The following is a 346,978-nucleotide window of genomic DNA, read 5'->3' on the forward strand; positions in this document are numbered from 1 at the left end:
GCTTCTCCCTGCTGGCCGACTACCGCTCGGGCGTGGTCGAGCGCCTGCGCGTGACGCCGGTGAGCCGCGCGGCGCTGCTGCTCGGGAAAGTGCTGGCCAATGCGTTGCAGGCTGTGGTGCAGTCGGTGCTGATCATCGTGCTGGCGTACCTCGTGTTCGACCTCGACGCGCCGGTCGGCGGGGTGCTGCTGAGCCTGCTGATCGTGTTCCTGCTCGCGCTGACGCTCGCTTCGTGCTCGTACGCGCTGGCCCTCACGCTGAAGAGCGAGGAATCGTTCCCGGCCCTGCTCAACGCGGTGCTCATGCCGCTGCTGTTGCTGTCCGGGATCCTCATCCCGATCACGGCGGGGCTCGCGCCGAAGTGGCTGTACACGATTTCGCAGATCAACCCGTTCCGGCACGTGGTGGACGTGGAGCGCAACAGCTTCCGCGGCGACTTCTCGATGGACGCGCTGTTCACGGGCAGCGTGGTGGTGCTGGTGATGGCCGTGCTGGCGATCTGGTGGGGCACGCGGACGTTCCAGCGGGAAAACGCCTGACACGCCGGGTCTCGTGTTCCCCGTTGTCGCTGGTCGGCGACGTAGGGTGGCCTTTCACTTCACCGGACGTGGGGCTGGCGCAGCGTGACCGAACCGGAAAGCGAGCGTGGGCTCACGCTCACCCATCGCGAGCAGGTGCTCGACTGGGCGGCGGTGCGTGCCGCCGACGTCCGCTTCGCGTCGGTGACCATCAGCGAGAACGTGAACTGGCGTGACCCGGGAGCCGAACGCATGCTCGCGTCCGCTCAGCACGCGGGCCTGCACACCGGCGCCCGGCACTTCGCACGGCCAGGCGCCGTGCACGACCAGGCCGACCACTTCGTGCGGACGGCCAGCAAGCTCGGGGCCTTCGCGCCGGGCTCACTCGCGCCCGCTCTCGAGGTGGACGCTCAGAGTGTCGACGACCGGTTCGTGAAGTCCTGGATCAAGCACGTGCGCCACGCGGCGCGGATCCGGCGTGTGCTCGTGTACGCCGCCCACGACTGCTGGGCCCACCGGCTCCACCCGGACCGCTGGGCCGACCCCGACGTGGTGTTGTGGCTCGTGCGCCACAACGGCATCCCCGGCCGTCCCGGCTGGTTCCACGCGCGGCTGGGGTTGCACCAGCACGCGTTTTCGGCGCTACCCGGAGTGGCGGGACCGGTTGCGCAGGATGCTGTGGTCTATCCATTCACGATGTCAGACGTACTGCTCTGAGTTTTTCGCCCGGGTCGCTTGGCAAGATGTGCCGCATGCGCTTCTCCCGGCAGCGGTTGACGACGGACGTGACGCCTTCACGTGCCGTGGTGTTGCTGTCGGCTTTCGCCGCCGCGCGGGGGTTGCCGCAGCCGGCGGCGTTGAGCGGATCGTGGTTCGGCTCGGCGGCGGTGGTGGCGCCGTTCGTGTCGGTGTCTTCGGGGCCGTTTCCTTCTGGTGGGGCTGTTGCTGCTCCGGCCGGCTGCGTCGGGGGTGGGTGGTTCGGGTACCTGTCGTATGACTCGGCGGATCCATCAGGGCGGTCTTCCGGGGTTCCCGATTCCGCTTGGGGGTGGGCGGATCACGTGCTGAGGTGGGATTCTTCCGGCTCGTGCTGGTTCGAGTCGTTGGCGGACGACCCTGGGCCGATGTTGTCCACTGTGGAGCAAGCGTTGAGCGGGTCTGCTTCGTTGTCTTGGCGTGCTTCTCCTTTGTCGCGGCCTCCTGCGGCTTCGCACGAGCAGGCTGTGAAGTCCTGCGTCGCCGCGATCGAGGCCGGGGAGCTTTTCCAGGCGAATGTGTGCACGCGGTTCACGGGAACTTTTTCGGGTTCTCCGGCGGCTCTGTTTTCGGAGGGTGTTTCCCGGCTTTCCCCTGCCCGCGCGGCTTTTCTCGCCGGGCCCTGGGGTTCGGTGGTTTCGCTGTCGCCGGAGCTGTTCCTGTCCCGGCACGGCCGGCGCGTGCGGTCGACGCCGATCAAGGGCACGTTGCCCCGACGGGATCCTTCTGATGACGGGAACGCTGCGTTGTTGCGGCGGTCCGTGAAGGACGTCGCCGAGAACGTGATGATCACGGACCTGGTGCGCAATGACCTGGGCCGGGTTTGCGCGGTGGGGAGCGTCGAGGCGACTTCGCTGTTGTCCGTCATGCCGGCGCCGGGGGTGTGGCATCTGGCGTCCACTGTGGAGGGCGTGCTTGCTCCGGGCGTGACGGATTCTGCATTGTTGGACGCAACTTTCCCGCCGGGTTCGGTGACGGGCGCCCCGAAGATCCGGGCGCTTGCGGAGATCGCTGCTCTGGAACCGTTCGCGCGCGGGGTTTACACGGGCGCCGTGGGATTGCTGTCACCGGTGGCCGGCCTGGAGCTGAACGTGGCGATTCGGACGTTCGAGATCTCTTCCGGCCGGATCGCCCTGGGCGTCGGCGGCGGCATCACGGCGGATTCGGACAGCGCCGCGGAGTGGCAGGAGTGCCTCCACAAGGCCGCGCCTCTGGAGACACTCCTGGCCACACCTGTTAGCCGCGGGGGTTGAGCAGGAGCTTGCCGACCGTGCCTCGCGAGCGGAGGGCTTCGTGGGCTTTCCGGGCGTCCCCGAGGGCGTACTCGCCGCCGGCGATGGCTTTGAGCTTGCCGCTCTGGATGAGGGTGAACAGGTCGTTCAACGCGGTCCCGAACACGTTGCCAGGCAGGCGAAAGACGTGCGGCAGCCACATCCCGGTGACGGTCGTGCTGTGCGCGAGCAGATTCCTGAGTTCCAGGGCCTTCGGCTGCTTCCGGCCGGCCATCCCGTAGAACGCGAGCCGCCCGAACGGCGCCAGCGCCGCGATGCTCTGATCGGTCGGTGCCACCCACCATGTCGAGGATGACGTCGAGGCGCTTGCCACCGTTGGCCTCGATGAGGGTTTCCGTCATGTCCTCGGCGTTCGAGTCGACTGTCGCGTCGGCGCCCAGTTCTTTCGCGAGGTTCCGCTTTTCTTCGCTGCTGGCGGTCGCGATCACGCGGCCCGCGCCCCACGCCTTGGCCAGCTGCACCGCGATCGTCCCGACACCCCCGGCCGCCGCGTGGACCACCACGGACTCGCCGGCTTCGAGGTGGGCGTTCTTCTTCAGCAGCACCCAGGCGGTCGTCCCCTGCACCAGCATCGAGAGCGCGTGGAGGTCATCGACGCCGTCGGGCACGTCAAACGCCATGTGCTTGTTCGCGACGGCCTTCTCGGCGTACCCACCGCTGTTGATGAGCGCCACCTTGCGCTGGCCTGCGGCAGTTTTCCCCACCACCTCACCCCCGGGCACGAGCGGCAACTCGCTCGGCGCGAGGTACGAATTCTCCGCCTGATGCGTGTCCGCGTAGTTCACCCCGATGCGGTCGACGTCGATCAGGATCTCGTCGGTTCGGGGCGTGGGCTCCGGCAACTCGACGAGGTTGAGCACCTCGGGCCCGCCGAACTCGGTCACCTGCACAGCACGCATCTGGGTTTCGCCACCTCTTCGTTCGCTTGGGTTGTGAGACATCCTGCCGGATGTCTCACTCCTGCGACACTCCGTGGTAACGTCTCACACATCGACACGCCTTTTGCCTCCCGTCCGGACCCCGCAGCCGCCTTCGCCCTGGCGCGCGCGTGGTTCCTCGAGGGCCGCCGCGTGGACATGCGCGAACTCGCCGGCGCGCTGGGCGTCTCCCGTGCCACCCTCCACCGTTGGCTCGGCAGCCGCGATCACCTGCTGGCGGAAATCCTGTGGTCCGAGACTTCCGCGGCCTTCGCCAACGTCACCTTCACCGGCCGCGGCGCTGCAGGGGTGGCGGATGCGATCGGCTCGTTCGTCTCTCTGGTGAACGGGTCTGTGGCCTTCCGGACCTTTCTGCAGCGGGAACCCGAGCGGGCGCTGCGGCTGCTGACGACGAAGGCGAGTGTGGTCCAGTCGCGCACCATCGCCCAGCTGACGGACCTACTGACGACGGAAATCTCCGCGGGCCGGCTGATCGCCCCGCTGCCCGCCCCGGACCTCGCCTACGTCCTCGTCCGCCTGGGCGAATCGTTCATCTACACCGACGTGATCACGGGTGAGGAACCCGACGCCGCGAAGGCTCATGCCGCCGTGTCAGCACTGTTGAGCTGATCGGGCCGGTCCTTCCTCGACTGCCACGATCGCGCTCACTTCCGAGAAGCGACCACAGCGTCATAAAGGTCCTTTTTAGACACCCCCGCCGCCTCCGCCACCTCCGAAGAAACCGCCTTCAACCGCTCCCCCGCAGCCACCCGGGCGGACACCTCCGACACCAAGTCCAAAACCGACACCGCCGCCGGAGCAGCCCCCTCCAGCACCACGGTGATCTCGCCGCGCACCCCCTCCGCCGCCCACGCAGCCAGCGAACCCAAGGTCCCCCGCTTGACCTCTTCGTACGTCTTCGTCAGCTCACGGCACACGGCCGCCCGACGGGAAGCACCGAGGGCCGCAGTGGCATCCGCCAGCAGCGAGCCCAGACGATGGGGCGACTCGAAAAACACCGCCGTCCGGGGCTCCGACGACAACGCAGCAAACCACCGAGAACGCTCCCCCGGCTTACGCGGCGCGAAGCCCTCGAAACAAAACCGATCACACGGCAAACCGGACAAAGCCAGCGCCGTCGTGACGGCCGACGGGCCGGGCAGGCAGGTCACCGGAAGATCTTCCGCAACACACGCCGACACGAGACGGAAGCCCGGATCCGACACCGACGGCATTCCGGCATCCGTGACCAAAACCACCGTTTCGCCCGCGCGCAAGGCTTCCAGCAACCGCGGCAGGCGGGAAACCTCGACGTCCTCGTAAAAGGACACAACGCGCCCAGTCAGCGTGACGCCCAGCGAAGCAGCGAGCGACCGCAGACGGCGGGTGTCCTCGGCGGCGATGACGTCCGCCGAGGCCAGGGCGGCGGTCAGGCGCGGCGAGGCGTCACCCGGGTCGCCGAGGGGGGTGGCTGCGAGCACGAGACGTCCCATGCCCGCCAGCCTAACGACACGCCCATCACACCCGGGGCCGTAGTATCAGGCTCCGTGACCGCGCTGCTGACCCGTCCCGACGACGAGAGCGTGCGGCCGGACCCGGTCGACGCCCTGCGTCCGCCGACCGACCGCGAGGCCACGCTGCTGGGCCGCGGCATGCCGACCGACCGTCTGCGCGGCTGGCTCGTCACGCTGATCCTCACGGTGATCGGCGGCGTCGTCCGCCTGCAGAACCTCGGGGTGCCCACCGACCACGGCACGCCGGTGTTCGACGAAAAGCACTACGTGCCCCAGGCGGCGCAGATGCTGCGCAACGGCGGGTACGAGGACAACGCCGGCTACGAGCTGATCGTGCACCCGCCGCTGGCGAAGGACTTCATCGCGGTCGGCGAGTGGCTCTTCGGCTACAACGGCTGGGGCTGGCGCATCATGCCGGCGCTCGCGGGCACGTTGATCATCCTGCTGACGATCCGCATCGCGCGGCGGCTCACGCGCTCGACGTTGCTCGGCGGCATCGCGGGTGTGCTGGTGATCAGCGACGGCGTGCTGCACCTGCAGTCGCGGATGGGGATGCTGGACATCTTCATCGCTCTCTTCGTCCTCGCCGCGTTCGCGTGTGTGCTGTGCGACCGGGACCAGGTGCGCCGACGGCTCGCGACAGCCGTGCGTGAGGGCTGGGTGAACGAGTCCGTCTGGGGGCCCAAGCTCGGGTTCCGCTGGTGGCGCTTCGCCGCCGGCGTGATGATCGGGCTGACCTTCGGTGTGAAGTGGTCGGCGCTGTACTACATCGCGGCGTTCGGGCTGCTCACGGTGTTCTTCGACGTCGCGGCGCGGCGGGCGGCGGGCGTCGAGCGGCCGTGGGTGGGCACGATCCGACGCGACGTCGCGCCGGCGCTGTGGGCGATCCTGCTGATCCCGCTGCTGATGTACTTGGCGGCGTTCTGGGCGTGGTTCGCGAGCGAGACGGCCACCGACCGCCACTACACCGAGATCAAGGACATCGATCCCGGGCTGTTCGCCTGGGTGCCGCCCGCGTTGCGTTCGCTCGGCGACTACACGCTGAACGTCTTGCACTTCCACGAAACGCTGCTGACACCCAAGGACAACCCGCACCCGTGGGAGTCGAAGCCGTGGACGTGGCCGATGGGCCTGCGCCCGATGCTCTACTACTACGACGGCGCCGTGACCGGCTGCGGCGAGTCGCGCTGCGTCGGCGCGACGATGCTGATCGGCACGCCCGCGATGTGGTGGCTCGCGCTGCCCATGCTCGGCTGGGGCCTGTGGCGCTGGTTCTTCCGCGCGGACTGGCGCTATGCCGCCGTGCTGGTGGGGTACTTCGCCGGGCTGCTGCCGTGGTTCACGAACATCGACCGGCAGATGTACTTCTTCTACGCCACGCCCATGGCCGCGTTCCTGGTGCTCGGCCTCGTGCTGGTGCTGGGCCAGATCCTGGGCAGCGCGCGGCGCGGGTTCGAGCGGCGGGGCACCGGTCTGCTCGTCGTCGCCCTCTACACGGGACTCGTGGTGGCCAACTTCGTGTGGCTGTGGCCGATCCTCAACGGCGTGCCGATCACGACGGCGCAGTGGAACGCCGAGATGTGGCTGCCTTCTTGGCGGTGACCGTGGCGGTGAAGTAGGCCCGCGACGGTCCCGCCCGTGCGACGGCGCCGGGGCACCAAAGCGATGGCCTCGACGCGGTGGACGTCGGCCAGGGCCCATGGGGGCAGCCCCGAGACGCGTGAGAACGAGCGATCCGGGCGAGGCCGAACGAGCACCCCGCGCGCACGACGGCGAGCGGTCTACGCGCCACAGCCCTTTCGAAGAGTCATGCCGCACATCCTGCCGCACCCGGCAAGCGGATATCAGCGGTGCAGCCGCCGAGGCACGATCTGCGTGACCGGGCCGTCCGGGGACTTACCCGCACGCGACAGCCAGCCCTCCACCTCACGGCGCACCGCGTTCAGCGTCGGGCGGCGGCGTGGCTCGGGGTCCAGTGACGCACTCAGGATCCGCGCGTGCGCGGAGCGCGTCGGGAGGCGCGAGACGGGTTCCGCGCGCGCGGCGGCCATCAACGCGGCCATCGGCGTCTCGCGGGTGCCGCGCGGGGGCTGGCCGCTCAGGGCGTAGCTGATCGTGGCGGCCAGCTGCCACGCGTCGGACGCCGGACTGGCCTGGGCGCCCATGGCCTGTTCCGGGGCGACGAAGTCGGGCGTGCCGATCATCATGCCGGTGGCCGTCATCTTCGAGTCGCCCTGACTGCGGGCGATGCCGAAGTCGATGAGGTGCGCCAGGCCGGCCGGGTCGAGCACGATGTTGGACGGCTTGATGTCGCGGTGCAGCACGCCCTTCTCGTGGGCCGCGACGAGCGCGCCCGCCATCGTGGACCACAGGCGGCCGGCGGCGACGTCGTCGAGCGGGCCCTGGCCGTCGACGACCTCGGCGAGCGGGCGGCCTTCGAGGTACTCCATGACGAGCGCGAGGCCGTCGGGTTCCTCCACCAGGTCGTACACCTTCACGCAGTTCGGGTGGTTCACCGCGGCCAGCGCGCGGGCCTCGCGCTGCATGCGTTCCTCGGTGTCACGGTCGGGCGCGTGCGCGATCTTCAGCGCGACAGTGCGATTGAGCTGCGTGTCGACGGCCTCCCACACCGTGCCGAACCCACCGTGGCCCAACCGGCGGACGCGGCGGTACCGACTGCCACCGGCACCGCGCGAACCGGGCGGCGGCGGAACCGGGCCGGGCGCGGCGGCCAGCAACCCGGGCTCCGGCGCCGACGCGAGCGCCGTGGCCGGATACGGCTTGTTCACGGGCGGCGGAGGCGGCGGCGGCAACTTCGGCCGCGGCGCGACCTGCGAAACAGGACGATCGGGCGCCGGCGGCGGCACGTCGCGGCGCGGCTCCGGCCGGTTGATCACCGACCACGGTGGCGGCCCGACCAGGCCCACGGGAATCAGCCCCAGCACGCTGAACGGCAGGAACCCGAGCCAGAAGTGCAGGGCGACGTTGGCCGTCATCCCGATGCTCGCCACCGCCATCACCACGAACGGGATCCAGAAGAACCGCGAAGGCCACTTCGGACCGCGCCGGAACGCCGTGCGCGCCTGCAGCATCACGAACAGCAGCGAACCCGCCGGCAACACCGTGAACGCGAGCAGGTAGATGCCGAACGACACCTTGAGCTTGCCGTTGTAGAAGAGCGCTTCGTAGACGTTCGGGCCACCGCCGAGGTACGTCTTCTGCACGCCGGCGAAGCAGTAGTCGGTGCTCAGCGACGCCCGCGAAGCCGCGGACAGCCCGCCGGTGCCACCCGAGTTGATCGCGCGGAACGTCTCGGAGATGCCGTTGGACAGCAGCCACGGCAGCACCAGCACGGTGACCACGCCGATCAACCCGAACACGGTGAGCGTCGTCGCGTCGTAGCGGTTGCCCGTGCCCTTGCGGACGATGGCCACCACCAGCGCCCCCAGCGCGGGGAACAGCGCGACGAGCGCACCGGCTGTGGTCGTCGCCCAGACCCAGTCACCCGGGCAGAACCCCGGGCCGAACAGGGTGTGGGCGAACGAGAGCAGCGCGCTCGCGAATCCGCTCACCGCCTGGTTCCCCTCACTCTCGGTGGTCAGTTGGTACCGCCACGCGGCCGAACCCCGTGGTCCAGCTTAGGACGCACGCCGCCTTCCCGGGGTTGCCGGGTAGGTGGGTCGTGACCGTCGCGAAACCTGCACGACACCCTTACCGGGGCCATCATGAGGACGGATCGCGAACGTCACTGTCGAGGGAGACACCGTGGGCGCTTACTCCGAGACCTACCGGCGCAGCCTGGACGATCCCGAGGGGTTCTGGCTCGAGGCCGCCCGGGCGATCGACTGGACGAAGCCCCCGACCAAAGCCCTGGACGCCGATCGGGCGCCCTTCTACCGCTGGTTCCCCGACGGCGAGCTGAACACCTCCTACAACGCCCTCGACCGCCACGCCGACGGCGGCCGCGGCGGGCAGCTCGCGTTGATCTGGGACTCGCCGGTCACGGGGCAGAAGCGGCGGTACACCTACGGCGAGCTGCGCGACGAGGTGGCGACGTTCGCGGGGGCGCTCAAGGCGCTCGGCGTGGGATACGGCGACCGCGTGGTCCTGTACCTGCCGATGATCCCCGAGGCCGTGGTGGCCATGCTCGCGTGTGCGCGGATCGGGGCGGTGCATTCGGTGGTGTTCGGCGGGTTCGCGCCGAAGGAGCTCGCGGCGCGCATCGAGGACGCGAAGCCCAAGCTGGTGCTGGCCGCGTCGTGCGGGATCGAGCCGGCGCGGGTGGTGGAGTACAAGCCGATCATCGACGCGGCGCTGGCGCTGACCGCGCACCAGCCCGACCACGTCGTGGTCTTCCAGCGCGACCAGGCGCCGGCGGAGCTGTCGGGCACGGATCTGGACTGGGTGGACCTCGTCGAGACCGCGCGGGCGGCCGACCCGGTGCCGGTGAAGGCGACGGACCCGCTCTACATCCTCTACACGTCCGGCACGACCGGGAAACCGAAGGGCGTGGTGCGCGACGCCGGTGGCCACGCCGTCGCGCTGGCCTGGTCGATGGGCGCGGTCTACGACGTGCACGCGGGTGACACCTGGTGGACGGCGTCCGACGTCGGGTGGGTCGTCGGGCACTCCTACATCGTTTACGCGCCGCTGCTGATCGGGGCGACCACCGTGCTCTACGAGGGCAAACCGGTCGGCACGCCCGACGCCGGCGCGTTCTGGCGCGTGATCGCCGAACACAGCGTGGAGGCGCTGTTCACGGCGCCCACGGCGTTGCGCGCGGTGAAGAAAATCGATCCGGGCGCCGCGGAGCTGAAGAAGTACGACCTGGCGAAGTTCCGCACGTTGTTCATGGCCGGCGAACGCCTCGACCCCGAGACCCACCGCTGGGCCGGCGAGGTGCTCGGCACGCCCGTGATCGACCACTGGTGGCAGACCGAGACCGGCTGGGCCATCGCCGCCAACCCGCGCGGGCTCGAGCCGATGCCGGTGAAACCCGGGTCGGCGACGAAACCCGTGCCGGGCTGGGACGTGCGCGTGCTCGACCAGGCGGGCGACGAGCTGCCCGCGGGCCGCGAGGGCGCGATCGTGGTCAAGCTGCCGCTGCCGCCGGGCTCGCTGCTCACGCTGTGGGGCGACGACGAGCGCTACCGCGAGGCCTACCTGACGCGCTACCCCGGTTACTACCTCACCGGCGACTCCGGTTACTTCGACGAAGACGGCTACCTGTTCGTGATGGGCCGCACCGACGACGTGATCAACGTGGCCGGCCACCGCCTGTCCACCGGGTCGATGGAGGCGGCGCTGGCCTCCCACCCGGCCGTGGCGGAGTGCGCGGTGATCGGGGTCGCCGACGAGCTCAAGGGGCAGGTGCCGCGCGGGTTCGTGGTGCTGAAGGCCGGCGTGGACGTCGACGAGGGACAGCTGCGCGACGAGCTAGTGGCGGTGGTGCGCCACGACGTCGGGCCGGTGGCGGCGTTCCGCGACGTGGCCGTGGTCGAGGCGCTGCCGAAGACGCGTTCGGGCAAGATCCTCCGCAAGACCATGCGGGGCATCGCCAGTGGGCGCGACGAGCCGGTGCCCTCGACCATCGAGGACCCGGGCGTGCTCGACGCGCTGCGGGCAGTGCTGCAACGCTGAACGAGTCAACGCTGACATTTTTCCAAGACGGACGGCGGTACCCGGGCGCATCGTCGTGCGCATGACCGACTACCTGCACGTGGTCCACGACGGCCCGGCCGACGCGCCGCCGCTGCTGCTCACCCACGGCTCCGGAGCCACGGGCGGCTCCTGGAGCGAGCTGGTGCCGACGCTCGCCGAACGTCACCACCTCATCCGCGTCGACCTGCCCGGGTGCGGGCGCTCGACGGCACCACCGTCGTTCGCCGTGCCGCGGCAGGCGGATCGGCTGGCGGCGCTGCTCGACGAGCTGGGGCTCGCGTCCGTCGTGGCGGCGGGGCATTCGAGCGGCGGGTACGTCGCCACCGCGCTCGCCGAGCAGCGGCCCGACCTGGTGGGCTCGATGGCGTTGATCAGCACCGGCCCGCGGCTCGACGCGCTCCTGCCGCAACCGCTGATCCTGCGGCTGCTGCCGGCGCCGCCGTTCGGGCCGCTGCTGTGGCCGCGCCGTTCGGACGCGGTGATCCGCCGTGGGATCGGGGCCACGATGGCTCGTCCGGCCGCCATCCCGGACGAGATGGTCACGGAGCTGCGCGACACCACGTATCGCGCGTTCCGCCAGGTCTTGCGGCACAACGGCGCCTACCTCGCCGCTCGTGACCTGCCGACGCGGCTCGCCGGGCTCGACCCGCCGGTGCTCGTGGTCTTCGGTGACGCCGACCCGCGCTGGGACCCGGCGTCGGCGCGGGACTACGCGGGGGTGGCGCGCGTCGAGTACCTGGCGGGCGTCGGGCACGTGCCGCTCGTGGAGGAGCCGGCGAAAACGGCCGAGCTGCTGCTCGCGTTCACTTACCAATCCGACCAAAGGTAGGCCGACCCCCTCGCGGCACGTAACCGTTGCTACGAAGTCATTCGGCCGTGACTGTGGTCGGATTGGTAACGATCGGCGCAGTAGGCTGGTCAAGTGCCCTTCGATTGGGCGAGCGTCGACGTCGCCGTTCCTTCGCAAAGGCTGCCGGGCATCCGCATGGCGGGGTTCCGGCAGCCAGTGCCCGCGCCCGTCGACATCGCGATGGTGGCGCACCCGGCCGTCACGGTGCTCATTGATCTGAGCGATGGTCTGGCTACTCCGCGTTCGGCGTGCGCGGGCGGGGCAGTGTCGTCGCCGGGCTGTGTCCCGGTGAGCTGCGCGCGACCGGCCGTATCGGCGAATGCCTGCAGATCCGGCTCGAGCCCGCCCTGGCGACCGCGGTCCTCGGGCCTGACCTGGCCGGCGCGTTCCCGCTCGACGCCGTCCTCGGCCGCGACGCCGCCCGTTGGGAGGACCAGCTGCGGGTTGCCCCGTCGTGGGACGCCCGGTTCGCGTCGACGGCTTCGCTGCTTCTCGGGCCTGACGCCAGGAGCTGTGGCGGTGGCTCCTTGGCTGGCGATCGACGACGTCGCCTGGCCCGGCTGATCTTGAACGGCAGTCTTTCGGCTGTTGTCCGTGTCGGAGGCGTGGTCTATACCTCTTAGGGTCCGTCTTCTCCCCGACCGGAGGTGGTTCCGTGAGGAAGAGCTTGTCCAGAGCCGTGCTGGGGGCGACCGTGCTTAGTCTCGCGGCACTGGGGCTGCCGGGAGCGGCGACGGCCGCGCCCGCGGGGCCTGAGCGAAGCGTCACCGACATCGTGCCGGTGCCGGTGCAGGCCAAGGCCGACCCGAAGGCGAACTTCACGCTGTCGCCGCTGACCGTGATCCGCGCGGGCAAGGGCACGAGCCAGGTGGCCGACTACCTGCGGGGACTGCTGCGTCCCGCGACCGGGTACCCGCTGCCCGTCGTGCCGATCAACGCCGGGCTGCCCGCGATCTCACTGGACCTCGGCCACGCCGACCAGCGCGTGGGCACGGAGGGCTACCAGCTGTCCGTGGCGAAGTCAGGCGTGACGTTGAAGGCCAACACCACCGACGGCCTGTTCGAGGGCGTGCAGTCGTTGCGGCAGCTGCTGCCCTCGGCGATCGAGGCGAAGCGCGTGCAGTTGCGCACGTGGACGATCGCCGGTGGGACCGTGCTCGACTACCCGCGCTTCGCCACGCGCAGCGCGATGCTCGACGTCGCCCGGCACTTCTTCACGCCGGCGCAGGTGAAGACGTACATCGACCAGCTGGCGCAGTACAAGATCAACACGCTGCACCTGCACCTGGCCGACGACCAGGGCTGGCGCATCGAGATCAAGAGCTGGCCGCGCCTGGCCACCGAGGGCGGCAAGGGCGCCGCGGACGGCGACCCCGGCGGCTACTACACGCAGGCGCAGTACAAGGACCTCGTCGCCTACGCGGCGTCACGGCACATCACGGTCGTGCCGGAGATCGACATGCCGGGTCACACGAACGCGGCCCAGTCGGTGTACGCGGAGCTCAACTGCGACGGCGTCGCGGTCCCGCCGCGCACCGACACCGAGGTCGGCTACAGCTCGCTGTGCATCGGCTCGCCGACGACGTACGAGTTCGTGGAGGACGTGATCCGCGAGCTCGCCGCCATCACGCCCGGCAAGTACCTCGGCATCGGCGGCGACGAAGCCCACTCGACGTCCGACGCCGACTACAAAACCTTCTACGCCAAGGTGAACCCGATCGTCGCGAAGTACGGCAAGCTCATCACCGGCTGGCACGAGATCGCGAAGACGGACCTGCCCGCCACGGCCGTGCCGGAGTACTGGGACCAGGGTGGCGCGAACGCCGACGTCGCCGCGTTCGCCGCGCGCGGTGGCAAGGTGCTGATGGCGCCGTCGAACCACGCCTACCTCGACATGAAGTACACCGAGGACACGCCGCTGGGCCAGGACTGGGCCGGCCTCGTGGAGGTCAAGGACGCCTACGACTGGGATCCGGCCACGCTCGTGCCGGGCGTCGGCGAGAGCAACGTTTCCGGCATCGAAGCTCCACTGTGGACGGAGACCATCCGCACGAACGACGACATCGAGTACATGGCGTTCCCGCGCCTGCCGGGCATGGCGGAGATCGGCTGGTCGCCGCAGTCGGCGCGCGACTGGGACTCCTACCGCGTCCGGCTGGCGAAGCAGGCGCCGCGCTGGGTGGCGCAGGGGATCGACTTCTACCGCTCCCCGCAGGTCGACTGGAAGTGAGCCGGTTGGCGGGCCCTTCGGGGTCCGTCAGCCCGCTCGGCGGAGCCGCCGGCGTTCGACGGAGGATCGCAGTCCGCGCGCATACGACGGCGACAGCGCCGGCAGCTCCAGAACTTGCTCGACGCGTTGCACGGCCTTGTCGGCGACAGCTGGCTCGAGCTGCGCGAAGTTCGCGTACGCGAGGTTGTGCAGTTCCTCGATCGTCGGCGCGGCCGGATCGGAGCGGACCACCTTCACCGCGCCGGACGTCGGCACGCGACCCGGCCGCAGCACCCGGAGGTACCAGCCGCAGCGCGCGGAATCGACGATCACGGCCACGATGTCCTTGCGCCCCGTGCGCATCGCGATCTTGAAACACGGCGACCGGGGCTGCGAGACCTCCAGCCGCACGTCACCCCACTCCCAGACGTCGCCGATCCGCACCGTCGCCTCATCGGCGCCGCTCACCGCGATGTTCTCCCCGAACGCGCCCGGCCCGATGTCCAGCCCCTCCTCGACCCACGCCGGGTAGTGGTCGGCGGAGGCGACGCAGACCGCTTTGTCGACACCGCCGTGCACGCTCAGGTCGGCCTGCTCGTCGCCGTCGAGGTTCAGCGGCGTGAGCTCCAGCTCGGGCGCGGCCGCCCGGCCCTTCACGATCGCGCTGAGCACGGGCTGGTCACGCCGGTGCCCCAGCACGGCGGGCCGGCCGACGAAAACCCCGGCGAGTTCGAGTGTGGTCACCTTTCCGAAGCTACCGGACCTGGCTACTGCAATCGGGAGAACGAGGTCAACGAGGCAGCGACACGAACCGATTGATCTTGATTCAACCGGCTCTCGGGTGTGGTCTGGAGCACAGTGCACGCAGGCAGGGAGGGTTCCGACGATGAGACTGTGGCCCCGGCGCCGCGACCGCGACGACGTTTCGGCGTTGACGCCTTACGGCCCGTACTCCTCGGTGCGCGTCCGCGACGACGCCTTCGAGCCGGGGGCCGACGAGCGGAACGTCGCGCACTGCTGCTTCACCGACCCCGACGAGGCTGCGCGGTGCCACGCCGCGTGGCAGCAGCACGCGCCCGCTCTGACGAGCGTGCTCGTCCACAACCGCCGCAGCGCCTTCGAGCCGGACGTCGAGGGTTGGTACCTCCACCCGGACGGGACGCGCCACGTCGGGCTGCCGCCCGAGATCACCGCGCTGATGGCCGAGCTGGCCCCGCCGAGTCCCGAGGACCTGGCTGCGCGCCACGCCCGTGAGGCCGAGGAGGCACTGGAAGCCGTGCGGGCGGAGAAGGCCGCGTGGGAAGCCCGGCAGCCGAAGGAGATCGTGCTGGCCGAAGCGGGCGACGACTCCCCGATCGCGCACCACGGCAAGTTCGTCAAGGCCACCGTGATGACAGCCGGTGGGCAGCCCGTCGACCGCGTGAAGTTCCACTTCGCCGACTTCACCGGCGACGAGCCGGAGCCGGCCCGGCCCGAGCGCGGCGACGCCGACGACGAGCGCTGGCGCCTGATCTGCGACGAGTTCGACGTGGCCCGCACGCTCTGGGCGAAGGCGGTCTACCGGCGAGAGGCCACGCCGGTGCTGCTCGCCGCCGCGGCCGCGTGGCCGGAGGTCGCCGAGGCCTTCGCCCGCATCGACCAAGCCTGGTCGGACCTCGACGACCCACCCCACGGCTGGGAAGCCGCGGTCAAGCGCCTGCTCGACGCCCACGACCACGCGAGACCCATCGTGGCGAACTGGGAGGACCGCCACGCACGCGAGCTGGCGACCGTCGGCGCCGAGCTCACGTACAGCAGTGGTGAGCTGAGCGAGCTGCGGAAGGAGCTGAGTGTCGAGCTGGGGATCGACGCCATCGAGGAATGGCACCTCGGCCCCGTCGACGACGACAACCCCGATCCCCTCGCCATCCGGGACAGCGCGAGCGCACGGCTGGAAAACCTCATCCAACCTCAGCGCGACCGGCTCGCCTTGATCGCCGACGTGGTGGGTCGCTTGACGGCGTGAGCACGGTGGGTGGCGGGAATCATGGCGCCCGAGGCAGTGCGCTTGCGGCCGGCTCAGACATACCAACCCGATTGGATACCCGCGAGCTGCCGGCGCCACCAGCGCAGCTTGCACCGGTCGGCGCCGCGGACACCGTCACCACCACCGACAACCAGGTCCGGACACCGACCCGCTTCAGTCGCACTGGACAAGATGAAGTGAACCCCACGTAGACACCGTCTACCCCAGTTTGATAGACAGTGTCTACAAGATGAACCAGGGGTTACGGAGATCGACATGGGGTTCCAGAAGTTCGTCGCCGTCGGTGACAGTTGTGCCGAGGGGCTCGATGATCCGTACCCCGACCGCAGTCAGTACCGGGGGTGGGCCGATTTCGTCGCGGGCCGCCTCGCGCAGGACGAGCCGGGGTTCCGCTACGCGAACCTCGCGGTGCGCGGACGGCGCCTCGACCAGATCATCGTCGAGCAGCTGCCCGCCGCGGAGCGGCACGAGCCCGACCTGATCGCCCTGTTCGGCGGGGGCAACGACGTGATGAGCGGCGGCTGGAACGCCCGCACCGTCGCGCGCCGGGTCGACGCCGCGATCCGCCGGTGCACGCACATCGCGCCGACGGTGGTCACGTTCACCCTCAGCGACGTCGCCCACCGCATGCCCTTCAGCGCCCGCATGCGCCCGCGCGTGACGGCCCTCAACGACGCCATCCGCGAGGCCTCCGTGAGTTACGGCGCCAAGCTCGTGGACCTCTGGCCCGACCACGCCGCCCACGATTCGCGCTACTTCGGCCCCGACCGGCTGCACCTGTCGGAACCGGGTCACCTGCGCGTGGCCGGCCACGTGCTCGACCGCCTCGGCATCGGCCACGACGACGGCTGGCTCCAGCCGCTCGTCGGCGTTCCCGCGCGCCCCAGCCTGCGCGCCGACCTGCAGTGGTTCTGGCAGGAGGTCGTGCCGGTCGCCGTCACGCGGCTGCACAACCGCCTCGTCGGCCGCTCGCCCGGCGACGGCTTCTTCCCCAAGCGCCCCGAACTGTTGCCCGTCGCCTTCTCCGAAGCGCAGCTGTGAGCGCCCGCCAGCGGCTGATCACCACCGCGGAAGCCCTGCTCGCCGACGAAGGCGTGGACGCCGTCACGCTGCGGGGCATCGCGAAGGCCGCCGGCGTCTCCCACGGCGCGCCCCTGCGGCACTTCTCCGGCCGCGCCGAACTGCTGTCGGCCGTCGCGACGCTCGGTTTCGCGCAGCTGCTCGAACGCGGCGCGAAGCTGCCCGAAGGCAACCCGCGCGAGCGCGTGACGGCCGCCTGCCACGCGTACGTCGCCTTCGCCCTGGCCAACCCCGCGATGTTCGAGCTGATGTTCCGCCGCGACCTCATCGATCCGGCCGAACCCGGGCTCGTGGCCGCGAGCAGCGCCGTCTTCGACTACTTCGCCGACCTCGTGCGCCTCGACCGCGAAGCCGCCCACGACGACCGTGTGAAACCCGGCACGGACTCCCGGCTCGTCGCCGCTTCACTGTGGGCCGCGCTGCACGGGCTGGCCCAGCTGTGGTTGTGGGGCGGCCTGGCGGGGGCGAGCTTCGCACCCTCACCGGAATCGGCCCTCGCGGTGACGCTCGACGCGTATCTGGGTTGACGCTCGGCGGCGAGCAGCTGCGGGGCCTCCCCGCCGTGGTCGCGCCACAGGAGACCGGCGCCCTGCGGCCGCGCGCCTGATCACCACCCGGCGGGCAGCGCGAGACCGAACTCCTTGCGCAGCACCGCTTTCGCGGCATGCAACCCGGCCATGCCATGGACACCCGGCCCCGGCGGCGTGGCGCTGGAACAAAGGTAAACCCCGCTCAACGGAGTCGTGTGCGGGTTCCAGCGCACGACCGGCCGCGCAACCAGCTGCCGCAGCGTCACAGCGGCGCCGGAGATGTCACCACCGACGTAGTTGGCGTTGTAGTTCTCGAGTTCCGACGCCGGAATCCCGCGCGCCGCCAGGACCGTGTCGCTGAACCCCGGGGCGAAGCGCTCGATGCGCCGGCGCACGACGTCGGTGGCGTCAAGCGGATCGCCGTTGGGTACGTGGGCGTAAGCCCAGATCGGTTGTTTGTGCGGCAACCCGCGCGAGGGGTCGGCGGCCATGGGCTGGACGAGCAGCACGTACGGTTCCTCGGCACGCCGCCCGCCGGCCACGGTGTTCTCGCCGGCGCGGACCTGCGCGGCTGTCCCTCCGATGTGGACGGTCACGGCCCTCGCCAGCTCCGGCTCACGCCACGGGACCGGCTCCGACACGAGGAAATCGACCTTCGCCGCGCCCGGCCCATAGCGCACCCTTTCGAGCGCGCGCCGGTAACCCGAGGGCGCGAAGGGACCGGCCAGGTCGAGCAGGCCGCGCGGGCTGAGGTCGAGCAGCACTGCGCGGGTTTTCGCGAATTCGCGCAGATCGGTGACGCGGCTGTTCACGTGGACGCGACCGCCGTGCGCGCGGAAGTCGGCGACGAGCGCGTCGGTGAGCACCTGCGTGCCACCGCGGGGAACGGGCCAGCCGCCCGCGTGGGCGAGGTGGCCGAGCAGTACGGCGGTGCCGCCGGCGGCGAGCGACGGCAGCCGGCCCATCGGGTGCGCCGCGACGCCCGCGAGCAACGCCGGGGCCTCGGGTCCGCGGAACAGGACCTCGTCGACGCCGGTGCCGAGCGCGAGGATCCGCGGTGCGAGCAGGGCGGCCAGAGCCGGACGGGGTGGCGTTCGGAGATCCCCGAGCAGCAGGTCGGTGAGTTCCGTGGTGCGCTCGACCAGCGGCGCCATCAGGCTTCGCCAGCGCCCGCCGTCGGCGCCGAGGCGTGCGCAGGTGCGTTCGAGGTCCGCGTACGCGAGGCCGGTGCGGCGCTCGTCCACGGGATGTCCGTACGCGACGTCGGATGCGCTCAGCTCGACGCCGTGCGCGGCCAGGTCGAACCCCCGGAAGAACCGCGACGCGACGGCCATCGGGTGCACGGCCGAGCAGATGTCGTGGACCACGTCGGCGTCGAACAGCCGCGCCGAACGCGCGCCGCCGCCCGGCTCCGGCGCCGCCTCGTGCAGGTCGACCGCGAGACCGGCGCGGGCCAGCAGCACGGCGGCGGCCAGGCCGTTGGGCCCGGAGCCGACAACGACGACGTCTGCGGGCGACTCCACTCACGGATCGTAGCGACACGCGGGCACCCTGCCACGCGTCCGAACACCTGATCGAATATTGTCGTACCCCGCGCCTACCGTGGACCCCACGCCGGCCCGCCCGGGCCCGGCCCACCAGGAGAGGGGGATCATGCCCGCCCACGACACGCAGCTCGAGCGCATCCGCAAGCTGCTCGCCAAGGCCGAAGACCCGGCGGTGACCGCGGAAGAAGCCGAGCTGTACAACACGAAGGCGGCCGAGCTGGTCGCCCGGTACGGCATCGACAACGCGATGCTCGCCGCCACCGGGCGGGGCTCGGACGACATCACCGTGCTGAAGATCCCCATCGAGAACCCGTACAGCCGCGACAAGGCGAGCCTGCTCACGAACATCGCGTACCCGTTGCGCTGTCGCACGTTGCTGCATCGCGTGGGCCAGGGCGTGGAGGCGGTCACGGTGTTCGGCTTCAAGTCCGACCTCGGCCGGGTGGAGCTGCTGTTCACGAGCCTGTTGCTGCAGGCGAGCACCCAGCTCACGCGGGTGCGGCCCGACGAACGCGTGTTCCGCGAATCCCTCGCCGCGTACCGCCGCACGTGGCTGCACGGCTTCGCGCGCGCGGTCCACGACCGCCTGGTGCGCGCCGAAACCACGGCGGCACGCGAGTACGCGGGGGCGGGTGGCCCGTCGGCGGAGCTGGTGGTGCGTGACCGGAACACCCTCGTGCAGAGCGCCTTCGACCGCGAATACGGTGACTTGCGCGCCGCAGCGCCGCGACGGCTGTCGGGGTCGGGGTACCGCGAGGGCCATCAGGCCGGCACGCGCGCCACGCTCGACCCGGCGGCCCTGGCCCGGAAGAGGCAGGCGTTGCCGGTGCGGTGAAGAAGGTCCGGACCGGAACAGAACCGGGACTGTTCCGAGCATCCGGGCGTTACGCTGCGTGTCATGAACATCGCCCACTGCCTTCGCCCTCGTCCGGAGCGCCTTCGGCTTCCGGCGGCAGACGGGCATGCGGTCGTGAGTGACGAGACAGCCGGGAGCGCGGAGCCGGTTGCCGGCAGGCTGGGGCCGGTGAGCCGGTCACACCCCACCGATCGGTGCCACAGCGCGGGCCCGGCATGAGCGACGAGCGCGCTGTCCGTGTCGAGGATCTCGCGACGCGCCCCGACCTCCGGAGGCCCGCGTTGGAACTGGGCGTGGTCGGCGGGGAGTTCCTGGCGCACGACGTCGTCGGCGACCTCGCGGCGTCCGCGCGGCTCGCGGCGCGGTGGCCGGAGTTCTTCCTGGTGTTGCTCGAAGACGACGTGCCGGTGGCACGCGCGGCGGCGATCCCCGTGGCGTACCCCACCGAGGAACGCCCGGAGCTGCCCGACCACGGCTGGGACGGCGCGCTGCTGTGGGCCGCGCAGGACGTGATGGACGGGCGGGAGCCGACAACGCTCGTGGCGCTGGAGGTGCACGTCGCGCAGCGGGCGCGCGGACAGGGAGTCGCGGCGCGGGCGCTCACGGAGCTGAAGAACCGGGCTCGGCAGGCGAAGCTGGAGCGACTGGTGGCGCCGGTGCGGCCGACAGGCAAGGCCAAGCACGCGGCCGAGTCCATTGTGGACTACGTCGCCCGTCGCGACGAGCGGGGACGGCCGGTGGATCCGTGGCTGCGCAACCACGAGCGGCTGGGCGCACGGCTGGTGAAGATCGCACCGTTCGCGATGACCGTGATCGGCACGCTGGACCAGTGGGAGGAGTGGACCGGGGTGCGGCCCGGCGACGGCCTCACCACCGTGCCCGGCGGGATCGCGCCCGTCGTCGGCTCCACGGCGCAGAACCTGGCCGTGTACGTGGAACCGAACGTGTGGCTGGAGCACCCGCTCTGACCTGGATTGTCGTGGCGGCATGTGTTCTGGCCGGCAGGAGCGCGTGACGCCGATCTTCGGTAACCACTCCTACCGGTGTGACTTCTACGGCTGACGCCCGGCGCGTCCCCTTCCGAACTCACAACCGAGAAAAGCGGAACACAGTCATGCCCGAAACCCATCCCGCCACGGCCTGGGCGCTCAGTCACCTGCCGCTGACCGCGCAGGCGGTCGCCGAACTGACCCCGGCGCTCGCCGGGAAACGGCTGGCGATGTGCCTGCACGTCGAGCCGAAGACGGCAGCGCTCGTCACGCTGCTCGTGCGCGCCGGCGTCGACGTGTGGCTCGCCGAGTCGCCCAGAACCACGCACGACGACGTCGCCCACGCGTTGAGCCGGCTCGGCGTCGCCGTGTTCACCCGCCGCGCCGACGGCGAAGCCGATCACGCCCGCAACATCGACAGCGTCCTGGAGGTGGAACCCAACCTCACACTCGACAACGGCGGCGACCTCACCCTGGCCCTGCTCGGCCGCGATGCCCCGGCCGGTTATCTCGGCGGCACGGAAGAAACCACCACCGGCGGAATCCGGCTGCGCGAAACCCATCAACAGCTCGGCAAACCCGTGATCGTGATCAGCGACTCCCGACTGAAGCTCCTGGTGGAGAACGAGTTCGGTGTCGGCCAGAGCGTGGTTCAGGGATTCCTCAACGCCACCAACCTCATGGTGCCCGGCGTGCGCGCCGCGGTGCTGGGCTACGGACCGTGCGGCAAGGGCGTCGCCGACACGTTGAGCCGGCTCGGCGCACGCGTGGGGGTGTGCGACGTCGACCCGATGCGGGCGCTGGGCGCGATCCTCAACGGCCACCGCGTCGGCACCGTCACCGAGGTCGTAGCCGGCGCGCAGCTGGTGTTCACCGCCACCGGCCGCCCGAACGTGCTGGGCGCGGCCGAGCTGGCGGCCCCGCGCGACGGATCCGTGCTCGCCGGCGTCGGGCACTTCGCGTGGGAGATCGACCAAGCGGCGCTCGCCGAGAGGACCGTCCACACGGTCGAATACGGCGCGCCGTCGCGACGCACCGGCCACGTCCTCGACGACGGCCGCGAGATCGTGCTCCTCGACCAGGGCCGGATGCTCAACCTGACGGCCGCCGACGGGAACTCCATCCAGGCCATGGACCTCGGCCTCACGTTGCAGGTCCGCAGCCTGGCCGCCGTCGCCGCCGGCGGGCTGGCCGACGAGGTGCAGCCCGTGCCCGCGGACGTCGAGCACCGCATCGCGACCGACCTGGTGGCCGCGCTGAAGTAGCTGTGCCGAAGGAACTCAGGACGAGAGGCTCGGCGGAAGGAAACCGTGTGCCGACAGGTCGAACCAGTTGCCTTCCGGGTCGATCGCGCGGTATTCGGCGAACGGGCGGTCCCCACCCCGCAGCACCGGGCGGGGCACGCCCGCTTCGGCGAGCCGCTCGGCGACCGGCGCGACCTCGTCGACCTGGAAGCCGAAGTGGTTGAAGCCGGTGGCGACGTCGCCATCGAGCTGCTGCTGGATCAGCGCCAGGTTGAGGTAGCCATCGGTCACGAAGTGGCTGCCGTCGGGGTCGGTGTGGAACAGCTCCATGCCGAACTGTTCGCAGTAGAACGCGGCCATGCGCTTCGCGTCCTGCACGACGAAAGCGAGGTGCCGCAGGCGGGGGCGGGTCATGCGGTGGGTCCTTTCTCCGATCATGTTGTGGAAGGCGGCGATCGTCGGCTCGCCGTCGTGGCGGACCACGGCTTGCGCGTGCGTGACCACGCCGGCGGGCGCGATCCGCGAAATCGCGTGCACGAGCGAGAGCTCCGGCGTCAGGTTGCGGATCAACGTGACCTCGGCGGACAACGTCGTGTCGCGGTAGGCCGTGGCGAACAGCGCCGCATGGCCCGCTTCCACGGCTTCGCGTCCGACAAGCGCTTCGCCACGCACGTTGACGAAGTCGACGTCGGCCGCGAAGACGGAAGCAAACTGGGCCGCGTCGCCGTTCGCCCAACCGTCGGCCATGGTCTGCCAAAGCGCCCGAATGGAGTCGGTCACGCCGTCACCATCCCCACGCGCAGCGGCAGCGGTTCGCATTCGCCGTTCCACGCGGCCAGGGAGTAGTAGAACTCGCCGTGCTGCCGTTCGAGGTAACACACCACGTTGAGCGGCCAGCCGGCGCTGCGGAAGACGTACGCGTCCATCGGCGTCGGGTGTTCGCTCAACGGGCGGCCGCGCTCGCACTCGGGGCCGAGGCGATGCCAGTCCGGGTGCAGGTGCACGGACCCGAGCACCTCGAGGCCGCGCGCGTCGGCTTCACGCGTGATGCGCAGCAGATCGGCTGGGTCGAGCCACCACGCGCGCACCGAATTCTCATACGCGGAGCCGAACTTCGGCACGATCGTGGTCGCGAACTCCTCCCGCGCACTGGGATCGGTGATCCGCGCGTTGCGGCCGAACGCGAGGTCCGAGACGATCAGCGCGTCTTCGGCGAAGGTGCCGAGCAGCACGGCGAAACACGGCCTCGGTTCCTCGGGCGTGATGAACGCGTATTCGATGGCTGCCGCGTCGAGGAACCGCTGCAGCACTTCGTCTGAGAACAGCACCGGAACATTCGTTTTCCCGATGAGCGGAACGGGGACCAGAGTTGTCACGCGAGGCACCGTAACCAGGTGCGATGGCGCGTGGCCATGATCATCACGGGATCGGCCCTATTGCATCCGGCGATAATGTTTTCCCCATGCGCCTGGAAATCCGGCACCTCGAGCTCGTGGTCGCGATCGCCGAGGCCGGCAGCCTGCGCAGAGCCGCGGCCCGCCTCCACCTCACGCAGCCGGCGGTGACCACGCAGCTCAAGCGGATCGAGCAGTTCCTCGGTGGGCCGCTGTTCATCCGCTCGGCCGAGGGTGTGCTGCCGACCCACACCGGCACGGAGCTCGTGCGCGACGCCCAGAAGGTGCTGCACAGCTTCGACGCGTTGCAACGCTCCGCGCGCCTCAACGCGCAGCACGAAGCCGGTGCGCCCGTGCGGGTCGGCGGGATTCCGGCGCAGCAGTTCAGCCTGCTGGTCAACGCGTTGACGACCATGCTCCCCCGCCGCGACGTCACCAGCCGCACGATCCGCGAAACCGCCGCGCTCTCGGCGTTGCTGCGTTCGGGCGAGCTCGACGTCGCCGTGATGCGCGCGTTCCCGGGTTTCCCGCTGATCCCGCCCGACGGCGTCGAGCATCGGCTGCTGCTGCGGGAGCCGTTTTTCATCGGTGTGGCCGACCACCACGAGCTGGCCGACCGCGGCGAGGTCGCGCTGGCCGAGCTGGCGCAGGAGCGCTGGGTGATGCCCGATCCGGACGACAGCGGCATGAACGAGTTCTTCACCCGCACGTGCGCCTCCGCCGGCTTCGACCAGCGCATCACGCACCTGACGAACGAGGCGCACGTCGCGTTCGCCCTCACCGCCGAGGGCCGCGCGATCTGCCTGCTCTACCCGATCGGCACCGACCGCACCGGCATCTCGACGGTGTCGCTGACCGGCAATCCGCTGTACCGCGAGCTGGTCCTCGCGTGGCGCAGCGACTCCCCGATCGCTTCGCTGGTCGACGAGATGTGTGCCAGGATCGAGGCCGGGTACCTCGCGCTGGTCGAGGACTCGCGGTTCTACCGGAAGTGGTGGCACGACGGCGGTTCCGCGTTCGCACTGCCCGCGTCGTGAAGGAGTCGCCATGCCCATCCGAGGTCTGAACCACGCCGTGCTCTGGGTCCGCGACGCCGCCCGCAGCAGCGCGTTCTACGTCGACGTCCTCGGTTTCCGCGCGGTGCACACCTCCGACCGCGCCGTGTTCCTCCAGGCGCCCGACTCCCGCAACGACCACGACCTCGGCGTCTTCACCCTCCCCGACGCGACCGCGGCCCCTTCGGGTTCCGTCGGCCTGTACCACCTCGCCTGGGAAGTCCCCACCCTCGCGGACCTGCGGACGTGCCTCGCCGCTTTGGAGGCCGCCGGCGCCCTCGTCGGCTCCACCGACCACGGCACCACGAAGGCCCTCTACGCCAAGGACCCGGACGGCATCGAGTTCGAGATCTGCTGGCTCGTCCCGCAGTCGTTGATCACCGACGCCGACCGCGCCCACAACGGCCCCCTCGACCTGGCCGCCGACATCACGCGCTTCGGCGCCGACTCGCCCGGCGAATCGGCCCGGATCCCCGCTCAGAGCACGTAGGAGAACCGGCGGATCACCGGCACCCACTTCTGCAGCTGCGCCAGGCTGTCGACTTCGAGCGGCACCTGCGTGAGTCCCTGGTGCAGCCGGAACCAGGCGCGCAGCTCGTCTTCGGCCAGCACTCCGACCACCCCGTTGCGCCAGGTCTCGCTCTCGCGCCGCGGCTCGCAGTCGGCGACGAACTCGGCCCACGTGGTCGTGCTCGCCCGTCGAGCGAGGCCGCCGCCGACCGATCGGCTCGGGTCGGCCGTGGCGTCCAGCGCCTTGCCGAGCAGGTGCGCCGGGGCCGTGAGCAGGCCGAGCAGCGCGACAACCACCTGGTACTCGCCGGGCTCGCCGTCGTCACCGAGGAACCGTGACGCGTCGGACAGGTCCCGGGTCGCGCGCAGCATGCGGTAGAGGTTGAACAGCCGCTTGGCTTCTCGTGGCGTGCCGACCAGCCGGTCCAAGGCGGACAGCAGGTCGATCTCCTGGTCGGTGAGCGCCCGCGGTGGCTTCGCCGCGCGTCCTCGGCTCCGGCTGTCCACTTCGGACCCGGCTTCGATGTCCGGTACGGCTGTCGGCGCGACGGGAGGAGCCAGCACCTCGGCGATCCGCGGGTTTTCGGTGACCGGCATCAGCGACCGCAGCAGCCGGCGCAGGCTGCCCGACGACATGCCGGGCAGCACCAGCGGCAGGTTGATGATCTTTTCCAGGTAGTCCTCGGGCGTCACGTGCCCGGGCGCGTCGGCCAGGATCTCGTCGTAGTGGCTGCTCAGCGACCGCGCGAGCCACCGCGGGTCGACGCCGACGACCACCACGAACAGCTCCAGCGCGAGCAGCAGGTGCACCGCCTCGAGCACCTCCACGACCTGGCGCGAGCTGCACCGGTCGAGGTCGTCGATGTAGAGCACGATCCGGTCGATCGCCTTGCCGCCCGGCTCGGGGTGCGCACGCCAGTCGGCCATCAGCTCGACGAGCTGCTCGAAGTCCTTGCGGATCGTCGAGACAAGGCCCAGGTTTCGCCGGTAGGCGCCGTCGCGTTCGGCCAAGAACGTGTACAGGTTGCGGCCTGGCGTCAGCTCGCTGAGCTGCCGGCCGATTTCGCCGACGCGGGCCACCACCTCACTCAGCTGCGCCTCGGCCACGCGCTGGTCGACCTCGGTCCTGCGGATGGCGGCCAGCAGGCGCGTGACCTCCGGCGAGGCCATGCCCGCCCGCAGATCGTCGCCGAGTTCCCGCAACGCCTGGATCCCCGACCGCGCCCGAGCGAGGAACGCGATGCCCGTGCCCCCCACCGCGACGAACCCGGCGCCCGCCGCCGTCAGCCACTGCCAGGCGTGCGGCGCGACGACGGCGAGAAGGAACCCAACCAGCAGGATCACCGCCGCCGCCGCGAGCGCGACCTTGCCCCAGCGGTCCCTGGGGGAACGCCGCAACGCCTCGGCGTCTGTCAACGCACCGCGCAGCTGCTCGACCAGCAACGCACCCTGCTCGGCTTCCTCCTGCACGCCCAGGCGTCGCCACACCTGCCGCGAACCCGCGAGCGCCCGGATCAGTGCCTTCCCGGTGGTGTCGCGCCTCGAAGTGGCTTTGTCGACGGCGGCTTGCAGCCTCGCGACCGTGGTCTGTGCTTGCTGCTTCGCGTCTTCCAGTTCCTTGGCCTGTTCGAGCCGCGCGCCCAGCTCGTCGCGGAGCTTCACGCGGCGCTCCTGCGCGGTCGGGCCCGGTCCGGCGAGCTGGCGGAGGATCTCGTCGCCGAGGCTGGCCCACAGGTTGGCGTCGGCGTAGTGCCAGGCGTTGAAGCCGATCTGCACGATCTCGTGCGTGTAGGCCGGGTTGCCGGAGTCCCCCAGCCGGCGCACTTCTTCGCGCAACAGGCCCATGAAGTAGCTCTTGCCGGACCCCCACTCACCGAAAACCCCCACCGACAACGGCAACGGGGTGCTCCGGTCGGCGATCACGGTCGCCAGCATCGACACGTACGGCGCGACCCCGAGCCGGTCCCGATCCAGCGGGATCCCGACGTTCGGGTCGACACGGTCGCTCGACACCCCGCCGGCGAGATCGGCCGCGTTCGTCTCGCCGTTCCAGGCCGCGCGGATCGCGGCTTCCGTTCCGGCGTCACGGCAGAGGAAGACCAGCCGTTGCAGGCTTCCGGCGCCGATCGAGAGGAGGGTTTTGACCGCCGCGGTCACCACGATCGACGCCACTCCATCCACGTCGAGCCCGAGGCTGCCGGTGCCCAGCAACGGCAGGCCCAGCGCGACCACACCGAGGTTCGCCGCCTTGTGCACGACGGCTTCGGTGGATTTGGCGATCGCCCGCAACGTCGGGTCCTGGAACGAACCACTGTCGTGCGGAGTCGCGAGCAGGGCGAACCGCAACACGTCGCCGATGGGGAGGGCCTGCGGCAGCTCCGGGGTGATCGAGTCGTACGCGATCGCCTCCCAGTCGGCCTCGGGAAATGCCTGGCTGACCTTCCGGCCGAGGCTGCCGAGCGTGCCGCCCACGGAGATCACGATGGCGTCGATCCCGGTTTCCCACGGACATTCCGTCCTCGCCACGAAACACGAAACCGCGGCCGCCGTGCCGAGTTCGTCGGGGTTTGCGTCCTCGGTCATGGCAGCAGCGTAACCGGGTTGCGGGCCCTTCTCACACTGCTTGGTCAGACGAGGACCGGACTCTCTACAGTGGACAAATTATGCGTCTTCCGCGCCAGGAAGATCATGACCGCCGCCAGGGCTCCAGCGCAGCTTTCCTCGACAGGCTACGACGGGTTCGCAAGTACGCGCCAAGGGGCGGAGACCAGCGCGAACAGAGCGGGAAACCGCTGTTTGACGAGTTTCGTACTGCGCTGCTGGAGGCCGGTTTCCCGTAGTAGCGGTACTTGCAGGACACCGCGTTGCTGGCTCGGTTGCTGGAGCCCTGACGCTGGAACGAGCAGAGGGGCGAGACCAGACGCCCGTCCCGAGCGAACCGTCTACTCGATCACCTCGGCGGGCCCCGAGCTCGCCTACGACCGGCTGCGCGAACTGCTGGCCAGCCTCACTCCGGAGTACCCCACCTACTGCGCCGCCCTCGCGTTCATGTCGCTGCTGACGACCCAGGACGCAGCCGAACGGCTCGAGCACCTTCTGCCGTCAGGCAACGGAAAAGCCGCCCACTCCAAAGTGGACGGCTCTCGACGTGATGCGGACCTTGCGGATACTTACTCGAACAAGGCGACCACCGCCAGGGGTCCAGGGGGCGGAGCCCCTTGGCGGGGGTTTGGAGTCCGACTCCCAGGAGACATTACGAAGAGAGCCCCGTTTGCGTCTTCGGCAAACAGGGCTCTCTTACGAACGGAGTGGAGCTGAGGGGAATCGAACCCCTGACCTTCTCGATGCGAACGAGACGCGCTACCAACTGCGCTACAGCCCCCAAGGAGCGTGAGCCCCTTGTTCAGTGCTCGTAGAGCGTATCAGCCCCCACGGAAGCACCGAACCCGGGGGTCACTCCCCGACCGCTCGCCGATACGGGCTGGTCCCGGGCTCGTCGAGCTCCTCGAAGGCCGGGTCCTCGTCGTCCAGGTCGACGACGACGGCCTGGCGGCGGATGCGCGACATCGGGGACGGTTTGCGTTCCACGATCTCGCGCGGCGCCGCCGAGACGACCTCGACGTGGTCCTCGGCCGAAGCCGAGGCCAAAGCCGAAGCCGGAGTCGACGCCGGCGCAGGAGCGGCAGGGCGTTCCGGGCGACGCGGCGCCGGGAGAGGCTCGCGGGTCTCGCGGCCGCCGTCCCGGCCCGAATACCGCGCCATCCGCCGCTGCCGGATGTCGTTCTCGATGCGGACCTGGCGGCGCAGGTAAGCGAGGTACCCGACCAGCACCAGGTCGACGATGGCGTTGCCCCACCAGGCCACGGACATCACGAAGCCCGCGAAGGCGGCCGACGCGACGGCGAGGATCAGCAGGATCACGACGATCCGCTGGCGGAACGAGTACTTCGCCCGCGCGGCGATCTCCGCGGCTTCGGGGTCGAAGCCGCCGCGGCCCGGGCGGTAGCCGGAGGAGCGGGGGCGCGACGGCTCGTCGCGCACCTCCGCGGCCGGCTGGGGCAGCGGTTCGTCTTCTTCGAGATCTTCATCTTCGAGGTCGGCGTCGAGCTCCGCCTCGAGTTCGGCGAGGTCGTCCTCCACCGAAGGTTTCGCATTTTCGGACACGGCGAACTCCTCCTGTCCTTCGCTGCGAGCTCCCCCGCTACGCACGACGCGTGCGGCGAGCGCGGACGACGGCGTCCGCGCGACCTGCTGGCGCTTGCGAGCCACCATGGGCACGAGAACGACGAGCCATGCCGCGGCGAGCGCGACGATGATCAGCGAGCTGGGCATCCCCCGTCACCTCCCCCGATCCTCTGCTGTAGTCACGCTAGCCACAACAGTCACACACGAGACGCAGACTCGCCGGGTTCGATCACGAAATCGCCTCACCGGATTAGGTGAATCTCACAGTATGTGGTAACGCGTGATCGGAACTGGACCCGTAGTCACCATCAGGCCAGGTCGGCGCGTCCCAGGGCCACGAGACGGGACACGAGGCCGTCGCCGATCTCCTCTTTCGTCACGGCGAAGCAGAGGTGGTCGCGCCACGCGCCGGCGACGTCGAGGTAGCGCTCGAAGAGGCCCTCCTGCCGGTAGCCGGCCTTGGTGAGGACGCGGATGCTCGCGTTGTTCTCCGGCCGCACCGTCGCCTCGAGCCGGTGCAGACCGGCGGCTTCGAAGGCGTGATCCGTCACGAGGGCGACGGCCGCCGTGGCGACCCCGCCGCGCACGATCTCCGACGACACCCAGTACCCGATCCAGGCCGATCGCAGCGACGCGCGGATGACGTTACCCACCGTGATCTGGCCCGCGAACTTTCCGTCGACCGTGATCGTGAACGGCAGGCACTGCCCGCGCCGGGCGAGGCCCCGCAGGGCCGCCCACTGCGAGGGCCACGACCAGAACGCGTTGCGGTCGGGCCAGGGTCCGATCCCGGTTGGCTCCCACTGTTCGAGGTGGTCACGGTCGCGCAGCCGGATGCGGCTCCACTCGCCCGCGTCGCGCAGCCGGACGGGCCGCACGCCGACGACCCCCGCCGGCACCCGCAGCCCGGCGAGCCTCGCGGGCCAGCCCGGGTGGCGGCTTTCGACCGGGTACGCGTACGAGCCCACTACGCCCGCTGCGCGAGGAACGTGACCTTCACCTGCTCCCCCGCGGCCACCTCGGTGAGGTCCTCGTCCACGGTGATCAGGCAGTTCGCCTCCGCCAGCGACGCCAGTAGGTGCGCGCCCGACGTGCCGAGCGGCTGCACGAGGTACTCGCCGTTGGCCTCGTCCCGCAACAGCTGGCCCCGCAGGTACCCTCGGCGGCCCTTCGTCGACGTGATCGGCGACAGCAACCGCGCGCCGACGATGCGCCGGTGCGGGTTGCGCGTGCCGCGGGCCGCGCGGATCAGCGGCCGGACCAGGACCTCGAACACCACCAGGGCGCTCATCGGGTTTCCGGGGATGAGGAACGTCGGCACGGAGTCGGGGCCGAGGCGCCCGAAACCCTGCACGGAACCCGGGTGCATGCCCACGCGCGTCATGTCGATGCGGCCGAGGTCGGACAGCGCGGCGTGCACCTCGTCGCCGGACGCGCCGCCGGCGCCGCCCGCGACCACCACGATCTCCGACATCAGCAGGCGGCCCTCGACGATCTCGCGCAGCCGCTTCGGGTCGCTCGGCACGATGCCGACGCGGCTCACCTCGGCGCCGGCGTCACGCGCGGCCGCGGCCAGCGCGTAGGAGTTGACGTCGTACACCTGGCCGGTCGAAGGCGTGCGGTCTACGTCCACGAGCTCGTCGCCCACGGACACGATCGATACGCGCGGCCGCGGGTAGACCAGCACCTTCGCGCGCCCGACGGCGGCGAGCAGGCCCACCTGCGCGGACCCGATGGTGTCGCCCTTGCGCACGGCGACGTCGCCGATCTGCACGTCTTCACCGGCGCGGCGCACGTAGGCGGCGGAGGGCACCGACTTGTGCACGGTGACCTTGGCCTGGTGCCCGTCGGTGTACCCGGTGGGCACGACGGCGTCCGCGAGCGTCGGCAGCGGCGCGCCGGTGTCCACGCGCACCGCCTGCCCCGGCTGCAGCCGCCGCGGCTGCCGGGAACCGGCCTGGATCTCGCCGACCACCGGCAGCTGCACCGGCTCCTGGCCGGCGGCGCGGACGTCGACGCTGCGGACCGCGTAACCGTCCACGGCGGCCTGGTCGAAGCCGGGCAGGGCGTGTTCGGCGACGACCTCCTCCGCGCACAGCAGGCCCTGCGCCTCGGAGATCGCCACGCGAACCGGCCGGGGCCGCACGGCGGCCTCCAGCGTCAGCGCGATCTGCGCGTCGACGGAGCGCAGCTCCGCCTCGGCAGGTTCCGGGGCCTCTTCGGCCGGGGCAGCGTCGAGGGAGTCCGTCATGGGCGTTCGGTCCCGATCCGTTCGGTCAGCCACGTCCGTAACGATGGCCCGTATTCGGGCGTTTCAAGCGCGAAATCGACGGCGGCGCGCAGGAAACCACCCGGATTACCCAGGTCGTGTCGTCCGCCGCGGTGCACGACCACGTGAACCGGGTGCCCTTCCTTGATCAACAGGGCCACGGCGTCGGTCAGCTGGAGCTCGCCACCGGACCCCGGTTCGATCCGGCGCAGCGCGTCGAAGATCGCCCGGTCGAGCAGGTAACGCCCGGCCGCGGCGTAGGTCGACGGCGCGTCTTCCGGCCGCGGCTTCTCGACCATGCCGTGAACCTGCTTCACGTCCGGGTCGTCGGTGTCGGAGACGTCGAACACGCCGTAGGGCGAGATCTGCTCCTTGGGGATGTCGAACGCGCAGAGCACACTGCCGCCGTGCTGCGCGCGCACCGCCGACATGCGGTCGAGCACACCGGTGGGCAGCACGAGGTCGTCGGGCAGCAGCACGGCGACGGCATCGTCGGAGTCGGTGAGGTTCGGTTCGGCCTGCGCGACTGCGTGGCCCAGTCCCAGGGCCTGCTCCTGGATCGCGACCTCGACCTCGAGCAGCCCCGGCCCGCGGCGGACCTTCTCGAGCAGCTCGGTCTTGCCCTTGGCCTCGAGCGTCTTCTCCAGCTCCGGCTGCGCCTCGAAGTACTTGACCACGGCGTCCTTGCCCGGCGAGGTGACGATCACCAGGCGTTTCGCCCCCGCGGCCGCGGCTTCGGTGGCGACGAGCTCGATGCCCGGCGTGTCGACCACCGGCAGCAGCTCTTTCGGCACCGCTTTCGTGGTCGGCAGGAACCGGGTCCCGAGTCCGGCCGCAGGCACGATGGCTGTTCTGAACGTCTGGGAGGTTGAGGCGCCCGTCATGGGCGCAAAGCCTAACGTGGTCGCATGCGGGCACCGGGCAATGAGCACCTGAGCAAGACGGAGTGGCGTGCACGAGTTCTTCAGGCGCGAGCCGCGTTGACCCCTTCGGAGCACGCCGCGGAGGCCGAGGCCCTGGCTGCGGTGGCCGCGTCGGTGGCTGCCCCGACCGTGTGCGCGTACGTGCCGTTCGACACCGAGCCGGGGGATGTTTCGCTGCTGAACGCCCTGGTCAAGGCTGGTTCACGCGTGCTGCTGCCGGTGATCCCCGACGTCGTCGGGCCACTCGATTGGGCGGTGTACACGGACGAGTCCACGCTCGTGCCCGGCCGGCTGCGCGGCATTCTCGAGCCGTCAGGGCCGCGGTTGGGGGTCGGCGCCGTGTCGGAAGCCGACGTGGTGCTCGTGCCGGCGCTGGCCGTGGACCGTCGCGGGGTGCGGCTCGGACGTGGCGCTGGTCACTACGACCGGTCGCTCGACTCGGGTGGCGCGGACCGGTTCGCGGTCGTGCGAGCCGAGGAGCTGGTGGATTCCCTCCCCGGTGAAGCCCACGACGTCCCGATGACCGGGGCACTGACCCCAGCCGGACTCGTCCGGTTGCCCGCTCCCACAGTGATGTGAGCCGGGGGGAATTGCGCACGGGGAATGCCGTCCAGCACAATTGGGTTGGCACTCTTGTCTCACGAGTGCCAGTTGCATGAAGGAGCTCCAGTGCCCACGTACCAGTACGCCTGCAAGGAATGCGACCACCGCTTCGAGGCGGTGCAGTCCTTTTCCGACCCCAGCCTGACCGTCTGCCCCCAGTGCTCCGGTCCGCTGCGCAAGGTCTACGGCTCGGTCGGCGTGGTCTTCAAGGGCAGCGGGTTCTACCGCACCGACTCGCGCGACTCGTCGAAGTCCAGCACCACGGCCGCCACCCCGGCGAAGACCGAGAGCAAGAGCGAGACGAAGACCGAGACGAAGAGCGAGTCGAAGACGAACTCTTCATCGTCCTCCTCCACCACGACAAAAACCGCGTCGACGGCCTCCTGACCCCCTGAGTTGTCCACAAGGGGGTAGTTGTCCACAGGTCGCGGAAGTTCCTCTTTCCGCTGGTCCAGACCGTCTCTAACGTCGGTTTCGTGCGGCAGGTCGCCGTACCGGAACCGACGAGGGGACGACCGTGGACACCCTGCTCGACCAGCTCCACTTCCTGCGCGGCCGGCGCGCCCGGCTCTTGCGCCGCTTCCTGGCCGCCGGTCTGCTGCTGGCTGGCCTGCTCGTTCTCCTGCACCCCGCGTCTGCCCGGGGTGCGCCTGCCACCGCCACCGTCGTGTCCGCGCGGGATCTGCCCGCGGGCTCGGTGCTGCGTGCGGCCGATCTGCGGCTGACCGATCTGCCCGACGACGTCCGGCCCGCCGGCGCGCTCGGATCTGTCGACGCGGCCGTGGGCCGGTTGCTGTCCGGGGCCGCACGCGCCGGTGAGCCGCTCACGGACGTCCGCCTGCTGGGAACGGCCGTACCCGCCAAGGGGGATTCCGGCTCGGTCACGGTAGCCGTCCGGCTCGCCGACGCGGGCGTCGCCGAGCTGCTGCGGCCGGGTCAGCACGTGGGTGTCGTCGCGGTACCGGATGCCACGCACAGCTCGGCTGAACTGGTGAAGGACGCCACGGTGGTCACCGTGCACCGCCCGGAGGACGGCGACAAGGGCCCGTTGGTCCTGCTCGCCCTCCCGGTGAGCTTGGCCACCGAGGTCGCTGCGACGTCGCTGGAACGACCCGTTACGGTTACTCTCCGCTAACCCGTCCCTGTTCCGATGGGCGGCAACACGCGTCCCCCCGAACCTTTCGAGGAGTAGCAGATGCTCAAGGGCTTCAAAGACTTCCTGATGCGCGGCAACGTCGTGGACCTCGCGGTCGCGGTCGTGATCGGCGCGGCGTTCACCGCGATCGTCACGGCGTTCACGAACGGTCTGATCAAGCCGCTGATCAACGCGATCGGGGGCAGCGACGCCGCGCAGGGTCTGGGCTTCTACATCTTCGAATCGAACAAGGGGTCGTTCCTGGACTTCGGGTCCGTGATCAACGCGGCGATCAACTTCGTGATCGTCGCCGCGATCGTCTACTTCCTGTTCGTGCTGCCGGTGAAGAAGCTGCAGGAGCGGCGCAAGCGCGGTCAGGAGCCGGGTCCGGCGGAGCCCACCGACGTCGAGCTGCTCAAGGAGATCCGCGACCTGCTGCGGGCCCAGACCGTCAAGTCGGACGACTGAGGGGTCAGCGGTCGTGGTGCGGTGGCCGGTTCTCCAGGTACCAGGAGTCCGGGGTGTCCCCGCTCAGGCCTCGCTCGTCCGAGGTGGTCTCGGGCAGCACGTCACCGAAGATCTCGTCGACCCGGCGGCGCTCGGCCGCGGTGTCGGCCGGGGGGCGTTCTTCACGTGGCATGGCCCCATCGTCCCACCCGCTGTTTGACAACTGCAGAGAGACGCACTGACCCGCGGGCGGGGGTTCAGACCTCGTCGAGGCCGGAGAGCTCGTCGATCACGTGCGGCACGAGCGAGGACAGGGTGGCCATGCCGTCGCGCACGGCGGCGCGCGAGCCGGCGAGGTTGACCACCAGCGTGCTGCCGGACACGCCGGCGAGGCCGCGCGAGATGCCGGCGTCGACCGCGCCCGCGGCGAGGCCCGACGCGCGCAGCGCTTCGCCGATACCCGGGATCGGCCGGTCGAGCACGCCGGCCGTGGCGTCGGGAGTGCGGTCGCGCGGCGACACGCCGGTGCCGCCGACCGTGATCACGAGGTCGGCACCACCGATCACCGCGGTGTTGAGCGCGTTGCGGATGCCGGCGGTCTCGGCCTCGACCACGACGACGCCGTCGACGATGAAGCCGGCTTCCTCGAGCAACTCGGTGACGAGCGGTCCGGTGTTGTCCTCGTGCTCGCCGTGGGCGACCCGGTCGTCCACGATCACGACGAGGGCCCGGCCCAGCCGCTGTGCGCTCCGTTCCATGCCGACACCGTATCCGGTGACGGCACCCGCCCGCCGCCGTGGGCGGGTGATTCCTGACGATTCGATGACGTGGTCCGGTTCGGCCGGGCGTGGGCCCGCCCACGCCCCTAGCGTCAGTCACGTGCGAGTACTGATCACCGGCGGTGCCGGGTTCATCGGGTCCCATATCGCCGACCGGCTGGCCGACGCGGGCGACGAGGTCGTGGTGCTGGACACGCTGCTGCCCACCGCCCACGGCACGGCCATGCCACCGGAGTACACGGGCCGCCACCGGTTCGTGCGCGGCGACGTCACGAACCCGGCCGAGGTCGCCGAGCTGCTCGACGGCGTGGACGCGGTGTGCCACCAGGCCGCCGTCGTCGGGCACGGTGTGGACCCCTCCGACGCGCCGTCGTACGCGCTGAACAACGACTACGGCACGGCGGTGCTGCTGGCCGGGATGCACGCCGCGGGTGTCCGCAAGCTCGTGCTGGCGTCGTCGATGGTGGTCTACGGCGAGGGCCGCTACTCGTGTCCGCGCCACGGGCTCGTGCCGCCGTCGCCACGGAGGCAGTCCGATGTGGACGCCGGCCGGTTCGAACCGACGTGCGGCGAATGTGGTGCGGAACTGCACTGGCAACTCGTGCCCGAAGATGCACCGCTGCTGCCCAGAAGTACCTACGCGGCAACGAAGCTGGCGCAGGAGCACCTGGCCGGGGCGTGGGCTCGGCAGACCGGGGGCACGGTGTGGGCGTTGCGCTACCACAACGTCTACGGGCCGCGGATGCCCCAGAACACGCCGTACGCCGGGGTGGCGTCCCTGTTCCGCTCGGCGCTCGAACGCGGCGAGGCCCCGACCGTGCTCGAAGACGGGCACCAGCAGCGGGATTTCGTCCACGTGCACGACGTCGCCCGCGTGAACGCCCTTGCCCTGCACGCGGACGGGCCGAGGGCGGACCTCACACCGCTCAACGTGTGCTCGGGTGAGCCGCACACCGTGGGGGATCTCGCGCGTGAGCTGGCGCGCGCGTACGGCGGGCCGGAGCCGCGGATCGTCGGGGGCGCGCGGCCGGCGGACGTCCGGCACGTGGTCGCCGACCCCGCACTGGCCCGGAAACTGCTGGGGTTCACGGCGGAAACGACGTTCTCCGAAGGCATCGCCTCGTTCGCCACGGCGGAGTTGCGCGCGCCCGTCGATGCCTGAGACGAAGGTCACTTCCCGGAATTATTTCCCCGCACCGTGATCTTGGTCGTGTTCATGCGATCCATCGGGGTGGGGAACATCGAGATCCACGCGTTGGCGGACGGCCGGATCCGGCTGCCGGCGCCCTTCTTCCCGGGACTCGACGCCCAGAGACATCCCGGCGCCTTCGCGGACGACGGCACCGTCCACGTGCCCACGGGCGCGTTCCTGGTCCGCGGCGGCGGCCGCACGATCCTCGTCGACGCGGGCCTCGGGCCGCGGGAGATCGAGTTCCCGGAAGGCCAGCGGCCCGACGACGGCGACATGGGCGCGGGCGGCGGCCTGCCCATCGCGCTCGCCGCGGCCGGGTGCTCACCGGCCGACGTCGACACCATCGTGCTCACGCACCTGCACTCCGACCACGTCGGCTGGCTGGCGCCGCAGGGAAAGCCGTACTTCCCGAACGCCGTGGTGCACTACGGCGCACCGGACTGGGCCGCGCTGGTGGACCCGGTCGGGCGCCACGACTGGACGCGGATGGGGCTGGAAACCGTACGCGCGCAGGGACATCTGGAGGAGCTGCACGGCGACGTGGAGATCGCGCCGGGCATCGTCGCGCGGCACGCACCCGGGCACACGCCGGGTCACTACGTCGTCGACGTCACCGCGGACGACCGCCGCGTGGTGCTGCTCGGCGACGTGCTGCACACGCCGGCGCAGCTGGTCGACTCGAACGTCCGGTTCATCAGCGACACGGATCCGTCGCTCGCGCTGCTGACGCGTCAGCAGTGGCTGCGCCGGGTCGCGGGCACGGACACGATCGTCGCGCCCGCGCACTTCCCGGGGATGCAGTTCTTCCGAGTGAGCGCGGATCGGGTGGCCGAGCCGGTGGACGCGGTCTCGGTCGGCTGATCCGCCCACTGTGGCGGTCGAAAGGTGCTGTCCGGCCCGCTGACCGGGTTCATCGGCGAGCACAGCCGGACGGCCACGACAACGACCAAGGACCGACCTGGACCTCCGACCGCCGGGACCGGCGATCGACTGGTCCACGGGGTCGCGGGCACGGACACGATCGTCGCGCCCGCGCACTTCCCGGGGATGCAGTTCTTCCGAGTGAGCGCGGATCGGGTGGCCGAGCCGGTGGACGCGGTCTCGGTCGGCTGATCCGTCCACTGTGGCCGGTTGGGCGTCAGACTCCCGCGGCGACCTTGGCCAGCGGCAGCCGGACCTCGAACCGGCAGCCTGGGCCGTGGTTGTGCACGCCGATGTGACCGCGGTGGGCTTCGACGAGTCCCTTGGCGATGGCCAGGCCGAGACCACCGCCGGAGGTCGTGCCGCTGCGGTCGGGGGTGCGGGCCTGGGTGCCGCGGAAGGCAACGTCGAAGACGCGGCCGATCTCGTCGTCGGGGATGCCGCCGCAGGAGTCGTCGACGGCGAGCAGGGCCTGGTCGCCGTCGATGCCGAGCTGCACGGCGACCGTGCCGTCGGGCGGGGTGTGGCGGATGGCGTTGGACACGAGGTTGCGCACGATCCGCGCGAGCTCGGGGTCGCTGCCGGACACGACCGGCCAGGCCTCGGCGTTCTCCAGCACGCGCACGCGTTTGCGCTCGGCCACGGGCGACTGCGCGGCGACGGCGTCGCTCACCACGTCGCGCAGCGGCACGGCCGACATGGTGAGTTCCAGCGCCCCCGCGGTGATGCGGGAGAGCTCGAACAGGTCACCCACCATGCCCGAAAGGCGTGTGGTCTCGCCGCTGATGCGCTGGGCGTAGTCGGCCACTTCCTCGCGCTCGGAGACCACGCCGTCGGCCAGGGCCTCGGCCATGGCCTGGATGCCGGCGAGCGGGCTGCGCAGGTCGTGGCTGATCCAGGCGACCAGCTCACGACGCGAGGCCTCGGCAGCGCGTTCGCGGTCACGCGCTTCGCGTTCCCACACGCTGCGGCGCGCGATCACGCGGCCGAGCACGATCGCGGCGGGCACCGTCACCAGGGCGACCAGCAGGCAGACGAGCAGCTCCGTCATCAGGGCCTCGGTGAACATGAACCCGCTGATGCCGAGCACACCGGCGAGCAGGGAGATCACCGGGATGAGCACGAGCACCGTCAGCGTGGTGGCCAGTGAACGCCGGCGTAGCCGGTAGAGCACCACGCCGCCGACCGCGGCGACCGGCAGCACGATCAACAGCGCGAACGGCAGGATGTGCAGGATGTGGGTGAGCATCTCCAGGGCGGAGTCACCGGCGCTGATCATGGCTGCTCCCGGTCGTAGCGGTAGCCGACACCCCAGACGGTGGCGACCCGCGTCGGCTTGGCCGGGTCACGTTCGATCTTCTCCCGCAACCGGCGCACGTGGACGGTCACCGTGGACTGGTCGCCGAAGTCCCAGCCCCACACCTTCTCCAGCAGGTCGGAGCGGGAAAAGGCGACGCCGGGGTGACCGAGGAAAAACGCGAGCAGGTCGAACTCGCGGGTGGTCAGCGGCAGTTCGGCGCCGTCGAGAGTGGCTTGGCGGGCGGTCATCTGCAGCCGCAGGTTGCCGTCGACCAGTTCGGGCGCGGGTGGTGCCGCGCGTGGCATGCGGGCGCGGCGCAGCACGGAAGCCACCCGCAGCGCGAGTTCCTTGGGGCTGAAGGGTTTCGTCACGTAGTCGTCGGCGCCCAGCTGCAGCCCGGCGATGCGGTTCTCCTCCTCGCCGAGGGCGGTGAGCATCACGACGGGCACCTGGCTCACCTGGCGCAGGCGGCGGCAGACCTCGAGGCCGTTGATGCCCGGCATCATCACGTCGAGCACCACGAGGTCGGGGGCGCGTTCGGCGAACAGCGCGAGGCCCGCGGCGCCGTCACCCGCGACGTCGACGGTGAACCCGGCGACCTCGAGGTAGCGGCGGACGACGTCACGCACCGTCTCGTCGTCGTCGACCACGAGCACCCGCCCGGCCTGGTCCTCCATGCCTCACCTCACCAGCTCGTCAGAAGAAGGTGGTTGACCGCGAGTGCGGTCACCGCCTGTCCGGCCAGCCACCAGCGGCGGCCGGGTGCGGGCAGCAGTGCCGTCATCGGCAGCAGCCACGCGCCGAACGGTAGCCAGATCCGTTCGACCTCCGCCTTCGACAGGCCGGACACGTCGGCGAAGACGATCGTGGCCACGGCGGCGATGCCGAGCAGCAGCACCGGGTCCTGCAGCAGGCCACGGCGTTCCCGGAGCCCACCGGTGACACCGCGCCGGGCCGCGGCCACCACGGCCGGGCCGGCGGCGACGGCGACGGCGGCCAGGTCGGCCCACACCCAGTACGAGTATGGCCGAAGCTGCGCGATGCCCTGGTAGTAGCGCTCGACGACGAGGTGGTAACCGTCGAGCCACCAGAACCCGGCCAGTGCGAAGGCGGCCACCACCGCCAGGGCGCCGACCACGGCGAGGGCGGCGGCACGCCACTGGCGGCCGAGCACGGCGACGGCGAGGGCGACGAGGCCGAGCAGGACGAGACCGTAGGAGAGAAAGGCGCCGTAGCCGAGCAGCACGCCGGCGGCCAGCGCGGTGGGCACGGCGTAGCGGCGGCCGTGGCTGAAGCCGACGGCGGCCAGCGCGAGCAGGGCGACGCCGGTGGCCGTGACGCCGGCGAAGAGGCCGTCGGCGGACACGCCCAACCAGACGGCGCCCGGGGAGAGCACGGCGAACGGCAGCACGGCGCGGGCGGCGTCGGCGCGGCCGAGCAGGGCGACCGTGGCCGGGACGGCGACGGCGACCAGGCCGGCCACGAGCACCACGGCCGTCGAGGCCCAGGCGCCGCCGCGCAGGCCGAGGTGGTCGAGCCAGACGAACACGAGCGTGGCGCCCGGCGGATGACCGGAGACGTGGGTGGTCCACGAGTTCGGCTGGAAGTCGAGGATGCGGGACGTGAACTCGCGCAGGAAGCGCGGGATGTCGGTGATGCCCGGGACCTCGTGCAGGTATTCCTGCGGGGTGGTGAGGCGGCCGGTGAAGCCGCGGGACCAGCCGTCGACCATGGCGAGGGAGAAGATCCAGGCGAGCGACGTCGCGTAGCCGGCGGCCAGCGCCCGTCGCCAGGACAGCCGGGCCGCGAGGGTGGGTCCCCACAGGACCACGGCGGCCGCGACCAGCACGGCGAACACCGAGCCCGGGCCCACGTGGGGCAGCCAGTGGGCGAAGATCGGCGGGGCGAACGCGTAGATCACCACGCCGGAGTTCGGGCGGTTGTAGTAGAGCCCGACGGCGGCCGCGGCGGCGACCAGCACGAGAGCGGCGCCGACCACGAGCACGTCTGCCCGCACGCCGGTGCGGGTGGGTTCGGGTGGTGGCGCGGGCGGCTCGGCGAGCCGGGCGGCCGAAGTCGACTCGCTCATCGACCGCACGATAACCCCGGTTCGGCTCGGGCACCGGGGTGAACGCCGCAGCTGTGAGAACTCGGTAAGAACTGCGGTCGCGTCATGATTCGGTAAGCACCACAAGGGTTCTCGTCCGTCCTTTACGGACCTACCGTACGCGGGGTGAGCGATCTTCAGGTAGACGTCGTGCTTCCGTGCCTCGACGAGGCGGGGGCGTTGCCCGGTGTGCTGGCCGCGCTGCCGGCCGGGTTCCGCGCGATCGTGGTGGACAACGGTTCGTCGGACGGCTCGCCCGACGTGGCGGCCGCGCTCGGCGCGAAGGTGGTGGACGAGCCCCGGCGTGGGTACGGCGCGGCCGTGCACACGGGGCTTGAAGCGGCGACGGCGGACGTCGTGTGCTTCGCCGACGCCGACGGCTCCCTCGATCTCGGCGACCTGCCGCGGCTCGTGGCCGCGGTGGAGGGTGGCGCCGACCTCGCGGTGGGGCGGCGGGTGCCGACGGGGCGGGGCGTGTGGCCGTGGCACGCGCGGGCGGGCAACGCCGTGCTTTCGCTGCTGTTGCGCAGCCGGGGGCTGCCCGTGCGTGACATCGCACCGCTGCGGGCGGCTCGACGGGAGGCGTTGCTGGGGCTGGGGGTCACCGATCGCGCGTTCGGGTATCCGCTGGAGCTGCTGATCCGGGCGCAGCGCGCGGGCTGGCGCGTGCGGGAGTTCGACGTGAGCTACGGCGAGCGCGCGAAGGGCACGAAGTCGAAAGTGTCCGGCTCGGTGCGGGGCACGCTGCGCGCGGTCCGCGACTTCGTGCGAGTGCTGGCCCGATGAGCGCCCGGTTCTGCGTGCTGGTGGTGGCGAAGGCGCCCGTGCCCGGCTTCGCGAAGACCCGGCTGTGCCCGCCCGCGACGGCGCGGCAGGCGGCGGAGATCGCGGCTGCGGCGTTGCTGGACACACTCGACGCGGTGTGTGCGACGCCGGGAGTGATGCCCGTGGTCGCGATGACGGGTGACCTGGGCGCGGCCGCGTGTGCGAGCGAGCTCGGCCGGTCGTTGCGGCGGACAACGGTGATCGCCCAGCGCGGCTGGGATTTCGGGGCGCGGCTGGCGAACGCGCACGCCGACGTGGCGTCGGTGCACGCCGGGCTACCGGTGCTGCAGCTCGGCATGGACACGCCGCAGGTGACGCCGGAGCTGCTGGGGGCGTCGATCGAGCCGGTGCAGCGGGGCGTGCACGACGCGGTGCTGGGGCCGGCCGTGGACGGTGGCTGGTGGGCACTCGGGCTGCGGGATCCGCACCACGCGCAGGTGCTCGCCGACGTGCCGATGTCGGAAGTGGACACGGGCGTGCGCACGCGTCGGGCGCTCGCGGCCGGGCTGTCCGTGGGGACACTCGCCGAACTGTCCGATGTGGACACCATGGTTGACGCCGTGCGCGTGGCCGAGGAGGCGCCTCACGGGCGGTTCGCGGCGGCCGTGCGCGCGGTCGAAGGACGGGAAGTCGCGTGAGGAAACTGAGTATCGGCACGGAGTTCGACCGCGGGCTGCTGGGGCAGCACTGCTGGCTCGAGCTCGCCAACGGCGACCGGGTCGACCTGCCGGTCGACCGCTGGACCGACGGCTGCGACCTGGGTGACACGGTGCTGCTCGACGCGTGCGACGGCCCGACGCTCGACATCGGCTGTGGCCCGGGGCGGCTCACGGCGGCGCTGGCCAAGCGGGGCGTGGTGGCGCTGGGCGTGGACAGCTCCCCCACCGCCGTGCGGCTGACGCAGGAGCGGGGCGCGGTGGCGCTGCGGCGGGACGTCTTCCAGCCGTTGCCCGGCGAGGGCCGTTGGCACCACGCGCTGCTGGCCGACGGGAACATCGGCATCGGCGGCGACCCGGTGGCGCTGCTCGGCCGGCTGGGTGAGCTGATCTCGTCGGACGGTGACGTGCTGGTGGAGCTCGAACCGCCGGGCCGTGGCGTACGGCGCTCGGCGGTGCGGCTGCTGCCGGGCGCGGCGGCGCGGTGGTTCGGCTGGGCGTGGGTGGGAGCCGACGCGATCGCGGAAGTGGCGATGCGAGCGGGGTTCCGGGTGGACTGGACGACGAGCCGCGGGCACCGGTGGTTCGCGAAGCTGGAGCGGGCATGAGTGACGAAACAGTGTCCGGTGAAATGCCCGCCGGCGAAGCGCGAGCAGAGGGATCTGTGGTCACCGAAGGTCGGCTCGCGGCGGCGTGGCGAAGGTTCGACACGCGCGTGTCCGGCGCGCAGGCTCGCTTCGGCGAGCGGGCCGCGCAAGCCCGGGCGGGGGTCGCGAACGCGAAAGTCCGTGCCGAGCAAGCGAAAGCGCGGGTGGACGAGCGGATCGAGAAGCTGCCGATCCCCCACGAGGAGCAGTTCAAGGGCGGCGCGCACGGCGAACGGGTGACGGCGCGCATCGGCATGCTGCTGGGCCTGGCGTTCCTGATCTGTTTCGTCACCGGGCTGCTCAGCCACCTGATCCAGCACCCCACGGCGTGGTTCTTCTGGCCGAGCCGGCCGGTGTGGCTGTACCGCCTGACGCAGGGCGCGCACGTGATCTCGGGGATCGCGGCGATTCCGTTGCTCCTGGCGAAGCTGTGGAGTGTGTTCCCCAAGCTGTTCGAGCGACCGTTGGTGAAGTCGCTTCCGCACGCGTTGGAGCGCGTGTCGATCCTGGTGCTGTCGGGGTCGGCGTTCTTCGAGCTGAGTTCGGGGTTGCTGAACGTCGCGCAGAACTACCCGTGGAACTTCTACTTCCCGCAAGTGCACTACGCGGTGGCGTGGGTGGCGATCGGGTCGGTGGTGGTGCACGTCGCGGTGAAGCTGCCGATCGTGCGGCGTGCGTTGACCCGCGAGGCGCAACCGGCCGCGCAACCGACGCGCGGGCTCACGCGACGCGGTTTCCTGCGGACGACGTGGATCGCGACCGGCGTGGCGGTGGTGTCCACGGCGGGGGCGACGGTGCCGTGGCTGAAGGACGTTTCGGGGCTGTCGTGGAAGACCGACAAGGGGTCGCAGAAGCTGCCGGTGAACCGCACGGCAGTCGCGGCGCGCGTGACGCGGACGGCGGTCGACCCGGCGTGGCGGCTGTCGGTGGTGACGCGGGCCGGGACGAGGCAGTTCACGCTGGCCGACTTGCGGGCATTGCCGCAGGTGAGCGCCGATCTGCCGATCGCGTGCGTCGAGGGCTGGAGCCAGATGGCGAGCTGGCGCGGGATCTCGTTCCCGACACTGCTGCGCGCGGTGGGGGCCGAGCCGGGGGCGGAGGTGCGGGTGTCGTCGCTCGACAAAACCGGGCTCTATGGCGCCAGCACGCTGCCGGGCGAGCACACGGCCGACGACCTCACCCTGCTCGCGCTGGAGCTCAACGGCGAGGTGCTCGACGTCGACCACGGCTACCCGTGCCGCGTGATCGCGCCGAGCCGGCCCGGAGTGCTGCAGACGAAGTGGGTCGAGAAGCTGGAGGTGCTGTGAAGGTCGTCAGGATCGTGCTCGCACTGGCCGGGCTGGCCGCGCTGGGGTTCGGGGCGTCGCTGTTCGTCGACTACGCCGCGCCGGCGTGGCCGGACAGCGTGAAAACCGTGCTCTGGATCGGGGGCGGCCCGATCGTCAACGACGCCGTCTTCGCGCCCGTGGCGGGTGTGCTGGGCCTGCTGCTCTCGCGCGTACTGCCGAAGGCGTGGCGAGCGCCCGTGCAAGTGGGGGCGGTGCTCACGGCGGTGCTGGGTTTCATCGCGTTCCCGTTGCTGTGGCGCACTTACGGCGTGATCCCGAAGCCGGGTCTGCACGACGGCAACACGTGGCTGGGGTTGGTGCTGACCCTCGCGGCGGTGTGGGCCGTCGTGCTGCTCACCGGGGTCGCGCGGATGGTGCTCGCGCTGAGGAAACGCCCGGCAGCCGTCGGCGCCCAGTAGGCCGGGTAGCTGCCGAAGACCTCTCCGTACCGCCTCCGACTCGGTACGGCGAGGTCTCCGTGCGGTATGTGGGATACCCACCGGTTGCAGGTTCCAAACATCGCGAACCCACGAATTTTCCTTGCCCGGCAAAGAACCTGGTCACAGCCTCGACGAGCAGCGATCGCAGCGCCACGAGCGGCGCGACTTCTTCCTCATGGGCCAGGCGGAACATCCACCTGAGCACTTCGTCGCTGCTTGGGGTGCTTGCCTCGGTCAGCCTGGAACCTTGCAGCGACCCAGCATCCACGACGCTCGACACCCGCCGAACCGCGCCAGCGCCGGCCCTCCCACAGGCGACTCGTGCCACCGAACCGTCAGGATGCTCGCCTCGCTCCAGCCCGCAACCTCGCAGCGGCCCCGCATCCACGGCGCTCGCCAGCCGCCGAGCCACGCCCGCGCCTGGCCCGAGCGCCGGCGGTTCGAGCCGCCGCCCCTCGTGATACTCGCCCCGGGCTGACCTGCCCTGGAACCTCACCGCAACCCGGAACCCACGATGCCCGAAACCGGCCGAACGATGCCACGCCGGCCCGCGCACAGGCGGCACCAGCCGACGAACCTCGGGACACTCGCCTCGCTCCAGCCCGCAACCTCGCAGCGGCCCGGCATCCACGAGGCTCGACACCCGCCCAACCGCACTCGCGCCAGCCCGGACGCAGGCGACTCGAGCCGCCAACCCTCGGAATACTCGCCTCGGCCAGCCTGGAACCTCGCGGCGACGAGGAGTCCACGACGCTCGCCAGCCACCGAACCGCACCCGCTCCGCCCAGGCGCAGGCGTTCGTGCCGCCGCCCCTCGGGATACTCACGTCAATCAGCCCCGCAACCTCGCGGCGGCCCGGCATCCACAGCGCTCGCCAGCCGCCGGACCACGCTCGCGCCAGCCCGGGCACAGGCTACCGAGCCGCCGCCCCTCAAGATGCTCGGCTCAACCGGCCTCGCCGGGAGCCGAGCCGCGGTGCAGCGCGCGGGACACTTTCGCCGACCTGCCACCTCGCCCCGGCAGGGCACACCTGCCGCTCATTCGGGCGGGCAGACGGCCACGCGCGACCGGCACAAGGAGCTCGGTCGCGCGTGGCCTTCAAGGGTCCGGCCCCTGCTCAGGGGGTCGAGCCGTGGTTGGTCTCGGCTGCGCCCGGCAGCCGAGCGATCAGTTGGCCGGAACCGGCTGGCCGCCGAGGGTCACCTGCACCGTGCGGCCGCCGGAGAGGGTGAAGGTGACCTTCTCGTCGGGGGCGCGGGTGCGGATGGCCGCGATGAGCGTGTCGGCGCTGTCGATGGTGCGGTCGTCGATCTTCGTGACGATGTCGCCCGACTTCAGGCCGGCCTTCTCGGCGGGGCTGCCCGACGTGATGTCACCGAGCTGCGCGCCGCCCTGCGGGGCGTCGGCGACCTTGGCGCCGATGAAGGTCTGCGTGGCGTGGCCGGTCTTGATGATGTCGTCGGCCGTGCGGCGGGCCTGGTCGATCGGGATGGCGAAGCCGATGCCGACGTTGCCGCCCTGGGCCTGGCCGCCCTGGCCACCCTGGCCGTTGTTGGGACTGTAGATGGCTGAGTTGATGCCGATGACCTGGCCGTTCATGTTCGCGAGCGGGCCACCGGAGTTGCCCGGGTTGATCGCGGCGTCGGTCTGGATGGCGTCCATGACCGTGGTCTGGTCGGTCTCGTCGCCGCCGGCCTGCACCGGGCGGTGCAGCGAGCTGACGATGCCGGAGGTGACCGTGCCGCTGAGCTCGAACGGCGAGCCGATGGCGACCACGGGCTGGCCGACGCGCAAGTCGTCGGAGCGGCCGAGCTCGACCGGGGTGAGGCCGCTGACGCCGCTGACCTTCACCACCGCGATGTCGGTCGTCGGGTCGCGGCCGACGACGCTGGCGGCGGCCTTCTTGCCGTCCTGGAACACGGCCTGGATCTGGCCACCGTTGGCGGCGACCTCGACCACGTGGTTGTTGGTCAGGATGTAGCCGTCGGTGCTGAGCACGAACCCCGAGCCCTCGCCGGCGGCTGTGCGGCCGGAGACCTGCAGCTCGACGACGCTCGGCGACAGCTTCTGCGCCACCGACTCGATCGAGCCGGCCGGGGCGTTGCCCGTCTGCTGCGCGGGCCGCGGCTGGTCGAGCGCGTTGACCGACGGGCCGGACGAGCCGCCCGTGAGGTAACCGACGGTGCCGCCCGCGACGCCGCCGATCACGAGCGCGATCGCGGCCACGCCCGCCAGCAGCTTGCCGGGGCCGGCCTTCTTCTTCGGCGGGGCCGGCTGAACGTTGTACGTGCCGGGGGCGGCGTACGGCTGCTGCTGCGTGGTCCCGCCGGTGGGCGGGTACGGGTTGTAGCCCATCGGACCGGTCTGTGCGGACTGGGCTCCCTGCGCGGACCACGGGTTCGGCGCGGGATAGCCCGGCGCCTGGTGCGCCTGCTCGCCATACGTGGGCTGCTCGCCGGAGGCGGGCGTCGCGGGGGTGGGCGTCGCGCCAGGGGCGGTGGACTGGCTCCAGGCCGCCTGCCCCTCGGTGCCCGGCTGGGCACCCGGGTTCTGGCGACCCGCCGCGGAGTCGTGCGCGTGGGGGTCGTTCTCGGTCATGTCCTCACCTAAGCTGCCGGGCCTGAGAGGTTCCTGAGCCGAACCTGTGTTTCGGGGATGAGTATGCCGCGGCGGGTACTCAGCCCGCCGCGCGAAGGCGCTGGGCGATCTGTTCGGGCGTGGCGTCGTTGATCCACACGGCCATGCCGGACTCGGAACCCGCGAGGTACTTGAGCTTGTCCTTGGCGCGCAACACCGAGAACAGCTCGAGGTGCAGCCATGCCAGGTCGCGGTCGCGGCGCACCGGCGCCTGGTGCCAGGCGGCGATGTAGGGCAACGGGCGGTCGTAAAGTGCGTCGCAGCGGCGCAGCACGTCGAGGTACACGCGGGCGAAGTCATCGCGCTCGGCGTCGGACAGCGCGGGGATGTCGGGCACCTGCCGGTGCGGCACGACCTGGATGTGCACGGGCCAGCGCGCGGCGGGCGGCACGAACGCCGTCCAGTGCTCACCTTCGGCGATCACGCGGGCGCCGGACTTCTGTTCGGCGGCCAGCACATCACCCATCACCTCGCGGCCGTGCTCTTCGCGGTACGCGCGCGCGACGTCGAGCATCCGCTCGGTTTTCGGCGTGACGAAGGGGTAACCGTAGATCTGGCCGTGGGGGTGCGAGAGCGTCACGCCGATCTCTTCACCGCGGTTTTCGAACGGGTAGACCTGCTCGACACCCGGCGTCTCGCCCAGCGCGGCCGTGCGGTCGGCCCACGCGTCCACGACCAGGCGCACGCGCTCGGGGCTCAGCCGGGAGAACGAGCCGTTGTGGTCACTGCTGAAGCACACGACCTCGCAGCGCGCGCGGCCCGGCGCCGTCGGGACGAGGCCGAGCTCGTCCACAGTGGACGGATCACCGTGTGCGTTCTGGGAGAACGACGGGAAGCGGTTCTCGAACACGACCACGTCGTAGTCGGGTTCCGGGATCTCGGTGGGCCGGCCGGGCCCCGAAGGGTCAAGGGGGCACAGGTCGGCCGGCGGCTTGTACGTGCGCGTCTGCCGGTGCGCGGCCATGGCGACCCACTCGCGGGTGAGCGGGTCGAGGCGGATCTCCGACGCCGCGGCCACCGGCGGGAGGTCGCGGCTGTCCTCGGCGGTGCGCTCGTGCTCGCCGTCGTGGTCGAAGTAGATGATCTCCCGGCCGTCCGCCAGGTGTCGCAAGGTGCGTTTCACGCGTCTTCTGCCTCGAGGTTCTCCGCCGTTTCGGCGATCATCAGTTCTCCCACCCGCTCGGTGAGGCTCTCCCTCGCCGAGTCGGGAAGTCCGTCGTCGGTCACCACGACGTGGGCTTCTTCGAGATCGGCGATGGTGGAGATGCCGACGGTGCCCCACTTCGTGTGGTCGGCGAGCACCACCAGCCGCCGGCCGGCCTCCACGAGCGCGCGGTCGGTTTCGCTCTCGGTGAGGTTCGGGGTGGTGAAGCCGGCGCCCTCGGCCATGCCGTGCACGCCGAGGAAAACGAGGTCCAGGTGCAGCGAGCGCAGGCTGTGCACGGCGACCGGGCCGACGAGCGCGTCGGACGGCGTGCGCACGCCGCCGGTGAGCACCACCGTGCGCTCCGGTTGTGCGGACGCGCGCAGCACGTCGGCGACCTGGATCGAGTTGGTGACGATGGTCAGCCCTGGGATGGGATCGAGGGCGCGGGCCAGCGTCCACGTGGTCGTGCCGGCGGAGAGGCCGATCGCGGTGCCCGGCTTGACCAGGCCGGCAGCGAGTTCGGCGATGGCCTCCTTCTGCGCGCGCTGGCGCACGGACTTCGCCTCGAAGCCGGGCTCGTCGGTGCTCTTGCCGACCACCGAGGTCGCGCCACCGTAGACCTTCTCGACCAGGCCGCGGCCGGCGAGCACGTCGAGGTCTCGTCGCACGGTCATGTCGGACACGCCGAGCCGCGCGACGAGGTCACTGACCCGGACCGCCCCGATCCGGCGCGCCTCTTCGAGGATCACCGCCTGTCGCTGACGTGCGAGCACCACCACTCCTCAAGCACGAACCATCAACCACACAAAATCCTACATGAACAAACATGCGTGGCGTGGGACGTGCCACCCGAGCGGGCGACAGGTCAGCCGGGTGCGCCGGGCAGCCGGATCGTGAACAGCGCTCCCCCTTCCGGGGCGTGCATCGCGTACACAGCGCCGCCGTGGCGCTCGACCGCCTGCTTCACGATCGACAGCCCGAGGCCGGAACCCGGCAGCGTCCGGGCTTCCGAAGAGCGGTAGAAGCGGTCGAACACCTTGGGCAGGTCCTCGTCGGCGATGCCCGGGCCGGAGTCGGCGACCTCGACCACGACCGTGCCGTCGCCCAGCGGCCGCAGCGTGAGCCGCACGCGGGAGCCGGCGGGCGAGAACTTCACCGCGTTGTCGAGGAGGTTGAGCACGGCGCGTTCGAGCGAGCTGTTGTCGCCCGTGAGCACCCACGGCTGCAGGTCGACGTCGAACTCGATGTCGCCTGCGCGGCGGCGGGCGCGGTAGAGCGCGCGCTCGACGACGTCGACGAGCTCGACGCGTTCGGTCTGCTCGCGTGGCTCGTCCTGGCGGGCGAGCTCGACGAGGTCGCCGATGAGCTGGGTGAGCTCGTCGAGCTGGCCGCTGATGTCGGCCTCGATCTCGGCGCGGTCCTCCGCGGGCAGCGTGCGCGCGCCCGGCCGGCTGGCCGAGAGCAGCAGCTCCAGGTTGGTGCGCAAGGAGGTGAGCGGGGTGCGCAGCTCGTGGCCGGCGTCGGCGACGAGCTGGCGCTGCCGCTCCTGCGAGTCGGCGACCGTGCCGAGCATCGTGTTGAAACTCTGGGTGAGGCGGGCGAGCTCGTCGTCGCCGCTCACGGGGATCGGACGCAGGTCACCGGTGGCGGCGACGCGTTCCGCGGCCGACGTGAGCCGATCGACCGGGCGCAGCCCGGTGCGCGCGACGGCGGTGCCCGCCCCCGCGGCGACCACGATCCCGGCGCCGCCCACGAGGAAGAGGACAACGGCCAGCTCGTTCAGCGTGCGTTTCGTCGGCTCCATCGACTGCGCGAGCACCATGGCCTGGCCGTGCCCGGAGGGCAGCGCGACCACGCGCGTGTCCGTGGCCACGTCGGTGCGCAGCGACTGCGGCGACTGGCCCGTGGCCACGGCCAGCTCCAGCGGCCCGTACGGCGGCGGCGAGCCGGCCTGCGGGTAGACCAGCTTGTTGCTGTACGCGTTGAGCTGACCGATCTGCAGGTCAGCACTCGCCAGGAATGCGCCGGGCACCCGCTCGAGCTGCGTCTGCACCTGCGGCGAGGCCACGGCGGCCTCCGCGCGCGCCAGCAAGTTGTCGTCGAGCTGCTGGTAGAGGTTGCTCGACACGATCATGTACGCGCCCAGCGACACGAGCGCCACCGCACCGGCCACGCAGGCGGCGGCCAGCAGCGTCACGCGACCGCGCAGCGAGAAGCGGCGCGTGCCCCAGCGGTCGCCGCGCGGGTCGGTGACGTCGACGGTGGGGATGGCGTTGTTCCCGAGCGCGGTGTTGCCGAAGGCGGGAGTGTCGGTCACGGCGGGGTTTCGCGCAGGACGTAGCCCACTCCCCGCACCGTGTGGATCAGCCTCGGTTCGTTGCCCGCTTCCGTCTTTCGGCGCAAATAACCGACGTAGACCTCCAGCGCGTTGCCCGACGTCGGGAAGTCGTAACCCCATACTTCCTCCAGAATCCTTCCGCGGGTCAGCACGTGCTTGGGATACGAGAGGAACAACTCGAGCAGCGCGAACTCGGTGCGGGTGAGGCTGATCTCGCGGCCGCCGCGGCGGACCTCGCGGGTGCCGGGGTCCAGCGTGAGGTCGGCGAACGACAGCACCTCGCTCGTCTCGCCCTGCTGGGGGTCCGGCACGGCGCGGCGCAGCAGGGCGCGCAGGCGGGCCAGCAGTTCTTCGAGGGCGAACGGCTTGGGCAGGTAGTCGTCGGCGCCGGCGTCGAGGCCGGAGACCCGGTCGGAGACGGTGTCGCGGGCGGTCAGCACGAGGATGGGCAGGTCGTCGCCGGTGCTGCGCAGGCGGCGGGCCACCTCGAGCCCGTCGAGGCGGGGCATCATCACGTCCAGCACCATCGCGTCCGGTCGGTTCGCGAGGATCGTCTCGAGGGCCTGCGCACCGTCGCTGGCGAGCTCGACGGTGTACCCGTTGAACTCCAGGGACCGCCTGAGCGACTCACGGACGGCTCGATCGTCGTCCACCACAAGGATGCGCATGAAGTCAGTCTTACGCAGAGTGCTGAGACCCGCCTAAGAACACACGCAGAACTCACAAAGACTCTGTATCACCCGGGCGCGCGACGGGCGCGTTCCAGTGCCGCCACAGAGCCACCAGCCGAATCGTGACCACCACGGCGGCCGCCACGACCGTGACCAGGGCCGACGGCAGTGGCAGAGCGTGACCGACCGCGACCAGCACCGCCCCGGCGAGCGCGGCCACGGCGTAGATCTCCCGGCGCAGGACGAGCGGGATCTCCCGCAACAGCAGGTCACGCAGCGCGCCCCCGCCGATGCCGCTGGTCATGCCGATCAAGCACGCGGCGTAGGCGGTGGCGCCGGCGTTGAGGGCCACGGTGGTGCCGGCCGTCGCGAACACGCCCAGGCCCAGCGCGTCGGCGAGCAGCACGGCGCGCCGCAGCCGCGCGACCTGCGGGTGGAACGCGAACACGGCCAGCGCCGTCGCCGCGCAGACGGCGAGGTAGGGCCAGTTCGAGAACGTGGTGGGCGGGTGGATGCCGAGCAGGACGTCGCGGATGATGCCGCCGCCCAGCGCCGTGGTGAGGCCCACCACGATCACGCCGAACACGTCGAGGCGTGCCCGGACCGCGGCCAGCGCGCCGGACGCCGCGAAAGCCACGAGCCCGACGAACTCGAGCGCGGTGAGCACCATCTACTGGTCGAGCAGCCCGCCGCGGTAGGCCAGCAGCGCGGCCTGCACACGGTTGGCGGCGCCGATCTTCGAGAGCACCGCGGACACGTACCCCTTCACCGTCGCCTCCGACAGGTGCAGACGTCCGCCGATCTCCGCGTTCGACAGCCCCTGTCCGATCAACGCGACGACCTCGCGCTCCCGCTCGCTCAGGCTGGCGAGCAGCTTGCGCGCCGGCTGCGCGGCCCGCTGCTCGTCGCGGTGGGACTGCACCATGCGCGCCGCCACCCCCGGATCGAGGACGGCGCCGCCTTTGGCCAGGTCACGGATGGCGCGCAGCAGCGCCGAGGGGTCGATGTCCTTCAACAGGAAGCCGTTGGCGCCCAGGCGCAGCGCCAGGCTCACGTACTCGTCGATGTCGAACGTGGTCAGCATCGCGACCATCGGCGGGTCCGGCAGGGCGAGGATCGCCCTGAGCGCGCGGATCCCGTCGTCGGGGGCCCGCATCTTGATGTCGAGCAACGCCACGTCCGGGTGATACCGGCGCGCCACCTCGACCGCGGATCTGCCGTCGCTCGCCTCGCCCACGATCTCGATGTCCGCGGCCCCGGACATCATGGCGCGCAGACCCGTGCGGACCAGTTCCTCGTCGTCCGCGAACATGAGCTTGATCAACGAAGCCCTCCGGCAGCCGGTGGTCGAAGCGGCTCCCCGCTTCCCGTTAAGGAAGATTACCTACTGTTGTTCAAGGTTTCGAAACCAGACACGACCAGGTGAGGCGACTGGTCCGGCCGGGTCCCCGATCGTGCTGGTCCCCGCTGTTCGGGGTCCCCCACACGGGCGACGCCATCCGTCGGATGTTCGTGTCGGCACCGCGGCAGTAGAGCCGACGGCCTGGGCCGGCCAGGTTCCCCCGGCCGCCGATCCCCCACGCCGCCGACCCCACCGAAACGCTCCAGCCAAGATTCGGCCATTCGGCGCCGGTTCGAGAGGTCTGGACAATATTATCGGGCATCTCGAAAATTGTTCCCTGCTTTCCGATCTGACCATTTTCGTGCGATTCCGGGGAAGCCGGAGGGGCAATAGTACTTCCGGTCCCGCCCTGCCAGGTGTAACGCCGCCTCAACTGTGGCCGAGCTTGATCACGACCGGCAATTCTTGCTGGCGACCGCCGAACCCGTTGAAACCCAACGGGAATCGCGGCCGGATCGAACTCCGGGCCGCGCCGTCCACCGTCGGACGACCCGGGCGGCCTCCCTGCTCAGCCGAATTCCCACCAAGGAACGAACGTGCACTTTTCCCGCTCCCCCCGAACTCTCGGGTTCACCGGCCTGTGCCTGGGGTATTTCGCGATCATCCTCGACGGCAGCGTGCTCAACATCGCGGTGCCCGCCCTGCGGCAGGATCTGAACGCGTCGCTCGGCCGCGTCCAATGGGTGATCAACGCCTACACCCTTTGCCTGGCGGCACTGCTGCTCACCGCCGGCGCCCTCGGCGACCGCCGGGGCCTGCGGCACAGTTTCCTCGTCGGCACCGCCCTGTTCACGGCCGCTTCGGCGGCCTGCTCGCTCGCGCCGTCCGTCGATTTCCTCATCGCCGCGCGGGTGGTCCAGGGCGTGGGCGCGGCGGCGCTGCTGCCCGCCACCCTGGCGTTGATCGGCACCCTGTTCCCCGAACGCGCCCGCGCCACCGCGATCTGGGTCTCGAGCGGCGCCGTCTCCGCCGCGGTCGGTCCGCTGGCCGGCGGCGTGCTGATCGACTCGTTCGGCTGGCGCAGCATCTTCCTGATCAACGTGCCGGTCGGCGTCGGCGCGATCCTGCTGGCGCGCAGCGGGATCGTGGAAACCCCTCGCCGCCACCGCGAGGTCGACCGCCTGGGCCAGCTCACGGCCGTGTCGGCGCTCGGCCTGCTCACCGCCGGCCTGATCGTCGCCGGGAGCCGGGGCTGGACCGCCCCGCTCACCCTCGCCCTGCTCGCCGGCGGCCTCGGCTCCGGCATTGCCTTCTGGTTCGTCGAACGCAACGCCCGCGGGCCGATGCTCCCACTGTCCTTCTTCTCGGCCCGCACGCGCTCGGTTGTGACGGCCAGCGCCGGACTCCTGAGCTTCCTCTACTACGGCACCCTTTTCGTGATGTCCCTGTACTTCCAGCAGCTGCGCGGTTGGCCCGCCGGAGAAGCCGGACTGGCGCTCACCCCACTCACCGTCGGGTCGACCCTCGGCCCCCTGGTGCTCTACCGCCCGCTGTCCCGCCGCTTCGGCAACCCCGCCACGCTGTTCGTCGCCTTCAGCTGCTGCGCCGCCGGGATCGCCATCCTCGTCGCCTTCACGAGCGGCTCGTCGTACCTGCCCCTGGCGACCGGCCTGCTGCTCGTCGGTTGCTCCAGCACCCTCGGCTTCTCCGCGGTGACGGCGCTCCTGGTCCCCAGCGTCCCCGCCGCGCTCGCCGGCACCGCCGCGGGCGTCCAGAACACGAGCCGCCAGGCGGGCGCCCTGATCTCCGTCTCGGTCCTCGGCGCCATCCTCAACTCCACCTCCTTCTCCGGACACCTCCCCATCGCCCCCGTCGTCCTCGCGGCGGTCGTCGCACTGGCCCTGCTCGTGGCGGGGTCAGCCGCCCCCTTCGCCCGCCGGACGACCGCGGCCGAGTGCTAAGGTACGGTCGCCGCCCTCGTAGCTCAGGGGATAGAGCACCGCTCTCCTAAAGCGGGTGTCGCAGGTTCGAATCCTGCCGGGGGCACAACTCCCCTGGCCAGAGGGTGTGGCCAGGGGATTTGTTTGCCGGGGGCCCACGCTTAACCCTGGTGTTTGGGAAGTTCAATCGTCGGGCGAGCCGCCAGCGCTGGGCCGACGTCTTCGCCGACAACCCCGCGCTCCAGGTAGTCCTCCTGGGTCGTGCTGATGCGCTCGTGCCCGAGGTAGTCGGCGATCTCGCGCGCCGTCAACCCGGAACCATCAAGGCGACCCCTCCGGGGCCGCGCCGCTACCCGCCGGCACGCGCGGAGCCCCGCCTCCAACACCCCACGCGGCCGGCCCGGCGGTGGCAACGGGGGCCAACGACAGGAAGATTTGGTCAGCACTCAGTAAGTCCACAACGGACTCCGCTGCTTTGAGTACCTGATTTTCGTACCATTGCTCAATGCCATCGACACTTACCCCGACTCAGACCGAGCGTCCATTTCGGACACCCAGCCTGGCGGAAACGCCCCGCCCGGAGTGAGGATGCCGTACGCCGTGAAAGGCGCTCTCGGGTTGTCCAGCGTCCCGAAAGCGCCTTTCACGGCAGGTGGTCAGCTGCTCATTGCTGCCAGGGATCGACGTAGGCGATGGTGGTCATCTCCACCTCCACGCCGGTCTCGAGGCTGCCCGCCGTGGAGCTCTGGCCGGTCACGTAGAACCGGACGCCGTCCTTCTTCGTGGTCATGGCGATCGCGTGGGCGCCGTCCGGGCCGCCGGCCAGGCCGTCGTACCGGCCGAGCCATGCGGCGAAGAAAGCCTGGATGCCGCCGACCACGACCTCCGGCTCGTGCTTGACCCGGACGCAGTGCACCTGTGCCCGGGTTCTCAGTGCCCCCGTCTGCTGATCGCCGCCGTTTCCTCCGGCGGGTCGGGTGTCAGCAGGGAACCCGGAACCGCCCGGCCGGCGGCGCCGAGCTTGTTCATCTTCTTCGGCACCGTTGCGCCCTGGTACTCGAGCGGAGCCGGGGCGAGCGGCTGGTGGATCTCCACGTAACCGCCCGACGGCGAGCGCGTGATGATGCCCGTCTCGATGCCGTGTTCGAGCACCTCGCGGTCGGCGCGCTGCAGGCCCAGGCAGACGCGGTAGGTGATGAGGTACGCCAGCGGCGGCACGATCAGCACGCCGATGCGGCCGGCCCACGTGGTGGCGTTGAGCGAGATGTCGAACTGGTCGGCGATGATGTCGTTGAAGCCCGACAGCTCGATCACCGCGAAGAAGCCCAGCGCCATCATGCCCAGTGACGTGCGCACGGGCGCGTCGCGCGGACGGTTCAGGATGTTGTGGTGCGCGGTGTCCTTCGAGAGTTTCCGCTCCAGGAACGGGTACGACAGCAGCAGCGCAAACAGCACCGGCATGCCCACGGCACCGGGGAAGAACACGGCCGGGATCGTGTAGTTCCCCAGGTAGACCTCCCACGCGGGCCAGATGCGCAGCAGGCCGTCGGCCCACGCGAGGTACCAGTCGGGTTGTGAGCCGGCCGAGACCATCGACGGGTTGTAGGGGCCGATGTTCCAGATGGCGTTGATCTGGAACAGGCCCGCGAGCAGCGAGAGCACGCCGGTCACGATCGTCATGAACGCCAGGGCCTTGAGTGCGAACGCCGGGAAGATGCGGATGCCCACGACGTTCGTTTCCTTGCGCTGCACGCCGGGGAACTGCGTGTGCTTCTGGTACCAGACGATCGCGAGGTGCGCGGCGACCAACACCAGCATGATGCCCGGGATGATCAGGATGTGGACGGTGTAGAGGCGCGGGATGATCTGGTCGCCCGGGAACTCGCTACCGAACACGGCCCAGTGGATCCACGTGCCGATCACGGGGACCGACAGGATGATGCCTGAGAGCGTCGCGCGGATGCCGGTGCCCGAGAGCAGGTCGTCGGGCAGCGAGTAGCCGAAGAAGCCCTCGAACATGCCGAGGATGAGCAGCGTCGCGCCGATCACCCAGGTCGCTTCGCGCGGCCGGCGGAACGCGCCGGTGAAGAACACCCGGCACATGTGCACCATCATCGCGGCGATGAAGATCAGCGCGGCCCAGTGGTGCAGCTGCCGCACGAACAGGCCGCCGCGGACCTCCATCGAGAGGTCGAGCGTGCTCTGGAACGCCCGGGACAGCTGCACGCCCTGCATGTTGGTGAAGGCGCCGTGGTAGGTGACCTCCTGCATGGAGGGGTCGAAGAACAGGGTGAGGTACACGCCGCTGAGCAGGATGACGATGAAGCTGTACAGCGCCACCTCCCCCAGCAGGAACGACCAGTGCGTGGGGAACACCTTGTTCATCTGGTGCCGAAGGCCCTTCGACACGTGGTAGCGGTCGTCGACCCACTTCGCGCCCGCGCCCGCCGCCTCGAGCGCCGGCGGGTCGGTCTTGGTCGGTCTCGTCAGTGAGCTCATGCGATCCTCACTCGCCTCCGCAGGACGGCCACCGCGAACACGGTGCCCATCAACTGGACGACAGCGAGCACCCCATTTGTGACATCCGGCGCCACGATCCACCCGCCGAGCACGAGCGAGACCACCATCGAGACGCTCGGCCGACCGCGCCCGACCGGCCCCGCCTGCGCAGATGCCACCAGACACCGACCCCGGACAGGGCCGGCACCAGCAGCGCCTGGCTCCGGCTCATCCCAGTCCTCCTCCGCCTAGTCAGCCTGTTTATCTGGATTTTTCCTATCCAGATTTACGAGACGGAGATGCCAACATCCTGGTTGGAGACGGGCGCGCGAGGAGGCTCACGCGCCCGTCTCCACAAACTCAGCCGGTCAGCGCCGACGGGTGCTGCGACAACGGCGTCACCGTGATCCGCATGTGCTTGAACAGCGGCAGGTTCCACAGCAGTTCGTGCAGCTCACCGTTGTCCGAGACGTCGAACACACTCAGGTTCGAGTACTCGCCCACGACCCGCCACAGGTGCACCCACTTCCCCTTCCGCTGCAGCTCCTGGCTGTACGCCTTCTCCGTGGCCAGGAGCTCGTCACGAAACGTCGGTTCCAGGTCCAGGGGCAGGCTGACGTCCATCCGCACCGCGAACAACATGCCGGCCTCAGGCGGGGTCGAGCACGAAGTCGTAGCGGACCTCTTCACCGTCGCCGGTGGTGGTCGGCGACAGGATCAGCGCGTCCTTCACGGCGGTGGCGATGTCGTCGCCGACGTGCTCGCCGCCGTCGAAGTACAGCTGGGTGGTGATCAGCTGGTGGCCCGGGGCCGAGACCTTGATGTGCAGGTGCGCGGGCCGCCAGGCGTGCCAGCCGGCCGCGGCGATGAGCGCGCCCGTCGCGCCGTCGGTCGGGATCTGGTACGGCGCCGGGTGGATGGTGTGGATGGAGTAGTTGCCCTCGGCGTCGGTGGTGAAGCGGCCGCGCAGGTTCCACTCCGGGATACCGGGGGCGAACTGCGAGTACAGCCCGTTGTCGTCGGCCTGCCAGAAGTCCACGACCGCGCCCGCGAGCGGCTCGCCCGAGACCGAACGCGTCTGGCCGAAGAACCGCAGCGGCACACCAGCCTCGCCGTCGCGCATCGGCAGCGTGGCGTCGGCTCCGAACTCCGGCGCGCCCTCCACGTAGTACGGGCCTTCGATGCTGCCGGCCGTGCCCGCACGGCTGGCGTTGGCGACCTTTTCGACCTCGTGCTCCAGGAACACGTCGAGGAACAGCGGCCACTCGCCGTCTTCACCGACGCGGATGAGCCACGCCTTGAACGCGTTGTACTCGTCGTAGGTCAGCTGGTGCTTGCGCACGACCTCGTGCAGTGCGGCCAGCGCATCGGTCGCGATGGCGTCCACGCGCGCGGCGTCGGACGCGGCGGAGCCCTTGGCCCGTTCCTGGAACCGTTCGGTCGCCGACGCGCCCGAGGCCGCGGCGGTGGGGGAAACGACTTCGGTCATGGTGCTACCTCTCTTCGTGGTGGGAATCAGTCCTGGCGATAGCGGGCGAGCTTGTCCTCGTCGAGCCGGATGCCGAGGCCGTGGCCCTGCGGCACGCGCAGCTCGCCGTACTCGATCCGCAACGGTTCGGCGAGCAGGTCGTCGGTCATGTCGAGGAAGTTGGACAACTCCCCGGCGCGGCGGGAGGTGCGCTCGAACGCGGCCCCGAACGTCGCCGCGCACAGCGAGCCGAGCTGCCCGTCGATCTGGTTGCCGATCACGACCTCGACCCCCAGCCCGGCGCACTGGCTGAGCACGCGCTGGGAGTAGGTGAAGCCGGTGCGGGCGGTTTTGATGCTCACGCCGTGGGCCGCGCCGGCCAGCAGCTCGCGCGTGACCTCTCCGGGCCGGGTGGCACTTTCGTCGGCGTAGAGCGGGATCCGGCTCTGCGTGGCGAGCCACCGGCGGCCCAGCACGTCGTCGGCCGGGCACAGCTCCTCGGCGAAGAGCAGGCCGACGTCATCGAGCGCCCGCAGCGCGGTGGCCGACTCCGAGGCCGTCCAGCCGCGGTTGCCGTCGATGTAGAGCTCGATGTCGTCACCCAGCCCGGCGCGCAGCGCGCGGCAGACGTCCACGTCGAGGCGCACCGGCCGGCGGCCCACCTTCACCTTGAACGTCGTGATGCCGTAGAGATCACGCACGCGCTCGGCCTCGTCGACCATCTCGCCGGGCTGCGCGAACCCGACCATGTGGCACACGCGCATGCGGTCGGTGTAACCGCCGAGCAGCTCGGTCACGGACACGCCGAGGCTCTGTCCGATGAGGTCCCACAGCGCCATGTCGATCGCGCTCTTCGCGGCCGGGTTCCCCACCGTGCGGTCGAGTTTGGCGTGCACGGCCTCGCGCGCCAGCGGGGACATCCCCAGCAGCTGCGGCGCGAAGATCGAGTCGATCACGGACTTGATCGAGCCCTGGGTCTCGCCGTAGGTGAACGGCCGCGGCGGGGCTTCGGCGACACCCACCAGGCCTTCGTCGGTGTGCACCCGCACGAGGACGTGCGCGGCCGTGTCCACCTCTCCACTCGCGAACCGCAAGGGTTTGCGGTACGGAATGGCGAAGGGAATCGCCTCGATTTCGGTGACTTTCACTTATGCCTCGCGATCCCGTCTTCAGTTGCCTGGTCAACGCCGGATCAGCGGACTGCGCACCACGTGGGTGCCCGCGGCGCGGTCGGCGGAGTCGAAAAAGTCCTCGCGGTAGATGTCCCGCGGGAACAGCCGCGCTTTCATCAGTGCCTTCATCGTGTCCGAGACCATGTCGGGGCTGCCGCAGATGTAGGCGACGTGCCCGCCCGCCCTCGGGTAGTCCTCGGCCAGCAACGCCGGAACGCGCCCGGACCGGCCGTTCCAGTCGTCCCGGGACAGCGCCGGCCGGTAGGTGAACCAGTCGGCTCGGGCTTCGAGCTCCTCGAAGTACTCCCGGTCGTACAGATCGTCCTTTGTGGCCACGCCGTGGTAGAGCGTGACTTCGTGCTCGCCGCCGGATTCGTCGATGTGGCGGATCATCGCCTTGAGCGGCGCCAGGCCCGTGCCCGAGCCGAGCAGCAGGATCGGCTGCGTCCGAAGTGGGCGGAACGAGAACCTGCCGTACGGACCGGAAAGCGTGACCTCGGCACCGGCGGTCAGGTCCTTGAACACCCAGCCGTCGGTGGCGACGCCGTTCTCCGAGCGTTTGAGGTGCAGCTCGATCACGGACCCGTCGGCCGGCGTGCTCGCGATCGAGTACGGCCGCTGGTGCCCGCCCGGCACGTCCAGCAGCACGTACTGCCCGGGGTTGAACTTCATCGGTTCCTCGAGCGCCAGCACGAGCCGGCGCACGTCGGGCGCGATGTCTTCGAGGCTCGCCACCCGGGCACGGAAGTCGCGCACCGGGTGGACCCCGACACCCTCGTCCATGTCGACTTCACCCTCGAGCACCACGTCGCCGCGCGGCTGGGCCACGCAGATCAACGCGGCACCCTCGTCGCGTTCGCTCTCCAGCAGCGCGTACGGCGACGCGTCACCCAGGTCGACCTCGCCGTCGAGAATCTGGGCCTTGCAGGTGCCGCACGTGCCGTGGGTGCAGGCGTGCGGCAGCCAGATGCCCTCGCGCAGGCACGCGTCGAGCACGGTCTGGTCCTCCCGGCACTGGATCTCGGCGCCGATCGGTTCCACGCGAATGGTGTGGGTCGCCACTTCTGATGTCTCCGTTCAGGCCGTGAACTGCAGCAGTGCCTTGTGGCCGATGCCGAGTTCGGTGAGCGCTGTGTCGCCGGTCTCGCCGAGCGGCCGGCCGTTCACCCGCCAGCCCCGCACCGCGGCCGGGTCGAAGTCGGGATCGGAGCCGGCCCACGGGCCGACGACCGTCTCCACGAACTCACCGAACCCCAGCGCCTTCGGCACGCGGAAGCAGGCGGCCGAGCAGAACATCGGGTTGCCTTCCCAGTGCACGTACACGAGCTGGTCGTCGCCGAACAGCTCGGCGCGGTCGGCCGAGGGGAAGTCGTAGTCGTAAAGCGCTTTCACCGGCATGGTCAGACTCCTTGTTCCACGTCGCCGCTGTGCCAGCCGATCCACGACTTGTGGTCGGGCGACCCCTTGTACTCGCCGTTGTCGCCTTCCTGGATCCCGTACCACTCCAGGACTTCCGGCACCGACGGGCCACCGCAGTTGCCCTGGTAGATCTGGTGCACCGGCAGCCACGCCTGCACGAACTTCTCCGGCTCGCGCTCGAAGATCCACTGGCAGCCGTCGCTGCAGGTGTGGAACTGCTCGCCGCGGAACTCGCTGGAGCGGAAGGACGTCTTCGCCGGGTCGTCCTTTTCCGTGAACACCATGGGGATCTGGCAGACCTGGCACAGCTGCGGCAAGCCCTGGAAGAACATCCGGCCGCCGCCGGCCTCGATGCGGTGGTGCTTCTCCCACACCGGGCGGTAGTGCTGGTCGAACGTCTGCGGGTACTGCTCGGCCAGCCACTTCATGTGCTGTTCGTTCGGCGCCTGCGTGGTGAACGAAGCGGCGAACGAGAAGTTGTGCAGCACCTTGTAGACCTCGTGCGACAGCTTGTCCTTCTCGGCGATCGCGTCCTGCACGTGGCGCGGCGGGCGGATGCCGTAGAACTCGAGGTCCGGGAAGAGTCCGCCGAGCATCTGGTCCTCGAAGTAGAGCTCGAACGCCTCCTTCCAGCTCATCACCGGCTTCGGCAGCATGTAGTCCATCATCCCGGCGACCAGCGCGGACATCCGGTACGCGCGCCAGAACCACTTGTCGATCCAGTCCTGGATGATCGGCACGTTGCCCTCGTCCTGCTCCAGCAGGAACTTGATGGCCTCCAGCCCGAGCGTCATGTGCCGGCTCTCGTCCGACTGGGCCGAGAACCCGAACGACATCGTGGGCATGTCACCGTTGAAGCTCGCGCCGCTCATGAACGGCACGAACAGCAGGTTGGTGAGCAGGTACTCGAAGCTGAACGAGATCGAGATCAGGAACTCGAACGGCCCGGCCGTCATGGCGTCGTCGAACAGCGACTTCGGCACCGACAGGTACCACACGCGGTCGTGCATCTTCGACCAGCTGTGGAAGCCGCCGTAGTACTTGTTGTAGTTGCTGATCGTGTGGATCTGCGTCTGGCAGTGGCGCAGCTCGTCCACGCTCTGGCACAGCGCGGCGAACCGGGGCGCCGGGCCTTCGAGATACCTTGCCAGGTAAGCGAAGTGGCGGTGCGCGGCGTACTCCAGCGGGGTGACGCCCTGGATGAACAGCTTGATGGCGTTGAGGTAGCTGGCGTCCGCGAGCCCGAGGTGGCCCTGACTCTGCGCGAACCCGTCGAGCACGGCGTAGAGGCGCTTGTCCTTTTCGGCCTGGTACTTGTAGTACGCGTCCACGGTGAGGCGGAACGGGTCTTCCCAGCCGTCCCAGTCGTGGATCTTGATTCCTTCGTAGCTGGTGTACGGGAAGAGCTGTTCCTTGGTGACGTAACTCGGGTCCCAGTCCAGGTCACGGGTGAGCAGCGCGTAGCGCTCCTTGAGCGGCAGCTTGCGGCGCGGGGTGGTCTGAGTCATGTCCTTAGTGCTCCCACTTCACGATGATCCGGTCGTCGTCCCATTCGGAGAGGTTCCCGGCGAACGAGACGATGGCCAGCTGGAACTCGCCGGTCTCCCACTCGCGGCCGATCTCGCGCTCCACCGTTTCCCGGTTGATCACGATCTGGCCCGCGGCCTGGATCTTCACCAGCCCCGGCAGGTGCCGAACGGTGAGCTCGGGGTTGTCGGCGCGGATGGCGGCGACGAGGCCGCGGTTCTCTTCGGACTCCTGGATGTCGATGCCGACCTGGCGCAGGGTGTCGCTCACGCCGCACCCCCGGTGACCTGCGCCCAGCGCTGCTCGCCGGTGGCAGTGGTCCGCGCGAGCGCGGCGACCGTGCCGGCGTCGGGCAGCTGCGCGTCGACCACGCGCGCGATCTCGGTGGCGGCCTCGTGCGCGAGCGGGTTCCACGTCGCGACGATGCGCGAGAGGTGCTCGCGGTTCTCGGCGCCGTGGTTCTCGTCGCCGGCCCACGCCTTGATCAGCGCGTCGAGCCACTTGCGCTGGTCCTTGAACCAGGTGTGCAGGTACTGCGTGAACAGGCTGTACGCACCGGCGCCGCTGGTGAGCGCGACCTCGTCGAGCTCGCGGTAGAGCACCGGGTAGACCAGGGAGTCGACGAGGTCGACCGCGACCAGGCCTTCCGCCCAGTCCTGCGTGACCATGGCTTCCTCGGTGAAGCGGCGCAGCGGCTGCAAGTGTTCACTGTCGAGCCACTCGCGTTTGGCCACCTGCAGCAGGTCGCCGGTGCCGGCGCCCAACGCGATGCCCACGCGCGAAAGCATCTGCGCGTTGCCGATGCGGTCGAACGCCGCGTAGGTGCAGCACTGTTCCAGCGACGTGCCGTAGGCGAACCGCGCGCCGCCGACGCTCACCATCTGCGCGCCGGATTCGTAGTGGCGCAAGGGAAGGATGGCCGACGTGAGCACCGTGCGCCACGCCGTGGGCAGCTTCGCCAGCAGCTCCCGCTCTTCGAGGTAGGCCATCTGCTTGGTGAACTCGTCGTGCAGGTTCGCGCGGTTGGTCACGTACGGCGTGTAGTAGAACTGGCGTGGATCCGTGTAGCTGTAAGGGTCCGTGAGCTTCAGTGCCGAGTAGTCGGCGTCGTAGAGCTCGCGGTGCTGGTCCCACGTGGGCCGGTAGTGGAAGTTCTCGCGCGGTTCGACGTCGAGCGTCGCCTCGAGGTAGCGGCTGGCCGGCTGGTCGCCGAACCGGTCGATCACGTTCTGGTAGGTCTGCCTCTTCGGCTCGATGACCTGATACCGCAGTTCGTATTGCATCAGTCCTCTTCCAGGTCAGGGTGCGGGAACGGGGGCGCGGTCAGCAGGTTCAGCAACAGCGAACGCAGCTCGTCCTCGCCGGCCAGGCGCCGCGGCGCGTCGTCGGGTTCGCCCGCGATCACGAGCTGGACGGTGGCTTCGCGCCCGGACATCGCGGTGCGGATGCGGGCGCTGCGGTCGGAAAAGCCCACGGTGAAGGCGAGTTCGCCGTCGGCGCTGTCGTCGACGAGGTTGAAGACCGGCCCGTGCTCGCGCAGGATCGCGTTGGCTTCGCACACGAGCTGCTCGGCGAGGGAACGGATGATCACCTGCTCGTCGGTGGCCACGGCGACCGATCTCGGGGCAGCCGGCTCGGTGGCCGGCACGGGGGCTTCCTCCCCGTCCAGCAGCGACTGGACAGCCAGCATGAACGGGGTCACGGCTCCTCCTCGAGTCCGGAATACCTTGTGGTTCCCGATTGTTTCCGACGGATTCGGAAATGAGAAATACCTGGAACTTCCGGATCGATAGCCGTGGCTTATCAATCGGAAGGGGTCAGCGCGGCCCGCCGAGCAGCGAGTGCGCGCGCGAAAGCACCTTGGCGACGTGCGGGGACAGGTCGTCGGCCCGTGTCGCGGCGGCCAGCTGAACCTCGCGAGTGGTGCCCGCCAACGGCCGGTACTGCGAGCCGGTGATCTGCAGGTGCCGCACCGACGCGGGCACGAGCGCCACGCCGAGCCCACCCGCCACGAACGAGACCAAAGTGGACGTCTCGCCGACTTCCTGCACCACGGACGGCACGAAACCCGCCTGCTGGCACGCGTCGAACACGGCGTCGTAGACCACCGAACGGTGGCGGGAGGGGTAGCCGATGAACGGCTCGTCGCGCAGGTCGGCGAGGCGCACGGTGTCGCGTTCGGTGAGCGGGTGGCTGGCGGGCAGGACCGCGATCAGCGGCTCACGGCGCAGCACCTGCACCACCAGCCCCGGCTCACGCACGGGCGGGCGCAGGAAACCGATGTCGAGGGTTTCCTCCACCAGCGCCGTCACCTGGTCGGGCGTGAGCATCTCGCCCTTGAGGTCGAGCTCGATGCCCGGGAAATCGCGCCGCAGCACGCGCGCGAGGGAGGGCAGCAGCTCGTAGGTGGCCGAGCCGGTGAAGCCGATGGCCACCCGGCCCACGTCGCCCTGGGCGACGCGGCCGGCTTCGAGGCCGGCCGCGTCGACCGAGGTCAGCACCGCGCGGGCCCGTTCGAGGTACCGCTGCCCGGCCGGGGTCAGCTGCACCTTGCGGGTGGTGCGGGTGAGCAGCTCGACGCCCAGCTCGGCCTCGAGCTGCTTGATCTGGTGCGACAACGCGGGCTGGGCGATGTGCAGCCGGTCGGCGGCGCGCCCGAAGTGGCACTCCTCGGCGACGGCGACGAAGTACCGCAGGTGCCGCAGCTCCATCGCGCCTCACCGTCCTCGCCCATCGTGCGCGGCTCACGCCGCGATCGGCTCGTATTCGGGCCAAGCCGACTGCGGACCCGCTTGGTTCAGCAATTCTGCCGGATCGTCGACCGGAGGGTAGATCCACTGCTGGTTGATGGTGTGTCTGAGGTCCTTCGCGAGGTGCTCCGTCAGCTGCACCTCACGGTCCCAGCCCGACGTCACCACCGCACCCGCCGGCCCCAGCGAGAGGCAGGTGACGTACGGCGCCGGCTCGAACCGGACCAGGGCCTCGTCCAGCAGGTCGGCGGCGACATTGTGCCCCGCGACCTTGCCCTGGGGAAGGGCGTGCTGGCAGCTTTGCCTGACCACGCAGCCCTCGGTGGGCGAGAGCGCGGCGGCCGTGTCGCCGGCCGCGTACACCCGGGCACACCACGAACCCGCAGGTACTCGTCGACTTCCAGGCGGCCGAGGTGGTCCTTTTCCGCCGCGATGAACGACGTGAGGGGGCTCGCCGTCATGCCGGCCGCCCACACGACCGTGGCGGTGGGGATGACCGTGCCGTCGGACAGGTGCGCCTCGTCGGGCGCCACCGCCTGGAGGCTGACTCCGAGCCGCACCTCGACGCCGAGGTCGGCGAGCGCCTTCTCGATCGCCGGGCGCGGGCCTTCACCCAGCTCGGGACCGACGGCGTCGAGGCGCTCCACGAGCACCACCCGGCCGGTTTCGTTCAACCGCCCGACGAGCTCGGTCGCGATCTCCAACCCGGTGAACCCGGCGCCGACGACCACGGCCGTGAACCGGCCGGGCGCGGCTTCGCGGTCGGGCAGCCGGCGCAGGTGCGCGTCGTGCCTGGCCGCGCCGGTGAGGGTGTCGATGTCGAAGAGGTACTCGGCGCCGGGCAGGCCGGGCCGCACGACCTGGCTGCCCGAGGCGAGCACCAGGCGGTCGTAGGGAAGGGTTTCGGTGGTGCCGTCGCGGCGGACCGCGGAGACCGTGCGCGCGCCGGTGTCGATACCGACCACCGTGCCGGCCACGCGGCGCACGCCGATCGGGCCGAGCACCCGGTCGAGCGGCACACGCATGCGGTCGGGATCCTTGACATCCGGGTTCTCCTCCCAGGGCCACACCGACCACTGCTGGTCAGCGGTCGGTGCCGTCGAACGATACAAATCTGGATATCTGATGCCAAGGTTCTGGGTGACCGACAGCTGCCGACGGTCGATCGATGCCCAAAATGTGACCGGGAAAGGACAGCTTCGGTCGATCACCCCGATGGAGAATCCTCAACCGGGCACCCTGCCGGTACCGTGAGCACCGACTTCCCGGGGCGACTGGATCGCCGAAGGCCTGCTGCTCCACCTGCCCGCGGCCGTCGAGACCACGCTCATCTCCGCACTGGACCGCCTTTCGGCGCCCGGCAGCCACGTCGGCCTCGAAACGTTGCCCGGCCAGGACTCCCTGCGCGACCACGCCCTCTTCGACACCACCCCGGAACAAACCGGCTCCCACCTGGGCACCCTGTTCGACGCCGACCCCCGCCCGGACACCCCGGCAGCCCTGCGCGCCGCCGGCTGGACCCTCACGACGTCCCCGGTGGACACCTTCACCCAGCGCTACGGCCGCGGCCCGGACCCGACGATCCCGGGGCCGATCTTGTTCTCGCGGTTCACGTTCGGCTCGAAATCGGCCTGACGCCGCCACGAAGGTGGGAGAGGGCCGTCACAACCGAAAAGCTCAGGCGCCGTACTTGCTGGTGCACGTGGCGACCGTCGGCGACGTGAAGCCGTCGCGGAAGGCTTCCACGCGGGCGAAGCCCGAGGGGACCGTGGTGCCCGACGGGTCGGACGCGATGACGCTCTTCGGGGACAGCAGTTCGGCGATCGCTTCGTCCAGGTCACCCGGCGAGAGGGACAGGGCGGCCTGCTTGTCGGGCAGCAGGGTGCCCGCCCAGAGGCCCGTGAGGCACGACGTGAGCTGGCCCGTGGCGGGGGTGTCGAGCGGCAGGTCGTAGGCCTTTTCGACCGCCAGCGCGTAGCGCGAGGCCACTTCGGCGAACGCAGCGAAGTCTCCGATGCCGCCGGTGGAGCCCTTGGCCGGCGGGGTGCCGATGCGGCGCAGGGCGGTCAGGTCGACCGACACCGTGTCGGTGGACGGGCAGTACGCGGCCGGTGAGGTGACGCGAGCGTCCGAACAGGACGTCACGTCCGTGGTGAGCTGGGGGGCGCCCTTCGGGAAGGCCTTGCGCAGGCTGGTTTCCAGATCCTGGAGGTTCTGCTGGTCGTCGACGTCGAGGTTGCCCTTGCCGTCGCCCGTGTCGAGGTCCTTGGAGGAGAAGGGAAGCTGGCTGGTGCGGCTCACGACCTCGGCGTTGTCGATGGCGGCGCAGCGCTTCGGGCCGTCGGTGAAGCCGAACTGGAAGGCGGACACGCGGTCGAACGCGCTGCCGTGGGCGCCGGCCGTGTCGAAGCTCGAGCCGGCGGAGTCGCGGATGAAGAAGAGGGTGGCCATGATCTGGTTGAGGCCCGTGCCGGTGGAGACCTGGAAGTGCGGAGCGTTCCCCTCGGCGACCCAGCGGAAGAACGTGCCGGCGTAGCAGTCGGCCTGCTGCTCCTTCACGATCGACGGCGTGTTGGGCGAGAGGCCCAGGCGCGTCTGCACGGCGTGGCCCAGCTCGTGCGCCAGCACGGCAACCACGGACATCGGGCCGAACGAGTCGTTCAGCATCGGCAGCAGCTCGCCGCGGTCCCACGCGACGAGGTCACCGGAAGGGCAGTAGAACGCGTTCACGAGGCCGGCCGTGCTCGAGCCGCACAGGTTCAGGGCCTGGCCGCGGGAGTCATAGGAGATCAGCTGGCCCACCGGCTGGTAGTCCTTGCCGAAGTTCTCCGGCAGCTGCTCGGTCCAGTACTGCTGCACGTCGGCGACGGCGTTGGCGGCGAGCTTGTCGATCGCGCCCCCGTCGGTGTTGGCGACGGGGAGGTCGGTGTCCGCGACGCCCGCCTTGGGGCCGCTCGGACCGTCGGTGATGGCGAGGCCGGCGACCTTGGTCGGATCGGTCCGGTCGATGACCGCACTGCCCAGGACGGCCGTGGTGCACCCGGCCAGCAGCACGGCGCCCGCGACCAGCGTCGCCACCCAAGTGAACCGCGAAGTCATAGCTCCTCCAAGGAAAAGAGCCGGTGCGGCCACCCTGGCCGCACCGGCTCGAAGTAAATCAGGCGCTGAACTTGACCGACTCGATGGCGTTGTCGAACGCGGTCCCGGTGAAGTTGGTGTCACCGTTGACGACCATCGACTGGCCGGTGCAGCCCGGACCGGTCCACACCTTCAGCGAACCCTCGACCACGATGGACGAGGCCGAGTCCTTCTGGCTGAGGTCCTGGCAGGCCTTGTCCTTGGCCGGGTCGAACGAGACACCCTCGGCGGACGAGGACTGCTGGTCGTCGCCCGCACCGTCGAACAGAATCGCGCTGGTGGCGGCCTTGGAGTTGCCGGCCGAACCCGAACCGGTGTCGGTGCCGGTTCCCGTGCCGGTCCCGGTGCCCGTGCCCGACGTGTCGCCGGTCGAGCCGTTGTTCTGCGAACCGGTCTGCGTGCCGGTGTTGTTCGGGTCGCCGAGAACCTTGCCGCCCTTCGGGTTCAGGGCGTGCCACGTGCCGCCGACGTTCTGGCCGTTGATGTCGCCCTTCTTCTTGTCACCGGAGAACCGGTACATCGGCCAGCCGCCGAGGGTCAGCTGCAGCGAGCCGTCCTCGCGCTTCACCACACCGATGTCGGATCCGTCGATGCTCCCGGGCAGGATGACCTTGGTGCCCTTCACGACGAGCAGCGGCGGCCACTTGGTCGAGCAGCCGTCGCCCGCGTTGCAGTTGGACTTCGAGGGGTTCGGGGTGTCCTTGTCGAAGCGGTAGAGCGTCCGCCCGGCACCGTCCCGCACCACGTTCTTGAGACCGCCGACGGTGGCGACCGAAAGCTTGATCCACTGGGTCTTGGTCGACGTCGGGGCGCTCGCCGGGGCGTAGTCGCCGGTGCCGGCGGCGGGCTTGGGAGCGGCAGCTGCGGCAGCGCCCGACAGCAGCTGGATGCCGCCGAGGTCGCTTCCGCCACCGGCGGCGCTCGCCGTGCCGGAGGTCTCGCCCCCGCTGCAGGCCGACAGCAGGGTGGCGCCGGCCGCGACGAAGGCCGCGAGGAACATGGCTTGCTTGCGGAACATGGTTCTGGCTCCTAAGAATTCGGGCCCGGCCCCAGGGCGTTTTTCCGAGCCGGTGATGCCCATGACACGGGGCTCGCGGCCTGTCCGGTTCACGCGAGTTCGGAAATTTTTCGAGCTCCTCGTTTGCCCAGTTCAGGGTGAGTGTCGACTTCGGACAGTCCGAAAGGGCTGGAAAATCGGGCAACCGCCAAGGGGACGATCGGGAAACGGCACCCGCTCGACGCTGCGGTGCCGGCGGGACAGGCATGCGGTCATGACCCAGTTCGGACCTGTCGAGGCGCACCTCGCGGGCGAGTAGGTCGGCCTCAGTGCGCGCGGCGGCGCTGGGTGCTCGCGGCGGCAACCGGCCCGCGTCCACCGAGCGGGTCGTCGAACGGGTGTGGCCTGACCGGACGCTGCGCGCACCGGCTCCTCGCCGGTTACCTGTCCCGGCGGCCGAGGGCGTCGAGATCAACCACGCTCCCAGCGGCGACGTGATCACCGTGCCGACAGTGTCGACGTGTCGCGGTGCCGTGCACTCGCCACGCGGGACGCGAGCGGAGCTGTTCAGCGGACGGCCGTGCCCGAGCCGCCGGCCATCGCGGCGTCAGCTCGGACCGCTTGGCGTCGCGCCCCACGAACCGCCGCGGCGGCGCGGGGAGGCTGACGCGGCACGCGCGGCTCGCGGGAGGCGCCGAGCGCGGGGGCGGCGGCGAGCATGCCGCTGGTGCAGCACGGCCGAGGTCGGTGCCGTACTCCGGCGGCGGGTCCGGTCGTGGTGCTCGACCGCGCCCGCCCCCGGCGAGGGAGCGGGCGAGCATCATCCGCTCGTCGAGCGGGAAGGCCGCGGGGCGCGCGTGTCGTGCAGCGTGTTCGGCCCAGGGGTGACGAGGCCGGCGTCGGCCGAGGTGCAGGAGACAGCCCCTACCCGCAAGACCCTCACGCGGTGGACAACCGGGCACCGCGCACCCGTGATCCGCGTCTCGTCCGCTACGGGTTGCGGGCCGCCACGCGGCGGGTGCGGCGGTGCTGCGGAGGGCGCCGCACGACGCACGTCGGGTGCAGCACGCGGGGCGCCGGGCGGGTGGCCGCGCGGTGTGCGCGGTTCAGCCAGAGGACGTCGCGGCCGAAGGACCACACGAGTGCCACCAGGGCGACGACGGCGACGGCCGAGCCGGCGACGTGCGGCAGCAGGCCCGAGCCCGCGGCCACCAGCAGCACGCCCTGCAGCGCGGCGACGACCTTGCGCGCCCGGCTGGGCGGCAGCGCGCCGTTGAGCCACGGCAGTGCCCACGAAGCCGCGACGAAGGCGTAACGCATCAAACCGATCGCGAGTACCCAGTAGCCGAACGTCGACGCGGCCAGCACGCTGAGCACCAGGATGAGGAACGCGTCGGACTCCATGTCGAACCGCGCGCCGAGCGCCGAGGACGTGCCGGTGCGGCGCGCGACCTGCCCGTCGACCGCGTCCAGCGCGAGCGCGACCGAGGCGAGCGGCACCAGCACGGCGAGGGGGGCTCCCGCGTTCAGGTGGTCCGCGACCAGCGCCGTGACGCCACCGATGAGGATGGCGCGCGTGAGCGTGACGTGGTCGGCGGGGCCGAGCGAGCGGGCGCCCGCCTTGCGTGCGGCGCCCGCGAGCAGGGCCCACAGGCCGACGGTGAACACCAGACCCGCGATCCAGCCGGCGGCACCGAGGCCGACGGTCAGAGCGAGCACGCCCAGCAACACCACCTGGGCTCCGGCCCCCGCGGCCTGTTGCCGAACGAGTGAACCCATGGTGGAAGTTGATCGTGTAGTGGTGGTGACAGCCATATCGCCTCGATCTCGCGGCAGAGGAGGACATCCATGACACGTACGGCACAGGCCTTCTGGTTCAAATCCGCTGGAACCGGCGAGATCCGGACGGCGGAGGTGCCGGCGCCCGGAGCGGACGAAGTGCTGGTCAGGACCCTGTTTTCCGGCATGAGCCGCGGCACGGAAAGTTTGGTGCTGCGGGGCGGTGTGCCCGAGAGCCAGCGCGAGGTGATGCGCGCGCCGTTCCAGGAGGGTGACTTCCCGTTCCCGGTGAAGTACGGCTACCTGAACGTCGGGCGGGTCGAGGCCGGGCCGGGTGAGCTGCTCGGGCGCACGGTGTTCAGCCTGTTCCCGCACCAGACCGAGTTCGTGGTGCCGGCTTCGGCGGTCACCGTGGTGCCCGACGACGTGCCGGCCGCGCGGGCCGTCCTCGCGGGCACGGTCGAGACGGCCGTGAACGCGCTCTGGGACGCCGCGCCGCTGGTCGGCGACCGGATCGCGGTGGTGGGGGCCGGGATGGTCGGCAGCAGCGTCGCGGGGCTGCTGTCCCGCTTCCCGGGCGTCGACGTCCAGCTCGTGGACACCGACCCGGCGCGCGCGAAGGTGGCCGAGGCGTTCGGCATCCGGTACGTCCACCCCGACGACGCCGAGGGCGACCTCGACCTCGTCGTGCACGCCAGCGCGACCGACGCGGGGCTCGCGCGGTCGCTTGAGCTGCTGGGCCGCGAGGCGACGGTGGTCGACCTCAGCTGGTACGGCGACCGCCGCGTGAGCGTGCCCCTGGGCGAGAACTTCCACTCGCGGCGTCTGACCATCCGCAGCAGCCAGGTGGGCACGGTCTCGCCGACCCGCTCGGCGCGCCGCACCTACGGCGACCGCATGGCCACCGCCCTGCGGCTGCTGGCCGACCCGGCGTTCGACGTGCTCGTGACCGGCGAGACCGCGTTCGAAGACCTGCCGGACCTCATCTCCCGCCTCGCCGGCGGGGACCTGCCGGGGCTCGCGCACCGGATCGTGTACCCCTGAATACGTAAGGAGAAACGCATTGTTCAGCGTCACCGTCCGCGACCATATCATGGTCGCCCACAGCTTCCGCGGCGAGGTGTTCGGCCCGGCGCAGAAGCTGCACGGCGCCACGTTCGTCGTCGACGCCACCTTCCGCCGCACCGACCTCGACGCCGACAACATCGTCGTCGACATCGGCCTCGCCACCCAGCAGCTGGGCGCCGTGCTGGCCGACCTCAACTACCGCAACCTCGACGACGTCCCGGAGTTCGAGGGCATCAACACCTCCACCGAGTTCCTCGCGAAGGTGATCGCCGACCGCCTCGCCGACCTCGTGCACGCGGGCGAGCTCGGCGAGGGCGCCCACGGCCTGTCGGCGATTTCGGTGACGCTGAACGAGTCCCACGTCGCTTCGGCCGGGTACGAGCGTTCACTTTGACCACAGTGGATCCGTCCGGTTACGCACCGGAGTGGTTGCGGCTGCGCGAAGGCGCGGACGCTCGCGCACGCTCGGCGTCCCTTGTGGACTCGCTCGCGGTGTCCGCGCCCGTCGTGGTGCGCGATCTGGGCTGCGGCACCGGTTCCATGAGCCGCTGGCTCACGGGCCGCCTGCCGCACCCCCAGCGCTGGATCCTGCACGACCAGGACCCGGCGCTCGTGCGGCTGGCCGTCGCGAGCGTGCCGTCGGCGACCGGCTCGGTCCTCGACGTCACGCGGCTGACCGCCGACGACCTCGCGGACACGTCGCTGGTCACGGCGTCGGCCCTGCTGGACCTGTTCACGGCCGACGAGATCCGCCGTCTGGCCGACGCGTGCGCCGGCGCTCGGGTGCCGGCGCTGCTGACGCTGTCGGTGGTCGGGCGCGTCGCGCTCACCCCGACGGACCCGCGTGACGAGGTGGTGAGGGCGGCGTTCAACGCGCACCAGCGCCGCGCCGACCGGCTGGGCCCGGATGCCGTCGCGTTCGCCGCCGCGGAGTTCGAGGCGCGCGGCTTCACGGTGCACCGCGCGGCCACGCCGTGGCGACTGGGCGCCGATGAGGCGGCGTTGATCGAGACGTGGTTCGAGGGTTGGGTTTCGGCGGCCGAGGAGGAGAACCCGTCGTTGGATTTGTTGACTTATCGCCGGGCGCTCGACGCGGTGGTGGTCGAGCACGAGGACTTGCTGGCGTTGCCGTAGCTGGATTTGCCGGGCTCGGCTTACTCGCCGCTTTCGCGCCGTGCCTTCGCCCGCCGTTTCCCCTCGTGCATCGCAGCGACGCGCGCGATCGGGATCGTGTGCCCCTCGGCCACCAGGTCCTCCGGAAGCACCTGCGGCTCAGGCATTTCCGCCGCCCACGGATCCGCGTCCCCGAGCAGGTCGAGTGCCGTGTGGACGGTGAAGTCCTGAGGCACCACGTCGTCGGCGTCGGACCACGGGATCGGGAACGACACGGTGAGCCCGGGCCGCACGCGGGGACTGTAGGCCGCGACCACGGTCGCCCCGCCGGCACGGGTCGAGTCGAGGAACACCTTGCCGTGGCGGTCTTCGCGGATGAAGGCCGTGGTCGCCAGGGCCGGGTCGAGGCGTTCGGCGCGGGCAGCGACCGCGCGGGTCGCGGCGGCGACGTCGTCGTGCGCCTGGCCGGGAGCCAGCGGCACGAACACGTGGACACCCTTGGAACCACTCGTTTTCAACGCGCCCGCGAGCCCCGCGTCGGCCAGGGCCTGACGGACCAGGCGCGCCGCGGCGACGGCGATCGCGAACGGCGCGCCCTCCGGCGGGTCGAGGTCCATGATCAAGTGGGTCGGCCCCTCGGAGTGTTCGACAAGCGTCAGCGTGGGGTGGTATTCGATCGCCCGTTGGTTGCCGAACCACAGCAGCGTGGGGCGATCGTTGCACAGGGCGTAGGAGACTTCCCGCTTGGAGCTCTCCGCCCACAGCTTCACGCGCGGCACCCACTCCGGCGTGTACTTCGGCAGGTTCTTCTGCATGAACGCGTCCTGCCCCCGCAGCACCCGCACCACGGACAGCGGCCGGTCGTGCAGCACCGGCAGCAGCCGGGAAGAAACCCCGTCGAGGTAGTCGACCAGGTCACGTTTGGTCGCCTGCGCGTCGGCGAACAGCGGCTGGTCGAGATTGGTCAGTGAGACACCCTCGCGTACGTCGTCGCTGCTCATCGGCCTACCTTCGCCCACCCCGCGGGCGCCGGTCAACCACCTCACACGAGCGGACGACCCGCCCGGCGGCGCTTGCGGAGGTCGCGTAGGTACGCGTTGTACGGAAACCGCTGCACCCCGCGAGGCAGCCGCCGCACCACGCGTCCGACCACGCGCGTGAGCTGGTCGAACCTGCGCTGATCCTGTTCGGTCCACGACAGGTTCATGTGCTCCCGGAAACAGATGGGCAGGAACCCCGTCGTGACGAACCGGTGAAACTTTCCGAACACGAACGGCACGGGCTGGGGCAGGAACCGCAGTTCGACGATGTCCGTGAGGTAGGCCCGCAGGCGATCGTCGATGTGCACGCGCGCCAGCCCCTCCGCCCAGTACTTCGCGAACGCCTCACGATCGTCCGGCCACATCCCCGGCCGCACCTGCAACGTCGTCCCGAGCACCACAGCCTCGTCGTACAGCCCCGCCGGCGCCGGCCCCCCGAAAAACGCGGTGTGCACGTCCTCCAGTCCCTTGTAGAGACACGCCGCCACCCACAGCTGCAGCTCGGGGTCGAACGCGTTGTACCGCACCGGACTATCCACTGTGGACCGCACCTGTGCGTGGGAGCCGTTGACCGCCCTGCGGTACGCCTTGCGCTCCTCATCGGTCCCGAACGCCGCCACCGCAAGGTAGGTCCCCGTGGTGCGTGCGCGCTTGAGCGGGTGCTTGAACACGTTGCCGCTCTCGACCCGGCTCTCCAGCACGCCGTAGCCGACCTGCGGCCACCCGAGCTGCATGATCACGTTGGCGCCCCCGGCCATCAGGCCGACCCCGACCATCGCCCGCTCGAGCACGTCACCCATCGCGCACCTCCGCTCGCGATCAAGGAAACGCGACTGTTTACCACACGTCAAGAGCCCACCACGGCAGTGATCTCCGCCGCACAACCGAGGGGACACCCCCGTGCCACGGTTCACGCTGATCTAACGTGGTCGCGGAGTCGCCAGCGGGGGCGGCCCGCTCCACGAACGGGCCGTGCGAACACCACTGCCGTTCGCCGGGCGGAAAACCGCCCCGGGCGTGACCGGGCCGAGTGAAGTCAGGTCGTGTTCCGTGCAGAAGGTGTTGTCCCGGCCCTCGTGGCTGTCGCCGAAGGTCGCGCGCGTCGAGATCCTCGGTGGTCTGGTCGTGGCGCTGGCCCTGATCCCCGAAGCGATCTCGTTCTCGATCATCGCCGGCGTCGACCCGCGCGTCGGACTCTGCGCCTCCTTCACGATGGCCGTGGTCATCTCCATCGTCGGCGGCCGCCCCGCGATGATCTCGGCCGCGACCGGCGCGATCGCCCTGGTCGTGGCCCCGCTCGCGCGCGAGCACGGCCTCGGCTACCTCGTCGCGACCGTGATCCTCGGCGGTCTGGTCCAGATCGTCCTCGGCGCGCTCGGCGTGGCGAAGCTGATGCGGTTCGTGCCGCGCAGCGTGATGGTCGGCTTCGTCAACGCCCTGGCCATCCTGATCTTCCTGGCTCAGCTCCCCTCGCTGATCGACGTGCCGTGGGCCGTCTACCCGCTCTTCGCGGGCGGGCTGCTGCTCATGATCTTCGTACCCAAGCTCACGAAGGTCGTCCCCGCGCCGCTGATCTCGATCGTCGTGCTCACCGCGCTCACGATCGCCGCCGGCATCGCGGTGCCGACCGTGGGCGACAAGGGTGCACTGCCGTCTTCGCTGCCGGTGCCCGGCGTGCCCGACGTGCCGTTCACGATGAGCACGCTCACCCTGCTCGCGCCCTACGCCATCGCGTTCGCGCTGGTCGGGCTGATGGAGTCGATGATGACCGCGCAGCTCGTGGACGACATCACCGACACCCGCTCGAACAAGACCCGCGAGGCGATCGGCCAGGGCATCGCCAACGTCGTGACCGGCATCTTCGGCGGCATGGGCGGCTGCGCGATGATCGGCCAGACCATGATCAACGTCAAGACCGCCGGCGCCCGCACCCGCTTGTCGACGTTCCTGGCCGGCACGTTCCTGATCATCCTGTGCATCGTGTTCGGCCCGCTCGTGTCCCGCATCCCGATGGCCGCGCTGGTGGCGGTGATGGTGCTGGTCGCGTTCGGCACGTTCGACTGGCACAGCATCGCGCCCGCCACGCTGAAGCGGATGCCCGCCGGCGAGATCGCGGTCATGGTCCTCACCGTCGCCGTGGTGGTGGCGACCAGCAACCTCGCGATCGGCGTGGTGGTCGGCACGATCACCGCGATGGTGATCTTCGCCCGCCGCGTGGCGCGCCTGGTCGACGTGACCGCGGCCGTGGACCCCGACGGCGGCCAGGTCGTGTACGCGATCACCGGCGAGCTGTTCTTCGCCTCCAGCAACGACCTCGTCACGCGCTTCGACTACGCCGGCGACCCCGACCACGTCGTGCTCGACCTCACCGACGCCCACATCTGGGACGCCTCCACCGTCGCCGCGCTCGACGCGATCACCACGAAATACGAGGCCCGCGGCAAAACCGTCGAGATCGTCGGGCTCAACACCCCGAGCGCCCGCATGCACGGCCGGCTTTCGGGCGAGCTCACCACGCACTAGAGGACCGAGCGGGCGAACTCGATCAACGCACGCGCGGCGGGACCGCTCGGCCCGTCGGCCCGCCACGCCAGCGCCAGCTGCCCGCGCAGCCGCGGCCGCAGCTGCAGTGCGTGCAGCTCCGTGGAGTAGTACCGCGCCAACGACTCGGGCACGATCGCCACGCCCAGACCACGCATCGCCAGCTGCGCCAGCACGTTCGGGTCGCTCGCCTCGATCGTCACGCGCGGGTGGATCCCCGCCGTCGCGAAGGCGCGGTCGAGCACCCCGCGCACGCCGGTGCCCTTCGGCAGGCAGATCAACCCGGGGCCGGACAGGTCGGCCAACGTGACCTCCGTGCGTGATGCCAGCGGATCGTTCGCCGCCGTGACCGCGACGACGGCCTCGTCGAGCACGACCTGAGTGGCCAGCCCCGCCGGCACTCCGTCGGCGAGGCCGATCACGGCGACGTCGAGCCGGCCTTCGCGCAGGGCTTCGACCATGACGTCGGAGTTGGCCTCACCCAGGGTGATCTCCACGCCGGGGTGGCGCTCGGCGAAACCGGCGAGGAAATCGGGCAGCGCGACCGGTCCCGCCGACGTCACCATCCCCATCGCGACCTGCCCGCGGACCAGACCTTCGTGCTCGGCCACCGTCTCGCGCACGGCGGCCACCGCGGCGAGCGCCGCCCGCGCGTGGGGCAGGGCCGCGGCGCCGACGTCGGTAAGCCGCACCGCACGAGCGGACCGGTCGAACAACGGCTGCCCCAGCTCGCGTTCCAGCCGCCGGATCTGCGCGCTGACCCCAGGCTGCGCGACGTGCAAGCGAGCCGCCGCGCGCGTGAAGCCGGCTTCTTCGGCGACGGCCACGAAGTACTCGAGCTGGTGCAATTCCATAAGCATTGATTCTAGCTCGTGGAAGTACTATCTCTTGGACTTCTCGAAGGCCGCGCAGCACGCTGGAGGCATGCAAACCTTCACCCCAGGCCAGCGTGGCTACCGCCAGGAAATCGCCGGATTCCAGACCGGCATCGAGTCCACGCCGAAGCTCGTCGTCGCCGCCACTTCGGCCGACGACATCGCCGAGGCCGTACGCCACGCCGCGGCCCACCACCTGCCCGTGGCCGTGCAGGCGACCGGACACGGGCTGCGTGCCCCAGCCGAGGGGGTGCTGATCTCGACACGGCGGATGACCGGCATCGAGATCGAACCGGCCCGCGCCACCGCCCGGGTCGAGGCGGGCGTGACGTGGGGCGCGGTGATCACCGCCGCCGCGGAGCACGGGCTCGCGCCCCTCAGCGGCTCGGCGCCCGGCGTCGGCGTGGTCGGCTACACGCTCGGCGGCGGCTTCAGCCTGCTCGGCCGCCGCTACGGCCTTGCCGCCGACCACGTGGTCTCCGCCGACGTCGTGACCGCCGACGGCACGATCGACCGCACGACAGGCCTCGGCGAAGGCGTGGTCACAGCACTCGAGTTCGGGCTCGTGCCCGTGACCGTGTTGTACGGCGGCGGCCTGTACTTCGACACCCCGAAGCTGCCTGAGGTCCTGCGCGCCTGGCGCGACTGGACCGCCGACGCCCCCGAAACGCTCGCCACGTCGCTCGCCCTGATCCCGTACCCGGACCTGCCAATGGTGCCGGAACCGTTGCGCGGCAAGCACATCGCCCACGTCCGCGTGGCCTACCTCGGCGCCGACGGCCCGCGGCTGGTCGCGCCCCTGCGCGCGCTGGGACCGCTCGTGGACACGCTCGAACCCCTGCCGTTCACCGAATCCGGCTCGATCGCCGCCGAGCCGCCGCACCCCCACGCGTACCTGGGCGACAACCGCGTGGTGGCGCAGCTTCCCGACACCACGCTCGACGCGATCCTCGAGCACGCCGGCCCCGGCGCGCCCGTGGCGACCGTGCTGATCGTCGACCTGCTCGGCGGCGCGTACGCGCGCTCGGGCGCCCCGGACTTCACCGCTGACTCGAACTACACGATCCGCGCACTGTCCGTTACCGACAATGCCGGTCCGGACGTGATCCGGGCCGCGCACGACAAGCTCTTCACCCCGCTCGCAGCCACCGGCCGGCTGCGCAGTTTCGTGTACGGGCAGCTACTCGAGCGACGTTGACCACAGGCGGCACCAGGCGTTACCTGACGATTCGGGCACGGCCGCGGGCTCGGGGGCCGGCTGCGCACAACCGTCGGGTTCCAGCCAGAACTCGATCGGCAGCTGTTCACGCTCTGTTGGTGTCCACTCGATTGGATCAACGGCCGACACCATCCCGCGTGAGGAGTTCCACCTTGTCCGCCGACTCCATCATCCCCACCCCCGAGCCCGACTCCGGCCCCACCCGCCGCCGGTTCCTGCAGGGCGCGGGCGTCGCCGCGGGCGCGCTGATGCTCGGCGGGATCGCCGACGCCGGCGCCGCGAACGCCGCCCCTCTCGGCAGCAACGGTCTGCCCAGAGGTTTCAGAGGCGACATGTCCGACCTCAAGCACGTCGTGATCCTGATGCAGGAGAACCGGTCGCTCGACCACTACTTCGGCACGTTCCCCGGCGTGCGCGGCTTCGACGACAAGCAGGCCCTGAAGTTCCAGGACGGCACCACCGTCTTCCAGCAGAAGGACAAGACCGGCGCCATCGTGACGCCGAAGGTCGACGACGGCATGTGGGGCAACGACCACGGTGCCTGGGGTGACGTCGCGCACCGCAGCTGGGACCAGTGGGTGGTGCACAACGGTGCCAGCGCCATGAACTACCACAGCGACGCGTACATGAGCTTCTACCACTCGGTCGCTTCGCAGTACACGATCGCCGACCAGTACTTCTGCTCCGAGTTCGGCCCCACCGACCCGAACCGCAAGTACCTGTGGAGCGGGATGGCGAACACCGAAACCGGCAACACCGACGAGTCGAACTACAGCCGTCCGTGGATCACCGTGCCCGAGCAGCTGCAACAGGCGGGCATCGACTGGCGCCTGTTCTCCGACAACAGCGGCAACGGCCGCCAGGGCTACCTCAGCTCGTGGATCGGCGACTACGGCGACAACGAACTGAAGTACTTCAAGGGGTTCGAGCCCAACGGCCTGAGCCCGCTGGACCCGAAGCTGCAGCCCGGCACCGGCCTGATCTGGCGCGGCAACGCGACCTACTACGCCGGCAAGACCACGCCGAACGACGACTCCGACGCCAACCTCCAGGCCGTGCTCAAGGACTTCCGCGAAGCGTGCCAGCCGGGTGCCGAGCACCCGCTGCCGGCCGTGTCGTGGCTCGTGGCGCCGTACGGCTGGTCCGAGCACCCGGACGCCGACACCCTGCACGGCGAGCGCTACACCAAGGCCGTGCTCGACATCCTGCAGAGCAACCCGGACATCTGGAACCACACGCTGTTCATCCTCAACTACGACGAGAACGACGGGAAGTTCGACCACGTGCTCCCGCCGTGGCCCGAGGCCGGCACCGCGGGCGAGTACAACGGCACGTACCCGCTCGGCTTCGGCCCGCGCGTGCCGATGCTGCTCGTCTCGCCGTGGACGCGCGGCGGGTACGTCGCGTCGGAGGTCTTCGACCACACGTCGACGATCAAGTTCCTCGAGAAGTGGGCCGCGCACCTCGGCAAGCCGTTCACCTGCCCGAACATCAGCGCCTGGCGCCGTTCGATCGCCGGTGACCTCACGAGCGCCATCGACTTCGCCCACCCGCAGACCGGGCCGGCGACGTTCGCGGACCCGGCGGCCGAGAAGCCGGTGAAGGTCCCGGCCGGGCACATGAAGCCGCGCGCGCTCGACTTCCACCCGCACGCGACGGTCTCCCAGGACCGCAAGGGCAAGGTCACGGCGAAGATGACGCTGGCCGGCGGCGACAAGGGCAAGGCCGTCAGCTTCCAGGTCTTCCCGGACAAGCACAAGCCGTTCACGAGCACGCCGTTCACGGTGACCGAGCACAAGCCGGCCGAGTACACCTGGGACACCACCGCCACCGGCGGCGAGTACGCGTTCTCGATCTACTCGAACGACGGCTTCGTGCGCTCCTTCGCGGGCAAGGCCACCACGACCGGGCACGACCCGCGCGTGGACGTGCAGCTCCTGCAGCCGACGCTGCTGGTGCGCGAGCAGCACGTGCTGTTCACGCTGCACAACGACAACCTGCTCAAGCCGGTGCACTACAAGCTGACCGCCAACGACTTCGCCGGCGGCACGAAGACGTTCATCGTCCTCGGCCTGCTCCCGGCGCTCGTCACGTGGCCGACCGTGAACGGCTACTACGACGTGGTCATCACGGTCGACTCCGACCCCACGTGGAAGCAGCGCTACGCGGGCCGGATCGGCACGGACTGCTAGTTCTCCCTGTTCTGGCGGCCGGCGGATCCGTTTCGGGTCCGCCGGCCGTTCAGCGCTTGTGGCGGCGGCGGCGGTCGTGCCAGGACAGGTCGCTGCTCTGGTAGCGCGCGAGCCCGGCGGCGTGGAAATCGCGGCGCGTCTCCCGCAGCGCCGCCCAGCCGTCTTCGGCGGCCCGGCGCTTGCGACGGCGCGCGCGGACGTCGAGCAACGCCGCCGTCGCCACCACGGCCAGTACCGCCGCAACCAAGACCACCAGCAACGCCATGTCGCTCACCACCTAGAGTAATCGCTGGTCAGGGGGTTCGAACCCGGTTTCGGTCCGCACGTGATGATCTGCCTATACTCCCACCGCGGACGGGCAAAAGGGGCGATTTCTTGCGAACGATGAGCCATGACGAGTACCTCGGCATGCGCAGGTTCCCCGGCCTCGACGGGCTGCGCGCCATCGCCGCGACGATCGTCGTGTTCTTCCACTACGCCGGGTCGAAGTTCGTGTGGCCGTCGGGCTGGGTGGGCGTGTACATCTTCTTCGTGCTCTCGGGTTTCCTGATCACGACGCTGCTGCTGCGCGAGCAGGACCGCACCGGGCGCATCTCGCTGAGCGGTTTCTACGTGCGGCGCGTGTTCCGGATCCTGCCGCCGTACCTGGTGATCCTGGGCGGGATCATCGCGTTCGTGCTGCTGCGCGGCGAGTTCCTCGCGCGCGACTTCCCCCACGCGCTGAAGTACTACCTGACGTTCCTCAACGAGTTCTTCCCCGGCTCACACGGCAACGGCACCGACAACTTCTTCTCCGGCTCGTGGACGCTGGGCATCGAGGAGAAGTTCTACCTGGTGTGGCCGTTCCTGCTGGTCGCGATCGGCATCGGCGCCGCGCGGCGCAAGCTCGCGCTGGTGCTCGCCGCGATGGCCGTGCTAGTGGCCCTGGTGCCGCTGACCACGGGCGGCTGGCTGCTGGACTTCTCCCCGTCGGCGATCTACCGCTCGAGCATCCACTACGCCATCCTGCTCGGCGGCTGCCTGCTCGCGATCCTGCTGCACTACCGGCGCAGCTTCGCCGTGCTGCGGCCGTTCACGCACCCCCTGGCCGCGATCCCGATCGTCGTGGGTTTCCTGGCGCTGCACGCCGATCTCGACCCGCTGTGGCGCGAGACGCGCCAGAACCTGTTGGTGCTGCTCGGATACGCGGTGCTCACGATGCTGCTGCTGATCGTGCTGCTCTCGCCGGGCCCCGCCCGCTGGCTCCTGTCGACGGCGCCGATGCGGTTCGTCGGCGAGCGGTCGTACTCGCTGTACCTGCTGCAGGGCCCGGTGCACTTCGTGGTCATCCAGGCCGTGCCGCCGCTGGAGCACAACCGGCTCCTCACGGCCGTCACGGTGTTCCTGGTCGACCTCGCGATCGCCGACCTGATCCACCGCTGGGTCGAACAGCCGATGATCACCACCGGCAAACGCCTGCTCGCGCGCCGGCAGGCCCGCCGCGTGCGCGCCGCGGTGCCCACCGACGCGTCGCCGGTGCCGGTGAGTGTCTAGCCCTCAGCGCTCCAGCACGAACACCGGGATCAAGCGCTCGGTCTTCTTCTCGTAGTCGGCGAACCCCGGCATGTGCGCGACCATTCCGGCGTACAGGCGGTCCCGCTCGGCGCGGTCCTCGACCAGCTTGGCCGTGGCATCGAACTTCTCGGTGCCGATCTCCAGCGTGACCTTCGGGTTGGCCACGAGGTTGTGGTACCAGTCCGGGTTGGTGTCCGCGCCGCCCTTGGACGCGGCGATGACGTACCGGTCACCGTCGGTGGTGTAGACCAGCGGGGCCACACGCTGCTTGCCGCTCTTCGCGCCGGTGTGGGTGAGCAGGACCATCGAGGCGCCTTCGAACATGCCGCCGACCTTGCCCTCGTTGGCGCGGAACTCGTCGATGATCTGCTGGTTCCAGTCAGACATGCACCCTCCAGTTCGGTTTGTCATCAAACTTACTGCGATGGCACACCGTCAGCGCGCCATCCGCCCACGGCGCCCTCCGCGAGCGCTCTGGCGTGGGCTTCGCCGGGGCAGGCACGAGGGCCGGCCCCGAACGGGTAGTCGGTGAGGTCGACGATCACTTCCCTGCCGTCCACCCACCGCCGGGTCGCCGGGACGGGCGGGTTCGGGTTTCCGGCTCGGGTGTGTTCGATCAGGGCTTTGGTGGCGTCTTCGGCCTGGACCAGAATGCTGACTTTGGCGGCTGTGCGTTCGTCCGGTCCGCCGAGGGCTCGGACGAGCCTCGCGCAGGCTTCGTCGGCTTCAGCGGTTTGGGGAAAGTGAGGCTGGTAGGCCTTGGCGACCTCCGCGACGTCCACCGGGTCGATGTCGTAGCCGAGGGCCTGGGCGAGGATGGCGGCGGGGGTTCGGTGGGGTTGGGCGGCTGCGGCTTGGCTGAGGGCTTGCGGGGGTAGTTTGGCGAGCTCTTCGAGCACCAACGCCCTCCGTCTCGCGTGGTCCTCCCCGCTGCTGAACCGGGCGACCACCGCCCGCAACCACGCCACGGTGATTCGGGGCGGCGAGACGGGAGCCGAGGTGAGAAGGATGTGGGGGTCCATGGGGGGACGGTAGGGGTGAGAAGCATCGGTGAGCGCCGAAGCCCCGACCTCAGATCAACCGGAGAGCCACTGCGCCTGCGGTCCACCGCACCGATGTGGCCGCGGCGCGTCGTGCTGGTACCACCAGGCCTCGCTCACCCGTCCGTTCGGCAGCGTGTACCGCGGTGGCCCCGCCGCCCGGCGCATTCCGGCGGCCTCCAGAGACCGGCCGCTGGCGACGTTGCCCACCTCCGCGCCGGCCCGAACGCTCGGCAACCCCAGGTGTGCATGCGCCAACACCAGCCCCGCCGCGAACAAGTCCCGGCCCAGCCCCCGGCCGCGGTACGCGGGCGCCAGGTAGCCGCCCGTCTCCGGTCCGCCGTTCTCACCGCTGTGCACGCTCACCAGCCCCGCGCACCGGTTGTCCACGAGGTCGATCGCGACGACGTCCACCGACTGCGGGTCCGGGTACGTCCACGCCGGGCCCGTGCCGGGGGTCACCTGGAGGGCTTCGGCGCGCAGGGGCTCGGCGATCACCGAGTCCGCCAGCCAGCCGAGCCAGCGCTGGGCCGCGGGGTCGCTGCCGGAGGCGACGGCGGCGGCGTACTCCCAGGCCGTGGGGGTGCGAAAGAGGAAACGACCGACCACGAACGCGTGTCCCCTGCGGTCGCAGGTGCGTTTCGCCATGAGCCGGCCCCGGCGGGTCAACCGGCCGAACAGTGGTGCTTCACCCAGGTTCACCATCGCGGGCCAAATGGTACCCGCAGTCACAGCCCGGGGTTGTTATGGTGACCGGGTGACGGCCGTACCGGAGTCAACCGAGCTCGACGCCGGGCGTGCCGCCCAGCCTCGGCAGCTGATCGTGTCCGTATACGGCTTCTACCACCGCATCGAGGGTGGCTGGCTGTCCGTGGCGTCGCTCATCGACCTGCTCGGGGCGCTCGGCGTCGACGAGCCGGCGGTGCGCTCGTCGATCTCGCGGCTGAAGCGCCGAAGCATCCTGGACGCCGTGCGGCGCGACGGGACCGCGGGCTACGAGCTCTCCGAAACCGCCCTGGCGATCCTGCGCGAAGGCGACGAGCGCATCTTCCGCCGCGACCGCGCGACGCTGGCCGACGGCTGGCTGCTCGCCGTGTTCTCCGTGCCCGAGACCGAGCGCCACAAGCGCCACGTCCTGCGCACGCAGCTGGCCAGCCTGGGCTTCGGCACGGCTTCGTCCGGCGTCTGGATCGCGCCCGCGCACCTGCACCGCGTCACGGCCGAGGCGCTGACCCGGCTGGGGCTGGCGAGTTACGCCGACCTGTTCCACGCCGAACACCTGGCGTTCGGAAACGCACAGGACAAGGTGCGCGAGTGGTGGGACCTCGATCAGCTCGACGAGCTGTACACGGTGTTCCTCGATGAACACGCCCCGGTGCTCGACCGCTGGAAGCGCCGCCGCAGCGTGCCCGGCGACGAGGCGTTCGCCGACTACGTGCGCGTGCTCACCGGGTGGCGGCGCATGCCCTACCTCGACCCCGGCCTGCCCGCCGAGCTGCTGCCCGCCGGCTGGTCGGGCATCCGCGCGGCCGAGGTGTTCTTCTCACTCCACGAGCGCCTCGAAGCCCCGGCCCGCGAGTACCTGCTGCAGGTGCTCAGCGGCTGAGCACCGCGTAGCCCTGCACCTCCACCAGCGCCTCGACGTCCCACAGGCGACTCACCCCGATGCCCGCCATCGCCGGGTACTCGCTGCCGGCCAGGCGCTTCCACACCTTGCCGATCTCGCGCGCGTGGGCCTTGTAGTCGTCCATGTCGACGATGTACACCGTCAGGCTGCACAGGTCGGCGGGCTCACCGCCGGCCGCGCGCAGGGCGGTGAGGAGATTGCCAAAAGCCTGTTCGAACTGTTCCACCACGCCTTCGCCCACGATCTTGCCTTCGGCGTCCAACGCGGTCTGTCCGGCGAGGAACACGAATTGTCCGGTTGCGGACACGGCGTGGGAGAAACCGGACGGGCGGCCCAGCTCGGGCGGGTTGATGCGCTCCATGGGCCGGAAGCCTAGCTCATCTCTCGTATTCTTGACGGTCGTATGTCGGACGACATACCCTGGCTCTCGTGCGGATATCGGTTCTCGGCGGCGGCCCGGCGGGCCTGTACTTCGCCGCCCTCACGAAGCAGCTCGGGCCCGACCACGAGATCACGGTCTGGGAACGCAACGCGCCGGACGACACGTTCGGCTTCGGCGTGGTGTTCTCCGACGAGACCCTCGGCGGCATCGAGCACGCCGACCCGGCGGTGCACGAGGCGATGAGCCGCGAGTTCGCGCGCTGGGACGACATCGACGTGCACTACCGCGGCGAGGTCCACACGTCCGGCGGCCACGGCTTCGCCGCGATGAGCCGCAAGCGCCTGCTCGCGATCCTGCAGGACCGCTGCCGCGAGCTGGGCGTGGACTTGCGCTTCCGCACGGAGGCGCCGGACCCGGAGCAGCTCTCGCGCGACTACGACCTCGTGATCGCCTCCGACGGCGTGAACTCGGGCGTGCGCCGGCGGTTCGCCGACTCCTTCCGCCCGACCGTCGAGACGCGCCGCTGCCGCTACATCTGGCTCGGCACCGACCTCGTCTTCGACGCCTTCAAGTTCCACGTGCTCGACACGCCCTACGGGATCATGCAGATCCACGGCTACCCCTACGGCCGCGACGGCAGCACGTTCATCCTCGAGCTCCACGAGGACGTGTGGCAGCAGGCGTTCGCGCCGATCGCCGCCACGGACCTCGCCCCGGGTGAGAGCGACGAGAAGTCCATCGAGCTCATCCGCGAGCTGTGTGCGGACGTGCTGGGCGAGCACCACGTGCTGGCCAACAACTCGAAGTGGAACACCTTCGGCACCGTGCGCTGCGAGAGCTGGGTGCACGACAACGTGGTGCTGCTCGGCGACGCCGCCCACACCGCCCACTTCTCCATCGGCTCCGGCACGAAGCTGGCGATGGAGGACGCGCTGGCGCTGGCCGCGTGCCTGCGGGAGCAGGACAGCGTGCCCGCGGCGCTGGCGGCGTACGAGGCCGAGCGCAAGCCCGTGGTCGAGTCCACGCAGCGAGCGGCGCAGGCGAGCCTGGAGTGGTTCGAGAACCTGGCGCAGTACACGCACCAGGAGCCGGAGCAGTTCGCGTTCAACCTGCTCACCCGCAGCCGCCGCGTCACCTACGACAACCTGCGGCTGCGCGACCCGGAGTTCGCGACCGAGCTGGACGAGTGGTTCGCGCGTTCGCTGGGCACGCCCGTGGCGCCGCCGATGTTCCAGCCCGTCCGCATCGGTCAGCTCGAACTGCCCAACCGCGTGATCGTGTCGCCGATGGACATGTACATGGCCGTCGACGGTGTGCCCGGCGAGTTCCACCTCGTGCACCTGGGCAGCAAGGCGCTCGGTGGCGCGGGGCTGGTGATGACGGAGATGATCTGCGTCTCGCCCGAGGCGCGGATCACGCCGGGCTGCCCCGGGCTGTACAACGACGAGCAGGAGCAGGCCTGGAGGCGCATCGTCGATTTCGTCCACAGTGCAACGCCCGCGAAGATCGGCTTGCAGCTGGGCCATTCCGGGCGCAAGGGCTCGACGAAGCTGATGTGGGAGGGCATGGACGACCCGCTGCCCGAGGGCAACTGGGAGGTCTGCGGGCCCTCGCCCCTGCCGTACCGGCCGGACAGCCAGACGCCGCGTGAGCTGAGCGTCGAGGAGCTGGCGGAGATCCGGGAGCAGTTCGTGGCTTCGGCTCAGGCCGCGGCGCGGGCCGGGTTCGACCTGCTGGAGCTGCACTGCGCGCACGGGTACCTGCTGTCGTCGTTCATCTCGCCGCTCACGAACCACCGCACCGACCAGTACGGCGGGTCCTTGCAGAACCGGCTGCGGTACCCGCTCGAGGTGTTCGACGCCGTGCGCGAGGTGTGGCCGGCCGAGCGACCGATGACGGTGCGGATCTCGGCCAGCGACTGGTTCGAGGGCGGCATCGAGGCCGACGACGCCGTGGAGATCGCGCGGGCCTTCGCCTCCCACGGCGCGGCGGCGGTCGACGTGTCGACCGGCCAGGTCGTGAGCGAGGAGAAGCCGAAGTTCGGGCGCAGCTACCAGACGCCGTACGCCGACCGCATCCGCAACGAGGTGGGCCTGAAGTACGGCACGGCCGTGATCGCGGTCGGCGCGATCTCCTCGTACGACGACATGAACGCGCTGATCCTCGCCGGCCGCGCCGACCTGTGCGCGCTGGGCCGCACGCACCTCTATGATCCACAGTGGACGCTGCACGCGGCGGCGGAGCAGGATTACGCGGTACCGTGGCCGAGCCCGTGGGCGGCCGGGAAACGGCGGCCGGTCACCGGCCGCACCGATGGGCCGGAGCCGCGGCTGGAACTCGTACGCACCGGTGGGCACCAGACCGCGCACGCCCGCTGGCGACCGGAGAGGGATCGATGAACGCCTTCGCACTGACGCCCGAACAGCAGGCTTTCACGGCTTCCGTGAAGGAGATCGCGGCCGAGCAGCTGCGGCCGCTGGCCGACGCCGGGGCCGAGGGCGCGGTCAACCGGCCGCTGCTCAAGGCCATGGGCTCACACGGCCTGCTGGCGCGGCTGTTCCCCGGCGTCTCCGCGGGCAACCCGACACGCCAGGCCGCTGCGTTCGACCTGTGCTTGCTGCGGGAAGCACTGGCCACGGTGAACACCGAGGCTGAGACGGCTCTCGCGTTGCAGGGCCTGGGAAGTTACCCGGTGCTTCAGTCCGGAAAGGACGAACAGGTCACGCGCTGGCTCCCCGCCGTCGCGGCCGGCGACGCCGTGGCCGCGTTCGCCCTGACCGAACCCGACGCCGGCTCCGACGCCGCCGCGCTGAGCCTCGCCGCCGAACCCGACGGCGACGGCTGGCGGCTCACGGGTCAGAAGATGTGGATCTCCAACGCCCCCGAAGCCGACTTCTACACGGTCTTCGCCCGCACGGTGCCCGACGCCGGCGCGCGGGGCGTGAGCGCGTTCGTGGTGCCGGGCGACCGCGCGGGCCTCTCCGGCGAACACCTCGACCTCGTCAGCCCCCACCCCATCGGCACCCTGACCTTCGACAGCGTCCAGGTCCACCGCGACGAGCTGCTCGGCGAGGAAAACCGCGGTTTCGCCGTCGCCATGCGCACGCTGGACCTGTTCCGGCCGAGCGTCGGAGCGTTTGCGGTGGGTATGGCCCAGTCCGCTTTGGACGCCGCGGTTTCGTACACGGGCACGCGGATCGCGTTCGGTGGTCCGCTGGCTCAGCAGCAGACGGTGGCCCACACGCTCGCGGAAATGGCCACGCGCACCGAGGCTTCGCGCCTGCTGGTCTACGCCGCCGCCGCCGCGTACGACGCCGGCGAGACCGGCCTGGCGGGCCGCGCGGCCATGGCGAAGCTGTTCGCGACGGAGTCGGCGCAGTACGTGGTGGACGCGGCGGTGCAGCTGCACGGCGCCCGCGCGTTGCGGCGAGGGCACTTGCTGGAGCATCTGTACCGGGAGGTTCGCGCGCCGCGGATTTACGAGGGCGCGTCGGAGATCCAGAGGACGATCATCGCGCGTTCGTTGCGGTCTTGAGGGGTTTCGCTTCTTCCGTGGCGTGAAGTGGCTATGGCGACTTCTTGCGGATGACGGCGGCAGGACGTGCCGCCGGTCGGTTTCTCGCGGGTCAGGGCGCGAACAACGGCCCAGCATCCGCAGCCACGGGCGCCAACCCCAGCAGCCGAGCCGCCGACCAGAGGGTGACCTGGGTGGCCGTGAAGACGGGGCAGCCGGCGGCCCGGTCGAGGGCCGCGGTGAGGCCGGTGGTGTGCAGGGCGGTTTCCGGCAGCAGGACGGCCTGCGCGGCGGGGTGGGCGGCGCGGGCCACCAGGTCGACGATCTGCGAGGGCGGCCACGCGGCCAGCTCACGATCGGATCCGGCGGAGGCGTCGACGCGGTGGACGACGGCGGCGCCGGATTCCTGGACGCGGCGGACGAAGTGGTCCGACAGGCTCGGGTGGTAGACCGAGGCCAGCGAGACCGCGTCGAGGCCCAGGAAGCGGATTGCGTCCCGGAAGGCGGCCGTGGTGCTGGTGGCGGGCGCACCCGTGACGCGGCGCAGGGTCGCCAGCTGGTGGTCTGGGTCGGTCAGGAAGCTGGAGCTGGTGACGGCGAAGGCGACCGCGTCGAAGGGCTCCGTGTCGCGCAGGGCTGTTTCCAGGTGGGCGTCCGAGCCCAGCCGCCGGACGGCGTCGAGGACTTTTGCGACCTCGAGCGTCGTCAGGTCGCCGATGTCCGACGGCCACGGGAAGTAGTGGACGGCCAAGTCGAGCGAGGGACGGAGGCGGCCGGCGAGGGCGAGGAAGTCGTCCTCGCCGGCGTTGCGGGTCGGGTAGAGCAGGCCGATGCGCATGGCCCCGAGGTTAGGCGGTGACGCGCCGGGGCTTGCGGTCCAGCCACAGCTGCGCCCCGATCAGCGCCACGGTCCAGCTCACCCACGCGGCGATCGCGGCCACCGACTGCATGAACGCGATCTCGCTGCCCCCGAAGGTCGTCGCCAGCTGGGGCTCCAGGAAGACGATGGCCAAGGGCGAGATGACGCGGTTGAGGATGATCGACATCGTCAGTGCGAAGCTGCGGATCATCCAGCGCCGGTGGTCGCCGAAGCGGCGGTCGCGGGCGGCGCGGTAGCCGGCCCAGGTGCAGCCGATCCAGAGGACGGCCAAGAGAACGTCGCTGGCGCGCGTGGCGGGGCCGAAGGGGCTGGCGGCGCCGATGGTCAGCGCCATGAGACCCGACGGCAGCACGCCGCCGAAGACGTAGGTGCGGCCGGCGTAGCGGTGCAGGGCCGGGAAGCGGCGGCGGATCCACGGCCAGATCTGCAGGACGGCGCAGATCATCGCGATCGAGCCGAACACCACGTGGCCCACGAGGAACCAGTAGTGCGCGCCGAAGGTCGCGGGGACGCGGGACTGCGCCGGATCGAGCGCGAGGTAAGGCGGCAGCGAGAAGGCCAGGAAGGCCACCACGACCAGCCCCAGCACCCCGATCCACGGGCGGCGCTTCTTCGTCGGTGCCGTCGCCGGCGTTGTCGGTGGCCGCAGATCCGTCCCCGCGTTCATGGCCGCTCTCCCTCGGTCGTCACTGGTGTCTTCGAACCTAGGTGCGACGGGAGGGCGCGGCGATGGTGTGCGCTGGCGTCCGTGGGGTGGGGAAAGCCTTACCCTCGGCCGGACGTGTGCAGAAAGCCGAGGGGCGCCCACACGAAACGTGCGGACGCCCCTTGGGGGTGAGTCAGGAACCGCGGACCCGGCGAACCGTGTCGCGGTAGAACAGGCCGCTCTGCTTGATCGTGCGGGCCTGCGTCTCGTAGTCGACGCGGACGAGACCGAAGCGCTTGGCGTAGCCGTAGGCCCATTCGAAGTTGTCCAAAAGGGACCACGCGAAGTAGCCGCGGATGTCCACGCCCTCCAAGCGCGCGGCGGCGACCGCGGCGAGGTGGGAGGCGAGGTACGCCGTGCGGCCCTCGTCGCGCACGAAGCCGGACGCGTCGGGGGTGTCGTCGAAGGCCGAGCCGTTTTCGGTGATGTAGATCGGCAGGCCCGGGTAGTCGCGGCCGAGGCGGGTGAGCAGCTCGGTGAACTTGCCTGGCAAGATCTCCCAGCCCATGGCGGTGGTCGGCTCGCCGAACGGCACCGCGCGCTGCACCGGGAAGCCGTCCTCGCCGGTGGTGCGGCCCTGCTCGTCGACACCGGAGTACTGCTGCCCGAAGTAGTAGTTCACGCCCAGGAAGTCCAGCGGTGTCGAGATGATCTCCAGGTCACCGTCCTCAATGGGCAGTGCGGCGCGCCGAACACCCAGATCCGCCACCACGTCCGCCGGGTAGGAACCGCGCACCAGCGGGTCGAGGTAGATGCGCACGCCCATGCCGTCGGCGTTGCGCGCAGCCTCGCGGTCGAGGTCGTTGTCCGACGCCGCATCGGACGTGCCCATGTTCAGCGTGATGCCGAACTGCGTGCCCTCGGGTGCGGCCTCACGCATGCGCTGCGTGGCCAGGCCGTGGCCCAGCAGCAGGTGGTGGATGGCCTTCACGCCGGCGCCGAAGTCACGCCGGCCCGGAGCCATCACGCCGTGCACGTAGCCGTGCATGGCCGAGCACCACGGCTCGTTCAACGTGGTCCAGTGCCGAACCCGATCCTTGAGCCGGTCGAACACCAGCATCGAGTAGTCGGCGAAGCGGTACGCCGTGTCTCGAGCCGGCCAGCCGCCCGCGTCCTCGAGCTCCTGCGGCAGGTCCCAGTGGTAGAGCGTGAGCCACGGCGCGAGGTCCTTGGCCAGCAGCTCGTCCACGAGCCGGTCGTAGAAGCCGATGCCGGCCTCGTTGATCGGGCCTTTGCCGTGCGGTTGCACGCGAGGCCACGCCACCGAGAACCGGTACGTGTCGGCGCCCAGTTCTTTCACCAGCGCGACGTCTTCGGGCATGCGGTGGTAGTGGTCGCACGCCACGTCGCCGTTGTCGTTGTTGTCGATCGCCCACGGGACCTGGCAGAAGGTGTCCCAGATGGACGGTGTGCGCCCGTCTTCGGCCACCGCGCCCTCGATCTGGTACGCGGCCGTCGCCACGCCCCACCGGAAGTCCGGCGGCAGCGAGTCGATCAGCGCCTGCTGCTCGCGGGTCGCAGCGTCGGTGGTCTCGGTCAAGGGGTCTCCTTCTCTACGACGTGACGGCGGCGGCTGAGTCGGCGGCCGGGTGCAGCCAGCACGCGACGGTGCGCGTGGGATCGTCACGATCAGTGGGCACGCCGAGGATCGGCACCTCGGTGAGGCAGCGGTCGAAGGCGTGCGGGCACCGCGGCGCGAACGCGCACCCGAGCGGCAGCGCCCGCGGATCCGGCGGCGAACCGGGAATCCCGGTGAGCTCACGGCGCGGCCCGCGCAGCGCGGGGAACGAGTGCAGCAATCCGTCGCTGTAGGGGTGCAGCGAATCCCGGTACAGGTCCACGCCCCGGGCCTGCTCCACGATCCGGCCGCCGTACATGATGGCGATGCGGTCGGAGAACTCGACCAGCAGCGAGAGGTCGTGGGTGATGAACAGCACCGAGAAGCCCAGCCGCTCACGCAGTTCCACGAGCTGTGCCAGGATCTGGCGCTGCATCACCACGTCGAGTGCCGTGGTCGGCTCGTCCATGATCACCACGCGCGGCTCCAGCGCCAGCGCCATCGCGATCATCACACGCTGGCGCATGCCACCGGAGAGCTGGTGCGGGTACGCGTCGAGCCGGTCGGCCGCGATGCCCACGAGGTGCAACAGCTCGCGCGCCCGGGCGAGCCGGGACACCTTGGTGCTGCGGGGATCGTGGGCCTTGATCACGTCCATCAGCTGCGTCGAGACCTTGTGCACCGGGTTCAGCGAGTTCATCGCGCCCTGGAACACGATGGACGTCTCGGCCCACCGGAAGTCACGCAGTTGCTTCGGCGTCAGCTGCAGCACGTCGTACGGCTCGCCGTCGCCGGGGTGGTAGACCACGCTGCCGCCCCGGATCACGCCGGGTGGTGGCAGCAGCCGGGTCAGGCCGTAGGCCAAAGTGGACTTGCCGCTGCCGCTCTCGCCGGCCAGGCCGAGCACCTCACCGCGGTGCAGCGTGAGGTGCACATCCTGCACCGCGTGCACGGCGTCGGCGCCCAGGCCGTAGTCGACGTCGAGGCCCTTGATCTCGAGTACGGGTTCGTTCATCGTTTCTCCCGACCGAGCACCGGCGTGAAGCCGACGCGCAGACGCACCGTCTGGCCCTGGGCGTTCTTGGCCTTGTTCTTGCCGCTCGACCGCAGCCGCGGGCTCACGAACTCGTCGATGCCGAAGTTGAGCAGCGACAACGCGGTGCCGAGGACCGCGATCGCGAGCCCCGCCGGCACGAACCACCACCACGCGCCCTGCGCGAGTGCCTGCTGGCTCTGCGCCCAGAACAGGATCGTGCCCCAGTTCCACTCCGAAAAGCTGGAGACGCCCACGAACGCCAGCGTGATCTCCGACATCACCGCGAACACCACCGTGCCCACGAAGCTCGACGCGATCACCGCGGTGAGGTTCGGCATGATCTCGAAGAAGATGATCCGCCACGTCGACTCACCACTGGCACGCGACGCCTCGACGTATTCCCGCCGGCGCAACGAAAGCGTCTGGGCCCGCATGATCCGCGCACCCCACGCCCACGACGTGAACCCGATGATCACGGCCACCAGGTAGTCGCCGCCACTGGGCAGCGCCGTGCCGATGATGATGATCAGCGGCAGCGCCGGGATCACGAGGAACACATTGGACAGTGCCGAAAGGCCTTCGCCCGGTGTCCCGCCGAGATAACCCGACGTGACACCGACGATCACCGCGAGGATCGTCGCCACGATGCCGGCGGTGAGCCCCACGAGCATCACGCTGCGCGTGCCCACGACCACCTGGCTGAAGATGTCCTGCCCGAGGTGCGTGGTGCCGAACCAGTGCTTGCCCGAGGGCGCTTCGAGCAGGTCGTTGCTGCGCGCGGACGGGTCGAACGGGGCGATCCAGGGCCCGATGACCGCGATGACGACGAAGAACGCCAGCACCACGAGCCCGGTGATCGTCTTGCCGCCGGTGAGGAACCGGAAGCGCCGGCGTTTCGCCACGGGCCCGGCGACGGCTTCGGCGGGCAGGGGCACGGCGGCCTTGAGGTCGGCTGCGGGCAGTGCCACGGCTCAGCCCTCCTTCCGGGTGCGCGGGTCGAGCACGAGGTAGGCCACGTCGGCGAGCAGGTTCGCCACCAGCACCGAGAGGGTGATGATGAGGAAGATGCCCTGCATCAGCGGGTAGTCCTGCGAGCCGACGGCCTGGAACAGCTCGTAGCCCACGCCGGGGTAGGAGAACACGATCTCCACCAGCAGTGTGCCGCCCACGATGAAGCCCAGCGCCAGCGCGAACCCGGAGACGCTCGGCAGCAGCGCGTTTCGAGCCGCGTAGCTCACCATCACCCGGCGTTCCTTGAGGCCCTTGGCGTGCGCGACGGTGATGTAGTCCTCCGAGGCGACGGTGACCATCATGTTGCGCATGCCGAGGATCCAGCTGCCCATCGAGCTGATCAGGATCGTGATCGCCGGCAGCAGGCTGTGCTGGATCGCGCTGCCGATGAAGTCGCCACCCCAGCCGGGCACCAGCCCCGGGTCGTAACCGCCGGACGCCGGGAAGAAGCTGCCCGGGCCGGCCAGCAGCGTGATCGCGATCAGGCCGAGCCAGAAGTACGGGATCGACGAGAGGAACGTGGTGACCGGCAGCAGACCGTCCACCCAGGACCCGCGCCGCCACCCGGCGACGACGCCGAGGCCGGTGCCGATCAGGAAGCCGACCACCGTGGTGAACCCGACGAGGATGATCGTCCACGGCAGACTGTCGCCGATCACCTCGCTCACCGGCGAGGGGAAGAACGTGAACGACAGGCCGAGATCACCGCGGAACAGCTGGGCCCAGTAGTGGAAGTACTGGGTGATCAGGCTTTCGTTCTTGTCCAGCCCGAACAGGACGTACAGCGACTGGATCGCGTCGGCGCTCAGGTTGCCCTGGTTCTTCGTGATGAGCGACTGCACCGGGTCACCGGGGATCAGCCGCGGGATGAAGAAGTTGATCGTGACCGCGGCCCACGCGGTGAAGAGGTAGAAGCCGAGCCGCTGGAGCAGGTACCTCACGAGCGCACCGCCGAGTCGTAGAGCCAGCACGCGGCCCAGTGGCCGGGGGCGTCGTCCACTTCGAAGCGCGGCGGCAAGTCGGTCTTGCAGCGTTCCATCGCCACGGGACACCGCGGGTGGAACCGGCAGCCCGACGGCGGCGCGATCAGGCTCGGCGGCTCACCCGAACCCTTTTCCTTCGGCGCTTCACCGGGTTCGGCGTCCGTGCCCGGGTCGAGCCGGTCGGGGTCCGGCGCGGACTCGATCAGCAGCCGCGTGTACGGGTGGGCCGGTTGCTGCGTCACGGTCTCGGAGTCGCCGCCCTCGACCATGCGACCGGCGTACATCACCAGCGTCTCGTCGGCGAAGTAGCGCGCCGACGCGATGTCGTGGGTGATGTAGAGGATCGCGAGGTGCAGGCGTTCCTTGAGGTCCCGCAACAGGTTCAGCACGCCGAGCCGGATGGAGACGTCCAACATGGACACGGGCTCGTCGGCCAGCAGCGCCTCGGGGTCGGCACCGAGCGCGCGGGCGATCGCGACCCGCTGGCGCTGGCCGCCGGACAGCTCGTGCGGGAACTTGTCGACGTAACGCTCGGGCGGGGTCAGCTGCACCCGCGTGAGCAGTTCGTGCAACGCCTTCTCGAGGTCGTCACCCGCGCGGTCGTGGATCTTCAACGCCCGCGTGAGGTGGTAGCGCACGGTGTGCACGGGGTTCAGCGACGCGAACGGGTCCTGGAAGATCATCTGGACCTTGCGGCAGTAGGCGCGGAACGCCCTGCCGCCCTTCACGGTCACCGACTCGCCGTGCAGGCGGATGTCCCCGCCGGTGCGCGGGTAGAGCTGGGCCAGCAGCCGCGCGACGGTCGACTTGCCGGAGCCGGACTCGCCGACGAGCGCGGTCACCCGGCCCCGCCGCAACACCAGGTCGACGTCGTCGACGGCCTGCACGCTGCGGCGGCCCTTCGTGAGCACCTCGCGCCCGCGCTTGCGCACGGGGAAGTGCTTGGTCAGCCCGGAGGCCTCGAGCACGATCGTGTCCGAGGCCCCGGTTTCGATCTCGCCGGCCGGGGAGGCCACCCCCGCCTCGAGCGAGGCGGAGGTGGCTTCCCGGGTGGCCACTGCGTTGTCCTCGGCCATGAATCAGGCCGCGGGCTTCAGGTGCATGACGATGTCCAGCGCGTTGCGCAGGGTCGGCTGCGCGGGGCCGTAGGGGTTGGCTTCGTCGGGCCAGCCCGTCCAGTTCTTCGTGCTGTACTCGCCGCCGGAGTTCGCCGCCATGAGCGGGACCATCGGCTGCTGATCGATCATGATCTGCTGCAGCGTGTTCATCGCGGTGGCGCGGCTGGCGTCGTCGGCGGCGTTGGCGTAGGTCTCCAGCGCCTGCGTCGCCTGGTCGTTCTTGAAGCGACCGTAGTTGCCGTTGATGCCGCCCTGGCCGGTCGGCTTGTAGCGGTTGCCGTCCATCACGTCGCGGTACATGTCGTACGGCGTGGCGCCGTCGTTGGTCCAGTGCAGGAGGCCTTCGAAGTCACCGGTGTCGACGGACTTCGTCCACGCGTCCTGGTTCATCTTCTCGACCGTGGCGGTGATGCCGATCTGCGACAGGTTGTCCTTGATGATCTCGAGGTCGGTGATGTAGTCCGACCAGCCCGAGGGCACGGTCAGCTTCAGGGTCACCGGCTTGCCGCTCGGGTCCGCGAGCTGGTTGCCGTTGTACTTGAAGCCCGCGCCGGTGAGCAGCGCCTTGGCGCCCGGCACGTCGACCTTCACGCTCTGGCCCTTGTACTGCGGCGCGATGAACGAGTCGCCGGCCGGCGTCGGGATGCCGGTGACCTGGTCGTTCTTCGGGTAGAAGTAGCCGGCCTCACCCTGGTTGAAGATGTCGTCGCGGTTGATGACCTTGTTGATCGCCTGGCGCAGCTTCGGGTTGTTCCACGGCGCCTTCTCGGTGTTGAACCACAGGCCGTGCACGGCGAGCTGGGCCGGGAACCACAGCTTGTAGTGCTGCGGGTCCTTGTTCACGTAGACGGTCTTGTAGTTCGGGATGAAGACGAAGCTCCACTCGGCCGCACCACTGGTGAGGGCGGCGACCTGCGCGTTGTTGTCGTTGTAGGAGGTGTAGCGGATCTCCTTGACCGCCGGCGCCTGCTGCCAGTAGCCGGTGCGCTGGCTCACCGTGATGGTCTGCGGGGTGAACGACTTCAGCGTGAACGGACCGGTGCCGATCGGGTTCTTCACCGTGTCGGTGGACGGGTCCTTGATCTGCGACCAGATCTTCTTCGGCACCACGATCGTCTGCAGGATCTTGACCTGGTTCACGAACTGCGAGTTGTCGAAGCCCAGGGTGACCTGGTTGCCCGACGCGGTGATGTCCTTGTAGGGCACCGAATCGATGTTCAGCGCCTTGTTGTCGCGCAGCAGCTGGAACGTGTAGGCCACGTCGTCGGCGGTCATCGGCGAGCCGTCGGAGAAGGTGACGCCGTCCCGAATGGTCAGGACCACCTTCTTGAAGTTGTCGGACCAGTCCCACTTGGTGGCCAGCCACGGCTTTCCGGGCTCCGACGGCTTCACTCGGTTGAGCATCACGAGGGGCTCGTAGATCACGTAGCGGTACCCGAGCGACGCCGCCGCCGAGGTCTCCAGGAACGGGTTGTTGTTCTCGGCCTGCGGGCCGTTCGGCATGCCGACGTTCAGCACGGCCGCGGCGTTCCCGCCGCCCCCCGCACTGCTCGAGCCGCCGCCACACGCGGCGAGCACCGCGGCTGCCACCACGGCGACGAGCGCTGCGACGACGGAGCGCTTCACTCGCATTCGTCCTCCTAGGTCCTGGTTGCGACGGATCCGGCCACGCTCGGAGAGCTCGGTCCGGCCGCGCGACAGGAGGAGTCAACCCGGGTGACTCGGGTCACGTCAATAACACGGCGGTAACGTTTTGTGCCTAAGTTTAAGTACTGAAAGAAAGGGGTGGCCTGGGCACACCTCGGTCGATCTCCTTGCCGGGCAAGGAGATTCAGCCCGCTGATCGCCCGCCGGAGGCAAGCAGCGCCGCGATGGGCAGCGTCGCCGCGCCCAGCGCCACGGCTTCGGGCCCGAGCTGCCCCAGCTCGACCACGGTGGCCTCGGCGAGGTACCCGAGCGCGTGCCGGGCCGCGGCGTCCCGCACGTGCGCGAGGATCACCGGACCCATGATCGCTCCCGCCGAGCCTGCCAGGACAACCCGGTCGGGCGCCAGGAGGTTGATCAAATTGGCGATGCCGATGCCCAGGTATTCGCCGGTCGACGCGAGCGTCTCCGCAGCTGGACCAGACCTTTCGGCCAGCTCGACGAGCTCGGTCAAGCGTGATTCGCTGTCTTCGCCCGGCAGCTGCCCGGCCCCCGGCGAGTCGGCGTACCGGCGCACCACCGCCTCGGTCCCGACGTACGCCTCCAGGCACCCCCGTGACCCGCACCGGCAGGCCGCACCCCCGGCCTCGACCACGGTGTGGCCCCACTCGCTCGTCGTGATGCCCGGAAAAGACCCACCACCCGTCACGAACGCAGCCCCGACCCCCACCCCGAGCAGGGCGATCACGGCGCGGTCGGACCCGCGGCCCGCACCGAGCCACATTTCGGCCTGGCCGAGGGTGCGGGCGCGGTTGTCGAGGTGCAGGGGCGTGTCCGCGAGCAGCGGGATGGCGGCACGCAGGAGGTCGGCGAAGGCGACGCCGGCCCAGTCGAGCGTGGGGGCGTGCACGATGCCGCCGGAACGGACCGCGCCGGGCACGCCGACCCCGACGCCGAGCACGTGGGAAGCCCCCGAAAGCACTTCCGCGACACCCGCGCGGGCGAGCTCGACGACCTGCTCCGGGTCGGGGCCGGCAAGCGGGTGCTGCACCGTCGCGACCGTGCCGAGGGTGCAGTCGAACAGGCCGGCACGCACGTGGGTCTCGCCGACGTCGACGCCCACCACCTGGCCGTACTCGGGCCGGACGCGCAGCAGCGTGCGCGGCCTGCCACCATCGGACTCGACGGAACCGGCCTCGGCCACCACGCCGTCTCCGATGAGCTCCGCGACCACGTTCGTCACGGTCGCGGGACTGAGCCCGGACTCGGCCACGAGTTCGAGCCGGCTGACCGGCCCACGCAGGTAGAGCGACGACAGGAGCGCCGCTCGGTTGTGCCGCCTCAGGTCGCGGGTCGTTTGCCGGAGCACCCTCGTCACCTGGGGGATTCTGCCAGACGCCCATATGTTCGGGACTTAGTTCACTAGTTAATACATGGCCACAACTTACGGTGATCAGGCATCCTGGTGCCGGGAGAGTTCGAGGCCGGATGGGTGTCACATGGCGACCAAGCGCACAACAGTCCGCGATCTACGGCGGCACAACCGTTCCCTGCTGCTGTCGAAACTGTACTTCGACGGCCCGCTGTCGCGGCACGAACTGAGCCAGCTCACCGGTCTTTCGGCCGCGACGGTCAGCAACGTGACCGCCGAGCTCGGCGAGGAGCGGCTCATCACCGAGGCCGGCCTCGTCGAATCCGACGGCGGGCGGCCGCGCGTGCTGCTGCGCGTGGATCCGGCTTACGGCTACGTGGCCGGCGTCGACATCGGCGAGACGGGTGTGCGCGTGGAGCTGTTCGACCTCGCGATGCGGCGGCTGGCCACGGTCGAGCACGAGCTGTCACCGGCGCGCACGGAACCGGCCACGGTCGTCGAGGCCGTCGTGTCGGGCCTGCGCGAGGTGATCGCGTCGGCGGGCGCCGACGAGTCGGCCGTGCTCGGGGTGGGTGTCGGCGTGCCCGGCACCGTCGAGCAGGGCGAGCGGGTGCTGGTGCACGCGCCCACCATCGGCTGGGACTCGGTCGCGCTCGCCGACGACCTGCGCGCGGCCGGGATCGAGCTGCCCGTGTTCGTGGACAACGGCGCCAAAACCCAGGGCCAGGCCGAAATGTGGTTCGGCGCGGGCCGCGGGGCGCGGCACGCGGTGATCGTGCTCATCGGCTCGGGCGTCGGCGCCGCGGTGATCGCCGACGGCGCCACTTACCGCGGATCCACCAGCAGCGCGGGCGAATGGGGCCACACCACCATCGTCTACGGCGGGCAGGCCTGCCGCTGCGGGTCGCGCGGCTGCCTGGAGGCCTACATCGGCGCCGAGGCCGTGCTCGCGCGCTACCGCCGGTTGCGTGGCAAGCCCGTGCCCGGCGAGACCGAGCAGGACCAGTTCGCCGCGCTGCTGGCCGCGGCCGAGAAGTCCAAGTCGGCGCAGAAGGTGCTCGAGGAGACGGCCGGGTACCTCGGCGCGGGCATCGCCAACCTGATCAACCTGTTCAACCCCGAGCGCATCGTCGTCGGCGGCTGGGCCGGGCTCGCACTCGGTGAACGCCTCCTGCCACTCATCCGGTCCACGGCGTCGGCCCACGCGTTGAGCCACCCGTTCGGCCAGACCACGATCCAGCTCGGCTACCTCGGTCTCGACGCCGTCGCCACCGGTGCCGCGACCTTGCCCGTCGCCGATCTGCTGGAGCAGGGCGCCGACCCGCGGCTGCTGGCCAAGTCGGCGCCCACCATCCGCTCGGGTGCCGGCGCGGCCTGACCACCGTCACTCAGTGAGCACCCCCGAGAACCGCAGGTGACCGCCCAGATCACCTCGGTGGTGACCGGCAACCCTTAATTCGGGTTGAAAAAATTCTCACCTTTACCGTTGCCGCAGTGGTACGGACCATGCATACTGCTTTTACTTTGTTGCCAGGCACAACAAAGTAGCCCGATTAGTCCGACCCTGCCGCCCGCCTGCGGTCCACCTCCGGATGTGGACACGAAGCGCTCGGCTGAGAACCGCACGGTGCCCCCCGCCGTGCTCGCCTTGGCCCCGCCGCGTTTTCGTGCTGCGCGCGTGAATGCGCGGTCCCCTCCGCCAGAAGAGGTGACAATGATGTCCATCTCCCGATCTCTGAGACGTTCCCGCTGGGCAGGGCTCTTCGCGGCCGCGGCGCTGCTGACCGTCGGGCTGCAGGCGACGCCCGCCGTGCTCGCGCCCCCGGAAGCGGCCGCGGCGGCCAGTTTCACCGACGACTTCAACGGTCCCGCCGGCAGCCCCGCCGACGGCTCGAAGTGGAACTACGAGACCGGCGACAACGTCAACAACCACGAGCGGCAGTACTACACGTCCGGCACGAACAACGCCGCGCTCGACGGCCAGGGACACCTCGTGATCACGGCGAAGCGCGAGAACCCGGGCAACTACAACTGCTGGTACGGCCGCTGCGAGTACACGTCCGCGCGGCTGAACACGTCCGGCAAGTTCAGCCAGGCGTACGGCCACTTCGAGACCCGCATGAAGCTCCCGCGCGGTCAGGGCATGTGGCCCGCGTTCTGGATGCTCGGCGGCGGCAACTGGCCCACGGACGGCGAAATCGACGTGATGGAGAACGTCGGCTTCGAGCCCAACACCGTGCACGGCACGATCCACGGCCCCGGCTACTCGGGCTCCGGCGGCATCGGCGCGGGCTACAGCGGCCCCAACTTCTCCGACGACTTCCACACCTACGCCGTGGACTGGTCGCCGAACAAGATCGTGTGGACGGTCGACGGGAACGTCTACCAGACCCGCACCCCCGCGGACCTGGGCGGCAACCGCTGGGTCTACGACCACAACTTCTTCATCATCATGAACCTCGCCGTCGGTGGCTACTGGCCCGGCGACCCCAACGGCAGCACGCAGTTCCCGCAGCAGCTGGTCGTCGACTACGTGCACGTGACCACCAGCACCGGCGGCGGGACCACCACACCGCCGAGCGGGCGCACCGGCCGCATCACCGGCATCGGCGGCAAGTGCGTGGACGTCGCGGGCGCCAACAGCGCCAACGGCACGCCCATCCAAATCACCGACTGCAACGGCAACGCGGCGCAGAACTGGACGGTCAGCAGCGACGGCACCCTGCTCGCCCTGGGCAAGTGCATGGACGTCGCCTCCGCCGCGACCAACGACGGCGCTCCGGTGCAGCTCTACGTCTGCAACGGCACAGGCGCCCAGCAATGGGTCGTCACCGCCGCGCACGACATCGTGAACCCGGCCGCGAACAAGTGCCTGGACGCCACGGGCAACAGCTCGGCCAACGGCACGCGGCTGCAGATCTGGACCTGCACCGGCGCGGCCAACCAGAAGTGGACCGCCCCCTGATCCGCTGACCCGGCACCGGTTTGCGGGTGCGGCACACGCCCGCCCGGTGCACCTGAAGCCACCGCGCGGGGCTGCTCGCCTCCTCTCCCTCCTCCGGCAGTCCCGCGCGGTGTTCCACTCCGGTCCCCGCCGGTAGTTCACCCGGGTGGCGTGATCCCGACCGGACCACGCCACCCGGATCCCCGGATCCCCACCGGCCCGCCTGTACCCGAGGCACCGCCGGGGTTTTCGCGAACGCACTCGATCCGCCCGTTCCCCACCGGGCTCTCCCCTCCCCATCGGCTCGGTCTCCACCGGGCTTTTGTTTCCCCTCCCCAAACCGCCCACCGGACAGCCCCCGCCCTCCCAAGGGGGGCGTCCCCATCCCATTCTACCGGCGAGGTCTGACAAAAAGTGGCCAAGCGGACACGGAGGGTCAAGTCATCCACAACTCGCCTCGCCTGTGGACAACTCCGCCATTTCCAGAGATCTCCCCGTCCCCCAAGGAGAACCCCATCATGCGGCGCTTCTTCGTCGCGTTGGCAGGCTGTGTCCTGCTGGCGCTTTCCTTCCTCCCCGCAACCGCAGCGACAGCTGCACCCGCGGCACCGACGGCCCCAGCAACAACCGCAACAACCGCAGCACCCGCAGCCGGGCCCACCGCTTCCCAGCTCCTCGGCAAAACCAACTCCTGCCAACAGATCTCCAACGGCAAGTACAGCTACGACGAAGGCGGCGCGGCCACCGTCCCCGTCTGCCAGTCGAGCGGGGCCGTGTTCTTCAAGGCTGACATGGACATCGACTGCGACGGCGTGCGCACCAGCCAGTGCAACGAGAACACCGACTGCTGCTTCTACCCCGACACCGCGTTCCACACCTCCACCGACCAACCGTTGAACGCCGCCCAGCTGCCCTACGTCGTGCTGCCACAACCGACGTCCACTTGGGACTACCGGCAGTACGGGATCGACGGTGGCTCGGTCGTCGCGGTGATCTACAACAACAAAGTGACCTACGCTGTGGTCGGTGACACCGGCCCGACGAGCATCATCGGCGAAGCTTCCTACGCCACGGCCGTGAGCCTCGGCATCGACCCCGACCCGAGCAGCGGCGGCACCGAGGGCCCGGTCACCTACGTCGTGTTCCCGAACACGCACGTGAACCCCATCGAGAACCACAACACCGCCGTCAGCGTGGGCGAGTCGTCGGCGAGCAACTGGGTCGGCGGCGGCCAGACCGACCCGCCGACGGGCGGCGCGGGCCAGATCACCGGGCTCGGCGGCAAGTGCGTGGACGTGGCCGCTGCCAACAACACCAACGGCACCGCCGTGCAGCTCTACGACTGCAACGGCACCAACGCCCAGCAGTGGACCGTCGGCTCCGACGGCACGATCCGCGCGCTCGGCAAGTGCCTCGACGCGGCCGGCACGGCCAACGGCAGCAAGTCACAGATCTGGGACTGCACCGGCGGTGCCGTGCAGCGGTGGACCCGCAACTCCAACGGCACCCTGGTGAACGCCGCTTCCGGCCGGTGCCTCGACGCCACCGACAACAGCTCCGCCAACGGCAACCGCCTGCAGATCTGGGATTGCACCGGTGGCGCGAACCAGAAGTGGACGGTGTCCTAGGCATGCGCAAGCGCCACCTGCTCCCCCTCCTCGGCGCGGCGGCCCTGGCATTGTCCACAATGGCCGTCCCGGCCGCACAGGCGGCCAACGAGCCCGTGAACATCTGGCTCACCACCACCAACGACGCCAAGGGCGTGAACGTGACCCAGGGCCTGCAGCAGCAGACGCCGATCGCGTTCTCGGCCGGCACCGGCAGCGGTCCGCAGACGATCAACGTCAACGAGAACACCACCTACCAGCAGTTCGAAGGCGGGGGCGCGTCGTTCACCGACAGCGCGGCCTACCTGATGAACTCCAGCAACCTGTTGCCGGCCAGTACCCGCAACCAGGTCATGCAGAAGCTGTTCGACCCGAACAACGGCATCGGCATCGGCTTCCTGCGCAACCCCATGGGCGCCTCGGACCTGGCGCGCTACAGCTACACCTACGACGACGTGCCCGCGGGCCAGACCGACCCGAGCCTGTCGCGCTTCTCCATCGCCCACGACCAGGTGGACGTGCTGCCGCTCACCAAGCAGGCCAAGCAGCTCAACCCGCAGCTGAAGGTGATGGCGTCCCCGTGGACCGCGCCGCCGTGGATGAAGGACAACGACTCCTACAACCAGGGCTGGCTCGAGTCGCAGTACTACAACACCTACGCCCAGTACTTCGTGAAGTACGTGCAGGCCTACCAGAGCGCCGGCGTGCCGATCGACTACCTGTCCGTGCAGAACGAACCGACCTGCTGCCCCGGCTACCCGTCGATGCAGTGGAACGGCTCGGGGCTGGCGTTCTTCACCAAGAACAGCCTCTTGCCGGCGTTGCACTCCGCCGGGCTGTCCAGCAAGGTGCTGGCCCTGGACTGGAACCCGGACAAGTACGACGAGATGGCGGCGCCGACCGTGGACGACGCCACCGTGCGCAACGACCCGAACTTCGGCGGCGTCGCCTGGCACGGCTACGAGGGCAACGTCTCGGAACAGTCCACAGTGCACGCCAAGTACCCGAACGTCAACGCCTACTCGACCGAGCACTCCGGCGGCACCTGGATCGGCAACCAGCAGGCCGAGGACATGAACAACATCGTGGACTACACGCGGAACTGGAGCCGCTCGGTCGTGAAGTGGAGCCTCGCGGTGGACCAGGCCCACAACCCGCACAACGGCGGCTGCGACACCTGCACCGGGCTCATCACCGTCCACAACGGAGACGGGCGCAACGGTCAGGTCGACTACACCATCGAGTACTACACGATGGGCCACCTCACCAAGTTCGTGAAGCCGGGCGCGGTGCGGATCGACTCGAACGACACCTCGGCCGTGCGCAACGTCGCCTGGAAGAACCCCGACGGGTCCAAGGCGCTCATCGCGTACAACTCCACCGGCGGCAACCAGAGCGTGCGCGTGAACTGGGGCGGGCAGTCGTTCACCTACTCGCTGCCGGGCCACACCTCGGCCACGTTCACGTGGAACGGCACGCAGTCGGGCGGTGGCACCACCACGCCGCCGACCGGGCGCACCGGCCAGATCACCGGCCTGGGCGGCAAGTGCCTCGACGTCGCCGGCGCCAACACCACCAACGGCACCGCGGTCGACCTGTACGACTGCAACGGCACCGGCGCGCAGCAGTGGACGGTCGGCAGCGACGGCACGATCCGGGCACTGGGCAAGTGCCTCGACGTCGCTTCAGCGGCCACCAACGACGGCGCCAAAGTCCAGCTGTACGACTGCAACGGCACCGGCGCACAACAGTGGTCCGCCAACGCCGGCCACGACATCGTGAACACCGCCGCCAACAAGTGCCTCGACGCCACCGGCAACTCCTCGGCCAACGGCACCCGCGCGCAGATCTGGACCTGCACCGGCGCGGCCAACCAGAAGTGGACCGCACCGTGACCCCCCGTCAGGAGTCCCCGATGAGAAAACGAACCCTCGCGGCGATCGGCGGCCTGCTCGCCGCCTCCGCCCTCACCCTGATGCCCGCCGACGCACTGGCGGCGACCGGGCAGATCACCGGCATCGGCGGCAAGTGCGTCGACGTCGCCGGCGCGAACAGCACCAACGGCACCGCCGTGCAGCTCTACGGGTGCAACGGCAGCACCGCGCAGCAGTGGAACGTCGGCAGCGACGGCACGATCCGGGCGCTGGGCAAGTGCCTCGATGTCGCAAGCGCGGCCACCAACGACGGCGCCAAGGTTCAGCTGTACGACTGCAACGGCACCGGCGCACAACAGTGGTCCGTGAGCGCGAGTCACGACGTCGTGAACACCGCCGCCAACAAGTGCCTCGACGCCACCGGCCAGAGCTCGGCCGACGGCACACGGCTGCAGATCTGGACGTGCACCGGCGCCGCCAACCAGAAGTGGACGGCGCCCTCCGGTGGTGGCGACACGACTCCGCCGCCGTCCGCCGCCGCGATGGCCGTGGCGCCGTACCTCTACAACGGCTGGGGCGCCCCGCCGAACCCGACCACGATCATGAACGCGACGGGCGTCAAGTGGTTCACGTTGGCGTTCGTGCTGTCCAACGGCTACTGCAACCCGCAGTGGGACGGTTCGCGCGCGCTCACCGGCGGCGTGGACCAGGGCACGATCAACACCGTGCGCGGCGCGGGTGGCGACGTGATCCCGTCGTTCGGCGGCTACAGCGGCAACAAGCTCGAATCGTCGTGCGGCAGTGCCGGTGAGCTCGCCTCGGCGTACCAGAAGGTGATCAACGCCTACGGCCTCAAGGCGATCGACATCGACATCGAGGCCGGCGCCTACGGCGACCCGGTGGTGCAGCAGCGCACCGTCGACGCGCTGAAGACGGTGCGCGCCAACAACGCGGGCATCAAGATCTACGTCACGTTCGGCACCGACACCAGCGGTCCGGACGCGAGCCTCGTCAACCGCGCGGCGCAGTCCGGGTTCACGGCCGACGGCTGGGTCATCATGCCGTTCGACTTCGGCGGCGCCGGCCAGAACATGGGCACGCTTACCACGCGCGCGGCCGAGGGCCTGAAGAACGTCGTCAAGAACGCCTACGGCTACACCGACGACAACGCCTACCGGCACATGGGCATCTCGTCCATGAACGGGATCACGGACCAGAACGAGGTGGTGACGGTCGCCGACTTCACCACGATCCTGGGCTACGCCAACCAGCACCACCTGGCGCGGCTCACGTTCTGGTCGGCCAACCGGGACCGGCCGTGCACGGGCGGTCCAGACGACAGCTGCTCGAAGGTTTCGCAGCAGCCGTGGGACTACACCAAGGTGTTCGCCCGGTACGCGGGCTGAGCGTCCGAAATGGATTGATCAGGGAGTTACGCAACGGCGGACCGTGATCTCCCCCCGGGGACCACGGTTCGCCGTTGCACCACCATCTCCACCATCTCCTGGCCACGTGTCCCGGATCGGGCCTGGGGGCGACCATCCCGATCCGGTTCCCACGAGAGCGACGGACCCCGCCTGGGGGTTCCGGGGCCTGCACTGCTTTCGCTTCACGTGACCTGAGGAAGACGTTATCCAGGCGCACACGATCTTGACACTCCCCAGACTGCGGACGACCCGAACGACCACCGCTGGCTGCCCGTCCGCGCGCGAGCACACTATGTAAGCAAGTGCTTCGTCCCTTTTCCCACTGAAGTAGGATCGTTTCGCAGCGCCGATACACGTCTCACGGCAAACGTTTTCCGTGGCGCAGCACACACTTTCCATTCCCAGGGCAACGATTTCCCGGCTGTGCCACGAATCCCGCGCCCTTGTCACCGTCAGTCCGGTGTGGACGAAACCGCACGGCGCGCGAAGCCGTCAGTTCGGCTGACCGGCGAGATCCGCCGAACGCTCCGAGTACGCCTCGACCAGCTGCGCTTCCGCGTCACCGAGGTAGGCCGCGAGCAGTTCTTCCGTCCGCCGGCCGTCGCCTTCGCCGAGGGGCCCGAGCAGCTCGCGGTTGCGCGGCAGGTACCGCTCGTGGAAGCGCCGCGGGTCGGCCATCACGTGGAAGACCAGCCGCAGCTCGGCCGTGAGGCCCTGCATCAGCTCGACCACGCGCTCGCTGCCGGTGAGGGCCACGAGCTCGCTGTGGAACCGGATGTTCGCCGTGCCGAGGTCCTGCCAGCGGCCGCCTTCGGCCGCCCGGTCACCCTCGGCGACCGTGGCCGCGATCTTGTCGTAGGACGCCGGCCGCTCGGTGATCCCGCGAACCGCGGCGCACTCGACGAGCTTGCGCACGCGGTAGATGTCACGCACGTCGTCGACCGTCGGCACGCGCACGAACACCCCGCGGTTGAGCTCGTGGACGAGCAGCCGCTCGTGCGTGAGCAGGCGGAACGACTCGCGCAGCGTGTTGCGCGAGACGCCGAGCGCGCTGCCGATGTCCTGCTCCGACAGCCGCACACCAGGCAGGAAGAAGCCTTCGGAGATGCGCGTGCGCAGCACTCCGGCGACGCGTTCCGCCGTGCTCGTGCGGCTCAGCAGACCGCGATCGGCTTCCAGGCCCAGCGGGCTCTCGTCGGTGACCACGTCGCCCAGCGTAGCCGGATGGTTGAGGACGATAAAATAAGAGACTTGTGGAATCGTTCAACGATCCATACGGTGACTGGCATGTGACTCAGCCCACTCTGTGACCACTCCCCACGGAGGTACTCACCCATGAACACGAACGTGACAGCAGGCACCACAAGTGCCGCCCGGCCGTTCGAGTGGTTCCGCTCCCTCGGGCCCAAGGGCAAACGAGCTTTCTTCGGCGCCTTCGGCGGCTACGGGCTCGATTCGTTCGACTACCAGACCCTGCCCTTCGGGCTGGCCGCCATCACGGCGTACTTCGGCATCTCGTCCGGCGAAGCGGGCCTGCTCGGCACGACGACGCTGGTCGTGTCCGCGATCGGCGGTGTCGGCGCCGGTGTGCTGGCCGACCGCATCGGCCGAGTACGCACGCTGCAGCTGACTATCGCGATGTACACGATCTTCACCGTGCTCTGCGGGTTCGCCCCGAACTTCGAGACGTTGCTGGTGTTCCGCGGCCTGCAAGGGCTCGGGTTCGGCGGTGAGTGGGCCGTCGGCGCCGCGCTCGTGGCCGAGTACTGCTCGGCTCGCTACCGCGGCCGCACGGTCGCGTTCGTGCAGAGCGCGTGGGCCGTGGGCTGGGGCCTGCTGGTGATCGTCTACACGGTGCTGTTCAGCGTGCTCGACGACGCGATCGCGTGGCGCGTGCTGTTCTGGGTCGGCGTGCTGCCGGCGCTGCTCGTGCTCTGGGTGCGGCGCAGTGTGTCCGACGCCGAGCACGTGACCGAACGCCGCACCAGGGCGAAGGTGAAGCCGCACGCGGCCCTGGCCGGCATCTTCCGCGGAGGCCTGCTGCGCACCACGGTGTTCGCGGCGCTGCTCGCGACCGGGGTGCAGGGCGGGTACTACACGCTGTTCACGTGGCTGCCGAACTACCTCAAGACCAGCCGCGGCCTCGACGTGGTGGGCACCGGCGGGTACTTCGCGCTGCTGATCCCCGGCGCGTTCATCGGTTACGTATGCGGCGGTTACCTCGCGGACCTGCTGGGGCGCAAGCGAACCTTCCTGCTGTTCTCCGTGCTCTCGGCGGCGCTGATCGTGCTGTTCGTGCAGCTGCCCTACGGCGCCAACGGCCTCATGCTGCTGATCAGCTTCCCCCTCGGCTTCTCGACGTCGGCGATCTTCAGCGGCTTCGGCGCCTACCTCGCGGAGCTGTACCCGACCGAGGTGCGCGCCACGGGCCAGGGCTTCACGTACAACTTCGGCCGCGCGGTGGGTGCCGCTTTCCCCGCGGTGGTCGGGTTCATGGGTGCGGGCGGCGCGATCGCGCTCGGCGCCGTCAGTTACGGCATCGCCGCGCTGGCGCTGCTCGGCCTGCCCGAGACCCGCGGCCGGGAGCTGACCGGGATCCCGTCGTGACCAGGCTCCGCGACCCCGCGGCCCTGAAACCCGCCGAGGCCCGCGCGCTCTTCCGCGCGGGCACCGAGCGCCCCACCGAGGGCTGGGCCCGCGGCTACGCGCAGGCCAACCTCGTTGCCGTGCCGCAGGATTGGGCCGAGGACATGCTGGTGTTCTGCGCACGCAACCCCAAGGCGTGCCCGGTGCTCGACGTCAGCCGGCCCGGCGACCCGGCTTCGCGGCTCGCGCCGGGCGCCGACCTGCGCACCGATCTGCCTCGCTACCGCGTGTGGCACAACGGTGTGCTGACCGGCGAGGTCACCGACGCGACGGGCCTGTGGCGCAGCGACATGGTGGCGTTCTCGATCGGCTGCACCTACACGTTCGAGGAGCCGCTGCTCGCGGCCGGCGTGCCGCTGCGCAACGTGGCGCAGGGGCGCGGGGTGGCGATGTACGTGACCGACCGGCCGTGTGAGCCGGCCGGTCGGCTGCACGGGCCGCTGGTGGTGACCATGCGGCCCATCCCGGCCGAACGGCTCGCCGACGCCGTGCGGATCACCTCGGCCACGCCGTCGATGCACGGCACGCCTGTGCACGTCGGCAATCCGGCCGGGCTGGGCATCGCGGACCTCGCGCGGCCCGACTTCGGTGACGCCGTGGATCTCGAACCCGGGGACGTGCCGGTGTTCTGGGCCTGCGGCGTCACCCCGCAGGCCGCGGTGATGGCTTCGCGGCCACCGTTCGCCATCACGCACGCGCCGGGGTACATGTTCTTGACGGACCAACTCGAGACGGGAGCAGCGCATGGATCTCAACAGTGACCTGGGCGAGGGCTTCGGCGCGTGGCGGATGGGCGACGACGAGGCCATGCTCGACATCGTGACCAGCGCCAACATCGCGTGCGGCTTCCACGCGGGCGACCCGGGCGTGATGCGGCGGGTGTGCGAGCGCGCGGCCGAACGCGGTGTGACGATCGGCGCGCACGTGGCCTACCGCGACCTCGCCGGCTTCGGCCGGCGGGCGCTGGACATCTCTGCCGAGGACCTCACGAACGACGTGCTGTACCAAATCGGCGCACTGGACGCGTTCGCGCGCGCCGCCGGCTCCTCGGTCAAATACGTGAAGGCGCACGGGGCGCTGTACAACACCGCTGCCGTGGACTCGGAGCAGGCGGCGGCACTCGTCGAGGGCGTGCGGCGGTTCGGCACCGGGCTGGCGCTGTTGTGCCCGCCGGATTCGGAGATGCTGCGCGCCGCGTCGGCGGCCGGGGTGACCGGGTATGCCGAGGCGTTCGCCGATCGTGCGTACACGCCGGAGGGCCGGCTGGTGTCGCGCAAGCTGCCGGGCGCCGTGCTGCACGACGCCGACGAGGTCGCGGCCCGCGCCACGGCCATGGCCACCAGCGGTTCGGTGATCGACGTCGAGGGCGGGAAACTCGACCTGCGCGCGGTGTCGTTGTGCGTGCACGGCGACACCCCCGGTGCGGTGGACATCGCGCGCCGCATCCGCGAGTCGCTGACGGAAGCCGGGGTCACCGTGGAGTCGTTCGTGTGATGGCCGTGTTGCCCTACGGCGGTTCCGCGGTCCTCGTGGAGACCGAGCACGTGCTCGGGTTGCAGGCTGCGCTGGAGCGCACTGCGCTCGCCGGGGTCGTGGAACTGGTTCCGGCCGCGCGGACGTTGCTGGTGCGCTTCGATCCCGCGGTGACCGACGTCGGTTCCCTTTCTCGTGCGCTGACTTCGGTGTCCACTGTGGATGTTTCTCCTGACTCTTCGACCGAGGTCACCGTGGCGGTGCGCTACGACGGCGCGGACCTCGCAGACGTCGCCGAAGCCTCGGGTTTGTCGGTGCGCGAGGTCGTGGCGCGGCACAGCGCGGCGTCGTACGTGGTGTCGTTCTGCGGGTTCGCGCCGGGCTTCGCCTACCTCGCGGGCCTGGACCCCGGCCTGCACCTGCCGCGCCGCTCGACCCCGCGCACGCGGGTGCCGGCCGGTTCGGTCGCCATCGCCGGTGAGTACTCCGCCGTCTACCCGCGCGTCTCGCCGGGTGGCTGGCACCTGGTGGGTACGACTTCGGCCCCGGTTTGGGACGTCGAGCGCACGCCGCCGCACCTGCTCACCCCCGGCACCCGCGTCCGCTTCGAGGCGGCGTGATGACCGGCAAGGCCGAGGTGCTCGCGACCGGTCCGTTCGCGACCGTGCAGGACCTCGGACGGCCCGGCCTCGCCGCCATCGGGGTCGGCCGCTCCGGGGCTGCCGACCGCGGATCGCTGCGGCTGGCCAACCGGCTGGTCGGCAACCCCGAGACACACGCGGCGCTCGAAGTGACGCTCGGCGGACTTCGGCTGCGCGTGTCGGAGGCCACGACCGTTGCCGTGACCGGTGCCGAGGTCGCCGTGCGGGCGGGGCGGCGGGCCGCGGCGCCGAACGGCCCCGCCGCGCTGCGCGCCGGCGAGGAGCTCACGCTCGGCACGGCCACCCGCGGCCTGCGGTGTTACGTCGCGATCCGCGGAGGCTTCGACGTGCTGCCGGTGCTCGGCGCGCGCGCCACCGACACCATGGGCGGGCTCGGCCCGCCGCCCCTCGTGCCCGGGATGACGCTGCCGATCGGCGCCGTCGTGGCCGGCTACCCGGTCGTCGACCTGGCGCCGCGACGCGGGCTCGCCGAAGAACCGGTGCTGCGCATCGCGCCCGGGCCGCGCCTGGACTGGTTCACCGCGACCGCACTGTCCACTTTGGTCACGTCGGACTACACCGTGACGGCCGACCTCGACCGCATCGGTGTCCGGTTCACCGGCCCGGCGCTCACCCGCGCGCGGACCGGCGAACTGCCGCCGGAAGCGGCCGTGCCGGGCGCGTTGCAGGTGCCCCCTTCGGGCGTGCCGATCCTCTTCCTCGCCGACCACCCCGTGACCGGCGGTTACCCCGTGCCGGCCGTGGTCTGCGAACCCGACCTCGACGTTGCCGCGCAGCTGCGGCCCGGACAGCGCGTGCGCTTCGCACTGCACCGCGAAGGCCGAGAGCAGGCAGAACGCCGCCAGCGGTAACTCGACCAACGCCATCGCCCATGACTGCCCGACATCCTGGCCCGCCGTTGTCACGTCGAACCAGGCGTCGACCAGCAGCAACGCCGCCGTGGCCGCGGCCGCGAGTGCGGCCCGGCGGTCGTGGCGCAGCAACCACCAGCCGCTGAGCAGCAGGCCCGCCAGCTCCAGGACATCGAGCCCGAGCCACGCCAGCTGCCAGTGTTGCGCCGCGTACGTATCGGGCAGCGTCGCGGCCAGAACCCCCAGCCACGGCAGCAAGCCCGCGCCGGCCACCGCCGGCACCCAACCCCTCCGCATGACTTCCCCCTCCGTCCGGACCAGGCTAGCTCATTGCAGAGATATTTTGCAAACTTTCTTTGCAGTCGTTCTCTGCACTACCCTCGGCGCCATGGCGGAACCACCGGAACAACGCGTCCTCACCGGCCCGGACCTCAAGGCCCTGCAGAAGGCGCTGGTCAACCCGGTGCGCCGCGACATCCTCACCTACCTGGGCAAACACGGGGAGGCGAACTCCACGACCGTGGCGAAGGCCCTCGGCGAGAGCACCGGCACCACGAGCTACCACCTGCGCAAGCTGGCGGAACAGAAGCTGATCGCCGAGGTCGAGGAGCGGTCCACCGGACGCGAACGCTGGTGGCGTTCGATGATGACGAACATCTACACCCCGCCGGGCCTCGAACTGACCGAGGACGAGCGCACGGCCGCTGACCAGATCGGCGCGCTGAAGATGAGCCACGACCTCGACATCGTGGTCCGCGCGTACGCCGGCTACGACGAAGCCGAGGGCTGGCACCAGATCTACCGCGCCGGGCTCACCCTCACCAAGGACCAGGTGGAGGCCTTCGTCGCCGATTACCGGGCGCTGCTGTGGAAGTACACGAACGAAGGCGAACCGGAACCGGGCGCGCGACAGATAGCCGTACGGCTGCTGGTGCTACCGGAAGAGAACCTCACAGACCCGACACGCGCAACGTCAGGTTCAGCCGTCCGGTGAGCCCCAGCGCCGGGTCCGCAGTGCCCGGCAGGGTCCGCGGCACGCCGTGGTAGGCCAGGCGCGACGGGCCGCCGAACACGAACAGGTCGCCGGAACGCAGTTCGAGGTCGGTGTAGGGGCGGTTGCGGTTTTCGGTGTTGCCGAAGCGGAACACGCACGTGTCGCCGAGGCTCAGGGACACCACGGGCTCGAGGGAACGCTCGTCCTTGTCCTGGTGCTGGCCCATTTTCGCGGTGGCGTCGTAGTAGTTCACGAGGGCGACGTCGGGATCGTAGGTGGTTTGGCCGTACGCATCGGCCACCGCGCGCCGGCCGAGGTCGCCCAGCCAGCTCGGGAACGGTTCCACCGGCGAGCCGTCTTCGCGCCTGCGTGAGTAGTGGTAGGGCAGCCAGTGCCAGCCGAGGCAGACCATGCGCACGGACATCACGCCGCCGCTGGGCAGTCGCGTCTGACGGTAGCCGCGCCAGCCGCGGCACGCTGCCACGAGCTCACGCTGCTGGTCGAGGTCGAGCCAGTCGGGCACGTGGACCGCGCCGGGCGCGAGCTCGGACCGGGGGCGGGGCAACAGTTCCATCGCACTTCATTGTCGCGCGGAATCGTGAGGCTGACCGCAGGAGGCGCCCGAAGGGTCCGGCCGGGCGCTCCTGCGGCGGATCCCCTCGCCAGAACCGCCATCTTGACACTCCCACATGCGAGTGTCACAGGCCAGCCTTCGATCAGCTACAAGATGGACACGTGACGCGACGATCGAGCGTCATCACGCTGTGTAAACCCTGTCAGTCGAACTCGACGACGGTCACACCGGCCCGCGCCGGGACGGGGTCGTTCATCGCGGCCAGCGCGGCCGGCACGTCGTCGAGGCCGATGCGCGTGCCGATGAGACCGGCGAGGTCGATGCCCGACTGTTCGACCACGCTCAGCAACTCCGGGTACTCGTGGGCCTGCAAGCCGTGGATGCCCACGATCTCCAGCTCACCACCGATCACGCGGTGCATCGGGATCGGCGCGACGCCCTGCGCGGGCGGCATCAGCCCCGCCTGCACGTGCCGGCCGCGTTTGCGCAGGCTGCCGACGGATGCGGCGCACGTGACCGGCGAGCCGAGGCAGTCGAGCGACACGTGTGTGCCGCCGCCGGTGAGCTCCCGAACGTGCGCCGCGACCGCTTCCGGCCCGTCGAACGCGGCGGCGTCCACACTCACCACCGCGCCCGACCGCTCGGCGAGCGCCCGCGCGGCCGGCGAAACGTCCACCGCCACGACCTTCGCGCCCGCCGCCGCGGCCAGCAGCACGGCCGAGATCCCGACGCCACCACAGCCGTAGACGGACACCCACTGGCCCGCCCGCACCCCGCCCTGCCGCAGCACCGCACGGAACGCCGTGCCGAACCGGCACCCGAGCGCGGCCGCCTCCGCCGCCGACATCCCGTCCGGCAGCGCCACGAGGTTCGCCTGCGCGTGCTCGATGGCGACGAGCTGCGCGAACGAACCCCAATGAGTGGCGCCGGGCTGGAACTCGTCGTCGCAGATCTGCTGGTCGCCGCGGGCGCACTGCGCGCAGGTCCCGCACGCGCACACGAACGGCACCGTCACCCGCGCACCGACGTCCCAGCCCCGCACCCCTTCGCCGACCGCCGCGATCCGCCCGGCCAACTCGTGCCCGGCGACGTGTGGCAGCTTCACGCCGCCGTCGTGGCCCTGCCAGGTGTGCCAATCACTGCGGCACACGCCGGTGGCATCGACCTCGATCACGACTCCACCTGGTGGCACGGACGGATCCGGCACTTCGACGACCTGGGGCAGCACCCCGAACTGCTCGATCACAACCGCACGCATGCGATCGATGCTCCCACGGCTTCGCCGAGGTGCGAGATCGCTGTGCCCTTGGCCTCGGCTCCGCCGAGGCGTGCGAGATCGCCTTTGAGCCGGCTTCTGGACCGAGCGATCGGATCGGCCTGGCGGCCGATCGCACCGCCCGATCCAGAAACCGGCGCGATCTCGCGCACGGTCAAGTTGGGGTGATGCGATCAGGAGGGCCCGCGATTTACCGGTGATAGTTGGCCCGGTTACGCGGCGGCCCCAGAAGCCTACGCAGGGAATTCGGCGGAACTCCCACGATGTCTTCAAGATTCCTTAGGGCCTGCAACGATTCCGGCCGCTCCGGGCGGCAGCGGCCCGATTGCCAGTGGCTCAATGTCGCCAGGCTCAGTGAAGTTCCCCTGGCCCGCAACCGATATCTGATTCTGTCCAGTCCCAGCCCCCTCGCCCTGATTGCCGCTCGCAGGGCATCGGCGAACGGACCGGCCTCGAGCAACCGCCCGAGATCCCGTTCCGCCGTTTCCGCCCTGTCCATCGTCGACGTTCGCTGACCGGTCATCGCACACGCTCCGAACCATGTCGCTTCCCGAAACATCGGAGCCTAGGCCGGAGTCCGCATGATCGGAAGGGTCATCACCCGCCTGCGGTGAGAGAACGAGCGATCTCCGCCAAGGGTTCCGCGTAGCCGGAATTGACCGTGACGTAGGAAATCCCCCACCGTTCCCGCCAGCGGCGAAGAGTTTCCTTTGCTGCGGACGGGTTTTCGGGCAGAACCGTGATCGCGCCGCTCGCCGCCAGCTCGGGAACATCCACTCCGGTGTACTTCGCGATGTGGGGGGCAGGCGCATTTCCGACGGCAATCAAGTTCACCGAAAGTTCGATGTCGGCGAATCGCGTGCCCGCCATTTCGCGGAAGCGCTCCACAATGGCGTCGGCTTCGGATTCCGTGGTCCGCGGCTCCCAGGAGAGCGTGACGACATCGGCCTCGCGCGCGGCGAGCGCGAGCATCTTCGGCCCGCCGCCCGACAGCAGCAGGCGCGGGCGTTCGGGCGTTTCCTTGAGGAAAGCGATCGTGTCGGCCAGGCGCGCGATGCGCTCGCCCGGCTTGGCGAAGTCGCGGCCGAGCCGCTGCGCGAAGCCGGCGGCGCCGGGCCGCCCGACGCCGAGGCCGAGCTCGAAGCGCCCGCCCGTGACGCGGTGCAGCGTGCTCACCTGCCAGCCGAGCTGGCGGGCGTCGCGGAACGGGTCGGCGAGCACGAACGTGCCCACCGTCAGCCGGCTCGTGACGGCCGCGGCGGCCGGCACGAGTGTGAGCGGGTCGGCCTCGCCGACGGGGTCGGTGGCGAGCAGGGTGTCGAGACCGAGCTCCTCGACCCGCCGGGCCTGGGCGGTCCAGGCCTTGAGGTCAGGGGCGTACCCGGCGACGATCCCGAAGCGGAACGGTTTGGTGGTCATGCCGGCCATCGTCGGCGCCAGTGGGGGTAGCGCACATCCGTTGGGGAGCGACATCGGTGCGTACGCCCGGTGGCGCAGGTCTGGGTGGCGCAGGCGCGGCTTGGCGGCTCGGCGCCAGATTCGCTCAACGCGGAACCGAAGATCACTGTTGCCTGTAGACAACTCCCGTGAGCACCGGGTTTTGTCGGTGTGCGCCGGTAGAATGGATCAAGGGCGGCCCCCTGGGAGGGTGGGCCCTGCCCCGGCCTGTCCGCGCGACCCCGCCGTACACAACCCCGCCGTACACAACCCTGCCGTACACAACCCTGCCGTGCCTCGCCCTCAGCGCGCAGCACTGTCGGCGATCGAACGGCGGAAGCCGCAGGCGCCGAAGCGCAGCCTCAGCGCCCGACGACTCGACGCTCGACAACTCAGCGTCGACACCTCAGCGAACGGCGACTCAGCGCCGACAACTCAGTACCCGACAACTCACCCGACAACTCACCCGACAACTCAGTACCCGACGACCCGGAGCCCAACGGCTCGGTCCCGACGCCCCCGTACCCCGACGACCCGGCGCCAACGACTCAGCGCCCAACAACTCAGCGCCCGACAACTCAGCGAACCGCGACCGACAACGCCTGCGCGATCTCCTTGCCGATGGCGTGCGTCGCCACGTCTGGTGGTTGGCCCACCTTCACCACCATGGGGCCGCCGAAGGGCTGGCGTTCGACGACTTCGATGCGTTCGCCGAGGGCGATGGCGTGTTCGGTGAGGTAGCGCAGCAGTTCCGGGTCCGTGTCCCACACGCGCACGATCTCCCCGACGGCGCCGGGCTGCAGGTCGTCGAGGATGTGGGTCGGGACTTCCTCCACGCTGCCGTCGGGGGCCGGGATGGGGTCGCCGTGGGGGTCGCGCAAGGGGTTGCCGAGCTTGGCGGCGATGCGTTCCACCAGGCGGTCGGACACGGCGTGCTCGAGGGCGTCGGCCTCGGCGTGGACCTCGTCCCAGGTGTAGCCGAGCTCGGAGACCAGGTAGGTCTCGATCAGCCGGTGCCGGCGCAGCACCGAGCGCGCCAGGAGCCGCCCCTCGGCGGTCAGCTCGATGCCCCGGTAGGGCACGTGGGCCACGAGCCCGAGCTGCGAGAGCTTCGTGACCATGCCCGACGCCGACGAAGGACTCACCTCGAGCCGTCCCGCCAGCGTCGCGTTGGTCACGGCCTCACCGCGCTCGACGAGCCCGTAGATCACTCGAACGTAGTCCTCGACCGACGACGACCTCCGGACGGAACCATCTTCCATACCGCATACGATACGGGCTCACCCCTCACCGCCCGGACCCCGCTCACCGGCCCGAACGTGGTTCGACTCTGAACGACTTGGTCCGGACCAGTGCACCCTCACGGCCGCCAGCGGTACCGGATCCAGCCCGGCACCGGCTCGGCACCCAGCTGCGCGTAGAACGCCTCGGCCTTCTCGTTGCCCGCCTGCATGTCCCACTCGACGCGGCCGGTGGTCCGCGCGCGCAGCTCGTCGAGCAGCTCGCGGCCCAAGCCGTGGCGGCGGTACTCCGGGCGGATGAACAGGTCGTCGAGCCAGATCCCCGGGCGCGCTTGCCACGTCGAGAAGTTCCAGCTGCAGAACGCGAAACCCGCGACCACGTCGGGCCGGCCGGGCGGCGTCGCGATGAGCACCCACGCCTTGGGCTCGGGCCCGAACAGGTGACCGCTCATCTCGGCGCGGTCGAGCTTGAGGTCGTGCTTGTCCTCGTACTCGGCGTGCTCTTCGATGAGCGCGCAGATCTCTTCGGCGTCTTCGAAGACGGCGTCGCGGACGGGCATGCGAGCAGCCCCTTTCTGTCGGTGCCGGCGGCTACGGTGCGGTCATGAGTCCGGAAGAACGGTTCGAGGACCTGATCGACGAGTTGCTGGGCGAACCCGGCGTCGAGCCACCGCGGCCCGGCCGCGGTTTCGGGTCCAGCGCGCTGCGCGTCGGCAACCGGATCTTCGCCATGCTCGTCCGCGGTTGCCTGGTGGTGAAGCTACCGAAATCCCGCGTCGACGAGCTGGTGGCCGAGGGCCACGGCGTGCGGTTCGACGCGAACAAGGGCACGCCGATGAAGGAGTGGTTCGCGCTCGCCCAGGAAGCGCCGCTCGACTGGCCCGCGCTGGCGCGCGAAGCGTGCGCGTTCGTCGGCAAAAGATCCGGGTAGCTCACGACGCCTCGTACCGCAGCTCGCCGCCCACGGCCGTGGCGAGCACGCGCAGGTTCCCACCCCCGTCCACAGCACTGTCCAAAGCGGACAGTGGATCACCCGAAAGGACCACGAAGTCGGCCAGCTTGCCGAGCTCCAGCGTGCCCAGATCGTGTTCGGCGAAGGTCGCGTACGCCGAGCCGTAGGTGTACGCGCGCAGGGCCTCCGCCGGGGTGAGCGCTTCCTCGGGCGAGAACGGCGCGCCCGACGACGTGCGGCGGTGGACCATGTCCGCGAGGCCGAGCAGCGGGGCGCCGTCCACCACAGGACGGTCGGAGCTGGCGGGCAGCACGCAGCCGGCGTCGAGCACGCTGCGCAGGCGGTAGCACCAGGGCACACGCTGCTCACCGAGGGCCGCGCGCATGCCGTCACCCAGCTCGTTCACGAAGCGGCCCTGCGGCGAAGCGATGAGCCCCAGCGAAGCCAGCCGCGCCAGCTCCGCGGGCTGCAGCACCGCGCAGTGCTCGATGCGGTGCCGGTGGTCTTCGCGCGGCGAAGCGGCCAGCGCGGCTTCGTACGCGTCGAGCACCACGGTGATCGCGCGGTCGCCGATGGCGTGCGTCGCGATCTGCCAGCCGGCGTCGTGGGCGAGGCGGATCGTGCGGGCCAGCTCGTCCTCGGGCACCTGGAAGTAGCCGCGGTTGCCCGGCTCGCCGTCGAACGGCGAATGCATCGCGCAGGTGCGCCCGACCAGCGAACCGTCGGCGAAGAGCTTCATCGGCCCCACGCGCAGCCATTCGTCGCCGAAGCCCGTGCGCAGGCCCAGGTCGAGGCCGAAACCGGCGCCGTCGGGCAGGTCGTGCAGCACGCTCGCGGCCACCATCACCGTGCTCCGCACGCGCAGCACCCCGCGTTCGCGCGCCAGCTGGTACGCGGCCAGCTCTGCGGGCGTCTCCCCGACGAGCCCGCCGCCGATCCCGGCCTCCTGCACGCTCGTGATGCCCTCGGCCAGGAACCGCACGCTCGCGCGGTCGAGGCCGCGGACCACGGCGTCGATCGGCGTCGGGTAGGTCAACGGCCGCAGCAGCAGCTGGGCCTGCTCGCGCAGCAGGCCGGTCGGCGAGCCGGCCGCGTCCAGCACCACGTCGCCGCCCACCGGCACGTGCGCCAGGTCGAGCTGGTGCAGCACCGAGGAGTTGACCACGGTCATGTGCCCCGACGTGTGCTTGAGCCGCACCAGCATCCCGGGCGCCGCGCGGTCGAGGCCGTGCCGGTCGGGGTGCGCGCCGCCGGCCAGCTTGTTCTGGTCGTAACCGCTTCCGACGACCCAGCTGCCGGCCGGCAGCTCGGCCGCCCGGCGCGCCACGGCGTCGTACACCTCCTCGACGCTGCGGCAGCCGCTCAGCGCGACGTCGTCGAGGCCCATTCCGAACCACGCCATGTGGTTGTGGGCATCGTGGAACCCGGGCACCACGTGGGCACCGCCGAGGTCCACGCGAGTACGTGCCGAAAGCCCTTCGGCGTCCTCGCCCAGCGCCACGATCCGCCCGTGCAGCACCGCCAGCGCGCTCTCCCCGGTGAGCAGCCGGGCGTTCTCGTACACCGCGTCGACCCGCATGAACCTGACCCTATCGATCGATCGATCGAACGTCTAGGCTCACGCTCATGAGCACCGTGGACCTCGCCGTCGAGGGCGGCATCGCGCACGTCCGGCTGAACCGTCCCGAGCGGCTGAACGCCGTGGCACCCGTGCTGGTGGACGACTTCCTGACCGCACTGGACGGCGTCGCGCGCAGCGACGCCCGGGTGGTTCTGCTGTCCGGCAACGGTCGCGCGTTCTGCGCCGGCCACGACCTCAAGGAACCGACCCCCGAAGGCGACTCGCGGGCCCGGCTCGACCGGCTGCAGGACGTGACCCGCAAGCTGCGTGCGCTGCCGCAGCCGGTGATCGCCGCCGTGCACGGCTACGCGATCGGCGCCGGGGCGGAGTTCGCGCTGGGCTGCGACCTGGTGCTGGCCGCCGACGACGCCGTGTTCGCGTTCCCGGAGGTCTCGCTCGGGCTGAGCGTCACGGGCGCGGCCTCGCGGCTGCTACCGCTGCTGGTCGGGCCGATGAGGGCCAAGGAGCTGCTCCTGCTCGGCGAGCGCCTCGACGGCCGGCGCGCCCACGACCTGGGCCTGGTCAACGCCGCCGTGCCCGCGGCCGAGCTCATGAACCTCGCGCTGGGCTGGGCCGAGAAGATCGCGCACCACCCGGCCGAGGCCGCCACCATGGCCAAGCGCGCGCTCGACGCCGGCATCGACCACGCCCTGGAGTCGGCGCTGGAGCTGGAAGTGAGCCACGCGCTGATCACCGAGCACTCGGCCGCGGTGCGCGAATCCACCGAGGCGTTCCGGAGCCGCGCGTGAAGCCGCAGGCAGACACCCTCGTGGCGCTGCTCGACCGCGCCGCGCGGCGCTGGCCCGAGCGCACGGCGTGGGTGTTCGACGCGACCGGCGAGCGCTTCACGTTCGCCGACGTCGACGAGCGCAGCGGCCGGTTCGCCGCCGCGCTGCACGAGGTGGGGGTGCGGCCCGGCGACCGCGTCGCGGTGATGCTGCGCAACCAGCCGGAGTTCCCGCTGCTGTGGCTCGCGCTGGCGAAGCTCGGCGCGGTGCTGGTGCCGGTGAACACCAACTACCGTGAGCTAGACGGCGCCCACGTGCTGCGTCACTCCGGCGCGCGCTTCGTGGTGGCGGCCGAGGAGTTCGTGACGCTGCTGGAGAAGATCGCGCCGGACACCGCCGTCGAACGCGTGCTGACGCCGGCCGAGCTGCCCGCCACCGATCCGCGCGCGGCCACGAACGTGGTCGCCGAGCAGCCGATGAACATCCAGTACACCTCGGGCACCACCGGCGCCCCCAAGGGCTGCGTGCTGCCGCACCGGTACTGGACCACGCTGGCGATCAGCCTGGCCACCGACTTCCCGGCCGTGGGCGAGGACGACGTGCTGCTCACCGCGCAGCCGTTCCACTACATCGATCCACAGTGGAATGTGGCGTTGGGACTCGCGGGCGGCGCCACCCTCGTGGTGCTCGACCGCTTCCACCCGAGCTCGTTCTGGACCAAGGTGCGCGAACACGGCGTCACCTGGTTCTACTGCCTCGGCCTGATGCCGACGCTGCTGCTGCGCCAACCCCCGCACGAGGACGACCGCAACCACCGCGTGCGTGCGATCTGCGCGTCGGCCATCCCGCGTGAGCTGCACGCCGAGCTGGAACGGCGGTGGGGCACGCCGTGGTACGAGGCGTTCGGCATGACCGAGACCGGCGGCGACATCCGCGTGCCGGAAGAAGACCACGACGTCGCGGTGGGCACCGGCTGCATCGGCCGGCCCAGCCGCGACCGCGAGGTGATGATCGCCGACGAGCACGGGAAACCCCTGCCGCGCGGGGAAACCGGCGAGCTGCTCATCCGCGGCATCGGCCTGATGCACGGCTACCACGACGACCCGGACGCGACCGCGCGCGCGTTCGCCGGCGGCTGGTTCCACACCGGCGACCTCGCGAGCATGGACGACCAGGGCCGGGTGTTCTTCGTGGGCCGCACCAAGGACATGATCCGGCGCAGCGGCGAGAACATCTCGGCCGACGAAGTGGAGCGCGCGCTGCTGCTGCACCCCGCCGTGCGCCTCGCGGCCGTGCTCGCGGTGCCCGACGAGCTGCGCGGCGAAGAGGTCAAGGCCTACGTCGTGTGCGAAACCGAGGTGGCACCCGAGGAGCTCGCCGAGTTCTGCGCCGAGAAGCTGGCCTACTTCAAGGTGCCGCGCTTCTGGGCCTTCGCCGACGAGCTCCCGCTCACCCCTTCGGAACGCGTCGCGAAGGGCGAGCTGCGCAAGACGACGAACCTGCGCGCGGGCGCATGGGACCGGACCACCGGGACGTGGCTGTGAGCAGCGGTGAACGCGTGCGCGCGGCAGCCGTCAAACTGTTCGCCGCCAAGGGTTTCCACGGCACCGGCATCCGTGATCTCGCGAGTGAGGCCGAGCTGTCGTCGGCGAGTCTGTACCACTACATGGGCACCAAGGAGGACCTGCTCGTCGAGATCATGACCACGGCGCTGCGGCGCCTGCTCGACGCCGCGGACCAGGCCACCGCCGGGATGGCCGATCCGGTGGCCCGGCTGCGTTCGCTGGTGGCGCTGCACGTGCTCGCGCACGCCGCCCGGCCGGCCGAAACCCGCGTGGTGGACAACGAAGTCGGCGCGCTCTCGGATGCCGCGCGTACGCGGGTGGTCGCTCTGCGGGACGAATACGAGGCCCGGTGGGCGAGCGCGATCGCCGACGGCGTCGCGGCGGGCGTGTTCCACACCGCACACCCGGCCGTGACCCGCCTGGCGCTGCTGGACATGTGCAGCGGGGTGGCCCGCTGGTACTCACCACTCGGGCCGGCGCCGCTCGAAGGCCTGGCCACGCACTACGCGGAGCTGGTGCTCGGCGCGCTCGGACACCCGGTCGCCGTAGCCGTTCCGGATCTGCGACAGTGCCTGAAAGTCGTCGCCCAGGTGTGGGACATGCCTGTTCAGCCGGGGTTTTAGGCCCCTACGCCTTGCTGATTGGGCGAACGTGGGGGACGCTCGAAGGGTGACTGAGCAAACGATCCACCTGGAATTGGACGACTCGGGTCTCGCACCTAGCCTGCCCGCTCCAGCAAATCCCCGCGACCAGGTACAGGATGTGCCTTACCGCCCGGTCGAGTTCCGTGACGACGATCTGCCGACCGCACTCGAACGCTGTGCCGGGTGGCTTCGTCAAGCTCAGGAGTGGCTCGGTGAACCGCTCGACATCCTGGCGATTCACCTGGACTACGACGATCGGCAGGGCTCGCCCTATTACGACGTGAAGGTGCTCTGCAACGAAGAGGACCTCGCCGGCGTCCCCATCGCACTCCGCAACAGCAACAAGTGACTTTCTGAGAACACCGTTCACCGAATGAAGGCCTCGTGGCCGAACACAGCGTCCGGCCACGAGGCCTTCACGGTTTCCTCCCGTCGCAGCGGCTCAGCGCTTCAGTGACTCAGCGCTTCAGTGACTCAGCGGTTCAGTGACTCAGCGGTTCAGTGACTCAGCGGTTCAGTGACTCAGCGGTTCAGTGACTCAGCGGTTCAGTGGCCCAGTGGTTCATTGACCCCGTGGCTCAGCCGAGCGCGCCGCCGACCTTCACGTGGCCCTTGAGGAGATTGCGCGCGATGGTGCGGCGCTGGATCTCGTCGGTGCCCTCGTAGATGCGCAGCAGGCGCAGCTCGCGGTACCAGCGCTCCACCGGCAGCTCGCGGGTGTAACCCATGCCACCGTGGATCTGCAGCACGCGGTCGACGATCTCGTTGGCCTTCTGGCCGCCGTAGAGCTTCGCCATCGACTGCGCGTGGCGTGAGTCCATCTTCTGGTCCACCTGCCACGCGGCGTGCAGCACGAGCCAGCGCAGCGCTTCGAGCTCCACCCCGGAGTCGGCGATCATCCACTGGATCGCCTGACGCTCGGCGATCTTCTGCCCGAACGTCTCGCGCGTGTTGGCGTGCTCGATGGCCATGGAGATCAGCCGCTCGCACGAACCGATCGCGCGGGCCGGCAGCAGGTAGCGGCCCTGGCCGATCCACTGCATCGCCAACTCGAACCCGCGGCCCGCCTCGCCGAGGATCTGCGAAGAGGGCACCCGCACGTCCTGGAACACCAGCGCCGCCGGGCCCCACTCGCCCATCGTGTCGATGTACTCGGACTTCCAGCCCATCTCACGGTCGACGAGGAAACAGGTGACGCCCCCGTTGGCACCCTTCTCGGGGTCGGTGATGGCGAAGACCATCACGAAGTCGGCTTCGTTGCCGCCGGTGATGAAGGTCTTCTCGCCGTTGATGACCCAGTCGGAGCCGTCCTTGCGCGCGGTGGTGCGGATGGCCTTCGCGTCGGACCCGGCGCCCGGCTCGGTGATCGCGAAGCACGACTTGCGCTCGCCGGAGATCGTCGGCAGCAGGTAGGTCTGCTTCTGCTCCTCGTTGGCGTGGAACAGGATGTTGTCCGCGGCGCCGCCGAAGCGGAACGGCACGAAGGTGCGGCCCAGCTCGGCCTCCAGCAGCGCGGCCATCACGGCCGAGAGCCCCATGCCGCCGTACTCCTCGGGCGTGAGCACACCCCAGAAGCCGGATTCCTTGGCCTTGAGCTGCAGTTCCTTCAGCTCCTCGGCCGTGACCCCCGGCTGACCGGCGCGCTCGCGGCGGAGCACCTCCTGCTCCCGCGGCACGAGCTCACGCTGGACGAACGTGCGCACCCAGTCGCGCACTTCGCGTTCTTCGGTGCTCAGGGTGAAATCCATCGAGACTCCCGTCCTCCTCGCTAAGCGCTTGCTTAGTCGCCAGGGTACCGCTACTTCCCGGAGTCCCCCTAGTCCCTGGGTGGTCGGCGTGACAACCCGTCCCGGCGCCGGGAAGATCGGAGGGGACGAGGAGGGTGCCAGGTGACGCAGATCGTGGTCCGGTGGTCGGAACCGCTCGAGGCGGAGGATCGGTTCCTCCGCCTGCTCGACGAGCTCGAGCGCGGCCGTTACGACGCCTACCGGCTGGAGCTGGACAAGCGCCGCTTCCTGACCGGCCGCGTGCTCGCCAAGACACTCACGGCTTCGCGACTCGGCGTGCCGGTTGAGTCCGTGACCTTCGACGCCACCTGCGAGGACTGCGGCAAGCCCCACGGCCGCCCGCGCGTGCCCGGTTCGGACCTCACGCTGTCCATCTCGCACTCGGGCTCGCTGATCGGCCTCGCCGCGACCGACGGCGTGGCGGTGGGCCTGGACGTCGAAACGTCGTCGCGCAAAGCCGACAAGTCGCTGGTCGAGTACGCCTTGAGCCCCGCGGAGCAGGAGGCGGTGGCCGGTCTTTCCGACGCCGAGCGCTCCGCGGCGTTCTTCGTCTACTGGACCCGCAAGGAGGCCGTGATGAAGGCCACCGGCAAGGGCCTGAAGATCCCGCTGCAGAGCATCACGTTCTCCCGCTTCGACGCCCCCGCCGAGCTCGTCTCCTCGGGTGACCCGGCCCTGGACCCCGCCCGCACGCGCCTGGCGGACCTCAAAGCGGCCGAGGGCCACCGCGCGGCCGTCGCGGCGCTGACCACCGAACCGCTCGAGGTCACCGAGGAGCACTGGCTCCCCTGACGAGTCAGTCGAGGCCCATGGCACCCAGGAGGGTGCGGAACTTCGCGATCGTCTCGTCGAACTCGGCCTGCGGGTCCGAGGCCGGGACGATGCCGCCGCCGGCGTAGAGGCGCATGGAGGTGTCCGCGATCTCCGCGCAGCGGATGGCGACGGCCCACTCGCCGTCGCCGTGGGCGTCGACCCAGCCGACGGTGCCTGCGTAGTAGCCGCGGTCGAAGGGTTCGAGTTCCTGGACCAGCGAACGGGCCGGAGCGGTCGGCGTGCCGCAGATGGCGGGCGTCGGGTGCAGCGCCGCGGCGAGGTCCAGGGCGGTGACCTCGCGGTCGACGAGCTCACCGGTGATGGCGGTGCGCAGGTGCCAGATGGCGGGCGTCGACACGAGCTCGGGGGCGGCGGGCACGTCGAGCTTGCGGCAGAACGGCCGCAAGGCCTCCACGACGTAGTCGATCACCACGGCGTGCTCTTCCTGGTCCTTCGCGGACGCCAGGAGGGCCTCGCCGTTGGCGCGGTCGACCTCGGGGTCGGCCGAGCGCGGCATGGACCCCGCGTGCGGGGTCGTGAACACGGAGTCGCCGGCGCGGGAGAGCAGCAGCTCGGGCGTGGCGCCCACGAGGGTGCGCCCGCCGGGCAGCTCGGCGGCGTAGGTGAAGTGGCGCGGGTTGCCGCGGGCCAGGTTGCGCACGATCTTCGCGACCGGCACCGCTGAAGCGAACTCGAGCTCCAGCGCCCGCGCGAGCACGGCTTTGCGCAGGCCGCGGTCGCGCAGGGCCGCGACGGCGGCCCGCACGTTGGCCTTGTGGCCCTCCTCCGACGGCACCTCACGGGTGGCCGTCGGCGCGGGCAGGTCCTCCGGACCGGACACCGCGGCCGGCTCGCCCTCGGCCTGCGCCCGGTGCACGGTGCGCGGCAGGACGAGATGACCCGGTGTGGTCGTGTCCGGGCCGGTGTCGAAGGGCAGCGCCCCGACCGCGAGCGGCACGCCCGAGCTGGTCAGCTCGTCGGCCACGGTCCTGGCCAGCCGCCGTGGGTCGGTATCGGTCACGGCGGCGACCGAACCCTGGGCGAGGAGTGCTCGCCGGGCCGTCGCGAACAGGAAGTCGCCACGCTGGTAGCGGACGGTTGTCTCGACCGGGGTCGCCGGTGCGGTACTGGTCGTCACCGGACCAGCGTCCCAGGATCCGGGAGCTCCGCGGGGAAAGTGTTGTCAGAAGAACACCTTCGGAGCACTTTCCCCGCGGCCGTCCCGGGGTGCTACTTCAGCGCGTCGATGAGGGCTTCGCGCTGGCGCTCGCCGAGGCCCGCGGCCCGGCGGTCGGGGTCGATCCCCGCCTGCTCCAGCAGCGCGGCGACCTTGACCGCGCCCAGGCCGGGAACGGCCTTGAGCAGCTGGGTGACCTTCGTCTTCCCGATGGTCTTGTTCTCCTTGGCCTGCTTGAGCACCTTCTCGATGCTCGTGGTGCCGGACTTGATCGACGCGAGCAGCTCCGAACGCGCCTTACGCGCCTCTGCCGCCTTGGCGAGGGCGTCGGCGCGCTGCTCCGGAGTCAACGTGGGCAGAGCCAACGTAGTGTCCTTTCCTCTCAGGTCTCCGCTTTCGCGGCCGACGGCTTTTTCCCGATGCTTGCAAGTGCAAGCGCTGGCCAGCCGTCTCTTACCACGGCCCCAGTAAACGCCACACCTTCCAAGAGCGCGCAACCGACACGCACTTATCACCCTCCGACCACCCGGTGGACAAGTCACAAGAGGACCCCTCGCAGCCTGCGGAAACGTCAGACCTCCCTCGTTTTCGGCACCATTACTCACCCGAATGAGGCTCTATTTCAGGACGGTTACGACGCTCTTTTTTGTTGCGCTGCAACGAAAAGTGCCGAACTGGCGCGATCGCGGCCACGAGGGGCCGCCACCCGTTACGGGGACGGCCGTGATCGAACGTTGCCCCCGCCGATCATGCCCCGGCGGCCCGTCCGCCATTAGAGTCGGCGGCACCCCAGTTCACCGGCGAACGAGCACCACGGGAGTCACCCATGTTGAGCACGATGCAGGACGGGCAGCTGTCGCTGGCCAAGCTCCTGCGGCACGGCACGAAGGTCCACGCGAAGAGCGAAGTCATCACCTGGACCGGTTCAGAAGCCCGCCGGGAGACCTACGCCGAGCTCGGGCAGCACGCGGCCCGGCTCGCCAACGCGCTGCGCGGTCTCGGTGTGACGGGCGACCAGCGCGTCGGCACGTTCATGTGGAACAACGCGGAGCACCTGGCCGCCTACCTCGCGGTGCCGGCCATGGGCGCGGTGCTGCACACCCTCAACATCCGCCTCTTCCCCGAGCAGCTCACCTTCGTGGCGAACCACGCCGAGGACCACGTGGTCATCGTCGACGGCACGCTCGTGCCGCTGCTGGCCAAGCAGCTGCCGAGCTTCACCACGGTCAAGCACGTGATCGTGGCCAACGGCGACGCCAAGGCGCTGGAAGCCCCCGAGGGCATCACCGTGCACTCCTACGACGAGCTCCTCGCGGCCCAGCCGAGCGAGTTCGAGTGGCCCGAGATCGACGAGCGCTCGGCCGCCGCGATGTGCTACACGTCCGGCACCACGGGTGACCCGAAGGGTGTCGTCTACTCCCACCGCTCGATCTGGCTGCACTCGATGCAGGTCTGCATGACCGACAGCATGCGCCTGGCCCAGGAGGACAAGGCCCTGGCCATCGTGCCGATGTTCCACGCGATGTCGTGGGGCCTGCCGTACGCCGCGATGATGGTCGGCGCCTCGCTGCTGATGCCCGACCGCTTCCTGCAGCCGGCCCCGATCGCGGCGATGCTGGCGGCCGAGAAGCCGACGTTCGCCGCGGCCGTGCCCACGATCTGGCAGGGCCTGCTCGCCCACCTCGACGCGAACCCGCAGGACATCTCCCACGTGCGGGAGGTCGTCGTCGGCGGGTCGGCCGCGCCGCCTTCGCTGATGCACGCGTTCGAAGAGCGCTACGACGTGCCGATCCTGCACGCCTGGGGCATGACCGAGACGTCGCCGCTGGGCAGCGTCGCGCGTCCGCCGGGCAGCGCGACCGGCGAGGAGCGCTGGGCCTACCGCTACACGCAAGGCCGCTTCCCGGCGTCGGTGGCCGCGCGGCTCATCGGCGACAACGGCGAAGAGCTGCCGTGGGACAACGACGCCGTAGGCGAGCTCGAGGTGCAGGGCCCGTGGATCGCCGGCGCGTACTACGGCGGCGACGCCATCGACCCGGAGAAGTTCCACGACGGCTGGCTGCGCACGGGTGACGTCGGCAAGATCAGCGCCGACGGCTACCTCACGCTCACCGACCGCGCCAAGGACGTGATCAAGTCCGGTGGCGAGTGGATCTCGTCGGTCGACCTGGAGAACCAGGTCATGGGCCACCCGGCGGTCGCCGAGGCGGCCGTGGTCGGCATCCCCGACGAGAAGTGGGACGAGCGCCCGCTCGTGGCCGTCGTCGTGAAGGAAGGCCAGAGCGTGACGGCCGAACAGCTGCGCGATTACCTGTCCGGCAAGGTCGCGAAGTGGCAGCTGCCGGAGAACTGGACCTTCGTGGACGAAGTGCCCAAGACCAGCGTCGGCAAGTTCGACAAGAAGCGGATCCGCGCGTCCTACTCGGAGGGAAAGCTCGACATCTCACAGCTCTAACGGGTAATTCTCCGGCGAGTCGTCGGTCCTCCGGCGCCTGTCTTGAGGGAGTCTGACGCTCCCAAGGCAGGCGTCGGAGGATTTTCGGGATGCAGACACGCAGCAGGAGGTCGTTCCTGACCCTCGCGGGAACGGCGGCGGTGGGCGCGGTCGCGGCCGCGTGCGGTTCGGACACCGGGCGCCCCGGCGACCCGCCCCCGTCCACGGCGATGTCGGCCGGGCCGCCGCCGTCGAAAGCGCCGACGAAGGTCACGTTGCAGCAGTGGTACCACGCGTACGGCGAAGACGGTGTGCAGGACGCCGTGCGCGGCTACGCGGCTTCGTACCCGGGCGCGACCGTGAAGGTGCAGTGGAACCCGGGCGACTACGACTCGAAGATCGTGACCGCGCTGCAGAACAGCGCCGAGCCCGACGTGTTCGAGGCCCAGGTGAAGATCGATTGGGTGCGCCAGAACCAGGTCGTGGCCCTCGACGACGTGATCGGCCCGGTGAAAGGCGACTTCAGCCCGGCCGTGCTCGCCGCGCAGACCGTGGAGGGCAAGGTCTACGGCATCCCGCAGGCCACCGACACGCAGGTGCTCTTCTACCGCCCCAGCCTGCTGCAGGCCGCGGGGGTGCAGCCGCCGCAGACCGTGGACGAGCTGGTGGACGCGGCCGGCAAGCTCTCGCGCGACGGCGTGAAGGGCCTGTTCGCGGGCAACGACGGCGGTGTCGGCACGCTCACCGGCCCGCTGCTGTGGTCGGCCGGGCTCGACTACCTCAAGCCCGGCGGCCGCGAGGTCGGCTTCGACGACCCGCGCGCGGCCACGGCGCTGGGCAAGCTGCGCACGCTGAACTCCAACAGTTCGCTGCTGCTCGGCGCGCCCACCGACTGGTCCGACCCGGGTGCGTTCATCGACGGCCTGTGTGCGATGCAGTGGACCGGGCTGTGGAACATGCCGAAGATCCGCGACGCGTTCAACGACGACTTCGCCGTGCTCCCCTTCCCCAAGCTGGACAACAGTGGCGCGCCTTCGGTGCCGGTGGGCGCGTACGGCGCGATGGTCAACGCGAAGAGCAAGCACGTGGCCGAGGCCAAGGCGTTCGTGAAGTGGCTGTGGGTCGACCAGACGGCCGACCAGCTCGAGTTCGCCACGCGCTACGGCTTCCACGTGCCCGCGCGCCAGAGCCTCATCGACAAGGCCGACACGCTGCGCTCGGGCCCGGCCGCCGACGTCGCGCGGTTCGTGAAGGAGAACAGCCACCTCGTCGGCGGTCCGGTGTGGACCCAGCAGGCGAACACCGCGTTGTCCGACGCCGTCGCGAAGATCGCCAAGGAGGGCGCCGACCCGGTGACTCAGACGAAGGCGGCGGTCACGGTCGCGCAGGCCGAGCTGAAGCGCCTGTTCGGATGAGGCTGCGTTGACGGCACTGTCCCGGAAAGCCCGGGACACGCTGGCGTTCTGGGGGTTCGTCGGCCCGTTCCTGATCGGGCTGGCCGTGTTCGCGTACCTGCCGATCGGCTGGAGCGTGTACCTGTCGTTCTTCGACGCGCGCAACACGGTCACGCCAAGCGTCTTCGTGGGGCTGGCCAACTACGGCCACATGCTCACCGACGGACCGTTCCTGGCGAGCCTCGGCACGTTCAGCGTGTTCGCGGTCGTGATCGTGCCGCTCACGTTCGTGCTGTCGCTGGTGCTGGCGCTCGCGGTGCACCAGCTGAAGTTCGCCCGCGCGTTCTTCCGGTCGGTGTTCTTCCTGCCGTTCGCGTGTTCGTACGTGGTGGCTTCGCTGGTCTGGAAGACGTCGCTGTTCTCCGGGGTGCGCTACGGGCTCGCCAACACGGTGCTGGGCCTGTTCGGCGCCGACCCGGTGGCGTGGACGGGCACGGTCGACCCGCCGCTGTACTGGGTCGTGCTGGTGACCGCGCGGCTGTGGTTGCAGCTCGGGTTTTACCTGATCCTGTTCCTGGCGGCGCTGCAACGGATTCCGGACCAGCTCTACGAAGCCGCGTGGCTCGACGGCGCGAAGCCGGGCTGGCAGGTGTTCCGCCACATCACGCTGCCGCAGCTGCGCGCGACCTCGGTGGCCGTGCTGTTGCTGAACCTGATCAACGCGTACCAGGCGTTCGACGAATTCTACAACATCATGGGCGACTCGCGCGGGTATCCGCCGTTCGCGCGGCCGCCGTTGGTGTACCTCTACTACACGTCGCTGGGTTCCGGCGGGCAGGATCTGGGCCGCGGCAGCGCCGGGGCGGTGCTGTTGGCGTTGCTGATCGCGCTCGTGACGTTGTTGCAGGGCAAGCTTTTCCGCTTCGACCGCGGTGCAGTCTCGTGAAGGCCTTGTCGTGAAAGCCGCGCTGCGCTGGACGGCGTTGATCGTGGCCGCGGTGTTGTTCCTGCTGCCGTTCTACCTGCTGCTGCGCAACGGGCTCGCCTCACGCGCGGAAATCGCGGCCCCGAGCTGGACGTTGTGGCCGCGTGAAGTGCACTGGGAGAACTTCACGCGCCTGTTCTCCCTGGAAGACGTGCCGTTCGCGCGCAGCCTGCTCAATTCGGCGATCGTGGCCACCCTGCAAACGCTGGGGTTGCTGGTGATCTGCTCACTCGCCGGCTACGGGTTCGCGCGCGTCCCCTACCGCCACTCGAAAGCCGTGTTCTACGCGGTGCTCGCCACGCTGATGATCCCGACGTCGGTCACGTTCGTGCCGAGTTTCGTGGTCGTCTCCAGCCTGGGCTGGCTTTCGGACCTGCGCGGCCTGGTGATCCCGGGGTTGTTCAGCGCGTTCAGCGTGTTCCTGTTCCGCCAGTACTTCCTCGACTTCCCGCGTGAGCTGGAGGAAGCGGGCCGCGTCGACGGCCTCACGCGCTGGGGTGTGTTCCGACGCGTCGTGGTGCCCAATTCGCGGGGCTTCTTCGCGGCGATCGCCGTGATTTCGGTGATCGGCAGCTGGAACGCGTTCCTGTGGCCGCTGATCATCGCGCAGTCGCCCGATTCGTGGACGGTGCAGGTGGCGTTGTCGGGGTTGCTGACGTCGCAGAACCCGCAGCTGAACCTGCTGTTCCTCGCCGCGGCCCTGTCGATCCTGCCGATCGTGCTGCTGTTCGCGTTCCTGCAGCGCTACCTCGTGCGCGGGGTCACGGAGTCGGGGCTGAAGGGCTGAGCGCGGCACACCGGACTGCGCCAGCGCGCCTCCCGATCGGGCAAGGTGGCGCCCCACCGGGCGTGGAGACAACCCGATCGCGGTGGTCAATCCGCCGATTCCGCCCCCAAACGCGCTCGCTTCCCCCATAAACTCCTCGTACTCGACGTCCGGAAACTGGAGCACCCGATGACTGACCCTTACCAGCAGCAGCCCAACCAGCAGGGCCAGTACTACGGCGCCGACGGGTACCCCACGCCGCAACAGCCTCAGCAGCCCCCTTCGGCGCCGCTGCCCGTGCCGTATTCCGCGCCGTATTCCGCGCCTTACTCCGGCGGGTACCCGGTGCAGCCGTATTCGCAGCCGATGGCGTACGCGCCGTACCCCCCGGGCTACGTGCCGGTGAAGCAGAGCGGCCTGGCGATCGCGGGCATGATCATCGGCATCCTGGCGCTGATCACGTTCTGGGTGCCGTTCTGGGACGTCATCGCGGCCATCACGGCGATCGCCCTTTCGTGGGCGGGCATGGTGCAGGCCGGGAAGCCGGGTTACGGCGGCAACGGCATGGCCATCGCCGGGCTCGTGTGCGGCATCATCGCCGCCATTCCCGCCGTGATCTTCCTGATCATCTTCCTGACGCTCGCGGGCGCTGCGACGAGCACGTGCGCGTTCTACTGCTGAACCCGCCCTTCGTCGGGTAGCTCCCGGCCGCCGGTTGTGACAAAGTCAGCCCCGTTGTCACGGTGAATGTGAGCACGTTTCATGTTGCGTTCACCGGAGGTCCACCGCCGTCCGGCAGCGTGCTGGGCAGCCGACACCGGGGAGCGAAGATGGCGCAGCTCAGCAGGCGGACGTTCACCACGGCAGGCGCCGCCGGCGTGGGGCTGCTGCTGTGCACGCCGACCGCCAACGCACTCGACCGCGCGTTGAAGCGCACCGCCGCGCGCACCGTCAGCACGGCGGGAACGACGCTCGAACAGGTCGCCACCGCCGTCACACCCGGCACCGCCACGTACTCCCGGCTCACGGGCGGGCCCGGCTGGCCGCTCGTGGTCCGCGCGGAGCTGGCCGCGCCGAAGGACGGCCGCGACGACCGGCGCACGGCGCTGGGCGCGTTCGTGCAGTTCACCGACCTGCACATCACCGACACGGAGTCGCCGGCGCGGTTCGAGTACCTGCACCCGTACGTCAGCTCGGCGCACCGGCCGCAGGAGGCGCTCGGCACGGCCGCCACGAGTGCGCTGGTGCAGCGGGTGAACAGCGTCGCGAAGGGCCCGTTCACCGGCCGTCCGTTCGACTTCCTGGTGACCACCGGCGACAACACCGACAACCACGAGCTGCTCGAGCTCGACTGGTTCCTCACCAGCCTCAACGGCGGCGCCATCACCCCGAACTCCGGCGACCCGTCGCGGTACGAGGGCGTGCAGGTCTCGGGCAACGACGCGTTCTGGAACCCGTCGACCCCGCTCGACGACGCGTACTCGAAGAAGGGCTTCCCGCAGCTGCCGGGCCTGCTCGAAGCCGGGATCGCGCCGTTCACCGCGCCCGGGCTCGACGTGCCGTGGTTCTGCACGTTCGGCAACCACGACGACAGCGTCGTCGGCACGCTGCCGGAGGGCATCCCGGGCATCGAGGCGTGGTACACGAGCCGGTACAAGGTGATCGGCAAGAACGAGAGCACCGCCGCGAAGCTGGGCTCGGCCATCAACAAGGGCCAGAGCGTGCCGCTGACCGAGCTGTTCGGCGGCTCCGGCACCATTCGCGAGGTGACGCCCGACGCGCGGCGCCGGCCGTTCACCACCGCGGAATTCGTGACCGCGCACCTGGAGTCCGGCAACACCGGTCCTGGTCCGGTCGGCCACGGCTTCACCTCTGAGAACGCCGACGGCCGCAACGTCTACTACACGTTCCGCATCGCCCCGGGCGTCACCGGCATCAGCCTCGACACCACCACCCTGGGCGGCTTCGCCGACGGCTCGATCGGCCTCGGCCAGTTCACCTGGGTCGAATCGACGCTGAAGCGCAATTCGTCCACGTACTACGACTTCTTCGGCCGCAAGGTCACCCACTCGGTGACGGATGAGCTGTTCGTGCTCTTCAGCCACCACACCAGCGACACCATGGGCAACCTCCTGCCGGACTCGCGCCACCTGCTGGAGCCGCGGCTGGACGGCAAGGCGTTCGTCGGGCTGCTCAACCGCTTCCCCAACGTGGTGGGGTGGATCAACGGCCACACGCACCTGAACAAGATCACCCCGCACGTCGGCAAGACGCCCGCCCAAAGCTTCTGGGAGATCAACACGGCCTCCCACGTCGACTTCCCGCAGCACGCGCGCATCCTGGAACTCGCCGACAACGGCGACGGCACGCTGTCGATCTTCACGACGCTGATCGAGGCCGCCGCGCCCTACGCCGTGGACTACTCCGCGCGGACGCCCGCCGCGCTGGCTTCGCTCTACCGCGAGCTTTCGTACAACGACATCCACGTGGACCTGGGTCGGGTCGGGTCGGACGGGGACCACAACACGGAGCTGCTGCTCACGAACCCGCTCAGCTGATTACCTGATCGGTAATCGACGCCGTGCTCCCGGCTGCGGTTGACTTGCCGGCATGACTTCGTCGCTGTTCCAGACCATGCCGTTCGCCGAGCGGCTGGGCATCGAGGGGCTCTCGCACGCCCCGGACCTCGTCCGCAGCCGCCTCGCGTGGGACGCCACCCTGTGCACCGTCGGCGGCGTCCTGCACGGCGGGGTGCTCATGTCGCTGGCGGACGCGACAGGAGCGGTGTGCGCGTTCCTCAACCTGCCTCCCGGCGCTGCGGGGACCACGACGCTGGAGTCGAAGACCAATTTCTTGCGTGGGGTGCGTTCGGGGTACGCCGTGGCGTCGTCCCGACCGCTGCACGCGGGGCGCCGGGTGGTCGTGGTGGAGACGGAGATCCACGACGACGAGGGGAAGCTGGTCGCGAAGGTGACGCAGACGCAGGCGGTGCTCGAAGTGTCCCAGGGGAGCCGGACGGCTTCGCGTTCAAGTACGTGACCTCGACCTGAGCACTTGGTTGTTCACACGGACAGCCATGTGCAGAGCACCGTCTCCGACGACCGCCCGCCAGCGAATTCGGGGCTCTGCTCTGGTCGGCCCTTTACGAACCCGCCCTGGCAGGAGAAAATCTCTGGCTGACGCTGGGGTCTCGGGGACGGAGCTTGTATGAGGGTGCGGAGCTTGATCACGCTATTGTCCATCGCCATGGTGTCCGCAGGGGCGACACAGGTCGCAGACGCAGCGCCGGCGCACGCGGCGCACGACGAGGCGATCAATTACCACGAGTGGTCCGGCGGCTCGTTCTCTTCGGGCCACCTCGACGGGCTTTCGCTCGGCCGCGACGGGCTGCGCATCACGCGCCCGGCGGGCACCGTGGAGCACAGCGAGCCGGGGCTGGGCACCACCCGGACCTACGAGTACGGCTCGTGGACGTCGCCGCAGTACCGGCAGGGCTTCGACGCCACGCAGCTGATCGCGTCGTGGAACGCGTTGACGCCGGCGAAGACGTGGCTGGAGGTGGAGGCCAAGGGCCGCACCTCGGCCGGGGTCGAGACGACCTGGTATGTGATGGGGCGCTGGGCCAGCGGCGACGCGGACATCCAGCGCACGAGCGTCGACGGGCAGAGCGACGACAACGCCTCCGTCGACGTCGACACGCTGGCGACCAAGACCGGGGTCACGCTGCGTTCGTACCAACTTCGCGTGAGCCTCTACCGCGAGGCCGGCACGCGCGTCACGCCGACGGTGTCCACGCTCGGCGCCGTGGCCTCGAACGTGCCCGACCGCTTCGACGTGACACCCACGAAGCCCGGCCGCGCCAGGGGCATCGAGCTGAAGGTGCCGGCGTACGCCCAGAACATCCACAAAGGACAGTTCCCGCAGTACGGCGGTGGCGGTGAGGCCTGGTGCAGCCCGACGTCCACCGAGATGGTCGCCGAGTACTGGGGCAAGAAGCCGTCCGCCGCGGACATGAGCTGGATCCCGTCGGACTACCTCGACCCGTCCGTGGTCTACGCGGCCCGCAACACCTACGACTACGCCTACGACGGCACCGGCAACTGGCCCTTCAACACGGCCTACGCGGCGTCGCTCGGCCTGCGCGGCCACATCACGCGCCTGCACGACCTCAACGAGCTCGAGGGCTACATCGCGCGCGGCATCCCCGTGATCACCTCGCAGTCGTTCCTCTCCAGCGAGCTCGACGGCGCGGGGTACGGCACGGCGGGCCACATCATGGTGGTCGTCGGCTTCACGCAGGCCGGGGACGTGATCGTGAACGACCCCGCGTCGAGCACCGACGCCCGCGTGCGCAACGTGTACAAGCGCGCGCAGTTCGAGAAGATCTGGCAGCGCACGAAGCGCTACACGGCGGACGGCAGTGTGGCCGGCGGTCCGGGCGGTGTGGTGTACGTCGTCACGCCCGCGTGACTCAGCTGAAGATCTGCTCCGGTTCCACCACCGCGCAGTCCAAGCCGTGACCGGACGCCGGCGTGCCCAGCAACAGAGCCGCTTCGGCCTGGGGCACGTCGGCGACCCGTACGGGCCGCCCGTCGACGAGCAGCGGGTAGCGGACGGCGGAAGCGCCGACGTACGCGTGGACGCCCTCGACGACGGTGCCGTCCAGCTCGACCACTCCGGAGTCCAGGCGCGCCAAGTGGTAGCGCGTACCCCGGCCCTCGCAGACGTCCAGCACCGCGCGCTGCTCAGGCGTCACGAACCACAGGAAGTGGTATTCGGCTCCAGCCGCCGCGGTCAACGTCGCCGGGCGTTGGTCGTCGACCTTGCGCAGCCCCGAAGCCCACACCGCCGCGAGACCGACGCACCGCACGCGGGCCGCGACGACGGGGCCGGTGAGGCCCAAGGCCGACCGCAACCAGGTGATCTTCGAGGGGCACGCGTTCGACCCGTACGCGAGCACCGGCAGCCGGTCACGCCAGCCCGCGGGTGCTTCCGACAGCGGGTACCCGGCGCCGTCGAGGTGGACGAACGACGTGCCCGGCCGCGCGCCGGGATAGGGCGCGGCCGGGTGATCGGCGTCGGTGAAGAGCCTCAGAACTCGACCACGCTGCGCAGCACGTCGCCGTGGTGCATGCGCTCGAAGGCCTGCTCCACGTCGCCCACGCCGATGCGCTCGGTGACGAACTTGTCGAGCGGCAGGCGGCCCTGCAAGTACAGGTCCACGAGCATCGGGAAGTCGCGTGAGGGCAGGCAGTCGCCGTACCAGGAGGACTTCAGCGAGCCGCCGCGGCCGAAGAAGTCGATGAGGGGCAGGTCGTTGAGCTTCATGTCCGGCGTCGGCACGCCGACCAGCACGACGGTGCCGGCGAGGTCGCGGCCGTAGAAGGCCTGCTTCCACGTCTCGGGCCGGCCGACGGCGTCGATCACGACATCGGGACCGAAGGAGTGCGTGGCGTCCTGCATCGCGGCCACCACGGCGTCCTCGCTGAGGCCCTTGCTGTTCACGGTGTGCGTGGCGCCGAACCCCTTGGCCCACTCGAGCTTCCGGTCGTCGGTGTCGATGGCGATGATCGTGGTCGCGCCGGCGAGGTGCGCGCCCGCGATGGCCGCGTCGCCGACGCCGCCGCAGCCGATCACGGCCACGGAGTCACCGCGCGTGACGCCGCCGGTGTTGATGGCCGCGCCGAGGCCCGCCATCACACCGCAGCCGAGCAGCCCGGCGACGGCGGGTTCGGCCCGCTCGTCGACCTTCGTGCACTGTCCACTGTGGACAAGTGTCTTCTCGAGGAACGCGCCGATGCCCAGCGCCGGCGACAGCTTGGTGCCGTCGGTGAGCGTCATGGGCTGCGCGGCGTTGAACGTGGAGAAGCAGTACCACGGCTTGCCGCGCTTGCACGCCCGGCACGTGCCGCAGACCGCGCGCCAGTTGAGGATCACGTAGTCACCGGGCGCGATGTCCGTGACGCCCTCGCCGACCTTGTCGACCCGACCGGCGGCCTCGTGGCCGAGCAGGAAGGGGAACTCGTCGTTGATCCCGCCCTGGCGGTAGTGCAGGTCGGTGTGGCAGACGCCGCAGGCCTGCACCGACACGACCGCCTCGCCCGGACCCGGGTCGGGCACCACCACGGTCTCGAGCGCCACCGGCTCGCCCTTCACGCGGGACACGACTCCCTGGACCTCGTACGGCATGCGTTCACCCTTTCCTGCACCCACGGCTTGCGGGGGCAGCTAATCACGGAACATGCGCACGTGGCCATACCACGATGCGTGGACCCACGCGGTTCAGCGAGACCACGCGCGGGCTGGGTCCAAAGCCGGCGGTGCGCTGCGCGGCTGGTCGAGACAGCTCAGGCCAGCAGCTTTCCGGGGTTCAGAATCCCCGTCGGATCCACCGCCGACTTCGCCGCCCGCAGCACCGAAACCCCCACCGCGCCGATCTCCGCCTCCAGGAATCCGGCGTGGTCCACGCCCACCGCGTGGTGGTGCGTGATCGTCCCCAGCCCGACGACGGCCTCCGACGCCGCGTGCTTCGCGCGCTGCCACTGGCCCACCGGGTCGTCCTCCCAGCGCGAGGCCAGCACGGTGAAATACAGGGACGCACCCGTCTCGTACACGTGCGAAACGTGGCACATCACGATCGCGCGGCCCAGCGATGCGACCAGCGCCGCCCGTACGGCGTCGTGCAGGTCGTCGAGGTGGGACCAGTACGCGGCGGTCTCCAGGGTTTCCACACAGACGCCCAGGTCCATCAGCGCATCACGCTGGCGCGGGCCCGAGAACCGCCCGTGCCGCCACGACTCACCGAGGGCCGCGCCGATCCGCAGCGCACCCGAGCGCCGCAGGAACCGGGTGGTGCGGCGCTGCCGAGAGCGCACGTCTCGCTCCCAGCCGACGATCAGCAGGCACGGCTGTTTCACCCCGCGCGCGGACAGGTACGCGCGCAACGCCGAAGTTTTCAAGCCCGCGTTCAGCGCGAACGACACCGCCGTCTCGTCCACATCGGACAGTCGCGTGACGTCGGCCGTCGCGTGGTTCTGGGCGAGGGCGCGCATGGCGGCGGCGCCCGCGGCCCAGCCGTCGACGATCCAGCCTTCGTAGCGTCGGTCGACGGGCACCGGCCGCACCCGCAGGGCGACCTCCGTGATCACCCCCAGCGCACCCTCGCTGCCCACCGCCAGCTGCCGCAGGTCCGGCCCGGCCGCCGAAGCGGGCGCGACGCCCAGGCGCCACTCCCCGGCCGGGGTGGCCAGCCGCACGCCGGCCACCATGTCCTCGAAGCGGCCGTAACCGGACGACGCCTGGCCGGCCGAGCGCGTGGCCGCGAAGCCGCCGATGGTGGCGCGCTCGAACGACTGCGGCACGTGGCCGAGCGTGAACCCGTGTTCACCGAGCAGCCGCTCGACCTCGGGCCCGCGCACGCCGGCCTGCAGCACCGCGATGTGCGACCGCTCGTCCACCGATACCAGCGAGTCGAGGCGCACCAGGTCGAGCGCGATCACGGTCGATTTGTCGCCACGCAGGGCCGCGACGCCGCCGACCACCGACGTGCCGCCGCCGAACGGGACGACACCCACGTCGTGGCGCACGCAGACGTCGAGCACGGCCTGCACCTGCTCGGGTGTCGCCGGCAGCACCACCGCGTCGGGCGCCGGCACGTCGTCACCCAGCCGGCGGTGCAGCAGGTCCAGATAGGACAGACCGCCCGCGCGCGCAAGCCGTTCACCGGCGTCGACCAGCACGTTCTCGGCGCCGACGACGGCCGCGAGGTCGTCGCGAGCCTGATCGTCAAGAGCCGAACCGGTCAGGTTCGGGACGGAATCCCGAGAACGCCCTCGATCAGCACCCACCGGGCCGATACGCTGGCCGAGCCACCGGACCGCCCGATCGGGCAGCGAGGCGGCACCAGCACCGTCGCCGGTCCACGACTGCCGGATGCGGTGGTTTATGAGATCACTCACGACTACAGTGTGACATATGGACGTCAAACGTCACTCCCCACCGGGAGAGACTCCCTCAGCCCTCGCAGGTGCCCGCAGCCGTCAGACCTCGGCGCGCGTTGCCGACGACGTGCTGCTCGACGCCGCGCGCGAGTGCGTGCTCGCGGTCGGTGTCCGGCGCACGACGCTGGCCGAGATCGCGCGCACCGCGCGGGTCAGCCGCATGACCGTGTACCGCCGGTTCCCCGACGTACGCAGTGTGCTCGCCGCGCTGATGACCCGCGAGTTCAGCGGCTTGCTCCAGCAGGCCAGCCACGCGGGCGACGACGCGGAGAACACCCGCGAGCGCCTCGTGCTCATCGCCGCGGCCGGCGTGCGCGCGCTGGCCGCCGATCCGCTGTTCCGCACGCTGCTCGACGTCGATCCCGAGCTGGTGCTGCCCTACATCGTCGAGCGGCTCGGGGCTACTCAGATCTTCGCGGAGCAGGTGCTGCGCCAGCTGCTCGAGGCCGGACACCGCGACGGTTCCGTGCGCCAGGCCGAGGTCACCGCACAGGCGCGCTCGATCCTGCTGGTCGTGCAGTCGTTCGCGTTCTCGCTGCGCCCGGCCACGGCCGACGTCGACGAGCAGGCGTTGCTGGAGGAGTTCCGCTACCTCGTCGACGCCGCGTTGAAGCCATGAGCACCGGTTCCCTCAACGCACGCCGCCGTGAGCGTGAGCTGGACCGGCTGACCGGCGGCGAGCGGGTGGACGTGGTGGTGGTCGGCGGTGGTGTCACCGGCGCGGGCATCGCACTCGACGCCGCGGCGCGCGGGCTGTCGGTCGCGCTGGTGGAGGCGCACGACCTGGCGTTCGGCACGTCCCGCTGGTCGAGCAAGCTCGTGCACGGCGGCCTGCGCTACCTCGCGAAGGGCGATTTCGGCCTCGCCCACGAGAGCGCGGTCGAGCGCGGCATCCTGATGACCCGCACGGCCCCGCACCTCACGCGCGCGATGCCGCAGCTGTTTCCCTTGTACCCCAGCACTTCTCGGGCGCAGCAGGCCGTGATCGCCACCGGCCTGCGCGCGGGTGACGCGCTGCGCCGGGCCGCGCGCACGCCGTCGTCGGTGCTGCCCCGGCCCCGGCAGATCCCGGTCGCCGAGGCGGTGGCGCTCGCCCCCGGCCTGGCCCCGGCCGGCCTTCGCGGCGCCCTGCTCGCCTACGACGGCGCGCTCGTCGACGACGCCCGCCTGGTCGTGAACCTCGCCCGCACCGCCGCGATACTCGGCGCCCGCATCCTCACCCGTCTCGAAGCCGTGTCCTTGTCGGGCACCGGCGTGCGGGTGCGCGAAGGCGCCACGGAGTACGACCTGCACGCGCGCCAGGTCATCAACGCGGCCGGCGTGTGGGCGGGCACGCTCACCGACGCCGTGCGGCTGCGGCCTTCCCGCGGTTCGCACCTGGTCCTCGCGCCCGGCGCCGCCGCGGTGGGCGCGACCTCGGTCAACGTCGCCGTACCCGGCGAAAGCAACCGGTTCGTCTTCCTGCTTCCGCAGCTCGACGGCCGCGTCTACCTGGGTCTCACCGACGAGCCGATCGAGGGTGAACTCCCCGCTGTCCCTTCGGTTCCCGAGTCCGATGTGGACTTCCTGCTGTCCGTCGCTTCGTCGGTGCTGGCCCGGCCGCTCACGCGCGCCGACGTGATCGGCTCCTACGCCGGCCTGCGCCCGCTCATCGCGGGAGACGGTGGCCGCAGCGCCGATCTCTCGCGCAAGCACGCCGTGGTGACGGGCGCCGACGGTGTGCTCACCGTGGTCGGCGGCAAGCTCACCACCTACCGCCGCATGGCCGAGGACGCGATCGACGCCGCCTTGGTGCACGCGGGGCTGCACGCCGGCCCGTCCCGCACGACCCGGCTGCCGTTGCTGGGCGCCGCGCCGCGAGCCCGGCTGTCCCTTGTGGACGCTCCCGCGCGGCTCGTCGCCAAATACGGCACGGAAGCCCCGCGGGTCGCCGCGCTCGGTGAGGTCGACCGGGCCTTCGCCGCGCCGCTGTTCGACGGCACGCAGATCACCGCCGCCGAGGTCGTGTGGGCCGTGCGCCACGAGGGCGCGCTGAACGTCGAGGACGTCCTCGAACGCCGCACCCGCCTGTCGTTGGTGCCCGTGGAGGCCGAGGCCGCGCGCGCCCGCGTGGCCGAGCTCGTGGAGAAGGCGCTGGCCGGGCTGTCCTGAACGCCGGGAGAGAACGCGCGCCGTTCGCTAGAGTTGGCCACGGCACCGTCCACACGGGTGTTCGGAGAGGAGGGCGGCTGTGACCGGCGGAGCACTCGAGATCGACGCGATCTCCAAGCGCTACGGCCGCAAGCTCGCCCTCGACGGCGTGACGTTCGACGTGCGGCCGGGTGAGCTGTTCGGGTTCGTGGGCAGCAACGGCGCCGGCAAGACCACCACCATGCGCATCGCGCTCGGCGTGCTCGCCGCCGATTCCGGCGAGGTGCGCTTCGCGGGCGAGCCGGTCACGCACGAAACCCGCACGCGTATTGGTTACATGCCCGAGGAACGCGGCCTGTACCCGAAGATGAAGGTGCTCGACCAGCTCGTCTACCTCGCCGAGCTCCACGGCCTGAGCACCAACGACGCACACCGCGCCGCCGAGCTGTGGCTCGCGCGCCTCGGGCTCGGCGAGCGGCGCAAGCACGAGGTGCAGAAGCTCAGCCTCGGCAACCAGCAGCGGGTGCAGCTCGCCGCCGCGCTCGTGCACGACCCCGAAGTGCTGGTGCTCGACGAACCGTTCTCCGGCCTCGACCCGATCGCCGTCGACGTGATGAGCGAGGTGCTGCGCCGGAAAGCGGCCGCCGGCGTGCCCGTCGTGTTCTCCAGCCACCAGCTCGACCTCGTCGAGCGCCTGTGCGACCGCGTCGGCATCATCCGCGACGGGCGCATGGTCGCCGTCGGCACGGTCGAGGACCTCACGCGCGGCGCGAGCAGCCGCCTCGTGGTCACCGCGCCCGCCGCGCAGCCCGGTTGGGCCGCAACCGTGCTCGGCGCGCACGTGGTCGAGGCTTCCGGGGCCACGACGGTGTTCGAACTCGCCGCGGGCGCCGACGACCAGGCCGTGCTCGCCGCCGCCCTGGCCACCGGCCCGGTCACGGAGTTCAGCCGGCAGCGGCGAACGCTGGCCGAGCTCTTCCGCGACGCCGTCGCCCAGGGCGGGCCGCCGTGAGCCGCATCAGCGCCGCGCGCGCCGTCCGGCTCGTGGCCAAGCGCGAGGTGAACGCCCGGTTGCGCACCCGGGCGTTCGTGGTCAGCACAGCTGTGTTGTTGCTGCTGCTCATCGGGTACGTGGCGCTGCAGGCGTTCCTGCTGAGCTCGGTCACCACGACGAAGGTCGCGCTCACCGGCCAGGCCCAGGGCATCGCGCAGCAGCTGCAGCTCGCCGGAAAGGCCGGTGGGGAGACGATCGAGGTGGTCACCGCGCCGTCCGAGCAGGACGGGCTCGCGCGGGTGCGCAGCGGTGACGTCGACGCCCTCGTGTCCGGCAGCGCCTCCCGTCTGCGGGTCACGGTGAAGTCCACTGTGGACCCGAAATTGCAGGAAGCCCTCGACGGCATCGTGCAGAAGCAGGTGCTCGACGCGCAGCTCTCGGCCGTGCACCTCGACCCGGCCGACGTGCACCAGGCCGTGTCCGCCGCCCACGTCGAGGTGCTGCCACTGGAGAAGCGCGACCCGCGGGCGGGGCAGAAGCTGGTGGTCGGCGTGGCCGTGGCGGTGGTGCTGTACCTGAGCATCATCACCTACGGGATGGTCGTCGCGCAGGGCGTGGTGGAGGAGAAGTCGAGCCGGGTCGTGGAGATCCTGCTGGCGGCCGTGCGGCCGTGGCACCTGTTGCTGGGCAAGGTGATCGGGCTCGGGCTGGTGGGGCTGGCACAGCTCGCGATCCTCGCCGTCGTCGGGCTGCTCGCGGCGCTGGGCACGGGGGTGCTGGGGTCGATCTCGGGCATCGCTTTCGGCGCGGTGGTGTCGGGCGTGGTCTGGTACCTGCTCGGCTTCCTGCTCTACGCCATGATCTACGGCGCAGCTGGGTCTTTGGTGTCACGCCAGGAAGACACGCAGACCGTGGTGGCGCCGGTGAACGTCGCGCTGGTCATCGGCTTCGTCGCGGGCATCAACCTGCTCACCCAGTCCCCCGACGGCGCGGCGACGAAGGTTCTTTCGCTCATCCCACTGCTGTCGCCGGTGCTGATGCCGGCCCGGATTGCCACGGGGTCGGCCGGGCCGTGGGAAATCGCGGTGTCGCTGGTGTTGACGATTGGGTTGATCGCTCTGGTCACGTGGGTCGGCGCGCGGATCTACCGCAACGGCGTGCTGTTGGTCGGCAGCCGCGTGAAGCTCCGAGACGCCCTGCGCCTCTGACCCGCTGCTGTCGCCGACGCACATCGCCCAGCCTCAACGACACCCCGCACCACTGACCCCTAGGTAGCAGGCCGAGGGATTCTCCCCGATGGCAGGTCGTCCTCCAGTCGAAAGACTCACTGCCATGAAAAGAAACCCGCTGATCCGCATCGCCGCGGCCGCGAGCGCCGCACTGCTGTTGACCGCTGTCGTCACCCCGGCCGCGCTCGCAGCGCCGGCCGCAGCCGTGCGTTCGACATTGCCGCCCATGAACCCGGCGTCGCTGGCGGGCGCCATCGCCGGGCTGCCCAACGACCAGGCCACCGGGGCGCTCGTGCAGGTCCGCGGCTCGGCCGGTGCGTGGAGCGGCGTCTCCGGGACAGCCGACCTGGCCACCGGGGCGCCCGTCCCGGCGGACGCGCACTTCCGCATCGGCAGCATCACCAAGACGTTCACCGCCGTGGTCGTGCTGCAGCTCGCCGCCGAGCATCGCGTGGACCTGGACGCGCCGGTGCAGCGGTACCTGCCCGGTCTGCTGCCCGCGAAATACCCGCGGATCACCGTGGCGCAGTTGCTCGACCACACCAGCGGTCTGCCCGGCGTGGACCTGCCCGAGGATCCACAGTGGATCGTCGATCATCGGTACACGTCCTTCACGCCGCAGCAGGTGCTGGCCACGGCGTTCCGGCACGACCTGGTGTTCGACCCCGGCAAGAGCCAGCAGTACACGAACACCAACTACCTCGTGGCCGGCCTGCTGATCGAGAAGCTCACCCACCACTCGTACGGCAGCGAGGTGCGCGACCGGATCCTGCGCCCGCTCGGCCTGCGCGACACGTCGGTGCCCGGCAACGACCCGAACCTGCCCGCGCCCTACGCCCACGGCTACCAGCTCGTGAACGGCCGGCTCGTGGACCTGACCCGCATGAACCAGTCGATCCCGTGGGCCGCGGGCGAGATGATCTCGACCACCGCCGACCTCGACAAGTTCCTGGTCGCCCTCTTCCAGGGGCGACTGGTGCCGAAATCGGTGCTGGGCCGCATGTTCACCGTGCCGCAGGTGAAGATCTTCGGCTCCGACGACCCCGCGATCTACAGCCAGGGCCTGATGACGTCGACCGTCAACGGCGTCACCGTGTGGGGCAAGACCGGCAGCCGATACGGCTACACCAACGGCATCTGGGCCACTCGCGACCTGCAGCGCCGCGCCGTGTACTCGATCAACACCACCGACAAGAGCTTCACCGGCCAGCCGGAAATCGTGCAGAAGCTGGCGCTCGCCATCGGCGGGCTCTGAGGGAAACGGCCCGGGCTGGGGGTCCGGGCCGTCCACTCAGGACCCTTTGATCGCCCCGAACCGCTCCAGCGCCACCTGCCGCTCTTCGGCGTGGTCGATCAGGGGTGCGGCGTAGCCGGCGGGCCGGTCCTTGAGCTTGTGCACCGCCTTCCCCGCCACCCCACGCAGCTCCGGCACGTAGCGCCGCACGTAGTCGCCGTTCGGGTCGAACTTCTCGCCCTGGGTGGTCGGGTTGAAGATGCGGAAGTACGGCGCCGCGTCCGTGCCGCTGCCGGCGACCCACTGCCAGTTGAGCTGGTTGGACGCGAGATCGCCGTCGACGAGGTGGCGCATGAAGTGCCGGGCGCCCCACCACCAGGGCAGGTGCAGGTCCTTCACGAGGAAGCTCGCCACCACCATGCGAATCCGATTGTGCATCCAGCCTTCGGCGAGCAGCTGGCGCATCCCGGCGTCCACGATCGGGTAGCCGGTGCGGCCGGCGCACCAGGCGTCGAACGCGTCGGAGTCCTGGTCGTGCTTCATCTTGTCGAAGCGGCGGTCGTAGTTCTTGCGCGCGGCTTCCGGGCGGTGCCACAGCACGTCGGCGTGGAACTCGCGCCAGCACAGTTCCGAGCGCAGGGCCTTCACGCCGTCGCCGGAGCGACCGGCCAGGTCCGCGAGCATCGTGCGCGGGTGGATGGCGCCCCAGTGCAAGTACACCGACATCCGCGTGGTGCCGGGGCGGTCGGGTCGGTCGCGGTCGGTGGCGTAGCGGGACAAGCCCGACTCGAGGAAGTCGTGCCACCGCTCCAGCGCGGCGGCCTCACCGACATTGGGCAACACGGTTTCGCCCAGGGCAGGCGATTTCGGGATCTTCGCGGACTTCCCCGGCTTCACCCAGTCCACAACGGACGCCCCGGTGTCGGCCGGACGCCGCCAGCCGTGTTCCGCCCACGCGCGCCGGAACGGCGTGAACACCCGGTACGGCTCACCGTCCGGTTTGGTCACCCGGCCGGGCTGCACCGCGTACGGAGATCCGGTGGCCACGAAGTCGATGTCGTGGCGCGCCAAGGATTTCGCGACCTCGTCGTCACGCTGGCGGCCGTACGGCCCGGTGTCGGCACTCACGTGCACGGCCGTCGCCTCGACGGACCGGGCCACCCGCAGGACTTCCCGCACGGGGTCGCCGTGCACCACCATCAACCGGCCACCCAGCGCTTCGTCCAGCGCACGAAGGCTGTCGAACAAGAACGCCCGCCGAGGCGCCCCCGAGGGTGCGAGCAGCTTGTCGTCGAGCACGTACAAAGCCAGCACCGGGCCCCCGGCCTCGGCGGCGGCCAGCAGGGCCGCGTGGTCGCCGAGCCGCAGGTCCCGCCGGAACCACAACACGCTCGTCATACCCCCGAACGCTAAACGCCCCGCCGTGCGGCTGCACGACGGGGCGTTCGAACGGGGGAGTTCGGAACGGGGACTCAGCGCTCCGAAATACCCTTGTAGTCACGCGACGCGTGGCCGGTGTAGATCTGGCGCGGGCGCCCGATCTTCGTCTGCGGGTCGTTGATCATCTCGCGCCAGTGGGCGATCCAGCCGGGGAGCCGGCCGAGCGCGAACAGCACCGTGAAGAACTTCGTCGGGAACCCGAGCGCCCGGTAGATGAGACCGGTGTAGAAGTCCACGTTCGGGTACAGCTTGCGCTCGACGAAGTAGTCGTCGGAAAGCGCGGTCTCCTCGAGCTTCTTGGCGATGTCGAGCAGCTGGTCGCCACCCGCGATCTTGCCGAGGATCTCGTCGGCGGTGTTCTTGATGATCTTCGCGCGCGGGTCGTAGTTCTTGTAGACCCGGTGCCCGAAGCCCATGAGCTTGACACCCTGCTCCTTGTTCTTCACGCGGTTCACGAACGAAGCGACGTCGCCGCCCTCGTCGCGAATGCCCTCGAGCATGTCGAGAACGGCCGCGTTGGCACCACCGTGGAGAGGGCCGAACAGCGCGTTGATGCCCGCCGAGATGCTGGCGAACAGGTTCGCCTCCGACGAGCCGACCAGGCGCACGGTCGACGTGGAGCAGTTCTGCTCGTGGTCGGCGTGCAGGATGAACAGCAGGTCGAGCGCCTTCGCGACGGCCGGGTCGACCTCATACGGTTCCGCCGGGAAACCGAAGGTCATGCGCAGGAAGTTCTCCACCAGGCCCAGCGAGTTGTCCGGGTAGAGCAGCGGCTGGCCCACGGACTTCTTGTACGCGTAGGCGGCCAGGGTCGGCACCTTCGCGAGCAGGCGGATGGTGGACAGCTCCACGTTGGGCTCGTCGAACGGGTTCAGCGAGTCCTGGTAGAAGGTCGACAGCGCCGAGACCGCGCTCGAGAGCACGGGCATCGGGTGCGCGTCACGCGGGAAGCCCGAGAAGAAGGCCTTCAGGTCTTCGTGCAGCAGGGTGTGCCGCTGGATCTTCTCGGTGAAGTCGGCGAGCTGGGCCTCGGTGGGCAGCTCTCCGTAGATGAGGAGGTAGGAAACCTCGATGAAGTTGGACTTCTCGGCAAGCTGCTCGATCGGGTAGCCGCGGTAGCGCAGGATGCCCGCATCGCCGTCGATGTAGGTGATGGCCGACGACGCGGCACCGGTGTTCACGAAACCGGGGTCGTACGTGATGTACCCCGTCTGCGCGAGCAGCTTCCCCAGCTCGATCCCGGGTGCACCCTCGACCGGGTGGACAACCTTGAATTCGTGCTCGCCACTCGGCAGGCGCAGCGTCGCGGTTTCGCCGCCGGACTGCCCCGCATTCGTCGCGTCGGACATGCAGGTCCCTCTCACGTTGGCACGGGCCGGCGGCGCCTGTACGTTTCACAGGTAGCCACGTGTTCACGCGAGGAAACACGCGCCTCGCTGCACACCGCCCCGCTGGGGTATGAATTCCCCCCTACGCTAGTCGAAATAAGGGTGTGCGCGCAGCCGCTGCGTTGCCCTCAAGGGCCCCTTTGGGACCAGGTTCACACGGTGGAAGCCATTTCCCGCGCCGTCGGCGGCTCCGCACCGCTGCGGGAAACAGTGATCGAGGCCGCTTTCGCGGCGTAGCCCAGCGCCTCTCGCCACGCCCCGGCGTCCAGTGCGGCCAGGTCACGGACCTCGCGGGTGTGCAACCACGCCAGCAGCGCACCCTGGACGGTGTCGCCCGCTCCGATCGTGTCGACCACCGGCACGCGCCGCGAAGGCACGTGGGCCAGCTCACCTGCGGCGGTGATCACGGAGAGCCCCTCGGCGCCGCGAGTCAGGACAACCGCGTCCACACCGGACTCGACCCACGTCTTCGCGGCTGCCACCGGGTCCGCGCCTTCGGTGAGCCACGCGGCGTCGTCGTCGGAGATCTTCAGCAACCGGACATCCGGCAGCCACGACGCGAACCGCGCGCGGTACCCGGCCGGGTCGGCGATGAGCGCCTCGCGGATGTTCGGGTCGAGTGCCGTGAGCGTGCCGCGCGCGGCCTCGCGGCGCAGCATCGCTTCGTACGCGCTGGCGCCGGGCTCGAGCACCAGGCCGAGCGTGCCGAGGGAGAGCGCGGTGACGTCGTCGGGCAGCGTGCCGGGGTCGGTCACGAGCCGGTCGGCGGTGCCCTCGACGTAGAAGGTGTAGCGGGCGGCACCCGTTTGGTCCAGTGCCACCACGGCGAGGGTGGTCGGCTCGTCGCCGCGCTGCAGCAGCGAGGTGTCGACGCCGGATTCCACGAGCCGGTCGACGAGCGCGACACCGAAGCGGTCGGTGGACACGCGCGACAGGAACGACGCGGGCACGCCGAGCCGCGCGGCGGCCAGCGCGACGTTGTACGGCCCGCCACCGAGCCGGGGCAGCAGGGCGCGGAGCCCACTGTCTACAGTGGAGTCCAACGGTTCACCCGGAACGAGGTCGACCAGCGCCTCTCCACCCACGACGATCACGAGCGCGAGTGTAGAGGAGGGTCCGGTGACAAATCCTGTCCTCAGTCCTTGTTCAGCCCGCCGAGCAGGAGCTCGCCGAGCGCGGTGAACGCCTCGGCGTCGGACACGTCCGTGCGCCGGCCGAGCACACCGGTCTGGATACCCTCCACGATCAGGCCCGTCATCTCGGCGACGAGGCGGGCGTGCACGTCGCGGAACACGCCGTCGGCCACGCCCTTGTCGATGAACGCGCGGATGCGGCGGGCGGCGGCGCGGCTGTTGAGCTGGTAGGTGTCGCGGGCCGGCTCGAACTGCGCGATGTCGGTCATGAACGCGGGCGACGCGCGGTTCAGGTGCTCCGAGACGCCGGCGAGGTACTCGCCGATGAGCTTGCGCGCGTCGTCGATGCCCTCGATCCGCGTCTCGATGCGCCGGGCGGCGCCGCGGAAGAAGTGGGCGACGACCTTCACCGCGAGCTGCTCCTTGCTGGGCGCGAGCGCGTACAGGGTCGACTTGGAGCAGCGCAGGCGGGCGGCCAGGTCGTCGAGCGTGAAACCGGCGAACCCTTCGGCGAGGAACAGCGTCTCGAGCTCGGCGAGCAACGCCTGCTGCCGGGCCGTCGGGCGACGGCGGGGTTCGGGATCGGTCTGTGCACTCATCGGGGGGGGCCACCAGCTTTCCTGATCACGTCACTATCCCCTACGAACCGGGGACAGCCCCGCCCTCCGTACGGTACTCTCAAACGGCCCCCAGTACTGTTTTCAGTACTACTGCCACTGGAGGAGCTCATGCCGGCGGACCGTTTGCTGCCCACCACCGAGGCCGAGGACCTGCTCGGGCTGGTGCGCGAGATCGCGCGCGACGAGTTGAAGCCGCGCGCCTGCGCGGCCGAGGAAGCCGAGGAGTTCCCGCGCGACGCGTTCACGCTGCTCGGCAAGTCGGGCCTGCTGGGCCTGCCGTACGCCGAGCGCTGGGGCGGCGCCGACCTGCCGTACGAGGTGTACCTGCAGGCGCTGGAGGAAATCGCGGCCGCGTGGATGACGGTGGGCGTGGGGCTGTCGGTGCACACGATGTCCTGCTACGCCCTGGCCCACCACGGCACGGACGAGCAGCGGGAGAAGTGGCTGCCGGACATGCTGGGCGGCTCGCTGCTGGGCGCGTACGCGCTGTCGGAGACGCAGGCGGGCTCCGACGCGGCCGCTTTGTCGACCCGCGCCCGCCGCGATGGCGACGACTACGTGATCAACGGCACCAAGGCCTGGATCACCCACGCCGGCGTCGCCGACTTCTACACCACCATGGTCCGCACGAGCGACGACGGCGGCCACGGGATCTCGTGCCTGCTGGTCGACTCGTCGACGCCCGGTCTTTCGGCCGCTCCTCGCGAACGCAAGATGGGCCTCACGGGCTCGCCGACGGCCCAGATGATCTTCGACAACGCTGCCGTGCCCGCCGACCGGCTGATCGGCAACGAGGGTGCCGGCCTGAAAATCGCTCTGTCGTCCCTGAGCTCCGGCCGCCTGGGCATCGCTGCGTGCGCGGTCGGCCTGGCGCAGGCGGCGCTCGACGAGGCCGTGGCCTACGCGAAGGGCCGCACCCAGTTCGGCAAGCCCATCATCGAGTTCCAAGGCCTGGAGTTCCTGCTCGCCGACATGGCCGCCGCGGTGGAGTCCGCGCGCGCGACCTACCTCGACGCCGCCCGCCGCCGCGACCGCGGCCTCGACTTCCAGCGCCAGTCGTCCATCGCGAAACTCGTCGCCACCGACGGCGCGATGCAGGTGACCACCGACGCCGTCCAGGTCCTCGGCGGCGCGGGCTACACGCGCGACTTCCCGGTGGAGCGGTACATGCGCGAGGCGAAGGTGCCCCAGATCTTCGAGGGGACGAACCAGATCCAGCGGATGGTGATCGCTCGGGCGTTGAAGGCTTCCTGACAATCACACAGGGCAACCTTCTGCGCCGATATGGTCACCGAAAGTCAGTTCGTAACCGTGCGATCGGTGACGTGAGGAGACGCTGTGACAGCCCTTCCCGGACCGACGCAGGGTCGGACCTGTTGATCACCTACCGCGACGCCAACAGCAGGGTCGACGCTGAGAAAGCAATGTTCCGCGCGAACGAGGTGCTCGTCGTCGTCGAGATCGTGTCGCCCGGCTCGAAGCGCACTGACTACGTGACCAAGCACGACGAGTATGCGGACGCAGGCATCCCGTTCTCCTGGATCGTCGACCTCGGCGACCCGGTTTCGCTCGTCGCCTGCCACCAAGCCGGCGAGCTCGGTTATCAGGACGCGCCGGCCGTCACCGGTGTTTTCGCCACCACCGAACCGTTCCCGGCGAAGATCGAGCTCACCGCGCTCACCGCTTGAGGCACCGAAGGCGCCCCAAGCGGTGGTGCGTCAGCGAGCTTCGCGGTACCGGCGGTCCGCCGCAACGCCCTCGCCGGTCGACTCGTCGTAGTGGTAGACCTCGCGGCCCCGCACGAACACCCGCAGCGCGCGGTTCATCACGTCCAGCGGGTCGCCCGACCAGAGCACCACGTCGGCGTCGCGGCCGGCGGACAGGGTGCCGATGCGGTCGTCGAGGCCGAGCATCTCGGCGGGGTGCACGGTGAGGGCGCGCAGGGCCGTTTCGGGGTCCAGGCCGTCCTTCACGGCGAGAGCCGCCTGGTAGACGAGGAAGTTGATCGGCACCACGGGGTGGTCGGTGGTGATCGCGATCTTCACGCCGGCGCGGGCGAGGATGCCGGCGGAGCGCAGGGACCGGTTGCGCAGCTCGACCTTGGACTTCGTGGTGAACAGCGGGCCCAGGATCACGGGCACGCCGCGCTCGGCGAGCAGGTCGGCGATGAGGTGGCCCTCGGTGCCGTGGTTGATCACGAGCTTGTAGCCGAACTCGTCGGCCAGGCGCAGGGCCGTGACGATGTCGTCGGCGCGGTGCACGTGCTGGTCCCAGTACAGCTCGCCGTCGAGGACCTTCGCCAGCGTCTCGTTGGTCAGCTCGACCTCGAACGGCTTGCCTTCGGAAGCCGCGTGCTCCCGCTTGGCCTGGTAGTTGCGGGCCTTCGTGAAGGCCTCGCGCAGGATCGCGGCCACGCCCAGGCGCGTCGACGGCGTCTGCTTCTTGTCGCCGTACACGCGCTTCGGGTTCTCGCCCAGCGCGCTCTTCACGCTCACCTGCTCGGCGAACACCATGTCCAGGATGCTGCGGCCCCACGTCTTCACGCCGATGGTCTGGCCGCCGATCGGGTTGCCCGACCCCGGCTTGATCACCACGCTCGTGACACCGCCCGACAGCGCGTCGTCGAAGCCCGGCTCGTACGGGTCGATGCCGTCGACCGCGCGGAAGCGCGCGCCGTTGGGGTCGGTCATCTCGTTGGTGTCGTTGCCGGCCCAGCCTTCGCCGTCTTCGTGAACGCCGAGGTGCGCGTGCGCGTCGATGAAGCCGGGCAGCACCCAGCTGCCGGACGCGTCGACGAGCTCGGCGTCCTCCGGCACCTCCACGTCGGCGGCCGCGCCGACCTGGACGATCTTGCCGTCTTCGATGAGCACGGTGCCGTCCTCGATGGGAGCCGCACCGACGGGGACGACGTAGCCCCCCACAATCGCCTTAGATGCCATAGTTTGACACGCTAACGAATTGCCGCGGGCGCGCGACCGCGGGGCTTTTCGAGGTGAATGAGCAGGTAGTCCCCTTCCGGGCTGCCGGTCAGCGGCTCCGGCGTCACAGCACGCGGATGCCCCAGCTGCCCGACCACGACGTGGCGGGCTCCAGCTCGATCAGGTCGGTGCCGGTGTTCAGCGCGCCGGCCGGGCAGGTCATGGGCTCGAGCGCGACGGCGCGGCCGCGGCCGGTGAGGTCGTCCGGGGTGAAGACCTGCACCCAGCGGAAGTCGGGACCGGTCCAGACCACGAGGTGCTGGTCCTCGTGCGAGAGGACGTGGTGGTGCGTGCCGTCGTCGGCGAGGCTCAGCGAGCCGAACGCGGTGTCGAGGTCGACGCCGGCGAGCACGCGGCCGCCGCGGAAGTCGTACTCGGTGCCCTCGACGTCCTGCTCCTCGGCGTAGGGCATCTGCTGGTCGCCCAGGTACGGGCGCACGCGCGAGGCCGGCAGGGTCAGCGTGAGGTCGTCGGTGGCGACGTCACCGATGCGGAAGTACGGGTGGGTGCCCACGCCGACGCCGATGGCCCGGTCACCCTCGTTGCGGATCTCGTGGGTGATGGTGAGCTCGCGGGGCTGCAGGTCGTAGGTGATGGTGGCGCGCAGCGGCACCGGCCAGCCCGGCTGCACCTCGACGTCGACCGCGAGGGTGATCGACGATTCGGCGTGCTCCAGCAGCTCCCACTCCTTGTGGCGGGTGAGGCCGTGGATCGCGTTGCCGCGCGCGGCTTCGGTGATCTCGAGCTGCTGCTTCTCGCCCTGGAACTCCCACTGGCCGCCCTTGGTGCGGTTCGGCCACGGGAGCAGCACCTGGCCGAGGCCCTTCGGCGGCTTCTCGTCGGCCGCGAACTCCTCGACGTAGGGCACTCCGCCGACCTCGAACGCACGCAGGCCGGCACCGATCTCGGTGACGATGGCGCGCGCGTTGCCGCGGGTGATCTCGAACTGCTCTCCGGTGGGGTTGGCCATGCCGCAGACATTACCGGCGGTCGGTGCCTGTCACGGACGGGCGGCGGGCTCACGCCGGTCGAGGCCGCGCTTCACCAGCCAGTTCACGAACCACAACACCACCCCGACGCCGAGCAGGATCGCCGCCACCCGGTAGTCACTCGCGGGCCGGCCGGACAGCGGGCTCACCAGGTACAGGCAGAAGATCGCCGCCAGCACCGGGATCACCGTGGGCGCGCGGAAGTGCCGGTGCGCCACCTTGTCCTTGCGCAGCACCAGCAGCGCGATGTTGACGATGGCGAACACCACCAGCAGCAGCAACGCCGTCGTCCCACCGAGAGCCGAGATGTCCACAAAGGACACCAACCCGATCGCGATCAGGCTGGTGAAGATGATCGACACCCACGGCGTGCGGCGGGTCGGGTGCACCCGCCCGAACACGGACGGCAGCACGCGTTCGTTGGCCAGCCCGTAAAGCAGCCGGCTGGCCATCAGCATGTTGATGAGCGCCGAGTTGATCACGGCGAACAGCCCGATCGCCGAGAAGATCTCGCGCGGGAAGCCGGGGGCGCCGATGTCGAGGACCGTGAGCAGGGCGTCGCTCTTGGCGGCGGCGAGGTCGCCGGCCGGGACGAGCAGGGAGGACGTGATGGAGACCAGCACGTAGATCGTCGCGGCGACGACCATGCCCCAGAGCATGGCCTTCGGGAAGATGCGCACCGGGTCGTGGCACTCCTCGGCCATGTTCACCGAGTCCTCGAAGCCCACCATCGCGAAGAACGCCAGCGAGGTCGCCGACGTGATGGCCACCAGCCACGTCTTGTCGGCCGTGTTGATCTCGACCAGGCGCGACGGTTCGCCGTCGCCGTTGAGCACGGCCCACACGCCGACACCGATGATGATCAGCAGACCGGACAGTTCGATGCAGGTGAGGACCACGTTGGCCTTCACCGATTCGCCGACGCCGCGGAAGTTGATCAGCGCCAGCACGATCACGAACGCGATGCCCACGAGCACCATCGGCAGCTTCACGAACGCCGCCAGGTACGTCGCCCCGAACGCCACCGCGGCCGACGACGCCGAGGTGATCCCGGAGCACATCACCGCGAACGCGACCATGAACGTCAGGAACGGCACCCCGAACGCCTTGTTCGTGTACAGCGCCGCACCCGCGGCCCGCGGGTACTTGCCGACCAGTTCCAGGTAGCTGAACGCGGTCATGAACGCGACCACGAACGCCAGCAGGAACGGCAGCCACAACGCCCCGCCCACGCGCCCGGCGACCTGGCCGGTCAACGCGTAGACACCAGTCCCGATGATGTCGCCGATCACGAAGAACAACAGCAGCTTCGGCCCCATCACCCGCCGAAGACCGGTCCCCGGCGCGCCCGCCCTCACGTCCGTCATGGGCGATTAGTGTGCCTTGTCCGGCTCGCCGGCGAAAGTCAGACGGCGGTGATCGCCGTTTTGACCAGCGGGATCATCATCTGCTGCGTCATCTTCACCGGACCGGTGTAGTTCACCAGTACGGGCACGCCCTTGACGATCTTGGCCGCGGCGAGCGTCGCGGTTTTCTGCTCGCCGACGTAGTACACGGCGCCCGAGGGGAAGCCCGGCACGTCGACGGCGCCCGGCTCGGCCTTCTTGATGGCCGCGACCATCGCGGCCGGGTCGGCCTGGCGGCCTTCGTAGCGGGTCACGGCGAGCGCGCCGGCCGGCTTGTCGCCGACGAGGTACTCGCAGCTCGTGGCCTTGCCGCCACTGCCGGCGCTCTCCTGGCTCGGCCCGGCTTTCGACGTGACGCCGGGAATCTTGATCGCGTTGCCGACCTCGCTCGCCGACAGCAGCGAGCACGTCGAGCCCGGAGGCGGCGGCTTCTGCGGCGACGACGGTTTCGGCGGTGCGGCTTGCTGCTCCCCCGAGGAGCAGGCGGTGAGCGCGGCGGCGGTGAGCAGCAGGGCGGCAACCGGGTTAACACGCATGCCCGGCATCGTAGGCCGTTTGGCCTAATCCTCCGCGACCGGTGCGGCGCCCTTCACCACGACCTGCGCGTCTTCCCGCTCCGGCTCGGCTTTGCCCACCGGCGCGCGGTAGCGCCAGAACGCCGGCAGCAGCGCCATCGACGCCAGCACCAGCACGATCACGAGCACCCCACCGCCCGTCGACGCGGCCTCGGTGCCCCACAGGGCGCCGGCCCAGCCGTGCGTGAGGTCGGCCAGCCGCGGCCCACCCGCGACGACCACCGTGAACACGCCTTGCAGGCGGCCGCGCATCTCGTCGGTGGTGGCGGTCTGCAGGATGGCCTGCCGGTAGACGGAGCTCACCATGTCGGCGCCACCGGCCAGCGCCATGAAGATCACCGCGAGCCACAGCGAGTGCGCCAGCCCGAACGCCGCGATCGCCGCCCCCCACAGGCAGATCGACACGACCACGGCCACACCCTGGCGCGACACGCGGTGCAGCCAGCCGGAGAACAGCCCGATCACCATCGCGCCCGCAGGGAGCGCCGCGTACAGCAGCCCCAGCGCCGGCCCGCCACCCGGCGGGTCGCCGAACGTCCGCTCGGCCATCTCCGGGATCAACGCGCGCGGCATGCCCGCCACCATCGCGATGATGTCCACGACGAACGACGCCAGCAGCACCTTCTGCGTCGCCAGGTACCGGAACCCGTCGGCCACAGCCCCCACCCCGGCCCGCCGCGCCGCCCCGCCCAACGGCGGAATCGACGGCAACCGCCACACGGCGATGAGCGTGATCATCAGCGCACACACGTCGACGAGGTACAGCGTCGACAGCCCGATCACCGGGATCAGCGCCCCACCGAACAACGGCCCGAACACCGCCCCGAACGTCGACATCGTCGTGTTCAGCGCATTCGCCGACGGCAGCAGCTCCGGTGGCACCAGCCGCGCGACCACGGCCCCGCGCGTCGGCATGTTGATCGCGAAGAACGCCTGGTTGGCCGCCAGCAGCACCAGCACGAGGGTCACGGAGTGGAAGTCCGCGAAGGCCTGCAACCACAACAGCGCGGACGAGACCGCCACCCCGACGTTCGTGACCAGCAGCAACTTCCGCCGGTCCACGGCGTCGGCAATCGCCCCGCCCCACAACCCGAACACGAGCAGCGGCACCAGCGCGACCGCCCCGGTCAACCCCACGTACCCGGACGACCCGGTCAGGTCGAACACCTGCTTCGGCACCGCCACAGCCGTCAACTGCGACCCGACCGCCGTCACAGCGGTCGACATCCACAGCCGCCGAAACGCCGGAATCTTCAACGGCCGCGTATCCACCACGATGCGCCCAAGAACCTTGCGCACCCCCGCACGCGGCGGCACCGTCCCCGGATCAGAAGTCACGACACGTCATCTTAGCTGCGCTAACTAACTCAACGTGAGTGATTTTGATCGCCGCTGCCACCCTCCGCCCGCGTTCTTCACCGAGGTGCCCGCTTTTGGTTGTGGACTGGGCCGCGAGGGTGAGGGAGGTCGCCGGCTGGGCCACGGGTGGTCAGGGGCTTGGTTGACCGCTGCCGAGCGGTGCGGGAAGTCGCCGGCGGTGCTGGGCGGCGGGAGCGATCGGGACCCGGCCGCGGGCGGTGGCCGCAGAGTGCCGGGCTGGGCGTGGCGGCGCGAAGCCGACTCCCTCACCACCCAACCCACCGCCACCCAACCCACCGCCACCCGCCGGCCAACCCCCACCACGACCCACCGGCCAACCCCGACCAAACCCCACCACGAACCGCCAGCCGACAACCCACCCCGAGTTACACCCAGCCCCTCCCCCGCACCTCGATCCCCGCCTCCTTCACGATTTTGGCCCTGTGTCAAGGCGTCTTTCCAGCCTTGACACAGGGCCAAAATCGTAGAAACGATCAAAAATCGGGGTGCTCACTCACCTCAACTTCGGGGTGCTCACTCCCCCTCAAAACCCACCACCCACCGCACACGCCCCCACAAACAACTCACGAACACCCACAGCCAAAGCCGCGAACAGACGAGCCAACAAACCCTCAGGGCGCCAACCTCTCCACCTTCCACCCATCATCCGTCCGCCGAAACCTCAACCGATCATGCATCCGATCCTCCCGCCCCTGCCAAAACTCGACAAAGTCAGGCCGAATCCTCCACCCACCCCAATGCGGCGGCGCCGGAATACTCTCCACATCCCCGAACCGCCGCTCAATCCCCCTCAACGCGTTGTCCAGCGCCCTCCGACCATCGACAATCCGAGACTGCGGCGAAGCCCAAGCCCCCAACTGCGACCCCCGCGGCCGCGACTCCCAATAAGCAGCCGTCTCCGCCGGCGCCACCTTCTCCACCTCACCCCGCACCGTCACCTGGCGCTGCAGCGAGTACCACGGAAAAGTCGCCGACGCGTACCGCGTGGCCGTGAGGTCATGGCTCTTCGCCGACGTGTAGTTGGTGTAGAACACCACCCCGCGCTCGTCCAGCCCCTTGCACAACACCGTCCGCGAAGACGGATGCCCCTGCGGATCAGCGGTGGCGAGCACCATCGCATTGGCCTCGGGCACACCTTCGGAGATCGCCTGGCTCAGCCAGTTCTGCAGCTGCTCGGTCCACGTGGGCGCGAGCGCCGCCTCGTCGAACGGGGCTCCGTCGTACGCCACCCGCATCCCGGGCAGCCGGACTACCGCTTCGGCGGCCACCTCGTCGGTCTCCGGCATCATGGGCCCCAACCTCCGTACCCCTGGTGAGGGTGTCGACTCATCGGTATCCGCCGACGGTATTGGGTCCCCAGCTGCGGCGAAACCCACCGAACGGTGACTCCTGACACCCTCGCCGGCCCAGGGGGTGTAACCCGTGGTTCACCCGGCGGACCCGGATCGATCAAGCAGCCGTCAGGGGCGGGTGATGGCCGCCAGCATCAGCGCGCGCAGCTCGGCGCCCACGTCGGCCACGGGCAACGGCGGCTCGTGCGCCTGCCACTCGCGCAGCAGGCCCGTGGCGGCGCCGACGAGCGCGATCGCGGTGAGGCGGTAGTCGCGGTCGGGGGCGGCGCCGGCCTCGGCCGCGCGGCGGGCCTCCGTCTCGATGAACGTGGCCCAGCGGTCCACCCACACCTGGTGCTGCTCCTCGAGCTCCGGGCTCACGCCCACGGCCTCGACGTAGTTCAGCCGCGGCATCCGCGGGTCGATGGTCACGGTCGCGACGAAGACGTCGAGCAGCTTCGCGATGCGGGTCATCGCGTCGGCGTCCTTGACCTGCTCGAGCGCCGCCGACACGTGCGTGAGCGCGAGCGAGTTGATGCGGTCGTGCAAGGTCCGCAGCACTTCTTCCTTGCTGCCGAACTCCTCGTAGAAGTTCCGGGTCGACACCCCGGCACGAGTACACAACTGGGTGATCTTCGCCTGCCGGAAGCCCGTCGTGGTGAACAGCTCGAGCGCGGCCGTCAGCAGCCGCTCCCTGCGTTCGGCGCGTCTCTGCTCCGGCGGGACGCCACCGTAGGTACGGGCCACCGGCCCTCCTTCCCGCCGCGCGCCACCCGGAGGCGGCACCGGCGTCCATCTTGTGAAAATCACAATTACCGATCGAACGGACGCGGGATCCTTCGAAAATTGATTCCGGTAATCGCGGTGGCCACTGTCGTCACGTTCCCGCAGGCCTGTTCACTCAAGCCATCTCGAAACCCGGCCCACGCGTGCGGTCCGGCGGCGTGGTCCACTCCGTCGAACTGCGGCGATCACGGTATCGACCAGCGGAACAGCGGTTCACGCAGGGCCCACCACAAGCGATCACCGACTGCTAAGTCGTTGCCACGCCTGGGAATCGTCCCTGCACCTCGCGCTTGAACACCGTTCTGCCGGGCCGCTCACGGCGGTACACGCCGCCGCATTGTCCGGCGTACGCGAAACAGCGCGGACCTCGCCGCGTGCTCGGTACCGCCATGGGCTGGCAGGGCTTCCCCTCGCTGGAACACCGCGCTGGCGCTCCCGGTCGACGTGCACTGGCTGGGCACGAAGTTCTAGCAGCCCCAGCGGTTCAAGGCAAGATCCGCCGGCACCGCCACGGCGTCGTCCGCGCGGCCCGGTACCAGGACTCCACGAGTGTGGAAACGGGAATTTTCCCGAGCGTGCCGCGCGGCCGGCGGGACCACCGGCAGACCACTTCGATGTCCACAGTAGACCGACCGCCGCCCCGTCATCGCGACCGCCGATGGCGAGTCGAACAATTCCGCGTGACGCTCGATGTGCGGCATTTTCAGAATTCGCGGGCCGATTCGGCACACAATCCCTCGTCCGCCGGTTTGCTCGCGGCGGATCCCCGCTCGGCGCCCGGCCGGAACTGCCGGCGGGTCCGGCCGGGCGCCGCCCGCGCGGCAGACGGGCCCGCCGCGCCGCCCGGTTCGGCCACGCGGGGTTCACCCGCCAGCCACCCGGCGTCTTCGAGCGCGGTCACTGCGCGTCGCCGAAGAACTTGCCGTCAGACGCCCCCTTCAACTGAATCGTTCTCGGAATCGTGACCGAAACCACCACATCTTTCATTGCTCAGGGCGCCCGCGAGGAGCAAGGTTTGTCCAACCGTGCGATGAGGCGCGCCGAGGTTGCGTGTATCCCGTCAGCGCGAGTGGTCGGACAAAGCCGGGGAAATGCGCATCGAAAGGTTCGCGAAGTGACTACCTCCACCATCAACCACACGAACTCAGACCAGGCCGACGACGGCTTCAAGCCGGGCCTCGAAGGCGTGGTGGCGTTCCGCACCGAAATCGCCGAGCCCGACCGCGACGGCGGTGCGCTGCGCTACCGCGGCGTCGACATCGAGGACCTCGCCGGCAAGGTGAGCTTCGGGGACGTGTGGGGCCTGCTCGTCGACGGTCGCTTCGGCACCGGACTCCCGCCCGCCGAGCCGTTCCCGCTTCCGGTGCACACGGGCGACGTGCGCGTCGACGTCCAGGCGGCCCTCGCGATGCTGGCCCCGATCTGGGGTTTCCAGCCGCTGCTCGACATCACCGACGAGCAGGCCCGCGACCAGCTCGCGCGCGCTTCGGTGATGGCGCTGTCGTACGTCGCCCAGTCGGCTCGCGGCATCTCGCAGCCGGCTGTGCCGGAGTCGAGGGTCGACGAGGCCACCTCCATCACCGAGCGCTTCATGATCCGCTGGCGCGGCGAGCCGGACCCGGCCCACGTGAAGGCGCTCGACGCCTACTGGGTCTCCGCCGCCGAGCACGGCCTCAACGCGTCGACCTTCACCGCGCGCGTGATCGCGTCGACGGGTGCCGACGTGGCCGCGGCGCTCTCGGGCGCGGTCGGCGCGATGTCGGGCCCGCTGCACGGTGGCGCACCGGCGCGCGTGCTGCCGATGATCGAAGAGGTCGAGCGAACCGGTGACGCCACCGGCCTGGTCAAGGGCATCCTCGACCGCAAGGAACGCCTGATGGGCTTCGGCCACCGCGTGTACCGCGCGGAGGACCCGCGCGCCCGCGTGCTGCGCCGCACCTGCCAGGAGCTCGGCGCCGAGCGCTACGAGGTCGCGGCGGCGCTGGAGCAGGCCGCGCTGTCCGAGCTGCGCGAGCGCCGCCCGGATCACCCGATCGAGACCAACGTGGAGTTCTGGGCCGCCGTGATCCTGGACTTCGCGAAGGTGCCGCCGGCCATGATGCCGTCGATGTTCTCCTCCGCCCGCACCGCGGGCTGGGCGGCGCACATCGTCGAGCAGAAGAAGACCGGCCGGCTCGTGCGGCCGTCGGCGAAGTACGTGGGCCCGGGACCGCGCAAGCCGGAGGACATCGAGGGCTGGGAAACCGTCACCAAGCACTGACCGCCGTGTGCCGAGGGTCGCTTCTGGACGGCCCTCGGCACGTCAGGCCGGGTCGTGCGTGGCGGTCGTGGCGAGCATGGCCGTGAGCTGGTCGACGAGCCAGCCGTCGAGGATTTCGCGGGGCACATCGCGCTCCTGCAGCCACGACAGCAGCGCGCCCTCGACGACGGCCGTCCAGCAGCGCAGCGTGAGCAGCACCAGCGGCGACGGTTCGGCGAGCCCGAGCGCGTCGAGGATCAGCTCGACGGAGCGGTTGCGGACCTCGTCGATGGCCGCGTCGGTCTCCGACGTCGCGATCACGGAACCGCTGCGCAGCAAGGCGACGTAGCCCGCGCGGTAGTGATCGGCCACGTCGATGAGCCCGCGCACGGCCGCGCGCAGCCGGTCTTCCGGCGGGCCCTTTTCCAGGCGCGTGAGCCCGTCGACGAGCCCGTCGGTCACCGTGCGCAGCGCCTGCACCTGAAGCTCGCGCAAGCTGGCGAAGTAGCGGTAGAACAGCGGCCGCGACACTTCGGCGCGGGCGACGATGTCGTCCACCGTCACCAGCTCCGGCGCGCGGCTGCCGAACAGGTCCAGCGCCGCGGCGATCAGGTCGTCGCGCCGGGCCTGCGGGGTCATCCGGCGCGGGCGGCTCACGGCGTGACGTCCAGCTTCGCCGCCGCACGCAGCAGGCCGGGCGTCCACCGGGACAACGCCAGCGCGACCTTCGCTTCCGGAGTGGACGGCTGGATCGCGCGGTCGCGCTCGACGGCCCGCAGGATGTCGCGCGCCACCTTCTCCGGGCCGAAACCACGCCGGGCGTAGAGCTTCGTCGACGCCTTCTGCCGCCGCGCTTGTTCGTCCGGCGCCACACCGACGAACCGCGTGGTGCTGGTGATGTTCGTGTTCACCAGGCCCGGGCAGATCGCCGTGACGCCGATGCCGTCGCCCGCCAGCTCCGCGCGCAGGCCCACGCTCAGCGCGAGCACGGCGGCCTTCGTCGTGCCGTACGCCGTGAGCACCTTCGACGGCAGGTACGCGGCGGCCGACGCGAGGTTCACGATCTGGCCGCCCTCAGCGCGCTCGACCATCATCGGCGCGAACGCGCGGCACCCGTGGATCACACCCCACAGGTTCACGTCCACGACCTTCTCCCAGTCGGCCAGCGACGTGTCCAGGAACGGCCCGGACATCCCGATCCCGGCGTTGTTCACCACGATGTCGGGCACACCGAACTCCGATCGCACCCACTCGGCGAACCGCGCCACCGCGTCGCCGTCGGCAGCGTCCACTGTGTACTCACCGGCTGCGACACCCTTGTCCCGCACCAGCTTCGCCGTCTCCCGCGCCGCGACCTCGGCCAGGTCGGTCACCACCACGTCGGCGCCCTCGTCGGCGAACGCCAGCGCGGTCGCGCGCCCGATGCCGCTGCCGGCCCCGGTCACGACCACGAGCCGGTTCGGGAACCGGCCGCGCACGTTGCCGACCCGGGCGCGCTTGAGCGCCCGGCTCTCCTCGCCGCCTTCGACGTGGTCGATCAGCTCGGCGGTCGCTGCGGCGATGACGTCCGGCTTGCCGCGGGCGATCCAGTGCGAGCCGGTGAGCCGCCGCACGCGCAGATCGGGCACCCAGCGCGAGATCTCCGTCTGCAGGGGTGTGGTCACGAACGCGTCTCCGGTCGGCGCAAGCACCTGCACCGGCACGTCGGCCGAGCGCGGCGCGGGCCGCGAAAGGCGGGTGAACATGTTGGCGCGGTAGAGCTTCAGGCCGTGCACGGCGTCGGAGATCGAGACGTCACCCTCGTCCGGCTCCAGCCGGCGGATCATCGCCGGCACGATTCCGGAGCGCCAGCCCAGCTCGGGCACGAGCGGCAGCTGGAACAGCAGGATGTAGTACGAGTGCAGGAACTGCCGCAGCGCGCGGGGCAAGCCGGCCGGGCGGCGCAGCTGCGCCCGGAACCACGCGCCGGCGTGGTCGAGGCTCGGGCCGGAGATCGACGTGTACGACGCGATCCGGCCGCGCAGCTCGTCGCCGGTGACCGCGTGCCAGGTCTGGATCGAGCCCCAGTCGTGGGCGAGCAGGTGGACCTTGCCGGTCGGCTGCACGGCGTCGATCACGGCCGCGAGGTCGGCGGCCAGCTGGTCGAGGCGGTACGCGCTGCGTTTGCGCGGCTTGTCCGACTCACCCGCGCCGCGCACGTCGTAGACCACGACGCGGTGGCGGCGGCCGAGCTCGGCGGCCACGCCGTCCCACATCGAGCCGTTGTCCGGGTAGCCGTGCACGAGCACGACGGTGGGGCCGTCTTCGGCGCCGCTGACACGGACCGAGAGGCGGACACCGTCACTGGCGGTCACCTGCTTGTGAGACATTCTGTCATGTTAGACAACTTGTCAACAGTGGCCGGACTACGCGGTTCACCTCGGCGGCGGTTGCCCGCTGCCGGGCGTTCGTGCTGGAGGCGTTTTTCGGGCCCCGGAACGGTGTTTTCGCTGGTTCCACGGGAAACACCGGCCCGGTGTCCACCGTTCGATGGACACCGGGATTCCACTGGCCGGACGTCCCGCGACGACGGTGCGTGGCCGCACGATTGAGCCATGACCACAGCAGTGAGGGCGCGCGGATTGCGCAAGGAGTACCCGGGCCACGTCGCCGTGGCCGGACTCGACCTCGACATCCACCACGGCGAGGTGTTCGCGCTTCTGGGGCCCAACGGCGCGGGCAAGACCACCACCGTCGAGATCCTCGAAGGACACCGGCAGCGCACGACCGGCGAAGCCGCCGTGCTCGGCGAAGACCCCGGCAAGGCCGGCCGTGCGTGGCGCGCCCGGCTCGGCATCGTGCTGCAGACGGCGACCGACGCGGCCGAGCTCACCGTCGCGGAGACCGTGCGCCATTTCGCGAAGCACTACCCCAACCCGCGAGACACCGACGAAGTGATCGACCTCGTCGGGCTCACCGAGAAGGCCGGCGCCCGCGTGAAGTCGCTTTCCGGCGGGCAACGCCGCCGCGTCGACGTGGCGCTCGGCATCATCGGCCGACCTGAGCTGCTCTTCCTCGACGAGCCCACCACGGGCTTCGACCCCGAGGCGCGGCGGCAGTTCTGGGGCCTGATCGAAGGCCTCGCCGGGGACGGCACCACGATCCTGCTCACCTCGCACTACCTCGACGAGATCGAGGCGCTGGCCGACCGGCTCGTGGTGATCGCGAACGGCACGGTGGTCGCGGAAGGGACTCCGGAGACGCTCGGGGGCCGCGGCCAGGCCGAGGCGATCGTGCGCTGGAGCGACGAAACCGGGGAGCACGAGGAACGCACCGCGTACCCGACGAAACTCGTCACGCAGGTGTCCGGCGGGACGAGGGAACTCGCCGGCCTCACCGTGACGCGCCCCAGCCTGGAGGACATCTACCTTGAACTGATCGGGGAGAAATCGTGACCACCGCCGTCCACACACCCGCCCTCCCGGGCACCTTCGCCCTCGGCGCCGCGCGAGGAAGCTTCGAGCTGCGGCAGTTCTTCCGCAACAAGGAGCAGGTGGTCTTCACCTTCTCCTTGCCCGCGGTGCTGATGATCCTGCTCGGGTCCATTCTGGACGGTCCGACCGGGCAGGTCGGTGTCTCGTCCGGGCAGCTGCTCGCCGCGAGCATGATCGGCGCCGGCATCGTGTCGACGTCGTTCAACAGCGTCGGCATCGGGATCGCCGCCGACCGCGAGGTGGGTGCGCTCAAGCGCCTGCGGGGTACGCCGATGCCGGCCGCGTCGTACTTCATCGGCAAGATGATCATGGTGCTCGTGACGAGCGTCGCGCAGACGGTGATCATGTCCGCGGTCGCGATGCTGCTGTTCGGGCTGAAGCTGCCGGCTGACGGCGAGAAGTGGGCCACGCTGGTGTGGGCGATGCTGCTCGGCGTGATCTCCTCCACACTGCTCGGCATCTCGATCAGCTCGCTCACCCGCACGGCCAACGGCACGGTCGCCGTGGTGCAGCTCGTTTACCTGGTGCTGCAGTTCATCTCGGGTGTGTTCGTCACCCCGATCACGCACCTGCCGAAGATCATGGTCGACATCGCGTCCTTCTTCCCGCTGAAATGGATCTGCCAGGGTTTCCGGTCGGTCTTCCTGCCGGAGGCGGCCGCGAGTCAGGAGATGGCGGGGTCATGGGAACTTCCGATGGTGGCACTGGTGCTCGGCGCCTGGTGCGTGGCTGGGCTCGTGCTCGCGCGGCTCACGTTCCGGTGGACGAACGAAGCGAAGTGACCGCCCCGGACGACGCGTGGGAGCGCTCGTTCTGGGTCTGGGAGGTGCTGTTCGCGGTCGTCTACCTGGCGACCGCTCTCCTGGTGCTGTTCGACGACGTCTCGACGGCGGAAAAGGTGGTCGCGCAGACGGCGCTCGCCGCGCTGCTGCTCGGCTACTTCGCGGCCGGGCGCCGGATCGTGCGCACCGACGACAACCCCGGTCCCCGCAACGCCGCGACGAGCGTGCTCGTGGTGCTCGTGGCGACGGCGATCTTCGCCGACACCACGGCCTCGTTCATCCTGTTCATGGCCTGCCCCATGCTGTTCATGCTGCAGGAGATCCGGCCGGGCATCGTGCTCACGACGGTGCTGATCGTGCTGGACCCGGTGGCCGCCGTCGTGCGCGGCGGGTGGGAGAACCCGAGCCTGCCGATCCTGCTGCCGATGACCGCCATCCTCGTGGTGTTCAGCGTGCTGGCGGGCAAGTTCACCACCGACGTCATCAAGCAGAGCGCCGCGCGCGCCGAGCTCATCCGGCAACTGGAGGACAGCCAGGCCGAGGTCTCGCGTCTCTCGCGCGAGGCCGGCACGGCGGCCGAGCGCGAGCGCCTGGCCCGCGAGATCCACGACACGCTCGCGCAGGGGTTCACCAGCATCGTCACGCTCACGCAGGCCATCGAGTCCGAACTGGACACCGACCCGGCCGCCGCGCGGCGCCACCTCGCCCTGGCCTCGACCACCGCGCGCGAGAACCTGGCCGAGGCCAGGGCGATGGTCGCGGCGCTCGCGCCCTCGGACCTCGCGGCGGGCACGCTCACCGATGCCGTGCGCCGCGCGGCCGAGCGCCTCGCCGACGAGGCCGGCCTGCGCGTGGAGTACGAAGTGGACGATCAGCTGCCACCGCTGGCCACGGCCACCGAGGTCGTGCTGCTGCGGGGTGCACAGGAAGCGCTGGCCAACGTCCGCAAGCACGCCGGCGCGGAGTCGGTATTGGTGCGGCTGTCCGCTGTGGACGGAACGGTACGGTTGCGCGTGCACGACGACGGCTGCGGCTTCTCCCCCGACGCGCCCACCGAGGGCTTCGGCCTGCGCGGGATGCGGTCACGCGTGGAGCAGGTGGGCGGCCGGCTGAGCCTGCGCGGCGGCGCGGCCGGCGGTACGGAACTCGAGCTGGAGGTGCCCGCGTGATCACGATCATGCTGGTCGACGACCACCCCGTGGTGCGCGAGGGCCTGCGCGGCATGCTCGAGGCCGAGGCCGACCTGACCGTGGTCGGCGAAGCGGGTTCGGGCCACGAGGCCATCGCGCTCGACCGCGTGAAGCAGCCCGACGTGGTGCTGATGGACCTGCGCATGCCGGGCCTCGACGGCGTCGGCGCGATCCGCGGCATCCTCAAGGAGACACCGGCGCGGCGGATCGTCGTGCTCACCACGTACGAGACCGACGCCGACATCCTGCGGGCCGTGGAAGCGGGGGCGGCCGGGTACTTGCTCAAGGACGCGTCCCGCGCGGAGCTGGCGGGTGCGATCCGGGCGGCGGCGCGCGGCGAGACCGTGCTGGCGCCTTCGGTGGCGGGCAAGCTCGTGAACCGCGTGCGCAACCCCGAACCGGTGTCGCCGCTGTCGGCACGCGAGGTCGAGGTGCTGCGGCTGGTCGCGAAGGGACTGACGAACGCCGAAATCGGGCGCTCGCTGCACATCGGCGAGGCGACGGTGAAAACGCACCTGCTGCGGGTGTTCGGGAAGCTCGGCGTGTCGGACCGCACGGCGGCCGTGACCACGGCGCTGGACCGGCAGCTGCTCGGCTGAGCCGCGCGGGGCAGAATGGCGCGCATGCTCGCTTCGACCGAACTCGCCCTGTACCGCCGGCTCGCGCGGGAGCAGGCGTCCTCCCGCACGCCGTCCCTCGTCGCCGCCGTGGTGCGCGACGGGGACCTCGTGTGGTCCGGCGCGCGCGGCCGCGTCGGCGCCACGCGCCCTGACGACGACACGCAGTACCGCCTCGGCTCGATCACCAAGACGATGATCGCCACGGCCGTGCTGCGCCTGCGCGACGAAGGCCGGCTCGAGCTCACCGACCCGATCGAGAAGCACCTGCCCGGCACCGCGTTCGCCACGGCGACGGTGGCGCAGCTGCTCTCGCACACCTCCGGCCTCACGTCGGAGTCGCCGGGTCAGTGGTGGGAGCGCACGCCGGGCGCCGACTGGGCCGCGCTCGTGGCGAGCCTCGACAAGGACGCGACGAAACTGCGGCCGGGCTTCAAGTTCCACTACTCCAACGTCGGCTTCGGCGTGCTGGGCGAGCTCGTGGCGCGCCTGCGCGGGAAGCCGTGGTTCGACGTCGTGCGCGAGGAGATCCTCACGCCGCTGGGCATGACCCGCACGACGCCGCACCCCGAGGGGGCGCACGCCGAGGGCTTCGCCGTGCACCCGTTCGCCGACGTCCTGCTGCCCGAACCCTCGCCCGATGCCGGCGCCATGGCCCCGGCCGGACAGCTGTGGTCCACGGTCAAGGACCTGGGCCGCTGGACCTCGTTCCTCGGCGGCCACACCGGCGGTGTGCTGAGCGAGGACACGGTGGCCGAGATGCGCACCATGAACACCGTCGACGACACCGAGGTCTGGACCACGGGCTTCGGCCTCGGTCTCATGGTGGTGCGCTACGAGGGCCGCCACCTCGCCGGCCACACCGGCTCCATGCCCGGCTTCCTCGCCGCGTCCCTCGTGGACCCCGTCACCGGTACCGGCGCGCTGTGCCTCACCAACGCCACCGCGGGCGTCGGCATCACGCAGCTGGCCCTCGACCTGCTCACCACGACCGACAACCTCGAGCCCACCCTGCCCGACGAGTGGGAACCGTCCACTGTGGATCCCGCCCTGCTCGCCCTCACCGGGCTCTGGCACTGGGGCCCCACGCCGTACCACCTGCGCGTGCTGGGCTCCGAAATGCTGTCCCTCGACCCGGTCAGCGGCGCCGGCCGCGCGTCGCGCTTCCGCCCGACCGGCCCGGACACCTACGTCGGCCTCGACGGCTACTACACCGGCGAGACCCTCACGATCGGCCGGGACGCGTCGGGTACCGCCACCCACCTGGACCTGGCGACGTTCATCTTCACCCGCACCCCCTACGACCCGGCCGCGCCGGTGCCGGGCGGGGTCGACGAAGGCGGCTGGCGCTGAAACCGGGTCCGCGTGTCCCGTTCGCCCGGTAGGGGCCAGGAGTGTCGGGTCCCACATACCGGACTCCTCCCCACCGCATTGAGCAGGCCCATCCCGACCTGAGAGACTGCCCACATGACCGACGCAGCGCAGTTGAGCATCCCCGAAGACCTCAAGCCTGCCGATGGGCGCTTCGGTTGCGGACCGTCCAAGGTCCGTGACGAGCAGCTCGCGAAGCTGGCGGAGTCCGGCCGCACCTACCTCGGCACGTCGCACCGCCAGAAGCCGGTGAAGTCGCTGGTCGGGCGAGTGCGCGCGGGGCTGTCCGAACTGTTCTCCCTGCCGGAGGGCTACGAGGTCATCCTCGGCAACGGTGGCACCACGGCGTTCTGGGACGCCGCCGCGTTCGGGCTCGTGCGGGAGCGCGCGCAGCACTTCACCTACGGCGAGTTCTCCTCGAAGTTCGCGAGCGTCACGAACAAGGCGCCGTTCCTGGCCGACTCCATCATCGTGAAGGCCGAGCCGGGCAGCGCGCCCGACATCGCCTACGAAACCGGTGCCGACCTCGTCGGCTGGGCGCACAACGAGACCTCCACCGGGGTCGCCGTGCCGGTCCGCCGCCCCGAGGGCAGCGGCGACGCGCTGGTGGCGATCGACGCGACGTCCGGTGCCGGCGGCCTGCCCGTCAAGGCCGAGGACTTCGACGTCTACTACTTCGCGCCGCAGAAGTCCTTCGCGTCCGACGGTGGCCTGTGGATCGCGCTCGCCTCGCCCAAGGCGGTCGAGCGCATCGACGAGCTCGGCGGCGGCGACCGCTGGATCCCCGAGTTCCTGTCGCTCACCACGGCGCTGGACAACTCGCGCAAGGACCAGACGTACAACACCCCGGCCGTGGCCACGCTCTTCCTGCTGGCCGACCAGATCGAGTGGATGAACGGCCAGGGTGGGCTCGCCTGGACGACCGCGCGCACCAAGGACTCGTCGACCCGCCTGTACGAGTGGGCCGAGAAGACCTCGTACACCACGCCGTTCGTGAAGGACGCGGATCTGCGTTCGCAGGTCGTCGGCACCATCGACTTCTCCGACGAGGTCGACGCCGCCGCCGTGGCCAAGATCCTGCGCGCCAACGGCATCGTCGACACCGAGCCGTACCGCAAGCTGGGCCGCAACCAGCTGCGGGTCGGCCTGTTCCCGGCCATCGACCCCGACGACATCACGAAGCTCACGCAGAGCATCGAGTACGTCGTCGAGCGGCTCGGCTGACGAAAGCGGCTGACGAAAAGCGGCTGACGAACGCGGTCGACCGACAGCGGCCGAGCAAGCCACCCGCGAAGGGCCCTTCCGCATCAGGAGGGGCCCTTCGCTGCTTGGGAGAGCGGGCGCGGAACACCACTCATTCGTGACGGAAAGTGTTCGGCGTGTCACGCGATCTGCCGGTCGGTTGGACCGAGAGGATGGCGGAGACCGTCGAGCAATCGGGTGACGGATCGGTGTTGCCTCGGCGCGCCTCGCGCGTCAAGCCGACGCGCCGTTCTAACGTGAGCACCCACAAAGGTGAAGATCGGGGAGGCGAGAAATGCGGGCGCTACGGGTGGTCGGGCTGCACGAGGACGGGAAGTCCATCGTGCTCGAGGACCCGGCGAGCCGTACCCGCTTCCTGCTCCCGGCCGATGAAACACTGCGAGCGGCCGCGAGGGGGGACATCGCCCGGCTGGGCCAGATCCAGATCGAGTTGGAGAGCCAGATGCGGCCACGCGAGATCCAGGCGCGAATCCGTGCCGGCGAGTCCGTCGAACAGGTCGCGAGCAGCGCCGGGGTCTCGGCGCAGCGCGTGGAGAGATTCGCCTACCCGGTGCTGCTGGAGCGCTCGCGCACGGCCGAGCTCGCCCAGAGCGCCCATCCCGTCCGCGAAGACGGCCCCGACGTGCAGACGCTCGGTGAAGTGATCGCGTATGCGTTCGGCGTGCGCGGCCACGACTACGCCCAGGCCCGCTGGGACTCCTGGCGCGGCGACGACGGCAAGTGGGTCGTCGTGCTGCAGTGGAAGGCCGGCCGCTCCGACAACCGCGCCCACTGGTCGTTCTCGCCCGGCGCCCACGGCGGCACGGTGCACGCCCTCGACGAGAACGCCGAGGTGCTGCTCAACCCCAACGCCTACCGGCCGCCGCGCACGGTCCGCGCCCTCGACCCGGCTCGCGAATCCGTCGTGCAGCCCACGCTCGACTCGGCCGAGGACGAGCGGCTCGCCATCGAGGCCCCGGCCGACCCGCACGAAGAGGACGACGACACCCGCGAGATCCCGCGTGTCCCGTCCGACGACGAGGCCGCCGACGATGACGACCAGCCCCGCGCGAAGCCGAAGAAAAACCACCCCATCGTGCCTTCGTGGGAAGACGTGCTGCTCGGCGTGCGCTCCCAGCGCGGCTAGTCGACGAGCACCGCCAGCGACTTCGGCGCCACCAGCCGGTAGGCGTCCCGCACGATGTGCTCGACCTCGGTCCAGTCGACGTCCACGTCGAGCCGCACACCGAGCCAGCCGCGGTGCCCGACGTAGGGCGGGCGGAAGAAGCGGTCCGGCTCGGTGCGCACGAGGTCCTCCTGCGCACCCGGCGGGGCCGGGCACCAGAACGCCAGGCGGCCGTCGTCGTGGTGGTGGTCGGCGAACGTCACGAACGTCTTCTTGCCGCGCACGAACCACGTCGGCTCGCCGTGGCTGAGCCGTTCGGTGGCCTCGGGCAGCGCCAGGCACACCCGCCGAAGCCGCCCGAGTGCGTCCATCGACCGAGTATCGGCCGGTCAGAGCACGATCGCCAGCACTCCCAGCCACGCGGCGACGATCCCGACGGCCGCGCCGTACACCGCCCAGCGCACGATCGGTAGCCGACGCCCGAGCCACAGCGAAGGCCCGATCCCGGCGGTCACCACCACCGACGCCAGCAGCGCGATCCACCCGCTCGTCTCGCGCGCGAGGGTGCCGGCCAGCGCCAGCATCGCCACGGTCACGAGCACCGCGGCGAACCCCGACACCGTCAGCCCGGTCAGCCAGGGAGTGGGCTCGTTGCCCGGGCCCGGCATTCCGCGCCGCCTCGCCACCACTCGCGCGGGCGGCTCGATCACCGTCTCGACGCCCGACACCGGATCCACGAACCGCACCGTCGTCCCCATCACCGTCGCGAGCCGCCCGGCCAATTGGCGGCCCCGCTGCGACACGACCGACGAGGCGACCTCGGCTTCGCCCCCCGCCCGCGACACCGCGGACGCCACGCGAGCCCACTCGTGCAACGCCTGCGCCAGATCGGCTCCGATCGCCAGCCGCCGCGGGTCGACCTCGCGCGCGTGCTCGCCACCCGGGCCGGCGAGCACCGCGCGCTCGCCCCGGATCCGCAGCTCCACTGATGTCCTCTCGCCGGGCATCCCACCTGCAGGTGCCCACCGCCGGGCGCGGTCACACCTGCCGGCAGCAGCGTAAGCCCGGCGAGGTCCCCGCAGGGCACGCACCCGGCGGGGAAAGCGATCACGATCCGAAAACCGGTTACAGCGCCAGGTCGAGCAGTGCCTCGACCGGCACCGGGGTGGCGTTCACCTCGGCCATCTTCTGCTCGTGCTCCGCGTCGATCGGGTGCGTCGACTCGGCGAACACGGCCTTGGCGGCCTCGTCGTCGGCGCAATCCACGGCATGGATCAACGACGGCCCGTCGGAAGTGTCGACGAGCACCGCCCGCTCGTGCCGCACGCCCGCGTCCACGAAGGTCGCCTTGATCTCGTCCGCTCACTCGTCGGCCACGGCCGGCCACGAGCGAGCAGGTCCACCTTCTCCGGCTCCACCCGGCTCGCGTCGATGTTGATCATGCGCCGAAAGTAGCCGCCTCACCCCGGCCGGACCAGATCTGCCGCCCCGCGAGGGCCGGACGGGCGGACATCGTGGCCCGATCGGCGCCGGGGGCTGTGATTGACCGCGCGGAATGGGTACCCAAGAAAGGTGAGCACCTCAGCGCGTGGCGGCGACCTCGTGGAAAGCGACCGCGGCCGCGGTGGCGACGTTCAGCGAGTCGACACCCGGCACCATCTCGATGCGCACGGCCAGATCCGCGGCCGTGATCGCTTCGTCGGTGAGCCCCGGGCCCTCGGCGCCCAGCATCAGCGCGACCCGGTCGCCGACCTTGTCACGCAGTCCGCGGAGCGGAACGGAATTCGGCCGAGGTGTGAGCGCCGCCACGGTGAAACCGCTCTCCCGCAAGAGATCCAGGCCGCCGGGCCAGAAACCCAGCGTCGCGAACGGCACGCGCAGCACGTGGCCCATCGACACGCGCACGCTGCGCCGGTAAAGCGGGTCCGAGCACCCCGGCCCGAGCAGCACACCGTCCACACCGAGGGCAGACGCATTGCGGAAGATCGACCCGAGGTTCTCGTGGTCGCCCACCCCTTCGAGCACGGCGAGCACCCGCGCGTCGGCCACGATCCGGGAAAACCCGGGCGGCGCGGGGCGATTGGCCACGGCCAGCACACCGCGGTTGAGGTGGAACCCCACGACTTTCGCCATCGTGTCGGCCGAACTCACGTACGCGGGCGCGTCGATTCCGGACAGGTCGAGGTCACGCACCCGCCGCTCCACGCCCAGCAACGCGCGCACGGGATAACGCGAAGCGAGCATCCGCTCGACCACCACGGTGCCTTCCGCGATCACGAGCCCCCGCCCGCCCGGGCGGTCCGGCCGCCGGTCCGCAGTGGACAAGTCGCGGAAATCGTCGAGCCGGGGATCTTCCGGATCCTCGGTGAAGATCAGTTCAGCCACACCGCACAGTGTGACATCCGCATGCTGGAACCCGACCCCGGACAAAGCTGGTCCGAACGTCCCGGTGGCTCTGGTACGAATGGGTCATTTTCGCGCACGGTCAACCCCCCGTGACGGAGAGCACCAGTTTGGCCGCTAGCCCGGATGCGCTGCACTGTGCGACGGTGGGCGGCCTGGCAGTCCCCGCCCGGACACCTGCGGACCGCAAGCCTTGGAGCGCGTCAGACATGGGTACCGATCTTTCGGCGAAATCGTTCGACCAGCTGGACCGAGGACGGTACCGCCGCAAGGTCCAGCGCTGCCTCGACACCCTCGCCCGGATGCTCACGGACGGCAGTTTTTCCTTTCCCCGCAAGAACATCGGGCTCGAGGTGGAGCTGAACCTCGTCGATGAGCAACTGCGCCCGTCGATGACCAACACGGCGGTGCTGGAAGCACTCGACGACCCGTCGTTCACCACCGAACTCGGCCAGCACAACCTCGAGCTGAACGTGCCCCCGCGCCCGCTCGCGGGTGATTCCGCATTGCAGCTGGAAGATGATCTGCGCGCATACCTCGGCAAGGCCGCGGACAAGGCGACCGACGCCGGTTCGGCGCTCGCGATGATCGGGATCCTGCCCACGCTGCGGCAAGAACACTTCGACCAGAAATGGCTCACCAACAACGCGCGGTATTCATCGTTGAACGACCAGATCTTCGCCGCGCGTGGCGAGCGAATCGCGCTTTCCATGGACGGCGCCGCACTTGCCGGTGAACAGCCGGAAAGGTTGCGCAGTTTCTCGGAATCCATCCTCCCCGAGGCCGCGTGCACGTCGGTCCAGCTGCACTTGCAGGTCGCGCCGGAGGAGTTCGCGGCGCACTGGAACGCCGCGCAGTGCCTCGCCGGCGTGCAGACGGCGCTGGCCGCGAACTCGCCCTTCCTGCTGGGCAAGGCGTTGTGGCACGAGACGCGCATCCCGCTGTTCCAGCAGGCCACCGACACCCGGCCGGAAGAGCTGAAAAACCAAGGCGTTCGGCCGAGAGTGTGGTTCGGCGAGAGGTGGATCACGTCGATCTTCGACTTGTTCGAGGAGAACGTGCGCTATTTCCCGGGGCTCCTGCCGCAGACCGACTCCGAGGACCCGCTGGAGACGCTGGAGTCGGGCCAGGCGCCGAAGCTCACCGAGCTGCGCATGCACAACGGCACGATCTGGCGGTGGAACCGGCCGGTGTACGACGTCGTCGACGGCCTGCCGCACCTGCGCGTGGAGAACCGCGTGCTGCCGGCTGGGCCGACGGTGGTCGACATCGTCGCCAACGCCGCGTTCTTCTACGGCGCCCAGCGCGCGCTCGCCGAGCAGGAACGGCCAGTGTGGACACAGATGTCGTTCCAGGCCGCGGAGGAGAACCTGTACGCGGGCGCGCGCAAGGGTTTCGAAGCGCAACTGTACTGGCCGGGCATCGGTTGGATCCCACCCGACGAGCTGGCGTTGCGCGTGCTGCTGCCCCTGGCCCACGAGGGCCTGCGCCGCTCCGGCGTGTCCGACGAGGCCCGCGTGAAGTACCTCGGCGTGATCGAACGCCGGTGCCTGGCGCGCCGCAGCGGCGCCACCTGGCAGCGCGACTACGTGCTGCGCGCGCAGGACCACGGCGCCGACCGCGAAACGGCGCTCAACCACATGCTGGGCCGCTACCTCGAGCTGTCGGCCACCGGTGAACCCGTGCACACCTGGCCGCTCACCGACTGAGTGGAACCGCTCGCGCGCTCTAAGGTTGCCCTGGGATGGTTGCGTGAGCAGCACTCGGGAGGCAGGGGGCAGCGGTGCCGAAGGTACTCGGCGGTTCGCTCGAAGCGCACCGGCGCGAAGTCCGCGCCCGAGTGTTCGAGGTCCTGCGTGCGCAGCTCTACGAGCGCGGCTTCGACGCGATCACGCTCGCCGGCGTCGCCGCGGAAGCGGGGCTGGGCCGCACCGCGCTGTACAACCACTTCCCGGACAAGGAAAGCCTGCTCGTGGCGTTCGTCGAGGACGAGGCCGCGCGGTACGTCGAGCGGCTGCGCGCCGCCGTGGAAGCCGAGACGGACCCGATCGCGCAGCTGGCCACGTTCGTCCGGCTGCAGCTGCGCGTGCTCGCCGAGCATCACCTGCCACCCGGCGGCGCGCTGGAGTCTGCGCTCGCCCCGGCGGCCTACCGGCGCATCAGCGCCCACGCCGACCCGATCACCGGGCAGCTGCGCGCGGTGCTGCTCGCCGGCGTCGACGCGGGCAGCTGGCCTGCTCAGGACGTGGACGTGGTGGTCGCCATGATCACCGCGGCACTCGGCACGCGGCAGGTGATCGACGTACCCGCCGAGCGCCTCGGCGCGGTGATCGAGGCGGCCGTGCGGTTCGTGCTGCAAGCCGTCGGTTCGAGTGAACTTCCGGATCCACGTCCGATTTAGGGTAGCCTAAGTCCCGATCCTGACCTACCCTCTTTCTGACAGCCTGTCAGATCGAGGGAGGCCTCCATGTCGGTGACCACTGAGCTCGAAGCCCGCCCGTTCTCCGGACAGCTGCGGGAGTCGACCAGGGGCGTGCACGACCGGGCCAACCACTCCGCGTACATGAACGCCCTGCTCGGCGGCGAGCTCTCGCTGGCCGGTTACACGCAGCTCGCGATCCAGTACTACTTCGTCTACCAGGCCATCGAGCACGTCAGCGACGAGATGACCGGCGACGCCGTGGGCCGCGAGTTCGTGTTCGACGAGCTGCGCCGGCTGCCGTCGCTCGAGCGCGATCTCGCGCACCTCGTCGGCCCGGGCTGGCGCACCGAGATCCAGCCCCTCGCCAGCACGCGGGCGTACGTCGCGCGCATCGCCGAGGCGTCGAACTGGGCCGGCGGCTACGTGGCCCACCACTACACGCGCTACCTGGGCGACATCGCGGGCGGCCAGATCATCCGGCGGCTGCTGGAAAAGAACTTCGACCTCGCCGAGGCCGGCTCGCTGTTCTACCACTTCGACGCGATCGGCAGCGCGCCCGCGTTCCGGGACCGCTATCGCGCGAAGCTCGACGCCGCGCCGTGGGACGACGAAGCCCGTACCCGGGTGATCAACGAGACACTCGTGGCTTTCGAACACAACGTCGCCGTGTTCGACGAGCTGGCACTCGACCTGGACCGCTACCGGACCACCTGACGCCCGCGCGATGAGGCTGATCACACGGAGTTGACCTCCAGTTTGGTCGAGGTAGCAGGCTCTGTTTCACACGGTGCCCGGCCGGGTACGCCGTGGCCGGACGAGGTATCCACCCCGTGGACGCCAGAGCGCCCCCGGTCGCCTGGGACCCGGGTGTGCTACTAGGTTCGGTAGTAGGAACTTGTGTCGAAGACAGAAGGAGGGCCAATGGCCCGGTACAACCTGCCCGATCTCGACTACGACTACGGCGCCCTCGCGCCCCACATCTCGGGTCAGATCAACGAGCTGCACCACAGCAAGCACCACGCGACCTACGTCAAGGGCGCGAACGACACGCTCGACAAGCTCGCCGAAGCTCGTGAAGCCGGCGACTTCGGCAACATCGTCGGTCTCGAGACCACGCTGGCCTTCAACCTGGCCGGCCACGCCAACCACGTCGTCTGGTGGAAGATCCTTTCGCCGGAAGGCGGCGACAAGCCGACCGGCGAGCTGGCCGCGGCGATCGACGAGGCGTTCGGCTCCTTCGACAAGTTCAAGGCGCAGTTCACCGCCGTCTCCACCACGATCCAGGGCAACGGCTGGGGCGCGCTGTCCTGGGACCCGATCGGCAAGACGCTGATCACCCAGCAGCTGCGCGACCACCACAACAACCTGATCCTGCCGACCACGCCGATCCTGCTGGTCGACGTGTGGGAGCACGCGTTCTACCTGGACTACAAGAACGTGAAGCCGGACTACGTCAAGGCCCTGTGGAACATCTTCAACTGGGCCGAGATCAGCAAGCGCTTCGACAACGCCGTCGCCGGTGGCAACGGCCTGCTCGGCTGAGCTCGCTGCACCGATTGGTCTGAAAGCGGGGTTCTCCTTCACGGAGGACCCCGTTTTTCGTATTCGGGTTGACCTCGAGTGCACTTCAGGTGTGAGGCTGGGGGCATGGACGTCGACGCCTACCTCGCCCGCCTCGACCTCGCCCTGCCCGCGAAGGCCGACCTCGCGGCGCTGCGGCAGCTGCAGGAGCGCCACCTCGAGCGCGTGCCGTTCGAGAACCTGAGCGTGCACCTCGGTGAGCCCATCGAGCTGACCGTGGACGCGTTGTTCGACAAGATCGTGCGCCGCCGGCGCGGCGGGTTCTGCTACGAGCTCAACGGCCTCTTCGCGGCCTTCCTGCGTGAGCTCGGCTTCGACGCCGAGCTGCGCGGTGCCCAGGTCTTCGGCGATGACGGCGTGCCCGGACCGCCGCTGGACCACGCGGCCGTGGTCGTGGCACTCGAGGGCGAGAAGTGGCTCGTGGACGTCGGCTTCGGCCGCTTCAGCCGGGGTCCGCTGCGGCTGTCGGCCGTCGAGGTGCAGCGCGACCCGGACGGCGAGTTCCTGGTCCTGGACGCCCCGTTCGGCGACGTGGACGTGCTGATGGACGGCAAGCGCGAGTACCGCCTGGAGCAGCGCACGCGGCCGCTCTCGGACTTCGTGCCGATGGCGTGGTGGCAGTCGACGTCGCCCCGCTCGGGGTTCACCGGACGGCTCACGTGCTCGCGGCCGACGTCCCAGGGCCGCGTGACGCTGTCGGGCCACCGCTTGATCGAGACGGTCGACGGCGTGCGCCACGAGGTGCTGCTGACCAGCGATGACGCCGTGCGCACGGCGTACCGCGTGTACTTCGGCATGGAGCTCTCACGGCTGCCGACCCCACCAGGTGAGCACCCCTTGACGGAGGCGGCGGCCGACCCGACCATGAACCCGTCATGAGGGACGCTTTGCCCGCGCGATGAACCCGCTGAATGAACGGAGCCCCGCACCCGGGGTTCCAGGTGCGGGGCTCCGTCCGTTCCCGAACTGACTGCCGCTCCCACCACGAAGCGGACGTGTGTGAGGTTAGCCTAACCTCATACATCCCGGCAAGTCCTCTCTCGTGGAGACCCAGCTCTCACTCGTCCGGGTGGGGGCTTGAAAAACGCGAAGGGCACCTCGGCGAACCGAGATGCCCTTCGAAAACCGCAGGTCAGACGCGTTCGCGCTTGAGCACGCGCAGCCCGTTGCCGAATCGGCGCACCGGCAGGCTCACGCCGCCGCGCCGGATGAGCACCAGCGCGCAGGCCACGGCCGCGATGAGCGAGATCGCGCCGCCGATGTAGAACGGCGAGCGGCCGCCGAACGCGTCGGCCATCCAGCCCGTCATGGGACCGCCGATGGGGTTGCCACCGATGAGCACGAGCACGTAGATCCCCATCACGCGGCCGCGCATCTCGGGCGTGACCGACGTCTGCACCAGGGCGTTGGCGGTGTTGAGGAACGTGATCGTGGCGAAGCCGAGCGGGATGAGGCCGATGCCGAAGGCCAGGTACGTCGGCAGGAACGCCGTGATGAGCTCGAACAGCCCCAGCCCGGCGGCGGCGATCAGCATCGTCCGCACCCGCGGCCGGCTCTTGATCCCGCGGCGGGCCGACATCAGCGCCCCCACGAACGTGCCCACCGCGACGAGCGTGGACAGCAGACCGTAACCGTCGGCCTGGGTGTGGAAGACGTTCGCGGCGACGATCGGCAGCGAGGTGAAGTAGGTGATGCCGAACGTGCTCACGAACAGCACCAGCACCATGACCGTGACCAGGTCGGAGCGACGGAGCACGTACCGCAGGCCTTCGACGAGCTGCCCCTTCGCGCGCGGGATCGCGGGGCCGCGGAAGAGCTTGGCCGGGTTCATCAACGCGAGCCCGGTGACGACCGCGACGGTGCTCACCGCGTTGGCGAGGAACAGCCAGCCGGTGCCGACCCAGGTGATCGCGAACCCGGCGATGGCCGGGCCGACGATGCGGGCCAGGTTGAAGATCGAGGAGTTGAGCGCCACGGCGTTGGCGATCTGGTCGCGACCCACCATCTCGGCGACGAACGACTGGCGCGTCGGCACCTCGATGGCCGAGGTGATGCCGAGCATCATGCACAGCAGGTACACGTGCCAGATCTGCACGACGCCGGTCAGGTCGAGCACGCCCAGCAGCGTCGCCTGCAAGCAGTTGACGCTCTGGATGAGGATCAGCAGCCGCCGCTTGTCGACGCGGTCGGCGAGCACCCCGGCCCACAGCGACAGCAGCAGCGTGGGCGTGAACTGGAACGCCACCGCGATGCCGAGCGCCACCGGGTTGTTGCCGGAGAGCTGGAAGACCAGCCAGTCCTGGGCGATGCGCTGCATCCAGGTGCCGACGTTCGAGATGACCTGGCCGGTGAAGAAGAGCCGGTAGTTGCGCACGCGCAGTGACGAGAACATGCCCTTGCCGCGCTTGGGCTCCGCGGGTCTGTCGGGTTCGTCCGGCACGCGATCGGCGCCGTCGGGCAGGCTCATGGTCCGGGGGGACTTGGTCGCCGGCTTCGTCGCGGCGGTCGATCCGTGGGTCGTTCCGGACGTCGTGCCCGGCTTCGTCCCTGGTGGACCGGACGTGGGCGGGGCGGCCGGCGGTGGCGCCGTGTCCCGGGTAGCAATGGTTTCGGTCGTACGCTCTGCTTCGCTACCCGTGGTCGCCACCGGTGTTAGTTCCCCGCCATCCTGTCGATGATCTCAGCGGCGCGGGAGAGCACTTCGAGCTCTTCCTCGCCGAGTTCGGCCAGTTGCCGATCCAGCCACGCCTCCCGCACCGAAATGGCCTTCTGCACGTAGACCAAACCGCTGTCGGACAGCTCCACGATGGCTTGGCGCCCATCGGTCGGGTGCGGCCGACGCTCGACCAGCCCCATCTCCTCGAGCGCGGCGATCACCCTCGTCATCGAGGGCGGCTGGACGCCTTCCCTGGCGGCCAGCTGACCGGGCGTCAACGGGCCGCACTTGTGCAAGGTGGACAGCGCCGCGGTCTGCGTCAACGTCACGTCGTCGCCCACGCGCTGCGCCCGGAGCCGGCGGTTGAGCCGGACCACCGCGAGACGCAAGCGGCTCGAAAGGGAGCGCTCGTGCGTATCGCCGGACATATAGTTAGCTTACCTCACGAAAATCTCGCCAGAGGGTGAACCCGGACACCCTCCGCGATCACGCTGAGCACCTGCACAACGCAGAACGGCACCACTCGCGTGGTGCCGTTCCCGGTCGATCTTGTGCCCGCGTCAGCTCAGCGCGGCCTGCAGCGGCCCCACGGCGAAGTAGGCCACGAACGCCACCGCGATCACCCACATCAACGGGTGCACCTGGCGGGCCTTGCCCGTCGCGGCGCGGATCACGACGTAGCTCACGAAGCCGGCGCCGATGCCGTTCGCGATGGAGTAGGTGAAGGGCATGACGACGATCGTCAGGAAGGCCGGCAGGGCGATCGAGAAGTCGGTGAAGTCGATCTCCCGGACCTGGCCCATCATCAGCGCGCCCACGACCACGAGCGCAGGCGCCGCCGCCTCGACGGGCACCACCTGGTAGAGCGGCGTGAGGAACATGGCGGCGAGGAACAGCACGCCGGTGACGACGTTGGCGAGGCCGGTGCGCGCACCCTCCGCGATGCCGGAGGCGGACTCCACGAAAACGGTGTTCGAGCTGGCCGAGCCGAAGCCGCCGGCCGCACCCGCGAGGCCCTCGACGAACAGGGCGCGCCCGACGTTCGGCAGCTGCCCGTCCTTGCCGATCACGCCGGCTTCCTTGCCGAGGCCGGTCATGGTGCCCATGGCGTCGAAGAAGTCGGCGAGCACGAGCGTGAACACGAGCAGCACGACGGTGATGATCGGCAGGCGCGTCCAGGCGCCGAAGGACACGTCGCCGACCAGCGAGAGGTCGGGCGCGCCGAGGATGTTCGACGGCAGCGCCGGGTAGCCGAGGTCCCAGCCCTTGGGATTGGTGCCATTGGAGGGCCCCGCCTTCACGATCGCCTCGACGACGATCGCCAGCACGGTCGAGCCCAGCACCCCGATCAGGATCGCGCCCTTGACCTTCTTGGCCACGAGGATCGCGGTGAGCAGCAGGCCGACCACGAACACGGCCGTCGGCCAGGAGGCGACGGAGCCGTTGATGCCGAGGCCGACCGGCACGGTGGTGTGCGCGTCGTCGGGCAGGCGGCGCACGAAGCCGGCGTCGACGAGGCCGATGAGGCAGATGAACAACCCGATGCCGACCGCAATCGCCGACTTGAGTGCCGGCGGCACCGCGCGGAACACGGCCGTGCGGAAACCGGTGAGGACCAGCAGCACGATCACCACACCCTCGATCACCACCAGGCCCATCGCCTCGGGCCAGGTCATCTGCGGCGCGAGCGTGACGGCGAGCAGGCTGTTGAGGCCCAGCCCGGTGGCGATGGCGAACGGGTAGTTGGCGACGAGCCCCATGAGGATCGTCATCACGCCGGCGACCAGTGCCGTGACCGCGGCCACGGCCGGCACGGGCAGGATGTGGCCGAGCACGTCGGCGTGCGCCGAGGGTGTGCCCGCGGCGAAGCTGCCGATGATGAGCGGGTTGAGCACCACGATGTAGGCCATGGTCACGAACGTGACGACACCGCCGCGGATCTCGCGCCCGGTCGTCGAGCCCCGTTCGCTGATCTTGAAGAAACGGTCCAGAGTGGACACGCTCTCCTTCTCGCGCTGGTCGGTCATGGTCTACCCCTGTCCTGCCTGCTGCCGTGGTGCGTTGATGCCGTGGTCAGTCTTCTCATGGCCGGTGCCGTCGTGCCAGGTCCTGCGTCTCGATGTGTCCGAACGACCGGGGTAGCCTTCACCACGTGGATGAACCGATCAATCCCCCGGACGTAACGGGCTCGTTGCGGCACACGCCGGACCTGCCCAAGCGCCTGACCGACCTGACCCCGGTGGTGATCGTAGGTACCTCGCTGTGGGCGGTCGCGCTGGTGGTGCTGTTTTTCGTCACCGACGGCGTGTGGGTGTGGACGGCGTTCGCCGGCATCGTCCTGGGGTTCATCGGCTTCGGCATCATCTTCTGGCAGCGCGCGGCGGCCCGGCGGGGCTCGAAGTCGGCGCAGCGGTTGTAGTTCGCGTCAGTTCAGCAGCGTGTGCGGTGCCGGGTCGTCGAGCAGCGCCGTGATGCGGTAGCGCTCGGCCCAGCGGTCCGTGGCCCAGGCGAAGGCGCGGGCCAGGCCTTCCGAGGTGTCGGCGGCGTGGAGCCGGTTGTCCTCGTCCGACCACCACGGGACGTCGGCGGTGGTGCCGTCGACGGTCACGGTCAGCACGTCGTGCAGGAGCGGGCCGCCTGTCGGCACGGGGAAGCCGAGCTGGTCGGCGACGAGGCGGATCGCGGGCAGGTCGGCCCAGGTGACGTACTCGCCGGTGCTGGTGACCTCGTTCGGGAGCGTGCTCGCGCGCGGCAGGTCGAGCAGGTCGGCGAGGCGTTCGGGGTCTTCGGGCGCGGCGACGATCCGGCCCGCTTCGAGCGCGGACGCCGGCCACGGCACGTCCAGGACCACGGCCTTGTCGGCGTCCTGGGTGCGCGCGTCGGCCGTGCGGACGCGGGCCGGGGCGTCGAGGTCCTCGACGTCCACGGTCGAGCGCACGAGCGCGCGGTGGGCGCGCGCGGCGAGGCCGGGCGTGAGCGTGCGTCCGGGGTCGCCGAGGCGGTCGAGCAGGTCGGTCACGTCTTCGGCCGTCGTGAGGTCGAGCGTGGTCCGGACGCCGGCCGCCTGCAGCAGCTCGGTCGTGAGGCCGAGGTCGGGCACCTCGTCGTAGAGGCCCGCGAGGTCGGCGGCTTCCGGCAGCCGCCAGGAGCCGGGGGCTTCGCCGGCCAGCAGCGCGTAGCGGGCGAGCCACCACCCGGCGTGCCCCTCGGGCACGTGCAGTGCCTGCCAGGTCTCGGGGCTCTTCGCCAGCAGCCGCAGCGCGGCGGGCCACGCGTCGTCGGCGACGAGGTCGAGGTCGCGGATGGCGAGGACGGTCGTCGGTTCTGCCGAGTCCCACCACGCTTCTTCGTCCGGCAGCCCGTGGTCGGGCTCGTGCGGCTCCTCGTCGCGCACCACGGCGAAAGAGTCGAGCACGCCCACCGCTTCGAGCGTCGACTGGGGCCAGTCCTCGGCGAACTCGTCGTCGAGCACCGCGAGAGCACCGTCCTCTTCGAACACTTCCGGGTCGAAGACCTCCAGCAGCGGCGAGGCCGGCAGCACGAGCTCGTCGGCGCGGCGCCACCCGTCGTCGTCCGTGGGCAGGGCGAGCGCGCCGGCCCACTCGGGTGCGTCGTCGCCGCACTCCGCGATCAGCCGCAGGACCGCGCCCGCGAGGTTCATACCGTCCAAACCGGACCGGACGTCTTCCAGACTGCGCTCGACGGCGTAGCGCACCTGCTCGGCTTCGAGCAGCTGGCGGGCGTCGGCATGCTTGGCGCCCAGGCGTTCCAGCAACGGGTGCGCCGCGGCGGGATGCACGAGCCGCAGACCGGGAACGTCCACATCGGACAGTAGTTCGAGCAGCTCGGTGGATCCGTCGAGCAGCAGCGTGCCGCGTGCGCCGGGCAGCGTGCGCCCGTCGGACAGCGGCACGGGCAGCCCGTCGAGCTGCGTGGGCGACACGTCGTGCGCGTCCACCGCGATCGCGAGCGCCGCGTACAGCCGGTGCCACCACCCGGGTTCCCGATCGATCCCGGTGAGCACCTCCAGCACGTCCTCGACCCCGATCGCCTGCGCCGAAACGGGTTTCAGCGTGCGCGCGGCCCCCGCCGGCGCCTGGACGAGCCCGGGCACCAGGTCCGTCAGGAGCGGCGGCAGGCCAGGCACGTCGACGTCCAGCACCTTGACCTGCCGGCCCGACACTTCCTGCTTGTCCAGTGTGGACAACCAAGGTTGTGTTGCCAGCTCCAGGAAAATCTGATCCCGCAGCTGTGCGTCCACTGTGGACCTCGGGAACCCGGCCTGCGGCACCACCACGAACCGGTGCTCCTGCGGCAGCGCCTTCACCAGGCCGACGTATTTCCTCGCCGCGGCGGCCAGCGCTTCGTCCAGCGCCGCGCCCGGCAGAGCCCGTCGCCGCGACGGCTCCAACGGCACGGGTGCGATCAACCTCGCCGGCAACGACAACGCCTCATCCGTCGGCGTCGGCGCGTGCAACACGTCCTCGTCAAGTGGCTGCGGTACACCGTTCCCGTCGATCGGCACGGCCCAACCCTCGTGCGTCAACCACCGCCGGCTCTCCTGCGGTCCGGCGATCTCGACCTGGTCGGTGCCCGTTCGAGTCCACACGCGACCGTCCACATCGACCTCGGCCAGCCACGGCAAGGCCAGCAGCAGGTCGGACACTTCTTCCTTCAGCGCGTCGAGCAGCGCCTTTCCGCTCTCCGGCTCCCGCAACGGCAGCCGCACCTCGGTGTCGAACCCCTCCGGCGGTTTTTCGGGCGACGGCCACGGCAGCCGCAGCACCGGCACGTCCCCGTCCCGCCCGGCCGCCTCCCGCGTCCGCCGGGCGGAGAACTCCACACCGCCGTCTCTCGAAACCACCCGCGGCTCGTCGGACACGGTCAACACCGCGGCAAACCCGACCCCGAACCGCCCCACCGTGCCCAGCTCCTTCGCCGACGCCCGCAACGACGCCAGCGACTCCACCCCGCGCACGTCCAGGGGCGCACCGGTGTTGGCGAACCTCAGCTCACCGTCCACAACGGACACCTTCACCCGGCCACGCTCGCCGGCCGCCAACGCCGCGTCCGCCGCGTTCTGCGCCAGCTCCACGAAGAGCCGGTCCCGGTACGCCCCGACCCTCAGGTCCCGCTCGGCGTTGGTGTCCTCGGTGAACCGCGTGGGCGAGTCCCGCCACGCGCGCAGCATGGCCTCCCGCAGGCGCTCCGTGCCGAACGGATCCGCCTGCAACCCCGAGCCCTCAGTCACTGGGGGTTGTCACCGGTTTCGGTCCTGGTGGCGGTGACGTTGGTGTGGGTTTCGGTGGTGCCGGCTTCGGTGGCGGGCTCGGTCGCTTCGGCGGAATCGCCGGCGGCGTCCTCGAAGGCCTCCGCAGCCGACTCCTCGACGGTCGTCGCCTCGGAGACCGCCGCCTCCGCGACTGCTTCGCCCGCGGAAACGGACTCGGCGGCACGTTCGGCAGGCGCAGTGGCGTCGGCACCCGGCTCGGCGGGTGCGATGGACTCGGGAGCCGAGGTCGCGGCCGCCGAGCCATCGATGGCGTCCTGCGCCGGGGCAGCTTCGGTCTCGGCGGCGTGCTCCGCGATCTCGACGGCGGCCACGGACCCAGCGGCAGCTTCTTCCGCAGGCGCCACAGCGGTCTCGGCGACCGCCTCACCGGCCGCGGCCGGCTCAGCAGAGGCGGGCGCTTCGGGAGCCGAGGTCTCCGCGACCGACTCACCAACCGCAGGCACCTCGGGAGCCGAGGCCTGCGCGACCGAGCCGGCAGCCCCAGGCGCCTCATCAGCCGAAGCCACGGCGGTCCCGACGGCCTCGGCGGCAGCCTCCGTCGACAACGTCTCAGCGGCCGGCGCCTCGCTCACCGAAAGGGCCGCCGGAGAAGCGACCTCAGCCGCAGCGACCTCAGCGGCGGTTTCGGGCTCCGTGGTGCCAGCGGTGGCGACTTCCTCCGCCGCAGCGGTCGAAGCAGCGTCCGAAGCGGCGGAATCCGAGGCAACCTCACCCTCAGCCGCGGAATCAGCACCAGCCGAAACGAACTCGATCAGCGAATCGTCGTAAACCAGTTCCGCCACCGGGATCGAGGACGTGACTTCGACCTCCACCTCGGAGTGCGCGCCGCACCCGTACTCGACGTCAACCGCGTGGCCGTCGGCCGGGGCGATGTCGTTGGTGCAGACCCCGAAGGCCCCGCGCAGCGAACCCGCGAGCGGCACGAAGAACCCACACGTCCCACAGGTGGCCGGGGCGCTGCGGGCCATGTCCGAGCGCGGGCCGAACTCTCCGCCGTGCCAGCGGGTGGCGGCGTCCTGGCGGCCGTAGCGGGACAGGACGTGGACGCGGCCCAGCCCGACTTCGTGGGCGACCTCTTCGACGGCCGGGTCGTCGGACTGCAGGTACGCGGGCGCGAGGCGCGGGTCGTTCTTGTCGGTGGGGAAGATGTCGCCCACGCCGAGGTCGCCGGCGCGCACGCGCTGTTCCCAGGGGACCCAGGTGGGCGCCACGAGGGAGTCCGGGCCGGGCAGGAGCTCCAGCTCGCTCACGGTCACGGGCTCGTCGACCCCGGCGACGGCGAGTGTCACGGCCCAGCGCCAGCCTCGGTAGCCGGGCACCGACGCTTCGAACAGGTGAGTCGCCGAGACGGCGTCCTCGGAGTTCACGCCGACGTGCTCGCCGACCTGCTCGGCCGGGGCGTCCGCCACCAGGGCATCTCGCGCGACGTCCGAGGCGTCCGCGAGCTTACGCTGGATAGAGCCGTCGTCCAGGGTCAACAGCAACGTCATACCCGTGATTGTGCCCCATGGGCCCTCACCTCCCGTGCCAGGATCTTCTTCATGCACCTCGCCAAGAAACTCTGGGTCTGGTCGCTCGCAGCGGGCGCGCTGCTTGGCTGTACGCCAGGTACCCAGGCGGCGCCTCCTCGGACCGAAGACCTATCAGTGCAAGTTCTCGGTACGTTGCCGCACGACACGTCGGCCTTCACCGAGGGTCTCGAGTTCGCGGGCCCCACGCTCTACGAGAGCCGCGGCATTGAAGGCGAATCAGCGCTCACCGCGGGTCCCGCCGGTAAGGCGCCGACCGCACGGGTGGCATTGCCCTCGCCGCTGTTCGCCGAGGGCGTGACAGTCCTGGGCCCGAAACTGTGGCAGCTCACCTGGCAGAACGGCATCGCGATCGAACGCGACAGCAAAACCCTCGCCGAGTTGCGCCGCGTGCGGTTCGAAGGTGAGGGGTGGGGCCTGTGCCACCAGCCCAGCGGACGCCTGGTCATGAGCAACGGCACCGCCACTCTCACGTTCCGTGACCCGCGGACGTTCGCGGTCACGGGCAGTCTCGACGTCGGTGTGGACCAGCTCAACGAGCTCGAGTGCGTCGGTGACACAGTGTATGCGAACGTGTGGCAAACCGGCACCATCCTGCGGATCAACGCCCGAAACGGGGCCGTCACCGGCCGCATCGACGCCTCCCACCTGCGCACCCCCACCGGCCCCGACGACGTGCTCAACGGCATCGCCGCCATTCCAGGCACGGACGAATTCCTCCTCACCGGCAAGCTCTGGCCGTCGATGTTCCGGGTGAAGTTCGTCCCCACGGAGAAGCCAGGGACACAAACCGGCACGTGAGCGGGCACGGCGGCACCCGGATGGGGCAGGATGAACACGTGGCACTCTTCGGTTCGCAGTCCGAACCCGACGGCACCTTCTCAGGCCGGTCGGGCAAGGGTCGCGGCCGGAAGTCCAAGCGCAAGTGGACGCCGGAGCCCAGCGCCGCCCAGGCCCGTTCGTGGCGCGACTCGCCGCCGCGCGCCACCCGCGTCGACCCCGCCGCGCACCCGGCCGAGCCCCCGACCAGGCACGTCGCGCCGGAACCGGCCACCCGGCGCGAACCGCCGCAGCCACCGCGCGCGCGGCCCGAGCGATACGAACCCCGGCCGGAACCCGCCGCCAACCACGGCCGAAGCCCGTTCTACGACACCCCGACGCCCGACGAGGCTCCCACCGGCGCTGTACCGCTGGGCCACCGGGCGCCCCCGCCGCGTGGTGCCCGGCCGTACCCGGCGCAGGAGCACCGCACCGAACCCGTGCGCCCGAGGCAAGACCCACGACACGACCCGAGGCACGATTCCCGGCACGACCCGCGCCACGACCGCCCCGGCAGCGACGAGTACGAGCACTACGACACCGGCGGCTACGCGGGCGAGCCCCGCGTCGGTCCCGAGCGCGACGAAGAACTGCGCACCACGGCCGTACCCGGCGCCGGCTCGATCCCGAAGCTGCCGAAGAAGATCACCGTCACGCGCGTCGCCGCGTTGCGCAGCCGGCAGCTGAGCGGCCAGGCCATCGGCATGTTCCAGCGCGCCACCAAGGCCGACGGTGCGGACAAGTCCGGCCTCACGTCGCTGATGTACGCGGTGATGCTCAACTACGCCAGCGACGCCGCCATGGCCATCGCGCTGGCCAACACGCTCTTCTTCGCCGCAACCAGCGGCGAAAGCAAGGGCAAAGTGGCGCTGTACCTGCTGATCACCATCGCGCCGTTCGCACTGGTCGCGCCCGTGATCGGCCCGGCGCTGGACAAGATCCAGCGCGGCCGCCGGCTCGCGATGTGCGTGGCTTCGATCGGCCAGGGCCTGATGGCCGTGGTGATGGCGCTGCACTTCGACGACTGGCTGCTCTACCCCGCCGCGCTCGGGATGATGGTGCTGTCGAAGTCGTTCACCGTGCTCAAGGCCGCCATCACGCCGCGGGTGGTGCCCCCGGAGATCACCCTGTCGAAGACCAACGCGCGGCTCACGATCTTCGGTCTCATCGCCGCCGGCGTGTTCGGCGGCCTGGCCAGCGGCGTCAACGCGATCAGCGGCTCGGCCGGCGCGCTGTGGTTCACGGCGTTGATCTGCGTGGCCGCGGCCGTGCAGTCGATGCGGATCCCGTCGTGGGTCGAGGTGACCGAGGGCGAGGTGCCCACGTCGCTGTCGGCGCGGCCCGAACCGAAGCGGAAGAAGCAGCGCCAGCCGATGGGCCGCCACATCGTGGTCGCCTTGTGGGGCAACGGATCCGTGCGCGTGCTCACCGGCTTCCTCATGATGTTCGCCGCGTTCGCGGTGAAGGCGCAGACCGAGGGCCAGGGCCACAGCCCGTTCATGCAGCTGCTGCTGCTCGGCGTCATCGGCGCCGCGGCCGGAGCCGGTGGGTTCGTCGGCAACGCGTTGGGCTCACGCCTGCAGTTCGGCTCGCCGGACCAGGTGATCCTGGCGTGCGTGGCCGCGTGCACCGGTGTGACGTTGATCGCCACGCTGCTGCCCGGCCTCGCGACGGCCGCGGTCGTCGGCCTCGTCGGCGCCACCGCGAGCGCGCTCGCGAAGATCAGCCTCGACGCCGTGATCCAGGAGGACCTGCCCGAGCAGTCGCGCGCGTCGGCGTTCGGGCGGTCGGAAACGGTGCTGCAGCTCGCCTGGTGCATCGGTGGTGCCGTGGGCCTGCTGCTGCCGCCGACGTACTGGATCGGCTTCCTCGTGGTCACGGCGCTGCTCGGCATCGGGCTCGCGCAGACCTACCTCGTGCGCCGCGGCGGCTCGCTCGTGCCGGGGCTGGGTGGAAACCGGCCACTGAGGCCCGAACCGACCGGCAGCTTCCCCGCGCAGGGCCTGCCCCGGGAGCGCCGGTAACCTGGCGCCCATGCGACGTTCCCTGGTGGTGGCCGCGCTGGCGGCCGGTGGTCTCGTTGTGGCCGGCTGTGCGGCGCCCGGACCGGCCGAGGTGACGTTCTACGGCGACGGGCACACGGTCAACGTGGAGCCCATCGGCAACTGCAATCTGAGCAACGGCGTCTGCTCCGCCAACCCGGGTGCTGCGGGCACGCTGAAGATGCGCCCTGGCCGTTCGGTGCAGATCTCCGTGCCGAAGGAGATCGCGGAGGGGCCGTGGAAGGTCACGGCTCAGTTCGTCAACGGCAAGGGCGAGCCCCAGCCGTTGAAGGAAGACATCATCACCAGCGGCGACCAGTACGCCTACACCGTCACGCCGCCCACCAAGGACGACCAGGTCGTGGTGGTGGAGATCGCGCAGGCCACGGTGATCAGCCGCACCGGCAACCCCGACGACGCCGAGCCGATCACGTCGGCGCTGTGGTCGCTTCAGGTCAAGCCGGCCTGACGCGGTGAAGGGCCTCTCGCGAAAGCCCTTCACCCGTCCAGGAGATCAGGGATCGATGTCCCGGGCGACCGCGCGCATGATCTCCGCGATCTGCTTGGTGTTCTTGCGGTCCGGGTAGCGGTTGCGGCGCAAGTCGGGCTGCACCTTCAGCTCGAGGAGCTTGATCATGTCCTCGATCAGGCCGTGCAGCTCCTCGGCGGGACGCCGGCGCGCCTCGGCGACGGACGGCGGCGGGTCCAGCAGCCGGACGGAGAGCGCCTGCGGCCCGCGACGGCCGTCGGCGACGCCGAACTCCAGCCGCTGCCCCGCCTTGAGCCCCTCGACGCCCTGCGGCAGCGCGGCCTTGCGGATGTAGACGTCGGCTCCGCCGTCCTGCGTGACGAACCCGAACCCCTTCTCCGCGTCGTACCACTTGACCTTGCCGGTCGGCACTTCCCTCACCAGTCCTTCTGCTGTGCTGCTCACGACGAACGCGCCCGGGGCGTACCCAGGGCGCGCGTCTGCTTAGCCTATCTCGCCACATGCCCTGGGGAGAAGCGGATACGGCCGATACGCTCAGCGTCATGGAGAACGCAGCGAAGCAGACCGGCGTGAGCACGACCGGCAAGCCGATCCTGATGCGGCTCGGGATCGGGCTGTTCGCCATCGGCCTGCTCGCCGTGCTGGCCGTGTTCATCATGTTCGCCGCCGGGCTGGAGAACCTGCCCGTGTGGCTCAGCGCGGTCGCCGGTGTGGTGACGCCGCTGGGCTTGCTGCTCGGCCTGATCGCACTGGTCCGCGAGGCGCGCGCCGGCAAGCACGGCTGAGGGTTCAGAACCGTTTTCAGAACCGTTCAGAACGCTTTCGCGAACCACTCCGGGAACTGCGTCAGCGAGCCGAACACCACGTCGGCACCCTCGGCGAGCAGTTCTTCCCGCGTGCACGGGCCCGTGCTGACCCCGACCGCGAGTGCGCCGGCCGCGCGGGCTCCCCGCACGTCGCCGAGGTGATCTCCGACATACGCCCGGGCGTCGTGCTCTTTCAGCGCCACTGCTTTCCGCGTGGACCACAGCTCGCCCACGAGGTCGTCGACCTCCAAGCCGAGCGCCTCGACGTGCAGGCGCGCGTTGGGCCCGTACTTGCCGGTGACCACGAGCGTGCGCCCGCCCGCCGCGCGCACGGCCTTCAGCGCCTCCGCCGCGCCGGGCAGTGCGACCGTGATCGGCACGACCACGTCGGGGTAGAGCGCGCGGAACCTCTCCACGAGGCCGGGGATGCGTTCCTCGGGTGCCTCGAAGCCGCGCAGGATGTCGTCGAGCGGCGGGCCGAGGTTGGCCGCGAAGTGCTCGCCGTCGAGCGGCAGGCCGGATTCCACGGCCAGCGCGTTCATCGCCGCGACCATGCCCGGCCGCGGGTCGATCAGCGTCATGTCCAGGTCGAAGCCCACGGTGATGCCCACGCCGGTCACCGTAGCGGCTGTACAGCCGATCGTGTTCGGTAAATCTTCTTGACACAGCTTCCAGCTGTGTCAAGCTGACGGTGTGACGAGCTTCACCGAGCGCACCAAGGCTTCGCTGCGCGAAGCGCTGCTCGACGCGGCTGCGGACCTGCTCCCCGACCGCGGTCACCGGGCGCTGCGCATGGCCGACGTCGCAGCGCGCGCCGGCGTGAGCAGGCAAACCGTCTACAACGAGTTCGGCAACAAGGCGGCGCTCACGCAGGCCGTCGCGCTGCGCACGGCGGCGGAGTTCCTCGACGGCATCCGCCGCCGCTTCGAAAACGCCGAGGGGCTGATCGCCGGCATCCACGGCGCCGTCGTCTACACCATCGACCACGCCCGCGAGAACCGGCTCGTCGCCGCCGCGCTCGGCACGGAGGCGGGCGAGGACCTGCTCCCCCTGCTCACGACCAGGGGCGAGCCCATCCTCACGGCCGCCGCCGACGTGGCGGCGCAGGAGTACCGCTCGCTGGAGCCCCGGCTGTCGCAGGAGTCCGCCGCACTGCTGGCGGAAACGGTCGTGCGGCTGTCACTGAGCCACCTGGTGCTGCCCACGCACTCGGCGACGGTGGCGGCTGACGCCGTGGTGACCGTGCTGGCACCGGCGATCGACACGTTCGTCCACATCGGAGTGACACGAAAGGGCCGGCCATGACCGAAACGCTCCCGGAACTGCGCAGCGGGTTTTCCTCACTGCGCAAGGGCGGGCTCAACTGGGACTCGTTCCCGCTGCGCCTGTTCGTGAAGGGCAACAAGAAGTTCTGGAACCCCGCCGACCTCGATTTTTCGGCCGAACGCGAGGGCTGGGAAAGCCTCACCCCCGAGCAGCAGCGCTCCACGACGTACCTCGTGGCGCAGTTCATCGCCGGCGAAGAGGCCGTGACCGAGGACATCCAGCCCTTCATGCGCGCGATGTCCGCCACCGGCCGTTTCGGCGACGAGATGTACCTGACACAGTTCTGCTTCGAGGAGGCCAAGCATGTCGAGGTCTTCCGCCGCTGGATGGACGCCGTCGGCCTCGATGACGACCTGCACCCGTACGTCGCCGAGAATCCCTACTACCGCAAGCTTTTCTACGAGGAGCTGCCGCAGTCGCTGCGCGCGCTCTCGGATGACCCCAGCCCGCTCAACCAGATCCGCGCGAGTGTCACGTACAACCACGTGATCGAGGGCAGCCTGGCGCTGACGGGCTACTACTCGTGGCAGCTGATCTGCACCCAGAACCAGATCCTGCCCGGCATGCAGGACCTCGTCCGCCACATCGGCGACGACGAACGCCGCCACATGGCGTGGGGCACCTTCACCTGCCGCCGCCACGTCGCCGCCGACGACTCCCTGTGGGACGCGGTGCAGCAGCGCATGGGCGAGCTGCTGCCCCACGCGCTCGGCATGATCCAGTGGGTGCAGGACCAGTTCGAGGAAGTCCCGTTCGACAACGATCCGGAAGAACTGCTGCAGTACGCGGCCGACCGCGCCCAGCGCCGCCTCGGCGCCATCGAGTCGGCCCGCGGGACGCCCGTGGAGCAGATCGACCTGGACTACTCGCCGGAGCAGCTGGAGGACACCTTCGGCGAAGAGGACGAGAAGGCACTGGCGGAAGCCGCGGCGGCGGCTTCCTGACAGGGCTGCGCTGTTTTCGGCTGGTGCGCCAGTTCGTGCTTCGGGACTTCGTGGCTTCTGAACTCCGTGGCTTCGGGACTCCGTGGCTTCGGGACTTCGTGGCGCACCAGCCGACTCCGGCCAGGTGGCAAGTTCCAGCACAGCGGCAAGACGCGCGCCGGGTTCGGCCAGGAACCCCAAACGCCGGCAACTCGACCCGTTGTCTGGCAACAGGACACACCGACCGGCAAGCGCCGACCACTGGCAAGTCACTATCGGCCACGTCCGGCGGAACTGCCCGGCGTCCCGGCGAACGGGCCGTCCCCGACCCCCTCGGGGACGGCCCACCACGTCACTTCCAGATCACCCCACGCCAGATGTCCCCATAGGACATCCCCACAGCAACACCCCGCGAGTTGACCAGCAGGGCGTCCGCGGAAGTGTGCCCCGGCAACGGTTCCAGGCGCGTCCGGGTGCCGTCCGGGGCCCACTTCGCGCCGACGGACTCGGCCTGCCCCACGATGGTGCCGGAGCGGTTGATGGCGTGGGCCGTCGCGTTGCGGGTGTTGCTCGGGAGGTACGTCGGGCGGCCCGCGCGATCCCACCGCGTCGCGTAGCTGCCGCCGAAGTCGGGGTCGACGAGCCCCACGACGGTGCCGTTGTCTGCGATCCCCATCGCTTCCCCGAAGCTGGGCGCCTCGGTCCCGCCCAGCGTCACCACGCGACCCGAGGGGTCCCATCGCTTGGCCGTGGAGTTGTGGTTGACCGGTTCCGTCGTCGAGCCGATGATCGCGCCGGTGGCGGAGATCCCGGTGACCCGGCCGTATTCGTCGTCCGGTGTGAGGTCGGTGATCCGGCCGCGCTCGTCCCAGCGCACGATGTGCGTGTGGCCGGCCGCGTCCTGGGCGGTGCCGGCGACGACGCGACCGTCGGGCGTGATCTTGTTCGCGACCGAGGAGCCGCCACCGGGCAGGCCGGGCAGCTCGCGGACGCGCCCATCGCGTTCCCACAGCACGGGGTGCGACGCGGTGCCGTCGTAGTAGGAACCGGCGATGCGGCCGGTGTCGCTGATCGCTCTCGCCGCGCTGTCCGTGCCCGGTGCGGTCAACGCCGTGACGCTGCCGTCGGCGGCCCAGCGCACGGCGCGCTGTGCGCCTAGCGCGTCGTCGGCGACGCCCACGGCCACGTCGGCCCGGTTCACGGCGGCGGCTTGCCCCAGCGCACCCCCGAGTGTCGGCAGCGCGACGGCCTCGCCCGAGGCGGACCACTTCATGGGGTGGTACAGGATCCGCACGTCACGCGGGTAGGACTCACCCACTACGGTGCCGCGGTCGTTCACCGCCTCGACCCCGGTGTAGGTGTCGCCGGCACGGGGCGCAAGCTCGATCGGCCCGGCCGCGGCCATCGCCGCCGGCGCGAGCACGAGCATCGACACGGCCGCGACCCCGGCGGCGAACGCTCTTCGGCTGACCTTCACGATGTTCCCCCTTCGTCGGTCTCCGAGGGGGAACACGCGCGACCCGCTGGCCCGGTTGCCCGCCCTAGGCGTGTTTCGCCGAGGCGGCGGCTTCGAGGCCCAGCAGCGTCACGGACTGCTCGCGCATCTCGACCTTGCGCACCTTGCCCGTGACGGTCATCGGGAACCCGTCGACGATGTGCACGTACCGCGGGATCTTGTAGTGCGCCAGCTTGCCCTGCGCGAACTCGCGCACGGCTTCCGCGGTGAGCGGCTGCGCGCCTTCGCGCATCTGGATCCAGGCCATGAGCTCTTCGCCGTACTTGACGTCGGGCACGCCGATGACCTGCGCGTCGAGCACGTCCGGGTGCGTGTAGAGGAACTCCTCGATCTCGCGCGGGTACACGTTCTCGCCGCCGCGGATCACCATGTCCTTGATGCGGCCGGTGATGTTGAGGTAGCCGTCGTCGTCCATCACGGCGAGGTCGCCGGTGTGCATCCAGCGCGCGGCGTCGATCGCCTCGGCCGTCTTGTCGGGCTGTTCCCAGTAGCCGAGCATCACGGAGTAGCCGCGTGTGCAGAGCTCACCGGGCACCCCGCGCGGCACGGTGAGACCGGTCTCGGGATCGACCACTTTGGACTCGAGGTGCGGGCCCACGCGCCCGACCGTGGACACGCGGCGCTCCACCGAGTCGTCCGCACGCGTCTGCGTGGAGACCGGCGAGGTTTCCGTCATGCCGTAGCAGATCGACACCTCCGTCATGCCCATCCGGTCTATCACCTGCTTCATCACCTCCACCGGACACGGCGACCCCGCCATGATGCCGGTCCGCAGCGACGACAGGCCGAACTCACCGAAGTCCGGGTGGTTGAGCTCCGCGATGAACATCGTGGGCACGCCGTACAACGAGGTGCACCGCTCCGCTTCGACGGCTTCCAGCGTCGCCCGCGGGTCGAACGCCGGCGCCGGGATGACCATGCACGCGCCGTGGCTGGTGCACGCGAGGTTGCCCATCACCATGCCGAAGCAGTGGTAGAAGGGCACCGGGATGCACACGCGGTCTTCTTCGCTGTAATTGCAGAGCTCGCCGACGAAGTAGCCGTTGTTGAGGATGTTGTGGTGGCTCAGCGTGGCGCCCTTGGGGAAGCCGGTGGTGCCGGAGGTGTACTGGATGTTGATGGGGTCGTCGGCGGACAGGTTCTTCTGGAGCCGGGCCAGGTTTTCCGGATCGCCACCCGCACCCCTGGCCATGAGGTCCGTCCACGCCTCGGTGCCGAGCAGCACCACGAACTCGAGCGCCTCGCAGTTCGGCCGGACCTGCTCCACCATCGCCGCGTAGTCCGACGTCTTGAACTTGTCCGCCGCGACGAGCATCCGCACGCCCGCCTGGTTCAGCACGTACTCGAGCTCGTGCGACCGGTACGCGGGGTTGATGTTGACCAGGATCGCCCCGATCTTGGCCGTCGCGTACTGCAGGAGCGTCCACTCCGCACGGTTCGGCGACCAGATCCCCACCCGGTCACCCTTGCCGATGCCGGTGGCCACGAGCCCGTGCGCGAGCTGGTCGACGTCGCGCTTGAGCTCGGCGTACGACCACCTCGTGCCCGCCGCGCGGTCGACCATCGCATCCCGTTGCGGGAAGGCCGCCACCGTGCGGTCCAGGTTGTCCCCGATGGTGTCACCCAGCAGGGGGACCTCGGACGTCCCGGAGGCATAGCTGGGCAAAGCGGGCGCGTCAGGCATGGTTTGCCTCCCGTGGGTCTTCGTCGACACCCGCGAGTCTAGGAACCCCGCGGGCCGACGACCACCCAGCCTTTTCGCTACGCTCGGTGCGGGTTCTTTTCACGAGGGGTTGGGGTTGCGCCGTGCCGGAGGAGTTCTCCCTGAACTTGACCGAAGTCGACGTCGCTGTCCGCCGCAGCGGCCTGCCGGCCTCGTGGCACCCCTTCGAAATCCGCAGCCCGGGTCTGACGCTCTCCGAGAACCGCCGCTTGTCGGACGAGGCCTGGGCCGCGCTGCGCTCCCGGGGCTTGGCCGCCGGCGACAAGCTGGACCACGACGTGCTGGCCACCTTGCAGGCCTGGACGCGGCCCGAGGTGCTGATCATCGTGCGCGCGGCGGAGCTCCCGTCGGCGACGGTGCTCTATCGGGCTTGCATCGGGGAGGGGCTGGGGGTGTTCTCGTCTTCTGAGGCTTCCGGGATCCGCTTCCAGCAGACCCGGCCGGATCGGCTGGTGGAGACGGTGTTGAGCATGTTCCCGGCTTATCCGCCGCTGCCGGTGGCGCCGGTGTCCCTCACGCAGGCGCCGGCTCGGCATTCTTCCGCCGCGTCGGATGATTCGGACTTTTCGGACCAGGACTTCACCTCGGCTCCTTCTCGGCGGGATCGGGATGCACTGGGGGCTTACTCTCAGTGGCCGTTGCATCGACACGGGACAGTGGAGCTGTCGTTGCGTCCTCGGCACGGCGTGCTGCGTCCGGTGTCGACGGCCACGTTCGTGGACACGGATGGGGGGCGGTATGTCACGTTCTCGGAGCCGCTGCGGGATGGCGGGTTTCGGTTGCGGTTCGTGCCGTCGGACGGGTCTCACCTGCGGAGGTGGCTGTTCGAGGCGATTGAGGAAGGGCTTCGCTGAGTCGCTGGTGTCCACCAATCCCGGCATCTTCTCGCGGGCGCCACACGTCTACCCGTAGTGTTCACGGCGTGACTGGACCGACTCGTGGCCTCTTCTCACTCGCCTGTCTCGCTGCTCTCACCCTCACCTTGACCGCTCGCGATGGCTAGGTAGGTGGTAGTGCCGCCCCCGCATGCACGTCCTGGGCTGCACCGACCAGCTCGTCCGCCGTTCAACCGGACACCCCACTGGCGGGCCTGAGCGCTTGCAAACTGCTTGACCAGGCACTTGCCGGGCAGGGCTACCCACCCGCGAGTCAATCGGTCGCTGACACGGAGCACGCGTGCGCGAAGGCCCAAACAGGCAACGTCCGCGACCGACGAACGATCCTCGAGCTGGAGCCGACAGATCAAACTGGCATCTGCGCGTGTCGGCCTCGGTGGCGCCCGGAACCACGGACGCGGCGCGCACCAGGGCCGAGGAGGTTGCCGAGGCGATCGAACTCCTGCTCCCCGAGAACACCTGACGATCCAGGCCTCCAGATCAATCGGGCAACCCTTGTTGACGCGATCCGCTCGACCACAGCAGATTCGCATCCGACGATCACCACCCATAGTGTTTGCGAGGTGAAAGGACTGATCCGTCGCTTCATGACCGTCGTGGGCCTCGCCGCACTAGCCTGCGCTCTGACTGCCTGTGACGCCTCGGTGGAAGGCGCGCCCGCGCCGGTGAGCCGGTCAGGCTCTGCGTCGAGCAACGCACCGAGTAGGCAATCGGAGACCCCACTGGCGGGGATGAGCCCGTGCAAGACGCTGGACCAGGCACTCGCCGGCCAGGGGTTCCCGCTTTCGACGCCGTCTACCGCCGATCTGGAGCACGCCTGCGATACCCAAAAAGCAGGCGTCGGCGTTTTCAGCCTGGGCCTGCAGGACGGGCAGGCCTACGACACAAGCGTCGCCGATCCCGCGAAGGCCAGTCCCGGCAGCGTCCGCGACCGACGAGCGATCCTCGAACGAGAGCCCACCCAGCAAACCGGCGTCTGCGCGGTCTCCATCGAGGTCAAGCCGAAATCACGAGCAACGATCGCCGTATCGTCCTCCCGGGGGACCACCGACGAAGCATGTACCAAGGCCAGGGCTCTCGCCTCAGCAGTCGAACTGCTCCTGCCCAAGGCCACATGATGCTCCGAACCTCCACTTGGACCGATCCGACGACCTTGATGTCCCGACTGCGCTCGTCCACAACAGGGTTCCGAGGCAGGCTGGCGCCCGACGATCACCCACCCATAGTGTTCGCGGGTGCCCGGACCGATCCGTGGATCGACAGCCAGGTTTTCCCGCTTCGACACCGTCGGTTGCCGATCTGGAGCACGCGTGCGACACCAAGAAAGCCGCCTACGGAGACATCAGGCTCAACCCGCAAGACGAACACATTTACGACTCCGACCTGATCAATCCGGTTTCGACGCAGACCGGCACTGTCGGCTACCGAGGCGCCATCCTTGAGCTGCAGACCAACCGGCAGGCCGGCGCATGCGCCGTAAGCATCGAGGTCAAGCCCAAATCTCGAGCGATCGTGCTCGCCGTTCTCTCCTCCGCCGGATCTGACGGAGGCCTGCACTGAGGCACGCAAGGTCGCAGAAGCCGTGGAGCTCCTGCTCCCGAGAGCCGGCTGAACGGCACCGAATCTTCGAGCAGCCCCATCTCGACCACGACGTTCCTTGGCCACAGGCTCGCGTCCGACGATCACCTACCCGTAGTGTTCACGAGGTGACCGGACCGATCCGCGGCTTCGCGACCTTCGTCGGCCTCGCCGCAATCGCTTGCACCCTGACAGCATGCGACGGCTCAGTAAGCGGCAAGCCGAGCCCGAAGACCTCGCAACCTTCGTCGCCGACCACCTCCGCAGGCCAGACCGACACTCCCCTCGAAGGGGTCAGTGCCTGCACAACCCTCGACAAGGCACTGACGGGGAAAGGGTTCCCACCTGGGCAGCCATCCGCCGCCGACCCGCAGCACGGATGTTTGTCGACGAAGCCCCAGTTCGGCAGCGCGGGCCTGGACCTGCAAGACGGCCGAAACTATAAGGACGCGGTGTACGACGCGAGCAAGACCAGCACTGGCCACGTCGGCAACCGTGATGCCGTGCTCGAACGCGACCTCCAGGGCGCCGAGGGATGCGCGGTGTACATGGAGGTCAAGCCGAATTCGCGGGCAACCCTCACGATGGCGATGTACCGATCCACCACAGACGAGGCCTGCAAGCAGGTCAGTGCTCTCGCCGAAGCCGTCGACCCGTTGCTTCCCCCGAACGGCTGATCAAGAGGCAAGATTCGTAGGCGCCTGACACAGATCTTCGATCGCTCTAGGATTGGGGAGCAGGTACGCGGGACGAGGGGGAGAGTGGCGGACGTGGCGAGCGGCTCACACTTCGACGGGCCTCCGGTCGACGGGCCCACCGGAGGGTCAGGACTGCCGAGCCCTGGCAGCCTCCTCAGCAACCCCCTGGACACTGCAGGTGTGCAACGCCTCAACGAGGGTGCGCAGGAGTTCAAGAAGCTGGCGCAAAGCGGCGGGTTCTCCATCAGCGACGAGGGCTTTCAGGCCTACGAAAAGGTGTGCAATCAAGTCCTGAACGGCTACAGCGAGATGCTGGGTGAGGCCAAGCAACTTGCGCAGCAAGCCAAGATGGGCGGCAGTGATTACGCCATGAAGGTCGCCGCGTTCAACGCTCAAGTCGCCGATGGCACACCCGACGCCCTGATCCCCAACTTGACCCTGCTCCAGCAAGGTTTCGAGCAAATCCTCGATGCTTTGTCCATCGCGCGCGACAACTACTACAAAACCGAGGACGAGCACCGCCAGACGTTCTCCAAGGGTTTGGAGGCAGGGTCGTGACCGGAGAGCACGTCGCACACCGCCAGTACGAAGCCGACTACTACAGCCAGACTCACGCAGATCTATCGAAGAAGGCTGCGCCCGCCCGTTTCGGCGCCGAAGACCAGCAGAACATCCGCGACTCGGTTGATCAGCGAACCGGGCAAGCGGCGTCGAAATATTCGGTTACGCAGGGCGAGCAACTACTGCAAGGCCAGACGACACGCGGGGACGCTCCTGCTCCCGATGCCAACTACGCCGCGCACGACCACCAAGAGCTGTACGACATGGTTCACACCAACATGGACAGCACGGAGATCGATGCCAAAGGGCGAGTGGCCAACAAACTGGGCAACTGGCTGGCGGATGTCACCGATTCGCTGAACGCCGCGACCACCAACAGCAGCGCCGTTTGGCAAGGCGCCGGAGCGAGCAAGGCGCACGACTTCTTTCAAAAGACCGCGGCGTACACAGCCCAAACCGCCAACGCGGCGCAACTCAGCTCGAATCGTTATTCGCAGCAGGCGGCCGCCGCTGATCACGCCCAAAGAAACATGCCGGAGCCGGTCAAGTTCGACCAGCAGGCCGAGATGCAGAAGGCGACGCAGCAGTTGAGCGTCGCGGACCCCGCGGCCGCCGTGCAGACGATGAACGCGATCGCGGCCAAGCAGCAGCAGGCGGACGCGGCGCACCAGCAGGCCGTGCAGGTCATGCAGGGGCTCGACAGCACGTACCACGAGACGGCCTCGACGCAGCCGGCCTACTCCCCGCCTCCGCAGCTTGGGGGTGGCGACGACAGCACCCACACCAGCAGCGCGCAGTCCGGCACCGGACTCGGGAACTCGGCGGCGCTCAACACCGGCGGGGGCAGCTTCGGCGCACCCGGTGGCGGCGCGCCCGGGGGTGGCCCCGGTGGCGGTCCCGGTGGTGGGGCGGCAGGTTTCAACGGCAACGCGTTCACTCCGGGCGCAGGCTCCAGCACCGGCGCCGGATCCTTCGGCGGGCCTGGCGGCGCCGGTGGCGCCGGCTTCCGACCGCCCGCGGGTGGCGGGGGCTTCGGGCGGCTGTCCCCGGACGCGTTGGCGTTCGGTGGGGGCGGGCCGGGCAGCGTCGGCGGCGCGGGTGAGGACACGGTGCGCGGCGGCGGACGCCCCGGGGCCGGTGGCGGACGCGCCGGTGGCGGGTTCGCCGGCAGCCGTGTGTCCGGTGGTGGCGCGGCCGGCAAGGGCGCCGTGGGTGAAGGCGCCGAGTCGGGCAAGGGTGCGGGCGAGCGGCTGGAGCGCGGAGCGACCGCGGCGGCCAACGCGGGCAAGGCCGGGAAGGCCGGAGCGGCCGGAGCGGCCGGCGCGGCCGGGGGCGGCAAGAAGAAGGAAGAGGACAAGGAGCACAAGAACAAGCTCCCGAACCAGGAAGACCCCGACGAAGTGTTCGAGGTTCGACCCGAACGTGGGCCCGACGGGGAGAAGATCACGCCGCCGGTCATCGGTGGGTGAGGGGAAGTCCTGAGGCGCGGCGCCATCCGAGTGGGTGGCGCCGCGTCGTGTCTCAGCTGGTCTGGGTTGTTGCGGGGACCGGATGTCTCGCGGCGCCACATCGTCCGGGGGGTACCGCGCTGTGGCTCAGCCGGTCCGAGTACTGCAGGAGCCGCGTGTCCCCGGCACGATCCAGTGGAAGGCACCGCGTTGGGTTCAGGAAGGCCTGGGGCCGCAGGTTGCGTGAGGCCGCCGCCGCTGGGTGCGGGCCGCGCCGCCGGCTAGAAGAAAGTGAGCAACGCTCGCATTGCACCTCGTGAGGCCGAGCAAGAGAACCGCTCATCACCGGAGCCTTGCCCGACCCGGCGGCACGACCACCGGCGCCTCGAGCCGGCTACCCCGCGCCCCCGAGAGCCCCGCAGCAGACGGTGAATGGCGGTTCGTGCCGGGAAGGGCCGCGGTGACCAGGCGAAGGCGAGGCCACGACAACACCAGCCGAGCAGCAACAAGTGCCCAGGTCGACAAAGCGACACCCCACAAAATCCAGGGTAAACCCTGACACCCCCACCCACCCCGCGCCGGTACCGTCAAACCATGCGGTTCTACGTGGTCGATGCGTTCACCGGAGAGGCGTTCGCCGGGAATCCGGCCGGGGTGGTGGTGCTGGAGGGGGACGTGGACGCCGCCTGGATGCAACAGGTTGCGCGGGAGATGAAGCACTCCGAGACGGCCTTCGTCAAGAAGACCGAAACCACCACGAGCCTGCGGTGGTTCACACCGACCACCGAGGTCGACCTGTGCGGCCACGCCACTATCGCGGCGACGCAGGTGCTCGGGGGGACGCAGAAGTACGACACCCGCAGCGGGATTCTCACCTGCACAAAACGCGAAGACGGCTGGATCGAGATGGATTTCCCCGTCGACGAGCCGCGGGAGACGCGAGAGGACGTCAGCCACATCGTCGCGAACGAGGCACGATTCGTGGGGCGCAGCAGGGAGAACCTGTTCGTCGAGCTCGGCAGCCAAGAAGAGGTCGCGAGGGTGGAGCCGGATCTCGACGAGTTGAAGCGCACCTGGACCGGGCGGCTGATCGTCACCGCGAGAAGCGGGCAACACGACTTCGTCAGCCGGTTCTTCGGGCCCGGCGTGGGGGTGGACGAGGACCCCGTCACCGGGTCGGCGCACTGCGCGCTGGCGCCCTACTGGGCGAGGAAGCTGGGCAGAAAAGACCTGACCGGCAAGCAGATCTCGCGACGGGGCGGCATCGTCCGCACCGAGTTGGACAACGACCGCGTGCTCATCAGCGGACAGGCGGTCACCGTGGTGAGTGGGGAGTTGCACGTCTGATGCGCCTGCTGCTGAACATCATCTGGCTCGTCCTCTGCGGCCTCTGGATGGCCTTGGGCTACGTCCTCGCGGGCATCGTCTGCTGCATCCTCATCATCACCATCCCGTTCGGCCTGGCGTCGTTCCGGATCGCAAACTACGCGCTGTGGCCGTTCGGCCGGACGGTGGTCGACCGGCGCGACGCGGGGGTCGGGTCGGTGCTGGGGAACATCATCTGGTTCATCTTCGCCGGGTTGTGGCTGGCGATCGGGCACGTGGTCACCGGCGTGGCCCTGTGCATCACGATCATCGGGATCCCGTTGGGGCTGGCGAACTTCAAGCTCATCCCGGTGTCGCTCATGCCGCTGGGCAAGGAGATCGTCGACGTGCCCTAGGACTCCGGGACGAACGGCAGCTCCACCACCAGGCACGGCCCGCCCACGAAGAGGCCGCCGTCGATGCCCAGGGCCTTGCCGCCGGCGTAGAGGTACGGGCCCTCGATCTGGGCCGGGTGGATGCCCAGCTGGTCCGCGATCACGCTGTGGCCGTGGACGATCCGCGAGCCGCCGAGTTTCTCCATGAGCGCCGACGCGTTGTCCTCGCCCTCGGGGCCGCGGAAGGCGTAGCGCGTGGTCATGCGGCGCCACACGTCCCACCACGCCTCGATGTCGCTGCCGAGCAGGATTTCGCCGACCGACGCGTTGATGGAAGCGATGTCGGAACCCCAGTCGAGGTACTCGAGCGTGTCGGAGTGCATCAGCAGGTGGTCGTCGACCAGCGCGACCAGCGGGCGGGCCGAAAGCCACTCGATGTGTTCGGGCGTGAGGCGGTCCTGGTCGGACAGCAGGCCGCCATTGATCTCCCAGCTGCGGGCGAAGCTGCGCGGCCCGAAGTCCGACGGCACCTGACGGTCGCCGAAGTGGTACATCCCCAGCAGCAGGATCTCGTGGTTGCCCAGCAGCATCTGCACGGACCCGCCGTCCTCGGCGGCCTGGTCCTGCAGCGAGCGCACGAAGTCGATCACGCCGACGCCGTCGGGACCGCGGTCGACGAAGTCGCCGAGGAACCACAGCGAGTCGTCGGCGCCGGTCCACTTGCCGTCGCCGTCGACGAGCCCCTCGGCGCGCAGTGCGTCGGCCAGGGCGTCGCGGTGCCCGTGGACGTCGCCCACCACATACACGCTCATCGTTCGACGATAGGCCCTGCTCCGGCGCGCACGCCGGTCAGCCTTCGCCGAACGGGTCCAGGGTTCGCCCGATCAGGTCCGCGACCGAGTCGATCACCATCGTCGGCCGGTACGGATAGCGTTCGGCCGACTCCGGAGTGGAAATCCCCGTCTGCACGAGGATCGTCTGCAAGCCCGCCTCGATGCCCGCGTGGATGTCGGTGTCCATGCGGTCGCCGATCATCAGCGTCGACTCCGAATGCGCACCCAGCCGGCGCAGCGCCGACCGCATCATCAGCGGATTCGGCTTGCCCACGAAGTACGGCGACCGCCCGGTCGCGCGCTCGATCAGCGCCGCCACGGACCCGGTGGCCGGCAGCGAACCCTCCACGCTGGGCCCGGTCGCGTCGGGATTGGTGGCGATGAACTTCGCACCGCGCTCGATCAGCCGGATCGCGTTGGTGATGGAGCTGAAGCTGTACGTGCGCGTCTCGCCCAGCACCACGTAGTCCGGGTCGCGCTCGGTCAGCACGTAGCCGACCTCGTGCAACGCCGTGGTCAGTCCGGCCTCCCCGATCACGAACGCCGTGCCGCCCGGCCGCTGCGAGTCGAGGAACTGCGCGGTCGCCAGCGCCGAGGTCCAGATCGACTCCTCCGGGATGTCGAGCCCGGTGCGCAGCAGCCGGGCCCGCAGGTCGCGCGGGGTGTAGATCGAGTTGTTGGTGAGCACCAGGAAACCGATGCCGTTGTCGCGCAGCTCGGCGAGGAACTCGTCCGCGCGCGGCACCAGGTGCTCCTCGCGAACCAGAACGCCGTCCATGTCGCTCAGGTACGTCCAGCGTCCTTCTGCCACCCTCGCCATCCTCTCTTGATCGAGACGCCAAGGTATCACGCACCGCCGACAAAACAGCCCTGATCAGGAGATTTCCCTTGGACCCCAACGACTCAGGCGTGCGCCGGATGCACCGCCACCGTGGCCGCCTTCACCGACAGCGTCACCGCCGAACCCGGCTCCAGCTCCAGGTCCGCGACCGCCGCCGGCGTGAGGTCCGCCGTCAGGCCTTCGGCCCAGGCACCGCCCGTCACTCGCAGCCGGATCACGGGCCCGTGCGGTTCCAGCGCCGCCACCGTCGCATCGACGGTGTTGCGCGGGCTGCCCCGGTGCCCACCGTCGTGCGGGTACACGGCCACGGCGCTCGGCTCGAACACCGCCACAGCCGCCTCCCCCACCACGGTGTCGGACGACAGCAACCCGGCCACGAGGTCACCCGACTTCGTGCGCAACCCGTCGGCCTCGGCGACCCCAGCCACCAGGTTCAGCCCGGCGATCCGCGCGGTGAACGCCGTGCGCGGCGCCGCCAGCACGTCACGCGTCGGCCCGCGTTCGACGATGCGCCCGCCCGACATCACGGCCACGTGGTCGGCCAGCGCGAGCGCGTCAAGCGGGTCGTGCGTGACCAGCACGGTGGTCGGGCCGCCGCGCAGCACCCGGCGCAGCAGGCCGCGGATCGCGGGCGCCGCGTCCACGTCGAGCGCGGCGAACGGTTCGTCGAGCAGCAACAGCGAAGGCGACGAAGCCAGCGCCCGCGCGATAGCCACGCGCTGCTGCTGGCCACCCGAGAGCTGGCCGGGCTTCCGGCTCGCGAACGCCGAAGCGTCCACCTCCACCAGCCACTTGCGCGCCACCTCACGCGAAGCGGCCTTCCCCATCCCGGCCGACCGTGGGGCGAACGCGACGTTGTCCAAAGCGGACAGATGCGGGAACAGCAACGCGTCCTGCGACAGCAACCCGATGCCACGCGCGTGCGGCGCCAAGTCCACCTCGGCCCCGGCCAGCACCCGGTCCGCCAGCGTGATGTCGGCCGACGACACGGGCACCAGTCCGGCCAGCCCACCAAGCACAGTGGACTTGCCCGAGCCGTTCGGCCCGAGCAGCGCCAGCACCGTCCCCTCGGGCACGGTGAACTCGACGTCGAGGGAGAACGTGCCGCGCGAGAGCGCGATCCGAGCCGAGAGCGTCACCGCAGCCCACCTTCGAACGACCGCGGCCGCGCCACCGCGATGACCAGGATCGCGACCACGATCAGCACCAGCGACAGCGCCACCGCGCTGTCGACGTCCACTTCGGCCTGCGTGTAGACCTCCAGCGGCAACGTCCGGGTGACGCCTTCGAGCGAGCCGGCGAACGTGATGGTCGCGCCGAACTCCCCCAGCGCACGCGCGAAGCTGAGCACCACCCCCGAGCCGAGGGCGGGCAGCAGCAGCGGCAGCGTCACGCGGCGGAACACCGTCCACGGCCGTGCGCCGAGCGTCGAGGCCACCTGTTCGTAGCGGTCGCCGGAGCCGCGCAGCGCGCCTTCGAGGCTCACGACCAGGAACGGCATGGCCACGAACGTCTGCGCGATCACCACGGCCGCGGTCGTGAACGGCACCTGCTGGCCGGTGAGCGCGTTGATCAGGATGCCGAGGAAACCCTTGCGCCCCAGCAGGTACAGCAGCGCGAGCCCACCGACCACGGGCGGCAGCACCAGCGGCAGCAGCACGATCGAGCGCAACAACCGCGTGCCGGGCACCTGCGAACGGGCCAGCACCACGGCCAGCGGCACGCCGAAGATCACGCACGCGACAGTGGACAGCAACGCCGTGATCAGCGACAGCTTGAGCGCCGCCAAAGACGATTCGGAGACGAGCAGAGACGGGAACCGGGTGACGTCCGAGCGCACGAGCAGCCCGATGACGGGCAGCACCACGAGCGCCAGCGCCACCACGGCGGGGACCCAGAGGAGAAGGGGAACCCGCGAGTGCGGTGGCCGCTGGTCGGCCACCGCACCGCGCCGCCCCTTACTGAGCCGGACCAAACCCGATCTTGGTCAGCTCGGCCTTGCCCTGCGGGCCGAGGACGAAGTCGGTGAACTCCTTCGCCAGCGCGAGCTGCGGAGCGTCCTTCACGACGGCGATCGGGTAGTTGTTGATCGCACCCGCAGCCTCCGGGAAGTCGACCTTGTCGACCTTGTCCGCGGCCGACGTGGCGTCGGTCACGTAGACCAGGCCCGCGTCGGCGTCACCCGACTGCACCTTCGCCAGCACCTGCTTGACGTCGGTTTCCTCGCTCTTCGGCTTGAGCGTGACGCCGGTGGCCGTCTCGACCTTCTTCGTCGCGGAACCACACGGCACCTGCGGCGCGCAGACGACCACGGACAAGTCGCTCTTGGTCAGGTCCGAGAAGGACTTGATGCCCTTCGGGTTGCCCTTGGCCACGGCGATCGCCAGCTTGTTGGTGGCGAACACCGTCGGCTGGCCGTCGATCACCCCGCCCTGCGTGGCCTTGTCCATGTTGGCCTGGTCGGCCGAGGCGAACACGTCGGCCTTGGCGCCGTTGTTCAGCTTCGTCACCAGCGCCGAGGAACCCTCGTAGTCGAACTTCACGGTGACGCCCGGGTGCGCGGCCTCGAACTCCTTGCCGATCTCGTTGAACGACTCGGTGAGCGACGCGGCCGCGAACACCGTCAGCGTGCCCGTGGCACTCGAGCCGGCGGGCGAGGGCACCGCGGGGCCGCCGGAGCCGGGGCTGGTGCTGGCCTCGTCGTTGGCGCTGCAAGCGCCGGTCAACAACGCGACCGCCGCGACGGCGATGGCGAGCTTCTTCATCTGGTTCCTTCCGGGGTCTCCACCACGACGGTGGTCGCCTTGACAACGGCCACCGCGAGCACACCCGGGCGCAGCCCGAGCTCGCGGACGGCTTCCGAACTCATCAGTGACACCACTCGGTGCGCCCCGCACTGCATCTCGACCTGGGCCATCACCTTGTCGGCGGTGACCTCGGTGACGAGACCCACGAAGCGGTTGCGGGCGGAGCGGCCGATTGCCGACGGGTCGTCGGGACCGGCGGCCTGCGCGCGGGCGAACCCCGCGAGCTGGGCGCCGTCGACGACCTTGCGACCGGCTGCGTCGTCGGTCGCGGTCAGCTGACCGCCCCGGACCCAGCGCCGGACGGTGTCGTCACTGACGCCGAGGAGTCGGGCGGCCTCGGACAACCGAAATTGCGGCATGCGCGGAAGATTATCGCCGCAGTTGAGGAAAAGCCATGCGAAACGTGAATTGTCGAGCAGTTCGTTGTGTGATGCATGGAGTATTGCGTTCTGATAACGCTCGGGTCCGGCCCGAGCACCCCGACGGGCCTGCCGGCCGACGCCCGTCGAGCCCGCCGATGACCCACGTCACAACCCGCGCGGGCAACCGGTTCCAGGCGCTCTACCAGCGGTTTCACCCTCCGGGTTGCGAGCCTGATGGCACCGCGGCGGCGGCCGGACGATCGGGGTGCGGCGGACGCGTGCGCGAGCGGTCACGGGGAGATCGCCGACGGCCAGCGGGACGCCGATCCCCGGGCCGTCCACGGTCAAGGAGGAGTCGGCTTTTCGGACCGCCAGGAGTTAAGCTGTGAGTAATGACGGCAGTACATCTCGGGTTTCCTCGCGTCCCCGGTACACGAGGTTCTTCCGGCGCGCCCACAGCTCCCCGGCCCGACCACCCCGGTTTGCTCGACCAGTTCGGCCGCGTGGCCACGGATCTGCGGGTTTCGCTCACGGACCGCTGCAACCTGCGCTGCACGTACTGCATGCCCGCCGAAGGCCTCGACTGGATGCCCGGCGAGCAGGTGCTCAGCGACGACGAGCTGGTGCGGCTCATGCGCATCGCCGTCGAGATGCTGGGCGTCACCGACATCCGCCTGACCGGCGGCGAGCCGCTGCTGCGCCGGGGCCTGGAAGGCATCGTGGCGCGCATCACGGCGCTCGAGCCGCGGCCGCGGGTTTCCATGACCACCAACGGGATCGGGCTCGCGAAGCGCGCGAAGGGCCTCGTCGACGCCGGCCTCGACCGGATCAACGTGTCGCTCGACACCGTGGACCGCGAGCTGTTCGAGCGGATCACCCGCCGCGACCGGCTCTCCCACGTGCTGGCGGGCCTCGCCGCCGCGCGCGACGCCGGCCTGTCACCGGTGAAGGTCAACTCCGTGCTGATGCGCGGGCTCAACGACCACGAGGCCGTGCCGCTGCTGCGGTTCTGCCTCGAAGAGGGCTACCACCTGCGGTTCATCGAGCAGATGCCCCTCGACGCGCAGCACGGCTGGAACCGCGGCGAGATGATCACCGCGGAGCAGATCCTGGCCGAGCTGGGCGAGCACTTCACGCTCTCGCCGTTCCCGGCCGCCCGCGGCGGCGCGCCGGCCGAGCGGTGGCTGGTCGACGGCGGTCCCGGCGACGTGGGCGTGATCGCCTCGGTGACCAGGCCGTTCTGCGCCGCGTGCGAGCGCACGCGGCTCACGGCCGACGGTGCCGTGCGCTCCTGCCTCTTCTCCAACGACGAGACAGACCTGCGCGCCCTCGTGCGCGCGGGCGCGCGCGATGAAGAGGTGGCGGACGCGTGGCGGGCCACGATGTGGGGCAAGCTCGCGGGCCACGAGATCAACGAAGCCGGGTTCGCGCAGCCGATCCGGCCCATGAGTGCGATCGGTGGATGACATGTCACCCCAGTCCCTGGAACCGATGATCGTGCTGGTCCGCTACTTCGCCTCCGCCCGCGCTGCGGCGGGTGTCGAAGAGGAGAAGCTGAAGCTTCCCGAGGGCTCGACCGTCGCGGACGCGGTCCGCTTGGTGCGCGAACTGCATCCGGAGCGGCTGCCGCGCATCCTCGACGCGGCGAGCTTCCTGTTGAACGAGGTTGCCGTCCGTGATCAGAATCGAGCTCTCGGTGACGGAGCGCAACTCGACGTGCTCCCGCCCTTCGCCGGCGGCTGACCGCCGGAACACCCCGCCAGACCCCGCTCAGGGGCTCACTGGGCCACCTAACCCGCCCGTCCGGCCGGTTGGTCCAAACCACGCCACCCGGCGCTCAAGGCGCCGTGAGTGGCCTTTTTCGTCAATACCTACTCTCCGGAGTAGTTCGCTCACGGCGTATTCCGCGCCACTCGCAGAACCACTCGGCGTGCGCTGGCGAACTTCGCACTGAGTGGTTTAAGGTGCCCGACTCAATGGCTGCACGAATGGACCGTTGGCGCCATATCGACGTGATCCAAGCCTCACGATCCGTGAAATATCTCGGGCAGAAAACGGGCAGATAACGGCCCTCTGACCTGCGTAAACATGCCGATCGTGAGAGGTTGCCTGCTGTTACTGTGACGTAGGTCACATGCCGAATAATTTCCGATCACGGCTCTCATTACGTACCGTCGCTTTTCGGTTGGCCCCGAACCGACCGAGCAAGACCGGGAATCCGTAGCGCCTAGCCCTGTCCAGCGGATCCCCGGACCCATACCCCGAGCGAAAGCATTTCCGGACAGGGACGAGGGGACGAAGACCGCGCGTTGTGCGCTGTCCGCGTCTGCCGCCCGGCAACGGGCGGACGGGCTCCCAACCCGGCCCTCAGCCGTCAGGCTCGTAGGCGCAGGAAAACCGAGAAGTATTCCCATGTCTTACCGAGGCAAGCACCGCAAGATGTCCGCCGCCACCCGCACCATCGCTCGCGTCGCTGTCGCGGGCATCGCGGTCGGCGCCCCCATCGCGATCGCCGCGACCCCCGCGTCGGCGACCAACTGGGACGCTGTCGCGCAGTGCGAGAGCAGCGGCAACTGGAACACCAACACCGGAAACGGCTACTACGGCGGCCTGCAGTTCACGCAGAGCACCTGGAAGGCCTACGGCGGTTCCGGCAGCGCGGCGAACGCTTCCCGCGAGCAGCAGATCGCCGTCGCCGAGCGCGTTCTCGCCGGCCAGGGCGGCGGCGCGTGGCCGAACTGCTACAGCAAGGGTGCCGGCGGCTCGACCGCGTCGCACAAGTCGACCAAGTCGACCTCGAAGTCGACCGCCAAGAAGTCGACCCCGAAGAAGAGCACCAGCACCGCGCCGAAGAAGGTCGCCGCCACCCCGGTGACCGGCGTGCCGAGCTCGAACCCGAACGGTGACTACACCGTCGTGTCCGGCGACACGCTGTCGAAGATCGCGAAGCAGCTCAACGTTCAGGGTGGCTTCCAGAAGCTGCAGGACCTGAACAAGGCCTACATCCCGAACGCCGACCTGATCCTGGTCGGTCAGAAGATCGCCACCAAGTGACTCCTGGGATCTTCGAGGAGCTCTGCTTCCTCGTGAGGTCCTGAAGTCCCAGGGCGCAGCGTTCGGTTGGCTGTGATCCCACGAAAAGGGCCCCACCGCGAATTCCCCCGGCGGTGGGGCCCTTCGTGGGCTCTCGCGATCAGGGTGAGTTGACCCATTCGTCGGACCCGTCGGTGAAGTGCTGGTGCTTCCAGATCGGCAGCCGGGCCTTCACCTCGTCCACGAGCTGCGAGCAGGCCGTGAAGGCCTGACCGCGGTGTTCGGCGGCGACGGCGCACGCCAGCGCCACGTCGCCGATCGCGAGCGGGCCCACGCGGTGGCTCACGGCCACGGCGCGCACGCCCGGCCAGCCCGTGACGAGTTCGGCGACGACCTGCTCGAGCACCTCGCCCGCGGAGGGGTGGCCTTCGTAGACGAGGTCGAGCACGCCCTTGCCGCCGTCGTGGTCGCGCACGACCCCGCCGAAGGTCACGACGGCGCCGGCCGCGTCGTCCTCCACCAGGCGGGCGTGTTCGTCGACGGACAGCGGCTGGTCGCTGACCTCGGCCCGCAGGACACGCACGGCGGAGGCGGCCGGTGTGACCGGTGTCGCCACTGTGGCCGGTGTGCTCGCGGTTTCGGCCGGACGCGGGTGGTCACCGCCGGCGAGCTGGTCCACGGCGTGGTCCAGGATTCCCTCCAGCACGCCCAACCCGTCTTTCACGCCACCGCGCGAGCCGGGCAGGTTCACGACCAGCGTGCGGCCCGCGACACCCGCGAGGCCGCGTGACAACACGGCCGTGGGCACGTGCGGCAGGCCGGCGGAGCGGATGGCGTCCGCGACGCCGGGCAGCTCGTAGTCGAGGACTTCGCGCGTGACGTCCGGTGTGCGGTCCGTCGGCGAAATGCCGGTGCCGCCCGTGGTCAGGATCACCGCGGCCCCCTCGGAAACCGCCGCGCGCAATGCGATTCCCACCGGCTCGCCGTCTTCGACGACCACCGGGGCGGGCACGGAGTACCCACGCCCGGCAAGCCATTCCACGAGCACCGGACCGGTTTTGTCCTCGTACACACCCTTCGCGGCGCGGTTCGACGCCACGATCACCCGTGCCTCGGTCATGACTGCCGCTCCCACGTGCCGGTCTTGCCGCCGTCCTTGCGGATCAGGCGGACGTTGTCGAGCGTCGCCGCCGGATCCACGGCCTTGATCATGTCGTGCACCGTGAGCCCCGCCACCGCGACGGCCGTGAGGGCTTCCATCTCCACGCCCGTGACGTCGGTGGTCTTCGCGGTCGCGCTGATGTGGACGGCGTCTCCGTCCAGTTCGAACTCCACCTTCACGCCGGACAACGCGATCTGGTGGCACAACGGGATCAGCTCCGGCACGCGCTTGGCACCCATGATGCCCGCGATCCGCGCCGTGGCCAGTGCGTCGCCCTTCGGCAACCCGTTGGCGGACAACAGGTTCACCACCTCGGTGGTGGTGTGCACCGTGCCGCCCGCGAGCGCCGTGCGCGCGGTCGCCGTCTTTCCGGAGACGTCGACCATCCGCGCGGCGCCGGTTTCGTCGACATGGCTGAGTTCACTCACCCCAGGAGGCTATGCCAGGTCCGGCACGCACGACAAAAGGCCCCGCCGCCGCGGGAAGCGACGACGGGGCCTCAGCGGGAAACTCGGTGAAGCGGGGAAACTCAGCCGGCCGAGACCTCCGCGCGCACGGCCGCCTTCACGGCCTCCGCGACAGCCGGGGCCACCGCGTTGTCGAACACGCTCGGCACGATGAACGACGCGTTGAGCCGGCCGTGGTCCACCACGTCGGCGATGGCGTCGGCGGCGGCGAGCAGCATCGAGTCGTCGATGTCGGTCGCGGCGGCGTCGAGCAGGCCGCGGAAGACGCCGGGGAACGCCAGCACGTTGTTGATCTGGTTCGGGAAGTCGCTGCGACCGGTGGCGACCACGGCGGCGTGCTTCTGTGCCTCCAGCGGGTCGATCTCCGGGTCGGGGTTCGCCAGCGCGAACACGACCGCGTCGGAGTTCATCGTCTCGACCTGCTCGGCGCCGAAGAGGTTCGGGGCGGAGACACCGATGAACACGTCGGCACCCACGAGCGCCTCGTGCAGCGTGCCGGCCTGCTTCTCGCGGTTGGTGTGGTTCGCGATCCAGGCGAGGTTGTCGTCGAGGTTGCCGCGGTCGGGGTGCACGATGCCGTCGATGTCGGCGGCCACGATGTCACCCGGGTTCTTGCGCAGCAGCAGCCGGATGATGGCCGAGCCGGCCGCGCCGACGCCGCTGACCACGATCTTGCAGTCCTCGATCTTCTTGCCGACCACGCGCAGCGCGTTGCGCAGGGCCGCGACGACCACGATCGCCGTGCCGTGCTGGTCGTCGTGGAACACCGGGATGTCGAGCTGCTCACGCAGGCGCGCCTCGATCTCGAAGCAGCGCGGCGCGGCGATGTCCTCGAGGTTGATGCCCGCGTAGACCGGCGCGATCGCCTTGACGATCTTGATGATCTCCTCGGTGTCCTGCGTGTCCAGGCACACCGGCCACGCGTCGACGCCGGCGAACTTCTTGAACAGCGCGGCCTTGCCCTCCATCACGGGCAGCGCGGCGGCCGGGCCGATGTTGCCGAGGCCGAGCACGGCCGAGCCGTCGGTGACCACGGCCACGGTGTTGCGCTTGATGGTCAGGCGGCGCGCGTCCTCGGGGTTCGCGGCGATCGCCTGGCAGACGCGGGCGACACCCGGCGTGTACGCGCGGGAGAGGTCGTCACGGTTGCGGAGCGCGACCTTGGGGCTGACCTCGATCTTGCCGCCGAGGTGGATCAGGAACGTCCGGTCGGAGACCTTGCGGACCTTCACGCCCGGCAGCGAGTCGAGTGCCTGGGTGATGTCCTGCGCGTGGTTCTCCGACAGCGCGTTGGCGCTGATGTCGACCACGATCGTCTCGGCGTGCGACTCGACGACGTCGAACGCCGTGAGCACGCCACCGACGCGGCCGACCGCGGTGGTGAGGTCACCTGCGGCCGTGGAGGAAGCCGGGGCCTCGACCCGGACGGTGATCGAATACCCGGGACCGGGAACCGGCATGGCACTAACTCCCCGCTGGGAAACCTGTGGTTGGGACCCTTCGAAGACTAGCCCCGTGACCGTCGCCACCTGACCCCAACCGGGTGACTGACCAGTAACCCCGGTTGTTTCCCCGGAGGTGGGGACTCAGCGGTTGATTTCCGTCTCCGGGTGCACGTAGGGCACCGTGTCGAGCGGGAAGGTCAGGTCGCCGAACGGCGACAGCGCGCCCTGGCGGTCGGACGCGAGCTCCGACACGGGGTGCTCACCGTCTTCCGCCGGCCAGGTGGGGTCGATGCCCTTTTTCCTGCCGTTCTCGCCCTTCGCCACAACGCCCTCCATAACCTGGTGCCGGGGTGTTCGCCCACAGTCTGCCCGAACACCCCCGGCGCCCGCTCACCCGCCCGGTATCCTGAACGCCTATGCCCGCGACCTCTCTGGCGGACTGGCTGCGTGCGGTGTCCGACGACGCACTCGCCGACCTGCTGCGCACCCGTCGCGACCTGTCGACCCCGCCACCCTCGGACACCACCGTGCTGGCCACGCGCGCCGGCACGCCGGGTTCCGTCGCGCGTGCGTGCGAGGACCTGGACACGTTCACGCTGGCCGTGCTCGACGCGTTGCTGGTGGCCGGGGCGGATACGACGCCGGTGACGCTGGACGCGGTCTCGAAGCTCGTCGGAACAGACATCTCGGGCCCGCTGGCCCGGTTGCGGGCCCGCGTGCTGGTGTGGGGCGACGACGACGAGCTGCGCGTGCCGCCGGCGGCGCGGGACGTGCTGGGACCGTTTCCGGCCGGGCTGGGCGCGCCGGTGCCCGCGCTGGCGGCCGCGGACCTGCCCGCGCGGCTCGCGGAGGTCGGCGACGACGAGCGGAAGGTGCTCACGGCGCTGGCCGCGGGTCCGCCGATCGGGCGCACGCGCGACGCGAGCTTCGACGTCGCGCTGTCCGACGCGGCCACACCCGTGCAGAAGCTGCTGGCCCGCGAGCTGCTGCTGCGCCGCGACGACCAGACGGTGGAGCTGCCGCGCGAGCTGGGGCTGCTGCTGCGTGGCGGGACCGCGTTCGAGGCCGCGACGCTGGCCGAGCCCTCACTGCCCGTCAATCCACATCAGACGGACACTGTGGACACCGCGGCGGCCGGTGAGGCCATGGAACTGTTGCGGCAGATGGAAACCCTGCTGCGCTCGTGGTCGGCTGCCCCGGCGCCCGTGCTGAAGTCGGGTGGCCTGGGTGTGCGCGAGCTGCGGAAGCTGGCGAAGGACCTGGAGGCCGACGAATCGCGGGCGTCGTTCGTCGCCGAGCTGGCCGTGGGTGCCGGGCTGGTGGCCGACAGCGAGGCGACCACGCCGGAGTGGGTGCCGACCACGCTCACGGACTCGTGGCTGGCGTCGCCGACCGTGCAGCGGTGGATGACGCTCGCGCAGGCGTGGCTGGAGCTGCCGCGGCTGCCCGGGCTCGCGGGCGGGCGCGACGCGAAGGACAAGCCGATCGCGCCGCTGTCGGAGGACCTGCGCCGCCCGCTCGCGCCGGTCGCGCGGCGGCGGGTGCTGGTCGCCCTGGCGGATCTGCCGCCCGGAGCCGGTGTGAAGAGCGTGGACGAGCTGGTGGCCGTGCTCGCGTGGCGCGCGCCACGGCGGGGCGGGCGGCTGCGGGACGAGACCGTGCGCTGGACCGTGGCCGAGGCGTCGGCGCTCGGGCTCGTCGGCCTGGGCGCGCTGACCACCGCCACGCGCCTGCTGCTCGAGGACGACCGCCCCGGCGCCGTCGAGTCGATGCACGACGCGCTGCCCGCGCCGGTCGACCACGTGCTGGTGCAGGCCGACCTCACGGTCGTCGCGCCGGGACCGCTCGAACCCGAGCTGGCCACCGCCATGGCCGCCGTCGCCGACATCGAGTCGGCCGGGCACGCGACGGTGTACCGCGTCACCGAGACGACTGTGCGCCGCGCACTGGACACCGGCCGCACGGCCGACGAACTGCACGCGCTCTTCCGCGCCAAGTCGGCGACCCCCGTGCCGCAGGCGCTGACGTACCTGATCGACGACGTCGCCCGCCGCCACGGCCGCCTCCGCGGCGGCGCCGCCGGGTCCTTCCTGAGGTGCGACGACGAAGCCCTGCTGGCCGAGGTCCTCGCCCACCCCGTCGCGGCGGAGTACGACCTGCGCCTGATCGCCCCCACGGTGCTCATCAGCCCGGTGTCCTTGGGCGAGGTCCTGGACGCCTTGCGCGGCGCGGGTTTCGCCCCCGCGGCCGAAGGCCCGGACGGCCGCGTCGTGGACATCCGCCCCTCCGGCCGCCGGCTCCCCGCGCGGGCCCGCGCACCCCGCTCCCGCCCGGGCGAACAAGCGGTGCTGACCGACGACCAGGCCGCGCGCATCGTCACCAACCTCCGCGCCGGCGACGCGGCCACCGCCCGCCGCCGCGGCTCCGCCGTCCGCGCCCCCTCCGGCGGCGGCGCCGACACCACCGCAACGCTCGAACTGCTCTCCCGCGCCACCCTCGAACGCCGCGAGGTCTGGATCGGCTTCGTCGACTCGCGCGGCACCGCGAGCCAGCGGGTGGTGCGGCCGATTCGCGTGGGTGGTGGGGTGTTGGAGGGGACGGATCACGAGAGGTATCCGTTGCACCGGATCACTTCGGTGGCGTTGGTGGAGGAATAGGTCATTCGGCTCGGCTCGGTGAGCCGCTTGGTATTCGCTTGTCGGCGCCAGCCCGACGGACGAGAAACCCCGCCCTCCGAGAAATCCCCGCCCTCCCTCGGGGCGCGCCCATGTCCGGCCTATCGGCCACCCCCGACAGTTCCGGAGAAAACGGGCCTACAGGCCCGAAGTAGTCCACTACTCACGGTGACTGCGGACACCTGAAGGCCGTTCACCCGGCGGTCATGAACTCGACCCACCGTGCAGTCAGAGGTTGCGCAAGCCCTGCAGCACACGCTCCATGAAGTCGCGGGAAGAGCGGTCGCCCAGTACGAGGTCGGTCTGGTGGATGCGGACGAGGCCGAGGTCGGACATGTCGCCCACCAGGATCTTCACGACGCCGAGCGGCAGGTGCAGGTGCGCGGCGATCTCGGCGACCGAGCGCGTGTCGAGGCACAGGTCGCAGATGCGCCGGTGCTCGATCGAGCGCACCCCGCGGTAGCGGCGGCCGTCGTCGCTGGTGGAGACGAGGGCTTCCAGGGCGAGGTTGTGGTCGGACCGCGTGCGGCCGCGGGTGCGGGCGTACGGGCGCACGCGGGATTTCGCCGGTTTCGACGCCGGGGCTGGGTTTTCGCGTGACGGTGGTTCGGTCCACGCCGTCTCGGGCTCGGGCGGGTACGGGTATTCTTCTTGTGCTGCAACGGGTTCCGGTGCGCTCTGCGTGGCGGCGGGTTCCGGTGCGCGCCGACGACCGCCGGTGGTTCGTTCGGGCGGTTCGGCGAGACGGTGCTGGGAGTCGGGCACCGGCAGGTAGCCGGTGCCGGCCGAGGCCGGGCGGTGGCGCGACTCGCGGTCGGCGGTGTCGACGGCGGCACGGCGGCGGCCACCGCGCTCGGCGGACCGGCTCGGGGTCTCCACGACGGAGTGGCGGCCCGTCGATTCCCCTGCGGGCGCTTCGAAGTAGTCCGAGGAGTATTCGGTCGGCTCGGCGTAGCCGGACGGATAGGACTCCCCGGCCACACGCCGATAATCCGCGCCGTCATCGGGAAGCTGGCGGTAGCCGGAGTGACCCGGCACAACCTCGCCCGAGTAGCCCGGGGAAAACTCCGCCGACTCCTCGGAACCAGACGGAGAAAACTCCTCAGCCACACGCCGATAGTCCGCACCATCACTGGGAAGCTGACGGTAGCCAGAGTGCTCCGGCGCAACCTCGCGCGGATACCCCGCATCGGACCCAGGCACACGGTGGTAGCCGGTGGGCTCCTCCGCGCGCTGGTAGCCCGAGGCATACGCGGCATAGGAAACCTGGTGGTACCCGGAGGTGCCGACCACCTGGTGACCCGAATCGTGCGCGGTGTTCGAATACTGCTGGTACCCCGAGGCGTACTCGTCCGGTGCCGCATGGCCCGAGCCCCGCGGCACGTCCGGCATCCGCTGGTACCCCGACACAGCCGGTGGCTCACCGTAACCATCGGCCGCCGGCAGCCTGTAGCCCGGCTCCTGCTCGAACGGCGCGGGATCGTCCACCGCGGACAGGTGCCGGCGCTCCGGGGCCTGGTAGTACGCCGACTCCTCGGGCACCTGCCGGTCGACGTGGGTCAGGTACGACTCGGCGTCGTACTCCTCGGCGCCGTAGTAGTCCGACGAGGTGCCGGTCTCCTGCCAGTAACCCGATTCGCCGTCCTCGACCCACTCGTACCCGTCGTCGTAGTACTCCGACGACGACGATGGCGAAGACGATGACGACGCCGGCGGAGCAGGCGCAGCGGCGACCACAGGAGCGGGCGGAGGCGGCGGAGTGGCCGGCCGCCGGTGCGGCAGCATCGTCTTCAGCGTGCTCAGCTCGTAGTGGCTGGGCGAGTCGACGCCTTCGCGTTCGGTGCCCTTGTGCAGCGCGTCCCAAGCGCCCGTGTCCTGCTCGCCGAAGCCGGAGATCCTCATCTACTAACCACGCACCCCACCCTGGAGCTGGGCGCGCAGCTCAGGCGTGATCTGCTGGCCGACGCGCTCCACGAGCAGCGTCATCTCGTACGCCACCGTGCCGATGTCACACGTCGGCGCGGCCAGCACGGCCAGCGACGAGCCGTCGGACACCGACATCAGGAACAGGTACCCGAGTTCCATCTCCACCACGGTCTGGTTCACACCACCGGCCTCGAAGCAGCGGGCGGCGCCCTGCGTGAGGCTCACGAGGCCCGACGCGACGGCCGAGAGCTGCTCGGCGCGCTCCTGCGGCAGACCTTCCGAGGGCGCGAGCAGGAGACCGTCGGCCGACACCAGCACGGCGTGGGCGGCACCGGGCACGCGGCGCACGAAGTCCGTGATCAGCCAGCCGAACTGGCCTTCCTGGCCGGAAACGGTCACTGTCCCTCCAAACCGGTCGAACACCGCCGAGCACCGCCATGATCGCCGGGCGGGCGTGAAGACGCCGTTCCAGCGTATTCACCCGCCCGACACTGTCGAGCCCGCGTCGGCGAGCACCCGAGCACGGTGCGTGCGCAAGCGGACGCACATCGCGCGAACGCCTCCGGAACCACGCCTACGTGGGTCACTCGGTGGTGTTGCCGGCAACGGTGCGCAGCGGGGTGTCTGCGCAGGTCACCGGCGGTGCAGCTGCCCGTTCGGGCTTTGCCGGCCCCGACCGTACCGAAGAGCGGGCGAGGGGCCCTACTCCGGTCGGAGGCACCACTCCCCGAAGCGGGTGAAGCACGTGGAGTTCACTCCAACGGCCGCACCCGGCTCCGGGTACTCGGGTTCTAGCCTGCCCTCAGTGCCGTGTCGTGAGCGATGGCGTGCTGCACGACCGAGATCAGCACCTGCTTGGCGGAGTCACGCTCGCGCGCGTCGCAGGCCATGATCGGCACCGACGGGGAGATCGTCAGCGCGTGCCGCACGTCCTCGATCTGGTGGTGCAGCAAGCGGTCGAAGCAGTTGATCGCGACCACGTACGGCAGTTTCCGGTTCTCGAAGAAGTCGATGGACGGGAACGCGTCGGCGAGGCGGCGCGTGTCCACCAGCACCACGGCGCCGATCGCGCCGACGGCGAGGTCGTCCCACATGAACCAGAACCGGTGCTGACCCGGCGTGCCGAACACGTACAGCACGAGGTCCGAGTCGAGCGAGATCCGGCCGAAGTCCATGGCGACCGTGGTGGTCGTCTTGTTCGGCGTGGCCGAAGTGTCGTCGTGGCCGACACTCGCCTCGGTCATCATGGCCTCGGTGGTCAGCGGGTCGATCTCCGAAATCGCCCCGACCAGTGTCGTCTTGCCCGAACCGAACCCACCCGCGACCACGATCTTGGCCGACGAGGTCGGACCTGTCACCTGCGGTGTGTTCGCGTCGGAGTCAAATTCTCCGAAGCCCACTGAGCACCCTTTCCATGAACTCGATACTGGGGCGGTCGCCCGAGCTCGTGCTGCTGGTCGTGTGGACCAGCACCAGTCCGAGACCCGCCACGTCACCAATGAGCACCCGCACGACACCGAGCGGCAGGCGCAGCAGCGCCGCCACCTCGGCCACCGACCGGGTGTCGATGCACAGATCGCAGATGGACCGGTGCTCGGGCACGCGCACGCGGTCCAGCACGCGCCCCTGCTCGCTCGTCGAGACGAGCGCCTCGATCGCGAGGTCGTAGGTCGGCCTCGTCCGGCCGCGCGTGCGGAAGTACGGGCGCACGAGCCCGGAGGTCTCGACCTCGGCCACCGGTGGTTCGTCCGCGTACTCGCGCGCGGCCTGCATCGGCAGCGCTTCGGCGAGCTCGTTGGACGACGGCCCGGGCGACTCGTCACGCTGCGCGCTGAACGCAGCGAACTCGGCCGAGTCGTACAGCGGCCCGCTCGCGCCGCCGAACAGCTCGGCACCCGGGCCGCCGAGGAGGCGGTCGCGGTACTCGCTGGTGATCGGCGTCTGGCCGGCGTTCGAGTCCGTCAGCCAGTTCGGCGGCTCCCGGACCGGATCCGCGTCGGAGCCGGTGGCACGCCGCTCTCTCCACTCGCGGTCGACCCGGTCCCGGAAGGACTTCCAGTCCTCCCGGCCATCACCGGCCTCGGCCCAACCGCCGGTGAAATCGTCACCGAGCCGGCCATCGCCCCTCAAGCGCCCGTCGTCCACGGTCTGCTCCTGAAGTTCCCGATCCGCCTAGCGGCGGATCGCAGCGCCCTGCAGTTGCGCGCGCATTTCCGGCGTGAGCTGCTGGCCGACTCGTTCGACCAGCAACGTCATCTCGTACACGACGAGCCCGATGTCACTGTCCGGCGCGCCCAGCACCGCGAGGCACGAGCCGTCGGACACCGACATGAGGAAGAGGAAGCCGTTGGCCATCTCGACCACGGTCTGCGCGACCGGGCCGCCCTCGAACACCTTCGCCGCGCCGCGCGCCAGGCTGGTCAGCCCGGAGGCGACCGCCGCCAGCTGGTCGGCCCGGTCCTTCGGCAGCCCGCGTGAAGCCGCGAGCAGGAGCCCGTCGGCCGAAACGACCACCGCGTGGGCCGCGCCCGGCACCCGGTGGACGAAGTCCGTGATCAGCCACGCGAAGCTGCCCGCCACGCCGCCGCCGGCCCTGCCGTTCGGCTGCGCCGAGCCGCCCCCCGGCTGCACTGCACCCGCCCGTGTCACTGTCGCTCCTCACTGCTGTCGCTCACATACCCGGACCCGGTGACCCGTACGCCTTCGTCGTCGAGCCGGGCCTCGGCCGGTCGTTCCTTCAACGAGTGCCGACCGGAGGTGTACCCACGCTGGAAGCTTGCCATCCTGTTGCGGGCCGCGGCGGCCGAGCGGGTGATAGCACCCGTTCCGGGCAGACCGGCCGTCGCGTCGGTGAACGAATTGTGCTCGGACTGGCCCGAGTCGCCGATGGAACCCGGCACGAGGTACGCGTTGGGCACCCGCTTGGGCAGGCCCGCCGACGTGGTCTCCTCGGCCTTCTTCTCCAGCAGCGACTGCGCGGCCTGCCAGCCCTCGTCGGCCGACGCGCTGCTCCAGCCGGCGTCGGAACCGGGGTAGAGGGGTGTCGATTCGATCGGTTCCTCCTCACGGCTGTCGTGGACGCTGTCGGTCCCGGCCGGCACGTCGGCGGCCGAGGGGGCGGGCGAGGCGCCGTCGGCCGAGGCCGCCGCGGGCTCCGGCGCCGACTCGGCCGAGAGCTGGTCGACCGGAGCGGCGAGCTCGTCGCCCTGGTCGCCGTCCTCACTGCCTTCGCTGAACCACCGCGAAAGCACCGACTGGTAGATCGGCAGGCGCCGCGTGGGCACGTCGTCCTCGAGGGCCGACGCACCGTCGTCCACAGCGGGTTCCTGCCGCTTCGGCTCCTCCGGCGCGACGTACTTCGGTTCGCGCTTCGGGAGCACCAGCGGCGGGAACTGGGTCTCCGCCAGGCTCGCACCATCGCCGTTGGACTGCCGGGTGAGCGGAGCCAGGTCCTCGGCCGTCGGCCACGCCGGGGCGTCCGGCAGCGCCGCCTCCGGGCTCAGGAACGGGCCGGCGGCCTTGTTCCCGGCCACGAGGTCGTCGAGGCTGATCGGCTGGTCGAGCGGGACCAGACCACCGTTGGACTGCGCGGGCACCACCGGTGCGGGCGGGGCCGCAGGCGGCGGCGGGGCCTGGTCGAACTGCTCGTACTGCTCGATCGGCTCGAACTGCCGGTTGCCCGGCGGCAGGCTCGGGTGCGAGACCTCGTTGCGGTTCAACGGCGGCGGCGTGTGGCGCGGCATGGGGTTGGCCGCGCGCAGCTGGGTGAGCAGCTCGGCCGGCACCACCACGCGGGCGATCACGCCGCCCTCGATGTCCTCGTTCTCGCGCAGCCGCACTTCGATGCCGTGGCGCTGGGCCAGGCGCGCGACCACGTACAGACCCATTCGCCGCGTCACCGACACATCCAGGTCCGGCGGATCGGCCAGGCGCTGGTTGACCTCGATGAGCCGGTCGTCGGTCATGCCCACGCCGTGGTCGGTGATCTGGATGGCCAGCGCCTTCTTGCGCGTGACGACCGCCCGCACTGTGACCTTGGTCTCCGGCTCGGAGAAGTAGGTCGCGTTGTCGAGCAGTTCGGCGAGCACGTGCACGAGGTCGTGGATCGCGAGGCCCTGCACGGCGACCTCGGGCACGATGCCGACCTCGATGCGGGCGTACTGCTCGATCTCCGACACCGCGGCGCCGATCACGTCGGCCGCCGGCACCGGCTTGGGCACGGACTTCGCGAGGCCGGCGCCCGAGAGCACCAGCAGCGACTCACCGTTGCGCCGCAACCGGGTGGCGAGGTGGTCGAGCTCGAACAGGCTCGCCAAGTGGTCCGGGTCCTGCTCGTCGGCCTCGAGCCGGTCGATCACGCCGAGCTGGCGTTCCACCAGCCGCTGCGAGCGCCGCGAGAGGTTCACGAAGATGCCGTTGACGTTCTCGCGCAGCAGAGCCTGTTCGGCGGCCATCTTCACGGCCTGGCCGTGGACCACGTCGAACGAGCGCGCCACTTCACCGATCTCGTCACGTGAGGTGACCGGCACCGGGTCCACGGCCTTCTTCGAGGCGTTGACGGGATCCGGATCGTCCAGAATGGACTGAACCGTCTCCGGCAGCCTCGTGTACGCCACGTCGAGCGCCGTGGTCCGCAGCACGCGCAGCGGCCGCAGCATCAGGCGGGCGATCACGAGCATCAGGATCAGGGCCGCGATCAGTGCCGCGAGCACGATCACACCGCCGACCCACGCCGAGCGCACGGCCGAGCCGGCCAGGTCGTCGGCCTGGGTGCGCAGCTGGGTCAGCAAGTTCGTCTCGACCGCGCGCATCTTGTCCGAAGCGACGGTGCTGTCCTGCCCGAGCCGCGTCGGGTCGAGGTTGAGGTTTTCGCCCTGCTGGGCGAAGGAGAACGCCTGCGTCTGGATGCGGCGCCGGTCGTCGACCTCCGGGCCCGAGACGGTGTCGTTGTACAGCTGCACCTGGTCGTCGGTGGCGCTCGCGAGGAACGCCTGGATCGACGCGTCGCCGCTGGCTTCGGCCGCGCGGGTCTGGTCGAGCAGGTCGCCGGGGAAGCCGTTGCGGAAGGCCGCGATCTCCAGCGCCGTGTCGCCGCGGAGGGTGAACTCCTTGGCCTCGCTGATGGCCTGCGTGCTGTTGCCCAGCCGCAGCAGGTCGCGGTCGGTGACCGCGGTGGTCACCTCGCGGCCCAGCTGGATGAGCGCGTTGAGGATGGAGGAGTAGGTGTCGAGCACCGCGACGTCGGAGTAGGCCGACGAGGCGACGGCCGCGCGCAACGGGCGCAGCGCGTCGAGGCGCTGGATTCCCCGGGCGTAACGATCACTGGTCGCCTGGTCATCGGGATTCAGCGTGACGAGCGAGTCGCGGAGGTCCTCGACGTCGTGGTCGACCTTCGCGATCTGCGCGTCGAGCCCGGTCTGGCGCAGGGCATCGCCGGAGGACAGGCGCGCGACGGCGAGACTGCGCTCGCCCTGCAGGTCGTGGATGACCGTGGTCACCTTGCCCGCGAACGCGACCTGGTCCGCGGTGTGCCCGAACTGCACGGCCTCGCGGGAGTCGTCGACCACGCGCAGCGCACCGAGCACCAGCGCGGTGAGCGTCGGGATGATCAGGATGAGGGCGAGCTTCGACCGAAGCCGCCAGTTGTTCAGCGCGAAGACGGAACCCCGTCGCGTGGGATTCGCCCCGCTTTCGCGCGCAGGGGCCCCTCCCACCCCCGCGGTGTCTTCGTTCGGCACCGCCGCACCACCATCGTCGTCCGGGTCCGAGGGACCCTGTGAATTGAAGCCTGCCGTGCCCGCGACCACTAGCCGCACACTCCCGGCAGCCCGCTCGGCACCACGTCGGCCCGAGCGACCCGGCCCATTACACCCTTTCGGGTGAAAAGATCCACTTCCAGGTGCGGTTTCGCGCCGCCCTGGACGCGGAATCGGTTCAGTACTTGCATGGCGTTCGGTCCCCGCACTGGTCGATCACTGGTCCATTAGGCCTAAGCCACCAGTTCGCCGACGAGTGCCGGCCCGCGCAGAGTGCCTCTCAGCGAGGCTCACTCTCACTACATCGGTGGTCCACACCTCACACTGCCGGAGCAGAGGGTAGCGAACGAGTCGGTGATTTGTAACCCTCTTGACAGCCGACCCGGAACACCCAGGTAGCGGATCAAGCGTCCTCGGGCTTAGCCTCCACGTGCCGGATGATCTTCGGCCAAATGCTCTAGATCCCCTAAAAGAGTGATTCAAGACACTCTCGGACCGCGCATGACCACCCATTGTGATCGGTGCGTCGCTTCTCTACAGTGGCCGCGTGACTCCGGACAATGAGCCACACCCACCAATCCCCCCGCGGTCAAGACCCCTGTGACCTCATTTCTCCAAGGAGTGGCCTTGTTTGAAACAGCCGGGAGCAGCCAGGCCAGATTCGGCCGCCGTGGCTTCCTCTCCCTCGCCATGGCGAGCGGCGTCGCACTGACCGCGAGCGGCTGCGGCCTGCTCGGCGGATCGGACGACTCGGGCAGCACGAGCGGTGGTCAGGGCCTCGAGAAGACGAAGATCAAGGTCTCGATCATGCCCACGATCGACGTCGCACCGTTCCACCTCGCCGTGCAGAACGGCTACTTCAAGGCCGAGGGGCTCGACGTCGAGTCCGTCGACGCCGCCAGTGGTGACGCGTCGGTGACCAAGCTCCTGTCCGGAGAGGTCGACATCGCCTACGCGAGCTACACGCCGTTCTTCATCGCGAAGAGCAAGGGCAGCGCCGACATCAAGTTCGTGTCCGACGCTTCCTCGGCCGGCCCGAAGAGCACCGAGGTCGTGGCCATTCCCAACGGCTCGGTGAAGAGCGTGCGCGACCTGGCGGGCAAGAAGATCGCGATCACCGCGCAGAACACCATCTGCGACACGCTGACCAAGTCCGTGATGCGCGACAACGGCGTGGACTTCTCCAAGGTGCAGTGGGTTTCCCTGCCGTTCCCGAGCATCGGCGCGGCCGTGAAGCGCGGCGACGTGGACGCGGGCTTCCTGACCGAACCGTTCATCACCGGTTCGGCGAAGTCCAACGGCACGGTGCCGATCATCGACACCGCGACGGGTGCCACGCAGGACTTCCCGACCGCGGGTTACGGCTCGCTGGGCAAGTTCACCTCCTCGAGCCCGAAGACCGTGGCGGCGTTCCAGCGGGCGATGCTGCGCGCCACCAAGGAATCCGCGGACCGCTCGAAGATCGAGCCGCTGATGGTGCAGTTCTCGAAGGTCGACGAGGCCACCGCCTCGCTGACCGCGCTGCTCACCTTCCAGTCCACTCTGGACGCCCGGCGGCTGCAGCGCGTGCCGGACCTGCTGCAGCAGTTCGGGTCGATCCCCGCCAAGATCGACGTCGCGCAGATGATCGTGGCGCAGCCGAGCGCATCCTGACGTGCGACTCGTTCGGAACCTGGTCGGGCTGCTCGGCTTCCTCCTGATCTGGGAGGTCGTCGTGCGGGCCGGGCTGATCGACCAGAACGACGTGCCGCCGCCGACGGTCGTGTTCGCCCGCATCGGCGAACTGCTCGGCGACACGGAGTTCATGCGTGACGTGATCGCGTCCGTGCTGGCGTGGCTGATCGCGATGGCCGTCTCCATCGCGGTCGCCGTGCCGGCCGGGTTGCTGCTCGGCAGCGTGCGCTGGCTGCGGGACGCAACCAAGGCCATCGTCGAGTTCCTGCGCCCCATTCCTTCCGTGGCTTGGATCCCGCTGATCCTGATCGTGGTCGGCGGCGGGCCCGAGTCGAAGATCCTGCTCGCGGTCTACGCGGCCGTGTGGCCGATCCTGTTCAACACCATCTATGCGATGGCCGAGATCGACCCGCTGCTGATCGAGACCGCGCGCTCGTACGGCACGCCCAAGTCGCGGCTGCTGACGTCGGTGGCGCTGCCGCACGCGGCGCCGTTCGTGTTCACCGGCATCCGCATGTCGGCCGCGATCTCGCTGATCCTGGTGATCAGCACGGAGTTCCTGGCGGGCGCGAAACTGGGCATCGGGCAGTTCGTGCTCGAGGCGTCGTCCGGCTCGGGCCGGATGGACCTGGTGCTCGCGGGCACCGTCGTGGCGGGGGTGCTGGGATTCCTCGCCAACGAAGGGCTCGAGCGGCTGGGCAAGCGCCTGTTCCGCTGGAGCAGCAACGACGAAGGGGACATCGCGTGACCGTCGTCGGCAAACCGGTGACCGCCGCGCGCGGTCGCGTGAGCCGCGGGCTGAGCGGGTTCGCGCGCAAGTGGCTGCTGTTCGTGGTGCTCGTGGTGATCTGGCAGGTCATCACGCAGTTCACGGAAAGCGTGTTCTTCCCGCCGCCCACCAAGATCGTGGCGGCGGCGGTGAAGCTGTGGTTCTCCGGCCCGGCTTCGCACGTGTTCCTCGGCGACGCCGTGTTCGACCACATCCTGCCGAGCCTCGCGCGAGTGCTGGGCGGCTGGCTGCTGTCGGTGGTGCTGGGTGTCGCGCTGGGCACGGCGCTCGGGCGCTCGAAGACCGGCATGGACTACGTGGGGCCGCTGTTCGCGTTCTTCCGCGCGATCCCGCCGCCCGCGCTGGTTCCGGTGTTCATCGTGCTGTTCCACATCGGACCGGGCATGCAGATCGCCACGATCATCTTCGGCTCCGTGTGGCCGATCGTGCTGAACACAGTGGACGGTGTGCGTTCGGTCGACAAGGTGAAGGCCGAGACCGCGCGAGCGTTCCGCACGCCGCGGTTCTACTGGATCACCGCGGTGGTGCTGCCGGCGGCGATGCCGAAGATCTTCGCGGGGCTGCGGCTCTCGCTGTCGATCTCGCTGATCCTCATGGCGATCTCGGAGCTCGTCGGCTCGCTCAACGGCATCGGCTACGCGCTGATCGCCGCCCAGCGCGCGTACGACTTCGACCAGATGTGGGCGTGGATCGTGCTGCTGGGCATCCTGGGTTACGGGTTCAACGCGGCCCTGCTCGCCGTCGAGCGGCGGGTGCTGAAGTGGCAGCCCGGCCGTCACTAGAACTTTCCGGAAGGTAGTCAGAATGTCGACCATGCTCGAGGTCTCCGGCCTCAGCCACCGCTACGGCACGGGCGAGGGCGCGCACGTGGCCGTGAACGACCTGTCGTTCACCGTCGAGGCGGGCCAGCTGGCGTGCATCGTCGGTCCTTCGGGGTGCGGCAAGTCGACGCTGCTGCGGGCGATCGCGGGCCTGGTGCCGCCGACGTCGGGCACGGTGAGCCTGCACGGCGACCTGGTGACCGGCGTGCCGGACGACCTCGCCGTGGTGTTCCAGGACTACAGCCGCTCGCTGTTCCCGTGGCTGACGGTGGCCAAGAACGTCGAATTCCCCTTGCGCTGGACCAAACTCGACAAGGCTGCGCGGCGTGAACGGGCCGATGCGGCGCTGGCGGCCGTGGGCCTGTCCGGGATCGGGGCGAAGTTCCCGTGGCAGCTTTCGGGTGGCATGCAGCAGCGCGTGTCGATCGCGCGGGCGCTGGCTTCGCGGCCGGCATTGCTGATCATGGACGAGCCGTTCGCCTCCGTCGACGCGCAGACGCGCTTCGAGCTGGAGGATCTGCTGCGGCGTGTGCAGCGCGAGCAGGGCACCACGGTGGTGCTGGTGACGCACGACATCGACGAGAGCGTGTACCTGGGCGACCGGGTGCTGGTGCTGTCGAAGTCACCGGCGTCGATCGTTGCCGACCTGCCCGTGGGGCTGCCCGCCGAGCGCGACCAGATCACCACGCGGGAGTCGGCGGAGTTCGTGACGTTGCGCGGTGAGGTGGCCCGGCTGTTGCACGGGCCGGCTTCGCAGGCGGTGGCGGATGAAGCCGAGGCCGCTGCGGTCGCGGAGGCAGCGGAGGCTTCGCAGGCTTCGAAGGAAGAGGCGAAGGCGCAGAGCTGAGCACTACGGGAAACGGGGCACCGAGCGGGTGCCCCGTTTCCCGCGTCTCAGGCCTTGGCGCGGGAGTCCGGGCCCGTCTCGTCGGGGCCGATCTCGGGCAGCGTCCGCACGCCGAGCACGTTGGCGCCCACCAGCTTGCGCGTGGCGAGGTTGCCCATGGGCATGAACGTGCTGGCCTGCACGTCGCGCCACATGCGTTCGAACGGCAGCTTCTTGGTGTAGGACATGCCGCCCAGCACGTCGACGAGTCGCTGCATCACCTGCACGGCGTTGTTGGCCGACACGTACTTTACGATGGAGCAGCGGGCCACACCGTCCTGCACGTCGCCGGTGAAGAGACGGCGTGACATCACGTCCTCGGCGTGGCTGCGGATCAGGGCGCGCGAGCTGTCGAGCAGGATCTGGCACTCGCCGATCACGTCCTGCAGCACCGGGTCGCCCGTCTTGCCACGTTTCTGCAAAGAGCGCACGGTCCAGTCCAGCGCACCCGCCGCGACTCCTGTGTAGACGGACGCGAACGCCGGCATCGCCCACGCCCACACGGTTTCCAGCACCCGCGCGTCGAGGTGCTTCACCGGCAGCGAGTGCACGACGGCGCTGTCCTCGACGAACACCTTCGTCAGCTCGACGTCGTTGCTCTGCGTGCCGCGCATGCCCATGGTGTCCCAGGTCTGGTGGATCTCCACCCCGGGCTGGTCGAGCGCGATCTGGCACAGCAGCAGCCGTGGGCCGCCCTCGGCGTCCTCGTAGCGCGCGGTGGTGGAGCAGTGCGTGGCGACGGCGGTGTTGGTGGCGAAGCTCTTGCGGCCCGTGAGCTCGAACCCGCCCTCGACCCGCGTGGCGACCGTGTTCGAGTCCGTCATGTCGTTGCGCAGGCCGGTTTCGCTGGTCACCGACGCCCAGATCAGGTTGCCCTCGGACGCTTTCGTGAGCAGCTCGGCCAGCCGCGGCGACTGAGTGCGCCGCCAGACGCTCGACCACTGGCCCATCGGCGAGAGGTGCATCGTGAACGCGAGCGCGGTGGCGCCGTCGCCCATCGCCAGGCGTTCCAACACGGGCAGGATCTCCGGCAGGCCGGCGCCGAAGCCGCCCAGCTCCTCCGGCACCGACAGGCGCAGGAAACCCGCCTCCCGGAGGTCATCGTAGTTCTCGTGGGGGAAGGTGTTCTCACGGTCGTGCAGGGCGGCACGCTCGGCGAAGACGTCGGCGAGCTTGCCGGCCTTGTCCACGAGTTCCTGCTGTCCCGGAGTCAGTAGAGGCTGCACCTGGCCATCAAAACAGCGTCACCCGGTCGGGTCAATCGCGAAGATCAATACAGTTTCTGCGGGTTCGGGTCGACCTTCACGTGCACCAGCGCGGGGCCGTTTTCGGCCAGCGCCCCGGCCAGGGCCGCGCGCAGGTCGGCGCCCTCTTCGACGGTCCGCGCGGGCACACCCATGCTCTGCGCGAGCTGCGCGAAGTCGATGCCGCCGAGTTCGGTGCCCGGCACCTTCTTGCCCCCGGCCGACTCGCCGAGGATGCGGACGGCGGCGTACTGCGCGTTGTCCAGCACCACGAAGGTGACCGGCACGTTCTCGCGCGCGGCCGTCCACAGTGCCTGCACGCAGTACATGCTCGAACCGTCACCGAGGACGGCGACCACCTTGCGGTCGGGCCGGCCCAGCGCCGCGCCGACGGCCGCCGGGAGGCCGTAACCGAGCGTGCCGCTCGCGACGGTGAGGAACCCCGTGTCGGTCGAGGTGATCGGCAGGTGGTCGTGGAGGCAGTTGCGGTGGCTCGGCGTCTCCTCCACCACGATCGCGTTGTCCGGCAACAGCTCCGCGACGGTCGCGTACGCGAAGTCCGGCGAGATCGGCGTGGTTTCGGCGGGCTTCGCGGGCTTTTCGGCCCTGGGCTTGGCCTCGCGGCTCTTCGCGTGGACGCTTTCCGAGAGGGCCTGGATCGCGAGCTTCGGCGTGGACCGGATGCCGGTGCCGTTGCCGGCGCGCGCGAGCACCTGCTCGTCGTCGCTGACCAGGAACAACGGCGGCAACGGGGTTGCCGGCTCGCCGCGGTACACGTGGTAGGTGAACGCCGGCGCACCCAGCACCACCACGACGTCGTGGTCCTTGAGCGCGTTGGTCAGCGCGATGCGCTCGGGCTGCAGGAACCCAAGGAACAACTCGTGGTCCTCGGGGAACGAACACCGCGACGACATCGGCGCGGCCCACACGCCGGCATCGAGTTTTTCGGCCAGCGCCACCACGTCCGGCACCGCGCCGTCCCCATCGACGGCGGCACCGACGACGATCCCGGGGTTCTTCGCTTCGTCCAGCGCCTCGGCGAGTTCGCCCAGGGCCGCGGGGTCCGGCGCGAAGTGCTGCGTTCGGGTTCCGGTCGGCAACGGCATCGTCGCCTCGGCGTCCCAGTCGTCCACGGGCACCGACACGAACACCGGCCCCTGCGGCGCCTGCGTCGCAACGTAATACGCGTGCGCGATCGCCGCCGGCACGTCCTCCGCCCGCGCCGGCTCGATGCTCCACTTCACGTACGGCTTCGGGAAGCTCGCCGCCTCCACCGCCCCCAGGAACGGCTCGTCCGGGAGGAGGGAACGAGTCTGCTGCCCCGCCAGCACGATCAACGGCGCCCGGTCCCGGTACGCGGTGAACACGTGCCCCAGCGAATGGCCCACACCGCCCGCCGAGTGCAGGTTGACCAGCACGGGCTTGCGCGTCGCCTGCGCGTACCCGTCCGCCATCGCCACCACGGCGGACTCCTGCAACCCGAGGACGTAGGTGAAGTCGTCGGGCCACTCGGTGAGGAACGCGATCTCCGTGGTGCCGGGGTTGCCGAACACCGTGGTGAGGCCGAGGTTGCGGAGGAGTTCCCGGGTGGCGTCGCGAATGGTGCGCATGGCCCGGAGGCTATCCCGGGTGGTGGGCGGTTGTCTCACCTACCCGAGTGAAGGTTTGGGGTGGTGTTTCCGGCTGTGGACAGCCCGCCCGATGCAGGTGCCGAAGACCACGATGGGCCGCACCCGAGGCGAAGTCGTGGTTGGATCCGTTGCCGGAAGCCGGAGGAACGCAGTGGACAACAGACCGCCGATGCCGGAGCGGAAGCTCGGGCCATTCCCGTTGACCGAGGACGGGGCCGCGGCCTTACTGGATCGCTACGCGTTTCACGACTCCCTCCTGCGCCGCGTCGTCGTCGATCAGGAATGGGGCCTGAAGCCAACACGTGTCGCCACGCTCGTGATCGAGGCCGGAGTGTTGAGCGAGGATCTCCGCGGGGAGCTGGTGTCCCTGGAGCTGCTCGGCGTTCAGCGGTTCCGCATCGACGAGACCATCGGGGGCGCCTGGGTGCTCTACGATCCCCCGCAGTTCACCCGGTTCGACGGGCTGTTGCAGGTCGACTTGTGCGCCGAACGATTCGGCAGCCTGCCCCCGGAGAACGCCGAGGAAGCCTTTGCAGGCTCAGAGTTGGTCTTCGCGGCGGCGGGTGGCACCTGGAGCGCCCTGCATCCCTGGGGTCGGTGAGACCGCCCCTGATCGCCTGCGGTGCAGGGTGTTTTCCACTGTAAACACCGAAGCGGGGCCCCTTCCCGAAGAAAAGAGCCCCACCTCAACAGAAAACACTCAGCCGATCAGCCCCGAAAGCCCGGTGCCCTTGAACGAGCCCCAGCCGGTGACCTGGTCGTAGCCCGTGCCGGCGGAGAAGCCGGTGGTGCCGTTGAAGGTGTTGTTGCCCGTGGTCACGTCGTGGAAGCCCGTGGAGTACGACGAGCCGTTGCCGATGCCGTAGAAGGTCGGGTTGAGGTTGCCGAGGGAGCCGCCGTGGACCTGGTTCTGCAGGGCGGTGAAAGCGGCCCACAGGGGAGCCGCGCCGGAGGTGCCCCAGACGTTGCCGGTGGTGCCGCCGCTGACGATGGTGTAAGCGGAGCCCGAAGCGGCGTCGCCGGCGACGTCGGGGACCTTGCGCTTCGTGGTGCTCTGGTGGGACTGCCAGGAGGGTACGGTGAAGATCGTCGAGATGCCACCGCCGCCGGCGCCGCCCGAGGCGCCGTCGTTCCAGGCCTTTTCGCTGCTGTAGGTGTTGGACGAGGTCACGGTGAGCTGGGTGCCGCCGACGCCCGAGACGTTCGGGCTCGACGCCGGGAAGTCGACGGCCTGCGAGCGGCTGCCGGTCTGGCGGGCGCAGTCGGTGGTGCCGTCGTCACCCGCGGCGGCGAAGTAGCTGATGCCCTCCGCGGTGCCGGTGGCGATCGCGTTGTTCACGCTGTTGGCGGCCGACGAACCCTCCGCCGCCTCGCACGAGCCCCACGAGATGGAGACCACGCTGACGCGCCTGTCCGACGCGATCTTCTGGTACATCGCCAGCTCGCCCGCGTTGGAGTTCGGGGCCTCGTACACGTAGCTGCTCACCTGCGACGCGAGCGCGTGCACGACCTCGATGTCCAGGTCGACCTCGACCTCGCCGTCGCCGGGGTTCGAGTCGTAGTTGGCCCCGTTCACCGGCACGGTGGTGACGCTGCCGCCGGTGAGGCCGTACTTCGTGTCGTAGCTCGTGATGTCGGACTTGCGGTAGCCGTCGAACTCGACGAAACCGACGTTCACGCCCGTGCCCGTGGCCGAGAGGCCGCTGGTCGAGTACGCGGACTTCAGGATGCTCGGCGTCACGGCCTTCACCACCTTCGGCGCGGCGGTGGTGGCCGAGTGCTCCTTCACGGCGTGGTTGTCGAGACCGACCACGGCCTGCACCACCGAGGAAACGGAAGCGGGCAGCGCGGGAGCGGAGTCGTTCGCGAAGAACTTGCGACCGGTGGCCGTGTCGGTGTAATTGCCGAGGCGGGTGTGGAATGTGGATTCGAGCTGCGCGGCCGAACCGGTGAACGTGATGGCCTGGCGGTTACCGGAAACCTCGATTCCGCGGGCACCGTTTTGTTTCAGGAATGAAACGGCCTTCGCGACATCGGCCTGCGTTGGGCCGAATGCCGCATTGAACTGCTCCGGGGTGAGGAAGCGGTGGTACTGCGGCGAGGCCGGGTTCTGGACGTCGGAGAGGAACTGCTGGAGAGCCTGCTGGTTGTGCAGCTTGAGCGACAGAGCGGCGTCGATCTGCTGATCAGCGTCGACATCGCCACTGCGGGCACTCGACGCCAGCGGCGCGGAGTTGGCGCTCATGGTGATCAAGGGATCGGCGTGGGCCACGCCGGCCAGGGAAAGGCACAGCAACGCCGGCAGCGGGACCGCTGCGGCGACGAGCTTGTGCAAGCGCATGGCAATTCCTCTCAAACGGTGGGGGACCTGGCCGAAACACTTCGTGCGTCGGCTTGAGAAGGAGCATAAGCCGCCGAGGAACCTACTTTTGGCTGAGCTTTTCACAGTCGGTTTATGTTTCACGAGAGCAATTACGCGACGTTTAGGGGTAACTCCCGTTATGCGGGTTTGGTCTTGATAGCACCATTTGCCGGTTCCCCGAAGATCGCAGTCGCGCCAGGCGCCGGACCTCACCGCGCCCGGAGCGGCCGAGCGGATCGTCGAGACCGCGCTGAGCCGCGTGAAGCAGCTTGACGTGCTCGTGAACAACGCCGCCGCCGAGACCCCAGGGAGCCGTGTTTTCGCGGCCTGCGCGAAAACACGTAACTTGCCGACGTCGTTTTGCATTGGACAATCAACGCCGTGCGGAGCAGGCTTTCGTTCGGCCCGCGAAACGTCCCGAGTCCCCGGCTGTCGAGCGTGCTCACCGCCGTGGCACCACCGGTCCGGCGGTCCGTCCGACCCTGGGAACGATGCGGATGGCGACCGACGAACGCGCGCCTTCGCCGCGCCCGGACAGCCGGCTCGTCGCCGCTGCCGTGGCCGGCGACGCCGCCGCCGTGGCCGATCTCGTGAAGTTCCTGAGCCCGGTCGTGCTGCGCTACTGCCGGGGCCGGCTCGGCGCGCACGGCGCCGAGGACTGCGCGCAGGACGTGCTGATGGCCGTGCTCGTCGAGCTGCCGCGCTACCGCTACGAGACCGACAGCTTCCTGCCGTTCGTGTTCGGCATCGCGAAGAACAAGGTCGCCGACGAGTTCCGTCGCCGCGCCCGCAACCGCGCCGACCCGTACGCCGACGCGGGCGACGAAGACGCACCGGGCCCCGACGAGTACGCCCAGACCGATTCGCGCCTGCAGATCGAGGACCTGCTGCACCACCTGACGCCGGACCAGCGCGACCTGCTCACCCTGCGCGTGGTGCTCGGCTATTCGGCGGAGGAAACGGCCTCGGCCCTGGGCCTGCCCAGCGCGGTCGCGGTGCGCGTGAGCCAGCACCGCGCGCTGACGAAACTGCGCAAGCTCCTGCGCGGCGGCCCGCTGCCCAAGCAGGACAGCTAACCGCGGAGCCTGGCCGACAGGCGCGAAAGCACTATCCGCGTCGCCACAACGGAGCGGATCGCGGCCGAGGAAACCCCTCGCCATCCCCTCGAACGCGTTCCGAACTGAATCCGCACGCCCATGACGCCCTCCCGCGCCCGCCGGCCGGAATCGATTTCCGCCGGGGACTGGGACGGACCATTCGACCCTAGCCGCGTCGAATGCGGCGGGACTCCGCTGACCGGAGGAAAGCGCGGGCGTTAGTGAGAAGGCGGATTTTCGAATAACTCCCGCACCGCCGCCGAGCGCGTCACGACCTCCGCGGCCACCTCGCTCAGCTTCCGGCCCCGGGAACGCGCGAACCGGCGCAGCACCGCGAATGCCTCGTCCGTCTCGAGGCTGAGGCGCTCGGCGAGGAAACCTTTCGCCTGTTCGATGACCACGCGGCTGGTCAACGCGGTCTGCAGCTGCTCGACAAGGATCTCGTGCCGCTGAATCGCCCGTGCCTGCAGCAGGCCGATCGTGGCGACGTCGACCATTCCGCGCGCCACGCGAAGGTCTTCCGGCGCCAGCTCTCCCGGGTGGACCGAGAAGAGGTTCAGCGCACCAACCACCTCCGCGCGCAGCCGCATGGGAATGGCGTGCACCGCGTGAAAACCACGCTGCACGGCGAGCTCCGCGAACCCGGACCAGCCCGCGGCGTCGCGGGCCAGGTCCGGCGCGATCACGGTCGTGCGCAGCTTGAAGGCCTCCAGGCAGGGGCCTTCGGCCCGCTGCAGCTGGAAGAGTTCGAGCACCCGCGCCCGCTCGTCCGAGCTCGCGACCAGCTGCAGGTCGCCGTTCGCGTCCGCGAGCAGCAGCCCGGCCGCATCGACCGGAAGGAGCTCGACACTCCGCGTCGTGAGCAGATGAAGGAATTCGATCACGTCGAAGTCGTCAGTGAGCGTGTCGGCGAGTTCGACGAACGTGTCTACCAGCCGTCCGTCAACCAACCCAGCCATCTCCTTCATTTGTGTCGGCTCCGCAGATCACGGCTTTCATGGGGTTCCCCCTCCGTGGGTGAAACGAAACCGCCGAGCCAAAACATCGGCGGCGATTTCGGAAAGGGGCCGTTGCTCGGCGAACGCCCTCGCCCGAAGCGCGGCGAAAGCGTCGTCGAGGCTGACATCGAGCTGCGCCGCGGCCATGCCCGTCGCCTGGTGCACCTGGGACGAGCGCAGCGACAGACTTATGTCGGCATCGGCGTCGGAGCTCCCGGCCTGTTCGTTCAGCAGCAGGAGCAACATCAGTTCACCGTAGGCCAGCGCGTCCGCGAACAACGCGGGCTCCAGCGGTTCGGGCTCCGTGCGGTGGCACGAGAAAATGCCGACGTCGATGACGCCGACCCGCAGCGGCAGTACGAACTGAGAGTGCACGCCGGCCTGCACCGCGAGCGGCGCGTACAGCGGCCAGCGCCGCGAGTGCTCGTGGCTGTCGAAGTCACCGACCAGCACCGGGGATCCCAGCTCACGCGCGGTGCGCACCGGCCCCTCCCCCACGGTGACCTCCAGTTCGGTGAGCACGGCCGCCAGGTCGCAAGTGGCCGCCCGCACTTCCTGCGTGCCCGGCCCGGTGCTCACCAGCACGCTGGCCCCGGCCACACCGAGCCACGCGGCCGCCGACCGGCACAGGATCGGCACCGTGACATCACTGCGCAGCCGTCGGGCCTGGTCACGGGCTCGCGTCCAGGCACGCATGAGCGGCGTGCTGTCACGTCTGTCCTGCTCGCTCGCCGCCAACTCCCGGGGCCTTCAGCTCGGTGAAATCGGACAAGTCTCCCGAACGGGAGACCCTCGAAAACCTTAGCTCAGTCTTTGACGAGCGAGGCCCACTCGCGCACCGCGGCGGCGTCAACAGGCGAAGTCCACCCACCTGGACGCACCGCGCTGCCCACGTGGAACCCGCGTACGCCGCCGGCGCGCAGCAGGTGCACCTGCTGCGCCCGCAGACCGCCGCCGACGAGCAGCGAAGGGCCCACGGTCCGCCGCGCAAGCTGCTGCAACACGGAAAGCCCGCTGCCGACGCCGTGCGGGCTCCCGGCCGCGAGCACCGTGTCGGCGCCCAGCTCGGTCAGCACGTCGAACGCGGCGAGCGGGTCGCGGGCCCGGTCGATGGCGCGGTGAAAGGTCCACGGCGCACCTCCGATCTCCTTGAGCAGCGCGCGGCAGGCGTCGACGTCGATCTCGTTGTCCTCGGTGAGGAAACCGAACACGAACTCGCGCGCGCCGGCGGCCAGGAGCTTCGCGGTGTCGGCGCGCAGGGCGTCGAGGTCACCGGCGGCGAACCCGTCGGCCGCGCGCAGCATCACCCGCACCGGCAGGTCGGTGGCGGCGAGCACCTCGCGCACGGTTTGTTCGGAGGGCGTGAGCCCGTCACGCGCCATGTCCGCGACCAGTTCGAGCCGGTCCGCCCCGCCTTCCTGAGCGCGCTGCGCGTCTTCCGGACCCAGCGCGATCACTTCCAGCAGGGCGGTCTTCGAGCTCATGGGTCATCCGTTCGATCAGGTCGTGGGGTTCTCGTCCCCCCGGGCGTGGCGCCCCCGCCGGAACCCGCCTTGAAGGCTCGTCATCCGCTCGCGCACCGCTTCGGGGGAAAGCGAGAGTATCGGCCGCTGCTCGGGCACCTGCCCGGGGCTCGCCCCCAGCCCGTCACGGCCGGCTTCCTCGACATCGGAGACCCGCAGGAACGGCCACGTGTCCTCGGCGCCGTCCTCCTGTTCGAGCTCGTCCGACGTCGGCCATTGCAGGTCCGGGTCAGTGGTGGGGAACTGTTCGGCCGGGAACCCGGGTTCTGCGTCGTCGGGGTCGTCGTGTTCCTCGTGGTCGTGTTCCTCGTGGTCGGGCTCCGCGTGGTCGGGCTCCGATTCGAGGGCGGTCCGGGCGTGCCGCGCCGGTGGTTCGGGCTGGTCGGGAGCCGGGGCTTCCGGTTCGGGTTGACGGGCCACGACCGGCTCGGGCTGACACTCCGCCGCGGGTTCCGGCTCCCACTGCGGCAGTGGTTCCGAAGCGGGTACCGGCGCGGCTTCGGCCACCGGCAACGGTTCCGGCGGCACCGTCGCCCGGCCCTCGGGCGGGGGCGCGGCCGCGTCGAACCACCGCGACAGCACGTCGCGGTAGGCGGGCATGCGTTCGGTGGGCGCGTCGAGGTCGAGGTGTGAGCGCTCCTCCGACGACGGCCACGAAGGCGTGCTCTCGACGACCGGCGCGCGCCGCGGCGGGCCGGGCTCGAGCACGGGAACCATCGGCACGTCCGCTGCCGGCTCGGGGTCCCCGTCCTCGGGCGGGGCCACCGCGGGCACGGCGGCGAGCGGCGCCAACGGCGGCAACAGCTCCGGTGCCGGCTCGGGCTCCGCGACGGGACCGCTGCCGGGGGCGGGCGGCTCGGGCAGCGGCGGCGCGTCGACGATCAGCGCGGCCGGCACGAGCACGGTCGCGGTGAGGCCGGTGCCCTCGGCGGGGCGTAGGGAAACGTCGATGTGGTGGCGCTGGGCGAGCGTCGCGACCACGTAGAGGCCCATCCGGCGAGAGACCTCGACGTCGACGTCCGGTGGGTTGGCCAGGCGCGCGTTGGTGCGGTCGATCTCGGCCTGCGGCATGCCGGCGCCGCGGTCGGTGATCTCGATCCGCCAGTCGCCCTCGGGTGTTTCCGCGCTCTCCACTGTGACGCTCGCGCGTTCCGCCGAATACCGCGTGGCGTTCTCGAGCAGCTCGGACACCACGTGCACCAGGTCGTTCACGGCCTCGCCGCGCACCGCGAGCACCGGCGCGGACCCCAGCTCGATTCGCTGGTAATCCTCCACTTCGGACAGTGCCGCGCCCACGATCTCGTCGGCCACCACCGGTCCGCTGTCCTCGCGCACGAGGTCGGTGCCCGAGAGCACCAGCAGGTTCTCGCTGTTGCGGCGCATGCGCGTGGCGAGGTGGTCGAGCTCGAACAGGCCCGCGAGCGTGTCCGGGTCCTGCTCGCCGGCCTCCATGCGGTCGAGCACGGACAGCTGCCGTTCGACGAGGTCCTGGCTTCGCTGCGAGAGGTTGACGAACATCGAGTTCACGTTCTCGCGCAGCATCGCCTGTTCGGCCGCGAGCCGCACGGCCTCACCGTGCACCGCGTCGAACGCGCGCGCGACCTGGCCCACCTCTTCGCGCGTGAACACCGGCACGGGCGCGACGGCCGCGCGGTGGCGCAGGTTCTCCGGCGCGGGGTCGGGGTCGGTCAGCAGTCGTTGCACGGCCTCGGGCAGCCGGTGGTCGGCCACGTCCAGCGCCGTGCGCCGCAGCACGCGCAGGGGCCGCAGCAGCGAGCGCGCGATGACCACGGACAGGATGCCCGCCACGAGCAGCACGGCGAGCACGATGCCGCCGTCCCAGATCGTCGAGGTGCGGGCGCGCGCGGCGAGCGCATCGGTCTGCTGCTGCAACTGCACCAGTAGCGCTTCCTGCACCTGGTGTGCGAGGTTCACGGTGTAGGTGGCCGCGGTGTCCCACTGGTTGGGGTCCAGACCTTGCAGCGACTGGCCGTTCTCGGCTCGGGTCAGGGCCGACTCGACCATGTCGTTGCCGATGTCGACGACGAGGCCGATCACCGTGTCGTCGTACATCCGCTGCTGGTCGGGTGTCGCGAAGGTGCGGTAGTCGTTGCGCGCGGCGTTGAGCTCGGCCTCGGCGCCGAGCAGCGCGCGCGTGCGGTCGCGGTTGAGGCTGCCCTCGGCGAGCGCCTCGGACATGATCGCGCGCTTGACCGACATCTGGTCCTTGATCCGCGCGAGCGCGTTGCCGGCGAGGCGCAGCCGGGCGAGATCCGGATCGGAGACGTCGGCGGCGGCCATGTCGCTGATGTCGAGAAGGCCGGAGATCAGCTCGCTGTAGGAGCGGAGCACGGCGTCGGCCGGGAAGGCCGAGTGCTCGGCGGAGTAACGCAGGCCGCTGAGCACGCGCAGGCGGTCGTCGCTCTGCTGCAGGCTGCTGGCGGCCACGGCGTCGAGGCGCGGTTTGCTGTCGGCGAGCGTTTTCTCGAACGCGCCGATGGCCTGGTCCACGCGCGTGCGCTGGCCTTTGAGGTCGGTGGTGGCGCCCTGGCGGTTGCCGGCGACGAAGCGCACGGTCACGTCGCGCTCGCGCTGCAGCTGGTGCAGCACCTCGGCCACGGTGCTGTCCACCCGGCCGCGCGCGGCGAACTCGGCGAGCGCCTGCGCGTCCCGCAGGTCGGTGCTCACGCGCAGCCCCACGAGCCCGATCACGGCGAGCGCGGGGATCAGCAGGACGGCGAAGAGCTTGGTGCGCAGGTGCCAGTTGCGCAGGCGCCAAGCCCCGACCTGTCTGGCGGCAGCGGGATCCGTCGCGTCGCCCGTTCGGGGACGCTGGTCGCGACGGCTCACCTAAGCTTCCTTTTCACCGCGGCACCTCATCCGCGGACGACATCGGGGTTGTCCGAATCGAGCCTACTCGACAGTAGGTTGGCTCGATCGGATCGGGAAACCGCACTGGCGCGGTCACGGCCCTGTCGGGGATCGTATGGGCAGCGGCCCATACGATCCAGCGTGATGCGGAGATTCTCCCGGTGGGTGAGAGCGGATGAACGTGCGCAGACTGGTGTTGCCGCTGGTGGCGGCCTTGCTGGCCACCGGCGGCTGTTCGCTGTTCACTTCCGGTGACACCGCGGTTCCGGCACCGGTGGAACGGACCACTCTGCGCGTGGGTGTGGGCGGGCCGATCGACACCGCGCCCCTGCGCATCGCCGTGGCCGCCGGGAAGTTCCGCGAGGCCGGGCTCAACATCACGCTCGTGGACCTCGGGACCGAGGACGGGCTGGCGAAACTCACCGGCGGACAGCTGGATGTGACGTTCGCCAGCGACGTGTCGCTGTTCAGTGCGGCCAACGCCGGCACGGCCCTGCAGCTGCAAGGCGAGGCGTACACGTCGGGCAACAACACGATCGCCTTGGTGACGCTGCCCAACTCCGACTACACCGAGCCGACGGCCAAGAAGTCGCCGAAGATCGCGGTGGACGACCTCGACGACATCGGCGCGCTCACCGCCCGGTCCGTGCTCGCGACCGCGGGCGTCGACCCGGCGAAGATCCACTTGGTGACCAAGCCGTTCGACCGGATGCCCGAAGCGCTGCAGGCGGGCGAGGCCGACGCCGCACTGATGGTCGAGCCGTACATCACGCGGGCGGAGAAGGAACTCGGCGCGCAGATCCTCGCCGACGGGTCCAGCGGCGCCACGCTCGACTTCCCGGCCTCGGGTTACGCCACGACGGGCGCGTTCGCGCGCGACAACCCGCGCACGCTCGCGGTGTTCCGGCGCGTGCTCACGCAGGCGCAGCAGACGGCCGCGGACCCGGCGATCGTCCGCGACGCGCTGCCGACGTTCTCCGACATCGACCCGACCACGGCCGCCCTGATCTCGCTGGGCACCTACCCGACCACGCTCTCGGCGATCCGGCTGCAGCGCGTGGCCGACCTCATGCACACGTCCGGCCTGATCTCGAGCCGGCTCGACGTGCAGGCGATGCTTCCCGACGAAGACCAGCCCTAGATGTTCTCGCCGGCGGGCTGCAGGCACACCGTGCGCTCGGGCGGGCCCGTGTACACGCGGACCTTGTCGTCGGTGCCACAAGTGTCCTCGTCGCCCTCGCCCGGGTGCACGACCGCGCGGGCCTCGGCGTCGGGGTCGCTGCAGGTGACCTTGCTGATCTCGGCGTCGTCGTCGACGTCGCGCAGGCAATCGCCGGAGGAGACGTTGAGCGCCAGGCACAGCGTCTCGCGCGGGGAGGCGGTGCGGCTCGAGCTGGTGCCGCGGAAGAGCTGGAAGCGCACGTAGTCGCCGCCGTGGCACCCCGAGGAGCCGGTTTCCACCACGTCCACGCGGTAGGTCGCACGCTGCTCGGAGCAGCTCACGCCGTGGTAGTTCTGCGCGCCGCCGGTCTCGTCGGACAGGTAGAGGCAGCTGCCGGCCACCGGCGTGCCCGCCGAGCGGGCGATCGCGGCGACGCCGAACGCCGCGAGCACGCCCACACCGAGCGCCACCACGATTCCTGCCGCGACCAGCACCTTCGTGGTGCTCGAGAGCGGCCGGGGGCTTCCCGGCCGGGGCGGCACGGCACCAGGCGGCTGGAACGGGTTGGCGGCCGGCGGCGCGCCGAACGGTGGTGTGGTCAAAGGTCCCCCTCCGGCTTTTTCCTGCGGATCATCTTGGCACCCGGGCGGCCGCGGCGGGAGGGACACCTCGGGGAGAACGTATAAAGGACGGGTGACTGATGGCCCCCTGATCGTCCAGTCCGACAAGACCGTGCTGCTCGAGGTCGACAACCCCCAGGCCGACGACGCGCGGATCGCGATCGCGCCCTTCGCGGAGCTGGAGCGTGCGCCCGAGCACGTGCACACGTACCGGATCACGCCGCTGGCGTTGTGGAACGCGCGCGCCGCCGGACACGACGCGGAGCAGGTCGTGGACGCGCTGACGACGTACTCGCGCTTCCCCGTGCCGCAGCCGCTGCTGATCGACGTGGTCGACGTGATGGGCCGGTTCGGACGGCTGCAGATCGCCAACCACCCGGCCCACGGCCTGGTGATGTCGACCACCGACCGCGCGGTGCTTGAAGAGGTGTCGCGGCACAAGAAGATCAGCCCGATGCTCGGCGCGCGCATCGACGAGGACACGGTGATCGTGCACCCGTCCGAACGCGGGCGGCTCAAGCAGGCACTGCTGAAGGTCGGCTGGCCCGCGGAGGACCTCGCGGGCTACGTCGACGGCGAGGCGCACCCGATCGCGCTGGAAGAAGTCGACTGGATGCTGCGCGACTACCAGCGCCAGGCCGCGGAGGCCTTCTGGGCCGGCGGCTCCGGCGTCGTGGTGCTGCCGTGCGGCGCCGGCAAGACCCTGGTGGGCGCGGCCGCGATGGCCCACGCCCAAGCCACCACGCTGATCCTGGTGACCAACACCGTCGCCGGCCGCCAGTGGAAGCGCGAGCTCGTGGCCCGCACGTCCCTGACCGAGGACGAGATCGGCGAGTACTCGGGCGAGAAGAAGGAAATTCGTCCCGTCACGATCGCCACCTACCAGGTCGTCACCCGCAAGACCAAGGGCGAATACCGGCACCTGGAACTCTTCGACTCCCGCGACTGGGGCCTCGTCGTGTACGACGAGGTGCACCTCCTGCCCGCCCCGGTCTTCCGCATGACAGCCGACCTGCAGTCCCGCCGCCGCCTGGGCCTGACTGCGACGCTGGTCCGCGAAGACGGCCGCGAGGGTGACGTGTTCTCCCTGATCGGCCCCAAGCGCTACGACGTCCCGTGGCGTGACATCGAGGCCCAGGGCTGGATCGCGCCCGCCGAGTGCACCGAGGTCCGCGTGACCCTCACGGACGCCGAGCGCCTCGCGTACGCGACTGCGGAGCCCGACGAGCGCTACAAGCTCGCCGCCACGGCCGAGACGAAGACACCCGTGATCAAGTCCATTGTGGAGCGTCACGCCGGCGAGCCCACCCTGGTGATCGGCGCGTACCTCGACCAGCTCGAGATGCTGGGCGCCGAGCTCGACGCCCCCGTGATCCAGGGCTCGACGCGCAACAAGGAGCGCGAGGAGCTGTTCGACCGCTTCCGCCGGGGCGAGCTGCGGACCCTGGTGGTGTCCAAGGTCGCGAACTTCTCGATCGACCTGCCGGAGGCCTCGGTGGCGATCCAGATCTCGGGCACGTTCGGCTCTCGCCAGGAGGAAGCCCAACGGTTAGGCCGACTGCTCCGTCCCAAGGGGGACGGGCGGCAGGCGCACTTCTATTCGATCGTGTCCCGGGACACGGTGGACACGGAGTACGCGGCGCATCGGCAGAGGTTCTTGGCTGAGCAGGGGTATGCGTATCGGATCGTGGATGCGGAGGATTTGCGCCGGCCGTTGTGATGGTTGGGCTGGTCGCGCCTGCTCTGGCGGGCGCTTCAGCGCAACCGGTCGAGCCCGGACCCGGCCCGCACCTCAGCGCCGCCTACGAACCCTTCACCCGATCGCCGCAGCAGAAACTTTCACCTCACTCGCACCACCAGTCCCGCAAACCCTCCCCCGACCAGCGTTTTCCTCGATTCACTCGAACGGATGAGCGACCAAAACCCTGGAAATTGTCGACCCTTCGAACTACTGTTCGACATGCACGACCGAACACCAGTTCGAGGGGAAGCGCATGACGATCGCACCGTTCCGACCCGCCGCAGGGGTCCCGCCGGTTCAAACGCTGCCGCCCGGGCGGTGGCATGGGCGCATCTGGGTGTCCGAGGAACCGCTCGCGCGGCCGCGCCGGTACCTGGAGTGCGTAGCGGAGTTCGAGCGCTCCGGCCTCTGGCCCGTGCTGATCCCGCACGACCAGCGCTTCGCCGCGCGCGGTGAGGACTGGCTCGACGACCGCGGGCGCCTCGCGCCGGCCGGGCATCGGGTGGACGTGGTGGACCCGGCGGAAACGCTGGCGCGCTGGTGGGACACCTCGTGTTGCGACGGCGCGTGCCTGCGGCCCTTCGGCGCCCGCTTCCCCGGGCTCGCACGCCGGTCGCACCGGCGCGCCGACCCCCTCGCCGAGGCCGGCAACACCGGTTCCATCCTCGCCACGCGTGGCGCACACCGGCTCGGCCTCGTCCAGACCGATCGTCCGGCCGACATCCCCGCGCTGCTCGGCTGGACGGGCATGATCAAGTCCACCGACCGCGTCGCGGAGGTGTCCGCCGTGCTGCGCAGCTGGGAAGACCGCTTCGGCGCCACGCTGGTCTCGATGGGCTTCGACTCGCTCACGCTGTCCGTCTCGGCCCCGCCGCGCACGCAGGCCCGCGCCCTCACCGTGGCGGCCGAGCACCGCGCGTTCAGCCTGCCCACGTACCTCTCCCAGCCCGGAACGCTCCGCGAGTACGCCGCCAGTCTCGTGCAAACGCGCCGGTGGAACTTCTCGTGGGCCTGAGTCCGGGGGCGTGAGACGCATGTCCCCTCGTTTGGGTCAGGTGTCCCGAAATGTGGTGCGCGCGTCCGGACGAAGGCCGCGCGAGCGCGTTTACCGCAACGGGCCCAGGGGAATCACGTCGCGGAAGAAGGGGGTGAGGGAGGTCGCCGCGATTCGGATCGGGACGTCGGGCTGGCGGTATCCGCCGTGGCGCCGCGAGTTCTACCCCGAGGGGCTCGCGCAGCGCCGCGAGCTGGAGTACATCTCGCAGCGGTTGAACTCCGTCGAGCTCAACGGCGCCTTCTACTCCCTGCAGACCCCCGACCGCTACCGCTCCTGGGCCGAGCAGACCCCGGCCGGGTTCGTGTTCGCGGTGAAGGGCGGGCGGTTCATCACGCATCTGAAGCAGCTGCGGGACGTCGAGTCCGCCGTGGCCAACTTCTTCGCGTCCGGTCTGCTGGCACTCGGCGAAAAACTGGGCCCGGTGCTCTGGCAGCTGCCCGCGCGGCTCGAGTTCGACCCGGACCGCGTCGAGACGTTCCTCAGCCTGCTGCCGCGCACCACCACCGAAGCCGCCGCGCTCGGCGCCAAACACGACGACAAGCTGAAGACCCCGCCCTACCTCGAAGCCGGCCGGAACCGCCCCATCCGGCACGCGCTGGAAGTCCGCCACCCGAGCTTCGTCGCCCCGGAAGCCCTGGGCTTGCTGCGCCGGCACGACGTCGCCCTGGTCGTCGCCGACACCGCCGGCCGCTGGCCCTACCGCGAGGATCAGACCACGGACTTCACCTACATCCGCCTCCACGGCGACGTCGAGCTCTACACCAGCGGCTACACCGATTCCGCCCTTCGCGCCTGGGCCGCCAAGATCACCGCCTGGCACGCCTCCGGCCACCGTGACGTCCACGTCTACTTCGACAACGACGTCAAAGTCGAAGCCCCCCGCAACGCCATCACCCTCACCGGCCTGCTGAACCCCGACCCACCCCCGGGGCAGTGAGCGAACAGTGAGCGCCGTCCGCTTGAGTTGGGCATACGGGTGCGGGTGGTCCGCCTGCCGCCTCTGGGGGTCGGCACGCAGACCACCGCACCACGTGCCTTGGCAACTTGCCACGCCCTGAGGCAATCGCCGCCACGAGCTGGCAACTCGCCGCTCGCTGGGCAAGCGATACGCCGGCCCGGCAACTCGCGGCGCACCCTGGCAACCTGCACCACGCGAAGACAACGTGCGGCGGAATCGGCCCGTCTTGCCGCCGGGGTGGCGACCCGCGAAGGCACTTCCCCATCACCAGGCGAGTCGGCAAGCGATGCACCGGCTTGGCAACTCGCCGCGCCAGCTGGCAAGCCGCCGCGCAGCCAGCAACTCACTGGACTAACTGGCAACTGCTACGCACGTCGGCAAGGCGCCTCACCGCCGAGCAACTCGCTGCGCCAGCCGGCAAGCACCACGGACCTCGGCCGGGTGCCACGCCGCCCGGCGGCGGGCGGCACCAGCCGGCAACCGCCACGGACGTCAGCAAGGTGCCTCGCAACCCCGGCAATCGGTCACGCCGGCCGGCAACTGGCCACAAAGCCAGCAAGGCCCACGCAGCCCGGCAACTCGCCGCACCAGCCGACAACCGCCACACACGTCAGCAAAGCGCTACGCAGCTCGCAGCGCGCGACACCAGCCGGCAACCGCCACGGACGTCAGCAAGGTGCCTCGCAACCCCGGCAATCGGTCACGCCGGCCGGCAACTGGCCACAAAGCCAGCAAGGCCCACACAGCCCAGCAACACGCCGCACGAACTGGCAACTGCCGCTCACGCCGGCAGGGTGCTACGCAGCCCGGTAACTCGCGGCACGAGGTGGCAAGAGTCGATGTGTTCGGCGAGATGCCAGGCCAAACGGCAAATCCGACAGTGTGAAAACGCCGGGCAGATTGCCAGGCCGCTTGGCCAGGCGCCAAGGCTTGCGGCAGGAATCCCCGCCGACCGGCGGCTGCCCCACAACGCGGCAGCATGCCGCCGGCAATGGCAAGACCGACCCCGATGGCAAGGGCACCGCGAGTCAAGCCGGGACGAGGTCAGCCCGAGACCATCGCGGCGAGTTTGGCGCGGACTGTGGCCGCGTCGGGATGGGCGAGGGCGGTGAGGAGGCGGGCGGAGCGGAGCCAGCAGTCGCGGGCGGCGGCGGGGTGGCCGAGGCGCTGGTGGGCCGTGCCGAGTTGGGCGAGGAGGTCGGCGGCTTCGTAGTGTTCGTCGAGGGAGAAGAACATGTCGACGGCGTCGGACATGCACTCGATGCCCTCCGCCGGGCGGCCCAGCCCCAGCAGGGCCTTGGCGCGGGTGGCCAGCGAAAACCGGCCGTCGCGTGGAGTGGGGGCCAGGGTGAGGGCCTCGTCGGCCAGGGAGAGGGCGCGGGGAAAGTCGCCGAAGCGGCAGCAGAGGTCGCCGAGGGCGCGCAGGACGTTGGCCTCGAAGCCGGTCAGGCGCAGGTCGCGCACGATGCGCAGGGCCTCGGTGCCGTGGGCGAGGGCGATGGGGAAATCAGCGGCGGAGTCTGCCGCCATGGCCAGGTTGTAGAGGGCCCGCGCCTCGCCTTCGCGGGAGCGGAGTTCGCGCTGCAGGGCCAGGGCCTGCTCCAGATGCCGACGCGCTGACGCGTAGTCGCGGACAACGCCGTCGATCACGCCGAGGCTGTTGAGGATCCCGGCCTCACCCGCCCGGTCACCGGACAGCCGCGTGCCGCGCAGGGCGAGTTCGTTGAGGGCGCGCCAATCATCGACGCGGGTGCGGCCGGCGAAGTACGTGAACATCAGCCACGTGAGTTTCCAGCAATGTGAGTATTCGCGCAGCCGGAACGCCAGCTGCACCGCGGCGACGAGATTTCCGTACTCCTCGGCGAACCACGCCAGGCCCGCGTGGTAATCGGCGAACGCGAGACCACCCTCCACGCACAACTCCAGCGAACCGTAGATCCGCTCGGGGCGCATGGCACGGGATGCGTTCAGCGCCGAGGAAAGGTAGAAATCCAACATCCGCACCCGGGCGGCCGTGGTGTCCGCTGGACTGTCCACTTGGTACGCGAGCTCGGCGGCGTACGCCCGGATCAGGTCGTGGAACTGGTAGCGACCCGGCTGTGGCTGCGTGAGCAGATGCGCCGACACCAGAGCATCCAGAGCGGACCCCGGCGGCGAGCCCAGCAGCACCTCGGCGACAGCGGGTGTCACGTCCGGACCCGAAGGCAAACCGAGCAACCGCAACAGCCGCGCGGCCTCGGGCGGCAACGCCCGGTACGAGTACGAGAACACGGACCGGATGTTCGTCTCCTCGCCGTCACCGAGGTCGAACGACCCGAGCCGGTCGGACTCGGCCGCCAGTGCGTCCACAAGCGAACCCAGGGGAAAGTCCGGGAACTGCGCCGCCCGCACGGCCAGGATCCGGATCGCCAGCGGCAGCCCGCCGCAGTACTCGACGAACCGTGAGGTGGCGACGAGATCGGCGTTCACCCGCTCGACGCCGATCGCCGACGCCAGCAGCTCGACCGCGCCCGTCTCGTCCAGCTCTTCGAGGGCGATCCGGCGCGCGCCGTGAGTCGCGACGAGGCCACGCAGCTGCCAGCGGCTCGTGACCACCACCAGGCACCCGGGTCCGGGCAGCAGCGGCCGGACCTGTTCGGTGCTGTTCGCGTTGTCCAGCAGCACGAGCAGCCGGCGGCCCGCCGTGTGCGTGCGCCAGAGCGCGGCGCGACTGTCCACATCGGCCGGCAGCTGATCACCTGGGACACCGAGAGCGGACAGCAGGGTTGCCAGTGCCGCGAGCGGTTCCACCGGTTCGCCGGGACCGTGGCCGCGCAGGTTCAGGAACACCTGTCCACCGGGGAACCGCTCGGCGACCTCGTGTGCGAAGTGGACGGACAGGGTCGTTTTCCCCATCCCGCCCATCCCTTCGACCGACGCGATGGGGGTCGACGTGCTGTCGTCGGCCGGCAGCAACGCCCGCAGCGCCTTGAGATCCGCCTCACGGCCGGCGAAAGCCACGAGGTCAGCCGGCAATTGGTGCGGCACCTGCGGCTCGACGGCCGGCTGGGACGGCGCCCCGCCCAGCACGAGCCGGTGCACGCGCTGCAGCCCGGCGCCGGGGTCGAGGCCCAGTTCGTCGGCCAGCACGGTGCTGATCCGCCGGTACACCTCGAGCGCCTCGGCCTGCCGTCCGGAATGGAACAGCGCGAGCACGAGCTGCTCGTGCAGCCGTTCCCGCAACGGGTGTTTCCGGGCCAGCCGCGTGAGCTCCGGGACGACGGTGCCGAACTCACCGACGGCGAGCAACGCATCGGCCCACAGCTCGCGCACCCGCGTGCGCTCCTCGGCGAGCTGAGTGGCCTCGTCGAGGTGCAGGGCGTCGGATTCGACGTTCTGCAGCGCGGGGCCGCGCCACTGGGCGAGTGCGTCGGCGAACAACGCCGCCGCTCGACGGTGTTCGCCTTGTTCGGAAGCTGTCCTGCCGCGGGCCGCAAATGCGCGAAACCGACCGAGATCCGTGGCCAACGGATCAAGTTCCAGCAGATAACCACCACGTTCTGTGCGAATGACAACACCTTCGCCCAGCGCCCGCCGCAGCCTCAGCACGTACGTCTGGAGGGCGCCTTTCGAGCGGCGCCGGTCGTCGTCCCACAGCCAGCGGCCGAGTTCGCCGACGGACACCACGTGGTTGACCCGCAACAGCAGCCCGGCGAGCACGATCAGCGGCCGGCTGCCGCCGAGCGGCACGGCGCGGCCCTCGGCCACGACCTCAGCCGGGCCGAGCACCCGGAAGTCGAGGCCGTCCACCCGTCTCATTCTGGCCGGTCGCCGCCCGATCGGCACGTGCGTGGCGAGTGGCATGATCTGTGGTGATGAAGGTCTACGCGCTGCCCCTGCACAACCGGTTCCGGGACATCACCGTCCGTGAAGGCGTCCTGCTCGAAGGACCCGCCGGCTGGGGTGAATTCTGCCCGTTCGCGGACTATTCGGACGCCGAAAGCCTCCCGTGGCTCGCGAGCGCGCTCGAAGCGAGCGAGCAGGGCTGGCCCGCACCGGTGCGCGACCGGGTCGAGGTCAACACGACCGTCCCCGTCGTGCCGGCGGAGCAGGCCCACGCGCTGGTCCGGGCGTCGGGGTGCCGCACGGCGAAGGTGAAGGTCGCCGACAAGCGCTCGACGCTCGCCGACGACTGCGCCCGCCTCGAAGCCGTCCGCGACGCCCTCGGCCCGAGCGGCGCGATCCGCGTGGACGCGAACATGGCGTGGGACGTCGACACCGCCGTCACCGCGCTCGCTGACCTCGACAAGGCGGCCGGCGGCCTCGAGTACGCGGAGCAGCCGTGCCGCACCATCGACGAGCTGGCCGCCGTCCGCCGCCGGGTGTCCGTGCGGATCGCCGCCGACGAGTCGATCCGCCGCGCCGAGGACCCGTTGAAGGTCGCGGTGGCCGGGGCCGCCGACATCGCCGTGCTGAAGGTCGCGCCGCTCGGCGGGGTGCGGCGCGCGCTGGAGGTGGCCGAGGCGTGCGGGCTGCCGTGTGTGGTGTCGTCCGCGGTCGAGACCAGCGTGGGCCTCGCTGCCGGCCTCGCGCTCGCGGGCGCGCTCCCGCGGCTCGACTTCGCCTGCGGGCTCGGCACGATGTCCTTGCTGGCCGGCGATGTCTCGACCCGGACACTGTCCCCTGTGGACGGTTATCTCCCTGTCCTCGGGCAGGCTCCCGCTCCGGACCGGTTCGAGGACTTCGCCGCTTCGCCGGACGTGACGCAGGCGTGGCGCGCCCGGTTCGAGCGCGTCCACGCCCTGCGCTGACTCACGCCCAGTACGCCAGGTGGGCGCGGACGAGGAAGTCGTCGGCCCAGGCCTCGTCGGGCCCCTCGGGCAACGGTGACCCGTCCCCGACGAGCGCGGCCAGCTCGCGTTCGAGCTCCTCGGCCGCGGCCAGCGCTTCGGCCTGCGTGTGCCGGCCGCGGCGCAGGTCCAGCAGCCACGTGCGCCAGGGGTCGGCCATCGGCAGTGTGAGACGACCCGTCGTGAGCAGCTCGACGCCCTGTACACCGACGCGCACCATGTGCATCGCGTACTTGGTGTCGAAGCCATGCGCCTCGACCAGCTCGGGCCGCGCGGCCTTCGCCTCGACCAGCCGGCGCCGCTGACTCTTGAAGTAACCCGCGAACTTCGCCCCGGCGCGACGCGAGACGATGCGGTCGGCGTTGGCGCGCAACTCGTGGCCGGCCCCGGTGATCCGCACGATCTCCTGCTCCGGCACGAAAAGCGGCAGCAGCACGGTCGGGTTGCCGTTCTGCGCGAGGCGCATCCACTTGCGCAGCGAGTAGCCGACGAGGTCGAGGTCATCCGGCCCGGAGCGCACGCCCTGGGGCTGCGTGCGGAACACGTACTGCTCGAAGCGCCGCAGCCCGGCGACGTACTCCGGCGGCTCGACGCACAGGCCCATTTCGTCGCGGTCGCCTTGGCCGTCAAGGGATGTGCCGTGCACCGCGGAGCCCACCTGGCACCGCAGGATCGTGCCGCGTTCGGCGAGGTCGACGTGTTCCGCTGCGAGGCTGACGTGTGCCACGTGCGAAGTTGTACCCGGCGGTTCGGTCCGCGGGCGTCCGAATTTCCCCTGAGGTGGCCTCCGGGTCGGAGTCCAGGGTCGGTCTCCGGGCCGTTCCCCGATGTGCCAGGGCGCGCGGCGGCGGAGTATTCATGGCATGACGAACAGCGTGTACACCCCGGAAACCAAGAAGCTCTTCCGCAGCCGCACCGACCGGATGTTCACCGGGGTGTGCGGGGGCTGGGCCGACTACCTCGGCGCCGACCCGACGATGGTCCGCATCGCCGTGGTGGCCGCCACGGTGCTCTCGGCCGGAATCGCTCTCCCCATCTACCTCGCGGCGGCCGTGCTGACGCCGGAGGCCGCCGCCTGAACCCCGCCGCGGCCGGGGGGCCGCGAGCTACGGGGTGGCACGACCAAGGGGGAGAACGGAGAAGCCCGGGCGTGGGGAGCGCCTGGGCTTTTTCGTGTGTCCACGAGCAATGCCGGCGCCGCAGGAGGGACCGCCGAGCACGTGTCCACAACAGACTCCACCCGGGAAACGGGAAAAGCCCGGCCCGCCGAAGCGGACCGGGCTTTTCCGGATCTAGCGTTGTACTGCGTTCGAACTCAGAAAATCGCCGAACTCAGAAGTCCATGCCACCCATGCCGCCGGACGGGTCGGCCGGAGCGGCAGCAGCCTTCTCCGGCTTGTCCGCGACGACAGCCTCGGTGGTCAGGAACAGCGCCGCGATGGAGGCGGCGTTCTGGAGGGCCGAGCGGGTGACCTTCGTGGGGTCCGGCACGCCGGCGGCGAGCAGGTCCTCGTAGACACCGGTGGCGGCGTTGAGGCCGTGGCCCTGCGGGAGGGACTTGACCTTCTCCGCCACGACGCCGCCCTCGAGGCCGGCGTTGATGGCGATCTGCTTGAGCGGCGCCTCGACGGCGACCTTGACGATGTTGGCACCAGTGGCCTCGTCGCCCTCGAGCTTCAGGCCCGCGAAGGCAGCCTCGGCGGCCTGGATCAGAGCCACGCCACCACCGGCGACGATGCCCTCTTCCACGGCGGCCTTGGCGTTGCGCACCGCGTCCTCGATGCGGTGCTTGCGCTCCTTGAGCTCGACCTCCGTCGCGGCACCGGCCTTGATGACGGCCACGCCGCCGGCCAGCTTCGCGAGGCGCTCCTGCAGCTTCTCACGGTCGTAGTCGGAGTCCGAGTTCTCGATCTCCGCGCGGATCTGGTTGACGCGACCCTGGATCTGGTCGGCGTCGCCCGCACCCTCGACGATCGTGGTCTCGTCGCGCGTGATCACGGCCTTGCGGGCGCGGCCCAGCAGCGACAGGTCCGCGTTCTCCAGCTTGAGGCCGACGTCCTCCGAGATCACCTGGCCACCGGTCAGGATCGCGATGTCCTGCAGGATGGCCTTGCGGCGGTCACCGAAGCCCGGGGCCTTGACGGCGACGGACTTGAAGGTGCCGCGGATCTTGTTGACGACCAGGGTGGCCAGGGCTTCGCCCTCGACGTCCTCGGCGATGATCAGCAGCGGCTTGCCGGACTGGATGACCTTCTCCAGCAGCGGCAGAACGTCCTTGACGTTCGAGATCTTGGAACCGAACAGCAGGATGTAGGGGTCCTCCAGCTCGGCTTCCTGGCGCTCCGGGTCGGTCACGAAGTAACCGGACACGTAGCCCTTGTCGAAGCGCATGCCCTCGGTGAGCTCGAGCTCGAGGCCGAAGGTGTTGCTCTCCTCGACGGTGACGACGCCTTCCTTGCCGACCTTGTCCAGCGCCTCGGCGATCAGCTCGCCGATGGTGCGGTCAGCGGCCGAGATCGAGGCGGTAGCAGCGATCTGCTCCTTGGTCTCGATCTGGACGGCGGCCTTGTGCAGCTGCTCGGTGATGGCCTCGACGGCCGCCTCGATGCCGCGCTTCAGGCTGATCGGGTCGGCACCCGCGGCGACGTTGCGCAGGCCCTCGCGCACGAGCGCCTGGGCGAGCACGGTGGCGGTGGTGGTGCCGTCACCCGCGACGTCGTCGGTCTTCTTGGCAACTTCCTTGACGAGCTCGGCCCCGATCTTCTCCCACGGGTCCTCGAGCTCGATCTCCTTGGCGATGGAGACACCGTCGTTGGTGATCGTCGGCGCGCCCCACTTCTTTTCGAGCACGACGTTGCGGCCACGCGGGCCGAGGGTCACCTTGACGGCTTCGGCGAGGGTGTTGAGGCCGCGCTCGAGACCGCGGCGGGCGTCCTCGTCGAACGCGATCAGTTTGGCCATTGCGGTGTGGTCCTCCGGTATTGGGCGCCACCGCCGCGCTGTGCGGTCTCGGAGAGACTCCTCAGCGGCGGCAGCAGGACACGTCCTCGGCCAGGCTCGGTGCCCGCGACGGACGACTGACCTTGGGCCAGCCTCACCGTCCCGACCTTCAAGCGCGCGGTCGGTGACCGCACACTTGGCACTCAACGGCGTCGAGTGCCAATGCCGTGTTTAGCACTCCCGGGGTGAGAGTGCAAGAACCGCAGGTCAGTGATCCACGTTTGTCACGGCGTGACGATCGCGAAGCCCGGGTCGTCGGCGTCGAGGAGGGCGAGCAGCCGGCCGAGGACGGCGGGGTCGCCGGCGTGGTCGACCCCCGTCAGCGCACCGCCGGAGAGCAGCCCGAGCAGCTGCTCCTTGGTCAGCGTGAGGGTCAGGTCCACGGAAGCCGCCGACGTCGGGTTCGCGGTCTGGATGAGTGCGCCGTTGGACAACGTCGTGCGGATCGTGGTCGCGAGGTCGGTGAAGTGCCACTCGATGGTGAGCGCTTCGGCGGCGGCGCGGGGACCGTCGACGCGGATGGCGAGGGAGTCGAAGAGCTGCTCGACGGTGAGCGCGGCCGTCATGCCGCTGCCGACGTCCAGCGGCGGCGGGGCGATGCCCTTGCGCAGCTCCAGCGCGCCGGTGAGGTAGAAGTTGCGCCAGGTCGGGTTCTCGGCGCCGTAGCCGAGGCGCTGGTAGACGTCGGCGAGCGCGGTCTTGGCGTCGGTGCTGCCGGGGTCGGCGAACACGGCGTGCTTCAGCAGCTCGGCGGCGAACCGCAGGTCGCCGGCGTCCGCGTACTCCTGCGCCTTCGCGAGCACCGCGGGGACACCACCGAGGACGTCGACATAACGCGTGGCCAGCGCCCGCGGCGGGTGCTGCCACAGCGACGTGGGGTGGCCGTCGAACCAGCCGAGGTAACGCTGGTAGATCGCCTTGACGTTGTGGCTGACCGAGCCGTAGTAGCCCCGCGCGTGCCACGCGTTCTCCAGCTCCGGCGGCAGCGTGAAGTCCTCGGCGATCTCCACGCCGGTGGCGCCCTGGTTGAGCCGGCGCAGGGTCTGGTCGTGGAGGTAGGCGTAGAGATCTCGTTGCTGTGAAAGGAACTTCACCACCCGCGCGGTGTCCCACGTGGGCCAGTGGTGGGAGGCGAACGCCACGTCTGTGCTCGCGCCGAAGAGCTCGATCGCCTCGTCGAGGTAGTGCGCCCACACGCGCGGGTCACGGACCAGCGCGCCCCGGAGCGTGAGGAGGTTGTGCAGGTTGTGCGTGGCGTTCTCGGCCAGGCACAGGGCGCGGCGGCCGGGGAAGTGGAAGTTCATCTCGGCCGGCGCCTCGGTGCCGGGCGTGAGCTGGAAGACCACGCGCACGCCGTCGAGCACCTCTTCCTGCCCGGTCGCGGTGATGTCGACGGTGGGTGCGAGCAGCCCGATCCGGCCCGTCGAGGTGGCTATGCCGAGCCCGCTGCCGACCTGGCCGGTGGCACTCACGTCGAGGGTGACGCCGTACATGTAGGTGGCCCGGCGGCTCATCGCGGTGCCCGCGTACACGTTCTCCGCGACGGCGTTCTCGAGGAACCCCGCCGGGGCGAGGATCGGGACGTCGCCCGCGCCGTCGGGCAGCACGCCCTCCACGCCGCCGAAGTGGTCGGCGTGCGAGTGGGTGTAGATCACGGCGGTCACCGGCCGGACGCCGCGGTGGGCGCGGTAGAGAGCGATCGCGGCCGCCGCGCACTCGGCGGAGATCAGCGGGTCGATCACGATCACGCCGGAGTCGCCCTCGACGAACGTGATGTTGGAGATGTCGAACCCGCGCACCTGGTAGATGCCCTCGGTGACCTCGTACAACCCGCTGGTGCGGCACAGCTGCGCCTGCCGCCACAGGCTCGGGTTCACGGTGTCCGGGCAGTCACCGTCGAGGTAGGCGTAGGGTCGCAGGTCGAACACCATGCGGCCGTCGGCGCCGATGATCGTGACGGGGTCGAGCGTGCCGCGGAAGCCGCGGGCGGCGTCGTCGAAATCCTGCCGGTCGCCGAAATCCATGACGGTCCCCTCACCTTGCGTTACGGTGCAGGGAGTCGACCACAACCGGGGCGGCGAACGGTCACCTCCGGCGGATGAGGTTCAGCGGCTCGGCTGGATGGGGATCGACGCGGGCGGCGGGTTGAGCGTCGGCGAGCCGGACTGCGACCCACCCGTGCCCGGACCGACGGGGATGTTCGGCGCCGTCGTGGGCGTGGTCGTGCTCCCGCTGCTGTCGTCGCCGCCGAAGAGGAAGATCGCGCCGACGATCAGGCCCGCGAGCACGACAACCCCGAGGCCGATCCACAGCCACTTCGCGCGGCCACTGCCGCGTGGCTGCTGGAACGCGCCGGCCCCACCCGCGGGCGACGGCGGCCGCAGCCGCATCGGGTCGCCGGGCGGGCCGTAGCCCGGGTGCATGCCGGGGTAACCCTGCTGCTGGTGGGGGTAGGCGCCGTAACCGGGCGGCGGACCCTGCTGCGGGCCCGGCCGGCCCTGCGGCACGCCGGGGTAGCCGTAGCCGGGCGGCGGGGCTTGCGGGGGGACGCCGTGGGGCTGGGCGGGGTTCTGCTGGGCACCGGCCCAGCCGCCGGCCCGCGCGGTGCCGTCGGCGGGACCGCCGGGAGCACCGTGACCACCGGGGGCACCGGGGGCACCGGGGGCACCGGGGGCACCGGGGGCACCGGGACCACCCTGGCCCGGCCCTCCGGGTCCCGACCACTGCTGCGCGGCCGGATCGTTGCCCGGACCCTGCGGCCCGCCTTGTCCGTATCCCTGTCCACCGAAGGGCTGCATGCCGGCTGCCTCCCCCTGAGCACCGTGCGCGCTCTGACCAGCCGGCGCCCCTTGGCCGTTCTGCACCCCGCCCGATCCGGGCGGGCCCGGCGGCGTGTCCGACGTCGCCATCGGCCCCAGCGCCACGCGGGCCGCGGCGATCATCGCCACGCAGCTCGGGTAGCGGTCGGCCGGGTTCTTCGCCATGCCCTTGCGGATCACGTCGTCGATCGCGCCCGGCAACCCGACCACGTGCGACACCGAGGGCGGTTCGCCGTTGAGGTGTCCCTTGATCACCGTCGGCACGTCGCCCTTGAACGGCGGGCTGCCGGTGAGGCACGCGAAGAGCACGCACGTGAGCGCGTACTGGTCGGTGCGCCCGTCGAGCGGCTCGCCGCGCAGGTGCTCGGGCGCCGCGTACGTCGGCGAGCCCAGGAAGTCACCGCCGCGCGTGCGGTGGCCGGTGGCGCCGCGGCGGGTCAGGCCGAAGTCGGCGACGTAGACGTGCTCGCGCGAGGTCTCCTTGCTGGTGACCAGCACGTTGGCCGGCTTCACGTCGAGGTGCACGAGGCCGCGGTTGTGCAGCGTGTCGAGGGCGTCGGCGACCTGGTCGAGCAGCGCCAGGGCGCGCGCGGGCGCGATCGGGCCCGCGGAGATCAGCCCCGCGAGATCGCCGCCGTCGACCATGCGCATGGCGATGTAGAGCATGCCTTCGAGCTCGCCGAAGTCGTACAACGGCACGACGTTGGCGTGGTCGATCGCGGACGTGTTGCGGGCTTCGTCCACGAACCGCTCGCGGAACTCGGCGTCGGTGCCCAGGTGGTCGCCGATGACCTTCAGCGCCACCTTCCGGCCGAGCCGCACGTCGGTGGCCTGGTAGGTCACGCTCATGCCGCCCTTGCCGAGCACCGAGTCGATGCGGTAGTTGCCCAGCCGGCGACCGGTGAGGTCCCCCGACACATCGCCTGTCACGCTGCGCAGCTTAACGCCCTGCATTCCGCAGCGATGGCCGGTTCGCCCAACCGGTCAGGCTCCGGTTGTCAGGACACCTTCCGGACGTCCGCGGCTTGGCTGCGCCCGTCGCGGCCGGACTGGACCTCGAACTCCACGCGGTCGCCTTCGTCGAGCGTCCGGAACCCTTCGGCCTGGATCGCCGAATAGTGGACGAACACGTCCGGCCCTTCGGCGGATTCGATGAACCCGTAACCCTTTTCCGAGTTGAACCATTTGACGGTGCCGACAGCCACGGCGCCCTCCCTCAGGACAAGATCCGCTGTCCGTAGCGGCTGGAAAGTGCAGTTCACGCTACCGGAATTACGCCCTTCGGCAATGGTTGATTCGCAGATTCGTCAGCCGCGGGAAACCCGCCTGTTGCGCGCTTGCACGAGAACGGTGCCAGGTCCGGCGAAATCGAGGACCAGACCTTCGCCCGTGCGCAGCGACTGGGGGCCGCTCGGGTCCACCGCGCGCAGCCGGCACTGCAGCGTGTCCGGGTAGGCCAGCACGTAGTCGGGCCGCACCGTGACCAGTTCTCCGGCCGAGAGCTCGAACGAGTCGACGGGCCCCGGCGCCGTGAGCACGAGCGGACCGGTGCCGCTGTAGTGGTCCAGGAACCCGGCGTCGGCGCCGAAGAGCTGCTGCAACGGCGCCCACGCCTGGTCGCGGCGCACGGAAGCCGGCCGTGCGAGCACGGCTTCGCGGTGCACCGACCAGCCGGTGTTGCCCGTGAGCTCCAGCGGGTAGACGTCACCGGGACCCAGCGGCGCGAGGTCGACCCAGCCGCCCTCGGCGGGTGCGGTGAACACGGAAACGCCCGGCTTGCGCGCACCCGGCACGCCGCTTTCGCGCACGCCGAAGCTCGTGGCCAGCATCGTGTCCGAAGCCGACTGCACGGCTTCGCCCGGCGCGAGGTGCACTCGCGCGACGCCGAAGTTCGGCGTGTGCCTCGTGTGGACGCGCATGTCAGCGGGAGGGGACGTGGGAGAGGATCCAGCTGATCAGCGCAGACGGGTTGCGGGTCTGTGTGAGCACCTGCCCGGGCCCGGCGAAGTCGAACACGAAACCCTCTCCGCTCTTCATCGACTGGATCACGCCCTGCGAGACCTTGCGCATCTGGTACTGCACGGTGTCGTGGTAAGCGACGACGTGCCCGGTGTCGATGGTGACGGCCTCGCCCGCCTGCAGCGTGACGACGTCGAGCGCGCCGTAACAGGACACCAGCACCTGGCCCTGGCCCTGGGCGTGCGAGAGGAAGCCGCCCTCGCCGCCGACCAGGTTCTTGAAGCCGCCCCACTTCGTCTCGGTCTGCACGCCGTGCGACGAGGCGAGCCAGCTGCCGCGCGTGATGCACCACCCGGCGCGGCCGTCGAGGGTCAGCGTCTGGATGTCGCCGGGGAGGTTGGCCGCGATGTCGACCCAGCCGCCGTTCTGGGGTGCGGTGAAGGTGGAGACGAAGAAGGACTCGCCGCCGAGGAACGACCGGCTCAGCCCCTTCATGATGCCGCCCTGCGACTGCGACTGGACGGTGACGCCGTAGCTCGTGGCCATCATCGCGCCCGACTCGACCTGCACGGGTTCCCCCGGCGCGAGCTCGAGCCGCGCCACGGCGAACGACGGCTGGTGACGGACCTGCACCTGCATGCGCACTCCCCTGATCCCGACTCTTGCCGCGGGAGAGTGTTGCACGCCCGCGTCCGAGGGGGAGGATGGTCCGCGTGATCTCCGTCGACGCCTACCGCGAAGCCGTGACCGAGCTGCTCGGCCGGACGCCCGTGACCACCCTGCCCCTCGCTGACGCCGCCGGCCTCGTCGTGGCCGCCGACGTGCACGCGGGGGTGTCGCTGCCCCCGTTCGACAACTCCGCGATGGACGGGTACGCCGTGCGCGCGGCCGATGTTGCCGGCGCGGGCCCGGACTCCCCCGTGACGCTGCCCGTGGCCGACGACATCCCCGCCGGGCGGGTCGACGTCGCGCCGCTCGAGCCGGGCACAGCGCACCGGATCATGACCGGTGCGCCGATGCCGCCAGGCGCCGACGCGATCGTGATGGTGGAGGACACCGACGCCGGCACCGAGTCCGTGCGGATCACCAAGGTCCCCTCCTCGGGCGACCACGTGCGCCGCACCGGCGAGGACGTCGAGCGTGGTGTGGTGGCCCTGCACGCGGGCACCGTGCTCGGCCACTCGCAGCTGGGCCTCGCGGCGGCCGTCGGCCTGGCCGAGGTGGCCGTGCACCGGCCGCTGTCGGTGCTCGTGGTGTCGACCGGCACGGAGCTCGTCGAGGCGCCGAACCCGTTGCGGCACGGCCAGATCTACGAGTCCAACAGCGTGATGCTCGCCGCCGCGCTGCGCGGGCTGGGCTGCCGCGTCGCCGTGGTGCGCAGCGTGGTCGACGACGTGGAGGAGTTCCGCAAGATCATCGAGCCGAAGCTCGCGGACGCCGACCTGCTGGTGACCTCGGGTGGCGTCAGCGCGGGTGCGTACGAGGTGGTCAAGGACGCGCTGACCGGCCAGGGCGTGCAGTTCCAGAAGATCGCGATCCAGCCCGGCGGGCCGCAGGGCAACGGGCACTGGAACGGCGTGCCCGTGGTGACGCTGCCGGGCAACCCGGTGAGCGTGCTCGTGTCGTTCGAGGCGTTCCTGCGCCCGGCGATCCTTTCGGCCATGGGCCACACCGACGTCGACCGCCGCCGCGTGCGAGCGCGGCTCACGGAGGCGATGTCGTCGCCCAGCTCCCGGCGCCAGTTCCGCCGCGGTTTCTACACGCCCACCGAGGGTGAGGTGACCGGCCTCGTCGGCCCGCGCGGTGGACCCGGCTCGCACCTGCTGGCGGCGTTCACGCAGGCCAACTGCCTGATCGTGCTGCCGGAGGGCGTCAGCGAGGTGGCGGAAGGGACGGAAGTGGACGTGCTGCTGCTGTAGGGAAGTCGCGGTCGTGGCGCAGCGGGCTCTTGAGGAGGATGGCGAGAGCGGCGAGCTGCAGAGCACCCATGAGGACCATGGTCTCCTTGACGCCCAGTGCCTCGCCGAGGACGCCGCCGAGCACCCCGCCCAGCGGGATCGTGCCGTAGTTGACCACGGCCGGGCTCGCCGTGATGCGCCCGAACAGCTCGGGTGGGCAGTAGCGCTGGCGGAACGTGCCGGTGAGCACATTGGACCCGACCACCCCCGCGGTCACGGCGGCGCCCGCCGCGACGAACACGGGCAGGCCGCCCAGCGGGCCGACCAGCATCACGGGCGCGGCGAGGACTTCGCAGAGCAGGAACGCGCGTGCCGTGCCGGCTCTCGTCGCCAGCTTCCCGACGAGCAGCGCGCCGACGACCCCGCCGACCTCCACCAGCGCCAGAACCAGGCCGATGGTGCCGACGCCGGCGCCTTCGTCGCGGGCCAGGAAGACGACCTGGATGGAGGCGTAGCCGTCGAGCGCGAGGTTGGAGGTGGCGCCGAAGAGGACGAGGACTTTCAGGTAGGGGTCGCCGGCCACGAACCTCAGTCCGTCGGCTACTTGGGTGCTGAGCTTCGCGTGGTGTTGCGCTGCGGGCTTCTCTTCTCTTCGGCGGATTCCCCTGAGGCACAGGGCGGAGATCCCGAAGCTGACCGCGTCGACGAGCACCCCGCTGACCGGACCGAACGCGGCCGCCAGCACTCCGGCCAGCCCGGGCCCGCTGACCTGGGCGACGGATTCGCTGCCGAGGAGGCGGGTGTTGGCCTTCAGGAGGCTCTCGTCGTCCACAATGGCCGGTAGATAACTGCGATTGGCGACGCTGAAGAAGACTTTCGCCGTGCCGCCGACGAGTGCGGCACCGAGGAGGTAGTTCACGTTCAGCACGTTCAGTGCCTGCGCGATCGGAACACTCGCGAACACGACCAGCGAGACGACGTTGGCGGCCACCATGACCGGCCTCTTGCGCACCCGGTCCACCCAGGCGCCCGCCGGCAACCCGACCACCAGCCACGGCAACCACGCCACGGCGGTCAGCAGCGCGACCTGGAAAGTCGAGGCGTTCAGCCCCACCACGGCGACCAGCGGCAGGGCGGTTCCGGCGACGGCGCTGCCGACCATGCTGATGGTTTCGCCGGTCCAGAAGAGGTGGAAATCCCGACTGAGCCGACTGTGCCGGCTGAGCCGACTGTGCCGGCCGAGCCGCTCGGGCTGGTCGAGCCGCTCGGGCTGGTCGAGCCGCTTGTGCCGGCCGCGCCGACTGAGCCGCTTTAGCCCGCCGAGCCGCCTTAGCCCGCCAAGCCGTTCGTGCCCGCCAAGCCGCTCACGCCGACCGAGCCGCTCACGCCGCTTGTGCCCCTCGTGACTCACCTTGGACAAGCCCCCACCCATCCACGGGGGAGCGGCCCTTGCCCAGTATATCGCCCCCCACCGACAAAATGATCTCCGAAGCCGAGTTGTCCACAGCCGAGCCGGGTTGTGGACAACGGGCAAAACCCTTGCCGCGCAACAGGTATCACGGCTGCGCGGGAAAGCCGCGGGCGAAAAGGAAAACCGGTCGTCGTTCGGCGCCGTCATCGGGTATCGCGCGGTCGGTGTACTCGTCGAACAGCGCCATGACCCGGGAACTCAGTTCCACCACTTCGGCCGGGGTGAGGCGCGCCCAGGTCTCGTTCGTGAACCACGCGTCGCGCCAAACCGGGGGCGCCGTTTCCAGCTCCGAGAGCCACGAGCGGGACAGCGAAGCCTGCCGGTCGAGCGATACCACCTCCGCGGCGTCGCCGACGGGGTCGCCGACGAAGTCCGAAGTGGACCAGGACAACCCGCGCGACGGGCGGCGCCACCAGCGTTCGCGGCGGTCGCGCGCGAGTTCGGGGGCTTCCTCCACCAGGCCGGCGGTGGCGAGGACCTTCAGGTGGTGGCTGATGTTGCCGACGGCGGACGCCGTGCCCTCGGCGAGCGTCGACGCGGTGGCGGGGCCGTCGAGCTTCAGCAGGTCGAGAATGCGGCGGCGCAGCGGGTGGGACATCGCGGCGAGGACGTGGGTGTCGCGGATCTGCCGGACGTCATCGGGATCGGTCACAGTCCACAAGAGTAGTTGTACAACATCTCTTGCACAATAGCCGTTGCAGAACCATCACCGGTATCCTCACCGCCATGGGCTTCTTCACCTGGATCGTCTTCGGCGCGCTGGTCGGCTGGCTCGCGAACCTCGTGGTCGGCGGGCCGGACCGGCGCCGGCAGGGGTGCCTGGTCAGCGTGCTCGTCGGGGTGCTCGGGGCGGCACTCGGCGGCTTCATCTACCGGCTGGCGACGGGTGAGCAGCAGCGCTTCGAGTTCGACTTCCCGAGCTTCGGCGTCGCCATCCTGGGCGCGATCGTGCTGCTGGCGGTGCTCCGGCTGCTCAGCTCGATCGGCCGCCGCGGGAGGTACGACAACGGAAGGCACGAAAGTCACCGGTACGACGACTACCGGCGCGACGACTACCGCCCCCGGTAACCCCAACCCGGTGACCGTTTGTAACGGTTTCCGCACGAACCGTCAGTAACCTTCGAGCCAACCCCGCGAACCCGCCTAAACTGACCAGTTCCGCGTCCGGGTGCATGCGTCGTCGGGGGACGCATGCACCCGGCCCGCCCGGATCGCCTCCCGGACCACGCGCACCGCGCTCGCCGTGTCCACGAGCACGGGCATCGGTGCGGCGGAGATCTCCCGTCGCCAGGCACAGAGCAGCTCGATGAGCGGATCGGGCACGGACATCGCTTCCTCGGCGGTCGAGCCCGGGGCGACGCTCCCGAGCGGCGGGTACTACCCAGAGTTGTCGAGGAATTCGACCGGTCGTTACCGGTTTGTGGGCACCCCCACCCGCGCCGGGGAAACCCTTGCGGGGGAGCCCTGGACGTGTCCGTCCGCCGACGGGCGGTAGCGTGGTGATTCCCGAATCGGACGTGAAACCCGTCCTTTCCCTCCGAACGCAACGAACAGCGGGGAACCGATCCATGAGCGGCAAGCCCACCGGCAATCCCCTCACGCACGCAGTGCAGCTCGCGCGGGAGACCATCCCGCCGATGCACCCCGCCGGACGCCCGTTCGTCTTCGGCGGCCTGGCGGCGACGCTGGTGCTGCGCCGGTTCTCCAAGCGCCTCGGCGTGCTCGGCGCGCTCACCACGGCCGCGATGGCCGCGTTCTTCCGCGAGCCCGCCCGCGTGGCGCCACGCCGCGACAACATCGCCGTGGCTTCGGCCGACGGGCTCGTGTCCCTCATCGAGGAGGCCGTGCCGCCGCCCGAGCTGGGGCTGCCGGCCGAGCCGCGGATGCGCGTGAGCGTGTTCCTGTCGGTGTTCGACGTGCACGTCCAGCGGATCCCGGCGCCGGGCGTGATCGAGAAGGTGGCCTACCGGCCGGGCAAGTTCCTCTCCGCGGACCTGGACAAGGCGAGCGAGGACAACGAGCGCAACTCCGTGCTCATGCGCACCGACGACGGCCACGAGCTCGTCGTCGTGCAGATCGCCGGCCTCGTCGCACGCCGCATCCTGTGCGAGATCCACGAGGGCGACAAGGTGGCCGCGGGAGCCACCTACGGCATCATCCGGTTCGGCTCCCGTGTCGACCTCTACCTGCCGCCCGGCAGCCGCGTGCTCGTCGAAAAGGGCCAGCGCACGGTCGGCGGCGAGACGGTGATCGCCGAACTCCCGGCTCTGGGAGAAGGCTGATCACATGGTCCGCGTGACCACCCCGAGCATCCGGCTCCTGCCGAATGCCATCACCGTGCTCGCGCTGTGCGCCGGCCTCTCGGCCGTGCAGTTCGCGCTCACGAACAACTACGCGATGGCCATCGCGTCGATCGGCATCGCGGCCGTGCTCGACAGCCTCGACGGCCGCATCGCCCGCCTGCTCGACGCGACGTCGAAGATGGGCGCCGAGCTCGACTCCCTGTCCGACGGCATCTCCTTCGGCGTCGCGCCGGCGCTGGTGCTGTACGTGTGGCAGTCGCAGGGCGATCGCATCGGCTGGGTTGCGTCGCTGATCTTCGCGGTGTGCATGATCCTTCGCCTCGCGCGCTTCAACACCCTGCTCGACGACACCGACCAGCCGCCGTACGCCGCCGAGTTCTTCGTCGGTGTGCCCGCCCCGGCCGGCGGGCTCGTCGCCTTGCTGCCGCTCATCGCGACCCTGCAGTGGGGCGAGGGCTGGTGGTCCGAGCAGTACGTGGTGATCGCCTGGACGATCGCCGTGGCCGCGCTACTGATCAGCCGCATCCCGACGCTGTCGCTCAAGACCGTGAAGGCCCCCGCCAAGGCCATCGCGCCCCTGCTGGTCGGCGTCGGCCTGCTCGCCGCGGCGATCATCCAGTTCCCGCTGGTGGCGCTGGTCATCGCACTGGTGCTGTACCTGCTGCACATCCCGTACGCCGTGTACCGGCACCGTTGGCTGGCCACTCACCCCGAGGCCTGGACGGTCCCGCCGCGCGAACGCCGCGCCATCCGCCGCGCGCGCTCGCAGCGTCGGCTGGGGTTGCGCCCGGCGTCGCGCCGGGTGGCCGGCGCGGCGATGCGTGCGGTGCGCCTGCCGCGCAACGGCTCTGACTTCGTCCGCGCCACGCGGGCGCTGCGGGAGCGGGATCGCGGCACGACCGGGAGCACCGGCGTGGGCGGCGGAGCGACCGGCAACGGGATGCAGGGTCCGGGCCAGCGCCGCCGCAGCTGGCGGCGGATCGGGATCCGGCGCCGCTGACTTCAGCGAGCGGTGGTGCGCAAGCCGCCGAGCAGCAGATCGAGCTGGGCGTGGAAGTCCTGCACGCAGTCGAGCGCCGCGAGCGCGGGCAACACGCGGTGCAGGTTCGGCAGCTCCTGCGGCGTCACCATCCGGCTGAACCAGTCGGGTTCCTCGGGCCGCGCGCCCGAGACCGCGCCTGAGACGGAGTCGGCCAGTGCCGCGCCGAACGTGAGCCCCATCAGCGAACGGTAGCCTCGCGCTGCCGCGGCTTCGTCGAGCCCACCGTCGAGCAGCGCGCCCAGCAGGGCGTCGATCACGCGCAACGCGCCGGGCGAACGCGGGTTCGCCTCCTCGGACGCGAGCGCACGCACCACGGCCGGATGCCGCGTGAACTCCGCGTAGAGGCCTTCGACCAGCCGACGAACGCGGGTTTCCCAGCTCAGTGCCGACGCCGGCAGCGGCACGGACTCGAAGAGGCGCGCGGTGAGCCCGTCGAGCAGATCACCTTTGTTCTTCACGTGGTTGTAGAGCGACATCGCCTCCACGCCCAGCCGCGCCGCGAGCTTGCGCATCGACAGCGCGCCCATGCCGTCGGCGTCCACCAGGGCCAGCGCCTCGTCGAGGACCTTCTCCCGGGTCAGGGTTTCGCGCGCCATGGCACCGAGCCTAACTTACGGCGTACGCTTACGTTGTAAGTATCTCCTGGGAGGGACACCATGGACGCCGAAACGCTGCTCACCACCACCCGTTCCGTCCGCCGCAAGCTCGACCTCGACCGGCCCGTCGACAAAGCGGTCATCGAGGACTGCCTGCGCATCGCCCAGCAGGCGCCGGCCGCCGGCGGGCTCCTGAAGGCGCAGCGCTGGGTCGCCGTGCTCGACCCGCGGCTGCGCGCCGAGGTCGCGGCGATCACCGCGAAGGCCGCGCACGAGGTGTGGCAGCACTACGCGCACCTGGCCGACTCGAGCATGTTCGCCTCCGCCCGCCACCTCGTGGACAACCTCGACCGCGTGCCGGCGCTGGTGGTGCCGTGCATGCCGGGCCGGCCACCGGCGTCGGCCGCCGAGCAGTCGTCGTTCTACGGCTCGATCTACCCCGCGATCTGGAGCTTCCAGCTCGCGCTGCGCACGCGGGGCCTCGCGAGCTCGCTGTGCAGCTACCACCTCGCCGGCCACGAGCCGGAAGTCGCGCGCCTGCTGGGGATTCCCGAGGACGTCACGCAGATCGGCCTGGTCGCGGTGGCGCACTCGACGCAGCGTGAGTTCTCCACCGCCGCGCGGCCACCGGTGGGCGAGATCCTGTCGTTCGACACCTGGGCGGGGTCCGCGTCGCTAGGGTGAACGGCGTGAGCGACCCGCAGATCACGCTGACCGTCAGGCACACACCCTCCGCGCTGGATTCGCGGCGCGGGGTGGTGCGCCTGCATCCCGAGGTGCTCGACGCGCTGGGCCTGCGGGCCTGGGACGCCGTGCACCTCACCGGCGCCCGGCGCAGCGCCGCGCTCGCCGCGCCCGCGGAAGAAGGCTTGCCGGGGGTGGTGCTGACCGACGACGTGACGATGTCGAACCTCGGGGTGTCCGAGGGCGCCGAGATCGTGGTGACGCCGGCCGAGGTGGCGGCCGCCAAGACCGTGACGGTGTCCGGTTCCCGGCTGGCCAGCGTGTCCGTGCCGCCGCAGACGCTGCGGCTCGCGTTGACCGGCAAGGTACTCACGCGGGGCGACGCGGTGTCGCTGCTTCCGCAGGACCTGGCGCCGGCGCCGGGTTCGGACGTCGCGGCCGTGCGCGGGCAGCTGTCGCGGGCCATCGGCACGACGTGGACCAACGAGCTGCTCACGGTGACCGCCACGGAACCCGCCGGGGTGGTCGTGGTGGGACCGTCCACTGTGGTCAGCTGGCGGGGCGGCGCGCGCACGGGTGAGACGCCCACCGACACCGTGCCCACGCGCAGCGCGACCGCCCTCGTGCGCGCGACGGCCGTGACGGCGGCCGAGGACTACCTCGACGCGGAGGTCGTCGAGGAGACCAAGCCCCAGGAGATCGAGGAGCCGATTCCGTCCGTCGCCGACCTGGTGGGGGCGGACGGGGCCGCGCGCAAGCTCGCCGAGTGGTTCGATCTGGCGTTCCGGCGGCCGGAGCTGTTGGCGCGGCTCGGCACGTCGGCACACCTGGGCGTGCTGCTGAGCGGACCGGAGGGCGTCGGCAAGGCAACGCTCGTGCGCTCGGTGGCCCACGCCGAGAAGGTGCGGGTGGTGTCGCTGGTCGCGCCCAACATCGCCGTGCTGGAGCCGAACGCGGCCCACGCGCGCCTGCGCGAAGCCCTGACGCGTGCCGCCGAGGGCGACGGGCCCGGTGTGCTGCTGATCAACGACGTCGACGCCCTACTGCCCGCCACGCAGCCGCCGCCGGTGGCGACCATCGTGCTCGAAGAGCTGCGCGCGGCACTGCGCCGCGAGGGGGTGGCCGTGGTGGCGACGACGCAGCGCGCCGAGTCCGTGGACCCGCGGCTGCGCACCGCCGACCTGCTCGACCGCGAGCTCGGCCTGCCGCTGCCCGACGCCAAGACCCGCGTGGAGCTGTTGCGGATCCTGCTGCGTGACGTGCCCGTGGAAACCGGGGCCGACCTGGGCGTGCTCGCCGAGAAGACACCCGGGTTCGTGGCCGCCGACCTCATCGCCCTGCGCCGCGACGCCGCCCTGCGCGCCGCGCTGCGCCAGCGCGACGCCGCCGAGCCGCGGATCTCGCAGCACGACCTGCTCGACGCGCTCGCCACCGTGCGGCCGATCTCGCTGTCCACTTCGGACAACCTGGCCACAGGCGGGCTGACGCTCGACGACGTGGGCAACATGATCGACGTCAAGCAGGCTCTCACCGAGACCGTGCTGTGGCCGCTGCGGTACCCGGATTCCTTCGCCCGCCTGGGCATCGACCCGCCACGTGGCGTGCTGCTCTACGGCCCGCCCGGTGGTGGCAAGACGTTCCTCGTGCGCGCGCTGGCCGGCACGGGTGCGCTCAACGTGTTCGCGATCAAGGGCGCCGAGCTGCTGGACAAGTGGGTCGGCGAGTCGGAGCGGGCCGTGCGCGACCTGTTCCGGCGGGCGGCCGACGCGGCGCCGTCGCTGATCTTCCTCGACGAGATCGACGCGCTGGCGCCGCGGCGCGGGCAGTCGTCCGACTCGGGGGTGGCCGACCGCGTGGTCGCGGCCCTGCTCACCGAGCTCGACGGCGTGGAACCCATGCGTGAGGTCGTGGTGCTGGGCGCCACGAACCGGCCGGAGCTCGTGGACCCGGCGCTGCTGCGACCCGGCCGGCTGGAGCGGCGCATCTACGTGCCGCCGCCCGACGCCGAGTCGCGTGCCGCGATCCTCAAGGCGACGTCGAAGAACACGCCGTTGGCGTCCGATGTGGATCTGACGGCCATCGCGTCCACCCTGGACGGTTACTCCGCCGCCGACTGCGCCGCGCTCATCCGCGAGGCCGCGCTCACGGCGATGCGCGAGTCACTCGAAGCACACGTGGTCACCGCCGCGCACCTGGAGAAGGCCCGCACGGTCGTGCGGCCGTCGCTGGACCCGGCGCAGCTGGCGACGCTCGAGGCGTACGCGCAGGCGCAGCAGGAACGCTGACTCGAAGAAAGGGACCCACCTCGTCTCGCGAGGTGGGTCCCTTTTCGGTCAGCTGCCCTTGTGGCCGCTCTGGTAGTCCTTCGTGATGATCACGATCACGCCGGGGCTGGAGTTCTGGATGCCGTCGAACCGCGGCTGGGCCTGGAAACCGAACTCGGCGGCCAGCTGCTTCGCGGCGGCTTCCTCGTCGGTGCCCGGCCGGAAGTAGGCCGTGGTGTGCTGGATGATGCCCTGCGGGTAGTTGCCGACCTCGGGGACGTTCCAGCCGGAGGCGCGGAAGTCGTTGGCCGCCTGCTCGGCGAGGTGCGGGATCGTGGAGTTGTTGTAGACCCGCACGGTCACCCACTTGTTGGACGCCTGCTGGCCACCGGGCTGTCCCGGCTGACCCTGCTGTCCCCCGGGCTGGCCGGGCTGCCCAGGCTGACCCGGTTGGCCGGGCTGCCCGGATGAGCTGGCCGACGGTGACGCGGGAGCCGTCGAGGAAGCGGACGACGACGAGGTCGGCGCCGTGGAGGACGACGACCCGGCCGTGGACTGCTGCGACGACGGCGATCCGCTTGTACTGGTGGGCCCGGCGTTGTTGTCATTCGATCCGCCACCAGACAACGCGGTCACGCCGCCCACGATCGCGGCGATCACAGCGACGCCGATGAGCGCGACGCCCGCGGCCCGCATGGGCCGGGACAGCCCCGAGAAGAAGCTCATGACAGTTCGATCCCCAGCCGCCTGGCGCCGCGCTTGCGCTGCCGGGCGGCGCGCGTCTTGCGCAGCCGCTTCACCAGCATCGGGTCGGCCGCCATGGCCTCAGGCTTTTCCAGCAGTGTGTTCAGCAGCTGGTAGTAGCGGGTAGAGGACAGCGAGAACCGTTCCCGGATGGCGTTCTCCTTGGCGCCGGCGTGCCGCCACCACTGACGCTCGAACGCGAGGATCTCCACCTCACGCTCGGTCAGGCCACCCACAGTCTCCAGCGGGTGTTCCGGCGGCGACGGCTGGTCGGCAGCCATCGACTCCGCGGCGTCCATGCGGTCCTCGCAATCGGTGTCGGCTGTCCTTCCGCGGGCGCCATTCAACCACGGAACCCACGCACGACATGGGCATCCGACACGGCGCGTCACGGTCCGATCCAGGTGTATCAGACGGGTCCGACTAAACTCGCTGCTCGTGACCGTCCACCCCATCCGCATCGCCGGCGATCCCGTGCTGCACCAGCCGACCCGTGAGGTCACGGAGTTCGACGAGCAGCTGCGCACGCTGACCGAGGACATGTTCGAGACGATGTACGCCGCCGAAGGCGTAGGCCTCGCGGCCAACCAGATCGGCCTCGACCTGCGCCTGTTCGTGTACGACTGCCCCGACGACGAGGGCGTCGAGCACCGCGGCCTGGTGGTGAACCCACGCCTGGAGACCTCGGAGATCCCCGAAACCATGCCCGACCCGGACGACGACTGGGAAGGCTGCCTCTCCGTGCCCGGCGAGTCCTACCCCACCGGGCGCGCCTCGTGGGCCCGCGTGACCGGCTTCGACGTGACGGGTGCCCCCGTCTCAGTCGAGGGCACCGGCTACTTCGCCCGCTGCCTCCAGCACGAAACCGACCACCTCGACGGCCACCTGTACCTGGACCGCTTGGTGGGCCGCCACGCGCGCGCGGCGAAGAAGATGCTGAAGAAGAACAAGTGGGGTGTACCGGGGCTGAGCTGGTTGCCGCCGAAGGACGAGCCGGCTGAGGCCTGAGGTCTGGCTGTTCGGCACGTTGTCGCCAAGTCTCCCGGTCCCGGGTCAGGACCGGGAGACTTCGCGTTTCAGCGTCCGAGGAAGTGTTCCCGCACCACCGCCGGCTGCTCCACCGGATGACCCGCGGCCACCGACCACGCCAGCCGGATGTACTGCGCGTGCGTCCAAGCCAGTGGTGTCGCTGAAGCGGTCGGGGTGCCCGGGGCGTGGCCGGGTGTGCCCGAGGGCGGGTTTTCGTCCCAGACCTGCTCCGGCATGGTGTCGGAGGAGCCTGCGGCGTGCGACAGGTCGGTGAGGCGGCGCAACGCGGACAGGCGGTTGCCCGAAGCCAGGTCGTATTCGCCGCGTTCGCCGGAGAGCAGGGGCCAGAGGCGACCGTAGGTGGCGCGGCTTTCGGAGGGGAACGTGTAGTCCCACGGTGAGCCGTCGGGTTGTTCGCCGTAGCCGTCGGCCGTGTAGCGGTGCCAGAACTGGCCCGCGGGGGTGGTGAAGGAGATGTCGGCGTCGGTGACGTTGATGCTGTTGCGGATCACCGGGTCGTCGGCCGGGTAGATGCCCAGGCGGACGAGCTCGAGGAAGCCGGCGTCTGTGACGGAGCGCTGGTCGACGGTCAGGGACGAGTTGCCGAGGTTGTAGCTCACGGTCGAGTCGGCGTCGCCGTTCTTGGTGAGGCGGACGAAGTACGGCTTCGGGGAGAGCGGGCCGTTCGTGGTCACGGTCTGGTGCGCCAGGTCGGCCTTGAAGCGGTCGGCGGTCGCGAGGTAGCGCGCCGCGTCGGAGAGGGCGCCGGCGTGGCGGGCCAGGTCGGCGGCGCAGACGAGGCCCGCGATCACCGCGGCGATGGTGGAGGGCGAGTAGCCGTCCTGCTCTTCCCAGCGTTCTTGCTGCGTGTACGGCGAGGCCTTGCCGTCGGCCGAGCGGTAGGACAACAGGAACTCGGCGGCGCGCCGGACGTTCGGCCACAGGTCGGTGCGGCCGAGCTGCTGCGCGAGCACGATCGGCAGCGCGGTCTCGTCGAGCTGGATCGAGGTCCAGTACGGCGTGCCGTCGACGTTGCTGTTCTGGGGCAGGTGACCGTCGGGCAGCTGCTGCGTGCCGAAGAGGTAGTCGACGGACCGGTCGGCCGCGGCGCGGTCGCCTGCGGCGAGCATTCCCGTGGCGATCTGGTAGAGGTCGCGCGGCCAGACCAGGTGGTAGGTGCCGGACGGCGAGTACGCCGGATCGTTGTTGCCGAACCGCCACGGCATGCTCGGCGAAGCGATGAACGCGCCCGGGTGGTGTTTGTCCTCGCTCGCCGCCAGTGTCAGCACGGAGGCGCGGTACAAATCGCGCGACGCCGACGTGACGAGTGAGGCCGGCGCCGAATGCACGTCGTTCAGGTAATTGCGCCAGCCTCGGGAATAGTCGGCCGAAATCGCGCGGAAACCGCGGCGGGCGGAAGCCTGGGAAGTCGACATGGCCGCAGCCGGAGACAAGCCCATTCCCAGTGACAACGTGATGTGCTTCGAGCGAACACCATCCGCCGTCGTCTGCCCGGTGAGCACGACGTTTCCGTTCGCCGCACGGGAATACGCGACCAGTTTCCGCGACGACAACAGCTGCGTCGCGCCGTCCGATACCCCCGCATATCCGACGGAGGTCCGGGAAAACGCCGGAGCAGCCGTCAGGGCGGCCGCCGTGGAACTGTCGGAAGCCGCCACGACCCGGCCGGAAGCGGTCGCCGAATCGTCGCTGCCGTCGTTCGTCAGGTCCGGGTCCGCCACCGCGTAGAGCGAATACGGCCGCCCGGTCAGCGACGTGAACTCCACGTCCACGAGCACGCTCGCCCGCGCGGGATCCGTCACGTACGTGCGGCGCAACCGCCACCGGTGCTGGTCGTCGACGCTGGTCTGCTCGTAGGTGAGGTCGTCGACCCGCCGCACCTGCTGCGAGCGGGCGGCCGACGCGAGCGTCGCGAAGGTCCGCCCGTCGCTCACCACGAGGTCGAGCGAGCGCACGCTCGGCGTCGACAGATCGGGGTAGTAGACCTCCGACATGCGCCCGCCCTGCAGCGTGAACCACACGTCGCTCGCGCGGTCACGGGCCGTGCCGAAGCCCGTCTTGTCCGCCGGCAGCCAGCTCGGATGGACACCCGGCCCACCTGGCGCTTCGCCTCGAGCCGCCGAGGCGGCCGAGGCAGCCGGGACCGCTGTCATCGCCAACGCCGCCACCAGCGCGGTGAGCAGGACTTTCCGCACGAGACACCCCCGAAGTCGTCGGAAGTGATTGTCACGTGAACTCCTGCCGTCCGCATGCTCCGATCCGGTGAAGAACACACGGGTCGACAAGTCTCCTTGTGCTCCCGTGATCTCCCGTGGCATGGTCGGGGGACAACCTCATACCAACGCGGGAGCTCGCGCCTTGGCGGGCTGAGAGGGCGGCTGGTGTCCATCTGCGGACACCCGGTGCCGCCGACCGCATGAACCTGACCGGGTAATGCCGGCGTAGGGAGTGAACGTCGTTGACGACGCTGGAGAACGACCCCACCATCACGCCTTCCGTGACCACGGGACCGATCACCGGATCGCACAAGGTCTACCACCGCACCGAGTCGGGCCTGCGGGTTCCGGCGCGGCGCATCGACCTGTCGAACGGTGAGCACTTCGACGTGTACGACACGTCCGGGCCGTACACCGACCCGGAAGCACAGATCGACGTCCACAATGGACTTCACCCGCTGCGCGCGGGCTGGGCCGACGGCCGCGCGCACAACACCCAGCTCGGCTGGGCCAAAGCCGGCGTGATCACGCGCGAGATGGAGTTCATCGCCGCGCGCGAGCGGTGCTCACCCGAGTTCGTGCGCGACGAGGTGGCGCGCGGGCGGGCGGTGATCCCCGCGAACCGCAAGCACCCGGAGAGCGAGCCGATGATCATCGGCAAGAAGTTCCTGGTGAAGATCAACGCCAACATGGGCAACTCGGCCGTCTGGTCCTCAGTGGAGGAAGAGGTCGACAAGATGGTGTGGGCCACCCGCTGGGGCGCCGACACGATCATGGACCTGTCCACCGGCAAGCGCATCCACGAGACGCGCGAGTGGATCGTGCGCAACTCCCCCGTGCCAGTGGGCACCGTGCCGATCTACCAGGCACTGGAGAAGGTCAACGGGGAGCCGGAAAAGCTGTCGTGGGAGGTCTACCGCGACACGATCGTCGAGCAGTGCGAGCAGGGCGTGGACTACGTCACCGTGCACGCGGGCGTGCTGCTGCGTTACATCCCGCTCACCGCGCGCCGCGTGACCGGCATCGTGAGCCGCGGTGGTTCGATCATGGCGGCGTGGTGCCTCGCGCACCACAAGGAATCCTTCCTGTACACGAACTTCGAGGAACTCTGCGAGATCCTGCGCAAGTACGACGTCACGTTCTCCCTCGGCGACGGCCTGCGCCCCGGCTCGATCGCCGACGCCAACGACCGCGCGCAGTTCGCCGAGCTCGAAACCCTCGGTGAGCTCACGCACATCGCCCGCGAGCACGACGTGCAGGTGATGATCGAGGGCCCCGGCCACGTGCCGATGCACAAGATCAAGGAGAACGTGGAGCTCGAGGAGCAGCTCACCGGCGAGGCGCCGTTCTACACCCTCGGTCCACTCGCGACGGACATCGCACCGGCCTACGACCACATCACCTCCGCGATCGGTGCGGCGCAGATCGGCTGGTACGGCACGGCGATGCTCTGCTACGTCACGCCGAAGGAGCACCTCGGCCTGCCCAACCGCGACGACGTGAAGACCGGTGTGATCACGTACAAGATCGCCGCGCACTCCGCCGACCTCGCCAAGGGTCACCCGCACGCGCACGAGTGGGACGACGAGCTGTCCAAGGCCCGCTTCGAGTTCCGCTGGAACGACCAGTTCAACCTGGCACTGGACCCCGACACCGCGCGTTCGTACCACGACGAGACGCTGCCCGCGGAGCCGGCGAAGACCGCGCACTTCTGCTCGATGTGCGGGCCGAAGTTCTGCTCGATGCGGATCACCCACGACGTGCGCAAGTACGCCGAGGAGCACGGTCTGTCCACTGTCGAGGCCATCGAGGCCGGCATGGCGGAGAAGTCGGCCGAGTTCGGCGAGCAGGGCAACAAGGTCTACCTCCCGGTCGTCGGGCAGTAGCTCCACCAGCAATCAGAGGCAACAGTCATGACTGACACACCCCGCACCGCCCTCACCATCGCCGGATCCGACTCCGGCGGCGGTGCGGGCGTGCAGGCCGACCTGCGCACGTTCTTCGCCCACGGCGTGCACGGGCTCGTCGCGCTCACCGCCGTCACGGTCCAGAACTCGTTGGGCGTGCAGGGTTTCACGGAGATCCCGGTCGACGTCGTCACGGCGCAGATCAAGGCCGTGGCCGGCGACATGGGCGTGAACGCGGCCAAGACCGGGATGCTCGCCACGGCCGGCATCATCCAGGCCGTGGCGAAAACCCTCGACGAGGTCCGCATCGGACGGAACACGGACACGCCGTTCGTGGTCGACCCGGTGGCCGCGTCGATGACCGGCCACGCGCTGCTGCGCGAGGAGGCGCTCGAGGCCATCCGCACCGAACTCTTCCCGCGCGCCACGCTGGTCACGCCGAACCTCGACGAGGTGCGGCTGCTCACCGGCATCACGGTCACCGGCGCGGAGACCCAGCGCACCGCGGCCGACGCGTTGCTGGAGTTCGGTTCCGAGTGGGTGCTCGTGAAGGGCGGGCACCTGTACGAGGCCGAGGACTGCGTCGACCTGCTCACGAACGGCACCGACGTCGTCGAGCTCAGCGGCCCGCGCATCGCCACGGACAACACCCACGGCGGCGGCGACACGATGGCCTCGGCGATCACGTCGTCGCTGGCCCGCGGCGCCGACGTGCCGACCGCCGTCTCCGAGGCGAAGCGCTTCATCGAACGCTGCGTGGCTGAGGCGTACCCGCTCGGCGCGGGCGTGGGGCCGGTCTCGCCCTTCTGGCGCCTCGCCGACTGACGGGCCACACTCGGGTTCGTGAGCGACGAAGCAGCCCGCGCCCTGTGGGCCCAGATGCCGTTGGACCTGCAGTTCGAAGTCGACCGCCTGGTGTCGAACCACCAGCCGGCGGCGGCGCTGAAGGTGATCCGGAAGTGGGGGCTGAATCCCAAACCGGGCATCGCGGAGAGCCGGGCGGTGACGGATTACCGGGCGAGTGTGCTGAAGCCACCGCCGCGGTTCAGCTGAGGTCCGAAGCCACCCCATACGGCGTTCGGCGCGTTGAGCGCAACCAACGTCGCGTGGGGGCTCGGTCAGTTCACGGGATGGAGCGAGCGCGTGTTGTCCGTGGTGCGCCACCGCACCGAGCATGGACGCGGGCAGCCGGAACCGATCAGAAGGAGAGATCCGACATGCGTGTGGTGACCCAGCAGGAGTTCGGCGGCCCCGAGGTGCTGGAGGTCGTCGAGGTGCCGCGGCCGGTGCCCGGGCCGACCGAGGTGTTGGTGCGGGTGCGCGCGGCCGGGGTGAATCCCGTGGACTGGAAGTCGCGGGCACACGAGGTGTTCCTGGGGCGGCCACCGTACACGCTGGGCTGGGATGTGTCGGGCGTGGTCGAGGAGGTGGGGTTCGGGGCGACCGGCGTCCAGGTCGGTGACGAGGTGCTGGGGATGCCGTGGTTCCCGCGCGAGGCCGGTGCCTACGCGGAGTACGTGACGGCGCCGTCGCGGCAGTTCGTGCGCAAGCCGGCCGGGATGTCGAACGCGGAGGCGGCGGGGTTGCCGCTGGCTGGGCTCACGGCGTGGCAAGCGCTGGTGGACGTGGCTGGTGTCCGAGGTGGACAGCGGGTGCTCGTCGACGCGGCCGCGGGTGGCGTGGGGCACCTCGCGGTGCAGATCGCCAAGGCGCGGGGAGCGTATGTGCTCGGCACGGCGAGTGCGGCCAAGCACGGCTTCCTGCGTTCGATCGGCGTGGACGAACCCCTCGACTACCGCGACAAAACCGTGACGGCGACCGACGTGGACGTCTACTTGGGACTCGTCGGCGAGACAGCTGATCTGCGGTGGTTGCCCGCGGTGAAGCAAGGCGGGCTGGTGATCAGCGTGCCCGGCGGCGTGGCCCCCGCGGTGCGGGACGCGGCAGACAAACGGGGCGTACGGACGGCGCCGGTGCTCGTGGAGCCGGATCGGGTCGGGTTGCTCGGGCTCGTGGACCTGGTCAAGGCGGGACAGCTGAAGGTCCACGTGGAGCAGACGTTCCCGCTCGACGAAGCCGCCCGAGCGCACGAGCTGGGTGAGGCCGGCCGAGTGACGGGGAAGATCGTGCTCACCCCATGAGAAACGGCCCCCGGGCGAAGAACCCGGGGGCCGTCCACTGTGGAGACTCAGCCGCGGCCGATCACCTGCGGCAGGACGGTGGTGAGGCTCGTCCAGTCGGACGTGACCATCGACGCGCCCTGCTTGGCCAGCGAAGCCACACGCTCGTTGGCCTGGTCGACGGTCGGGTTGTGGGCGTCGATGGCGGGTGAGACGTTCTGGCCGTCGGTCATGACCAGGAAGTAGTGCTCGGCGTCGAACCACCACGGGCCGGTCTGGGTGACCCAGGCGTTGGCGTCGCCGTCGAAGACCACGAACCAGGGCTTGAGGTTGGCGGCGTACTTGTCGCGCGCGTCGCCCGGGGCGGCACCGTGCACGGTCGGGAAGATCTGGACGTCGCCGATGCGGCCGGCGTTCTTCTGGCCCAGCAGGTAGTTTGCGTACTCGACGTCGGTGTGCAGGGTGTCGGTCGGGTTCTGTTCCTCGACCGTGCCGGGGATGATCTCGGTCATCACCTTGCCGTGCAACGAGTCCACGGTGGGCCAGTTGTCCGCTTCGGCCGCGTCGTCGAGGGTCGCGTAGCCGCCGAGGAGGTCGGCCGGCTTGAAGACCGCGCTGCCGAGGTGGGCGCGGAACGCGGCGTCGAGCTCGTCCGGGCCGAGGCCGTGGTTGTCGGAGAAGCCCGTCTTCATCTCGAGCTTCAGCATGATCGGCGCGTGGTCCGGGTGCGCCCCGAGCCAGATGCGGATGTCGTCGAGGCAGGACTCGAGGTCCTTGTTCGTGCCGCCCTGGTAGAGGTCGGCCGGCGCCGACGCCGCGACGCAGTTGTTGCTGTTGCCCAACGGGTTCGAGTGGCTCACCTTCCACTCGTGCGTGATGATGTCCGGCCACACGTCGAGCTCGATCAGCGACGACCCGTTGTCCAGCGCCTGCGCGAGGTGCGGGTACGCCGCCGGGTCATAGGTGTTGTGCACGCCGACCATGGTCACGTGCGAGAGCTTCGGACTGTCCGCGTTCGCCACGGCCGTCCCGGACAACGAGGCGGCGACGAGCAAGCCGACCGCCACGACCACTGAAGAGAGTTTCATCCTGGCCCCTTCGCCCACACAGGTAGTGCGATGGCTCTCACACTGTGCCACCGTGATGGACTGTGGATGAAGGACAGCTGACCAAATGGACTAGACCAGAAGTCGGAAAGTGCCCATGACCGAAAACCCCAGCCCGCCCTCGGCGTTGACCATCGCCGGTTCCGACTCCGGCGGCGCCGCCGGCCTGCAGGCCGATCTGCGGACCTTCCTCACCTGCGGGGTCCACGGGCTCGTCGCCGTGACGGCCGTGACGGTGCAGAACACCTTGGGAGTGCACGACCGCGCGGACATCCCGCCCCACGTCGTCGCCGGCCAGATCGAGGCCGTCGCGTCGGACATGGGTGTGGGGGCGGCGAAAACGGGCATGCTCGCGTCGGCGCAGATCATCCACGCCGTGGCGGCGGCTTGTGACAACGCGGGCATCGGGCGCGACCGAGACGTGCCCTTCGTCGTCGACCCGGTGGCCGCGTCGATGACCGGCCACCCGCTCTTCGACTCCGACGGGCTCGCCGCGCTGCGCGAGGAACTGCTGCCGCGCGCCACGGTGCTCACGCCGAACCTCGACGAGGTGCGCCTGCTGACCGGGCTGACCGTGACCGACCGCGAGGGCATGCACACCGCGGCCGTCGTGCTGCACCGGCTCGGCCCGAAGTACGTGCTCGTGAAGAGCGGCCACCTCGTCGAAGACCCGGAGTGCGTAGACCTCCTCTTCGACGGCTCGACGTTCGTCGAGCTGCCGGGGCCGCGGTTGGGCACCCCGCACACGCACGGTGCGGGCGACACGATGGCGTCGGCGCTCACGGCCGGGCTGGCGAAGGGGATGTCGGTCGTGGAGGCCACGCGGTACGGGAAGTGGTTCGTCTCGCACGCCGTCGAGCACTCGTACCCGATGGGCGCGAAGGTGGGCCCGGTGTCGGCCTTCTGGCGGCTCGCGCCTGAAGACAGGTGACAAAACACCCGGGCGAGGGAGAACCCCTCGTCCGGGTGATCCGTTGCTACTCGATCAGCGGTTCTGCACGCTGTCGTTGAACTGCTGCTGGCACTGCTGCTGCGCCTCGGTCGTGGTGGCCGACTTGAGGCAGTCCTGCAGGTCGCTGAGCTGGCTGCCGACGCTGGCGAAGATCGAGCCGATCGCGATCAGGATCACGGCGCCGACGACCAGGCCGATGATGCCGGTCACGAGGCCGGCGATGGAGGCACCCTTGTTGGTGGCCTCACCGCGGTTGGCCCGCTTCATGCCGAGGACACCGAAGATGATGGCCAGAACGCCGAGGACGATGCCGGCCCAGACCGTCCAGCACAGGACGAGGGCGATGATGCCCAGCACGAGCGCGGTGACGCCGAACCCGTTGCGCGGGGAGGACACCGGCTGGCCGTAACCCCCGCCGGGCTGCGGAGCCGCGAACGCACCACTCGGGTCGGACGGGTACTGCTGGTACTGCGGCTGCTGGGGGTTGTCGGGCGTGCTCACGGGGTGTCGCCTTTCCACGATGAAAGCCGAGGCCACTCGGCCCGGCGCACCCTATAATCGGATGGATCGCCCGATCGTTACGCCTTCCGTGTTTCGACGCAAGCGGGATTACCCTCGCCGGGCCGGATCACCCCTCGTCGGAGATCAACGCCTCCAGCGCCGGCAGCGCGAGGGTGAGCGCCTCGCGGTTCTCCGGGCTCAGCTTGTCCAGACGACGGTTCAGTTCCTGTACCCGAGTGGAGCGCACGCCGGACACCAGCCGTTCACCTTCTTCCGTCGCGCGGGCGAGCCACGCACGGCGGTCGACGGGATCGGACTCCCGCGTGACGTACCCGGCCTCCACGAGGGTGGCGATGATCCGCGACATCGTGGCCGCGGCGACGCCCTCCTTCGCGGCGAGGTCGCCGAGGCGCAACTGACCGAAGTGGACGAGCGTGGCAAGGGCCGAGATCGCGCCGTGGCCGGGCCCGGGGACACCTGCCTGCCGCAACGAGCGCGACAGCCGCCCCACGGCCAGGTACAACCTGCCCGAGACGTCCTGGACCGAGGAAAGGGTCACGGCTGGCTCCTCCTGCCGCTGATGCCCGCCGCCTTTGCGCCGGAAATGTGCCGTCCACCATACGGCCTGCCGGTGCTCGTTCCGCGTTAAGCGCGGCCGAAATCACCGACCGGTGCCACGAATGCGGCCCGCTTGCACCACGTGGCTTACCCGGGGTTACCCCGTCGGCACCCCGGAAGCCACCAGAACCTCAGCGGGGCGGGCTCGACGCGTGGGCCCAGAACCGCTGCGGCACCCGTCCGGCGTCGTGCGCCAGCCGGCCCGCCTCGACACCCGCGCGCATGGCCGCGGCCATCCGTTCGGGGTCCTTCGCGCGCGTGACCGCGGTGGACAGCAGCACGGCGTCGCAGCCGAGCTCCATGGCCAGGCAGGCGTCGGAAGCGGTGCCGATGCCCGCGTCGAGCACCACGGGGACCATCGCGCGCGAAACGATCAGCTCGATGTTGTGCGGGTTGCGGATGCCGAGACCGGTACCGATCGGCGCGCCCAGCGGCATCACGGCCGCGCAGCCGGCTTCTTCGAGCCGCAGCGCGAGGACCGGGTCGTCGTTGGTGTACGCGAGCACGGTGAAGCCGTCGGCGGCCAGCTGTTCGGCGGCGTCGAGCGTTTCGAACGGGTCGGGCAGCAGCGTGCGGTCGTCGGCGTGGACCTCGAGCTTGATGAGGTCCGTGTCGAGGGCCTCGCGCGCCAGCTGCGCGGTGAGCACGGCTTCGGCGGCCGTGCGGCAGCCCGCCGTGTTGGGCAGCAGCTTGATCCCGAGGCGCCGCACGAGGCCCAGCACGCCGGTGCCGCCGTCGGCGTCGGCCTTGCGCATCGCGACGGTGGTGAGCTCGGTGCCCGACGCGACCAGCGCGCGCTCCAGCACCGACAGGTTCGCGGCCCCACCGGTCCCGATGATCAGCCGCGACGAGAGCTTGTGCTCGCCGATGACCAGGGCGTCGTCCATCGTCAGCCTCCCTGCACCGCGGTCAGCACGTCGATGTCCGCGCCCATGGGCACCACCGACTCGGCCCAGTCGCCGCGGCGCACGACCTCGCCGTTCACCGCGACGGCCACGCCCTGGCGGCTGACGTCCAGCGCGTCGAGCACCTCGGACACGGTGGCGCCGTCGGGGAACTCGCGCCAGCTCCCGTTGACCTTGATCTCCATCAGACTCGCTCCTTTTCCAGCAACCGGGACGGCGCGGCCGCCCCGATCTCGTCCGGGGGCGCCTCGCCGGCCAGCCACGCGACCACGGCGTCAGCGGTCACGGGCGCCATCAGCAGGCCGTTGCGGTGGTGCCCGGTCGCCGCGTACACGCCTTCGCCGAGCTCACCGACGTACGGCAGCGCGTCGCGGCTGCCCGCGCGCAACCCCGCCGCGATCTCGACGAGCTCGTACTCCGTGATCCCGGGCAGGATCCGTTCGGCGCCTTCCAGCAGCTCACGCACGCCCCGCGCGGTCACGGCCTCGTCGAAGCCCGCTTCGTACTGCGTCGCGCCGAGCACCAGCTCGCCGTCGGCGCGGGGCACGAGGTAGATCGGCCGGCCCTCCACCACCGCGCGCACCGTGTACGGCGGGGGCGGCAGGCAGCCACGACGGGGCCGCAGCCGGAGGATCTCGCCCTTGAGCGGGCGCACGGCGTCGGCCAGCTGCGGGTGCAGCCCACCCGTCCAGGCGCCGGCCGCCAGCACGACGCGACCGCGGACCTCGTCGAGGCGCTCGACTCGCTCGGCGCGGAACGCAACCCCGCGCTTCTCGCACGCCTCGACCAGCGCCGTGAGCAGCTTCCGGTTGTCCACAGCCAGGTCGCCCGGCACGTGCAGACCGCTGCGCACCGCGCCCAGACCGGGCGCGAGCCGCCGGGCCGCGCGGCCGGTGAGCCGCTCGACGTCGCGGCCCAGCGAGGTCAGGTACTCGGCGAGGATGTCGAGGTGGCCGGCGTCGGCGCTGTCGAACGCGACGACGATCGTGCCGTGCTCGGCCAGCCCCGGGTCCGTGCCCTCGGCCGATAGCTCGCGCGCGAACGCCGGCCAGCGCCGCAGCGACTCCTCGCCCAGGCGGAGCACGTGTTCCTCACCCGGCCACGCCTCCGTGACCGGTGCCAGCATGCCGCCGGCCAGCCACGACGCGCCGCGCGCGGGGGCGGGGTCGACCACCGTGACGCGGTGGCCGCGGGCCGCCGCGCGCCAGGCCGCGGACAGGCCGATGACACCACCGCCGACGACGGTGAGGGTCTCGCTCATGGGATCACGCTCCCTGCGCCGGCATGACCCGGATCAGGTTCCACGGTCGGAGCGGCAGCTCCCTCTCAGCCCGTGCCTCGGGCTCCCGTGCGGACCACCCCACTGTAGTGCGCGGGTAACGTCCCCGCCATGCCCGCCCTGACCGGATCACAGATCCGCACCCGCCTGGCCGACTCGCGCCTGTACCTGTGCACCGACGCCCGCTCGTCGCGCGGCGACCTCGCCGAGTTCATCGACGCGGCGCTGGCCGGCGGCGTCGACATCGTGCAGCTGCGGGACAAGACGAACGGCTCGCCGCTCGAAGCCGCGCACGAGATCGCCGCGCTGGAAGTGCTCGCCGAAGCGTGCGCGCGCCACGGTGCGCTGCTCTCGGTGAACGACCGGGCCGACGTCGCCCTGGCAGTGGGCGCCGACGTGCTGCACCTGGGCCAGGACGACATCCCGGTGCCGCTCGCGCGCCGGATCCTGGGCGAGGACGTGGTGATCGGGCGCTCGACGCATTCGCCTCAGCAGGCCACGGCGGCCGCGGCCGAGGACGGCGTGGACTACTTCTGCACCGGCCCGTGCTGGCCGACCCCGACCAAGCCCGGCCGCTACGCCCCTGGCCTCGACCTGGTGCGCGCGACCGCGGAGACCGGCACCGACCGGCCGTGGTTCGCGATCGGGGGCATCGACAACGAGCGGCTGCCGCAGGTGCTGGCCGCCGGGGCGGCGCGGATCGTGGTGGTTCGCGCGATCACCGAGGCCGAGGACCCGAAGGCGGCGGCGCAGACGTTGAAGGCCCAGCTGGGTTAGGGGCTCGGCTCGATCAGGGGCTGGGCGTTCCCGAGGGGGCGCCCTGCGTCTGCGGCGCGCTCGGCGTGGTCGAGGCGGCTCCGCCGGTGCTCGACGGCGGCGGTGCGCTCTCGGAGCTGTCCGAGGTCGGGCTTTCGCTGGACGACGTGCTGGACGAAGACGAGCTCGGCGGCGGCGAGTTCGATTCGGTCTCGCTGGGCGGCGCGGTGTGCTCCGAGGTCGTGGGCGGGTTCGTATCCTGCTCCTGGTGCTGACTCGTGCCCGGATCGTGGCGGAAGACGCCGGGCCCTGGCCCCCCGGCCGCCTCGATCGCAAAGCTGACGCCGATCGCGATGGCCGTGCCGACGACGCTCACGCCGATGATGATCGGCCAGCGCAGCTTCCTGAGCTTGTCGCCGAAGGACTCCTCGGGCTCGGCCGGCGCAGTCAGCTTCGAGATCCGCACCGTCGGCATCTCCGACGGGTCGAGCGGCAGCAGCACGGTGGGCATCTGCGCGGGATCCTCGACCGGCGCCAGGCCGGGCTTGCTGCCCCGCCGCTGTCCCGCCGTCACCAGCGCGGCGCGCGCCTTCAGCGCCGCCTCGCGCGTGCGCTGCAGCGAACGCAGGTACAGCTCGGCGCCCACGGTGGTGATCACGCTCGCCACGCCGGCCCCCACGACCGTGCCCGCCACGCCGAGCGTCGAACCCAGCATCGCGGCCGTGACGGCGGCCAGTGCCGTCGCCACCACCTGTGCCGGGCGGAAGCTCTTCTTCTCGCCCTGCTCCGAGGTCTTTTCCTGCTGCTGACTCATGATCCCGATCTACTGGTGCCCGCCATTTCCCCTCCGGGGTTCCAACGAGTAAGGCGTGCGAGGAACTCCCCGCGTTGCCCATCCGTGAGCGAGGACACGTTGACTGTCCATAGTGGATGGACTACGCCTCACGCTTTCCTGACATACTCCCCACATGCGATTGGTGACGATCTCCGACATCGAGGCCGCGGCGAAGCGCGTGGCCGACCACGCGGTGCACACGCCGCTCCTGCGCCAGCCCTGGGCCGAGGGCGAACTGTGGCTCAAACCCGAGAGCCTGCAACAGATCGGCGCGTTCAAGATCCGCGGCGCGTACAACGCGATCGCCTCACTCCACGACGCGGAGCGCGCACGCGGTGTGGTCGCCTACTCCAGCGGCAACCACGCGCAGGCGGTCGCCTACTCCGCGAACGCCTTCGGGATCCCGGCGGTGATCGTGGTGCCCGACGTGGCCCCGCGGCTCAAGGTCGAGGCCACCCGGCGCTGGGGCGCCGAAGTGGTGGAGGTCCCGATCGCCGATCAGGAACCGGTTGCGGCGAAGCTGGCCCAGGAACGCGGGCTCACCTTCATCCCGCCGTTCGACCACCTCGACGTGATCGCGGGCCAGGGCACGGCGGGCCTGGAAATCGCGACCGACCTGCCGGACGTCGACACAGTGCTCGTGCCGGTGAGCGGCGGCGGGTTCGCCTCCGGCGTCGGCACGGCGATCAAGGCGCTGTGCCCTGGCGCGAAGGTCATCGCCATCGAGCCCGAGCTGGCCGGCGACACCGCCGAGAGCCTGCGCGCCGGCCGGCGGATCGCATGGCCCATGGAACTGCGGGCGCGCACGATCGCCGACGGCCTGCGCGCCCAGCCGTCGGACCTCACGTTCGCCCACCTGCGCGGCGTGCTCGACGGCATCGTCGCCGTGACCGAGGACGAGATCCGCGACGCCGTTCGCGTGCTGGCCCGGCGGGCGCGGCTCGTGGCCGAGCCCAGCGGCGCCACGACGGCCGCCGCGTTCCTGCACCACGCCGGCGAGCTGCCGGGCGGCAAGACGGTGGCCGTGGTGTCCGGCGGCAACATCGACCCGTCGATGCTGGCCGAGCTCCTCACGTAGGTCAGTCGCGCGGTGGGCCGGGGCGGACGTGGGTGGGCGGGGCGTCCACTCCGCAGGTGAGGCACTCGCCGGGGTGGGGTGATTCGTCGTCCGCGGTTCGCGCGGGAGCGCCGGAAACCACCCCGGCGTCCTCCGGTGCGGCGAGCACGCCGTTGTGAATCCCCAACGCGATGAGGCCGCCGGCGATCGCCAGCACGGCGCAGATGAGCAACGCCATGCGCCATCCGGCGGTCAGCGCGACGGGGTCCCGGTAGGCCGAACCGGTGAGTCCGGCCGCCGCGGGCAGGACGGCGACCGCAAGAAGACCACCCGTTCGGGCGATCGCGTTGTTCACTCCGGAGGCGACACCGGCGTAGCGGTCGGGGGCCGCGGCGAGCACCGTCGCGGTCACCGGCGCCACCGTGCACGCGAGCCCCAGGCCGAACACGACCACCGCGGGGAAGACCGAACCGAGGTAGGAGGACCCCGGTCCGACGCGGATCAGCAGCAGGATGCCGACGCCGATCACGATGGGTCCGACCACCAGCTGCAGCCTCGGGCCGATGCGCTGCGCCAGCGCGCCGGAGCGTCCGGAGAGCAGCAGCATGATGATCGTGATCGGCAGCCCGGCCAGGCCCGCGAGCGTCGGCGGGTAGTTCAGGGAGACCTGCAGCTGCAGGACCAGCAGCATCAGCACGGCGCCGAGGGCGGCGTAGACCACGAACGTGAGGGCGTTGGACAGCGAGAACGTGCGGTCGCGGAACAGGCTCGGCGGCACCAGCGGCTCGCGCGAGTGGTGCTGCAGCCAGAGGAACACACCCATCCCGGCGATGCCGGCGACCAGCGCGATCAGCACGATCGGGTCGCCGACACCGCGTCCGGGTGCTTCGACCAGCGCACCGGTGAGCCCGGCGAGCCCGATCGCGCCCGTCGCCGCGGCCGTGAAGTCGGGGTGGCCGGTGGCCGTCTCGTCGCGCGACTCGGGCACGAACTTCAGCGCCATGAGCACCACGACGATGGCCAGCGGCACGTTGATCAGGAACGCCAGCCGCCAGGACCAGACCTGAACGAGCACGCCGCCGAGCAGTGGTCCGGCCGCGGCGGCCAGACCACCGAGTCCGGACCACGCGCCGATCGCGCGAGCCCGGTCCTTGTGCGCGAACGCGGACTGCAGGATCGCCAGCGACCCGGGGGTGAGCAACGCGCCGCCGATGCCCTGGACGATCCGGAAGACCACCAGTTCCGTGGTCGAGGTGGCGATGGAGCACAGGCCCGACGCGACGCCGAACCAGACCACGCCGATCAGGAACACGCGGCGCCGGCCGTAGCGGTCCCCGAGCGAGCCGGCCACGAGGATCAGCGCGGCCAGCGCCAGCATGTAGCCGTCGAGGATCCACTGCAGGCCGGCGACGGTGGCACCCAGCTCCTCACCGATCCTGGGCAGCGCGACGTTGACGATCGTGCCGTCGAGCATGGCCATGCCCGAGCCGAGGATCGTCGTGGCCAGCACCCCGCGGGCGAGCGGGGTGCCCCAGCTGATGCCGCGGTCCGTCGTGGTCACCGGGCCGTCACCGGGCGCGTCCGGAAAGTCATCCGCACACGGTGACGAACCGGACGCCCGGGCGCAACCACCCACGCCCGGAGCCCGCGCCGGCTCACGGCAACAGCGTCGTGACGAACTTGTAGCGGTCGCCGCGGTAGACCGAGCGCGCGAACTCCACCGGCTTGCCGTCGGTGGCGAACGAGTGCCGCGTCAGCATCATCACCGGCATGCCGACGTCAGCGCCGAGCATCTCGGCTTCCTGCGGGCCGGCGAGCGAGGTCTCGATCGTCTCCTCGGCGCGCTCGAGTTCGACGCCGTAGTGCTCACGAAGCACTGCGTAGAGCGACCCGCCGCCCGAAATGTGCTTGCGCAACCCCCGGAAGCGCCCGAGCGGCAGGTGCGTCGTCTCCAGCGCCATCGGCTGGGAATCGGCCAGCCGCAGACGGCGAAGGCGAAGAATTTTCGCACCCTGGCGGATCGCGAGCAGTTTCGCGAGTTCGCCCTCCACCGGCAATTCCTCGAGTTCGAGCAGTTTCGACGACGGCTTCAGGCCCTGCTTGCGCATGTCCTCGGTGTACGAGGACAGCTGCAGCCGCTGCGCCAGCTTCGGCTCGGCCGCGAACGTGCCCTTGCCCTGAACGCGGTGCAGGCGGCCTTCGGCCGTCAGGTCCGCCAGCGCCTGCCGCACGGTGGTGCGCGAGACGGTGAACTCGCCCGCCAGCGCCCGTTCCGTCGGGATCGGTGAGCCCGGCGGCATGGCGTCGAGCAGATCCAGCAGGTGCTGTTTCAGCGCCCAGTACTTGGGTTCGCGCTGACCGCGAACACCGACCGTCCCCGCCTCACTCGCGGGGGATGTCTCCAACATGACCGGCTCCCTCAGCTTTCCCTCACTATCGCGCCACTTCCCCGCCAAGAAACGTACCCTTCACCACAAACGCTCCGCCCGGCTAGCATTGGTCTAGACCTGACCGCACGCCGCTCAGCACACCCGGGGCTGGAGTCCCGGCGGAGAGGAAAGTGATGACCCAACAACATCCCGGCGAGCACATGGCCGCGGAAATCTCGGAGCAGCCTGCCGTACTGGCCGGGCTCGTCGAGCGGCAGGGGGAAATAGCGGAAGTAGCTGAAAAGATTTCACAAAAGCCGCCCCGTTTCGCCTTGCTCGCCGCACGGGGTTCGAGTGACCACGCTGCGTTGTACGCCAAATACCTGATCGAGGTGCTCCTGGGTCTTCCCGCGGGGCTCGTCTCACCGTCCACCGCCACGCTCTACGGCGCACGGCCAGACCTGCGCGACGTGCTCTTCGTCACCGTGAGCCAGAGCGGCGGCTCACCCGACCTCATCGAAGTCACCGAAGCCGCGCGGCGCCAGGGCGCGCTCACGGTGTCGGTCACGAACACGCCGGACTCGCCGCTGCGTGCGGCGGCCGAGCTGGGCGTGGACATCGGAGCCGGCGTGGAGAAGGCCGTGGCCGCGACGAAGACGTACTCGGCGACGCTGCTCGCGCTGTACCTGTTCATCGACGCCGTGCGCGGCGGCAAGGCCGAGGACGCCCAGCAGCTCGGCGAGCTCGCGCAGCAGACGCTCGACGGCTCGGTCGAAGGCGTGCAGCGCGCGGTGGACCGCTACCGCTTCGTCGACCGCGTGCTCACCACCGGCCGCGGCTACTCGTACGCGACTGCGCTCGAAGGGTCGCTGAAGCTGGCGGAGACGAGCTACCTCGCCGCCCGCGCGTACAGCGGCGCGGACTTGCTGCACGGTCCGGTCGCGGCCGTCGACCGCGAGACCGCCGTGCTCGCGGTGACCAGCGCCGGCCACGGCGGCTCGGCGATGGGCGAGGTGCTCGACGCCGTCGGCAAGCGCGGCGCCGACGTGCTCGCGGTGGGCTCGGCGTCGGCCGACGTGCCGGCCGCGCTGCGGATCCCCGTGGCGCAGACGGCGGAGGAGCTGGCGCCGATCCTGGAGATCCTGCCGATCCAGCGCATCGCGCTCGGGCTCTCGCTCGCCCGCGGCGGCGACCCGGACAGCCCGCGCGGCCTGCTGAAGGTGACCAAGACCCGGTGAGCCTGGTCGTCGGCGTGGACGCCGGTGGCACGTCGACGCGAGCGATCGCGATCGACGCCACCGGCGCCGTGCTCGGTTCGGCCACGGCCGGCGGCGCCAACCCCAACTCGCACCCGCCCGCCGAAGCCGCCGCCCGCATCGCCTCGGCGATCGAGACGGCGCTCGGCGGGCGGACCGACGTGGGCGCCGCCGTGGTCGGGCTGGCCGGGGTCAGCAAGCTGTCGGATCCCGCCGTCGCGGACGTGTTCGCCCAGGCGTGGCAACGGATCGGGCTGGGCGGTGCCGTTCGGACGGTGGCCGACGCGGAGGTCGCGTACGCCTCCGCGACGGCGGCTCCCGACGGCACGGTGCTCGTGGCGGGCACCGGCTCGATCGCGGGCCGGATCCGCGGCCGGCGCATGATCGCCACGGCGGGCGGCTACGGCTGGCTGCTCGGCGACGAGGGTTCGGCGTACTGGCTCGGGCGCGAGGCCGTGAGATCCACTTTGGAGGCGCTCGGGCGCGGACCGGAGCTAGCGGGGCTGGCGGCCGCCGTGCTCGCCGAGGCGTTCGGACCGTCCGCTGTGGACGCTCGCGGAATCGTGACCGAACCCGGCCGGTCGCAATCGGACAACCTTGCTTTCCCGAATTCACCGGTCACGGAAGCGAATCGGTTGGGCACCGCGCGTGCGCTCATCACGAAGGTCAACGCCGAGCCGCCCATCCGGCTCGCCCGCTTCGCGCCCCTCGTGAGTGCCGCGGCGGCCGCCGGCGAGCCGGTCGCGACCGGAATCGTGGCCCGGGCAGCCGACCTCCTCGTCGCCACGGCCCTCGCCACGCGCGACCCGGGCGAAAAAACTCCCGTGGTGCTCGTGGGCAGTGTCCTCACCGGAACCGGCCCGGTGGGACCGCTCGTGCGGGCGGGGCTGGCCGGTCTCGACGTACTGACCAGCTCCGACGGAGTCCTCGGGGCCGCGTGGCTGGCCGCGGTGGACACTTGGGGAGAGGCGGCGGCGCGGCCTTCGGGACGCTGAATGCGACCAAAACCCGGTTCGAAGTGTCCAAACCGTCGACTCAACCCCTCCGGTCCGGGTACCGTAGGCATCGGCCCCCGGACCCTCCCCCCTCGCCGGGGGCCGCCTTATGTCCTGGGTTCGCCTTCCGAATCCGGTTCCGGAGCCAATCGCAGTCCGGGATGGTCGGCCGGCAGCGCCTTGTACAGCACCCAGCCGCTCACCGCCACCGTCGCCGCGACCAGGGGCCACGAGAGCGCCGTGCGCGCGATGCCGAGAGCGACCACCTGCCCGGCCCACCACAGCGCTCCGTAGACCACCACGCGGATCAGGTACTGCAGCACCCACACCCAGCTCGCCCACGAGTAGGCGCGCAGCAACGCGGGGTCACGGCGCCAGCGCGTCTTCTGCCCGATCAGGAGCCCCACGATCACGCCCAGCAACGGCCAGCGCACCACGATGCTGGCGGCGAAGAGCAGGGCGCTCGCGGCGTTGGAAAGCAGCTGAAGCAGGAAGAAGTCCTCGGCGCGGCCGGTGTGCAGCGCGATGAGCGCCGCGATCACCACGGCCGCGAGGCTCACCACGACGGCGCGGGCCTTGTCGCCGCGGATCAGCCGGTAGGCGCCGAGCACCACGGCGACCCCGATCGCGGTGATCGCGCCCCACGAGATCGATTGCCCGGCGGCCAGCCAGCCGACCACGAAGGCCGCGGGCGGGATGCTCGCGTCGATCGCCCCTCGGCGGCCGCCGAGGATCTGCGCGAGCGACTCGCGCGAAGGCGTCGTCTCGTCCGTCACACCACCAGCCTGCCGGAAGCCGAGGTCGCGGCGCCGAGGCGGGAGACCTTCGCCACACAGGGTGTCCGATCGATGCCTGCCTGAGCGGTTCGTCACCCGGGTTCGAGGTGAAAATCGCGTAATACCCGCGCGCGGCGATCCGACAAGGTAAGAGACTGTGACTTCCGGCTGTGGCGGCCGGGAAGGATACGGGGACGTCCGATTGTTAGTTGTGGTGTACAACTTAACGCGGGGTAAGCGCAGCTGGACGGGAAAGGGGATCCCAGCGTGTACGGAATCGACAGTTACGTGGCGATCGGTGACAGCTTCACCGAGGGCCTCAACGACGGGCTGCCCGACGGCTCCTTCCGGGGCTGGGCCGACCGGCTCGCCGAGATGCTCGCCGCGGGGCGGCCGGACTTCCAGTACGCCAACTTGGCGCTGCGCGGCAAGATGATCGACGAGATCATGGACGAGCAGCTGCCCATCGCGCTCGAGCTCAAGCCCGACCTCGTGACGCTGTGCGCCGGGGGCAACGACGTGATCGTGCCGGGGGCCGACGTCGACGCCATCGCCGCCCGCTTCGAGGCCGGCGTGGTGAAGCTGCGTGAAGCCGGCATCCCCGTGGTGATCTTCAACGGGCCGGACACCAAGGCGCTCTCGGTGATGAGCGTGCTGCGCGGCAAGATCGGCATCTACAACACCGACCTGTGGGCGATCGCGGCCCGCCACGGCGCGAAGATGGTCGACCTCTGGACCATGGCACCGCTGCACGACCGTCGGGCCTGGAGCGATGACCGGCTGCACTTCACGCCCGACGCGCACCGCCGCATCGCGCTGCTCACCGCCGAGGTGCTCGGAGTGCCCGTGACCGAGGACTGGCGCGAGCCGTACCCGCCGAGCACCGAGCCGGCCACGTGGATGACGTCGCGGCGCTCGGACCTCAACTGGACCAAGGTGCACCTGCTGCCGTGGATCCGCCGCCAGCTCAGGGGCGAGTCCATGGGTGACGGGCTGTCACCGAAGCGGCCGCAGCTCTCGCCGCTCGTGCAAGCCGAGGCGGCGGCGCTGGAACTCGAGGTGCGGGACTTCCGGGACAACGCCACCGCGTCCTGACTCCGGGAGGGATTCGGTGGCACCCGCGTGAGTGCCACCCGAATGGCGCGCCCGACCAGGTCGCCAACGGGCCGTGACCGGCATATGGTCCCTTTATGTCCGGTGCTCGCGCTTGGCTGCGCCTGATCCCCGTCGCGGTGCTGGTCACGGCCGTGCTCGCCGGCGTCACCGTCTGGGTGCGCGCCGACGGGATCGAGGGTGACCTCGCCGGACGATCACGCTCCGCGCTCGCCGCGGCCGGCATCCGGGACGGCGACGTGTCGTTTTCGGGCCGGCAGGCGACGTTGTCGGGATTCCCGGCGGAGCAGGCCGGACGCGCGCTGGGGATCGTGCAGGGCGTGGAGGGCGTCGAGTCCGCGCAGGTGTCGGGCGGGGCCGCGGCCACGCCGCCGACGGTGACGCCCACGCCGCCGTCGACGACCACGCCGCCGAGCACGTCGAGCGCGCCGCCGAGCACCACGTCGTCGGCGCCGCCGACGGACCGCGCGGGTGTGCAGGAGGAGCTCGACGCTCAGCTCGCCGACTCGCCCATCACGTTCAAGCCGAACAGCGCGCAGCTCACGCCGGAGGGCACCCAGGCGGCGCGGGCCGTCGCGAAGCTGTTGAAGGACGCGCCTGACGACCTGCGCTACCGGATCACCGGGCACGTCGGTGAGGGGCCGGGCGGGCGCGCGTCGGCGATCCGGCTTTCGCAGAGCCGGGCGCGGGCGGTGCAGCGGCTGCTGACCGCCGGCGGGGTGCCGGCGAACCGGTTGCTCGTGCGGGGCACCGGAACCGCCGCGCCGGGTGAGGGCGGGGACCGGCGCGTCGAGATCACGGTCGAAGAGAGGTGATGGCGGATGCTCTGGCTCTTCGGGCAGATCTGGCTGTGGCTGCTCGTCGCGTTCCTGCTGGGGGCGTTGGTGATGTGGCTGGTCATGCGGGTGGGGCGGCCGAAGCGGGCCGAGGAGCCGGCGGCCGCCGCGGCACCGGTCGAGGCCGCTCCCGAGCCGAGTGACGCCGAGCGCACGCAGTACATCCCGGTGACGGCCTACGACTACAACGAGCAACCCGAACGGGTCTACAACGACTACCCCCAGGTGGACCCGGACGAGCCATACGCCCCGGACGAGCGCTCGGGTCGCCGGATCGGGCGGCTCCCCGACCCCGAAGCGCACCTCTCGGGTGACCTGAACTGGCCCGCCGCCGAGGAGGCGCCGGCCGACCCCGTGGACCAGTGGCCGCACGACGACGAGCCCCACGAGTCGGCGCCGCGACGACCTGGGCGAGGTGGCTGACACCCACCTGGTAAGTTCGGCTACGCACTGTGAGCACCGGTGCGAGCGGGAGCCGTGAGCCTCTCGTCGAGGTTCGCGAGGTCAGGAGGTCCGATGGCGCTCCCGCACTGGACGCCGCAGAACCTGCTGCCGCCGGGCCGCCACCAGGCCGATCTCGCCGACGTCTACGAGCGGCTGGTGTTCGACGCCCCGCACCAGAACGATCGCGAGATCCTGTTCAGCGCGCTCAACAGCTACCTCGGCGTGGCCCGCCGGGTGATCTCGTCGGGGCGGGCGTGGATCGGCGGCGCGTTCGTCACGCGCACGGCCCACCCGCCGCGAGGTCTGGACGTGGTGCTACTGCCCGACGAGTGGGGCGCGCTCAAGCGGCTCGACGACGGCGGGCGAACGGCGTTGTACGGCCTGCTCACGCTGCGCGGGGTGATCGTCGGGCAGCCCGCGATGTACCTCGAGCAGGTGCAGCCGGTGGGCGGGATGCTCGACGGGTTCCTGTGCCGTCCCGGTGACGAGGACGTGTGGGAGACCGTGTGGGCCGAGGGCGGCAAGGGGTTCCCGGAGATGGTCTGGTGAGGAACGAGTTCCGGCGCATCGCCGACGAGATCCCCGGCGGCACCTGGCTCGACGACCTCGCGCGCGCGTCGGCGATGGCGGCCAACGCGAAGTTCGAGCGCACGTCGCGCTCGCCCCTGCTGCACGTGTCGGTGATCGGCGAGACGCACATCGACGCGTACACGTTCTCCGACATCAGCCGTGCGCTGCAGGACGCGACGGCGAAGATCGGGCACATCATCCGCAACCCGTCGAACGAGGTCACGTTCGTCCAGCAGGCCGACCGCGACAAGGCGCCGCTGATCCAGAAGGGCCAGGCGGGCAACGCGATCTTCTTCGGCTTCCCCGAGCCGGCGCTGGACGACGCCCTGATCCACGACGGCATCGAGACGCTGTCCGAGCGGGCCGTGAAGGAGCTCTGCGACTTCCTGCCGGCCAACGGTTCGGACGACGGCGCGCTCGACGCCGTGCTGCTGCAGCGCGACACCGTGCGCAACGCCGTGAGCGACATCGTCAACGCGGTGAGCAAGCACGCCGGCATCGGCATGGCGCTCACGCCGACCGCGGGCGAATACGTGACGCGCAGCGTGACGACCGAGCAGGCCCGGATCCTGCGCGACAGCCTGCGCGAGTCGCGGGAGGCCGTGGGCTACGAGACCGTGAGCGGCCGCCTCGACGGTGTGCGCACGCGGCGGCGGATCTTCTACCTCGAACGCGAATCGGGTGGCACGATCCAGGGCGCGGTGGCCGAGGATCTGCTCGATCAGATCAAGGAGAACCTCGATCGCCCCGTGACCGCGCGCCTGCGCGTGGTCAGGACCACCACGATCGACGGCCGCCGCGGCCGGCCCGTGCACGAGCTGCTCGAGATCACGCCCGAAGTGAGCTTGTTCGACCACTGAATTTCCGAGTGCGGTTCGGTTATCCGTTTCGCCGATAATGCGGACGCGCGTCGGCCTTCTGACCGAATCGTGAGGTCACGCGCTGGTTCGCGGGATGGTAATTGACCGGTGCCGGGCGGGTGCGGTGAATAGATGACGTTTTCTGCTATGTAACGATTTCGCCTTTCACAGGTCGACTTGGGTTAACGTCGTCGCACTTCGACCCGGAAGGCCCCCACGCATGACCTCCCCCGACCCGCGGCACCAGCCTGCCCCCGCGCGCCACGGGCGCACTTCCGGACGGCCTTCCGCGCCACCGGGCAGCAGCTCACAGCGCACTTCCGCGCCGGTCCAGACCGGCAGTTTTCCGGTTTCCGGTGATCGCCGGGCTACGGATTCCGGCGCGTGGCGAGCCGAATCCGCGGCTTCCGCACAGCGCGGCGGAACAGCGGACTCCGGCTCGTGGCGCGTGATCCCGCCGGACCCCCGCGCGCCCGGCGGCGTGCTGCCCGCGCCGCCGAACCGGACCCCGCCGAAGCCGGGGCCGAACGTGCTCGGGATCGCCGGCCTGGTGCTGGGCCTGGTAGCCGTCGGCGCCGTCTTCGTACCGGATTACGGGTACCTGGCTTGGCCGCTGGCCGGCGTGGCGCTGGTGCTGGGGATCGTCGGCACCGTGCGCTCGGTGAGGGGCAAGGCGGGCGGGCGGGGCATCGCGGTGGCGGCGATGATCGTCGCGGTCGTGGCGGCGCTGCTGTCGGCCACGGTGGTGCTGTTCCCGGGCGTGCTGGCCACCAGCAGTGCCGGCGATCTCCACATCCCGCCGACCCCGGGGGACGAACACCACGTCGACTTCGTGGTCACCTCGGCCGGCGGCGCCACCGTCCGCTACGGCACCCTCAACGACCAGCGCACCGAATCGGCCCCCGCCAGCACCGACGACTGGCACGGCCACGGCTCCTTCTCGGGCGGCACCCCGATCCTGTCCCTGACCGCCGACACGGCCAACGCGAGCGTCGTGAACCAGATCTCCTGCGCGATCCTCGTGGACGGGCAACAGGTGGCGAGCAGCAGTGGGTCGACCATTGCGCTGTGTACGGCGAACGTGGAGTGAGGTTGGGCTCTGCTGGTGCGGGGCCGGACCTGGCTTGACGGGGCGGGGCCTGGCGGCCGGCCGGCCTACCCCCAAGTCGGCCGGCCAACCGCCACCGAGCCGCTCCTGGCGGCTCTTCCGGACCCGCCGCACACGAGGGCGGACCCGCGGTGCCGGGTTCACAGCCTGCCCCTCCCCTAGGGCTCCCCCGACACCGCCTACGACCCTACGCGGCCCACACACCCGGACGCTAAGAACCCACTAAGGATGCCCGGCCAGGGTATCGCTGACCTGCGCAAACACGGGTGAACGCTGTGCAAGAAACTTCTTGCGGGGCGATCTTCACCCCCACCGCAACCACAGACAGCCCCCGCCCTCCCAAGGCAGGGCGCGCCCATGTCCATTCTATCGGCCACCACCGACAATCCCGGCGAGAAGCGGTCTCCGGAGCCGGCTTGTCCACAACTCGGGCATGCTGTGGACAACTCCACCGAGTGCAGTCCGCGAGGTGCTGCAAACAGGCAGGCCGGGCAGGCTGACCCAGCCACAATCCAGCCGCCTGGCAGAAGGACCAGCCAGCCGCACCCAACCGGACACGCGCAAGCCACCGCCGGTTCAGTCCAGATCCGCTGTCTCCGCCTCGACTTTCCAGACCAGCCGTCCGCGGGGACACGCCCAAGCCAGCCGACAAGGTTCAGGCCAGCTCCGCAGCCTCAGCCTCAACCACCGGCACCTGCCCCGGATTCACCCGCCCGTACAGCACCACCGCCAACGCGTACTGCTCCCGCGCCAAACCCGCCGTCAAAGGGGACGCGCGCAGGATCCGCGCCAGGGTCACGCGCAGGATCGCCTCGTGCAGGGTGAAGCCGCGGGCCTGGGCCAGGTCGATGCCCTCCCAGGCGTAGCGCGTGGCCATGGCCGGATCGCCCAGGCGCTGGGAGAGGTCGGCGAGGTTGTTCAGCGACACGACGGCATAGCTGTCGTTCCCGAGCTCCCGGTCGATGGCCAGCGAGGCGATCTCGTGGGCCAGCGCGTCGTCGAAGCGGCCGGCGCGTTTTTCGGTCTCGGCGCAGTTGTTGAGGGCCTGGCCGCGCAGTTCGAGGTCGCCGGTGCGTTCCGTTTCGGCGACCGCCTCCAGCAGGCGCGAGATGGCCTCGTCGTGGCGTTCGAGCAGCGACAGGGTGCTGCCGAGGTGGATGTTGGCGACCGTGGTGGAGCGTTTGTCGCCCAGACGCACGGCCAGGTCCAGGGCGCGTTCGGCGTCGGCGGGGCAGGCGTCGGGCAGCTCGAACGTCAGGGCGATGGCGCAGCGCGAGATGAGCATCCAGCACTGGCCGAGGATCTCGCCGGAGGCCTCGGCGGCTGCGAGGCCCAGGTCGACCAGGCGGGTCCACTCGTCCAGCAGCGGGCACACCACCCGGTACGTGTGCGCCGCCCTGGCGAGGCGCCAGACGTCGCCGTACCAGGCCGCGGCGTGGGCGGCGTCCAGGACGGCCAGGAGGTTGGACCACTCGGCCTCGAACCAGTCCTGGGCCTCGTCGAAGGTGCGCAGGTGCGGCAGGGCCTCGGGGGGCACCAAATCCCTCAGGTCGATCGGGTCGACGACACGCAGCGTGTGGCGGCGCGCCGTATCGGAGGCGGCCTGGTAGAAGTGCACGGCGCGCAGCAGCACGGCGCCACTGTCCAGTTCGGACTCCGCGAGCTCCCGCAGGTACAGCCGCACCAGGTCGTGGGGTGCGAAGGCGTCGCGGGCGGTTTCGGTGAGCAGGTTGTGGGCGGCGAGGGTGCGCAGGGCGCGGCGCGCGCGTTCGACGGGGATCGCCGCGACGGCCGCCGCGAGGTGGGGGCCGACGCGGCGCACCGGGAGCGTCCCGAGTTGCAGCAGGAGCCGGGCCAGGTCGGAGGGCAGGCCCCGGAACGACACGTCGAACGCGGCGCGCACGCCGTCGTCGCCGGCGCCGTCGACCTCCAGGGCGGCGAGGCGGGTGCGTTCGTTGCCGAGCTCGTCCACGAGGTCCTGAGCGGTCCACTGTGGACTCGACGACAACCGTGCACCGGCGATGCGCAGGGCCAGCGGCAGGTAGCCGCACAGCCGGGCCAGGGCGTGGTTCAGGTCGACGTCCGCGTGCCCGGCCAGCTCCTCGATCACGCGCACCGCGTCGTCGGGGGCCAGCGTGCCGAGCACACGCAAGCGGGCCGCGTTGGACACCGCCAAGCCTTCGAGCTTCGAACGGCTCGTGACCACGGTCATCGACCGCGAACCGGGCGGCAGCAGGGGCCGCACCTGCTCGGCCGAGCGCGCGTCGTCGAGGAGCACCAGCAGGCGCCGGCCCGCGATGAGCGAGCGGTACAGCGCCAAGCGTTCGTGCAGCTGATCCGGCACCTCACCCGTTGCCACGCCGAGGCCGAGCAGGAACTGCGTGAGCAGCTCGCCGGGCTCGATCGGCGGGTGGCGTGGGTCAAAACCGTGCAGGGACGCGAACAGCACCCCGTCCGGGAACCGCGCGGCGGCCCGGTGCGCCCACCACACCACCAGCGCGCTCTTGCCGACGCCCGCCGTCCCGGACACCACCGCCACCGTGCCCTCGGCCAAGCCGTCGAGCCACGCCACCTCCGCGTCGCGGCCGGCGAGCGACGGCACCGCGGCCGGCAGCTGTGAAGGCGCTTTCCCGAGCGCCGACACCTCGGGGACGGAAAGGTCCAGATCATCGTTGAGCACGCGCTCGTGCAGCCACCGCAGGTCGCCGCCGGGCTCCACGCCGAGCGTGCGCAGCGTCGCACGCGAGACCGTGCGGTAGAGCTCGAGCGCGTCGCCGCGGCGCCCGGCGTGGTACAGCGCGCGCATGAGCTGCCCGGCCGTGCGCTCGGCCAGCGGGTCGGCGCGCACGAGCGGGCTGAGCTCCACGATGAGCTTGTTGTGCCGGCCCAGTTCGAGGTCGGCGTCCACGCGCGCGCCGTGGATCGCCAGGCGCAGGTCGTCGAGCTCCGGCGCGCGCACCGAGTCGGGCACACCGGCCAGCGCGGGTCCCCGCCACAGCGCCAACGCCTCACCCAGCAACGCCGACGCGCGCTCGGGCGGCTCCAGCACAGCGCGGTCCAGCAGGGCGCGGGCGTGGTGCACGTCGATGCGCGAAGGATCCACGGCCAGCTGGTACCCGGGCGGGCTGGTGAGGATCTCCGCGACGGGATACCCGCCGATGTCGCGCAGCACGCGGCGCAGGTGCGACACGTTGCCTTGCACGATCGTGCGCGCGGTCGCCGGCGGGTCGTGGCCCCACAGGGCGTCGATGATCTCCTCGAGCGGCACGACCTTGCCGACCTTCAACGCCAGCAGCGCGAGCAGCCCCTTGACCCCGGGACCACCGATGGAGACTGCACGTGCACCGTCGAGCAGCGTGACCGGGCCGAGCAGCTGCACGTGCGCGCCCGCATTGTGGCCCATGCTCGCGCGCACCTCCCCGGGTTGCTCCGGCGTCTCCCCCGCCAAGAGGCACAAACCTACCGTGGCCGAGAGCGGACAGGCACAACTCTTTCGTGAACTCCACACGCCCGACACCCTGAGGTCAGTCGCTGTTTCACCGGCTGTGCATCTGGTTTTCCCGCCCGAGCAGGGAGCATCGCCCGAATGTCGTAACCGGCGCGGCGGCGGGCGAACGGATCCAGCCCCCAAACGAAAACGAGTCCGGCTCCGCACCATCAGTCCCGATCTGATGGTGCGGGGCCGGACTCGGTGACGTCGACTGGGCCGCCAGGGGGCGCGGTCCACCCGACCTCGATGCCGTCCGGGGCGGGCGGGTGGGCTCACCCCGAGCTTGGAACCCGAACTGCCTCGAACAGCGCCTCCGCCCCGGACCCGAAGGCCCCGTGCGGAGTGGCGACAAAGTAACAGGGCGCACATCCACGGCTACGGGCGACCCACCGCCGCGCGGTAGTACTGTGCCGATCGTCACCAATCCGACCGCAGCCACGGCCGACTGGCTTCGCGGCAACAGTTGCGTACCGCGTGCGGGTCGGCCTGCTTTTGGCGGGATCGGTAACGGTCGTCACCGTCGCACCGGGGTGGCGTCGCGGCCGGCGATGAACGACGGCCGGGGGCTGCTGGCGGCGAACGGTTCCCCCAGCGCGTTCTCGACGCTGTTGAACACCAGGAAGATGTTCGAGCGCGGGTACGGGGTGATGTTGTTCGACGACCCGTGCATGACATTGGAGTCGAACCACAGCGCCGTGCCGGCCGCGCCGGTGAACTGGTCGATCCCGTACTCGGCCGCCATCTTCGTGATGTCGTCCTCGGCCGGGACACCGACGCGCTGGTCCTTGAGCGAGCTCTTGTAGTTGTCGTCCGGCGTCTCGCCCGCGCACTGCACGAACGTGCGGTGCGAGCCCGGCATGACCATGAGCCCGCCGTTGTACGGGTAGTTGTCCGTGAGCGCGATCGAGCAGCTGACGGCACGCGGCGCCGGCATGCCGTCCTCGGCGTGCCAGGTCTCGAAGTCCGAGTGCCAGTAGAACCCCGTGCCCTTGAACCCGGGCATGTAGTTCACCCGGCTCTGGTGCACGTAGACCTCGGAGCCCAGCATCTGCCGCGCCCGGTCGAGCACCCGCGGATCGCGCACGAGCTCCGCGATCAGCTCCGAGATCACGTGCACGTCGAAGATCGACCGCACCTCACCGGTTCGCGACTCGGTGATCACCCGCTCGTCGGCCCGCAGATCCCGGTCGGAGGACAGCCGCACGAGCTCCTGCCAGTACGTCTGGACCTCACCGGGCGAGAGCAGGCCTTCGTCGACGGTGTAGCCCTTGGCCTCGTGGTTGGCCAGGGTCGCGGCGTCGATCGGGCCGTCTGCCTCGGTACCCCACACCGTGGGGTGCACGCGCGGAAGTTGCTCCGGCGTGCCGGTGATCCGGGTCGGGTACGCGTCCTCGACCCGGGTGTCCGTCAGCGTCACAGTCGCTCTCCTCCTGGTTCTCGCATTCGTTTCGGCCGTGGTGGTGCGGCAGTGGTCGGGAAGGCTCAGGCGGTCTCTTCGACGATGAGCGGGTACACGCCGTTCTCGTCGTGCACCTCGCGGCCGGTCACCGGCGGGTTGAACACGCACACGCACTTGATCTCGGTCCGGGGCCGCACCTGGTGCTTGTCGGCGTCGTTGAGCACGTAGATGGTGCCGGGCGCCAGCGGGAAGACCTCTCCGGTCGCCTTGTTCTCCACCTCGCCCTCGCCGGAGGTGATGAACACGGCCTCGATGTGGTTGGCGTACCAGAAATCGTTCACCGTGCCCGCGTACAGCGTGGTCTCGTGCACCGAGAAGCCCAGGCCGTCCTTGGCCAGCATGATGCGCTTGCTGCGCCAGTTGGGCGTCTTGATGTCGGCGTCGGTGTCGGTGATCTCGTCGAGTGTGCGGACCAGCAAAGGTCGCTCCTTTACCTCGGGGAAATGGTTACTTGAGAACGGCCGCGATCGAGTCGTTGATGATCGACAGGCCCTGGGTCAGCTCGTCGTCGGTCAGCGTCAGCGGCGGCAGCAGCTTCATGACCTCGCCGTCGGGCCCGGAGGTCTCCATCAGCAGGCCGCGCTCGAAGGCTTCCTTGCAGACGGCGCCGGCCAGCTCGCCTCCTGTGAACTCGATGCCGCGGGCGAGACCGCGGCCCTTGGCCAGCAGGTTGGCATCCGGGTAGGCCTCGACGATGTCCTTGAACGCGGCCGCGATGCGCTCGCCCTTGGCCTTGGTCGACTTCTCGAGCTCGTCGTCGCTCCAGTAGGTCTTGATGGCCTCGGTGGCGGTGACGAACGCGGGGCTGATGCCGCGGAACGTGCCGTTGTGCTCACCCGGCTCCCACACGTCGAGCTCGGGCTTGATGAGCGTGAGTGCCATCGGGAGGCCGTAGCCGCCGATGGACTTCGACAGGCAGACGATGTCGGGCTTGATGCCCGCGTCCTCGAAGCTGAAGAACGGGCCGGTGCGCCCGCAGCCCATCTGCACGTCGTCGAGGATCAGCAGGATGCCGTGGCTCTCGCACAGGTCGGAGAGACCCTTGAGCCAGGCCAGGCGCGCGGCGTTGATGCCGCCTTCGCCCTGCACGCCCTCCACGATCACGGCGGCGGGCTCGTTCAGGCCGCTGCCGGAGTCTTCGAGCAGCTTCTCGAAGTAGAGGAAGTCGGGGATCGTGCCGTCGAAGTAGCGGTCGTACGGCATCGGCGTGGCGTGCACGAGCGGCACGCCGGCGCCGCCGCGCTTCATCGAGTTGCCGGTGACCGACAGCGCGCCCAGCGTCATGCCGTGGAACGCGTTGGTGAAGTTGATGACCGACTCCTTGCCGGTCACCTTGCGCGCGAGCTTGAGCGCGGCTTCCACCGCGTTGGCGCCACCGGGTCCGGGGAACACGATCTTGTAGTCGAGCTCGCGCGGCGCGAGGATCTTCTCCTTGAAGGTCTCCAGGAACTCGCGCTTGGCCACGGTGAACATGTCGAGCGCGTGGGTCACGCCGTCGCGCTGGATGTAGTCGATCAGCGCGGCCTTGAGCTTGGGGTTGTTGTGCCCGTAGTTCAGCGCGCCGGCACCCGCGAAGAAATCGAGGTAGGCCTTGCCGTCCTCGTCGTACAGCCAGCTGCCCTGCGCGCGGTCGAAGACGACCGGCCACCCCCTGCTGTAACTGCGGACTTCCGATTCGAGCTCTTCGAAGATGCTCATGACGTTTCTTTGCTCCTACTCGCCCCGAAATTGACGGCTTATTGACGGATCAACGGCCCGATGCGGTAAAGGTCTTCGGGCAGGTGCCCACCTTCGCCGTCTTCCGGGAAATCTTCGGCTTCGAACAGCCGGCTGCTGTCCATCGCGGCGTTCCAGCGCTTCGCGAACGACGCGAAGAGCCGGATCGAAGCCTCGTTGTCAGGGGTGACCGTGGTTTCGAGAAAACGCACCCCGTCGTCGACCAAGCGGGCGTACAAGGCGTCGAGCAGCTGCCCGGCCAGGCCTTTCCCGCGCTGCGAAGCGTCGACCGCGACCTGCCACACGAGCGCGACGTCGGGCTCGGACGGCCTCCGGTAGGCGATCACGAAACCCACCGCCTCGCCGTCGACTCGGGCGACCACCGAACTCTCCGCGAAATCGCGGCACCACAGCAGGTACGCGTACGGAGTGTTGAGATCAAGCTTCTGAGAATCGCGTGCGATTCGCCAGAGGGCGGCGCCATCGGCCTTGGTCGGGGTTTCGATCAAGTGCTTTCCGGACATACTCAGGAAACGTAACAGAGAATTTTCGCCCCGCCAGCGACGCACACCACGTGCACCCCGCTCACCTGCGGCGACGCGGTTACCCCGGTGAGGAGCCCCACAAACACGTTTGATCCACCGCGGTGCGGGGCAAGACGTGGGCCTGGACCGCTCGCCGTGGCGGGCGGCCTGTCCTCTCCCGACCATGACGCTTCACGCGGCGTGACGCAAGACGGACGAACGTCGCAGCAGTTCAGACGGCGCGTCTCGGGCGTGATCGCTCAGCTGCGGCGGGTGACCCCGGTGGCCTTGACCTGGGTGGCCCTGCCCTGGATGGACATGCCGTGGCCCGTCCGCCGGCCGCGGCGGCGGCGCAACGTGGCGATCGGCGTCCACACCGCCGGCAGCACGAGCAGCAGCACCACGAGCAGCCACACCACCGGCGCCCGGCCGCGCTGCCAGCCGGTGACCACGGTGTCGAGCCAGCCGAAGAACGGCTGCGCGAGCGGTGGCAGGAACGCGGCGAACGCCAGCCCCGCGACCCCCAGCACACCCAGCAGCATGAGCACCATGCGCCACGTGCGTTGCAGCGTCAACAGGCTCACCGCGAGGAACACGACCGCCCCCGCGGCCACCGGCGGGCCGACCCACTGCAGGACCTCGCCGCCGTTGCCGCCGAGCACCAGGCCGGCGACCGCGGTCACTGCGGCGGCGACGAGGTTCCACGGGCGGCCGAGCTTCGTGGCGCCCTGCGTGACCCACCAGGCGCTGCGCCCGATCACCTGCGCGAGCTTCGCCGCGGGTTGCAGCGACGTCGGCACCCGAGTGGCGCTCGTGGCCGCGTTGAGGCCCGCGGCACCGGCCTTCACCAAGGTCTTGGTGAACAACGTCGTGCCGCGTTCGTCCTCGAAGCGTTCGGCGGAGACCTGGCACGCCTGGAACGCGCGCTGCACCGAAGAATCGTCCGGGATCGGCGCGGCCAGCACCTTGCGGAAGGTCTCGGACGGTTTGCCGTTGCCTTCGCGCGCGTCGGCGGTGGCGTGCTCGGCGACGACCGGCAGCTCCTCCCGCGCGATCTCCAGCTGCCGGGCGCGAGCCAGCACCATCGACGTCACCGGCAAGCTCGTCGGCAGGACGTCGGCGAACTCCACGTCACCCAGGTGCGCGTCGAGGCCGAGGAACGACAGCTCCTCACCGACCTGCGCGATCAGGGCGTCGACGTCGGCGGCCGGCACGTTGTCCTCGACGCTCGGCAGCTGCCAGCCCACCGACTTGAACACTTCGCGCACCTCGGTGCGGAACGCCTCCGCGCCGATGATGCCGCGCAGCACCCGCAGCCGCTTCGGGTCGAGCAGGCACTGCACGAGCCAGCCCACGGCATCGACCCGGCCCCACATCCAGTCGTTCGCCCGCCACGACGCCTTGTAGAACGCGCCGAAGGAGTCGGCCTGCAGCCCGGTGAGCTTGTCCCAGCCGCGCGGGCGGCCGAGGTCCAGCAGCGTCCGCGAGTCCGCGCTGACCTGCACGAGGTCCACGCGCTGGTCCACCGACGGCGCCTGCGCCAGCAAGCCCCGCGTCGCCACGTGCAGCATGAGCAGCCGAGACATCACCGTGGCCCCGGCAGCTCCGGCGGGTTCCGCGCCGGCTTCGCCCAGCCCGAACCAGTGCAGCAGCGTCGTCACCGTGTCGACCGCGCCGGCGACCACGGTGGCGACGTCCTGCTCGAGCTTGACCCCGCCGACCTGCGGCGCCGGCCCCTGCCCGCGGTGCTGGAACACGGCCGCCTTCGACAACGACCCGGTCACCAGCTGCCAGAGCACCGGCGCGGCGTCCTGCAACGCCGAGATGACCAGCGGCCACGCCTCCTTCAGCGCGTCCGACTTGCCCAGTCGTGCCCACTCCTGCGCCAGCTGCCCGATCCAGTCGGCCAGCGAGGTCCCCTTGGCCGGCGGCTCGTGCCACGCCACCCACGGCAGCAGGCTGGTGCCGCGGGCAGCGTGCAGCCGGGCCTTGTGCAGCCGCTGCCGGACGTCGTTGAGCCGATCCGCCTGCTGCGCGTCCGGCCAGAGGTGGAACGCGGCGTCCACGAGCTGCAGGCACGTGGCGACGGAGTCGTCGAGCGCCGTGGTGCGAAACGCCGCCACGTCCTCGGGCCGCCAGCCGCTGCCCGGAGCCTTGGCCGGCATTCCGTTCTTGAGCCCCACGGCGGCCACCACGCGCAGCTCCGGGGAGAAGCCGGTCCCCCAGCCGGGCTGCGGGGTGTCCGTGGTGGACAGCGAGTAGTAGCGCGTGGCGGCGCGGACCAGCTCGGCCGCGTCCTCGGCCACGCGGCGGTCGAGGTAGGCCGCCAGCACCCGGTCGTCCACCAGCTCGCCGCCGCGAAGCCCCAGCGCGGCAAGGGAAACGCGCGTGTTCCGCGTGGCGACGACCGCGTCGTTGTGCGCGGTCAGCTCCTCCAGGTCGGTGCTGATCGTCTGGTTGATCACCGTCGAGACGACCTTGGCCAGGGCGGCGCCGAGCAACGGCGGGTTCGCCGGGTCGACGGTCACCGCCACGGCTTCGGCCTCCACCGTCGGCACCACGTACAGCAGCAACCGCCGCACGTCCGACGTCGACGAGCGGTTGTAGATCTCCTTCAGCGCCGGTCGCAGCGGTTTGTTCACGAGCACGCCGCCGTCGGTGAGCCAGTGCGACCGGGTGAGCCCGGTGTAGGCGGTCATGTCGGGGTGCAAGCGGTCGGTGGCCGCCGTGCCGATCGGCATGCGGGAAAGCTCGAACGCGCCGGGGAACGACGCGGTCGAGCGCGCCGCCAGGGCCAGCGGCGCGGTGACGCCGCCGTTCCACAGTGGACCGGTGAAGCGGAAGAGCATGCGGTACTCGATGTCGCGCACCAGGTTCCCGAGCGCGTCGTCGTAACGCAGCGTCTCGCCATCGATCATCGTGCCCGGCAGCAGGAGCGTGACATCGGGCGGTCGGGCGGGCGGGGTGCCACCGGCGACGATGGCGCGCAGAGCTCCCTCGTAGTCGGCGAGGAACTTGTCGCCGTCGAGCAGCGAGCGCGGCTGCTCCTCGTTCGGGTCGCGGATCAGGTCCGACAGCGAGCACGTGGTGAGCAGCGCTTCGCGCAGCGGGGCGGGCGAGGACTTGAACGCCTCGGCCAGCGCGAGTCCCGCGGCGCCGAGACCGCCCGCGCTCGTGCCGGTCACGACGTCGAGCTGGACGGTCGTGCGCAGCAGATCGATCAGCTTCCGGTAACCACCGCCGTCACCGGGCGAGCGCGACGCCTTCAGCAGCGCGGAAGTCTCCGTCGCCACCCCGCTCATCCACACGGACAGGCTTGCGCTCCCGACCATCGTCATCGCGAGCCGGATCTCCTGCGGCCACGGTGTCCCTGCCTCGCCCATACCCCACCCCTCGATCCCTCGACGCCACCGTAGAGGAGTGATCAGGAGGCGAGGTGCTCCAGCAGCAGAACTTGGCCCTCTCCTACCAAAAATCCGAGTACTGCGCCCGTCGCGATGAGGATCCACTCGTCCTGCTGGAACGCTGGGCGCAGCAGCTGCTCGAACTCTTCGGGCGAAAGCTGCTTCATCTTGGTGACGAGCACGTTGCGGATGTCCATCGCGTCGGTGGCGTAGTCCTCGATGTAGCGCATCGTCTCGGGCAGGCGCGCCATGATCTGCTCGGAGATCGCGAACTTCACGTCCTGGTAGCGGCGGCTGCCGATGGCGAACACGAGCAGCGGCTTCGCGACGTTGGCCGCGCGGCCGATCTCCACGTCGAGCTGACGCTGGATCAACGCCAGCACCCGGTCGGACAGCGGACCTTGCAGGATCGCCTGGATCACGTTGTGCGGCGTGATGATCTCCTTGGCGATCAGCGCGCCGTACGCCTCGGCCACCTCCGCGCGCCGCTTGAGGAACAGGCCCTGCCACCGCACGCCGAAGTACCGCTTCGGCTCCAGCGGGTAGAAGATCATCCGCAGGGCGAGCCAGTCGGTGAACCAACCCGTGAACAGGCCGAAGATCGGCATGATCGGCGGGAACTTGAACAGCACCCACGCGATCATCTGGATCACGCCGATGAGCCCGCCGAACGCCAGGCCCGAGCGCGCGATGAACTTGAACTCCTGCTCACCCGCCTCCTGGAAGATCCGGTTGAGCAGGCGCTTGTCCTTCACCAGGCTCGTGACGACCATGCCCTTGAGGTCGAACACACTGTCCACATCGGACTTGATGAGCTCCAGCACGGCCTTGACCATGTGCGGCGACTCGGTCTGCACGCGCTGGATCACCAGCCGCTGCACGCCCACCGGCAGCGATTCCCACAGACCGGGCCGGTAGTGGCCGGCGACCTCGCGCACGATGTCCTCGACGGCCGCCTCGAGCGGTTTCGCGATCTCCTGGGCGATGCGGTCGGCGTCGAGGCGAGCGACGATCTCGGCCGGCTTGATCAGCTGCTCGGTCATCGTGTCGCACGCGATGCTCGCCATCCGTGCCGCGCGTTTGGGCACGATGCCCTGCCAGCCGAGGAACGGCTTGATGCCGAGGAACTCCACGGGCTGGAACATCATGCGGATCGCCACGAGCTTCGTGCCGTAGCCGATGAGTGCCGCGACGACCGGGATCGACACGTACAGCGGCCAGTGGCGGGCGAAGTCGTCGAACAGGCCCGTGAGGAACTCGTCCACGCTAGCCCAGGCTCGGGTCGCAGGCCTGCCAGAACTGAGCGCCGAGCCGGGAGATGTGCACGGTCCGGCGGATCACCTTGACCCGTTTCACCTGCTTTTCCACCTCGCGCACGGTCTCGTCGGTCAGCAGGATCTCGTACTGCGTCTCCAGCGCCGGCACCTCTTCATCGAGATCGACGAGCCCCAGCCCGATCAGCCGGGTGAGGTAACCGGGCACCTGGTCGGGCAGCGACACCCCGGCCGCCTTGCCGACGGTCGAGGCGTTGCGCAGCACGATCCGGCCCGCCCCGCCGAGGTTCGTCCGTTCGGCGACGTCGACGGCGGGGAAGGGCGAACCGTCGGACAGTGCGGCGAGGATGCGCGCCTCGTCGGGCGTGAGCTGGCGCAGGATGATCGCGTACAGGTACTCGCGGGCGCGGTCGCGGCCGAAGCCGATGGAGTGGTTGAGCAGCTCGGCCATCGCGGCGCGCAGCGGCTCTTCGTGGTCGCGGGCGGGCACGAGCGCCACGGCGGCCTCGACCACGCGGCCATCGCGGTCACCGCGGTTCATCGCCGACGCCTGGGTGAGCGCCGCGTGGTAGGGGTCGTCGACCTCGTCGAGCCGGCGGCGCAGCTCGCTCAGCAGGCTGCGCTCGACCTGCCGGAAGCCGCGTTCGGCCTGGTCGAGGCCGGGCAGCTTGCGCGTGAGCCCGAACCCGGTGCGCGCGGCCCAGCCCGCCAGCTGCCCGGCGCGACGGGCCACGTTGGCCACGTCGTCGGCCGAGCCCCGGCCGTTCGGTCGCCGACTGTCCACAGGCGTGCTCCCCTCGTGTTCCGCGCTGATGCTACCTGCGGGTAGGCAACTTGGCGTGGTGTTGGATGGCGCGCATGACCGCGACGCCCTGGGGACCGCCGATCGACGTCCTGCCGCTGTTCGCCCGCGAGGAACAAGCCCTGGTCGGCGTGCTCACGGACCTCGACGCCGGCCAGTGGGCCGCGCCGACCGCGTGCCCCGGCTGGACCGTGCACGACGTGGCCGCCCACATCCTGGGCGACAAGCTGGGCCGGCTCTCGCGTGACCGCGACGGCTACCAGGCTCACGCGCCGGGTGAAGACGAGCCGTTTCCGGCGTTCCTGCACCGGATCAACTACGAGTGGGTGCGCGCGTGCCGCCGGCTGTCACCCGAGGTGCTGTTCGCGCTGCTCGTGGACAGCACGGCGCAGCTCACCGACATGTTCAAGCGCCACGACCTCGACGAACTCGGCGAGCCGGTCACGTGGGCGGGCCCGGACCCGGCGCCGCGGTGGCTCGACGTGGCGCGCGAGTACACGGAGCTGTGGGTGCACCAGCAGCAGATCCGCGAGGCCGTGGGCGCGCCGCTGCTCGACGACGCGGAGTTGCGGGCACCGGTGGTCGACACGTTCATGCGCGCGCTGCCCTACGCCTTGCGCTCGGTCGAGGCCCGCAGTGGTCGCCAGGTCGGCTACACCGTGACGGGAGCGAGCGGGGGCCAGTGGACCGCTCGCGCCTCGGCGGCGGGCTGGACGATCGACCGCGGCGCGCCGACCTCGCGCAGCCCGCTGGCGTCGGTGACCACGGACGCCGACACGTTCTGGCGGCTGTGCACGCGCGCCGTGAAGCCCACCGACGTCGAGGATCGCGTGGTTGTGAAGGGCGACGAAAGCGTTTGCGCGACGATGTTCGAAATGGTCTCCGTGATCGCGTGACCCTCACCGCAAGCGTTTGCGGAGAGGGTTCGGGCACACGTGTCCTCGCGCAATGTCGAACCGGCGGCGACGGCGCTCAGGCCGGCGGCACCTGCTTGCGGGCACGGCGGCCCGCCTTCTTCAGCTGCAGGATCCTGGCCCCGCCGACCAGGGCGATCACGATCATGCCGCCGAGCGCCGCCAGCAGCATCGCGATCCCGATCGGGAGGCTTCCCGACATGCCGAGGAAGTTCACCGTGACGCTGTTGAGGTTCTGCAGGATGAACACCAGCAGGAACGCCAGCAGCACGATCGCCACGATCGCCGAGATCCAGGCCCCGCTGACCCGGGTGGGCCGCTTCTTCGCGGGGGTGCTGGGCGTGGTCGCGGTGGGTTCGGTCGTGATCGGATCGGTCCCGGGCACTCCGACACCCGGCACCTCGGGGGTCCCGGGGTTCGCGGCCCCGGATGTGTGGTCACTTCGCGCGTGGGACATGCCCTGATTGTCCGCCCGCGTTCGGGGGAGCGCCGGTTCTGAAACCCTAACGGGTGAGTACCGGTGTTTCAGTGCTCGACCACGTCAGTGCCCGACCACGTCAGTGCTTGTCCACGTCAGTGCTTGTCCACGTCACGCAGCACCCGCAGCGTGTTGCGGCCGGCGAGCTTCGCGCAGTCCTCGTCGCTCCAGCTGCGGTCCATCAGCGCCGCGAACAGCACGGGGTACGTCGACACGTCATCGAGGCCTTCGGGCAGCGCGCCGACGCCGTCGTAGTCGCCGCCGAGGCCGATGTGGTCGATGCCCGCGACCTCACGCGCGTGCTCGACGTGCGCCACGACGTCGGCCACGGTCGCCTTCGGCTTCGGTGGCCCGTCCCACGTCTCGGCGAAACGCTTGCGCTGCCCGAGGTTGAGGAACTCCTCGCCCGCGGCGGCCATCGCCTCCTTGAGCCCGTCGTCCCACGCGGAGACGGCCGGGGAGATGAAGGCGGGCACGAACGTGATCATGGCGACGCCGCCGTTGCCGGACAGCCGCGCGAGGACGTCGTCGGGGATGTTGCGCGGGTGGTCGTTCACGGCGAGGCAGGACGAGTGGCTGAAGATCACCGGCACGCTGCTGACGTCCAGCGCGGCGCGCATCGTGCTGGGCGCGACGTGCGAGAGGTCGACCATCATGCCGATCTCGTTCATGGTGCGCACGACCTCGCGGCCGAAGTCGGTGAGGCCGCCGTGGGCGGGTTCGTCGGTGCCGGAGTCGGCCCACGGGGTGTTGAAGTTGTGCGTGAGCGTCATGTACCGCACACCGAGCCGGCGCAGGATCCGCAGTACGCCCAGCGACTCGTTGATGCTGTGCCCGCCTTCGGCGCCGAGCAGCGACGCGATCCTGCCGTCGGCGAACGCGGCCTCGGCTTCGTCAGCCGTGGTGACCAGCCGCAGGTGCTCGGGGTAGCGCTGGGCGAGCTGGTGCACGAGCTCGATCTGTTCGAGGACCGCCGTGACCGCGCTGTCGCCGGCGAGCTGGCACGGTACGTAGACCGACCAGAACTGCATGCCGAGCTTTCCCTGCGCCAGCTTGGGAAAATCGGTGTGCAGCTTCGGCTGGCGCACGGTGAGGTCGAGCGAGGCGGCCGCGGCCACCGGGTCGGGTCCACCGTGGGCCCGCAGCTCCCACGGCAGGTCGTTGTGCCCGTCGGACAGGATCGTGGTGCTCAGCAGGTTCGTCGCGCGCTCGAGGGCCCCGGAAGTCATGGGATCGACCCTAGCGAGCGAGCCACTCCCTGGCCGCGCGGACGCCGTCGAGCGTGATCTGGTGGCCGCCGGGCTGGCGGTGGATGGTCACGTCGGCGTTGCGCTCCCTGAGGAAACGGATGTACTCCTCGGTCGAGGCGAGCGGGGCCATCGGGTCGAGCTCGCCGTTGGAGAGGAAGACGCGGGTACCCGAAAGGTCGCCCTCGGGCGGTTGCGGGACCGGTGACATGCCGGAGAACAGCGCGGCTTCCTTGAGGACGTCCGGGCGCAGCAGCGTGAGCGCCGCGGCGATGTTGGCGCCGTTGGAGAAGCCGACGGCCACCAGGCGGCGGTCGGTCAGGCCGTATTCCTTGCTTTTCTCGACGACGAAATCGGCGAGCTCGCCTGCGCGTCGGACGACGTCCTCGTGGTCGAAGACGCCCTCGGCGAGCCGGCGGAACCAGCGGGCGGCGCCGAACTCCGAGACCTGGCCGGCCGGAGCGAGCGTGGCTGAGCCGGGGCTCAGCTCGCGGGCCAGGCCGAGCAGGTCGTCGGGGCCGCCGCCGGTGCCGTGGAGCAGGAGCAGCACGGGTTTGCCGGCGTCGCCTTCGGCGTACTTGTGCTCGAACGCGGTCATGCCTGCTCCGGGTTGTTATGGCTGGGGTCGTGGTGGCTGGGGTTGTTGTGGCTGGGGTTGTTGTCGCTGGGGTTGTTCTCGCTCGGGAGGTTCAGTTTCGGCAGCATGTGCTCGATCTCGTCGCGGCGCGGTTCGAGCCACGGCGGCAGCTTCAGCGCGCGACCGAGCTCCAGCAGCGGCTCGTCGTAGGTGAAGCCGGGCGCGTCCGTCGCGACTTCGAGCAGGGTGCCGCCGGGCTCGCGGAAGTAGATCGAGCGGAAGTACTGGCGGTCCAAAATGGACGTGACGTGCACACCCTTGTCCACCAGCTCTTCGCGCCACGCCGCCTGCGTCGGCTCGTCGGGCGCGCGCCAGGCCACGTGGTGCACGGTGCCGGTGGCGACGAGGCCACGCGGGGCGTCCGGCGTCACGAGCACGTCGACGAGCGCGCCGGGTCCGCCTTCACCCGCTTCGAAGCGGAACCGGTTGCCGTCTTCACTGTGGAAGGAAAGGCCGAGGCCGTTGGTGAACATGTCCGCGGTGGCGTCCTCTTCGGACACCGAGAGCGTGACGGAGTGCAGGCCGCGAATGGCGTTCTCGGCCGGCACGAGCCGGGTGTCCCACGGGTCGCGCGGGTCGCCCTGCGGGTGGGCGACGAGGGCGAGCTGGAGACCGTCGGGGTCGCGGAAGGTGAGCGTTTCCTCGTTGTCGGCGTTGCGGATCTGGCTCGTCTCCACGCCCTGGGCCTTGAGGTGCTGCTGCCACCAGCCCAGCGAGGTCTCCGGCACCGAGAACGACGTGGTGGTCGCCTGCCCGGTGCCGAGCCGGCCGGCGGGCGCGTCGGCCCACGGGAAGAAGGTGATGAGCGAGCCCGGTTTGCCGGACTGGTCGCCGTAGTAGAGGTGGTAGGTGCCCGGGTCGTCGAAGTTGACGGTGGTCTTCACCAGCCGCAGCCCCAGCGTCCGGAGGTAGAAGTCGACGTTGCGCTGCGGGTTTCCGCCGATGGCGGTGACGTGGTGCAGCCCGCTCGTTTTGATGGACATCAGGTCTCCTCGGGTGCCGGTGGTACACGCTAACTCTCAATACCTCTCGCGCGCAAGATATATTCCGGTGAGACTGTGCGGTACGGTGTGCGCCGTGACACCTGATCCGTGCACGGACGACGACGAGATCGTCACCTGGTGGGGCCTCGTGATCGAGGGCTACCTGGCGACGCAGGACAAGCTGATGGGCGAGATCGCCGACCGCTTCGGCTTGGCACCCGCGTCGTTCGACATCCTGCTCAGGCTCGTGCGTTCGCCCGACCACCGCATGCCGATGACCCGCCTGGCCACCGAGGCGGCGCTGTCCAGCGGCGGTTTCACCAAGGTCGCGGACCGGCTCGTGGCCGCCGACCTCATCTGCCGCATCCCCAGCCCGGACGACCGGCGCGTCACCTTCGCGTCCCTGACCGAACACGGCCTCGACGTCGCCCTGAAGGCCCGCTCGGCCTGCGCCGAAATCCTGCGCCGCATCGTGCTGACGCCCCTCGGCGACGACGCCGCCGCCCTGGCCAACGCCATGCGCACATTGAGGTCCGCGAACGGCTGAAAAACGGGGACTTTCGACGTTTTACCTGGTCGGCGCATGCTTCTCCCATGCTTACCGACTCGACCATCACCACCATGCTCCCGGTCTCCGACGCCACCCGCGCCGCCCGCTTCTACGCCGACTCCCTCGGCCTCTCACCCCTGGCCACCGGCGAAGACGGCACCCAGTACTTCGCCGCGGGCGCCGGCACCATCGGCCTGCGCCTGATGCCCCCGGGGGCCCAAAGCCCCAACACCGCGCTGAGCTTCGAGGTCGTCGACCTGCCGGCGGAGATGACGGTGCTGGAGCGGCACGGGGTGGCGTTCCAGGACGTCGACGTGGAGGGCCTGAAGACCGTCGACCACGTCGCCCAGGTGGGCCACGAGCGGGCGGCTTGGTTCTCGGATTCGGAGGGGAATGTGTTGTGCCTGCATGAGGTGTTGGATTGAGGGGTCGGCTCACGGGTACGTGTACCCCTGCGCCGTCAACCGGTACCGCAGCACCGCGAGACTCCGGCTCCGCAGCTTGCTCAGGCTGTTCGGGGAAATCCCCAGCTCATCCGCCACTTCCTGCACCGACATCTCCGGCCGGTGGGCCAGCAGCCACACCAGCCGGCGGTGGCGGTCGGGCAGTGTCTCGACGGTGCGCCACAGGGCGGCGGCCACGTCGCTGCCCACGGCGGCCGCCTCCGGGGACTCGGGGGCCAGCGGCGCGAGGTCGAGCGAGGCGTCCCGCGCGCGCCGCGCAACGGTGCGGATGGCGTGGCGGCGGGCGACGGTCGCCAGCCAGGCGCCGAGGCGGGTGGGGTCGCGAACGCCGGTCGGCCGGGTGAGGAACTCGGCCCACGCCGCTTGGCAGGCGTCCTCCGCGTCGCCGCGCAGGCCCGCGTCGGCGGCGACCACGCGGGTCGCGAGGTCTGACAGGCGTCGGATGTCCACGGCCACGTCCCTTCGTCCGCAATCGCAGACGTAGACGACGTGCGCAGCGCTCTCGGATCCCCGTCAACGGTCACGACCGCCGTATCGGGCGAAAGGATGTATCCGCAGGTCACCGTGGTGCACAGGCGGGGAAACCACGAGGTCGAGCGCCGAAAACAGAAGCCCTACTTCAACCCCGGCATCAGCTTCACCGCGTTCCCCGCCAGGACGTCCCCCAGCGTCTCCTCCGGCAGCCCCAGCTCGGCCAGCGCGCGGACGTTCTCCGCGGTCCCCGGGACGCCCGGCCAATCCGTGCCGAAGATCCACTTGCGCGCGAGCCGCGGGAGGTCGAAGCGGGCGTAGTACTCCGGGAGTTTCTTCGGGGGCAGGCCGGCGAGGTCGAGCCACACGTTGGGGCGCGACTGGGCCATGAAGGCCGCGATGTCGTACCACCAGCCGCGGCCGCCGTGGGCGAAGACGAAGTTCACGGCCGGGAAGTCCTCCACCACGTCGGACAGCAGCGCCGGGTCGCCGAAGGAGGCGCGCGAGCCCGGGAACACCGACCAGCCCGAGTGCAGGATGACCGGCACGCCGCGGGAGGCGCACAGCTCGTAGACCGGGTAGAGCTCCTTGTCCGCGGGGGAAAAGCCGCCGTGGACGGGGTGGAGTTTCAGGGCGACGGCGCCCAGGTCCAGTTGCCGGGAGACCTCGTCGCGCAGAGGGTGGTGCAGGTGCGGGTTCACGTTGGCGACCAGGCGAAACCGCGTCGGGTTGAAAGACGCCAGCGGCAGGTTGTCCTCGATCGGCTGGATGCCGGTGGCCCGTGGGCTGTACTCGCAGAACAACAGCACGCGGTCGACGCCCTCGCGGTCCATCAGCTCGTCCATCGCGGCGGGGATGACCGCACCGGCCTCGTCGTACACCGTGCGCCACGGGTACTTGCCCGCGAAGTCGCGGGCCCAGTCGAGCCAGGATTGTTTGAGGGTGGGCAGCCGAGGGGTGTGGACGTGGGCGTCGACCACGAAGCGACCGTCGATCATGCGCTGCAGTCGATCACGGTTTGGCCGGAACGACCAGCAGCGACTCGCGCACGCGGTCGCGAATCACGTTGCGGCGGATCTTTCCCGTTGCCGTCTTGGGCAGCTCCGGCAGCTCCACCACACCGCGCGGACGCTTGAACGCGGCGAGCCCGGCCCGGCAGAACTCGATCAGCTCGTCCGGGTCCACGGCGAACCCGGGCGCGGCCACGACGCACGCCACCGGTTTGTCGAGCCCGTCGGCGTCCGGTGCGGCCACCACCGCCACCTCGGCGACGGAGGGGTGCTGCAGCAGCCGTTCCTCCACTTCGGACGGTGACACCCAGATCCCGCCCGCCTTCAGCATGTCGCCGAAGCGGCCGAGGCAGGTCAGGGTGCCGTCGTCGTTGCGGACGTAGCTGTCGCCCGTGCGCAACCATTCGCCCTGGAACACGCGTTTCGTCGTTTCGTAGCGCGCCCAGTAACCCATCGCCGTCGACGGGCCCGACACGAAGAGCTCGCCGGGCTGGCCCGAAGCCGAGATCAGCCCGCCGTCCTCGTCGCGGATCTCCACCGCGTAGCCCGGCACGGCGGTCCCGGTGCTGCCCGGCCGGATCGCGCCCGGGCGGTTGGACAGGAAGATGTGCAACGCTTCCGTGGACCCGATCCCGTCGAGGATCTCCACGCCGAACCGCTCGCGGAACCGCTTGAAGATCGAGGCGGGCAACGGTTCCCCGGCCGAGACGGCGTAGCGCACCGAGGCGAACGAGTCGTCCGGCACGTCGCTGGCCAGCACGCCGGCGTAGAACGTCGGCACGCCGAAGAACAACGTCGGTTTGTCGGCGCGGGCGCGCGCGGCGAACAACGCGGGCGTCGGCCGAGCGGGTTCCAGCAGTGTCGTGCCACCGGCGGCGAGCGGGAAGAAGGCCGAATTGCCCAGCCCGTAGGCGAAAAACAGCTTCGGCACGGACAGGAACCGATCCGCGGCGGTTGTCCCCAGGATTTCGTGCGCGTACGTCGAACACACCGCGCGGATGCTCGCGTGCCGGTGCATCGCCCCCTTGGGCTGCCCCGTCGTCCCCGACGTGTACAGCCACAACGCGGGCGAATCCTCCCACGTACGAGCGGGTTCGAGGTCGATGTCGTCCACAGTGGTCACTTCGGCCCACGCGTGCGTGGCCACGGAAGCGGGGAACTCCGCCGCGTCCGCGCGGTCGAGCAGCACGTCCGTGACCTCCGGCGCGACCGCCAGCGCAGCCACCGCCTGCGCGGCGAACTCCCCGGACACGCACAGCACCCGCGCCCGCGAGTCGGCCAGGACCTTGCCCAGCTCGAGGCCCGTGACCATCGTGGACACGGGCACCGCGACGGCGCCGGCCAGCATCGTGCCGAGGATGCCCGTGAGCAGCTCGACGTCGTCGACCATGCAGAACATCACGCGCTCTTCCGGGCGCACGCCCAGGGACCGCAGGCCCGACGCGACCCGGTGGGCCTCGTCGGCGAGCTCGGCGTAGCTCAGGGTCCGTCGCGCGGAAACCACGGCGGGTGCGCCGGGCCGCCCTTGGGACAACAGGTATTCGGCAGCGTTGAACCCGCCCATGGGGCCCCCTCTAGGTGAGGTGCACGTACTCGTAGTCGAACGGTTTGCCGTTGATGCCCTGCCGCGGCGGCGCCACCCAGCTGGCGATCTTCCCGCGCTCGTACACCGGGTGCATGAGCGAGCGGACGAACGTCAGGTCCTCGGCCGTCGGCAACCAGCGGTGCCGGTTCGCCTCCCACACGGCCTCGTCGACGATGTTGCCGTCGGGAGTGATGTGGTGGCCGGAGTTTATGCCGACCTCGCGGTTGAAACCAGGGTGCGGAAGCTTGAAGCGGAAGTCGATCTCCGCGTCCGCGAGGATCTTGTTCCAGCGGTTCACGCCGGTCTGGCAGTCGGCCGTGTACTCCCCGCGCAGGTCCAGGTTCAGCAGCAGGATGGCCTGCAGCTCGTCGGTGGTCCACGTGCCGTCGCCGTTGGGCTTCTCGACGTCGCGGCTGTCGTCGGTGAGCTTGTGGTCGTCCTTGCGGCGCGTCTCCTGCCAGCGGCCCTTGAGGCCCGCGGTGTAGTAGTTCGCGGCGTTGGTCGAAGTCTCGTTGCCGAACAGGTCGAGTGACACCGTGTAGTGGAAGTTCAGGTAGCGCTGGATGATGTCGAGCGGGATCCCGCCGTGCGACGCGATGTCGAGCGTGTCGTGCTCACGCACCAGGTCCGCCGAGCGCTGCACCACGCGGTCGACACCCGTGGTGCCGACGAACATGTGGTGTGCTTCCTCCTTCAGCATGAACTCGCACGTGCGCGACAGCGGGTCGAAGGACGATTCCTTCAACGTGCCGAGCTGGTACTTCCCGTCGCGGTCGGTGAAGTAGGTGAACATGTAGAAGGCCAGCCAGTCGGCCGTCTCCTCGTTGAACGCGCCCAGGATGCGCGGCGCGTCGGGGCTGCCGGAGTTGCGCAGCAGCAAGCCTTCCGCCTCGTCACGGCCTTCCCGGCCGAAGTACGCGTGCAGCAAGTAGACCATCGCCCAGAGGTGCCGGCCCTCTTCGACGTTGACCTGGAAGAGGTTGCGCAGGTCGTACAGGCTCGGCGCGGTGAGGCCCAGCAGCCGCTGCTGCTCGACCGACGCCGGTTCCGTGTCGCCCTGGATCACGATCAGCCGCTGCAGGTCGGCGCGGTACTCACCGGGCACCTGCTGCCACACGGACTCGCCCTTGTGCTCCCCGAACGCGATGCGCCGGTCGGGGTCGCGCTCGGCGAGGAAGATGCCCCACCGGTAGTCCGGCACGTTCACGTGGTCGAAGTGCGCCCAGCCCTCCCGCCCGACGCTCACCGCCGTGCGCAGGTAGACGCCGTGCGTCTGCAGGGTGGGGCCCATCTCGCCCCACCAGTTCATGAACTTCGGCTGCCAGCCCTCCAGCGCCCGCTGCAACCGCCGGTCGTCGGCGAGGTTGACGTTGTTGGGGATCTTGGCGTCGTAGTCGATCCGCTCGGGCATCGGTTCAGACCCGCTTCCTGTCGAAGATCGCTTTCTGGCCCGTACCGTAGCGGCGCAGCGCGCCTTCGGGGCCGGATGCACTGGGCCGGGTGAAGATCCAGTTCTGCCACGCGGTGAGGCGGCCGAAGATCTTCGTTTCCAGCGTTTCGGGGCCGACGAACCGGTGGTTCGCCTCCATGCCGGTGAGCGCGTCGGGGCTCAGCGAAGCGCGGCTCTCGAGCGCGATCCGGATCTCGTCCTCCCAGTCGAGGTCGTCCGGGGCGTCGGTGACCAGGCCCAGCTCCACGGTCTCGGCCGGCGTCAGCGCGTGGTCGCGCTCGCGCACGAGCCACGCGAGGTGGTCGTCGTCGCCGTAGAAGCGCGACTGCAGGCGGGTGAGGCCGTTGCCCATCGGGAACGGACCGAAGTTGGCCTCCGACAACGTGATCGACGCGCGCTCTTCGGAATCCTCGTCGTCGATGGGCGGACCGTCCAGGATGTACTGGCGGTCGGCGGCCAGCGCGAGCTCCAGCAGCACGCCGGCGAAGCAGCTGCCCGGTTCGATGAGCGCGATGAGCGTGCGGCTGGTGACGTCGAGGCGCTTCAGCACGCGCTTGTAGTAGTGCAGGATTTCGTTGCTCAGCCAGTCTTTCGTGCCGAGCACCTGCTGTTCGTGAGCGAGCACCTTCGCGGGGTCGCCGTCGGCGCGCAGCACCCACGTGCCGAGCTCGGTTTCGTTGGTGCGCAGGCGAAGGATCGCGTCGTCGAGCTCGCGGGTGAGTCGCAGCAGCCAGCCGTCGGCGCCTTCGGCGTGCAGGTCGCCGGGTTCGCCCTCGGGGCCGCGCACGGTGAGCGTCGCCAGCGAGGCGGGCCGGTCGAAGGTGATGTCGACAAAGCGGTACTTGATGCCGTCGTCGGTGACCTCGGGGTCCAACGGCGTGAGCGGCACACCCTGGTCACCGGGCAGGCGCTGGGACTCCGCGGCCAGCTCCTGAGCGCGCGCCAGCACCGACTCGCGGAACCCGACGCGCGGCACGAGCTCGTCGACCAGCCGCCAGTCGACGGCCGTCTTGCCCTTCACGCCGTCGGAACGCGTGGCGAACACGTCGGCGAGGTCCCGGCGCACGCGGCGCTTGTCCACCACCCGCGTGAGGCCGCCGGTGCCGGGCAGCACGCCGAGCAGCGGCACCTCGGGCAGCGCGACCGTCGACGAGTTGTCGTCCACGAGCAGGATCGTCTCGCACGCCAGCGCGATCTCGTAACCGCCGCCGGCGCAGCTGCCGTTGACCGCCGCGATGTACCGCTGACCGGAGAACTCGGTGGCGTCCTCCAAACCATTGCGGGTTTCGTTGGTGAACTTGCAGAAGTTCACCTTCCACTCGTGCGCCGACGCCGCGAGCATCCGGATGTTGGCGCCCGCGCAGAACACCTTGTCCTTGGCACTCGTGACGATCACGGCCTTGACCTCGGGGTGCTCGAAGCGCAGGCGCTGCGTGGCGTCGTAGAACTCGATGTCCACGCCGAGGTCGTAGGAGTTCAGCTTCAGCTCGTAGCCGGGTACGAGACCGCCTTGCTCGTCGACGTCCATCTCGAGCCAGGCGACCTCGCCGTCGATGTCGAGCTTCCAGTGCCGGTAGGTGTCCGGGTGGCGCTCGAACGTCACTTGAGTGGTGGTGGTCACTCCTCGATTGTCTACACATTGATGACTAGCGTCAATGTTAAGTAGACGCTTGATCTCCGGCACTCACCCGGTTGAGCTTCGAAGCCGCCCACGAGACGAAGAACCACAACGCCATCGCGGCCGCGGCGTCGGTGAAGATCGTCGCGAACCAGAACGCCGGAATGCGCGGCACCCCGACCAGGAAATGGCCGGCGCTCGCGAGGCCACCCAGCGAGCAGACCAGCAGGAACCCGAGCGCGCGCCAGTACCGCCCGCGGACGTACGCGCGGTAGCCGGCGAGCCCGGACGCCGTGAACAACACCCACCCGAACGCGATCACGATCTGCGCGACCAGTACCGGGAGCCCGGTGATCTGCGGGTAGTCCTGCTCGCGGATGACGTTGTGGGAGTAGTGGAAAGTGGTCGTGAGCAGCGTGAACCCGAGGATCACGCGGAGGGTCGTGAGGCCTTGTCCCGCCAGAGCGTCCATGGTCGCCCCCTTGAAATTTGATAGATCGCTCTAGCGAGGAGGGTAACGCCGACTCACTGCTCGCACCAGTTCGAGGCGGCGGTCAGTCGGTGGTCACCTCGGCGAGGCGCTCGCGCAGGCGGTGCAGGGTTCGGAGCGTCACCTCCAGGTCTTCGGGCGGCAGGCCCGCGGCCACGGCGTCGGCCCACCGCGCCTGCCGCGCACCCAGCTCGTGCAGCGCCGTGGTCGCAGCCGGGGTCAGGTGCAGCAGTGGGGCGCGGGCGTCCGACGGGTTGTCCGCTCGCGTGAGCATTCCGTTGCGCAGCAAGCGGTTCACCGTCTCCTGCACACTCTGACGACGCAGCCCTCTGCGCCGCGCGAGGTCGGCTGCCGTGGCGGGGCCGTCCTCGAGGAAGCCGAGGACCTGCCACTGGGCGGCGGTGAGGCCGGCCGGGGCGGTGAGGGCGTCACCGGTGGCGAGGAGGGTGCCATTGGTCAGGAAGACGTCGTTGACGAGCTGGGTGAGGCGCTGCGCCCGGTCGGTCATGCGTGCTAGCGTCCCACATTGACAGGCGCCTGTCGAAAGGAGATCACGATGGAGATGCCCCGCAGAGGCGAAGCGCACGAGGCACTCGGCGCGCTCGTCGGCGACTGGGCCGGCACGGAAGAACTCGCGGCGTCGCCGTGGGCACCCGCGTCGACCGCGAAGGCCGTGGCCGAGTACCGGACCGCGCTCGACGGGTTCGCGGTGGTGCAGGACTACGTCCAGACGCGTGAGGACGGCAGCACCCTGTTGGGGCACAACGTGTTCACCGTCGACCCGGCCACGCACGAAACGCTCTGGTACGGCTTCGACAGCTACGGCTTCCCACCCGGCGAACCCGGCCGCGGCGGCTGGCACGAGGGGACCCTCCACCTCGAAAAGCGCACACCGCGTGGCGTCGCACGGCACCGGCTCACGCCGACGGCGACGGAGCTCACCCACGAGATCGACGTGAAACTGGGCGACGCATCGGAGTTCAGCCCGTTCCTGCGGGCCCGTTACACCCGGGGTACAACGAGGACATGAGCGAGCGGACCGTGCAGGCCAACGGCATCACCCTCTGCCACGAGGAGTTCGGCGCCGCGACGGCGCCGCCGCTGCTGCTGATCATGGGTCTGGCCGCGCCGATGACCTGGTGGGACGACGACTTCTGCGAACAGCTCGCGGCCCGCGGCTTCCGCGTGATCCGCTTCGACAACCGCGACGCCGGCCGTTCGCAGCGCATGACCGGGCGCGCCGACGTCGTGCGCGCGTACCTGCTGCGCGCGGCGCCGTACTCGGTGGCCGACATGGCCGACGACACCGCCGGTCTGCTCGACGCCCTCGACGTCGAGGGCGCCCACGTCGTCGGCGCGTCGATGGGCGGCATGATCGCGCAGACGCTCGCCATCCGGCACCCGAACCGCGTCCGCTCGCTCACGTCGATCATGTCCACCACCGGCAGCCGCCTGATCGGCCACCCGAGCCCGCGCGCCGCGGCGTCGATGCTGGCGCCGCAACCGCGCGGGCGCGAGGAGTACGTGGAACTGCTGATCAGGACGTTCCGCCTCATCGGCTCCCCGGGCTACCCCTTCGACGAAGCCCGCGTGCGCGCCCGCGCCGAACGCACTTTCGACCGCGGCACCAACCCGGGCGGCGCCGCCCGCCAGCTCGCGGCGATTCTCGCCACCCGCGACCGCACCGCGGCGCTGCGCCGTCTCACCCTGCCGTCCCTCGTGATCCACGGCGCGCGCGACCCGCTGGTCAACGTCTCCGGTGGACGCGCGACGGCCCGGGCGCTGCGGGCCACGCTCGACGTGGTGCCGGGGATGGGACACGACCTGCCGGAGCCGGTGTGGCCGCGGATCCTGGACGGGATCGAACGCGTGGCGGCGCGAGCCTGAGCGCTCGGCCGTCCACGTTCGCCACCGGCACCGTGGCCACGCCGAGGTGCGTGAAGTGCGCGGCCACCCGCGAACCAGACCCGACGTCGACGGGTTCGGTGAGACCCTCCGTGACACCAGCGCGCCGTCCTCGGCCACCCCGAGACCGGCGAGCGCGTCGGCGAGCAGCAGGATCCCGCCATACCCGCGCGAAACGGATTCCAGCGGTGCCGCCGGGGCCGACAAAACCCTTGCGCCGGCCCTGGAGGTCGTCGATTCCCGCATCCGCGGCCGGCGCAGCTCGCTGTTCGACACGATCGCCGACAGCGTCGACCCGGCGGCGGACGAGTTGAAGCTGATCCGGTACGCGTCCTCGGCAGTGCCATCGGCGAACGGCTCCACGGGCCCGCGCCGTTCGTGGGCGCGGGCCAGTGCGTCGACGACTTCCGTCAGATGGTCCACGCCGGGGGAACCCTGCCGGGCGGGCCGGAGCGGGCCTGGCCAGGCGTTCCGCTGGGGCCACGACCAAACCTCTTGCGCAGAAAACTCTTGCGCGCGAGATAAATGAGGTGTAGCTTTTGAGGTACCCAGTTCTCAGAGAGGGCGTGACCTCCGATGGCACCGACCGAAACCGAAGTCGCGAAGCTCGCCGAAGTGCGTGACCAGCTGCGGGACAAGCACCTGCACCCCGCCGCCACCAGGGCCACGACCGCCGGGCGCGGCATCCACCACACGGCGCTCATCTCGAGCGACGTCGAGCGCACGATCACCTTCTACCAGGACGTGCTCGGCTTCCCGCTCACGGAGCTGATCGAGAACCGCGACTACCCGGGCTCGAGCCACTTCTTCTTCGACGTCGGCAACGGCAACGCGGTCGCCTTCTTCGACCTGCCGGGCCTCGACCTCGGCCCGTACGCCGAAGTGCTCGGTGGCCTCCACCATCTCGCGCTCTCCCTCACGCCCGAGAACTGGGCGGCCGCACGTTCGCGCCTGGACGCCGCCGGCGTGAAGTACCTCGAAGAGAGCGGCACGTCGATCTACCTGAGCGACCCCGACGGCGTGCGCGTCGAGCTCATCGCCGACGACCTCGGTGAGATGTACGGCTCGAAGATCGGCTGACGCGGAATCCCCTGATCACCGCGGACGTTCTGCCGACATGCAACCTGAACAGATCCTCGCGAACGCCACGACGATCGCGGTGGTCGGCCTCAGCCGCGACCCGGCGAAGGCCGCGCACGGGGTGCCGGCCACCCTGCAGGCCCACGGTTTCCGCATCATCCCCGTGCACCCGTCGGCCACGGAGCTGCTGGGCGAGAAGGTGTATCGCTCCCTGAAGGACATCCCGGAGCCCGTCGACCTCGTCGACGTCTTCCGCCCGGCCGCCGAGGCCCCCGCCATCGCGGCCGACGCCGTCGCCATCGGCGCCAAGGCCCTGTGGCTGCAGCAGGGCATCGTCTCCGCCGAGGCCAAGCGCATCGCGGAAGAAGGCGGCCTGGAGTACGTGGAGAACCGGTGCACCGCGGTGGTCCGCGCGGTGGCAGCGATCTCGAAGAACTGACGTACTGCGCCGATCGTTGCCGATCCGACCGGTAACCTGCGGGGAACAGCGTCTGCCGGCCGAGGCACGCTCCCGGCCGACGAGGCGCCGTGACCGACGATCCTCCCCACCACCGCGGCGACCCGGCCGTGTTCGCCGAAGACCTGCGTGCCGACGGCGAACCGGAGGCCGAGTTCAACCCCGGCGTCGCCAGCCGGTTCCCGCGCAAGAACGTCGCCGCGGGCGCGCTCGTGCGCGACGAAGGGGGCCGGGTGCTGTTCGTCGACCCGACGTACAAGCCGTTCCTCGAGATCCCCGGCGGTCTGGTGGAAGACGACGAGTCGCCGCTCGCGGCCTGTCACCGCGAGATCCGGGAGGAGCTCGGCCTCGACCTCACGCTCGGCCGGCTGCTGCTCGTCGACTGGATGCCGGCCCACGGCGTGTGGCGCGACAGCCTGCAGCTGATCTTCGACGGCGGCACCCTCGGCCCGGACCGGATCCGCGCCATCGCGGCGGACGGCGACGAGCTCGGCGGCTTCGAGTTCCTCGACCTGGCCGAGGCCACGCCGCGGCTGCGGCCGTCCAAAGCGCGGCGCGTGGCGCTGGCGCACCGGGCGCTGCTGTCCGGGGAAACCTGCTACGGGGAGTTCGGCCGGCCGACTGCCTAGCGGGGCATGGACTGCGGCCCCGTCGGCACCGGCGGGGCCGGGTTGTCCCGCACTTGCGCCTGCAGCAGATCCGCGGTGGTCGCCGGGTAGCGCAACCGGTTGTCCCGGGGGTAGCGCGCGGGCTGCCGGTCGAACCGGAACGCCGAGGCCAGATCGCCGACGGTGCGCCGGCGCCACGCGCTGATGTGCGGCTCCCGCACTCTGCGCGGAAGGCGCCACCAGTCCAGCCCGCGCGCTTCTTCACCATCGCGTTCTTCGCACAGCGGCGACGACTTCGGCGCGTCCGCGAACCGGCGGAACCAAGCAAGTGCGTTGTCGTCGTAGTTGTCCTCCTGGTAGATGCGCCAGGAGACGTCGGTCTCGGACCGAGGCGTTCCGGGTAGGTCTTCCAGGACAGCGCCGGATTGTCCGAGGACATGAAAGTCGGTGTTCGCAGGCCCGCCGGCGGTGCCGTGCGGGTCGAACCAGCCCGTCCACAGGTGGAGGCGGTTGGGGTTCGCCGGGCCGATCACCGAGCAGCGGTAGTGGTCGCAGACCGTGAACGCCTCGGCGAGCGCGAAGTGGAACGGGATGTCTTCTTCGGGCCCGAGAAGCCGCGCACGCCGTCCATCGTGCCGAAGCAGGCGCCGAGGAGCCGGCGTCGGGTGAACTCGCTCACGCTCTCACTCCGAAGTGGACGATGCGGTCGTTTCCGGTGTCCGCCACGAAGATGCGGCCCTGGGCGTCGACAGCCACGCCGAGCGGGAAGCTCAGCGCGCCGGGGCCGTCGGTGCCGAACTCGGCGCGGTACGGGCCCGTGGTGCGAAACTGCGCGACCCAGCCGTAATCGGGAACGGTGACGTACGCGTCGCCCTGGGCGCTGAGCGCGACGCCCGCCGGGTTGGACAGCCCACCGAACTGACTGTTCTGGCCACCGCCGATCGAGCCGATCGCCTTGCCGTCGGCCGAGTAGTGCACCACGGCGACGCTGCCGCTCGCGGCCCGGCCGTTCTGCACGATCCACGCCCCGCCCGCGCCGTCGCTGACGATGCCCTGCGGCGAACTCACCTTCTCCGTGATGTCGGTGAGCGCCTTGCCGGTGTGGGTGTCGAAGCGCGCGACGCGCTGGTGCCCGGTGTCCGACACGAGCAGGCGGCCCGCGGTGTCGATCGCGACGCCTCGCGGGTTGTCGAGCTTGCCGGCGCCGTACTCGCGCGAGAAGCCGCCCCACCACGAGTACGAGACCACGCGGTTGTTGCCGGTGTCGGCCACGTAGACATTGCCCGCGTGGTCCACGGCCACGGCCTGCGGCGCCTTGAACCGGCCGGCGAGCACGCGCACGAGCCGCCCGTCGCGGGTGAAGGCCTGCACGCGGTCGTTGCCGGTGTCGGCGACCCAGATCTGGCCCCGCGCGTCGACGGTGAGCCCGGCCGGGCTGCTGAACTGCACCGGTCCGCGGCCGCTGCGGCCGAACGCGCCCTGGTACACGGGCGGCGGCGTCTGCGGTGTCGGGTGCACGACGAAACGCACGGGATCGGCGAGCCAGGCGTAGCCGTCGTCGGCGAGGTAGAAGGCGATGTAGTTCCCGGGGCCGAGCGAGCCGGTCGGGAACGAGACGGTGCCGCTCGCGAGCGGGGTGTACTCCCACAGCGTCGACGGGCCGACGTAGACCTGGTCGACGGGACCGCCGCCGGGATCGGAGTAGAGCCCAACCCAGTTCTTCGGGGTCACCGACAACTGGGCCGTGAGGTAGGTGAAGGTGATCAGCTCGCCCTGCTCCACGGAGGGCGTACTGCTGACCAGGGTGCCGGTAGCCACGCGCACAGCATCCACTGGCACGGTCGTACCAGGAAAGCCGGGGTGGCCGGAGTTCAGGAAGAGTTCGCTCAGGTGACGAGCCAGTAGCCCACCCCGCACGGTGTCGATGGTGTGCGTGCCGAACGGCGCGTCGATCTTGCGCCGAAGGTAGCCGACGTAGACCTCGACCACGTTCTCGTCGCCCTCGTAGTGCGCGTCCCACACGTGCCCGAGGATCTCGGTTTTCGACAACGCCGCGCCCTGGCGGCGCAGCAGGAACTCGCGCAGCCCCGCGGTCAGCTCGATCCGCCGCTCTCCCCTGTGGACGGTGCGCGCGGCCGGGTCGAGCCGCAGGTCGCCGGCGGCGAGCACGGCCGGGCGCGCGGGGGCACCACGCCGCAGCAACGCCCGCAGGCGCGCGACGAGAACGACGAACGAGAACGGCTTGGACAGGTAGTCGTCGGTGCCGAGGTCGAAGGCGTCGGCCTCGTCGTACTCGCCGTCCGTCGCGGTGAGCATGAGCACGGGCGTCCAGTTCTCCTGCGCCCGCAGGCGTTTGAGGACCTCGTAACCGGCGAGCTCGGGCAGCATGATGTCGACGAACACGGTGTCGTGGTCGCGTTCGGACGCCGCCCACAGGCCGTCGGGTCCGGTGTGGACGACGAAGCGTTCGAACACCCGGTCGCGGTCCTGCGCCGCCACGCCGGGCCGTCGTCGCTGACCTCGATCACGGCCGTGGCGTCGTCGGCCCCGCTGGCGACGCGGACGCGTTCCTTCGCGTGGCCGCAGGCGTTGTCGACGAGGTTGCGCACCGCCCGGCGCAGCTGCGCCTCGCGGCTGCGTTTCCTGTCCCCTGTTTGTCTTGTTTCAAGGCAACCAAAAATTGCTTTGTTAGTCGTCCTAACGATCGGAGGTTGAACCATTCAGGTTCACCTTGAACTGCCGTAATACGAAAGTAGGTCAAGATCTTCCGTCCATACATCGGAGGTGTTAGCGTCCAACCCCGCTTAGCGGAAACACGTGCCGGTGAGCGGGAATTCGCGCGAAGGGGCGACGACGTGACGGAACGAGGCCTGGACCAGAGCGGCACCCTCGAGCGGGGGCTCGCGGTGCTCGAACACGTGGGACAGCACCAGGAGATTTCCACCAACGCGATCGCGAGGCAACTGGGGCTCTCGCGCAGCGCGGCCTACCGGATCGTCGGCACGCTGAAACGCCTCGAATACCTCGAAGCCGACACCGTGACCGGCCGCGTGCGCCTCGGGACCCGCCTGGTCGAGCTGGGTGCCCGTGCGATGGCAGCCACGGACCTGCACCGCTGCGCGCCGCGCTACCTGTCGTCCCTGGCCGAACGCTCCGGCGAGACGACCTACCTCGCCGTGCCCGACAACGACGCGATGGTCTACGTCGCCACCGAGCGCAGCGCCAGCGCCGTCACGCTCGCCTGCCGCCTCGGCACGCGCCGCCCCCAGCACGCCACCTCGCTGGGCAAGGCGTGGCTCGCGGCCTTGCCGGAGTTCGACCGGGTCGAACGCGTGCGCCGCATGAAGCTCGACAGCATGACGTTGAAGACCATCATCGACCCCGGCCGGCTCCTCGACGAGCTCGCCCGCACCAGCCGCCGCGGCTGGGCGATCGACGACGTCGAGAACGAACCCGACGTCGGCTGCGTCGCCGCTGCCGTGCGTGACCACTCCGGCCGGCCGATCGCCGCGATCAGTGTGGCCGGTCCCGCGCCCCGCGTGCTGCGCCGGGTGGAGGAGCTCGGCGCGACCGTGGCCGGAACCGCCGCGGCGCTTTCGCTGCGGCTGGGCTACGTGCGCAGCCGCTGACGCATCCCCTGCGTCTGAAGCAACTCCCGCCGCCACCCACGATTCCGGCCCGGCACTCCGCCGGCGCCGGTACTGCGCCGATCGTTACCAATCCGACCACAGTCACGGCCGAATGGCTTCGCAGCAACGGTTACGTGCCGCGTGAGGGTCGGCCTACTTTTGGTCGGATCAGTAACAACCGAACCCTGTGCCCGCCCGGAACCGCCGCCGTCGGGAGGCTCAGGCGATCAGCGAAGGGGCTGACGCGTGACCTGGATCCAGGATTACCAACCGGCGGGCGGGCTGTGGGTGTCCGCGCTGCTCGCCGCGCTGCCGATCATCGTGCTGCTGGTGGCGCTGGGCGTGGTGAAGCTGTCGGCGCAGGTGTCGGCGGCGCTGGCGTTGCTGACGGCGCTCGGCGCGGCGTTGCTGCTCTACCGGATGCCGGTGGGGCTCGCGCTCGACTCGGCGGCGATGGGGGTGGTCTTCGGCGTGTGGTCGGTGGCGTGGATCGCGTTCCACGCCGTGTACTTCCACAACGTCACGGTGACCACGGGCCGCTTCGACAGCATCAAACGCGTACTCGCCGGGTTCAGCGAGGACCGGCGGCTGCAGGCGTTGCTGATCGCGTTCGGTTTCGGGGCGTTGCTGGAGGGTGTGGCCGGCGGTGGGTCGCCGATCGCGATCACGGCGGCGATGATGGCGGCGCTCGGCTTTCCGCCGGTGAAGGCCGTGGTGCTGGCGCTGCTCGCGAACACGGCGCCGGTGGCGTTCGGCGGGCTCGGCAACCCGCTGATCGTGCTCGGCCGGCTCACCGGACCGATCATGCACCTCAAGCCGGAGGAGGCGACGGCCGCGTTCTCGTCGATGGTCGGGCGGCAGGTGCCGTTCCTGGCCGTGATCATCCCGGCGTTCCTGATCGTGGTGCTGGCCGGCTGGAAGAAGATGCTCGAGGTCTGGCCCGCCGTCGTCACCGCCGGGCTCGCGTTCGCGCTCATGCAGTTCGCGGCGTCGAACTACATCAGCGCGAGCCTGGTCGACGTGCTCGCCGCTCTCGCCGCGATGGCCGCGCTGTACGTGCTCACGCGGTTCTGGCAGCCGAAAACCGTGTGGCGCTTCGAGGGTGAGGAACCCGTGAAGTCGGCGAGCCTCGGCGCCGCGAAGTCCGAACGCGGCGCGCTGTACGCCTGGATGCCGTACGTGATCCTGATCCTCGCGATCTTCCTGTCCCGCATCGGCACGATCTTCGCGCACCTGCCGGTGTGGTTGGACCTCACGAAGCTGCTGCACAAGGCCGACTGGGTGTTCGCGTGGCCGGGTCTGCACAACCACGTGATCCAGCACGCGCCCATCACGCCGAAGAACACGCCGTACGCGGCGACGTTCACCTTCGACTTCCTGTTCTCTCCCGGCACGGTCGCGCTCGTCGCCGCGGTGATCGCCGGGTTCGCCATGGGCGCACGGCCGAAGCAACTGCTGCGAACGTACCGCTCCACTGTGCACCAAATGCGCTGGGCGCTCGCGACGATCTTCATGATCCTCGCCATCGCGTTCGTGATGAACTACTCCGGTGCCACGCAGACGCTGGGCCTCGCGCTGGCCACGACGGGTGTGCTGTTCCCGATTTTCTCCGCGTACATCGGGTGGCTCGGCGTGTTCCTGACCGGCTCCGACGCGTCGACCAACAGCCTTTTCGGTCCCATGCAGGTGATCTCCGCCCAGCAGCTGCACCTCAACCCCGTGCTGGCCGGCGCCACGAACACCTCCGGCGGCGTGATGGGAAAGATGATCTCGCCGCAGAACCTGTCGATCGGCGCGACGGCCATCGGGCAGAGCGGCAAGGAAGGATCACTGCTGCGCCAGACGTTCCTGTGGTCGCTCGCCCTCACCGCCATGGTCGGCGTGATCTCCCTGCTTCAGGCGACGGTGCTCGGTTTCATGATCCCCTAACGGGAATTGCTTTCTTCGGGGCAGCCAGTCACCGTCCACAGTGGGCTTTGACTGGGCTGTCCGGATGAAAACCGGACACACGCGGCGCCGCGCGACCTAACGTGGTGCACATGCCACTGACGCTGATCAAAGGCACGTTCCAGCTCCTCGGTGCCGCACCGGACGGCGACTCCGTGCGGTTCTACCCCGACGACCCGGCCGCGACGAAAAACGCGGGCCTGCGCGTGCGCCTCAACTCCCGCGGCGGCATGCAGCTGCGCCTCGACGCCATCGACGCGCTCGAAACCCACTACCGCCCGCGCGGCGGTGACCTGCTGCACCAGCCCGCGTCCTTGGGCACCGGGGCCGCCGACCGGCTCGTTTCGCTGCTGGGTTTCTCCTCGGTCACGCGCGACGCCGGCGGCACCGTCACGGCCGCGAAGCCCGAGAAAGTCTCCGGGCACATCCTCACCCGCTTCGCCGACAAGTACGGCCGGGCGGTCGCGTTCGCCTTCCCGGGCCAGCGCCCCGGCCGTTCGGTGGACGGCAGCGAGGTGTTCCTCGACGTGAAGACGTTGAAGAACAGCGTCAACTACCAGCTCGTTTCCGAAGGGCTGACGTATCCGACGTTCTATTCACTGCTGTACGTGGACCTGCGCCAGGAGCTCGCGTCCGCCGCCGAGGCCGCACGCGCCTCCGGCAGCGGCGTGTGGGCCTCGGACGTCACCACGGCGGGCTTCCGGCTCAAGTCCCGAAGACAGCTGCAGGACGAGCTCGTGCTGCTCCCCAAGCTCTTCCGGCGCCTCGCGGACTACCTCGCCCTCGACGAGACGGGCGGTGTGTCGCTCGCCGGCTTCGCCTCCTTCCTCGACACGCGCGACGACCGGCTGTTCACCGTCCCGGATGGACAGTCGACGGAGCTCGCCACACTGGTCGAGGTCAAGCGGCAGACGGTGAAGCTCCTGGTGCCGCCGGAGCGGATCGTGTTCGTGGAAGCGTAGATCGGTGGGTTCGACCAGTTGACCTCGTCGTTCGCCAGGTCACGCGCCGGCGATCAGCCGATGGGCATGTGCACGGCGATCTCGGCCAGCGCCTGAAGAGTGGCGTGATCGACCTTGCCGGCGGCGCGGTCGGCTTCCGCGACATAGAGGCCGGCAGGCTTGGTCACCACGCGGTCCTGGTAATTGAGACCGGTGAAGTGAAGCCCGGTCAACCCGAGGGTGGCAGCGATTTCCAGGGGCCGGATGTCGCCACTGCCCTGGACCGTCTCCACCCGCCGCAGTCCTTCGGCCTGAGACTTTGTCTTGAACCCGACACGGACCACCGAGACGATCGCTGCGTTGCCGTGCCCGTCGCCGACGGTCAGCAGCATTCGATCGAGCGCGGTGCACGGAGTTCGGATGAGGTAGTCGCGAACGCGGTCCGAAGCCGCGGCAACGCAATCGGCCTCACGTTCCAGCTTCTTGCCGACCTTCCGCTTGAGCTCCTTCATTTTCACCCGAGACCACGCCTTTTTCGCGTTGCCCGCCTCCGCGTCCTGTTGCCCGGCCTTGCTCCGGGCCTTCATCGACCGTCCTGGCAAGGAGTCGACGACATCACCCGCGGAGTTCCCCGAGAGAGCTTCACTCACCGAGCTGATCGCCGCTTCCCCTGAAGCGCCACCCAGGGCACCGAGTCCAGCCCCGCCGGCGACCAGCGCGGCCGCGCCGAGCGCAACCAGCGCGCCGGCACTGCCCTTTCCCTTGCCGATCTTGATGCGGCGCCCGTCCGGCAGTGTCCGCCAGCCCTCGTCCTTGGCCATCTGCTCGAGGCCCCTCCCAGTCGGGTGTGCTCGCACACCAGGCCGCGATGTGCGAGGCGTAGCGGACGTTCAACGCCTCACCCGACTAACGGGTTGCCTCCCGACAGATAACCACTCGATCGAGTGACGACGGTCGACCTATCATCACTGCCTGGAGCTGAGCCGACGAAGTGCCTCGGAACGACCCACCCATCACGAATCCGTTGCCGGCGACTCCGCTCGCGCCCCAGACCGCAGCCGAGGCCACGGCAAAGCCGTCAGCACCCCGCCGCGCGGTCCAGCAACAACGTGCGCTCCCGCGCGTTGCCCGTCATGTCCGCCGCCCGTTCGAACTCCGCCTTGGCTTCGGCGCGGCGGCCCAGTTTCAGCAGGAAATCCCCCCGCACGCTGGGCAGCAGGTGGTAGTTGGCGAGCGCCGGCTCGTCCCGCAGCTTGTCCACCAGGGCCAGCCCGGCCTCCGGCCCCTCCGCCATCGACACCGCCACCGCGCGGTTCAGCTCGATGACCGGTGAGGGCGTCAGCTGCGCCAGACCCGCGTACAGCGCTGCGATCCGTGCCCAGTCCGTCTCGTCCGCCGTCCGGGCGCGGGCGTGGCAGGCGGCGATGGCGGCCTGGGCCGAGTAAGGGCCGTACGCACCATCCGCCAGCGATTCCGCCTGGGCCAGCGCTGCGAGGCCCCGGCGGATCAGCAGCTGGTCCCAGCGGCCGCGGTCCTGCTCCATCAGCAGTACCGGTTCCCCGGTGGGCCCCGTGCGCGCGGCCGAGCGGGAAGCCTGGATCTCCAGCAACGCGGCCAGCCCGTGCACTTCGGGCTCCTGCGGCATCAGCCCGCTCAGCACCCGCGCGAGCCGCAGCGCGTCATCGCACAGGGCGGGGCGCAGCCAGTCGTCTCCGCGGGTGGCGGAGTAGCCCTCGTTGAAAATCAGGTAGATGACTTCCAGCACCGAGGACAGCCGGGCCATGCGTTCTTCGCCGACGGGGACCTCGAACGGAACGTGCGCGTCCGCCAGTGATTTCTTGGCCCGCACGATGCGTTGCGCCACCGTGGATTCCTTGACCAGGAACGCGCGGGCGATCTCGTCGGTCGTGAGCCCGCCCAGCATCCGCAGGGTCAACGCCACGCGGGCCTGCGTGGGCAGCACCGGGTGGCAGGCCGTGAACACCAGCCGCAGGATGTCGTCGGAGATGTGTTCTTCGTCGAGGGCCTCGTCGAAATCCGGGAAGACGCCTTCGCCGAGCTGTTGTTCGCGGCCGAGCTCGTCGAGCTTGCGGGCGAAGGTCTCGTTGCGGCGGAACTGGTCGATGGCGCGGCGCTTGGCCGTGGTCATCAGCCACGCGCCCGGGTTGCGGGGCACGCCGGTCTCCGGCCACTGCTCCAGCGCGGCCACCAGCGCGTCCTGCGCGAGCTCTTCGGCCAGGCCGACGTCGCGCACCATCCGCGCGAGGCCCGCGATCACCCGCGCCGACTCGATCCGCCAGACCGCCTCCACGGCACCGTGCGTCTCCACGGAGCCCATCAGACAGGCTGGCCCGCCCGAGGGCAAGCTCGGGCGGGCCGGCGGGGTCAGATGAGCGGGCGGATCTCGACGCTCCCGGCCCCCAGGTCGGGGTTGGGCGCCCGCGAAAGCAGCTCGACGATCTCCCGCAACGACTCCCCCTGCAGGATCCACACCCCGGCCACCAGCTCCTTCGTCTCCGCGAAGGGCCCGTCGACCACCTGCGGCTCCGGCTCGCCTTCGAAGTACACGAGCCGCGCGCCGGCGGAGCTGGGCAGGAGGCCCTCGGCCGCCAGGAGGTGGCCCGAAGCCGCGAGCTCTTCGTTGAACTTCGTCATCTGGTCGATGAGCTCGCGGCTGGGCATGATCCCGGCCTCCGAGTCGGCGGTGGCCTTGACCATCACGAGGAAGCGCATCAGGCGTTCTTCGCCGCTTCTTCGCGCAGTCGCTCCTCGGCCTCACGCAGCTCCGGCGTGAGGTTGTCGCCGAAGTCCTCGGCCTCGGCGATGCGCCGGATCTCGATCTCGTGGTGCGCGCCATCGGTGTTGGGCACGCGCTTCACCCACTCGATGACCTCTTCCTTCGACTTCACCTGCAGGATCCAGAACCCGGCCACGAGCTCCTTGGTCTCGGCGAACGGACCGTCGATCACGGTCGGCTCGGCGTGGCCCGCGAAGCGCACCCGCGCGCCGTCGGCGCTCGACGTGAGGCCTTCCCCGGCCAGCATCACGCCGGCCTTCACGAGCTCCTCGTTGAACTTCCCCATCTCGGCGAGCATCTCCGTGGTGGGCAGCTGGCCGGCCTCGGACTCTTCGCTGGACTTCATGATCACCATGAACCGCATCGGGAGATCCCTTCTCTGTGGTCTAACCGTCACCCCTGCGTCGAACGGGCGGCCGCTGGATCGACAAGGCGCCCGAACTTTTTTCCCGGCGCCGAAACTAGCAGGTCAGGCTGCCGTCCGGGGACGAATCGGGCATGGGAGAATTCATCGTCGTGGCGCACCTCCCCGACGACCTGCGAACAGCTCTCGACGACGAGCTCGGTCGCTTCCCCGAATCCCGGCTCGCCCAGGCGGTCGACAAGCTCAGCTCGCGCTACCGCTCCGGCGACGCCGCGACGTCGCCCATCCTCACCTCGGAGCTCGAAGTCGCCGCGTACGCGGGTTACCGCATGCCCGCCACGTACGCGGCCGTCAGTGCCGTGCTCGGCGAAGTAGCCGCGGCCGCTCCGGAGTTCGCGCCGCGCACGCAGCTCGATGTCGGCGGTGGCACCGGTGCGGCGATCTGGGCCGCGGCACGCGAGTGGCCGACGCTGGAGAAGTGCACCGTCGTCGAGCAGGTCGCCGGTGCGTTGACGCTGGGGCGCAAGCTCGCGGCGAGTGCCCAGGACGCGGCCGTGCGCGGTGCGACGTGGCAGCGCGGGCTGATCGACCCGTCGGCTCCCCTGCCCGCCACCGACCTGGTCACGCTGTCGTACGTGCTCGGTGAGCTGCCGGAACGCACGCGTGACGACGTCGTGCGCTGGCTCGCCACCGCCGGCGGCGCGGTCGCGCTGATCGAACCCGGCACACCCGCCGGCTTCGCCCGCATCCGCGCGGCCCGCGACGTGCTGCGCGGCCTCGGCCACACCGTTCTCGCGCCGTGCCCGCACGACGGCGACTGCCCCATCACCCCGGGCCAGGACTGGTGCCACTTCGCCGCGCGCCTGCCGCGTTCGGGTGTGCACCGGCGCATCAAGGCGGGCACCCTCGGGTTCGAGGACGAAAAGTTCTCCTACGTCGTCACGGCACCCGGAGACAACACCGCCGACCGCCCCAACGCGCGGATCCTGCGCCACCCGCGCAAGCACAAGGGCTTCGTGCAGCTCGACCTGTGTACGGTGGATGGCCTCGCTTCGGGCGTCACCGTGTCCAAACGCCACGGCCCCCGCTACCGCGCCGCGCGCGACGCGGAATGGGGCGATGCCTGGACAACCTCGAAGGAGTAGTCCGATGGGACGGGTCGTCGCGGAGATCAGCATGTCGCTCGACGGCGTGGTCGCCGGTCCGGGCACGAACACCGAGCACCGCCTCGGGCGCGACGGCGAGCTGCTGCACACCTGGATGGCCCACGGCGACGAAACCGACCACGACGTGATGGCCGGCTTCTTCGGCAACACCGGCGCGTTCATCCTCGGGCGCACCACGTTCGACATGGGCCTCGACGTGTGGGGCCCCGACGGCGCCTTCGAGCGGCCCTCGTTCGTGCTCACCCACCGCGGCGCCGAACCGCTGGTGCGCGGCAAAACCACGTTCACCTTCGTCACCGACGGCCCCGAAAGTGCGCTGGCCCAGGCAAAAGCGGCCGCGGGCGAGCGCGATGTGGTGGTGATGAGCGGCTCGGCCATCACGCAGCTGCTGCGCCTCGGCCTGGTCGACGAGCTGCGCCTGCACGTCGTGCCGCTGCTGTTCGGCGCGGGCGTGCGGTTGTTCGACGACCTCGCCGACCAGCGCGTGATGCTGGAACGCACCGCCGCGGTCACCACGCCGACGATGACGCACCTGACCTACCGGATCACTTCCTGACCGACCGGTGTCCGGTCCACCGCAGCGGTTCCGACCCTTCCGTGAACCAGACGGAAGGACTCCCATGGATTTCGAAAACCGCGTCGCCGAGCTCGTGCGGCAGACGGAACTGCTGCGCGCCACCGCGGCGGGCGCCGATCCCGCGACGCGCATCACCTCGTGCCCCGATTGGAACCTCGGGCAGCTGCTGAACCACGTCGGTGCGGGCCATCGCTACGCGGCGGGCATCGTGCGCGGCCGCGCCACCGAGGCGCCGGACGACACGTACCTGCGCAACCCCGGCCGCGAAACCCGGCCGGACAGCTGGCTCACCGACGGCGCGGAAGCCCTCGCCGCGGCCCTTCGCGAAGCCGGGCCGGACACCGAAGTCTGGACGCCCGTTCCCGCCGGAAAACCACGCGCGGCCTTCTACGCCCGGCGGTTTCTGCACGAGACGGCCGTGCACCGCGCCGATGTCATGCTCGCCGTCGGGCGGGAGTTCGAGCTCGCCGCCGACGTCGCCCACGACACGCTCGACGAGTGGCTCGAACTCGGCTCCCTGCCGGTGATGTTCGAGTACTTCCCCGAACGCCGTGCGCTGCAAGGCCCGGGCCACACGATCCACCTCGCGCCGACGGACCACACCGCGTCATGGACGGTCGACCTCACCGGCGACCTGCCCGCCTGGCACCACGGCCCGGGCGCCGACCCGGCCGTGACCGCCGAGGCTCCGCTGACCCGGCTGCTGCTGATCGTCTACGGCCGCGAGCCCGCGACCAGCGCGAAGCTCACCGGCGACACGGCGTTGCTCGACCGGTGGCTCTCCCTGGTGAGCTTCGGCTGACGGGCCACCTCAGCCTCGCGGCCGAGGCACTTCGCCCCCGCGCAGGAGGCGGCGCGCGGCCCGGCGCGAGACGATCAGTGCCATGAGCACCCAGCGCGTGGGCCCGCGCATCGCCCTGGTCGCCGAGATCGCAGCGCTCGGCGTGCTCGTGGTCGTCGACGCCGTGGTGTTCGCCCGGTCGGGACCCGCGCAGGGCACCCTCGCGTTGATCGCCGTGGACTTCGCGCCCGGGCTGGGACCGGTGGTGGCGGTGCTCGCCGTGCTGCGCCGCCGGTTCCCGGACCACGTCGCACTCGTGGCGGCGTCCGTGTCGTGCCTGTCGTTGCTGGGCACGGGCGTCACAGCGGGGGTCGCGGCGCTCGGCCAGCGCCTGCCCGTGCAGCCGAGCGGGGCCGAGGCGCTGACGATCGCGCTGGTCGTCGGCGCGTGCTGCCACCGGCTGCAGCGCACGCCCGCAGCCGTCTGGTCCGTGCTCGGCGGGATCGCGGCCGTGGCCGCGCCGGTGTTCCGCTACGGCATCGGCTCGCCGGCGGCGCTGTTCTCGGCCGCCGCGGCCGTGGCGTGGGGCGCGGCGCTCGCGGTCGGCCTGCTGCTGCGCGACGCCGACGCCCGGGCCCGCGCCGAAGCCGTCGAGGTGCGCGCGGCGGAGCGGCTGAACCTCGCGCGCGAGCTGCACGACCTGGTCGCGCACCAGATCACCGGCATCGTCGTGCGGGTGCAGGCCGCGCACCGGGTGACCGAGCGTCAGGGCGGTGACACCAGCGCGTTCACCGAGATCGAGCAGGCCGGGGCGGAGGCGCTGGCGTCGATGCGCCGGCTCGTCGGCACGCTGCGCACCGACGGCGAGAACTTGTTCAGTCCACCGTCCGGGCTCGCCTCGGCGGTGGACCGCGCGGTGCCCGACGACGGCACCGTGGCCCTCGACGTGCCCGACGACCTCGGCGGCCTCACCGCGACGCCCGAGGTCGTGACGACCGTGCACCGGCTGATCACCGAGGCCCTGACCAACGTGCGCCGGCACGCGCCGCGCGCCACCGACGTACGGGTGAGTGTGCGCCGCGACCAGCGTGACCTCGTGGTGGAGGTCGGCAACGACGGCGCGGCCAAACCCACGCGGCCCGGCGGCTACGGGCTGATCGGCATGACCGAACGCGTCACCGCCGTCGGCGGTACCGTTTCCGCGGGCCCGGCGGCCGGGCACCGCTGGCTGGTGGCCGCGCGGCTGCCTCTCGAACCAGCCTGACGCACCTGACCAGGAGGATCCCGTGCCGGTGACCGTGTTGATCGCCGACGACCAGGCGATGGTCCGCACCGGGTTCCGGCTGATCCTCGAGGGCGAGCCCGACCTGGAAGTGGTCGGCGAGGCCGCCGACGGTCAGGACGCCGTGCGCCTGGCGCGGCAGTTGCGTCCCGACGTCACGCTGATGGACATCCGCATGCCCGGCATCGACGGCCTGCAGGCCACGAAACTCCTGGCCGGACCAGACGTCGCGGATCCGCTGCACGTCGTGATGGTGACGACGTTCGGGCTCGACGAGAACGTGCACGCGGCCCTGCGCGCCGGTGCGTGCGGGTTCCTGCTCAAAGACGCGGGCGCGACGCTGCTCATCGAGGCCGTGCACGCGGCCGCGCACGGCGAAGCACTGGTGTCGCCGGCCATCACCACGCGGCTGCTGGCGCACTTCGTCGGCAGCGCGAGCAAGCAACGGTCCGAACCGGACAGTCCGCTCACCAACCGCGAGCTCGACGTGGTGAAGGCCGTGGCGGGTGGCCAGACCAACGCCGAGATCTGCGAGTCACTCGTCCTTTCGCTCTCCACCGTGAAGACTCACCTCGCGGCCGCCCAGCGCAAGCTCCGGGCTCGCAACCGCACCGAGATCGCCATCTGGGCGTGGGAGACCGGCGTCGTCCGCTGACACGACCACGGTCCCGGCGACCAAGTCGCCGAGCCGTTGCCGGCGCGCGTTCACCAGCATGATCACCACGCCCGCGAGACCCCAGCAGAACCCGTCGACGACCATCAGCAGGGCGCGGATCACGTAGGCGCGCAACGGCGGCCGGCCACCGTCGAGCGTCACCACGCGGATGCGCAGCCAGCGCATCGCCGGCGTCTGCCCGTGGTGGCGGTGCGGCCACCAGATCTCCAGGTACAGCGACAAGATCGCCCAGACCGCGAACGTCGTGTAGGCCACGACCTTCAGGAACGTGAGCAGCGAGCCGGGCGGGGGCACGTACAGCACGACGAGCACCGCGACCACCGCCACGGGCACCGTGGCGAGCAGCATGTCGAGCACGCGCTGCACGACCCGCCGGCCCACCACGCCGAGGCCGGGCGCGGGAACGGTCATGATCCCAGTTTCCCCGCTACGGCTGCGCGGCGCGCGTTGGGCGGGGACCTCGTTCGCACGGCCGATGCCGGGACCGAAGTTCGTCCGCGAGGCTGATCGCGCGCGCTCGCGTGCGCCCGAGACTCGACAAGCGGACGACGAAAGGACTTCCCGGTGCGAACTCCCAGAGCAGTGCTGGTCATCGCGGTCAGCACCGTCATCACCGCCGCCGCGGCGGTACCGGCTGCGAACGCGGCCGAAGACCCGTACACGAGCCAGAAGATCACGTGGGGCGAGTGCGCGTTCAAACCGGCCGCCGGGGCGAAACCCGCCCAATGCGCCGAAATCACCGTGCCGCGCGACTGGGCGAACCCGGGCGCGGGTGTCGACCTCAAGGTGTCGATCAGCCGGGTCGCGGCCACCGGTGACCGCCACGGCGCGATCCTCGTGAACCCGGGCGGCCCCGGTGGGCAGGGCACTTCGCTGGCCGGGACACTCGCCGGGCTCGAACCGACCGTGAACGCCCAGGACGACTTCATCGGCATGGACCCGCGGGGCACCGGGCAGGAAGGCAGCACCGACAAGGGGCTGGTGTGCCAGGTCCCCACCGGCCGGTTGCCCGACACCGCCCTCGACGCCCGCGACCGCTCCGCCGCCAGCATCGCGGCGCACCAGGCCACGCCCCGGGCGATTGCCGAGGCCTGCCAGAGCGACGCGCTCACGCCGTACATCACCACGTGGCAGACCACGCACGACATGGACCTCATCCGCACGCTGCTGGGTGATCAGCAGCTCGACTACCTGGGCTACTCGTACGGCACCTGGCTCGGCGCGAAGTACGCGTCGATGTTCCCCGAGCACGCGGGCAAGATCGTGCTCGACTCCAGCGTGAACTTCGAAGGTCGTCTGCAGGCCGACTTCGAGGCGTTCCCGGAGATCGACCAGCGCCAGTTCGACGACGTCTACGTGCCGTGGCTCTCGCGCCAGTTCCCCGACCAGCTCGGCAAAACACGGGAAGCCGTGCAGCAGAAGTACGAGCAGGTGCGCGCGTACTACGCGAAGAACGGCATGTCACCGGACAACTTCGACCACATCTTCGTCGGCAACGGCAGCAAGCTGCAGTGGCTGCTGGGTGCGCTGGTCTTCACGCAGGGCGCGGCCGCGTTGGACGGCACCGCGGCCACTGCGCCGAAGAACCTGGCGGCCGACCTCGACGCCGAGTCGCGCACCGCGTTCGGCGTGCCCGCCGCGGAGCTGACGGTGGCGAAGGTCGTCGCGGCGACGCCCGACTACACCCCGGTGGGCGGCACCCGCTACGCCGTGGCCTGCGGTGACCAGCCCACGCGGTCGGCGGCCTGGTACCAGCGCCTCAGCGACCGGCAGGGGCCCGTCGATCCGCTCTACGGCTGGGCCTACGGCCTCAGCGAGGCGTGTGGCTTCTGGTCTGAAGCACCGCAGCACGAGCTGCCGGACCTGCCGGCGTCGGTCGCGAGCCACGTGCTCGTGGTGCAGGGCGAGTTCGATCCGCAGACGGGCTACGAACAGGGCCGGGCGGGGGCGCGCGCGGCCGGCGTTCCGCTGATCTCGGTGGACGACGCGCCGTTCCACGGCGAGTACGCGATCAACGGCAACCCGTGCGTCGACGGGCTCGTGAACACCTTCCTCACCAAGAACTCGCGGCCCGCCTCGACCACGTGCCCCGGCGTGCCGCTGCCCGGCGAGGACCAAGTGCACCCCGTGGCCGGGCCCGTCGACCACCACACCGCCGGTGTCGCGACCGAGGTGCACGACGCGCTTTCGCACTTGCGCCGCACAGTGCAGGACCTGATCCGCGACCTCAACTCGGGGAGGTAGAGATGGGACTGCGCTGGCTTCCCCGCACGCGCGGTGCGGCGTGGGCGTACGCGGCGATCGGTGTGCTGATGCTGGGTCTGCTGATCGCGGAACTGGCCAGCGGGTTCGCCGGGGATTCCCTGGTGCAGTACGGCATCCTGGTGTTCATCTTCCTCGGTTTCACCTCGACCGGGGTCGCCAAGTTGATGTTGACCAGGGATTAGCCCCAGCTGATGGGCAGGCTCTTGAGGCCGTTCTGGAAGTTCGACCGCAGCCGCCGCGGTTCGCCCGCCAGGCGGACCTCGCCGAGCTGGTCCAGGACGGCCTCGAAGAGCGCCCGCATCTGCACGCGCGCCAGGTGCGAGCCGAGGCAGAAGTGCGGACCGTGGCCGAACGTGAGGTGCTCGCTCGGCGCGCGCGTGACGTCGAACGCGTCGGGATCGGCGAACACGGACTCGTCGCGGTTGGCCGAGGAGAACCAGACCACGACCTTGTCGCCGGCCTTGATGTCCACATCGGACAGCCGGGTGTCCTCGGTGGCGGTGCGGCGGAAGTGCATCACCGGCGTCCACCAGCGCAGCATCTCCTCGACGGCGCCGGGCAGCAGCGAGCGGTCGTCCAGCACCCGGCGGTACTGCTCGGGGTGGCGCAGCAGGGCGAGCAGGCCACCGGGCAGGCCGTTGCGCAGGGTTTCGTTGCCCGCCACGGAAAACAGCCAGAACAGGTTCTCGAACTCGGCGATCGAGACGCGGCCGCCCTCGTCGTCGACGTGGTGCATGAGGTTGCTCATCACGTCGTCGCCGGGGTGGCTGCGCTTGTACTCGCCGAGGGCGTTGGCGTACGCGTAGAGGTCCGGCATGCCGGCGCGGGTGCGGGGGTCGGGCATCGCGCCGTCGGGGCCGGGTTCGGGACTGACTTCCAGCGCGGCGCGGGCGAGGTCCGTGACGTCTTCAGGGTTGACGGTGGCGCTCACCGCGTATTCGGCGTCCTGGTAACCGATCACGCGGTTGCTCCAGTCGAACATCAGCCGCCGGTCCTGCTCGGGCACGCCGAACACCTCGGCCAGCGTGAGCAGCGGCAGGTCGGCGGCCACGTCCTTGGCGAAATCGCACTCGCCGCGCGCGGCGACGGCCGCGACCAGGTCGTGGGCCCAGCCCTCGATGCGCTCGGTGAGCCGGCCGACCGCGCGCGGCGTGAACGCCTTGGTGAGCAGCCCGCGCAGCCGGCCGTGCTCGGGCGGGTCCATGTTCAGCATCATGCGCCGCACGTACGCGAGGTCGGCGGCGTCGCGGATCTGCGTGCCGCCGAGCTGCGACGAGAACACCGCCGGGTTGCGCAGCACTTCACGCACGTCGGAGTGGCGCAGCACGGCCCAGAAGTCGTCCACGCGCGTCACCGGCGTCTCGCGGCGCAGGCTCGCGAGCAGCTCGTGGGGCACACCTTCGACGTAGGTGTCCGGGTCGGCGATCAAAGCACTCGACACGGTCACGACCCTAGCCGCCGGGCCAGGGCGTGGGGGAGGATTCGGCGGATGGAAACACTGCTGCTCCACGGCCTGGGTGCGACCGGTGCCGTGTGGAACGGTCTGGCCGAGCTGCTCGACCGGGAGCCGCTCGCGCCCGACCTGCCCGGACACGGCGGTGCGGCGCCGCTGCCCACGTACTCGTTCCCGGCGATGGCGGCCGCGCTCGACCTGCCCTGCGACGGGCCGGTGGTCGTCGTGGGGCATTCGCTCGGTGGCGTGCTGGCGCTGGAGCTGGCGAGCGGGCGCTACGGCGTGGACGTGGTGGGGGTCCTGGCGGTGGGTGTGAAGGTGGTGTGGACCGACGAGGACCTCTCGCGCGCCGCCGCGATGGCCGCGCGGCCGCCGAGGGTGTTCGCCACGCAGGCAGACGCCGAGGTCGCCTCCCTGAAGGTGGCAGGGCTCACCGGGCTGGCGCCGGCCGACCCTCGCGGCGTCGTGGAAACGGCGGAGGGCTGGCGGCTCGCGCTCGACCCGGCGGCGTTCGGTGTGGGCGCGCCGGACATGTCGCGCCTGCTGGCCGAGGCGACGTGCCCGGTGGTCCTTGCCGCGGGCGCCGACGACCCGATGTCGCGGCCGGAGCAGCTGCGCGCGCTGACGCCGGACGCCGCGACGCTGGCGGGCCTCGGGCACAACGCGCACGTGGAGGACCCGGCGGCGCTGCTGCCGTTGTTGACGCAGCTCACCCCGCGTGCGGGGTGAGCGGTCCTTAGGATGGCGGGGTGATCACCGACCCCGCGCACCCCGGCATCGACCAGCTGCTCAAGCTGGAACCGCTCGAGCGCAACCTCTTCCGCGGCACCAGCCACGAGGGTTCACCGCAGCGGGCGTTCGGCGGGCAGGTGGCCGCGCAGGCGCTCACGGCGGCGGGCGCGACCGTGCCGGAGAACCGGCTGGTGCACTCGCTGCACGGCTACTTCATCCGCGGCGGCCGCACGGACCTGCCGATCGTCTACGAGGTCGAGCGCACGCGCGACGGCGGCTCGTTCACCACCCGGCGCGTGGCGGCGATCCAGAACGGCGAGACGATCTTCAGCCTCTCGGCGTCGTTCCAGAAACCGGCCGACAGCAGCGAACACCAGGCCCGCATGCCCGACGTGCCGGCGCCGGACGACGTCGAGGTCCGCGACGAAGACGAGCTGCCGATCATGCTTTCCGTGATCGAAGCCCGGTTCATCAGCGACCCGGCGGCGGGCCTGCCGGACGTCGGCGGCGGGCCGCGCCAGCGCATCTGGGTGCGTGCGAAGGGCCGTTTGCCGGACAACCCGCTGGCGCACGTCTGCGCGCTCACCTACATCTCCGACATCCGGCTGGCGGGCACCGCGGCCCTGCCGCACCGCGACGAGCCGGGCCGGGCGTCGCTGACCTCGCTCGACCACGCGGTGTGGTTCCACCGCCCGTTCCGCGCCGACGAGTGGCTGCTGTTCGACATGGAAAGCCGCAGCCTCACCGGCGAACGCGGCCTCACCCACGGCGAGTTCTACACCACCGACGGGCGCCTGGTGGCGTCGGTCACGCAGGAAGTCCTGCTGCGGCGGCGGTGAGCTCACCGTCCTTCGTGGACACTCCATTGAGGACCTTGGTGAGCTGCAGCGTCTCGAGCACCGCGAGCACCGTGTTGACCACCGCGAGCACCAGGTAGATGCCCGCCTGCAACGACAGCGTGAACGGGTGCAGCCCCGACGCCCCGGACAGCAACACGATGTGACACACCGCCACCACGATCAGCGACGCGGCGGACAGCACCCCGAGCGCGAACAGCAGCCCGCGCAACACCCGCGTGCGGCGCCAGCGCAGCCGGCCGGTCTTCACGAGGTCGGGGGTGCTCACCATGATGAGGCCGCAGCCGTAGCCGCAGAAGCCCCCGAGCACCCCACCCCCGGCGACCAGCGCGGTGGTGGTGTGGAACGACACGGGCACGCGATAGGCGGCCAGGATCGCGGCAACGCAGACCAACAGGCCGAGCGGCAGGTGCGGCCACCCGAACCAGGGCAGCCTCCGCTCCATGCGGACGATCGTCGGCAGGTCGACATCACGGTACGACCCGGAGTCAAGCAGGGGCATATCGCCATTCCTGTTCTTCCGGTGATTCGGCGCAGCCTAGGCCAGCACCCGCCGCGTCGCAAAAACGCGGGCTCTTGGTGCGGCGATTTTTTGTGGCTCTTGTGTTTGATCCGTGGGTGTGTGGCGTGGCGTGGGAGGGGCGCACGCCGTGCTCGGCCTAGGTTTCTGGCTTGTCGAAGGTCAGAAACGAGGTGCTGGGAGAACGGCGTGCGCAAGGCCAGCGTATGGCAGGGGCTGCTTGGTCTGGAACAGGCGGTGGTCGAGGATGTGGAGTTCGATGCGGGGCGTGGGGTGGTTGTGGTGCATGTTCGCCCGAAGGCGCGGGCCAGGCACCGGTGTGGCCGGTGCGCGCGCAGGTGCCCGCGCTATGACCGGGGCGAAGGGCGGCGACGGTGGCGGGCGTTGGATCTGGGCACGGTTCAGGCTTGTGTGGAGGCCGAGGTGCCGCGGGTGTGGTGCCGCCGTCATGGGGTGGT

Annotated in this window: 332 protein-coding genes, 2 tRNA genes, 3 pseudogenes and 2 riboswitches (1 of these 339 running past the window's edge); of the genes and pseudogenes, 159 read left to right on the forward strand and 178 right to left on the reverse strand. The window is 70.3% G+C overall.

Annotated elements, in window-relative coordinates; all coding sequences use genetic code 11:
- The 3 genes from ACWEOE_RS04325 to ACWEOE_RS04335 all read left to right on the forward strand — a co-directional run.
- Positions 1-539 carry the 3' portion of an ABC transporter permease gene (locus ACWEOE_RS04325; RefSeq protein ID WP_452003759.1) on the forward strand. The gene continues 226 nt to the left of window position 1, outside the view, so the window shows 539 of its 765 coding nt (coding positions 227-765); its start codon lies beyond the left edge, outside the window; it ends in the stop codon at positions 537-539.
- Positions 540-623: 84 nt separating this feature from the next.
- Positions 624-1,235: a GH25 family lysozyme gene (locus tag ACWEOE_RS04330; RefSeq protein ID WP_452003762.1), complete on the forward strand. Its 612-nt coding sequence runs from the start codon at positions 624-626 to the stop codon at positions 1,233-1,235.
- Between the two features lie 35 nt (positions 1,236-1,270).
- The gene (locus tag ACWEOE_RS04335) at positions 1,271-2,527 is read left to right on the forward strand and encodes an aminodeoxychorismate synthase component I (RefSeq protein ID WP_452003764.1); all 1,257 of its coding nucleotides are present in this window, start codon (positions 1,271-1,273) and stop codon (positions 2,525-2,527) included.
- Here ACWEOE_RS04335 and ACWEOE_RS04340 read toward each other — a convergent pair.
- Positions 2,511-3,465 (reverse strand): annotated as a pseudogene (locus tag ACWEOE_RS04340) (quinone oxidoreductase family protein). The gene ACWEOE_RS04335 and the pseudogene ACWEOE_RS04340 overlap by 17 nt on opposite strands.
- 177 nt (positions 3,466-3,642) lie before the next feature.
- Here ACWEOE_RS04340 and ACWEOE_RS04345 point away from each other — a divergent pair.
- Positions 3,643-4,113: a QsdR family transcriptional regulator gene (locus ACWEOE_RS04345; protein ID WP_452004559.1), complete on the forward strand. Its 471-nt coding sequence runs from the start codon at positions 3,643-3,645 to the stop codon at positions 4,111-4,113.
- Between the two features lie 35 nt (positions 4,114-4,148).
- On the opposite strand, the gene rsmI is transcribed toward ACWEOE_RS04345, so the two are convergent.
- A complete protein-coding gene (rsmI, locus tag ACWEOE_RS04350; protein WP_452003766.1) occupies positions 4,149-4,976 on the reverse strand; it encodes a 16S rRNA (cytidine(1402)-2'-O)-methyltransferase in 828 nt (275 codons plus the stop codon).
- A gap of 54 nt (positions 4,977-5,030) precedes the next feature.
- On the opposite strand from rsmI, the gene ACWEOE_RS04355 reads away from it, so the two are divergent.
- On the forward strand, positions 5,031-6,599 hold the full coding sequence (locus ACWEOE_RS04355; protein ID WP_452003769.1) for a dolichyl-phosphate-mannose--protein mannosyltransferase: 1,569 nt from the start codon (positions 5,031-5,033) through the stop codon (positions 6,597-6,599).
- A gap of 242 nt (positions 6,600-6,841) precedes the next feature.
- Here the strand turns inward: ACWEOE_RS04355 and ACWEOE_RS04360 are convergent, their stop codons facing one another.
- On the reverse strand, positions 6,842-8,569 hold the full coding sequence (locus ACWEOE_RS04360) for a serine/threonine-protein kinase (RefSeq protein WP_452003772.1): 1,728 nt from the start codon (positions 8,567-8,569) through the stop codon (positions 6,842-6,844).
- 193 nt (positions 8,570-8,762) lie between these two features.
- Here ACWEOE_RS04360 and ACWEOE_RS04365 point away from each other — a divergent pair, with 193 nt between their 5' ends.
- From ACWEOE_RS04365 to ACWEOE_RS04375, 3 genes are all read left to right on the forward strand, one after another.
- Complete coding sequence (locus tag ACWEOE_RS04365) at positions 8,763-10,637, forward strand: propionyl-CoA synthetase (protein ID WP_452003775.1); 1,875 nt, start codon at positions 8,763-8,765, stop codon at positions 10,635-10,637.
- 61 nt (positions 10,638-10,698) lie between these two features.
- On the forward strand, positions 10,699-11,487 hold the full coding sequence (locus tag ACWEOE_RS04370; protein WP_452003778.1) for an alpha/beta fold hydrolase: 789 nt from the start codon (positions 10,699-10,701) through the stop codon (positions 11,485-11,487).
- A 676-nt stretch (positions 11,488-12,163) separates the two neighbouring features.
- A complete protein-coding gene (locus ACWEOE_RS04375; RefSeq protein ID WP_452003781.1) occupies positions 12,164-13,738 on the forward strand; it encodes a beta-N-acetylhexosaminidase in 1,575 nt (524 codons plus the stop codon).
- A gap of 27 nt (positions 13,739-13,765) precedes the next feature.
- Here the strand turns inward: ACWEOE_RS04375 and ACWEOE_RS04380 are convergent, their stop codons facing one another.
- Positions 13,766-14,461 carry an MOSC domain-containing protein gene (locus ACWEOE_RS04380; RefSeq protein WP_452003784.1) on the reverse strand — a complete coding sequence of 232 codons (696 nt, stop codon included), beginning with the start codon at positions 14,459-14,461 and terminating at the stop codon, positions 13,766-13,768.
- Positions 14,462-14,603: 142 nt separating this feature from the next.
- Here ACWEOE_RS04380 and ACWEOE_RS04385 point away from each other — a divergent pair, with 142 nt between their 5' ends.
- The 3 genes from ACWEOE_RS04385 to ACWEOE_RS04395 all read left to right on the forward strand — a co-directional run bounded on the left by ACWEOE_RS04385 (position 14,604) and on the right by ACWEOE_RS04395 (position 17,350).
- On the forward strand, positions 14,604-15,722 hold the full coding sequence (locus ACWEOE_RS04385; protein WP_452003787.1) for a hypothetical protein: 1,119 nt from the start codon (positions 14,604-14,606) through the stop codon (positions 15,720-15,722).
- A gap of 276 nt (positions 15,723-15,998) precedes the next feature.
- Positions 15,999-16,784, forward strand: coding sequence for an SGNH/GDSL hydrolase family protein (locus ACWEOE_RS04390; protein WP_452003790.1), 786 nt, complete (start codon positions 15,999-16,001; stop codon positions 16,782-16,784).
- Positions 16,781-17,350, forward strand: coding sequence for a TetR/AcrR family transcriptional regulator (locus ACWEOE_RS04395; RefSeq protein ID WP_452003792.1), 570 nt, complete (start codon positions 16,781-16,783; stop codon positions 17,348-17,350). The genes ACWEOE_RS04390 and ACWEOE_RS04395 overlap by 4 nt, the downstream gene beginning before the upstream one ends.
- A gap of 80 nt (positions 17,351-17,430) precedes the next feature.
- Here the strand turns inward: ACWEOE_RS04395 and ACWEOE_RS04400 are convergent, their stop codons facing one another.
- Positions 17,431-18,876: a phytoene desaturase family protein gene (locus ACWEOE_RS04400; RefSeq protein ID WP_452003795.1), complete on the reverse strand. Its 1,446-nt coding sequence runs from the start codon at positions 18,874-18,876 to the stop codon at positions 17,431-17,433.
- 130 nt (positions 18,877-19,006) lie between these two features.
- Here ACWEOE_RS04400 and ACWEOE_RS04405 point away from each other — a divergent pair, with 130 nt between their 5' ends.
- The 3 genes from ACWEOE_RS04405 to ACWEOE_RS04415 all read left to right on the forward strand — a co-directional run bounded on the left by ACWEOE_RS04405 (position 19,007) and on the right by ACWEOE_RS04415 (position 22,010).
- Complete coding sequence (locus tag ACWEOE_RS04405; RefSeq protein ID WP_452003798.1) at positions 19,007-19,735, forward strand: DUF2786 domain-containing protein; 729 nt, start codon at positions 19,007-19,009, stop codon at positions 19,733-19,735.
- Between the two features lie 236 nt (positions 19,736-19,971).
- Positions 19,972-20,724: a GNAT family N-acetyltransferase gene (locus tag ACWEOE_RS04410; protein ID WP_452003801.1), complete on the forward strand. Its 753-nt coding sequence runs from the start codon at positions 19,972-19,974 to the stop codon at positions 20,722-20,724.
- Positions 20,725-20,870: 146 nt separating this feature from the next.
- Positions 20,871-22,010 carry an adenosylhomocysteinase gene (locus ACWEOE_RS04415; protein WP_452003804.1) on the forward strand — a complete coding sequence of 380 codons (1,140 nt, stop codon included), beginning with the start codon at positions 20,871-20,873 and terminating at the stop codon, positions 22,008-22,010.
- A 15-nt stretch (positions 22,011-22,025) separates the two neighbouring features.
- On the opposite strand, the gene ACWEOE_RS04420 is transcribed toward ACWEOE_RS04415, so the two are convergent.
- Positions 22,026-22,769, reverse strand: coding sequence for an SgcJ/EcaC family oxidoreductase (locus ACWEOE_RS04420; RefSeq protein WP_452003807.1), 744 nt, complete (start codon positions 22,767-22,769; stop codon positions 22,026-22,028).
- On the reverse strand, positions 22,766-23,365 hold the full coding sequence (locus ACWEOE_RS04425) for a hypothetical protein (RefSeq protein WP_452003810.1): 600 nt from the start codon (positions 23,363-23,365) through the stop codon (positions 22,766-22,768). The genes ACWEOE_RS04420 and ACWEOE_RS04425 overlap by 4 nt, the downstream gene beginning before the upstream one ends.
- Before the next feature lie 86 nt (positions 23,366-23,451).
- Between ACWEOE_RS04425 and ACWEOE_RS04430 the strand changes: the two genes are divergently transcribed.
- Both ACWEOE_RS04430 and ACWEOE_RS04435 read left to right on the forward strand, forming a co-directional pair.
- Entirely contained in the window at positions 23,452-24,420 is a 969-nt protein-coding gene (locus ACWEOE_RS04430; protein WP_452003812.1) for a LysR family transcriptional regulator, read from the forward strand.
- A 10-nt stretch (positions 24,421-24,430) separates the two neighbouring features.
- Positions 24,431-24,928, forward strand: coding sequence for a VOC family protein (locus ACWEOE_RS04435; protein ID WP_452003814.1), 498 nt, complete (start codon positions 24,431-24,433; stop codon positions 24,926-24,928).
- Here ACWEOE_RS04435 and ACWEOE_RS04440 read toward each other — a convergent pair.
- The 6 genes from ACWEOE_RS04440 to ACWEOE_RS04465 all read right to left on the reverse strand — a co-directional run bounded on the left by ACWEOE_RS04440 (position 24,916) and on the right by ACWEOE_RS04465 (position 32,286).
- Positions 24,916-27,531 (reverse strand): P-loop NTPase fold protein, encoded by a 2,616-nt coding sequence (locus ACWEOE_RS04440; protein WP_452003817.1) that lies wholly within the window; start codon positions 27,529-27,531, stop codon positions 24,916-24,918. The genes ACWEOE_RS04435 and ACWEOE_RS04440 overlap by 13 nt on opposite strands.
- Before the next feature lie 726 nt (positions 27,532-28,257).
- Positions 28,258-28,330 (reverse strand) — tRNA-Ala (locus ACWEOE_RS04445).
- Positions 28,331-28,401: 71 nt separating this feature from the next.
- Positions 28,402-29,280, reverse strand: a complete 879-nt coding sequence (gene sepX / locus ACWEOE_RS04450) for a divisome protein SepX/GlpR (protein WP_452003819.1) — start codon at positions 29,278-29,280, stop codon at positions 28,402-28,404.
- A 161-nt stretch (positions 29,281-29,441) separates the two neighbouring features.
- Positions 29,442-30,101, reverse strand: a complete 660-nt coding sequence (locus tag ACWEOE_RS04455; protein WP_452003822.1) for a GNAT family N-acetyltransferase — start codon at positions 30,099-30,101, stop codon at positions 29,442-29,444.
- Positions 30,101-31,384, reverse strand: coding sequence for a molybdotransferase-like divisome protein Glp (glp, locus tag ACWEOE_RS04460; RefSeq protein ID WP_452003824.1), 1,284 nt, complete (start codon positions 31,382-31,384; stop codon positions 30,101-30,103). The genes ACWEOE_RS04455 and glp overlap by 1 nt, the downstream gene beginning before the upstream one ends.
- Positions 31,381-32,286, reverse strand: a complete 906-nt coding sequence (locus tag ACWEOE_RS04465) for a UTP--glucose-1-phosphate uridylyltransferase (RefSeq protein ID WP_452003827.1) — start codon at positions 32,284-32,286, stop codon at positions 31,381-31,383. Before ACWEOE_RS04465 ends, glp begins: the two co-directional genes overlap by 4 nt.
- Before the next feature lie 24 nt (positions 32,287-32,310).
- Between ACWEOE_RS04465 and ACWEOE_RS04470 the strand changes: the two genes are divergently transcribed.
- The 4 genes from ACWEOE_RS04470 to mscL all read left to right on the forward strand — a co-directional run bounded on the left by ACWEOE_RS04470 (position 32,311) and on the right by mscL (position 34,531).
- Positions 32,311-32,904 (forward strand): 5-formyltetrahydrofolate cyclo-ligase, encoded by a 594-nt coding sequence (locus ACWEOE_RS04470; protein WP_452003829.1) that lies wholly within the window; start codon positions 32,311-32,313, stop codon positions 32,902-32,904.
- Between the two features lie 90 nt (positions 32,905-32,994).
- A complete protein-coding gene (locus tag ACWEOE_RS04475; RefSeq protein ID WP_452003832.1) occupies positions 32,995-33,315 on the forward strand; it encodes an FmdB family zinc ribbon protein in 321 nt (106 codons plus the stop codon).
- 130 nt (positions 33,316-33,445) lie between these two features.
- On the forward strand, positions 33,446-34,063 hold the full coding sequence (locus tag ACWEOE_RS04480; protein WP_452003835.1) for an SAF domain-containing protein: 618 nt from the start codon (positions 33,446-33,448) through the stop codon (positions 34,061-34,063).
- Positions 34,064-34,123: 60 nt separating this feature from the next.
- Entirely contained in the window at positions 34,124-34,531 is a 408-nt protein-coding gene (mscL, locus tag ACWEOE_RS04485; RefSeq protein WP_452003838.1) for a large-conductance mechanosensitive channel protein MscL, read from the forward strand.
- A gap of 4 nt (positions 34,532-34,535) precedes the next feature.
- On the opposite strand, the gene ACWEOE_RS04490 is transcribed toward mscL, so the two are convergent.
- Positions 34,536-34,703 carry a hypothetical protein gene (locus ACWEOE_RS04490; protein WP_452003841.1) on the reverse strand — a complete coding sequence of 56 codons (168 nt, stop codon included), beginning with the start codon at positions 34,701-34,703 and terminating at the stop codon, positions 34,536-34,538.
- Positions 34,704-34,767: 64 nt separating this feature from the next.
- Complete coding sequence (locus ACWEOE_RS04495; RefSeq protein ID WP_220244409.1) at positions 34,768-35,268, reverse strand: MogA/MoaB family molybdenum cofactor biosynthesis protein; 501 nt, start codon at positions 35,266-35,268, stop codon at positions 34,768-34,770.
- A gap of 121 nt (positions 35,269-35,389) precedes the next feature.
- On the opposite strand from ACWEOE_RS04495, the gene ACWEOE_RS04500 reads away from it, so the two are divergent.
- Positions 35,390-36,451, forward strand: coding sequence for an NAD-dependent epimerase/dehydratase family protein (locus ACWEOE_RS04500; protein ID WP_452003844.1), 1,062 nt, complete (start codon positions 35,390-35,392; stop codon positions 36,449-36,451).
- A 54-nt stretch (positions 36,452-36,505) separates the two neighbouring features.
- Positions 36,506-37,342 (forward strand): MBL fold metallo-hydrolase, encoded by an 837-nt coding sequence (locus ACWEOE_RS04505; protein WP_452003847.1) that lies wholly within the window; start codon positions 36,506-36,508, stop codon positions 37,340-37,342.
- Positions 37,343-37,619: 277 nt separating this feature from the next.
- Here ACWEOE_RS04505 and ACWEOE_RS04510 read toward each other — a convergent pair whose 3' ends face one another.
- Genes ACWEOE_RS04510 through ACWEOE_RS04520 form a run of 3 tightly spaced genes read right to left on the reverse strand, consistent with a single transcriptional unit; the run spans position 37,620 to position 40,791 of the window.
- On the reverse strand, positions 37,620-38,681 hold the full coding sequence (locus tag ACWEOE_RS04510; RefSeq protein ID WP_452003850.1) for a sensor histidine kinase: 1,062 nt from the start codon (positions 38,679-38,681) through the stop codon (positions 37,620-37,622).
- Positions 38,678-39,379, reverse strand: coding sequence for a response regulator transcription factor (locus ACWEOE_RS04515; RefSeq protein ID WP_452003852.1), 702 nt, complete (start codon positions 39,377-39,379; stop codon positions 38,678-38,680). The genes ACWEOE_RS04510 and ACWEOE_RS04515 overlap by 4 nt, the downstream gene beginning before the upstream one ends.
- A gap of 8 nt (positions 39,380-39,387) precedes the next feature.
- Complete coding sequence (locus tag ACWEOE_RS04520; protein WP_452003854.1) at positions 39,388-40,791, reverse strand: hypothetical protein; 1,404 nt, start codon at positions 40,789-40,791, stop codon at positions 39,388-39,390.
- Positions 40,792-40,935: 144 nt separating this feature from the next.
- On the opposite strand from ACWEOE_RS04520, the gene ACWEOE_RS04525 reads away from it, so the two are divergent.
- The 5 genes from ACWEOE_RS04525 (at position 40,936) to ACWEOE_RS04545 (ending at position 44,684) form a co-directional block, all read left to right on the forward strand.
- Complete coding sequence (locus tag ACWEOE_RS04525; RefSeq protein WP_452003857.1) at positions 40,936-41,595, forward strand: glycosyltransferase family 2 protein; 660 nt, start codon at positions 40,936-40,938, stop codon at positions 41,593-41,595.
- Positions 41,592-42,272: a TIGR04282 family arsenosugar biosynthesis glycosyltransferase gene (locus ACWEOE_RS04530; protein WP_452003859.1), complete on the forward strand. Its 681-nt coding sequence runs from the start codon at positions 41,592-41,594 to the stop codon at positions 42,270-42,272. The genes ACWEOE_RS04525 and ACWEOE_RS04530 overlap by 4 nt, the downstream gene beginning before the upstream one ends.
- Entirely contained in the window at positions 42,269-42,898 is a 630-nt protein-coding gene (locus tag ACWEOE_RS04535) for a class I SAM-dependent methyltransferase (RefSeq protein WP_452003862.1), read from the forward strand. The genes ACWEOE_RS04530 and ACWEOE_RS04535 overlap by 4 nt, the downstream gene beginning before the upstream one ends.
- 293 nt (positions 42,899-43,191) lie before the next feature.
- Complete coding sequence (locus tag ACWEOE_RS04540) at positions 43,192-44,244, forward strand: molybdopterin-dependent oxidoreductase (RefSeq protein WP_452004562.1); 1,053 nt, start codon at positions 43,192-43,194, stop codon at positions 44,242-44,244.
- Positions 44,241-44,684, forward strand: a complete 444-nt coding sequence (locus ACWEOE_RS04545; protein ID WP_452003864.1) for a hypothetical protein — start codon at positions 44,241-44,243, stop codon at positions 44,682-44,684. Before ACWEOE_RS04540 ends, ACWEOE_RS04545 begins: the two co-directional genes overlap by 4 nt.
- Positions 44,685-45,872: 1,188 nt before the next feature.
- On the opposite strand, the gene ACWEOE_RS04550 is transcribed toward ACWEOE_RS04545, so the two are convergent.
- The 7 genes from ACWEOE_RS04550 to ACWEOE_RS04580 all read right to left on the reverse strand — a co-directional run bounded on the left by ACWEOE_RS04550 (position 45,873) and on the right by ACWEOE_RS04580 (position 52,822).
- On the reverse strand, positions 45,873-47,303 hold the full coding sequence (locus ACWEOE_RS04550; protein ID WP_452003867.1) for a trypsin-like peptidase domain-containing protein: 1,431 nt from the start codon (positions 47,301-47,303) through the stop codon (positions 45,873-45,875).
- A 79-nt stretch (positions 47,304-47,382) separates the two neighbouring features.
- Entirely contained in the window at positions 47,383-48,465 is a 1,083-nt protein-coding gene (gene galT / locus ACWEOE_RS04555) for a galactose-1-phosphate uridylyltransferase (protein ID WP_452003870.1), read from the reverse strand.
- Entirely contained in the window at positions 48,462-49,262 is an 801-nt protein-coding gene (locus ACWEOE_RS04560) for a DeoR/GlpR family DNA-binding transcription regulator (protein ID WP_452003873.1), read from the reverse strand. The genes galT and ACWEOE_RS04560 overlap by 4 nt, the downstream gene beginning before the upstream one ends.
- A 92-nt stretch (positions 49,263-49,354) precedes the next feature.
- Entirely contained in the window at positions 49,355-50,758 is a 1,404-nt protein-coding gene (locus ACWEOE_RS04565) for an ATP-binding protein (protein WP_452004565.1), read from the reverse strand.
- Between the two features lie 44 nt (positions 50,759-50,802).
- Positions 50,803-51,495, reverse strand: a complete 693-nt coding sequence (locus ACWEOE_RS04570) for a response regulator transcription factor (RefSeq protein WP_452003876.1) — start codon at positions 51,493-51,495, stop codon at positions 50,803-50,805.
- Positions 51,496-51,547: 52 nt separating this feature from the next.
- Positions 51,548-52,168 carry a trimeric intracellular cation channel family protein gene (locus ACWEOE_RS04575; RefSeq protein ID WP_452003879.1) on the reverse strand — a complete coding sequence of 207 codons (621 nt, stop codon included), beginning with the start codon at positions 52,166-52,168 and terminating at the stop codon, positions 51,548-51,550.
- Positions 52,169-52,822, reverse strand: a complete 654-nt coding sequence (locus ACWEOE_RS04580) for a response regulator (protein WP_452003881.1) — start codon at positions 52,820-52,822, stop codon at positions 52,169-52,171.
- Positions 52,823-53,436: 614 nt separating this feature from the next.
- Between ACWEOE_RS04580 and ACWEOE_RS04585 the strand changes: the two genes are divergently transcribed.
- Both ACWEOE_RS04585 and ACWEOE_RS04590 read left to right on the forward strand, forming a co-directional pair.
- Positions 53,437-54,801, forward strand: a complete 1,365-nt coding sequence (locus tag ACWEOE_RS04585; RefSeq protein ID WP_452003884.1) for an MFS transporter — start codon at positions 53,437-53,439, stop codon at positions 54,799-54,801.
- A gap of 12 nt (positions 54,802-54,813) precedes the next feature.
- Positions 54,814-54,886: transfer RNA gene (locus ACWEOE_RS04590), tRNA-Arg, on the forward strand.
- Between the two features lie 55 nt (positions 54,887-54,941).
- On the opposite strand, the gene ACWEOE_RS04595 is transcribed toward ACWEOE_RS04590, so the two are convergent.
- From ACWEOE_RS04595 to ACWEOE_RS04665, 15 genes are all read right to left on the reverse strand, one after another.
- Entirely contained in the window at positions 54,942-55,091 is a 150-nt protein-coding gene (locus ACWEOE_RS04595) for a hypothetical protein (RefSeq protein WP_452003887.1), read from the reverse strand.
- A 353-nt stretch (positions 55,092-55,444) separates the two neighbouring features.
- Positions 55,445-55,696: a hypothetical protein gene (locus ACWEOE_RS04600; protein ID WP_452003889.1), complete on the reverse strand. Its 252-nt coding sequence runs from the start codon at positions 55,694-55,696 to the stop codon at positions 55,445-55,447.
- A gap of 14 nt (positions 55,697-55,710) precedes the next feature.
- Complete coding sequence (gene qcrB / locus ACWEOE_RS04605) at positions 55,711-57,279, reverse strand: cytochrome bc1 complex cytochrome b subunit (protein WP_452003891.1); 1,569 nt, start codon at positions 57,277-57,279, stop codon at positions 55,711-55,713.
- A 360-nt stretch (positions 57,280-57,639) separates the two neighbouring features.
- The gene (gene catC / locus ACWEOE_RS04610; RefSeq protein WP_452003894.1) at positions 57,640-57,921 is read right to left on the reverse strand and encodes a muconolactone Delta-isomerase; all 282 of its coding nucleotides are present in this window, start codon (positions 57,919-57,921) and stop codon (positions 57,640-57,642) included.
- Positions 57,922-57,928: 7 nt separating this feature from the next.
- Positions 57,929-58,768 (reverse strand): catechol 1,2-dioxygenase, encoded by an 840-nt coding sequence (gene catA / locus ACWEOE_RS04615; protein WP_452003897.1) that lies wholly within the window; start codon positions 58,766-58,768, stop codon positions 57,929-57,931.
- Between the two features lie 26 nt (positions 58,769-58,794).
- Positions 58,795-59,895, reverse strand: coding sequence for a mandelate racemase/muconate lactonizing enzyme family protein (locus ACWEOE_RS04620; protein ID WP_452003900.1), 1,101 nt, complete (start codon positions 59,893-59,895; stop codon positions 58,795-58,797).
- 33 nt (positions 59,896-59,928) lie between these two features.
- Positions 59,929-60,981, reverse strand: a complete 1,053-nt coding sequence (locus ACWEOE_RS04625) for a 2Fe-2S iron-sulfur cluster-binding protein (RefSeq protein ID WP_452003903.1) — start codon at positions 60,979-60,981, stop codon at positions 59,929-59,931.
- Positions 60,982-60,996: 15 nt separating this feature from the next.
- Positions 60,997-61,317 (reverse strand): phenol hydroxylase subunit P4, encoded by a 321-nt coding sequence (locus ACWEOE_RS04630; protein ID WP_452003906.1) that lies wholly within the window; start codon positions 61,315-61,317, stop codon positions 60,997-60,999.
- A gap of 2 nt (positions 61,318-61,319) precedes the next feature.
- Positions 61,320-62,846: a phenol 2-monooxygenase gene (locus tag ACWEOE_RS04635; RefSeq protein ID WP_452003909.1), complete on the reverse strand. Its 1,527-nt coding sequence runs from the start codon at positions 62,844-62,846 to the stop codon at positions 61,320-61,322.
- Positions 62,847-62,850: 4 nt separating this feature from the next.
- Positions 62,851-63,135 (reverse strand): MmoB/DmpM family protein, encoded by a 285-nt coding sequence (locus ACWEOE_RS04640; protein ID WP_452003912.1) that lies wholly within the window; start codon positions 63,133-63,135, stop codon positions 62,851-62,853.
- Entirely contained in the window at positions 63,132-64,148 is a 1,017-nt protein-coding gene (locus ACWEOE_RS04645; RefSeq protein ID WP_452003915.1) for a phenol 2-monooxygenase, read from the reverse strand. Before ACWEOE_RS04645 ends, ACWEOE_RS04640 begins: the two co-directional genes overlap by 4 nt.
- Positions 64,148-64,567: a hypothetical protein gene (locus tag ACWEOE_RS04650; RefSeq protein WP_452003917.1), complete on the reverse strand. Its 420-nt coding sequence runs from the start codon at positions 64,565-64,567 to the stop codon at positions 64,148-64,150. The genes ACWEOE_RS04645 and ACWEOE_RS04650 overlap by 1 nt, the downstream gene beginning before the upstream one ends.
- 115 nt (positions 64,568-64,682) lie before the next feature.
- Positions 64,683-65,576, reverse strand: coding sequence for a LysR family transcriptional regulator (locus ACWEOE_RS04655; RefSeq protein ID WP_452003919.1), 894 nt, complete (start codon positions 65,574-65,576; stop codon positions 64,683-64,685).
- 33 nt (positions 65,577-65,609) lie between these two features.
- On the reverse strand, positions 65,610-65,780 hold the full coding sequence (locus ACWEOE_RS04660) for a hypothetical protein (protein WP_452003921.1): 171 nt from the start codon (positions 65,778-65,780) through the stop codon (positions 65,610-65,612).
- Positions 65,777-66,640 (reverse strand): NAD(P)/FAD-dependent oxidoreductase, encoded by an 864-nt coding sequence (locus tag ACWEOE_RS04665; RefSeq protein WP_452003923.1) that lies wholly within the window; start codon positions 66,638-66,640, stop codon positions 65,777-65,779. Before ACWEOE_RS04665 ends, ACWEOE_RS04660 begins: the two co-directional genes overlap by 4 nt.
- 358 nt (positions 66,641-66,998) lie before the next feature.
- Here ACWEOE_RS04665 and ACWEOE_RS04670 point away from each other — a divergent pair, with 358 nt between their 5' ends.
- Positions 66,999-67,250: a hypothetical protein gene (locus ACWEOE_RS04670; RefSeq protein WP_452003926.1), complete on the forward strand. Its 252-nt coding sequence runs from the start codon at positions 66,999-67,001 to the stop codon at positions 67,248-67,250.
- 42 nt (positions 67,251-67,292) lie between these two features.
- Here ACWEOE_RS04670 and ACWEOE_RS04675 read toward each other — a convergent pair whose 3' ends face one another.
- From ACWEOE_RS04675 to ACWEOE_RS04685, 3 genes are all read right to left on the reverse strand, one after another.
- Positions 67,293-68,714, reverse strand: a complete 1,422-nt coding sequence (locus tag ACWEOE_RS04675) for a neutral zinc metallopeptidase (protein WP_452003928.1) — start codon at positions 68,712-68,714, stop codon at positions 67,293-67,295.
- A gap of 58 nt (positions 68,715-68,772) precedes the next feature.
- Positions 68,773-69,771 (reverse strand): hypothetical protein, encoded by a 999-nt coding sequence (locus ACWEOE_RS04680; RefSeq protein ID WP_452003930.1) that lies wholly within the window; start codon positions 69,769-69,771, stop codon positions 68,773-68,775.
- Between the two features lie 969 nt (positions 69,772-70,740).
- Positions 70,741-71,529 (reverse strand): CDP-alcohol phosphatidyltransferase family protein, encoded by a 789-nt coding sequence (locus ACWEOE_RS04685; RefSeq protein WP_452003933.1) that lies wholly within the window; start codon positions 71,527-71,529, stop codon positions 70,741-70,743.
- A gap of 69 nt (positions 71,530-71,598) precedes the next feature.
- Here ACWEOE_RS04685 and ACWEOE_RS04690 point away from each other — a divergent pair, with 69 nt between their 5' ends.
- Genes ACWEOE_RS04690 through ACWEOE_RS04700 form a run of 3 tightly spaced genes read left to right on the forward strand, consistent with a single transcriptional unit; the run spans position 71,599 to position 73,731 of the window.
- Entirely contained in the window at positions 71,599-72,573 is a 975-nt protein-coding gene (locus ACWEOE_RS04690; protein ID WP_452003936.1) for a zinc-dependent alcohol dehydrogenase, read from the forward strand.
- A 19-nt stretch (positions 72,574-72,592) separates the two neighbouring features.
- Positions 72,593-72,991 carry a 6-pyruvoyl trahydropterin synthase family protein gene (locus ACWEOE_RS04695; protein WP_452003939.1) on the forward strand — a complete coding sequence of 133 codons (399 nt, stop codon included), beginning with the start codon at positions 72,593-72,595 and terminating at the stop codon, positions 72,989-72,991.
- Positions 72,988-73,731, forward strand: a complete 744-nt coding sequence (locus tag ACWEOE_RS04700; protein WP_452003942.1) for an SAM-dependent methyltransferase — start codon at positions 72,988-72,990, stop codon at positions 73,729-73,731. The genes ACWEOE_RS04695 and ACWEOE_RS04700 overlap by 4 nt, the downstream gene beginning before the upstream one ends.
- A gap of 20 nt (positions 73,732-73,751) precedes the next feature.
- Here the strand turns inward: ACWEOE_RS04700 and ACWEOE_RS04705 are convergent, their stop codons facing one another.
- Both ACWEOE_RS04705 and ACWEOE_RS04710 read right to left on the reverse strand, forming a co-directional pair.
- The gene (locus ACWEOE_RS04705; protein ID WP_452003945.1) at positions 73,752-74,711 is read right to left on the reverse strand and encodes a DNA polymerase domain-containing protein; all 960 of its coding nucleotides are present in this window, start codon (positions 74,709-74,711) and stop codon (positions 73,752-73,754) included.
- Between the two features lie 41 nt (positions 74,712-74,752).
- Positions 74,753-75,550 (reverse strand): oxygenase MpaB family protein, encoded by a 798-nt coding sequence (locus tag ACWEOE_RS04710; RefSeq protein WP_452003948.1) that lies wholly within the window; start codon positions 75,548-75,550, stop codon positions 74,753-74,755.
- Between the two features lie 250 nt (positions 75,551-75,800).
- Between ACWEOE_RS04710 and ACWEOE_RS04715 the strand changes: the two genes are divergently transcribed.
- Positions 75,801-77,273 carry a SulP family inorganic anion transporter gene (locus ACWEOE_RS04715; protein WP_452003950.1) on the forward strand — a complete coding sequence of 491 codons (1,473 nt, stop codon included), beginning with the start codon at positions 75,801-75,803 and terminating at the stop codon, positions 77,271-77,273.
- Here the strand turns inward: ACWEOE_RS04715 and ACWEOE_RS04720 are convergent.
- A complete protein-coding gene (locus ACWEOE_RS04720; protein WP_452003953.1) occupies positions 77,270-78,145 on the reverse strand; it encodes a LysR family transcriptional regulator in 876 nt (291 codons plus the stop codon). The genes ACWEOE_RS04715 and ACWEOE_RS04720 overlap by 4 nt on opposite strands.
- A 70-nt stretch (positions 78,146-78,215) precedes the next feature.
- Here ACWEOE_RS04720 and ACWEOE_RS04725 point away from each other — a divergent pair, with 70 nt between their 5' ends.
- Both ACWEOE_RS04725 and ACWEOE_RS04730 read left to right on the forward strand, forming a co-directional pair.
- Positions 78,216-79,364, forward strand: coding sequence for an FAD-binding oxidoreductase (locus ACWEOE_RS04725; RefSeq protein ID WP_452003955.1), 1,149 nt, complete (start codon positions 78,216-78,218; stop codon positions 79,362-79,364).
- Positions 79,365-79,537: 173 nt separating this feature from the next.
- Positions 79,538-81,577, forward strand: a complete 2,040-nt coding sequence (locus tag ACWEOE_RS04730; RefSeq protein WP_452003958.1) for an alkaline phosphatase family protein — start codon at positions 79,538-79,540, stop codon at positions 81,575-81,577.
- A gap of 49 nt (positions 81,578-81,626) precedes the next feature.
- Here the strand turns inward: ACWEOE_RS04730 and ACWEOE_RS04735 are convergent, their stop codons facing one another.
- Positions 81,627-81,842 (reverse strand): hypothetical protein, encoded by a 216-nt coding sequence (locus ACWEOE_RS04735; RefSeq protein ID WP_452003960.1) that lies wholly within the window; start codon positions 81,840-81,842, stop codon positions 81,627-81,629.
- 119 nt (positions 81,843-81,961) lie between these two features.
- On the opposite strand from ACWEOE_RS04735, the gene ACWEOE_RS04740 reads away from it, so the two are divergent.
- Positions 81,962-83,110 carry an acyltransferase family protein gene (locus tag ACWEOE_RS04740; protein WP_452003963.1) on the forward strand — a complete coding sequence of 383 codons (1,149 nt, stop codon included), beginning with the start codon at positions 81,962-81,964 and terminating at the stop codon, positions 83,108-83,110.
- A gap of 3 nt (positions 83,111-83,113) precedes the next feature.
- Here the strand turns inward: ACWEOE_RS04740 and ACWEOE_RS04745 are convergent, their stop codons facing one another.
- The 3 genes from ACWEOE_RS04745 to ACWEOE_RS04755 all read right to left on the reverse strand — a co-directional run bounded on the left by ACWEOE_RS04745 (position 83,114) and on the right by ACWEOE_RS04755 (position 84,876).
- Positions 83,114-83,518 (reverse strand): nitroreductase family deazaflavin-dependent oxidoreductase, encoded by a 405-nt coding sequence (locus tag ACWEOE_RS04745; protein WP_452003965.1) that lies wholly within the window; start codon positions 83,516-83,518, stop codon positions 83,114-83,116.
- Positions 83,519-83,547: 29 nt separating this feature from the next.
- A complete protein-coding gene (locus ACWEOE_RS04750; RefSeq protein WP_452003968.1) occupies positions 83,548-84,030 on the reverse strand; it encodes a hypothetical protein in 483 nt (160 codons plus the stop codon).
- Positions 84,031-84,207: 177 nt separating this feature from the next.
- Positions 84,208-84,876, reverse strand: a complete 669-nt coding sequence (locus tag ACWEOE_RS04755) for a GNAT family N-acetyltransferase (protein WP_452003971.1) — start codon at positions 84,874-84,876, stop codon at positions 84,208-84,210.
- Positions 84,877-84,928: 52 nt separating this feature from the next.
- Between ACWEOE_RS04755 and ACWEOE_RS04760 the strand changes: the two genes are divergently transcribed.
- Positions 84,929-85,777: a PaaX family transcriptional regulator gene (locus ACWEOE_RS04760; RefSeq protein WP_452003974.1), complete on the forward strand. Its 849-nt coding sequence runs from the start codon at positions 84,929-84,931 to the stop codon at positions 85,775-85,777.
- Here ACWEOE_RS04760 and ACWEOE_RS04765 read toward each other — a convergent pair.
- A complete protein-coding gene (locus tag ACWEOE_RS04765; RefSeq protein WP_452003977.1) occupies positions 85,767-86,159 on the reverse strand; it encodes a RidA family protein in 393 nt (130 codons plus the stop codon). The genes ACWEOE_RS04760 and ACWEOE_RS04765 overlap by 11 nt on opposite strands.
- 68 nt (positions 86,160-86,227) lie before the next feature.
- On the opposite strand from ACWEOE_RS04765, the gene ACWEOE_RS04770 reads away from it, so the two are divergent.
- Positions 86,228-88,579, forward strand: coding sequence for a bifunctional salicylyl-CoA 5-hydroxylase/oxidoreductase (locus tag ACWEOE_RS04770; protein ID WP_452003979.1), 2,352 nt, complete (start codon positions 86,228-86,230; stop codon positions 88,577-88,579).
- A complete protein-coding gene (locus tag ACWEOE_RS04775; protein WP_452003982.1) occupies positions 88,576-89,715 on the forward strand; it encodes an acyl-CoA dehydrogenase family protein in 1,140 nt (379 codons plus the stop codon). The genes ACWEOE_RS04770 and ACWEOE_RS04775 overlap by 4 nt, the downstream gene beginning before the upstream one ends.
- Before the next feature lie 91 nt (positions 89,716-89,806).
- Here ACWEOE_RS04775 and ACWEOE_RS04780 read toward each other — a convergent pair whose 3' ends face one another.
- From ACWEOE_RS04780 to ACWEOE_RS04820, 9 genes are all read right to left on the reverse strand, one after another.
- Positions 89,807-90,532, reverse strand: a complete 726-nt coding sequence (locus tag ACWEOE_RS04780) for an aspartate racemase/maleate isomerase family protein (protein WP_452003985.1) — start codon at positions 90,530-90,532, stop codon at positions 89,807-89,809.
- Between the two features lie 10 nt (positions 90,533-90,542).
- Positions 90,543-91,241 carry a DUF2306 domain-containing protein gene (locus ACWEOE_RS04785; protein WP_452003988.1) on the reverse strand — a complete coding sequence of 233 codons (699 nt, stop codon included), beginning with the start codon at positions 91,239-91,241 and terminating at the stop codon, positions 90,543-90,545.
- Between the two features lie 172 nt (positions 91,242-91,413).
- Positions 91,414-92,820, reverse strand: a complete 1,407-nt coding sequence (locus tag ACWEOE_RS04790) for a GH1 family beta-glucosidase (protein ID WP_452003990.1) — start codon at positions 92,818-92,820, stop codon at positions 91,414-91,416.
- A gap of 13 nt (positions 92,821-92,833) precedes the next feature.
- A complete protein-coding gene (locus ACWEOE_RS04795; RefSeq protein ID WP_452003993.1) occupies positions 92,834-93,853 on the reverse strand; it encodes an ABC transporter ATP-binding protein in 1,020 nt (339 codons plus the stop codon).
- On the reverse strand, positions 93,850-94,842 hold the full coding sequence (locus ACWEOE_RS04800) for an ABC transporter permease (protein ID WP_452003996.1): 993 nt from the start codon (positions 94,840-94,842) through the stop codon (positions 93,850-93,852). The genes ACWEOE_RS04795 and ACWEOE_RS04800 overlap by 4 nt, the downstream gene beginning before the upstream one ends.
- Before the next feature lie 3 nt (positions 94,843-94,845).
- A complete protein-coding gene (locus ACWEOE_RS04805) occupies positions 94,846-95,826 on the reverse strand; it encodes an ABC transporter permease (protein WP_452003999.1) in 981 nt (326 codons plus the stop codon).
- Positions 95,823-96,839 (reverse strand): ABC transporter ATP-binding protein, encoded by a 1,017-nt coding sequence (locus ACWEOE_RS04810; protein ID WP_452004567.1) that lies wholly within the window; start codon positions 96,837-96,839, stop codon positions 95,823-95,825. Before ACWEOE_RS04810 ends, ACWEOE_RS04805 begins: the two co-directional genes overlap by 4 nt.
- A gap of 108 nt (positions 96,840-96,947) precedes the next feature.
- Positions 96,948-98,618: an ABC transporter substrate-binding protein gene (locus ACWEOE_RS04815; protein WP_452004001.1), complete on the reverse strand. Its 1,671-nt coding sequence runs from the start codon at positions 98,616-98,618 to the stop codon at positions 96,948-96,950.
- A 199-nt stretch (positions 98,619-98,817) separates the two neighbouring features.
- Entirely contained in the window at positions 98,818-100,008 is a 1,191-nt protein-coding gene (locus ACWEOE_RS04820; RefSeq protein ID WP_452004003.1) for an ROK family protein, read from the reverse strand.
- Positions 100,009-100,129: 121 nt separating this feature from the next.
- On the opposite strand from ACWEOE_RS04820, the gene ACWEOE_RS04825 reads away from it, so the two are divergent.
- The 5 genes from ACWEOE_RS04825 (at position 100,130) to ACWEOE_RS04845 (ending at position 107,833) form a co-directional block, all read left to right on the forward strand.
- Positions 100,130-101,380 carry an ROK family transcriptional regulator gene (locus ACWEOE_RS04825; RefSeq protein ID WP_452004005.1) on the forward strand — a complete coding sequence of 417 codons (1,251 nt, stop codon included), beginning with the start codon at positions 100,130-100,132 and terminating at the stop codon, positions 101,378-101,380.
- Positions 101,381-101,719: 339 nt separating this feature from the next.
- Entirely contained in the window at positions 101,720-102,967 is a 1,248-nt protein-coding gene (locus ACWEOE_RS04830; protein ID WP_452004007.1) for a family 16 glycosylhydrolase, read from the forward strand.
- A gap of 497 nt (positions 102,968-103,464) precedes the next feature.
- Complete coding sequence (locus tag ACWEOE_RS04835; protein WP_452004009.1) at positions 103,465-104,574, forward strand: ricin-type beta-trefoil lectin domain protein; 1,110 nt, start codon at positions 103,465-103,467, stop codon at positions 104,572-104,574.
- Between the two features lie 2 nt (positions 104,575-104,576).
- Entirely contained in the window at positions 104,577-106,448 is a 1,872-nt protein-coding gene (locus ACWEOE_RS04840; RefSeq protein WP_452004012.1) for a lectin, read from the forward strand.
- 20 nt (positions 106,449-106,468) lie between these two features.
- Complete coding sequence (locus ACWEOE_RS04845) at positions 106,469-107,833, forward strand: ricin-type beta-trefoil lectin domain protein (protein WP_452004015.1); 1,365 nt, start codon at positions 106,469-106,471, stop codon at positions 107,831-107,833.
- Positions 107,834-108,346: 513 nt separating this feature from the next.
- Here the strand turns inward: ACWEOE_RS04845 and ACWEOE_RS04850 are convergent.
- Complete coding sequence (locus ACWEOE_RS04850; RefSeq protein WP_452004018.1) at positions 108,347-109,060, reverse strand: GntR family transcriptional regulator; 714 nt, start codon at positions 109,058-109,060, stop codon at positions 108,347-108,349.
- A 129-nt stretch (positions 109,061-109,189) separates the two neighbouring features.
- Between ACWEOE_RS04850 and ACWEOE_RS04855 the strand changes: the two genes are divergently transcribed.
- The 6 genes from ACWEOE_RS04855 (at position 109,190) to ACWEOE_RS04880 (ending at position 114,480) form a co-directional block, all read left to right on the forward strand.
- Positions 109,190-110,461, forward strand: a complete 1,272-nt coding sequence (locus tag ACWEOE_RS04855) for an MFS transporter (protein WP_452004021.1) — start codon at positions 109,190-109,192, stop codon at positions 110,459-110,461.
- A 23-nt stretch (positions 110,462-110,484) separates the two neighbouring features.
- Complete coding sequence (locus tag ACWEOE_RS04860; RefSeq protein WP_452004570.1) at positions 110,485-111,261, forward strand: putative hydro-lyase; 777 nt, start codon at positions 110,485-110,487, stop codon at positions 111,259-111,261.
- A complete protein-coding gene (locus ACWEOE_RS04865; RefSeq protein ID WP_452004024.1) occupies positions 111,245-111,994 on the forward strand; it encodes a LamB/YcsF family protein in 750 nt (249 codons plus the stop codon). Before ACWEOE_RS04860 ends, ACWEOE_RS04865 begins: the two co-directional genes overlap by 17 nt.
- The gene (locus ACWEOE_RS04870) at positions 111,994-112,593 is read left to right on the forward strand and encodes a 5-oxoprolinase subunit B family protein (protein WP_452004026.1); all 600 of its coding nucleotides are present in this window, start codon (positions 111,994-111,996) and stop codon (positions 112,591-112,593) included. The genes ACWEOE_RS04865 and ACWEOE_RS04870 overlap by 1 nt, the downstream gene beginning before the upstream one ends.
- Positions 112,593-113,486, forward strand: a complete 894-nt coding sequence (locus ACWEOE_RS04875) for a 5-oxoprolinase subunit C family protein (protein WP_452004028.1) — start codon at positions 112,593-112,595, stop codon at positions 113,484-113,486. The genes ACWEOE_RS04870 and ACWEOE_RS04875 overlap by 1 nt, the downstream gene beginning before the upstream one ends.
- Positions 113,487-113,874: 388 nt before the next feature.
- Positions 113,875-114,480, forward strand: coding sequence for a helix-turn-helix domain-containing protein (locus ACWEOE_RS04880; protein ID WP_452004030.1), 606 nt, complete (start codon positions 113,875-113,877; stop codon positions 114,478-114,480).
- Here the strand turns inward: ACWEOE_RS04880 and ACWEOE_RS04885 are convergent.
- From ACWEOE_RS04885 to ACWEOE_RS04915, 7 genes are all read right to left on the reverse strand, one after another.
- Complete coding sequence (locus ACWEOE_RS04885; RefSeq protein WP_452004033.1) at positions 114,437-115,054, reverse strand: alpha-ketoglutarate-dependent dioxygenase AlkB family protein; 618 nt, start codon at positions 115,052-115,054, stop codon at positions 114,437-114,439. The two genes, ACWEOE_RS04880 and ACWEOE_RS04885, sit on opposite strands and share 44 nt — an antisense overlap.
- Positions 115,055-115,256: 202 nt before the next feature.
- Positions 115,257-116,312, reverse strand: coding sequence for an alcohol dehydrogenase catalytic domain-containing protein (locus ACWEOE_RS04890; RefSeq protein ID WP_452004035.1), 1,056 nt, complete (start codon positions 116,310-116,312; stop codon positions 115,257-115,259).
- The gene (locus ACWEOE_RS04895; RefSeq protein WP_452004037.1) at positions 116,297-116,488 is read right to left on the reverse strand and encodes a hypothetical protein; all 192 of its coding nucleotides are present in this window, start codon (positions 116,486-116,488) and stop codon (positions 116,297-116,299) included. The genes ACWEOE_RS04890 and ACWEOE_RS04895 overlap by 16 nt, the downstream gene beginning before the upstream one ends.
- 32 nt (positions 116,489-116,520) lie before the next feature.
- Positions 116,521-116,853 (reverse strand): transcriptional regulator, encoded by a 333-nt coding sequence (locus ACWEOE_RS04900; RefSeq protein ID WP_452004040.1) that lies wholly within the window; start codon positions 116,851-116,853, stop codon positions 116,521-116,523.
- A gap of 74 nt (positions 116,854-116,927) precedes the next feature.
- Complete coding sequence (locus ACWEOE_RS04905) at positions 116,928-117,749, reverse strand: LLM class flavin-dependent oxidoreductase (RefSeq protein ID WP_452004043.1); 822 nt, start codon at positions 117,747-117,749, stop codon at positions 116,928-116,930.
- A gap of 596 nt (positions 117,750-118,345) precedes the next feature.
- On the reverse strand, positions 118,346-119,029 hold the full coding sequence (locus ACWEOE_RS04910) for a metal-dependent transcriptional regulator (protein ID WP_452004046.1): 684 nt from the start codon (positions 119,027-119,029) through the stop codon (positions 118,346-118,348).
- Between the two features lie 98 nt (positions 119,030-119,127).
- Positions 119,128-119,568 carry an N-acetyltransferase family protein gene (locus tag ACWEOE_RS04915; RefSeq protein ID WP_452004049.1) on the reverse strand — a complete coding sequence of 147 codons (441 nt, stop codon included), beginning with the start codon at positions 119,566-119,568 and terminating at the stop codon, positions 119,128-119,130.
- Positions 119,569-119,612: 44 nt separating this feature from the next.
- On the opposite strand from ACWEOE_RS04915, the gene ACWEOE_RS04920 reads away from it, so the two are divergent.
- The gene (locus tag ACWEOE_RS04920; RefSeq protein ID WP_452004052.1) at positions 119,613-119,939 is read left to right on the forward strand and encodes a hypothetical protein; all 327 of its coding nucleotides are present in this window, start codon (positions 119,613-119,615) and stop codon (positions 119,937-119,939) included.
- 1 nt (position 119,940) lies between these two features.
- On the opposite strand, the gene ACWEOE_RS04925 is transcribed toward ACWEOE_RS04920, so the two are convergent.
- On the reverse strand, positions 119,941-121,539 hold the full coding sequence (locus tag ACWEOE_RS04925) for an amidohydrolase (protein ID WP_452004054.1): 1,599 nt from the start codon (positions 121,537-121,539) through the stop codon (positions 119,941-119,943).
- 47 nt (positions 121,540-121,586) lie between these two features.
- Here ACWEOE_RS04925 and ACWEOE_RS04930 point away from each other — a divergent pair, with 47 nt between their 5' ends.
- The 4 genes from ACWEOE_RS04930 to ACWEOE_RS04945 are packed head-to-tail and all read left to right on the forward strand — an operon-like array spanning position 121,587 to position 124,867.
- Positions 121,587-122,330: an enoyl-CoA hydratase/isomerase family protein gene (locus tag ACWEOE_RS04930; RefSeq protein ID WP_452004056.1), complete on the forward strand. Its 744-nt coding sequence runs from the start codon at positions 121,587-121,589 to the stop codon at positions 122,328-122,330.
- On the forward strand, positions 122,327-123,853 hold the full coding sequence (locus tag ACWEOE_RS04935) for an ATP-dependent acyl-CoA ligase (RefSeq protein ID WP_452004058.1): 1,527 nt from the start codon (positions 122,327-122,329) through the stop codon (positions 123,851-123,853). Before ACWEOE_RS04930 ends, ACWEOE_RS04935 begins: the two co-directional genes overlap by 4 nt.
- A complete protein-coding gene (locus ACWEOE_RS04940; RefSeq protein WP_452004060.1) occupies positions 123,850-124,497 on the forward strand; it encodes a TetR/AcrR family transcriptional regulator in 648 nt (215 codons plus the stop codon). Before ACWEOE_RS04935 ends, ACWEOE_RS04940 begins: the two co-directional genes overlap by 4 nt.
- Positions 124,498-124,543: 46 nt before the next feature.
- Complete coding sequence (locus tag ACWEOE_RS04945) at positions 124,544-124,867, forward strand: hypothetical protein (RefSeq protein ID WP_452004062.1); 324 nt, start codon at positions 124,544-124,546, stop codon at positions 124,865-124,867.
- A 229-nt stretch (positions 124,868-125,096) separates the two neighbouring features.
- Here the strand turns inward: ACWEOE_RS04945 and ACWEOE_RS04950 are convergent, their stop codons facing one another.
- Entirely contained in the window at positions 125,097-126,266 is a 1,170-nt protein-coding gene (locus tag ACWEOE_RS04950) for an acyl-CoA dehydrogenase family protein (protein ID WP_452004065.1), read from the reverse strand.
- Between the two features lie 141 nt (positions 126,267-126,407).
- On the opposite strand from ACWEOE_RS04950, the gene ACWEOE_RS04955 reads away from it, so the two are divergent.
- Positions 126,408-127,097, forward strand: coding sequence for a 4'-phosphopantetheinyl transferase family protein (locus ACWEOE_RS04955; RefSeq protein ID WP_452004068.1), 690 nt, complete (start codon positions 126,408-126,410; stop codon positions 127,095-127,097).
- Between the two features lie 4 nt (positions 127,098-127,101).
- Here the strand turns inward: ACWEOE_RS04955 and ACWEOE_RS04960 are convergent, their stop codons facing one another.
- Entirely contained in the window at positions 127,102-128,256 is a 1,155-nt protein-coding gene (locus ACWEOE_RS04960) for an isochorismate synthase (protein WP_452004071.1), read from the reverse strand.
- A gap of 92 nt (positions 128,257-128,348) precedes the next feature.
- Positions 128,349-128,660, reverse strand: a complete 312-nt coding sequence (mihF, locus tag ACWEOE_RS04965) for an integration host factor, actinobacterial type (RefSeq protein WP_220244543.1) — start codon at positions 128,658-128,660, stop codon at positions 128,349-128,351.
- A 461-nt stretch (positions 128,661-129,121) separates the two neighbouring features.
- Here mihF and ACWEOE_RS04970 point away from each other — a divergent pair, with 461 nt between their 5' ends.
- From ACWEOE_RS04970 to ACWEOE_RS05005, 8 genes are all read left to right on the forward strand, one after another.
- The gene (locus ACWEOE_RS04970) at positions 129,122-130,750 is read left to right on the forward strand and encodes a long-chain fatty acid--CoA ligase (protein WP_452004074.1); all 1,629 of its coding nucleotides are present in this window, start codon (positions 129,122-129,124) and stop codon (positions 130,748-130,750) included.
- Between the two features lie 89 nt (positions 130,751-130,839).
- Positions 130,840-132,144, forward strand: a complete 1,305-nt coding sequence (locus tag ACWEOE_RS04975) for an ABC transporter substrate-binding protein (protein WP_452004076.1) — start codon at positions 130,840-130,842, stop codon at positions 132,142-132,144.
- Positions 132,145-132,151: 7 nt separating this feature from the next.
- Positions 132,152-133,069, forward strand: coding sequence for a carbohydrate ABC transporter permease (locus ACWEOE_RS04980; RefSeq protein ID WP_452004078.1), 918 nt, complete (start codon positions 132,152-132,154; stop codon positions 133,067-133,069).
- 43 nt (positions 133,070-133,112) lie between these two features.
- Positions 133,113-133,895 carry a carbohydrate ABC transporter permease gene (locus ACWEOE_RS04985; protein ID WP_452004573.1) on the forward strand — a complete coding sequence of 261 codons (783 nt, stop codon included), beginning with the start codon at positions 133,113-133,115 and terminating at the stop codon, positions 133,893-133,895.
- A 168-nt stretch (positions 133,896-134,063) separates the two neighbouring features.
- Positions 134,064-134,555 (forward strand): DUF4190 domain-containing protein, encoded by a 492-nt coding sequence (locus tag ACWEOE_RS04990; protein ID WP_452004081.1) that lies wholly within the window; start codon positions 134,064-134,066, stop codon positions 134,553-134,555.
- Between the two features lie 149 nt (positions 134,556-134,704).
- The gene (locus tag ACWEOE_RS04995; RefSeq protein WP_452004084.1) at positions 134,705-136,432 is read left to right on the forward strand and encodes a TIGR03767 family metallophosphoesterase; all 1,728 of its coding nucleotides are present in this window, start codon (positions 134,705-134,707) and stop codon (positions 136,430-136,432) included.
- 52 nt (positions 136,433-136,484) lie between these two features.
- Positions 136,485-136,913, forward strand: a complete 429-nt coding sequence (locus ACWEOE_RS05000) for a PaaI family thioesterase (RefSeq protein ID WP_452004087.1) — start codon at positions 136,485-136,487, stop codon at positions 136,911-136,913.
- 168 nt (positions 136,914-137,081) lie between these two features.
- Positions 137,082-138,344 (forward strand): peptidase C39 family protein, encoded by a 1,263-nt coding sequence (locus ACWEOE_RS05005; RefSeq protein ID WP_452004090.1) that lies wholly within the window; start codon positions 137,082-137,084, stop codon positions 138,342-138,344.
- A 1-nt stretch (position 138,345) separates the two neighbouring features.
- Here ACWEOE_RS05005 and ACWEOE_RS05010 read toward each other — a convergent pair whose 3' ends face one another.
- The 3 genes from ACWEOE_RS05010 to ACWEOE_RS05020 form a co-directional block, all read right to left on the reverse strand.
- On the reverse strand, positions 138,346-138,969 hold the full coding sequence (locus tag ACWEOE_RS05010) for a gamma-glutamylcyclotransferase (protein ID WP_452004576.1): 624 nt from the start codon (positions 138,967-138,969) through the stop codon (positions 138,346-138,348).
- Entirely contained in the window at positions 138,966-140,063 is a 1,098-nt protein-coding gene (locus ACWEOE_RS05015) for an S-(hydroxymethyl)mycothiol dehydrogenase (protein WP_452004092.1), read from the reverse strand. Before ACWEOE_RS05015 ends, ACWEOE_RS05010 begins: the two co-directional genes overlap by 4 nt.
- A gap of 158 nt (positions 140,064-140,221) precedes the next feature.
- The gene (locus ACWEOE_RS05020) at positions 140,222-141,832 is read right to left on the reverse strand and encodes an FAD-binding oxidoreductase (protein ID WP_452004095.1); all 1,611 of its coding nucleotides are present in this window, start codon (positions 141,830-141,832) and stop codon (positions 140,222-140,224) included.
- A gap of 16 nt (positions 141,833-141,848) precedes the next feature.
- On the opposite strand from ACWEOE_RS05020, the gene ACWEOE_RS05025 reads away from it, so the two are divergent.
- From ACWEOE_RS05025 to ACWEOE_RS05045, 5 genes are all read left to right on the forward strand, one after another.
- The gene (locus tag ACWEOE_RS05025; protein ID WP_452004098.1) at positions 141,849-142,493 is read left to right on the forward strand and encodes a TetR/AcrR family transcriptional regulator; all 645 of its coding nucleotides are present in this window, start codon (positions 141,849-141,851) and stop codon (positions 142,491-142,493) included.
- Positions 142,490-144,025, forward strand: a complete 1,536-nt coding sequence (locus ACWEOE_RS05030) for a glycerol-3-phosphate dehydrogenase/oxidase (protein WP_452004101.1) — start codon at positions 142,490-142,492, stop codon at positions 144,023-144,025. Before ACWEOE_RS05025 ends, ACWEOE_RS05030 begins: the two co-directional genes overlap by 4 nt.
- Before the next feature lie 79 nt (positions 144,026-144,104).
- On the forward strand, positions 144,105-145,016 hold the full coding sequence (locus tag ACWEOE_RS05035) for an ABC transporter ATP-binding protein (protein ID WP_452004104.1): 912 nt from the start codon (positions 144,105-144,107) through the stop codon (positions 145,014-145,016).
- Positions 145,013-146,206 carry an ABC transporter permease gene (locus tag ACWEOE_RS05040; protein WP_452004107.1) on the forward strand — a complete coding sequence of 398 codons (1,194 nt, stop codon included), beginning with the start codon at positions 145,013-145,015 and terminating at the stop codon, positions 146,204-146,206. Before ACWEOE_RS05035 ends, ACWEOE_RS05040 begins: the two co-directional genes overlap by 4 nt.
- 124 nt (positions 146,207-146,330) lie before the next feature.
- Positions 146,331-147,482, forward strand: a complete 1,152-nt coding sequence (locus tag ACWEOE_RS05045) for a serine hydrolase domain-containing protein (protein WP_452004109.1) — start codon at positions 146,331-146,333, stop codon at positions 147,480-147,482.
- A 36-nt stretch (positions 147,483-147,518) separates the two neighbouring features.
- On the opposite strand, the gene ACWEOE_RS05050 is transcribed toward ACWEOE_RS05045, so the two are convergent.
- The 4 genes from ACWEOE_RS05050 to ACWEOE_RS05065 all read right to left on the reverse strand — a co-directional run bounded on the left by ACWEOE_RS05050 (position 147,519) and on the right by ACWEOE_RS05065 (position 152,021).
- Positions 147,519-148,859 (reverse strand): cryptochrome/photolyase family protein, encoded by a 1,341-nt coding sequence (locus ACWEOE_RS05050; protein WP_452004112.1) that lies wholly within the window; start codon positions 148,857-148,859, stop codon positions 147,519-147,521.
- 74 nt (positions 148,860-148,933) lie between these two features.
- Positions 148,934-150,250 carry a citrate synthase gene (locus ACWEOE_RS05055; protein ID WP_326566498.1) on the reverse strand — a complete coding sequence of 439 codons (1,317 nt, stop codon included), beginning with the start codon at positions 150,248-150,250 and terminating at the stop codon, positions 148,934-148,936.
- Between the two features lie 191 nt (positions 150,251-150,441).
- Positions 150,442-151,383 carry a carbohydrate kinase family protein gene (locus tag ACWEOE_RS05060; RefSeq protein ID WP_452004115.1) on the reverse strand — a complete coding sequence of 314 codons (942 nt, stop codon included), beginning with the start codon at positions 151,381-151,383 and terminating at the stop codon, positions 150,442-150,444.
- A 41-nt stretch (positions 151,384-151,424) separates the two neighbouring features.
- Positions 151,425-152,021, reverse strand: coding sequence for a TetR/AcrR family transcriptional regulator (locus ACWEOE_RS05065; RefSeq protein ID WP_452004118.1), 597 nt, complete (start codon positions 152,019-152,021; stop codon positions 151,425-151,427).
- A 129-nt stretch (positions 152,022-152,150) separates the two neighbouring features.
- Here ACWEOE_RS05065 and ACWEOE_RS05070 point away from each other — a divergent pair, with 129 nt between their 5' ends.
- Both ACWEOE_RS05070 and ACWEOE_RS05075 read left to right on the forward strand, forming a co-directional pair.
- Positions 152,151-153,296, forward strand: coding sequence for an acyl-CoA dehydrogenase family protein (locus ACWEOE_RS05070; RefSeq protein ID WP_452004120.1), 1,146 nt, complete (start codon positions 152,151-152,153; stop codon positions 153,294-153,296).
- 62 nt (positions 153,297-153,358) lie between these two features.
- Complete coding sequence (locus ACWEOE_RS05075; protein WP_452004579.1) at positions 153,359-153,730, forward strand: Uma2 family endonuclease; 372 nt, start codon at positions 153,359-153,361, stop codon at positions 153,728-153,730.
- A gap of 30 nt (positions 153,731-153,760) precedes the next feature.
- On the opposite strand, the gene ACWEOE_RS05080 is transcribed toward ACWEOE_RS05075, so the two are convergent.
- The 7 genes from ACWEOE_RS05080 to ACWEOE_RS05110 all read right to left on the reverse strand — a co-directional run bounded on the left by ACWEOE_RS05080 (position 153,761) and on the right by ACWEOE_RS05110 (position 161,448).
- Entirely contained in the window at positions 153,761-154,981 is a 1,221-nt protein-coding gene (locus ACWEOE_RS05080; RefSeq protein ID WP_452004122.1) for an amidohydrolase, read from the reverse strand.
- A gap of 103 nt (positions 154,982-155,084) precedes the next feature.
- Entirely contained in the window at positions 155,085-155,990 is a 906-nt protein-coding gene (locus ACWEOE_RS05085; RefSeq protein WP_452004124.1) for an aldose 1-epimerase family protein, read from the reverse strand.
- A 30-nt stretch (positions 155,991-156,020) separates the two neighbouring features.
- A complete protein-coding gene (locus ACWEOE_RS05090) occupies positions 156,021-157,376 on the reverse strand; it encodes an APC family permease (RefSeq protein ID WP_452004127.1) in 1,356 nt (451 codons plus the stop codon).
- A gap of 38 nt (positions 157,377-157,414) precedes the next feature.
- Positions 157,415-157,951, reverse strand: coding sequence for a hypothetical protein (locus ACWEOE_RS05095; protein ID WP_452004130.1), 537 nt, complete (start codon positions 157,949-157,951; stop codon positions 157,415-157,417).
- A gap of 24 nt (positions 157,952-157,975) precedes the next feature.
- Positions 157,976-159,307: an MFS transporter gene (locus ACWEOE_RS05100; RefSeq protein WP_452004581.1), complete on the reverse strand. Its 1,332-nt coding sequence runs from the start codon at positions 159,305-159,307 to the stop codon at positions 157,976-157,978.
- A gap of 674 nt (positions 159,308-159,981) precedes the next feature.
- Positions 159,982-160,659: a pyridoxamine 5'-phosphate oxidase gene (gene pdxH / locus ACWEOE_RS05105; protein ID WP_452004132.1), complete on the reverse strand. Its 678-nt coding sequence runs from the start codon at positions 160,657-160,659 to the stop codon at positions 159,982-159,984.
- Between the two features lie 171 nt (positions 160,660-160,830).
- On the reverse strand, positions 160,831-161,448 hold the full coding sequence (locus ACWEOE_RS05110; RefSeq protein ID WP_452004134.1) for a TetR/AcrR family transcriptional regulator: 618 nt from the start codon (positions 161,446-161,448) through the stop codon (positions 160,831-160,833).
- Between the two features lie 1,153 nt (positions 161,449-162,601).
- On the opposite strand from ACWEOE_RS05110, the gene ACWEOE_RS05115 reads away from it, so the two are divergent.
- Positions 162,602-163,747, forward strand: coding sequence for a citrate synthase 2 (locus tag ACWEOE_RS05115; protein WP_452004137.1), 1,146 nt, complete (start codon positions 162,602-162,604; stop codon positions 163,745-163,747).
- A 42-nt stretch (positions 163,748-163,789) separates the two neighbouring features.
- On the opposite strand, the gene ACWEOE_RS05120 is transcribed toward ACWEOE_RS05115, so the two are convergent.
- Together ACWEOE_RS05120 and ACWEOE_RS05125 are read right to left on the reverse strand one after the other, a co-directional pair.
- Positions 163,790-164,365, reverse strand: coding sequence for a TetR/AcrR family transcriptional regulator (locus tag ACWEOE_RS05120; RefSeq protein ID WP_452004584.1), 576 nt, complete (start codon positions 164,363-164,365; stop codon positions 163,790-163,792).
- A gap of 14 nt (positions 164,366-164,379) precedes the next feature.
- Positions 164,380-166,080, reverse strand: coding sequence for an SDR family oxidoreductase (locus tag ACWEOE_RS05125; protein ID WP_452004587.1), 1,701 nt, complete (start codon positions 166,078-166,080; stop codon positions 164,380-164,382).
- A gap of 240 nt (positions 166,081-166,320) precedes the next feature.
- Here ACWEOE_RS05125 and ACWEOE_RS05130 point away from each other — a divergent pair, with 240 nt between their 5' ends.
- The 7 genes from ACWEOE_RS05130 (at position 166,321) to sepH (ending at position 173,548) form a co-directional block, all read left to right on the forward strand.
- Complete coding sequence (locus ACWEOE_RS05130; RefSeq protein ID WP_452004140.1) at positions 166,321-167,160, forward strand: ABC transporter ATP-binding protein; 840 nt, start codon at positions 166,321-166,323, stop codon at positions 167,158-167,160.
- Positions 167,157-167,981, forward strand: a complete 825-nt coding sequence (locus ACWEOE_RS05135; RefSeq protein ID WP_452004142.1) for an ABC transporter permease — start codon at positions 167,157-167,159, stop codon at positions 167,979-167,981. The genes ACWEOE_RS05130 and ACWEOE_RS05135 overlap by 4 nt, the downstream gene beginning before the upstream one ends.
- Positions 167,978-169,150 (forward strand): sensor histidine kinase, encoded by a 1,173-nt coding sequence (locus ACWEOE_RS05140; RefSeq protein ID WP_452004145.1) that lies wholly within the window; start codon positions 167,978-167,980, stop codon positions 169,148-169,150. Before ACWEOE_RS05135 ends, ACWEOE_RS05140 begins: the two co-directional genes overlap by 4 nt.
- Complete coding sequence (locus ACWEOE_RS05145; protein WP_452004148.1) at positions 169,147-169,770, forward strand: response regulator; 624 nt, start codon at positions 169,147-169,149, stop codon at positions 169,768-169,770. The genes ACWEOE_RS05140 and ACWEOE_RS05145 overlap by 4 nt, the downstream gene beginning before the upstream one ends.
- A 24-nt stretch (positions 169,771-169,794) precedes the next feature.
- Complete coding sequence (locus ACWEOE_RS05150; RefSeq protein WP_452004151.1) at positions 169,795-171,141, forward strand: serine hydrolase domain-containing protein; 1,347 nt, start codon at positions 169,795-169,797, stop codon at positions 171,139-171,141.
- A gap of 114 nt (positions 171,142-171,255) precedes the next feature.
- Positions 171,256-172,383, forward strand: a complete 1,128-nt coding sequence (gene serC / locus ACWEOE_RS05155; RefSeq protein WP_452004153.1) for a phosphoserine transaminase — start codon at positions 171,256-171,258, stop codon at positions 172,381-172,383.
- Between the two features lie 313 nt (positions 172,384-172,696).
- A complete protein-coding gene (sepH, locus tag ACWEOE_RS05160) occupies positions 172,697-173,548 on the forward strand; it encodes a septation protein SepH (protein ID WP_452004156.1) in 852 nt (283 codons plus the stop codon).
- Here the strand turns inward: sepH and ACWEOE_RS05165 are convergent.
- From ACWEOE_RS05165 to ACWEOE_RS05180, 4 genes are all read right to left on the reverse strand, one after another.
- Positions 173,545-173,898 (reverse strand): MmcQ/YjbR family DNA-binding protein, encoded by a 354-nt coding sequence (locus ACWEOE_RS05165; RefSeq protein ID WP_452004159.1) that lies wholly within the window; start codon positions 173,896-173,898, stop codon positions 173,545-173,547. The genes sepH and ACWEOE_RS05165 overlap by 4 nt on opposite strands.
- Positions 173,899-173,916: 18 nt before the next feature.
- Positions 173,917-174,513 carry a DUF2537 domain-containing protein gene (locus tag ACWEOE_RS05170; protein WP_452004162.1) on the reverse strand — a complete coding sequence of 199 codons (597 nt, stop codon included), beginning with the start codon at positions 174,511-174,513 and terminating at the stop codon, positions 173,917-173,919.
- Between the two features lie 139 nt (positions 174,514-174,652).
- Positions 174,653-174,865 carry a hypothetical protein gene (locus tag ACWEOE_RS05175; protein WP_452004164.1) on the reverse strand — a complete coding sequence of 71 codons (213 nt, stop codon included), beginning with the start codon at positions 174,863-174,865 and terminating at the stop codon, positions 174,653-174,655.
- Positions 174,866-175,108: 243 nt separating this feature from the next.
- Positions 175,109-175,912: a TrmH family RNA methyltransferase gene (locus ACWEOE_RS05180; protein WP_452004167.1), complete on the reverse strand. Its 804-nt coding sequence runs from the start codon at positions 175,910-175,912 to the stop codon at positions 175,109-175,111.
- A gap of 227 nt (positions 175,913-176,139) precedes the next feature.
- Here ACWEOE_RS05180 and ACWEOE_RS05185 point away from each other — a divergent pair, with 227 nt between their 5' ends.
- The 5 genes from ACWEOE_RS05185 (at position 176,140) to ACWEOE_RS05205 (ending at position 180,812) form a co-directional block, all read left to right on the forward strand.
- Positions 176,140-177,639: a glutamate-cysteine ligase family protein gene (locus tag ACWEOE_RS05185; RefSeq protein ID WP_452004169.1), complete on the forward strand. Its 1,500-nt coding sequence runs from the start codon at positions 176,140-176,142 to the stop codon at positions 177,637-177,639.
- A 74-nt stretch (positions 177,640-177,713) separates the two neighbouring features.
- Positions 177,714-178,331, forward strand: coding sequence for a TetR/AcrR family transcriptional regulator (locus ACWEOE_RS05190; RefSeq protein WP_452004172.1), 618 nt, complete (start codon positions 177,714-177,716; stop codon positions 178,329-178,331).
- 66 nt (positions 178,332-178,397) lie between these two features.
- Positions 178,398-179,066, forward strand: coding sequence for a biliverdin-producing heme oxygenase (locus ACWEOE_RS05195; RefSeq protein WP_452004174.1), 669 nt, complete (start codon positions 178,398-178,400; stop codon positions 179,064-179,066).
- Positions 179,067-179,273: 207 nt separating this feature from the next.
- The gene (locus ACWEOE_RS05200; protein WP_452004177.1) at positions 179,274-179,894 is read left to right on the forward strand and encodes a superoxide dismutase; all 621 of its coding nucleotides are present in this window, start codon (positions 179,274-179,276) and stop codon (positions 179,892-179,894) included.
- Positions 179,895-179,999: 105 nt separating this feature from the next.
- On the forward strand, positions 180,000-180,812 hold the full coding sequence (locus ACWEOE_RS05205; RefSeq protein WP_452004180.1) for an arylamine N-acetyltransferase family protein: 813 nt from the start codon (positions 180,000-180,002) through the stop codon (positions 180,810-180,812).
- 253 nt (positions 180,813-181,065) lie between these two features.
- Here the strand turns inward: ACWEOE_RS05205 and ACWEOE_RS05210 are convergent, their stop codons facing one another.
- The 3 genes from ACWEOE_RS05210 to ACWEOE_RS05220 all read right to left on the reverse strand — a co-directional run bounded on the left by ACWEOE_RS05210 (position 181,066) and on the right by ACWEOE_RS05220 (position 184,616).
- Positions 181,066-182,325, reverse strand: coding sequence for an MFS transporter (locus ACWEOE_RS05210; RefSeq protein WP_452004589.1), 1,260 nt, complete (start codon positions 182,323-182,325; stop codon positions 181,066-181,068).
- Positions 182,326-182,585: 260 nt separating this feature from the next.
- Positions 182,586-183,017, reverse strand: a complete 432-nt coding sequence (locus ACWEOE_RS05215; protein WP_452004182.1) for a MarR family winged helix-turn-helix transcriptional regulator — start codon at positions 183,015-183,017, stop codon at positions 182,586-182,588.
- A gap of 132 nt (positions 183,018-183,149) precedes the next feature.
- The gene (locus ACWEOE_RS05220) at positions 183,150-184,616 is read right to left on the reverse strand and encodes an NCS2 family permease (RefSeq protein WP_452004185.1); all 1,467 of its coding nucleotides are present in this window, start codon (positions 184,614-184,616) and stop codon (positions 183,150-183,152) included.
- A 164-nt stretch (positions 184,617-184,780) separates the two neighbouring features.
- On the opposite strand from ACWEOE_RS05220, the gene ACWEOE_RS05225 reads away from it, so the two are divergent.
- Entirely contained in the window at positions 184,781-185,008 is a 228-nt protein-coding gene (locus tag ACWEOE_RS05225; protein ID WP_364049950.1) for a DUF2530 domain-containing protein, read from the forward strand.
- Positions 185,009-185,014: 6 nt separating this feature from the next.
- Here the strand turns inward: ACWEOE_RS05225 and ACWEOE_RS05230 are convergent, their stop codons facing one another.
- Together ACWEOE_RS05230 and ACWEOE_RS05235 are read right to left on the reverse strand one after the other, a co-directional pair.
- The gene (locus ACWEOE_RS05230) at positions 185,015-187,780 is read right to left on the reverse strand and encodes a sacsin N-terminal ATP-binding-like domain-containing protein (protein ID WP_452004593.1); all 2,766 of its coding nucleotides are present in this window, start codon (positions 187,778-187,780) and stop codon (positions 185,015-185,017) included.
- A gap of 56 nt (positions 187,781-187,836) precedes the next feature.
- A complete protein-coding gene (locus ACWEOE_RS05235; RefSeq protein WP_452004187.1) occupies positions 187,837-189,291 on the reverse strand; it encodes a DUF3027 domain-containing protein in 1,455 nt (484 codons plus the stop codon).
- Positions 189,292-189,423: 132 nt separating this feature from the next.
- Between ACWEOE_RS05235 and ACWEOE_RS05240 the strand changes: the two genes are divergently transcribed.
- Genes ACWEOE_RS05240 through ACWEOE_RS05250 form a run of 3 tightly spaced genes read left to right on the forward strand, consistent with a single transcriptional unit; the run spans position 189,424 to position 192,741 of the window.
- Positions 189,424-190,212, forward strand: a complete 789-nt coding sequence (locus ACWEOE_RS05240) for a glutaminyl-peptide cyclotransferase (protein WP_452004595.1) — start codon at positions 189,424-189,426, stop codon at positions 190,210-190,212.
- 38 nt (positions 190,213-190,250) lie between these two features.
- A complete protein-coding gene (locus ACWEOE_RS05245; protein WP_452004189.1) occupies positions 190,251-192,254 on the forward strand; it encodes an MFS transporter in 2,004 nt (667 codons plus the stop codon).
- A 10-nt stretch (positions 192,255-192,264) separates the two neighbouring features.
- Positions 192,265-192,741, forward strand: coding sequence for a DUF2771 family protein (locus ACWEOE_RS05250; RefSeq protein ID WP_452004191.1), 477 nt, complete (start codon positions 192,265-192,267; stop codon positions 192,739-192,741).
- 45 nt (positions 192,742-192,786) lie between these two features.
- Here ACWEOE_RS05250 and ACWEOE_RS05255 read toward each other — a convergent pair whose 3' ends face one another.
- Positions 192,787-193,173, reverse strand: a complete 387-nt coding sequence (locus ACWEOE_RS05255; protein ID WP_220247185.1) for a cold-shock protein — start codon at positions 193,171-193,173, stop codon at positions 192,787-192,789.
- 131 nt (positions 193,174-193,304) lie between these two features.
- Here ACWEOE_RS05255 and ACWEOE_RS05260 point away from each other — a divergent pair, with 131 nt between their 5' ends.
- Entirely contained in the window at positions 193,305-193,547 is a 243-nt protein-coding gene (locus tag ACWEOE_RS05260; RefSeq protein ID WP_452004193.1) for a hypothetical protein, read from the forward strand.
- 26 nt (positions 193,548-193,573) lie between these two features.
- On the opposite strand, the gene ACWEOE_RS05265 is transcribed toward ACWEOE_RS05260, so the two are convergent.
- Positions 193,574-194,179, reverse strand: coding sequence for an HAD family hydrolase (locus tag ACWEOE_RS05265; protein ID WP_452004195.1), 606 nt, complete (start codon positions 194,177-194,179; stop codon positions 193,574-193,576).
- 82 nt (positions 194,180-194,261) lie between these two features.
- On the opposite strand from ACWEOE_RS05265, the gene ACWEOE_RS05270 reads away from it, so the two are divergent.
- On the forward strand, positions 194,262-194,873 hold the full coding sequence (locus ACWEOE_RS05270) for a TetR family transcriptional regulator (protein WP_452004197.1): 612 nt from the start codon (positions 194,262-194,264) through the stop codon (positions 194,871-194,873).
- Positions 194,870-195,838, forward strand: a complete 969-nt coding sequence (locus tag ACWEOE_RS05275; RefSeq protein ID WP_452004198.1) for a R2-like ligand-binding oxidase — start codon at positions 194,870-194,872, stop codon at positions 195,836-195,838. The genes ACWEOE_RS05270 and ACWEOE_RS05275 overlap by 4 nt, the downstream gene beginning before the upstream one ends.
- 331 nt (positions 195,839-196,169) lie before the next feature.
- Here ACWEOE_RS05275 and ACWEOE_RS05280 read toward each other — a convergent pair whose 3' ends face one another.
- Positions 196,170-197,294 (reverse strand): hypothetical protein, encoded by a 1,125-nt coding sequence (locus ACWEOE_RS05280; protein WP_452004201.1) that lies wholly within the window; start codon positions 197,292-197,294, stop codon positions 196,170-196,172.
- 64 nt (positions 197,295-197,358) lie between these two features.
- Positions 197,359-199,017, reverse strand: a complete 1,659-nt coding sequence (locus ACWEOE_RS05285) for an AMP-binding protein (protein ID WP_452004202.1) — start codon at positions 199,015-199,017, stop codon at positions 197,359-197,361.
- Positions 199,018-199,163: 146 nt separating this feature from the next.
- Here ACWEOE_RS05285 and ACWEOE_RS05290 point away from each other — a divergent pair, with 146 nt between their 5' ends.
- The 8 genes from ACWEOE_RS05290 (at position 199,164) to ACWEOE_RS05325 (ending at position 205,958) form a co-directional block, all read left to right on the forward strand.
- Entirely contained in the window at positions 199,164-199,910 is a 747-nt protein-coding gene (locus tag ACWEOE_RS05290) for an ESX secretion-associated protein EspG (protein WP_452004205.1), read from the forward strand.
- Positions 199,911-200,515: 605 nt separating this feature from the next.
- Positions 200,516-201,070, forward strand: coding sequence for a DUF3558 family protein (locus tag ACWEOE_RS05295; RefSeq protein WP_452004207.1), 555 nt, complete (start codon positions 200,516-200,518; stop codon positions 201,068-201,070).
- 133 nt (positions 201,071-201,203) lie between these two features.
- Positions 201,204-201,512: a hypothetical protein gene (locus tag ACWEOE_RS05300; RefSeq protein ID WP_452004210.1), complete on the forward strand. Its 309-nt coding sequence runs from the start codon at positions 201,204-201,206 to the stop codon at positions 201,510-201,512.
- A 146-nt stretch (positions 201,513-201,658) separates the two neighbouring features.
- A complete protein-coding gene (locus tag ACWEOE_RS05305; RefSeq protein ID WP_452004213.1) occupies positions 201,659-202,207 on the forward strand; it encodes a hypothetical protein in 549 nt (182 codons plus the stop codon).
- Between the two features lie 201 nt (positions 202,208-202,408).
- A complete protein-coding gene (locus ACWEOE_RS05310; protein WP_452004215.1) occupies positions 202,409-202,786 on the forward strand; it encodes a hypothetical protein in 378 nt (125 codons plus the stop codon).
- Positions 202,783-204,258: a hypothetical protein gene (locus ACWEOE_RS05315; protein WP_452004218.1), complete on the forward strand. Its 1,476-nt coding sequence runs from the start codon at positions 202,783-202,785 to the stop codon at positions 204,256-204,258. Before ACWEOE_RS05310 ends, ACWEOE_RS05315 begins: the two co-directional genes overlap by 4 nt.
- A 573-nt stretch (positions 204,259-204,831) precedes the next feature.
- Positions 204,832-205,584, forward strand: coding sequence for a PhzF family phenazine biosynthesis protein (locus tag ACWEOE_RS05320; RefSeq protein WP_452004221.1), 753 nt, complete (start codon positions 204,832-204,834; stop codon positions 205,582-205,584).
- Positions 205,584-205,958, forward strand: coding sequence for a YccF domain-containing protein (locus tag ACWEOE_RS05325; RefSeq protein ID WP_452004223.1), 375 nt, complete (start codon positions 205,584-205,586; stop codon positions 205,956-205,958). The genes ACWEOE_RS05320 and ACWEOE_RS05325 overlap by 1 nt, the downstream gene beginning before the upstream one ends.
- Here ACWEOE_RS05325 and ACWEOE_RS05330 read toward each other — a convergent pair.
- The 6 genes from ACWEOE_RS05330 to ACWEOE_RS05355 all read right to left on the reverse strand — a co-directional run bounded on the left by ACWEOE_RS05330 (position 205,955) and on the right by ACWEOE_RS05355 (position 210,777).
- The gene (locus tag ACWEOE_RS05330; protein ID WP_452004225.1) at positions 205,955-206,749 is read right to left on the reverse strand and encodes a metallophosphoesterase family protein; all 795 of its coding nucleotides are present in this window, start codon (positions 206,747-206,749) and stop codon (positions 205,955-205,957) included. The two genes, ACWEOE_RS05325 and ACWEOE_RS05330, sit on opposite strands and share 4 nt — an antisense overlap.
- Positions 206,750-206,786: 37 nt before the next feature.
- Positions 206,787-207,581, reverse strand: a complete 795-nt coding sequence (locus tag ACWEOE_RS05335; protein ID WP_452004228.1) for an HAD-IIA family hydrolase — start codon at positions 207,579-207,581, stop codon at positions 206,787-206,789.
- 92 nt (positions 207,582-207,673) lie between these two features.
- Complete coding sequence (locus ACWEOE_RS05340; protein WP_452004231.1) at positions 207,674-208,750, reverse strand: sulfate/molybdate ABC transporter ATP-binding protein; 1,077 nt, start codon at positions 208,748-208,750, stop codon at positions 207,674-207,676.
- The gene (locus ACWEOE_RS05345; RefSeq protein WP_452004233.1) at positions 208,747-209,553 is read right to left on the reverse strand and encodes an ABC transporter permease; all 807 of its coding nucleotides are present in this window, start codon (positions 209,551-209,553) and stop codon (positions 208,747-208,749) included. Before ACWEOE_RS05345 ends, ACWEOE_RS05340 begins: the two co-directional genes overlap by 4 nt.
- A gap of 16 nt (positions 209,554-209,569) precedes the next feature.
- Positions 209,570-210,376, reverse strand: a complete 807-nt coding sequence (gene modA / locus ACWEOE_RS05350; protein ID WP_452004236.1) for a molybdate ABC transporter substrate-binding protein — start codon at positions 210,374-210,376, stop codon at positions 209,570-209,572.
- Positions 210,373-210,777, reverse strand: a complete 405-nt coding sequence (locus ACWEOE_RS05355; protein WP_452004239.1) for a TOBE domain-containing protein — start codon at positions 210,775-210,777, stop codon at positions 210,373-210,375. Before ACWEOE_RS05355 ends, modA begins: the two co-directional genes overlap by 4 nt.
- Positions 210,778-211,172: 395 nt before the next feature.
- Between ACWEOE_RS05355 and moaA the strand changes: the two genes are divergently transcribed.
- The 3 genes from moaA (at position 211,173) to ACWEOE_RS05370 (ending at position 213,834) form a co-directional block, all read left to right on the forward strand.
- Positions 211,173-212,246, forward strand: coding sequence for a GTP 3',8-cyclase MoaA (gene moaA, locus ACWEOE_RS05360; RefSeq protein WP_452004241.1), 1,074 nt, complete (start codon positions 211,173-211,175; stop codon positions 212,244-212,246).
- A 25-nt stretch (positions 212,247-212,271) separates the two neighbouring features.
- Complete coding sequence (locus tag ACWEOE_RS05365; RefSeq protein ID WP_452004244.1) at positions 212,272-212,523, forward strand: MoaD/ThiS family protein; 252 nt, start codon at positions 212,272-212,274, stop codon at positions 212,521-212,523.
- Between the two features lie 669 nt (positions 212,524-213,192).
- A complete protein-coding gene (locus ACWEOE_RS05370; RefSeq protein WP_452004247.1) occupies positions 213,193-213,834 on the forward strand; it encodes a transglycosylase family protein in 642 nt (213 codons plus the stop codon).
- Positions 213,835-213,973: 139 nt separating this feature from the next.
- Here the strand turns inward: ACWEOE_RS05370 and ACWEOE_RS05375 are convergent, their stop codons facing one another.
- The 4 genes from ACWEOE_RS05375 to ACWEOE_RS05390 form a co-directional block, all read right to left on the reverse strand.
- Positions 213,974-214,933, reverse strand: coding sequence for a molybdenum cofactor biosynthesis protein MoaE (locus ACWEOE_RS05375; protein WP_452004249.1), 960 nt, complete (start codon positions 214,931-214,933; stop codon positions 213,974-213,976).
- Positions 214,930-215,403: a cyclic pyranopterin monophosphate synthase MoaC gene (gene moaC, locus ACWEOE_RS05380; RefSeq protein WP_452004251.1), complete on the reverse strand. Its 474-nt coding sequence runs from the start codon at positions 215,401-215,403 to the stop codon at positions 214,930-214,932. Before moaC ends, ACWEOE_RS05375 begins: the two co-directional genes overlap by 4 nt.
- 101 nt (positions 215,404-215,504) lie before the next feature.
- Positions 215,505-216,902, reverse strand: coding sequence for a malic enzyme-like NAD(P)-binding protein (locus ACWEOE_RS05385; RefSeq protein ID WP_452004253.1), 1,398 nt, complete (start codon positions 216,900-216,902; stop codon positions 215,505-215,507).
- 126 nt (positions 216,903-217,028) lie between these two features.
- Positions 217,029-217,211, reverse strand: a complete 183-nt coding sequence (locus ACWEOE_RS05390; RefSeq protein ID WP_366188696.1) for a hypothetical protein — start codon at positions 217,209-217,211, stop codon at positions 217,029-217,031.
- Positions 217,212-217,303: 92 nt separating this feature from the next.
- Here ACWEOE_RS05390 and ACWEOE_RS05395 point away from each other — a divergent pair, with 92 nt between their 5' ends.
- The gene (locus ACWEOE_RS05395) at positions 217,304-219,544 is read left to right on the forward strand and encodes a helicase-associated domain-containing protein (RefSeq protein WP_452004256.1); all 2,241 of its coding nucleotides are present in this window, start codon (positions 217,304-217,306) and stop codon (positions 219,542-219,544) included.
- A gap of 246 nt (positions 219,545-219,790) precedes the next feature.
- Here ACWEOE_RS05395 and ACWEOE_RS05400 read toward each other — a convergent pair whose 3' ends face one another.
- The 6 genes from ACWEOE_RS05400 to ACWEOE_RS05425 all read right to left on the reverse strand — a co-directional run bounded on the left by ACWEOE_RS05400 (position 219,791) and on the right by ACWEOE_RS05425 (position 227,226).
- A complete protein-coding gene (locus tag ACWEOE_RS05400; protein WP_452004259.1) occupies positions 219,791-221,464 on the reverse strand; it encodes a DUF742 domain-containing protein in 1,674 nt (557 codons plus the stop codon).
- Between the two features lie 3 nt (positions 221,465-221,467).
- Positions 221,468-221,887 carry a roadblock/LC7 domain-containing protein gene (locus tag ACWEOE_RS05405; RefSeq protein ID WP_452004261.1) on the reverse strand — a complete coding sequence of 140 codons (420 nt, stop codon included), beginning with the start codon at positions 221,885-221,887 and terminating at the stop codon, positions 221,468-221,470.
- A gap of 392 nt (positions 221,888-222,279) precedes the next feature.
- Positions 222,280-222,888 carry a GTP-binding protein gene (locus tag ACWEOE_RS05410; RefSeq protein WP_285972089.1) on the reverse strand — a complete coding sequence of 203 codons (609 nt, stop codon included), beginning with the start codon at positions 222,886-222,888 and terminating at the stop codon, positions 222,280-222,282.
- A complete protein-coding gene (locus tag ACWEOE_RS05415; RefSeq protein WP_452004265.1) occupies positions 222,869-223,633 on the reverse strand; it encodes a DUF742 domain-containing protein in 765 nt (254 codons plus the stop codon). Before ACWEOE_RS05415 ends, ACWEOE_RS05410 begins: the two co-directional genes overlap by 20 nt.
- 27 nt (positions 223,634-223,660) lie before the next feature.
- On the reverse strand, positions 223,661-224,137 hold the full coding sequence (locus ACWEOE_RS05420; RefSeq protein ID WP_370643691.1) for a roadblock/LC7 domain-containing protein: 477 nt from the start codon (positions 224,135-224,137) through the stop codon (positions 223,661-223,663).
- Positions 224,134-227,226: a sensor histidine kinase gene (locus tag ACWEOE_RS05425; protein ID WP_452004268.1), complete on the reverse strand. Its 3,093-nt coding sequence runs from the start codon at positions 227,224-227,226 to the stop codon at positions 224,134-224,136. Before ACWEOE_RS05425 ends, ACWEOE_RS05420 begins: the two co-directional genes overlap by 4 nt.
- Before the next feature lie 708 nt (positions 227,227-227,934).
- Between ACWEOE_RS05425 and ACWEOE_RS05430 the strand changes: the two genes are divergently transcribed.
- Genes ACWEOE_RS05430 through ACWEOE_RS05445 form a run of 4 tightly spaced genes read left to right on the forward strand, consistent with a single transcriptional unit; the run spans position 227,935 to position 231,376 of the window.
- On the forward strand, positions 227,935-228,897 hold the full coding sequence (locus ACWEOE_RS05430; protein ID WP_452004597.1) for an ABC transporter substrate-binding protein: 963 nt from the start codon (positions 227,935-227,937) through the stop codon (positions 228,895-228,897).
- A 1-nt stretch (position 228,898) separates the two neighbouring features.
- Positions 228,899-229,666, forward strand: a complete 768-nt coding sequence (locus ACWEOE_RS05435; RefSeq protein WP_452004270.1) for an ABC transporter permease — start codon at positions 228,899-228,901, stop codon at positions 229,664-229,666.
- Positions 229,663-230,490: an ABC transporter permease gene (locus ACWEOE_RS05440; RefSeq protein WP_452004272.1), complete on the forward strand. Its 828-nt coding sequence runs from the start codon at positions 229,663-229,665 to the stop codon at positions 230,488-230,490. The genes ACWEOE_RS05435 and ACWEOE_RS05440 overlap by 4 nt, the downstream gene beginning before the upstream one ends.
- A 22-nt stretch (positions 230,491-230,512) precedes the next feature.
- Positions 230,513-231,376: an ABC transporter ATP-binding protein gene (locus tag ACWEOE_RS05445; protein WP_452004275.1), complete on the forward strand. Its 864-nt coding sequence runs from the start codon at positions 230,513-230,515 to the stop codon at positions 231,374-231,376.
- A gap of 47 nt (positions 231,377-231,423) precedes the next feature.
- On the opposite strand, the gene ACWEOE_RS05450 is transcribed toward ACWEOE_RS05445, so the two are convergent.
- Together ACWEOE_RS05450 and mdlC are read right to left on the reverse strand one after the other, a co-directional pair.
- The gene (locus ACWEOE_RS05450; RefSeq protein WP_452004277.1) at positions 231,424-232,641 is read right to left on the reverse strand and encodes an acyl-CoA dehydrogenase family protein; all 1,218 of its coding nucleotides are present in this window, start codon (positions 232,639-232,641) and stop codon (positions 231,424-231,426) included.
- A 44-nt stretch (positions 232,642-232,685) separates the two neighbouring features.
- On the reverse strand, positions 232,686-234,269 hold the full coding sequence (gene mdlC, locus ACWEOE_RS05455) for a benzoylformate decarboxylase (protein ID WP_452004279.1): 1,584 nt from the start codon (positions 234,267-234,269) through the stop codon (positions 232,686-232,688).
- A 91-nt stretch (positions 234,270-234,360) separates the two neighbouring features.
- On the opposite strand from mdlC, the gene ACWEOE_RS05460 reads away from it, so the two are divergent.
- Entirely contained in the window at positions 234,361-234,891 is a 531-nt protein-coding gene (locus tag ACWEOE_RS05460; protein ID WP_452004282.1) for a hypothetical protein, read from the forward strand.
- A 99-nt stretch (positions 234,892-234,990) separates the two neighbouring features.
- On the opposite strand, the gene ACWEOE_RS05465 is transcribed toward ACWEOE_RS05460, so the two are convergent.
- A complete protein-coding gene (locus tag ACWEOE_RS05465; protein ID WP_452004285.1) occupies positions 234,991-236,631 on the reverse strand; it encodes a S53 family peptidase in 1,641 nt (546 codons plus the stop codon).
- A gap of 512 nt (positions 236,632-237,143) precedes the next feature.
- On the opposite strand from ACWEOE_RS05465, the gene ACWEOE_RS05470 reads away from it, so the two are divergent.
- On the forward strand, positions 237,144-237,728 hold the full coding sequence (locus ACWEOE_RS05470; RefSeq protein WP_452004287.1) for a sigma-70 family RNA polymerase sigma factor: 585 nt from the start codon (positions 237,144-237,146) through the stop codon (positions 237,726-237,728).
- Positions 237,729-237,967: 239 nt separating this feature from the next.
- Here ACWEOE_RS05470 and ACWEOE_RS05475 read toward each other — a convergent pair whose 3' ends face one another.
- From ACWEOE_RS05475 to ACWEOE_RS05490, 4 genes are all read right to left on the reverse strand, one after another.
- The gene (locus tag ACWEOE_RS05475; protein ID WP_452004290.1) at positions 237,968-238,717 is read right to left on the reverse strand and encodes an ANTAR domain-containing protein; all 750 of its coding nucleotides are present in this window, start codon (positions 238,715-238,717) and stop codon (positions 237,968-237,970) included.
- Positions 238,718-238,744: 27 nt separating this feature from the next.
- Complete coding sequence (locus ACWEOE_RS05480) at positions 238,745-239,485, reverse strand: GAF domain-containing protein (RefSeq protein ID WP_452004292.1); 741 nt, start codon at positions 239,483-239,485, stop codon at positions 238,745-238,747.
- A gap of 68 nt (positions 239,486-239,553) precedes the next feature.
- On the reverse strand, positions 239,554-240,231 hold the full coding sequence (locus ACWEOE_RS05485) for a copper homeostasis protein CutC (protein WP_452004294.1): 678 nt from the start codon (positions 240,229-240,231) through the stop codon (positions 239,554-239,556).
- A gap of 15 nt (positions 240,232-240,246) precedes the next feature.
- Positions 240,247-243,120 carry a nitrate- and nitrite sensing domain-containing protein gene (locus ACWEOE_RS05490; RefSeq protein WP_452004296.1) on the reverse strand — a complete coding sequence of 958 codons (2,874 nt, stop codon included), beginning with the start codon at positions 243,118-243,120 and terminating at the stop codon, positions 240,247-240,249.
- A 196-nt stretch (positions 243,121-243,316) separates the two neighbouring features.
- On the opposite strand from ACWEOE_RS05490, the gene ACWEOE_RS05495 reads away from it, so the two are divergent.
- Positions 243,317-244,282, forward strand: coding sequence for an ABC transporter substrate-binding protein (locus ACWEOE_RS05495; RefSeq protein ID WP_452004299.1), 966 nt, complete (start codon positions 243,317-243,319; stop codon positions 244,280-244,282).
- Here the strand turns inward: ACWEOE_RS05495 and ACWEOE_RS05500 are convergent.
- Complete coding sequence (locus ACWEOE_RS05500; RefSeq protein ID WP_452004301.1) at positions 244,279-244,905, reverse strand: LppU/SCO3897 family protein; 627 nt, start codon at positions 244,903-244,905, stop codon at positions 244,279-244,281. The two genes, ACWEOE_RS05495 and ACWEOE_RS05500, sit on opposite strands and share 4 nt — an antisense overlap.
- 91 nt (positions 244,906-244,996) lie before the next feature.
- On the opposite strand from ACWEOE_RS05500, the gene ACWEOE_RS05505 reads away from it, so the two are divergent.
- The 3 genes from ACWEOE_RS05505 (at position 244,997) to ACWEOE_RS05515 (ending at position 248,658) form a co-directional block, all read left to right on the forward strand.
- Positions 244,997-246,643: a DNA repair helicase XPB gene (locus ACWEOE_RS05505; RefSeq protein ID WP_452004303.1), complete on the forward strand. Its 1,647-nt coding sequence runs from the start codon at positions 244,997-244,999 to the stop codon at positions 246,641-246,643.
- A gap of 274 nt (positions 246,644-246,917) precedes the next feature.
- Positions 246,918-247,679 (forward strand): DUF4253 domain-containing protein, encoded by a 762-nt coding sequence (locus tag ACWEOE_RS05510; protein WP_452004305.1) that lies wholly within the window; start codon positions 246,918-246,920, stop codon positions 247,677-247,679.
- A 133-nt stretch (positions 247,680-247,812) separates the two neighbouring features.
- Positions 247,813-248,658, forward strand: coding sequence for a DUF72 domain-containing protein (locus ACWEOE_RS05515; RefSeq protein ID WP_452004308.1), 846 nt, complete (start codon positions 247,813-247,815; stop codon positions 248,656-248,658).
- A gap of 1,065 nt (positions 248,659-249,723) precedes the next feature.
- Here ACWEOE_RS05515 and ACWEOE_RS05520 read toward each other — a convergent pair.
- Positions 249,724-252,477: a BTAD domain-containing putative transcriptional regulator gene (locus ACWEOE_RS05520; RefSeq protein WP_452004311.1), complete on the reverse strand. Its 2,754-nt coding sequence runs from the start codon at positions 252,475-252,477 to the stop codon at positions 249,724-249,726.
- Positions 252,478-252,533: 56 nt separating this feature from the next.
- On the opposite strand from ACWEOE_RS05520, the gene ACWEOE_RS05525 reads away from it, so the two are divergent.
- The gene (locus ACWEOE_RS05525) at positions 252,534-253,469 is read left to right on the forward strand and encodes an o-succinylbenzoate synthase (RefSeq protein ID WP_452004314.1); all 936 of its coding nucleotides are present in this window, start codon (positions 252,534-252,536) and stop codon (positions 253,467-253,469) included.
- A 1-nt stretch (position 253,470) separates the two neighbouring features.
- Here ACWEOE_RS05525 and ACWEOE_RS05530 read toward each other — a convergent pair whose 3' ends face one another.
- A complete protein-coding gene (locus tag ACWEOE_RS05530) occupies positions 253,471-254,235 on the reverse strand; it encodes a nucleotidyltransferase domain-containing protein (RefSeq protein ID WP_452004316.1) in 765 nt (254 codons plus the stop codon).
- A 136-nt stretch (positions 254,236-254,371) separates the two neighbouring features.
- Between ACWEOE_RS05530 and ACWEOE_RS05535 the strand changes: the two genes are divergently transcribed.
- The gene (locus ACWEOE_RS05535; protein ID WP_452004318.1) at positions 254,372-254,587 is read left to right on the forward strand and encodes a PspC domain-containing protein; all 216 of its coding nucleotides are present in this window, start codon (positions 254,372-254,374) and stop codon (positions 254,585-254,587) included.
- A 253-nt stretch (positions 254,588-254,840) separates the two neighbouring features.
- Here the strand turns inward: ACWEOE_RS05535 and groL are convergent, their stop codons facing one another.
- From groL to ACWEOE_RS05565, 6 genes are all read right to left on the reverse strand, one after another.
- A complete protein-coding gene (groL, locus tag ACWEOE_RS05540) occupies positions 254,841-256,469 on the reverse strand; it encodes a chaperonin GroEL (protein WP_364049680.1) in 1,629 nt (542 codons plus the stop codon).
- Positions 256,470-256,732: 263 nt separating this feature from the next.
- A complete protein-coding gene (locus tag ACWEOE_RS05545; RefSeq protein ID WP_452004322.1) occupies positions 256,733-258,532 on the reverse strand; it encodes an alkyl/aryl-sulfatase in 1,800 nt (599 codons plus the stop codon).
- Between the two features lie 81 nt (positions 258,533-258,613).
- Entirely contained in the window at positions 258,614-260,257 is a 1,644-nt protein-coding gene (locus ACWEOE_RS05550; RefSeq protein ID WP_452004323.1) for a protein kinase domain-containing protein, read from the reverse strand.
- A gap of 68 nt (positions 260,258-260,325) precedes the next feature.
- On the reverse strand, positions 260,326-260,532 hold the full coding sequence (locus ACWEOE_RS05555) for a cold-shock protein (protein ID WP_204093028.1): 207 nt from the start codon (positions 260,530-260,532) through the stop codon (positions 260,326-260,328).
- 102 nt (positions 260,533-260,634) lie between these two features.
- A complete protein-coding gene (locus ACWEOE_RS05560; protein ID WP_452004325.1) occupies positions 260,635-261,246 on the reverse strand; it encodes an AIM24 family protein in 612 nt (203 codons plus the stop codon).
- A gap of 1 nt (position 261,247) precedes the next feature.
- On the reverse strand, positions 261,248-261,925 hold the full coding sequence (locus ACWEOE_RS05565) for a TIGR00266 family protein (protein WP_452004328.1): 678 nt from the start codon (positions 261,923-261,925) through the stop codon (positions 261,248-261,250).
- A 74-nt stretch (positions 261,926-261,999) separates the two neighbouring features.
- Between ACWEOE_RS05565 and moeA the strand changes: the two genes are divergently transcribed.
- The gene (gene moeA, locus ACWEOE_RS05570; protein WP_452004331.1) at positions 262,000-263,205 is read left to right on the forward strand and encodes a molybdopterin molybdotransferase MoeA; all 1,206 of its coding nucleotides are present in this window, start codon (positions 262,000-262,002) and stop codon (positions 263,203-263,205) included.
- On the opposite strand, the pseudogene ACWEOE_RS05575 reads toward moeA, so the two are convergent.
- Positions 263,159-264,388: pseudogene (locus tag ACWEOE_RS05575) on the reverse strand (MFS transporter); the annotation flags it as partial. The gene moeA and the pseudogene ACWEOE_RS05575 overlap by 47 nt on opposite strands.
- A 352-nt stretch (positions 264,389-264,740) precedes the next feature.
- Positions 264,741-265,307: an ArsR/SmtB family transcription factor gene (locus tag ACWEOE_RS05580; protein ID WP_452004333.1), complete on the reverse strand. Its 567-nt coding sequence runs from the start codon at positions 265,305-265,307 to the stop codon at positions 264,741-264,743.
- 74 nt (positions 265,308-265,381) lie between these two features.
- Here ACWEOE_RS05580 and ACWEOE_RS05585 point away from each other — a divergent pair, with 74 nt between their 5' ends.
- From ACWEOE_RS05585 to pssA, 3 genes are all read left to right on the forward strand, one after another.
- Positions 265,382-265,723 carry a GlsB/YeaQ/YmgE family stress response membrane protein gene (locus ACWEOE_RS05585; protein WP_452004335.1) on the forward strand — a complete coding sequence of 114 codons (342 nt, stop codon included), beginning with the start codon at positions 265,382-265,384 and terminating at the stop codon, positions 265,721-265,723.
- 500 nt (positions 265,724-266,223) lie between these two features.
- Positions 266,224-266,937, forward strand: coding sequence for a phosphatidylserine decarboxylase (locus ACWEOE_RS05590; RefSeq protein WP_452004338.1), 714 nt, complete (start codon positions 266,224-266,226; stop codon positions 266,935-266,937).
- Between the two features lie 4 nt (positions 266,938-266,941).
- A complete protein-coding gene (pssA, locus tag ACWEOE_RS05595; protein WP_452004340.1) occupies positions 266,942-267,958 on the forward strand; it encodes a CDP-diacylglycerol--serine O-phosphatidyltransferase in 1,017 nt (338 codons plus the stop codon).
- A gap of 2 nt (positions 267,959-267,960) precedes the next feature.
- Here pssA and ACWEOE_RS05600 read toward each other — a convergent pair whose 3' ends face one another.
- Positions 267,961-268,596, reverse strand: coding sequence for a TetR/AcrR family transcriptional regulator C-terminal domain-containing protein (locus ACWEOE_RS05600; RefSeq protein WP_452004343.1), 636 nt, complete (start codon positions 268,594-268,596; stop codon positions 267,961-267,963).
- A 60-nt stretch (positions 268,597-268,656) separates the two neighbouring features.
- Between ACWEOE_RS05600 and ACWEOE_RS05605 the strand changes: the two genes are divergently transcribed.
- Both ACWEOE_RS05605 and ACWEOE_RS05610 read left to right on the forward strand, forming a co-directional pair.
- Positions 268,657-269,280: a nitroreductase family protein gene (locus ACWEOE_RS05605; protein WP_452004345.1), complete on the forward strand. Its 624-nt coding sequence runs from the start codon at positions 268,657-268,659 to the stop codon at positions 269,278-269,280.
- A gap of 5 nt (positions 269,281-269,285) precedes the next feature.
- A complete protein-coding gene (locus ACWEOE_RS05610; protein ID WP_452004348.1) occupies positions 269,286-271,565 on the forward strand; it encodes an AAA family ATPase in 2,280 nt (759 codons plus the stop codon).
- A gap of 48 nt (positions 271,566-271,613) precedes the next feature.
- Here ACWEOE_RS05610 and ACWEOE_RS05615 read toward each other — a convergent pair whose 3' ends face one another.
- The gene (locus tag ACWEOE_RS05615) at positions 271,614-272,270 is read right to left on the reverse strand and encodes a LytR C-terminal domain-containing protein (protein WP_452004349.1); all 657 of its coding nucleotides are present in this window, start codon (positions 272,268-272,270) and stop codon (positions 271,614-271,616) included.
- Positions 272,267-272,587: a DUF3263 domain-containing protein gene (locus tag ACWEOE_RS05620; protein ID WP_452004352.1), complete on the reverse strand. Its 321-nt coding sequence runs from the start codon at positions 272,585-272,587 to the stop codon at positions 272,267-272,269. The genes ACWEOE_RS05615 and ACWEOE_RS05620 overlap by 4 nt, the downstream gene beginning before the upstream one ends.
- Before the next feature lie 139 nt (positions 272,588-272,726).
- Here ACWEOE_RS05620 and ACWEOE_RS05625 point away from each other — a divergent pair, with 139 nt between their 5' ends.
- Positions 272,727-273,296, forward strand: a complete 570-nt coding sequence (locus tag ACWEOE_RS05625; RefSeq protein ID WP_452004354.1) for a peptide deformylase — start codon at positions 272,727-272,729, stop codon at positions 273,294-273,296.
- 68 nt (positions 273,297-273,364) lie between these two features.
- Here the strand turns inward: ACWEOE_RS05625 and ACWEOE_RS05630 are convergent, their stop codons facing one another.
- A complete protein-coding gene (locus ACWEOE_RS05630; protein WP_452004356.1) occupies positions 273,365-275,533 on the reverse strand; it encodes a glycoside hydrolase family 15 protein in 2,169 nt (722 codons plus the stop codon).
- Between the two features lie 138 nt (positions 275,534-275,671).
- Positions 275,672-275,803, forward strand: a riboswitch (TPP riboswitch).
- Between ACWEOE_RS05630 and thiC the strand changes: the two genes are divergently transcribed.
- The 4 genes from thiC (at position 275,797) to ACWEOE_RS05650 (ending at position 279,602) form a co-directional block, all read left to right on the forward strand.
- Entirely contained in the window at positions 275,797-277,440 is a 1,644-nt protein-coding gene (gene thiC / locus ACWEOE_RS05635; RefSeq protein WP_452004359.1) for a phosphomethylpyrimidine synthase ThiC, read from the forward strand. It overlaps the preceding riboswitch by 7 nt.
- A 27-nt stretch (positions 277,441-277,467) precedes the next feature.
- On the forward strand, positions 277,468-278,286 hold the full coding sequence (gene thiD, locus ACWEOE_RS05640; protein ID WP_452004361.1) for a bifunctional hydroxymethylpyrimidine kinase/phosphomethylpyrimidine kinase: 819 nt from the start codon (positions 277,468-277,470) through the stop codon (positions 278,284-278,286).
- Between the two features lie 18 nt (positions 278,287-278,304).
- Entirely contained in the window at positions 278,305-278,514 is a 210-nt protein-coding gene (locus tag ACWEOE_RS05645; RefSeq protein WP_452004363.1) for a hypothetical protein, read from the forward strand.
- A 164-nt stretch (positions 278,515-278,678) separates the two neighbouring features.
- On the forward strand, positions 278,679-279,602 hold the full coding sequence (locus ACWEOE_RS05650) for an NADP-dependent oxidoreductase (RefSeq protein WP_452004365.1): 924 nt from the start codon (positions 278,679-278,681) through the stop codon (positions 279,600-279,602).
- Positions 279,603-279,649: 47 nt separating this feature from the next.
- On the opposite strand, the gene ACWEOE_RS05655 is transcribed toward ACWEOE_RS05650, so the two are convergent.
- Complete coding sequence (locus ACWEOE_RS05655; RefSeq protein WP_452004367.1) at positions 279,650-280,669, reverse strand: phosphatidylinositol-specific phospholipase C domain-containing protein; 1,020 nt, start codon at positions 280,667-280,669, stop codon at positions 279,650-279,652.
- Between the two features lie 115 nt (positions 280,670-280,784).
- On the opposite strand from ACWEOE_RS05655, the gene thiD (ACWEOE_RS05660) reads away from it, so the two are divergent.
- On the forward strand, positions 280,785-281,618 hold the full coding sequence (gene thiD / locus ACWEOE_RS05660; RefSeq protein WP_452004369.1) for a bifunctional hydroxymethylpyrimidine kinase/phosphomethylpyrimidine kinase: 834 nt from the start codon (positions 280,785-280,787) through the stop codon (positions 281,616-281,618).
- A 54-nt stretch (positions 281,619-281,672) separates the two neighbouring features.
- Here the strand turns inward: thiD (ACWEOE_RS05660) and ACWEOE_RS05665 are convergent, their stop codons facing one another.
- The 5 genes from ACWEOE_RS05665 to thiO all read right to left on the reverse strand — a co-directional run bounded on the left by ACWEOE_RS05665 (position 281,673) and on the right by thiO (position 284,924).
- Complete coding sequence (locus ACWEOE_RS05665; RefSeq protein ID WP_452004371.1) at positions 281,673-282,140, reverse strand: hypothetical protein; 468 nt, start codon at positions 282,138-282,140, stop codon at positions 281,673-281,675.
- 127 nt (positions 282,141-282,267) lie between these two features.
- Positions 282,268-282,699 (reverse strand): MarR family winged helix-turn-helix transcriptional regulator, encoded by a 432-nt coding sequence (locus ACWEOE_RS05670; protein ID WP_452004374.1) that lies wholly within the window; start codon positions 282,697-282,699, stop codon positions 282,268-282,270.
- Positions 282,700-282,889: 190 nt separating this feature from the next.
- Complete coding sequence (gene thiG / locus ACWEOE_RS05675; protein ID WP_452004376.1) at positions 282,890-283,645, reverse strand: thiazole synthase; 756 nt, start codon at positions 283,643-283,645, stop codon at positions 282,890-282,892.
- Positions 283,646-283,647: 2 nt separating this feature from the next.
- On the reverse strand, positions 283,648-283,848 hold the full coding sequence (gene thiS, locus ACWEOE_RS05680) for a sulfur carrier protein ThiS (protein WP_452004378.1): 201 nt from the start codon (positions 283,846-283,848) through the stop codon (positions 283,648-283,650).
- Entirely contained in the window at positions 283,848-284,924 is a 1,077-nt protein-coding gene (gene thiO / locus ACWEOE_RS05685; RefSeq protein WP_452004380.1) for a glycine oxidase ThiO, read from the reverse strand. The genes thiS and thiO overlap by 1 nt, the downstream gene beginning before the upstream one ends.
- Positions 284,918-285,023: riboswitch (TPP riboswitch) on the reverse strand. It overlaps the preceding gene by 7 nt.
- 30 nt (positions 285,024-285,053) lie before the next feature.
- Between thiO and thiE the strand changes: the two genes are divergently transcribed.
- The gene (gene thiE / locus ACWEOE_RS05690; protein ID WP_452004382.1) at positions 285,054-285,719 is read left to right on the forward strand and encodes a thiamine phosphate synthase; all 666 of its coding nucleotides are present in this window, start codon (positions 285,054-285,056) and stop codon (positions 285,717-285,719) included.
- 13 nt (positions 285,720-285,732) lie between these two features.
- On the opposite strand, the gene ACWEOE_RS05695 is transcribed toward thiE, so the two are convergent.
- Complete coding sequence (locus ACWEOE_RS05695; RefSeq protein WP_452004385.1) at positions 285,733-286,512, reverse strand: hypothetical protein; 780 nt, start codon at positions 286,510-286,512, stop codon at positions 285,733-285,735.
- Between the two features lie 154 nt (positions 286,513-286,666).
- Between ACWEOE_RS05695 and ACWEOE_RS05700 the strand changes: the two genes are divergently transcribed.
- Entirely contained in the window at positions 286,667-287,611 is a 945-nt protein-coding gene (locus ACWEOE_RS05700) for a threonine ammonia-lyase (protein WP_452004387.1), read from the forward strand.
- 1 nt (position 287,612) lies between these two features.
- Here ACWEOE_RS05700 and ACWEOE_RS05705 read toward each other — a convergent pair whose 3' ends face one another.
- Positions 287,613-289,151, reverse strand: coding sequence for an MFS transporter (locus ACWEOE_RS05705; RefSeq protein WP_452004390.1), 1,539 nt, complete (start codon positions 289,149-289,151; stop codon positions 287,613-287,615).
- 94 nt (positions 289,152-289,245) lie between these two features.
- Positions 289,246-289,998: a GntR family transcriptional regulator gene (locus tag ACWEOE_RS05710; protein WP_452004393.1), complete on the reverse strand. Its 753-nt coding sequence runs from the start codon at positions 289,996-289,998 to the stop codon at positions 289,246-289,248.
- Positions 289,999-290,153: 155 nt separating this feature from the next.
- Between ACWEOE_RS05710 and ACWEOE_RS05715 the strand changes: the two genes are divergently transcribed.
- Positions 290,154-291,197 carry an SIS domain-containing protein gene (locus ACWEOE_RS05715; RefSeq protein ID WP_452004396.1) on the forward strand — a complete coding sequence of 348 codons (1,044 nt, stop codon included), beginning with the start codon at positions 290,154-290,156 and terminating at the stop codon, positions 291,195-291,197.
- Positions 291,194-292,210: an N-acetylglucosamine kinase gene (locus tag ACWEOE_RS05720; protein WP_452004399.1), complete on the forward strand. Its 1,017-nt coding sequence runs from the start codon at positions 291,194-291,196 to the stop codon at positions 292,208-292,210. Before ACWEOE_RS05715 ends, ACWEOE_RS05720 begins: the two co-directional genes overlap by 4 nt.
- A gap of 107 nt (positions 292,211-292,317) precedes the next feature.
- Here ACWEOE_RS05720 and ACWEOE_RS05725 read toward each other — a convergent pair whose 3' ends face one another.
- The gene (locus ACWEOE_RS05725) at positions 292,318-292,986 is read right to left on the reverse strand and encodes a DUF3159 domain-containing protein (protein ID WP_452004400.1); all 669 of its coding nucleotides are present in this window, start codon (positions 292,984-292,986) and stop codon (positions 292,318-292,320) included.
- A gap of 267 nt (positions 292,987-293,253) precedes the next feature.
- Between ACWEOE_RS05725 and ACWEOE_RS05730 the strand changes: the two genes are divergently transcribed.
- The 6 genes from ACWEOE_RS05730 (at position 293,254) to ACWEOE_RS05755 (ending at position 297,899) form a co-directional block, all read left to right on the forward strand.
- The gene (locus ACWEOE_RS05730) at positions 293,254-294,081 is read left to right on the forward strand and encodes an SGNH/GDSL hydrolase family protein (RefSeq protein WP_452004403.1); all 828 of its coding nucleotides are present in this window, start codon (positions 293,254-293,256) and stop codon (positions 294,079-294,081) included.
- Between the two features lie 95 nt (positions 294,082-294,176).
- Positions 294,177-294,914 (forward strand): OmpA family protein, encoded by a 738-nt coding sequence (locus tag ACWEOE_RS05735; protein ID WP_452004406.1) that lies wholly within the window; start codon positions 294,177-294,179, stop codon positions 294,912-294,914.
- A gap of 6 nt (positions 294,915-294,920) precedes the next feature.
- Positions 294,921-295,358 (forward strand): LapA family protein, encoded by a 438-nt coding sequence (locus tag ACWEOE_RS05740; protein WP_452004409.1) that lies wholly within the window; start codon positions 294,921-294,923, stop codon positions 295,356-295,358.
- Between the two features lie 93 nt (positions 295,359-295,451).
- Complete coding sequence (locus ACWEOE_RS05745; protein WP_452004411.1) at positions 295,452-295,928, forward strand: DUF6932 family protein; 477 nt, start codon at positions 295,452-295,454, stop codon at positions 295,926-295,928.
- The gene (locus ACWEOE_RS05750; protein WP_326566627.1) at positions 295,925-296,809 is read left to right on the forward strand and encodes a hypothetical protein; all 885 of its coding nucleotides are present in this window, start codon (positions 295,925-295,927) and stop codon (positions 296,807-296,809) included. Before ACWEOE_RS05745 ends, ACWEOE_RS05750 begins: the two co-directional genes overlap by 4 nt.
- Positions 296,810-297,257: 448 nt before the next feature.
- Entirely contained in the window at positions 297,258-297,899 is a 642-nt protein-coding gene (locus tag ACWEOE_RS05755) for a hypothetical protein (RefSeq protein WP_452004414.1), read from the forward strand.
- 673 nt (positions 297,900-298,572) lie between these two features.
- Here ACWEOE_RS05755 and ACWEOE_RS05760 read toward each other — a convergent pair.
- From ACWEOE_RS05760 to ACWEOE_RS05795, 8 genes are all read right to left on the reverse strand, one after another.
- Positions 298,573-301,320 carry a BTAD domain-containing putative transcriptional regulator gene (locus ACWEOE_RS05760; RefSeq protein ID WP_452004416.1) on the reverse strand — a complete coding sequence of 916 codons (2,748 nt, stop codon included), beginning with the start codon at positions 301,318-301,320 and terminating at the stop codon, positions 298,573-298,575.
- 601 nt (positions 301,321-301,921) lie between these two features.
- A complete protein-coding gene (gene thpD, locus ACWEOE_RS05765) occupies positions 301,922-302,824 on the reverse strand; it encodes an ectoine hydroxylase (protein ID WP_452004419.1) in 903 nt (300 codons plus the stop codon).
- A 65-nt stretch (positions 302,825-302,889) separates the two neighbouring features.
- Positions 302,890-303,285, reverse strand: coding sequence for an ectoine synthase (locus ACWEOE_RS05770; RefSeq protein ID WP_452004421.1), 396 nt, complete (start codon positions 303,283-303,285; stop codon positions 302,890-302,892).
- Between the two features lie 28 nt (positions 303,286-303,313).
- Positions 303,314-304,564 carry a diaminobutyrate--2-oxoglutarate transaminase gene (gene ectB / locus ACWEOE_RS05775; protein ID WP_452004423.1) on the reverse strand — a complete coding sequence of 417 codons (1,251 nt, stop codon included), beginning with the start codon at positions 304,562-304,564 and terminating at the stop codon, positions 303,314-303,316.
- Between the two features lie 38 nt (positions 304,565-304,602).
- Positions 304,603-305,106, reverse strand: coding sequence for a diaminobutyrate acetyltransferase (gene ectA, locus ACWEOE_RS05780; RefSeq protein ID WP_452004600.1), 504 nt, complete (start codon positions 305,104-305,106; stop codon positions 304,603-304,605).
- A 260-nt stretch (positions 305,107-305,366) separates the two neighbouring features.
- A complete protein-coding gene (locus ACWEOE_RS05785) occupies positions 305,367-308,489 on the reverse strand; it encodes a patatin-like protein (protein ID WP_452004426.1) in 3,123 nt (1,040 codons plus the stop codon).
- A 41-nt stretch (positions 308,490-308,530) separates the two neighbouring features.
- On the reverse strand, positions 308,531-309,775 hold the full coding sequence (locus ACWEOE_RS05790; protein WP_452004429.1) for a DUF445 domain-containing protein: 1,245 nt from the start codon (positions 309,773-309,775) through the stop codon (positions 308,531-308,533).
- A 1-nt stretch (position 309,776) separates the two neighbouring features.
- Positions 309,777-310,568 carry an Abi-alpha family protein gene (locus ACWEOE_RS05795; protein WP_452004431.1) on the reverse strand — a complete coding sequence of 264 codons (792 nt, stop codon included), beginning with the start codon at positions 310,566-310,568 and terminating at the stop codon, positions 309,777-309,779.
- A 65-nt stretch (positions 310,569-310,633) separates the two neighbouring features.
- Between ACWEOE_RS05795 and ACWEOE_RS05800 the strand changes: the two genes are divergently transcribed.
- On the forward strand, positions 310,634-311,482 hold the full coding sequence (locus ACWEOE_RS05800; protein ID WP_452004432.1) for a maleylpyruvate isomerase family mycothiol-dependent enzyme: 849 nt from the start codon (positions 310,634-310,636) through the stop codon (positions 311,480-311,482).
- A gap of 76 nt (positions 311,483-311,558) precedes the next feature.
- Here the strand turns inward: ACWEOE_RS05800 and ACWEOE_RS05805 are convergent, their stop codons facing one another.
- The 4 genes from ACWEOE_RS05805 to ACWEOE_RS05820 form a co-directional block, all read right to left on the reverse strand.
- On the reverse strand, positions 311,559-311,885 hold the full coding sequence (locus ACWEOE_RS05805) for a LapA family protein (RefSeq protein ID WP_452004435.1): 327 nt from the start codon (positions 311,883-311,885) through the stop codon (positions 311,559-311,561).
- A gap of 188 nt (positions 311,886-312,073) precedes the next feature.
- A complete protein-coding gene (locus ACWEOE_RS05810; RefSeq protein ID WP_452004438.1) occupies positions 312,074-313,207 on the reverse strand; it encodes a dipeptidase in 1,134 nt (377 codons plus the stop codon).
- Positions 313,208-313,217: 10 nt separating this feature from the next.
- Positions 313,218-313,823 carry an alpha/beta hydrolase gene (locus tag ACWEOE_RS05815; RefSeq protein WP_452004441.1) on the reverse strand — a complete coding sequence of 202 codons (606 nt, stop codon included), beginning with the start codon at positions 313,821-313,823 and terminating at the stop codon, positions 313,218-313,220.
- The gene (locus ACWEOE_RS05820; RefSeq protein WP_452004443.1) at positions 313,820-314,845 is read right to left on the reverse strand and encodes a ring-cleaving dioxygenase; all 1,026 of its coding nucleotides are present in this window, start codon (positions 314,843-314,845) and stop codon (positions 313,820-313,822) included. The genes ACWEOE_RS05815 and ACWEOE_RS05820 overlap by 4 nt, the downstream gene beginning before the upstream one ends.
- A 94-nt stretch (positions 314,846-314,939) precedes the next feature.
- Here ACWEOE_RS05820 and ACWEOE_RS05825 point away from each other — a divergent pair, with 94 nt between their 5' ends.
- Entirely contained in the window at positions 314,940-315,392 is a 453-nt protein-coding gene (locus ACWEOE_RS05825) for a MarR family winged helix-turn-helix transcriptional regulator (RefSeq protein WP_452004446.1), read from the forward strand.
- Positions 315,393-315,439: 47 nt separating this feature from the next.
- The gene (locus ACWEOE_RS05830; protein WP_452004449.1) at positions 315,440-315,820 is read left to right on the forward strand and encodes a VOC family protein; all 381 of its coding nucleotides are present in this window, start codon (positions 315,440-315,442) and stop codon (positions 315,818-315,820) included.
- A gap of 9 nt (positions 315,821-315,829) precedes the next feature.
- Here ACWEOE_RS05830 and ACWEOE_RS05835 read toward each other — a convergent pair whose 3' ends face one another.
- The 7 genes from ACWEOE_RS05835 to ACWEOE_RS05865 form a co-directional block, all read right to left on the reverse strand.
- A complete protein-coding gene (locus tag ACWEOE_RS05835) occupies positions 315,830-316,309 on the reverse strand; it encodes an RNA polymerase sigma factor (RefSeq protein WP_452004451.1) in 480 nt (159 codons plus the stop codon).
- Positions 316,310-316,473: 164 nt separating this feature from the next.
- Entirely contained in the window at positions 316,474-317,328 is an 855-nt protein-coding gene (locus ACWEOE_RS05840; protein ID WP_452004453.1) for an amidohydrolase family protein, read from the reverse strand.
- A gap of 13 nt (positions 317,329-317,341) precedes the next feature.
- The gene (locus ACWEOE_RS05845) at positions 317,342-318,904 is read right to left on the reverse strand and encodes a benzoate-CoA ligase family protein (protein WP_452004454.1); all 1,563 of its coding nucleotides are present in this window, start codon (positions 318,902-318,904) and stop codon (positions 317,342-317,344) included.
- Positions 318,905-318,914: 10 nt separating this feature from the next.
- A complete protein-coding gene (gene boxB, locus ACWEOE_RS05850) occupies positions 318,915-320,336 on the reverse strand; it encodes a benzoyl-CoA 2,3-epoxidase subunit BoxB (RefSeq protein WP_452004457.1) in 1,422 nt (473 codons plus the stop codon).
- A gap of 4 nt (positions 320,337-320,340) precedes the next feature.
- On the reverse strand, positions 320,341-321,996 hold the full coding sequence (gene boxC / locus ACWEOE_RS05855; protein ID WP_452004461.1) for a 2,3-epoxybenzoyl-CoA dihydrolase: 1,656 nt from the start codon (positions 321,994-321,996) through the stop codon (positions 320,341-320,343).
- A gap of 37 nt (positions 321,997-322,033) precedes the next feature.
- Positions 322,034-322,465 carry a hypothetical protein gene (locus ACWEOE_RS05860; protein WP_452004463.1) on the reverse strand — a complete coding sequence of 144 codons (432 nt, stop codon included), beginning with the start codon at positions 322,463-322,465 and terminating at the stop codon, positions 322,034-322,036.
- 82 nt (positions 322,466-322,547) lie between these two features.
- Positions 322,548-322,991: a MarR family winged helix-turn-helix transcriptional regulator gene (locus tag ACWEOE_RS05865; RefSeq protein ID WP_452004466.1), complete on the reverse strand. Its 444-nt coding sequence runs from the start codon at positions 322,989-322,991 to the stop codon at positions 322,548-322,550.
- 48 nt (positions 322,992-323,039) lie between these two features.
- Here ACWEOE_RS05865 and ACWEOE_RS05870 point away from each other — a divergent pair, with 48 nt between their 5' ends.
- The 5 genes from ACWEOE_RS05870 to ACWEOE_RS05890 all read left to right on the forward strand — a co-directional run bounded on the left by ACWEOE_RS05870 (position 323,040) and on the right by ACWEOE_RS05890 (position 326,554).
- Positions 323,040-323,513 carry a DUF1579 family protein gene (locus tag ACWEOE_RS05870; RefSeq protein WP_452004469.1) on the forward strand — a complete coding sequence of 158 codons (474 nt, stop codon included), beginning with the start codon at positions 323,040-323,042 and terminating at the stop codon, positions 323,511-323,513.
- Positions 323,510-324,370: an alpha/beta fold hydrolase gene (locus tag ACWEOE_RS05875; RefSeq protein ID WP_452004471.1), complete on the forward strand. Its 861-nt coding sequence runs from the start codon at positions 323,510-323,512 to the stop codon at positions 324,368-324,370. Before ACWEOE_RS05870 ends, ACWEOE_RS05875 begins: the two co-directional genes overlap by 4 nt.
- A 594-nt stretch (positions 324,371-324,964) precedes the next feature.
- A complete protein-coding gene (locus tag ACWEOE_RS05880) occupies positions 324,965-325,468 on the forward strand; it encodes a VOC family protein (RefSeq protein WP_452004473.1) in 504 nt (167 codons plus the stop codon).
- A gap of 37 nt (positions 325,469-325,505) precedes the next feature.
- Positions 325,506-325,907: a CoA-binding protein gene (locus ACWEOE_RS05885; RefSeq protein WP_452004476.1), complete on the forward strand. Its 402-nt coding sequence runs from the start codon at positions 325,506-325,508 to the stop codon at positions 325,905-325,907.
- A gap of 89 nt (positions 325,908-325,996) precedes the next feature.
- Positions 325,997-326,554 carry an NUDIX domain-containing protein gene (locus tag ACWEOE_RS05890; protein ID WP_452004479.1) on the forward strand — a complete coding sequence of 186 codons (558 nt, stop codon included), beginning with the start codon at positions 325,997-325,999 and terminating at the stop codon, positions 326,552-326,554.
- Here ACWEOE_RS05890 and ACWEOE_RS05895 read toward each other — a convergent pair.
- From ACWEOE_RS05895 to ACWEOE_RS05905, 3 genes and pseudogenes are all read right to left on the reverse strand, one after another.
- Positions 326,551-327,177: an alkaline phosphatase family protein gene (locus tag ACWEOE_RS05895; RefSeq protein WP_452004602.1), complete on the reverse strand. Its 627-nt coding sequence runs from the start codon at positions 327,175-327,177 to the stop codon at positions 326,551-326,553. The two genes, ACWEOE_RS05890 and ACWEOE_RS05895, sit on opposite strands and share 4 nt — an antisense overlap.
- A gap of 31 nt (positions 327,178-327,208) precedes the next feature.
- The gene (locus tag ACWEOE_RS05900) at positions 327,209-328,450 is read right to left on the reverse strand and encodes a hypothetical protein (RefSeq protein ID WP_452004604.1); all 1,242 of its coding nucleotides are present in this window, start codon (positions 328,448-328,450) and stop codon (positions 327,209-327,211) included.
- Positions 328,442-329,032, reverse strand: a pseudogene (locus ACWEOE_RS05905) (response regulator transcription factor); the annotation flags it as partial. The gene ACWEOE_RS05900 and the pseudogene ACWEOE_RS05905, both read right to left, overlap by 9 nt.
- A gap of 356 nt (positions 329,033-329,388) precedes the next feature.
- Here ACWEOE_RS05905 and ACWEOE_RS05910 point away from each other — a divergent pair.
- The 3 genes from ACWEOE_RS05910 (at position 329,389) to ACWEOE_RS05920 (ending at position 333,071) form a co-directional block, all read left to right on the forward strand.
- Positions 329,389-330,162 carry an IclR family transcriptional regulator gene (locus ACWEOE_RS05910; protein ID WP_452004481.1) on the forward strand — a complete coding sequence of 258 codons (774 nt, stop codon included), beginning with the start codon at positions 329,389-329,391 and terminating at the stop codon, positions 330,160-330,162.
- A gap of 246 nt (positions 330,163-330,408) precedes the next feature.
- Positions 330,409-332,091, forward strand: a complete 1,683-nt coding sequence (locus ACWEOE_RS05915; protein WP_452004483.1) for an L-lactate permease — start codon at positions 330,409-330,411, stop codon at positions 332,089-332,091.
- 110 nt (positions 332,092-332,201) lie between these two features.
- The gene (locus ACWEOE_RS05920; RefSeq protein ID WP_452004485.1) at positions 332,202-333,071 is read left to right on the forward strand and encodes a nuclease; all 870 of its coding nucleotides are present in this window, start codon (positions 332,202-332,204) and stop codon (positions 333,069-333,071) included.
- A gap of 53 nt (positions 333,072-333,124) precedes the next feature.
- Here ACWEOE_RS05920 and ACWEOE_RS05925 read toward each other — a convergent pair whose 3' ends face one another.
- The 4 genes from ACWEOE_RS05925 to ACWEOE_RS05940 form a co-directional block, all read right to left on the reverse strand.
- Positions 333,125-333,871 (reverse strand): hypothetical protein, encoded by a 747-nt coding sequence (locus tag ACWEOE_RS05925; RefSeq protein WP_452004488.1) that lies wholly within the window; start codon positions 333,869-333,871, stop codon positions 333,125-333,127.
- A 257-nt stretch (positions 333,872-334,128) separates the two neighbouring features.
- Positions 334,129-335,388: an RNA polymerase sigma factor gene (locus ACWEOE_RS05930; RefSeq protein WP_452004489.1), complete on the reverse strand. Its 1,260-nt coding sequence runs from the start codon at positions 335,386-335,388 to the stop codon at positions 334,129-334,131.
- Between the two features lie 47 nt (positions 335,389-335,435).
- Positions 335,436-335,783 carry a YciI family protein gene (locus tag ACWEOE_RS05935; RefSeq protein WP_452004492.1) on the reverse strand — a complete coding sequence of 116 codons (348 nt, stop codon included), beginning with the start codon at positions 335,781-335,783 and terminating at the stop codon, positions 335,436-335,438.
- On the reverse strand, positions 335,783-336,211 hold the full coding sequence (locus ACWEOE_RS05940) for a YciI family protein (protein WP_452004495.1): 429 nt from the start codon (positions 336,209-336,211) through the stop codon (positions 335,783-335,785). The genes ACWEOE_RS05935 and ACWEOE_RS05940 overlap by 1 nt, the downstream gene beginning before the upstream one ends.
- A gap of 134 nt (positions 336,212-336,345) precedes the next feature.
- Here ACWEOE_RS05940 and ACWEOE_RS05945 point away from each other — a divergent pair, with 134 nt between their 5' ends.
- From ACWEOE_RS05945 to ACWEOE_RS05965, 5 genes are all read left to right on the forward strand, one after another.
- Positions 336,346-337,356 carry a small ribosomal subunit Rsm22 family protein gene (locus ACWEOE_RS05945; RefSeq protein WP_452004498.1) on the forward strand — a complete coding sequence of 337 codons (1,011 nt, stop codon included), beginning with the start codon at positions 336,346-336,348 and terminating at the stop codon, positions 337,354-337,356.
- Positions 337,357-337,360: 4 nt separating this feature from the next.
- The gene (locus ACWEOE_RS05950) at positions 337,361-337,933 is read left to right on the forward strand and encodes a dihydrofolate reductase family protein (protein ID WP_452004501.1); all 573 of its coding nucleotides are present in this window, start codon (positions 337,361-337,363) and stop codon (positions 337,931-337,933) included.
- 64 nt (positions 337,934-337,997) lie between these two features.
- Positions 337,998-338,756, forward strand: a complete 759-nt coding sequence (locus ACWEOE_RS05955; protein WP_452004504.1) for a maleylpyruvate isomerase family mycothiol-dependent enzyme — start codon at positions 337,998-338,000, stop codon at positions 338,754-338,756.
- Positions 338,757-338,838: 82 nt separating this feature from the next.
- On the forward strand, positions 338,839-339,999 hold the full coding sequence (locus ACWEOE_RS05960; protein ID WP_452004507.1) for a sensor histidine kinase: 1,161 nt from the start codon (positions 338,839-338,841) through the stop codon (positions 339,997-339,999).
- A gap of 22 nt (positions 340,000-340,021) precedes the next feature.
- A complete protein-coding gene (locus tag ACWEOE_RS05965) occupies positions 340,022-340,672 on the forward strand; it encodes a response regulator (protein ID WP_452004510.1) in 651 nt (216 codons plus the stop codon).
- On the opposite strand, the gene ACWEOE_RS05970 is transcribed toward ACWEOE_RS05965, so the two are convergent.
- Complete coding sequence (locus ACWEOE_RS05970) at positions 340,553-341,104, reverse strand: RDD family protein (RefSeq protein WP_452004513.1); 552 nt, start codon at positions 341,102-341,104, stop codon at positions 340,553-340,555. The genes ACWEOE_RS05965 and ACWEOE_RS05970 overlap by 120 nt on opposite strands.
- A gap of 153 nt (positions 341,105-341,257) precedes the next feature.
- On the opposite strand from ACWEOE_RS05970, the gene ACWEOE_RS05975 reads away from it, so the two are divergent.
- Entirely contained in the window at positions 341,258-342,937 is a 1,680-nt protein-coding gene (locus ACWEOE_RS05975; protein WP_452004514.1) for an alpha/beta fold hydrolase, read from the forward strand.
- Positions 342,938-342,939: 2 nt separating this feature from the next.
- On the forward strand, positions 342,940-343,140 hold the full coding sequence (locus tag ACWEOE_RS05980) for a hypothetical protein (RefSeq protein WP_452004517.1): 201 nt from the start codon (positions 342,940-342,942) through the stop codon (positions 343,138-343,140).
- On the opposite strand, the gene ACWEOE_RS05985 is transcribed toward ACWEOE_RS05980, so the two are convergent.
- Positions 343,137-344,399 (reverse strand): cytochrome P450, encoded by a 1,263-nt coding sequence (locus tag ACWEOE_RS05985; protein WP_452004520.1) that lies wholly within the window; start codon positions 344,397-344,399, stop codon positions 343,137-343,139. The two genes, ACWEOE_RS05980 and ACWEOE_RS05985, sit on opposite strands and share 4 nt — an antisense overlap.
- Positions 344,400-344,447: 48 nt before the next feature.
- Here ACWEOE_RS05985 and ACWEOE_RS05990 point away from each other — a divergent pair, with 48 nt between their 5' ends.
- Both ACWEOE_RS05990 and ACWEOE_RS05995 read left to right on the forward strand, forming a co-directional pair.
- Entirely contained in the window at positions 344,448-345,140 is a 693-nt protein-coding gene (locus ACWEOE_RS05990) for an alpha/beta fold hydrolase (protein ID WP_452004522.1), read from the forward strand.
- 20 nt (positions 345,141-345,160) lie between these two features.
- The gene (locus ACWEOE_RS05995) at positions 345,161-345,982 is read left to right on the forward strand and encodes an acyl-CoA thioesterase (RefSeq protein WP_452004525.1); all 822 of its coding nucleotides are present in this window, start codon (positions 345,161-345,163) and stop codon (positions 345,980-345,982) included.
- Here ACWEOE_RS05995 and ACWEOE_RS06000 read toward each other — a convergent pair.
- Positions 345,951-346,502 (reverse strand): hypothetical protein, encoded by a 552-nt coding sequence (locus ACWEOE_RS06000; protein WP_452004528.1) that lies wholly within the window; start codon positions 346,500-346,502, stop codon positions 345,951-345,953. The genes ACWEOE_RS05995 and ACWEOE_RS06000 overlap by 32 nt on opposite strands.
- A gap of 207 nt (positions 346,503-346,709) precedes the next feature.
- Between ACWEOE_RS06000 and ACWEOE_RS06005 the strand changes: the two genes are divergently transcribed.
- A partial coding sequence (locus ACWEOE_RS06005; protein ID WP_452004531.1) for a transposase family protein occupies positions 346,710-346,978 on the forward strand: 269 nt, incomplete at its 3' end.

The organism is Amycolatopsis sp. NPDC004368, assembly GCF_053602515.1.

Bases quoted from the DNA above. Each gene is read 5' to 3' on its own strand.
- ACWEOE_RS05375 (WP_452004249.1), bottom strand. From the start codon at position 214,933: ATGACCGAGGCACGGGTGATCGTGGCGTCGAACCGCGCCGCGAAGGGT.
- pdxH (WP_452004132.1), bottom strand. From the start codon at position 160,659: ATGATGCCGGAGACCGACGAGGTGGCCGCCGAAGCGGTAGTCCGGCTG.
- ACWEOE_RS04390 (WP_452003790.1), top strand. From the start codon at position 15,999: ATGGGGTTCCAGAAGTTCGTCGCCGTCGGTGACAGTTGTGCCGAGGGG.
- ACWEOE_RS05365 (WP_452004244.1), top strand. From the start codon at position 212,272: ATGATCGTGCTGGTCCGCTACTTCGCCTCCGCCCGCGCTGCGGCGGGT.
- ACWEOE_RS04345 (WP_452004559.1), top strand. From the start codon at position 3,643: ATGCGCGAACTCGCCGGCGCGCTGGGCGTCTCCCGTGCCACCCTCCAC.
- ACWEOE_RS05945 (WP_452004498.1), top strand. From the start codon at position 336,346: ATGGGAGAATTCATCGTCGTGGCGCACCTCCCCGACGACCTGCGAACA.
- ACWEOE_RS04915 (WP_452004049.1), bottom strand. From the start codon at position 119,568: ATGCCCGTCCGCGACGCCGTCTTCGAAGACGCCGAAGAGATCTGCGCG.
- ACWEOE_RS04530 (WP_452003859.1), top strand. From the start codon at position 41,592: ATGAGCGCCCGGTTCTGCGTGCTGGTGGTGGCGAAGGCGCCCGTGCCC.
- ACWEOE_RS04430 (WP_452003812.1), top strand. From the start codon at position 23,452: ATGCGCCTGGAAATCCGGCACCTCGAGCTCGTGGTCGCGATCGCCGAG.
- ACWEOE_RS04405 (WP_452003798.1), top strand. From the start codon at position 19,007: ATGCCCGCCCACGACACGCAGCTCGAGCGCATCCGCAAGCTGCTCGCC.
- ACWEOE_RS05485 (WP_452004294.1), bottom strand. From the start codon at position 240,231: ATGAGCTCGAAGACCGCCCTGCTGGAAGTGATCGCGCTGGGTCCGGAA.
- ACWEOE_RS04370 (WP_452003778.1), top strand. From the start codon at position 10,699: ATGACCGACTACCTGCACGTGGTCCACGACGGCCCGGCCGACGCGCCG.
- ACWEOE_RS05050 (WP_452004112.1), bottom strand. From the start codon at position 148,859: ATGACGAGCGTGTTGTGGTTCCGGCGGGACCTGCGGCTCGGCGACCAC.
- ACWEOE_RS05005 (WP_452004090.1), top strand. From the start codon at position 137,082: ATGAGGGTGCGGAGCTTGATCACGCTATTGTCCATCGCCATGGTGTCC.
- ACWEOE_RS05885 (WP_452004476.1), top strand. From the start codon at position 325,506: ATGCAACCTGAACAGATCCTCGCGAACGCCACGACGATCGCGGTGGTC.
- ACWEOE_RS05710 (WP_452004393.1), bottom strand. From the start codon at position 289,998: ATGTTGGAGACATCCCCCGCGAGTGAGGCGGGGACGGTCGGTGTTCGC.
- ACWEOE_RS05080 (WP_452004122.1), bottom strand. From the start codon at position 154,981: ATGGCATCTAAGGCGATTGTGGGGGGCTACGTCGTCCCCGTCGGTGCG.
- ACWEOE_RS05520 (WP_452004311.1), bottom strand. From the start codon at position 252,477: ATGAGACGGGTGGACGGCCTCGACTTCCGGGTGCTCGGCCCGGCTGAG.
- moaA (WP_452004241.1), top strand. From the start codon at position 211,173: ATGACGGCAGTACATCTCGGGTTTCCTCGCGTCCCCGGTACACGAGGT.
- sepH (WP_452004156.1), top strand. From the start codon at position 172,697: ATGCGGGCGCTACGGGTGGTCGGGCTGCACGAGGACGGGAAGTCCATC.
- ACWEOE_RS05545 (WP_452004322.1), bottom strand. From the start codon at position 258,532: ATGGATTTCGGCGACCGGCAGGATTTCGACGACGCCGCCCGCGGCTTC.
- ACWEOE_RS04920 (WP_452004052.1), top strand. From the start codon at position 119,613: ATGAGTCCGGAAGAACGGTTCGAGGACCTGATCGACGAGTTGCTGGGC.
- ACWEOE_RS05565 (WP_452004328.1), bottom strand. From the start codon at position 261,925: ATGCAGGTGCAGGTCCGTCACCAGCCGTCGTTCGCCGTGGCGCGGCTC.
- ACWEOE_RS05445 (WP_452004275.1), top strand. From the start codon at position 230,513: ATGTCGACCATGCTCGAGGTCTCCGGCCTCAGCCACCGCTACGGCACG.
- ACWEOE_RS05240 (WP_452004595.1), top strand. From the start codon at position 189,424: ATGCACCTCGCCAAGAAACTCTGGGTCTGGTCGCTCGCAGCGGGCGCG.
- ACWEOE_RS05940 (WP_452004495.1), bottom strand. From the start codon at position 336,211: ATGCGGTTCATGGTGATCATGAAGTCCAGCGAAGAGTCCGAGGCCGGC.
- ACWEOE_RS05095 (WP_452004130.1), bottom strand. From the start codon at position 157,951: ATGCGTGTTAACCCGGTTGCCGCCCTGCTGCTCACCGCCGCCGCGCTC.
- ACWEOE_RS05200 (WP_452004177.1), top strand. From the start codon at position 179,274: ATGGCCCGGTACAACCTGCCCGATCTCGACTACGACTACGGCGCCCTC.
- thiD (WP_452004369.1), top strand. From the start codon at position 280,785: ATGACCGAAAACCCCAGCCCGCCCTCGGCGTTGACCATCGCCGGTTCC.
- ACWEOE_RS04990 (WP_452004081.1), top strand. From the start codon at position 134,064: ATGACTGACCCTTACCAGCAGCAGCCCAACCAGCAGGGCCAGTACTAC.
- ACWEOE_RS05275 (WP_452004198.1), top strand. From the start codon at position 194,870: ATGACCGAAACGCTCCCGGAACTGCGCAGCGGGTTTTCCTCACTGCGC.
- ACWEOE_RS05740 (WP_452004409.1), top strand. From the start codon at position 294,921: ATGCTCTGGCTCTTCGGGCAGATCTGGCTGTGGCTGCTCGTCGCGTTC.
- ACWEOE_RS04925 (WP_452004054.1), bottom strand. From the start codon at position 121,539: ATGCGGGTCGACGCGGTGTACGAGAACGCCCGGCTGCTCACCGGGGAG.
- ACWEOE_RS04780 (WP_452003985.1), bottom strand. From the start codon at position 90,532: ATGCGCATCGGCCTGCTCTACCCGACCCGCAACGCCGGCGAGGACGAC.
- ACWEOE_RS05785 (WP_452004426.1), bottom strand. From the start codon at position 308,489: ATGGGCGAGGCAGGGACACCGTGGCCGCAGGAGATCCGGCTCGCGATG.
- ACWEOE_RS04755 (WP_452003971.1), bottom strand. From the start codon at position 84,876: ATGGTGAACCTGGGTGAAGCACCACTGTTCGGCCGGTTGACCCGCCGG.
- ectA (WP_452004600.1), bottom strand. From the start codon at position 305,106: ATGTCCGGAAAGCACTTGATCGAAACCCCGACCAAGGCCGATGGCGCC.
- ACWEOE_RS04910 (WP_452004046.1), bottom strand. From the start codon at position 119,029: ATGGAAGATGGTTCCGTCCGGAGGTCGTCGTCGGTCGAGGACTACGTT.
- ACWEOE_RS04845 (WP_452004015.1), top strand. From the start codon at position 106,469: ATGAGAAAACGAACCCTCGCGGCGATCGGCGGCCTGCTCGCCGCCTCC.
- ACWEOE_RS04725 (WP_452003955.1), top strand. From the start codon at position 78,216: ATGCAAACCTTCACCCCAGGCCAGCGTGGCTACCGCCAGGAAATCGCC.
- ACWEOE_RS05070 (WP_452004120.1), top strand. From the start codon at position 152,151: ATGCCGGCGGACCGTTTGCTGCCCACCACCGAGGCCGAGGACCTGCTC.
- ACWEOE_RS04885 (WP_452004033.1), bottom strand. From the start codon at position 115,054: ATGGAACTGTTGCCCCGCCCCCGGTCCGAGCTCGCGCCCGGCGCGGTC.
- ACWEOE_RS05285 (WP_452004202.1), bottom strand. From the start codon at position 199,017: ATGCCTGACGCGCCCGCTTTGCCCAGCTATGCCTCCGGGACGTCCGAG.
- pssA (WP_452004340.1), top strand. From the start codon at position 266,942: ATGGTCCGCGTGACCACCCCGAGCATCCGGCTCCTGCCGAATGCCATC.
- ACWEOE_RS05700 (WP_452004387.1), top strand. From the start codon at position 286,667: ATGCGATTGGTGACGATCTCCGACATCGAGGCCGCGGCGAAGCGCGTG.
- ACWEOE_RS05430 (WP_452004597.1), top strand. From the start codon at position 227,935: ATGGCGAGCGGCGTCGCACTGACCGCGAGCGGCTGCGGCCTGCTCGGC.
- ACWEOE_RS05860 (WP_452004463.1), bottom strand. From the start codon at position 322,465: ATGGACGCTCTGGCGGGACAAGGCCTCACGACCCTCCGCGTGATCCTC.
- serC (WP_452004153.1), top strand. From the start codon at position 171,256: ATGACCGACGCAGCGCAGTTGAGCATCCCCGAAGACCTCAAGCCTGCC.
- ACWEOE_RS04720 (WP_452003953.1), bottom strand. From the start codon at position 78,145: ATGGAATTGCACCAGCTCGAGTACTTCGTGGCCGTCGCCGAAGAAGCC.
- ACWEOE_RS05820 (WP_452004443.1), bottom strand. From the start codon at position 314,845: ATGTCCATCAAAACGAGCGGGCTGCACCACGTCACCGCCATCGGCGGA.
- ACWEOE_RS05495 (WP_452004299.1), top strand. From the start codon at position 243,317: ATGAACGTGCGCAGACTGGTGTTGCCGCTGGTGGCGGCCTTGCTGGCC.
- ACWEOE_RS04745 (WP_452003965.1), bottom strand. From the start codon at position 83,518: ATGTCTGACTGGAACCAGCAGATCATCGACGAGTTCCGCGCCAACGAG.
- ACWEOE_RS04550 (WP_452003867.1), bottom strand. From the start codon at position 47,303: ATGACCGAGAACGACCCCCACGCGCACGACTCCGCGGCGGGTCGCCAG.
- ACWEOE_RS05650 (WP_452004365.1), top strand. From the start codon at position 278,679: ATGCGTGTGGTGACCCAGCAGGAGTTCGGCGGCCCCGAGGTGCTGGAG.
- ACWEOE_RS05870 (WP_452004469.1), top strand. From the start codon at position 323,040: ATGGAGATGCCCCGCAGAGGCGAAGCGCACGAGGCACTCGGCGCGCTC.
- ACWEOE_RS04575 (WP_452003879.1), bottom strand. From the start codon at position 52,168: ATGGTGCTCACCGCGCTCGAGTTCGTCGGGCTCGTGGCTTTCGCGGCG.
- ACWEOE_RS04490 (WP_452003841.1), bottom strand. From the start codon at position 34,703: ATGCCACGTGAAGAACGCCCCCCGGCCGACACCGCGGCCGAGCGCCGC.
- ACWEOE_RS04645 (WP_452003915.1), bottom strand. From the start codon at position 64,148: ATGCAATACGAACTGCGGTATCAGGTCATCGAGCCGAAGAGGCAGACC.
- ACWEOE_RS04680 (WP_452003930.1), bottom strand. From the start codon at position 69,771: ATGTTCCGCAAGCAAGCCATGTTCCTCGCGGCCTTCGTCGCGGCCGGC.
- ACWEOE_RS04815 (WP_452004001.1), bottom strand. From the start codon at position 98,618: ATGCGAGTGAAGCGCTCCGTCGTCGCAGCGCTCGTCGCCGTGGTGGCA.
- ACWEOE_RS04795 (WP_452003993.1), bottom strand. From the start codon at position 93,853: ATGAACGAACCCGTACTCGAGATCAAGGGCCTCGACGTCGACTACGGC.
- sepX (WP_452003819.1), bottom strand. From the start codon at position 29,280: ATGCCCAGCTCGCTGATCATCGTCGCGCTCGCCGCGGCATGGCTCGTC.
- ACWEOE_RS04975 (WP_452004076.1), top strand. From the start codon at position 130,840: ATGCAGACACGCAGCAGGAGGTCGTTCCTGACCCTCGCGGGAACGGCG.
- ACWEOE_RS05830 (WP_452004449.1), top strand. From the start codon at position 315,440: ATGCTTACCGACTCGACCATCACCACCATGCTCCCGGTCTCCGACGCC.
- groL (WP_364049680.1), bottom strand. From the start codon at position 256,469: ATGGCCAAACTGATCGCGTTCGACGAGGACGCCCGCCGCGGTCTCGAG.
- ACWEOE_RS05065 (WP_452004118.1), bottom strand. From the start codon at position 152,021: ATGAGTGCACAGACCGATCCCGAACCCCGCCGTCGCCCGACGGCCCGG.
- ACWEOE_RS05605 (WP_452004345.1), top strand. From the start codon at position 268,657: ATGGACGCCGAAACGCTGCTCACCACCACCCGTTCCGTCCGCCGCAAG.
- ACWEOE_RS05760 (WP_452004416.1), bottom strand. From the start codon at position 301,320: ATGGGCCACAATGCGGGCGCGCACGTGCAGCTGCTCGGCCCGGTCACG.
- ACWEOE_RS04840 (WP_452004012.1), top strand. From the start codon at position 104,577: ATGCGCAAGCGCCACCTGCTCCCCCTCCTCGGCGCGGCGGCCCTGGCA.
- ACWEOE_RS05150 (WP_452004151.1), top strand. From the start codon at position 169,795: ATGCTCGCTTCGACCGAACTCGCCCTGTACCGCCGGCTCGCGCGGGAG.
- ACWEOE_RS05845 (WP_452004454.1), bottom strand. From the start codon at position 318,904: ATGGGCGGGTTCAACGCTGCCGAATACCTGTTGTCCCAAGGGCGGCCC.
- ACWEOE_RS05815 (WP_452004441.1), bottom strand. From the start codon at position 313,823: ATGACCGCGTTCGAGCACAAGTACGCCGAAGGCGACGCCGGCAAACCC.
- ACWEOE_RS04865 (WP_452004024.1), top strand. From the start codon at position 111,245: ATGGATCTCAACAGTGACCTGGGCGAGGGCTTCGGCGCGTGGCGGATG.
- ACWEOE_RS05370 (WP_452004247.1), top strand. From the start codon at position 213,193: ATGTCTTACCGAGGCAAGCACCGCAAGATGTCCGCCGCCACCCGCACC.
- ACWEOE_RS05560 (WP_452004325.1), bottom strand. From the start codon at position 261,246: ATGCGCGTCCACACGAGGCACACGCCGAACTTCGGCGTCGCGCGAGTG.
- ACWEOE_RS04630 (WP_452003906.1), bottom strand. From the start codon at position 61,317: ATGCCGGTGAAAGCGCTTTACGACTACGACTTCCCCTCGGCCGACCGC.
- ACWEOE_RS05250 (WP_452004191.1), top strand. From the start codon at position 192,265: ATGCGACGTTCCCTGGTGGTGGCCGCGCTGGCGGCCGGTGGTCTCGTT.
- ACWEOE_RS05320 (WP_452004221.1), top strand. From the start codon at position 204,832: ATGCGGTTCTACGTGGTCGATGCGTTCACCGGAGAGGCGTTCGCCGGG.
- ACWEOE_RS05615 (WP_452004349.1), bottom strand. From the start codon at position 272,270: ATGAGCTTCTTCTCGGGGCTGTCCCGGCCCATGCGGGCCGCGGGCGTC.
- ACWEOE_RS04995 (WP_452004084.1), top strand. From the start codon at position 134,705: ATGGCGCAGCTCAGCAGGCGGACGTTCACCACGGCAGGCGCCGCCGGC.
- ACWEOE_RS05960 (WP_452004507.1), top strand. From the start codon at position 338,839: ATGAGCACCCAGCGCGTGGGCCCGCGCATCGCCCTGGTCGCCGAGATC.
- ACWEOE_RS05025 (WP_452004098.1), top strand. From the start codon at position 141,849: ATGGACGTCAAACGTCACTCCCCACCGGGAGAGACTCCCTCAGCCCTC.
- ACWEOE_RS05185 (WP_452004169.1), top strand. From the start codon at position 176,140: ATGGGTACCGATCTTTCGGCGAAATCGTTCGACCAGCTGGACCGAGGA.
- ACWEOE_RS05880 (WP_452004473.1), top strand. From the start codon at position 324,965: ATGGCACCGACCGAAACCGAAGTCGCGAAGCTCGCCGAAGTGCGTGAC.
- ACWEOE_RS04880 (WP_452004030.1), top strand. From the start codon at position 113,875: ATGGCGGAACCACCGGAACAACGCGTCCTCACCGGCCCGGACCTCAAG.
- ACWEOE_RS05600 (WP_452004343.1), bottom strand. From the start codon at position 268,596: ATGGCGCGCGAAACCCTGACCCGGGAGAAGGTCCTCGACGAGGCGCTG.
- mscL (WP_452003838.1), top strand. From the start codon at position 34,124: ATGCTCAAGGGCTTCAAAGACTTCCTGATGCGCGGCAACGTCGTGGAC.
- ACWEOE_RS05925 (WP_452004488.1), bottom strand. From the start codon at position 333,871: ATGGCCAAGGACGAGGGCTGGCGGACACTGCCGGACGGGCGCCGCATC.
- ACWEOE_RS04705 (WP_452003945.1), bottom strand. From the start codon at position 74,711: ATGAGCAGCGACGACGTACGCGAGGGTGTCTCACTGACCAATCTCGAC.
- ACWEOE_RS04515 (WP_452003852.1), bottom strand. From the start codon at position 39,379: ATGGAGGACCAGGCCGGGCGGGTGCTCGTGGTCGACGACGACGAGACG.
- ACWEOE_RS04900 (WP_452004040.1), bottom strand. From the start codon at position 116,853: ATGACCGGTCAGCGAACGTCGACGATGGACAGGGCGGAAACGGCGGAA.
- ACWEOE_RS04465 (WP_452003827.1), bottom strand. From the start codon at position 32,286: ATGACGGGCGCCTCAACCTCCCAGACGTTCAGAACAGCCATCGTGCCT.
- ACWEOE_RS04785 (WP_452003988.1), bottom strand. From the start codon at position 91,241: ATGAACGCGGGGACGGATCTGCGGCCACCGACAACGCCGGCGACGGCA.
- ACWEOE_RS04830 (WP_452004007.1), top strand. From the start codon at position 101,720: ATGTCCATCTCCCGATCTCTGAGACGTTCCCGCTGGGCAGGGCTCTTC.
- ACWEOE_RS04435 (WP_452003814.1), top strand. From the start codon at position 24,431: ATGCCCATCCGAGGTCTGAACCACGCCGTGCTCTGGGTCCGCGACGCC.
- ACWEOE_RS05935 (WP_452004492.1), bottom strand. From the start codon at position 335,783: ATGCGCTTCCTCGTGATGGTCAAGGCCACCGCCGACTCGGAGGCCGGG.
- ACWEOE_RS04875 (WP_452004028.1), top strand. From the start codon at position 112,593: ATGACCGGCAAGGCCGAGGTGCTCGCGACCGGTCCGTTCGCGACCGTG.
- ACWEOE_RS05395 (WP_452004256.1), top strand. From the start codon at position 217,304: ATGCCCGCGACCTCTCTGGCGGACTGGCTGCGTGCGGTGTCCGACGAC.
- ACWEOE_RS04825 (WP_452004005.1), top strand. From the start codon at position 100,130: ATGGCGACCAAGCGCACAACAGTCCGCGATCTACGGCGGCACAACCGT.
- thiD (WP_452004361.1), top strand. From the start codon at position 277,468: ATGACTGACACACCCCGCACCGCCCTCACCATCGCCGGATCCGACTCC.
- ACWEOE_RS04520 (WP_452003854.1), bottom strand. From the start codon at position 40,791: ATGAGCGAGTCGACTTCGGCCGCCCGGCTCGCCGAGCCGCCCGCGCCA.
- ACWEOE_RS04505 (WP_452003847.1), top strand. From the start codon at position 36,506: ATGCGATCCATCGGGGTGGGGAACATCGAGATCCACGCGTTGGCGGAC.
- thiG (WP_452004376.1), bottom strand. From the start codon at position 283,645: ATGGACGACGCCCTGGTCATCGGCGAGCACAAGCTCTCGTCGCGGCTG.
- ACWEOE_RS05355 (WP_452004239.1), bottom strand. From the start codon at position 210,777: ATGCCGCAATTTCGGTTGTCCGAGGCCGCCCGACTCCTCGGCGTCAGT.
- ACWEOE_RS05585 (WP_452004335.1), top strand. From the start codon at position 265,382: ATGGGCTTCTTCACCTGGATCGTCTTCGGCGCGCTGGTCGGCTGGCTC.
- ACWEOE_RS05230 (WP_452004593.1), bottom strand. From the start codon at position 187,780: ATGCTGCGCGCGTGGCGGGACTCGCCCACGCGGTTCACCGAGGACACC.
- ACWEOE_RS04410 (WP_452003801.1), top strand. From the start codon at position 19,972: ATGAGCGACGAGCGCGCTGTCCGTGTCGAGGATCTCGCGACGCGCCCC.
- ACWEOE_RS05655 (WP_452004367.1), bottom strand. From the start codon at position 280,669: ATGAAACTCTCTTCAGTGGTCGTGGCGGTCGGCTTGCTCGTCGCCGCC.
- ACWEOE_RS05990 (WP_452004522.1), top strand. From the start codon at position 344,448: ATGGAAACACTGCTGCTCCACGGCCTGGGTGCGACCGGTGCCGTGTGG.
- ACWEOE_RS04385 (WP_452003787.1), top strand. From the start codon at position 14,604: ATGAGACTGTGGCCCCGGCGCCGCGACCGCGACGACGTTTCGGCGTTG.
- ACWEOE_RS04950 (WP_452004065.1), bottom strand. From the start codon at position 126,266: ATGGATTTCACCCTGAGCACCGAAGAACGCGAAGTGCGCGACTGGGTG.
- ACWEOE_RS04970 (WP_452004074.1), top strand. From the start codon at position 129,122: ATGTTGAGCACGATGCAGGACGGGCAGCTGTCGCTGGCCAAGCTCCTG.
- ACWEOE_RS05920 (WP_452004485.1), top strand. From the start codon at position 332,202: ATGCCACTGACGCTGATCAAAGGCACGTTCCAGCTCCTCGGTGCCGCA.
- catA (WP_452003897.1), bottom strand. From the start codon at position 58,768: ATGACCGAAGTCGTTTCCCCCACCGCCGCGGCCTCGGGCGCGTCGGCG.
- ACWEOE_RS05015 (WP_452004092.1), bottom strand. From the start codon at position 140,063: ATGCCGTACGAGGTCCAGGGAGTCGTGTCCCGCGTGAAGGGCGAGCCG.
- ACWEOE_RS04775 (WP_452003982.1), top strand. From the start codon at position 88,576: ATGAACGCCTTCGCACTGACGCCCGAACAGCAGGCTTTCACGGCTTCC.
- ACWEOE_RS05590 (WP_452004338.1), top strand. From the start codon at position 266,224: ATGAGCGGCAAGCCCACCGGCAATCCCCTCACGCACGCAGTGCAGCTC.
- ACWEOE_RS04835 (WP_452004009.1), top strand. From the start codon at position 103,465: ATGCGGCGCTTCTTCGTCGCGTTGGCAGGCTGTGTCCTGCTGGCGCTT.
- ACWEOE_RS05840 (WP_452004453.1), bottom strand. From the start codon at position 317,328: ATGATCGACGGTCGCTTCGTGGTCGACGCCCACGTCCACACCCCTCGG.
- ACWEOE_RS05030 (WP_452004101.1), top strand. From the start codon at position 142,490: ATGAGCACCGGTTCCCTCAACGCACGCCGCCGTGAGCGTGAGCTGGAC.
- ACWEOE_RS04740 (WP_452003963.1), top strand. From the start codon at position 81,962: ATGAGCCATGACGAGTACCTCGGCATGCGCAGGTTCCCCGGCCTCGAC.
- ectB (WP_452004423.1), bottom strand. From the start codon at position 304,564: ATGAGCATCTTCGAAGAGCTCGAATCGGAAGTCCGCAGTTACAGCAGG.
- glp (WP_452003824.1), bottom strand. From the start codon at position 31,384: ATGACGGACTCCCTCGACGCTGCCCCGGCCGAAGAGGCCCCGGAACCT.
- ACWEOE_RS05215 (WP_452004182.1), bottom strand. From the start codon at position 183,017: ATGTCCGGCGATACGCACGAGCGCTCCCTTTCGAGCCGCTTGCGTCTC.
- ACWEOE_RS05085 (WP_452004124.1), bottom strand. From the start codon at position 155,990: ATGGCCAACCCCACCGGAGAGCAGTTCGAGATCACCCGCGGCAACGCG.
- ACWEOE_RS06000 (WP_452004528.1), bottom strand. From the start codon at position 346,502: ATGCCCCTGCTTGACTCCGGGTCGTACCGTGATGTCGACCTGCCGACG.
- ACWEOE_RS04470 (WP_452003829.1), top strand. From the start codon at position 32,311: ATGCGGGCACCGGGCAATGAGCACCTGAGCAAGACGGAGTGGCGTGCA.
- ACWEOE_RS04870 (WP_452004026.1), top strand. From the start codon at position 111,994: ATGGCCGTGTTGCCCTACGGCGGTTCCGCGGTCCTCGTGGAGACCGAG.
- ACWEOE_RS05260 (WP_452004193.1), top strand. From the start codon at position 193,305: ATGGAGAACGCAGCGAAGCAGACCGGCGTGAGCACGACCGGCAAGCCG.
- ACWEOE_RS05195 (WP_452004174.1), top strand. From the start codon at position 178,398: ATGTCGGTGACCACTGAGCTCGAAGCCCGCCCGTTCTCCGGACAGCTG.
- thiE (WP_452004382.1), top strand. From the start codon at position 285,054: ATGCCCGCCCTGACCGGATCACAGATCCGCACCCGCCTGGCCGACTCG.
- ACWEOE_RS05510 (WP_452004305.1), top strand. From the start codon at position 246,918: ATGACGATCGCACCGTTCCGACCCGCCGCAGGGGTCCCGCCGGTTCAA.
- ACWEOE_RS05980 (WP_452004517.1), top strand. From the start codon at position 342,940: ATGGGACTGCGCTGGCTTCCCCGCACGCGCGGTGCGGCGTGGGCGTAC.
- boxB (WP_452004457.1), bottom strand. From the start codon at position 320,336: ATGCCCGAGCGGATCGACTACGACGCCAAGATCCCCAACAACGTCAAC.
- ACWEOE_RS04765 (WP_452003977.1), bottom strand. From the start codon at position 86,159: ATGGAGCGCATCAACCCGCCCGAGCTGGGCCGCCCGTCCGGTTTCTCC.
- modA (WP_452004236.1), bottom strand. From the start codon at position 210,376: ATGAAGAAGCTCGCCATCGCCGTCGCGGCGGTCGCGTTGTTGACCGGC.
- ACWEOE_RS05620 (WP_452004352.1), bottom strand. From the start codon at position 272,587: ATGGACGCCGCGGAGTCGATGGCTGCCGACCAGCCGTCGCCGCCGGAA.
- ACWEOE_RS05475 (WP_452004290.1), bottom strand. From the start codon at position 238,717: ATGAAGGAGATGGCTGGGTTGGTTGACGGACGGCTGGTAGACACGTTC.
- ACWEOE_RS04655 (WP_452003919.1), bottom strand. From the start codon at position 65,576: ATGGAGCTGCGGCACCTGCGGTACTTCGTCGCCGTCGCCGAGGAGTGC.
- ACWEOE_RS04735 (WP_452003960.1), bottom strand. From the start codon at position 81,842: ATGGCGTTGCTGGTGGTCTTGGTTGCGGCGGTACTGGCCGTGGTGGCG.
- ACWEOE_RS05955 (WP_452004504.1), top strand. From the start codon at position 337,998: ATGGATTTCGAAAACCGCGTCGCCGAGCTCGTGCGGCAGACGGAACTG.
- ACWEOE_RS04540 (WP_452004562.1), top strand. From the start codon at position 43,192: ATGCTGCTGGGCCTGGCGTTCCTGATCTGTTTCGTCACCGGGCTGCTC.
- ACWEOE_RS04675 (WP_452003928.1), bottom strand. From the start codon at position 68,714: ATGACTTCGCGGTTCACTTGGGTGGCGACGCTGGTCGCGGGCGCCGTG.
- ACWEOE_RS05385 (WP_452004253.1), bottom strand. From the start codon at position 216,902: ATGCCGGTTCCCGGTCCCGGGTATTCGATCACCGTCCGGGTCGAGGCC.
- mdlC (WP_452004279.1), bottom strand. From the start codon at position 234,269: ATGCGCACCATTCGCGACGCCACCCGGGAACTCCTCCGCAACCTCGGC.
- ACWEOE_RS05055 (WP_326566498.1), bottom strand. From the start codon at position 150,250: ATGTCCGACGCGACGAATGCGGGGCAGTCCGGCGGCGAAACCGCGACG.
- ACWEOE_RS05330 (WP_452004225.1), bottom strand. From the start codon at position 206,749: ATGAGCGTGTATGTGGTGGGCGACGTCCACGGGCACCGCGACGCCCTG.
- ACWEOE_RS05695 (WP_452004385.1), bottom strand. From the start codon at position 286,512: ATGAGTCAGCAGCAGGAAAAGACCTCGGAGCAGGGCGAGAAGAAGAGC.
- thiS (WP_452004378.1), bottom strand. From the start codon at position 283,848: ATGGAGATCAAGGTCAACGGGAGCTGGCGCGAGTTCCCCGACGGCGCC.
- ACWEOE_RS04930 (WP_452004056.1), top strand. From the start codon at position 121,587: ATGAGCACCGTGGACCTCGCCGTCGAGGGCGGCATCGCGCACGTCCGG.
- ACWEOE_RS05165 (WP_452004159.1), bottom strand. From the start codon at position 173,898: ATGGACGCACTCGGGCGGCTTCGGCGGGTGTGCCTGGCGCTGCCCGAG.
- ACWEOE_RS05205 (WP_452004180.1), top strand. From the start codon at position 180,000: ATGGACGTCGACGCCTACCTCGCCCGCCTCGACCTCGCCCTGCCCGCG.
- ACWEOE_RS04415 (WP_452003804.1), top strand. From the start codon at position 20,871: ATGCCCGAAACCCATCCCGCCACGGCCTGGGCGCTCAGTCACCTGCCG.
- ACWEOE_RS04890 (WP_452004035.1), bottom strand. From the start codon at position 116,312: ATGCGTGCGGTTGTGATCGAGCAGTTCGGGGTGCTGCCCCAGGTCGTC.
- ACWEOE_RS05810 (WP_452004438.1), bottom strand. From the start codon at position 313,207: ATGACTTCCGGGGCCCTCGAGCGCGCGACGAACCTGCTGAGCACCACG.
- catC (WP_452003894.1), bottom strand. From the start codon at position 57,921: ATGTTGTTCGCGGTGCGGATGGACGTCAGCCTGCCCCTGGACCTGGAA.
- ACWEOE_RS04495 (WP_220244409.1), bottom strand. From the start codon at position 35,268: ATGGAACGGAGCGCACAGCGGCTGGGCCGGGCCCTCGTCGTGATCGTG.
- ACWEOE_RS05715 (WP_452004396.1), top strand. From the start codon at position 290,154: ATGACCCAACAACATCCCGGCGAGCACATGGCCGCGGAAATCTCGGAG.
- ACWEOE_RS04510 (WP_452003850.1), bottom strand. From the start codon at position 38,681: ATGATCAGCGCCGGTGACTCCGCCCTGGAGATGCTCACCCACATCCTG.
- ACWEOE_RS05950 (WP_452004501.1), top strand. From the start codon at position 337,361: ATGGGACGGGTCGTCGCGGAGATCAGCATGTCGCTCGACGGCGTGGTC.
- ACWEOE_RS05465 (WP_452004285.1), bottom strand. From the start codon at position 236,631: ATGCGCTTGCACAAGCTCGTCGCCGCAGCGGTCCCGCTGCCGGCGTTG.
- ACWEOE_RS04440 (WP_452003817.1), bottom strand. From the start codon at position 27,531: ATGACCGAGGACGCAAACCCCGACGAACTCGGCACGGCGGCCGCGGTT.
- ACWEOE_RS05000 (WP_452004087.1), top strand. From the start codon at position 136,485: ATGACTTCGTCGCTGTTCCAGACCATGCCGTTCGCCGAGCGGCTGGGC.
- ACWEOE_RS05525 (WP_452004314.1), top strand. From the start codon at position 252,534: ATGAAGGTCTACGCGCTGCCCCTGCACAACCGGTTCCGGGACATCACC.
- ACWEOE_RS05875 (WP_452004471.1), top strand. From the start codon at position 323,510: ATGAGCGAGCGGACCGTGCAGGCCAACGGCATCACCCTCTGCCACGAG.
- ACWEOE_RS04855 (WP_452004021.1), top strand. From the start codon at position 109,190: ATGAACACGAACGTGACAGCAGGCACCACAAGTGCCGCCCGGCCGTTC.
- ACWEOE_RS05535 (WP_452004318.1), top strand. From the start codon at position 254,372: ATGACGAACAGCGTGTACACCCCGGAAACCAAGAAGCTCTTCCGCAGC.
- ACWEOE_RS05970 (WP_452004513.1), bottom strand. From the start codon at position 341,104: ATGACCGTTCCCGCGCCCGGCCTCGGCGTGGTGGGCCGGCGGGTCGTG.
- ACWEOE_RS04710 (WP_452003948.1), bottom strand. From the start codon at position 75,550: ATGGGTGACGTGCTCGAGCGGGCGATGGTCGGGGTCGGCCTGATGGCC.
- ACWEOE_RS05325 (WP_452004223.1), top strand. From the start codon at position 205,584: ATGCGCCTGCTGCTGAACATCATCTGGCTCGTCCTCTGCGGCCTCTGG.
- ACWEOE_RS04685 (WP_452003933.1), bottom strand. From the start codon at position 71,529: ATGGGTTCACTCGTTCGGCAACAGGCCGCGGGGGCCGGAGCCCAGGTG.
- ACWEOE_RS04335 (WP_452003764.1), top strand. From the start codon at position 1,271: ATGCGCTTCTCCCGGCAGCGGTTGACGACGGACGTGACGCCTTCACGT.
- ACWEOE_RS04665 (WP_452003923.1), bottom strand. From the start codon at position 66,640: ATGCGTGTGCCGCTCGACCGGGTGCTCGGCCCGATCGGCGTGCGCCGC.
- ACWEOE_RS05735 (WP_452004406.1), top strand. From the start codon at position 294,177: ATGTCCGGTGCTCGCGCTTGGCTGCGCCTGATCCCCGTCGCGGTGCTG.
- ACWEOE_RS04570 (WP_452003876.1), bottom strand. From the start codon at position 51,495: ATGCGCATCCTTGTGGTGGACGACGATCGAGCCGTCCGTGAGTCGCTC.
- ACWEOE_RS05045 (WP_452004109.1), top strand. From the start codon at position 146,331: ATGAAAAGAAACCCGCTGATCCGCATCGCCGCGGCCGCGAGCGCCGCA.
- ACWEOE_RS05470 (WP_452004287.1), top strand. From the start codon at position 237,144: ATGCGGATGGCGACCGACGAACGCGCGCCTTCGCCGCGCCCGGACAGC.
- ACWEOE_RS05930 (WP_452004489.1), bottom strand. From the start codon at position 335,388: ATGGGCTCCGTGGAGACGCACGGTGCCGTGGAGGCGGTCTGGCGGATC.
- ACWEOE_RS05220 (WP_452004185.1), bottom strand. From the start codon at position 184,616: ATGACCGACCAGCGCGAGAAGGAGAGCGTGTCCACTCTGGACCGTTTC.
- ACWEOE_RS04905 (WP_452004043.1), bottom strand. From the start codon at position 117,749: ATGACCACCAAACCGTTCCGCTTCGGGATCGTCGCCGGGTACGCCCCT.
- ACWEOE_RS05460 (WP_452004282.1), top strand. From the start codon at position 234,361: ATGCAGGTGCCGAAGACCACGATGGGCCGCACCCGAGGCGAAGTCGTG.
- ACWEOE_RS05120 (WP_452004584.1), bottom strand. From the start codon at position 164,365: ATGACCCCGCAGGCCCGGCGCGACGACCTGATCGCCGCGGCGCTGGAC.
- ACWEOE_RS05400 (WP_452004259.1), bottom strand. From the start codon at position 221,464: ATGAGGATCTCCGGCTTCGGCGAGCAGGACACGGGCGCTTGGGACGCG.
- ACWEOE_RS04690 (WP_452003936.1), top strand. From the start codon at position 71,599: ATGACACGTACGGCACAGGCCTTCTGGTTCAAATCCGCTGGAACCGGC.
- ACWEOE_RS04635 (WP_452003909.1), bottom strand. From the start codon at position 62,846: ATGACTCAGACCACCCCGCGCCGCAAGCTGCCGCTCAAGGAGCGCTAC.
- rsmI (WP_452003766.1), bottom strand. From the start codon at position 4,976: ATGGGACGTCTCGTGCTCGCAGCCACCCCCCTCGGCGACCCGGGTGAC.
- ACWEOE_RS05090 (WP_452004127.1), bottom strand. From the start codon at position 157,376: ATGACGGACGTGAGGGCGGGCGCGCCGGGGACCGGTCTTCGGCGGGTG.
- ACWEOE_RS05865 (WP_452004466.1), bottom strand. From the start codon at position 322,991: ATGACCGACCGGGCGCAGCGCCTCACCCAGCTCGTCAACGACGTCTTC.
- ACWEOE_RS05130 (WP_452004140.1), top strand. From the start codon at position 166,321: ATGACCACAGCAGTGAGGGCGCGCGGATTGCGCAAGGAGTACCCGGGC.
- thiO (WP_452004380.1), bottom strand. From the start codon at position 284,924: ATGAGCGAGACCCTCACCGTCGTCGGCGGTGGTGTCATCGGCCTGTCC.
- ACWEOE_RS05745 (WP_452004411.1), top strand. From the start codon at position 295,452: ATGGCGCTCCCGCACTGGACGCCGCAGAACCTGCTGCCGCCGGGCCGC.
- ACWEOE_RS05800 (WP_452004432.1), top strand. From the start codon at position 310,634: ATGGCGCGCATGACCGCGACGCCCTGGGGACCGCCGATCGACGTCCTG.
- ACWEOE_RS05210 (WP_452004589.1), bottom strand. From the start codon at position 182,325: ATGTTCTCGTCACTGCGCGTGCGCAACTACCGGCTCTTCTTCACCGGC.
- qcrB (WP_452003891.1), bottom strand. From the start codon at position 57,279: ATGAGCTCACTGACGAGACCGACCAAGACCGACCCGCCGGCGCTCGAG.